This window comes from Arenimonas alkanexedens, assembly GCF_054781355.1.
The window spans coordinates 216,635-668,770 of sequence record NZ_BAAGUO010000002.1; the positions used below are offsets into that span (position 1 = coordinate 216,635).

The following is a 452,136-nucleotide window of genomic DNA, read 5'->3' on the forward strand; positions in this document are numbered from 1 at the left end:
CATCCTGAAGGCCCTCCTACAGGGGCTGCGCTACGATGCGGGTAGACCCGATGCCCTGATGCCCATGCCCTTTCGTCTTCCCCCTGCTATCGCCCTGCTGCTGGCCGGCCTCTTGCTGGTGCCGCTCACTGCCGCCGCGTTGCCCGTGCCCCCCGCGCCGGCGCCGGCAACGGCCGCGGCGCCGATCCGGGTGCTGATGGTCACTGGCCTGGGCGAGATCACCCTGGAACTCGACGCGGCGGCCGCGCCCGACACCGTCGAGAACTTCCTGGGCTACGTCCGCGATGGCCACTACAACGGCACCGTATTCCACCGCGTCGTCCCGGGGCTGCTGGTGCAGGCTGGAGCCTTCACCCCCGACCTTCAGCAAAAACCGAGCCGCGCGCCGGTGCGTCACGAGGGCGGCAATGGCTTGTCCAACCGCCGCGGCACGATCGCCGCGGCCCGTGATCGCGGCGTGCTTGATTCCGCCACGGCGCAGTTTTTCTTCAATCTCGCCGACAATCCCAAGCTCGACCAGACCGCTGCCGACGATCCCTACACGGCCGGTTACGCGGTGTTCGGGCGCGTCCTTCAGGGGCTGGACGTGATCGACCGGATCGCGGCCGTACCGACCGGCGCCCAGGGACCGTTCGCGGCCTGGGTCCCGGACGTGCCGGTGGTGATCGAGCGCGTGCAGGTGCTCGATCCGCTGCCGCCCGTCACCGCCGCCGAGCCCGAGCCGGCGACACCATGACGGTCCTGTTCGTTTCCGACCTGCATCTGGATCAGGCGCGCCCGGCCATCACCCGGCTGTTCCTGGACTTCCTGGCCGGCGAGGCGCGTCAGGCCGAAGCGCTTTACGTACTGGGCGATCTGTTCGAAGCCTGGGTCGGCGACGATGACCCGGGCGAGCCCGGCGCCAGCGTCTGCGCCGGCCTGCGGGCGCTGGCCGAAAGCGGCGTGCCGGTTTTCCTGATGCGTGGGAACCGGGACTTTTTGTTTGGCCCCGACATCGCCGCACGCTGCAGCGCCACCCTGCTGCCCGACCCCTGCCTGGTCGACCTGCAGGGTCAGCCGACCCTGCTGATGCACGGTGACCTGCTGTGCAGTGACGATGTCGCCTATCAGGCGTTCCGGCGCCAGGTACGCGACCCGAATTGGCAGGCCCAGTTCCTGGCGCAGCCGCTGGCGGCGCGACAGGCCTTCGCCGCCAAAGCGCGCGAAGCCAGTGTCGAGCACCAGGCGGGAGTATCGCGCGCCATCACCGACACCCATCCCGCCACCGTGGCCGCCGTGATGTCGCAATACGGCGTAACGCGGCTGATCCATGGCCACACCCACCGCCCGGCCGTTCACTCACTCACGGTTGGCGAGCGCACCGCCACACGGGTGGTGCTGGGCGACTGGTACGAACAGGGCAGCGTGCTGCGGGTCAGCGCCGACGGCATGCAGCTGCTGGCGTTCGCCTCAGGGTGAGTTCACGGTTACGGTGACCAAGGCCGAGTAGCCCTCGCCCGCCGATTCCGAACTGGCTTCAAAGTCCCTGGCCATGACCTGCACGTGGGTGCCGCCCGCATCGACCACCATCAGGCCGCGCCCCTCGCCTGGCGTCCAGAAGCCCTGCAACAGCGTCGCCTCGTTGGCGCCCGCGTCGCCCGACTCGAGTCCGGCCGCCGTGAATTGGCCGGCCAGGGACGTCAGCGCGTCCTGCGCGCTGATCCCGCGCGCCCGGAGCATCACGATGCGCTGGGTGTTGCGCACTTTGGAGCTGAAGTCGGAGCCCACGGCGTAGTCGAATTCGGGCATCACGTCGCCCGGAAGCGCCGTCTTGAGCGTGGCACCCTTGGGCGCCGTTGCCGGGGAGCTGGCCTTGCGCTCCGCGGCCCGAGCGACGGCCTGCCGCATCACTTCCGCCGAATCGCTAGCCGGCGGCGCGACCTCAGCTTCGCCGCAGCCCGCCACCAGCACGGTGCCCAGTACAAGGCCAACAAGTCCAAAGCGCATGCGCCTACTCCCTGATTGATTTCCTGCAGCATACGCATTCGGGCGCGACATGCCGCCACAGAAACAGGAGTGGCGGGTTTCCATCGGGAATAACGTAACCAAGCCGAGCCTCCGAAAGGCGACCCACTGTTTGCCATTACTTGGAGCAGCCCCTAGCGTGATGTCCAGCCTGGCCAGGACCTGTCGTACACTCGAACGTGGCCTCACTGCCGGAGTCGTGATGACCCACGCACTGGACGATGACACGCCCGGGAATGACACCGGGCCCGTGTCGGCGTCGCTGGACGAGCAGATATACGCCCAACTTCGCCGCATCGCCCGCAGGCACATCGCCCAATGGGGATCGGGCGTCACCGCCAGCCCCACCACGATGGTGCACGAAGCCTATTTGCGACTTGCCGGCAACGGCGGCCAATACTGGGGAGACCGCGCGCACTTCCTTGCGGTCGCATCCCGGGCCATGCGACAGCTGCTGGTGGACAAGGCCAGGCGACGGCTGGCCGTGAAACGCGGCGGCGGCGCAGTGCATCTGACCGACTGTGAGCTGGTGCAGGACGACCCCGTGGCGCGCAGCACCCTGCTCGAGTTGGACGCCGCGCTTTCGAGCCTGGAGAAGCACGACCCGCTGCTGGCGCGGGTGGTCGAATGCCGGTTTTTTGCGGGGCTCAACGTGGCGGAAACGGCGCTGGCGCTGAACCGGTCGGAACGCAGCATCGAACGCGACTGGGTACGCGCCCGCGCCTACCTGCTGCTGGCCCTGGGCGACTGAGCCATGACCGCTACGTCCGACGATCGGGACATTCAGTGGCGCCGGGTAGACGGCGTTTTTTCCGCCTGCCTGGACCTGCCCGGCGCCGACCGCGAAGCATGGCTGTCGCGCGAATGTGCCACGGAACCCCATATCCAGACCCGCGTACTCGAACTGCTCGCCGCCAGCAACAGCGCGGATAGCCCGCTGGAGCACCGCGACCTGCTGCTGGCTGAGCTGATGCCGCTAGCCGATGTTTCGTTGTTGGTGCCCGGCAGCCAACTGGGTGAATACCGCATCCAGCGGCTGCTCGGCGAAGGCGGCATGGCCCGGGTCTATCTTGCCGAACAGCAGCACGCCGACTGGCAACGCCTGGTCGCCATCAAGGTGCTGTCCGTCGGCGGCAGTGAAATGCTGGCGCGGTTCCACGACGAGCGCCGCATCCTCGCGAGCCTCGAGCATGCGGGCATCGCGCGCCTGATCGACGCGGGAACGACCGACGACGACCTGCCCTTCCTGGTCACCGAGTTCGTCCAGGGCGAATCCATCCATCGTTATTGCGAACGGCTTGCGCTTTCGACGCCGGCACGGCTTGATCTTTTCCTTCAGCTGGCCGACGCAGTGCAACACGCCCATTCGCGGCTGGTGGTGCACCGGGACATCAAGCCATCGAACGTGCTCGTGGACGACGAGGGACGCGTCCGCTTGCTCGACTTCGGCATCGCCAAGCTGGTGGAAGAGGAAAAGAACGGCCCCACCACCCGGATCGGCCAACTGCCGATGACGCCCGAATACGCCGCCCCCGAACAGCTGGGCGGCGGCGCCATCAGTACCGCCATTGACGTGTATCAATTGGGCCTGATGCTGTTCGAACTCATCGTCGGGCAGCCGCCATGGAAGCACTGGGCCAGCGCCCAGGACCTGGCAACGCGACGCTTGCCCAGCGCCAGCACCGTGGCGATCTCGCTCAAGGGCGATGGCCGGCAGCGCGCCGGGCAGCTGCGCGGCGACCTCGACGCGATCATTGCCCGTGCGACGGCCAGCCAGCCCTGCGACCGCTACGCCACCGTGCAGGCCATGGCGGCCGATATTCGCTGTCACCTGCGCGGCCAGCCCACCAGCGTTCGCCGCGAGAGTCTCTACTCGGCCATCTGGCGGTTCGTGCGAAGCAATCGTGTTGCCTCTGCGGCTTCGCTGCTTTTTCTGGCAGCCGTGCTGGGTTGGGGCGCGACGATGCAAGTACAAAACCAGCGCCTGGAACGCGAACGCCAGGCCGTGGCGCGCGAAGCCCTCAATGCGCAACAAGCCAGAGCCTTTCTCCTCGACGTGTTCCAGCAGTCGGACCCGCTCCTTCAGGGCCGACCGGCCGCCGAACAATTGATTGCCAGGCGCTGGCTTCCTCACGTCGAGGCGGATGCACGCCGGGCACTGGCGGAATCACCCGGCGTGCAGGCCGCTGTATTCGAGAGCATCGCCCAGCTCTATACGCGTTCAGGCCGAGACGACGACGCCGAGCGCGTGCTGCGCGACGCGATCGCCCTGCATGAGCAGGCCGGTGATCCGGCCTCGTTCGCCAAGGCCGGCGTGCAGGCGGAGCTGGCTTCACTGCTGGCCTTCCGCGGCAAGAATGAAGAGGCCCGCGCACTGCTCGACGCCGCGCTGGCTCCCCTGGAGCCCATGACGGTTGCGGCGCCCGGTATCGCGGTCGCCGTACTGCTTGATGCCGGCACCGTGCTGGGCGCCTGGGGCGAGCACCAAGCCCGGGCAGAACGCATGCACCAATTGATCGGACTGCTGGCCGTCCCGGGCAATGCCTCGCCCATCGCCGAGGCGGAAGCCCGGCTGCAGCTGTCGGGGGCGATGACATCCCTGGGCGATGGCGAGGCCGCCGTGGCCGCGTCCAGCCTGGCACTGGACAAGGCGACTGCCGACCTGGGGCCCACTCACGCCCGGCTCGCCGCGATTCTGTCGAGCCACGCCAAAGCGCTGGGAATGGTGGGGCGAGCCGACGAAGCCGAAGCCGCGATGCGCCGAGCGCTGGACATCCAACTGCTTTGGGACTTGCCCGCCAGTGCTACGGTCCTGTCCCTACGCAACAACCTCGCGATTGCGTTGGGAGAAGCCGGGCGACGGGAGGCCGAGCAAGTCGAGTTGCGGCTCCTGCTCGACCTGCGACGCGAGGCCGGCAATACCGACAGCATCGAAATCGGCCGCAACCTCCAGAACCTGGGGGCATCGCTGGCAAAGACCGGTGACCACGCGGCCGCGGTCGATGCCTTGCACGAAGCCAGCCGCATCTTCAACCTGCACCTGGCCCAGGGTCACCCCCAACGCGCATTCCCACACATCACGCTGGCGCTGGTGCACCTGCAGTCGGGTGAGCCGACGCTAGCTCAATCATCGGCCGACTTGGCCGCCGCTGAGCTGCAGGATGCGCTGCCGGAAACCCACTACGCACACGCGATTATCGGCTGCCTTCGCGCCGAGGCCCGCTACGCGATCCAGGCGAACGACGAGACAGGCATGGCGCTGCGCCAATTCGCAGAGCAGCTGGACGCCAATCCTTCCGCGCCGCCGGAATACCGCCAACGATGCCGCGATGCGGCCCGCACACCCCCCTGACAAGCCAAAAAGGAAAACACGATGAAGCTTCCCATTGCCTTGGCCGCGATCACCTTGCTTTCGCTCGCCGCCTGCTCACCCGGCCCCGCGTCCGACGCCGCCACCGACGAGGCGGAATACGCCAACGCTTCCGAATCAATGCCTGAAGCCGAAGCCTCCGTAGCTCCGCCCGCCGCACCGGTCGACCAAGGCGACTGCGACCTGCTCACCTCGGAGGAAGTCAGTGCCGCCTTCGGCGGAAAATTGACCGTCGCCAGGGCCAGCGGCCGGGGCGGCCGAGGCGGCAGCTGCACCTACAGCCTGGCCGAAGTCTCCGAAAGCGAACTTATTATCCAGGTAGGCAACGAAGCCAGCTATCTGGCGCGGCGGGACGGCTATGCCGACCAGTCCAGCGTCAGCATGGAGCCGCTGGCATTGGGCAAAGAGGCATTCGCAGTGAACGGCGGCGCCCAGATCATCGCGCTCAACGACAAGGGCCAGTCCCTCAGCGTTGGGCTGGTGTTGTTCGTCTTCAACCAGCCCCTGCCGATGACCAAGGAAGAGCTCGAAGCAGGCGTGGAAAGCCTGAGCCGGATCGCCTTCGAGCGCATGTGAGTGAGGCAGCCGGCTTACTCAGCCAGGTGCCGGGCCGGCAGGAAGCCAGCCACTTCGAATTCAAAGGCGGGCACCAGGTGGCCCGAGCGAGGCAGTTCGATGCGAACGCGCGTGGCTTGCGTCATCGCCGCAAGGAAGCGGTCGCGCTCCTCGATGAACACAGCGGGCCCGGTGCCGGTGTCGGCCGGATCGCCGGTAAACCGCTCAGGCTCGCCCTCGTCGAATCGGATCTGGATCACGCAGGGCGGGCCACAGCCGAGCTTCTGCTGGTTCAGGACCAGGTAGGCACTCTCGCCCCATTCCGGGTGCCTTCGCAGAATCAGGCGGGCGTCGGGCGAAGCGGCCGCCACCTCGCCCGAATAGGTCTCGACCCGGCTGTAGAGCGCCGCCGTGTGCTGGATGCCACCGGCGGCGGGGATGCTCTGGTACTCCCAAAGCCCGATCAGGCGGCGGCGCTCGCGCATCTGCTCGGCCTGAACGCGCACTTCGCCGAGCGTGCTGCGCATGGTCGTAGCGGCCTGGGTCTCGCCGTGCCGCTGGCGCAGCTCGTCGCCGCGGGCTTCGGCGATCTCGAAGTCGCCCGCCGTACGCGCGGCTTCATAAGCCACCAAAAGTTCAGCGCCCGCGGTTTCGTCAAACGCCGGGTCAACCGGCTGCGGCTGGCACGCAACCAAAAGCAGCAGGACGGCCGTCATCATTCGCTTCATTTGGCGGGCTCCATGGCTTCGAGTTCGGTCATTTCGTAGTCGTCGAAGCCGGCGGCATGCCGGGCCGGACGATTGAAGGGGCCGCGCAGCGAGCCGCGTGCCACTTCGCGCACCAGCCGGATGAATTCGCGCCCCGGCGCCAGCCCCTCGCGCTCGCAGCACCAGTGGAACCAGCGCGTGCCCGCGGCCACGTGGGCCACCTCTTCGCGCAGGATCACTTCCAGCACCGCGGCCGACGCCTCGTCGCGATTGAGCCGTAGCCGCGTAATGATGCCCGGCGTCACGTCCAGGCCACGCGCCTCGAGCACGCGCGGCACCAGCGCCATGCGCCGCAGGCAACTGTCGGCGGTGGCCACGGCCATCTCCCACAGGCCGTTGTGCGCGAGATGATCGCCATAGGCGGTGTCCAGCGCAGCCAGGCGTTCGGACAGCAAGGCGAAGTGGCGCGCCTCGTCCTCGGCCACGCCGACCCAGTCGGCGTAGAAGTCCGCCGGCATACCGCGGAACCGATACACCGCATCCCAGGCCAGGTTGATCGCGTTGAACTCGATGTGCGCGATGGCGTGCAGGAAAGCACCGCGCCCGGCCTCGCTGCCCAGCCCGCGCTGCGGCACTTCCCGCGGCGACACCAGCTGCGGCGCGTCGGGCCGGCCCGGCACCGGAATCGCCTCCGGCACCGATGCATCGTCCGAAATCGCCAGCCGCCCGGCCCGGAACGCGACCGCGGCGTCGTGCGTAAGGCGCAGCTTCTCCGCCGGCTGGCATGCCATCAGGCATTCGAGGGCGACGTCGTGCAGGGATCGCATCATTGAATCGTCGGATGCTGCACAGGCTTAAACGCTGCGCCGCTTCCGCTTCGCTTCGTCGGAACGCAGCTGCTGGATACGTTCAAAGTAGCCCGGCTCGATGCCGGTGACGTACTCGCCGCTGAAGCAGGAGCTGTCGAACTTGCGGCCCGGGAACTTGGGGCCGGCGACCGCCGCCTCCAGGTCGGCCAGGTCCTGGTAGATCAGCCAGTCGCAGCCCAGCACCTTCTCGATCTCGTCCTCGGTGCGCCCGTGCGCGACCAACTCCTCGACCGAAGGCATGTCGATACCGTAGATGTTCGGGTAGCGCACCGGCGGCGCCGCGGAAGCCAGGTAAACCTTCTTGGCGCCAGCGTCGCGCGCCATCTGCACGATCTGCTGGCTGGTGGTGCCACGCACGATCGAATCATCCACCAGCAGCACCACGCGACCCTTGAACTCCAACGGGATCGGGTTGAGCTTGCGGCGCACCGACTTCACCCGCTCACCCTGCCCCGGCATGATGAAGGTGCGGCCGACGTAGCGGTTCTTGATGAACCCCTCGCGATACTTCACGCCCAGCACATTGGCGATTTCCAGCGCGGCGTCGCGCGAAGTGTCGGGGATCGGGATCACGGTGTCGATGTCGTGGTCGGGACGCAGGCGCAGGATCTTCTGGCCCAGGGTCACGCCCATGCGCATGCGCGCCTTGTGCACCGAGATGTTCTCGATCATCGAGTCGGGGCGCGCGAAGTACACGAACTCGAAGATGCAGGGGGCATGCGGCTGCTCCTGCACGATGGCTTCGGCATACAGCTCGCCATCGGGCGTAATCACCACGGCTTCGCCCGGCAACACATCACGCACCCGCACGAAGCCCAGGATATCGAGCGCGACCGATTCCGAGGCCACCGCGTACTCGGGGCGGCCATCGCGCTCGCGCCGGCCCAGCACCAGCGGACGAATGCCGTGCGGGTCGCGGAAGGCCACCAGGCCCAGGCCCAGCACCATCGCCACCGCCGCGTAACCGCCGCTGCAGCGGCGATGCACGCCGGCCACGGCCGCCGCGGCGGCCTGCGGGTCGAGCCGGCCCTGCGCCTGCAGCTCATGCGCGAACACATTGAGCAGCACTTCGGAGTCCGACTCGGTGTTGATGTTGCGCTTGTCCTGCTCGAACACCATGCGCCGCAGCGCGTCGGTGTTGATCAGGTTGCCGTTGTGCGCCAGCGCGATGCCGTAGGGCGAATTGACATAGAAAGGCTGGGCCTCGTCGCTGCCCTCGGAGCCGGCCGTCGGATAGCGGCAATGGCCGATGCCAACCTTGCCCGCCAGCAGCTCCATCGCGCGCTCGTCGAAGACCTCCTTCACCAGTCCGTTGCCCTTGTGCAGGCGCAGCCGGCTGCCGTCGAGCGTGGCGATGCCGGCCGCGTCCTGGCCGCGGTGCTGAAGCACCGTCAGCGCGTCGTACAGGGCGGCCGCCACGTCGGTGGAGCCGGCGATTCCGATGATGCCGCACATGATTCAGTTCTCCGGAACAGGGGGGGCGGTCGCGTCTTGCGGCACGACCGGGTCACTCATTTGGGGCAACAACGATGGCGCTGCGAAGTTCAGTTCGCTGGCAGCGCCGTCAGGCAGGAAAGCCTGCATCCACTCAGCGCCGCGCTGGACGCCGGGCATCAGTTTCGACTCATGCCACCAGGCTTCGGCAGGCAGCGCCGTGAAGCCCATCAGCAGCACCGCGACGCAGGCCAGCACCAGGCCGCGCATCAAGCCGAAGCCGACGCCCAGCACCCGGTCGGTGGCCGACAGGCCGGTGTTGGCGATGAACTTCCCCAGCGCCCAGGTCACCAGGCCGCCCAACAGCAGCACCCCGACGAAGACGCCGGCATAGCCCAGGAAAAGCCGCGCCGACGCCTGCTCGACGCCGGAAAAGAATTCCGAGGCCTCGGCGCCGAAGCCAATCGCGACCCAGAACGCCGCAACCCAAACCGTCAGCGACAGCACCTCAACCACGAAACCGCGCCACAGGCCAACGCCCATCGACACCAGCAGCACCGCCAGCAGCGCGTAGTCAGCCCAGTTCATCATCAACGCCGTTCGTGGTTCACGGGTGCGGCACGACGATGGCGTCCGGCATGGCCAGCTTGCTGCGCACGGTGTCCAGCAGGCGATCGGCACTGGCACGATCGGCCTCCGGCCCGACCCGGACGCGCCAGATCGCACCGCGGTCGGTATTGACCCGCTGGTGGAAGGCGACGAAGCCAGCGGCGCGGGCGCGATCACGCAGCGCGTTGGCGTCAGCTTCCGAGCTGAGCGCGCCCAGCTGCACCGCGAAACCCACCGTCGGCGCCGTGCTGGCGCGCGCGGGTGCGGCCGCGGCGGCAGACGCCGACGCGTTGAGCGCCACCACGACCGCCGAACCACCGGTCACCGACTCCACCCGCAGGCGTGCGGCCTCGGCCGCAGTGCGGTCACCGTAAGGTCCTACGCGCAGGCGCATGGCCGGCTTGCCGGAAACGTCCACGGATTCACTGGTCAGGGGCAGGCCGCGCGAACGCAGTTTGTCAGCCAGCACGCGGGCATTGGCCAGGTTGGAGAAACTGCCGACGTTGACCATGTAGTTGCCACCCGCCGTGCTGGCGGGCGCCGGGGTCGTCGCGGCCGGCGACGACACGGCAACCGGCGGCGGCGCCACGGGCGCGTCGGGCGTCGGCGTCACCGCGACTGGCGCGGGGGCCGGCACCGGCAGACCGCTGGCGGCATCGACTGCGGCGAGCGGCGCGTTCTGGTCCTCAGGGTCCAGCCCGGTGCGCGCTGGCGGCAGCGTGGTCTGGTCGACCGTGGCCAGCGCATTGGGATCGGCCGGCCGCGGCGCCATGCCGAGCACGCCGCCATCGGGCGCCTGCGCCGCCGGCAAGGTCAGGGGCACTTCGCGGGTCTCGAAGGCCTGGTCTGGTGCCGCGGGCATGTCCAGGGGTACCTGGGCAGCATCGGGCTCGGACAGGTCGGGGCCCTTGAGCAGCATGGGCAGGAAGATCATCGCCAGCGCCACCAGCACGGCGGCGCCGATCAGGCGTTGTTTCAAGGCTGAATCCATCGGGGCGCGGTCCGGCCGGGGAGTGGCGCGAATTATAGCCGGGTTGCTGCTTGCGCTTGCTCAGCGCGAAGCCAGCGCTTCAGCCACGGTGTGGAAAGAGCCGAACACCAGCACCCGCCCCGCCGGCCCGATCGCCACCGCAGCCGCCTGCAGCGCGGCGCCCAGGCTTTCGTGAGACCGCAGCGCGGCCTCGGGCAGGGCCGCCCGCAGGCGCTCGGCCAGCGCGTCCACCGCCAGCCCGCGCGGTCCCGCATCGGTAATCGGTCCGAGGTGCCAGGCCAGCACATGCGGCGCCACCGGTCCGACGAGGCCCGCGATGTCCTTGTCGGCCAGCGCGCTGAACACCGCGACCGTCGGCCGCGGGTTCGCCGCCAGCCAGTCGCCGAGCTGGCGCGCGCTCTGCGGGTTGTGGGCGACGTCGAGCACGCGTTCGGGCGCGCCCGGCAGCCGCTGCAGCCGGCCCGGGACGCGAGCGGCGCGCACGCCTTCGCGCAGCGCGGCGTCAGGGATCGGCAGGTCGAGGGCACGCAGGGCCGCAATCGCCGCCGCCGCGTTGCCGCGCTGGGCCGGGGCTTCCAGCGTGGGATGGGGCAGCGTGATCTCGTAGCCCGGTTCGCGCCAACGCCAGCCCTCGTCGCCCAGGTCGTCCAACAGATAGTCGGAATGACCGCGAATCGCGAACGCGCCGATCGCGTAGGCGCGGCGCAGCACCGACGAAGGCGGATCCTTCTCGGCCAGCACGCAGGGTTTGCCGGCGCGCAGGATGCCGGCCTTCTCGGCACCGATCGCCTCGCGATCAACGCCCAGATAGTCCTGATGGTCGAGGTCGACGGTGGTGATCACCGCCACGTCTGCGTCGATGATGTTCACGGCATCCAGGCGTCCGCCCAAGCCGACCTCGAGGATCGCCAGGTCCAGGCCGGCAGCCTCGAACAGCATCAGCGCGGCCAAGGTGCCGAACTCGAAATACGTCAGCGGAATCTCGCCCCGAGCCGCCTCGATGCTTTCGAACGCCGCTATCAGGGCGTCGTCGCCGGCATCCTCGCCATTGATGCGCACGCGCTCGTTGTAGCGCAGCAGGTGCGGCGAGGTGAACGCCCCGACCCGCAGCCCGGCCGCGCGCGCCATCGCCTCGATGAAGGCGACCGTGGAGCCCTTTCCGTTGGTGCCCGCAATGATCGCCACCTTTCGCCCGGGCGAACCCAGGCCCAGGCGCCGGGCGACCTCAGCCACGCGCTCCAGCCCCATTTCAATGTCCCGGGGGTGGACGGTTTGCTGGTATTCGAGCCATTGGTCGAGGGTTCGCTGCATGCGCTCATTATCCGGCATGGCGGCTCGCGACGGCGAGCGCGGGGGACGCCGGGGGATTGCGATACGCTGCGGTGGCGAAGCGAGGAGAGCGGCCATGCGGCAGCGACCAATCATTCCGGGAGGCAGGGCCTGCAGGCTGGCGCTGCTGATGCTGCTGGCGCTGGCGGGCTGTTCGCCGTCCCCGCCGCCGGCCCTGGCGCCTTGCGCCATGGCCCCCTTGAAGCCAGGCGAGGGCCTGGCCGACCTGCAGCTGGGCCGCACTACGCTGGGCGACGTCCTCGCGCGCCTCGGCCCGGGGCAGGTCACGCTGATGGCCGGCAACTACACGACCTATCAGCTCAGCTATGCCAATGGCGGCCTGGTCCTGATGTTCGAAGTCCAGCACGGCCCCTGCTGGACGGCGCATCGCGCGATGCCGGCGCAACAGGCGGCGCGCGATCTGCCCGCCTTCGTCCGCGAAATCCCGGCGTGTGCGGCACTGCCCCTGCACAGCCTCGCGCTGCGGCCGCCCTTCTATCGAGGCGCCACCGACCGCGGGTTTCGACTGGGCGATGGCGTCAACACCAGCGGCGTCCACGGCGAATGGGTCGTGGATGGCGACCCGTTCATGCACGCCGGGATAGATGACACGCCCGAACACCGTGCCGACTTCCCCAACGGCCTTTCGCTGTTCTTTGACGGGCTGTGGATCAACGAAGGCCCGCCGGTGCGGATGATGCTGATCTCCGACCCCGAAAGCCGGTGAGGCCGCCCAAAACGGGCCCGGGCGGAGCCTTGGTGCGGCACAGCGGTTAGACTAAGCGCCTACCCGCACCGAGCCCGCCCATGGCAAAGCCCAATTATTCGTTCGAAAAGCGCCAGCGCGAGCTCGCCAAAGCCAAGAAGAAAGCCGAGAAAGACGCCGAAAAGGCCGCCCGCAAGCGCGCCGGCGAGCCGGAGCAGGCTCCTGAAGGCGACGACACCGCCGCCGACGGCGCGCCGCAAGCCAACGACTGACCCCCGGCGATGAAGTGGGTTGCACGATGCTCGGGCGGCGGCAAGTCGCCCTGGTCGGTGCATCGCGAGAGCCAGGAAAACTACCTGGTCGCCAACTTTGACGGCTTCTTCTCCCGCCGGCTGACGATGCGCCAGATGCCCGGGCCGACCATCGCCACCTTCGATTCGCGGAGAAACGTCTGACCGGCCGCCTGGCCGGTGGGTCCGATCGCTACGAAATCATCCATCACCCCGGCCTGCACGCCTCGATCCGTCACAACGGCATCCAGGTCGCGGAGGTCGTCGAGAACCGGCTGCAGTGGGGCCACGAGAAAGTACTCGACGTGACTAGCGACGACGATGTGGACACCGACCGGTTCGCAGCGCTGCTGGCCTGCTATCTGGCCTCTGGCCCGATAGCCGCGCAGCACAACGGATTCTTCAGCCTCAATTTCGGGCGCCTGCTGCCGGGCAAGCCGCCGCGCCCGTCCAGCTGGAAGCCCCGCCTGCGCGACCCGCCGTAAGCGCCGGCCCCTCGCGAGCGGCCAAGCCCCACGGGTTAAAGCGCCCGGTGCACCGCTTCGCCGAACAATCCCGTGTGGTGGTTGCAGTCGTTGAGACGCACCACGTCCAGCGACATCACTGACTCGCCCTCGAGCAGGTTCAGCGTCGTGGGGGCCTGCCGGAAGCTCCACATCCGCGACAGCGGCAGGCCCAGGATTCGGCACAGGATGACGCGGTTGACCGCGTCGTGGGCGACCACCAGCAGCGTGTCGTCTGCCCCGAGGCCGTCGCAGGCGCGCTGGAAGGCCGGCCAGCAGCGGTCCAGCACCTGGATGATCGATTCCCCGCCCGGGCCGGGCATCTGCACCGTTTCCGGCGCATCCCGCCAGGCCTTCAGCAGCACCGGGTCCTTGGCGCGGATCTCGGCGGCTAGCAGGCCCTCCCAGTCGCCGTGGCCGATTTCCTGAAGGTCCGGATCCAGCGTCAGCTGCGCGGCGCGGGCGCTGCCCAGCGCCAGCTCGGCGGTGCGGCGCGCACGCCCGAGCGGCGAGGCCACGGCACGCGTCACCGGCACCTGGGCCAGGCGCTGGCCCAGCTTGCGTGCCTGTTCCTCGCCGACCGGCGACAGGGCAATGTCGCGTTGGCCCTGGTAGCGGCCTTCGGCGTTCCAGGGGGTTTCCCCGTGGCGGGCGAGCAGGACCTTCATCGGCAGGGTCGTCCAAGAGTCGGCAAGGGCGGCCAAAGTACGAAATCCCCGCGGACGAGGCAAACCAGCGCGCGTCCCGAGCCACGGCCGCGACCCATGACCTCTGGCCTACACCATGCTCACCGCCAATGCCCTAGGCTTCGGCGTCCACTCGTCAACCCCGGGGAATCCATGAACCTGCGCCCGCTCAAGCCGCTCGCACTCGCTTTTTCCATCACCTTCGCCCTGGCTGCCTGCCAGAAGACCGAAGCCCCGGCCGAGCCGGTCGCCGAAGCCCCGCAGCTGCAGGTGGACCTGTCCCAGGTCGCCCAGCAGCCGATCTCGCTGAGCGCCGACGACGTCAGCCCCGAGATCCAGGCCTGCCAGGACTTCAACGGCCACGTGAACGCCAAGTGGCTCGCCGCCAACCCGGTGCCTGCCGACCGCACGACCTGGGGCGCCTTCCCGGCGCTGGGCGAGCGTTCGCTGCAGGTGCAGCACGAGATCGCCAAGGCCGCGGCGGCCGGTGACTTCGCCGAAGGCAGCATGGAGCGCAAGGTCGGCGACTTCTTCAGCGCCGGCATGGACGAAGCGGCGATCGAAGCCGCCGGTATCTCGCCGGTCCAGCCCGAGCTCGACCGCATCGCCGCGATCGCTTCCAACGCGGACATCCCGGCCTACCTGGGCGCCGCCTACGCGGAAGGCAACGGCATGCTGTTCGGCTTCTATGCGATGGCCGACTACAACGACTCGAACATCAACATCGCCTATGCCACCCAGGGCGGCCTGTCGCTGCCCGAGAAGGCCTACTACCTGGAAGACCGCGAGGACTACCTCAAGGTCCGCACCGCGTTCCTGGCCCACGTCGAGACCCTGATGACCCTGGCCGGCGCCGACGCCGAGACCGCGAAGGCCCAGGCCCAGCAGGTGCTCGACTTCGAGACCCGCATCGCCCGCTCCTCGCTCGGCCGCGTCGAAATGCGCGACCCGGCGACGCGCTACAACCCGGTCAGCCTGGCCGACGCCAACGCCAGCACGCCGAACTTCGACTGGACGGCGTTCTTCAGCGCGCTCGACGTCGAGGCGCCGACCAGCTTCTCGCTGGCCATGCCGGGCTTCTTCAAGGAATTCGACGCGATGCTGGCCGACGTGCCGGTCGAGCAGTGGAAGACCTGGCTGCAGTTCCGCGCCATCGACGGCGCCGCGCCCTACCTGAGCAGCGCCTTCGAGCAGGCCAACTTCGAGTTCTATCGCAAAACCCTCGCCGGCCAGCAGGAAATGGCGCCGCGCTGGAAGCGCGTGCTCGGCGCGCTCAACGGCAGCATGGGTGAAGGCTTCGGCCAGCTCTACGTCGCACAGGCCTTCCCGCCGGAGTCCAAGGCCAAGATGGAAGCGCTGGTCAGCAACCTCATGGCCACGCTCAAAGTCCGCCTCGAGAACCTGGAGTGGATGAGCGAGGAGACCAAGGTCAAGGCGATCGAGAAGTGGTCGAGCTTCACGCCGAAGGTCGGTTACCCGGACAAGTGGCGTGACTGGAGCGGCCTGGACGTGGGTGGCGACAGCTACGCCGGCAACCTGATGGCGGCCTCGGCCTTCAACTACCGCTACAACCTCGACAAGATCGGCAAGCCGGTCGACCGCAGCGAGTGGGGCATGAGCCCGCAGACGGTGAACGCCTACTACCGCGCCACCGCCAACGAGATCGTGTTCCCGGCCGCGATCCTGCAGCCGCCGTTCTTCGACGTGAATGCCGACGACGCGCTCAACTACGGCGGCATCGGCGCGGTCATCGGCCACGAGATGCTGCACGGCTTCGACGACCAGGGCAGCAAGTTCGACGCGGCCGGCAACATGGCCAACTGGTGGACCGACGCCGACCGCACCAACTTCAACGCCCGCACCGACAAGCTCGCCGACCAGTACAGCGGTTACGAGGCGCTGCCGGGCATGAACGTGAACGGTCGCCTGGGCCTGGGCGAGAACATCGCCGATCTCGGCGGCGTCACCGTCGCCTTCGACGCGCTCCAGCGCGCCCAGGGCGAAGGCTTCACCGATCCGATGGTCGACGGCTACAGCCAGGACCAGCGCTTCTTCATGAACTGGGCCACGGTCTGGCGCATCGCCTTCACCGAGGCGCAGCTCAAGCAGCAGCTGACGGTCGGCCCGCACTCGCCGGGCATGTTCCGCGCGGTCGGTGCACCGTCGAACCTGCCGGCCTTTGCCGACGCCTTCGGCTGCAAGGAAGGCGACAAGATGGTGCGCTCGGGAGATGACCGCGTCGTCATCTGGTAAGACCAGGCAAGCCCGCAACCCCCAGGAAGCCCGGCCCCGCGCCGGGCTTCTTCTTTCCCGCAGGAGGGACTTCAGTCCCGAAGCCCCCCCTCTGTAGGAGGGCCTTCAGGCCCGAAGCTTTCCGCCAAAAAGCTTCGGGCCTGAAGGCCCTCCTACAGAGGGTGGCGTCATCTCGGGCGTGACGTGTGGCCTTTGCCGGAACGGACCGGGAGGTCCAGACTCATGGGGCTCGGCTGCCGTCTGTGGCAGCCCCCCCTTTCCTCATCTGGCCCGACCGGGCCTGGAGACTGCCGTGAATCCTCGCAACTTCAAACCTCTCGCCCTGGCCCTTGCGGTCACCGTCGCGCTCGCCGCCTGCCAGAAGGCCGACGCGCCCGCCGACGCTGCCGTCGCGCCGACGGACGCTGCCCCGGTGGTCGACCTCGCCACGCTCAAGACGCCGGCCATCTCGCTGATGGCCAGCGACGTGGATACCAATATCGCCGCCTGCCAGGACTTCGACGGCTTCGTCAACGCGAAGTGGCTCGCCGCCAATCCGGTGCCGTCCGACCGCACCACCTGGGGCCCCTTCGTGGTGCTGTCCGAGCGCTCGCTCGAGATCCAGCAGAAGCTGGTCGAGAACCTGGCCGCGCAGGCCGATGCCAGCGGCACCGCCAAGCTGATCGGCGACGTCTGGGCCACCGGCATGGACGAAGCCGCCGTCAACGCCGCCGGCATGACCCCGATCCAGCCGATGCTCGACCAGATTGCCGCGCTGGAAAGCCCCGAGGCGATCGCGGAGTTCATCTCCACCAGCTACGCCAAAGGCCAGGGCTTCGTGTTCGGCTTCGGCCCGAGCCCGGATTTCAAGGACTCCAGCGTCAACATCGCCTACGCCAGCCAGGCGGGCCTGGGCCTGCCGGACCGTGATTACTACTTCGATGAGAAGCACGCCGCCGTGCGCGAGGCTTACGTCGCCCATATCGCCAAGGTGCTTCAACTGGCCGGTGCCGACGAGGCAACCGCCGCGTCCCAGGCCGCCGACGTGATGGCCTTTGAAACGCGCCTGGCCAAGGTCTCGGCCTCCAGCGAACAGCTCTCGCGCGACGTGTCGCTGTACTACAACCCGATCAGCATCGCCGACGCCGACGCGCTGACGCCGAACTTCAAGTGGTCCAGCTACTTCGCCGCACAGGGCCTGGACCTGCCGGAGATGTTCTCGCTGGCCCAGCCCGATTTCCACAAGGAAGTCAGCGTGATGCTGGCCGACGTGCCGGCCGCCACCTGGCAGGCCTACCTGCGCTTCCAGGCCGTGGACGGCCTGTCGCCGTTCCTGTCGGACGCCTTCGCCGAAGAGAACTTCAACTTCTACGGCAAGACGCTGCGCGGCCAGGCCGAAATGCAGCCGCGCTGGAAGCGCGTGCTCAACACCATCAACGGCCAGTTGGGCGAAGCCCTGGGCATGGAATACGTTGAAGTCGCGTTCTCGCCCGAGGCCAAGGCGCGCATGCAGGAGCTGGTCGGCAACCTCAGCACCGCGCTCAAGGCCCGCATCGAGAATCTCGAGTGGATGAGCCCGGAAACCAAGGAACAGGCGCTGGTGAAGTGGGCCTCGTTCACGCCCAAGATCGGCTACCCGGACAAGTGGCGCGACTGGAGCGGCCTGCAGACCAGCCGCGACAGCTTCGTCGCCAACCTGATGGCGGCCGGTGAATTCAACCATCGCTTCAACCTGGCCAAGATCGGCCAGCCGGTGGACAAGACCGAATGGCAGATGAGCCCGCAGACGGTCAACGCCTACTACAACCCGCTGGCCAACGAGATCGTATTCCCGGCCGCGATCCTGCAGCCGCCGTTCTTCGACCTTGAAGCCGACGATGCGGTGAACTATGGCGGCATCGGCGCGGTGATCGGCCACGAGATGATCCACGGCTACGACGACCAGGGCAGCCGCTTCGACGCCACCGGCAACTTCAAGAACTGGTGGACCGAGGCCGACATGACCGGTTTCCAGGAGCGCACCCGCCGACTGGTCCAGCAGTTCAACGAGTACGGCTACGGCGACGACATGAAGGTCAACGGCAACCTGACCCTGGGCGAGAACATCGCCGACCTGGGCGGCCTGGCCGTGGCCTTCGACGCCCTGCAGAAGGCGCTGGAGAACAAGCGCGTGGCCCAGATCGACGGCTACACGCCGGACCAGCGCTTCTTCATGAACTGGGCCACCGTGTGGCGCGTGAACTACAAGCCCGAAGAGCTCAAGGTGCGCCTGCAGACCGATCCGCACGCCCCGGCCCGCTTCCGCGCCATGGGTGCGCCCTCGAACCTGCCGGCCTTTGCGGCGGCCTTCGGCTGCGTGGAAGGCGATCCGATGGTCCGCGGCGGCGACGCCAAGGTCTCGATCTGGTGATTTCCTGAGGCATTGAGCTTCGCGAACGGCCCGGGCTTGCCCGGGCCGTTTTGCATCCGGTGTCCGTAAGTCTTGGGGCAAAGGGCGGCGCGGCGGTAGAATCCCCTCCCCCTGTCCGGAGTCCGCGATGCCCATCCGCATGCGCCCCCTTTTTCCCTCGTTGCTGGCCCTGGCGCTGGTCGCCCTGGCCGGCCCCGTCGCCGCGCAAAGCGCTCCGCTGGCCTGTGCCGACTTCTATGGCCATGCCAACGCGGCTTGGTTGACGCAAAACGCGCTGCCGGCAGGCGCCACCTCCTTTAGCCGCTGGGACCAGCTCAACGCCTTGGGCCTGCAGCAGCGGGACCAGGTGCTGGCCGCCACCACGGCCCCGGCCGGCGCCACGGTGTCGATGCGCCTGGCCGACCTGTTCGCCAGCGCCCAGGACGAAGCCGCCATCGAGGCCCAGGGGCTGCGCCCGATCGAGCCGCTGCTGGCGATCGTCAACAAGATCCGCCGCCCGCGCGACATCGCCCCGGCCATCGCCGCCCTGCACGCGGCCGGCATGCCCGTGGTCGTTGACCTGCAGGTGCTCCGCGACGCCAGCGGCAATCCCTATGCCCAGGTCGGCCCGGGCGGCATGGGCCTGCCTGATCCCGGCTTCTACGCCAATACCGACCCGCTGGTGCAGCCGGTTGAAGCGCGCTACCAGACGGCGCTCACCGGGTGGCTGACCCTGACCGGCTCGGCCCCGGCCAAGGCCGCCGCTGAAGCCACCGCCGTGCTGCAGATGGAGCGCCAGCTGGCGCAGGCCACGCTGTCCGGCCAGCCCTTCACGGTCATGGCCATCGGCGAGGCCCAGACCCTGGCCGGCGACCTCGGCCTCGAGGACCTGATGGCCGCACACGGCCTGAAGGCGACCCAGGTCGCGATGACCGGCCCGGCCTTCTTCACCACGCTCAACCAGCTGCTCGAAAAGACCAAGCCCGAGCAGTGGAAGGTCTACCTGCGCGCACAGATCGTTCGCGATATGGCGCCCGCGCTGGGCAAGGCCTTCAACGACCCCTGGGCCCAGCTCTACGACGTCACCCTGCACGGCCAGGCCGCGCCGACCCCGCGCGCCCTGCGGGCCCGCTGGGTGCTGGAGGCCCGCGTTCCCGAGCTGATCGACGCCGCCTACACCCAGCGCTTCCTGCCGGTGCCGCGCCAGGAGCGCGCGCAGGCCATCGCCGCCGCCGTGCGTGCCAGCGCAATCGCCCGCGTTGACCAGGCCGCCTGGCTCAGCGACGCCGGCAAGGCCAGCGCCCGCCAGCGCCTCGAGGCCATGGTGGTGCAGCTGGGCACCGAGGTGCCGGACAACGTCTTCGACGACCTGCGCTTCAGCCGCGATAGCCTCGCCGGCAATGTGCTCACCTTGCGCAAGTGGCTGATGAAGTACGCGCTGGTGCGCGCCCGCTTCGCCTGGCCGGCCGAGCAGTGGCAGCCGCTGGTCGCCTACCTGCCCAAGGAAAATCGCCTGCTGGTGACGGCCGCCACCCTGCAGCCGCCGCTGCTCGACGACGGCGGCAGCGCTGCTGACTTCGGTGGCCTCGGTGCGCTGATCGCGCAGCAGATGAGCTTGGCCATGAGCTTCGAAGGCGCCGACAAGGCCGCCTGGGACCAGCGCATCGCGCCGCTGGTGCCGCAGTACAGCGCCTACTCCGCCACCGGCGGCGCCACGCGCGTCAACGGTGCCGGCAGCCTCGCCCAGAACGCCGCCGATCTCGCCGGCCTGGAAATCGCCTGGGACGCCATCCATGCCCAGGGCACGGTGGACGCCGCGTCGGCCAAGGCCTTCTTCACCGGCTGGGCCAGCCTGTGGCCGCGCAAGGACGTGGACACCGTGCTGGCCGCCGCCCAGGCCAGCGCCATCCACGCGCCGGCCAAGTGGCGTGTGAACGGTCCGCTGGCCAACCTGCCGGCCTTCGGTGAAACCTTCGGCTGCAAGGGCCGCGTCGCGATGCAGCGACCGGCCAAGGAGCAGGTCGCCCTCTGGCGCTGATGAACAATTTCGCTCCCGGACAACGTTGGTTCTCCAGTGCCGAGCCCGAGCTGGGGCTCGGCACAGTGCTCCGTCTGGCCGGACGCCAGGTGCAGATCGTCTTCACCGGCACCGGTGTCGTGCGCATGTATGCCATGGGCTCGGCGCCGCTGATTCGCGCGGTGTTCCGGACCGGCGAGCGCGTGCGCATCGGCGGCGAAGACAAGACCGTCGAACGCGCCGAACTGCGCGAGTTACTGATCGAATACACCTGTGATGGCGCAGTGCATGCCGAAGGCGAGCTTGACGCCGAGCAGCCGGTCTCGCAGGCGGATTCACGGCTGCTGTCGGGCCGCGTGGATCGCAACGACCAGTTCGAGTTCAGGCGCGAATGCCTGCAGCGTCGCGCCGACGCCCGCGCCCACCCGGGCTGGGGTGTGCTGGGTGCGCGCATCGACCTGATCCCGCACCAGCTGCGCGTGGCCGAGATGGCCGGGCGCCGCCGCCCGCCGCGCCTGCTGCTGGCCGACGAAGTGGGCCTGGGAAAGACCATCGAAGCCTGCCTGGTCACGGCCCAGCAACTGGCCAGCGGCCGCGCGAAGCGGGTGCTGGTGCTGGTGCCGGAAAGCCTGGTGAACCAGTGGTTCGTGGAACTGCTGCGCCGCTTCAACCTGCCCTTCGCCATCTACGACGAGGAGCGCTGCGAATCGCTGGAGATGACCGAGCCCAAGGCCAATCCGTTCGAGGACGAACAGTGCGTGATCGCCTCGGTGGACTGGCTGGCCAGCCACGACAAACGCGCGCACCAGGCGTTGGCCGCCGGCTGGGACCTGCTGCTGGTGGATGAAGCGCACCACCTGGTGTGGACGCCGGAGTTCTCCAGCCCGGGCTATGCGCTGGTGGAATCGCTGGCCGCACGCACGCCTGGCCTGCTGCTGCTCACCGCCACGCCGGAACAGCTGGGCCTGGGCGGCCACTTCGCCCGCCTGCGCCTGCTCGATCCCGCGCGCTATACCGACCTGGACGGCTTCCGCGCCGAATCGCGTCGCTATCTCGAACTCTCGGCGCTGGCCGAGCGCCTGCTCGAAGGCCAGGCGCTGACCGCCGCTGACATGGCCACGCTCTCGGGCCTCTTCCCGGATGACGAGGCCGCGCTGGTCGCGCGCCTTGACCGCATCGCCGCCGGTGACAACGCCGAACGCGATGCCCTGCTGGCGGACCTGGTCGATCGCCACGGCACCGGCCGGGTGATGGTCCGCAATCGCCGCGCGGCGGTGGGTGGATTCCCGGCGCGGCTGCCCTGGGTCACGGCGCTCGACGCACCGGAAGACCCCACTGTGCTCGGCCGCCTGCGCGCCGAATTCGCGCACGACGTCGGCGACAGCGACGACGAGCCCGAGCACGACTACACCAAGGACCCGCGCACCGAATGGCTGCTGGGCATCCTGGACCGGGTGGCGCCAGCCAAGGTGCTGCTGCTGTGTCGTTCGCGCGCCAAGGTGCAGGCGCTGGAAGAGGCGCTGCGGCTGCGCACCGGCCTGCAGGTGGCGCGCTTCCACGAGGACATGAACCTGCTGCAGCGCGACCGCAACGCCGCCTTCTTTGCTGATCCCGAGGGCGCGCGCCTGTTGATCGCCAGCGAAATCGGTGCCGAAGGCCGCAACTTCCAGTTCGCCCAGCACCTGGTGCTGTGGGACCTGCCGCTGCATCCCGACATGCTCGAGCAGCGCATCGGCCGCCTGGACCGCATCGGTCAGGCCGGCGACGTCAACATCCATGCCGCGGCCGTCGAGGGCAGCGCCCAGGAGGTGCTGCTGCGCTGGGTGCACGAAGGCCTGGACGCGTTCCGCGGGGTGCTGGCCGATGGTCGCGAGCTGCTTCGCAGCTTCGGCGCCGAACTGCTGCATCTGGCCGAACAGGACGCCGACGCCCGCGAGCCCGCGCTTACCGAGCTGATCGCCCGCAGCCGCGACCGGCACGTGGAACTGGCGCGCATCATCGCCGAAGGGCGCGACCGACTGCTCGAGCTCGGCAGCCGCGGCCAGGACGGCGGCGAACTGCTGGCCGCACTGCGTCAGGACGACGAACACGCCGCCATGGACGACCATGCGCTGCGCCTGCTCGAGTCCTTCGGCGTGCACAACGAAGCGCTCGGCCCCAACCAGTGGCTGCTCGATCCCGAGCACCTCACGGTGGACGGCTTCGAGGCGTTCAAGCACGGCCCGATCACCGCCACGTTTGATCGCGCCACCGCACTGGGACGCGACGACCTGCTCTATCTGCGCGACGACCATCCGCTGCTGCTCTCGGCGAACGAACTGCTGGTCTCGGGCGAAACCGGCAACGCGGCCTTCCTGGTCGACGACAGCCTGCCGCCGCGCACCGTGGTGATGGAGGCGGTGAACGTGATCGAGTGCGTTGCGCCGCGCGGCCTGGACGTGGAGCGCTATCTGCCGCCGGCACCGCTGAGCGTCGCGGTGGACACGCGCCTGCAGGTGCGTCCCGACTTCGCACCGGGCGAGCGCGCGCGGCTGCGCGCCGGCGACCGCGTGTTCGATCTCTCGCCGCAGCGCAAAGTGCTGGCCGCGCTGGTGCCGCCGATGCTTGAGCGCGCCCGTGAGGAAGCCCAGCTTCGCGCCCAGGTCCGCGTGGCCGAGGCGGTGGCGAAGGCGGATACCCTGCTGGGCGGCGAGATCGCACGCCTGAAAGCATTGGCGCAGGTCAATCCGGCCGTGCGGGTCGAGGAAATCGACGCGCTCGAGCGTGAGCGCGAGCAGCTACTGGCCATCCTGCCCACCGCGCGTCCGCGCTTGGACAGCCTGCGCCTGGTCGCCAGCACCGACTTCCTGCAGCTGCGGCGCTGAGGCCGCAGTTACTCACTGCATTGAGAAGGGCAGCAGCGCGACGCGGGGCGGCGCGCCCTTGATCTCGTTGAAGCGCATGCCTTCGACCGCGCGCTGGATAGGCTTCAAGAGCCCGGGGCCAGGCGAGAAATCAATGGGCAGCGCCCGCGCCACGCGGCCATCGGGACTCACCACGATATGGAACATTGTGAAGTGCGGCGGCGCGTCCTCATCACGCCGAGACCTGGCCAAGACGCTGCTGACGGCACGGATCTCAAGGGGCCAGCGCTCCCTGTCATAAGGTTCCGCACCCGGGCAAGACGGCGCCGGCGCCGTTGCAGGTTCGCGTTCGGGCAACCCCAGGATGCCGGCGGCGATGGCCTCGCCATGGGTTGCGACGAAGTCATTGAGCTCGGCGAGCAGCTCCGTTTCGAGTTGCTCGGTGCGCGGCTCGCCCAGCGCCGCGAAACCCCGGCTAACCAGATGCTGGGTGTACAGGCCGACCTTGCGGTGCTCGGGGCTCGGATGCTTCATGAGGTAGTGGGTCTGGGCCAGCGCCAGGATCAACCCTTCCCGCACACGACCCATCGAAAGCGCGTTCTCGGCCAGCCCTGCCATCGCATTGAGGTCCCCAGCCATCGCCGCCTGCCGCAACCAGCGGTCCGCCAGCGCCGGATCGTGCGGAAGTCGCTTCGCCGGATGGCTGGGGCCGAGCCGGTAGAGCGTCCCCAGCACGTAAGCCGCGCGCATGCCGCCGCGCTCCGCCGCCGCCCGAAGCGCCTTCATTTCACCGGCCACGGCGTCCGGCGACAGCTCGGGGTCAACGACGCGTCCGATCTGGTAACAGCCGCTGAAATCGACCACGCCTTCGGCTGCCGCCGGCATAGCGGGCACAGCGGCCACAGCGGCCACAGCGGGCGCAGCCGCCAGCAATACGAATCCGATTAGAAAGTGCTTCATCGCCATGTTCATCCCGACGTCTATTTCACCAATCGCGGGCCGCGCGGCTTGAACGGCGACTGGCCGCGCCAATAGCGGATCACCAGCCAGCCGACCAGCATGCCGCCCAGATGCGCGAAGTGGGCAATGCCGGAGTTGCTGGCGAAGACGCCCATGCCCAGCTCGATCGCGCCGAAGACGATCACGAAGGTGCGCGCTTTCATCGGGATCGGCGGGATCAGCAGCATCACCTGCCGGTTCGGGAACAGCATGCCGTAGGCCAGCAACAGGCCGAACACGCCGCCGGAGGCACCGATGGTGGGGTAGATGCCCTGCCCGGTGATGCCCGAGGTCACCACCACCAGCTGGATCAGACCGGCACCGACGACGCAGATCAGGAAGTAGGCCAGGAAGCGCCGCGTACCCCAGGTCTGCTCGAGCGATGAGCCGAACATGTACAGCGCCAGCCCGTTGAAGAACACATGGCCGAAACTGCCGTGCAGGAAGCCATAGCTGAGCACCTGCCAGGGCAGGAAACCGACGCTGAGCGGCGAGCCATCGGCGGCGAAACCGACCGAAAACTCGCCCAGCGGCCACAGCGCGAAATAGAGCAGCAGTGGGTCACCGAGGAACTGCTGGAGCAGGAAGCCAATGCCAAGGGCCCAGAGCAGGCCGGCGGTAGCCGGGGGCAGTCGCATGAAGGGATGCCTGTGGGAAGCCAGCCCGTATCATAACGACATGACCCCGCCCCTTTCGTTGGTTCCCGGTGACGATGCCCTGGATGCGCTGGCAACCCGGCTGCGTGAGCAGGACTGGGCCTTGCTGTCGCTCGATGCCGGCGATACGCGCCTGCTGGCGACGGCGCAGGAGGCGCGTGATCACGCCAAGGCCGGGCGCCTGGTGCCCGCCGCCACCGGGCGCACCGATGGCCGGCAGTTCGTCGGCCTGCGCGGTGACGCTACGCTCTGGCTCGACGACCCGGCCTGCGGCCCGGCCGCGCAGTCGCTGGTGGCGGCGCTGGACAGGCTGCGCGCGGACTTGAACCGGCGGCTGCTGCTGGGGCTGGATACGGTCGAAGCGCACTTCGCGCACTACCCGCCCGGCGCCGGCTACGCCCGCCACCGCGATCGTTTCCGCAGCGACGATGCCCGCGTGATCTCGCTGGTGCTCTATCTCAATCCAGACTGGCCCGAAGCGGCCGGCGGCCAGCTTCGGCTGCACCTGCCCGAGGGTCCGGTTGATGTCGCGCCGCGCCTGGGCACCGTCGTCGTGTTCCTCAGCGCCGAGGTCGAACACGAAGTCCTGCCGGCGGACCGCCCGCGCTACAGCGTGGCCGCGTGGCTGCGGCAGCGCCCGCGGCGCTGAGTCAGCGTTTACCCGCGATCGGCGGCGCCCACAGCATCTCGTCCAGCGTCGGCGCCGCACGCTGGCCGCGCACGCGCCCGTCTTCGATGCGCACGCCCTCGGCGCGAAGCCGCTGCACCTGCTCGTCGAAACCTTCCGAGCCCGCCGGGAAAGCCACCCGCCCGTCCGAACGCAGCACCCGATGCCAGGGCAGTCCGGGCTCATCGCCGGCCGACAGAATGCGCGCTACCAGCCGCGCCCGACCGGGCAGGCCGGCGCGGCGCGCCACCTCGCCGTAGCCCAGCACCTGGCCGGCAGGCACGGCGCGAACTGCCGCAAGGATCCGCTGGCGGGAATCATCGGTCTTGGTCCTGACGGTAGGCTTTGGCGGCATGCGGGTTTAGGATACCCCTCCCGCAGATTTCCACGCCGCCATGCAGAACTTCGAACAGATCCGCAGCCAGCTACAGGGCAATTACAAGCTCACCGCCAGCGAACCCTACCTGGCCTGCGTGCAGCTTTCCCTGGACAAGGGCAAGCGCCACCAGAGCATCTTCCTGTCGGAAATGGTCGGCGAGGACGAGCGTCCCTATCTTCGCGTCAGCACGGTCATCGCACCGATGACCGGCATCGACGCCCGTCGCATGCTGCAGTTCAACTGGCAGTCGCGACTGGGCTACCTGGCCATCGGCGAACTCGATTCGGTGCCCTACCTGCAGCTGTGCGAAAACCGTCCCTACGACACCCTGACCGGCGCCGAGATCGACCGCCTGGTGCTGGAAATCGGCGGACTGGGCGACCAGATGGAGCGTTTGCTTTCCGCCGGTGGCGACCTGCTCTGACTCCGCCGGGCGGCCAGGCCGCCCGCCTCAGGCCCAGCCCAGGGCCGTGACGCCCTTCAGGAACAGCCACGCCAGGCCGCCGGAGGCCGGGATGGTAAGTACCCAGGCCCAGACGATCTTCTGAATCACGCCCCACTGCAGCGCGCGCGGGTTCTTGGCGACGCCCACGCCCATGATCGCGGTCGAGATGCTGTGGGTGGTGGACACCGGCATACCGAAATGGGCCGCCAGGGTCAGGATGGTGGCCGAGCTCGTTTCCGCGGCGAAACCATGGATCGGATGCAGCTTCACCATCTTGTGGCCCAAGGTCTTGATGATGCGCCAGCCGCCCGCGGCGGTGCCGGCGGCCATGACGATGGCGCAGGTCACGATGATCCAGGTCTCGATGCCGTCGGTGTCGCCCGGGTGCATGAAGGCCAGCCAGCCCGGCAGGTTGTCGAGCGTGCCGGTGGCCTCGGCGCCGATCAGGGCCAGGGCGATGATGCCCATCGTCTTCTGCGCGTCGTTGGTGCCGTGGGCGAAGCCCATGTAGGCGGCCGAAAAGATCTGCGCCTTGCCAAACAGCGCATTGACCCAGCGCGGGCGCGAGATCCGCGCGAGCCAGCCGCCGGCGCCGTTCATGGCGCTGATGATGGCCATCAGCGCGCCCATCATCACCAGGCCGAGGGTAAAGCCGGCAACGGGTGAACTGATCATGGGCACCAGGACCTTCCAGAAGATGCCCTGGTTCTTGGTCCAGTGTTCGGCCTCGCGGGCCCATATAAGCGCATCGAAACTATTGTCGGAAGCCGCCAGCGCGGCGCCGCACAGGCCGCCGATAAGCGCGTGGCTGGACGAAGACGGCAGGCCGAACCACCAGGTGATCAGGTTCCAGATAATGCCGCCCATCAGGGCGCAGATGATCAGCTGGGACGTGACCAGCACCACCTGGTCGTCGATCAGGCCCGACGAGATGGTCTTGGCGACCGCGGTACCCGCCAGCGCGCCGATCAGGTTCATGCTCGCGGCCAGCGCGACGGCCTGGGTCGGGTTGAGGACCTTGGTGGCCACCACGGTGGCGATGGAGTTGGCGGTGTCGTGGAATCCGTTGATGTACTCGAAGACCAGGGCCGTCAGGATCACGGCCAGCACCAGGATCAGCGCGGTGCTCATGGCTCAGGCGTTCTTGAGAACGATGCCGTAGATGACGTTGCCGGCGTCGCGGCAGCGGTCGATGGCCTTTTCCAGGATTTCGAACAGATCCTTGAGGATCAGATAGCGCATGGGATCGGTTTCGTGGGTGTAGGTGTCGCGGTAGAGCTCCAGGATCAGACGGTCGGCCTCGGCCTCGATCGCCTGCATCTGGTCATTGAGACCCTTGGTGGTCTCCAGGTTCATGCCTTTGCGCAGCAGCCCCACCATGTCCACGAGCACCCCGCAGGCGCGCTCGAGCATCGCGGCGCGCGACACGAAGTCGACGTCGCCGATGCGCTCTGACGCCAGCATGTAGCGCTCAGCGAATTTCTCGACCACTTTCGGAATCTTGTACAGCACGTTGCTGAGCGCCTCGATGTCCTCGCGCTCCAGCGCCGTCACGAAGGTGTTCACCAGCTCCCGGCTGATCTGGGCCGCCAGATCCTTCTCGCGGTGGCGCGCCAGTTTGAACTTCTCCAGCGAGCGCTGGGCCGGCGGGGTGGACAGCAGTTCGCCCAGGGCCCGGGCACTTTCACGGGCGGCCGCCGCGCTGGCCTCCAGCAGGCCGTAGAACTTGTCGCCTTTTCCGAAGATCGTCTGGAGGGAAAACATGGATGCGGGCCCCGTGGCTGGCCGGCGCGCCGACCGTGAACAAGCCGGCATATTACAAGGCCATGACGGCTGACGGCACCGGGCCGGGCGCTTAGGGGCGAATCCGGCCTGTGGCATAGTGTCGCCTTCACCACCCCGACCGAATGGAACCCCGCGCCGGCCCCGTCCGGCAGCCCATGACTCTCTCCCTCGCCATCGTCCTGTTCCTGATCATCTGCAACGGTTTCTTCGCCCTGTCGGAGATGTCCGTCGTAGCCTCGCGCAAGCCCAAGCTGCGCCAGATGGCCCAGGAAAGCCGCCGCGCCGAAGCCGCACTGGCCTTGGCCGAGCATCCCGAGCGCTTCCTGTCCACCGTCCAGGTGGGCATCACCTCGATCGGCATCCTGACCGGCATGTTCGGTGGCGACGCCATCGGCAACCGCATCGCCGCCTGGATCGAGCCCCTGGGCCTGGAACCGCTGCTGCAGCCGCTGCTGCCAGGTTCCAGCGCCGACCTGAACATCAACCAGGCCCTCGGCACCGCGTTCGCGGTGATCCTGATCACCTATTTCTCGATCATCCTGGGCGAACTGGTGCCCAAGCGGATCGCCCTGCTGGCGCCTGAGAAGATCGCCAGCGGCGTCTCGCTGCCCATGTCCTGGGTTTCGCGCATCGCCACGCCCTTCGTCTGGCTGCTCTCGCTCAGTACCCGCACCATCCTGCGCCTGCTGCGCCTGAACCAGGGCAGCGACAATCAGGTCACGGAAGAAGAAATCCGACTGTTGGTGGCCGAAAGCCACGAGCAGGGCGTGATTGATGCCGACGAGCGCAACATGATCAACCGGGTGCTGCGTCTGGGCGACCGCAGCAGCGCCGGCCTGATGACGCCACGCACGCGCATCGTCTGGCTGGACGCCTCCGCCAGCGTCGAGGAAAACCTCGAAACCATGCGCGAGCGGCCCTTTGCGCGCTATCCGGTCTACCGCGGCAGCGACACCGAGGTGGTGGGCATCCTGGAGGTCAAGACGCTGACCGGCCTGCTCGGCGCCAGTTCGACCACCACGCCCGACCTGTTCCGCGAGCTGCGGCCGGCCCTGTTCGTGTCCGAATCCACCCATGCGATGAAGCTGCTGGAGATCTTCCGCGAGGAACAGCAGACCATGGCCCTGGTGGTGGACGAGTACGGCGACATCCAGGGCATCGTTTCCTCCAACGACCTGCTCGGCGCCGTGCTGGGCCGCGTGCAGGCCAACGAAAGCGAGGACGACGAAGCCCTGGTGGTCACCCGCGCCGACGGCTCGCTGCTGGTGGACGGCCGCCTGCTCAGCGAAGAACTGCGCGAGGTGCTGTCGGTGAACACCCTGCCGGGCGAGGAAGAACACGACTATCACACGGTCGCTGGCATGGTGATCGCGCGTTTTGGACGCATACCGCACGCCGGCGAACTCTTCGACTGGGAAGGCTGGCGCTTCGAGGTGGTGGACCTGGACGGCGCGCGCATCGACAAACTGCTGATCTCGCGCCTGCCGCCCATCGAGGATTCCCCCGTAATTTAGGGCCGATAAAGCCGGCCTCCCACAGACTCCGGCCCAATGAGCCCAGAAATCAGCACGCGCGCCCTGCTTCACGCCTTGGCAGAGGGCCGCGCCGGGCATTCGCTGACCTTGGGTGATTTGCTCGATCAGTTCAGGGCGCGGGCTTTCGGCGTGTTCCTGCTGATCTCGGTGCTGCCGGCCTTCGTGCCGCTGCCGATCGGTGCCGGCGCCGTCAGCGGCCCGCTGGTTTCGCTGATCGGCCTGCAGCTGCTGTTCCAGTTGGCGCACCCCTGGATCCCGGGCTTCCTGTCGCGACGGGAGCTGTCGCGCGACGGCGTGGAAAAATTCCGGAAGCGCACCTCACGCCTGCTGGGATGGCTTGAGAAGCTCAGCCGTCCGCGCACCGAGGTCGTCATTGACCATCCCGCGGCGCAGGCCTTTACCGGCCTGCTGTTGGTGCTGCTGGGTTTCCTGCTGGCGCTGCCGCTGCCGGCCACCAACTACCCCTTCGGCCTGATCCTGCTGGCCTTCGCCATCGCCCTGATCGAGCGCGACGGCCGCCTGATGCTGGCGGCGTGGGCCCTGGGCGTGGCCGAGCTGGTCGTGGTGGGGCTGTTCTCAGGCCAGATCGCGCTGTGGGTGCGCGACCTGTTCGCCTGATTACTCCGCGAAGCGCCGCAGCATCTCGTCGGCCGGCATCGGCCGACCGAGCCAGAAACCCTGGCCCTGGTCGCAGCCGCGTTCGCGCAGGACTTCGTACTGGCCTTCGGACTCGATGCCCTCGGCAACGACCGTGATACCCAGCGAATGAGCCATCGCGATAATGGCCGAGGTCAGCGCCAGGTCATCGGGATCGCGCAGCACGTCGGCGACGAAGCTGCGATCGATCTTGACCCCGTCCACCGGCACCCGGCGCAAATGGCTCAGGCCCGAGAACCCGGTGCCGAAATCGTCCAGCCAGACCTTGACCCCGGTGGCGCGCAGGCGCGACAGCAGGGCGCTGGCCTGGACCTCGTCGCCGAGCACGGCGGTTTCGGTCAACTCCAGGTGCAGCTGGCGCGGCAGCACGCCGGTGGCGGCCAGGGCGCTGGCCACGACGTCCGGCAGATCACCCGTGCGTAGCTGGCGCGGCGAGATGTTCACCGACACAAAGGGCGGCTCACGATCAGGCTGCGCCCAGTTGGCGGCGTCCTGGCAGGCCTGCACCAGCACGTGTCGGCCCAGGGCTTCGATCAACCCGCTCTGCTCGGCCACTTCGATGAAGACCGAAGGCGGCACCACGCCCAGCCGCGGGTGCTGCCAGCGACACAGCGCCTCGGCGCCCATCAGGCGGCGGTCGGCCAAACGATAGATCGGCTGGTAGTGCAGGCTGAGTTCGCCGCGTTCCCAGGCGCCGCGCAGCTCCTCTTCCAGCTGCACGCGGCGCTCGACCGCCTGGTCCATCGCCTTGGAATAAAAGCGGTAGCAGCCCTTGCCGGCGACCTTGGCCTGGTACATGGCGATGTCGGCGTTCTTGAGCAGCTGGCCGGCGCCGGTGGCGTCGAACGGGAACAAGGTGATGCCGACCGACGCGCCCAGGAATACCTGCCGACCCCGCAGCACCAGCGGCCTCTGGATCTCTTCGATCAGGGCTTCGGCCAGGTGGCCGGAGCTGGTGCGAATATCGTCGGCCATGAACAGCACGATGAATTCGTCGCCACCGAAGCGGGCAATCTCGGCACCGACGCCACCGAGGCGCTCGACCGCCATGCGGATGCGCATCGACAGCTGGCCCAGCACTTCGTCGCCGGCCTCGTGGCCCAGGGTGTCGTTGACGCGCTTGAAATCGTCGAGATCCACGAACAGCAGGGCCAGCTCGCCACTGCCGGCCTGCAGGGTCAACAGGCGATCGTCGAGCGCCTCGCGGAACGCCAGCCGATTCGAAAGACCGGTCAGGGAGTCGGTATAGGCCATGCGGCGGATATCGCGGTCATGGCGCGCCACCGACTCGCTCATGCGCGAGAACGCGCGCACCAGTTCGCCGATCTCGTCCTGGCGATCCGACTTGACCTGCACCTCGGTATAGCGGCCCTGCTCGATGCGCGCCGCGGCTTCGGCCAGGCCGCTGATCGGCTGCACGATACGGCGCTGCAGCAGGCTTATCGCCATCACACCCATCGCGGCCAGCGCGGCCATCAGCGCCAGGATCCAGCCCAGGTGTTCGCTGCTCGACGCCTGCAGGCGCTCGGCCAGCGGCTCGAGCATGGCCTGCTCGCGGCGATTGGCATTGTCACGCGACAGCCCCACGCGCACGCCACCGATGCGCTCGCCGCCAATCCGGATCGGGCTGGCGACGTCGAGCAGCTTCTCGCTCCACTGGCCGTGTACGCCTTCGGCATTGAGGGCCTCATAGGCCATCGGGTCCGACATCGGCTGGCCGAAGGCGGGGATGTCGCCGGAGCCATCGTGCACCACCTGCCCCTGGGCATCGTGGATGACCACGTAGACCACGTCAGGCTGGCGCAGCGTGGCGCGGGAGAGTTCGCCCAGCTTGGCCAGGTCCAGGTAATAAAGCGGATTGGTGGCGGCATCGGCGAGCTGGCTGGACAAGGTCTGCCCCCGCCCCATCAGACCCTCGCGCGCAAGTTCGCGCAGGGCCATGGCGCTCAGCTCGCGGGCGTCGCGGTTGCTCGACTTCTCATGTAGCCACAGGGCCAGGACCAGCGAGGCGACGACCAGCATCACGCCGCTGATGATCAGCAACAGTTCGCCGCGAAGCCCGAGCCGGAAAGGGAGTTTCATTCCAGCGCCTCGCGGATCTCGCGAGCGCCGCGCCGAAGGCTGTCGAGCTGGGCCTGGGTGGCGGCGTCGGCCTCGTAGAAGCCGGTGGTGCGGAAGAACTGGCGCAGCGCGTCGCGCGCCTGCGGATCGGTGCTGGCGCCGAGCAGCACCTGCTTGAGGCGGGCTTCGACGGCGGGCGGCATATTGGCGCTGACCAGCTCCATCGCGCGAGGCACCGGCTCCGTGGTGTGGATCACGACCAGGTCGCGGCGGAAAGCCTCGGACACGCGCTGCAGCTGATCCCAGTCCTGGTCGCTGAAGCCGCCGGCGTCCACCAGGTTCTTGTGCACCCAGGCCGCCAGGTTGGCGTCGGTGTTGGCGAAAACGTAGCCCACGCTGCCCGGCTCGCGGCCTTCCAGCGGCGACACCATCAGGCTCAGGGGCAGGCCACGCTGGCGCAGCGCCATGGCCGGCACGAGGTAGGCGCTGGTGGAGGAAGGCGACTGGAAGGCGATGGTCTTGCCCAGCAGCTGCGAAAGATCGGTGATGCCGCTGTCGCGGCGCACGAAGATGAGGCTGCGGTATTCGCGGGCACCGCTGCGCTCGGTCAGCAGCAGGGGGCGCGCACCGGCCCGGTCGGCCAGCAACAGGCCGGTGCCGGGCGTCTCGGTGACCCAGTCCACCTTGCCGCGGCGTAGGTAGCTCATCATCTGCTGCGGGTCGCTGGCCATCAGCACACGGCCCTCGGTAATGCCGACCGTGCGCATCCGCGGCACGACATAGTCGAGCAAGGGCTGGAGCTGCTCGTAGTGGCGGCGCGGATCGTCGCTGATACGGCCCAGAACCAGCACCCCGTCGGCGGCCACCGACGGGCCGGCCAGCAGCAGAAACAGGAGCAGAAACAGACGCCGGGGACTGGGCTTGGAGCTGGGCTGCGTTGGCGTCACTTCGGGCTCGGGGGGCGGCAGGACTTTTGGAAGCTTACTGTAAGCGCCCCGCCGCGACCGCGCTAGGGACGGCCACCGCGCGCCACGCGGGCCATGCGCTGGGCCTCCGACAAAATGCCCCGGAGGATCTTCACTTCGCGGGCGTCGAGCCCGGAGCGCAGGTACAGCCGGCGCAGCCGCGACATCACCATCTCCGGCGGCTTGCCCTTGTGGAAGTCGATGTCGTGCAACGCCTGGTCCAGATGCCGGAAGTAGCCCTCGAGCTCGTCAGCCGTCGCCGGCGGCTCGGCGTCCACCGGCGGCATCGGCCGGCCGGAAGACAGCATGCCGCCCGCGCGGGACAGCACCGCCAGGCGCAGTTCGTAGGCCAGCACCTGCACCGCTGCCGCCAGGTTGAGGGAGCTGAAGGCCGGGTCGGTCGGAATGCCCACCGAGGCGTGGCAGCGCTGCAGCTCGGCGTTTTCCAGGCCGGTGCGCTCGCGCCCGAACAGCAGGGCCACCGGCCCCTGCCCCGCCGCCTCGAGCAGCTGGTCGGCGGCCTCGCGGGGCGACAGCTCGGGCAGGGGCACGTGCCGGCGCCGGGCGCTGGTGCCAATCACGAAGTGGCAGCCCGCCAGGGCGGCGTCAAGATCGGCATGGACCGGCGCCGCAGCGAGGATGTCGTCAGCGCCCGCGGCCAGGGTGTTGGCCTCGGGGTCCGGGAAACGCTCGGGCGCGACCAGGTGCAGGGCCGACAGCCCCATGGTTTTGATGGCGCGCGCCGCCGAGCCGATATTGCCCGGATGCTGGGTGCCCACGAGCACGATGCGGAGATTGGGAAGGCTGTCGATCATGATTCTAGAGGCCCTGTTCAGGGCAACCTGTTATCCTTTGCGCCGCGCCGGCTCGACCGGCACCTCGTTCTCTTCACAATCCAGCGGACATTCGGACGGGCATATGCAGAAACCTGTCGTCAACGTCATGGTCAAGGCGGCCCGATCGGCCGGTAACTTGATCCTGCGCCACATGAGCAAGCTCGATAGCCTGAGCGTCTTCGAGAAATCGAAGCAGGACTACGCGAGCGAAGTCGACGCCCAAGCCGAGGCGGAGATCATACGCGAGCTGCGCCGCGCGTTCCCGGACTACGCCATTTTGGCGGAGGAATCGGGAGCGATGGGCTCGGGTCGGTACACCTTCGTCATCGATCCGCTGGACGGTACCTCGAACTTCCTGCGCGGCTTCCCGCATTTCTGCGTCTCCATCGCCCTGTGCGAGGGCGGCGAGCCGATCCATGGCGTGATCTACGACCCGCTGCGCAACGAGCTCTTCACCGCCTCGCGCGGTGCCGGCGCGGTGCTCAACGACAAGAAGATCCGCATCGGCGAACGCAAGGACCTGTCCGGCGCCATGCTGATCACGGGCTTCGCGCCGCGTGAGCGAAAGCGCCTGGCGCCGCATCTGGCGGCACTTGAGGCCGTGCTGACCGACGCCGAAGACATTCGTCGCACCGGCTCCGCCGCGCTCGACCTCGCCTACGTGGCCTGCGGCCGCGCCGACGCCTACTTCGAGGCCGGCGTGAAGCCCTGGGACATCGCGGCGGGCCTGCTCCTGGTCCGCGAAGCCGGTGGCCGCGTCTGCGACTTCCGCGGTGGCGGCGACAAGCTTTTGATGTCCGGCCAGATCATCGCCGGCAACCTCAAGATCAGCGACACCCTGCAAAAGGCGATCGTCTCGTCCAACTACGCGGCCGCCTTCTCGGTCTGACCAGACCGAACGGCTCTCCCGTCGAGCGGCGGGTTCGCCGCCGATCCGACCCGGCGTGAGGCGCCCGAGGCATCTGGCGCATTTTCCTGCGGATCCGCCGGTGTGCGACTGCAGGCCGGGGCGACGACACCCACACAGGATGCATCAGCGCTAAAACGGGTTTGCGTGCGCCAGGCCAACGCGCCATGAAAAAGCCCGCCGAAGCGGGCTTTTTGGAGAGCCCGAAGCCCCCCGCCAGACAGCGTTCCGCCAGTGCGGAATCAGGGCCGGCGCGCGAGTTCCGCTTCGACGTCGTCCTTGGCGCGCGGCATCAGGTCCTGCTTGGTGACGCCGAGCAGCAGCAGCAGCGGGCAAGCGACGAAGATCGAGGACAGCGTGCCGAACACGATGCCGATCATCTGCGACTCCGCCATGCCCTTGAGCGACTGGCCACCGTAGACATACAGCGCCAGGATCGTCAGGAAGGCCACGAAGGACGTAATGATCGTACGCGACAGCGTCTGATTGACAGACTTGTTGAGGATATCCTTCGGCTCGAGCTTGAGACTGCGGAAGTTTTCGCGAACGCGATCAAAGACCACGATCGTGTCGTTGATCGAGAAGCCCATCACCGACAGGATGCCGGCCAGCACCGTCAGATCGAACTCGTGCTGGGTCAGCGCAAACCAGCCGCAAACCACCACCAGGTCGGTCAGCGTGGTGATGATGGCCGCGATCGCGAACTTGAGCTCGAAGCGCGCCCAGATGTAGGCCAGGAAGCCCAGCACCACGAAGATGGCCGCGTAGATGCCGTTGAGCGCCATCTCGTTGCCGATCTGCGGGCCGACGAAGTCGCTGCGCAGCACCGTGCCGGCATTGCCCTCCGGCTGGGCCGCGGCCAGGATCGCCGCGCCGCTGTACTCACGCTGCGGCCCCTGCGACGCCTCATCGGCCACCTGCGGCTGCAGACGGATGACGATGTCGTTGCCGGCACCGAAGGTCTGGACCACGGCGCCGCTGTAGCCCGCAGCCTCGAGACGCTCACGGACCTGCTCGACGTCCACCGGCTGCGCGAACTCGATCTCGGTGGCGGTGCCGCCGGTGAAGTCGAGCGCGTAGTTGAAGCCCTTGGTGCCCATCAGGACCAGCGAGGCCAGGCAGATCAGCGCGACCGCCGCCAGCGAGACGAAGCGGCTGCGCATGAAATTGATGTTGCTGTTGGACGGGAACAGTTCCACGCCGCCTCCTGGGTACGTTTAGATCGAGACCTTGGCAAGCTTCTTGCGCTTGCCATAGATCAGGGTGGCGATGCCGCGCGAGACCGAGACCGCGGTGTACATCGAGGTCAGGATGCCGATGATCAGCGTGATGCCGAAGCCACGGATGGGGCCGGAGCCGAACACCGCCATCGCCACGCCCGCCAGCAGCGCCGTGGTGTTGGAGTCGGTAATCGTGCCCGAGGCCTTGTCGTAGCCGTTGGCGATACTGGCCAGTGGCGTATTGCCATTGCGCAATTCTTCGCGGATACGTTCGTTGATCAGCACGTTGGCGTCGACCGACATGCCAACCGTGAGCGCGATGCCGGCCAGGCCGGGCAGCGTCAGGGTGGCGCCGATCACCGACATCACCGCCACCACCATCAGCAGGTTCAGCAGCAGCGCCAGGTTGGTGACGATGCCGAACAGCTTGTAGTAGATGAGGAAGAACACCAGCACGAACATGAAGGACCAGAACACCGCCGACAGACCGCGCTCGACGTTTTCCGCGCCCAGGCTCGGGCCGATGATGCGCTCTTCGATGATGACCATCGGCGCCGCCAGCGAACCCGCGCGCAGCAGACGGGCCAGGTCGGTCGCCTCGTCCTGACTGGCCAGGCCGGTGGTCTGGAAGTTCTTGCCGAACACGCCCTGCAGGGTGGCGGCGCTGATCACTTCCTCGCTGACGCGGGAGGTACGGACTTCCTGGCCGTCGACCATCCGCATTTCGGGGATGGTTTCGATGTAGACCGCGGCCATCAGCTGGCCGACGTTGTCGCGCGTATGCGCCAGCATGCGGTTGCCGCCGGCGTTGTTGAGTTCGATCTGCACCGCGGAACCGCCGCCCTGGGGGTCGGGGGTGGAGGTGGCGTTGACCAGCTGGTCGCCGGTGACGATGACCCGACGCGAGAGCAGGATCGGCCGCGGCTTGCCGTCGGCACCCAGCTCACGCATGTAATAGAGCCGCGCATTGGCCGGCACCGCGCCGGTGCGCGCGGCCTCGATCGCTTTCACGCCGGCGTCGACCACGTGGCGATACTCAAGCGTCGCGGTGGCACCGATCAGCTTGCGGGCTTCGGCGGTGTCCTGCACGCCCGGCAGCTGGACCACGATGCGGCTGTCGCCCTGGCGCTGGATGACCTGTTCGCCAACGCCCAGCGAGTTGATGCGGTTGTCGAGCGTGGTGCGGTTTTGCTCGATGGCGCCGTCCATGATTGCCTGGATCTGCGCCGGCGTGACCCGGGCCAGCAGGCGTTCGGGCTGGGCGTCGTCCACCAGCAGCTCAAGCTCCGGGGCATCGCGGCCAATGGCCGCGCGGACGCGGGCCATGTCGGCGCCGTCACGCAGCAGCACCTGGATGCCGTCGGCGGTGCGCGAGACGCTGGTGTAGGCGTATTTGCCGTCGCGCAGGATCGCCGAAATCTCGTCGGCGAAGCCATTGGTGCGCTTGTCGATGGCCGCCTGCTGGTCCACTTCAAGCAGGAAGTGCACGCCGCCCTGCAGGTCCAGGCCCATGGACATCGGGTCGGCGCCCATCATGGTCAGCCAGTCGGGCACGGTGGAGGCGAGATTCAGCGCCACGGTGTAGCGCTGGCCCAGCTCGGCGCGCAGCAGGTCCGAGACCTCGGTCTGCAGGCCCGGGTTGGCGGTGCGCACGACCAGGTTTTCACCTTCAACCGCAATCGACTTGGTGTCGATCTTGGCGGCCTCGAGCGCGCCGCGGACCCGCAGGGTCAGCGAGTCGTCGATGACGCTGCCGCGATTGGCGGCGATCTGCACGGCCGGATCCTGCGGGTACAGGTTGGGCAGTGAATAGAACATCGACAGCGCGATCACCAGCGCGGCGAGGACATATTTCCAGGTGGGAAACTGAAGCATGGGCGACAACCGTTGGCGGCCCGGTCAGGGCCGTGGGTGATTCGGATGGGGGCGTATCAGGCGGACTTCAACGTGCCCTTGGGCAAGACAGCCGTGACCGCGCCGCGCTGGACCTTGACGCTGACCCGGTCGGCGATCTCGACGGTGACGAAGCTCTCGCCCAGGTCTTCGATGCGGCCGGCCATGCCGCCACTGGTGATGACTTCATCGCCCTTCTGGAGCTTGGACAGCAGCTCACGGTGCTCCTTGGCCCGCTTCATCTGCGGACGCAGGAGCAGGAACCAGAACACGACGAAGATGACGATCAGGGGCAGGATGCTGCCGAGCATGCTCGGCTGACCGGCTGCGCCGCCGGCGGCCGCGGCCGCGGGGGAAACGAAAATATCAAGCAGGGACATAGGTTTACCGTCTCAGCAGGGAATCAAGCAGGCAAGTATGCCACAGCCCACCCCAGCCCCTGTACCCGCCTCCTGTAGGAGGGCCTTCAGGCCCGAAGCTTTTGCCTGGGACTGCGTGGCACCGGGTTCGATCTCGGCGAAAGTCCGCCGCACGCAAGGTCCCTTTCCCGGGGACGCCGTGAATCCATCCATGGAGTCTTTTCGAAAACGTCCATGTTCTCGAAACCCCGGGAAAGGGACCTTGCGCACGACGGACTGCGGGATATCACGGCCGGACTGCCGATCCCCCAAGGCTCGCACGGTCGGGGCATTCGACACAGATCGACTCAGTGAGCGACGCCGAGGCATTGGAGTTGCCGGCTTTGGCAGACGATCCTCCGGCCCAGAACGTCCGCAGCCAGTCGCATGAGAGCCCGCTTCCAGGGGTATCGAAAACATGGACGTTTTCGAAAAGCCCCCATGGATGGATTCACGGCGTCCCCTGGAAGCGGGCTCTCATGCGGCGGCCTATCGCCACGAACGATCCCGGCGCCATGCAGTCCAAGGCAAAGGCTTCGGGCCTGAAGGCCCTCCTACAGGGAATGGGTCAGGGGGCGCGGGCGGCGTAGAACCCGGCGCGCCAGGCCTCGAAGTTCCCGGCCTCGATCGCGGCGCGGATGTCGCGCATCAGCTGCTGGTAATGGTGCAGGTTGTGGATGGTGCCCAACATGGACGCCAGGATTTCGTTGCAGCGGTTGAGATGGCGCAGGTAGGCCCGCGTATAGCCGCTGGCGCAGGTGTAGCAGGTGCAGCCCTCCTCGATCGGGCGCAGGTCCTTCTCGTACTGGGCATTTCGGATGCGCACCTGGCCGCCGCGGACGAAGAAATGGCCGTTGCGCGCGTTCCGGGTCGGCATCACGCAGTCGAACATGTCGATGCCGCGGGCCACCGCTTCCACGATGTCTTCGGGCTTGCCGACGCCCATCAGGTAGCGCGGCTGGTCTTCGGGCAGCAGCGGCACCAGGGCGTCGAGCGTGGCGTCGCGCTCTTCCGGCGGCTCACCGACGGCCAGGCCGCCAACCGCATAGCCGTCGAAGCCGATCGCCTTCAGGCCCTCGGCCGAACGCGCCCGCAGCTCGATGTGGGTGCCGCCCTGGACGATGCCGAACAGCGCCGCGTCGTTGCCCTCGTGGGCGCGCTTGCTGCGCTCGGCCCAGCGCAGGCTCAGCTCCATGGACGTGCGCGCCACCGCCTCGGTGGCCGGGTAAGGCGTGCACTCGTCGAAGATCATCACGATGTCCGAGTCGAGCGAGCGCTGCACCTGCATGCTCACCTCCGGCGACAGGAAGACCTTGCTGCCGTCCGTGGGCGAGGCGAAGGTGACGCCCTCCTCGGTGATCTTGCGGCGCTTGGCCAGCGACCAGACCTGGAAACCACCCGAATCGGTGAGGATCGGACCGTCCCATTGGCAGAACCCGTGCAGGCCGCCGTGCAGGTCGATCACCTCCATGCCCGGGCGCAGCCACAGGTGGAAGGTGTTCCCCAGGATGATCTCGGCGCCGATCGCCCGCAGCGCTTCGGGCAGCATCGCTTTCACGGTGCCGTAGGTGCCCACCGGCATGAAGGCCGGCGTCTCGACCGTGCCGCGCGGGAAGTGCAGCCGGCCGCGGCGCGCGGCGCCGTCCTGGCCGAGCTTTTCAAAACGCATCCGGCTCACGGCGCGGCCTCCGGATAGAGCAGCATGGCGTCCCCGTAGCTGAAGAAGCGGTATCGCTCGCGCACAGCATGGGCGTAGGCCGCCAGGATGCGCTCGCGGCCGGCGAAGGCCGAGACCAGCATCATCAGCGTGCTTTCGGGCAGATGGAAATTAGTCAGCAGCGCGTCCACGCTGCGGATCCGCTTTCCCGGGAACAGGAAGATGTTGGTATCGCCCGCGTAGGGCTTGAGCTCGCCGTCGCGCGAGGCCGTCTCCAGGGCGCGCACCACCGTGGTGCCCACCGCGACCACGCGGCCGCCGGCGGCGCGGGTGCGCTGCACCTGCTGGCAAAGCTCGGCGCCGACGTTGAGCCATTCGCTGTGCATCTGGTGGTCGTGGATCGATTCCACCCGCATCGGCTGGAACGTCCCCGCGCCGACGTGCAGGGTCACGTGGCCGAACTGCACGCCACCCGCCTCAAGCGCCGCCAGCAGCGCCTGGTCGAAATGCAGGCCGGCGGTGGGGGCGGCCACGGCGCCGGTATGGCGGGCGAACAGGGTCTGGTAGCGCTCCAGGTCAGCCTCGCCGGCCTCGCGCTGGATATAGGGCGGCAGCGGCATGCGGCCGGCGCGCAGCAGCAGCTTCTCCAGCGGCTCGTCGGTGAGGAAGCGCAGGCGATAGAACTCGCCCTCGCGACCGAGCACCTCCAGCGTCGTGCCCTCGTCGAGCGTGATGCGCCCGCCGGGCTTGGGCGACTTGCTGGCGCCCACCTGGGCCAGCACCTCGTGGCCACCCAGCAGTCGCTCGAGCAGAATCTCGACCCGGCCGCCGCTGTCCTTGGTGCCGTGCAGGCGTGCCGGGATCACGCGGGTGTCGTTGAACACCAGCAGGTCGCCGGCCTGCAGGTATCCGGGCAGGTCACGGACCTGGCGATCGGCGTAGGGCGGCGCGCCCGGCGGGACGACCAGCATCCGGCTGGCCGAGCGCTCGGCCAGCGGCGCCTGGGCGATCAGCTCGGACGGCAGGTCGAAATGGAAATCGGACTTTTTCAATGCGTACGAAAGCGGCAGCGGGGCCCGCATTATCGCCGGGAATGGCCGTCACCGCTCGATCAATGCGTGGGTTGCACCCCACGCCGATGCTGCAACAGGCAGGCGATGCCGAAGACGGCCTCGAGCACGGCGCCCGCCAGAGCGCCCACGAACGCCGTGGCGTTGAAGTAGGCCAAGGCGAAGCCGGCGCCGGCCAGCACCAGGCCCAAGGCCCAGTAGAGCCGCATGCCATAGAGGGTGGCGAACACCAGGTAGCGGCCGCCAATGATCAGGAGCATGGCCGGGAAGAACAGGGCCGGCTGCCGCAGGCTGAGCAGGTAGGCGATGGGCAGGCAGAAGATGAGCCAGAACGTACTTGACCCCGCCAGCTCGCCGAGCGGGTTGTCCTTCGCATGCGTGCCGCGCGACCCCAACAGCCTGCACAGGAGCAGGCCGACCGGATAGATGAACATCCCGCCGATAAGAAGCGCCCAGACGGCTTTCTGGGGCGAGGCCAGGGCGGCAAACCCGGCGGCGGCGAACCAGGCCAGGGAGGACGCCAGGATGCCCGTGGCTCCGCTGTAGTAGCCCTGCCGCATATCAGACTGCGCTTGCTTGACGGACATATCCAATGCTTGGATTCCTTGTAGTGGCTGTGTGGGCGAACCGGTTTCTGGATCCTTGCCAGCGGTTTCCCACGGCCTCGAACGGGTGCCCTCAGAGCCAGCCCTTGGCCCGGGCCACCCGATACGCCTCGATGCGATTGGCGGCGCCCAGTTTGCCGATGGCCTCGGATAAATAATTGCGAACCGTGCCGTGCGAGAGATGCAGCCGCTCGGCGATGTCGGCGCTGCGCGCGCCCTCGCCCGCCATCCGCAGGACCTGGCGCTCGCGCTCGGTGAGCGGGTCTTCCTCGCCCCAGGCCGCCACCGCCAGCTGCGGGTCGATCACGCGACCCCCGGCATGCACCTGGCGCAGGGCCGAGGCCAGCTGGCCCGAGGGCGCGTCCTTGAGCAGATAGCCGCGAACGCCGGCATCGAGCGCGCGGCGAAGATAGCCCGCGCGGGCAAAGGTGGTGATGATCACGACGCGCGTAGCCAGCCCGGCGTCGCGCACCCGCAGCGCCAGGTCCAGGCCCGTCGGGCCGGGCATTTCGATGTCCGTGACCAGCAGGTCGGGCGCCTGCTTGCTTACTGCGACCCAGGCGGCGTCGCCGTCGCCGGCTTCCGCTACCACCTCCAGATCCGTTTCCAGGCCCAGCAGGGCCGCCAGGGCGCCGCGCACCATGGCCTGGTCCTCGGCCAGCACCAACCGGATCATGCCTGCGCTCCCAGCGCGGGGCGCGGCAGCGTGATTTGCAAACGGGTGCCGGCGCCGCGCGGGCTGTCCACGTCCAGCTCGCCGCCAAAGGTCGCCAGCCGCTCGCGCATGCCGGCCAGGCCATTGCCGGGCGCCTCGACGCCGCCGCGTCCGTCGTCAACGATGACCAGACGCAGCAGACCGCCCTCGGCCACCAGCTCAACCTCCACGCGGCGGGCGTCCGCGTGCCGCAGCACATTGGTCACCGCTTCGCGCAGCGCCATGGCCAGGGCAGACTCCAGCGCGGGATCGAGCGCTACCGGCGCCAGCCGCTGGTCCAGGTGTACGTCGGCCGACAGCAGCGCCAGCCGCGCCGCCGCCAGCTCCGCCTCTAGCCCGGTGGCGCGAATGCCCACCACCGCTTCGCGCACCTGGGCCAGGGCCTGGCGCGCCACGCTTTCTACTTCGCCGATCTGGGCGCGCGCGGCGGCGGGGTCGGCGTCGATCAGGCGCCCCGCCAGTTCGCTCTTGAGCGCCACTACAGACAGCGTGTGGCCGAGCAGGTCGTGCAGGTCGCGACCGATGCGCTCGCGTTCGGCCATCGCCGCCAGGCGCGCCACTTCGTCCTGGGTCAGGCGCAGCTCGGCGTCGCGGCGCTGGCGGGTGCGCGTCATCAGGACGCCCGCGACCACCAGCACGCAGATCACCGTCGCCATCGCGCTGTAGGCCAGCGCCATCGACGGAGGCAAGGACTGGACGTAGACCAGCGACATCGCCGCCACCATGCCCGCGCACGCCATCAAGGCCACTCGCGCCGGCAGTACCGCCGCCGCCATCGCGCAGGCGTAAATCACGAAGGTGTTGCCGCCCGGTTGGATCGCGATCAGCCCCAGCCCCAGCACAACCGTGGCCGCAACCAGCACCCACTGGCGCTGACCGCGCCAGCGTCGGAACGTGAAATAGATTGGGATGAACAGCGCCGAGGCGGCCACGCTGGCCCACCAGGCTGTCGCCGGCGCCTGGGGCCAGAACAACAGCGGCAGGAACACGAAGGGTAGGTAGGCCAGCCCCAGGATGGGACGTCCCATCAGCTCGTCGAAAATCTCGTTGCGATCCGTCTGCGGCATGGCGGCCCCCCTCGGCCGGGACATTATCCGTTTTTCAAGCATGGCCGCCGGCTCAGCCACGCCGCAGACGCATCGCCGCCAGCGCCAGGAACACGGCGGTGGTGGCCAGCAGTACCGCGACATGCAGCCCGTAGCGCACGTCCTGCGCCTGCCCCACCACGCCCAGCGCCATCCGGCCCAGGTGCCAGGCCGGCCAGAGCACGGCCAGCTTCTGCATCAGCACGGGGAAGGCAAAGATCGGAATCCAAAGGCCCGACAGCACCGACATCGGCAGATAGACCAGGTTCACCAGTGCCACCGCGCCCTGGCCGCGCACCAGGGTGCCCAGCCACAGGCCCATCGCGCAGAAAGGCAGGGTCCCCAGCAACAGCGTGGCGACCAGCAGGCCCCAGGTGCCGGGCGCCATCCGCACGCCGCCCGCGAGCACGGCGGCGATCGACAGCAGGCACACCACGACCAAGCCGACCACCAGGCTCATGGAAATCTTGGCGAGGAAGTACACCATCGTCGGCATCGGCGAGACGCGCTTGAGCTCAAGCCAGCCTTTCTCACGCTCGATCGCCAGGCCGACGCCAAAGCCGAACAGCGCCGGGCCGATCACGCCGAACACGCCATAGGTCGCCAGCAGGTAGGCCGCGCGTTCCAGCCCGCCCCACTTGCCGGGCAGCACCACGGCGAACAGCAGGTAGAACACCAGCGGGAACAGCAGCGTCGGCAGGGCGAAGGCTGGCTGGCGCAGCACCGACAGCAGCTCGTACCAGGACTCCAGCGCCTGGATACGCAGCAGTGAACCGGCCGGACGTGCGCTGGGAAGCGAGGCAGTCATGCGGCTTGCTCCAGGGGGCCGGCGGCCGCCTTGTCTTGGGTCAGGGAGACGAAGGCCTCTTCAAGGCTCAGCGGGCGGACTTCCAGCTCCGACAGGCCCGGGTCGGCGGCCAGCCAGCGGCGCAGCACCTGCTCGGCTTCGCGCGTCACCAGCTCGGTCAGGCCGGCGCCGGCCTCCGCGCGCAGCACGCCGGGCCAGGCCGCCAGCTCGCGGCGGTCGATGACCGTGCGCGCGCGCAGCCGCTTGCCGTCGGCGCGGGCCTTGATGCGGGCCGGGCTGTCGTCAGCCAGGATGCGGCCACCCGCCATCAGCACAATGCGGTCGGCGAGCGCGTCGGCCTCCTCCAGGTAGTGCGTGGTCAGGACGATGCCGGTGCCTTCGTCGCGCAGCTGGCGCAGCACGGCCCAGAAGCCGCGGCGCGATTCGACGTCCAGCCCGACCGTGGGCTCATCGACGAACAGCAGCGGCGGCCGCCCGCAGATCGCCAGCGCGAACTGCACGCGCCGCTTCTGTCCGCCCGACAGTTCGCCATAGGGACGGCGGGCCAGGTCGGCGACGCCGGCCAGCGCCAGCGTGTCCGCCAGCGGCCGCGGCGAGGTGTAGTAGCTGGAGAACAGGCGCACGTGTTCGGCCACGCGCAGGGTCTCGGGCAAGTCGCCGTCCTGCAGCATCACGCCGATGCCGAGCCGAACACGGGCATCGCGCGGGTCGCCTCCGAACAGCTCGGCGCGCCCGGCGTCCGGGCTGATCCGACCCGTCAGCAGCCCCAGGGCCGTGGTCTTGCCGGCCCCGTTGGCGCCCAGCACCGCGAGCACTTCACCGGCGTGGACCGAAAGATCAACGGCGTCGAGCGCCTGGATGGCGCCGTAGCGCTTTCCAGCGGCGTACAGCCGGGCGATGACGGGAGCAGAGCTCGATGGGGGCAGCATGGCGGGCCTCCTGAAGGGACGCGGCCAGTGTCCCGACCACCCCCGGCGGCAGGCAGTGGATGGCGTCACCGATCGCGGCTGACACCTGTCATGCCAGGCCACCCGGATTCAAACGGATGGGGGTTACGCGACCCTGACCGCAGTGGTAATATCCGCCGCAAGTATTTGATTTTCAACGTAAGACCTGGCGCGCGAGGAGTCTCCTCGCGTTTTGCATTGGGTCCGGAGCTCGCCATGAATCTGATCGACACCCTCAAGCCCCTGCGCAGCCACGCTGGCCAGGTCCGCACGACCGGCCTGGACGACGCCACGCTGCTCGACCTCGCCGGTCGCTACCCGGACCTGGTGGAAGCGGTCGAAGCCGCTGTCGCCCAGTACGCCGTGATCGCAGGCGAATTCAGCGACCTGCTCGACCTCGACGAGCAGGCCCAGATCGACGCCGTGCAGGCAGGCTTCGTCAATTTCTATCCCGACGATGCGGTCAACCCCTACGTCGCGATCGCCGCGCGCGGCTCCTGGGTGGTCACGCTCAAGGGCGCGGTCATCCACGACTCCGGCGGCTACGGCATGCTCGGCTTCGGTCACACCCCGAAGGCCGTGCTGGCCGCCATGGCCCAGCCGCAGGTGATGGCCAACATCATGACCCCGTCGCTGTCGCAGCTGCGCCTGGTTCGCGCGCTGCGTCAGGAGCTCGGCCACACCCGCGGCGGCTGCCCGTTCGCGAAGTTCCTGTGCCTGAATTCGGGTTCGGAGTCGGTGTCGCTGGCTGGCCGCATCGCCGACGTCAATACCAAGATCCACACCGATCCGGGCGGTCGCCACGCCGGCAAGCGGGTCAAGCGCATCGCGGTCAAGGGCGCCTTCCACGGCCGCACCGAGCTGCCGGCGCTGTACTCCGACTCCTCGCGCAAGAACTACCTGCAGCACCTCGCCAGCTACAAGCACCACACCGAGCAGCTGATCACCATCGAGCCCTATTCAATCGAAGGCCTGAAGCAGGCCTTCGCCGACGCCGAAGCCAACGGCTGGTACTTCGAGGCGATGTTCCTCGAGCCGGTGATGGGCGAAGGCGACCCGGGCCGCGCGGTGCCGCCGGAGTTTTATGCGGTTGCGCGCGAGCTCACCAAGGCGCACGGCACCCTGCTGCTGGTGGACTCGATCCAGGCCGGCCTGCGCGTACACGGCGTGCTGTCGATCGTCGACTACCCGGGTTTCGAAGGCCTGGAAGCACCGGACATGGAAACGTATTCCAAGGCGCTCAACGGTGGTCAGTACCCGATGTCGGTGCTTGCCGTGAACGAGCGCGCCGCCGACCTGTACCGCAAGGGCACCTACGGCAACACCATGACCGCCAACCCGCGCGCGCTGGATATCGCCGCCACGGTGCTGGGCCAGCTGACGCCGGAACTGCGCCGGAACATCGTTGATCGCGGCCAGGAGTTCCTGGACAAGATCAATGCGCTCAAGGACGAGCTCGGCAACGGCCTCATCACCAAGGTCCAGGGCACCGGCCTGCTGTTCTCCTGCGAACTGCATACGGACTTCAAATGCTTCGGCACCGGCTCCACCGAGGAGTTCATGCGCGAGCGCGGCATCGGCGTGATCCACGGCGGCACCAACTCGCTTCGTTTCACTCCGCACTTCGCGGTCACTTCCGGCGAAGTGGACCTGATGGTGGCCCACATCCGCCACGCCCTGCTGCACGGTCCGCGCAAGTCCCAGGCCGCCGCGGCCTGAGGCACCCGGCGCGGCGCTTGCCGCGCCTCAGACCCCGGCAGCCCGCCGCCAGAGCGCGCGGGTGACGGGCGCCAGACGGCCCACCAAGCCCAGGGCATGGCCACGCAGCAAGGTCGGCAACAGCGCATCATTGCTGAATACCCGGTTGATCGCCTCGAACCCATGCGCCGCCAAGGCGTTCTCGCTGCGCCGGCTGCGTTCCCAGCGGGCCAGGCGATGCGGCGAGGCGAAGTCAGCCTGCACCTGCGCGGCTCGCTGCCACAGTGAACGCAGCGCGGCCACGTCGCGCAGCCCCAGGTTCACGCCCTGCCCCGCCAGCGGATGCACCGCGTGCGCCGCGTCGCCGACCAGCACAACGCGACCCGCGACGTAGCCTTTGGCCAGCTGCCGCCGGAGCGGGAACGCCGCCCTCGCCGACACTGACGTCACTTCACCCAGGCGCGCATCGAAGGCGCGGGTGAGTTCACGCGCGAAGCTCGCGTCATCCAGGGCCAGCAGACGCTGCGCGTCCGCCTCGGGCAGGGTCCAGACGATCGAACTGCGGCCATCGGCACAGGGCAGGAAGGCCAGCGGACCGGTCGGCAGGAAACGCTGCCAGGCGGTGTCCTCGTGCGCCTGCTCGGTGCCGACGTAAGCGACCAGGCCGCGCTGGCCATAGTCGTGCGCGTCAGTCTGCAGCCCGAGTTCGGCGCGCACGCGCGAACCGGCGCCATCGGCCCCCACGACCAGCCGCGCACGCAGGCGCTGGCCGTCCTCGAGTACCGCGATGGCCGCCTCGGCGTCCTGCTCCAGCGTGGCCAGACGCGCCGGGAAAATCCGCCGCAGCGACGGCTCGCGCCCGCAGGCCGCCCACAGCCGGTCAACCAGCAGACCGTGCTCGACGATATGGCCCAGGTGGTCGCGTGCCAGGGTGTCGGCATCGAAATCGAGCTCGCCGCCGCCGGCCGCGTCCCAGACCCGCATGCGCCGGTAGGGATGCGCGCGCGCCGCGCGGATCGACGCCCACGCGCCCAGCTCATCAAGCAGGGCCGCGTTGTCGGGCGCGAAGGCGTAGACGCGCAGGTCGGCGTCGTCGGGCGACCAGGCCGGCGGCGCCTGCGCCTCGACCAGAGCGACCCGCAGGCCGTCGCGCGCGGCCGCGAGCGCGGTGGCGCTGCCGACCACGCCGGCACCAATCACCACCAGGTCCAGCATCTCGCGCCGGCTCATGGCCGGCTCCTTGAAAGGGTCGGCACCCGGCCACGGAAGCCCATCGCGCCGGCCACCAGCGGATCGGCCAGCCCCGGCAGGCGGCCCAAGGCCAGCAGGCCCAGCGAACGCAGCACGTGCAGCGGGAACGCATCGTTCGAGGTGATCCGCGCCAGACCGTCGCTGAAGGCCAGGGTGCGCTCGCGATCCTCCCGGCGCGCTTCGGCATAGGCGGCAAGCAGTGCGGGACTGCCGGGATCGTCGCCCGCCAGCACCTCGGCCAGCGTCAGGGCATCGCGCAGGCCGAGGTTGAAGCCTTGCGCCCCGATCGGATGCAGGGTTTGGGCGGCGTTGCCCATCACCACGCCGCGGGGTGCGGTCAGCCGTGAGGCCACCCGGCGCGCGATCGGATACGCGCTGCGCTGGCCGCTGCGGATGATCCGGCCGGCACGCCAGCCGAAACGCTGCTGGAAATAGTCGGCGTAGCCGGCCTCGTCCAGCGCCAGCACCGCGTCCGCGTGTTCGTGGCGCACGCCGCAGATGGCGCCGTAATGGCCACCCGCCATCGGCAGCAGGGCCACCGGGCCCTCGTCGGTGAAGCGTTCGTAGGCGGTGCCGTCGGGCGAACGATCGGTGGCGATGCTGCACACGACCAATGTCTGGCCGTAGTCATGATCTTCGGTGTCGATGCCCCAGGCGGCGCGCGCCAGCGAGTGGCTGCCGTCGGCGGCCACCAACAGCCGGGTGCGCAGGCGACGGGTTTCGCCGTCCTGGGACAGGGTCACCGCCGGGCCATCGGCGTCGGGTTCCACGGAAATGACGCGCGCGGGGCGGTATCGAACCAAGTCGGCGCTATCCGCCAGCCGCGACTCCAGGGCCTGCCCCAGCTCACGCGCCAGCACCACGCCACCGAACTGCGCGCGCCCGTGGTCGGCGGCGGCCAGGCGCACACTGCCGAAGTCGCCGGCCCGGCTGACGTGGATGCGTTCGATAGGGGTCGGCGGCGTGGCCAGTCGCGGCAGCACGTCCAGCACCGCCAGCGCGTTGAGGCTGGCCAGGGCCAGCGCCAGCTTGCGCTCGTCAAAGCCGGGTGCGCCGGCCTGCGGTGCGCTGGCCTCGACCTGGGCCACGCGCCAGCCGCGGCCCTGCAGGGCACAGGCCAGCGAACTGCCTACGAGGCCGCCGCCGAGGATCAGGATGTCGTGGTCGAAGCCATTATTAGCGGGCATGGCGCGATGATACGCGCCCGCCCGGTGAAGACGCATGCATGGCCCGCTCGGGGCGCAGTTCGTCTAAAATGCGGGTCAGACCTCCGGAAGCCTGCTCATCATGACTCTGACCCTACGTTCGCGACTGGCCCTTTTCCTGGTGCTTGCCGCCGTCATGGCGGCGACCCGGCTGAACCATTTCGGCCTGGTGCCCGATGCGTCCTGGGCGGTGTTCTTCGTCGCCGGCTTCTATTTGCGCGGCAGCGCGCGCTGGGCGTTCCCGGCGCTGATGGTGCTGGCGGTCGCGGTTGATTACGCGGTAATCCGCGCCAGCGGCCTGAGCTTCTGGAGCCATTACTGCGTTTCCCCGGGCTACTGGTTCCTGGTGCCGGCGCATCTTGCGATGTGGATGGGCGGCAGCCTGGTGCGGCGCAGCTACCGCGGCCTCGCCCCGAAAACCCTGGCGCTGCTGGTGGTTTCGGTGTTCGCCAGCGTCGCCGTCTGCCACTTCTTCGCGCAGGGCGGCTTCTATTGGCTGGCCAGCGCCGTCGCCGAGCCGACCGTGGCCGGCTGGGCCAAAAACTACGCCGATTGGTTCCTGCCCTACCTGCGCAACGCCAGTGCCTACGTGGCGATCGCCGCGGTCGCGCACGTAGCCGCCGTACTGGTGCTGGCGCGCCGCGCGCCCGCCGTCGCCACCCGCTGAGGCCGCCATGGGCAACCGCCTGTCAAAGATCTATACCCGCACCGGCGATGACGGCAGCACCGGCCTGGGCGATGGCTCGCGCGTGGCCAAAGACTCCGCCCGCGTCACCGCCTACGGCACGGTCGATGAAGCCAACTCGGCCATCGGCCTGGTCCTGGCCTGCGACCTCCCCGAGGCCGTGCGCAACGTGCTGGTTTCGGTGCAGCACCAGCTGTTCGACCTTGGCGGCGAGCTCTGCATCCCGGGCCACGCCGCCATCCGCGACGCCGACATCCAGCGCCTCGAGGACCAGCTCGACGAATTCAACGCCGACCTGCCGCCGCTCAAGGACTTCATCCTGCCCGGCGGCGGCCTGGCCGCCGCGCACTGCCACCTGGCGCGCACCATCTGCCGCCGCGCCGAACGCGAGACCGTGACGCTGTCGCATCACGATGCGGTGCGGCCGGAAGCCATCCGCTACCTCAACCGCCTCTCGGACCTGTTGTTCGTGATCGCCCGCGTGCTGGCACGCGCCAGCGGCCATGGCGAAGTGATCTGGAACCACGAGCGCCGGAAGCGCTAAGCGTGCTGTTTTACACGCACCCCGCCTGTCTGGCGCATGACCCGGGCGCCGGCCACCCGGAGTGCCCGGCCCGGCTTGAGGCGGTGCTGCACGCGGTCCGCGCCAACTTCCCGATGACGCCCTGGCGCGAGGCGCCGCGCGCCAGCCGCGACGCCCTGCTGCGCGTGCACACCCGCGACCTGATTGCGCGCGTACTGGACACGCCCTTCGACGACGCGCTGCGCCTGGACGAGGACACCGCGATGTCCCTCGACTCCCCCGAAGCCGCCATGCGCGCCGCTGGCGCTGGCATCGCTGCGGTGGACGCCGTGATGGCCGGTGACACCGACCACGCCTTCTGCGCGGTGCGGCCACCCGGCCACCACGCCACCGGACCGGTAGCCATGGGCTTCTGCCTGTTCAACTCGATCGCGGTCGCCGCCGCACACGCCCTGCACGCCCACGGGCTCGAGCGGGTGGCGATCATCGACTTCGACGTCCACCACGGCAACGGCAGCCAGGACATCTTCGCCGACGAGCCGCGCGTGATGTACGCCAGCTCGCACCAGCATCCGCTGTATCCGAATTCAGGCATGGCGAACGAGCGCGGCGTCGGCAACGTGGTTAACGCGACGCTGTCGCCCGGCACCGACGGCGCGGCGTTCCGTCACGCCTGGCGCGAGCATCTGCTGCCGCAGGTCGACGCTTTCCGTCCGCAGTTGGTGCTGGTGTCGGCGGGTTTCGACGGGCATCGCCTGGACCCGCTGGCCGACCTGATGCTCGAGGCCGATGACTACCGCTGGCTCAGCGCCGAACTCGCGGCGCTGGCCACGCGCCACGCCGGCGGACGCCTGGTGTCCATGCTCGAGGGTGGCTACAGCCTGACGGCGCTGCGGGCCTGCAGCGTGGCCCACCTGCAAGGCCTGGCGGGCCTCAGTCCGGCTTGAAGTCCAGCGACGCCGAGTTGATGCAGTAACGCAGCCCGGTCGGCTGCGGGCCGTCGGGAAATACGTGGCCCAGATGCGAATCGCAGGCCGCGCAGCGCGCTTCCACCCGCTGCATGCCCAGGCTGTCGTCGCTGTGTTCATCGACCACGCCAGCCGCCACCGGCCGCGAATAGCTGGGCCAGCCGCTGCCCGAGTCGTACTTGTCCACCGACGAGAAAAGCGCAGCGCGGCAGGCGGCGCAGACATAGGTGCCGGTGCCGTGGTGGTTCCAGTACTTGCCGGTGAACGCGCGTTCGGTCTCCGAACAGCGGCAGATGGCGTACTGTTCGGGACTGAGTTCGGCCCGCCACTGTTCGTCGGTTTTCTCGACCTTGCCGCCCATTGCCGCTGCCTCCGTGTTGCCCCATCAGGCGCCTTGGGCCAAGCTATCATGTCTTTTCCAGGGATGCCTCCGTGCGCCGTCAAGCCCTTCGACTGCTTCCCCTTTGCCTGGCGATCGCCGGTGCAGCCCGCGCACAGGACCCCGCCCCCGCTGCCGACTGGGCCCTGTGCCCTTCGCCCGACGGCATGCCGCTGTTCCAGCCGCTGGTGGCGCCGACGGATGCCGCGCCCGAGGCGATGGCGCCGGCCACGGACATCAGCGCCGAATCGCTCGACGTCAGCGGCCGCGAAACCACCGTCTTCGAAGGCAAGGTCGAGCTGCAGCAGGGCCGCCGATGGCTGGCTGCCGACAAGCTGACGTATTCGCACGAGAGCCAACGCTACGTCACCGAAGGTGAAGTGCGTTACCAGGACAAAGGCATCCGCTTCACCGCCAAGCAGGCCGCCGGCGACCAGAAGGCCGACGTCATCACCCTCGACGGCGTGCAGTACCAGTTCAACCAAAATGCCGGCAATGGCAAAGCCGAGCGGGTCACCCTGCGCGGCGAGCTTGGCCAGATGTCCAACGGCACCTATTCCACCTGCCCGCCCGGACAGCGGCAGTGGGAGTTCTCCGCCAGCCAGATCGACGTGGACCAGGAAGAGGCAATGGGCACCGCCCGCAACGCCACCCTGCGTCTGGGCGGCGTGCCGGTGCTGTGGCTGCCCTACCTGCGCTTCCCCACCGACGACCGTCGTCGGACCGGGCTGCTGTCGCCCAGGCTGGGCTTCGACGAGCGCAATGGCTTCGACTACGAGCAGCCGATCTACCTCAACCTGGCGCCCAACTACGACGCCACCCTGGTGCCGCGCTGGATGTCGCAGCGTGGCCTGATGCTGGGCGGCCAGTTCCGCTATCTCACCGCCAGCAGCCGCGGCGTGGTCGAGGCGCACTGGCTGGGCAGCGACGACGAGCCGGGCCGCGACTCCGACCGCGGCGTCGCCTCGCTCCAGCACACCACCTCGTTCGGTCCGCAGTGGTATTTCAACGCGGACCTCAACCATGTCAGCGACGTCTTCTACTTCGACGACTTCAATGACTCGCTGGCCTCGACCTCGATCACTTTGTTGCCCAGCACGGCCGGCGTCTATGGTCGCGGCTTGGGCTGGAGCGCCAGCGTGTCGGCCCAGCGCTGGCAAATCGCCAATCCGCTGGTCCTGGCCGGCACCGAGCCGTATCAGCGCCTGCCCACCGCCGACCTGCGCTGGAACAAGTCGCTGCTGCCCTGGGTCGAGCTCGGCCTGCAGGCTGAAGCCGTGCGCTTCCAGCACGAGACCCTGGCCGGCGGCGAACGCGTTGACCTGCGCCCGACCCTGCGGCTGCCGTTTGGCGGCGCCGCCTGGTACGCCACGCCCGAGCTGTCATGGCGCTACACCGCCTGGTCGCTGGACGCCGGACTGCTGCCGCCGGGCGCCGATCGCAGTCCCAGCCGCAGCCTGCCCATCGCCCGCTTCGACACCGGCGCCTTCTTCGAACGCGAGTTCGACTGGGGCGAAGGCCGCCTGCTGCAGACACTGGAGCCGCGCCTGGTCTATCTCAACGTTCCCTACCGCGACCAGGACGACTTGCCGCTGTTCGACACCCAGCCGCTGACCTTCAGCTGGCCCGGCCTGTTCCGCGACAACCGCTTCGGCGGCGCCGACCGCCAGGGTGACGCCGACCAGGTGACCTTGGCCCTGACCAGCCGCCTGCTCGACACCCGCGACGGCCGTGAACGGCTCAGCGCCAGCGTCGGCCGCATTCACTACTTCGACCCGCCCCGGGTCACGATGCCCGGCGCGGCGCCGCTGTCGGACGACGGTTCGGCCTGGGTTGCCGAGGCCAGCCTGGCCCTGGGCCAGCGCTGGACCGTGGGCCTGGCCCAGCAATGGGACCCCGACCGCGAACGCACCCAGCTCTCGGCCGTTCGCAGCCAGTGGCGTTTCAGCAACGGCGGCCTGGTGAACGCGGCCTACCGCTATCGCGCCGAGGTGCTCGAGCAGGGCGACCTGTCCTTCGCGCTGCCGGTGAACGATCGCTGGCGCCTGCTGGGCCGCTGGAATTATTCGCTGCGCGATCGCGAAACGCTGGAGTCGCTGGCGGGCTTTGAGTGGAAAAGCTGCTGTCTCGCGGTTCGCGTGCTGGCTCGTGAATACATCCGTGAATTCGGCGGCGATCGCAGCCTGGGCATTTATCTTGAGCTGGAGCTGAACGGTGTTGGCAGCCTGGGCCGCGACACGGCCCGTTTGCTTGATGATGCTATCCTTGATTATTCCCGTTGAACCCATGGCGCCGGCCCCGGCGCCGGAGCCACGAACCGCATGAAGAACGCCCTCCACACCCTCCTCGCCGGCTTCCTGGCCCTGGGTTTCGCCCTGGCGCCCGCGCCGGTTTCGGCCCAGGCCACGACCCCGATCGACGCCATCGTTGCCGTCGTTGACGAGGAAGTGATCCTTCGCAGCGAGCTCGATCTTGCTGTCGCCAACATTCAGGCCCAGTACGCCAGCCAGCCCGATCAGCTGCCGCCGCGCGACATCCTCGAGCGTCAGGTACTTGACCGCCTGGTCATGATGCGGCTGCAGCTGGTGCGTGCCCGCAGCAACGGCATCCGCGTCAGCGACGGCGAGCTGACCCAGGCCGTGCAGAGTGTCGCCGGCCGCAACCGCATGACCCAGGACCAGCTGCGCGATCGCCTGCAGCAGGAAGGCCTGGGTTACGAGGAGTTTCGCAACAGCCTGCGCGACGAGCTGCTGATCGAGCGCCTGCGCCAGAGCTACATCCAGTCCCGCGTGCAGGTCAGCGAGGCCGAGGTGGACCAGCTGCTGGCCGTGCGCGAGATCGGCGGCCCCGAAGTGCGCCTGGCCAATATCCTGATCGCCCTGCCCGATGGCGCCACGCCCGAGCAGGTCGCCACCGCCGAGGGCAAGATCGTCGGCATCCGCGACTTGATTGCCAAGGGCGACCTGGACTTCCGCGCCGCCGCGATCCGCTACTCCGACGCGGCCAATGCGCTCGAGGGCGGCGATATCGGCTGGCGCGGCTACGATGCGGTGCCGCCGGCCTACGTCAGCATGATCCAGGCCATGACCCCCGGTCAGGTCAGCGAGCCGCTGCGCGGCCCCAGCGGCTACCAGTTGGTGCAGCTGGTCGAAACCCGCGAAGCCGGTCGCCAGACGGTCACCGAATACAACGCCGAAAGCATCCTGATCCGCATCACCCCAACCCTGCCCGCCGAAGCCGCGCGCCAGAAAGCCGAAGACCTGCACCGCCGCATCCAGGCCGGTGAAGACTTCGGCAAGCTCGCCCGCGAGAACTCCGACGACACCCTGACGCGCGCCGACGGCGGCGATCTGGGCTGGTTCGCGATCAATGCCTGGGGCACGGCGATCGGCAACCAGATTGAACAGCTGGCCGACGGCGCGCTGTCGGCGCCGTTCCAGAGCGAGAGCGGTTGGCATATCGTCCGCCGCCTCGGCATCCGCGAGCAGGATGTCACCGAGCTCAACCGTCGCAACCAGGCACGCGAAGTCATCGGCATGCGCAAGGCCGAAGAAGAGTTCGAGCGTTTCCTGCGCCAGCTGCGTTCCGAGGCCTACGTCGAGACGCGCCTCGCGGCCCAGGGCTGAGTACCGTGAGGACCCGGCTGGCCCTGGTTCCTGGCGAGCCGGCCGGCATCGGGCCCGAACTTTGCGTCCGGCTGGCCCATCAGCCGCCGGATGCCGATCTGGTGGCCTACGCGGATCCCGACGCCTTGATGGCTGCGGCCAAGGCGCTTGGCCTTCCGCTGCGGCTGGTCGACGCCGACCGCCAGCCCGGCCCCGGTGAACTGGCGCTGCAGCCGGTACCCCAAGCGCGCCCCACCCGTTTCGGCCAGCCGGACCCGGAAAATGCCCACGCCGTGATCGCCGCCTTGAACCAGGCCGGCGCCGCTTGCCTGGCCGGCGAGCTCGGCGGCCTGGTGACCGGGCCAGTGCACAAGGCCAACATCAATGCCGGCGGCATCCCCTACCTGGGCACCACCGAGCTGCTGGCCGCACAGGCCGGGGTGCAGGTGGTGATGATGCTCGCCAACCCACACCTGCGGGTGGCGCTGGCCAGCACCCACCTGCCGCTGCGTGCGGTACCCGATGCCATTACCCGCGACGGCCTGGCGCGCACCCTGGGCATCCTGCATGCCGCCCTGGTCCGCGACTTCGGCCTGGCCGAACCACGCATCGCGGTGCTGGGCCTGAATCCGCATGCGGGCGAGGACGGTCACCTGGGCCGCGAGGAGCTCAACGTCATCATCCCCGCGCTCGAGGCGCTGCGCGCCAACGGCATGGCGCTGATCGGCCCGCTGCCAGCCGACACCGCCTTCCTGCCGCAGAAACTCGCGGACTTCGATGCGGTGCTGGCGATGTATCACGACCAGGGCTTGCCGGTGCTCAAGCATTCGGGCTTCGAGCAAGCGGTGAACATCACGCTTGGCCTGCCCTACCCCCGCGTCGCCGTCGACCACGGCACCGCACTCGAGCTGGCCGGCACCGGCCGCGCCGATCCTTCCAGCCTGTTTGCCGCAGCCGCGCTGTGCGCGCGCCTCGCCCACCACCGGAGGTCCGCATGAGCCACTTCAAGGCACCGCCCAAGAAGAATCTTGGCCAGCACTTCCTGGCCGACCGCAGCTATATCGACCGCATCGTGATGGCGGTGGCGCCGAAGCCGGGTGATCGCCTGGTCGAAATCGGCCCGGGCCAGGGTGCCATCACCTTCCCGCTGCTGCGCAAGCACGGCGAGCTGACCGTGATCGAGTTCGACCGCGACCTGATCACGCCGCTGATGGAGGCCTCGGAAGGCGTCGGCCGGCTCACGATCATCCACAAGGACGTTCTGCAGGTGGACTTTGGCAAGTTGGCCGGCGACGAGGGTCCGCTGCGCCTGGTCGGCAACCTGCCCTACAACATTTCGTCGCCGATCCTGTTCCACGCGCTCGAGCACGCGCCGTCGGTGCGGGACATGCATTTCATGCTTCAAAAGGAGGTCGTGGACCGCATGGCCGCCGATCCGGGCAGCAAGGTCTACGGCCGGCTGAGCGTGATGCTGCAGGCCTACTGCACGGTCACTTCGCTGTTCGACGTGCCGCCTGGCGCGTTCCGGCCGCCGCCGAAGGTGGACTCGTCCGTGGTGCGGCTGGTGCCCAAGGCGCCGTCGGAAATCGGCATCGACGACCCGATGCTGTTCGCACGCGTCGTGCGCGATGCGTTCGGCCAGCGCCGCAAGACCCTGCGCAACGCGCTGTCGCAGGTTTGCAGTGGCGCCGATATCGAGGCGGCGGGCCTGCGTCCCGACGCGCGTGCCGAGCAGCTTTCGGTGCCTGAATTCGTGCGTTTGGCGCAATACGTCGGTTCGCTGCCCCCGGCGGACCGTCCTGCGTAGAATGGCGGCATGGAATCCCCGCAGCACGCCATCGAGGTGATTGTCGCGACGCGCTTCCTCGAGGACCAATCGATCCCCGAGGACGACCGCTACGTCTTCGCCTACACCATCCGCATCGTGAACCTGGGCGAGGTGCCAGCTCGCCTGCTCAGCCGCCACTGGATCATCACCGACGCCAACGGCAAGGTGCAGGAGGTCCGCGGCGAGGGCGTGGTCGGCGAGCAGCCCTGGCTGCGGCCGGGCGAACACTTCGAGTACACCTCGGGCGCGGTGCTGGAAACGTCGCTGGGCACCATGCGCGGCAGCTACCAGATGCTGGCGGACGACGGTACCGGCTTCGACGCCCTGATCGACGCGTTCACGCTGTCCATCCCGCGGACGCTGCACTGACATGGCCACCTACGCGATCGGCGATGTCCAGGGCTGCTACGACGCGCTGCAGCGACTGCTGGAAAAGATCCGCTTCGATCCTGCGGCTGACCGGCTGTGGTTCTGCGGCGACCTGGTCAACCGCGGCGGCCAGTCGCTCGAAACGCTGCGCCTGATCCACTCGCTGGCCATCCACAGCACCATCGTGCTGGGCAACCACGACCTGTCGCTGCTGGCCATCTCCACCCGCCGCGAGGCCGACCAGCGCAAGGTCAACCCGGACCTGCAGCGCGTGCTGTTCGCGGACGACCACGAGGTGCTGATCGGCTGGCTGCGCCGGCAAAAACTCTTCCACGTCGACCGCACGTTGGGCTTCGCGATGGTGCACGCCGGCCTGGCGCCGAAATGGACCATCAGCCTGGCCGAGGCGCGCGCGCGTGAGGTCGAAGAAAAACTGCACGGCGACGGTTTCTTCAAGCTGGTCAAGAACATGTACGGCGACAAGCCGGCCTGGTCGCCCAAGCTCACCGGCGCCGACCGCCACCGCGCCATCATCAACATCTTCACCCGCCTGCGTTACTGCACGCCCAGCGGCCGCATCGGTTTCGAGGACAAGGGTCGTCCCGGCACCCAGAAGCCTGGGCTCTACCCTTGGTTCGAAGTGCCGGGCCACATCCCGCGCGAGCTGCCGGTGGTCTGCGGCCATTGGTCCACCCTGGGCCTGTTCATGGGCCTGGGCACGTACGCGATCGACACCGGCGCTGTCTGGGGCGGCAAGCTCACGGCCATGGAGCTGGGCCCCGAGCTGCGCCTGCATCAAGTGCCCGGCCGCGATCCGCCTGACGGCAGTCCACGCGGCGACGACTGAGTCGTTTCGCCCCTTAATTAGTGCAGGGCCTCGGTACGGGCCCGGTAATGTTTTGTTTCAAGCTGCCTGGAGAATCCACCATGTTCCGATGCCTTTCCGCCCTGCTGCTGGCCCTGTGCCTGACCGCCCCGGCCGCCTTCGCGCAGCAACTGTCCGAGGCCGACCAGAAGATGGCCGCGCTTCGGGCCGAAGTCGCCCAGGGCAAGCAGGCCTATGTCTCGCGCCAGCTCACCCTCAATTCGGCCGAGCAGGCGGCGTTCTGGCCCGTCTATGACGAGGTGCAGGAAGGCCTGGCCAGCCTGGCCGAGCGTCGCCGCGCCAATGCCGCGGCCTACGTCAGCGTCGTCGTCGGCGCTGCCGACGAGGATGATGCCGAGGACGTGACCGCCGAGGCCCTCGCCATCGAGCGGGACCAGGCCAAGCTGTTCGAGCGGGCCTACAAGGATCTGAGCAAAGGCCTGTCCAGCAAGCAGTCGATGGCCTACCTGCAGCTCGAGGCGCGCCTGGTCACCCTGCTTCGCTACGAGCTGGCCGCCAGCCTGCCCTGAGCCCGGGCGTCGCGCTCAGCGACGCCGGTACTCGACGAACTCGAAGCCCACCGCATGGCGCGCATCCGCGCCGTGCGCCTGGCGCGACACTTCGCGCCAGAGGCTCGCATCCAAGGGCGGGAAGAACGCATCGGCGCCGTCAACGACGGTGTCCACATGGGTCAGGTGCAGCCGCGTGGCCAGCGGCAGGGCCAGCGCGTAAATCTCGCCGCCGCCGATCACCATCAGCGCTTCGCTGCCGCAGCCGGCCTGCGCCGCGGCCAGCGAGTCCACCGCCTCCATGCCGTCGAAGGGCACCCGGCCACTCCGGGTCAGCACCAGATTGCGCCGACCGGGCAGCGCGCGACCCAGGGACTCGGCGGTCTTGCGCCCCATCAGCACCGGCTTGCCCAGGGTCAGCGCCTTGAAGTGCTTGAGGTCATCGGGCAGACGCCAGGGCAGCGCATTGCCACGACCGATCGCGCCGGCGCGATCGAGCGCAGCCACCAGCACCAGGTCGCTCACACCGCCACCGGGGCCTTGATGGCCGGGTGCGGGTCGTAGCCTTCGATCGCGATATCTTCGAAGCGCATCGCGAACAGGTCAGTCGCCTCCGGCGCCAGCACCAGCGTCGGCAAAGCCCTGGGCTCGCGCGACAGCTGCTCGCGGGCCTGTTCGAAATGGTTGCTGTACAGGTGCGCGTCGCCCAGTGTGTGCACGAAATCGCCCACGCCCAAACCGCAGTGTCGCGCCACCATGTGGGTGAGCAGCGCATAGCTGGCGATATTGAACGGCACGCCCAGGAAGATATCGGCCGAGCGCTGGTAGAGCTGGCAGCTCAGCTTTCCGTTCGCCACGTAGAACTGGAACATCGTGTGGCAAGGCTGCAACGCCATGGCCGGCAGGTCGGCCACGTTCCAGGCGCTGACCACCAGGCGGCGCGAATCAGGATTGCGCTGCAGCTCGGCGATCACGTCGCGCAGCTGGTCGATCTCGACGCCGTCGGGCCCGCTCCAGCGCCGCCACTGCTTGCCGTACACCGGACCGAGGTCGCCGTTGGCGTCGGCCCACTCGTCCCAGATGCTGACCTTGTTCTCGCGCAGGTACTCGATATTGGTTTCGCCGCGGATGAACCACAGCAGCTCGTGGATGATCGAGCGCAGGTGCAGCTTCTTGGTGGTCACCAGCGGAAAGCCGTCGGCGAGGTTGAAGCGCAGCTGCCAGCCGAACACCGAACGGGTTCCGGTGCCGGTGCGGTCGGCTTTTTCCGCGCCGTTCTCCAGCACGTGCCGCAGCAGATCCAGGTAGGCGCGCATCAGGACACCTTGGCGTTGGACAGGTCAGGCTGCAGGGTCGGCGCAGACCGCGAGCGCCACAGCAAGAACAGACCCAGCGCCACCAGCGGCAGCGACAGCACCTGGCCCATGGTCAGCCAGCCGAAAGCCAGGTAGCCCAGGTGGGCATCGGGTTCGCGCACGAACTCGACCCCGAACCTGAAGCTGCCGTATAGCAGCGCGAACAAACCGGACACCGCATAGCGCGGCCGCGGCTTGCGCGAGAACCACCACAGCGCCGCCATCAGCACCACGCCCTCGAGGAAGGCCTGGTAGAGCTGCGAAGGGTGCCGTGCATAGGCATCGAGCGCGCCGGTGGCGTGCAGCTGTCGAAGCTGTTCGACCGGCTGCGCCGCCAGCTCGGCCGGCAGCGCGTCGCGGAACACCACACCCCAGTCGCCGCCGGTCTGCTTGCCCCATAGCTCGCCGCCGATGTAATTGCCCAGCCGGCCGAAGCCCAGGCCCAGCGGGATCAGCGGCGCCACGAAATCCATCACGTCGAAGAAATGACGGCGGTGCTTGCGCGTCCACCAGGCCGCGGCGAGCATCACGCCGATCAGACCGCCGTGGAAGCTCATGCCGCCTTCGTTGATGCGCAACAGCATCCAGGGGTTGGCCAGCAGCGCGTCGAAGGCATAGAACAGCACGTAGCCGATGCGGCCGCCCAGCACGACGCCCAGCATGCCGTAGAACAGCAGGTCGCCGAAGGCTTCTTCGTTGATGTCCGGCAGCCGGCCGGCGCGGATGCGCCGACGACCCAGCCACCAGGCGCCGAGGAAAGCCAGCAGGTACATGACGCCGTACCAGTGGATGCCGTGCGGCCAGAACGGCAGCGGGACGGCGATCGGATCGATGTCGTGCAGCAGGGTCATGCGGACTCCGTGGAAAGACGGTGGCGCCGTCCAGGCGCGGCACGGCTCATGCCGGCAGCACCCGGGCAATGACGCCCTTGAGATAGTCGGTCTCGGGAATGGCGGGATGCACCGGGTGATCGGCCGACTGGAACAGCGGTTCGAGCAGCTGCACCTGGCGGTCCAGATGGCGGGCGCCGGCCTGCAGGCCGTCGGTCAGCGCTTCGCGCGGCATATGGTGGCTGCACGAGCAGGTGACCAGGATGCCGTCGCGCTCGAGCACCTGCATGCCCAGTTCATTGAGCCGGCGATAGGCCAGCGAGCCTTCCTTGAAGTCTTTCTTGCGCTTTACGAAGGCCGGGGGATCGAGGATGACCACGTCCCACTTGCGACGTTCGGCGCGCGCAGCCTTCAGGAACTCGAAGGCGTCGGCCGCGTGCGCCTGCACCCGATCCTGCAGCCGGTTGTGGACGATATTGGCGCGGATGCCATCGACCGCGCGCGCCGACGCATCCACGCAGTCCACTGCGGTGGCGCCGAATGAAGCCGCGCGCAGGCCCCAGCCACCGAGATAGCTGAAGACGTCGAGCACGCGCTGGCCTTTGACGTAGGGCGCCATGCGGTCGCGGTTGCCGCGCTGGTCGTAGAACCAGCCAGTCTTCTGGCCTTCGCGCAGGTCGCACAGGAACTCGAGCCCGCCTTCGCGGGCGATCGCCGGTCCGTCGAGCTGGCCGTGGACCAGTTCAACCGAGTCGGTCAAGCCTTCGATGGTGCGCGCGCCGCTGTCGTTCTTCCAAAGCAGCGCGCCTGGCGCAAGCACCTTCAGGATGGCGGCGCTGATCTCCTCGCGCAGGCGATCCATGCCGGCGGTGGTGGCCTGGGCCACGACCACGTCGCCAAAACGTTCCACCGTCAGGCCCGGCAGGCCGTCGCTTTCACCGAACACCAGCCGATAGTGCGGTGAATCAAACAGGCGCTCGCGCAGCGACAGCGCCACCTTGAGCCGATGCACCACCAGCGAGGCGTCGAGCGCGTGCCCGGCGCGATCCACCAGGCGCGCCGCGATCAAGGTCGAGGGATTGACGTAGCCGGTGCCCAGCGGTTTGCCGCCGGCCTCGACGATCGACACCGGATCGCCGGGCTGGAAGCCCGTAAGCGGCGTCTTGGCGACATCGACCTCGTTGCTGAAAATCCAGAGGTGGCCGGCGCGAAGGCGGCGTTCTTCGCCGCGACGCAGCACCAGGGTCGGGTAATCGGGAGAGGTGGCCATGATCGGCGGCGCTAGGCGCGCGTTCCCTTCTTGCGCTTGGAAAGAATGTTCAAGGTCTCCACGCCAGCTGAGAACGCCATGGCGAAGTACAGGAACTTGCGGTCAATGTGGTAATCGAAACCATCCGCCACCAGCGCCACGCCGACCAGGATGATGAAGGTCAGCGCCAGCATTTTCACGGTCGGGTGCCGGTCGATGAAGTCGCCGATCGGATTGGCTGCGAACAGCATCACCGCCACCGCCATCAGGATCGCCGCCACCATCACCCAGCGGTTGTCGACCATGCCGACCGCGGTGATCACCGAATCAAGCGAGAACACGATGTCGATGACCGCGATCTGGGCGATGACGTAGCCGAATACCGCCGAAGGCTTGGTGGAGATGTCCTCTTCCTCACCGCGACCCTCGACCGAATCATGGATTTCCATCGTGCCCTTGACCAGCAGGAACAGGCCACCGGCGATCAACACCAGGTCGCGCACCGAGAAATCCTGATCGAAGAGACTGAACAGGTTGTGCTGCATGCTGGCCAGGAAGGCCAGCGACAGCAGCAGCAGGATGCGGGTGACGCAGGCCAGCATCAGCCCGAACCGGCGCGCCTTGGGCCGCTGCTCGGGCGGCAGCTTGCTGACCGCGATCGAGATGAACACGAGGTTGTCGATGCCCAGCACGATCTCGAGCGTCGCCAGGGTCAGCAGTGCGACCCATAATTCAGTGCTGAACAACCAATCCATCGTGCATTCGCCTCTACAGGTAGCGGGGGCCGAGGATCAGTCCCCAGCAAATCAGTACGTTCATATCGGCCAGGAACACCGCGGCCGAACCCATGTCTTTGGCACGGCCGGCCAACTCATGCTGTTCGGCGCCCCAACGGTCCACGACCGCTTCGACCGCCGAATTAAGCACCTCGACCACCAGCACGCCCATCAGCGACGCCACCAGGATCGCGCGCTCGACGCCGTCGGCGCCCAGCCACAGCGCCAGCGGCGCCAGCAGCACGAACAGGTAGATCTCGAGCCGGAACGAGGATTCCAACTGCCAGCAGGCACGCAGCCCCTGCATGGACCAGACGAAAGCGCGCCAGATCCGGAACGGGCTGCGCGGCGCGTGGCTGCCGGAACTGTCGGCCATCCTGGTCTCGGAAACGGGGCAAGAGCCCCATTTTGTCACATCCACCCCCTTCGCCCGCCCTTGGACTTGTGGACGAGGGTTTACCACCCCACCATCTGGGGTAGTCCGCTCGTCACTTACCGGAGAACACGATGTTCAACCCTGAGCAACTGCTGGGCCAACTGATGGGCGACGCGATGTCGGGCCAGTTGGGCGGCCGCAAGCGTAAGCGGCAAAAGTCGGGGCTCGGCGGTCTGCTGGGCGGCGGCAGCGGGATTTCGACCGCGACCAAGGCCAAGGTGGGCCTGGGGCTGCTGGGGGTGGCATTCGCGGCCTACCAGCACTATTCGCAGGCCAATGGCGGCAACGCGGTGCCGCAGCCGATGGCCGGCGCGGTGCCCCCGCCCGCTCCGGGCGGCCACGCCATGCCGCCCCCGCCCCCGCCCGCCGCCGCGCCTTCGCCGGCCCGGGTCGAGGAGGCCATGCATTTGCTGCGCGCCATGATCACCGCCGCCCACGCCGACGGTCTGATCGACGCGACCGAGCGCGAGGCCATCCTGGGTCGCGCCCGCCAGTCCGGCATGGACGCCGAAAGCCTGCAGGCGCTCGATGCCGAAATCCGCGCCCCGCTGACGCTGGAGCAGCTCACCGTACGCACCCCCGCCAGCCAGCGTGCCGAGGTCTATGCCGCGGCACTGATCGCGATCACCGCAGACACCGAAGAGGAGCGTGCCTTCCTCGATCGCCTGGCGAGTCAGCTTTCGCTTGATGCCGCGACGCGGACAGACATCCACGCACAGCTCGGCATTCCCGCTTCGTCCTGACATTCTTCGGGCCTGAAGGCCCTCCTACAGGAGACCTCTGTAGGAGGGCCTTCAGGCCCGAATGCTCTTCCCCCAAAAGGAGACCCGACATGCACCAGTGGTACCTCAGCTACAACGGCCAGCAGATCGGCCCGCTCGACCACGCTGCCGCCATCGCCCAGGCCACCCGTGATTCCGCGGGCCACTGCTGGCGCCAGGGTTTCCCCGAGTGGATTCCGATCTCGGCCTGCACCGAGCTGCGCACCGAGTCCGCCCCGGGCGCGATGATGGCGCCCGTGCCGCCGCCCGTGGCCGTCGCCAACGCGGCGGGCCAGCGCAGCGACGTGATCGACTACCGCATCTACGGCGAGGACATGCAGTTCGTCGAAATCGAACTCGACCCCGGCGAAAGCGCCGTCGCCGAGGCCGGTTCGATGATGTACAAGGACTCGGTCGTCAGCATGGACACGGTATTCGGCGACGGTTCGGCCAGCACGGCGGGCACCGGCTTCATGGACAAGCTGGTCGGCGCCGGCAAGCGCCTGGTCACCGGTGAGAGCCTGTTCACCACCGTGTTCTCGCACACCGGCGCCAGCGGCAAGGCCAAGGTCGCGTTCGCCGCGCCCTATCCGGGCACCATCGTGCCGATGACGCTGTCGAACTATGGCGGCACCATCATTGCCCAGAAGGACAGCTTCCTCTGCGCCGCCCGCGGCGTGGCGATCGGCCTGCACTTCCAGAAAAAGATCATGACCGCGCTGTTCGGCGGCGAAGGCTTCATCATGCAGAAGCTGAGCGGCGACGGGCTGGTCTTCATCCACGCCGGCGGCACCATCGTCGAGCGCGAACTGCGTCCGGGTGAGCGCCTGGATGTGGACACCGGCTGCGTGGTGGCGATGACCAGCACGGTCAACTTCGACATCCAGCCGGTGGGCGGCGTGAAGTCCATGCTGTTCGGCGGCGAAGGCATGTTCCTGGCCACGCTGACCGGACCGGGCAAGGTCTGGCTGCAGTCGCTGCCGTTCTCACGCCTGGCCGGACGCATGTTCAGTGCCGCCTACCAGAAGGGCGGCAGCAAGGGCGAAGGCTCGGTGCTGGGCGGCCTCGGCGGCATCCTCTCCGGCGACCGCGGCTTCTGACCGCGGTGTGCGCCGCGCTCAGTCCAGGACCTTGAGCAGGTCCAGACCCAGCCAAAGGGTGCGCGGCGCACCCGGTTCGTAGAAGCGGCCGTTGCCGTCGTTGCTGATCACCGAGCCGACGTGGCGGTGGTTGAAGGCGTTGTCCACCCGCAGGAAGGCCTCGACCCGCGGCGTCGCCGACCAGGTCAGGCCCAGGTCCAGCAGCACGTATCCCGGGGCGCGTTCGCTGCCGACGTCGTTGACGCTGACGGCGGACAGCCCGCGCACCTCGGCGAAGCCGCGCCAGTCCCCGCGCCAGCCGTCCCAGCGCAGCTGGCCCTGCGATTGCGGCACACCGGCGAGGCGGCTGCCACTCGCCACCCGCTGGGTCGGCGCGAAACACGGCGCGCCGGTGCAGGCCAGGTAGTCCTCGCGCATGCGGGCATCGAGCTGGGTCCATGCCAGCTGCAGCGACATCGACTCGCCCAGGGCCGCCGTCAGCGCCAGCTCCAGCCCGTCGCGCCGCGTCCGTGCCGCGTTGGAGAAACTTGCGCGACCGCCGGCATTGGTCGCCACCACCAGCTCATCGCGGGTCTCGGTGCGAAACAGCGCGAGGTCGGCGCTGAACCCCCGGCGCGGCCGCCACTTCATGCCCAGCTCAAGGCTGCGGCTGCGCGCCGGACGCAGGTCGAGATTGAGCCCGGAGCTGCCGTCGGGCCGATACGCGAGCTCCACCAAGGTCGGCGTTTCAAAGCCGCTGCCGAGGCTGGCGTGCAGGTTCAGCGTTGGCCGCAGCCGCCACTGCAGCGCCAGTACCGGCGTCCAGCGCGCGAAGTCGACGGCGCCGCTGTCGTCGGGATTGGCGGTCGTGACGTAGCGATCGGCCGAGGCGAAGCGCAGCTGGCTGTGGCGAAGCCCCGCCTGCAGCGACCAGTCCTTCGCGAAACGCCAGTCCGCTTGCCCGAACTGGTCGAAGGAAGTGACCTCGTTGCGCTCGTCGCGTCGCAGCGCACCGCGCACACCCAAGCGAGCGCCCACGAAATTCTCGAAGCCCCGGCGCTGCTGTACCAGCCCTTCCCAGCCCAGGCCCGCGGTCCACTGCAGCGGGCGCCCGGCCAGTGCCGACTCGCCCGCCAGCCGCAGCTCGCCGCCGCGGTAGTCGCTGCCCAGATCAATCACGCCGCCCGACTGCAGCGGATTGCCCTGCACGAAAGCCGGGATGGCCAGGTACTGCTCGATATCGCGCTGTCCGGCGTAGGCCATGGCCTGCAGTTCGGCCCTGCCCAGGTGCCGCGACCAGGTGCCGCCCAGCTGCGCCTGGCGCACCGACTTGCGCGTGTTGAAGGCCAGCGCCTGCGGCGCCACCTGGCCAGGGTCGGCGCGGAGCTGGTCGCGATCCAGGCCGAGCGGGTCCTGTGCATCGGGCGCGTCGAAATAGTTGAACACCAGCGCGGCGCCGTCGCCGCCTTCCGCCGGCCAGTGCAGGCGCGTGTTGAACGACGTGCGCTCGGCCGCCGACTGCGGGCGATAGCCGTCCACCCGCAGCTTCGACAGCCCGGCCACCACGCCCGTGCCGCGCCAGCGCGTGCGCAGGCTCGCCGACAGCCGCTCGCCGCCGGCGTCCGATGCCGTGGCGCCGAAGCGCGCTTCGCCGGGCGATTGCCCCTCGCCGCTGAAGAGCTGGATCACGCCGCCCGAAGAATTGCCGTAGAGCGCCGAGAAAGGCCCGCGCAGCACTTCCACCCGCTCGGCGGTGGCCAGGTTGGCGTGCGAGAGCTGGGACTGGCCGTCGGGCTGGGTAGCCGGAATGCCGTCGATGATCACCCGCAGGCCACGGATGCCGAAGCTGGCGCGCGTGCCGAAGCCCCGGATCGACACCTGGGTGTCCTGGGCATAGTTCTGGCGATCGCGGGCCAGCAGGCCGGGGATGCCGCCCAGCCACTCGGAAAGATTCAGTCCCGGCGCGGCCTCGGGCGCGGTGCGCACCGACACCGCCGCCGGCGTGTCGAACACGCTGGCCTCGCGTCGGATCGCGGTGACGTTCACTGGCTCCAGCGTCGGTGCCGCGGTCTCGCGCGGCGCATCCGCGTCCTGGGCCGCCGCGAACGGCGCCGCCAGGACGAAGATGAAAGCGCCGTTGGCGGCGCGTCGGATCCGGCTCACTCTTCGCGGAAAACCGCGGTGCCGCGGCTGCCGTCGGGCTTGATCCAGCCGCGGTACATGCCGCTGGTGTTGAAGGGCATGGCGATGTTGCCGCGGCGATCGAGCGCGATCGCGCCACCGTCGCCGCCGAGGGCCACGATCTCCTCGTTGATCACGGCGTGCGCCGCGGTCGCGAGTGAGTCGCCGCGCAGCCCGACCCGCGCGCAGATGGCGTGCGCCGCCGCGGTGCGCAAATAGAACTCGCCCCAGCCAGTGCCGGAAACGCCGCAGTCGGCATCAGCCCAGGTGCCGGAGCCGATCACCGGCGCGTCGCCAATCCGGCCCCAGCGCTTGTTGGTCATGCCGCCGGTGGAGGTGGCGACGGCGATATGGCCCTGCGCGTCCAGCGCCACGGCGCCAACGGTGCCGAAATAGGCCCCCGGCGCCGGCAGCAGGGCCGCGCGCTCGCGCGACTGCGCCTGATCAAGCTGTTCGCGGCGGCGATCGGTATCGAACCAGTCCGGCGCGACGCGTTCGATGTCAGGCTGCGTGTCGGCGAACGCCTCGGCGCCGGCCCCGGCCAGCATCACGTGCGGCGACTGTTCCATCACGGCGCGTGCGAGCCGGATCGGACTGCGCACCGTGCTCACGCCGGCCACCGCGCCGGCCCGGCGGGTGTGACCTTCCATGATCGCCGCGTCGAGCTCGTGGCCACCCTGGGCGTTGAACACCGCGCCTTTGCCGGCATTGAACCAGGGCGACTCCTCCAGCACGACGATGGTCGCGGTGACGGCGTCAAGCGCACTGCCACCGTCCTTGAGCACGGCGTGGCCGGCGTCGAGCGCGCGATCCAAGGCCGCGCGAACGGCGCGCTCGTCTTCGCGGGAAAGTGCGCCGCGCTCGATCACGCCGGCGCCGCCGTGGATGACCAGGGCCGTGGGCGCCACGGCGGCGTGGGCGGGCGCGGCGGAAACCACCGCCGCGACGGCAAGGGCGAACAGGAGACGGATCATGGCGACGGAACCTCCGGGAACGACGAAAGCCGACAGTCTAGCCGGCTCCGGCGAAGATGCCGTGCAGGGCCCGACTTCAGCCCTGGTGGCGCAGCGCCTCGATCGGATCGAGCCGCGCTGCCTTCCGCGCCGGGTAGTAGCCGAAGAACAGGCCGGTCGCGACCGAGAAGCCCGTGGCCATCAGCACCACTTGGGCATCGAGCATCACCGGCAGCGCGCCGAACTTGCTGGCCAGCAGGGCGCCACCCACGCCCAGGGCGATGCCGATGAATCCGCCTCCCAGGGAAATGAGCATGGCCTCGGCCAGGAACTGCGCCTGGATTTCCTTCGGGCCCGCGCCCACCGCCATGCGCAGGCCGATCTCGCGGATCCGTTCGGTGACCGACACCAGCATGATGTTCATGATGCCGATGCCCCCGACCAGCAGCGAAATGCTGGCCACCGCGCCCAGCAGCAGCGACATCAGCCGCGTGGTCTGGGTGCGGGTGCTGACAATCTCGGCGATGTTGCGCACGGCGAAATCGTCGTCGGCGCCGGGCGCGATCCGATGCCGCTGGCGCAGCAGCTCGTTGATCTGTTCCTCGACGTAAGCCAGGTCCTCGGCGCGCCCGACCATCACCGATATCTGCTGCACGGTACTGGCCTGGCGCGGCACGCTGGCCGTGGTGCGGGCAGTGGGCGTGGCGGTGGCCGGGGTGCTGACCGCCGCGGCGGCGGTGGCCAGTCGGCGCCGGCCGGTTTCCAGCGGAACCATGATGATGTCGTCGGAGTCCTGGCCCCAGTTGCCCTGCCCTTTCGACACCAGCACGCCGACCACGCGCAGCGGCACACGGCCCAGGCGAATGGTCGCGCCAATCGGGTCGGTGTCGCCGAACAGCTCGCGCCGTACGGTTTCGCCCAGCACCACGACCTTGGCCGCGGAGCTGTAGTCGCGGGCGCTGAAGCCATCGCCCAGCGCGAACTGCCAGTCGTTGACCGGGAAGTAGTCGGCATTGATGCCCTGCCAGCTCGTGGACCAGTTGCTCTCTGCGAACACCACCTGGCCGCCGCCGCGAATTGAGGTGGCCACGTACTGGATCTCGGGAATTTCGCCCCGGATGGCCTCGGCATCGTCGTCGGTGAGGCTGGCCGCGGTGCCTGCGGCGCCGCGCACCGTTCCTTGGCGCGACGAGGAGGCAAACACCTCGAGCCGGTTCGAACCCAGACGCGAGATCATCTCGTCCAGCTCGCTCTGGGTGCCCTGGCCCACCGAGACCATGACGATGACCGCGGCGATGCCGATGATGACGCCCAGCGCGGTAAGGATGCTGCGCATGAAATTGCCGCGCAGAGAAAACACCGCCGATCGCAGTACGTCGGGGAAGGTCATGCGGCGTCCTCCTGGGGAATCCAGCCGTCCGGATACAGCTGACCGTCGTGCATCACCACGATGCGGTCGGCATGAGCGGCAATCGGCCGCTCGTGGGTAATGATGACGATGGTGCGGCCGCCCGCCTGCAGTCGCTCGAACAAGGCCATGATTTCTTCACTGGTGCGCGAATCGAGCGCGCCGGTCGGCTCGTCGGCCAGCAGCAGCGGCGGCTGGTTGATCAGGGCGCGGGCGATGGCGACGCGCTGTTGCTGGCCGCCGGAAAGCTCGCTGGGTCGGTGCCCGGCGCGATCGGCCAGGCCCACTTCAGCCAGCGCCGCCAGCGCGCGCGGCGCCCGCTCAGCGACCGGCATGCTGGAGTAAACCAGCGGCATCATCACGTTTTCCAAGGCGGTCTGGCGCGACAGCAGGTTGAAGCCCTGGAAAACGAAGCCGATCTTTTCCAGACGCAGCTTGGCGCGTTCAGTGGCGTCGAGGCTGGCGACGTCCACGCCATCGCAGAGGTAGCGGCCCGCGGTCGGCTGGTCGAGGCAGCCGATCATGTTCATCATCGTCGACTTGCCGGAGCCGGAGGCGCCCATGATGGCGAGAAACTCCCCGCGCGGCACCACCAGGTCCACGCCGCGCAGGGCCACCACTTCAGCCGGCGTGCCGGGCGAATAGACCTTTTGCAGGCCGGCCAGCTCGATCATCGGCGCAATCGCAGTCATGCCGCCGGACGCTCCTGGCCGGTGATCACCGCATCGCCCTCGGCCAGTTCGCCGGAAACCTCGGTGACGGTACCGTCGGAGACGCCCAGGCGTACCGGCACGACCCGCGGCTCGCCCTGATCCAGCACCCACACCACGCCGCGGCGGGCTGATGCCAGCGCAAGAAGTTCTTCATCCCAACGCGCGCGCTGCTCTTCCGAGAGAGTGGCGCGGAAGTCGCTGAAGTTTCGATTCATCGCCTCGGTGATGCGCTGGCGTATCGCCTCGGCCGAAGGTGCGGCCGCGGCACCCGTCGCGCCCGACGGCGCACCGCCGTTGCCGGTGCCTGCCGGGCGTCCGGACGTGCGAGCGGCGGCCCGCTCCTGCATCTGCGCCAGCGCGGCGTCGAATGCGGCGCGCTGGTTGGCGTCGAGCTTGAGCGCATCGGCGATGCGCGGCAGGTCCTGGCCGGCGCCGCCGCGGCTGGCCGCCGGCGTCGCCGCATCGACAGTCGGCGGGGTGTAGCGCAGCGCGGCGTTGGGCACCCGCAGCACCGCCTCGCGACGGCTCACCACGATCTCGGCGCTGGCGGTCATTCCCGGCAGCAGGCTCAGGTCAGCGTTGTCCACCTGCACCACCACCGGGTAGCTGATCACGTTGGAGTTGGAGGTTGCCGACAGCCGCACCTGCTTCACTTCACCCTGGAACTGGCGGTCGCGGAAAGCGTCCACGGTGAACGACACCGGCAGGCCTTCGCGGATCTGGCCGACATCGGCCTCGTCGATGCTCAGGTCAATCTGCATCTGGGCCAGGTCCTCGGCGATCTGGAACAGGACCGGGGTCTGGAAGCTGGCGGCCACGGTCTGTCCGGGCTCGACCGCGCGCAGCAGGATCACGCCGTCCACGGGCGAACGGATGGTGGTGTAGTCGACGTCGAGCCGCGCATTGTCCACCCCGGCCTGGCGCTGCTGCACCCCGGCCTGGGCCGAAACCACGCGGGCGCGGGCCTGGTCGCGTGCCGCCAGCGCCAGGTCGAGTTCGTTGCGCGCGATCAGCTGGCGCGAGGCCAGGTCCGACTTGCGGACATAGTCGGCTTCGGCGTTCTTGAGCGTCGCGTTGGCCTCGTTGACCGCGGCGCGGGCACTGGCCAGGTCGGCTTCGGTTTGCTTGACCCGGCTCTGGAACGGCGCCGCGTCGAGCCGGGCGATCGCCTGGTTTTTCTCAACGCGGTCGTTGAAGTCGACCAGGACTTCCTGCATCTGGCCCGACACCTGCGAACCCACGTCCACCGTGGTGGTTGCGCGCAGGGTGCCAGTGGCCGAAATCACCACCCGGACGTCGCCGCGGTCCACCGCACCGGTGCGGAAGCCGCCGCCCGCCTCGGGCGCGCGCGCGGACCAGGCCCACCAGGCCAGCGCGGCAAGTCCCAACACCGCAACAATGACTATCAGGCGGCGGATCGGGCGAGGGTTGGGCTTCGCAGACGACATGGTGGCTCCAGGCGGGAAAAGTTTGTTGACCAAGGGAAAGGTAACGCGCTTGTGCCGGGAGCGTTGACGCGGCAACGTCTCCGGCGCAGCGGAGCTCAGGCCAGGGGTGGCCGCAGCGGGAAACTGATGGTGGCGACGGTGCCCTTGCCGGCCTCGCTCTCCAGCCGTACCGGCCAGCCATAGCGCTGCGACAGCCGCTGCACGATGGACAGGCCGATGCCCTGGCCGTCCTTCTTGCGGTCGCCGCCACGATAGAAGGGCTCGAACACGCGAGCCAGCTCGTCAGAGGTCATGCCCACGCCGGTATCAGCCACGGCGATGCTGCCGCTTCGAAGGATCACGGTGACGCTGCCTTCGTCGGTGTAATGGCAGGCATTGCGGATCAGATTGCTCAGCAGCACCGACAGCACCCGCGCCGGGGCATGCAGGTTGAAGTCGTCTTCCTTCACCAGCCGCAGCTCGATCGGCTTGCCCGCGACCAGCACGCGAGCCTTCTCGACCTCTTCCTCGACCACGCTGCTGACGGCGAAATCGTCGTCGGGCAGGCCGGTGTCGCCTTCGCGGGCCAGGATCAGGAACGCTTCGATCAGCGCCTCCATGTCGCGGCCGGCGCCGCGGATGCGCGTCAGCGCACGCCGTGACATCGGGCTCAGGCTGTCGTCGCCATCCATCATGTCGCCGGCGACGCGGATCACCGTCAGCGGCGTGCGCAGCTCGTGCGAGGCATCGCGGGTGAAGTCGCGCTCGCGCTCGACGAAGCTTTCAATGCGGCTGGCGAAGTCATGCAGCGACGAGGCCAGCACCAGGGTTTCGCCTTCCACGTCCACCGGCAGGTTTTCGGGCCGCAGGGCGCTGGCTTCGGGATGCTTGGGGTCCCAGCGCTGCACCTGACTGGCCAGCCAGATCACCGGCGACACCGCGCGTTTGGACGTGCGGTAGGTGGTCCAGGCGATCACGTAGATCACCACCAGCACGATCGCCAATGGCGCCATGCCGAACCAGAATGCCAGGTTGTCCACCTGTTCCTGCTTGAACAGCAGATAGAGCATGTGGCCGTTGTCGTCGCGCTCTACCAGCACCAGGGAGCCGCCTTCGGCCCGCGACAGCGCGTGGAAGCCGACTTCCAGCGGCTTTACGTTCTCTGGCAGGGCGGCCTGGCTGCCGCCGGCGGGCACCAGGAAGCCGGTCATGTTGTAGGTGTCGGGCACCTGCGCCGCAGGGTCGGCGGCCAGACGCTGCCAATAGTGCCCGGCCTCTTCCTGCAGCGCCTGCTGGATCAGAACGTGCTTGAGCACCGCGGAAGCGCCATAAACACCCAGCACGGCGGCGAAACTGATCGCCGCCGCCTGCAGGATGAAGGCAACCCAAATCTTCCGGCGGAGCCCGGAGCGCGCGCTGGCCATGCCCTGTTCGCCGCTCAGGCGGCCGGCGGCGCGTCGAGGTCGGCGATGCGATAGCCCGCGGTCTGCACGGTGTGCAGCAGCGGACGATCGAAGGGCCGGTCAATGGCCTTGCGCAGGTTGTACAGGTGGCTGCGCAGGGTGTCGGAATCCGGCAGCCCGTCGCCCCATATCTCGCGCTCGATGTCGCGGCGCGTGACCACGCGCGGCGACTCGCGCATCAGGATGGTGAGCAGGCGCAGGCCGATCGGCGACAGCGCAATCTCCTGACCGGCGCGGGTAACGCGCAGGCTGGCGGTGTCGAGCACTAGGTCGGCCACCTTGAGCACCTCGGCGCTGACCTGGCGACGATCGCGGCGGATCAGGGCGCGCACGCGGGCCTCGAGCTCCTGGATGGCGAAGGGCTTGACCAGGTAATCGTCGGCGCCGGCCTCGAGGCCGTTGACCTTGTCGTTGAGGGTGTCGCGCGCGGTCAGCATCAGCACCGGGGTCGACTTCTTGGCTTCGTTGCGCAGGCGGCGGCAGACTTCCAGACCGTCCAGGCGCGGCAGCATCAGGTCGAGCACGATCACGTCGTAGCTGTTGTCCGCGGCAAGGCGGTAGCCGTCCATGCCGTCGCCGGCGTAGTCCACGCCGAAGCCCTTGGACTCCAGGTACTCGCCAACCATTTCGGAAAGGTTTCGGTTGTCTTCGACCACAAGGATCAGGCCGGCCGGGTCATCACGTCGCATGGGTTTTCTCCGTGAGGTGAAGAGGATGTCTTCAGCTTTGTGAAGATTACACGCCCGGAGCAGTGAGTCGGGCGTGAAGCCGCCGGCAAGACCGCGTCAACGCGGGCCGCGGGCGCCCCGACTCAGAAAGCGATCTTGCCGGTGAGCATGTCTTTGAACATGACCCAGTCGCCGGCGAAGGAATAGAACGGGTGCTTGAAGGTCGCCGGCCGGTTGTGTTCGAAGAAGAAATGGCCCACCCAGGCAAACGCGTAGCCGCTGACCAAGGCGCCCAACAGCCACCAGGCATTGAGCGTGACGAGGGCGGCCGCCAGGAAGCCCAGCGCCACGCAGCTGCCGGAAAAATGCAGGCGCCGGCAAATCCTGTTGGCGTGCTCACCCAGGTAGTACGGATAGAACTCGCGGAAGCTGGAAAAACCCTGACTCATGACGTGCTGTCTCCGTGTAGGAGGGATGCCCTCTCTTCGGCCTTGGCCTGGTTCCAGTACGCGTCCTGGGCCGCCAGGTCGAGCTGGGACAGGTCGGTGCCCGCCTCGGCGGCCAGCCCCTCCATGCGCCGGAACCGGCGTTCAAACTTGGCGTTGGCGCGACGCAGGGCGGCGCCGAAATCCACCTTGGCATGCCGCGTGAGATTGGCGACCACGAACAACACGTCACCCAGCTCGTCCTCCAGCCGGTCGCGAGCCGCCTCATCACCGGCGGCAACGGCGTCGAACTCGACCCGCACCTCCTCGATTTCCTCGTGCAGCTTGGCGATCACCGGCGTCGGGCCGGGCCAGTCGAAGCCTACCGTCGCCCCGCGCTTCTGCAGCTTCACCGCGCGCTGCCATTCCGGCAGGCCGCGGGTGATGCCCGCGAGTACGCTGGTGTCCTGCTCGCCACGGGCTTCGCGCTCCTGGCGCTTGAGCTGTTCCCAGTTGGCCAGCTGCGACTCGGCATCGGCCTGGGCCGCGACGTCGCCGAACACGTGGGGATGGCGGCGCACCAGCTTGTCGTTGATGGCGGCGACCACGTCGTCAAACACGAAGTGGCCGGCCTCCTCGGCCATGCGCGAGTGGAAAACCACCTGCAGCAGCAGGTCACCCAGCTCGTCGCGCAGCTCGGTCATGTCGCCGCGCTGGATCGCATCGGCGACCTCGTAGGCTTCCTCGATGGTGTAGGGCGCGACGCTGGCGAAGTCCTGCTTGAGGTCCCAGGGGCAGCCGCCGTCGGGGTCGCGCAGGCGGGCCATGATGGCGATCAATTCGCGGATATCAGCCATGCGCCGGCTCCGCCAGCCAGTCGCGCCAGGGCAGCGAGGCGTCGCCCAGCGCGATGAAGTCGGGATTGAGCAGCGAGGCCTTGCGGTTGTAGTCCAGCGGCTGGCCATCGAGCCGAAGTACGGCGCCACCGGCGGCTTCCAACACGCACTGGGCGGCCGCCGTGTCCCATTCGCTGGTCGGACCGAAGCGCGGATAGACGTCGGCCTGGCCTTCGGCGATGCGGCAGAACTTGAGCGAAGACCCCAGGCCGATGCGCTCGGTCTGGCCCATGCGCTCGAGCGCCGCGGCGGTGCGCGGGTCCAGGTGCGACCGGCTGGCGGCCACGCGCAGCGGGGCGGTGGCGGGGCGGCGGCTGGAGACGGCGACGTCGCCGGTGGCGGTGCGACACCAGGCGCCCTCGCCCGCCGCCGCGTGCAGCAGCAGGCCCGACACGGGCGCGTAGACGACGCCCAGCACCGGCCGGTTCGCTTCGATCAGCGCGATGTTGACGGTGAACTCGCCGTTTCGCTTCACGAACTCGCGGGTGCCGTCGAGCGGATCCACCAGCCAGTGCCGGGGCCAGGTCTGCCGCAGCGACCAGGGCACGTCGGCATCTTCCTCGCTCAACACCGGGATGTCGGGTGTCAACGCGCGCAGACCCGCGACGATGATCCGGTGCGCCGCCAGGTCGGCCTGCGTCAGCGGCGAGGCGTCGTCCTTGTGTTGCACCTCGAAATCCTGGGCGTAGACGGCCAGGATCGCCGCGCCTGCCTCATAGGCCAAGGCGATGCAGGCTTCCTGCCGCGGACTCACGCACGGCCCCGCAGCACTTCACGCACGATGAAGAGCGCCGCCAGGGAGCGGCCTTCCGAACAGTCCTCGCGCAGCATCAGTTCGTCCAGGCGATCGAGCCGCCAGGGGATGACCTCGAGCTCCTCGGGCTCGTCCCCGGGCAGGCGCTCGGGATAGAGATCCTCGGCCAGCACCAGGTGGATCTCGTGGTTCATGTACGTGGGCGCCAGGGTGATCGCGCGCAGGACCGTGAGCTTGCGGGCACCGAAGCCAACCTCTTCCTTGAGCTCACGGTTGGCGGCCTCCAGCACGGTTTCACCCGCGTCCATGCGGCCCTTGGGCAGGCCCAGTTCGTAACGATGAACGCCGGCCGCGTATTCGCGGATCAGCAGCACCGTGTCGCGATCAGGCACCGCGGCAATGATGACCGAGCCGTGGCCGCTGCTCAGGGCGCGGTGATAGCGCCGGCGCTCGCCGTTGCTGAACTCCAGGTCCAGGTTCTCGCGACGGGCACCCTCGGCGCCCAGCGCCTCGCGGGCATGGATGATGGGCAGGGGGCGCGCGCTGTCGGGCGGCGGCGATCGGTCAGTGGGCTCGGACATGCCCTGATTCTAGCCGCTGGCCGGCAGCGATGCCGCCTGCATGGACAGACCGGGCCGGGGGCCGGATCATTCGCGCATGAGCATCGAATCCCACGCCACCCCGCCGCAGGCGGAAGCCGACGCCTGGCGCGACCGCGACCTGGCCGTGGTCTGGCACCCCTGCACCCAGATGAAGGAGCACCCGGGCACCCTGCCCCTGGTGCCGATCCGCCGCGGCCGCGGGGCCTGGCTGGAGGGCGTGGACGGGGTGCGCTATCTCGACGCCGTCAGCAGCTGGTGGACCAACCTGTTCGGCCACGCCGAGCCGCGCATCGCCGAGGCCATCGCAGTCCAGGCCCGCGAGCTCGAACACGTGATCTACGCCGGCTTCTCCCACGCGCCGGGCCTGGCCCTGGCGGAAGCGCTGCTGGCCAAGGCGCCGCCGGGCCTGTCGCGGGTGTTCTACGGCGACAACGGATCGGCGGCGGTCGAAATCGCGCTCAAGATGAGCTTCCACAGCCACGCCAACCGCGGTGACACCGGCCGCACCCGCTTCATCGCGCTGGGCAACGGCTACCACGGCGAGACCCTGGGCGCGCTGTCGATGGCCGACATCCCCCTGTATCGCCGGGTCTACGCACCGCTGCTGCTCGAGCCGCTGTTCGCACCCTCGCCCGACGCCTACGCGGCCGAGCCCGGTGAAAGCGCGGAGGCCTGCGCCCTGCGCCGCGCCGACGAACTGGCCGCGATCTTCGAGCGCCACCCGGGCCAGGTCAGCGCCCTGATCCTGGAGCCGCTGGTGCAGTGCGCCGGCGGCATGCGCATGCACCACCCGGCCTACCTCCGGCGCGCGCGCGAACTGTGCGATGCGCACGGTGCGCACCTGATCGCCGACGAGATCGCGGTCGGGTTCGGCCGCACCGGCACGCTGTTCGCCTGCGAACAGGGCGGCATTTCGCCCGACTTCATGTGCCTGTCAAAGGGCCTCACCGGCGGCTTCCTGCCGATGTCGGCGGTGCTCACGACCGCCGCCGTCTACGACGCCTTCCTCGACGATTCGCGCGAGCGCGCCTTCCTGCATTCGCACAGCTATACCGGCAACCCGTTGGGCTGCGCGGCGGCGCTGGCGTCGCTGGCCATCTTCGACAGCGACGACGTGCTGGCGCGCAACCGCGTCACGGCCGCGCGCATGGCCGCGCTGGCGGCACCGCTGGCGGATCATCCGAACGTGGCCGAAGTCCGGCAGACCGGCATGATCCTGGCGATCGAACTGACGGCCGACGGTCGCGGCAAAACGCCCTTCGCCGCCGCCGATCGTCGCGGCCTGCGCGCCTACCGACATGCGCTTGAACGCGGCGTGGTGCTGCGGCCGCTGGGCGACATCCTCTACTGGATGCCGCCCTACTGCGTCGGCGAAGAGGAGCTGCAGCACCTGGCGACGGTCACCCGCTCCGCCATCGAAGCGGCGACCGGCGCGTGAGGAGTATTCGCTGCCACGTTGACGCGGTGCTGGCCGTCGGCGACACCGTCGCGCTGTCCGAAACGGCGACCGGCCACCTGGTCCGCGTGCTGCGGCTGGGCGTCGGCGACGCCGTGGTTTTGTTCAACGGCGACGGCCATGACTACGACGCCCAACTGGTGGCGGTGGGCAAGCGCGGCGCCGAGGCCAAGCTCAGCGGCCGACGCGCGCTGGCCAACGAATCGCCACTGGCGATCACCCTGGCCCAGGGCATCGCGCGGGGCGAGAAGATGGACCTGGTACTGCAGAAAGCGACCGAGCTTGGCGTCGCCGCCTTCGTCCCGATCAATACCGAACGCACCGAAGTCAGGCTCGACGCCGAACGCGCCGCCAAGCGTTTGGCTCACTGGCAAGGCGTACTGGTCGCGGCCTGCGAGCAGAGCGGTCGCGCCCGAGTGCCGGCCCTGTCGGCACCGGTGGCGCTGGCGCACTGGGCCGGCGGCGAACATGCCGGATTGAAGCTGATGCTGGACCCGGAGGGCGAACTAAGCCTGTCGGCATTGCCGGTCACCGAGGCGATCACGCTCGTGGTGGGTCCGGAAGGCGGTTTGTCGGAGCGTGACCTGGCGACGCTGCGTGCGGCCGGTTTCCGTGGACTGCGGCTGGGACCGCGCATCCTGCGCACCGAAACCGCGGGGCTGGCGGCCATCGCCGCCCTGCAGTCCCGCCAAGGCGACCTGTAGGAACAATGTAGGAGGGCCTTCAGGCCCGAAGCCTCTCGCCGAAAGGCTTCGGGCCTGAAGGCCCTCCTACCTATCCTGGGATCAGGCCGCGACCTGGGCCTGGTCGAGCGCCTTCTGGATCAGCAGCTCGATGCTCAGCAGGTCCGGCACCACGGCCGGGTCATCGTTGAGCGTCACGCGCGAATGCACGCCCAGCGGCATTTCCTTCATGTCCTGCGATTCCGACAGCGCATCGCGCGACACCGTTACCAGGCGCGGGAAGCCCTGCGACAAGACCGCAAAGAAGGGCAGCTTCGGATTGTTTCCCAGCGCCTTGAGCACCGCGACCTTGGCGCCCATCTGGCCGTCTTCGCCGGACCAGCCGGCCAGACGCGAGAACGACAGCAGCGGCAGCCGCCAGCCGCGCCAGCGAACGCGGCCCAGCAGCCACTCGGGCGCATCGCCCACCGGTTCCGGGTCCGAATAGGTGATTACTTCGGCCACGCTGGCGTTGGGCAGCAACAGGCGCCCGTGGGTTACGTTGATCAACACGCCGCGGATATCGCGCTGGGCAGTCATGGGTCTACTCCGGAATTCTTTTCGTCAGTTCCAGCAATCAATCGTCAGCCGCGCCAGGTCGGCGTGGTTGGCCGAGACGGCGCCGGCGGCGATGACCTGTTCAGAGGCGGTCGCGTCGAAGCAGGTCTCGGGATCCTGGGCCAGCACCACGGCACCGCCGTCCTTGAGCGCCAGCACCGCGGGCACGACCAGGGGATCAGCACCGCTGAGGACCAGCACCACGCTGTCGGCCGCCGGCAGGGACGCCACGACCTCGGCCAGGCTGGCCGCAGCGGAGAACTCGAAACTGTTGTCGAGGTGGCTCACGCCCGTGCCCGGCTGAAGTACCGCCACGCGGCCCGGGTAGGCGAGCTTGCCTTCGACCGCCAAGTCCAGCGGAAGCCGACTGGCCTTGGCCAACTGGCCCACCAGGCGGTCGTGCTTGCCGGTGTCCAGGTGCTGGTAGAGCAAGACCGGTACCGGCAGGGTCGGCGGCAGGGCCGACAGCAGCTGGCGTACGGCGTCGGGTCCGCCTAGGCCGGCGAGCACCAGCAGCACGCCGCGGGTGGCGGCATTGCCATGCATCGAGCCTTCCTCGGCCAAGCTGAGCGCTGCCGCAGAGGCAGCCTGCCGGAAGGCCGGCGCTTGCGCTTCTGGCGCTTCTGTCGGCGCTGGTGCCTCGCTGCCGTCCATGGGCAGCAGTTCGAGCGCGCCGAACATCGAGCCGGTGGCCGCGGCAGGCGCCGGCACTGCAGGCTCCTGCGGCGCGGGCTGCGAAGGTATGTCGGCGCTCGGCTCGAAATCCAGGGAGAAGTCCGCGTCCTTTGCGGTCAGGCGCTGGTCCTGGGCTTCGAAGGCCTCGAGCTGAGCGGCCAGCGCGGCGACATCGTCGTCCACGCTATCCGAGGCGACGATTTCCTCGTCGGTGAAGGACGAGAAATTAACCGGGCCACCGTCAAGTGCGGCGTCGACCAACAGGGGCTCGTCGGCGGATTCGTCGAGACTGAAGGACAGGACGTCGGCCTCGTTGAGCGTCGCCATGGGCGCGCCTTCGTCCGGCAGCGAAGACAGGTCGATGTCGAAGCTGCTGGCGTCGAACTCCAGGTCCTCATGCGCCTGCTCGGGCTCGCGCGACGACTCCACCGGGACGTCCAGGCGACCCATGGCCTGTTCCAGATCGCCCAGGTTCAGATCACCCAGCTCCAGATCCATTGCAGCCTCTGGCTCAGCGTAGGCAGCCGATGACTCGGGCGGGGTGTCGGCCACAGGCACGTCAGCCAGCGAGGGATTGGTGGGAACCCACTCGGACAAGTCCAGCGACTCGGCGGCGTAGTCCTCGAGCTTCTCGGCGTCCATCTCCTGGGCCGGCGTGCGCGGTGCACCCGGCTCCATCGACAGGTCGAGGACCGGCAGATGGTTGGCGTCGTTCGGTGCCGGCGGCAGCAGATCCGACCCCACCAGCTTGGCCGCCAGGTGGCGGGCCCAGCGGGCCAGGTCCCAGCCATCGAGGCCGCGGGTGACCTCGGCGTCGTCGTACATCACGTCAATGCCAGGCGCAGACAGCAGGTCGTCGAAGCGCTCCAGCGAATCCTCGAGCGCAGGCTCAAGACTCACCAGCACCACCGTGGGCTTCTCGCTGGCGACCGCACCGGGATCAAGTTCGGCGGGATCGCCTTCGACCACCAGCTGGGCGCCGAACTCGGCCAAGGCACGACGAAGTTGGTCGCGGGCATCACCGGGGCGGGCAAGCAGGGCGACGCGAACCGGCGACTCAAGCATTGGCCGGCTCCACGCCGAGCATCTCGAACACGTTCCGCATCAGCTCCACTTCCTGGTAGGGCTTGCCGAGGTAACGGTTCACGCCGATGTCGAAGGCGCGCTGGCGATGTTTGTCGCCGGTACGCGAGGTGATCATGATGATCGGCACGTCCTTCAGGCGCGGGTCCGACTTCATGTTCTGGGCCAGCTCGTAGCCGTCCATGCGCGGCATCTCGATGTCGAGAAGCATCAGGTCGGGCACGCGCTCGGCCATCTTCTCGATGGCGTCCACGCCATCCTTCGCCGTCAGCACTTCCATGTTGTGACGCTCGAGCACGCGACCGGTGACCTTGCGCATCGTGATCGAGTCGTCGACCACCATCACCGCCGGAACGCGGCGCGCGACCGGGGCCGGGGCGGCCGGCACGCGTTCGATGCTGCGATCGATGCTGGCCTGGCGACGCACCAGCGGGGCGACGTCGAGGATCACGACCACGCGGCCGTCACCCATGATGGTCGCGCCGAAGATGCCCGGGATCGAATTGACCTGCGGACCGACCGGCTTGACCACGATTTCCTTGCTGCCCAGCACTTGGTCAATGCAGATCGCAGCGCGCAGGTCACCGGAACGGGCCAGCAGCAAGGGCATCTGCAGGCTGTCCTGGGCCTTCGCCTGGGCGTGGCCGATCAGTGAACCGAGGTCATGGATGGCGTAGGACTCGCCGGCGTAGGTGAAGCTGGGGTTGTCGGTGGCGAGCTGCTTGTCCAGCTCGGCCCGGCCCATGCGACCCACACCCTGCACCGAGGCGATCGGCACCGCGAAGCTGGTGTCGCCGATCTTGACGAACACGGCCTGGGTCACCGCCAGCGTGAAGGGCAGGCGGATGGTGAAGGTACTGCCCTTGCCCACTTCCGAGGTGATCGAGAGCGAGCCGCCAAGCTGGCGGATTTCGCTGTAGACCACGTCCATGCCCACGCCGCGGCCGGCGAGGCGGCTGACGACCTGTGCCGTGGAGAAGCCCGTTTCGAGGATGAAGCCGTACAGGGCGGCGTCGGAGACCTCGGCGTCTGGCTTGAGCAAGCCGCGTTCGATCGCCTTGGTACGAATCGCTTCCTTGTCCAGGCCGCGGCCGTCGTCGCTGATCTTGAGCACGACTTCGGAGCCTTCACGCTGGACCTGCACGCGGACCAAGCCCTCTTCCGGCTTGCCCGCCTGCTTGCGCTCGGCCGGCAGTTCCAGGCCGTGCGCGACCGCGTTGCGGAGCATGTGCTCGAGCGGCGCGGTCATGCGGTCAAGGACGTTGCGGTCCATTTCGCCGTTGGCGCCATCGACCTTGAGGTTGACCTGTTTGCCGGTCTCGCTGCCGGACTGGCGCAGCACGCGGCGCAGGCGCGGCACCAGGGCGTCGAAGGGCACCATGCGCGTGCGCATGAGGCCTTCCTGCAGGTCCGAGCTGACGCGCGACTGCTGCAGAAGCAGGGTTTCGTACTGGCGCGTCAGATCATCCAGCGAGCCCTGCAGGCTGACCAAGTCGGCCGCAGACTCCGCGAGCGAACGCGACAGCTGCTGCTGGTTGGTGAACCGGTCGAGCTCGAGCGGATCGAACTGCTCGTCGCTGGTTTCGCCCTCGCGCTGGTAGCGCGCGATGATCTGCGCCTCGGTCTCCATGTCGAGCTTGCGCAGCTGTTCGCGCAGTCGGGTCGTGGTCTGGCCGAGTTCGCCGAGGTTCGAGCGGAAGGCGCCGAGCTGCTGTTCGAGGCGCGCGCGGTAGATGGCGACCTCACCGGCGTAGTTCACCAGGCGGTCGAGCAGATCGGCGCGGATGCGGACCTGTTCCTGCGGCGCGCGGACGCCACCGATGTCTTCGCCTTCATCCAGCGCGTCGATAGGCGCGGACAGCGGCGCCATGCCGCTGGCCGAACCGGTGGTCGGTGCGAACACCGGGCGGCTGACGGCGGCTTCTTCGGCGGCGGCGGCCTGACGATCGAGCGCCGTGGTGGTGGGCCGTTCTTGCGCAGCGGCGGCCGGCGCTTCGCCAGCCACGAGCGCACGGCCCTTGGCCAGCGCATCGATCTGGCCAATCAGGTTGGCGGGCAAGGCAAGCGCCTTGCGTTCGCCAACGCGGGTCACCATGCCGTGCAGACGGTCGAAGGCGCGCTCAAGCACGACCACGCCGGTCTGGTCGAGCTCGCGCTTGCCTTCCGCGACAACCTCGAGCAGCGACTCCATCGCGTGGCCCAGCTCGCCGATCGGGAAGATACCCGCCATGCGGGCGCCACCCTTGAGCGTATGCAGATCGCGCTGCAGGCCGACGACGAGTTCGCGGTCGGTGGTGCGGTCGCGCAGCTCGGCCAAGAGGCTGTCGGAATGGTCGAGCAGGTCGGCCGATTCCTCCAGGAAGACGTCGAGCAGATCCGCGTCGATGTCGCTGGTGTCGAGCGCTTCATCCGGGTCGTCCGGATCCTGGGCCAACGGAACCTGGGCGTGGGCCGGCGTGTGGGCGGCCTCCGGAACTTCTTCCTGAAGGCTGGCGGCAGCTTCTTCGGCTTCCGCGTGCTCGGCGTCCGCGTGCTCGGCGTCCGCGTGCTCGGCTTCCGCGTGTTCGGCGTCCGCATCGTCCTCGATCGCCTCGCCCGCGGGCGACGTCAGCGCCTCGAGCTCTTCGATCGTCATGCCATAGAAATCGTCCGCAGGCGTCTGCGACGCAGCTTCGGCAGCGGCGACTTCGGCAGCGGCTTCGGCAATAGCAGCCTCGGCAGCGGCAGCTTCCGCAGCGGCGGCTTCAGCAGCGGCGGCTTCAGCAGCGGCGGCTTCAGCAGCGGCGGCTTCAGCGGCGGCAGCTTCAGCGGCGGCGGCTTCGGCAGCAGCGGCTTCAGCGGCGGCAGCTTCGGCAGCGGCGGCTTCGGCAGCAGCGGCTTCAGCGGCGGCAGCTTCGGCAGCGGCGGCTTCGGCAGCAGCGGCTTCAGCGGCGGCAGCTTCGGCAGCGGCGGCTTCAATAGCGGCGGCTTCAGCAGCGGCGGCTTCAGCAGCGGCTTCGGCAATAGCAGCCTCGGCAGCGGCAGCCTCAGCGGCGGCAGCTTCCGCAGCGGCCGCCTCGGCGGCAGCTACTTCCGCAGCCGCGGCCTCTGCAGCGGCGGCTTCAGCAGCGGCGGCTTCAGCAGCGGCGGCTTCAGCAGCGGCGGCTTCAGCAGCAGCCTGCGCAGCCGCTTCGGCAGCGATGGCTTCGGCGGCAGCGGCTTGGGCAGCAGCGGCTTCGGCGGCGGCAACTTCGGCAGCAGCAGCTTCCGAAGCGGCGGCTTCAGCAGCGGCGGCTTCAGCAGCGGCGGCTTCAGCGGCAGCAGCTTCGGCAGCAGCGGCTTCGGCAGCAGCGGCGGACTCGTCGACGGACGGACCGGCGCTGAGAGCTTCGGAAATCGTGAACGCCGGCATTTCGTCGCTGCTACGGGCGTCGTCCAGGAAGGCCTCGAGCGAGATCCGCTCCTGAGCCATCGTTTCTTCCACATTGTCGGACGGGGCGTCGAAACTGGGCAGGCCGGACAGATCCGGCGCTTCCATCGGCACCGGTGTCGGCATCACGCCGGTAACGGGTTCGTCCGGATGCAGCGGGATGACCGAGGTGGCTTCCGGCAGCGCATCGCGCAGCGCCATGGCGCGCGCCGTTAGCGGCGCGAAGGTCGGCACGACGCCACCCGGACGCTCGAGCGCGACGATGGCTTCGCGAATGGCGGCCGCCGCATCGCGGACCACCGAGACACCCTCGGCCGAGGGCGTGCGCTGGTCGGCGACCGAGCGCTTCATGAAACCTTCCAGCGGCGCGGTCACGTCGGTCAGCGTGGTGACCTCGGTCATCGCGAAGGCGCCGTTCATGGTGTGAATCGCGCGCAGCAGAAGATCGGTGACCGGCTGCGGGCCACTGGCGGCGCAGGACGCCAACCAGGCATCCACCGTCTCGAGATGGCCGGCGACTTCCGGCTTGAGGATCTCGAACAGCACCGGATCGATGGCGAACCCGCCAGCATCTTCCGGCTCAGGCTCTTCGAGCTGGGCGAACACGACCGCCGGCTCCGGGATCGAAGGCTCGGGCTCAGGCGCCGAAGCCCGCTCGGCTTCAACCACCGGGCTCGCGTCGGGCACGGCCGCCGCCGCAGCCTGCGGCGGCTGGTACATCACTTCCTCGCCCGCGGACACGCGATCGGCCAAAGCCTGGATGCCTTCCAGGTCGGCGTGCACGGTTTCGCCCTGCAGCGCGGCGCGCAGCAGCGGCAAGGTGTTGAAGGCGTTCTCGATCAGCGAGACGACGGCCGGACTGGCTGCGCGCGTGCCGTCGAGCACCCGGTTGAGCGTGCTTTCGACCTTCCAGCTGAATTCGCCCAAGCTCTTGGCGCCCACCAGGCGACCGCTGCCCTTGAGCGTATGGAACACACGCCGGATAGGACGCAACTGCTCGCTGTTGTCGGGCTGCTTGCGCCAGGTCGGCAGCAACTGCTCGAGGTTGCCGATTTCTTCCTGGAACTCCTCCAGGAAGACCTCGCGGATCTCGTCGTCGATCTCGTCACTGGCGCCATCGAAGCCCGGGATGACGGGAAGCGACGGCTGGAAGCTGATAACGGGCGCATCGGCGACGGGCGCGTCGGGCGCGTCGACGGGCAGGTCGACGGGCAGGTCGAACGCGGTCGTCAGCTCGATGGGCTCGAACGCCGGCTCGGGCGATTCAAGCACCGGCTCGGCCGGCGCTTCCGCGTCGGATGTTTCGGCGGTTGCCAGCTCGGCGCCAGCGTCGTCGAGCGAAAGTACGGGCTCCACCGTCTCAGACGGCGACTCGGGCTCGGACTGAACCAGCGGCGCCGCAAACACCGCGGCGGCCGGAGCCACTTCGTCTTCCGGCGGCAGCGGCCAGTAGCCGAGTGATTCAAGATTCTGGCGAGCGACTTCGAGGATCTGGTCGCGCTTGGGCCGGCGGTCGCGCAGGGCCTCGAGGTAGTACTCAAGGCTGGCCAGCGAATCGGCCAGACGGTCCATCTGCTGGCCGTTGGGCACGCGATGGCGACGCAGCAACTCGTTTTCGGTGAAGCGGCGGACAGCGGTCAGGTAAAGCGGCGCTTCTTCCAGCTCGACGATGCGCAGGGCACCGGCGACTTCCTCCAGCAGGCGAGGTACGTCGGCCAGCTGGGCGTGGTCCCAATGCGTTTCGACGAAGGCCACGAAGCACTGGCGAGCCTGCGCGAAATTGGCGATGGCTTCCTTGATGAGCACTTCAAGCACCTTGCGGGCTTCGGTGCCAGGCAGCAGGGACTCATCGATCGGAGCGCTGGCGTCCTCGTCGGCTTCGCCGAGGCGGGCGACCTGGTCGTCCAGCGAGGCTTCGACATAAAGCAATGCGCCCGCGATATCGAGCAGGCTCGACTCGTCGGCAACGCGTTCGCCGCTGACCAGCGCATGGATGGCCGTGCGCTGGTCCTGCACGACCCGACGCGGCACGCCCAGGCCGAGCATGCCCAGGGTGTCGGCGACGCGGTCGAGCGCTTCCACCTGGTCGCTCAGACCCAGGGCCGCAGCCTCGGGCGTGCGCAGGTGCAAGTCGAGCGCGTCCTTGACGCGCAGCAGGTCTTCCTTGATGGCCGCCGCCACGGTGGCCAGCAGCGCGCGGTTGCGCCCGCTCAGGCTGCCGCGGGCGTGCGCGAGCTCGGACTCGCTGGGCATGTACTCGCCCAGGCCGAACACCTGGCGGATCTCGCCGATGCGGCCGTGATCGGTCGGCGCATGCGCCACGAAATAAAGCAGCTGACGGGTCAGCTCAAGCGGCGGATCGGAACGGAACGCGGCATCGCCGCCTTCGGCCAGACGCTTGATCTCGCGCTCGACCTTGCCCAGCGCCTGCTTCAGGGGATTGCTGGCTTCGAAAGAATTCTTGGCAAGCGCGTCGAGCGTGCCGGCGGCGACCCAGAACAGGCGACGCGCATGCTCGGAATCGGTGATCGGGACCAACTGTTCGCAAACGTCGGTCAGGTCGCGGATGGTCGCCGGGCTGTTGTCATCCTTGAGCCAGCGCAGCAGCGCGCCCTGGAACAGGTTGCGCATGGTTTCGGCGCGGCGCTTGAGTTCTTCCGGCGCCAGTGGCTCGGCCGGGCCGGCTGCGGTGGGCGGCAGCGGGCGCGACAGGTCGGGCGAGAACAGCACCGACTCAGACAGGCCTTTCTCGCCGCGCGGTTCGCGCAGGTCGTTGAGAAGCGGCAGCAGGACGATGGGAATGTCGCGATGGCCGCTCTGCAGGCGCTCGAGGTAATCGGGCAACTGCACGATGCCGCGCATCAGCGCGGCGTAGCCAACCTCACGCTCGGCGACCCGGCCTTCGACCAGCGCCTTGGCAAGCTGCTCCATTTCCTCGGCCACCATCGCGGCGCCGTAGAGCTCGACCATGCGCAGGGTGCCCTGCACCTGGTGCAAGTAGTTGGAGCAGGCCTTGAGCTGGCCCGGATCCTCGCCGTCCTCGACGTAGGCCTCCAGCGCCTGGCGGGCCTGGCGCAGGGTCTCGTCCAGCTCGGGCTTGACCCAAGTGAGCGTGGTGAAATCGATGTTTTCGTGCAGCCTCATGCCGAGGTCCTGTCAAGGTAGGGGCGCCGGGAGGAGCGCCCGTACCGGGGTGAGTCCAGGGGCAAGCCGATCGCGGGCATCAGCCCGGCAGCTTGAAGTCGGCGACCGAGCGACGGAGGTCGGCAGCCAGCTGGGCGAGGTTTCCGATCGACTCCGCCGTCTGGCTCGCACCCTGCGAGGTCTGGGTGGTGATCTCCTGAATCACGGACATGGTGGCCGTGATGTTGGTCGCCGCGGTGGACTGCTGGCGGGCCGCCTGGGAGATGTTCTGGATGAGGTCGGCCAAGTCGTTCGAGACCTTTTCGATCTCGCCCAGGGCCAGGCCGGCGTCCTCGGCCAGTCGCGCACCGGCCACCACTTCCGCGGTGGTCTGTTCCATCGAGCTGACGGCTTCGTTGGTATCGGACTGAATCGTTTGCACCAGGGCTTCGATTCGCTTGGTCGCGTTCGAGGCGCGTTCCGCGAGTCGCTGCACTTCGTCGGCCACGACCGCGAAGCCTCGGCCCGCTTCACCGGCGGAGGCCGCCTGGATGGCGGCGTTAAGCGCCAGGATGTTCGTCTGCTCGGAGATGTCGTTAATCAGTTCAACGATGGAACCAATTTCCTGCGAGCTTTCGCCCAGTCGCTTGATTCGCTTCGAGGTTTCCTGAATCTGGTCACGGATGTTGTCCATGCCCTGAATCGTCTGGCGCACCACTTCGGCGCCCTTGGCGGCGATCTGCACGGAGCGCTGCGCCACGTCGGCCGACTCGGCGGAGTTCTTCGACACTTCGTCAATGGACGAGGCCATTTCGTTGATCTGCGCCGAGGCGCTGGTGATCTGCTGCGCCTGGTGTTCGGCGGCCTCGGCCAGGTGCATGGCGGTAGCCTGCGTTTCCTGCGCGGCGGCGGCGACCTGCACGGCCGTTTCGTTAATGGTGGACACCAGCGATCGCAGCGCTTCGACCGCGAAGTTGATGGAGTCGGCGATGGCGCCCGTGATGTCCTCGGTGACCGTGGCCTTGACCGTCAGATCGCCTTCGGCGAGCGAACCCATTTCGTCCAGCAGGCGCAAAATCGCCTCCTGGTTACGCTGGTTGAGCTCCTGGGTGGTGCCGAGGCGGCGACGCTGGTCGCGGAAGATGGTGAACAGCAGGCCGATGATGCCGATGCCCGCGCCGGCGGCGCCGCCGATGGCGAAGTAGTTGTTCGGGAAGACGCGCTGGTAGTTGATGTTGTCGAAGCTGGCGAACAGCGCCTGGCTGTTCTCAAGCAGGACGTTGGAGTCCTCGGAGATCTGCGTCGCGGCGGACTGCACTTCGGCCAGGTCGGCCGCGGCCTCGAGGATGATGTCCAGGTCGGCCTGGGCCTCGGCGTAGAGGTCCGAGGCAGCCTGCAGGTTGGCGACGCCGTTGGCGCTGGTGATGCGGTTGTAGCCCGCCTCGGCGTTGCCGTCCCGGAAGCCTTCAAGCACGGAGGCGAACACGCCGGCGTCGCGGGCGAGGGCGTCGGCCGCGGACACTGCGTTCTCGCCACCAGCAACGATTTCCGTCACGCGACGCGACATACGGTCAGCCAGCACCAGCTGGCGGTTGGCGATGGAGATCTGCGAAGCCGGCGAGTTGGCGTCGGACAGCGACCGCACCACTTCGTCGAGCTGGAAGGCCAGGCGCGGCACGCGCGCGGTGAACTGGGCGGCGGTGTCGGCGAGGTTGAGCACCTCGTCCTCGCTCTGGGTGATGCGGTCCGCGGCCTCGGCCATCGGGGTCCAGGTCTCGGTCACCTTGGCCAGCGCGCTGGAGACGCCCTGGGCATTGAGGTCACCCTCGTAGCCGGGGACGTTCTCTTCCGTGCTGCCGGTCCGCAAGGCCGCCACGATCGAGTCGATGCGGGCCTTGGTGGCCTTGAACTCGGTGAAGGCGTCGGCGTTACCGTCAACGGCTTCCTGGGTGTATTTCGCGAGCTGCTGCGAAAGCACCTGGAGGTCGGCGGTGAGGCCTCGTGCGTTGTTTTCCTGATTGTTGAGGTAGGACGCGTAGATGAAGTTCGCGCCGAATACCAACAGGGAAACGATCAGGATGAACGCCCAGAAGCCCAGGCCGAAATTAGTTAGCTTGTCGGTGAACGAGCGCGAATTAGTGCTCATAACTGGACCTCAACCCCTGTAAAAAACAAATGAGTGGAACCTTGGACAGCCACTTATGCGGTGGCCTGGCGGAATTCGGGAGTGCGCGTCAGCAACGACATGTTGAACACGCCCCAGGTTTGGTCGGCCAGGCGGTAGACCTGCTCGACGAAATGGCCGTAGCGGCCGTCGTTCTCACCGGCCATCTCGGCCCGGTGGGAATCGTTGAAAGTGCGCTGGCCGAACAGCTCGTCAATGATGACCGCGACGTTGCCGCCGGCCTGACGCACCACCAGGCAGCGCTGCCCTTCGTGCACCACGGTGCGGTCGCCCTCGAGGAACTGCTTGAGGTCGACGACCGGCAGCAGGCTACCGCGCACGTTCGCCACGCCCAGCATCCAGGCATGCGCGCCCGGCACCGGGGTCACCGGCGGCAGGGGCAGGATTTCGACCACTTCGTCGAACGAAGACACCAGGCGCCGCTGGCCCAGCCGGAAGCCAACGCCGCGCCAGTGCCCCGGCGCCTCGATCATCTCCGGCCGGCCGGCCACGTGGGCGAGCGAGCGCGCCTCGTAGTCGAACAAGATGTCGAACGGATTGGCGCGCTGCGGGGACGAGGACTTCGCCATAAGGTCGGCCTCAGCCCGCCGGCACGTACTTGCGGATGGCGGAGAGCAGCTCATCGCGGGTGAATGGCTTGGTGAGGTATTGCTCGGAGCCGACGATGCGGCCACGCGCCTTGTCGAACAGGCCGTCCTTGGACGACAGCATGATCACGGGCGTGTGCTTGAACATTTGATTGTTCTTGATCAGTGCGCAGGTCTGATAGCCGTCGAGGCGCGGCATCATGATGTCCACGAACACGATCTGCGGCTGGTGGTCGGCGATCTTCGCCAGCGCCTCGAAACCGTCCGTAGCCGTCACGACGTCGCAACCTTCCTTTTTCAGGAGGGTTTCGGCGGTGCGGCGGATCGTCTTCGAGTCGTCAATGACCATGACCCGCAAGCCGGCCAGGTGGTTGTCTTCCATCTCACTCCCCATTGCGATGCTGTCCCTGGCAGTGCGCAGGTCTGCACAGACCCTACACATTATTAGCTTATATCCCAGCCGAGCCGGAATGTGTCAAGCACGTCACGGTTCTCCAGTGGCCCGCCGCACCATCGCCGGGAGGCCCTGATAGTCTAGGGTTCCGCAAGGATGGAGTTGCAACGCCGATGGCACTGGACGTGGCCGTGGTGATGGATCCGATCAACCGTATCAAGATCGGCAAGGATACTAGCTTTGCGATGATGCTCGAGGCCCAGCGCCGCGGGCACCGCGTTCATTACGTGCCGCCGGGGGGTCTGTCGCTGGACGGAGAGCGGGCCATGGCGCGGATGGCAGTGGCCCAGGTCCGGGACGATCCGGCCGATTGGTACGAGCTGGCGCCGGTCCAGCGCCGCCCGCTGGCCGAGATGGACGTGGTGCTGGTGCGGACCGACCCGCCCTTCGACGCCAACTACCTCTACGACACCCACATCCTGGGCCTGGCCCAGGCCGAAGGCGTGCTGGTGGTCAACGATCCCCAGGGCCTGCGGGACCTGAACGAGAAGCTGGGAGCCCTGCATTTCCCGCAATGCTGCCCCCCCAGCCGGGTATCGCGGGACGCTTCCGAGCTGCGGGCCTTCGTGGCCGAGCACGGCGACGTCGTGCTCAAGCCGCTGGACGGGATGGGCGGCCGCTCCATCTTCCGGGTCAGGACCGGGGACACGAATCTGAACGTGATCCTGGAGACCCTGACCGACCACGGCCGCAACCTGGCCCTGGCCCAGCGCTACCTTCCGGAAATCACCGCCGGCGACAAACGCATCCTGCTGGTGGACGGCGAGCCGGTTCCCTACTGCCTGGCCCGCATTCCCCAGGGCGACGAGTTCCGGGGCAACCTGGCCGCCGGCGGCCGCGGCGAGGGCCGCCCGCTGTCCGAGCGGGACCGCTGGATCGCCGCCCAGGTGGGTCCCGAGCTCAAGCGACGGGGCATGCTGTTCGTGGGCCTGGACGTGATTGGCGACTACCTCACCGAGGTCAATGTCACCAGCCCCACGTGCGTCCGGGAGCTGGACGCCCAGTTCGGCCTGAATATTGCCGGCCAGCTGTTCGACGCCATCGAGGCCCGCCGGGCCGGCCAGGGCTGAGATGGCGGCACCCGTCATCGGCCCGTCCGAGCGGCTCAGCGCCACCCTGGCGCTGAGCCTGGTCGTGTTCGGCGTGCTGATCCTGGGCGTGGGCTTCGCCCGGGACGCCGCGGCGCCGATCACCCCTACCCTGGACGTGATCCTGACCGAAACCCGCAGCGACGCGGCTCCCGAAGATGCCGACTTCATCGCCCAGGCCAATAACCAGGGCGGCGGCGACAGCGACGTGGCCGAGCGTCCGCGCGAAGAACAGCTGGCCCCGGTACCCAAGCCCGAGCCCGGCCTGGCGCCGGAAACCATGATCGCCCAGGCGCCGCCGCCCGAACCCCAGCCGACGCCGCGCCTGCTCAGCACCACCTCCCCCAACGAGTTCGCCCTGCCCGCGCCCAAGGACCAGCGCGAGACCGAACCCAGCCTGCTGGCGCCCGGCCGCGAGCTGATCGAACAAAATCTGGAAATGGCGCGCCTGGCGGCCGAGATCGAGCGCCGGCAGGAACTGCGCGCCAAACGCCCCAAGCGCAAGTTCGTCTCGGCCAGCACCAAGGAATACGAGTACGCCAGCTACCTGCGCGCCTGGGTGGTCAAGGTCGAGCGGGTCGGCAACCTGAACTACCCCGACGAAGCCCGTCGGCGCGGCCTGGGTGGCCGCCTGGTGATGACGGTGGCGGTGCGCCGGGACGGCAGCATCGAAGAGATCCTGCTCAACCGCAGCTCCGGGCTGGGCGTGCTGGACCAGGCCGCGATGCGCATCGTGCGCCTGTCCGAACCGTTCCCGCCGCTGCCGCGCACCGAGGAAAACATCGACGTGCTGCACATCACCCGCACCTGGCAGTTCCGCAACGGCAGCGTCGCCAGCGAGTAGTCAGCTCAGCAACGCGTCAATCACCGCCATCCGCACCGGCAGGCCGTTCGCGACCTGCGCCAGCACCAGCGACTGCGGGCCATCGGCGACCACGCCGTCGATCTCGACGCCGCGATTCATCGGGCCGGGATGCAGCACCACCGCGCCAGGCGCCGCCAGGGCCAGGCGCGCGGCGTCCAGCCCGTAGTCGCGGAAGTAGTCCTCCAGCGACGCCACCAGGCCCTGCGCCATCCGCTCGCGCTGCAGCCGCAGCATGATCACCGCATCCACGCCGGCCACCGCGTCGTCGAAGCCCTCGACAACGCGACAGCCGCGCAGCACGCCGGCGTCGGGCAGCAGATTGGCGGGGCCGCAAACCCGGATTTCGCCGCAGCCCAGCGCCCGCAGCGCATGCAGGTCGGAGCGGGCCACCCGCGAGTGCAGCACGTCGCCGGCAATCAGCACCTTCAAACCCGACAGGTCGGCGCCCTTGTGCTGGCGCAGGGTCAGCATGTCCAGCAAGCCCTGGGTCGGGTGCGAAGCGCGCCCGTCGCCGGCATTGATGATGTGGGTGCCCGGCCCGGCCGCCGCCGCAAGCTCAGCCACCGCGCCCTCGCTGGCGTGGCGGACAACAAACACGTCCACGCCCATCGCTTCAATGGTCTTGAAGGTATCGAGCGCGCTCTCGCCCTTGTTCGTGGACGAGGTCGCAACATCAAAGTTCAGCACGTCCATGCCCAGCCGCGTCGCCGCCAGCTGGAAGCTGCTGCGGGTACGGGTGGACGCTTCGAAGAACAGCGTGCACAGCGTGCGCCCGGCGTGCCGGCCGCGCAGCGCGATGCCGGCATGGGCATGCGGCAGCATCAGCTCGGCGCGTTCGAGCAGGTCCCCGGCCTGGCCGGCATCGAGTCCGTCGAGCGTGAGCAGGTGGCGGAGGCGGCCGTCAGGGCCGAGCTGCAGGTCGTGGCTCATGGCTTGGTTTCACCGAGGTCGAGGGGGGTGCGAATGCCGGGGTCGGCCAACCAGCGCTCGAGAATCACCACGGCGGCGACGGCGTCGAGCTGGTCAGCCTGGGAACGTTTGCGGGTGCCGGCGGCGCGCCCGGCGGCAAAGCGCTGGGCGGCCTCAATCGAGCTGCGGCCTTCGTCCACCTGCTCCACCGGCACGGCATAGCGCCGCACCAGCTCGCGCGCGAAGCCGCGGGCGCGCTGCCGCGCCGGCTGGTCGCCGCCGTCGGCCGGAATCGGGTCGCCCACCACGAGGGCATCGGGCCGCCAGTCGCGTATCCAGCGATCGAGCCGGACCCAGTCCGGTCCGTTCGCGTGTACGTCCAGGACCCCAACCTCACGGGCGCTCGCGGTGACGGTGTTGCCGACGGCGACGCCGATGCGCTTGGCGCCGACGTCGAAGCCGAGCAGGGTGACGGGGCCGGTCATGCGCGTCCCGAGTAGTCAGCCATTTGCGAGATGTCGACGCCGAGCTGGCGGGCGGCGGCATGCCAGCGTTCGTCCAGCGGTGTGTCGAAAACGATGCTCTGGTCAACGGGCACTGTGAGCCAGCTGTTCTGGGCCAGCTCTTCCTCAAGCTGGCCGGCCGACCAGCCGGCATAGCCCAGGGCCACCAGCACCTGCCGGGGACCTTCGCCGCTGGCCATGGCCTGCAGGATGTCGCGCGACGTGGTCACCGAAAGGCCCGGCGCCACGTGCAGAGTCGAATTCCATTCGCTGTCGTCGCCATGCAGCACGAAGCCACGATCGGCGTGCACGGGCCCGCCGGCAACGATGGCGCGGGTAGCCAGTTCGGGGTCTTCGGTCATCAGCTGGAGGTGGTCGAGCAGTTCACCGACGGTGTAATCGGCCAGTCGGTTGATCACGATCCCCATCGCGCCGTCGGCATCGTGCTGGCAGACGAGGGTCACGGAACGGTGGAAATTGGGGTCGTCCAGGGCTGGCATGGCTACCAGGAAGTGATCGGCCAAATATTGCGGGGTTTGCATGGGGGGATTCTAGCGCGGGCAGGTGCTGATCGTCGCAGCGCCGGCTGCGCATGATGTAGCTGTGTCGCGGCGCCGCTTTCGCACGATGTAGCGGTGTCGCAGCGCAGCCCAAAGGCTTGTGACCCTCCGGCACGTTGGGGCCTGGAACGTCGGACTGGCCCGCACACTCGCGCTTGCGCCGGCTCAACCTAAAAGTGTCCGAAGGGACGCGCCGCGCTAGGCGGCACCCGACACCACCGCATGTGACGAGTTAACCAAGCCGGATCCGCAGAAAAATGCCGAGGGAGAGAACGCGCTGCCGCAGGCGCAAGCAAAGCGCGACCAAGGCACCGTCTCGCCGATCAGCAAACCATAGCTCCACGATCCGGCGGCGCCGTGGAAGCGAGGGTCACTTCCCGCGAAATAAAAGGCTTCACTGAGTGGGAAGTGACCCTCGCTTCCGCGGTGACGACGGCGCCTGATGCCCGACGCCCAACGCCACGCCCCGGACAAAAAAACGCCGGGCAAGCCCGGCGTTCTTCGGTCAGGCCGGAAAGCTACTTGCTGACCTCGGATAGCTCGACACCGTCGAGTCCCTGCGACAGGGTGCGGGCATCGCCACCCTGCGCCAGCTTGATCTTCAGGCGCACCTCGTTGGAGGAGTCGGCGAAGCGCAAGGCATCCTCGTAGCTGATCTCGCCAGCCTGGTAGAGATCGAACAGCGCCTGGTCGAAGGTCTTCATGCCCAGGTTGGTCGACTCCTTCATGACGTCCTTGATCTTGTGGATCTCGCCGTCACGGATGTAGTCCTGCACCAGCGGCGTGCCCAGCAGGATTTCCATCGCCACCCGACGCGACTTGCCGTCCGGGGTCGGAATCAGCTGCTGCGCCACCACGCCCTTGAGGTTCATCGAAAGGTCCATCAACAGCTGGCTTCGACGATCTTCCGGGAAGAAGTTGATGATGCGGTCCATGGCCTGGTTGGCGTTGTTGGCATGCAGCGTGCAGAGCACCAGATGGCCCGTTTCCGCGAACGCGATCGCGTGGTCCATGCCCTCGCGGGTACGCACCTCGCCGATCATGATCACGTCGGGCGCCTGGCGCAGCGTGTTCTTCAGCGCTGCGTCCCAGCTGTCGGTGTCGATGCCGACTTCGCGCTGCGTGATGATGCAGCCCTCGTGCTTGTGCACGAACTCGATCGGGTCCTCGATGGTGATGATGTGGCCCGAGGAGTTCATGTTGCGATAGCCGATCATCGCCGCCAGCGACGTGGACTTACCCGTGCCGGTCGCACCCACGAACAGGATGATGCCGCGCTTGGTCATCGCCAGCGTCTTGATGATGGCCGGCAGGCTGAGCTCTTCCACCGTCGGGATCCGCGTCTCGATGCGACGCAGCACCATGCCGACCTGGTTGCGCTGGTAGAAGCAGGACACACGGAACCGGCCGACGCCGGAAACGCCGATGGCGAAGTTGCACTCGTGCGTCTTTTCGAACTCCTCGCGCTGCGAGGGGTTCATGACGTTGAGCACCAGGTCGCGCGACTGCTGCGGCGTGAGCGGGTTCTGGGTGATCGGCGAAAGCTTGCCGTTGACCTTCATTGACGGCGGAACGCCGGCCGTGATGAACAGATCTGAGGCCTTCTTGTGCGCCATCAGCTTCAGGAAGGAGGTGAAGTCGATGCTGCTCATGCTTGCTCCTGTTCTGCCGCCCCGGCCTTGGCCGGGCGGCGGTGCTCATGTGGCTTCCTGCCAGCCCCCCGACCGGCAGTGGCCTCATTCGAAAATCTTTTTGTCCTTGGCGTATTCCTTGGCCTGCAGCTTGGTCACCAGACCGCGCTTGACCATGTCCTGGAGGCACTGGTCGAGGGTCTGCATGCCGTACTGCTGGCCAGTCTGGATCGCCGAATACATCTGCGCGACCTTGTCCTCGCGGATAAGGTTACGGATGGCCGGGGTCGCGATCATGATCTCGTGCGCCGCGACGCGGCCGCCACCGACTTTCTTGAGCAGCGACTGCGAAATAACCGCGCGCAGCGACTCGGAAAGCATGGAACGGACCATCGGCTTTTCGCCGGCCGGGAACACGTCAATGATGCGGTCGATGGTTTTGGCCGCCGACGAGGTATGCAGGGTGGCGAACACCAGGTGGCCGGTTTCCGCGGCGGTCAGCGCCAGGCGGATGGTCTCGAGGTCGCGCATTTCGCCGACCAGGATGTAGTCGGGGTCTTCACGCAGCGCCGAGCGCAGGGCCTCGTTGAAACCGTGGGTGTCACGGTGGACCTCGCGCTGGTTCACCAGGCACTTCTGGGAGGTATGGACGAACTCGATCGGGTCCTCGACGGTGAGGATGTGGCCGAATTCATTCTTGTTCACGCTGTCGACCATGGCCGCCAGGGTCGTGGACTTGCCCGAACCGGTCGGGCCGGTCACCAGCACCAGGCCCTGGGCCTGGTTGCACAGCTCGGCGAAGATCTTGGGCGCGGACAGTTCCTCGAGGGTGAGGATCTGGCTGGGAATGGTGCGGAACACGGCGCCGGCGCCACGGTTCTGGTTGAACGCGTTGACGCGGAAGCGCGCCAGGCCCGGGATCTCGAACGAGAAGTCGACCTCGAGGAATTCCTCGTAGTCGCGGCGCTGCTTGTCCGACATGATGTCGTACACCAGCGCGTGGACCTGCTTGTGGTCCAGTGCGGGGATGTTGATTCTGCGGACGTCACCGTCAACGCGAATCATGGGCGGCAGGCCGGCCGACAGGTGAAGGTCTGAAGCCTTGTTCTTGACAGAGAATGCCAGCAGTTCGGCAATGTCCATTTTATTGAGTCCCCTTAGCGCATCAAACGGATAGGCGAGCGCGCATCCCCGGGGCAGTATATCCCTATCCACGAAGGTGAATACCCCCCATGGAACCGCTGCATCCGGCTCTTCACAACGTCCTGCAATCCATTGAAAACGCGGCCTTGGTGGCAGGCCGGCCACGTCAGGTCGGGCTGCTGGCGGTGTCCAAGACCCGACCCGCCGCGGCGGTGCGTGAACTGGCCGCGGCGGGGCAGCAGGCGTTCGGCGAGAACTACGTGCAGGAAGGCGTGGCCAAGTCCGTGGAATTGGCCGAGCTCGGGCTCGAATGGCATCTGATCGGCCACCTGCAGTCCAACAAGTGTCGGGAGGCCGCCGAGCACTTCGATTGGGTGCAGTCGGTGGATCGCGTGAAGCTGGTCGCCGCCCTGGACCAGGCCCGCCCGCCCGGCCGCCCGCGCCTGAACGTGCTGCTGCAGGTGAACGTGGACGGCGAGGCCGGCAAATCCGGCTGCCGCCCCGACGAGGTGATGGCCCTGGCCGAGGCGGTGGCGGCGGCGCCGCGGCTGCGCCTGCGCGGCCTGATGGCCATTCCCGAACCGCATCCGGACCCGGCCCGGCGACACGCCAGCTTCCGGCAACTGCGGGAACTGCAGCAGCAGCTCGCGGCCCGCTTCCCCGACGTCGACACCCTGTCCATGGGCATGAGCGACGACTTCGACCTTGCCATCGCCGAAGGTGCCACCCTGGTGCGCATCGGCACGGCCCTGTTCGGCCCGCGCGGCCAATGACCCCCACTTCCGGAGCCCAGGCATGAACAATCAAACGATCGCATTCATCGGCGGCGGCAATATGGCGCGCAGTCTCATCAGCGGACTGCTGGCACGCGGCAGCGCGCCGGAGTCGGTGCGCGTGGCCGAGCCGGTGCCGGCACTGCGCGAGGCGCTGGCCGCCGATTTCGGCGTGCGGGTGCGCGAGACCGGCCTCGAAGCCGCCGACGGCGCCGCAACCTGGGTGCTGGCCGTGAAGCCCCAGGTCATGCGCCAGGTTTGTGAAGGCCTGGCCACCCTGGCCCAGATCCATCGCCCGCTGGTGGTGTCGGTGGCCGCCGGCGTCACCGCCGGACAGCTCGACCGCTGGCTGGGCGGCGGCCAGGCCGTGGTCCGGGCGATGCCCAATACGCCGGCCCTGCTCGGCGCCGGCGCCACCGGCCTCTACGCCAACGCCGCCGTCTCGGCCGGCCAGCGCGAAGCCGCCACCGCGCTGATGCAGACGGCGGGGCTCACCGCCTGGATTCCGGAAGAGGCCCTGATGGACGCCGTGACGGCCGTCTCGGGCAGCGGTCCGGCCTATGTCTTCCTGATGGCCGAGGCCATGCAGGCGGCCGGCGAAGCGGAGGGCCTGGCGCCCGACACCGCGCGAACGCTGGTGCTTCAGACCCTGCTCGGCGCCTCACGCATGCTCAGCGAGTCCGGCGAGCCCGCCGCCGTACTGCGCCAGCGCGTCACCTCGCCGGGCGGCACCACCCAGGCGGCGCTGGAGAGTTTCGAGGCCAGCGGCTTCCGCGACGTGGTTGCCCGGGCCGTCCGGGCGGCCACCGCCCGCGGCCGCGAGCTTGCCGCCGATTGACGCCTCGGTGAGGCGGCAATTCACCTCCCCATCATTTTCGCGGAAAGCATCGGCACTGAAGTGCCTCCCACAGGGGTGGGCGCGGTGCGATGATGGGAGCCTGTCTGGAGGAGGAATGCCCATGCGACGGATGACTGCCGTGATCGCCCTGCTGGCGCTGTTTTCTGCGCTGCCGGCACTGGCCGAGAACTCGCTGCGCGCCGGCGACATCACCGTTCACTACAACGCCCTGCCCACGACGAGCCTGAGCCCGGACATCGCGCGCAGCAATGGCATTACCCGCTCCGCCAACCGCGCGCTGGTGAACATCGCCGTGCGCAAGGGCGAGCCCGGCGCCGACCGTGCCCTCGCCGCCGAGGTAACGGTGGCTGCGACCAACCCCAGCGGCCAGCGCGTGAACCTGCGCATGCGCGAAGTGCGCGAAGGCGAGGCCATCTATTACCTCGGCGAAGCGCGCACGTCCGGCATCGAGACGCTGACCTTCGATGTCGCCGTTACGCCGGAAGGCGCCACGACGCCGATCCGCGTCCAGTTCCGGCAGGAGTTCTTCGGCCAGTGAGCCTGCTGCTGGTTCGGCACGGACAGGCAAGCTACGGCGCTGCCGATTACGACAATCTCTCCGAACGCGGCCACCTGCAGTCGCGTCGCCTGGGCGAGTGGCTGGCGCGCGGCGGCCATCGTTTTCAAGCGGTCGTGGTGGGCGGCATGCGCCGGCACCGCCAGACCGCCGAGGGCGTGATCGAAGCGTTCGCAGCCCAGGGCCTGGACCTGCCCGAGCCGGTCGCCGACCCCGGCTTCGCCGAATTCGACCACCAGGCCGTCTTCAGCACCTGGCTGCGGGACAACGCCGAACATCCCGTCGCCATCGCCAGCCGCAGCGGCCTGCCGCGCGACGTCGGCGCGATGCTGCAGGCCGCCCTGCTGGCCTGGGCGAAAGACGAACTCCCGGACCTGCCCGAAACCTGGGCCGCCTTCGGCGAACGCGTGCACGCGGCCGGCGACCGGCTCGAGGCGCTCGCGGGCGACGCCGAGGTATTGGTGCTCAGCTCCGGCGGGGTGATCTCGCGACTGGCGCAGATCGCGCTGGACGTGCCCAATCACCGTGCCGTCGAACTCAACCTCGCCCTGCGCAACAGTGCGCTCAGCGAATTCCACCCCCACGCCGGCCGCCTGCGGCTCGGCAGTTGGAACGCGCTGCCGCACCTGCACGGCAAACGCGACCTTTGGACCTATTACTGACATGAGCACGCACGACGCGATGGCCCTGCCGCTGGAGCCGCTGGCCGCCTACCTGGCCCAGCACCTGCCCGGCTTCCAGGGCCCGCTGTCGGCGGAAAAGTTCAAGGGCGGGCAATCGAACCCGACTTATCGCCTGGACTGGCCCGGCGGCCGCTGCGTGCTGCGGCGCAAGCCGCCCGGCCAGCTGCTGCCCTCGGCGCATGCCGTGGATCGCGAATTCCGGGTGCTGCAGGCCCTGCACGGCGGTCCGGCGCCGGTGGCGCGGCCGCTGCACCTGTGCACCGACGCGTCGGTGATCGGCTCGATGTTCTACCTGATGGATTTCGTCGAAGGCCGCATTTTCTGGGACCCTTCGCTGCCTGACGCCAGCCCCGCCGACCGCGCCGCGATCTACGACGGCGTGCTGGCGGCGATGGCCGCGATGCACACGATCGATCCCGCGGCCGTGGGGCTGGCCGACTACGGCAAGCCCGGCAATTACTTCCAGCGCCAGCTCACGCGCTGGAGCGAACAGTACCGCGCCAGCGAAACCCGCCCGATCCCGGCGATGGACGCACTGATCGCCGCCCTGCCCGCCCGCTGCCCGGTGGATGACGGCACGGTGGCGCTGGTGCACGGCGATTTCCGCATCGACAACCTGATGTTCGATCCGGCCCAGCCGCGCGTCATCGCGATCGTGGATTGGGAGCTTTCGACGCTGGGCCATCCGCTGGCCGATCTCGGCTATTTCTGCATGGCGCTGCGGCTGCCGCGCAATCCCGCCCTGCCCGGTTTGGCCGGCCTGGACCGCGCGGCGCTGGGTATTCCGGACGAAGCGGCGCTGCTGGCGCGCTATTCCGAACTCAGCGGCCGACCGATTCCGGACGACTGGGCCTTCGTGCTGGCCTTCAGTTTCTTCCGCCTCGCCGCCATCGCCCAAGGCGTGGCCAAGCGCGCCGAACAGGGCAATGCGTCCAGCGAGCAGGCGGTGCAGGCCGGCCGGATGACCGCAATGCTGGCGCAGCTCGGAGTGGACGCACTGGCCTGAGCCAGGGGCAGGCCGCGTGCCGATCGGTCGATCAATCGGCCCGGCCGGCCCACTGTTTGATCACCGCCGCCATCGCGCGGACGCCGTCGGTGAGGGCGGCCGGCCCGGGCTGCAGGATCAGCGGGGATTTTATTTCGTGCAGCTCGCCGGTGCGCACCGCGGGCACCTTGTCCCAGCCCGGGCGCGACGCGACCTTGCCGGGCTGGAATTTCTTGCCGCACCAGGAGCCGAAGACGATGTCGGGCGCGCGGGCGATGATCTCGCTGTCGTCGGCAAGGATGCGGTGCTTGGCCAGCGACTGCGCCGCCAGTTCGGGGAAGATGTCGTCGCCGCCGGCGATGCGGACCAGCTCGGCCACCCACTGGATGCCGCTGATGCGCGGTTCGTCCCACTCTTCGAAGTAGACCTTCGGGCGACGCGGCAGGCTGGCGGCTTCGGCGGCAATCGCGTCAAGACCACGCTGCAGCCCGTCGGCATAGTCGTTGGCCTGGCCGGCGGCGCCGACCAGCGCGCCCAGGCGCCGCACGTAGTCAACGATGCCGGCAACGCTGCGGTGATTGCTGATCCAAACCTCTACCCCGTGCCGCACCAGGTCGGCGGCGATGTCGGCCTGGATGTCGGAGAAGCCGACGACAAAGTCAGGCTTGAGCGCGAGGATCTGGTCGATCTTGGCCGAGGTGAAGGCGCTGACCTTGGGCTTTTCCTTGCGCGCCTTCGGCGGCCGCACCGTGAAGCCGGAAATCCCGACGATGCGGTCCTGCTCGCCCAGGGCATACAGGACTTCAGTGGGCTCCTCGGTGAGGCAGACGATGCGGCGTGGGCCGTGGCTCACGGGAACAGCATCCGCCGGTGCCACTGGCCATCCACGCGCTCGTAGTGATGGCGCTCGTGCAGGCGGAACTTCGCGCCGTACCAGAACTCGATGCGCTCGGGCACCACCCGGAAGCCCGACCAGTGCGTCGGCCGCGGCACGTCGCCGCCGGCGAACTTCTTCTCGAAGGCTTCGATGCGCGCCTCGAACAGTTCGCGCGACTCCAGCGTGCGCGACTGCAGCGAGGCCCAGGCGCCAAGCTGGCTGGGCCGCGGTCGCGAGGCAAAGTAGGCGTCGGCCTCGGCCAGGTCCACCGGCTCGACGGTGCCTTCGATCTTCACCTGCACCTGGTCGCGCAGCTGCTTCCAGAGAAACAGCAGGGCCGCCTGCGGATTGGCGGCCAGCTGTTGGCCCTTGCGGCTTTCGAAGTTGGTGTAGAACACGAAGCCGCGGGCGTCAAAGGCCTTGAGCAGTACCGTGCGCGCCGACGGCCGCCCCTGCGCATCGCAGGTAGCAACGGTCATCGCGGTGGGCTCCGGGTCACCCCCGGCCGTGGCCTCCGCCAGCAGGGCGGTGAAGGTTTCCAGGGCTTCGGTGTAAGGGTCGGTCATGCGGGGCTCCTCGTTTGCGACATTGTCGCTCCGAAGGCTCCCCACATGCACCCGGGAATTCAGCTGACGATGAAGCTGACCCGCATGTTCACGCGCCACTCGGTGATGGCGCCGTCGGGGCCGCAAACGACCTTGATGTCGTTGACCCAGGCGCCCTGGATGTTCTTCACGCTCTTGCCGATCTTCTTCAGGCCGGACTGGACGGCGTCTTCGACGCCCTTCTTGGATGAGGAGGACACTTCGATTACCTTGGTGACGGTAGACATGACTTGCTCCTTTCCTGCCCATTGGCGGGCGACCTGACTATAACCCCGCCCCGTCCTGGACGTCGGCGTAGCCGGCCCGGTAGTCGGGGAAGGCCGGTGCCCAGCCGGTGGCCCGCAGCCGCGCATTGCTGACGCGACGACCCGTGGCGGGCGCTGCGACGGGTGCGGCCAAGGCCGGCAAGCCGTCGCGCTGGCGCAGCCAGGCCCACACCTGGGCCTCAAGCGCGGGCTGGTCGTCGTTGGCCAGCAGACAAGGCGGCGCGCCGGCCAGGTCCAGCAGATGCGAGATCGCGGCGGCGGCGTCGGCGGCATGGATGCGGTTGGTCCAGTGCCAGCGTCCGGGCGAATCGCCGCGCGCTTTGCGCCGAAGGGTGCCGCGCCCGGGGCCGTAGATTCCGGAGCAGCGCAGCGCGGTGGCGTTCGGATGCGCCGCCAGCGAGCGTTCGGTTTTGAGCAGCACCTGACCGTTGAATCCCGGCGGGCGTGCCGGCGTGAACTCGTCCACCCACTCACCGGCGTCCTCGGCGTAAACCGCGGTCGAGGACACGAACACGACCCGGGCCGGCGCGCAGGCATCGATCGCCCGGTGCAGGCCGTCCAGGTAGAGCGCGCGGTAGGCGGCTTCGTCGCGGACGTCGGGCGCGGCGCAGAACACCAGCGCCTTCGCTTGCCGCGGCAGCGCCGCGAGTCCGTCGCCGGTGACCAGGTCGGCGCGCTGCCAGCGCAGCCTCGGCAAGGCCTCGCCGGCACCGCGACGCACCGCGACCACCTCGTCGCCGCAGGCGATGCGAAGTCGCGCCAGGCGCAGGCCAACGTCGCCGGCGCCGGCTACGACCACCGGTCCGGGAGTCATCGCGGGACTGCGGGGCAAGGGGTGATTTTCGACAGCGAAGGCAAGGAGGCATCCATGCCGGGATGCTAGCATCGCGTCCCATGAATCCCGCTCCCAACCTCGTCCTCGTTGGCCCGATGGGCGCCGGCAAGACCTCGATCGGCAAGCGCCTGGCGGTGCGGCTGGGCCTGGCCTTTGTCGACTGCGACCACCGCCTCGAGGAAGTGACCGGCGCTCCGGTGCCGCTGATCTTCGAGTGCGAAGGCGAGGCCGGTTTCCGCGCGCGCGAAACCGCGCTGATTGCCGACCTGATGCGCGGCCGCGGCCAACTGATCGCCACCGGCGGCGGCGCGGTGCTGGCCGAAGCCAATCGCAAGCGGATCAGCGAGCGCGGCTTCGTAGTGAACCTGCAGGTCAGCGTGGCCCAGCAGATCGAGCGCCTGGGCCGCGACCGCAGCCGGCCCTTGCTGGCCGTGGGCGACAAGCGCGCCAAGCTCGAGTCGCTGGCGTTCGAACGCGGCCCGATCTACCGCGACCTCGCCGACCTGGCCTTCGACGCCGACGGCCTGACCGTCGCCATTGCCGCCGAGCGCCTGGGCGCCGTGGTCGAACAGCGCTGGCAGCGCACGGAAGCCGCCTGATGGCCGTGCACGAACTCCAGGTTGAACTGGCCCAGCGCGGCTACCCGATTCGCATCGGTCGCGGCCTGCTTGACGCGCCCGATGCCCTGGCCAGCCTGGTCACCGGCCGGCACGCGCTGGTGGTCACCGACGGCAACGTCGCCCCGCACTACCTGGCCAAGGTCCAGGCAGCACTGGCCGGCAAAACTACGCAGTCGCTGGTGCTGCCGCCGGGCGAACAGGAAAAAACCCTGGCGCGCTTCGCCGAGGTGATGGCGGCGCTGGCCGCGATGGGCGCCAGCCGCGACGCCACCGTCGTCGCCCTCGGCGGCGGCGTGGTCGGCGACCTGGCCGGGTTCGCGGCTTCGTGCTGGATGCGCGGCGTGCGTTTCGTGCAGCTGCCCACCACCCTGCTGGCCATGGTCGATTCTTCGGTGGGCGGCAAGACCGCCGTGGACCTGCCCGAAGGCAAGAATCTGGTGGGCGCCTTCCACCAACCGGCGGCGGTCGTGGCCGACACCGCCACCCTGGACACCCTGCCCGAGCGCGAACTCAGCGCCGGCCTGGCCGAGGTGGTGAAGTACGGCGCAATCGCCGACGCTGAATTCTTTGCCTGGCTGGAAGACAACGCCGAGGCGCTGATGGCGCGCAATCCCGACGCGCTGGCCTACGCCATCGCCACCAGCTGCCGCCACAAGGCCGGCATCGTCGCGCGCGACGAGACCGAGCAGGGCGAACGGATGTTGCTCAACTTCGGCCATACCTTCGGCCATGCCATCGAAACCGAACAGGGTTACGGCGGCCTGCTGCACGGCGAGGCGATCGCGGTGGGCATGGTGCTGGCGGCCCGGCTGTCGGCCGACCGCGGCCGCGCGCCCTGGTCGGACACCGCCCGGCTGGCCGCCCTGCTCGAACGCTTCGACCTGCCCGTGGCCCTGCCCGCCGGGCTGTCGGGCGAGGCCTTGCTGGGGCGGATGAAGCTGGACAAGAAAGCCGTGTCGGGCCGGATCCGCCTGATCCTGTGGGCCGGACTGGGCCAGGCCGAGGTGGTGCCTGACGTCCCGGAGTCCGAAATCCTCCCCATCCTCGAAGCCTGACCCCACCGCTTCCAGCCCCCCCTGTAGGAGGGCCTTCAGGCCCGAAGCTCTTGGCGGAAAGCTTCGGGCCTGAAGGCCCTCCTACAGGCGGAAAGCTTCGGGCCTGAAGGCCCTCCTACATTTGCTTGCACAGGGTAAACTTGGCGGCCTATGCGCCTTTTGATGCAGCAAAAACCCCTTGCCGGCGAAGCGCCGAAGTACGTCCAGCTGATGCTTCAGCAGGACCTGCTCGGCGGCTGGACGCTGCTGCGCGAAGCCGGCCAGATCGGCGGCAAGGCCTCACTCAAGCGCGAGCAATACCTCGAACGCGACGCGGCCCTGTCCGCCTTCGAAAAAGCCCGCGACGCCCAGGTCCGCAAGGGATTCCTGGTGATGTTCGCCCAAGGCGCCGACGCGCCCCGTTGACGGAACAAACCGTGACCATGAAGAACGATCGTTTCCTGCGCGCCCTTCGGCGCGAGCCCGTCGATTGCACCCCGGTGTGGCTGATGCGCCAAGCCGGTCGCTACCTGCCCGAGTACCGCGCCAGCCGCAAACAGGCCGGCAGCTTCATGGGCCTGGCCACCAACCCCGAACTGGCCTGCGAGGTGACGCTGCAGCCGCTGCGCCGTTTCGAGCTTGACGCCGCCATCCTGTTCTCCGACATCCTCACCGTTCCCGACGCGATGGGCCTGGGCCTGTATTTCGCCGACGGCGAGGGCCCGAAGTTCGAGCGCCCGGTGCGCACGCCGGCCGACATCGCCAAGCTGGCGGTGCCGGACATGGGCAGCTCGCTGCGCTATGTCATGGATGCGGTCAGTTTGATCCGGCGTGAACTCGACGGCAGCGTGCCGCTGATCGGATTCTCCGGCAGCCCCTGGACCCTCGCCTGCTACATGGTCGAAGGCGGCGGCAGCAAGGACTTCGCGCGCATCAAGTCGATGGCGCTCAACGAACCGGCCGCCCTGCACCGTCTGCTGGAAGTCACCACCGACGCCGTCATCGCCTACCTCGCCGCGCAGCGCGCCGCCGGTGCGCAGGCGCTGCAGGTGTTCGACACCTGGGGCGGCGTGTTGGCGCCGCACGTGTATCGCGAGTTCTCGCTGCGCTACCTGCAGCGCATCGCCGCCGAGCTCGACCGGGGCGAAGGCGCCGAGCGCACGCCGCTGATCCTGTTCGGCAAGGGCAACGCGCCCTATCTCGAAGAACTGGCCGCCACCGGCACCGAAGGCCTGGGCGTGGACTGGACCGTGTCGCTGGGCGACGCCCGCCGTCGCACCGGCGGCCGGGTCGCGCTACAGGGCAACCTGGACCCGACCACCCTGTACGCCTCGCCCGAGCGCATTCGCACCGAGGTCAAACGCGCGCTGGACGACTACGCCGCGGCTAACGGCGGCTCGCACCACGGCCACGTGTTCAACCTGGGCCACGGCATGTCGCCCGACATGAACCCCGACCACGTCGGCGTGCTGGTGGATGCGGTGCACGAGTTCAGCCGCCAGGCGTGAGTGCCGGTGCCGGGTCCAGCCCGGCGATCGCCGCCGCCAGCAGCTCACCGGTGACCGGCTTGCGCAGGAAGCCGTCCATGCCGGCCCCCCGCGCTTCGGGTTCCGCCTGGGCGTCGGCGCGTGCGGTCAGCGCCAGCAGCGGCAGGGTTTCCCCGCGGGCGCGCAGCAGCCGTGCCAGCTGCAGACCGTCGATACCCGGCAAATCAAGGTCGAGCACCGCCAGGTCGTAGCGTTCGGCGGCGAGTTCGGCCAACGCCCCCAGCCCGTGCGGCACATGACGCACCTGATGCCCTTGCCGCTGCAGCAGCGCGGCGACCACGTCGGCCACCACGGCATCGTCTTCCACCAGCAGCAGCTTGCGGGCAGCCGCGTCCTTGAACGTGGCGCGGGCGACGACCACCGGCGCCGCGACCGCCGGCAACGGCAGCGAAACCTGGAAATGCGCGCCTTTCCCCGGCGCACTTTCCAGCGAGATGCCACCGTTCATGGCGATCGCAAGTTCACGACAGATCGCCAGCCCCAGCCCGGAGCCGCCGCTGCCACTGCCGGCGCCGCCCTGCTCAAACCGGCGAAACACTCGCGCCTGCTCCTCCGCGCCCAAGCCCGGACCGCTGTCGTGCACCGACAGCAGCAAACCCTCGGGCTCGCGCGCGTCAACCTGCAGGCTCACCTCACCGGCATCGCAGAACTTGATGGCGTTGTGGCCCAGGTTGAACAGGATCTGGCGCAGCCGCGTCGCGTCACCCAGCAGCGCCTGCGGCAGCGACGAGGCGCAGGCAAGGCGAAACTGCAGGCCCTTGGCTTCGGCCAGCGGCCGCAGCAAATCGGCCACTTCGCCGAGCAGCGGGCGCAGCGCAAACGGGGCCAGGGAAAGCTCGAGGCGGCCGGCCTCGATGCGCGCCAGGTCGAGCGCGTCATTCACCAGCCGCAGCAGGTGCTGGCCGGCGCGCTGGATGGCCTCGACCTGCGCATGCTGCCGCGGGTCGAGTGCGCTGTCCTGCAGCAGTTCGGCCATGCCCAGCACGCCGGTCATCGGCGTGCGTATCTCGTGGCCCAGCGTCGCCAGGAAGCGGCTTTTGGCCTCTGAATGCTGTTCGGCCAGCTGCTGGCGTGCCTGACTGATGCGCCAGGCCTCGCGCCGGCGATGACGCGCGCGAAATTCACGACTGAACAAGGCCACCAGCACCAGGCCCAGTAGACCGAACATCCCCAGCGCATGCTGCCCCTGCCACCAGGGCGGCTCGACCCAGACCGCGATACCCGTCGCTTCACGCCACTGGCCCTGGGCATCGGTGCTGGCGATGCGCAGGCGATAGCTGCCGGGCCCGAGCCGATGGAACACGCGCTCGCCGACCGGCTCGGGCTCCATCCAGCCCGGATCGTGGCCCTGGAGCTGGAATCGGATGCGCGCCGGCGACGCAGGCGGCGCCCCTGACTGGCGCACGTGGATGCGCAGCGCCTCGTCGCCGGGTGCGAGGCGAAGAAGGCGCGTATCCATAGGCAGGTCGGACACCACGCCGTCGCGCGTGCGCTGCAACAGTACGACTTCGAGCGCGGGCAAGGGGGCCGTGGAGGCCAGCCCCAGCGCAGGCCACAGCAGCAGCCAAAGCCAGGCGCTTGCCCGCCAGCGCCGGCTCACACCGTGTGCAACCTTGCATTTCGACGCCATGCACCCTCCGATCACCGGGTCGGCCTAGACTAAGGACATGCCCACTCCCGGGCTGTAGGAGAACGCCCATGTCGTTCGGGCCATACGCCCTGCCGGGATTGCTGCTTCTGGCCCTTGCCGGCCAGGCCGGCGCCGCGGCGCGCGAATACCAGCTCGACCCGGTGCACACCCGCATCGCCTTCCAGGTCGACCACGCCGGCCTGTCGCGCGCCATCGGCACGTTTTCCGGCGCCAGCGGCAGCTTGGTGTTCGACCCGGACGACTGGTCAACGGCGACGCTGGAAGTGGACATTCCGCTCGCCAGCCTCGACCTGGGCGATGCCCGCTGGCACGAGCGCGTGCTCGACCGCACCTTCCTCGACGCCGGCGCACAGCCGGTGGCGCGCTTCGTATCCACCCGGGTCGAAGCCACCGGCGAAGGCCAGGCACGCGTGTTCGGCGAGCTGAGCCTGCGCGGCGTCCGCCACGAGGTCGCCCTCGACGTCACCCTGAATGCGCTCAAGCGGCACCCGCTCACCTTCAAACGCACCGCGGGCTTTTCCGCTACCGGACGCCTGCGCCGGCAGGATTTCGGAATGACGTCCTGGGAACGCCTGGTCGGCGCGGAGGTTACCCTGCAGATTGAAGCCGAAGCCATCCGCGGCCGTCGCAAGGCCGACGATGAGCGCGATGACGAGGCGACCCCTGACGAAACGGAGAACTCCGATGCCGATCCGCAATAGCGACCAAGCCTGGGGCGCCGTCAGCCTGGGCATCCACTGGCTGACGGTGGCGATGGTGCTGGGCCTGATCGCAGTGGGCCTGCTGATGCAGGAGCTGTCGTTTTCCTCCACCAAGGCGACGCTCTATTCGCTGCACAAGACCTTTGGGCTCACGGTGCTGGGCCTGACCGTGATGCGACTTCTCTGGCGCCTGTACGCCGGCGCGCCGGCACCGGTCCCGGGCACACCGCGCTGGCAGTCGGCGATCGCCAGCGTCACCCACGGCGTGCTTTATCTGATCCTGCTGGCGATGCCGATCAGCGGTTGGCTCTACCATTCGGCGTCCGGCTACCCGCCGCGCAACCTCAGCTGGTTCGGTCTTTTCAAACTGCCCAGCCTCAGCGATCGCGACGAGCCGCTGCGCGACGCCGCGCTGGCGGCACACGAGTGGCTGTTCATCGCGCTGGCGGTGATCGTCACGGTGCATGCACTGGCTGCGCTCAAGCATCACTACATCGACCGCGACCGCACCCTGGCGCGCATGCTGCCGCTGGCCAAGCCGGCGCCTAAACCGCACGACGATTCCGGAGCCTGACCATGCGCCTTCCCGTCCTTCTGTCCCTGCTGCTGGCCACCGCCACCGCCGGCGCCACCGACTACCGCGCCGAGGCCGGCTCCACGCTCGGTTTCCGCGCCAGCTATCAGGGTGAGAACTTCGAAGGCGCCTTCCGCGACTTCAGCCCGGCCATCCGCTTTGATCCCGCCGACCTGGCGCAGTCGCGCTTCGACGTGCGCATTGACCTGTCCAGCGCCGGCACCCAGAACGCGGACCGCGACGAACTGCTGCTGGGTCCGGATTTCTTCGACAGCATCGCGCGGCCGGAAGCGCGCTACGTGGCGACGCGCTTCCGCGCGCTGGGCGGCGACCGCTACGTGGCCAAGGGCGAGCTGAGCCTGCGCGGCGTCAGCCAGCCGGTAGCGCTTAACTTCACCTGGACCGCCGGCGCCAAGCCGGTGCTCGAAGGCGACGCGATGCTCAAGCGCCTGGCTTTCGAGGTGGGCGGTGGGGACTGGAGCGACACTGGGATGATTCCCGATGAAGTGAAGGTGGTGACGCGGCTGGTGTTGGTGCCTTCGAATTAATAACCGGGGATCGGGACTTCAGTCCCGATCCGCCATAAACCCCCGCACCGCCTCCGCCGAAAACGGCCAATCCAACTCGGCGCCGCTATCCTCGCGCCGCAGCACCGGAATGCGCTCGCCGTAGCGCGCCTCAAGCCCGGCATCGGCGTCTATCCACAGCGATTCAAAGTCGGCCACGCCGGCCGCGGCCAGGACTTCCCAGGCCAGGTCACACAGGTGGCAGTCGTCGCGCTGGATCAGCGTAAGCGTCATCGCGTGGCCCGCAGTTCGCCGGCGTACAGTCGCTTCGGCGTGATGGCGCATAGAATACGGCCTCCGTCCCGGATTCCACGCATTCCATGGCCGTCAGCGTTTTCGACCTCTTCAAGATTGGCATCGGCCCCTCGTCCTCGCACACGGTCGGGCCCATGCGCGCCGCGGCACGCTTCACCAGCCACTGGCTGGAGGAAGGCGGCCTGCTGGCGCGTACGGCGCGGGTGCGGGTCGAAGTCTATGGCTCGCTGGCGCTGACCGGTCGCGGCCACGGCACCGACAAGGCCGTGCTGATGGGTCTCGAGGGCCATTGGCCGAACGAAATCGATCCCGACCTGATCCCCGCTGCGCTCGAGCGCATCCGCAAGCAAAAGAAACTGCAGCTGCTGGGCCGGCACGAGATCGGGTTCGACGAAAAGCACGACCTGGTGATGAACAAGCGCCAGAAGCTGCCGTTCCACACCAACGGCATGCGCTTCAGCGCCTATGACGCCGAAGGCGAGCAGCTGGCCACGCGCGACTACTACTCGGTGGGCGGCGGCTTCGTCGTCAACACCGACGAGGCCGCGGAAGACCGCATCGTCCCCGACACCACCGAGCTGCCCTACCCCTTCCACTCCGGCGATGAGCTGCTGCAGCGCTGCGAAGAAAGCGGCCTGGACATCGCCGGCGTGATGATGGCCAACGAGTCCACCTGGCGCAGCGAAGCCGAGATCCTGGCCGGTCTGCAGGAGCTCTGGAAGGCCATGCAGGACTGCACCCAGCGCGGCATCCGCGAGAAGGGCACCCTGCCCGGCGGCCTGAATGTGACCCGGCGCGCGCCCTCGCTGCACGCCGAGCTGTCGTCCAAGCCCGAAGCCGGCATGCGTGATCCGCTGACCGTGCTCGACTGGGTCAATCTGTATGCGCTGGCGGTGAACGAAGAAAATGCCGCCGGCGGCCGCGTCGTCACCGCCCCCACCAACGGCGCCGCCGGCATCATTCCGGCGGTGCTGCACTACTACGACCGCTTCTGCCCCGGCGCCAACGAAAAAGGGGTGGTCACCTTCCTGCTGACCGCCGCGGCGGTAGGCATTCTGTACAAGGAAAACGCGTCCATATCGGGCGCCGAAGTCGGCTGTCAGGGCGAAGTGGGCGTGGCCTGCTCGATGGCCGCCGCCGGCCTCACCGCCGCCCTGGGCGGCAGCCCCGGCCAGGTCGAGAACGCCGCCGAGATAGGCATGGAACACAACCTCGGCCTCACCTGCGACCCGATCGGCGGCCTGGTGCAGATCCCCTGCATCGAGCGCAATGCCATGGGCGCAGTGAAGGCCATCAACGCCTCGCGCATGGCCCTGCGCGGCGACGGCAAGCACAAGGTGTCGCTAGACAAGGTCATCAAGACCATGCGCGACACCGGCCGCGACATGCAGGACAAGTACAAGGAAACCAGCCGAGGCGGCCTGGCGGTCAACGTTATCGAGTGCTGAGCCACCGATATCCGTAGAACTGGGTCACGGTGCGGGGCACCGGCGCTTGCCGATTCGCGGCGTAGGCTGCGATAGTCAAGTCCAGCCCGCCACCGGAAGCCCACGTGCTGACCTCGCGCCGCGCTTCGCCCTGGTTGCTCCTGATCGCCCTGCTGCTGGGCGCGGGTCCGGCCGTGGCCCTGGACCCGGAAAAATCCTTCCACCATTACGTGCTCAACACCTGGAGCATCGAGGAAGGGCTGCCGCAGATCAGCGCACTGGCCATCGCCCAGGACCAGCAGGGCTATCTGTGGGTGGGCACACAGGCGGGGTTGGCGCGCTTCGACGGCGTGCGGTTCACCGCCTATACCCCTGACAACGCCCCCGGCCTGCCCGGACTCTGGATCCATGACCTGCTGGTGGACCCGGGCAACCGCCTTTGGGTTTCCACCTACCGCGGCCTGGCCGTGCATGAGAACAGTAGCTTCCGCGCCATCCCGCTGGCCGGGGCCGACCCCGACCAGCTGACCGAAACCGGCCAATTGGCCTGGACCGCACGGGGCGAGCTGTTCGTGACCTCGCCGCAGGGCGTACTGCGCGTACAGGACGAGCAGCTCGTGCTCGCCTACCCCCTGCCCCGACCGGCTACGGCGCTGCTGGCCAGCGGCGACACGCTCTGGGTTGGAAACCGCGGCCAGGTGGTGCGCCTGGCGGGCAAGGCCATGGCGCTGATGCCGCTGCCGGCCGGCGACGAAGACACCGTGGTCACCGAACTGCTCGAAGCCCAAGGCCGCCTGTGGGCCGGCACCAGCGCCGGGCTGTTCTATCGCGAGGGCAACGCGTGGAAGCGCCATGAGGGCGGCGCGCCCCTGTCGCGGGCGCCGATCGAGTCCATGTTCGAGGACAGCGACGGCAACCTGTGGATCGGCATGGTGGAAAACCTCGCACGGCTGCGCAACGGCCGCGTGCGCGAGCTGGTCATCAATGAACCCGCGGCCGCAGCGGTGCGCAAGGTCTTCGAAGACCGCGAAGGCAACCTGTGGCTGGGCGGCCAGTGGCACGGCCTGAGCCGGCTGTGGAACGGCTGGACCCGCCGCTATGGCACGCGCGAAGGCCTGGCAGACCAGATGCTGTGGTCGGTGGCGCGCGGTCCGGATGGCCGGCTCTGGGCCGGCAGCAACTCCGGGCTCAGCGTGATGGAAGGCGGCAGTTTCCGCGAAGTGGTGGCGGCCGACCAGCTGCCGCATCCCAACGTCTACACCCTGCTGCCCGAAGACAATACGGTCTGGATCGGCACCCGACGCGGGCTGGCCGTGCTGCGCGGTGATCGCCTGGAGCAGCCGCCCGAATTCAGCCCGATGCGCGGCACCCAGATCAACGGCATTCTTCGCGACTACCGCGGCGCGCTGTGGTTCGCGACCAACCAGGGCGCCTACCGGTACGCCCGGGGCGAGCTGCGCGCCTTCACCGTTGAACAGGGCCTGCGCGATCCACGCACCCGCATACTTTACGAAACCAGCGAAGGTCGGCTGCTGCTGGGCACCCAGGCCGGCCTGTACGAAATCGTCGGCGACCGCGTCACGCCGCTGGGCCTGGATACCGGCCTGAGCGCCGACCTGGACGTCACGGCCATCCACCAACTGGCCGATGGCGAACTGGTGATCGGCACCTTGTCGGAGGAAATATTCCTTTCGCACAAAGACCAATGGATCCGCTTCGGCGTTGAGCAGGGGATGCCGGTCAATTCGCCCTTCTTCATAACCCATGACCGCCAGGGTTATCTGTGGGTGGCCGGCATCCGCGGCATCCAGCGCATCCGACTGCGCGAGATGCTTGCGGTGGCCTCCGGCGAAACGGACCGGGTGCAGGGCGAGATGCTGCTCAACGAGCGCGGCGACCGCCGCGGCGGCCAGAAAGGCGACTGCTGCAACGGCGCCGGCAATGCCAAGGGCTTCCTGTTTGGCGACGAGCTGTACCTGCCGACCCGCGCCGGGCTGGTGGTGATGTCCAGCGAAGGCATCGTCAAGAACGAACTGGCGCCGCGCACCCTGATCGAACGCGTGCGCGTGGGCGACCAGTGGCGCGTCGCCAATCCGTCGGCCAGCTGGCGCCTGGGCCAGGACGACCGCGACCTGAGCTTCGAATTCACCGTGCTCAGCTTCCAGGACCCCAAGAGCGTCGAACTGCGCTATCGCCTGGTGGGCTATGACGAGCAGTGGCGCGACCTGGATGACGTCACCCGGCGGAACGCGAACTACACCAACCTGCCGCCCGGTTCCTATGTATTCGAAGCCATCGGCGCCAACACCGCCGGCGTCTGGAGCAAGTTGCCGGCCCAACTGGGTTTCCACATCCAGCCCCGCTTCCACGAAACCGGCCTGTTCCAGCTGTTGGTGGCCGCCGTGCTGCTGAGCCTGGTGTATGCCGGCTACCGCCGCCAGCTGGGCGCGCACCAACGCCAGCGCGCTTCACTCGAAGCCCTGGTAAGCCAGCGCACCGAGGCGCTGGAAGTAGCGAACCTCAGGCTGGAGGAAGCCAGCCAGACCGACCCGATGACCGGGCTGCGCAATCGCCGCTACCTGGCCAACCAGATCCCGGCCGACATCGCCTACTACGATCGCGAGGCCGTGCGCCGCGCCGCGCCGGGCGAAGTCATGGTGTTCGCGCTGGTGGACGTGGACCACTTCAAGGCCGTCAACGATCGCTACGGTCATGCGGCCGGCGACCGGGTGCTGCAGCAGTTTGCGCAGGTGCTGGGGCATCTGGTGCGCACCGGCGACTACATCGCGCGCTGGGGCGGCGAGGAGTTCCTGATCGTGTTCCGGCCCATGCCGAACCGGCACCTGCCGATCCTCGGCGATCGCATCCTGAGCGCCGTTTCCGAGCATCGCTTCGACGTCGGCGACGACGAACCGATCTCCCTGAGCTGCTCGATCGGCTTCATCGAATGCCCCCTGTTCCGGGACGCGCGCGGCAGCCTGGGCTGGGAGCAGATGGTGGAACTGGCCGACCGTGCGCTGTATCGCGTCAAGGCCCAGGGCCGCAACGGCTGGGCCGCTTTCCGGCCGCTGTCGAATGCCGATCTTCCTGGGCTGCTGGCGGCGCTGCAGAACGGCGAACAGGACCTGCTGGCATCGGGCAAGTTCGAGCTGCTGGGATCGGAAGGCATTACCAACCCCTAGTCGGCGGCAGGCTTCCGGGCCTATTCTCGAACCATGAAGTCCATCAAGCGCCGGATCGGTCTGTTCCTCCTGCTCGTGGCGCTGTACGTGTTGGGCGCGGCCTATTCCAGCGCCTTGGTGGACGGGCCCGCCGAGGTCGCGCTGTTCTGGCCTGCCTCGGGCGTCGCGCTGGCGGGGGTGATGCGTTTCGGCCTGCGCTGGGTCTGGTTCGTGCCGATTGGCGGGCTGCTGGCCCACCTGCTGTTCGCGCCGGTGCCGATGGCGTTCCTGCCCTGGTCGCTGGCCAGCAATCTGATCGGCGTGATGGTCGGTGCCTCGCTGCTCAAACGCGCGCCCGGCAACAACCCGCTGACGGTCAAGTTCGGCCTGCGCGCACTGGCCGGTGGCACCGTCATGGCCACTACCAGCGCCCTGATCGGCACCGCCGGCCTGCTGCAAACCGACATGATCGGACTGCCTGCCCTGCCCGCGTCGCTGTCGCTGTGGTTCCTGGGCGACCTGCTGGGCGTGGCCAGCATCACGCCGGCGGTGCTGCTGGCGCTGGCCCGGCGCGAACGGCGCCAGGTCACCGACAGCGGGCGCTACGCGGCCGAGCCCGAGCAGCTGCTGTGGAACGTGGTGATGGCCACCAGCTACCTGCTGATGGCCTGGGCCGGCAGCCTGGGCGGCAACTACGCGCTGGGCCTGGTGGCGCTGCCGCTGGGTGTGCTGGTCTGGAGCGCGCTGCGCTTCCCGCCGCTGCATACCGCGCTGGCGATCGCCGTGACCATGCTGCTGGTTGCGGGGATGGCCGGCATGGGGCTGGCGGGCTATCCCGCGCCGGCGCACACCCGCGACAGCGTCAGCCTGCTGGCCTTCCTGACGGCGGTGGCGTCGCTGCCGATGATCCTTTCCTTCGCCATGCACCAACAGCGCGCGAGTGCCGCCAGCCTGATCCAGCGCGCCAGCACCGACCCCCTGACCGGGCTGGCCAATCGCAACGCCTTCGAGGACCAGGTACGCGCGGCCCTGGCCGAACCGGCGGCGCCGGCGATGGCCCTGGCTTATCTGGACCTGGACCACTTCAAACTGATCAACGACACCGCCAGCCACGTTGCCGGCGACAGCCTGATCCGCGGCGTCGCCGGGATCATCGAGGCCCACCGGCATCCCAACGACCTGCTGGCGCGCACCGGCGGCGACGAGTTCGCGCTGCTGTTGCGCAACTGCACGCCGATGGTGGCCGAGGACCGCGCCCGCGCCCTGCTGCGCGCCATCGAAGGCTATCGCTGCGGATGGAACGGCCAGGTGCTGGCCACCACCGCCAGCGTTGGCATGGTGACGGCCCAGCCGGGCAAGGCCGACTACGCCCAGCTGCTATCGCAGGCTGACGCGGCCTGCTTCACTGCCAAGGAAAAAGGCGGCAACCGGGTCTGCATGGCCAGCCTGGACGGCGGCGAACTGCTCGATCGCACCGCCGCCATGAAGTGGGTAGTGCGTATCCGCGAATCGCTAGAAAACCAGGCACTGGAGCTTTACTGCCAAAGCATCGTGCCGCTGCATGAAGGCCTGCAGGAAGGCCGCCACTTCGAAGTGCTGCTGCGCCTGCGTGACCCGCGCACGGGCGAACTGATCATGCCGGGACGCTTCATGCCCGCCGCCGAGCGCTTCCACCTGGGCACCCGCATTGATCGCGAAGTGATCGGCCAGACCCTGTCCTGGCTGGAGGCCAACCCGGACGCCGCCGCCACCGTAGGCACCTGCTCGATCAATCTTTCCGGCGACGCCATGATTGACGAGGCGTTCATCAGCTTCGTCGCCGAGCGTCTGCGCCGCAGCGGCTTCCCCGGCAGCAAGCTGTGCTTCGAAGTAACCGAAACCAGCGCCGTGCGCGACCTGGCCCGGGCCCAGCGCTTCATCAACGAGATGCGCGCGCTGGGCTGTCGCTTCGCACTCGACGACTTCGGCACCGGTTTCTGCTCGTTCAACTACGTCCAGGCGCTGGACGTGGACTACTTCAAGATTGACGGCAGCTTCGTGCGCGACATGGACAGCTCGCCGCTGTCGATGGCCGTGGTTCGCTCGATCAACGAGATCGCGCACGTGCTGGGCAAACACAGCATCGCCGAGCACACCGAGTCCGAGGCCCAGCGCAAGGCGCTCGCCGCGCTGGGCGTGGACTTCGCCCAGGGCCATGCGGTGGACCGGCCCTTGCCCATCGCCACCTATTTCGCGGCGCCGATACGCGGGTTCTGGGAGTGAGGATGCGGCGGTGGCTGGCATGGGCGCTATTGGGCGTTTCGGCGGCGGCCGGTGCCGACGACAGCCCGGCCGAACTGGTGATCGAACGCCGCGGCCAGGACGTGATCGCCTACGCGGTGAACCGGCTGTCGGGCCCGGTCGAGATCGAACTCAACGCGCTGGAGCTGGTGGACATGGCCAATGACGCCGCCCTGCCCCTGCGCCAGGTGCTGCCGGCGCGGGCGCGGGTGCGGCTGGTGCGCCTGAGCGCGCAGTCGGCCAACGCGCGCCAGTCGCTGCGCATGGACGCGACCCCGGGTCCGCCGGGCCAGGTGGCGCGCGACGTGGTGTATTCGCTGCCGGTGGACGAGCAACGGTTCGAGCTGGGCCAGGGCTTCCACGGCGGCTTCAGCCACCAGGACCGCGCCAATCGCTACGCCATTGACCTGATCGTGGCCGACGGCACGCCGGTGCTGGCGGCCCGGGCCGGCGTGGTGATGCAGGCCGAGGGCAATTTCAGCGAAGGCGGCACGGACGCCACCCTGGCCAACCGGGCCAACCTGATCCGCGTGCTGCACGACGACGGCAGCATGGCGCTGTACGCGCACCTGCAGCCCGGCGGCGTGCTGGTGCGCGCCGGCGACGCGGTGTCGCTGGGGCAGGTGATTGGCCGTTCGGGCAGCACCGGCTATTCCAGCGGGCCGCACCTGCACTTCGCGGTACAGGTGAACGCCGGGCTTGCGCTGGCCTCGATTCCGTTCCGGATGGTCGGTCCCGCCGGCTTCCTGCCGCTGCGCTAAGCCCGCAGGCTGCCGAGGATGTCGTCGAGCAAAGCGGCGGCGGTGACCTCCGCCCCCGCGCCGGGACCTTGGATCTGCAGCGGGCGATCGCGATAGCGGGTGCTCCAGATGGCGACATGGTTGTCGCAGCCTCGACCCACCGCGAGCGCATCGTCCGGCGCCAACGACTCAAGCCCGACCCGGGCACCGGCGCCATCGAAACGGGCGACGTAGCGCAGCACACGGCCTTCGGTGGCGGCACGCGCGGCGCGTTCACCGATCGGCCCGTCCAGTCCACGCAGGGCAGCCGCCACTGCCTCGGGACACGCCGCCTGCAGCGCCGGCGTCAGCAGCGACTCCACCTGCACTTCCTCCGACGCCAGCGGATACCCGGCCGAGCGGGCGAGGATCAGCAGCTTGCGGCGAACGTCTTCGCCGGACAGGTCCACGCGCGGATCCGGTTCGGCATAGCCCTGGGCCACGGCGGCGAGCACGCGCTCGGAGAAGGGCTCCCGCCCCGCGTAGTCGTCGAACAGCCAGGCCAGGGTGCCCGAGAGCACGCCGGCGATGGCGGTGATGCGGTCACCGCCTGCACGCAGGTGGCGCAGCGTGGCCAACAGCGGCAGGCCGGCGCCGACGGTGGCGGCATCGCCGTAGCGGCGCCGCGCGCTGCTGAGCTGGGCGATTTCGTGCTGGCGCAGCAGTGGCCCGCCGAGGCCAAGCTTGTTGGCGCTGACGACGTGCAGGCCCTGGCGCAGCCAGCGCGGATGCCAGGCGGCGAGCTCGCCGGAGGCGCTGGCATCCACGACGATGTCGCCGGGCGCGAATTCGGCCGGCAGCTTGCCACCGCCGTCGTGGCCATCCGCCCTCGCCAGCGCGTCTTGCCAGGCCAGCGGCGGCAGTCCGTCCGGCGCGTGCAGCCGGCGGCGCGAATTCGCAACCAGGCAAAGCGAAAGCCGCGGGTCGTTGCGCGCGGCCAGTAGCTCGGCGAGCGCGCGCCCCACGGTGCCGACGCCCAGCAGGGCGATCCGGTGCACGAGCGGCGGGGTCTCGGGCAACGCTTCAACCGGCAGGCTCACGACGACAGCTCCGCCGACGCGACCCGCGCCGCGCGTTCAAGTGCGGCGCCGAGATCGGCCTCCAGGTCTTCCAGCGCTTCGATACCGACCGACAGCCGCAGCAGGCCTTCGCCGATGCCGGCCTGGCGGCGGGCCTCGGCCGACATGGCCGCGTGGGTCATGGTTGCCGGATGCGCAACCAGGCTTTCAACGCCGCCCAGCGATTCGGCCAGGGTGAAATACTGCAGGCCTTCGAGGAAGGCGCAGACCGCCGGCACGCCGCCGGCCAGCTCCAGCGACACCATGGCGCCGAAGCCGTGCTGCTGCCGCGCCGCCAAGGCATGCCCCGGATGCGAGGCCAGGCCCGGATAGTGCACGGCGGCGCAGGCGCGATGGCGCTGCAGGCGTTCGGCCAGCGCCGCGGCGTTCTCCTGATGCACGCGCAGGCGCGCGTCCAGCGTGCGCAGGCCGCGCAGGGTCAGGAAACTATCGAAGGGCGAACCGGTAATGCCCAGCGCGTTCGCCCACCAGGCCAGCGTTTCATGACGGGCCGCGTCGCGCGCCACCACCGCGCCGCCAACGACGTCGCTGTGGCCGTTGATGTACTTGGTGGTGGAGTGCAGCACGAAGTCGGCGCCGTGCTCGATCGGACGCTGCAGCGCCGGCGACAGGAAGGTGTTGTCCACCAGCGCCAGCGCGCCGGCGGCGTGCGCGGCGGTGATCACCGCGTCCAGGTCGGTGATGCGCAGCAAGGGGTTGGACGGCGTTTCGATCCAGACCAGCGTGGTTGGGAGCGCCAGCGCGGCGGCCAGCGCCTGCGGCTGGTTGAGGTCCACCAGCGCCAGTTCGAAGCGGCCCTTGCGCGCCAGCGCATCAAACAGACGCCAGCTGCCGCCGTAGCAATCATGCGTCACGACCAGGCGGTCGCCGGGCGCGAGCAGGGCTTCGAGCACGAGCGTGATGGCGGCCATGCCGGTGGCGGTGACCACGGCACCGGCGCCGCCCTCGAGTTCGGCCAAGGCGTCTGCCAGCTGGTCGCGGGTGGGGTTGCCGCTGCGGGTGTAGTCGTAGCGGCGCTTGCGGTCGAAGCCGGCGAAGCTGAAGTTGCTCGACAGCACCAGCGGCGGCGTCACGGCGCCGAAGGCGGTGTCGGCATCAATGCCGGCGCGCACGGCGGCGGTGGCGGGACAGCGCGCGCTCACGCCGCACCGCCTTCGGCCGCGGCCAGGGCTTCGCGCAGCAGGCGCGCGATCGCGGCCTCCTCTTTCAGGAAGGCATCGTGGCCGTAGCGCGAACGCAGCGGACGCAGCGTCGCCGGCCCGCCGAGGGTTTCCACCAGCTGCTGCAGGTCGGATAGCGGCACCAGGCGGTCGTCTTCGATCGCGATTACCGTCGTGGCTACGCTCACATCGGTCGGATTGACCCGGTGCAGGTCAATCGATTCGGACAGGCGCAGGAAGGCCGTGCTGGTCCAGCGCGCCGCGTAGCGCTGGCCGCAGTGGGCCAGGTAGTCCTCGGCGGCGCAATGGGCGACGTCGCCCCGCAGCTGCACCGGCGCATCGAAGCGTTCGCCGAATTCGTCCGGCGTGCGGTAACTGAGCATCGCGAACTGCCGTGCCAGCGCCAGGCCGCGCGTCACCGCGCCTTCGCTGCGACCCAGGGCCACGCACTGGCGCTGCAGCGCACGCCAGGCGCTGGCATAGGGGTGGGCGCGGTGCGCGCCGGAGATCGCGACCAGCCGATCCAGGCGTTCGCCGTGGCGAGCCGCGAACTGCAGGCCGACCATGGCGCCATACGACGCGCCGACGAATGCCGCCGCGCGCCGGACCCCGAAATGATCCAGCACCGCCGCCAAGGCATCGGCCTGGTCGGCGCTATCAATCGGCGCATCGAGCGCGCCGTCGGCGCCCAGCCAGTCGATCGCAAGAATGCAGTGGCGGCGCGTGTCGATGGCCAGCCCCGGACCGACCTGCGCGTCCCACCAGCCCTTGCCCGCCGCGCTGGCGACCAGCTGCCGACCCGCCGAGATTCCGCCGGCCACCACGACCACGGGCGCGTCCGCCACGCCGAACCATTGGCCGCGGATCACGACGCGGCGCTCGCCTGCATGGCGCAGCGCCAGCCGCCGCTCCAGGCAAAACGCGCCGCCCCCCTGTAGGAGGGCCTTCAGGCCCGAAGCTTTTTCGCGAGGAGCGTTCGGGCCTGAAGGCCCTCCTACAGGGCATGCGGCGGTATCGGCGAAGTGGCCGTCAACTTGGTTCGGGGCGAGCTGGAAACTCATCGCAGGACTCCTGGGCTGGAAAGGACACCCAGCGAGGTTCATGCGGGAAAGCGGCGTCACGTGCCCGCCAGCGCGGGAAACCACATGACCCATCTCTCGGCGGACACAAGGTCCCCGCAGGAATTGGCACCTTCATGCGCGATTGCTCGTGCATGGGTTGCCCCGGCGTCTTCGGGCCTACCCCTCAGCCGGTCTCGATGGGTGTTGCGGGGTGGACTGTGCACCCGCCCGGCCAGACTGTCAATCCTTTCATGCGCATGAAGCGATGGATACCTTGCCCGGATTGGCAGCCACCCCGATCAGGACGGCATAATTCGCCCATGAACATCCTCTCGCGCCGGCTGCTCGCCACCTTTTCTCTCGCCCTGCTGGTCGTCGGCTGCGCCGGCACGAGCGGTCGGCACAACAGTTCCTCCGCCCTCGTGCCCGAGCGCGAACCGCCGCCGATGGCCTTGGTAGCCGAGAGCTTCCTCACCGCCCCGCTGCCCGAGCACGAGATCGATTCGGTGGCCGCCTGGAACACGCCCACGGGCGGCACCTGGCTGATCGCCACCGGCAAGGAAAGCCACCAGCTGGTCGTCTACGACGGCAACACCGGCGCCCTGCTGCGCACCGTGGGCAATAAGGGCGATGGCCCTGGCGAATTCCTGCGGCCCAACGGCATCGCCGTGTTCGGCGACGCGGTGTTCGTGGTCGAACGCGACAACCAGCGCGTGCAGATGTTCGAACTGCCGTCGTTCAAGCCGCTGCTGCAGTTCGGCCAGGACGAGCTAAAGAGCCCCTACGGCCTGTGGCTGCACGAACTGGCGCCGCGCGAGCTGGAGCTTTTCATCACCGACAGCTTCATGGCCGACTACCGGATCGAACTGGCGCCGCCGCTGGACCAGCTCGACCAACGCGTGAAGCGCTATCACCTGGACCTGCGCGGCGCGACGCCGCGCGCGACCCTGGTTCAGCAGTTCGGCGACACCAGCGAGCAAGGCGCACTGCGCATGGTGGAATCCATTGCCGGCGACCCGGTGCACGACCGCCTGCTGGTGGCCGAGGAAGACATCCGCATCGGCACCACCCTGCGCGAGTACCGCATGGACGGCAGCTACACCGGCCGCAGCCTGCCGCCCGAACGCTTCCAGGCCCAGGCCGAAGGCGTGGCGCTGTGGGCCTGCGCCGACGGCAGCGGCTACTGGATCACCGCCGACCAGAACACCCAGCGCACCGCCTTCCACGTCTTCGACCGTGAAACCATGGCATTCAAGGGCAGCTTCGCCGGCGACCAGGTGGCCGTGACCGACGGCATCTGGCTGCACGCGGTCGGCACCCACGCCTTCCCGAACGGCGTGCTGTACGTCTCGCACAACGACGAAGGCGCCGGCGCCTTCGACTGGCGCGACATCGCCAAGGCGCTGGGCCTGCGCGTCGACTGCACGACCTCCTGAACCCGCGCGCCGACCGCCCCACCTTCCATCCCCTGTAGGAGGGCCTTCAGGCCCGAAGCCTTTCGCCGTAAAGCTTCGGGCCTGAAGGCCCTCCTACAGGGGATGGAAGGTGGGCGGGGTATAATCGCCACCCCTTTCCGACCCCAACGCCTGCGCTCTGCGCGCGGCCAGCCCATGTCCGAACACCTGCGTGAAACCCGCCGCCGCCGCACCTTCGCCATCGTCAGCCACCCCGACGCCGGCAAGACCACCCTGACCGAGAAGCTGCTGCTGTTCGGCGGTGCGATCCAGATGGCCGGCTCGGTGAAGGGGCGCAAGGCTGCCCGCCACGCCACGTCCGACTGGATGGCGCTGGAGAAGGAGCGCGGCATCTCGGTCACGTCCTCGGTGATGCAGTTCCCTTACGAGGACCACATCGTCAACCTGCTCGACACCCCGGGCCACGCCGACTTCGGCGAAGACACCTACCGTGTGCTGACCGCGGTGGACAGCGCGCTGATGGTCATTGACGTGGCCAAAGGCGTCGAGGAGCGCACGATCAAGCTGATGGAGGTTTGTCGCCTGCGCGACACGCCGATCATGGGCTTCATCAACAAGCTCGACCGCGAGGGTAAAGAGCCGATCGAGCTGCTGGACGAAATCGAGAGCGTGCTGGGCATTCAGTGCGCGCCGATCACCTGGCCAATCGGCATGGGCCAGCGGCTCAAGGGCGTGGTGCATCTGGTCAGCGGCGAAGTGCATCTGTACGAACAGGGGCGCAACTTCACCCGCCAGGACTCGACCATCTTCCCGTCCATTGACGCGCCCGGCCTGGCAGAACGCATCGGCGTGCAGATGCTGGCCGACCTCAAGGACGAACTGGAGCTGGTGCAGGGCGCCTCGCATCCCTTCGACAAGGCCGACTACCTGGCCGGCAAGCAGGCGCCGGTGTTCTTCGGCTCGGCGGTGAACAACTTCGGCGTGCAGCCGCTGCTCGACTTCTTCGTCGAACACGCGCCGGGCCCGCAGCCGCGAGGCACCACCTCGCGCACGATTTCACCGGAAGAAGAAACCTTCTCCGGCTTCGTGTTCAAGATCCAGGCCAACATGGACCCGCAGCACCGCGACCGCGTGGCCTTCCTGCGCGTGTGTTCGGGCAGGTACGAGGCCGGCATGAAGGCCTTCCACGTGCGCCTGGGCAAGGAAGTGAAGCTGGCGAACGCGCTCACCTTCATGGCCAGCGACCGCGAGATCGTCGAGACCGCCTACCCGGGCGACGTCATCGGCCTGCACAACCACGGCACCATTTCCATCGGCGACACCTTCAGCGCCGGCGAGACGCTGTCGTTCACCGGCATCCCCAACTTCGCACCGGAACTGTTCCGGCGCGCGCGCCTGCGTGACCCGCTCAAGCTCAAGCAGCTGCAGAAGGGCCTGGCCCAGCTTTCGGAAGAAGGCGCCACCCAGTTCTTCCGCCCCCTGATGAGCAACGACCTGATCCTGGGCGCGGTGGGTACGCTGCAGTTCGACGTGGTGGCCTACCGCCTGAAGGACGAGTATTCAGTGGACGCGAGCTTCGAGCCGATCACCATCGCCACCACGCGCTGGGTGAAGGGCGGCACGCCGAAGAAGATGGAAGAGTTCCGCGAGAAGAACGCCATGAACCTCGGCCTCGATGCCGCCGGGCAGCTGGTCTACCTGGCCCCGTCGCGAGTGAACCTGCAGCTGACCATGGAACGCTGGCCCGACTTCGAATTTGCCGCCACCCGCGAACACGCCCAAACCCTGGCCCTCGAATAACCTCCCTCAACTTCCTGCCCCCACCCTGTAGGAGGGCCTTCAGGCCCGAAGCTTTTGGCGAAAGGCTTCGGGCCTGAAGGCCCTCCTACAGGGGCGATGGAATACCCCATGACCGAATACGAACACGACCACGAATCCCCGCGCGAAGAACGCGCCAACGCGATCACCCACGGGGTGGGCGCGCTGCTGTCGCTGGTGGGCGGCAGCGTCCTGGTCACCCTCTCGGCTGCCTTCGGCAACGGCTGGCAGCTGGCCGGCGCGATCGTGTTCGGCATCGCCCTGGTGCTGCTGTATTCGGCCTCGACGCTTTACCACCTCAGCCACGACCGCATCATCAAGGGCCGCATGAAGGTCTTCGACCACTGCGCGATCTACGTGCTGATCGCCGGCACCTACACGCCCTTCACCCTGGTCGGGCTGCGCGAGGACGGCGGTTGGTGGATGTTCGCGGCAATCTGGACCTTCGCGGTCGCGGGCGTGGTGTTCAAGCTCTTCTTCACCGGCCGCTTCAAGGGCCTGTCCACCCTGATTTACCTCGGCATGGGCTGGATGGTGGTCGTCGCGATCAAGCCCTTCCTGCGCCAGATACCGATGGACACCCTAGCCTGGCTGCTGGGCGGCGGCCTCGCCTACACCCTGGGCACCGTGTTCTACATGAGCCGCCGCATCCCCTTCGCCCACGCCATCTGGCACGCCTTCGTACTGATCGGCAGCGCCTGCCACTTCGTAGCCGTAACCCAACAAGTCCTGCGCCCCTAATCTCTCCCTGTGGGAGCGACTTCAGTCCCGACGCCCGGCGCACTTTGTGGGAGGGACTTCAGTCCCGATGCCCGGCGCACTTTGTGGGAGGGACTTCAGTCCCGATGCTTTTGGGTGAAGAACATCGGGACTGAAGTCCCTCCCACAGTGATTTCGTCGGAATTCGGATGGGCGCGGTTCACGCTGTGCATCACGCTACAACCATGCCGCGTCCAAACGACCATCCGGGATACCAGCGTCTCCGCCTCGGCCGCACCAGCGAGCCCGGGCGCGTGTATTTCCTGACTACCGTCACCCACGCACGGGCACCTTTATTCAAGGACTTCGTGCGCGCCGCAGTGATGAGTCGCGTGATCGCCTGCCCCACCACTTGGGCTGGCGGAAGGCTACTGGCCTGGGTGTTGATGCCCGATCACTGGCACGGCCTGCTTGAAATCGACGGGACCTCCCCGCTGACGCATATCGTCAGGTTGGCTAAGGGGCGGAGCGCTCGCCACTTCAATCTCGCGCTGGTTCGGCAGGGCAGCGTCTGGCGGGACGGCTTCCATGACCGCGCCATACGCCGCAGCGACGACCTTCGCGCAGCCGCGCGATATTTGATTGCCAACCCACTGCGCGCCGGACTCGTGAAGTCGGTGGGCGACTACCCGTTCTGGGACGCCCATTGGATCGATGCCAGCCCTGAACGCCCCTTTCCCGACTGATCCGCTCCCCCAATGAAGCAGCAACCTCACCGCGCCCCCCCTGTGGGAGGGACTTCAGTCCCGATGCCTTTCGCCGAAAAGCATCGGGACTGAAGTCCCTCCCACAAAGTGCGCAGGGCATCGGGACTGAAGTCCCTCCCACAAAGTGCGCCGGGCATCGGGACTGGAGTCCCTCCCACAGGGGGCCGGGTTAGCTGGCTATGTATTGGTGGAGTTGGGCGATTTCTTGCTGTTGGTCTTCGATGACGGCCTTGATCAGGTCGCCGATGGAGACCATGCCGACCAGGCGGCCTTCGTCCAGCACGGGCAGGTGGCGGATCTTGCGGTCGGTCATGATCTGCATGCAGGTCTGGGCGGTGTCGGTGGGAAGCACCGAGACGACCGGGCTGGACATGATCGACCCGACCGGGGTTTCGGCTGAAGAGCGGCCCTGCAGGATCACCTTGCGGGCGTAGTCGCGTTCGGTGGCGATGCCCACCACCTCCGTGCCCTGCATCACCAGCACGGAGCCGATGTGGTTTTCGGCCATCAGGCGGATGACTTCGAGAACGGGCGCTTCGCGCGGCACGGTAATGACGCCGCCGCCCTTGATCTCGAGTATCTGGTTCACGTTGTGCATCGCGCTGCCCTCCGTTGAACGTTGCTCGACTATAAACCCGCAGCGGCCCCATAGCACCCCTGTGGGAGGGACTTCAGTCCCGATGCTTTTCGGCCAAAGGCATCGGGACTGAAGTCCCTCCCACAGGGGGGCTGGGGAGATGGGCTTGGCGGATGAGGTAGAGGGGGCGTTGCTTGGCTTCCATGTACAGGCGGCCGAGGTATTCACCGATGATGCCCAGCGCCACCAGCTGAAGGCCGCCGAGGAAAAGCACCACGGTCATCAGCGAGGGCCAGCCCTGCACCGGGTCGTCCCAGGCCAGGGTGCGCACGATGATCCACACGCCCCAGCCGAACGCCGCCACCGCAGTGAACAGGCCCAGGTAGGTGGCCAGCCGCAGCGGCACGGTGGAAAAACTGGTGATGCCTTCCAGCGCCAGGTTCCAAAGCTTCCAGTAGTTGAAGCTGGTGCGGCCGGCGATGCGGGCGCCGCGTGCGTAGGGGAAGGACACCTGGCGGAAGCCGACCCAGGTAAACAGGCCTTTCATGAAGCGTTGGCGCTCGCGCAGGCCACGCAGGGCGTCGAGCACGGGGCGCGACATCAGGCGGAAGTCGCCGGTGTCGCGCGGGATGTCGGTGCGCGACAGCCAGGTCATCACCCGGTAAAAGGCGGCGGCACTGAAGCGCTTGAACCAGGACTCGCCGTCGCGGCGGGTGCGGGTGCCGTAGACGACGTCGTAGCCTTCGCGCCATTTCGCCACCAGCGCCGGGATCAGCTCGGGCGGGTCCTGGCCGTCGGCGTCGAGCACCAGCGCGGCGTCGGTATCCACGTGGTCAAGGCCGGCGGTGAGCGCCAGCTCCTTGCCGAAGTTGCGCGCCAGCCGGATCAGGCCCACGCGCGGGTCGGCCGAAGCGAAGCCTTCGAGCAGGGCCCAGGTGCCATCGCGGCTGCCGTCGTCGACGTAGAGCACGCGGGCGGAAAGGTCGAGTCCGTCCAGCACCGCCAGCAGGCGCGGATGGAAGGCCGGCAGCGCGGCCTCCTCGTTGAAGGCGGCAATGACGACGGTGAGGGTCTGGGCGGCAGGCATGCGCCAATCTTAGCGCCGGCACGCCGCGCGTGTAGCATCAGCGCATGCACAGGATCCTGTTTATCGGCGTGGACAACGCCCACCGCAGCCAGATGGCCGAAGGCTTCGCCCGCTTCCACGGCGGCCAGGCCGTAGAGGCGCTCAGCGCCGGCACCGCGCCGGCGGACGCGATTGATACGCGCGCCCTGGAGGTGATGGCCGAGCTGGGCATCGAGATGGATGACCAGCACTGCCGATCCCTGGACGAAGTGGACGGCGAGTTCGATGCGGTAGTGACGATCGGTGCCGGCGACGCCGGCGCCGCGATACCGGCCAAGCGGCACGAGGCCTGGCCGGTGAAAGACCCGGCCGGGCGCTCGGACGATGCCTACCGGGCAATCCGCGACGATTTGCGGCGCCGCGTGCAGGGGCTGCTGCAGGAGCTGCGGGTTCGCAAGTAGCCGCTCGCGACGCCAGGCCACCCCCTGTGGGAGGGACTTCAGTCCCGATGCTTTTCGGCGAAAGGCATCGGGACTGAAGTCCCTCCCACACGGGTTATTGGGTGGCGGGTGCGAGGTAGGCGGGGCCGCCCAGGTTTTGGGCGTTGCGCTGGATCCAGGCCGCGCGGCGCTGCACGTAGGGACCGGGATTGCGGGCGCTGTATTTCTTTGGATTCGGCAGTACCGCCGCCAGGCGCGCGCTTTCGGCGGCGGTCAGCGCGCTGGCCGGCTTGCCGAAGAAGGCCTGCGCGGCCGCTTCCGCGCCATACACGCCGTCGCCGAACTCGGCGATGTTCACGTATACCTCGAGGATGCGCTGCTTGGACCAGGTCAGCTCGATCAGCACGGTGTACCAGGCCTCGAGTGCCTTGCGGAAATAGCCGCCGCCGCTCCAGAGATACAAATTTTTCGCCACCTGCTGGCTGATGGTGCTGCCCCCGCGCACGCGTCCGCCCTCGGCGTTGGATTCAAGTGCCTTGTCGATTGCCTCCAGGTCGAAGCCGTGGTGTTGCGGGAATTTTTGATCCTCGGCCGCCACCAGCGCTATCGGAAGATGCGACGAAATCTGGTCGTAGTCCCGCCACTGTTGGCGTAGGCGGAATCCTTCCTCGCCCAGCCCGTCCACCTGCCGCCACAGCATGAAGGCGCTGGTGGGCGGATCGATAAAGCGCAGCGGCGCCACCTGCAGGAAGGTGACGACCAGGAAGAGCAGCGGCAGCCAGAGCAGGCGGCGCAGCCAGCGGCGGAATGGCGAGGGGGCGGGCATGGGGCGGGAAGCATGGCATACCCGCGCGCGGGGCCTGCGCACCCCGCGAAACCATGCCCCTGTAGGAGGCCCTTCAGGGCCGAAGCTTTTTGGCGAAGGGCTTCGGGCCTGAAGGCCCTCCTACAGGGGCGAAGGGCTTCGGGCCTGAAGGCCCTCCTACAGGGGCGAAGGGCTTCGGGCCTGAAGGCCCTCCTACAGGGGCGAAGGGCTTCGGGCCTGAAGGCCCTCCTACAGGGGCGACGGGCTTCGGGCCTGAAGGCCCTCCTACAGGGGCGAAGGGCTTCGGGCCTGAAGGCCCTCCTACAGGGGCGACGGGCTTCGGGCCTGAAGGCCCTCCTACAGGGGCGACGGGCTTCGGGCCTGAAGGCCCTCCTACAGGGGGGGGATGCGGGTAAAATTGGGGGATGGAAAAGCATCCTGACCGCGACACCCTTACCCGTTTCCTGCTCGAGCGCTCCGGCATCCGGGGCGTGATCGTGCATCTGGACAAGACCTGGACCGAGATCGCCGGGCGGGTCGAGTACCCGGCGCCGATTGCCGCGCGCCTGGGCGAAACCTGCGCCGCCGCGGCCCTGTTCACCGGCCACGCCAAGATTGACGGCCGCCTTAGCGTGCAGCTGCGCGGCACCGGCTGCCTGCGCACCGTGTTCGCCGAATGCACCGCGGCCGGCACCCTGCGCGGCATCGCCCACTACGAAGAGCCCGTGCCCAGCCCGCTGACCCCGCGCGATTTCGGCCCGGGGTCGCTGCTGGCGATCACCATCGAGTCCACCCCGCCCGGCGCCCGCGAGATGACCCGCTACCAGGGCCTGGTAAGCCTGGAGGCCGACAGCCTGGCCGAGGCCTTCGAGGGCTATTTCGAACAGTCCGAACAGCTGCCCACGCGCCTGCTGCTGGCCAGCCAGCCCGAACGCGCCGCCGGCCTGATCCTGCAGAAACTGCCGGGCGCCGACGGCGACACCGATGGCTGGGACCGGGTGAACGCCCTGTTCGCCACCCTGGGCACCGAAGAACTGGCCAGCCTGCCGGTCGAAACCCTGCTCTGGCGCCTCTTCCACGAAGAAGGCGTGAAGCTGCTCGACCGCCGCCCCCTGGCCTTCGCCTGCAGCTGCTCGCGCGAGCGGGTGGAAGACATGCTGCGCGGCCTGGGCGCCGAAGAAGCCCGGGCCAGCCTGGAAGACGGCGTGGCCCAGGTGCACTGCGACTTCTGCGGGCGCGCGTATCGGTTTGAGGCTGAACAGATTGATGGGTTGTTCAGTCTTTCGGTGCCGGCGCCGGGGTCCGAACGCCTCCAATAACCCCCACCCCACCGGCCCCCTGTAGGAGGGCCTTCAGGCCCGAAGCTCTTCGACAAGAGCTTCGGGCCTGAAGGCCCTCCTACAGGGAGCGGGTGCTTCACGAGCGGCGGCACAAAGTGTTAAATTCCTGTAAAATCCCCTCGCCACCCCCCACCGGGAACTTCCCGGTCCGGCACGGCTCCAAGAGAGCCACTGAGGAAACAACATGAATCCGCTGCTGCGTTCCTTCATCGTCGTGTTGTTCGCCCTGTCGGGCGCTGTGGCGTATGCGCAGGCGCCGGCGCCGCTGGTGTTGGCCAATAAAGACGACGGCACCACCGCGCTGCCGATCATCCGCAACAACCAGGTCGAAGGCTTCCTGCTGATCGAATCCGGCGCGGCCTCGGCCAATCCGGCGCGCACTTCGCTCGATCGCATCCTTGGCCGCAGCGCCACGCCCAGCCTGGGCGCAGGCATGAACTTCCCGCTGGCCAATGGCCGCCGCGCCGGCGTCAGCCTGGCGCTGGAAACCAATCCCACCATCGGCCTGCTGTGCAACGGCGGTTCGATGTCGCGCAGCTTTGGCGCGCTGGCCCAGCACTGCATGGTCGCCAACCTGGCGCCCAATCCCAGCACGCCGTTTGCGCTGGTGCGTCCGGGCGTGCGCGCGGAAGCGCGGCTGGAAGGCGACGACGCCGCGCTCAGCGCCAGCCTCGGCATGAAGCGCTTCGAGCTCGACAGCCCGATCGCGATGCCCGGCACCCTGGCGCCCGGCATCGCCGGCAACAGCGACCTGGTGCTGTCGCTGCGCGGCACCGAATACACGCAAGACGACATCAGCCTGCTGGGCGAACTGCGGGTCGGCGAAACCGGCTGGGTGAGCATCGGCGGCACCCTGGCGCGCGCCCGCATCGTGCCCGCCACCCAACTGCCCGGCGCCCTGCCGCCGGAGTGGAACACCGGCACCCTGACCCTGAGTGGGGGCGTCGGCAATTTCGGCGGCGAAATCATTGGCCGCGTTATCGAACTGCCCGGCACCAACCAGAGCTACAGCGACATGGGCCTGGGCGTTACCTGGCGCGCCCCGTGGCGCGCGCGCCTGAGCGTCGGCGCCGCCAACCTGGCCCCGCGCGGCCAGAACCCGTTCACTGCGAACGACGACGACGAAGAAGAGTCTCGCGTCCCCTACATCCGCTACGAACAAGACCTCTAGCCGGACCTGTAGGAGGGCCTTCAGGCCCGAAGCTTTCCCCCGAAAACCATTGGGAATGAAGCTCTCGCGGCAAGAGCTTCGGGCCTGAAGGCCCTCCTACAGGTCCGGGGGTTCTGGGTTTAGTCGAAGAGTTTGCCGGGGTTTAGGATGCCGGCTGGATCCATTACGGCGCGGATGCCCCGCATCAGCGCCACCTCTTCCGGTGACCGCGTGCTGCCCAGGTAATCCTTCTTCGCCAGGCCAATCCCGTGCTCGGCCGAAATGCTGCCGCCGTGCTGCTTCAACAGATCAGCCAGCAGCCCGGTCACCTGCCCGCACTGCGCCATGAAATCAGCATCCGCCACGCCCTCGGGCTGCAGCACATTGATGTGCAGGTTGCCGTCGCCGATGTGGCCGAACCACACCACTTCGAACTGCGGATAGGCCTCGGCCAGTAGCGCCTGCGCCTGCGCCAGGAAGCTCGGCAGCACCGCGATGCGCACCGAGATGTCGTTCTTGTAGGGCCGGTACGGCGCCAGCGATTCGGTGAGCCCCTCGCGCAGCCGCCACAGCTGTTTCGCCTGCGCGTCGCTGGCGGCCTGCACGCCGTCCAGCACCCAGCCCTGTTCAAGGCAATGTTCGAACGCAGCCAGGCCCGCGGCCTGCTGCGCCTCGTCGGCGGCGTCGTATTCGGTGAGCACGTAGTAGGGATGCACCGCGTCGAAGGGATAGCCGGCGCCGTGCGCGCGCACGTGCCGCAGCCCGACGTCGGTGAGGAATTCGAACGCCTGCAGGTCCACCCGCGCACGGAAATGCGCGAACACCTGCATCAGCGCCTCGAACGAGGGCAAGGCAAGCAGCAAGGTCTGCGCCGGCGGCAGCGGCCGGGTGAGCCGCAGCGTGGCTTCCACCACCACGCCCAGCGTGCCCTCGGCGCCAATGGCAAGGTGGCGCAGATCGTAGCCGCTGGAGTTCTTCACTAGGCCGCGACCCAGGTCGAGCAGCTCGCCAGTGCCGGTGACCAGCTTCAGCCCGGCCACCCATTCGCGGGTATTGCCGAAACGGATGACCCGGATGCCGCCGGCATTGGTGGCGATATTGCCGCCGATGCTGCAGCTGCCGCGCGAACCGAAATCCACCGGATACAGCAGCCCCTGCGCCTGCGCCGCTTCCTGCACCGCCTGCAGCGGCGTGCCGGCCTGCACCGTGAGGTGGCCGTCCACCGGGTCGTAGCCCAGCACCTTGTTCATGCGCTCGAGGCTGAGCACCAGCTCGCCGTGCGCCGCCACCGCGCCGCCCGACAGCCCCGTGCGCCCGCCCGAAGGCACCACCGCCACGCCCTGCGCGCAAGCCCAGCGCATCACCGCCTGCACCTGCGCCACGTCGGCCGGGAAGGCGATGGCCAGCGGCGCCGGCGTCCAGCGCCGGGTCCAGTCGCGGCCGTAGTGCTCCAGGTCGCCAGCCTCGGTGCTCAGACGCAGGCCGGGCACGGCGGTTTGCAGGGACGTCAGGCGCGGATCGGTCATGGCGTGGGGTCGGTGATGAAAGGAATGTTGCGGCGCAGCGCACCCGGACAGCATAGTGCACCAAGGAATCTTCCTCTGCCCCCACCCCGCCCATGGCCTCCCTGAAAACCTCGTTTCCCCGGCAAGACATCCGCGTGCTGCTGCTTGAAGGCGTCAGCCAGAGCGCCGTGGACCAGCTGCGCGCCGCCGGCTACACCAATATTGACTACCGCGCGAAGTCGCTGCCCGAGGCCGAGCTGCGCGCCGCGATTGCCGACGCGCACCTGGTGGGCATCCGCTCACGCACCCAGCTCAGCGCCGAAGTGCTGGCCGACGCCCGCCGCCTGATCGCCGTGGGCTGCTTCTGCATCGGCACCAACCAGGTAGACCTGGACGCGGCCCAGGCGGCCGGCATCCCGGTGTTCAACGCGCCCTATTCCAACACCCGCAGCGTGGCCGAGCTGGTGATTGCCGAGGCGATCATGCTGATGCGCGGCATTCCGCGAAAGAACGCCGAATGCCACCGCGGCGGCTGGAGCAAGACCGCCGAAGGCAGCCACGAAGTGCGCGGCAAGACCCTGGGCATCGTGGGCTACGGCCACATCGGCACCCAGGTGGGCCTGCTGGCGGAAAGCCTGGGCATGCAGGTGGTCTTCCACGACATCGAAACCAAACTGTCGCTAGGCAACGCCCGCCCCGCCGCCAGCCTGCACGAGCTGCTGGTGCAGAGCGACATCGTGAGCCTGCACGTGCCGGAAACCCCGGCCACCCAGAACCTGATCGCCGCCGACCAACTGGCGCGCATGAAACAAGGCGCGCACCTGATCAACGCCTCGCGCGGCACCGTGGTGGATATCGATGCCCTGGCCGCGGCCCTGCGCAGCGGCCAGATCGGCGGCGCCGCGGTGGACGTGTTCCCGGTGGAGCCCAAGGGCAGCGACGAGGCCTTCGAATCGCCCCTGCGCGGCATGGACAACGTGATACTGAGCCCGCACGTGGGCGGCAGCACCCTGGAAGCCCAGGACAATATCGGCACCGAAGTGGCGGCGAAACTCATCCGCTACAGCGACAACGGTAGCACCCTGTCGGCGGTGAATTTCCCCGAAGTGTCCCTGCCCGGCCACGCCGGCAGCCGCCGCATCCTGCACATCCACCGCAACGTGCCCGGCGTACTGTCCCTGGCCAACGACATCTTCCGCGACCAGGGCATCAACATCGACGGCCAGTACCTGCGCACCGACGCCAAGGTCGGCTACGTAGTAATGGACGTCACCGCCACCGAATCCCAAGCCACCGAACTGCGCCAAGCCCTAAGCACCATCCCCGGCACCCTCCGAGTCCGAGTCCTCTACTAACCCCCCACCCAACCCCTGTAGGAGGGCCTTCAGGCCCGAAGCCCCTTGTGGGAGGGACTTCAGTCCCGAACCCCCTAAACCCCGTAATAACCCCGATACCACTCCACAAACCGCGCCACCCCTTCCTCCACCGCCACCACCGGCCGATACCCCACACACCCAATCAACTCAGAAACATCCGCCTCAGTATCCGGCACATCCCCCGCCTGCAGCGGCAGCATCTCCATCACCGCCTTCTTCCCCAGGCACTGCTCCAGCACCTCGATATAGCGGAGCAACTCCACCGGCTCTTCATTGCCGATATTGAAGATGCGATACGGCGCCACGCCGCTGGTGGCCGGATCCGGCGCCATCCCATCCCAGTCCACATTCCGCCCCGGCACCGTATCCAGCGTGCGCACCACGCCCTGCACGATGTCGTCCACGTAGGTAAAGCTGCGCTTGTGCTTGCCGTGGTTGAACACCCGGATCGGCTCACCGGCCAGGATGGCCTTGGTGAACAGGAACAGCGCCATATCCGGCCGGCCCCAGGGCCCGTACACCGTGAAGAAGCGCAGGCCCGTGGTGGGAATGCCGTACAGATGCGAATAGCTGTGCGCCATCTGCTCGTTGGCTTTCTTGGTGGCCGCGTACAGCGTGAGCGGATGCTCGGTGGGCGAATGCTCCGAGAACGGCATATTGAGATTGGCGCCATACACCGAACTGGTGGAGGCATAGACCAGATGCTCCACCCCGTGGTGCCGGCAGCCCTCGAGCACGTGCAGGAAGCCGGTGACGTTGCTGGACACGTACACGTGCGGATTCTCGGCGGCGTAACGCACGCCAGCCTGGGCGGCCAGGTTCACCACGCGCTGGGGCTTGTGCGTCGCGAAGGCTGACTCGACCGCGGCGCGATCAGCGAGATCGGCAGTGATGTGGGTGTAACCCGGCTGCGAGAGCAAACGCGACAGGCGGGCCTGCTTCAGGGTCGGGTCGTAGTAGTCGTTGAGGTTGTCGAAGCCGATGACTTCGTCGCCGCGGGCCAAGAGAACCTGGGCGACGTGGGAGCCGATGAAGCCGGCGGTGCCGGTGACAAGGATGCGCATTCAAAAAGTCCTGAAACGAAAGAGGGGGAAGGCCATACGATGGTGCCGCGCCGCTACTCGGTATAGCCCTGCAGGGCGAAGGGGTTGAGGAACTGCCGGCCCCACATCGCATCGCGGTCAGCGGCACCCAATTGCGCTTCCTCGCACACCGCAGCCCAATGCGTCCGCAGGCAGGCCAACTGTCCCGAGATGATGGCCCGGGCATCGCCCGGGGACAACTGGAAGTACGATGCCGCCGCCAGGCACACCGACAGCCGGCTGAAGCGATCATTGCCGACGATCTTCATCGCCTGCGTTGCTTCCTGGCCAGTACGCAGCTGGGGGCACAGGTCGAACGCCGGCGTCAGTGACAGCTGGCCGCCGTCCCAGAACGCGGCGTGGTTGCGCGCGTGGTCGTCGGTATTGCCGCAAAGAATGTTGAACACCAGGCGGGCGAACAATTCACGCAGATCGCGCGCCGGCGCCGCGAACCGATGCCGCACGATTTCGGCCAAGTCCTGGTAGCTGGCATAGGCCGCCATCATTTCATCCAGCCCCAGCAGCGTCAGCGCCGACACCACGCCATGCCGTCGCCAACCCTCGGGCTGCCGGCTTCGGTCGAAGCGGCGGACCAGCAGCACGTCCCGCCCCGCGGCTTTCACGAGCTTCACGGCCGCTACGTCCAGGCCGGCCAGCGCCGCCAGTCGCATGGCCACGTACTCGGCTTTGACCACGGGAACCAGGTCGGTGGTACTGGAAAACTTGGCGATCCACTGCTGCCCGTCGTCCAGCAGCGTGGCCTTCGGGCGCGCGCCGCCGATGGATGTCCCGTGGTTGAGCACCTGGGCCAGGGCCGGCGTCAGCGGCAGGCCCTGTTCGATCCTCTCCGCGCTTTCCAGCAGCTGTTCAAGGCTGGCATCGGCACCCTCGCGCGCCACGTACTGTGTGGCCGACACCTGGAAGTCGATCGCACCCACCCGATTTGAACCGGACGCCAGCAGATAGGTCAGCTCGCCCAGCACCGCGGGATCCACCGCGCCCCGGAGGCCACGCTGGTGCAGGATGGCGCGCCGACCCCAGGCGTCCGGGGCCGCGTCACGCAGGCAGCCGGGCATGGAAAGCCCGGCCAGCAAGGGCCGCAAGCCCGGCACCAGCGGCAGCTCGGGCAAGTACAGGGCCATGGCATCGGAACGCGCCAGATAACTGCGGCCATAGTTGAACTGCAGGCCCAAGGCCGTGGGCGCCAGACGCCCCGCCACCACCGGATCCAACTGGCCTGGCAGCCAGACCCAAACAAAGGCCTCCGGCACCGGCGAGGCGGCGGCCTCAGAAATCATCGTTCACCGGCCCGGGGGGCGCGTGCACGGCCTTGGGCAGCAGCGCGAGGCGGGCCTGCGCGTCCAGGCGGCGCGCCTGCAGGGCCCCCAGTTCGGGCTCGAACAGGGCCACGCCGAGGATGGCGGCGAGTTCGAACACCACTCCGATTTCGCAGCGCGGGTCGCCTTTCTCGATGCGGTGGAGCATGTCGCGGGAAACGCCCGCCCGCTCCGCCAGCGCCTGGGTGCCCATCTTCTTTTCGATGCGCGCGGCGCGAAGCAGACTGCCCAGCAGGCACAGGGCCTCCAGGCTGTAGCGGGAATAGCTGCGGGCGGAAAGGCGCGGCATGGGTGGATGCTAGTCTTACTTGTCAGACATTTCAACAGTTAAGTCTTACTGGAAAGACGCCAATGGTCTTCAATCTTCCCGCTGCAGCCCCTCGGCGACCTGCTTGGCCGCGGCCTGGGGCGAGAAACCCCGTAGCGCCAGTTCGCGGCCCTTCACACCCTGGCGGCTGCGCAAGGCGGCGTCATCCGCCAGCGCGAGGACATGGCGCTGCAGCGTTGCGGGGTCGTCCCCCGCCACCACGAAGCCGACGTCTTCTTCCTGTATCAGCGCCTGCAGGTCATTGCCCGGATTGATGCGCGCCAGCACCGGCAGGCCGGCGTGCAGGTAGGTAATGAGCTTGCCGGGGATGTTGTGGGTGCGGTGGCGGGGATCAAGCGCGATCAGCCCGACGTGACACTGCGCCAGTAGGCCGGGGATTTCCTGCGAATCGATCTCGTCGACGAACAGCACATTGTCCAGCGCTTGGGCGGCCGCCTGCGCCTGCAGCCGCGGCAAGTCGGTGCCGCGCCCCACGAACAGGAAGCCGATGTCGGCGCGATGGCGCAGCGCCACCGCGAGTTCCAGCAAGGCATCCATGCCCTGCGCGGCTCCCATGTTGCCGGTGTAGGCGAATACCGTGCGGCCCGCGAGCGGGCTTTTGGAAAGATCGAAGAAAGTCGGCGCCAAGGGCGGCACGGCCATCCAGTTGCTCAGCACCTCGATGCGGGCGCCCGGGGGCGCGTCACGCGCCACCAAGGGCGCGTTGGCGGGCGTCTGCACGCCAATGACATCGGCGGCGGCGTACTGGCCGCGCTCCACGCGTTTAAAATAACGATAGACCGGCCCGTTACGCAGCAGGCCGGCGTCCAGCGCCCAATCGGGAAACAAGTCACGAAGGATCAGATAGCTTCGGCAGCCATGGCGCCGCTTGATGGTCGTGACCAAGGGCGCCAGGAAGATGGTGGGGGAATACCAGACCACGCCATCCCAAGCTTGGTTGGCATAGGGGCTGCGGGCCAGGCCACGCAGCAGGGCCCTGGGCAGCCACCACTCCGCCAGTGCGCGCCGAACCTTGCCCACGTCCTTGGTGCGCGGAGCGGCGACGCGAATCACGGGCGTGCCGTCCAGCGTCTCCACCAGCACGGGCTTGTCCAGCCCTTCGCTGGGCACCAGCACCACAGGGTTGTGGCCCTGCTCGCGCAGCTCACGCACGAAGTCGCGCATCAGCAGCGCGGCGGAAATGCGGGACGGGACGTACACGTCCATCACGACCAGGATTGTCATGCCCACGGCTGGCCGTCCCGGGCTCAGTACTTCTTCCAGACCACCCGGTTCACATAGTCCACGTAGCTGTGGATGATGCGGACCACCTTTTCGGACACGTTGGGCATGCTGTAGTCAGCCACTTGGCGCAGGCTGCGCACGTCACCGGTGGGCTGGCTTTCCAGAATGGTCAGCCCCTGCATCACGCGCTCCGGGTTCATGCCCACCATCATGACGGCGCCCTCTTCCATGCCTTCCGGGCGCTCATGGGCGTCGCGAAGGTTCAGGGCGCGGAAGTTGAGGATGGAGGCCTCTTCATTGATGGTGCCGCTGTCCGAAAGAGAAGCCTTGGCTTCCGTCTGCAGGCGCACGTAGTCGGCGAAACCCAGGGGCTTGAGCAGCTGCACTTGCGGGTCCAGGGTCACGCCCATGGTCTCGATGCGCTTGCGGGTTCGGGGGTGGGTGGAGACGATGACCGGGAAACCGTAGGTCGTGGCCAACAGGTTGAGAACTTCCACCAAGCCGAGGAAGTTCCTCTCCGAGTCGATGTTTTCCTCGCGGTGGGCGCTGACCACAAAGAATTGCCCGGGCTGCAGCCCAAGGCGCGCCAGCACGTCAGAGGCGGCAATGCCGTCGGCGTAGTAGGCCAGCACCTCGCACATGGGGCTGCCGGTCTTGATCACGCGGTCGGCCGGCAGGCCTTCGGCCAGCAGGTACTCGCGGGCGATGTCGCTGTAGGTCAGGTTGATGTCGGCCGTGTGGTCAACGATGCGGCGGTTGATCTCCTCGGGCACGCGCATGTCAAAGCAGCGGTTGCCCGCTTCCATATGGAAGGTGGGAATCTTGCGGCGCTTGGCGGGGATCACGGCCAGGCAGCTGTTGGTATCGCCCAGCACCAGCATGGCATCGGGGGCCACTTCGGCTAGCGCCTTATCCACGGCAATGATGACGTTGCCAATGGTCTCGGCGCCGGTGGCGCCAGCGGCCTCCAGGAAAATATCAGGCTTCCGAAGCCCCAGTTCGGCGAAGAAGATACCGTTCAATTCGTAGTCGTAGTTCTGGCCGGTGTGGATCAGCACGTGGTCGCAGTGCTGATCGAGCGCGGCGAGCACCCGCGACAGCCGGATGATCTCCGGGCGGGTGCCTACAACGGTGGCGACTTTGAGCTTCTTCACGGTCATGGCTGCCCTTCAAACCTTGCTGGCGATGGTATCGGGGCGCGCCCGATCAAAGATCTCGTTGGCCCACAGCATGACCACCATCTCATCTTCCCCGATATTGGTGATGTCGTGCGCCCAGCCGGGGATGGTCTCGACAATCATGGGCTCCGCGCCGTCAGTGTCCAGCTCATAGGTTTCATCGGTAAGGATATGGCGGAACTTGAAGCGCGCCCTGCCCTTGATGACCAGGAACTTTTCGGTCTTGGAGTGGTGGTAGTGGCCGCCGCGGGTAATGCCAGGATGCGCGGTGAAGAAGGAGAACTGGCCTGAGTCCTTTGTCTTGAGCATTTCCACGAACACGCCGCGCGGGTCGCCGTACTTGGGCACCCCGTAGCTAAACGCGGCAGTGGGCAGGTAGCTCACATAGGTGGCGTACAGGGCGCGGACCAGACCCTCGCCTACGCGCTCGGTAACCAGCGACTGCCGCACGTCGGCGAAGGCCTCAATCTGCAGGGCCAGATCACCCACCGTGCTTTCGTAAACCGGGGCGACTTCGGCGAACACCGCACCCTGCGGCGGCGCAGACAGGAAGCTCAGCAGCTCGGTCACCACGTCATCTACATAGACCAAGCGCACCGCTGCCGAAGAATCATTAATTCGAATCGGCAAGCCTCGAGCCAGGTTGTGGCAAAAAGTTGCTACGGCAGAGTTATAGTCAGGGCGGCACCATTTTCCGAAAACGTTTGGCAACCGAAAGATAGCGACCGGTGAACCGGTGCTGCTGGCATGCGCCACCAAGCATTCTTCGGCAGCACGCTTGCTGTTGCCGTAGGGGTTGTCCAACTCGGCCTGAATCGAAGATGCGAACGCCACCGGCACAACTCGCCCTGTGGCGCGCAAGGCGTCGCACAGCCGCAGGGTGCACTCAGTGTTGCCAGAAACAAACTCCGCCGGATCCTGCGGGCGATTGACGCCGGCCAGGTGGATGACGGCATCGGCTTGACGCACGGCGTCGAGAAATTCAGCAACGCTGGTGCTGCGGGTAACGGCCAGTACTTCGTAGGCAGGCTGTTCGGACAGCGCCACGCGAAGGTTCTTGCCAATGAAGCCTTCGGCTCCGGTCAGTAGGATCTTCATAGTCAGTCGACCAGTTGCGCGGGCCGACCCGCAACTAGGTCGCGGATGAACTGCAACTTCAAAAGCAACGCCTTCATTCCTTCGACATCCAGTTGCTGGGTGTTGTGCGAGTTGTAGTCCTGACTCCGGCTGATCCCGGTTTCCCCCTGATCCACGTACTTGCCATAGTTAAGGTCACGCAGGTCGGGCGGAATGCGGAAGTAGCCTTCCAAGTCTTGGGCGTGGGCGTTCTCTTCCCGGCTGAGCAGGGTTTCGTGCAGCTTCTCGCCGTGACGGGTGCCGATGATGTTGATGGGATGGCCCTGCTTCCCCAGCAGCTCGAGAAGGGCCTTTGCCAGCACTTCCAGGGTAGCGGCTGGCGCCTTCTGGACGAAAATATCGCCACTTTGGCCGTGCTCGAAAGCGTAGAGGACCAAGTCGACAGCATCGGCAAGGGTCATCATGAAACGGGTCATCTGCGGGTCGGTAATCGTCAACGGCTGCCCCGCCTGGATCTGTTCGACAAACAGCGGAATAACGGAACCGCGGGACGCCATTACGTTGCCGTAGCGAGTACCGCAGATAGTGGTTCGCTCCGGGTCGGCACTGCGGGACTTGGCGACGAACACCTTCTCCATCATCGCCTTTGAGATGCCCATCGCGTTGATGGGATACACGGCCTTGTCGGTACTCAGGCAGATAACTTTTTGCACGCCACACTGTATCGCGGCCTCAACAACATTCTCCGTACCAATGACGTTCGTCTTCACAGCCTCCATTGGATGGAACTCGCAAGACGGCACCTGCTTTAGAGCAGCAGCATGAAAAACGTAGTCGACACCTCGCATTGCGGCCAACACAGAGGCAGGATCTCGTACATCTCCTATATAGAACTTCAACTTATCGTCGCAAAACTGCTTTCGCATATCGTCCTGCTTCTTCTCATCCCGACTAAATATCCGAATCTGGGCGATATCAGACGACAGGAAAGATCTCAAGACAGCATGCCCAAAAGAGCCGGTCCCACCCGATATCAGCAACACTTTTCCAGAAAACATCTCGGCGCCCCCTATTCATATCGCTCGCCAGCTAAATACACATGCCGCCACAGAACCAACGGTGGCTGCGTCGTAAACTACATTCGAAGAACAGCGCTATGAAATAGCCTCAGCAATCTTCGCCACAGTCTGCGGCGTACGAATTCTACTACCCAATCAGCCGGCTTTAGCCGATAACTTCGCCCCTATCCACGAGTCAATATCGGCATGCCCCGAAAGCACTCTGCACCTGTTCGCCGGGCCGAAAGCGCGAACCAAGCTGTGTCGGGGCAACGACTTCGAAAGGACAACTAAAATGATCCCCTCGCTGCTAATAGGACTACTAGTCCTAACCGTAAATGAGTCCCCAATTGTCGCAACCGCGAACGAACGCACGCACCCCGCCACCCAAGTCGCACCCTCTCGCAAACTACGAATCCATCATTGGTGCCAAGAAAGGGAAAAACTTGAGGATCTCAAATGCGAGGAGAAGTGCAGCGAAGCTAAAAGCGAACACGTCGAAACGACTTCAATTTGCGGAGCGATAACCAATTGCAACTGCGAGTCGTCGTAAGGCCATCGCAAGCGGCAACAGCGAATGATCTGGCCACTTAGCCCACGGCAGAAATTCCCCCAACCTGAGCTAGCGAACGCCGTATGGTCCTTGCCACGCACTGCCAGTCGGCCGGGAATGTCCTAAGCCGACACGAACCGCCTTCGACAAGTTCAGCCTGCGTCTTTGGACTTAAAGAAAGCGCCAGCATTGCGTCTGCCCAAGCGACCGGACTAGCCGGATCTACGAAAATAGCCGCGTCCGGACAGAGCTCACGCGCGAAGGGAAGATCAGACGTCAGAATTGGCTTCCGAAATGCCATCGCCTCCAGATGAGCTGAACTGAGTGATTCGAGCTGACTTGGTATAACAACGGCATCCATCCGCCTGTAAACACTGCCAAGGTCACTTGGGGAAACCCAACCAAGCAGCTCCAATTGGCCTCTCGAAATCAACGCTTCGGCGCGCGGGCGGATTTTACTCGGCAGATCCGTCAGCGCCAAAGTAAAGATCAACTTAATCTTGGAATCACCACTCCACAACATATCGAGAGCTGAGAGCAGCACCTGGTGATTTTTGTGTGGAAAATACGTAGACACATACCCAAACGTGAATTCCAAATTTCGGCGAGATGGCACGTGCAGTGCAGCTAACTCAGACTCAGAAAGACGCTCGACATCCACTGCCTTCGATACAACCAAGACTTTCCCGGCAGAAGCACAAAACCTTCGAACCTGAGCGGCCATGTATTCGGTCTGCACAATTACAAGATCGGATGCCCATATAGTGAGTCTTGAGAACAACCTGATCGCTAAAGCGTTGACTGCACCCGAAGGGTGCATTCTAACTACGGGGACTGGGTACACTTGATACGCGTTGTTAATGCTCACCACTTGCGGCACTGCACCACGCAGGTAGGCGCCTAGATTCATTGACCACACGATGTCAACGCCGAGTGCGACGGCCAAGCGTCTCAGCCCAATCGTGCCGTACCACAACCTGCCGAGCTCGCCGCCGACGGGAGGAACAATCGTATGAAGGTGCACATTAGGCAGATCAGAAAGGTCGCAGAAATCGTCTGCGCGACGACTGGCAATAATCACTTCATCTTCTGGGAAAGATTCGGCAAGCGCCGTGAGGAGCTGTCGAATATTGCTCAGGCCGCCACCGCCGCCTACGTAATAGCTAAATAGAATTCTCACGTTAGTTTCCAGCAGTGTACTTAGAAGACAAGTTGCCTACCGAGAAAAGCCGGTGCCGTCCGCATGACTCTAGTGCCTCGGACCGATCGAGTACCTAAACGAAAATACCCACGCGACACCTGCAGCTAGCAATCCGCGCGTCACGAAGTTCATGACAGCAGTAGCAAACTCTGCGAATGGGAGATTGCCAGCGAAAATAACCCCGTACGCGTAGAGCAGCACGAGCGCCGGCGAATAGCGCTTTTGCTCCCGCAGAGCTGAGTACGCCCTAGCAAGACCCGCAAACGAAAAAAATAGAATTGCGAACGCCACAACGACACCGCCAGCCCGACCAAAATTCATGACCGACTCTGCGAAAATTCCAGGGCTGTCACGCGACGAACCGGCCCAAAGTGTTCCGAAATAGTATTTTGTGTATTCCTCACCCGCACCATCGGGCTTGCCTGGCCAAACAGTTCGTGGCACAAAATTGGTGATCGAGGCAACAAATGTTCGGCCGTATAGCAACGGCGAATATTCGGTTCGTTCGATCATCTCCAGTGGAATCACGCCGTAGCGAAGCGACTTTGAGTCCGCAACAGCTATCAAAGGACTATCGTCGAAACCGCGCGTCAGGTCCGACGCGCGATTTCTAACATCCTCGAGAATAATCAACAGCGAAAGGCCAATGACAACACCCACCGCGCCCGCCTTGATACTGACCCCACCCCGCTGTCTAAAGCTCGCGCAGATAGCCATAACAAGAAACATGACTAGCAGCGTATTTCTAGAGCCCGACACCACGGCGGCTAGACTAGCCAATATCGTGAATACGCCAAACACAGTCCATTGCACTTTACTAACGCGATGCGTCGTAAATAGCAGAGCGAAGTAGGCGGTCTGAATTGACGGCGCCGCCTTCACCATTATCATTAGAAATCCTTGCCCCTCGAACCTTATCAGGCGCTCGTCCAACGTATCGAAATAGCCAGAGATGCCACCCCCAACTGCTACGACATACGCGGTAGCAAGGAATGCAGGTGTTGCGACTAACCAGCATTTGATAGCAATGCCTCGCACAGGAACACTCTCTGAGAACACATTTCGCTCTTTACCACGCTCGATGTAGCCCGCGACCAGACAGAGTGTCGCGACTATGATTATTGCGTAATAGACGAGAGCAACCGTGGGCTTGAGAAGCGCCCCTGCGTAAGAAACGATCATGAAGAAGAACAAGACTTTGCTTGAGCTGAGCGCGTCCTTGTTGAATCGAATCAGGGCGACAACAACCACTAGCAGCAAGACGAGCGTTCCGGCCTGCAGAATCGTCATGGGAGCCTCGCCTTTACGACTGTCCTGGGCAGTACATTTTTGTCGATGTAGGACAGTGCACCTATTACCGCGCCCTCACCGACGTCGATACCGCCTACTACTACCGCACCAGTGAATATTGAAACGTCGGAACCAATTTTTGGATAGCCGCCGCGAAGGCTTCCCAACGTTACGCCCTGATAGATCGTCACGTTGGCGCCAATTTGCACGCCGTCCCCAATCACGATTCCAACTGGATGGGGCAGTCTCAACCCAGGACCCACCTTCGCGCCGGAGGAAATATCAACCGAGAAAAGAAGAATGCCGAGCCAGCGCGAAGCCGGGCGGAGTACGCGTGGCAAGCCGGTGGTCATTCTTACCGTCAACGCCGCCATCGCGCTCGGGTTCGTTGCCAAGGCGATCCATTTCGGAAAGCCGTATAGCGCTATCAGGTCAGCTCTAACAAGAGAGATAGTTTTTCTCATGTCGTAATCGCCTTGATACGTCGGGCACATAGCAGGCAGTGCGTAATTCCAAAAACACACCAACACAATGTCGCAGACATGCCAACGTTTATCTGCACAAGAAGTAGTAGACCCAGCACACCAGTCGCTACCACAGCTGAACCAAGTACTGACCTCATCAAGAAATCGGTGAGAGATAGCGAGACCAACGCACCATTGAAGATGCTCTGAGTCACGGCAATGGCGGCCCCGAGACTAGTCGCCGCAAACAAGCCATTCGCCTCCACATCGATGCCATAAATTGTACGGACGGTAGCGCCCCCAAGCAGGTAAGCGGAAGGAACCAGCAAGGCCGCCGCAACCAATCCGGCGCCTAGACCTCGATGAATCAGTTGCTGACTGTTATCAACTCGCTGAGCGCGCGATTTCTTTGATACTCCGGCCAGATTCACGCTTACGACGGAGCCGACCACCACGGTCACGCCGAAAACAAGTGGAAAGACCATAGAAATCGCAAGAAAGTCCTCTGACGCCCCTATTGAACCAGTTATCACACGCGGAGCTGACGTCATGACCGTGATGAGGAATACCGCCATAGCTACGCTTGCTGCTCGGCGCATCGCAACTAGGACGTTCTTCATTGACCTAGACAGTTTCAATTCATCGGGCGATGAGAGGTAGACGGCGTAAACACTTATCGTTGCCGCGACCACGAAGGCGAGACTGGCTGCAAATCCAAGACGGGATGACACGTACAGGCACGCGATAAAGATCAATGATCGCAACGCCTGCGTAGTGGCACCGGCATGTATCCGACCTTCCTTGAATAGCGCAATCTGCGTATTGTCAGAAACCGCCTCAGATGCCTTTAAAACCATTACCGACACGATTGCGCCGACTGTTAGTGCGTAGTCGCTTGAACTGAAAACCAACACTAGTGTCAGCGAAGTAATCAGCACTAGACATAGCCCAAACAGCCTCGCAGAAAGATAGTCGCAGTCTGAAATACCTTGAATGGCGCTCGATAGCTGTATAGATCTAACACCACCCCCTAAGAGCAAGATTGCAGGGGTTAGAAGGGCTAACCAGTATGCGAACCTGCCAAACTCTTCAGGCCCGAAATTTCTGGCGAGAATAATCCCCGACACGATGGGCACCGCAGCTGATAGCACCGTGGCCGTAAGCGAGGAAACGTATCTTACTGAGCGCAATGGTATTCATTCCTTGACTTGGCCGACAATGCGTCGCTTTGGGCAGTGTGCTGACCTCGAAAATCCCTAGGCTAGCGTGGGCAGGGGCAGGCCGTGCAATCTGGCAGGACGGAGGAAAACGGCGCAGAGAGAGATGAGCGCTGATACAAATCCCGTGATTTGATTCTTAAAGAAGCGGTAGCACTTCGCCTCCAGTCTTGGAGGCATCGCTACTAGAGGCGCCCATCGACTGCGTCTCTTGGCAGAACGTGCTTCACATCGTAAACAACGGAAGCCGGCTTCCCGAATGCTCGTACCCCGCCCGGACCAAGTGTTCGAAATAGGTCATGACCAACAGCGAGAATAATGGCGTCATAGGCGCCGAGCTTTGGATGGGGGACAGGCGCCAATCCAAATTCATGCATCGCCTCGTCAGCATCTGCCCAAGGATCGTGTACGTCGACCCTGACGTTGTAGCTGACGAGCGTCTCAACTATGTCGACTGCGCGGGTATTACGGAGATCCGGACAATTCTCCTTGAACGCCAGCCCAAGCATCAACACCTTGGCGCGCACCGGACTGATGCCTTTGCGCACCATCAGCTTGATCACCTGCTCAGCCACGTAGGCCCCCATGCTGTCGTTGGTGCGCCTCCCCGCCAGAATAACCTGCGGGTGGTGCCCCACCTGCTGCGCTTTGTGCGTGAGGTAGTACGGGTCCACGCCAATGCAGTGCCCGCCTACCAGGCCAGGCCTGAACGGCAGAAAGTTCCACTTGGTGCCGGCGGCTTCCAGCACGTCCAGCGTGTCGATGCCCAGCTTGTTGAACAAGATGGCTAGGTCGTTCACTAGGGCAATGTTCAAATCACGTTGGGTGTTCTCGATCACCTTGGCTGCTTCGGCCACCTTAATGCTGGGCGCCTTGTGGGTGCCGGCGGTGATGATGCAGCCGTACAGCGCGTCCACGTAGTCGGCCACTTCGGGCGTGCTGCCGCTCGTCACCTTTTTGATGTTGGGCAAGCGGTGCGCCTTGTCCCCGGGGTTGATGCGCTCGGGACTGTAGCCGCAATGGAAGTCATGGTTGAATTTCAGGCCGCTCACTCGCTCCAGGATCGGCACGCAGTCTTCTTCGGTGCAGCCGGGATAGACGGTGCTTTCGTACACCACCACGTCGCCTTTCTTGAGCACGCTGCCGATGGCTTCGCTGGCTTTGATCAGCGGCGTCAGGTCGGGTCGCTTGGCCGAATCAATGGGCGTGGGCACGGTGACGATGTAGACGTTGCAGCCGGCGATGTCGGCCAGGGCGTGGGTGTAGCTGAGCTGGGGGGCGCTGGCCAGTTCTTCGGCGCTGCACTCCAGGGTGCCGTCTTTGCCTTCACGCAGTTCGCTGATGCGGGTGCTGCGGATGTCATAGCCCACGGTGGGGAACTGCTTGCCGAACTCCACCGCCAACGGCAGGCCTACGTAGCCCAGACCGATGATGGCGATGCGGGTGTTTTCCAAAGTCGGCATGGTTTATCTCAAGTCCGTTCTAGTGCTGGCTGCATTTCAGGGTGACGCGGCTTGCTCAGCAAGGCGGCCAGCAGGCCGGCACAGGCAAGCAACGCGGTGGTTCGCAGCGGGTAGTCGCCCAGGGAATGCAGGGCCAAGCCCAGCCATCCGATCAGGGCGCCGCGCGCCAGCAGTTGGTCGCGCGGGCTGGCCTCGCGGCGGCGCCAGGCGCGCCAGCCGGCCAGCAAGAAAAACCCTGCCAGCGTCAGCGCAACGGCAAGCGCAAGCCACTGCCCGTCCAGCCACAGCTCGGCGTAGTCGTTATGCGCGTGGTTGATGTAGCTGCTGACCGGCGAGTCCACGTCATAGGCTTCAAACGCGCGCCGGAACCCACCCAGGCCGGTACCCAGCGGCGCATGATCCTGCGCGGCCTCCGCCGTAAGCACGGCGTACTGGAAGCGCGCGTCCTCCATCGGGTCTTTCTGGAAGCGCTGCAGGATGCCGAACAGCGCGAACTGCACGCTAAGCAGCAGGCCCACGGCCACGATGGCGGCGATCAGCCGGCGGGTGCCGCCGCGCGGCCGGCGCAGGGCCAGCACCGCCGGCACGCTCAGCGCGATCGCCACCATGCCCAGCAGCAGGCCGGCGCGCGAACGCGCCAGCGCTAGCCCCAGGATCAGCAGGGCCGCGAGGCCCACGGCGGCCACCAGCCACAGCAGGGCGCCGTGGCCTTCGTCTCGCTGGATGCGCCACCAGGCCGCCGCGCCGATCAGCACGAAAGGCAAAGCCATCGCCAGCTGGCTGGCGAAGTGGTTGCGGTTGGCGAAGAAGCCGACGGCTTCCGTTGGATTGGTGATGGTGTAGAAGCGCAGCGCGCTTTCGGGGCCAGCGGCTAGTTGGGCGATACCGAGTACGGTGCCGGCGATGGCCACGGCCACCAGGATGCCCACCAGTTTCAGTCGCTGCCTTGCATCGAGCTGCAGGGCGGCCAGGAACAGGGCCACGGCGGGCAGCAGCCAGATCAGTGCGGTCTCAGTCCCAAACGGCGTCAGCGTCCAGCGCTGCGCGGGCTCGAGGCCGGCCAACGCCAACTGTTCGGCAATCTGTTCGCGCGCGGGCGCCGCCAGCCACAGCGCTTCGGGAATCGGCAGCAGCTGCAGCAGCGGCACCGCCAGCGGCAGCATGGCGAGCCAGGCGATGCGCGGCAGGCGATGCTCGGGCTGCGTTTCGCTGCGCCATAGGGTGATCAAGATCAGCCCCGCGGCCAGCGCCTGGCACAGCGCATCGCCCAGCGTGCCCTGCCCGCCGCCCAGCACCAGGCACAGCAACAGCAGCAGCGCGGCGAGCGGCCACTGCAGGCGAGCCAGAGGTGAGTCAATCGGGACGGGCGTCATGCATGTCATCCGCGGGGGCCACGTGCCACCCGATGATAGCCGGGCAATGAAACTGCCGCTCGGGGGCGGCGCGCTCCGGCTCCACGTCGTCTTGGCGCGGTTTAAGGGCTGGCGGGCCTGTCGTTGCCGCCGCCCGACTGCATCAGCGCCGCCACCACCAGCACGGCACCGGCGCCGATCAGGTAGGGGTTGACGCCCGTGGCCTTCGGCTCCGCGTTTTCCGCGGATTCTTCGGCCTGCGCCAGGCTCGGGCCGATCTTCTGCAGCTGGGCCGTCGCGCCGGCGCAGGTGGAAACGGCCGGCAAGTCCAGCATCGAGCCTTCGGGCAGCGGCAGCACGCAGCCGTCGGTGAAGGTGATCTCGGCGCGGGCGCCTTCCATCACCAGCACGCGGTCGCCGGCTACCAGCGCCTGGTTCTCGGTGGCGGTGACGAACTCATCGCCCTGGTTCACCAGCACGGTGCCTTCCTGCGTGCTGAGGATGGCGGCGGGTTCGGCCGCCAGGGCCGGAGTGGCCGACAGGGCGGCAATAAGTAGCGCGTTGCGAAGCATGCGGGATATTCCTGGGAAGCGAGAGCGAAGGCAGCCAGCGGATCGACCGGTGCTTTTCGCGACGTTCAATTGTAGCCGCTGCCGTCGTCGAAGCCCGACACGACATCGCCGGCGCATGCGTTGTGGATCAGTGGCTTGCGCCGCCGCGAGAAATTTTCAGCCGCGCGCACCGGTCGCGCGGGCAAGAAAAAGGCCGCCCGGGGCGGCCTTTCTGTTGGTGCGCGGTGCGAACCCGTTACGGGCTGGCGGCCGGCTCCTGGTAGGTGAACTTGCTGTCCATCTGCAGCGTGCCGACGATGGCCACGCCGAAGAAGCCGAACACCAGCGGCTCGTAGTTGAAGCGGCTGACGCCGCGGCTACCCACGGCCTGTGCGTAGCTGGGGCCGATGTTCTGGACGCTGGCCACGGCGCCGGCGCAGGTGGAGATTTCCGGCACGTCCACCAGCGAACCCGAAACCAGCGGCAGCACGCAGCCGTCGGTGAAGGTGATTTCGGCGCTGCCGCCTTCCATGACCATCACGCGGTCGCCGGCCTGCAGAAGCTGGGCGTCGGCGGCGGTGACGAATTCGTCGCCCTGGTTCACCAGCACGGTGCCCTGCTGCGCGCTGAGCGTAGCGGCGCTATCGGCGGCGAAGGCCGGGGCGGCTATGAGGGCGGAGAGGATTAGGGCGGTGCGGATCATGGGGTGCTCCCTTGGGGGGCGGTGAGGCAGATTTGGGGTCTAGGTTAGGCGGGTTGGGGGGCTGTGGCAAGGGGGGGGAGGGGTTCGGGCCTGAAGGCCCTCCTACAGGAATTACTTACTTAGGGGGGTGGCGGGAGATTTTCAGGGTGTCGAACCAGGCGCGGCCGCCGATGCGTTGTTCGGCGGGGATGCGGGCGGGGAGGCGGAGGGTGAGCCATTGGGCGGCGCAGTTTTGGGGCGGGACTTCGAAATCGGCCTGCAGCTCGCGCCAGGGGCCGTTGCCGCTCAGGGGCGGGGTTTCGCCCAGGGCCGGGCCGCCGGTGGCGCAGGTCAGGGTCCAGACCAGGCCGCGTTCGGTGCGCAGGGTGTCGGGTTTGGCGCGGGCGCTGAAGGTGTAGCGGCCGGGGGCCAGGGCCAGCAGCTGGCGCACGTGGGCGAAGGGCACGCGCCGGTCTTCGAAGGCCACGCGCAGGGCCAGGCGGTCGCTGGCGCCTTCCGTGGGCAGGCGATCGATGCGGGCGCCGGCGATGCGGCCAAAGCGCCAGTCGAAGCCGCCCTGCCCCGGCTCCCATTCGAAGCCGCCGTTGAAGACATTGCCCAGCCCGCCCAGTTTGTCGGGCGGCAGCTGGCTGACCCACACCAGATAGGCCTGGCCCCAGCGGCCCTCGCGGCCCAGGCGGTCGACCCAGGCGCTGAGTTCGGCCGGGGCCAGGCCACCGGGGGCCCGGCGCAGGCGGTCGAACAGCGGGGCGACGGCGTCGGCGTCCGGGGCCTTGGCGGCCACCGCCGCCAGCAGCCGGCCGCGCCAGGGCGGCGCGCTGGCCAGGCGTTCGGCCAGGGCGGCGTGCGCGGGGGCGGCGCTGGCCAGGCCCAGCAGCTGGGCCTCCATGTTGGGGAACAGGCCGGGGTTGACCCGCAGCAGCAGGTCCAGGTTCTGCATCGCGGCCGGCAGCTCGCCTTCGGCCAGGTGGTAGTCGAGCAGCCAGGCCTGGCTGGCCAGGTCGCGCGGGGTGCGTTGGGCGGCCACCTTGAACAAACGTGCGGCCTGTTCGCGGTCGCCGGCGGCGTCGGCCAGGGTGCCCAGGATGCGGTAGCTGCGGCCGTCCAGCGGGTTGGCGCGCAGGGCACGCCGGGCGTGGTCAGCGGCGGCTTCGGCCTGGGCCGGCTGGTCGGCCAGGCGCAGGGCCTGGCGGTACAGGGCTTCGGGGTGGTCGCTGCGCCAGGCCAGGGCCCGGGCCGGGTTGGAGATGGCGTAGTGGTCGGCGACGCCGTTCTGCACGGCGCGCCCGCCCAGCAGCACCAGGGCGCCGGTGGCGAAGGCCAGCAGCAGCCGGCGCAGGCGGTAGCGCAGCACGGGCTTAGTCATGGATTACCTGGCTGATCTTCAGTTCGCCGTTTTCCTGGCGCAGGGTGAAGCGGATGGCCCCGCGGGTCGTGGTGCCCGCGCGCAGGCGGCCTTCTTTTACCCAGGCCTCGTAGCCGGCCAGCACCACCGCGCCGCTGCCGCTGGTGATCCAGCCGTTGGGCTGCAGGTCGAGGCGGCGTTCGCGCGAGTTGGTGAACAGCCACTGGTAGTCGTAGGCGATGGCGTCGCGGTCGCCGCGGTTGTTGCGGGCGTCGCGGGTGAACAGGCGCATCAGCGCGTTGATGTCGCCGGCGGCGTAGGCGGTGGTGAAGCGGCTGAGCAGAGCGTGGGCGGTGGCTTCGTCCAAGCCCTCCCCCGCCGCCACCGGAACCCCTGTAGGAGGGCCTTCAGGCCCGAAGCTTTCCAGGGCCAACGCCACGTCCGGCACAGACGCGGTGGCTGTGGGGGTTGGGGAGGGGTTCGGGCCTGAAGGCCCTCCTACAGGGTGCGGCGCGGGTGTAGGAGGGCCTTCAGGCCCGAAGCTTTGGGCGGGGATGGGGTGGAGAGCTATCGGGACTGAAGTCCCTCCCACAGGGGGTTGTTGGAGGGTGGGGAGGCGGGGGATTTGGGTGGAAGGGAGGTCTTGTCTGGCCAGTTGGGGGCGGGCGGGTTTTTGTTGGGTGTACCAGAGCAGGGCGACCAGGCTGACGGCGGCCAGGGCGAGGCCACCCAGTACGACTACCGGCAGGCGGCGGGCGGTGCTTGCGGAGAGGATGGGGGCGGCGTCGTTTTCGCGGGTGATGCGCGCCTGGCGAGCGGCGGCGAGTACGGCGGCCGGGGTGGCGCTGACGGAGGTTGCGGCGAACCAGTCGTCGTTGGCGTCGGCCTGGGGGGCGGTTTCGCTGCTGTTGTTGTCGCCCTCCCCCATCAACGCGCCGCTGCGGCGCAGTTGCTGCCAGGCGCGGGTGACGCGGTCGGTGTAGACGCTGTCCCAGTCGTCGGGGTTGCGGTCGGGGTGCAGCCAGCGGATCAGCCAGCGGTAGTGTTCGCGCACGCGGGCCGGCGGGGCGTCGGGGTTTACGCCCAGCACGCGGTGCGGGTCGGCGCCGGCGGCGAACATCACCTGCTGCACGAAGAACACGGCGGCTTCGGTCACGCGTTCGGGGGATTCGCCGCTGGCGTCGGCGCTGGCCGCGGCCTGTGCTGCGTCGCCTGCCGCAAGACGCAGCAGCTCGATTACGTCGTCGGGCAGCGGCCGCTGCGCCGCCATCGCCAGCAGCGTCGGCGCACGGTAGTAGGCCAGCGCCTGCTCCAGTGCGTAGCCGACGCCCGCCATCAGCGGCGTCCCAGTTTCTTGGCCTCTTCCTGCCCGCCGTACGAATAGTAGTTGTAGGCGCCGTAGCCGTAACCGTGGCCCGCATGCTTGCTGCTGAACTTGGTAAGCAGCCCGCCCACTACGTGCGCGCGCGCCGCCAGCAGGCGCTTGAGCGCATTGCGCGCGACGGTGATGCGGGTCTCGCCCGCCTCCACCACCAGCAGCGTACCGTCGGCCATGTTGGCCAATATCGGCGCATCGGCCAGGCCCATCACCGGCGGGCCGTCAATGATCACCTGGTCGAACTTCTCGCGCGCAATCGAGATCAGGCTCAGCATCTTCGGCCCCATCAGCAGCTCGGCCGGGTTCGGCGGCAGCGGGCCGCAGCTCATGTACATCAGGCCCGGCGTGTCGGTGGCGCCGATGACGTCGGTGGCCTTCGCCGCGCCGGCCAGGTAATTGCTCAGGCCATTGCTGTTGTCCACGCCCAGGGTGCGGTGCAGCGACGGATTGCGCAGGTCGGCATCAATGATCAGCACCTTTTTGCCCAGCTGGGCGAAGTTGCGGGCCAGCGTAAGCGCGGTGGTGGACTTACCTTCCGACGGCGTGGCGCTGGTGATCAACAGACTGCGCGGCACGCCGTGGTCGGTGGCGAACTGCAGCGCAGTGCGCACCGAGCGATACGACTCGGCGAAGGCCGAGCGCGGATCCTCCAGCGCCTTGGCCGGGGTCATCGGTGCCTTGAGCAGCGGGATTACGCCCAGCACGGAAAGGCCCAGCTGCTTCTCGACGTCTTCGGGCGACTTCAGCGTGTCGTCCAGGTATTCGAACACGAAGGCCAGCAGCACGCCGCCAAACAGACCCAGCATCAGACCCACGGCGAGATTCAACGTGAGTCTGGGCTTGTGCTTGTTGGTCGGCGTCTCGGCCTGGTCCACCACCGAGATGTTGTTGGTGCCGACACCGCCCGCGACGCCGATCTCCTTGTAGCGCTGCAGCAGGCCGTCATAGAGCTCGCGATTGGTGTCCACCTCGCGCTTGAGGATGTTGTACTGGATCGACCGACTCTGCAGGTCCAGCACCTCATCGCGCAGCATGCCCACCTGCGAAGACAGCAGCTCCTCCTGGGCCAGCGCCGTCTCGTAGTCGGCGCGAATGGCGGATTTGATATTGCCTACCTCCATCGCCAGCTGGCGGTCGGTCTCATCAATCTGCGCCTTGAGCTGGAGCATTTCCGGGAAAGCCGGCTTGAATACGCGCAGCTTGTCCTGATACTCGGCCGACAGCTTGGCGCGCTGCTCTTGCAGGGTCTGGACGATCGGGCTGCCCAGCACTGTGGCCAGGCCCATCCCGGTGGCGCTTTCCGCTTGGCGCCAGCGCGCCTCGGCGCGGATGCGCTCGTCCTGGGCCTTGGCTACCGCCGTGTTGAGTTCACCCAGGCTCTGCGTCGAAAGGGAGGAGCCGTCGTTCGCATCTACGATTTTTTCGCGTTGGGCAAAGGCCACCAGCTGCTTCTCGGAATCTTCCAGCTTTAGCTTCAACTGCTCCAGCCTGTCCTCGAGGAACCCCGTGGCATAGGTGGATGCATCGAAGCGGCGGTCAAGATTCGAGGCGATATAGGCTTCGGCAACGGCATTCACCACGCGCCGTGAGAATTCCGGATCCTCGCTGTCGAAATGTACGCGCACCAAACGCGAATTTCGCACGGGCTCGATGCTCAGGCTGCTCAAGAACCAAGTGGTTATCCCACTTTGGGTTCGCTGCTCGGCCGAAGCAACTTCCGCGGCCGTCATGGACTCCAGGTCCTGCTCAGCTCCACCACCCAGCAAGACCTTCCACGGCGAAGGCGTGGTCATGGCCTGATAAACAGGGTCGTTGGCGATGTTGAGCTGGGAGATGACACGCTGCGCCAGCGAGCGGCTTTGCAGCAACTCGTATTGGGTCTGGTAGAAGTCGCGGTCGGCCGGCGACTCGGTCGGCGAAAATCCCTCCACGTCGACGATCTTGATGGTGTCGCGTTCGATTTGAACGGTGGTGCTGGCGCGATAGATCGGCGTCATCAGCAGCGTGCCCACCAGCGTTGTCATCAGTACGATGCCGAGCACGCCGAGCACGGTCCAGCGGCGCTTGAGGATGATGCGCCAGTAGTCGAGCAGATTGATCTCGTCGCCGTTGTCGGAATTTTCCTGGGCGCGCAGCTCGAGGCTCAGCGCTTGGCTACGGGCAACGGCCATCGTTTTGGCGGCGGCATCCGATGGCATCGGCAGGCCGGCGCCCTGCCCTTCGGGCTCGTGCTGAGTCATGGAGTCTTGTAATCCTGAAAGCGGTCAGAAAGTACGGAAGCCAACGATGCCTCGCAGCGCATCGGTAATGGACTTGACGGCGGTTTTGCCGCCGGACTGATCAACTACCACGATGTCCTCGCCGTAGATCAGCGGGTCTTCGGCATCGCCGGCGCGTATCGCCCGCAGATCGAACAGCGCGGCCATTCGCTGGCCCTTGATAGTGCGGAACACCACCACCGAAGACGGGTCGGCCAACGGGTCCAGGCCTTCCGACATCGCTACCGCCTGCAGCAGCGTGGTCCGCCCGGTGATCGGGAAGATGCCTGGCTTGCGCACCGCGCCCTCGACGGTCACGCGCTGGCTGGTGAATTCCTTTACGAACACACTGACCTGTGGGTTCTGAAGATAGGTCTCGCTCAACCGCGCGGCGATCAGAGCCTCAAGCTCGGAAACTGTCTTGCCACCGGCCTGAACTGAGCCAATCAGGGGCAGGGAAACCATGCCGCTGGTGTTGACCCGAACCTCCCGGTCGAGATCGTCGAGCTGGAAGACCGTGATCTGAAGCATGTCCAGCGCACCGATTCGATAATCGGAAACGCCGGTGAAAGCCCCGCTTTCAGCGGTGGTGTCAGGCGCGGCCAGCGAATAGGTCGTAGTAACCGCCTTCGTAGTGCCAGCTCGCACGGAGCCGCTGCTCGACGTGCCGCAGGCCACCAGGGCCAGCGCGAGAATCAGGACAGCAAGGGTCCGGAGGATGGAAAGCGTCATGGAGTCTCCTGAAAGCCCGTGACCGAGCATTATGCGGTGCCGAACATACGCTGCCAAAAACCGGCCCGGGGCGCGGTGGCGCGCGGGCACTCAGGCAGCGGCGGCAGTTGGCCGGGCGGCAGGTCGTCGAGGATGCCTTGCGGGCGAGTCTGCACCATGTGCTCCGCTTCCACGACACCCACGCGGGCGGCGGCGGCGTCGCGGCCTTCGGCCAGCAGCGGCGGGCGTTTGTCGATGTGGTGCGAATCGGTGGCGATGATATGCACCAGGCCTTCGTCGAGCATGCGCTCGGCCCAGTATTTCGGGCGGCGGCCGAAGCGGCCGGTCAGGCTGCCCGCGGTCAGCTGCATCCAGGCGCCCTGCTTCACCAGGCCGGCGAACACCGGGTAGTGGCTCTCGATCCAGCTCAGGCGTTCGGGATGGGTGATCACGGGCACGATGCCGGCCGACATCAGGGTGAACACCGATTCGTCGAAGCGCGGCGGCGCCACGTGGTGCGGCGGCTCCAGCAGCAGGTAGCGGCTGCCGTTGAGGGTGGGCACGCGGCCGCTGCGGATGCCGCCGGCCAGGTCGGGCGCCAGGTGGGTGTCGGCGCCGGTGCCCAGCTGCAGCGGAATGCCGGCCTCGGCCAGGGCTTCGCGCAGGGACGCCACGGCGGCTTCGATGCCGGCACGGTTGTTTTCGTACAGGCCCGGATAGATGTGCGGGGTGCAGGCGGTGAAGGTGATGCCGTCGTCCACCGCGCAGCGCGCCATCGCCAGCGAGACCTCCAGCGTGGTGGGGCCGTCGTCAATGCCGGGCAGCAGGTGGCAGTGCAGGTCGATCATCAGTGGGCTTTGGATTCCCTGGCGTCATCGCTGGGGCCGGGCCGGCCGGCGCTTCGCCAGACTGCCAGCCTCGCGACCGCGCGGCTGTAATCGGCGCTGAACGCGTACCAGGCGCCCAGCAGCACCAGGAAGGCCAGCACCATCAGCGGGCGGTAGACGCCCAGCTTCACCGCCACCGCGGCCGCAACGCCCAGCACCAGGGTGCCGCCGGTGATGATGGCCACCACCCCGCCGGCCCGGAAGCCGGCGTCGAGCAGCATGTGGTGCATGTGGTGGCGGTCGGCCGCGAACGGCGAACGACCCTGGCGCCAGCGGCGGATCATCAGGGTGACGCAGTCAATCAGCGGCAGCGAAAGCACCCAGGGCCCCAGCACCGGCGATATCGGGTGCTCGGGCGCCTGCGACAGCCGCACCGAGGCATAGGCAATGGTGAAGCCCAGCAGCATGCTGCCGCCGTTGCCCAGGAACACCCGCGCCCGCGGCTGCCAGGGGAAGCGCGCATTCCAGACCAGGAAGCCCAGCACCGCCGCGGCCACCGCCAGGATGCGTTCGGCCACCAGCACGTTGCCCGCGTACAGGCCGAAACAGGTGAACAGCAGCAGCGCCACCACCGACAGGCTGCCGGCCAGGCCGTCCACGCCGTCGGCCATGTTCAGCGCGTTGATGACGCCGACCACGATGAAAATAGTGAAGGGCACCGCCAGCAGGCCAATATTGGCGCCGGTGAAGCCGAATACGTCCTGCAGGTTGGTGGCCATGACGCCGCCGGCCAGAGCCATCAGCAGCGCCGCCAGCGACTGGGCGCCGATGCGCCAGGTCCAGCGCAGGTCGCAGTAGTCGTCCAGCTGGCCCACCAGCACCAGCAGGCCGGCCCCGCCGACGAAGGCCCAGGTGCGCAGCGTGTTCGAGGGCTCGTACATCACGAAGCCCACCACCACCACGAAATAGATGACCAGGCCACCAACCACCGGCATCGCGACGCCGTGGTCCTTGCGACCGCCCGGATGGTCCACCAGGCCGAAGCGACGGGCCAGGGGCAGCATCAGCGGCATCAGCAGGGCGCAGGCGAGGAAGCTGAAAGCGATGCGCTGCCAGGCCGTGGGATCGATCTGGGCGATGAAGTTCAGGTAGTTCATGCGGCTGGTAACGTCTTGGTCCCGTAGTTCAGGTCATTTGCCCGGTTCAGGATCGCGTTGATCCAACAGCTTGCCAGCGGGCGCTAAGAGCCCGCTGCGGTGTCCGGGCCGCGTCCGTAGACGTCCTCGAACCGAACGATGTCGTCTTCCCCCAGGTAACTGCCCGACTGCACTTCAATCAGCTCCAGCGGCACTTTCCCGGGGTTTTCCAGGCGATGTTTGCTGCCCAGTGGAATGTAGGTACTTTGGTTTTCGGCCAGCAGGAACACCTTGTCATCGCATGTGACACGGGCAGAGCCGCTAACCACGATCCAGTGCTCGGCCCGGTGATGGTGCATCTGCAGGCTTAGCGCCGCGCCGGGCTTGACCACGATGCGTTTGACCTGGAAGCGCTCGCCGCTGTCGATACCGTCGTAACTACCCCACGGACGATACACCTTGCGATGCACGCTGGCCTGTGAACGACCCTGCATTTTAAGGGTAGAAACTATCTCCTTGACTTTTTGCACCTGGTCGCGCGCGGCCACCAGCAGGGCGTCGTCGGTGTCCACCACGATCACGTCTTCCAGCCCCAGCAGGCTGACCAGGCGGCGGCCACCCCAGGCCAGGGTGTTGCGGCAGTCAATCGCCAGCACGTCGCCGTGGTGGGCATTGCCGTCCGGGTCCTGGTCGGCGATTTCCCACAGCGCCGACCACGAGCCGACATCGCTCCAGCCGACGTCAATCGGCAGCACGGCGGCGTGGGCGGTCTTTTCCATCACGGCGTAATCGATGGAGTCCGAGGGGCAGGCCTCGAAGGCGGCGCGGTCCAGGCGCAGGAAGTCCACGTCGCGTTTGGCGCCGGCCAGCGCGGCCTGGGCCGCCGCCAGAATCTCGGGCGCGAATGCCGCCAGTTCCTCGAGATAGCGCGAGGCGCGGAACAGGAACATGCCCGAGTTCCAGAAATAGTCGCCGCTGGCGACGTAGGCCTGGGCCGTGGCCAGGTCGGGCTTTTCCACAAAGCGCTCCACCCCCCGCACCCCAGCCCCCCCTGTAGGAGGGCCTTCAGGCCCGAAGCTCTTGGCGAAAGGCTTCGGGCCTGAAGGCCCTCCTACAGGGGCGGCTTTGATGTAGCCGTAGCCGGTCTCCGGCGCCGCCGGCACCACGCCGAAGGTGACCAGTTGGCCGGCCTCGGCGGCCGGGGCGGCGGCCAGGACGGCGGCGCGGAAGCCGGCTTCGTCGCGGATCACGTGGTCCGAGGGCAGCACCAGCAGCAGCGGGTCGGCGCCGTCGGCCTGGGCCTGCAGGGCGGCGGCGGCGATGGCCGGGGCGGTGTTGCGGCCCACGGGTTCGAGCAGCAGCGCCGAGGGCGCGATGCCGACCTGACGCAGCTGTTCGGCCACCATGAAGCGGTGTTCCTCGTTCGCCACCACAATCGGCGCACCCGCCCCCGCCAGCCCTTCCAGGCGGCGCCAGGTGGCCTGTAGCAGCGACTGCTCGCCCACCAGGGGCTGGAATTGCTTGGGGTGGGTCTCGCGGGACAGCGGCCACAGGCGCGTGCCGGAGCCGCCGGAGAGCAGGACGGGGATGATCTGGGGCATGGGGAAGAACCCTGCGGAAAGCCTGCCGCCATGATGCCCGCTCGCCCCAGCCCCGCAAACCTCCCCGAGAAAACCTCACCCCTGTAGGAGGGCCTTCAGGCCCGAAGCTCTTCGGCGAGGAGCTTCGGGCCTGAAGGCCCTCCTACACAAAGCTTCGGGCCTGAAGGCCCTCCTACAGGGGGTGGCGGGTGATAATCGGGGGATGAACTTGCCTAGTCGTAACGAGCTTCGTTTGGAATGGACTCGTCAGGCGCTTGCCGATCCGGAAGCGGTGCTCGAGCGTGCGTCCAACGACGCCAGCTTCCGCAGCTACTGGCGCAGCGAGTCGGCCGGGCGCAGTTGGATCGTGATGGACGCGCCGCCGGACAAGGAGGACATCCGGCCCTGGCTGGACGTCGCCTCGCGTTTGGCGCGCGCGGGTGTGCACGTGCCCGAGATCCAGGCCGCCGACGCCGATCGTGGCTTCGTGGTGATGGAGGACCTGGGCGATCGGCTGTTCCTGCCCGAGCTCAATGAATCCAGCGCCGACCGCCACTACGGCACGGCCTTCGACGCGCTGCTGGCGATGCAGCTGCGGGCCGACGCCAGCGACCTGCCCGCCTACGACGAGACCCGGCTGGTCGCCGAAATGGAGCTGATGCCGGAGTGGCTGCTCAAGCGCCACCTGGGCTACACGCCGGAATGCGAAGAGTGGGACGTGATCGAGTCCGCCTTCCGTGCGCTGGTGACCAATGCGCGGCTGCAGCCGCAGGTGTTCGTGCACCGCGACTACCACTCGCGCAACCTGCTGGTGACCGAGCGCGACAGCCCGGGCGTGATCGACTTCCAGGACGCGGTGCGTGGGCCGGTCACCTACGACCTGGCGTCGCTGCTGCGCGACTGCTACATCGCCTGGCCCGAGGCGCGGGTGAACGCCTGGGTCGAGGACTACCGCCTGCGTCTGGTCGCCGAAGGCATCACCACCGTGGACGCGGCCACCTTCCTGCGCGCCTTCGACCTGATGGGCCTGCAGCGGCATCTGAAGGTGCTCGGCATCTTCTGCCGGCTCTGGTATCGCGACGGCAAGGCCGGCTACCTGCAGGACCTGCCGCTGGTGTGGCGTTACACCCGCGAGGTGGGCAGCCGCTATCCGGAAACCGCCCCGCTGGTCGCACTGCTGGAGCGCATCCTGGGCGACACCGACCTCACGCAGCCGCGCCCGTGACGCGCGCCTTTTGTAGGAGGGCCTTCAGGCCCGAAGCTCCTGGCCGAAAAGCTTCGGGCCTGAAGGCCCTCCTACAAGGGGGGTGGGTGTGAGGGCGCTGATTTTTGCGGCGGGCAAGGGTGAGCGGATGCGGCCGCTGACCGAGCACACGCCCAAGCCGCTGCTGAAGGTGCGCGGCAAGCCGCTGATCGAATGGCATCTCGAGCGCCTGGCCGCGGCCGGCGTCAGCGAGGTGGTGATCAACATCGCCTGGCTGGCCGAATGCTTCGAGCCGGCGCTGGGCGACGGCGCGCGCTGGGGCCTGCGCCTGCACTACTCGAACGAAGGCGCCGAGCCGCTGGAAACCGGCGGCGGCATGCTGCACGCCCTGCCCCGGCTGGGCGATGCGCCCTTCCTGGTGGTGAACGGCGACATCTGGTGCGATTTCGACTTCGCCAGGCTGCCGCGCGAGCCGCGCGGCCTGGCTCACCTGGTCATGGTGGACAACCCCGCGCACCACCCGCGCGGCGACTTCGCGCTCGATGCCGATGGCCGCCTGCACGCCGAGGGGGAGCCGCGGCTCACCTTCGCCGGCATTGGCGTTTATCGCCCGGCGCTGCTGGCCGGCTGGCGCGACGTGATCGGCCCGGCGCCGGGCACCGAACTGACGCCCCCGCGCTTCAAGCTGGCGCCGCTGCTGAGTGCCGCCATGGCCCGGGGCTCCGTTGACGGCAGCCACCACCGCGGCGATTGGACCGACGTGGGTACCCCGGAACGCTTGGCTGCGCTGGGCTAACGGATTGACCGGACTGGAAAAAGTCACGCATCCTGTGCTCAACGTCGCAGTTCGCGACATCCGCCCGCCCGGGTTAAGTGTGGACTCACGCGGAGGCTGGCTCTAATGGTCGCGATGGACGTTTCCCAATTCCAACGTGTGAGGACAAGCCTGCACCGCGCGCTCGAAGGCGAGCTGGCGAGCTTGCATCCGCACGAGCGCCGCGAACAGCACCGGCGCCAGATGCGCATGCTGCACGGGCCACTGTCGAACCTGCTGCTGGCCCTGGCCCTGCTCGAAGCCCTGCGCCTGGGCGTGCACGCCTACGCCGACTGGCTGCAGGCGTCGTCGCTGGTTTGGCAGTTGGGCGTGACGGTCGCGATGCTGGCGGTTGCGATTTCCTACCGACATTTAGCCTCGACCCGCCGAAGGGTGCTGCTCGGCTCGGTCTTCCTGGGAATGCTGCTGATCAGCCTCGCGGGTCTGGGCAGCGAATGGCGACAGATGCCGGCGCTGTCGCTGGGCGGCTTCCTGCTGCTGCCTGTGGCCGGCCTGCCGGTGCTGGTGCGGCCACGCGTGGCGCTGGTCGCCCTGGCCGCCTGCAGCGCGGCGGCAGGCGCGCTGCTGTTCGCGCTCGAGGCGGTGAGCACCGAGGAGCGTCAGCTGTTCGGGTTGTTCTACGCCATGAGCACCGTCGCCGGCCTGACCCTGCGGCGGGCGCGGGCCAACCTGGCTATCCGCCTCGACCAGAAGGTGGAAATACTTTGGCAGCGTGCGGTGAGCGATCCACTGACCGGGCTGCTCAACCGTCAGGGCTGGATGAGCCTGGCCGGCACCGCGATGGAGGAAGCGATCGCCGCCGGGCATCGGCCCGTGCTTCTGTTCATTGACGTGGACTACTTCAAGCGCGTCAACGACGCCCACGGTCACCTCGCCGGCGATGAAATCCTGCGCGAACTGGGTCACCTGATCGCGGCACGGGTCGGACCCGGCGAGCTGAGCGCACGTCTGGGCGGCGAGGAGTTCGCCTGCCTGCTGCCCGATGCCAGCGAAGAAAAGGCCGAGGCTTTCGCCATGCGCGTGGCCGATGACTACCGCCGCTCCGCCGCGCGCTTCGGCTCCACGCTCAGCATCGGCATTACCAGCCACCGCGACGGCGACCTGCTCAACGACATGCTGGCGCGGGCCGATGCCGCGCTTTACGAAGCCAAGCGTTTGGGTCGGGACCGGATCGTCTACGCGCCGGAAGACTAGCCGGCGCCGTCCTGCAGCAGCGTGCGCAGGAAGGGAATGGTGACCCGACGCTGTGCGGCCAGGCTGGCGCGATCAATGCGCTCGAGCAGCTTCGTCAGGCTGGCCAGGTCGCGGTCAACGCGACGCAGCAGGTAATCAAGCACCGCGTCGTCGAGCTCGAGGCCGCGGCGCGCGCCGCGCTGGCGCAGCACTTCGCGACGCCCGGCGTCGTCCAGGGGTTCCAGCGCCAGCCGCACGCACTGGCCCAGCCGCGTCACCAGGTCGGGCAGCTGCAGTCCCAGATTGGCGGGATTGCAGCGCGCGGCATACATCACCACCGCCCCGCTGGCGCGGGCGCGGTTATGGAAGTGGAACAGGGCTTCTTCGTCATCGCGCTGGCCGGCGATCGCTTCCACACCGTCCAGGCACAGCAGCGCGGCGCCTTCCTGCGCCGCCAGCGCATCGCCCAGCCTGCCGGCAAACGCGACCAGCGGCAGGTAGGCGGCGCGACGCCCCGCGGCAGTGGCTTCGGCGCAGGCGGCCAGGAGCAGATGGGTCTTGCCGCTGCCGGCGGGGCCGGCCAGGAACAGCCAGTCGGCCGACGCACCGCAGGCGCCCGCGCGTACGGCATCGCGCACGGCCGGCTGGCCGTGGAAGGCCTCGAAAAGCTGGTCGGGCGGCGTGCGCAGCGACAGCGGAAGCTGTGGGTTGGTCACGACTTGTCGCGCGGGTCCTGTAGGAGGGCCTTCAGGCCCGAAGCGTCTTCGCCTGCGGCGTTCGGGCCTGAAGGCCCTCCTACAGGTGCGGCGTTCGGGCCTGAAGGCCCTCCTACGGGTGCGGCGTTCGGGCCTGAAGGCCCTCCTACAGGGGATGCCTCGTCGTCTTCGGTGTCCGGCTGGTCATCGGCGCCGTACAGCCGGCTGGCGGTGTAGCGTGCGTGGGCGTAGCGCAGCACCACCACCAGTACCGCGGCCACGGGCAGGGCCAGCAGCACGCCCAGGAAGCCGAACAGCTGGCCGCCGGCCATGATCGCGAAGATCACCGCCACCGGATGCAGGCCGATCTTGTCGCCCACCAGCCAGGGCGTCAGCCAGAAGCTCTCGAGCAGCTGACCCAGCCCGAACACGCCCAGCACCAGCGCCAGGTGCATCAGGTCGCCGTGCTGGACCAAGGTCGCAATCACCGCCGCACCCACGCCGACAATGGCGCCCAGGTAAGGCACGAAGCTGACCAGGCCGGCCACGATGCCGATCAGGATGCCGAGGTCCACGCCGACGGCGCTCAGACCCACCGCGTAGATCGTACCCAGCGCGATCATCACGCTCAGCTGGCCGCGGATGAAGCCACCCAGCACCTGGTCCGACTCGCGGCTGAGCTGGCTTACCACCGGCTCGATCGGGCGCGGCAGCAGGTCGCGCACGCGCCCCACCATCGCACCGCCGTCGCGCATGAAATAGAAGGTCACCACCGGAATCAGGGCCAAGTTCGCCATCCAGCCCAGGATCGCCAGGCCCGACTTGGACACGCCGCCAAAGATGCTCGCGGCGACGCCGCCGGCTTCCTGCCAGTGCTTCTTGAGCAGTTCAATGATCTGGCTCGGATCCACATAGCCGGCCAGGTCGAGCTTGAAGCGCGCATCCACCCAGGGCACGGCGGTGCCGGTAACCCAGTTGCCGAAGCGCGGCAGCCAGTCCACCAGCTTCGACACCTGGTTTTCGATCAGCGGGATCAGCAGCAGCACCGCCAGCACGATCACCAGGGTCATCAGCGAGAACACCAGCAGCACGGCCACGTTGCGCGAACGGCCGCCGAGCTCGAGGCGGCGCACCAGCGGTTCGCCCAGCCAGGCCAGCAGGGCCGAGACCACGAAGGGCGTCAGTACCGGCGCCAGCTGCCACACCAGCACACCGACGCCAATCGCCAGCGCCAGCCACTGCCAGCGGCGGCGGTCGTGGAACAGGTCGTTGGGCGGGGCCTGGACCGAACTCATGGCTGCAGTACGTAGCGCGGGCGGTCCGGACTGGACCGCGGGTCGGCCTGCAGCTGGTTGCCGGCCAGCAGGAAGCGCTCGAAGCCCTCACGGCCCACGGCCAGCTGCAGGTCCAGCACCAGGGCGTCGGGCGTCGCGCTGACCACGGTCAGGCCCTGCACCACCGCCAGGGTTTGCAGATAGCCCATGGCGCGGGTGAAGTCGGTGCCGTCGCGCAGGCCGGCCACCTCCACGGTCAGCCGGGTGGGCTTGCCGGCACGCAGCGGCACCGCGTCGCGACGGGCGATGGCATCGGCGGCACCGTCAGCGCCGGAGGCGATGGCGCGCTGCGGGCTGGGATCACTGAAGGACCAGCGTGAGAGTTCCTTGTCGCCGTCGCTGAGCACCCAATCGGCCGTCCAGCCACCGCCGGCGCGGTAGACCTTGCCCAGCAGCTGGGCCTGGCCACCGTAGCGCGCGGTCAGCGGCAGCATCTGCACGGACGACTGGCTCCAAACCGTCTGCACGGCGGCCTGTTCCACCGCGCTGCCGGCCGGCATGCCGAAGCGCAGGCCGCGCTCGAGCCCGCGCTCGGCCAGCGGCTTCACCACGGCCAGCTGCTGGGCATTGACCAGGCGCGGACCGCGGCCGTCGTCAATCGCCAGCCACAGGATCGGGCGCGGGCGATTGCCGCCCCAATAGTTCAGGCCCGCCGCCGCCACCAGCGCGTCCATGCCGTTGGGTTCGAAGGCGAAGCTCATGGTGGTGCGGTAAACCGGCACGCCGCCGATGGCGGTGTTGCCCTGCTGGTCGCTCATTTCGCTGGCGTCGCTGGTGGCGACATAGCTCTCGGCATTGGCCAGGGCGCGGCGCACCACCGGGTGGCCGGCGGCCTGCGGGTCGCCGGTCAGCTTCACCACGACCTGGGCCAGAGCCCGGGCAGTGGCCGCACGGCGTTCCCCGGCACCCTGCGAGACCAGGGTCACCTGGCCCTGGTACAGGCTGAGATCACGCTCGGCCGGAATCAGGCCGTCACTGCCGTCAGCCAGCGGCCCGGACACCGGCTGCGGCGCCGCCGACTCCACCGGCACGAACTGGGCGAAGGCGGTCGACGCGGCGAAAGCCAGCATCAGCGTCAGCAGGAAACCGGGGGGGCGCAGTCGCGGGGGCATGGCTCTCAGGGGACAGGCGGGACTGCACGCATGTTGCCGCAGCCGGCCTATCCCCGTCCAACGGCGCCGCTATCACCAACCTTTGAAGAAGCTGCCGTCGGCGTAGTCCCAAAGCAGTACGGCGTGGACGCGATAGTCCCAGGGCTGGTCGCTGAGCCCGACCTCGACGCCCAGGCTCATGGCGACATGCCCGCCCTTGGTCAGGCCGAAGCGAACCTGGGGAATGGCGCTCCACTGCACGTCGCCGCCGAAGCCATCGTAGGGCGCCTCGGCGACCAGTTCGATGCCGGGGAACACATTTCGGGGCCAGGGCGTCCAGCGATAGTGCAGCGCACCCGCCAGTTCCAGGGTTCCGTCGCCCGGGTCGTCGAAGGGAGTAATGGCGCGGGCGCTGGACTGGAACACCCAGTCGTCGCCCAGCATCCGGGCATAGGCCAGGTAGGGAATGATCTCGTCGGACTCGCCGCCGTCGGTAGGGAAGGCAAGGATGATCGCGCCCGAAAGTATTGACTGGCGCTCGAGGTTCCAGCCCAGTACGTGCTTGTAGCCGGCCTCGAACTTGGTCACTTCACTGTCGAAACCGTCGTCTTCGTGAATCACCTCGGCCACCAGCATGCCGCGCTTGCCGACCCGCTTTTCGAACTCGATGACGTTGCGCATCACGTCCGGGCCGCCATCCACGGGCGTGTACCGCCCCTTCCAGACCACTTCGTCCTCCGGAAAAGCCTTCTTGGTGCGGATCGGCAGGAAGTAGTTGAACTCGCCCGGCGGGTACTCAGAGGTATCGGCCAGGGTTTTGACGTAGGCGACGACGTTTCGCACTTCGTCGGCGCTGAGCGTGCCCTGCTGCGCCGGCATCTGGGCAGACAGGCCCATGGCATGGCCGCCGTGCGCAACCACCAGTTCCCAGTCGTTGGCCGGCTCCCGGCTGTTGAACAGCGGGTCGGACAGGTCGGCCGGGGCGGTGTCGAGCGCCGCCAATACCGGGCTGGCGGGATCGGCGCGGCCGCTGGGCCCATGGCAGGCGGCGCAGGCCTGGGCGTAGATCCGGCGACCCTCGGCCAAGTCGGCAGGTGGGTTGGCCAGGGCCAGGGCCGGCAGCAGGCAGGCGATGGCGGCGATAAATCGGGAAATAACGTGGCTGGCAGGCATGACAAGTCTCCCTGTGGCGTTCTATCACTGTGCGCCCGCCAGATCCTGATCTTCTTGACCACAGTCAAGTCGGCCACCGCTGCTAGAATGCCGCCTTTCCCGCGCCCGGAACCCCGCCCGTGACCACGCCTACCCCCCTCACCTACCGCGATGCGGGCGTTGATATCGATGCCGGCAACGAAGTCGTCGAGCGCATCAAGCCCTTGGTCAAGCGCACCTTCCGGCCCGAAGTGATGGGTGGGCTGGGCGGCTTCGGCGCCTTGTTCAATCTTTCGGGCAAATACCGCGAGCCGGTGCTGGTCAGCGGCACCGACGGCGTCGGCACCAAGCTCAAGCTGGCCCAGCAGATGGGCCGCCACGACACCATCGGTATCGACCTGGTCGGCATGTGCGTCAACGACGTGCTGGTGCAGGGTGCGGAGCCGCTGTTCTTCCTGGACTACTTCGCCACCGGCAAGCTGCACGTGGACACCACGGTCGCGGTCGTCGGCGGTATCGCCGCCGGCTGCGAGCTCGCGGGCTGCGCCCTGATCGGCGGCGAAACCGCCGAGATGCCCGACATGTACCCGCCGGGCGAATACGATCTGGCCGGCTTCACCGTCGGCGCCGTGGAGAAGGCGAACCTGCTCGACGGCGCCAAGGTGCGCGCCGGCGACGTACTGATGGGCATCGCCGCGTCGGGCCCGCACTCGAACGGCTATTCGCTCATCCGCCGCATCTACGACCGCGCCGGCCGCCCGGCCGAGCTCGACCTTGGCGGCGTGAAGCTGGTGGACGCGCTGATGGCGCCGACCACCATCTACGTCAAACCCATCCTCGAGCTGCTCGGCAAGCACGACCTGCACGCCATGGCCCACATCACCGGCGGCGGCCTGACCGAGAACATCATCCGCGTCATTCCCGAGGGCCTGGGCCTGGAGATCGAGGCCTCGGCGATTGTTTTGCCGCCGGTTTTCGATTGGTTGCAGCGCGAAGGTGCGGTACCTTCGGCCGAGATGTGGCGCACCTTCAACTGCGGCATCGGCTTCGTGCTGGTGCTGGCGCCCGGCGACGTTGCGGCGGTCTCGGCCGACCTTCAGCGCCTGGGTCTCGCGCACCGGCCGATCGGACAGGTGGTCCGGGCCGACACCGCCGAGCGCGTGCACATCGGCTGATCCCTACCAGGAGAAGGCGCCATGATTCCCAACCAGAGATTGATGGCCGTCATCGCCACTCAGGCGGAGATCGCGCGACTTGGTCTGGACCTCGCCGGCGTCATGCATCTGGTGGTCGAACGGATCCTGCCCCTGGTCGACGCCGACGGCGCCGTGATCGAGCTGGTCGAGGGCGAGGACATGGTCTACCGCGCTGCCGCCGGCTCGGTCGCACGCAACCTCGGCATGCGCGTTCCCCGCGTCGGCAGCCTGGCCGGACTATGCGTTCAGCGCGGCGAACTACTGCACTGCGAAGACTCTGAAACCGACCCGCGGGTTGACCGCGAGGGCTGCCGCCGGGTCGGGCTGCGGGCGATGATGGTCCTGCCGCTGATCCACGACAAGAGCGTGGTCGGCGTACTCAAGGCGACGTCGAAGCAGGCCGGGAAGTTCACCGGCGAGGACGCTGCCGTGTTGGGGCTGGTCGGCGATGCCATTGCTGCCGCGATGTTCCATGCCACCCGCCATGCGGCAAACGACCTGTTCTACCTGGCAACCCACGACACGCTTACCGACCTACCCAATCGCGCGCTGTTCGCCGACCGGCTGAACTCGGCCGTGTCGGGGGCCCACCGGAAAGGCGTATCGGTGGGCGCATTGATGGTGGACCTGGACGACTTCAAGCCCATCAACGACGAATTCGGCCACGCCTGCGGCGACGCCGTGCTGGCCCAGGTCGCGAACCGGCTGAAGGCTTGCGCGCGCGCCTCCGATACCGTGGCCCGCATCGGCGGCGACGAGTTCGCACTGGTGCTGTCGCCGCTGTCCACCGACGAGGACCTGCACAGCGCGATCGACCGCCTGCATGCCAGCCTCGCGCCGAACTACTCGTATCGCGAGCTGACCTTCACACTCAAGGCCAGCATCGGCGGCGCCCTGGCGCTGGCCGAAGCCGGCAGCGCCGAAGAGTTGCTGGCGCTGGCCGACCAGCGCATGTACGCCGCCAAGCGCGCCCAGAAGACCCCGGAGTCGTGAGCGACGAGCCTTTGCGCCTTGCCGTGCTCGCCTCCGGCCGCGGCAGCAACCTCAAGGCCCTGGTCGAGGCCATCCGGGAACACCGTCTGCCGGCCCGGCTTGTCGGCGTGTTCTCGGACAAACCGGCCTGCGGCGCCATCGCGCTCGCTCGTGACGTCGGCATCCACGCGCTCGCGCTCAGGCCCCGCGACTACCCGGACCGGGACGCCCACGATGAAGCGCTGTTCAGCGCCGTCGCCGATGTTCAGCCCGACCTCATCGTATGTGCGGGATACCTACGCATCATCAGCACCGCCTCGGTGCGTCGATTCGAAGGCCGAATGATCAACATCCACCCGTCCTTGCTGCCCAAATACCCGGGTCTCGACACCCACGCCCGTGCCCTCGCTGCCGGCGACGCCGAGCATGGCGCCAGCGTGCACGTGGTGGTGCCGGCGCTCGATGCCGGACCGCTGCTTTCCCAGGTGCGTTTGGCGATCGAGCCCAGCGACGACGACGCCACGCTGGCCCAGCGCCTGCTGCCGCGCGAACACGCGCTGCTGCGCGCCACCGTGGCCTTGCTCGCCGAGCGCAGGCTGCAGATCAGCCGCAGCGCGGTGACGCTGGACGGACGCGCGCTCGCCGCGCCGCTGCAGCTGGGCGCCGACAACCTGCTCAAGGAAGCCTGAGTCATGCGCCTGCCGTACTTCGTCCCCGCGCTGCTGGCCGCCCTGATGCTGCCTGGCCTGGCCTGGGCGGCACCGCCGCCGGCCGCCTTCGCCGCCGACTATCAGGTCCAACAGGACGGCAAACCACTGGGCACGGGCCGCATCACCCTGCGCCGCCTGCCCAACGGGCGCTGGGAAATGAGCACCCGCAGCGAGGCCACCGAAGGCCTGTTCGCCGTTGCCGGCGTGCGCCGCAAGGAAGTGTCGGTGATGGACTGGACCGGCGATACGCCGCGCACCCTGGACTACGACATGCAGCAGGACGCGGCCTGGAGCAAGCGCCGGGAAACCCTGGCGGTCGATCCCCGCGCCGGCACCGCCCGCGTTACCTACAAGGGCGAGGCGCAGTCGCTTCCTTATCGCGACGGCCTGCTCGACCGCCACGCGGTAACCGCGGCCCTGATGTCGGAGCTGTCGGCCGGACGCCGCGGCGAAATGAGTTTCGCGGTCGCTGGTCGCCGAAATGTCGAGGTCCAGCGCTACCGCACCGCCGCCAACGTTCGCCTGCGCACCGCGCTGGGCGTGGAGCGCGCGATCCGCGTCGAGCGCGTGCGCGACGACGACAGCGGCCGGATCACCAAGATTTGGTTTGCACGCAACCGCGGCTGGCTGCCGCTGCGCATCAAACAGTACGAGTCGGACGGCAGCACGCTGGACATGCGCATCACCGCGGTGCGCTAGCCCGATCGCCCGGGCCGGCCCTTAGGGCAGGCGCCGGATCTTCGCGCCCAGCGCGCCCAGCTTTTCTTCGATGTTCTCGTAGCCGCGATCGATGTGGTAAATGCGGTCCACCACGGTTTCACCGTGGGCCACCAGACCGGCCAGCACCAGCGACGCCGAAGCGCGCAGGTCGGTGGCCATGATCGGCGCGCCGGTCATGCGCTCGACGCCGCGGATGATGGCGGTATTGCCCTCGACGCGGATATCGGCGCCCAGGCGCGAGAGTTCGTTGAGGTGCATGAAGCGGTTCTCGAAGATCGTCTCGGTGATCACGCCCACGCCCTCGGCCACCGTATTGAGCGCGGCGAACTGCGCCTGCATGTCGGTCGGGAACGCCGGGTATGGCGCCGTGGTGAGGTTGATCGCCTTGGGACGGCGGCCGCGCATGTCCACTTCGATGCTGTCGTCGCGGGTGTTGATGTGCGCGCCGGCTTCCTCGAGCTTGAGCAGGATCGCGTCCATGGTGTCGGCGCGCGCCTTTTTCACCGTCACCTTGCCGCCGGTCATCGCGCCTGCCACCAGGAAGGTGCCGGCTTCGATGCGATCGGGGAGCACGTCGTAATGGATGCCGCGCAGCGAGTCCACGCCGTGCACCACGATGCGGTTGGTGCCGGCGCCTTCGATCTGCGCGCCCATCGCAATCAGGCAGTTGGCCAGGTCCACGACCTCGGGTTCCTGCGCGCAGTTCTCCAGCACCGTGGTGCCCTTGGCCAGGGCCGCGGCCATCAGCACGTTCTCGGTGCCGGTGACGGTGATCATGTCGAACACGTAGCGGCCACCACGCAGGCGCTCGGCGCGGGCCTTGATGAATCCGTTCTCGACCGTGACCTCGGCGCCCAGCGCCTGCAGGCCGCGAATGTGCTGCTCGACCGGACGCGAGCCAATCGCGCAGCCGCCGGGCAGCGACACTTCGGCATGGCCGAAGCGGGCCAGCAGCGGGCCCAGCACCAGGATCGAGGCGCGCATGGTCTTGACCAGCTCGTAGGGCGCCACGGTGGAAGTGATGAAGCGCGGGTCGGCAGTGATCGTCAGCTTCTCGTCCACCATCAGCTGCACGCCCATCGCGCCCAGCAGCTCCATGGTGGTGGTGACGTCGTGCAGGTGCGGCACGTTACCGATCGAGATCGGACCGTCGGCGAGCAAGGTGGCGGCCAGGATCGGCAGCACCGCGTTCTTGGCGCCGGAAATCTGGACGTCGCCGTTGAGCGGCTCGCCGCCGGTAATCACAATCTTCGCCATATTCTTCTTGTCTTTTTGTAGGAGGGCCTTCAGGCCCGAATGCTCCGAGGATCGGGCCTGAAGGCCCTCCTACGCGGAGCGGTCGGCTTCGTCCGGAGTCAGCGTGCGCAGCGCCAGGGCGTGGATCTCGCCGCCCATGCGTTCACCGAGCGTGGCATAAACCATGCGGTGGCGGGCCAGCGGCATCTTGCCGCGGAAGGCCTCGCAGACCACGGTGGCCTCGAAATGCACGCCGTCGTCGCCCGTGACGCGGGCGCTGGCGCCGGGAAGGCCGGTTTCGATCAGGTTCTGGATGATGTCGGGAGTCATAGCGGACGGGGGCGCGGCTGGCGCGCAGGCCTTACAATGAGGCCCCGCATCATACCCCCAACCTCCCCCGCATGAACGATCTCGCCCAGGCACCGAAGGTCCCCGACGACGCGCTGGTCGCCAGCGGCCGCACCGTCATCGACGTCGAGGCCCAGGCCCTGACCGCGATGCGCGCCCGCATCGGCACCGAGTTCGCCGCCGCCTGCCGCCTGATGCTGGCCTGCCGCGGGCGGGTGGTCTGCACCGGGATGGGCAAGTCGGGCCATATCGCCAAGAAGATCGCCGCCACCCTGGCGTCCACCGGCACCCCGGCCTTCTTCATGCACCCGGGCGAGGCCAGCCACGGCGACCTGGGCATGGTGACCGACGCCGACCTGGTGCTGGCGCTGTCGAACTCCGGCGAATCCGACGAAATCCTGGCCATCGTCCCGGCGCTCAAGCGCCAGGGCAACCTGATGGTGGCCATGACCGGCCGCCCGGCATCGAGTATGGGCGGCCTGGCCGACGTGCACCTGGACGTCAGCGTGCCGCTTGAAGCCTGCCCCCTGGGCCTGGCGCCGACCTCCAGCACCACCGCCGCGCTGGTGATGGGCGACGCCCTCGCGGTGGCCCTGCTCGAGGCCCGCGGCTTCACCGCCGAAGACTTCGCCCGCTCGCACCCGGCCGGCAGCCTGGGCCGCAAGCTGCTGCTGCACATCCGCGACATCATGCACACCGGCGCCGCCGTGCCCAGCGTGCCCGCCGACGCCAGCACCACCGCCGCCCTGCTCGAGATGACCCGCAAGCGCCTGGGCATGACCGCCGTGGTGGATGCCGGCGGCGTGCTGCAGGGCGTGTTCACCGACGGCGACCTGCGCCGCGCGCTGGACGACGAACACACCGACCTGCACGCCACCCCGGTGTCGAAGCTGATGGGCCGCACGCCCAAGACCATCGGCGCCGACGCGCTGGCGGTCGAAGCCGCCCGCCTGATGGAAGAGTTCAAGATCAGCTCGCTGGTGGTGGTGGATGAGCAGCGGCGGGTCGTGGGCGCCCTGAACATTCATGACCTGTTGCGCGCCCGCGTGGTCTGATCCGGCGATGATCCTGACCCCCGCCGACCTCCACGCCCGCGCCGCCGGCATCCGCCTGGCCTGCTTCGACGTGGACGGCACGCTCACCGACGGCCGCCTGTTCTACGACGCCGCCGGCAGTGAATCCAAAGCCTTCCACGTGCTCGACGGCCAGGGCCTGCGCCTGCTCGAAGACCACGGCATCGCCGTGGCCCTGATCACCGCCCGCGAGAGCGCCGCCGTGCTGGCCCGCGCCCGCGACCTGCGCCTGTCGCACGTGCATACCGGCGTGAAGGACAAGGCCGCCACCCTGCGCATGCTCTGCGCGCAGCTGGGCGTGGGCGCCATCGAAACCGCGCACATGGGCGACGATCTTCCCGACCTGCCGGCGCTGGCGCTGGCCGGCCTGGCCGCCGCGCCCGCCAATGCCCACCCCTGGGTGGCCGAGCGCGTGCACTGGCAGTCGCGCGCCCGCGGCGGCGAAGGCGCGGTGCGCGAACTCTGCGACCTGATACTCGACGCACGCGGCCTGCGCGCCGCCGTGCTCGCGCGCTTCGGCAGCGAATGAGCCGGGCCTGGCTCAACGGCGTGCTGGCGGTACTGGCCGTGGTCCTCGTCAGCGTGGCGGTGTGGCAGTGGAACCAGCGGCAGGTGGCGCCGGTGGAAGCCGCGCAGCGCTCCGACTACATCCTCAAGGATTTCGAGCTGACCACGCTGGACCAGGAAGGCCGCGAATCCTTCACCGTGCGCGGGCCGTACATGCAGCGCGACGTGGGCGGCAAAAGCCTGAGCCTGGTCGAACCCCGATTCTCCTTCCCGGGCGCGGACGGCGGTCGCTGGAACGCCAGCGCCGAGGCGGCCTGGGTAAGCCCCGACGCCGACCAGGTGCACCTGCTGCGCCAGGTAAAGATGATCAGCCCGGTCACGCCGGCCGGCCTGCGCACCCGTTTCGCCACCGAACGGCTGCGGGTGCTGCCCGACATTGACCGCGCCGATACCGCCGAGAAAGTGACCATCACCCATGGCGACTCTATACTCGTGGGCACCGGCCTCGACGTAGACATGTCGGCCAAGCGTTTCCAGCTGCTGAACGACGTCAAAGGACACTATGCGCCCCGCCGCAACTAGCCTGTTGATCCTCTGCCTGGCCGCCACCGGCCCGGTCCTGGCCAAGTCCACCGACCGCAGCCAGCCGATGGACATCGATGCCGACAGCACCGATGCGCTGCTCGGCGACGACGCGGTGTCAACGCTGGCCGGCAACGTCAAGATCCGCCAGGGCAGCCTGGAAGTGGATGCCGACCGCGCCGAGGTCCACCGCCGCGCCGGCGACATCGACCGGATCGTGCTCACCGGCTCGCCCGCGCGCCTGCGTCAGGTTTCCGACCAGGGCGAACCCATGGACGCGCAGGCACGCCAGGTCGTCTACAGCCTGTCCAGCGACGTGATGGTGCTGACCGGCGGCGTGGTCATTGAGCAGCCGCGCGGCAACCTGCGCGGCGAGACCCTGAAGTACAACCTCGACACCGGCCGCATCGAAGGCGGCGGCGACGGGCAGCGCGTTTCCCTGCGGATCCTGCCCAAGACCGCGCCGGCCAACTGATGCTCACTGCCGCCGGGCTCGCCAAGAGCTACAAATCGCGGCAGGTGGTGCACGACTTCGGGCTGGCGCTGCGCCCGGGCGAGGTGGTCGGACTGCTCGGCCCCAACGGCGCCGGCAAGACCACCTGCTTTTATATGATCGTCGGCCTGGTCGCGACCGACAGCGGCCAGATTTTGCTCGACGGCAAGGACATCACCGCGCTGCCGATGCACGAGCGCGCGCGCCGAGGCCTGGGCTACCTGCCGCAGGAAGCCTCGGTGTTCCGCAAGCTCAGCGTGGCCGACAACATCAGCGCCGTGCTGGAGCTGCGGCCCGAGCTCGACGCCGCGGGCCGTGAACGCGAACTGGCGGCATTGCTCGAAGAGCTGCAGATCAACCACGTCGCCGGCCAGGCCGGCGCGAGCCTCTCGGGCGGCGAACGTCGGCGGGTCGAGATCGCGCGGGCGCTGGCGGCGGCGCCGCGCTTCATGCTGCTCGACGAACCCTTCGCCGGCGTGGACCCGATTTCGGTCGGCGAGATCCAGAAAATCGTCCGTCATCTCAAGCAGCGCGGCATCGGGGTGCTGATCACCGACCACAACGTTCGGGAAACCTTGGGCATTTGCGACCGGGCGTATATCCTCAATGCTGGCCGGGTGCTCGCGCAGGGTTCGCCCGACGAGGTTCTGGCCAACGCCGACGTGCGTCGCGTCTACCTGGGCGATTCCTTCCGCCTCTGAGGCCGGCCGCGCGGTCCTTCCGCGGAGCGCCATGAAGCCCACCCTCCAGACCCGGCTCGGCCAGCAGCTATCCCTGACGCCCCAATTGCGCCAGGCGATCCGTCTGCTGCAGCTTTCCGCGATGGAGCTCGAGAGCGAGCTCAACGAGGCCCTCGAATCCAACCCCCTGCTCGAGCGTGAAGAAGACGCCGAACCGGCACACGCCCCGGCCGACGGCGACAAGCCGGCCGACGCGCCTTCGGGCGAGGACGCGGGCGACAGCCCCGACAGCGGCGACTTCGATCCCGGTGAACAGGCGGACTGGTTCGACGCCAGCGCCGGCGGCAGCGGCGAACGTCGTGGCCACGGCGACGACGACAGCGACGAGTTCGCGGCCGCGGCGCCGGTGGACCTGCACGATCACCTGCTCTGGCAGCTCCAGCTCAGCCACCTGGGCCCGCGCGATATCGCGATCGGCCAGGCCCTGATCGAGGCGATCAACGACGACGGCTATCTGGAAAGCCTCCTGGCCGATATCCAGGCAACCCTGCTGCCGGAGGTCAAGGCCTCCGAGGTCGAGGTCGAGACCGTGCTGCACATCATCCAGCACTTCGACCCGGTCGGCGCCGGCGCACGCAACCTGTCCGAGTGCCTTTGCGTGCAGCTGCGCCTGCTCAGCGAAGACACTCCGGGCGTGGTTCTGGCGCGGGAAGTCTGCGGCAAGCACCTCGACGCGCTGGCGAAGCTGGGCGCGGCCCGGCTGGCGGCCCAGCTGCACCAGCCGACCGAGGCCATGGACCAGGCCGTGGCCCTGCTGCGTTCGCTCGACCCCAAGCCAGGCGCCCAGATCAGCGCCGGTGAAGCCGAATACATCGCGCCCGACGCCATCGCCTACCGGCAGGGCGGCGTCTGGAAGGTGAGCCTGGCCCCGGGCAGCCAGCCCCGGCTGGGCATCAATCGCCACTACGAGCGCCTGATCGGCAAGGCCAGCCGGGAAGACGACAGCTACCTGCGCAGCCAGCTGCAGGAGGCGCGCTGGCTGATCAAGAGCCTGGAAACCCGCGCCGACACCCTTACCCGGGTCGCCAAGGCCATCGTCCGCCAGCAAAGCGGCTTCCTGGACCACGGCAGCGTGGCCATGCGCCCGCTGACCCTGCGCGAAGTGGCCGAGGAGCTGGGCCTGCACGAATCAACGATTTCACGCGCCACCACCCGGAAATACCTGCGCACGCCGCGCGGCACCTTCGAGTTCAAGCATTTCTTCAGCTCCGGCATCGCCACCGAGCACGGCGGCAGCGCCTCGGCCACGGCCATCCAGGCCATGCTGCGCAAGCTGATAGAGGCCGAGAACCCGCGTGCGCCGCTGTCGGACCAGCGCCTGGCCGAGATCCTCAAGGGCGAAGGCATCCCCGTGGCCCGGCGAACCGTGGCAAAATACCGCGAAGCAATGAACATCTCTGCCTCCAACGAACGGCAGCGCCTGGCCTGAGGCCTTCATCCATGGCGAATGACCGTTACCGCCCTCGCGGCGGAAAGTTCCAACCTCTCTTTGACATTGGTCACGGCGCGTTGCCGATGGCCATGTTTTGATGTGCGTGACCAACCAGGAGGATCGTGATCATGCGGATCGAAATAAGCGGCCACCAGATCGACGTCACCCCGGCCCTGCACGACTATGTGCAGGACAAGCTCGCGCGGGTTGCGCGACATTTCGACCACCACCTCGAGGTCCGGGTGACCCTGGCCGTGGACAAGCTTGAACAACGGGCCGAAGCCACGCTTTCGACGCCGGGCAAGACCCTGCACGCCGAGGCCGTCGCGCCCGACATGTACGCCGCCATCGACCTGCTCGCCGACAAGCTCGACCGTCTGGTGATCAAGCAGAAAGAAAAGATGACCGACCACCACCGCGGCGAATCTGCCGCACGTTCGGACAGCTTCGGCTGACATCGCCATGCACCTGCTGGACCTGCTCTCCCCGGCCCGCGTCAAGGCCAACATCGCCACCAGTGGCAAGAAGCGCCTGCTCGAGCAGCTGTCGACCCTGCTGGCCGACGGCGCCGACGGGGAGAGCGAACGCGGCATCTACGACGGCCTCTGTGGCCGTGAACGACTCGGCAGCACCGGCCTGGGCCACGGCGTCGCGATCCCGCACGGACGCAGCGCTCGCCTGACCAACGCCACCGGCACCTTCCTCCGACTGGCCGAACCCGTGGACTTCAATGCTCCGGACGGCCAGCCGGTGGACCTGGTGTTCGCCCTGGTGGTGCCCGAGCATTTCGCCACGCAGCACCTGATGCTGCTGGCCAACCTGGCGGAGATGTTCGGCGACGGCGATTTCCGCCAGCGCCTGCGCCAGGCGCCCGATTCAGGCGCGCTCTACACGCTGCTCTCGGAGTGGCAGGCCGCAGACCCGGTCGTGGCCTGACGTGGCCGACCGGCTGCGCGCCCGCGAACTCTTCGACGAGCTGGGTGACCGGCTGGAACTGCGCTGGCAGGCCGGACAGCGCGGCGACTCCCGCGTCATCGAGCGCGGTGAACACCTCTCGCGCCGCCCGTCGCTGGCCGGCTATCTGAACGTGATCCATCCCAACAAGGTGCAGATCATCGGCTCGGCCGAACTGGCCTGGCTGGACGGTCTGGATGCGCGCAACCGCTGGGAAGTGCTGCAGAAGATCATGGACGCGCGCCCGCTGGCGATGGTCATCACCCAGAACCAGGACTGCCCGACCGACCTGCGCGACGCCGCGGAGGAATCCGACACGCCGCTGTGGTCCTCGCCGCGCCGCGGCTACGAGCTGCTCAACCTGCTGCAGTACCACCTGGCGCGCGCGCTGGCGCCGCGGGTGACGATGCACGGCGTGTTCATGGAGATCTATTCGATCGGCGTGCTGGTTACCGGCGACTCCGGGCTGGGCAAGAGCGAACTCGCGCTCGAGTTGATCAGCCGCGGCCACCGCCTGGTGGCCGACGACGCCGCCGAGTTCACCCAGATCGCCCCGGACGTCCTCGACGGCACCTGCCCCGAACTGCTGCAGGACCTGCTGGAAGTGCGCGGTCTGGGCGTAATGAACATCCGCCAGATGTTCGGCGACACCGCGGTCAAGAAGAACAAGTACCTGCGCCTGATCGTGCACCTGGTGCGCGCGCAGGACCCGTCCGCCGACGCCATGGCGCGCATCACCGGCGAGTCGAGCAGCCGCAAGGTGCTCGACCTCGACGTTCCGGTGGTGGAACTGCCGGTTGCCGCCGGCCGCAACCTCGCCGTGCTGGCTGAAGCGGCGGTGCGCCTGCACCTGCTGCGCAGCAAGGGCATGGACCCCGCGGCCGCCTTCCTGGCCCGGCACAGCGAATTCCTATTGCGCGGGGATGCCCCATGAGCGAATCCGCGCGTCCCCTGCTGATCGTCGTCAGCGGCATGTCCGGTTCGGGCAAGTCGGTGGCCTTGAACACGCTCGAGGACCTCGACTTCTTCTGCACCGACAACCTGCCGGCCGAACTGCTGCCCCGCTTCGTGCGCTCGGTCGCCAGCGACCACCGCGGCCGGCACCGGCTGGCGGTGGGCATTGACGTGCGCAACCGTACGCAGGACCTGACCCGCCTGTCGGAATGGCTGGCGGAAGTCGGCGCGCTGGGCTTCGACCACAAGCTGGTGTATTTCGACACCCGCGACGAGGTGCTGCTCAAGCGCTATTCGCACACGCGCCGCAAGCATCCGCTGAGCCACGAGGGCCTGCCGCTGGCGGACGCCATCGAGTTCGAGCGAAAGCACATGCAGCCGCTCAAGGCCATCGCCGACCTGGTGATGGATACCTCCGAGTTGAACGTGCACCAGATGCGCCGGCAGGTGATCACCGACCTGGGGGTTGGCGCGCACCAGGGCTTGTCGCTGCTGTTCGAGTCCTTCGCCTACAAGCGCGGCCTGCCGGCCGACGCCGACTTCGTGTTCGACGCCCGCGTCCTGCCCAACCCGCACTGGGACCCGCGCCTGCGCCCGTTCTCGGGCCGGGATGCGGCGGTGCGCGAGCACCTGGACCAGGACGCGATGGTCCAGGAGTTCCGGACCCAGATCACCGATTTCCTGGGCACCTGGGTGCCGCGCTTCGAGGCCGAAACCCGCAGCTACCTCACGGTGGCCTTCGGCTGCACCGGCGGCCGCCACCGCTCGGTCTACCTGGCCGAGTCGCTGGCCGCCCATTTCCGCCAGCAGGGCCGCGAAGGCGTCGTCGTCTTCCACCGCGAACTCGAATAACCCCCTACCCCCCCCCCGCACTACCGCCCCCTGTAGGAGGGCCTTCAGGCCCGAAGCCTTTCGCCGAAAAGCTTCGGGCCTGAAGGCCCTCCTACAGGGGGCGTTGGCTCTGCTAAGGTTTCTTTATGTCTGTTGGAATCGTCCTGATCAGCCACGAAGGCGTTGCCGGCCCCATGCTGGCAGCGGCACGCCGCATGGTGGGCGCGCTGCCGCTGGCCGTGGAGGCCTTCGACGTGCCCTGGGATGCCGAGGCCGATGGCGTGCTGCCCGCGGCCAGCGCGGCGCTGCGCAAGGTCGATGGCGGCGACGGCGTGCTGCTGATGGTGGACCTGTACGGCGCCACGCCCGCGCGCGTGGCTGAAAAACTTTCGCGGCTCGGAACGCCCTGCCAACGCATCAGCGGCCTGTCCTTGCCGATGCTGCTGCGCGCGCTCAATTACCCCGAGCAAGCCCTGGATGAACTCGTGCACACGGCCGCCACCGGTGCACGCAACGGCGTGGTGATCAACGATGCTTGAACGTCAACTCCAGGTCGGCAACCGCCTGGGCCTGCATGCGCGCGCCGCGGCCAAGCTGGTGCAGGTGCTGTCGGCCTTCGCCTGCCAGGCCTCGCTGACCGGTCGCGGCCGCGAAGTGAACGCCAAATCCATCATGGGCGTGCTGCTGCTGGCGGCCGCACCGGGCAGCAGCCTGGTGCTGCGCGTTGACGGCGACGACGAGGCGGCGGCGATGGAGGCCGCGGTCGCGCTGTTCGCGCGCCGGTTCGACGAGGACGACTGATGCGTCGCGCCCTGCGCGGCCAGCCTGCGGCCCGCGGCATCGCCTTGGGGCGAGTTCGCGTCCGACATCCGCAGGCCTTGGTGGTCACCGAGCAGCGCATTCGCGCCGATTCGGTGGCCGGCGAGATCGATCGCCTGCACCAGGCTCTGGACACCGCTCGCGCCGAGCTGCACGGCCTGCGCGAGCGACTGCACGGCGCGCTGGCCCAAGAGGTGGGCGAATTCCTGGACCTGCACGCGATGATCCTGGACGACCCGGAACTGCTGCACGGCCTGGACGACCTGATCCGCACGGGCCGCTATTCCGCCGACTACGCCCTGAAGCTGCAGCGCGACCGGCTGGCCGCGGTGTTCGAGGGCATGCACGACGATTATTTCCGCAGCCGGCGCGAGGATCTCGACCACGTTATCGGCCGCGTCCACGCCGCACTGCAGCGGCGCGGCGACGATGCCGCGGTCGGCCTGGCCGGCGAAATCCTGGTCTGCGATGCGGTCGCGCCGCAGGAACTGGCCGAGCTGCAGGCGCAGGGCGTGGTGGCCGTGGTCACCGCCAGCGGCAGCCCGCTGTCGCACAGCGCCATCCTGGCCCGCAGCCTGCACCTGCCGCTGGTGCTGGGCGGTAGCGAACTGCTTTCGCTGGCGAACGACGGCGACGCGCTGATGGTGGACGGCGGCACCGGCGAGATCGTGCTCGAGCCTGGCCCGGCCGACCTCAAGCGCTACCACCGACGCGTGGCCGCCATCGGCAAGGAACAAGCCCAGCTTTCGCGCCTGCGCCGGCAGCCCACGCGCACCCAGGACGGCGTGGATATCCGGCTCTATGCCAATGCCGAATCGCGCGAAGACGTCGCCGAGGCGCACGGCCTGGGCGCCGATGGCATCGGCCTGTATCGCACCGAGTTCCTGTTCCTGCAGCGCCGCGAACTGCCGACCGAAGACGAACAGTTCCTGGCCTATCGCGACCTGGTGCTGGGCATGGCGGGTCGCGTGGTCACCATCCGCACGCTCGACCTGGGCGCCGACAAAGCCGACCACAGTGGTTTGACGCTGCGCACCGAGCCCAACCCGGCCCTGGGCCTGCGCGGCGTGCGGCTGTCGCTGGCGCACGAGGGCCTGTTCCTGACCCAGCTGCGCGCCATCCTGCGCGCCTCGGCCTATGGCCCGGTGCGGGTGCTGGTGCCGATGATCTGCTGCCGCGAGGAGATGCAGGCCGTGGTCGCGCTGCTCAACACCGCGCGCGCTTCGCTGGTGGCGGAGAACGCACCCACCGGCGCCTTCATCGAACTCGGCGCGATGATCGAAGTGCCGGCGGCGGCGCTGGCGCTGCCGGCCTTCATTGACCTGGTGGATTTCGTTTCGGTGGGCACCAACGATTTGGTGCAGTACCTGCTGGCGGTGGATCGCAACCACGAATCGCTGGGGTCGCTGTACACCCCGCGCCATCCGGCGGTGCTGCGCCTGCTGGCGGAGCTGTTCACCTACGGCCGGCGGAACGGCATCCCGATTGCGGTCTGCGGTGAAATGGCCGGCGAAGCCGCCAACGTGCCGCTGCTGCTGGCGCTGGGGCTGCGCGACTTCAGCCTCCACCCCTCGACCCTGCTTGAAGTGCGCCGCGCCGTTCGCGACGCCGACCACGCCAGCCTGCGCCGCCGGGTGCAGTCGCTGCTGCGTGCGCATGACCGCGCCGCGATCGAGAAGTGGCTGTCCCGCTAAACCGCGCAACACGACTGTAGGAGGGCCTTCAGGCCCGAAGCTTCTTGCCGAAGAGCTTCGGGCCTGAAGGCCCTCCTACATGGACTCGGGGTTCGGGCCTGAAGGCCCTCCTACATGGACTCGGGGTTCGGGCCTGAAGGCCCTGCCACCGGGTTTTTTGGGTCAGCGGCTCAGTCGTTGAAGCGTTCGTCGAAGAAGGATTCCATGGCGGCGTAGGCGCGCTTGGCGGCGAGCGGCTCGTACTGGCAGCCGGGGCTGTTGGCGTCGGCTTCGGCGAAGCAGTGCACGGCGCCGGAGTAATTCACGAACTGCCAGTCGGCCTTGGCCTCGGTCATTTCCTGCTGGAAGCTTGCGATCTGTTCGGCCGGCACATAGGTGTCGTCGGCGCCGTTGAGCACCAGCAGGCTCGCCTTGACGTCACCGGGCTGCGCCGGGATCGAGGTGTTCAGATTGCCGTGGAAGCTGACCACGCCGGCCACGTCCGCGCCGCTGCGGGCCAGGTCCAGAACCACCGCGCCGCCGAAGCAGAAGCCGATGCCGCCCAGCTGGGTTGCATCCAGCGGGGTCTTGGCCGCGGAAGCCTTCAGCACGCCCAGGGCGGTGTTGATGCGGCCCCGCAGCGCTTCGCGATCGGCGTAGACCGCGCTCGCGGCCTTGCCGGCCTCGTCGGCATTGGCCGGGCGCACGCCGCGGCCGTACATATCCACCAGCAGGATCACGTAGTCGTCGTCAGCGAGCTGCTTGGCCTTTTCGATCGCGGCGTCGGTGACGCCCATCCAGTTCGGCACCATCACCAGGCCCGGGCGGCGGTCGCTTTCGTCGGCGTCATAGACCAGGTAGCCATCGAAGGTGGTGCCTTCGTGGGTCCAGCTCACCGGTTCGGCGACGGGCTTGGCAACGGCGGTGCAGCCCAGGCTGAGCAGGGCAATGGCGAGCAGGGAGCGCATGGCAAATCCTCGGTGGGAAGTGCCGGGATGATAATCCCGGGGCCGCCCTGCGGAGTAAGCGCCGCGTGAGCGTCAGGCCACGCCCAGGCCGGGAATGGCGCTGATCTGCTCGGGGTCGAAGCCGGCGGCCTTGGCGAAATGGCGACCGCGGGCCACGTAGTCCAGGTAGCGCGGGAAACTGGGGGCGCCGGGCGAGAGCAGCAGCACGCCGTCGGTGCCCAGCACCTGCAAGCCAAGCTTCACCGCCTCTTCCATCTCGCCCGCTTCGGCCAGGACCATCCGGTCGCCCAGCGCCAGCGTGCGCAGCTTCTCGTACACGCGTGGGCCGTTCTGGCCCATCGTGATGACCGCCGCCACCGGCTCGGCGGCAATGCGCTCCACGAACACGCCCCAGTCCAGGCCGCGATCGTAGCCGCCGACCAGGATCGCCACGCGCCGGCCGCGGAAGCAGTCGAGTGCGGCAATGGAAGCATGTGGGGTGGTGGCGATCGAATCGTTCACCGCCTCGACGCCGTGGCGCGTACCCAAGGTTTGCAGGCGATGCGGCAGCGGCCGAAACGCCAGCGCGGCCGGGGCCAGCTTCACCGCGTCCAATCCCAAGGCTTCAATCGCCGCCAGCGCGGCGCACAGGTTCAGGCGATTGTGGCGACCCGGCAGCGGCAGGCTGCGGGCGTCGAGCACGGCGCGCTCGCCGCGGTAGACGCTGCCCTCGCGCAGATGCCAGCCGTCGGCATGATTGAACCAGCTCACGCGCGTGGTCGGCGGGACTTCCAGTTCGACCAGGTGCGGGTCGGCCGCGTTGAACACCGCGACCCGCGGCGCCGTGCCGGTAACCAGCGCCAGTTTGTCGGCGTAGTAGCGCGCTTCGCTGCCGTGCCAGTCCAGGTGTTCGGGGAAAAGGTTGAGCACCACCGCGACATCAATCGCGCTGGCTTCTTGGGTCTGGTAGCTCGACAGCTCGATCGCCCACACGTCCGGCGGCGGCTGCACGTCCAGCAGCTCGAGCAGCGGCAGGCCGATATTGCCGGCCAGGGCGGTGCGCTGGCCGGCGGCGCGCAGCAGGTGGGCGATGATCGCGGTGGTGGTGGACTTGCCCTTGGTGCCGGTGACGGCCACGCGCTTGCCTGTCAGCGGTTCGGCGAACCACAGCCCGCTGGCGCCGATAAAACGCACGCCGCGCAGGGCCGCGTCGGCGGCGGGCGAGGCATAGGGACTAATGCCCGGCGACTTGATCACCACCTCGTACTCCGACAGGGCGTCGGCGTCCACGGCGATCTCGATGCGCAGGGCCGGGTCCTGCATTTCGTGCAGTGGCTCGGCCTCGTCGGGCGAGCAGAACACCGTCACCGGCTGCCGCGGCAGCCGCCAGCGCAGGGCCGCCAGCGCGGCCCGGCCTTCGCGGCCATAGCCCCAGATCGCGACCCGCTTGCCTTCAAGATCCGAAATACGCACGCAGCGGCTCCCACAGCTCGACCGGAATACCATGATCATCCGAGGCTTCGAGCAGCGGCGCCAGTCCGCGTTCCTCCGGCGCCAGCTGCGGCCGGATTTCCCTCGCATAGCGCTGCACCAGCGCGTCTTCGCGCCAGGCCGGACTATCGGCCAGCACGTCCATGGCCGCACGCGACTCGCGGCCTTCGCCCACGCACTCGAAGGGCTTGTGATCGCGGAACTCCAGCAGCGCGTCATAGCCCGGCGCCTGGTCCGCTTCGTCGAGCAGGTTGCGGCCGAAGATGGTCATCAGCCGCGGCTTGGGCATGAACGGCGCCAGTGCCAGGAACACGAACTGGCATTTCGGGCAGACGCCGCACCAGCGCTGCGCCGGACGTTCACCGAGGATATGGAAGTTGCGGTTGCAGCTCGAGAAGTGCTGGTCGTAGCGATCGAGCCGGGCAAACTGGCGCGCCACCGCCAGCTCCGAAAACGGCCGCAGCAGCGAGTAGTAGCGCAGGTCGGCGGCGACATGGCTGCGCACATAGGCAGCGAAGTCGCGTTCGAAGTCCCAACCCTTTGACCACTGGTGGTTCACTTCGCCCGTGCCCGGGATCAGGCTGCCGTAGCTGGCCGAGCGCTCGTTCGAGAACACCACCTGGTCGTGCCCGTGCAGCAGCGCGGCCAGCACCAGGATCGCCGAGTTCACCGCGGTGACCGGTATATGGCCGTTGAGCGCACCCTGGCGATTGATCTCAAACAGCCGCGGCGGCAGCGTGCGGCTGATGTTGACCAGCGGCAGCCCGGTGCGCTCGGCGCAGGTGCGGATCAGCGGCGAGCTGCCGACCCAGGCCACGCTCTGCTCGACGCCCAGCGCCCGCAGCGCCTCGATGGAGACCAGCGAGTCCTTGCCGCCGCCAATCGCCACCAGCGCCCGCCCGGATCCCTGTAGGAGGGCCTTCAGGCCCGAAGCTCCTTCGCCAGGAGCGTTCGGGCCTGAAGGCCCTCCTACAGGGAAGGTGATCTTGCCGCGCAGCTTCAGGCCGTTGCGATAGGCGAACTCACCCAGCCCGTTCTCGTAGACCGAAGTCAGCAGCGCCGCCGTGGCGGCATCGATGCCCTCGCCTTCAATCACGATCTGCGGCGGCACCGCGGCCTTGTAGTAGCTCACGCCGGCGATCAGGTGCAGCAGGCGCAGCGCGCGCTGCACGGCCGCGCTGCGCGCCGGGTCGAGGGCGAAGGGCGCGCCGGGGAAGCCGATCACCTCTTCCATCACCTCGCCGTCGTCAAAGGCATAGCCCAGCCGCGCCTCGCCCGTGGCGGGATCGAAACGGCAGTCGGTGAAGCGGAAGGCGCGGATCTCGCCAGGCTTGAAGTCAGTCATCAATTACGTCCTCCTGCGGCAGTTCGCGCAGGTTGTAGCGGTTGGCCATCACGGCACCATAAGCACCCGCGTGGCCGACCAGCAGCACGTCGCCCTCGGCGGTGGCGTCCGGCAGGCGGCGCTGCCGACCGATCACGTCGCCGGTTTCGCAGATCGGGCCGACCACTTCGCTGGCTTCGCCGGCCGGGTCGTCGCTGCGCGTCAGGTTCACGATCTCGTGCCATGCGTTGTACAGCGTTGGTCGCAGCAGCACATTCATGCCGCCGTCGGCGCCGATACGGCGCAGGCCTTGCTTGCGCGTGACCTGGGTGACGGCCAGCAGCAGCACGCCGCATTCGGCCACCAGGTAGCGTCCGGGCTCGACCCACAGCGCGTACTGCGGGTAGGCCGACTTCACCTCGGCCAGCGCGGCCGCATAGGCGGCAACGTCGAAGGTTTCGGCCTCGGGGTCGTAGGCCACGCCCAGACCGCCGCCGACGTCAATGAAACCGACCGTGCCGATGCCTTCCGCCAGCGCCGCAAGCTGGGCGTAGACGGTATGCCAGTGGCGGGCATCGTGGATGCCGCTGCCGATGTGCGCATGCAGCCCGGTGATGCGGGCGCCGACGGCGCGCGCCGCCGCCAGGAACTCCGGCAGCGCCTCGGCGGCCAGGCCAAACTTGGCTTCCCTGCCGCCGGTGCGGACTTTCTCGTGGTGACCATGGCCGAAGCCGGGGTCCAGGCGCAGCACGATGTCGCGACCCTTGAACAGGTCCGGCCACTGCTGCAGCGGGGTGGCCGAATCCACCGTCACGTGCACGCCCCGCGCCAGGGCGGCGGCGTACTCGCCGCGCGGCGCGAAGCTGGGCGTAAACAGCACCCGGTCCGGCGCCAGCGTGGGCAGCACCCGGAACAGATGCTCGAGCTCGCCCAGCGACACGCATTCAAAGCCGAAGCCTTCGGCGTCCAGGGTCTGCAGCACGCGGGGGTGCGGATTGGCCTTGAGCGCAAAGAACCGGCGATCAATCGCGGCCACGCCAGCGATGTCCCGTGCTCGCGCGCGCACCGTCGGCAGATGGTAGACGTAGCGCGGCGTGCCGGCCTGGGCCAGGTGCAGCAGACGGCCGCGTTCGTGCTGCCACCAGGGCGTTGGCCGCAGCGTCGCGGGCTGGTCGATGCGTCGCCAGCTGGGGCCGAATACCGCGGTCTCGTTCACCGGCATGGCGCCCGACTGCGCGAGCAGCGCGTGCAGGCGCGGCAGCATGCCGTCGGCCAGGCCTTCGTCGACGACGAAGGTGAGGTTGAGGTCGTTCGAGGACTGCGAAATCAGATGCACGCGCTCGCGGCCGAACTCGGCCCAGACGTCGGAGAGCTTGTGCAGCATAGAACGCATGCCGCTGCCGACCAGGGTGATCGCCGCGCAGGGCGCGATCACCTTCACCCGGCACACCTGCGCCAGGTCGGCGCAGAGTGCGTCGAGCACATTGGTGCTGACCAGATTGTCGCTGGGGTCGAGCGAAACGGTGACGTTGGTTTCAGACGAACCGATCAGGTCAATCGACAGGCCGTGCGCCTTGAAGCGTTCGAACACGTCAGACAGGAAGCCGACCTGCTGCCACATGCCCACCGTTTCCATGGACACCAGCACGATGCCGCGCCGCGAGCTGATGGCCTTGACGCCAGGAATCGTGGTCGCCGAGGCGTCAATCACGGTGCCGGCCATGTCGGGGCGCTCGGTGTCGCGTATCCATAGCGGCACCCCCGCCTCACGGCAGGGATGGATGCAGCGCGGATGCAGCACCTTGGCGCCGGTGGTGGCGATTTCCTGCGCCTCTTCGTAGTCCAGGCGCGACAGCAGGCGCGCATCGGGCACCGCGCGCGGATTGGCGCTGAACATGCCCGGCACGTCGGTCCACACTTCCACCCGCCGGGCGCCCAGCAATGCGCCGAAATAGGCCGCGGACGTGTCGGAGCCGCCGCGGCCCAGCGTGGCGGTGCCGCCGTCGGGCGCACGGGCGATGAAGCCCTGGGCAATCCGCAGCGCCGGACCCGCGGCGGCGAAGCGCGCGCGCAGGCCGACATCGCCGAGATAGTCGCAGCTGGCCGAAAGCCGCTTGGCCCAGTCGCTCTGGTTCGGCAGCGGCCGGGCGTGGATCCAGTCGCGTGAGTCGGTCCAGCCCACGTCCATTCCCTGCGAGCGCAGGTAGGCGACGCCGAGCGTGGATGAAAGCAGTTCGCCCTGCGCCAGCATCTCGGCCTGCCACGCCAGTCCACCGCCAGCGCGGCGCGGATCCTCACCCAGGGCGCGCAGCGCCGCCAGGCGCTCGCCTGCGGCGATCATCGGGTCCAGGCCGAGCTCGGCGCAAAACGCGATGTGCCGGTCCACCAAGGCCTCGATACGGTCCCGGGTGGCGGCAGCATCGGCATGGCCGTCGCAAATGGCCTGCAGCTCATTGGTGGCGCCCGACAGCGCCGACACCACCACCAGCACGTGCGCGCCTTCTTCCTCGGCCCGGCGTTTCATCAGCCGGCCGACGGTGTCCCAGCGATGGCGTCGGGACACGCTGGTGCCTCCGAACTTCAGGACAATCCAGTCCGGTGCGTCAGCACCGGCGGCGGGCGCGGATGGGCTCATGGCTCACGGTTTAAGATGATGGGACGCGGCGCGTTCGCGCGGCGTGCGCCAGTGTAAACGAAGGCGCCGCCGCCACGGTTCGTCGCCCACCGCCATTCGAGGGAGCCTCCGCCATGCGCCGCCGTGAATTCCTCCAGCTCGACGTCTTCGCCGACCGGCCCGGTGCCGGCAACCCGCTCGCCGTGGTGCTCGATGCCCGCGACCTCGATACGGTGGCCATGCAGGCCTTCGCGAACTGGACCAACCTCTCCGAGACCACCTTCGTGCTGCCGCCGGTCGAGGCCGGCGCCAGCTATCGCGTCCGCATCTTTACCCCGCGCCAGGAGCTGCCCTTCGCCGGCCACCCCAGCATCGGCACCGCGCACGCCGTGCTCGAAGCCGGGATAGCCAGCCCGGTGGACGGCCAGCTGGTGCAGGAATGCGCCGCCGGCCTGCTGCCGATCAGCGTAGTGGGCGAAGGTCCGGGCCGGCGGCTGGCGGTGCGCGCGCCGCGCGGCCGACGGCGAACGCTGCGGATAGACCACGATGCCGCCTTGCGCAGCGCGCTCGCCGGCCTGGGCCAGGGCGACCTGCCGCCGGCGTTGATAGACAACGGCCCGGCCTGGTGGGTGGTCGAACTGGCCGACGACGCCCAGGTACGCGGCATGAAGCCGGACCTGGCCGCGATCGCCGCCCTCACCGAACTGACCGGCGCGGTTGGCCTGGCCGTATTTGGCCGCACTGCGGCGGGCGCCGACCACGCGCTGGCGGTACGCGCGTTCTGCCCCGCCGACGGCATCCCCGAAGACCCCGTTACCGGCAGCGCCAATGCCGCGATCGCCGCCTGGATCCACGACTGCGGCGCACTGGCGGCAATCGGCCCTCGCTATCTCGTCAGCCAGGGCCGCGAAATGGGCCGCGACGGCCGGATTGAAGTCAGCGTGGATAAGGACGGCGAGGCCTGGATCGGCGGCTGCACCCAGACCGTGATCCGCGGCACGCTGGACTGGTAACCTGCACGCCCCCCTCCGGGCAGGACGCCCCATGCCGCGCCAATTCGTACAGCTAGACGTCTTCGCCGCCAAGCCCGGCGACGGCAATCCCCTTGCGGTGGTGCTTGATGCCGCCGGCCTGGACGACGACGCGATGCAGGCCATCGCGCGCTGGACCCGGCTGCCGGAAACCACCTTCGTGCTGCCTGCGCCGACGCCGGAAGCCAGCTATGGCCTGCGCATCTTCAGCCCACGGCGCGAAGTGCCCTTCGCCGGCCATCCCAGCATCGGCAGCGCCCATGCCGTGCTCGACGCCGGCCTGGCCTCGCCGCGCGACGGCCTGCTGATCCAGGCCTGCGCGGTCGGGCTGCTGCCGATCGAAGTGCGCGGCGAAGGCCGCGGCCGTCGGCTGGCGGTGCGTGCGCCCAAGGCTCGCGTGCTGGAAATTGGCAAAGCCGACGACCCGCGACTGGGCGCCGCGCTGGCCGGCATCACCGCCGGCGCACTGCCGCCGGTGCTGATGGACGGCGGCCGCCGCTGGTGGCTGGCCGAACTTTGCGACGAAGCCTCGGTGCGCGGCCTGGAGCCGCGCTGGGACGCGGTGTCGGCGCTGGCCCGCGACCATGAGGCGATGGGGCTGTGCGTGTTCGCCCGCTGCCAGGGCCGCGACTATGACTTGGTCGTGCGCGCCCTCGTCGGCCAGCCCGGCCAGGTGGAGGACGCCGCCTCCGGCGCCGCGAACGCCACCCTCGCCGCCTGGCTGCATGAGCGCGGCGCCCTGCCCCACGCCAACGGTCGCTACACCGTCAGCCAGGGCCGCGAAGTCGGCCACGACGCGCGGCTGGAGCTTCGCGTGGATGCCGAGGGCGACGTGTGGTCCGGTGGCCAGGTGCAGACGGTGGTGCGCGGCACGCTCGACTGGGTCTGAAGCCAAGCCGGGCGCGAACGCCCGGCGCAGGGCTTCAGGGCTTGGCGTAAACCGGCTTGCCGTCCACCCAGGTGGAGAACACCTCCAGCGTTGGCAACTCGGACGGCGCCACCGTCAGCGGATCGCCGCCGAGGATGACGAAGTCGGCGCGATAGCCCGCCACCAGCTTGCCCAGCTCTTTCTCGTCGAAGGACGCATAGGCCGCGTCGGCCGTGAAGCCGGCCAAGGCCTGTGCCGGCGTGAGCTTCTGGTCCGGCAGCCAGCCGCCGGCGGGCATGCCGTCGCGGTCGGCCCGGGTGACCGAGGAATACAGGCCCAGGCGCGGATCCACCGGCTCGACCGGGAAATCCGAGCCCAGCGCCAGCGGCACACCGGCGTCGCGGAAACGCTGCCAGGCATAGGCCCCTTCCAAACGCGCTTTGCCGACCCGCGCCTCGGCCCAGGGCATGTCCGAGGTGGCGTGGGTGGGCTGCATGGAGGCGATCAGCTTGAGCGTTGCGAAACGCGGGATATCAATCGGCGCCACCACCTGGGCGTGCTCGACGCGCCAGCGATGGTCGTCGGTGGCGGCTTCGGCGCCCAGCACGCTTTCATAGGTGTCGAGCACAATGCGGTTGCCGCGATCGCCGATGGCGTGGCTGGCCGGCTGCACGCCGCAGCCGCGTGCCTTCTTTACCGCGGCGGCGTAGGCGGCCGGTTCGGTGACCAGCAAGCCGCGATGCCCGGGCTCGTCGCTGTAGTCCTCGAGCAGGGCAGCGCCGCGGCTGCCCAGGGCACCGTCAACGTAGAACTTCACGCCGCGCATGGCCAGCCGGCCGCCCGGGTGTTCAAAGCTGCTGCCGGCCCGGCATAGCGCCGCCAGCGCATTGCTATCGCCATCCGCGTAGGCACGGATGCGCAGCGGCAGACGGTCGGCGCCGGCGAAGTCACGCATCAGCTTCAGGTCGGCCAGCGATACGCCCATGTCGTGCACGCCGGTCAGGCCCTGCGATACCGCCGCCTGCAGTGCGCGCTCCAGGGCCTCCTCGCGCAACGCGGCGTCGGGGGCCGGCACGACTTCTTCGATCACGGCCGAGGCGGTGTCAATGAAGACACCGGTGGCGCGGCCGTCTTCGCGCAGGATACGGCCGCCGTCGGGCTGCCAGTCGCCGCCGAGCTCGCGCGTGGCCGCACGCATCGCAGCGCTGTTGGCCCAGCCGGCATGGCCGTCCACGCGCTCAAGCCAGACCGGACGGTCCGGGAAGGCGGCATCGAGATCGGCGGCGGTCGGGAAGGCCTTACCCGGCCAGTCGTTCTGGTCCCAGCCGCGACCCAGCAGCCAGGCGCCCTCGGGCAGCGTGGCGGCGAAGGCCTGAAGGCGTTCGATCACTTCCTCCTTGCTCGCCGCGTCCACCAGGTCGGCGCGCAGCAGCGCGAAGCCGAGATTCATGAGATGGGCATGGGCATCGATCAGGCCGGGCACGACGTCGCGGCCACCGCCGTCAACGATCTTGATGCCCGGATATTCCTTGGCAAGCGCATCGGCATCGGCGGCGTCGCCGGCGAAGACGATGCGGCCCTCGGCGTCCCACACCAGTGCGGTGCGTACCGGCCAGCCGGGTTCGCCGGTATGGATGCGGGCATTGACCAGACCGGTGTGATCGCTGGCGACAACGGCGCCCGGCAACAGGCAGGCAAGAATGATGGCAAGTTGGCTACGGCGCATGGCAAGGCTCCCTCGGCGAGGGCTTAACCCTACAAGCAATCGCCACGCCCTTGCACCTGCCGTTCGAAACCGGGCCCGCTACCGGGCCCGGCGGGGCTTACTGCTCGGGGCTGACGTCGACGCGGACGCGGATCTGGCTGCCCGGGTGGTAGTCGGTAACGGTCTCGTAGTCGCGACCGGCGTATTCATAGCCCACGCGATAGCCGACCACGCGGCGGTCCCGGCCGCGGTCCGTGACCACGCGGCAGCGCTGCACGTCCTGCGCCGGGTAGTAGCCGACGTCCTGGCCGCGATAGCTGCGCTCGCGGCTGTTGCGTTCGATGTCGTTGCCGATCGCGCCGCCAAGCACGGCACCGACCACGGTCGCGGCCTGGCGGCCGTCGCCGTTGCCGACGCTGTTGCCCAGCACACCGCCGACGATGGCGCCCAGCACCGCACCGTTGCCGCTGGTGCGGCGCGAGTCACGGCGCGCGTAGCGCGGATCGGCATAGGGGCCGCGCTGGCTGCGTCCGGCGTAGGAAGGTGCGGGTTCGCTCCAGCACTCGCGGCGACTCACGGGCTGGCCGGCCTCGACGATCGGCTCCACCCGCGTCACCCGAGCGACGTCATAGGCCGGACCCTGCGCAGCGTACTGGCCGCCATAGCCGCGGTCGTCGTAGCCGCGATCCTGGTAGCGGTCGTCGCCGTATTCGCGATCCTGATAACGGTCGTCGCCGTAGCCGTAGTCCGGGTCGTAGTAATCCTGGGCACTGGCGCTGCCCGCGGCGAGCGCGATGGCAAGGACAAGGGTTCGGGACACGAGGCGGTTCATGGCAACTCCTGACGCCGGATGGCGTGCCCGCATCGTCAGTTCGCCCCACCCAACACCGGCTGAATCCACCCGACCCCGGTCTGGACGGGGCGCGGCGTGTTTAGCCAGGCGACAGCCAGTGCGGCGGTCCGGGCGGCGTCTCGGCCCAGCAGCGGGGCCACGTGGCTACCGGGCAGCGGCAGCAGGGTCGCGTGCAGCGAGGCCGCCAGCGAGGCGGACGCCGCGAACGGCACGTCCGCGTCATCGCGCGAAGCCAACACCAGCGTGGGTGCGGTGGATGCCGGCACCGCGACGCCAGCACGGGCGGCGTCCAGAACCCGGCCGGACTCGTCGCGCCAGCGTCGGAACGCGAACAGCGCCGCGGCGTCGTCGGCCTCGGGCACCGCGCGCCGTGTGCCGGCGAGGCTGGCCGCTTGACCCCAGCCGATCACGGCAGCCGAAGCCGCACCGGGCAGGCCTGCGGGCGGCATCGGGTTCACCAGCACGCGGGCGGCGACATTCGTCGCTTCCAGCAGCACCAGCAGGCCGCCCAGGCTGGCACCGACCGCGACCACCCGATCCGCCTCGCGCGCGGCCTCGCGCAGGGTGGCGGAAATTTGGGCACGGTAGTCGTCGAGCCCGGTCGCCGCGAGGCCAGCAGGTGCGGCCCGCAGGTCCGGCGCGAACACCCGCCAACCCTCAGCCCGAAACACCCGCGCCCACACCGCCCACTCCCAGCCACCCCCGCCCGCACCATGGACGAACACGACGGCGCGACGATGCAATTCCATAGTGGCGCTCGTTCGACGGGCCCTGCAACGGCCGGGATCGGCAGTCTACCCGGGGCGGGCTCGGGTCCCGGCGTCCTCGCACTGCCGCGCCTGGCCTCAGCGACGCCTGCCACCCACACCACCACGAGGACTGAACACGTCGTGCGGGTAGACTGCAGCTGCGGCCCCTTCGCCGCGCCTGACAGTGACAGGATGAAATCCCCCGCCTACGTCTTTGTTGCCCTTCTGCTCGCCGTCGTGTTCTCGCTGGTCGCGTATCGGGTCTCGGTGCACTACGCCAGTCTGGCCGGCGCCGACCCGACGCTGCCCGAGCCCGCCCTGGCGCCGCCGCCGGCACCAGTGCCGGCCGAAGCCAAACCGCTGCCGCCAGGCCAGCAGCAGGCCGCCGACGCCATCGCCCGTGCCGCCGACATCAAGGCGGCGGTGCAGGCTTATTTCGAAACGAACGCCAGCTGGCCGCGCAACCTCGCCGAGCTCTCCCTGGGCTATCCCGACCAGTACGCCGACCACGCCGTGGCCGCGATTTCGGTGCAGCCCAATGGCGTGGTGGCGATCGCGATGAAGCCGCACGTGAGCCGCGGCGGCGTGATCAGGCTGACGCCGGACGTACGGGCGGACGGCAGCGTGGTGTGGGGATGCCGCGCCACCAACTACCCCGACGCCACCCGCCTTCCCGACTGCCGCTGAGCACGGTAGGAGGGCCTTCAGGCCCGAAGCTTTTCGGCGCAGGGCTTCGGGCCTGAAGGCCCTCCTACAGGGGTGATTATTCGTAGCTCAGTTCGGCGCTGCGGCCCCAGAACACGCGGTACACGTAGATCGTGTAGAGCAGGATCATCGGCAGCGTGATCGCCGCACCGACCAGCATGATCTTCAGCGAACTGGTGGCCGCCGCCGCGTCCCATAGCGTGATGCGGTCGATCACCAGATAGGGAAAGAGGCTGTAGGCCAGGCCGGCGAAGGCCAGCACGAACAACAGTATCGCGCCTGCGAACGGCACCCAGTCGCGCCGGCTCTCGCCCTTGCGCAGTCGCCGGATGGCGCCCTCGGTGACGGCGAACACCAGCGTCGTCAGCACTGGCACCGGCAGCAGGTAGAACAGCTGCGGCAGCGCGAACCACTTCTCGAAAATGCGCGGGCTGACCCAGGGCGTGGCGATTGACACCGCCGCGATGCCCAGGCCCGTCAGCCACAGACTCACGTAGGCCCAGCGCAGCGCGCGACGGCGCAGTTCGCCCTCGGCCTTGAGCACCAGCCAACCGGCGCCGAGCAGCGCATAACCCGCGCACAGGGCGAGCCCGATCGCGACCGCGAACGCGACGCCGACGACGTCGTCCTGGAAGCCCAATACGTAGCTGCCGAGCATATAGCCCTGCGAAAACGCCGCGATCACCGAGCCCGACCAGAACGCGCCGTTCCAAAGCGGCTTGTGTGCTGCGCGGGCCTTCACCCGGAAATCGAAGGCGACGCCGCGCAGGATCAGCCCGATCAGCATCGCCGCCACCGGCAGGTAGAGCGCGCCCAGGATCACGCCATGCGCCATCGGGAACGCCACCAGCAGCAGGCCAACGCCAAGCACCAGCCAGGTTTCGTTGGCGTCCCAGAACGGACCGATGGAGGCGATCATTCGGTCTTTGTCGGCATCCGGCACGCCGCGCAGCAGGATGCCGACGCCGAGGTCGTAGCCGTCGAGCACGACGTAAAGCAGCATTGAAAGCGCCATCAGGGCCGTGAAGATCACCGGGAGTGCGGCTTCCATCTCAAACCTCCTTCAGGCCGGCAACCGCCGGACGATGGTCGGGCTTGCCGCGGTGGCGGGCCAGATAGAACAGCACCGACACGTAGGCCGACAGCAGCAAGGCGTACAGCAGCAGGTAAGCCGTGAGGCTGATACCGATGATCGGCGCCGGCGTGGCCGAGGCCGCATCCACCGTGCGCAGTACGCCGGTCACCAGCCAGGGCTGGCGGCCGATCTCGGTCACATACCAGCCCGACAGCGTCGCAACCCAGCCCGACAGCGTCATCGCCACCAAGGCCAGGGCCTGCGCGCGCGTGGGCTCGGCGTTCCGGCGCAGGCGCCAGGCGGTCCACCACGACACCAGCAGCATCAGCACGCCGGTGCCCACCATGATCCGGAAGCCCCAGAACACCGGCGCCACCGGCGGATGCGCGTTCGGGAAGGAATTGAGCCCCTTGATTTCGCCGTCCAGCGAGTGCGTCAGGATCAGGCTGGCAAGCCGGGGAATGCCGATGGCGTAGTCGTTCTCGCGCGTCTCTTTATTTGGCAGCGCGAACAGCAGGAGCGGCGCGCCCTTCTCGTCCTCCCAAATGCCCTCCATCGCCGCTACCTTGGCGGGCTGGTGCTCGAGCGTATTGAGACCATGCAGGTCGCCGACGAAAATCTGCACCGGGATCAGCAGCGCGGCCACGGCCACGCCGGTGCGCATCGCGGCCATCACGTCGGGACCGCGGTCGCGGCGCAGCCAGCGGTAGGCCGACAGACCCGCGACCAGGAAGGACCCGGTCAGGCCTGACGCCAGCAGCATGTGCGTGAGCCGATACGGGAAAGAGGGATTGAAGATGATCGCGAGCCAGTCGGTCGCATGCGCCTGGCCGTCGATCATTTCGAAGCCCGCCGGCGTCTGCATCCAGGAGTTCAGCGCCAGGATCCAGAACGAGGACAGCGTGGTGCCGCCCGCCACCAGCACCGTGGCCACGGTGTGCACGCGCTCGCCGACGCGCTTGCGGCCGAACAGCATGATCCCGAGGAAGCTGGCCTCCAGGAAGAAAGCGGTCAGCACCTCGTAGGCCAGCAGCGGCCCGGCGATATTGCCCACCGTTTCCATGAAGCCCGGCCAGTTGGTGCCGAACTGGAAGCTCATCGTGATGCCGGTCACCACGCCCATCGCGAAGGTCAGGGCGAACACCTTCACCCAGAAATAGTAGGCGTCCATCCAGTGCTGCTGGCCGGTGCGCAGGAAGCGCAGCTTGAAGAACAGCAGGAACCAGGCCAGCGCGATCGTGATGGTCGGGAACAGGATGTGGAAGCTGATGTTGGCCGCAAACTGGATGCGCGCCAGCAGGATCGGGTCGAGTTCGCTCACGACGCCTTCTCCTCGCTGCCCGGCGCCACCCCGCGCATCTTGTCGGTGAACTGCAGCAAGGTGGTGGCCTTGGCGCCCAGCGACATCAGCTTTTCCAGCGTGGACGGCGAGAGCTTGCGCACCTCGGCGAACCATTCGGTCAGCTGTTCGATCAGGTCATGCATCTCGCGCATGCGCGCCTGGGCGTGGCGCTCCTCGGGCGAGTCCGGCGCTTCGAGCAGGGCGTCGCGCAGCATTGACAGGGTCGGGTCGACCTCCCGCCGCTGCCGCTCCTCGGCCAGGGTCTTGAAGATGGCCCACACGTCCTCGGGCGCGGCGTAGAAGTCGCGGCGGTCGCCCGGCTGGTGGCTCAGGCGCACCAGCCGCCAGGACGAGAGCTCCTTCAGGCCCATGCTGACGTTGGACCGGCTGACGCCCAAACGTTCGGTGATGTCGTCCGCCGTCAGCGGCTGGGCCGAGATGAACAGCAGGGCGTAGATCTGCCCCACGGTGCGATTGATGCCCCAACGGCTGCCCATTTCACCGAAATGCAGCACGAAGGACTGGCTAAGCGGGGGAAGGTCCATGTCTGTGTCCGTAGTTTCAGAAATTTCTGAAACATTAGACTTGGATCATTGACAGGGGGCAAGACATCGCGTCCGCCCATTCAGCAATCCATCACCGTGAAGACTAAGGAAAGCTCAGTTGGCGAAGCGATAGCTGAGCTTGATCAGCAGCTGCTCGTCGTCAGCCAGGGAAGTGGCGTCCCCGAGCAGGTCCGCCAGCGAACGCCCTGCGGCCCGCTCGTCCAGGCCACCGCGGCCGTAGACGATGTACAGGTCGGACAGCGGCGCCAGCTCGTAGCGATAGCGCACCTGGAAGCCGAGGTTGGCCAGGCTGAAGTCCGAGACGTCGGCTGGCGTCGCCGTGGCCACCGGCCGGCCTCCGGGGCCTACGGCCCATGTCTGGCGAAGCCGGGCGTCCAGGGCGATGGTTTCGAATTTCACCCGCAGTTCCTGGCGCCGACCGATCTGCCACTGCAGGCTGGCGCTGATCGAGGCCAGGTCAGCGCGGTAGCTGCCCAGCCGGTTGCCGCCGCGCCACAGCAGCCAGTCCGGCAGGTGCTCGACGCCGAGCTCCAGCGCCAGCGACAGGCTGTCGGTGAAATGCAGGGTCGGCTCAAGCTCGAGCTCAAGGCCGGCGCCGGATGCGCCCTCGAGTCCTTCCCCGGCGACCCGGACGCTGCCCTCCCACGACCAGAAACCGCGGCGCGGACGCGAGCGCTCCCAGTAGGCGTAGAGCTTCTCGGGCACGCGCACCGCCCCGTTGCCGCGGGTGATGCGGTCGTCATTGCCGGCGGTCCACATGCTTAAGTCGAAGTACTCCGAGCCACCATCACGGCGCTCACTGGACCGCTGGACCGCCACCGCCTCGGCAATCGACAGGCCGCTGTCGTTGCGCCGCGTGGATGCCGCCCAGCGCCACTCATGCGAGGCAAAAGGCGAACTTTCCGGCTGGTTCGGGTAGCGCCGGGCCAGTTCATAGCGCAGATAGTTGAAGTCGTTGCGGTCCAGGAAACCGATGTCATTGAGCTGCAGTTCGTCGCCCAGGTGCAGCAGGTAAGCCTGCTGGCGCCAGCCACCGCCCAGCTCATGGTCAACGCGAAGCTGGAAGCCGCTGTCGTCGCTGCGCACGCCGGACTGGCGGATGCTCGAGGCCACGAACTGCGAGCGGACGTTCAGCGCCGCCATCGGCGACCACTGGTGGTCGAGCGAATACACGCTGGCCTCGCGGTCCGAGAACGGCGCGTCCACGCGGGTCAGCATGCCGCCCAGGTCCTGGTCGCCGAAGTCGCGGGTGGCGCGCAGCGCGAAGAAGTCGCGACCCAGGTCGCCGTCCTCGGTCGCCGCCAACACGCCATAGCGCACCTGCCCCAGGCTGCCGTTGAGCTTGATGGCGGCGTCCACGTCGGCCCGCTGGCCAATGCGTCGCGTGTACAGCAGGCGGCTGTTGCCGTTGCCGAACGGCACGTCGAACAGGCCCTGGTTCTCGGTGAAGAACGGCCGCTTGTCGCCGAAGAAACTCTCCACCGCGCCGAAATTCACCACCAGGTCGTCACTTTCGACCTGGCCGAAGTCGGGGTTGAGCGTGGCGGACAGCTGGAACTGCCCGTTGGGCTTCCAGAACAGGTCGGCGCCGGCGTCGAACTCGCTGCCGCCGTTGGCGATGTCGCTAACGCCCACCAGGTAGGGCGTGACCGCCAGCAGCGACTGCTCGTAGAACGGCACCTCGATTTTCGCGAACTCGGAAAGGAAGCGCGGCAGCTGGTAGCTGATGCCCGGCCAGCCGTAGCGCTCGCCCGTGCTGCCGACCACGCGGTCCACGTAGATACCCAGGGTGCGCCGGCCGTCCCGCGGCCGCGCCATCGGCGCCACGTGCCAGGGAATCAGCATCTCGACGCTCCAGCTTTCGGCGTCCTGGGTCACGGCATGGTGCCAATGGCCGTCCCAATCGGTGTTGAAGTTGCGCTCGCTGGTGATGACCTCGTCGCTGATGCCGCCGCCGACCGTGACCATGAAGTCGTAGCCGGTGCGGCCGTCACCGTCGAAATCGACCATGAAGTTGACCCGGTCCAGCGAACCGCCCTCGTCGCGGCGCGTGCGCTGGGTGGTGCGCGGCACCTCGGGTGGCTGCTGGTTGCGGAAGGCCACGGCCAGGCCCTTCGGCGTCGCCAACACCCAGGCTTCCGTGCGCAGCCCCGCCGGCTGACCATTGAGCGGCTGCACCATCTCGAAGTCGGTGATGTGGCGGGCGCCGGCCCATTCGCTGGCATCGATACGGCCGTCAACCTCGACGGCGAGGACGGGCGCAGCGACGAACGCGAGGGCGCCGAAGCAGGCAAGGGCTTTCATCAGGAATCCTGGGCGAATGGACGCACGAATGATCGGCGCCTCGCCGGTGATTGGAGCGGGTCGTAAGTCATGGCAACGCATTGCCACCGAAAGCCCCCATACCAAACTGTAGGAGGACCTTCAGGCCCGAAGCTCTTTGCAAAAAGCTTCGGGCCTGAAGGCCCTCCTACAAAAAGCTCAACGCTTTTTGGCGGCCTTGGGCTTGGGCTGGAGCATGGTGCCCGTGCAGTGCTTGGATCCACAGCGGCAGGCCCAGAGCTTTTTGAGCTTCGCGGTATGCGGTTCGTGCAGCACGATGCCGTAGTTGTAGGTCAACTCTTCGCCGGCTGCGATGTCGCGCATGGCTTCGATGAAGATCTTGTCCTTGCGCTTCTTGTCGCCGTCCTCGAACCAGGCGGCCTCGCAGTTCGGGTCGCAGCTGTGGTTGATCCAGCGCGCGTCGTTACCGTCCACGTTGGCATCAATGACGTACTTGTCGTTGAGCGTGAACAGGAAGGTATGCCCGGTGTCTTCGTCCTCGGCGTAAACGGCATCCACTTCATCGTGGGTGCGCAGCTTGCCCTTGTAGCGAATGACTCGCTCGCCCTTGGCGATCGCCTCGGTGGCGAAGACGCCATTGCCGTGGATGGCGGACTGGCGGGCTTCGATCTTCTTGGGCATGCGGGGCATCCGGGCGGCAACAGGGCCGCCATTGTCGCCAATCCGGGCGGGCGGTGCAGCCCCGGCTTATGCTGGGGGTAGTCACGGGAGCATGGCGATGGATCCGGCAAACAGTTGGAACGAGGAAAAGCAGTCCGCCTGGCTGTACCGCGCGCTGGCCGATGCCGAGCGCGACACCCGAATCGCCACCCTGTTCGGTCAGCTAGCCGAGGCGGCCGACCAGCAAGCCGCCACCTGGGAAAGGGCCGCTCGCGACGCCGGCCAGGTCTTGCCCGCCAGCTTCGAGCCCTCGCACAGGGCCCGGCTGGTGGCGGCTCTGGCGCGCCGGCTCGGCCCACGCCGGGTCAAGCCCGCGCTCGCGGCGCTGAAAGTGCGCGGCCTGTCGGCCTACACCGCCGCGCTGGGCGGCCATCTGCTGCCCACCGACTTGGACCAGGTCGGGCTGAGCCACCGCACCGTTGGCGGCGGTAACCTGCGCGCAGCCATTTTCGGCGTCAATGATGGCCTGGTCTCGAACGCCAGCCTGATACTGGGCGTCGTCGGCGCCCAGGCCAGTACCGGTACCGTCCTTGCCACCGGTATCGCCGGCCTGCTCGCGGGCGCACTTTCGATGGCCGCCGGCGAATATGTCTCGGTGCGCTCGCAGCGCGAACTGTTTGAATATCAGATCGGCCTGGAAGCGGATGAACTCAAGCAGTACCCGGAGGCGGAGGCCGAGGAGCTGGCGCTGATCTATATCGCCCGAGGCATGGACCCGGCCCAGGCCCGCGCCTTTGCCCAGCAACTGGTGCGCAACCCGAGCCAGGCACTGGACGTGCTGGCCCGTGAGGAGCTGGGCCTGAACCCGGACGACCTGGGCTCGCCGATCGGCGCCGCCGTGTTCTCGTTCAGCGCCTTCACGATCGGCGCGCTGGTGCCGCTGGCACCCTTCTTCCTGGGAAGCACGCTGCCCAACGCGGCCTATTGGGGCACCGGCCTGGCTGCGGCGGGCCTGTTCGCCACCGGCGCCGCGATGAGCCTGTTCTCGGGCCGCAACCCGCTGTTTGGCGGGCTGCGGATGCTGGGCATCGGCGCACTCGCCGGCGCAACGGTGTTCCTGATTGGCCGCCTGATCGGCGTCGAGGTCGGATGAGCACGGGGCCAGCTTCACACGCCGTGGATTGAGCCTGCCCCAATCAAAGCGTACAATTTCGGTCCTGATTCAATTTCCCGGGTCCGGACCATGCTTCGCGTCACTAAACTCACCGACTACGCCACCGTCATCCTGGTCGCCCTGGCCGAGGAACCCGACCGCGTGCACTCCTCGGGTGAGCTGGCCGAGCGGTCGCGGCTCGAGCCCCCCACCGTGGCCAAGGTGCTCAAGCCCCTGGCGCACGCCGGCCTGGTCGAGAGCTTTCGCGGCGCCAGCGGCGGCTATCGCCTGGCGCGGCTTCCGCAGGACATTCCGCTCAAGGCCATCGTCGAAGCCATCGAAGGCCCCCTGAACATGACCGAATGCTCGGGCGAGCACTCCAACTGCGAGCACGAGGCCCACTGTGGCGTGCAGACGCACTGGCGCCGCATCAATGACGTCATCGCCGATGCGCTCGGCGGCATCTCCCTGGCCGACATGCTTCCGGCGTCGGCCGCCCGCAAATCCATTCCGCTGCAGCTCGCGGCAACAGGAGGCTGACATGGCCATCCAGAACCAGGAAATCGTCGAGAAGCTGTCGCGCCGCTACGACGCCGGCTTCATCACCAATATCGAGTCCGATACCTTCCCGCCCGGCCTGAGCGAGGACATCATCCGCGCGCTGTCGGCCAAGAAGGAAGAGCCGGAGTGGATGACCGACTGGCGCCTCGCCGCCTATCGCCACTTCCTCACCATGCCGATGCCGGAATGGGCCAAGCTGCGTATCGCACCGATCGACCTGCAGGCGCTTAGCTACTACAGCGCCCCCAAGGGCCCGAAGTACCAGTCGCTGGCCGACGTGCCGCAGGAGCTGCTCGACACCTACGACAAGCTGGGCGTACCGCTGCACGAGCGCGCGCGACTGGCCGGCGTGGCGGTGGACGCGGTGTTCGACTCGGTATCGGTCGGCACCACCTTCCGCAAGGAGCTGGCCGAAAAAGGCGTGATCTTCTGCTCGATGTCCGAGGCCATCAAGGATCATCCGGATCTTGTGCGCCAGTACCTGGGCAGCGTAGTGCCGACCGGCGACAACTATTTCGCCGCGCTCAACTCGGCCGTGTTCTCGGACGGCAGCTTCGTGTTCATTCCCCGGGGCGTGCGCTGTCCGATGGAGCTGAGCACCTACTTCCGCATCAACGCCGGCCACACCGGCCAGTTCGAACGCACCCTGATCATCTGCGAGGAAAAGGGCCACGTGTCCTACCTTGAAGGCTGCACCGCCCCGCAGCGCGACGAGAACCAGCTGCACGCGGCGGTGGTCGAGCTGGTGGCGCTGGAAGACGCCGAGATCAAGTACTCGACCGTGCAGAACTGGTACCCGGGCGACGAGAACGGCGTCGGCGGCATCTACAACTTCGTGACCAAGCGCGGCGAATGCCGCGGCGACCGCTCGAAGATTTCCTGGGCCCAGGTCGAAACCGGTTCGGCCATCACCTGGAAATACCCCAGCTGTGTGCTCAAGGGCGACGATTCGGTGGGCGAGTTCTATTCGGTGGCGCTCACCCACCATCACCAGCAGGCCGACACCGGCACCAAGATGATCCACCTGGGCAAGAACACCAAGTCCAAGATCATCTCCAAGGGCATCAGCGCCGGCCGCGGCCAGAACACCTATCGCGGCCTGGTAAAAATCGCCAACACCGCCGCCGGGGCCCGCAACTACACCCAGTGCGACAGCCTGTTGATCGGCAAGCTCTGCGGCGCGCATACCTTCCCCTACATCGAGGTCAAACACCCGACCGCGACCGTGGAGCACGAGGCCACCACCTCCAAGATCAGCGACGACCAGCTGTTTTATTGCCGCAGCCGCGGCATCGGTGAAGAAGACGCGGTGTCGATGATCGTCGACGGCTTCTGCAAGCAGGTCTTCAAGGAGCTGCCGATGGAGTTCGCGGTGGAAGCGAAGAAACTGCTGGAAGTGTCGCTAGAAGGCGCCGTCGGCTGACCCCCTCTCCCTGTAGGAGGGCCTTCAGGCCCGAAGCCTTTCGCCGAAAAGCTTCGGGCCTGAAGGCCCTCCTACAGGAAACTGGAAACTACGAGGCAAGAACATGCTCAAGATCGAAAACCTCCACGTCCGCGTCGCCGGCAAGGACATCCTCAAGGGTCTCTCGCTGGACGTTAAGCCCGGCGAGGTGCACGCCATCATGGGTCCCAACGGCGCTGGCAAATCCACGCTCGGCAACGTCATCGCCGGCCGCGAAGGCTATGAGGTGGTCGAGGGCTCGGTGCAGCTCGAAGGCATCGACCTGCTGGCGCTGGAACCCGAAGAGCGCGCCGCCGCCGGCGTGTTCCTGGCCTTCCAGTATCCGGTCGAAATCCCGGGCGTGAACAACACCTACTTCCTGCGCACCGCGCTCAACGCCCAGCGCAAGGCGCGCGGTGAGGAAGAGCTCGATTCGATGCAGTTCCTCAAGCGCGTGCGCGAGAAGCTGGCCGTCCTGCACCTCAAGGACGAGCTGCTGCATCGCGCCGTCAACGAAGGCTTCAGCGGCGGCGAGAAAAAGCGCAACGAGATCTTCCAGCTGGCCCTGCTCGAGCCGAAGCTGGCCATCCTGGACGAGACCGACTCGGGCTTGGACATTGACGCGCTCAAGGCCGTGGCCGACGGCGTGAACCTGATGCGCTCGCCCGAGCGCGCCTTCCTGGTCATCACCCACTACCAGCGCCTGCTCGACTACATCAAGCCCGACGTGGTGCACGTGCTGGCTGACGGCCGCATCGTTGAAAGCGGCGGTCCGGAGTTGGCGCTCGAACTCGAGGCGCACGGCTATGCCTGGGTGAAGGACCGGATCGCGCCGGGGGCGTCGGCCTGAGCATGAGCGCCCTGCTGCAATCCTTCGACGCCGGCTTCGCCGCCTTGTCCACCGCGCAGGTGGACGCACTGGGGCTGGGCCCCGCCCGACGTGCGGCCCTGGCGGCTGCGCTCGCGGCCGGTCTGCCGGGCCCGCGCAGCGAATCCTGGAAATACACTTCGCTGCGCGCACTCGCGGCGCGCAGTTTCGTGGCTCCTGCACCCGCGGCGGTTGATGACGACCTGCTGGCGAGCATCCCGTCGCCGCGCCTGGTCTTCGTCAACGGGCTGTTCGACCCCGCACGGTCCGCGCTGGACGCGCTGCCGTCCGGCGTCGAGCTGCGGCCCATGTCGCAGGCATTGGCCGGCGATGATCCGCGGGCGGTGGCGGTGTTCGGCCGCGTGTTCGATCAGCCCGATGCGCTGTTCGCGCGCTTCAACGCCGCCCTGGCGATCGAAGGCGTACTGCTGCGCGTGGCCGCGGACGCAAAGGTGGCGACGCCGCTGCATATCGTGTTCGTGGGTGCGCCGATGGCCGGCGACGCCGCGATGCACCTGCGGCACCTGATCGAGCTGCGTGCAGGCGCTTCGCTCTCCTTGGTCGAGCACCACTTGGGTGCCGGGGCGCATCGCCATCTCGCCAACCACCTGACGCACGTGCACCTGGCGCGCGGCGCCCGCCTGAGCCATGCCCGGGTGCAGGACGACGCCACCGGTGCCAGCCTGTTCGCCCGCACCGATGCCGTACTGGCGGCGGAAGCCAGCTATCGCCGCGCCGACCTGGAGCTGGGCGCCGGCCTGTCGCGCCACGAACTCAACGTTGACCTGCAGGGCAACAACGCCGTGCTCGAGGCCGGCGGGGTGCTTCTTGCCGACGGTCGCCGCCACCTCGACACCCGGCTCGGCGTTCGCCACCAGGCCCGCGACACCCGCTGCGAACTGCCCTGGCGCGGCCTGGCCGATCAGCGCGGCCGCGTCGTCTTCCATGGCGGCATAGAAATCCAGGCCGGCGCGGACGGCAGCGACGCCAGCCTGTCGAACAAGAACCTGCTGCTCTCCGACGCCGCCGAGATCGACAGCCAGCCGGTATTGGTCATCCACGCCGATGAAGTGAAAGCCGCGCATGGCGCCACCGTCGGCCGGCTGGACGAAACCGCGCTGTTCTACCTGCGCAGCCGCGGCATCCCGCAGCCGCTGGCCCGCGCGCTGCTGGTGCAGGCCTTCCTGCGCGAGCCGCTGTCGGTGCTGGGCGATGCCGCGTTGGCCGAAACCCTCGGCGCGCAACTTACCGCCCGCCTGGACACCGAGGACGCGAACTGATGAACGCCGCATCGCCCCGACCGGACTGGCTGGCCATTCGCGCCGACTTCCCGGTACTTACCCGCCAAGTGCACGGCAAGCCGCTGGTTTACCTGGACTCGGCCAATACCTCGCAGAAGCCGCAGTCGGTCATCCGCGCGGTGGATTCTTTCTACCGCGAGCACAACGCCAACGTCTCGCGCGCGGTGCACGCACTGGGCAGCGAAGCCACCGAGGCCTATGAAGGCGCGCGCAGCAAACTGGCCGGCTTCCTCAATGTGCCCGCCGACGAACTGGTGCTGACCTCAGGCACCACCTTCGCCATCAACCTGGTGGCCTACAGTTTCGCGCTGCCGCGCCTGGGCGCCGGCGACACCATCTTGCTCACGCGCATGGAGCACCACGCCAACATCGTGCCCTGGCAGCTGGTGGCCGAGCGCACCGGTGCGAGTATCAAGGTGGTCGAGATCACGCCCGAGGGCGCGCTGGATCTCGACGACCTGCGCGCCAAGCTCACCGGCGACGTGAAGCTGCTGGCCTTCACCCACGTGTCCAACGTCCTGGGTACGGTCAATCCGGTGGCGGAGATTTGCCGGGAAGCGCGCAAGCGCGGCGTCATCACCGTGGTGGATGGCTCGCAGGCAACGCCGCATCGCGCCGTCGACATTCCGGCGCTGGGCTGCGACTTCTATGCCTTCACCGGCCACAAGATGCTGGGTCCGACCGGCACCGGAGGGCTTTGGGCGCGGCGCGAGCACCTCAAGGCGATGCCGCCCTTCCTGGGTGGCGGCGAAATGATTCGCGAAGTCCGCTTCGAGAAAACCGTCTACAACGATCCGCCGCACAAGTTTGAAGCCGGCACGCCCAATATCGCCGGCGTGGTCGGCCTGGGCGCGGCGGTGGACTACCTGCAGGCGATCGGCATGGCCGAGATCGAAGCGCGTGAACAGGCCCTGCTGCGCATCGCCGAAACCCGCCTGTCGGCCATCCCCGGCCTGCGCATGTTCGGCACCGCACCGGGCAAGGCCGCCGTGATCAGCTTCCTGGTCGAGGGCGCGCACGCGCACGACCTGGCCACCCTGCTCGACCTGGAAGGCATCGCCGTTCGCTCCGGCCACCACTGCGCGCACCCGCTGATGGCGCACTTCGGCGTGCCGGCCACATGCCGGGCGTCGCTGGCCTTCTACAACACCCACGTCGAGATCGAAGCGCTGGGCGACGCGATCGAGAAAGTCCGGAAGCTGCTGGCATGAACGCGCCGCAGGAGCTGGCCTATCGCGCGGCCACGCCGGCGGACGCCAACGCGATTGTTGCTTTGGTCGAGTCGGCCTACCGCGGTGAGGCGAGCCGGGTCGGCTGGACCACCGAGGCCGACCTGCTCGATGGCCGCCGCACCGGCGTGGACGACGTGCTGGCCTGCATCACCCGGCCGCGCAGCCAGATACTGCTGGCCGAGCGCGAGCGCCAACTGCTGGCATGCGCCCACGTTGCCGACGAAGACGGCGCCGGCTACTTCGGCATGTTCTCGGTGGTTCCCGGCCTGCAGGGCACCGGCATTGGCAAGGACGTGCTGGCCGAGGCCGAACGCATCGTCCGCAGCACCTGGCGGCTGCCGGTGATGCGCATGACGGTGATTGATGTGCGCGATGAGTTGATCGCCTTCTACGAACGGCGTGGCTACCGCCGCACCGGCATCAAGAAGCCCTTCCCCTACGGTGACGTGCGATTCGGCCTGCCGCGCCGCGACGACCTGCGCTTCGAGTTGCTGGAGAAAACGCTGTGAGCGCCTGGGTCCGCGTCTGCGCCGAGTCCGAACTGTTGCCCGGCGAATCGCAGGTTGCCTGGGACGGCGATACGCCGATCCTGGTGGTCAATCTTGACGGCGAACTGTATGCCGTAGAAGACAAGTGCACGCACGAGGACTTCGAGCTCAGCGCCGGCCCGATTGACGGCGACCAGATCGAATGCACCCTGCACGGCGCGCGCTTCGACCTGAAAACCGGCGAAGCGCTGTGCGCCCCCGCCTACAGCGCCGTCGCGAAATTCCCGGTCAAGCGCGAAGACGGCGCCGTCTGGACCCGCGACGACCGCTGACCCCTTTGGACGACCGCTGATTCCTTTGGACGACCGCTGATTCCTTTGGACGACCGCTGACTCCTTTGGACGACCGCTGATTCCTTTGTAGGAGGGCCTTCAGGCCCGAAGCTGTTCGCCCCAAAAGCTTCGGGCCTGAAGGCCCTCCTACAAGGGGCTGAGCTTGGCGAGCAGGAGTTCGCCGCCGCCGTCCAGGATACGGCGGGATGGGCCATTCGGGTCGTAGGTCATCAGCAGGCTGTCGCCCTGGGCCAGGTGCAGCGGGCGCGCGAGGTCCTTCACGTGCGCCTGGCCCTGGAGCAGATGCACCAGCCAGGTGACGCCCGGCTCGGCGAAGAAAACCATCGCGCCTACCAAAGGCCGATGCAGCAAAGTTGCTTCGACCGCGTCGCGGCGCCAGATCAGATTGAAGTCGTGGGTCGGGCCGCTCACCAGTTCGGCGTGCAGTTCGCGTTCGCCGGCGAAGCGCAGGCGCTCGTGCGGCGGCATCATCGCGACGCGCTCTTGCTCGCCGTCGTCGAACTGCAGATGCATGCCCTCGCCCGCCAGCAGCACCAGCTCGCGATCGCAGCCGGGGAAGGGCGAGAATGGCGCATCCTGGTCGATCTCCGCGATCGAAACGCGCCATTGCCAGTCAGCGGTCGCGTCCGGGTGGCGGTGGATCTCACGGGTCCAGCCCCGTTCATTGCGCCAGCGCTCGCGGCGGTATTCGTTCGCGGGCAGGTGCTGGAGCTGCATCAGGTCGCCTGCCGCGAAGCGTGCGCGCGGTTGACGCACGCCGGTGACGTAAGCCCCGGCAAGCCGGCGATGGCGGACGCTGCAGTGCGGTTGCGCGGAGCGATCATGGCCAAAGTCTAGCGCAGCCCCGGGCAACGGCTCGTCAATCGGCCGACGCGTCTCCGGGCAGCAGGTCGCCTGGCTGCAGCCAGGCCGCATTCCAGTAGGCGTAGTCGGCCAGGCTTCGCACCAGCCCGGCCCGCAGCGGATGGGAGACCAGATGCCGGCCCACCACCACCGGATCGTCCTGCGGCGCCAGGCTTCGGTCCCCGAAGCCACGGCCCCAGAGCCAGCCGTTGACCCGATGCCGGTCCTCGACCGCCCGCGAGGTGATGGCCTTGAAGCGCCCGACCAGTGTAGACAGCGTGTCGCGTTCGCCCAGCGTCACCAGACCCTGCCAATGATCGGGCATCAGCACCCAGGCCAGCAGGCAGGCGTCCCGCCACGGCCAGGTGGCCGTATGCACCCGACAGACCGCCCGGGCGGCCTCGTCGTCCTGGAAAACCGGACGCATATATAAGGTGTTGATGGTGAGCACGTAGGTCCGTCCCGGCACCGATCGATGCACCAGCCGCCGGGCGCGGTAGCCGCTGGACGGGCGGGCCGAAGCCGGCAGGATCGCGGACATCGAAAGCCTCCTGGGCAGTGCGGGGAAGGCCCGGCCGGAGCCGGGCCCAGGGATTGCGACGGATCAGCCCCCGGCCGGGGCCGGCGACTTCGGTGCCGCCGCCGCGGCCGGTGCCTTGGCGCGGGCCGCCCCGGACCCGACACTGATGCGTTCGCGGTTGAGCTCGACCGTGGACAGGCCGATGCCCTTCACCTCGGCCAACTCGTCGGCGCTGCGGAAGGCGCCGTGCTGACTGCGGTGGGCAACGATGGCCTCGGCCTTGCTGGGACCCACGCCGTCGAGCACCCGGTCCAGGGTGGCGGCGTCGGCCGTATTGATGTCCACCGTTTCGGCGGCAAAGGCGGCGCCGGCCAGCAAGGCCGACAGCAGCAGCGTGGAAAGCAGGGAAGCGGACTTGCGCATGGCGTTACCTCTCTCAGGACGGGGATGGGAAAGCCGGCCGCGGAACATTCCGCGCCGGCAGCCACAGTCTCGGCAGGCCGGGCGGCCCGTCCCATCGCCGTTCCCCACCTGCTCGCCTATGAAGCCTGCCGGCCACGGCGTCGGCGCTTTCCTACCCGGTCCGGCGGCGCAGTGGCCATCGGGGGTAAAATCCTTGCTTCACCGCCCCCAGGAACAACGCCCATGGACACCGCCAAGACCGACCGTTTCATCGCCGATGCCTGGGATGGCGAAATCGTGCCGCAGCTGGTCGAGTACATCCGCATCCCGAACAAGTCGCCCATGTTCGACGCGCAGTGGAAAGAGAACGGCTACATGGACGACGCCGTGAAGCAGCTGGCCGGCTGGGCCCGGGCCCAGCCGATCGCCGGCATGTGCGTCGAAGTGGTCGAGCTCGAAGGCCGTACGCCGCTGATCTTCATCGAGATCCCCGGCGCCGGCGACGACTGTGTGTTGCTCTACGGCCACCTCGACAAGCAGCCGGAGATGACCGGCTGGGCCGACGACCTCGGCCCCTGGAAGCCGGTGATCAAGGGCGACAAGCTCTACGGCCGCGGCGGCGCCGACGACGGCTATGCCCTGTTCGGTTCGCTCACCGCCATCCGTGCGCTGCAGGAACAGGGCAAGCCGCACAGCCGCTGCGTGATCCTGATCGAAGCCTGCGAAGAGTCCGGCAGCTATGACCTGCCCTTCTACGTCGACCATCTGGCGGAGCGCATCGGCAAGCCGTCGCTGGTGGTCTGCCTTGACTCGGGCTGCGCCAACTACGACCAGCTCTGGTGCACCACCTCGCTGCGCGGCCTGGCCGGTGGCAACCTCACGGTCAGCGTGCTCAGCGAAGGCGTGCACAGCGGTGACGCCAGCGGCATCGTGCCTTCGAGCTTCCGGGTGCTGCGCCAGCTGCTGTCCCGGCTTGAAGACGAGGCCACCGGCAAGATCCTGGTGCAGGACCTGCACGTGGACATTCCCGACCAGCGCGTCGCCCAGGCCCGGCGGGCCGCCGAAGTGCTGGGCACCGAAGTCTGGGACAAGTTCCCCTTCCTGCCCGGCATGAGCCCGATGAACGCGGACCTGACGGAACTGGTGCTCAACCGCACCTGGCGCCCGGCCCTGTCGGTGACCGGCCAGGACGGCCTGCCCACGCTGTCGAGCGCCGGCAACGTGCTGCGCCCGCACACGGCGGTGAAGCTGAGCCTGCGCCTGCCCCCGACCCTGGAGCCCAAGCGCGCCGGCGAAATCATCAAGCGCGTGCTCGAAGCCAACCCGCCCAACGGCTGCCGGGTCGAAGTCGAGCTGGAGAAAGCCTCCACCGGCTGGAACGCGCCGCTGCTGGCTCCCTGGCTGGAAAAAGCGATCGACACCGCCAGCCAGGAGTTCTTCGGCGCCCCGGCCATGTACATGGGCGAAGGCGGCACCATTCCCTTCATGGGCATGCTGGGCGATAAGTTCCCGGGCGCCCAGTTCATGATCACCGGCGTGCTGGGCCCGCATTCCAATGCCCACGGCCCCAACGAGTTCCTGCACATTCCCACCGGCAAGCGGGTCACCGCCGCCGTGGCCCGGGTGATCGCCGAGCACTATGTCGCCAGCGAACAGGGCCAGACCCAGGGCGTGGGCGTGAAGGCCGGCGCCGCCCAGTTCGGCGACCACGGCTGCTGCTGATACCCCCGGTGGGAGGGACTTCAGTCCCGATGCTCTTCGTCGAAAAGCATCGGGACTGAAGTCCCTCCCACAGGAAGCGGCGGAAATTTGGGGGTGGCGGGGTTTTCCGCGTTAATGGGACGCTGGTCAATAAATCAGCACCATCATCCCATTCGGGACGATAAGTCTCGAGCGCCCCCCTGGGGGCGCGTTCTTAACGACACTTTAATTATTCCCCCAGCCCGCTTATAGTCCGGACGGCTCTGCCGGTTTCCGGGGTGCGCGACTTCACGTCGGCGGCGGGCTCCCATGCCAAATCTAGAACCACTTGGAGAGTAGAGATGACTTTGAAGACCACCAAGCTCCGCGACGCGATTAAGTTCGCGCTCGTCGTGGGCGCCGCCTCCGCCATGAGCACGGGCGCCGCTGTCGCCCAGGATCAGGGCACTGAGGACGAAGCCGCCACCCTTGACGCGATCGTCGTCACCGGTACCCGCATCCAGAGCCAGACCGTTACCGCCTCGTCGCCCGTCGTCGAGATCAGCCGTGACGAGTTCCAGTTCTCCGGCGCCACCCGCGTTGACGACCTCGTCAACCAGTACCCGCAGCTGTCGACCTATTTCGACTCCTTCGCCAACAACGGTTCGACCGGTTACCCGACCATCGACCTGCGTGGCCTCGGCCCGCAGCGCACCCTGACCCTGGTCAACGGCAACCGCCTGGCCCCGGGTGCCGCTGAAGTCCGCGACATCTCGATGATCCCGGCCTCGCTCGTCAGCCGCGTTGACATCCTGACCGGCGGCGCCTCGGCCGTGTACGGTTCCGACGCCATCGCCGGCGTGGTGAACTTCGTGCTCGACACCGAGTTCGAAGGCGTCAGCATCACTGGTGGCTACAGCGCCTACCAGCACAAGAACGACAACACCTACATGCAGGGTCGTCTCGACGCCCGCAACTTTGACTATCCGGACGGCAACTCCGGCTTCGACGGCATCGCCAAGAACGTCGATATCGCCATGGGCAGCAGCTTCGCCGACGGCGCCGGCCATGCCACCGCCTGGCTGACCTACCGCAAGAACGATCCCCTGTTCCAGGGTGAGCGCGACTACTCGTCCTGCGCGCTGAACGCGTCAGGCACCTCCTGCGGCGGCTCCGGCACCAATGCGGCCGGCAACTTCTACGTGGGTCAGGACACCGACGGCGACGGCATCTACGACGGTGCTTACTCGACCTCGCTGAACCCGGACGGCAGCTGGGCTGGCTCGTACGGCGCCCCGTACAACTACGCCCCGATCAACTACTACCAGCGTCCTGACGAGCGCTACACCTTCGGCACCTCGATCAAGTACGAAATCAACGAGAACTTCCGTCCGTACCTCGAGACGATGTTCGTCAACAAGGGTGACTCCTCGCAGATCGCTCCGTCGGGCGCGTTCTTCACCCCGATCCCGGGCCTGACCTGCTCGAACCCGCTGGTCGGCAGCCTCTGCGCTGACCTCGGCCTCGACCCGACCCTGCCGTTCGACGTCTACATCGCGAAGCGTAACGTCGAAGGCGGCCCGCGTATCCGCGTCGACGAGACCAACTCGTTCCGCGTCGTGCTCGGCATGGAAGGTGCGATCAACGACAGCTGGTCCTACAACGCCTCGATCCTGCACGCGCAGACCCGCGACGACAGCCAGGGCCTGAACGACTTCCTGAACCAGCGCATCGTTCAGGGCGTGCTGGGTTGCCCGACCGGCTCGTTCTCGGGCTGCTTGCCGTACAACGTGTGGCAGCCGGGCGGCGTGACTCCGGCGGCCGCTGCTGCCCTCGCCGGCACCTCGATCTACGAGACCGCGACCAGCCTGACCTCGTTCAACGCCTACGCCACGGGTGACGTCGGCTTCGGCTTCCCGTCGGCCAACGGCGAGAACATCTCGCTGGTCCTGGGTACCGAGTGGCGCGAAGAGTCCTATGACTTCACCGCGGATTCCGACAGCCAGTCCGGCAACTTCGCTGGCGCCGGTGGCCCGCAGACCCCGGTCAGCGGTTCGACCAAGGTGACCGAGCTCTTCCTCGAGGCCGTGATCCCGGTCCTGACCGACGTCGGCTTCGTCAACAGCCTGGCCTTCGACCTCGGCTACCGCTACTCCGACTACGACCTGTCGGGCACCGCTGACACCTACAAGCTCGGCTTCTCGGCCGACTTCGGCATGGTCCGCGCCCGTGGTGGTTACAACCGCGCGATCCGTGCGCCGGGCATCAACGAGCTGTTCTCGACCCAGTCGATCGCTCTGTGGACGGGTTCCGATCCGTGCGCCGGCCCGTCGCCGACCTTCACCGTCGCCCAGTGCCAGAACACCGGCCTGGATCCGTCGCGTTACGGCCTGGTGCCGGACAACTCGGCTGGCCAGTACAACCAGTTCATCGGTGGCAACCCGAACCTGAAGCCCGAGCAGGCTGATACCTACACCTTCGGTGTGGTCATCACCCCGATCGAGAACCTGCAGATCACGGTCGACTACTACGACATCTTCCTGGAAGACGCGATCGGCACCATCGGTGCTTCCACCATCCTGACCTTCTGCGGCATCACGGGCGATCCGTTCCTGTGCAACCGCGTGAACCGTTCGGGCGGCGGCGACATCTGGCGCGGCAGCGACCCGGCTACCTCGGGCTTCGTGAGCAACCTGACCGACAACTTCGGTGAGCGTTCGTACCGCGGTCTCGATCTGGGCGTCACCTACCGCTTCGACGCCCTGGGCGGCCGTTTCTCCACCTCGCTGCAGGGCAGCTACCTGCTCGAGCAGGAAATCACCCCGCTCCCGGGCGTGAACGACGCGGCGACCTACGACTGCACCGGCAACGTCAACCCGAGCTGCCAGGCCCCCGAGTGGCGCCACATCGCGAACGTGCGTTATTCGCGTGACTGGTACACCGTGAACCTGCGCTGGCGCCACTTCGGCTCGATGGATTACATCCTGACGAGCGGCGCCGCGGGTGCGGTTGACGGCCTGACGGCCGCCAACGGCGGCATCGACGCGTACAACTACTTCGACCTGTCGGCTTCGGCCTACATCGGCGAGTACGCGGAGTTCACCGTCGGCGTGAACAACATCGCGGACAAGGAACCGCCGCTGGTCGGTGGTGGCCTGGCCCCGCTGAACGGCAACTCGCTGGGTGGTTACGACCAGGCTGGTCGTTACTTCTTCACCTCGGTGACGTTCAAGTTCTAAGCAACACTTAAGCAACACCTTGAGCGGCGGGCTTCGGCCCGCCGCTTTTTTTTGGTTCCTCCCCCTGTAGGAGGGCCTTCAGGCCCGAAGCTCCATCAAGCCACACGTGCGAGGGACGTCAGTCCCGATGCCCTTCGCCAAAAAGCATCGGGACTGAAGTCCCTCCCACACGGCGCGCACGAAAAAGGGGTCAGCTGGCTGACCCCTTTTTTGGAGCTTCGGGCCTGAAGGCCCTCCTACGGGTTTTGGGTCAGGGGCTCAGCAGGCCCTCGGCGCTCAGGCGGTCGCGCAGGACGGTCAGGCCCGCCTCGTAACGCCGCCACTTGCCCACCGAGCCGGAGTGCACCGGCTCACGCACCTGGGCCGCGCTGGCGCTGACGATGGCGCCGGGATGCGCCGAGGGATCCAGCACCTCCGGGCGCCAGTCCAGGCCGCAGTGCGCCAGCATCCGCCGGGCCTGGTCTTCGGTGTCGGTCACCAGCTGTTCGTAGTGCAGGTCGAGGATCGCTTCCGGCATCACCGCATGCCAGTGCTGCATCAGGCGCTGGTAGACGATGAAGTACTCGGCCAACTCGGCCTGGTCATAGCTGAAGGGATAGGCCTGGTGGAACAGGGTCTTGAACACCGCATAGCAGGTGTCCATCGGGTCGCGGACCACATGGATGATCCGGGCCTTGGGCAGCGCCTTGCGAATGATTCCGCAGTACATGGAATTGATCGGCATCTTGTCGATGAAGAAGCGCTTGCCCGGCGCCGCCTGGCGCGCCGCCGCCATGTACTCACGACCCAGGGCCGCGAAGTCGATGGCCAGCGAGGCCTCGGCCACCGAGAGTCCGGGCTGGGCCGCCTGGGCTTTCTGCGCGGCGATTGCCAGCAATTGGCCGAAGTCCATCAGTTCACCGGCCGAGCCGACATCGCCATGGCTGGCCAGCATGCGCTCCGCCAGCGTGGTGCCGGTGCGGGGCATGCCGACGATGAATATCGCGCCCTCCTCCTCATGCCCGGGCGTGGACGCGGCCATGACCTCGGCCGTGTAAAGCCCGCGGATGCCGTCGATCACGTTCCGCTCGGCAACGGCGTCGTAGGACAGCGACTGGCGCTTGAGCTTGGCGCCGTCGGCCAGCGCCTGGAAGGCGGGGCCGGCCTGGCCCAGGTCTTCGTATTCCTTGGCCAGCGCATACAGGGCCGCGGCGGCGGCGGCGGGCGTCGGCAGGCGTCCCTGCAGGCGGGTCTGCAGATCAGCGACGTGATTGCTGGCCTCGGTCTGGCGGCGCAGGATCGAGCGCAGGTACAGGGACTGTCCGTGGCCGGGAACGTGGGCCAGGACGCGGGCGATGTTTTCTTCCGCCGCCTCGAACTGGCCGGCGAAGAACTGGGCGCTGGCCAGGTCGAAGTTCAGGGACCAGTGCGCCATGCCGGCCGCCAGGGCCGCTTCGTAAAAAGGACAGGCGCCGGCGGCGTCGCCGCAGTTGGCGAATATCTTGCCGGCCGCCCACTGGTTCTGGCCGTTGCCCGGTTCCAGCGCCACGGCCTCGGAGGCCAGACGCTTAGCCTCGGTGCGTTCGCGCACCAGCACCTTTAAATGGGCCTTCTTGAGCATGACCGCGGCGTTGTCCGGCATGGCGGCCAACACGGCATCGGCGGCCTCGATCGCACCGGTGAGGTCGTCGTTCGCCAGCCGCACTTCGCAGGCCAGCATCAGCACCGGCGGTTCGGCCGGATGCGCCAGCACCAGCGATCGGCACAGTTGGGTGGCTTCGGCCACCTTGCCCTGCTCGAGCAGGTTGAACCCCTGCCTCACCCCGGCCTGCATCGCCTGTGCGGCGTCCTGCGTCCCTGTCTCGTCCATCGTCAACTCCTGGGTAATCTCAATGTCACGCCTGCAGCTGGAACTCGCCCGAGGCCATCGACAGCGCGCGCACCATGTCGCGCTCGGCCAAGGAAAGCAGCGGGTTCCAGACGTCGAAGATGAGCACCACGCGCAGCTCGTCGCTGTCGTTGCGGGCCTCGTGCTCGATGCTGTCGTCGAAGATCAGCAGCTCGCCCACCTTCCAGCGCCGGCGTTCGAAGCCGACGCGATAGAGGCAGTTGTCCGGCACCACCAGCGGCAGGTGCACCACCAGCCGGGCATTGGTTTCGCCGTGGTGCGGCGGAATATGGGTATGCGGCGCCAGCGCCGAGAACATCGCGTTCGGGCACAGGCCGCCGATGTCGGCCATGTCCACGGCCTCGAGCGCGCGTGCGGTCTCGGGACAACGCGCCAGGCGTTCGGGCACGGGCTTGCCGTGCTGCCACAGGAAGTAGCTGCTCCAGCGCCGCGAGTGGTTGAGTTCCTGCCACTGGTTCACGGGTACGCCGGCCTCGTAGGCCACGTAGGGCCGGAAACCGGATTCGTCCTCGGACATCGCCGCCCGCATTTCGCCGATGATCGCTTCGGTGCGGGACTCCACTTCCGGCACCCAATCGAAGTCGGCGCGGTCGAAGAAGGGCGTCGCCGGCAGGCGCGGCACCTGCAGCCGGCTGCACACGGAAGGATATGGCGCCGACTGCCCGCTCATGATGGCGCCGGCCTCGCGCCAGCGCTCGGCCTCCGCGGGACTCAGCGCCGCCGCGCGCGTGCCGATCCGATCGGCGAGGAAAGCGGCCATTTCACGCCCCACCTTCTCCACCAGCTCGCGGCCCTGCAGCAGCTGCGCGCGCAGCGACGGCGGCCACTGCGACTCCTGCGGCAGCACGCTCAGTGCGTTGCGGTAAACCATGGCCGCCGCCCGAAGCTTGCCGTGCTTTTGCAGGTGCGCCGCCTTGGCCAACAGACCGGGCAGGAAATAGGGGTCGGCAACCAGCGACGCCTCGATCGCGCGCAGCTCGCCGGCCGCGTCGCCCATGTCGCGCAGCACTACGGCCAGTGAAATGGCGATCGCCGGTTCCCGCGGCGCCGAAGCATGCGCGGCCTGCAGCAGCCCGTGGGCCTGGGCCAGCTCGCCGCGCTTGAAGGCGTGTACGCCAAGGCTGTAGAGCGCCGGCGGATGCCGCGGGTCGATGGCCAGCACCTTGCGCCAGAGCTGCTCGGCTTCGGTCCAGCGCCCCTGTTGGGCGGCGGCGCCGGCGGCCTGCGCCAGCGCATTGATCGGTTCGCTCATGAAAGGCTCCCGGGCCGCCGTGCGCCCGTTTTCGAGCCTCCAAGGATACCGCGAAGCCGGGACCTACTTGGCCGACGGCCGCGGCGCCATGTCGAACGCCACCGTGACGCGCGGCTGCTCGTCCTCGAACGGCACCGTGCCGTGCCAGAGGTAGGACGGGAACAGCGCCAGATGGCCCGGCTCCGGACGCAGGATGCGGCGCGGCGCGAGCGCCAGGCCCAGCTCGTCCGGCGGCTGGCCGAACTGCAGGTGGCCGGCGTGGCCATCGGCCGGCTGCTCGCGCACCGAGGGCGGCAGCGACACGTAGAAGGCCGAGCTCATCCAGCCCTCGGGATGGATGTGGTTCACGTGCCGGCCCGACGACCACAGTTTCACCGACCAGGAGCCGGTCATGCGCATGTGCGCGGCCTTGCGGGACAGGAAGGGATGGCTGGCGTCTTCAGGAAGCGTCGGCAGCCAGCGTTCGATGGCCTGCTCGATGGCAACCTGCAGCTGGCCGATGACCGGGTCGCGGCGACCAAACAATCGGCCCGGCGTCTGCGAACCGCCGCGCAGGCTTTGCTGCACCGGCTCGCGGCCGGCGACGTGCATCGCGTCGAGGCGGCTGCGCAGCGCCGCCAGGAAATCTTCCAGGCGCGCGTAGCCCGCCGGCGTCTCGATCCGCAGGTTGGCCACCAGCCGCTCGTAGTCGCAAAGCCAGTCTTCGCGGGCATCGCCGAGCAGCCGCCAGGCCGTGCCGAGATAGGCCCAGCCTTCCTGATGGGCCGGCGCGATCCGGGTGGCTTCGGTGGCACGGTCTGCAGCGGCCTGCCAGTCGCCCGAACGCAGCAGGTGGCGGGCGAAGGCGTTGTGGAACAGGGGCAGCGCAGCCAGCGGACCGCCGGCCAGCGCTTCGTAGGCATTGCGGGCACGGCCCGGATAGCCCAGGTCGTCCAGCGCCTGCGCCTCCATCAGCGCCAGCGCGGGCAAGTCATTCTTCAACCGCAGTCGGCGAACCAGATCCAAGGCTTCCTCCGACTGCTTGGCGGCCAGCAGGAAGCGAGCGAACTCATGCGTCAGCCCGGCGTCGTCGGGACGGGCCTGCACGCTGCTGCGGAAGGTTTCGGTGGCGTCGCGCTCAGGCGCGATCCGAGGACCGTGCTCCCAAAGCAGGTGGGCCAGGGTGACGTGGCCGGGCACGAAGTCGGGATGGGTCTCGGTCAGGCGGGTTGCCTGCGCCAGTGCCTTGTCCACCTGACCCTCGTCGAGCAGGGCGCCCGCCATCGCATCGGCGAGCTCGGGCCCGGTGTAGCCGGTCAGCGCCGCGCGCTCGAAACAGGCGATCGCCTCGTCGGCACGGCCGCGCAGACGCATTACCGCGCCCAGGTTCAACCAGCCGGCGCTGTAGCCGGGCGCCAGCTTGAGCGCCTTCAGGAAAGCCGCCTCGGCCTGGTCCCACTGGTCGAGCGCGCGCTGGGCACTGCCCAGCGCACTCCACGCCATTACCGAATCGGCCTGCACCTGCACGGCACGCTCCAGCGCAGGCACCGCCTTGTCGGGCAGGCCCAGGTCGTAAAGGGTATTGCCCAGCTCGAGCCAGGCCTTGCCGAACTGCGGCGCGACCTCGGTTGCGCGCTGGAACAGCACCAGCGCCTCCGGTACCCGCGCGACCTTGCGCAGCAGGGTCGCCAGATTGACCAGCAGCAGCGGCTGGTCCGGCGCCAGCGCGAGCGCCCGACGGAAGCTTTGCTCGGCCAGCCAGTAGTCGCCGGCCTCGGAATGGCACATCGCCATCAGCTGGTGGGCGTCGGGCGAGCGGGGCCGCAGCGCCACCACGCCTTCGACCAGGGCAAGCGCCTGTTCGAGCTTGCCTTCGCGCAACAGGCCGATGGCGGTTTCGCACTGTCCGGCCTCGGTGGTGGTCAGCGCCTGTGGCGCACCCGCGGTGCTCATGCGGTCAAAGCACGCGTCGCACGCGCAGGGTCACGCGACCCGGCGTGCGCATCAGGTAATTACCGATCATGCCGCGACGCACGACCACGGCGTCGCCGTCGGCCAGCCGACCCTTGTCGGTGACTTCGGTGATCAGCCAGATCTGTTCATTGTCGAGCGTGACCAGACGCTGGCCGTTGCCGCGGCGGCTGACGCTGACGACCACCGCCTCGATGCGATCGCCGGTCGGATCGCGGTCATCTTCGGCCACCATCTCGCGTTTTTGCACCGTGCTAAGGCCGAAATCGCGCCGGGCCTGCTCGCGTCGCGCCTCATCCATGTTCGCCGCTGACGCCACCGGCGGGAAGGCTTCGTCGTAGCAGGCCAGTCGCGCCTCGGGATCTTCGGTGGCGGCGCAGGCATGGCTGGGCGCCTGGGCGTGCGCGAGGCCTGCGGACGCAAGCAGCAGCAGCGCAACGACGGCGATGGAACGGGGCTGGGAAGAGTTCACGATGATTCCTTGCAAAAGGTCCACGAGGGACGGCGGCAGGGCGCGCCGAAGCAGCGGGGGCGCCGGATTTGCCGTGAATGGATCGTGATAATATTCCCCGGTTTCCAAGGAGTGCACAAGCTTGAGTCTGGACCAGTGGGAGACCTTCTATCGCGGCGGCGCCATCGTCACCGGCCCCGCCGGCCCTGACGGCGGTTACGACCTCGAATTGCGCGCGGCCTGGGTGGAGTTCTTCTCCACGTTGCCCGCTGCCGCCAGCATTCTCGACATCGGCACCGGCAACGGCGCGGTGCCGCTGATTGCCAAGCAGGCGGCACAGGCCCAGGGCTACGCCTGGGACATCCACGGCAGCGACCTGGCGCGCATTGATCCGGTGCGCGACGTGGCCGATGGCGCCAAGCGCTTCGACGGCATCCAGTTCCATGCCGGCGTGGCCACCGAGAAGATGCCGTTCGAGGATGCGCGCTTCGACGCGGTCACCGGTCACTACGCGCTCGAGTACACCGAGACGCCGGCGGCGCTGGCGGAAATCTTCCGCGTGCTCAAGCCCGGCGGCGATGCCCAGTTCATCATCCACCACGCCGAATCGGCCCTGATACTGAGCGCCCGCCAGTCGCTGGCCGAATGCGACCTGGTGCTCAAGGAAACCAAGCTCTATCGCCGCCTGCACAAGCTGGTGACGATGGAACAGGTGACACCAGGCACCACCGACCGCGCCACCGCCGAACTGCGCAGCGCCATCCAGGCCATCAAGCTGGCGCTGCCGCAGGCCCGCCAGGCCGGCGGTGGGCGCGTGCTGGACGTGGCGCTGGACGCCGCGCAAAAGCTGCTCAACGCCCGCAAGCAGTCCCCCGCCGCGACGGTGGGCCTGGAAGTCGATCGCGCCGAAGCCGACATGCGCGCCTCGGCCCGCCGCCTCAACGACCTGGTCGAGCACGCGTGTTCCGACGCGCGCATGGATGCACTCCAGGCCGAGGCCGCGACGGCCGGCTTCACCCTGATCGAACGCCTGCCGCAGTTCCACGCCGGCAACAACCTCGTGGGCTGGCAGCTGCTGCTGCATCGCCCCTGATCCGCTGGAACCCCCGATGACCGAGCCTACCCCCGACCTTCTGGCCCAGGCGGCCGCGCTGCACCGCCAAGGCCGGCGCGCCGAGGCCATCGACCTGTTCAAGCAGGTGCTGGCCGAAAAACCCGACGCCGCCGAAGGCTGGTACGAGCTGGGCTATCTGCTGCGCGCCGAGGGCCGCTACGCCGAAGCCTTCGAGGCCTACGGCGAAGCGCTTGCGCGCGGCGTGCGGCGTCCCGCGGAAGTTCACCTCAACCGCGCGGCGCTGCTGTCGGACTTCCTGCGCCGCGATGACGAGGCCGAAGCCGAACTGCGCGCCGCACTGGCGGCGGCCCCGGACTACCTGCCGGCCCAGCTCAACCTGGGCAACCTGCACGAGGAGCGCGGCGAGCGCGAGCAGGCCTTGGCCTGCTACCAGCAAATCCTGTCCGGCCCGCCCGGCGCCGACAAGGCCAGCCAGGAGCTTCGCTACGAAGCCCTGGCGCGCACGGTCAACCTTCATACCGCCAGCGGCACTGACGACCCGCTGCTGGCCCAGGCCAACGAAGCCGCGGGCAAGGTGGTGGGCAATCTCACCGTCCGCGCCAACCTGCTGTTCGCGCTGGGCCGCGCCTACGAGCGCCTGGCTGCCCACGACCTGGCTTTCGACGCCTATGCCCGCGGCAACCGCAGCCTGGTGCGCCAGAGTGGCCGCAGCTACGACCGCGCGCATCAGGTCGCCTTGACCGACGCCCTGATCGCTGCTTTCCCGGCCGCAGCTGCCAAGCCCGCGACCACCGCTCCAGGCCCCGCGCCGCTGTTCGTGCTGGGCATGTTCCGCTCGGGCTCGACCCTGGTCGAGCAAGTGCTGGCCGCGCATCCACAGGTCACCCCGGGCGGCGAGCTCGAGTTCCTGCCGCGGCTCGCCGCGCAGCGGCTGGCGCCCTTCCCCGCCTCGGTGGCCGGCGTGGACGACGCGCGCTGGCAGGCCTTCGCCGACGAGTACCGCGCCGAACTGGCGCAGCGCTTCCCGCAGGGCCAGGCCAGCCGCTATCTCACCGACAAACGGCCGGACAACTTCCAGCTGGCGGGCCTGATCAAGCGTCTGTTCCCGGACGCGAAGATCATCCACACCCTGCGCGACCCGATGGACACCGGGCTGTCGGTGTTCACCCAGCACTTGAACCTGCGCGTGGCCGGCTATTCGGCCGACCTCGGCGACATCGGCCACCACTACGGCCAGTACCGACGCCTGATGGCGCATTGGAAGTCGCTCTACGGCGACGACATCCTGGACTTCGACTACGACGCCTTCGTGCGCGAGCCGCGGCCGGCGCTGGAAAAGCTGCTGGCGTTCCTGGGCCTGGACTGGGACGACGGCTGCCTGCAGTTCCACACGCTGTCGAATACGGTCAAGACCGCGAGCTACTGGCAGGTTCGGCAGCCGCTCAACACCAAGGCATCAGGCCGCTGGCGCCCCTTCGGCGAACATCTGGCGCCTTTGCGCACCGCGCTGCGCGAGGCCGGCGTCGACGCCGGCTGAGCCCCGGCACCGGCCTTAGTCGCCGGTGCTGATGCGGATATCGCCCGAGAAGGTTTCCAGCCGCAGGTCGGCCGATCCATCGCCGAATCGCGCGCGCAGCGAACTGCCCGGGCCATATTCTTCGGTCTCGACCTCGCCCACCGGGCTGCGGATGCTGCCGCTGAAGGACTCGGCGTGCAGGCGGCCGGAGGCCTGGGTCGGCAGGCGCAGGATCAGGTCGCCGCTGAGGGTCTCGGCGACGATCCGTGCGCCGGGCGCCAGCGCCAGCTGCAGGTCGGCATCGCCGGATACGCTGCTCACGTCCAGGCGCTCCAGGGTCGCCGCCTTCAGGCCCAAGTCGCCGGAAACCGACTCGAGCTCGACCCGGCCCGCGAGTGCACCGCGCAGGCGGACGTCGCCGCTCACGGTCTCGGCGCTGGTGCTGCGGCTGTCGAGCTCGGCATCGATGTCGCCGCTGACCGACTCAAAGCTGGCCTCGCCGACGCGCGCGCCGCGGACCAGAATGTCGCCACTTACCGACTCCAGCGCCAGGCGTTCGCCGCCGCTGCCGTCAACGTCGATGTCGGCGCTGACCGCCGAGACCTTGAGGCTGGCGGCCGAGGGGATCATGACCTCGAGCGTACTGGGCTCGCCCTTCGAACTGCCCCAGCCGAACCAGCCGCTGCTTTCCGGGTAGCGCACCTGGATCGACAGGCGCTCGCCGCTGCCTTCGATCTCCAGCTTCTCGACGCCTTCGCCGAGACTGCCGGTGATGCGCACCTGCGGCTGGTTCCAGGTGCGGACGCTGACCCGGCCCTTGATGTTGTCGATGCTGACGCTGCCGGTGGCCGACAGCGGACGGGTTTCGTTGATCGGCGTGGCGGCCAGCGCGCTGGCACCGGCGACCAGGCTGGCGAGCGCGGCGGCGCGCAGCAGGGCGTGGGTGGACATGGGGTTCTCCGTTCTGGTGTTCATGCGTGGATGCTGCGGGCGGCGCGCTGGGTCAGCACCAGGCGCTGGGCGTAAGTGCGGCGCAGCTTGCCCAAGAGGTAGCTGGCGTCGGGATCGGCCTCGAGCGCGGCGCGGATCTCATCGGCGCTGCGGTCGAGCGTGGCCAGGGCGGGCGCCAGCGGTTCGGGCATGGCCAGGCCCTGGAACTGGTCCAACGCCGCCCGGTATTCCCGCGTCATCGCCTCGGCCTCGCGCTGCACGAGTTCGGCCTGGGGGTCGGCCGGCGCCGCATCCGGCTGGCGCACCTGCCAGGCCAGGCCCACGGCCAGGCAAAGCGATGCGGCCAATGCGAGGCCACCCAGCCAGACGCCGGTGCGGCGACGCGGCGCTCGCGCCGGCAGCCGGGCGGCGATGCCCGGCCACAGGTCGCGCGGCGGATCCAGTTCATGCGGCAGCTGGCGCAGCTGCCCGCGCAGTTCAATCTCGCTCATGAGCCTCTCCCAGACGCGCACGCAGCAGGCCGCGGGCGCGATGCAGTTGTGCTTTCGAACTTCCTACCGCCATGCCGAGTTCGGCCGCGATCTCTTCGTGTTTCCAGCCTTCGATGTCGTAGAGCACCAGCACCGCGCGCGCCCGGGGCGGCAGCGTGGCGACGGCGCGCTCAAGATCGAGCCCGAGCGCGGTGCGCTGGCCGGCGCTGTCTTCGCTGGCCTGGTATGGCAGCGCGGCGTCGTCATCTTCCAAGGCTTGGGCGCCGCGGCGGGAGCGCAACTCCATCAGCGCGGTATTCACCGCCAGCCGATGCAGCCAGGTGGAGAAGGCACTTTCGAAGCGGAAGGCCGGCAGCGCCTGCCAGGCGCGCACGAAAGCCTCCTGCAGCAGATCCTCGGCCCGCGCCTCATGGCCGCACAGGCGCCAGAGCACGGCATAGATGCGGCGCGAATGCTGGCGATAGAGCTGCTCGAATGCGCGAACATCGCCACCGCCCGCCGCGCGCACCAGCGCGTGGTCCTGGTCGCGAGCTGAGGCGAGCGGCATGTCGGGGGCGGCGTCGAGGGTCACGGCAAAGCTCAGCATACCCACTCGGATGCGCCGGGCGACCGGAAGGTTTAGTCGGCCGCCAGCGCCCGATGGTGATGCGCGGCCGCCTGCACCGTATTGGCGTGGATATCCACAATGTCCTCGACCTCATGGGCATAACCGCCGGCCATGCACACCGCCAGCGGCAGGCCGTGGCGGCGGCAGGCGGCCAGCACCTGGCGGTCGCGCTCGACCAGGCCCGGCTTGCTCAGGGCCAGGTGGCCCAGGCGATCGCCCACGTAGGGGTCGGCGCCGGCGAGATAGATCACGGCATCGGCACGCGCGCGTTCGATGGCCTGCGGCAGGTGCAGCGCCAGCGCGTCGAGATAGGCGGCGTCGGCGGTGCCGTCGGGCAGCGCCACGTCGAGGTCGGAGGCCGGCTTGATCGCGGGGTAGTTGCGCGCCGAGTGCATCGAGAAGGTAAACAGTGAATCGTCGCCTGCGGCGATCAGGGCGGTGCCATCGCCCTGGTGCACATCCAGGTCGACCACCAGCACCCGCCGCGCCAGCCCCAGCGACTGCACATGGCGCGCCGCCACGGCGGCATCGTTGAACACGCAGTAGCCGCCGCCGCGGGCCGGCCCGGCGTGATGGGTGCCGCCGGCAAGGTTCACCGCGACGCCCTCGCCCGCCAGCGCATCGCGCAGCGCCATCATCGTGCCGCCGGACGAGCGCCGGGAGCGTTCGACCATGGCGGCCGACCACGGGAAACCGATGCGCCGCATCAGCGCGGGATCGGCGCTGCCCTCCGACATGGCGCGGATGTACTGCGGGTCGTGGGCGCGCGCCAGGTCTTCGTCGCTGGCCGCGGGCGGCTCATGCAGCGCGATGCCCAGCGACGGCGCCAGCGCCGACACTCGTTCGTGCAGGCGCGCGTACTTGGACATCGGGAACGCATGCCCCTCGGGCAGCGGCAGGACGAAATGGTGGCAGTAGTAGGCCTTCATCGACGCCAAGGATAGCTGCGTGGGCGGCAAGGCGGCGTCAGCCCGCAACGAAAACGGGCCGGCAGAAGCCGGCCCGTTCGCAGTTCCCTCGCGGCGGCTCAGACGAGCTGGGCTGCGATCTTGGCGCGCTCGGCCTTGAGCTCATGCGGGGTGCGGTCGCCGAACTCGTTGAGATACTCGCCGATGCTGGCCATCTCGGCCTTCCAGCCTTCGCGATCGATCGCGAGCAGCTGCTCGAGCGTGGCGGCGTCCAGGTCCAGGCCATCGGTATTGATGTCCGAAGGCTTGGGCACGTTGCCCACCGGCGTCTCGATCGCCTCGGCCTGGCCGGTGGCGCGCTTGAGCGCCCACTCCAGCACCCGCAGGTTGTCGCCGAAGCCGGGCCACATGAACTTGCCGGCCTCGTCCTTGCGGAACCAGTTGACCTGGAAGATCTTCGGCAGCTTCGCACCCGGCTTGTCGAACGACAGCCAGTGCGCGAAGTAGTCGCCGAAGTTGTAGCCGGCGAAGGGCTTCATCGCCATCGAGTCGCGACGCACCACGCCCACTGCACCGGTGGCGGCGGCGGTGGTCTCGGACGCCATCGACGCGCCGACCAGCACCCCGTGGGTCCAGTCGCGGGCCTCGAGCACCAGCGGCACCAGCGAGGCGCGACGGCCGCCGAAGATGATCGCGCTCAAGGGCACGCCCTGCGGATCCTCGGCCTTGTCGGTGTAGCTGGGGCACTGTTTGGCGCTGACGGTGAAGCGCGCGTTCGGATGCGCGGCCGGGCTGACCGCCTTGTCGTAGGGACGGCCCTGCCAGTCCTGCGCCGGCGCGCCCGTGGTCATGCCTTCCCACCACGGCTGGCCCTCGGCGGTGACGCCGACGTTGGTGAAAATGGCATCGTGGTTGAGCATGGCCATCGCGTTGGCGTTGGTCTTCTCGCTGGTGCCCGGGGCGACGCCGAAATAGCCGGCCTCGGGATTGATCGCGTACAGGCGGCCGTCGGCGCCCGGGTGCATCCAGCAGATGTCGTCGCCAACCGTCCACACCTTCCAGCCGTCGCGGCGATAGCCCTCGGGCGGGATCAGCATGGCCAGGTTGGTCTTGCCGCAGGCGCTGGGGAAAGCAGCGGCGACGTAATGGGTTTCACCCTTCGGATTCTCGATGCCGACGATAAGCATGTGCTCGGCCAGCCAGCCTTCGGTGCGCGCCTGGAAGCTGGCGATGCGCAGCGCGTGGCACTTCTTGCCGAGCAGCGCGTTGCCGCCGTAGCCGGAGCCGAAGCTCTGGATGCTGAGCTCTTCCGGGAAATGCATGATGAAGCGACGGTTCGGATCAAGCTCGCCGATCGAATGCAGGCCTTTGACAAAGTTGCCCTCGCGCTCGATGCGCGCCTGCGCGTCGCGGCCCATGCGGGTCATGATGCGCATGTTGGCGACGACGTAAGGGCTGTCGGTGATCTCGACGCCGCAGCGCGACAGCGGCGAGTCGATCGGACCCATGCAGTAGGGCACGACGTACATCGTGCGGCCGCGCATGCAGCCGGCGTAAAGCGCGTCCATCTGGGCATGCGCCTCGGCCGGCTCCATCCAGTGGTTGTTCGGGCCGGCATCGGCCGGGTCGCGCGTGCAGACGAAGGTGAGATGCTCGACGCGCGCCACGTCCTGCGGGCTGGAGCGATGCAGATAGCAGTTCGGGTGGGTTTGTTCGTTGAGCTTGAGCAGGTCGCCGTTGGCGAGCATCAGCTCGACCAGCTTGGCGTTCTCGGCGTCGGAGCCATCGCACCAGTGGACCTGGTCGGGCTGGGTGAGGCGGGCGACTTCATCGACCCACTGTTTGAGACTGACGAGCTGGCTGGGCATGGCAGTAGGGCTCCTGGCGGGGCCGGTCAAGGGGAAAGCAGGGACGGCGCGAGGACCCAGCGCCGGTCGACGCCGACATTCTAACCACTCACTCCCCCGTCTGGCGCCGGTAGGGCGCGAACAGGGCCAGGGACCAGGGCCGTTGGGCCAGGACCAGGCTCACGCCGACCCGGCCCGCGGGCGGCAGCAGGGCATCCTGGGCGAGCAGGCCGTCGAATTCTTCCGCCAGTTCGACCAGCCGGCGCCGCATCCGTTCGGCCGACGCCGGCGACACCATGCCGCTCAGCAGCAGCAGGTCTTCGTCGGCGGCGGCGAAGGGGCGCTGGAAGTATTCCGGCAGCAGCCGCTCCTGGAAGAAGCGCTGCATGGGTCCGTCCCGACGCCAGCGGAAGTTCCGGGCCGTGCGGAGCCGCACCCGGTTTCCCGGCTGCAGTTCGAGCACGCCCATGCGGTCGAGCCGGGTCAGCAGCAGGGTCCACTCCGGCACCGTGAACCGATAGCGCGCCAGCGCGTCTTCCTGGCGCCAGCGGTTGAGCACCAGGTACAGCGTCAGCAGCAGGGCCGGGTCGTCCACCAGCGCCTGTTCGGCCTCGGCGGACAGTTCCGCCAGCGGCAGTTGGCCGCGCCGCGACTCGGTCGCCAGCTCGGCCAGGCCCACGCCGAGGACCGCGCACACCTGCTCGAGCCGCGCCAGGTTCAGGCTTTGGCGCGAGAACATCCGCTTGACCGCCGCTTCGCTCAGACCCAGCTCGCTGGCCAGGGCCGCATAGGTAAGTCCCTGCGCCTTGAGCAAGCGCTTGAGGGCTGAAGTGAGCTCGGTACGAAGCGCCATGGGTAGCGTAATCCAATACTTTAGGCCGATAGATGCTATCCCTAGTCTATTCTTGTTGCCGCTCCGCGTCCTGCGAGCGAGGCTGGACTCCCGTTCATCCGGAGTCCGCCATGTCCCTGTCCCACCTGATCCTGCCCGCGCTGCTGGTCATCGCCGCCAGCCCCACGGCCTCGGCCCAGTCCAGCGCCCTCAGCGAGGCATCCGCCTATTCGGTCGCGCCTTCGGTCGAAGGCACGGCCGCGCTGCTGTCCTTGATCCCGGCCGGGTCCAGCCTCGTGCTGCAGGCCATCCGGCCGCTGGCCGGCAGCGTCGAGCTCGTGCTGGTGTCGGCAGCCACGGGCGCCTCGATCGCGATCGAGGTTGGCGCCCACCTGCTGGCCGGCCTGGGCCTGGTGGTCGGCGCCACGGTGATCGTGACGGCGGTATCGGCCGGCTACCTGCTCAGCATCGGCGCCGAGATCCTCGCCTTCGTGCCCGATGCCCTGACGCACAGCCTGATCCACCACGCCGAGATGCACCGATGAGGCGCCTGCTTCGCGCCAGCCTGCTGGCCCTGGGGCTGGTTGTCGGTACCGCCCAGGCAGGCACCGCCTGCACGGCCACTTCGTCGGGTCCGACCCAGATCGCCGAGGCGGCGCAGTCCGCGCGGCGAGTGTTCGATCAACTCGAAGCGATGGACGTGCCGGTGGCGCTGGTGTCGCGCGCGGGCACCGACCTGTCGGGCTACGGGCTGCACTACAGCCACGTCGGCTTCGTGCTGCGCGACCACCCGAACGGGCGCTGGACCGTGGTGCATCTGCTCAACCGCTGCGGCAGCGATCGCTCCGGCGTATTCACCCAAGGCCTGGTGAACTATTTCCTGGATGACCTGGTGACTCAGGATGCCCGCATCACCTGGCTCGAACCCGCGCTTGCCGCGCGGCTGGTGCCGCAGTTGCTCGGCGACGCGCCGCTGCGCCTGCACGAACCGCGCTACAACATGATCGCGCCGCATGAGGGCCTGCGCAGCCAGAACTCCACGGCCTGGGTGATCGAGCAATTGTCGGCGGCGCGACTGCCGGTCGGCGCGCTGCCGGATCGGCGGCAAGTGCAGGCGGTACAGCAGGCCGATGGCTTCCAGCCCGACCGGCTGCAGATCGCCTACTCCAAGCGCGTGCTCGGCGGACTGTTCTCGGCCAATACCGACTTCGGCGAGCATTCGCTGGGCACGCGCCTGTCGGGCGATTATCCGGTGGTGACCGTGCGTTCGATCCTGCGCCACCTCGACCGCCTGGGCCTGGTGCAGCACGAATGGGAGTGGCGCGACGGCCGCGAATCCGCGGCGCCGGGGCCGGCCTGATTCAGGCCGGGATCAGCGTATTCATCACGTGCGCCACGTAGGCCTCGAACTCGTCGTGGTGCAGGCGCGGCTGGCCTAGCTGCAGCGATAGCTGGAGGAAACCCACGTAGGCCGCGTACGTAAGTCGGGCGCGGTTCTGCGCGTCCAGACGCGGCAGGCCGGCCTGGCGGAAACTGGCGGTGAGGTAGTCCAGGCGCCGCTGCGATACGCGGTTGAGCACCGGCTGCACGACCGGATGGTCGAGCGCCTTGAGCAGTTCGCTATAGATGATGTGCGGCCTGAGCTCATGCCCGACCAGTTGGAACAAGGCCTGCAGGCGCGCACGCGGGTCGGAGATGGCCTCGAGTTGGCCAAAGACGGTTTCCTGCTCCATCGCCTCCCAGCGCTCCAGCGCCGCCACCAGCAGCGCTTCACGCGACGGGAAATGCCAGTAGAAGCTGCCCTTCGTCACGCCGAGGCGACGCGCCAGCGGCTCGACCGCCACGGCCGCGAGGCCCTGCTCGGCGATCACGTCCAGCGCGGCCAGGGCCCAGTCCTCGGCGCTCAGGCGCGAGGGGCGTTCGGTTTTCGGGGCGGAAGCGACCATACGGCGGAGTCTACTGGCTGCGGGGGCACCCGGTAAGCCTTCACGGCCTGTCGGGACGCGGCAATGATGCACCATACGCGCTGGTATTGACATGCCTTGGCCGCTCAACCCATACTGGTCCGTATGGACATGCTCGCCCAAGCTGCTGCTGTTGCCTCCTCTACCGTGCTGCCACTGCACACGCACGACGGGCTGGCGTTGGCCGCAGACCACCACGCCGGCACCGGCCCCGGGCTGCTGTTGGCCCATGGCTTTGGCCAGACGCGGCAGGCCTGGCGCAGCACCCAGCAGCGCCTTTCCGAGGCCGGCCGCGCCAGCCTGGCCTGGGATGTTCGGGGCCATGGCCAGTCCGAGCGCAACCCGGCCCACTCCCGGTATTCCGGCGATCAGTTCGTGGACGACGTCATCGCGGCCGCCCGGGCGCTGGCGCCGGCGCCCATCCTGGTCGGCGCGTCTATGGGCGGCCTGACCGGACTGATGGCGCAGGCGCGCGATCGACCGTTTTCGGCGCTGGTGCTGGTGGACATCACGCCACGCTGGGAAGCCGCCGGCGTGGAGCGCATCCTTGGCTTCATGAACGCGCATCCGGATGGCTTCGAGTCCTTCGAGCACGCGGCGGAACAGATCGCCGCCTACCTGCCGCACCGGCGCGGGAAGAAGTCGCCCGCGCAACTGTCGCACCTGCTGGTAAAGCGCGAGGATGGTCGCCTGGGCTGGCACTGGGACCCCCGCCTGCTGAGTGAATTCATCCCCGACACGGACGGCCTGCAAGACCATTTGGAAGCCGCCTGTCGCGCCCTGGACGTCCCGGTGCTGCTGGTCAGCGGCGGCCGCAGCGACCTGGTTACCGACCAAACGGTGCAACATTTCCTGGACCTGGCGCCACGCGCGCGCCACGTCCAACTGCCGCAGGCCACCCATATGGTCGCCGGTGACGACAACAGCGCCTTTACAGATACCCTGCTTCAATTCCTGAACGACCTGCCGGCCCCCACGGCCGCCCACGGAGATCCACGATGAGCATCCTCGCCCCCTTCCTCGCGCTTGCCTTGGCGATCCTGCTGGTGGCCTACCACCGGCTCAGCCTGGCCATCTTCACTGCCTTGGCCGCCACCTTGCTCGTTGCCGTTGCCCTGGCTGGCGCCAACCTGACCGCGACGATCGTCGCCGCCGCGCTACTGGCAATCGTAACGCTGCCGCTGCTGATCACGCCGCTGCGCCAGGCCCTGATCACCAAGACCCTGCTGCGCATCTACACCAAGATGCTGCCAAAGCTTTCGGATACCGAGAAAACCGCACTCGATGCCGGCACGGTCGGCTTCGAGGGTGAGCTGTTCTCCGGCATGCCCAAGTGGGAGCAGCTGCTGGCCCAGCCCAAGCCCGAACTGACGGCTGAAGAGCAGGCCTTCCTGGACGGCCCGGTCGAACAGGCCTGCCGCATGACCAACGACTGGGACATCACCCACGTCCGCAACGACCTGCCGCCGGAGCTGTGGGACTTCATCAAGACCAACAAGTTCTTCGGCATGATCATTCCCAAGGAATACGGCGGCCTGGGCTTCTCGGCGCTGGCCCATCACAAGGTCATCCAGAAGCTGGCCTCGATTTCGGCCACGCTCAGCTCCACCGTCGGCGTGCCGAACTCGCTGGGCCCGGCCGAGCTGCTCCTGCACTACGGCACCGACGAGCAGAAGAAGCACTACCTGCCGCGCCTGGCCGACGGCCGTGACGTTCCCTGCTTCGCCCTGACCGGCCCGACCGCCGGCTCCGACGCTACCTCGCTGCCCGACTTCGGCATCGTCTGCGAAGGCGAGTGGAACGGCGCTCGCGTGCTTGGCGTCAAGCTCACCTTCGACAAGCGCTACATCACGCTGGCGCCGGTGGCGACCGTGATCGGACTGGCCTTCCGCCTGCATGACCCGGACAAGCTGTTGGGCGAAGTGTCCGACCGCGGCATCACCCTGGCGCTGATCCCGCGCGAAACCCCGGGGCTGAACATCGGTCGCCGCCATTTCCCGCTCAACTGCGCCTTCCAGAACGGTCCGCTCAACGGCAAGGAAGTGTTCCTGCCGCTGAGCCAGCTGATCGGCGGCGAAGACTTCATCGGCCAGGGCTGGCGCATGCTGGTCGAGTGTCTGTCCGTGGGCCGCGCGATCACCCTGCCCTCTACCTCCAGCGGCGCGTCCAAGCTCGCGGCCGTGGTCACCGGCGCCTACTCCCGAATCCGCAAGCAGTTCGGCCTTTCGATCGGCCGCTTTGAGGGCGTTGAAGAAGCGCTGGCGCGTATTGCCGGCAACGCCTACGCCTGCGCCGCCCTGTCCGAAGCCACGGCCGCCGCGGTGGATCGCGGCGAGAAGCCGGCGGTGCCCTCGGCCATCGCCAAGTACCACGCCACCGAAATGGCGCGCGCGGTCGCGGCCGACGCCATGGACATCCACGGCGGCAAGGGCGTCATCCTCGGCCCGATGAACTACCTGGGCCGCGGCTGGCAGGCGGCGCCGATCTCGATCACGGTCGAGGGCGCCAACATCATGACCCGCACCCTGATGATCTTCGGCCAGGGCGCGATCCGCTGCCATCCCTGGGTGCTCAAGGAAATGCAGGCGGCGCAGAATCCGGACAAGGCCGCCGGCCTGCGTGACTTCGACCACAACCTGTTCGGCCATATCGGCTTCGCCATTTCCAACGCCGTGCGCAGTTGGGTGATGGGCCTGGTGGGTGCGCGCATCGGCAAGGTGCCGGGCGATGCCTACACCAAGCGCTACTACCGCAAGCTCAACCGCTATTCGGCCAACCTGGCGCTGGTGGCCGACGTGTCGATGCTGACGCTCGGCGGCAAGCTCAAGTTCAAGGAAAAGATCTCCGGCCGTTTCGCCGACGTGCTCAGTCACCTCTATATCGCCAGCGCCATGCTCAAGCGCTACGAGGACCAGGGGCGTCCGGCGGCCGAGCAGCCGCTGCTGGCCTACGCCTTCCACGATTCGGCGCACAAGATCGAGTTCGCCCTCTCCGGCGCGCTGCGCAACTTCCCGATCCGCCCGGTGGGTTGGCTGATGTGGATGCTGGTTTTCCCCTGGGGCCGTCGCGCCCAGCTGCCGTCGGACCGTTTGGGCCGCCGCGCTGCGGCGCTGCTGATGTCGCCGTCGGATGCGCGTGACCGCATGGCGTCGGGGATCTTCCTGACGCCCTGCGAGAACAACCCGGCCGGCCGCATCAATAGCTTCCTGCCCAAGGTGATCCTGGCCGAGCCGGTGGAGCGCAAGTTCCTCAAGGCGCTCAAGAACAGCGACATCGAGGCGCTCGACTTCCCGTCGCAGCTGGCCGAAGGCGTCGCCGAGGGCTGGATCACGGCCGAGGAAAAGGTCCAGCTCGAGGAGCTGCGGACGCTGACCTGGGAAGCCATCACGGTCGACGACTTCGACCCGGCCGACCTGGTGTCCGCCTCGTTGCACCGCAAGGATGAGTCGCAGCAGCACCGCGCCGCCTGAGCTTAAACTCAGCCCTCCCTGTAGGAGGGCCTTCAGGCCCGAAGCTTTCCGCCGAGAAGCTTCGGGCCTGAAGGCCCTCCTACATCGCAATTGGAGACATCGCGATGGCTGACACGCCGCTGCTCAAGCTGTACCGGAAATTCACCCGTTTCCCGGGCGGGCAGTGGCTGTTCAGCCGCGCGGTCTGCTTCAAGGCGCCCTACTTCGGCAGCATCCGGCCCCGCGTCCGCGGGCTTGAACACGGCCGCTGTGAAGCCACCATTCCTCATCGCCGCGCAGTGCAGAACCACATCGGCACGGTGCATGCGATCGCCCTGTGCAATCTGGCCGAGCTCTGCGCGGGCGTCATGATCGATGCCTCCCTGCCCCGGGACATGCGCTGGATACCCAAAGGCATGACGGTGTCCTACCTGAAGAAGGCGCAGGGCACGATGCGCGCCGTGGCTACCCCGATGATCCCGATCGTGAGCGCGACCGAAAGCTACGGCCTGCCGATCAACGTGGACGTGCACGACCCCGCCGGCCAGAAAGTCTTCCACGCGGAAATCACGATGTGGCTGAGCCCCAAACCCTGAGCCCTGATCGCGGGCACCGGGCACCTGTAGGAGGGCCTTCAGGCCCGAAGCTTTGCGGCGGAAAGCTTCGGGCCTGAAGGCCCTCCTACAGGGGTTAGAGGTAGTGGGTGGCGATGGCGGCGAGAATGGCCGGGACCGCCTGCACGTACAAAATAGAACGCTTCACGGTGGCGGCACCGAACAGACCGGCGATGACCACACAGCCCAGGAAGAACAGGCAAATACCTTTGTCGCCCAGCCAAAGCCCCCAGGCCAGGCCGGCCGCCAGGAAGCCGTTGTACAAGCCCTGATTCATCGCCAGCTTGGCCGAGTCCCGCGCGACTTGCGGATCGAGCCCGAAGATTTTTTTACCGAGCGGCCGGGTCCAGAAGAACATCTCCAGCACCAGGAAGCCCAGGTGCAGCAGGGCAACGAACGCGGTAAGCAGCTGGGCGGTCAGGGACATGGCGAACTCCGGGATCAGACGGATAGCTGGGCGGCATGGTGCCGCAAATGGTCTTCGATGACGCTGGCGATGAAGTAGTAGCCGTGGTCATAGCCAGCATGGCGACGCAGGGTCAGTGCCTGCCCGGCCTCGGCGCAGGCCGCCTCGAAGCGTTCGGGCTGCAGCTGCGGCGCCAGGAATTTATCCTCCAGGCCTTGGTCAACCAGAATCAGCCCGCCGAAGGGCCGCCGCTTTACCAGCTCGCAGGCGTCATGTTCGGCCCAGGCACCAGGCTTGTCGCCGAGATAGCGCGAGAACGCCTTCTGGCCCCAGGGCACCTGGCTTGGCGCGACGATCGGTGCCATCGCCGACAGGCTGCGGTAGCGGTCCGGATGACGCAGCGCCAAGGTCAATGCGCCGTGGCCGCCCATGGAGTGGCCGAGAATACCGGCGCGCCCCGGATCGGCCGGAAAATGATCGGCCACCGCCGCCGAGAGTTCGTGCACCACGTGGGTTTCCATCCGGAAGCGCGAAGACCAAGGTGCCTGCGTCGCATCAAGATAGAAGCCCGCCGCCTCGCCGAACTCCCAGTCGCCGGTGGCGCCGTCAATGCCGGTATCGCGCGGGCTGGTGTCGGGCATCACCAGCATCAGCCCCAGCTCGGCCGCCACCCGCTGGGCGCCGGCCTTCATGGTCGCGGTTTCTTCGCTGCAGGTGAGTCCGGCCAGGAAGTACAGCACCGGCACCCGGCCATCGCGCGCCTGCGGCGGCTGGAACACGGCGAAACGCATTCTGCCGCCGCAAGCCGGCGACGCCATGCGGTAGAAGCCCTGCACGCCGCCGAAACAGCCGTGTTCGCTGGCGACCTCGACCGACATCAGTACACGACCACGCTGCGGATCGATTCGCCGCGATGCATCAGGTCGAAAGCGTCGTTGATCTTCTCCAGCGGCATGGTGTGGGTGATCAGGGAATCGATATCAATCTTGCCGTCCATGTACCAGTCCACGATCTTGGGCACGTCGGTGCGGCCGCGGGCGCCGCCAAAGGCGCTGCCCCGCCAGTTGCGCCCGGTCACCAGCTGGAACGGCCGCGTGCTGATCTCTGCGCCCGCCGGAGCCACGCCAATGATGACGCTGGTGCCCCAGCCCTTGTGGGCCGACTCCAGCGCCTGGCGCATTACCTGGGTGTTGCCGATGCATTCGAAGGTGTAGTCGGCGCCGCCCTTGGTCAGCGACACCAGATAGGGCACGAGGTCGCCCTCGACCTCCTTCGGGTTAACGAAATGGGTCATGCCGAACTTGCGCGCCATCGCCTCGCGGCCGGGATTGAGGTCGACGCCAATGATCATGTCGGCACCCGCCAGGCGCGCGCCCTGGATCACGTTCAGGCCGATGCCGCCGAGCCCGAACACGATCACCTTCGAGCCCACTTCCACCTTGGCGGTGAAGATGACCGCGCCGATGCCGGTGGTGACGCCGCAGCCGATGTAGCAGACCTTGTCGAAAGGCGCGTCCTCGCGGATCTTGGCCAGCGCGATCTCGGGCACCACGGTGAACTGGGCGAAGGTGGAGGTGCCCATGTAGTGCAGCACCGGCTTGCCGTCCAGGCTGAAGCGGCTGCTGCCGTCGGGCATCAGGCCCTGGCCCTGGGTCGAGCGGATGGACTGGCACAGGTTGGTCTTGGGATTGAGGCAGTACTCGCAGGTGCGGCACTCGGGCGTGTAGAGCGGGATGACGTGGTCACCCTTCTTGAGGCTGGTCACGCCCGGACCCACGTCCACCACGATGCCGGCGCCTTCGTGGCCCAGGATCGCCGGGAACAGCCCTTCCGGGTCGGCGCCCGAGAGCGTGAACTCATCGGTGTGACAGACGCCGGTCGCCTTGAGCTCGACCAGCACTTCGCCGAAGCGCGGCCCCTCGAGATCAACGGTTTCGATGCTCAGCGGTGCGCCTGCCTTGTGCGCGACGGCGGCCTTGACCTTCATATGCTGTCTCCCGGTTCGATGCCCAAAGAGTAGCGCAGCCGCGGCGGGCAGGTGTCTTCGAGGTGCGAAGACAGCCTCGCGCCGGGCCTGTCCTCAGCCTCTATCGGACGGCAGCTTCGCCTGCTCGCGAACCACACGCCAGGCGCTGAAGGTGAACGCGCCCGCGATCAGCACGCCACCGGCAAACACGGTGGACGAGCCGAACGCCGCCATGAGCTTGTGCAGCCAGGCGAAACTCAGGTCGCCGCCGCGATAAACCACGGTATCGATCGCCGCCTTGGCCTTGTAGCGCGCTTCGCGGTCGACGCGCGTATAGATGGTTTCGCGTGCCGGCTTGGACAGCGAGAACTCGGACGCGCGGGTCATCACCTGCACCACCGCCACCAGCATCGGCAGCGGCGAGGCGAACAGCACGCAGAAGCCCACCAGGATCGCCAGCGCCGGCACCAGCAGCAGCGGCGCCACGCCAAACCGGATCAGCAACATGCGGGTCAGGAACACCTGCACTACCAGCACCACCCAGTTGATCCACTTGTCGAGCGTCGAGAAGAAGGCGGTGGCCTGCTCGGCGGCGGCGGGGTTGCCGGCCGTCATCTCCCGCACGATGGTGTTTTGCTCGTTGTAGAGCAGCGTGCCGACCCCGACGCCGAAGAACATCAGGAAGGCCAGCGAACGCAGCAGCGGATCGGCGGCGATCCGACGCAGACCCTCAAGCACGCGCCCGCCCATCGCCTCTTCTTCGGCCAGGTTGCCGCGCTCGCGCTCGCGTTGGCGGGCCCAGGGACCCAGCCGCAGGATGCAGACCAGGCACAGCGTCAGGAAGGTGGCCGACACCAGCAGCATGTTGCCAACGCCGAACTGGGTCACCAGCCGCGAGGTCAGCTCCGGCCCCAGCAGCCCGCCCAGCGTACCGCCGGCGGCGATGAAGCCGTACAGGCGGCGTGCCTCGGGATCGGTGTAAATGTCGGCCATGAAGCTCCAGAACACCGACACCGCAAACAGGTTGAACACCGCCACCCAGATGAAATACGCCCCGCCCCGTCCAGGCATATCCATTTCGAACGCGACGTAGAAGCCCAGCAGGCAAGCGATGAAAACCAGGTACACCACCGGCAGGAATACGCGGCGCGGGAACCGGCTCACCAGGGCGCCATACACCGGCTGCAGCAGCAGCATCGACAGGAAGGTGCCGGTGAACAAGGCCTGGATCTGGAAATCGCCCAGGTCGACGCCGCGGACCGAGAACCACTGGACCATCGCCGGCGGAAACACCATCGCCGGATCGTTGGACGCCGCGACCGCATCCCGCACCGGCCGCATGACGTAGTAGCCGGTTAGCAGGAAGAAAAAATAGAGGAATGACCAGATCAACGGCGGGTAGTCCCGCAGCGCGCCGCGCAGGTGGTCAAAGCGGCCGGCGGTGTCGTTTCCTTGGTCCATGCGGGTCCCTGTGGGGAGCGCGCACCATAGCCAACCCGGACCGGGGCCGCCAGTCCAGCGTGCGGTGTGAGCGCTGTCACACCTGGTTACCAGGCTTGTCCAAGCCCGAGTGTTTGCTCTAGAACGGGAGCCTAGCCTCGGACTGTTGCCGCATAAAGAAGATCCTGTGTACGACTACATCATCGTAGGCGCCGGCTCGGCCGGCTGCGTCATGGCCAACCGGCTGAGCGAGGACCCCGACTGCCGCGTGCTGCTGCTCGAGGCGGGCCCGTCCGACTGGCACCCCTTCATCCACATGCCCGCCGGCATCGCCAAGCTGGTCGGCAAGAAAGGCGTGAACTGGGACTACACCACCCAGCCGGAGCCGGGACTGGACGGCCGCATGCTGTGGTGGCCGCGCGGCAAGGTGCTGGGTGGCTCGAGCTCGATCAACGCCATGTGCTACATCCGCGGCCACGCCCGCGACTACGACGAATGGGCGGCGCTGGGCGCCACCGGCTGGCACTGGGAAAACGTGCTGCCCTACTTCAAGCGCAGCGAAGGCAACCAGCGCGGCGACAGCGAATTCCACGGCGGCGACGGCCCGCTGGGCGTGTCGGACCCGCGCCACAAGAATCCACTTTCGGAAGCCTTCCTGCAGGCCGCGCAAGAAGCCGGCCATGCGGACACCGACGACTTCAACGGCGCACGCCAGGACGGCTTCGGCTGGTACCAGACCACGACCCGGGACGGCGCCCGCAGCTCCAGCGCCCGCGCCTACCTCAAGCCGGTGCGCAAGCGCCCCAACCTGACCGTGGTCACCCGCGCCACCGCCAGCCGCGTCACCTTCGAAGGCGAGCGCGCGACCGGCGTGGTCTATGCCGTGGACGGCAAGGGTGCGTTCTGCGAAGCCGCCCGGCGCGAAGTGATCCTCTGCGGCGGCGCCCTGAACTCGCCGCAGCTGCTGATGCTTTCGGGCATCGGCCCGGCCGAGCACCTGCGCCACCACGGCATCACGGTGGTGAAGGACCTGCCGGGCGTAGGCGCCAACCTGCAGGATCACCTGGACGTTTGCACCATGGTCCGCTGCACCCAGGGCCTGAGCTACGACCAGCTCAGCGATGTCTCGGTCGGCCTTCAGTACTACCTGTTCAAGTCCGGCCCCGGCACCAGCAATATCGCCGAAGCCGGCGGCTTCCTGCGCAGCGCGCTGGCCGAGGACGAGCGTCCCGACATCCAGTTCCACTTCGTGCCGGCCCAGCTCGACGACCATGGTCGCAACCGCCTGCCCGGCAACGGCTACACCCTGCACGCCTGCTGCCTGCACCCGCGCAGCCGGGGCCAGCTGCGGCTGGCGAGCGCCAGCGCCGCCGACAAGGTACGGATCGAAGCGGGCTACCTCAGCGACCCCGAGGGCCACGATTTGAAGGTGATGCTCGAAGCCCTGCGGCTCTCGCGCGAGATCCTCGCCCAGCCCGCCTTCGCACCGTTCCGCGGCGACGAGCTGCTGCCCGGCGACAAGCTGCAGGACGAAGCCGAGCTGGCCGCCTTCATCCGCCGCAAGGCCGAGTCCATCTACCACCCGGTGGGCACCTGCCGCATGGGCGCCGAGGATGATGCCGATGCCGTGGTGGATCCGCAGCTGCGCGTGCGCGGCGTGAGCGGCCTGCGCGTGGTCGATGCCTCGGTGATGCCCAAGCTGATCGGCGGCAACACCAACGCCCCGACCATGATGATCGCCGAGCGCGCCGCCGACCTGATCCGCGGCCAGGCGGCCTGATCAGACCTCGAGCATCGGCGGCAGCGGGCAGCGCAGGCTGGCGCAGATAGCGCGGAGCAGTTCGGCCTCGGCGACGCAGATGCGGCCGTCGTGGCTGACCGCCGCAACCAGGCCTTCGAGCAGCAGCTCCTTGCCGCGCGGCTCGACTTCGTCCAGCCGCGGCAGCGCCTCGTCCAAGACCCGCAGCGGTTCGGCCGAGGGCCGGTAGGGCGAATTCAGGCGCGGGAACACGCGCGCCATCCCGGCAAGGTAGGCCCGCATCGCCGACGCCGCATCCTCATGCCCGGCCTGGGCCAGGACGGCCATCACTTCGATCGCCGACGCACTGACATCGACCAGGCGGCGGTTGGCGGGCCGCGAGTTCGCGGCGGGATCCAGCAGTTGCCGCACGTGGCTGCCCAGCAGACGGCCCAGGCTGTATTCGAACAGGCTGACCTTGCCATCGGCATGGGTCAGCGCGTAGCAGCTGTCCATGAACTGCTCGAGCTCCTGACGCGGACGCCGGCGCAGGGTCGGCATCGCCATCGCCGCCAGCGGCAGGCAAAGGATGCGCGGCAGGTCGGCCAGGCGGTCGGCATAGTCGAGCGACTGGCGCACCAGGCGTTCGTCGAGACGGCTGCTGAGTTCGAACTGCTGGCGCTCGCGCACCTTTCCCGGCGGCGCCATCAGCAGGCCGAACAGCAGGACCGGCGCTTCGTCGCGCTCGTGCGCGGCGCGCCGAAGCACGTCGGGAATGGCCTTGACCAGCGCACCCGCCCGCTCGTAGTCGTTCGCCTGCGGCGCGCCTACCTGGGCCACCACGGCGGGCGGTGTCACCTGCAGCTCGACCCGGTCGCCGGGCAGCGCCGGCGGATTGCGCGCATCCAGGCCCAGCGCCAGGTCTTCGTCCAGGCCCGAGGGCGGATGCATCTGCCAGCGCGCCGACTGCTCCACCAGCGCCTCGGGCCGGAACGACGGCTCCAGGGCCTGGATGCGCGCTATCAGCGGTGGATGCGTGGCGAACAGGGAGGAATAGCCGATGCCGTCGCCGAACAGCATGTGCGCCACTTCCTCGGTGTCACGGCTTGCGAGTTTGGACCCGTCCGGAAGCCCGCCGATCTTCTTGAGCGCGCCGGCCAGGCCTTTGGTCTGGCGGGTGAACTGCACCGCCGACGCGTCGGCGAGGAATTCGCGCTGACGGCTGACGCCGGCTTTGATCAAGCGGCCGAAGAACTGACCGGCATAGCCCACCACCAGCACCGCCAGCGCGACCAGAATGACCGGCAGCGCGTTCTTCGAACTGCCGCGCGAGTGCAGCAGCACCTTCCGGCCGACGACGGCCAGCACCAGGATGCCGAACAGCAGACCCATCAGCCGGATGTTCAGGCGCATGTCGCCGTTGAGGACATGGCTGAATTCGTGCGCAATCACACCCTGCAGTTCGTCGCGGTTGAGCTTGTCGAGCGCACCGCGAGTCACCGCGACCGCGGCATCGCCAGGCGCGTAGCCAGCGGCGAAGGCATTGATGCCCGCTTCGTTCTCCAGCACGTACAGCTGCGGCACCGGGACACCCGAGGCGATGGCGACCTCTTCGACCACGTTGCGCAGGCGCCGGTAGTGGAAGTCCGTGGTGTCTTCGGGCACCGGCGTACCGCCCATCTGCAGCGCCACGGCGGCGCCGCCGCTGCTCAGGCTGGAAATCCGGTACATCGAGGCCACGCCGATGATGCCCAGGGTCGCCAAGGTAACCAGCAGCAGCGGCCCGATCACGGCCGCCGGCGAGCCGTCCTGCGAGAACGCGCCGACCGCCACCAGGAACACCAGATCCACCGCCACCACGATGGCCACTACGGCCAGGGTAAACATAATGACCAGGCGGCCCGACTGGCGCCGGGCCTGCTCCTGGCGCTCGAAGAAATTCATGCGCTACCAGCCTCCGGGGGTTTGCCGCCGTCCCGAGGGGACGACGGCAGCAGGGTCAGAACGAGACCTTGGGCGCCTCTCGCTTCTCCGGCTCGGTGATCTCGAGCAGGGCCGCGGCGACAAAGTTGAACATGCCGGCGATGATGTTCGAGGGGAACACTTCGCGCCTGTTGTTATAGGCCATGACGGAGTCGTTGTAGGCCTGGCGAGCGAAGGCGACGCGATTCTCGGTCGAGGTGAGTTCCTCGGTCAGCTGCATCATGTTCTGGTTGGCCTTGAGGTCCGGATAGGCCTCGGCGACCACCATCAGCCGCGAAAGCGCGCCGGCGAGTCCGGTCTCGGCACCGCCCAGCGAGGCCATCGCATTGGGATCGCCCGGGTTCGCCTTGGCGGCGGCGAGCCCGCTGACCGCGGCGGCGCGCGCCTGGATGACGGCTTCGAGCGTTTCCCGCTCGTGCTTGAGGTAGCCCTTGGCGACCTCCACCAGGTTCGGGATCAGGTCGTAGCGCCGGGTCAGCTGCACGTCGATCTGCGCGAATGCGTTCTTGAACGCGTTGCGGGCGGTGACCAGCCCGTTGTAGATGCCGACACCCCAAGCCGCGGCTACGCCGACGACCAAGGCCAGCACGAGCAAAGTGATCATCTGGACTCTCCCCTGTTCAGTCCCCCGGCACGGATCGCGCGCTAGAATGAGGCTGTTCCTCAAGCATACGTCGGACATGCCACGCAATAAAGCCAAGGTTCCGCCCCGCCTGCCCGCCACCGTGATGGTCCTGTGGCTGGCGCTCGCCTGGCCGGTGGCCGCTGCCGATGTCGCCGCCACGCCGGACTTCAGCGCCCAGGCGCGGGAGATCGAGCAGCTCGCGGAAACAGTCGTCACCCAGTCGCGCATTCCGGGCATGGCCATGGCCATCGTCCAGGACGGAAAAGTGGTGTCGCTGCGAGGCTATGGCGTCGTCGACAGTCGCGATCCGCAGCCGGTCGGGACCGACACCGCGTTCCGCGTCGCCTCGCTGTCCAAGGCCTTCGCCGGCACCCTCAGCGCGATGCTGGTCAGCGAGGGCGCCATGACCTGGGACGCACCCATCGCCAACCAGCTTCCCACCTTCACCCTGCGCGACCTGCAGGGTGCGCAGCGCCTGTCGGTGCGTGACATCCTCAGCCATCGCGTCGGCCTCGGCTACAACACCTTCGATCGCGACCTTGAGGCCGACCAGCCCTATCCGCTGCTGGCCAAAAAACTTTCCGATGCGCCGCTGTCCTGCACCCCGGGCGACTGCTACGCCTATCAGAACATCGCCTTCAGCCTGGTCGGCGACCTGGTGTTCGCCGTCACCGGCGACTTCTATCACCACCAGGTCGAAAAGCGCCTGTTCCATCCGCTCGGGATGTACGGCGCCACCTTCGGTCGCGACGGCCTGGAGGCCAGCCCGAGTTGGGCCCGCCCGCACGTGCGCAGCGGCGGCAAGTGGCTGCCAGTGCGGCCCAAGGAAACTTACTACCGGATCCCGCCGGCTGCCGGCGTCAACGCCAGCATCCGCGATATGTCGCAGTGGTTGATTGCGCAGATGGGCCACCGTCCCGACGTGCTGCCCCCGGAACTGCTCAACGAAATCCAGACGCCGCAGGTCGAAACACCGGGCGAGATCCGCGGCACAAGCTGGCGCCGCGAACGGCTGCGCAGCGCCTATTACGGCCTGGGCTGGCGCATCTATGACTATGAGGGCCACACCCTCGTCTATCACGCGGGCGCCGTCCAAGGTTATCGGGCCATGGCTGCGTTCCTGCCAGACAAAGACATTGGCGTGGTGATCCTGTGGAACTCGGAATCCTCGATGCCGGCGGCACTGCTGCCCACCACGCTGGACCGCGCGCTGGGCCTGCCGGCGCGCGACTGGCTGTCTCCGGAACCGCCGCGGCCCCGCCAACGGCGCTGAGCCTGCGCCAGGGCCGCCAGCCCTGAACAGCAAAACGCCGGCACAAGGCCGGCGTTTTCTTTGGAGCTTCTGGAAAGTCTCCCTCCCCGCCTGGGCAACGCGGGGAGAGAGTCCAGACTTATCGCTTGCGACCCGTCTTAGAGCGACGGAGCCACCGGAGCGGCAGGCATCGCCATCGCCGGCTTCTTGGCAGCGGGCTTGCGCGCCGCCTTCTTCTTGGCCGCAGGCTTTTTGGCAGTCTTCTTGGCAGCCGGCTTCTTCGCAGCCTTCTTGGCGGTCTTCTTGACCGACTTCTTGGCGGCCTTCTTGGCTGCCGGCTTGCGGGCGGCCTTCTTGGCTACCTTCTTTTTGGCGGTCTTCTTGACCGACTTTTTGGCAGCCTTCTTGGCAGTCTTCTTGGCAGCCTTCTTCGCGGCCTTCTTGGCCGGCTTGCGCGCGACCTTCTTGGCAGACTTCTTCGCAGTCTTCTTCGCGGTCTTCTTGGCAGCCTTCTTGGCGGTCTTCTTAGCGGTCTTCTTAGCGGTCTTCTTAGCGACCTTCTTAGCGACCTTCTTCTTTGCGACCTTCTTCTTGGCCGGCTTCTTGGCGACCTTCTTGGCGACCTTCTTGGCAGCCTTTTTCACGGTCTTCTTGACGGCCTTGGCCGCCTTCTTCACCGTCTTCTTCACGGATTTCTTCGCGGCCTTCTTGGCCGGTTTTTTCGCAGCTTTCTTAGTAGCCATGGTCAACTCCTCGTCAGTTGGCGTTTGGACTGCCCAGTCACAAATGCACCGCCGCGGGAGGATTCCCGCGACGCACCGCCACCGCGCCAGGGGCGCCGTGGACGGATGGGGTCCGGCGCGATGCGCCGGTAAAGAAAACGCCCGGGCCATGACCGGCCCGGGCGTTGGAATGGCGGCTTGCGCGGAAGCTCGTTTTCGATTTCGCGGAGGGATGGTTGCCCTGATCCACCGAGGACGGAGTCCGGGCGGAGTTCGATGTTGCTGCGCGCGTTGTCGTTTCGATCCTGATCACTCGTTTCCGCAGTTGACGTCTGCTGGGCGAAAGCTAATCACGGTAAATCTTGATGTCAACAACTTTGCAGAAAAAATATCAAGACTCCCTGGCCGTGCACCGGCGTTGAACTCGTCGCCTTGCGGACTCAGATACACGGCCAACGACGCGTACGAAAAAAGCGCGCGCGATAAAAGTGCTTTAAAAAAGCCATGCGCGTAAAAGCACATCGTTTTTCCCGACGCGCGTCCGCGTGTACAGGGCAGGCCGCGGCATGCGTACCGACCGCCTCGGAAGGCCTGAAAAAAACTTTAGGCCGCCGCCTTCCGCCAGCGCTTTTCGATGCCCCGAAAGGCAGAAGTGCGCGAACTTTTGCAGCGATGGACGACCGCATCGCGGCGTTCTCGAACGCCGGATACGACACCGGCCGCACATGGCGGCCGGTGTCGGGTGCGTCATGGACTCGACCGTCAGTGGCCTTCGTCCTCGAGCAGTTGGCTGTAGTCGTCGGGCGCCAGCAGCTCCTTGAGCTGGTCGGGTTCGCTGGCCTCGAGCACGAACAGCCAGCCCTCGCCGTAGGCATCTTCGTTGATGGTCTCGGGCTTGTCCGACAGCGCGGCGTTGACCTCGACCACGGTGCCGGCGATCGGCGCGTAGACGTCGCTGGCGGCCTTGACCGACTCGACCACGGCGGCGGCGCCGCCCTGCTCCAGGCGGTCGCCGACATTGGGCAGCTCGACGTAGACCAGGTCGCCAAGCAGGCCCTGGGCGTGGTCGGAGATACCGACGGTGATGCGGCCGCTGTCTTCGACGCGGGCCCATTCGTGGGACTTGAGGAACTTCAGGTCGCCGGGGATTTCACTCATGACAGGCCTCGTTGGTCGGGTGACGGCAGGGGGGTGTGGCTAGTCTAGCGGGGTGCGCGCGCGATGGCATCCGGCGCGCGCGGACTCAGGCAAGCACGCCGGGCTGGGCGGCACCGTCGCGGACGAAGGGATACTTCACAACGCGCACCGGCAGGCGCTTGCCGCGGATGTCCACCTCGACCGACCCCACTTCGCCCGCCGGCACGCGCGCCAGCGCGATCGCTTTGCCCAGGGTCGGCGAGAAGGTTCCGGAAAGAATCTCGCCCTCGCCGGCCGCGGTGAACACCGGCTGCCCGTGGCGAAGCACGCCTTTCTCGTCCAGCACCAGGCCGATCATCTGACGGGCGCCGCCGGCGGCCTTCTGCGCTTCGAGCGCGGCGCGACCGTTAAAGGCGCGCCCTTCGTCCAGGGCGATCGTCCAGGCCAGGCCGGCTTCGTATGGCGTCGCCGACTCGTCCATGTCCTGACCATAGAGCGCCATGCCCGCCTCCAGTCGCAGGGTGTCGCGCGCGCCGAGGCCGGCCGGGGCGACGCCGGCGGCCAGCAGCCGGTTCCAGAAGTCGACGGCCTGCGCTTCCGGCACCATGATTTCGAAGCCGTCTTCGCCGGTGTAGCCGGTGCGCGCGACGAACAAGCCGTCGACTTCGCAGGCCGCAAACTTGAGCAGCTTGCCGGCGCGCTGCGCCGCATCTGGCGAAAGCAGGCCCAGCACCTTGGCGCGCGCGTTCGGACCCTGCACCGCGACGATGGCCAGGTCGCGGCGCTCCTGCACGCGCAGGTCGAAGGGCGCGGCCTGGGCGGTGATCCAGGCCAGGTCCTTGTCGCGGGTGCCGGCATTGACCACCAGACGGAAGAAGTCCTCAGCCAGGAAATAGATGATCAGGTCGTCGATGACCCCGCCCTGCTCGTCGAGCATGCAGGCATACAGCGCCTTGCCCGGCTTCTGCAGCTTGTCCACCGAGTTCGCCACCAGCTGGCGCAGGAAGGGGCGCGCCTGGGCGCCATGCAAGTCCAGGATGGTCATGTGCGACACATCGAACATGCCCGCGTCGCGACGCACCTGATGGTGCTCCTCGATCTGCGAGCCATAGTTGATCGGCATATCCCAGCCGCCGAAATCGACCATCTTGGCGCCTTGCGCGCGATGGGTGTCGTTGAGGACGGTCTTCTTGCTCATGGCCTGCCGGGGTGTGCGTGGGAAGGCGGCCATTATCGCATCGCCGTCCCGTTCCCACACGCGCCGGCCGCCCGCGATCGTCGGCGCCGGAACGGCGTGCGCCCGCGTACGTTCAGCGCTGCTGACGCACCAGCCACCAAACCGGCAGCAAGCCGACCGCGCACAGCCACAGCGCCGGCCAGGCCGCCTCGGCCCACAGACCCTCGGTGGTGTAGCCATAGATGCGAACCGCCAGCGTGTCCCAACCGAAGGGGCGCAGCATCAGGGTGACCGGCAGCTCTTTAACCGTTTCCACCAACACCAGCAGCACCGCCGCCACCAGGCCCGGCCGCAGCAGCGGCAGGACGATGCGGCGCAGGCGCACGCCGGCGGGGACACCGAGTACGCGGGCGGACTCGAGCAGAGACGGCCGCAGCGTCTGGAACGCGGACTCGGTCGCCTCATGGCCCACGCGCAGGAAGCGCACGGACAGCGCCAGCAGCACCGCCACCAGGCTTGAACTCAGGGCCAGGCCGGACAGCCAGGGCCAACTGCGCTCGACGGCCACCAGCAGCCACATCGCGCCGACCGCCAGCACCGTTCCCGGCACCGCGTAGCCCAGTCCGGCCGTGAAGCCGGCCGCCTGGGCCACCCGATCACCGCCGCCCCGCCGACCCAGTAGCGTGAATGCCAGCGAGATCACCAGGACCAGCCCCGCCGCCATCGCCGCCAGCAGCGCCGTGTTGAGCGCCGGCATGCCGACTTCGGGCAACACTGTTCGCGACTGCCAGGACCAGACCAGCAACTGCGCCACCGGCACCAGGAAGCCAAGCGCGACCACCAGCGCCGCCAGCGCCGACACCGTGCGCCCACGCCAGCCCGGCAAGGGTCGACGCGGCGGCGGCATCAGCTGCTTGCCGGCGTGACGGCCGCGGCCGCGACCCAGCCGCTCCAGCACCAGCACCAGTGCGACCAGGCCCACCATCGCGCAGGCCAACTGCGCGGCCGCGGTGAGTGAGTACAGCCCGAACCAGGTCTTGTAGATCGCCGTGGTCAGGGTGTCGACGCCGAGAATGCTGACCGCTCCGAAATCCGCCAGCGCCTCGAGCATCACCAGGCTGAGGCCCGCCACCCAGGCCGGTCGCGCCATCGGCAGTGCCGCATGCACGAAGGCCGAAAGCGGCCCGTGGCCGAGCGAACGCGCGGCGTCCATGGCCGCACTGCCCTGGCGCAGGAACGCGGCGCGCACGAGCAGGAAGATATAGGGATAGAGCACCAGCGACAGCACCGCGGCGGCGCCGGGCACGCTGCGCAACTCCGGAAACGCGCTCGCCGTCAGCCCGAGCGCGCGCCAAGCCTGCTGCAGCGGCCCGGCATAGTCCGTCAGCCCCACGTAGACGAAGGCAACGACGTAGCCGGGCAGCGCCATCGGCAGCACCAGCGCCCAGTCGAACAGGCGCCGTCCCGGGTAGTCATAGCGCGCGCTGGCCCAGGCAAAACCGACGCCCGGCAGCAGCGCGAACACGGCGATCAAGCCCAGCAGCGCCAGCGTGTTTCGAACCGCCTCGGGCAGCACCTGCGCGAATAGATGCGGCCACACGTCCGGCGCCGGCGTCGCGAAAGCGCTCACCAGCCACAGCGCCGGCAACAGCAAGGGCAGCGCCAGCAACCAGGCCAGCACCCGCGGCCAGGCGGTGCGCAAAGCGCCTCGGCTCATGCGGTCAACGCCAGCCGGCGCGATCCATCAGTTTGACGGCTTCGGCCTGACGCTGGCCCGCGACCGACACGTTCACCGGATCCGCCTTGAACGGCCCCCAGGCGGCGACTACCGGATCGAGCGCCACGCCCGGACGCGCCGGGATTTCGAAGTTGATGCTGGCGAAATCAGCCTGCACCGATTCCGAGGCCAGCCACTCCAGGAACTTGCGGGCCTCATCTTTCTGCTTCGACGCCGCAACGATGCCGGCGCCCGATACGTTGACGTGGGCGCCGACGCCGTTCTGGTTGGCCCAGAACACCTGCACCGGGAACGCGGGGTCATCGTGCTGCAGTCGGCCCAGGTAATAGGTGTTGATGATGCCGACGTCGCACTGGCCGGCGGCGATCGCCTTGGCCAGCAGGGTGTCGTCGGCGAAGGGCGCGGTAGCCAGGTTGGCGACCCAGCCGCGCACGACGGTCTCGGTGTAGTCCACGCCAATGCGCTCGAGCAGGGTCGCGACCAGCGACTGGTTGTAGACCTTCTTCGACGAGCGCAGGCACAGGCGGCCGCGCCACTTGTTTCGCGCCAGGTCGCCAATGCCCGACAGCTCGGACGGATCCACGCGCTCGGTGGAATAAACGATGGTGCGGGCGCGCTGCGACAGCGCGAACCAACGACCCTGGGGATCGCGCAGGTGGGCGGGAATCGCCGCTTCCAGCGCCGGCGACTGCACCGGGGCCAGCAGGCCGCGTTCGGCCGCCTGCCACAGGCTGCCCGCGTCCACCGCCATGAACAGGTCGGCGCGGGTGTTGTTGCCTTCCGCCGCGAGCCGCTCGATCAGCACGGGCGCGCCGTCGGACAGCAGTTCGATACGGGTGCCGGTTTCGCGCTCGTAGCGTTCGAACAGCGGCTTGACCAGCGGCTCCTTGCGCTCGGTGTAGACGACCAGTTCCGCCGCGTACACGGCCGGGGCCAGCAGGCTGGCCAGCAGAAGGGAAAGCGTCAGGCGGGTCATGGTCGTGCTCCGGGCGGGCAGGTCAGGGAATGATAATGATTCTCATCCTACCCGCAAGCCGCCGCGCTGGCGAGCGCCAGTCGCCGTTCAGTCGGCAGCGACTACCTGCAGCGACATGTTGTCGGCGCCGATCACGCGCACGCGGCGCCCCTGCGGCAGGTCCGGGCCTTCAGCGGACCAGAAGGCATCGCCGATCTTGAGGCGGCCACGGCCGTCCACGATGGCCTGGTCGAGCACGAACACCTGCCCGACCAACTGCGCGCCGCGCCGATTCAGCAGCGGCTGGTCGCTGGGCTTCTCGCGACCGCGGAAATAGGTCACGTACACCCCGATCGACACGAACGAAAGCACGATGAAAGCCGTGGCCTGCCAGACCGGCGCCAGGTCAGGCACCCCCAGCATCACCAGGAACATCACCGCCGCGGCGAAACCCAGCCACAGCAGGAACACGCCCGGCGCCAGCGTCTCGGCCGCCATCAGCGCCAGCGCCAGGCTGGCCCAGACAATCAGTGCCGTGCGCATATCAGCCTCCGATCCGCGGCGGCGGCGTCGGCTTCGGGGCGGGCTTGGCGGGCGCGCCGCCGTTGCCCAGGCCGAAGCTTTCCTTGGCCAGCTCGGCAATGCCGCCTAGCGAGCTGATGATGCCGGTGGACTCCATCGGCATCATCACGAACTTCTGGTTCGGCGCTTCGGCCAGCGCCTTGAACGCCTCGATGTACTTCTGTGCGACGAAGTAATTGATCGCCTGCACGTTGCCGTTGGCAATGGCCTCGGACACCATCCGCGTCGCGTTCGCCTCGGCCTCGGCCAGGCGCTCACGCGCCTCGGCGTCGCGGAACGCGGCTTCGCGCTTGCCTTCGGCCTCCAGGATCGCGCCCTGCTTCTCGCCTTCGGCCCGCAGGATTTCCGAGGCGCGGTGGCCCTCGGCTTCCAGGATGTTGGCGCGCTTTTCGCGCTCGGCTTTCATCTGGCGCGCCATCGCGTCCACCAGGTCGCGCGGCGGCTGGATGTCCTTGAGCTCGATGCGGTTGACCTTGATGCCCCAGGGATGCGTGGCCACGTCCACCACGGTGAGCAGCTTGGCGTTGATCTCGTCGCGCTTGGACAGCGACTCGTCCAGGTCCAGCGAGCCGATCGAGGTGCGGATGTTGGTCATCACCAGCGCAATGGTGGCCTGCTCGAGATTCGACACCTCGTAGGCGGCCTTGGCCGCGTCAAGCACCTGGAAGAACACCACGCCGTCCACCTTCACCACCGCGTTGTCGCGGGTGATGACGTCCTGCGAAGGCACCTCGAGCACCTGCTCCATGACGTTGACCTTGCGGCCGACCGTCTGGATCACCGGCATCAGGAAGTGCAGGCCGGGCGACATGGTGTGGGTGTACTTGCCGAAGCGCTCGACGGTCCATTCGTAGCCCTGGGGAACCATGCGCACCGTCTTGATAAGAACGATGACGCCAGCAATCAGGATGATGATGGTCAGGATTTCCAAGATGCCGCACTCCCCCGGGGACAGGGCCTCAGTGTAGGCACGGGCGGGGCACTTATCCGTATTGCGAATCATTCTCGCTTGCAGTACCATTTTCCCTGTTACGGCGTCTTGCCCTCCTTATTTACCCAGCTCCCGGAATTTCCGCCCAATGTCGCCCACCCTGCGTCTCGCCATCTCGCTCGCCCTGCTGCCCACTGCCGCCTTTGCTTCCGGCGCCCCCGCCACGGAGCTCGCGCGCCTGGACAGCGTCAACGTCTTCGGCACCGCCGACGACGCCCAGAAGGCCGCCGGCTCGGCGCACTACATCGACCAGAAAACGCTGGATCGGTTCAACTACCGCGACATCAACCGGGTGCTGCGCCAGGTCCCCGGCGTGTACCTGGTTGAGGAAGAAGGCCATGGCCTGCGCCCGAACATCGGCATCCGGGGCTCGGGCACCGATCGCAGCAGCCGGATCACGCTGATGGAAGACGGCGTCCTGATCGCGCCGGCGCCCTACGCGGCACCCTCGGCCTACTATTTCCCGACCATGACGCGCATTGATGCGGTCGAGATCCGCAAGGGCTCTTCGGCGATCCAGGCCGGCCCGCGCACCACCGGTGGCGCGATCAACCTGATTTCCACCCCGATCCCAGCTGACACCAGCGGTGAGCTCGACCTGTCCTACGGCTCGGACGCGACCGTGCTCGGACATGCCTGGGCCGGCGCGATGGGCGAACGCTTCGGCGGCATGATCGAAGCGGTGCGCCAGTCCAGCGACAGCTACAAGCAGATTGACGGCGGCGGCGGTGCCGGCTACGACCTCGACGACGTCGTCGCCAAGCTGCGATGGGTCAGCGCGCCGGACGCCGGCGTCTACCAGCAGCTCGACCTCAAGCTCAGCCGCACCACCCAGGACAGCAACGAGACCTACCTGGGCCTGACCGACGCCGACTTCCGCGCCGACCCCAACCGCCGCTACGCCGCCTCGCGCCTGGACAACATCCAGACCGAGCACGAGCTCTACGAGCTGCGGCACCTGATCGAGCTGGGCGAGAACGCCACGCTGAGCACGATCGCCTACCGCACCGAGTTCGCGCGCAACTGGTTCAAGCTCAACGACGTACTCAACCCGGGCACCGGCGGCTACGTCGGCATCGGCACCATTGTCGACGATCCGACCACCTGGGCTGACCAGTACAACTGGCTGACCGGCGGCGACAGCCCGGACGACGCCCTGCGCCTGCGCAACAACAACCGCAGCTACTACGCCCAGGGCCTGCAGACGGTGCTCGGCACGCGCTTCGCCGCCGGCCAGGCCGAACACGCGCTGGAAGTGGGCTTGCGCGTTCACCGCGACCAGGAAGACCGCTACCAGAACGACGACCGCTTCCGCATGCAGGGTGGCCAACTGATGCTGACCCGCGACGGCGCGCCCGGCTCCCAGGACAACCGCGTCGGTGATGCCGAGGCCTTGTCCCTGTTCGTGCACGACAGCATCAGCTTCGGCAAGTGGATACTCACCCCGGGCGTGCGCTACGAGCGCATTGACCTGGCCAGCACCCGCTACTCCACCGCCACCGGCCTGCGCGACGTGGTGCTGTCGAAAGTGGAAACCGAAGTGGACGAAGTCATCCCCGGCTTCGGCGCCACCTATCTGTACAGCGATGCGCTGACCCTGTTCGCCAGCATGCACCGCGGCTTCAATCCGCCGGGCCCGGCCTCGGGCTCACTGTCCGAGAAGAGCGTGAACGGCGAGTTCGGCCTGCGCTGGAACCAGAACGGCCTGGGCGCGGAGCTGGTCGGCTTCATCAACGATTATTCGAACCTGGTCGGCACCTGCACCGCGTCCAGCGGCGGCAACTGCAGCCTGGGCGACCAGTTCGACGGCGGCGAAGCGCGCGTCAGCGGCCTCGAGGCCAGCCTGAACTACGACTTCAATCCAGGCGGCGGCGTGTCGGTGCCGTTCGCGCTGGCCTACACCTACACCCACGCCGATTTCCGCAACAGCTTCGTGTCCGACTTCGACGAATGGGGCGACGTCACCAGCGGCGACCGCCTGCCCTACCTGCCCGAGCACCTGGTGCACGCCGAAATCGGCCTGGTCGGCAACCGCTGGCGCCTGGGCCTGGCCGCGAATTACCTCGACGACATGCGCACCGAGGCCGGCACCGGCGCCGGCGAGCGCACCGACTCGGCCCTGGTCTGGGACCTGACCGGCGGCTACCAGCTCAACGACCGACTGGAGCTGTACGGCCGGATCGAAAACCTGTCGGACGAAACCTACATCGTCGCCCGCCGCCCCGCCGGCGCCCGCCCCGGCCAGCCTCGCAGCGCCTTCATCGGCCTCCGCGCCACCTTCTAACCAACCCCCACGCCCTCCCTGCTCCCACGACCCCCTGGGAGGACATGGGATACAATCGGCGCGCTTTCCCTGGCTTCGGGGAGTAGCCCAGGCCCTTCGGGCCGCCTCGCATCAACATACTTGGCGATCGCCATGGTGCGCGGGCAAAGCTCCGGCTTTGCGGGCAAGACCGAAGGCCAGCGCGTCGCGAACCCGGGCCGGGACGCGAGGCGCCGGCCTTCGTCCAAACCGCGTCCCGGCCCCGGAGTCTTTGCTTGGACGCTTTCTATATTTCCACCCTCGCCGTCGCCATCGCCGAAATCGGCGACAAGACCCAGCTGCTCGCGCTGATGCTGGCGGCGCGCTATCGCAAGCCCTGGCCGATCATCGCCGGCATCCTGGTCGCCACCCTGGCCAACCATGGCCTGGCCGGCGCACTCGGGGCCTGGGTCACCGCTTTCGTCAGTCCGGGGGTCATGCGCTGGGCCGTCGTGCTGTCCTTCGTCGCCGTCGCACTGTGGGCGCTGGTGCCGGACAAGCTCGAGGACGACGAAGTCAAAACGCCGCGCTTCGGCGCGTTCCTGGCCACCACGATCGCCTTCTTCATCGTCGAGATCGGCGACAAGACCCAGGTCGCGACCGTGGTGCTAGCGGCGCAGTACTCGCCGCTCTGGCAGGTGGTCGCCGGCACCACCCTGGGCATGGCGGTGGCCAACGTGCCGGTGGTGCTGCTGGGCACGAAGTTCGCCGCCAAGCTGCCGCTCAAGGCCGCGCGCTGGGCGGCGGCCGCACTGTTCGCCGCCCTGGCGCTGTGGGTGGCATGGCGCGGCCTGCCGGGCTGAACTGCTGACCGGCCTGACAGCACGCGGGCTGCCCGGCTATGCTCCGGGCTCTTCCTGACAGGCCACGACCCCCGGCGTGAGTACCCTGCGCGAAACCATCAATGACCTGTCGGCCTCGCTGCGCGAGCCGCCAGACGAAATCCTGCTCGAAGTCGGCGCGGGCGGCGAACTGCTGGTCGCCCACCTGCGCGTCGGCGTGGCGTCGCTGCTGTTGCTGCTGCCGCTGGTGAACCTGATGACCGGCGGCACGCTCCACGAGTCCATCGCCGGCCTGGCCGGTGCCGGCCTGGCGCTGGCCCTTAGCCTGCTATGGCGACGCCTGGCCCAGCGCCCGCGCCGGGTCGAGGGCCTGGCCATCCTCACCGCCGCCTCCGACGTCACCATGGTCACCCTGGTGCTGGTTCTGCTTTCGATGGAATCGCCGGTGGCCTTGGTCAACAGCGCCGTGGTCTGGTGCTGCTACGCGCTGGCTATCGTCGCCACCGCCCTGCGCCACGATGTGCGGGTGACCCTACTGGCCGGCCTGCTGGCCGTGGTGCAAACCGCCCTGCTGTGGGCGGCGGTGGTGACCGTCGTGGACGAGCCGCTGGTCTCCGCCGTCTATGGCACGGTCAGCACCGCCACCCAAATCCAGCGACTGGTCCTGCTGGTGGCCATCACGATGGTGACGGCCATGGTGGTCTTCCGGGCCCAGCGCCTGACCCAGTTTTCGGCCACCGATGGCCTCACCGGCCTGCCCAACCGCAGCTACCTCAACACGCGCGTGCCGCAGCAGATCCGCGATGCCCGCGCCCAGGGCCACACCGTCAGCCTGGCCCTGATCGACCTGGACAACTTCCGCCATATCAACGCCGAACTGGGCCACCTGGCCGGCGATCGCGCCCTGCGCCACGCGGTTAAGGTGCTGCGCAACGAACTGGGCCGCGAGGAGCCGATGATCCGCGCCGGCGGCGAGGAGTTCGTGCTGCTGCTGCGGCTGCCGATCGGGGCGGCCTGGGAACGAATGGAGGTGCTGCGGCGCAAGCTCGAGGCCGAGCCCTTCCTGCCCGGGCCCGGCGTAGAGCCGCGCCGGCTCACGCTCAGCGCCGGCCTGGCCAGCTGCCCGCAGGACGCCAACGACCTCTCGGGCCTGATGAAGCGGGCCGACCAGCGCCTGCAGGTGGCCAAGCAAGCGGGCCGGAACCGGGTGGTGGTGCGCGACGAGGGCTGATTCCGCCTTGCCCGCGCGGGGGGGCCTGCTCTACCCTGCCCCATCGCCACGGGGGTTCCGCCGCTCAATGATCACCAGCATTCTTTTCGGCCTCTTCGGCCTGTCCGTCCTGATCTTCATCGCCTGGCTGTTCTCCAACAATCGCGGCGCGGTGGACTGGCGGCTGGTGCTCACCGGCATCTCTTTGCAGATCGGCTTCGCCGCGCTGGTGCTGCTGGTGCCCGGCGGACGCGACGTGTTCGACGCCCTGGGCAACGGCTTCGTCAGGATCCTGAGCTTCGTCAACGAAGGCTCGAAGTTCATCTTCGGCAGCCTGATGGACGTGGAAACCTACGGCTTCATCTTCGCCTTCCAGGTGCTGCCGACCATCATCTTCTTCGCGGCGCTGATGGGCGTGCTCTACCACCTGGGCGTGATGCAGTTCATCGTGCGCATCATGGCGCTGGCCATCACCAAGGTGATGAAAGTTTCCGGCGCCGAGACGACCAGCGTCTGCGCCAGCGTCTTCATCGGCCAGACCGAGGCGCCGCTGACCGTGCGCCCCTACATCGGCCGCATGACCGAGTCGGAGCTGATCACGATGATGATCGGCGGCATGGCCCATATCGCCGGCGGCGTGCTGGCGGCCTACGTCGGCATGCTCGGCGGCGGTGACCCGGTCGAGTCGGCCTATTACGCCAAGCACCTGCTGGCCGCCTCGATCATGGCGGCGCCCGCCACCCTGGTGATCGCCAAGCTGCTGATTCCGGAAACCGGCAATCCGCTCACCCGCGGCACGGTGAAGATGGAAGTCGAGAAGAACACCAGCAACATCATTGACGCGGCCGCAGCCGGCGCCGGCGATGGCCTGCGGTTGGCCCTGAACATCGGCGCGATGCTGCTGGCCTTCATCGCCCTGATCGCGATGCTGAACTGGCCGCTGACCTGGATCGGTGAAGTGACCGGCCTGGCCGAAGCGCTCGGCCGCCCGACCGACATGGCGACCCTGCTCGGCTACGTGCTGGCCCCGATCGCCTGGGTGATCGGCGTGCCGTGGCAGGACGCGACCACGGTGGGCGGCCTGATCGGCCAGAAGATCGTGCTCAACGAGTTCGTCGCCTACCTGCAGCTCGCGGAAATCGTGAACGGCAACGTCGAGGGCGTGACGCTGACCGACCAGGGCAAGCTGATCGCCACCTATGCGCTGTGCGGCTTCGCCAACTTCAGCTCGATCGCGATCCAGATCGGCGGCATCGGCGGCCTGGCCCCGGAGCGTCGCCAGGACCTGGCCAAGTTCGGCCTGCGCGCCGTGCTGGGCGGCACCTTGGCCACCTTCATGACCGCCACCATCGCCGGCGTCCTGACCAGCCTCGGCGCCTGAAGGATTTTGTAGGAGGGCCTTCAGGCCCGAAGCCCTTCGCCAAAAGCTTCGGGCCTGAAGGCCCTCCTACAGGTGACGCGGGAGAAATGGAATGTCGAGGGTTGTCGTGGTGGGTTCCTACAACCAGGACTTCGTCTGGTCCACCGACGAACTCCCGGTGCCTGGCGCCACACGCCTGGGCAGCTTCGCCAGCGGACCCGGCGGCAAGGGCTTCAACCAGGCCGTCGCCGCCGCGCGCGCTGGCGCCGGCACCCGCTTCATTACCGCGCTTGGCGCCGACAACACCGCAGCCGGTGCGCGAACGTTGGCCACGGCCGAAGGCATCGCGCTGCACGACCAGGTCCACCCCGATCTGGCCAGCGGCACCGCCGGCATCTTCGTGGACGCAGCCGGACGCAATGTGATCGTGGTGGCGCCCGGCGCCAACGCCGCGCTCGGCGCCGACTTCGTGCGGTCGCAGGTGGACGCCTTCCGCGGCGCGCGCGTGGTGCTGGCCCAGTTGGAGGTCAATGCCGAGGCGGTGCAGGCCGCGCTCGACGCCGCGGGCGACGTCGGCGCACTCGCCATTCTCAACCCCGCCCCAGCCAATGCCTTGACCACCGACGGCCTGCTCGACGCCGCCGACGTGCTGACACCGAACGAAACCGAGTTCACCGCGATGCTGGCCCGTCATGCGGACCAAACGGTGGATCCCGATGCCCTGGTGTCGATGCCGGATGCGGCGCTGCACACCCTGTGCCGGCGCCTCGCCCCGCGCGCCACGGTCGTGCTGACCTTGGGTGCCGCCGGCGCCTTCGTCTCCCACGGCGACCAGCAGCGCGGCGACCCGGTCGCCGCCTATCGCCTGCCGGCCGAGCAAGCGAATACCGTGGACACCACCGGCGCTGGCGACGCCTTCAGCGGCGCCCTGGCGGCGGCCCTGGCCCAGGCCGGCCGCGACCAGCCCTTCGCCGATGCCCTGCGCTTCGCCGCCCGCTTCGCCGCCCTGTCCACCGAACGCCCCGGCGCCGCCCTGGCCATGCCCCGCCACGCCGACGTGCTGGCCCGTTTCGGGACCTGATGTCGCCGTTCCAGCGGGGCGGCTAGAATGCCGCCCCATGCAGATTGGCCCCCATCGCATCGAGCCCCGCGTGGTGCTGGCCCCCATGGCCGGCGTCACCGACAAGCCGTTCCGGATGCTGTGCAAGCGACTGGGCGCCGGCCTGTGCGTGTCCGAGATGACCATCTCGAACCCCAAGCTATGGCACACCAACAAGTCCCAGCACCGCATGGACCACAGCGGCGAGCCCGACCCGATCAGCGTGCAGATCGCCGGCACCGACCCGGCCATGCTGGCCGAGGCCGCGCGCTACAACGTTGACCATGGCGCCCAGCTGATCGACATCAACATGGGCTGCCCGGCCAAGAAGGTCTGCAACACCTGGGCCGGCTCGGCGCTGATGCGCGACGAGGCGCTGGTGGCGCGCATCCTCTCGGCCGTGGTGGCTGCCGTCGACGTGCCGGTGACGCTTAAGATCCGCACCGGCTGGGCCGCCGACCAGAAGAACGCGCTCAGCATCGCCCGCATCGCCCAGGACAGCGGCATCGCCTCGTTGGCCGTCCACGGCCGCACCCGCGACCAGCACTACACCGGCCAGGCCGAGTACGACACCATCGCCGCGGTCAAGACCGCGCTGCAGATCCCGGTGCTGGCCAACGGCGACATCGACTCGCCGGAGAAAGCCGCCTTCGTGCTCAGGTACACCGGCGCCGATGCAGTGATGATCGGTCGCGCCGCGCAGGGCCGGCCCTGGATCTTTCGCGAGATCGCGCACTACCTGGCCACGGGCGAAAAGTTGGCCGCGCCCACGCTGCAGGAAGTACGCGACGTGCTGCTGGGCCACCTCGCCCACCTGCACCTGTTCTATGGCGAAGTCGCCGGCGTGCGCATCGCGCGCAAGCACCTGGGCTGGTACGCGAAGGACCGGCCGGAAAACGCCGCCTTCCGCGCCGTGGTGAATCGTGCCGACAGTGCCGACGGCCAGCTGGCGCTGACCCGGGACTACTTCGACGCGCTGGTTGCCGGGGTTCCGTCCGGACTGTCCGACGCCGCCTGATCGGCCGGCATCGTCCAGATCCGGTCCCACATCTGCGACAGCCGCCGGCCCGCTTCCCAGGGCCAGGCGATCTGCTGTGGTTCGATCGGGCGCCAGCCCAGGCCTTCGCGCTCGGCCACCACGAAGCGGAAGCTGTAGTCGGGTTCCGCGCCCATGCGCAGGTCACTGAGCACCAGCCGGCGCTCGCGTACTTCGGCCTTCATGAATCCGTGGTTGAACCACAGCAATCGCTGCACGGACGGGTAGTCGCCGACCCGCGCCAGGGTCTCGGCGTCGGAGGGGTGGAACTGGAACCGCATGGGCCCGGCATCGGCGACCAGCGAGCGCTCGCCCTCCAGGAAACCATCGGGCGTCATCACCACCACCCGCCACAGCAGCGTATTGAACGGCATCGGTACCGAGAACCGCGGCGCCTCCTGCAGCCCCATCCCGGCCAGCGTGCGCGTGGCTTCGCGGTCCACCAGCGCCTTGGCCGCCAAGGACCAGCCGGCGTAGGCGGTGCTCAGCGTCAGGCCGATCACCAGCGCGCGCCGGGCGCCCTCGCGCTCGCGCCAGCGCCAGGCCAGCATGACGCCCAACAGCAGCGGCAGCGTGTAAAGCGGATCGATGATGAACAGGCTCGACCACATCGCCGGCGAGACCGGAATCGGCCACCACAGCTGGGTGCCGTAGACGGTGAACGCGTCGAGCAGGGGGTGCGTCACCAGCGCCAGCGCGATGGCGGCGAACCAGCGCCCCGGCGACTGCGCCACCCGTCCGCCGGACGCCCGGAACCCGGCCCAGATCAGCGCCGCCAGCGGCAGCAGCACAAACAGCGAGTGCGAGGGCCCGCGGTGCCAGGTCATCATCTCGACCGGATCCAGGCCCAGCGGCAGCATCACGAACGAGTCCAGGTCGGGCAGCGTGCCTAGCGCCGCGCCGGCCAGCAGCGCCGCACGCCGATGTGCGGCCGGGGCCACGGCCGCGGCGAGCGCACCGCCGAGTACTATCTGGGAAAGTGAATCCATGTTTGGATCCTAGCCGAGCACCGTGTGGGCGCCGCGTCAGGACCCTGACAGCCGGCTTAACCCGCTGGCAACATGGGCGGGCGCAGGATGCACCCCGGGTCAGGGGCGTGTATCATTCCCGCCCCCACCCATCCTTTCATCTCAATCAAGGGATATAAGCGACGATGTCCAGCTACCTCTTCACTTCCGAGTCGGTTTCCGAAGGCCACCCGGACAAGCTCGCCGACCAGATCTCCGACGCCGTCCTCGACGCGATCCTCGCGCAGGACAAGCGTGCGCGCGTCGCTTGCGAAACGATGGTCAAGACCGGCGCGGCGATCGTTGCCGGCGAAGTCACCACCACCGCCTGGGTGGACATCGAAGAACTCGCCCGCAAGGTCATCAACGACATCGGCTACGACAATTCGCGCGTCGGCTTCGACGGCCACACCTGCGCCATCATCAACATGCTGGGCAAGCAGTCGCCCGACATCGCCGCCGGCGTGGACGGCAGCAAGAAGAAGGCCAAGAAGCCGGAAGAACAGGGCGCGGGCGACCAGGGCCTGATGTTCGGTTACGCCTGCAACGAAGCCCCGGAATTCATGCCGGCGCCGATCTACTACTCGCACCGTCTGGTCGAGCAGCAGGCCAAGGTGCGCAAGAACGGCAAGCTCAAGTGGCTGCGCCCGGACGCCAAGTCGCAGGTGACGCTGCGCTACGACGGCAACAAGATCGTTGGCCTGGACGCCGTGGTGCTTTCCACCCAGCACGATCCTGAAATCAAGCAAAAGGACCTGGTCGAGGCCGTCTACGAGCACGTGCTCAAGCCGGTGCTGCCCAAGGAATGGCTCAAGGCGCTGCCGAAGTCGAAGATCCACATCAACCCGACCGGCATCTTCGTGATCGGCGGCCCGGTGGGCGACTGCGGCCTGACCGGCCGCAAGATCATCGTTGACACCTACGGCGGCATGGCCCGCCACGGTGGCGGCGCGTTCTCGGGCAAGGATCCGTCCAAGGTCGATCGTTCGGCCGCCTACGCCGCGCGCTACGTCGCCAAGAACATCGTCGCCGCCGGCCTGGCCGACAAGTGCGAAGTGCAGGTTTCCTACGCCATCGGCGTGGCCGAGCCGACTTCCATTTCGGTCACCACCTTCGGCACCGGCAAGATCAGCGACGAGAAGATCGAGAAGCTGATCCGCGCCCACTTCGACCTGCGCCCGTACGGCATCACCAAGATGCTCGACCTGCTGCACCCGATCTACCAGCGCACGGCAGCCTACGGCCACTTCGGCCGCAAGCCCAAGGAAGTCACCTACACCGACGGCAGCGGCAAGCAGCACTCCGCCACCGCCTTCTCCTGGGAAAAGACCGACCGCGCCGAAGCCCTGCGCAAAGCCGCCGGCCTCAAGAAGTAACCCCCCCATGTAGGAGGGCCTTCAGGCCCGAAGCTCCACCCAAACGGGCCGCGAAAGCGGCCCGTTTCTATTAGGCCCCTGCCCGCCACCCTCCACGGCTTCCGTGAGCCGTTTCCCGACCCCGACAGCAGCAAATCCCGCATCGCTCGATATGTATCCTTTCGGATACATTTAATGCATGCTCGAGGTCGAGCAATCCGAACGTTACGAAACATGGATTTCCACCCTGCGCGATCGCAACGCAGTCGCCATGGTGAGTACGCGAATAGAACGCATCAGAATGGGGCTGCTGGGTGATGTGAGATCCGTCGGTTCCGGAGTCAGCGAATTGCGCATCGACTACGGCCCGGGATACCGGGTGTACTTCACGTGGCGAGGGAAGACGCTGATTTTGCTGCTGTGCGGCGGCGACAAGGCAACGCAATCGAGCGATATAAAGACGGCGAAACAAATGGCCGCCGAACGCTAGCCGTCAGGCACTCAAACGATGATCGGAGTCTAGAAGAAATGCCTCTCAAGACCATGCCCTACGACCCGGCGAAGTACCTGGATACAGACGAAGCTATCGCTGTGTTCCTGATGGATGCCTTCGAGTCGGGGCACGATGGCGTCTTCCAGAATGCGCTGCAGATTGCCGCCAAGGCACGCGGGATGACAGAAGTCGCGCGAACGGCGGGAGTCGGCCGTGAAAGCCTGTACAAAGCGCTCCAGGATGAGGCGCAGCCTCGTTTCTCGACCGTAACGAAAGTGCTGGGTGCACTTGGAGTAGAACTCGCCATCGTCGCAAGGCAGAAGTCACCGGCGAATATGCGGACAGCCCGTCGAGGGACGAAGCTCATCCCGGCAGCCGAGGTCATGGCAGGTCTTGAGGCTCAACTGGCCGCAGCAAAGGCGAAGGCGAAAACCAAGCAGGCCTGATCGCCGTAGTCCTACCCGACTATCGCGCCGCCGCCCCAATCTGGCATCTTGCACGCATGCCCAGCCCCGCCGAATCCCGCCGCCCCCTCGCCACCCGCAGCGCCGGCTGGGCCAAGGCCTTGGCCGCCGCACTGGCCAAGGCCCGCGTCAGCCCGGATCTGATTTCCGCCATCAGCATCCCCATCGCCTTCGCGGGCATGGCGGCCTTGCTGCACCTGCCCGGCCCCGCCGGCCCGCTGCTGTGCGCCCTGGCCGTACAGCTGCGGCTGCTGTGCAACCTGCTCGACGGCATGGTGGCGGTGGAAGGCGGCTTGGGCGGCCCGACCGGCCCGCTTTGGAACGAACTGCCCGACCGCATCGCCGACTCGGTGTTCATCGTCGCGCTGGGCATGGCGGCCGGTGAGCCGATCCTGGGCTGGGCCGGTGCGCTGCTCGCCGCAGTCACGGCCTATATCCGCACCACCGGCGGCGCGCTGGGCTTCGCGCAGGATTTCAGCGGCCTGCAGTCCAAGCCCAGGCGCATGTTCGTGATGACGGTGGGCTGCCTCGTGGCGGCCGCCGCGCCCTGGTGGCCGGATGCCTGGTATGCGTTGCTCGTGGCGGCGTGGATCATCCTGGTGGGCTCGGCGCTCACCTGCGTCACCCGCACGTTGAGGATCGCGCGCCAGCTGCGCGAGCGCGCGGCAGCGGCGGGCAAGCACTGATGCTCGGCACCCCGCTCATCCTGCTGCTGCGCGGCCTGGTCGGCGCCAGCCCGCGCTGGCTCGGCTGCCAGCCGCTGCCCAACACGCGCATCTATTTCGCCAACCACACCAGCCACCTCGATACCCCGGTGCTGTGGTCCGCCCTGCCCGGCTACCTGCGGCGCATCACGCGCCCGGTGGCGGCGAAGGATTACTGGGGCAAGCCGGGCCTGCGCAAATGGTTCGCCGACAGCACCTTCCGCGCCCTGCTGATTGACCGCGAGCGCGGCGACCCGGACGCCGATCCGCTGGCGCCACTTTCGGAAGCGCTGAACAACGGCGACTCACTGATCCTGTTCCCCGAAGGCACCCGCCGCGGCGAACACCTGCCGGCCGAGTTCAAGAGTGGCCTCTACCACCTGGCCATGCGCCACCCCGACGTGGAGTTGATTCCGGTGTACCTGGAAAACCTCTACCGCTCCATGCCCAAGGGCGCCCACATCCCGGTGCCGCTGACCTGCGCGGTGCGCTTCGGCGCCCCGCTTTCCCACGTGGCCGGCGAAAACAAGGCGGCGTTTCTTGAACGCGCCCGCGCCGCCGTCGTCGCCCTGGCCTGAGGCCTGCTGATGCCCTCGCTCGAACTGAACTTCGACAACCCCATCCTGCAGCTGCTTAGCGGCGTGGTGATCCTGCTGGTCATCGCCTCCCTGATCGGCGGCGTGCTGCAGTGGCGGCTGCGCGGCCGCAGCAGCCCTACCATCACCAACCTCAACCAGCGCATCGCGGCCTGGTGGTGGATGGTGGCCGTGCTGGCCACGTGCTTCTGGCTGGGCGCCGGCGCCACGGTGGTGCTTTTCGCCTTCGCCTCGCTGGTGGCCCTGCGCGAGTTCGTCACCCTCACCCCCACCCGCGCCGGCGACCACTGGGCGCTGGTGGCCTCGTTCTACCTCCTGCTGCCCGTGCAGTACTGGCTGATCTACAGCGACTGGTACGGCCTCTTCGCCATCTTCCTGCCGGTGTACGGCATGCTGTCGCTGCCGGTGCTGGCCGCGCTGCAGGGCGACACCGACAACTTCCTCGAGCGCACCACCAAGCTGCAGTGGGGCGTGCTGATTACCGTGTACTTCATCAGCTACGCCCCGGCCTTGCTGCTGCTCGATCTTGAAGGCGGCATGGCCCAGAACCTGATGCTGCTGTTCTACCTGCTGCTGGTGGTGCAGATCAGCGACGTATTGCAGTACGTGGTGGGCAAGCTGTTCGGCAAGACCAAGCTGGCGCCGAAGGTCAGCCCGTCCAAGACCGTGGAAGGACTGGTGGGCGGCGGTGCGTTGGCGGTGGGCGTGGGTACGACGCTTTACTGGGCCACGCCGTTCACCCCGCTACAGGCCGCGGCCATGTCCACGGTGATCGTGCTGGCCGGGTTCCTGGGCGGGCTGGCGCTGTCGGCCGTGAAGCGAAGCCTGGGCGCGAAGGACTGGGGGCAGATGATTGAGGGCCATGGCGGGATGCTGGATCGGCTGGATTCGGTGTGCTTCGCGGCACCGGTGTTTTTCCATCTTTGCCGGTATTTCTTCCAAGTACCGACAACGTAATTGTTGTGCGCGATGGATTGCCCGCCACAGTGCTCCGGCCTGGGGCACTAGCTACGGCGTTCCGGACTTTGCTGTACTCAAGAAGGGCCTGGCTAGGGCGCGGAAATATTCGCGGGTTTGCGCGTCCGTGCAGTACACGAAGCAACCCTTCATGCCTCGCGTCATCAGGGTGCGATAGGTGTTCCGGATGATTCGATCCAAATGCTCCGCGGTGGCCTTGGGGTCCACGACAGCACGCTTCTTCCAGCCTCGGACCGAACGGTCATGCTTCGAACGGCCCGAGACATCCGTCGTCAGGCATCCGTTCCGGAATAGAAGATCGGGGCCGACTATCACACCCACGTAGTCGACCTCTAGCCCCTGGCACGTGTGAATGCAGCCTACTTGCGCCACCGAATGCGGTGCAATGATCCACAGGCTCTCGTCGGAAGTCAGGTTCCACTGCCGTGCGTACTGGTGTTCGGGGATAAGTATGTCTTGCTGATCGGGGTTGTTCTTACTGACCCAGTTCCAGCAATAGCCGGCGACGACTCGCGCCCGATTGTTTGTGTTGCGCTCCTCAATCATCCGATGCATCTCAACCGGTGAGTCAACGACCTGAAAATCGAACGCCCCAGGCGTCATGTCGACAGGCCCTTCCGTGATCCCCAAGGCAGAGTCGAGCCAGCCGATATACCCGTCTGACCCTGCGCAGCGAAACTGAGACGCAAGCGAGTGACGGCTGACTGTAGCCTTCGCCGCCCGCGCCCACTTTTCAATCTCTGCGCCTGTCCCGATGTCGGACAGCGTTACCATCTGGCGGTCATCGACGAAAAAGATGCTGCAGTGGCTCGCGGCGATCAACTCTTTGATCTGGTTCTCGCCAAGATTTCCATAGAAGCCTGACTTCTCGTTGAGTCGATGCGACTCATCGACTACCAATGTGTCGAATGTATCGGCCGGAACGTCATAGAAGCTCGGCCCGCCGAAGAAACCGCGGATTTCAGAGACCCGGAAACTGCCGCTTAGCTTCGTCTCGTAGACCCGTCGTGGCGCGGCGTTCTTTGAAATGTACTTTACCAATTGACCTTGACTTGTCAGGCGAGCAAGCAGGTTTATCGCGACTACCGACTTTCCGGTGCCTGGGCCGCCGTCGATGATAACGACTCGCTTTTGACCGGCACATGCAGCGCGCGCAGCGGCCAACGCATGCTCATGAACGACCTTTTGGTCATCTACGAGCACGAACTCCTCGTTGCCGCGCAACATTCCGTCCAGGCTGTCCGAAAGAATCTTTGATGGCCGAATCCTGCCGTTTTCGATCTCGATGAGGAGCCGACCACTGTCTCCTCGAGACAGCTTTCCACGCACGAATTCCCGAAGGCGAAGCAGTTCCGCCTCGCCCTTCAAAAACACCGGCGCGCGATCAAGATAAGTCTGGTAATTGGCGTGGGTAATTACGCCGTCGTTGCCGTAGTTGTGCAGGTAGGCACAAGGCACCAGTCCAATCGCCGGGTCGTGCGCTGCCTCATTGAATCCGCGCATCAAGGCGGCATAGGACCATGCTTGATAGCTCGGGTGGGTGCCCTCGGTTTCAGAGCGCCCGCCACGTCGCGCAATGACCAAGCCATCCTTGTCGCTGAGCTTCGCGGCTGACCACTGCTTGAGTTCGACTATGATCAGATTCGCCGCATCCGTCGAGTCTCGCCCGGATATCAGGAAATCAATCCGTTTGCTCGACTGTGGAATGCCGTATTCGATCGCAACGCCCACATCGTCGGGAATAGCCTTGTCCCCGAGCACCTTGGCCATGTACGGAAGTGAGTTCTGCCATGCGCGGATCTCAGCTTCGGCGGCTCTCCGTCCAGTGCGGGCTGTGAACCCTTGCGACACGACGTCTTCGATCATGCGATCGCGCATGTCGTTCAGAAAACCGTCTTTGGTCGACTGATAGATCAGCATCCGCCATCCCCCCCCCGAAAGCCCAAAAGCTAACCCCGTACACTGGCATAGCACCACGACTGGGCCTATCCGGGCCACTCACCCTCATTCATCCCCCCATCGCGAACAAGCGATATAATGTCGGCCGGCCCTGAGACGGGCCCGCACCCCCGGCAGCCGCCCCGCGGCCCGCCGGACCCTCCGCCGAGGGGCGCTGCAAGCCCGGCCCGCCCCGCGCGGACAAGGGATCAGGCTCGGCGAAGGCTCCGTACCAACCGCGCCCGTTACTTTGAGACAGCCTTCGGGGCTGAAGCCCCTCCTACAGGGGTCCCGGGCGTTTCGATAACAACGGAGCTATTCAATGAATGCTGTCGTAAACCTCAAGAACGACTACAAGGTCGCCGATATCTCCCTGGCCGATTTCGGCCGCAAGGAGCTCGACATCGCCGAGCACGAGATGCCGGGCCTGATGTCCATCCGCAAGAAGTACGCCGCCGCCAAGCCGCTCAAGGGCGTGCGCGTCACCGGCTCGCTGCATATGACCATCCAGACCGGCGTGCTGATCGAAACCATGAAGGACATCGGCGCCGACGTGCGCTGGGCCTCGTGCAACATCTTCTCCACCCAGGACCATGCCGCGGCGGCGATTGCCAAGACCGGCACCCCGGTGTTCGCCTGGAAGGGCGAGACGCTGGAGGAGTACTGGGACTGCACTCTGGACGCGCTCACCTTCCCGGGCGGCAAGGGCCCGCAGCTGGTCATTGACGACGGCGGCGACGTGACCCTGCTGATCCACAAGGGCTATGAGCTGGAAAAGGGCGACGACACCTGGGTCAACTCGGCCTCGGGCAGCCACGAAGAGCAGGTCATCAAGAACCTGCTCAAGCGCGTTGCGCGCGAGCGCCCGGGCTTCTGGACCAACGTGGTGAAGGACTGGAAGGGCGTCTCGGAAGAGACCACCACCGGCGTCCACCGCCTCTACCAGATGCTCGAGCAGGGCAAGCTGCTGGTGCCGGCCATCAACGTCAATGACTCGGTCACCAAGTCCAAGTTCGACAACCTCTACGGCTGCCGCGAGTCGCTGGCCGACGGCCTCAAGCGCGCGCTGGACGTGATGCTGGCCGGCAAGGTGGCCGTGGTTTGCGGCTACGGCGACGTGGGCAAGGGTTCCGCGGCCTCGCTGCGCAACTACGGCGCCCGCGTCGTGGTCACCGAGATTGATCCGATCAACGCCCTGCAGGCGTCCATGGAAGGCTTCGAGGTCAACACCGTCGAGTCCACCCTGGGCCGTGGCGACATCTACGTCACCACCACCGGCAACAAGGACGTGCTGACGCTCGAGCACATGTCGAAGATGAAAGACCAGGCCATCGTCTGCAACATCGGCCACTTCGACAACGAGATCCAGGTCGAGAAGCTCAACACCTCGGGCGCCGAGCGCCTGAACATCAAGCCGCAGGTGGACAAGTACACCTTCAAGAACGGCAACGCGATCTACCTGCTGGCCGAAGGCCGCCTGGTGAACCTGGGCTGCGGCACCGGCCACCCGAGCTTCGTGATGTCGAACTCGTTCGCCAACCAGACCCTGGCCCAGATCGAGCTGTGGAGCAATAAAGACAAGTACGAGAACAAGGTCTACATCCTGCCCAAGAAGCTGGACGAGGAAGTGGCCCGCCTGCACCTCGAGAAGATCGGCGTGGTGCTGACCGAGCTGACCACCGACCAGGCCGAGTACCTGGGCGTGTCGAAGGAAGGCCCGTACAAGCCGGAGCACTACCGCTACTGATGGCTCGGGCCTGAGGGCCCGGCTACCGGCGGCATAGGACGGGCACCTTCGGGTGCCCGTTTTTTTGGGCGCTTATGCGGTAGGTGGGACGGCCTAGCGCCAGTTCGCGTGTTGCGACCAGAAGGCGACGCTGCGGCGGTAGGCGTCACGATCCAGGGGCACGCCGGAGCCGCCCTCTTCCACCCCCAGCGCATTGCGCAGCATGGTGATCGGCACCATCGGGATTTCTTCGGGCTGCATCGTGTACAGGCAGCCGACGATGCCCCAGTCGGCCTCGATCACGGTGCCCTCCTTGGCCAGCTGCTCGCGGCTGTAGAGGATGGGCACCAGGTAGGCGGCGACCGGCGGCTGCAGGCCTTCGAACCAGCGCACGAGCACCGGCAGCTCTTCGCGGGTGCGAGCCTCGTAGGCGCTGCGCAGCTGATGGCGGTTGGCGTCCGTGATCGGAATCACCGAGCACTTGGTGGATGTCCAGTTGCGGTGCACATGCAGGCGACAAAAGGGCGCGTAGCCGGGCAGGTCGCGCTCGGGCGCTTCGGCGTTCAGGCGTTCGACGAACTGGGCTGCGCTGATGTCCTGGATGGCGGTGCTGCGGCCGTCGGCGGGGAACAGGCGCCGGCTGGCGAACGTGGTCATGGCGATGCGCATGGCGCCATTGTGCCGACATCCGGCCCGAAAAATCCCTGTAGGAGGGCCTTCAGGCCCGATGCTCTTCGGCGAAAGGCATCGGGCCTGAAGGCCCTCCTACAGGGGTGCCGGCGGTTCCTTTCATCCGGATAGAGCGATATAGTCCGGACATTCGCCCAAGGTATCGCCATGCCCCAGCTCAGCTTCGAGTTCTATCCGCCCAAGACCGACGAGCAGCGCCTGCAGCTCGACCGCACCGTGACCAAGCTCAAGCGGCATTCCCCGCGGTTCGGGTCGGTGACCTTCGGCGCCGGCGGCTCCACCCTGTCCTATACCGGTGAAACCGTGCGGCGGCTGCGCGAACACCACGGCCTCAACGGCGTGCCGCACCTGAGCTGCGTCGGCGGTACGCGCGAGGAAATCCGGCAGCTGCTGGGCGAGTACAAGGCCCAGGGCTGCGACCGCGTGGTGGCCCTGCGTGGCGACCTGCCCTCGGGCATGGCCCGGCCGGGCGACCTGCACTACGCCGCCGACCTGGTGCGCTTCATCCGCTCGGAGTTCGGCGACCATTTCCATATCGAAGTCGGCTGCTACCCCGAGACGCATCCACAGGCCGAAGACGCGCTGACCGACCTGCGGCGCTTCAAGGAAAAGATCGATGCCGGCGCCAACTCCGCCATCACCCAGTACTTCTTCAACGCCGATGCCTACTTCCGCTTCGTCGAGGACGTGCGCCGGATCGGCCTGGACGTGCCGGTGATCCCGGGCATCATGCCGATCTCGAACTTCACCCAGCTGCGGCGCTTTTCCGAAGCCTGCGGCGCCGAGATCCCGCGCTGGATCGGCAAGCGCATGCAGGCCTACGGCGACGACGTCGAGGCAGTCCGTGAATTCGCGGCCGACGTGGTGGCGGCGATGTGTCGGCGCCTGGTCGACGGCGGCGCACCCGAGCTGCACTTCTACACGCTGAACCTGGCCCGCCCGACCGAAGCAGTCATTTCCCGCCTCGGCTGAGCTTCGCGCTAGTCTGCCGGCATGCGTCTGCTGCTGCCCACCGCCCTGTTGCTCCTGCTTGCCTTGCCCGCACCCGCGCCGGCGCAGGGCGTGAAGCGCTGCACCGACGCCCAGGGCAACACCGTCTATACCGACCGCAGCTGCGCCAGCCTCAACGCCGTGCCCAAAGGCGTGCCGGCGCCGGCGGGTGGCGCCCGAGCGTCGGGCTTCGCACCGCGGGGCTGCGCCCGCAGCGCCGACGATCTGGCCATGGGCGTGCGCACCGCGCTCGAGGCGCGCGACGTGAACCGGCTGGCCAGCTACTACCACTGGACCGGCACCGGCAGCGGCAGCGGCCGGCGGGTGATGGACGCCCTCGAAGCCATCGCCAAGCGCCCGCTGGTGACGGTTGAACTGGCCTATGCGGCTGAGCCGGAGGCGCTGGACCCCTTGCTGGCGATCGGCCCGGCGCCCGCCAGCATCGACGTCCCTGGCGAAGCCCGCGGGGCAGCGCGGCCCCGCCCCATCGCGCTTGATGTCGAGCAGATGGCCGGCGACCGCGACGCCGGCAGCCGCAGCACCCGCTTCCGCCTGCATCGCAACGTGGGCTGCTGGTGGCTCGAGCTCTGACGCGGCATTCCGGCTGACCGGCTAAACTGCGCGCCTTCCCGCAGGAGAACGCCATGGCCATGCAGTACCCCGAATACATTTGGCAGAACGGCCAGATCAAGCCCTGGGCCGAGGCCACCGTGCACGTGATGGCGCATGGCCTGCACTACGGCTCGTCGGTGTTCGAAGGCATCCGCAGCTATGCCACCCCGAACGGCCAGGCCATCTTCCGGCTCACCGACCACCTCAAGCGTCTCTACGCCTCGGCCAAGATCTACGACATGGCCATGCCCTACGACGTACCGACCCTGGCCCAGGCCTGCCGGGAAGTGATCGGCGCGAACAAGCTCGAAAAGGCCTATCTGCGCCCGATCGCCTACCGCGGTCTCGGCGGCTTCGGCCTTTCGGCCGACACGCCCACCGACCTGGCCATCGCCGCCTGGCACATGGGTCCTTATCTGGGACCGGACGTGCTCGAAGCCGGCATTGATGCCTGCGTATCTAGCTGGCAGCGGTTCGCGCCCAACACCATTCCGGCGGGCGCCAAGGCCGGCGGCAACTATCTGTCCGGACAGTTGGTTGCGCGTGAAGCGCGCCGCCTGGGCTTCGGCGAAGGCATCGCGCTGGCGTCCACCGGCCTGCTCAGCGAAGGCGCGGGTGAAAACCTGTTCCTGGTGATTGACGGTGCGCTGCACACCACGCCGATCAGTGCCGCCCTGCTCAACGGCATCACCCGCAATTCGATCATCACCCTGGCCAAGGCCAACGGCATCGAGTGCGTGGAGCGCGATATCCCGCGCGAATACCTTTACCTGTGCGATGAGCTCTTCATGTGCGGCACCGCCGCCGAGATCACGCCGATTCGCTCGGTGGACGGCCGCCAGGTGGGCGCCGGTAAGCCGGGGCCGGTGACGCGCCGGGTGCAGGATTTGTTCTTTGGGCTGTTTGACGGGCGTACGCCGGATACCCACGGCTGGTTGGAGCGGGTCTAGGGTTGGAAGCGGAGGGTGGCGACGGCGCCGCGCTCGGGGCGCGGGGCGATGCTTACCTGCCAGCCGTAGAGTTCGCAAAGGCGCCGGACAATGGATAGCCCGATGCCGCCGCCCACGGTGCCGCCGGCGCCCGAGCCGCGGTAGCCGCGTTCGAACAGGCGCGCGGCGTCTTCCTCGCTCAGGCCGGGACCGGTGTCCTCGATACGAACCTGTTCGGCCTCGACGATGATCCGCACTTCGCCTTCGTTGGTGTACTTGCAGGCGTTGCCGATCAGGTTGCCCAAGGCGACCGCCAGCACCGCTTCCGGCGCCTCGGCCACCGCCGCGTCATCGCCTTCGACCACGACCTCGACCGGCTTGCCGCCCAGCTGGGTGCGGCTGGCGTCGGCCAACTGCTCGCACAGCTTCAGCAGCGGGGTGTGGCCGATGCCGCGTTCGTTGCGCGACAGCAGCAGCAGGGCGGTGGTCAGGTCGGTGCTCTGCACTGACGCGCGCTCGATGCGCAGCAGGCGCTGACGGGTTTTGTCGGGCAGGTCGGGGTTGGCCAGCAGCAGTTCGGTGGCGCCGCGGATCACGGCCAGCGGCGTGCGCAGCTCGTGGCTGACGTCGGAGTTGAACTCGCGGTCGCGCCGCACCAGCGAGGTCATCTGCTCGGCGTAGTCGTCCAGCGCCGCCGCCAGCTGGCCCACCTCGTCATCGGCGAAGTGCGCGGCCAGCTTCTCCGGCTTCTCGCTGCCAGACAGCGCGCGCATGCGCCGAGCCAGCTCGGTCAGCGGGCTGATCACGCGTTTGGACGACCAGAAACCGATCACCAGCGACAGCAGCGAGAACAGGAACACCACGCCGATCAGCGCGTAGGAAAGCTGCTGTTGGCTGGCGCGTTCCTGGGCAATGTCGTAGCGCAGGAAGAACCAATAATCCGGCGTCTTCCACACCGCCAGCTTGTAGACGCTGCTGCGGCCATTGGCGTCGGGTTCGCTGATCTCGTGCACGCCGTTGGGCTTGTCGGCCCAATTGAACGGGACGTTGCCGAACCGGCGCTCGCTGAAGACGATGCCGCGGATCTTCTCGAACGGGATGCCGCCCAGACCTTCGGGGTCGTACTGCTCGGCGTAGTCCTGCACGTTCTGGAACAGCGCCTCGCCGATCAGCTGGTCCTCCAGCCGCTCCCGCAGCAGCACGGTGGCCGCCGCGAACAGCCCCGTCAGGCCGACGCCAAACAGGAAGAAGGACAGAATGATCCGGCTGCGAAGCCGACGCCGGTAGCGCATGCGGTCAGCTCGCCTCGGGGTCCGCTATCCGGTAGCCGATACCGTGGCGGGTTTGCACCAGCGCCTTGTCGAAGGGTTTGTCCACCGCGGCGCGCAGGCCGTGGATATGGACGCGCAGGGAATCGCTGTCGGGAAGCTCTTCGCCCCAGACGCGGGTCTCGAGTTCCTGGCGCGTCACCACCGAGGGCGAGGCCTCCATCAGCGACTGCAGGATCTTGAGTGCGGTGGGGTTGAGCTGCAGCAGCTTGCCGCCGCGGCGCACTTCCAGCGTGTCGAGGTTGTATTCCAGGTCGGCCACCAGCAGCACGCGCGGCTGCGCGGCCTTGCCGCGGCGGGCCAGCACGGCCAGGCGCGCCTCGACTTCCTGCAGGGCGAAGGGCTTGATCAGGTAGTCGTCGGCGCCGGAGTCGAAGCCTTCCAGCTTGTTGTCTAGCGAGTCGCGGGCGGTAAGCATCAGCACGGGCGTCTGCTTGCGGCCTTCCTGGCGCAGCTTGCGGCAGACCTCCAGGCCGTCCATGCCGGGCAGGTTGAGATCCAGCACGATCGCATCGAAATCGTTCACCACCGCCAGGTGCAGGCCAGTGACGCCGTCCGCGGCGTAGTCCACGGTGTGGCCGCGGTCCTCGAGGTAATCCCCGAGGTTGGCGGCGATGTCACGGTTGTCCTCGACCACCAGGATTCGCATTCGTCTACTTCTTCAAGGGCAGGCGGCCCTTTTGCGCTCAGCGGGATGGCGCCGGTCTCGATTCTGCCAGACGTGAGGAGCTTTCCAAATCCGGGCTGAAAAAACGCGGCTAAGAAAAAGGCCCGGGGACGCGTTTGACGGCGTCGGCCCGGGCCGAAGGTTGCTATTGCCCCGATTGCCGTAATCCAGTTGAGAGGCTCTGACGAGGAGTTCCAAGCGGGCTTACCGGCCGACCAAGGCTAGGCTGGAAGGCATTAAATAGTCGTTAAATCTGGCTCAGGCTTTGGTTAATTTTTGCTGCCGGGCGGACGGCTTCCTGGGGGCCTTGGGACGGGGCTGGACGCCGGAGGCCACGAAATCGATCACCGCCCCCGCCACATCCACCCCAGAGGCGCCCTCAATGCCCTCCAAACCGGGGCTGGAGTTCACTTCCAGCACCAATGGACCCCTTTTCGAGCGCAGAAGGTCCACGCCTGCAACACCCAGCCCCATGACCCGGGCCGCGCGCAGGGCGGTGGCTGTCTCATCCTCGCTGAGGCTGACCGGGCTGGCCTTGCCGCCCCGGTGCAGGTTGGAACGGAACTCGCCTTCGCCGGCCTGGCGGCGCATCGCCGCCACCACCTGGTCGCCGACCACGAAACAGCGAAGATCCGAGCCCTTGGCCTCGGCAATGAATTCCTGCACCAGGAAGTTGGCGTACAGGCCGCGGAACGCTTCGACCACGCTGCGCGAGGCGGCGGCGTTCTCGGCCAGGATCACGCCGGTGCCCTGGGTGCCTTCGTTGAGCTTGATCACATGCGGTGGCTTGCCAAGCATGCCCAGCAGGTCGGTGGTGTCGTCGGGGTTGTCGCCGAACACGGTCAGCGGCAGGCCCAGGCCTTCGCCGGCCAGCATCTGGTGGCAGCGCAGCTTGTCGCGGGCGCGCAGGATCGCGTCCGAACCGTTCGGGCTGAAGGTACCCATCAGCTCGAACTGGCGCAGCACCGCGCTGCCGTAGCGGGTAACCGACGCACCGATGCGCGGGATCACCGCGTCAATGCCGGTCAGCGGCTTGCCCTTGTAGCGCATCAGGAACTGGCCGGGCGCGATCTGCATATAGCAGCGCAGCGGGTCCAGCACCCGCACCACGTGGCCGCGCTGACGGCCCGCTTCGACCAGACGCTGGGTCGAATAGAGCTTGGCGTTGCGGGAAAGGATGGCGAGTTTCACGTTGAAATAAGGCCTTCGGGCGGATTGCCCAACAAGAACGAGCTGGCCGGATCGACCAGGAAGTGACCCGCCAGGGCGGTGCGGCCGAGCAGCATCGGGAAGAGCATGTTGCGGCGATCGGTCAGGTTGACCTCGGCCTCCCATTCCAGCCCCGCCATGCGCAGCCGGGTGAGGATGAAGGGGCGCTCGCTGACGTGGCCGCCCGAGTCGGTGACGCTGCGGCGATCAATCACCCGCGCCTCGGCCCGCTGCGGCGCCATGCCGTGCACGCCGGTGTCGAGCTGGAAGCGCACGAACTCGACGCCGTCGCGATGGAAGCTTTCCTGATCGTGCACGTGCAGGGCGGAGGAGCGCGCGCCGGTATCGACCTTGGCGCGAACCGCCACGATGCCCAAACCCGGCAACGACAGCCATTCACGCCAGCCCAAGGGGACGGGGTGCGGCATGGATCCTCCAGGGTGGCTCGGGCGCCGGGATGGAGCGGGTGAAGGGAATCGAACCCTCGTCAGTTGCTTGGGAAGCAACAGCTCTACCATTGAGCTACACCCGCGTCTGCCGGGGATTATGGCGACCACCGCGGGCGCCCGCAACGCGATAAAATGCCGGCCATGCAAATCCAGCTCAACGGCCAGGCCCGGGACATCGCCGCCGGCACCACCCTCGCCGCCCTGCTCGACGCCGCCGGCTACGCCGGCCGCAAGGTCGCCGCGGAGGTCAACCTGTCGGTGGTACCGCGCAGCCAGCACGCCAGCCACCTGTTGGCGGAAGGCGATCGCGTCGAGATCATCCACGCGATAGGCGGCGGCTAAACCCAAGCACCACCTCCATTGTAGGAGGGCCTTCAGGCCCGAAGCTCTTGGCCAAGAGCTTCGGGCCTGAAGGCCCTCCTACAGAGATCATGGGCTTGAGAAAGGGTTAACTCAGGCCCGCAATCGGGCCATAATCCGGGCATGAATCACACGCCTTCCTCCGCGCCTTCCGATCCTCTGGTGATCGCCGGCAAGACCTACCGTTCGCGCCTGCTCACCGGCACCGGCAAGTTCACCGACCTCGAGCAGACCCGCCTGGCCACCGAGGCCGCCGGCGCGCAGATCGTCACGGTCGCCATCCGCCGCAGCAACATCGGCCAGAACCCCGGCGAACCCAACCTGCTCGACGTCTTGCCGCCCGACCGCTACACCCTGTTGCCCAACACTGCCGGCTGCTACACCGCCGACGACGCCGTGCGCACCTGCCGGCTGGCGCGCGAGCTGCTGGACGGCCACACGCTGGTGAAGCTCGAGGTGCTGGGCGACCCGCGCACGCTGTATCCGGACGTGGTGCAGACGATCAAGGCCGCCGAGATCCTGGTCGCCGAAGGCTTCCAGGTGATGGTTTACACCTCGGACGACCCGATCATCGCCAAGCGCCTGGAAGAAATCGGCTGCGTGGCGGTAATGCCGCTGGCCGCGCCGATCGGCTCGGGCCTGGGCGTGCAGAATCGCTGGTCCATCCTGGAAATCGTCGAGAACGCCAAAGTGCCGGTGCTGGTGGATGCCGGTGTCGGCACCGCCTCGGACGCGGCGATCGCGATGGAACTGGGCTGCGACGGCGTGCTGATGAACACCGCCATCGCCGGCGCCCGCGATCCGGTGCTGATGGCCAGCGCCATGCGCAAGGCCGTCGAGGCCGGGCGCGAAGCCTTCCTGGCCGGCCGCATCCCGAAAAAACGCAGCGCCAACGCTTCGTCGCCGCTCGACGGCCACTTCCTCTGAGGTCGCGGCGGGCATGAGCGACAGCCCCGACCAAGCCGACAGCACGGCCAGGCATCGCCCCATCCGCAGCTTCGTGCTGCGCCAGGGCCGCCAGACCGAGGCACAGAAGCGGGCTTTCGATCTGCACTGGCCGGCCCTGGGGCTGCACTACCGCGGCGAGCCACGCGACTACGACGCTGTGTTCGGGCGTCACGCGCCGCGCGTGGTCGAGATCGGTTTCGGCAACGGCGAGCAGCTGCTGTTCGCCGCGCCCCGTGAACCCCTGCGCGACTTCATCGGCATCGAAGTGCACGGGCCCGGCGTCGGACGGCTGCTCAACGCCGCCGCGGCCGAAAACCTGAGCAACCTGCGTGTCTATCAGCACGACGCGGTTGAAGTGCTGCGGAACGAGGTCGCGCCGGCCTCACTGGACGAGGTGCGCATCTACTTCCCGGACCCCTGGCACAAGAAGCGGCACCAGAAGCGACGTTTGCTGCAGCCCGCGTTCGTAGCGCTGCTGTGTGAGCGCTTGCGTCCCGGCGGCCTGCTGCATGTGGCCACCGACTGGCACAACTACGCCGAGCATCTGTGGGACGTGCTCGACGCCGAACCCAGGCTTCGCAGCCGGGCCGGTCCGCGCGCCTCGGTGCCGCGGCCGGATTGGCGGCGCCAGACCCATTTCGAGGCTCGCGGCCTGAAGCTCGGACATGGTGTCTGGGACCTGCTGTACGACCGGACCTAGGAGCGAGCGCATCAGCATGGAGACCGGCCTCACCCTCACTCGCGACATGATGCTCGTGCTGGGACTGGTCGGCTTCACGATCACCATGTTCATGTTCGAGCGCATCCGCGCCGATGCCACCGCGCTGGTGGTGCTGGTGATCCTGGGCCTGACCGGCCTGGTGCCGGCCACCCAGCTGTTCGACGGTTTCTCCGGCAACGCCGTCATCAGCGTCATCGCCACCATGATCCTGGGCGCGGGCCTGGACCGCACCGGCGCGCTGAATCGGCTGGCGGTCTGGCTGCTGCGCATTTCCAAGGGCATGGAAGAGCGGCTGATCTTCCTGACCGCGGCAATGGCCGGCCTGATCTCGGGCTTCATGCAAAATCCCTCTGTGATGGCGCTGTTCCTGCCGGTGGCCTCGCGCGTTTCGAGTCGCTCAGGCATCAGCCTTTCACGCCTGCTGATGCCGGTAGCCGCCGCGATCGTGATGGGCGGCGGCCTGACCATGATCGGCAACTCGCCGCTGATGCTGCTCAACGACCTGCTGGTCGCGGCCAACCGCAACCTGCCCTCCGGCGCGGCCACGCTCGAGCCGCTGCCGATGTTCGGACCGCTGCCGATCGGCGTCGCGCTGCTGCTGGTGGGGCTGGCCTACTTCCGCTGGCGCGGCCCGCGCACCCTCAACAAAGGCCAGGACAAGGGCGTGGCGCCCAGCCGCACGCAAACTTATTTCGCCAGCGCCTACGGCATCGAGGGCGATGTCTACGAACTCAGCGTCACCGCCGAAAGCCCGCTGGTGGGCATGTCGGTCGGCGAAGCCGAGGCGCAGCGCGACGCACCGCTGTTGCTGGCCTTGCTCAGCGGCAATGAATCGCGGCTGGCGCCGCCGGCCGACCAGATGATCTGGGTGGGCAGCGTGCTTGGCGTCATGGGCGCACGCGAGGCGATCCAGGACTATTCCCAGAAGAACCTCGTGCGCATGTCCTCGCGCCTGCGCAACTTCTCGGACCTGTTCAACCCCAGCCGCTCCGGAATTTCCGAGGCCGTGATTCCCCCGACCTCGTCCTTCATCGGCAAGACCCAGGCCGAGCTGCAGCTGCGCAAACGCTTCGGCATCAGCCTGCTGGCGATCAACCGCGACAACCAGGTCTGGCGCGAGGACATCCGCCGCATCCCGCTCAAGGCCGGCGACATGCTGGTCTTCCACAGCATCTGGACCGACCTGGCCCAGGCCAGCGGCGGCCGCGACTTCGTGGTGGTCACCGACTACCCCAAGGGCGAGCAGCGGCCGCAGAAGTTCTGGTGGGCGCTGGGCGTGTTCGCCGGCGCGATGGCGCTGGCGCTGAGCACGCTGGTGCCGGTGCCCATCGCGCTGATGACCGGCGCCGCGGCGATGATGCTGGCCGGCGTGCTGAACATGGACGAAGCCTATTCGGCGGTGAGCTGGAAGACCGTGTTCCTGATGGCCTGCCTGATCCCGCTGGGCTGGGCGATGGACTCCACCGGCGCCGCCAACTGGCTGGCCCAGGTCATCCTCGAGCGCATCGGCCCCGACGTGCCCTTGTGGGTACTGGAAGCGGCCATCGGGCTGCTGGCCACGGCCTTCGCGCTGGTGATCGGCAACGTCGGCGCCACCGTGGTGATGGTGCCGATGGCGATCAACGTGGCGCTGGCCGTGGGCGGAAATCCGGTGGCCTTCGCCCTGGTGGTCGCGCTGTCGGCGTCCAACAACTTCCTGAGCGTGTCCAACCCGGTGCTGGCGATGGTGACCGGCCCGGCCGGCTACCGGTCGCGCGACCTGTGGCGCATTGGTGCACCGCTGACCCTGGTCTACCTGGCGGTGGTGCTGCTGGTGATCAACCTGATGTTCTAGCCAGCGTCGACGGTCACGGCGACCGCGACCAGTGATGCGCCGCGGCAGGGTCCGGCCACGCACTCCCCGTGCTCCATTTCGAAGCTGGCGCCGTGCGCGGCGCAGACCAGTCGCCCCTGGTCCACCAGGAAGCGGCCGGGGGCCCAGTCGAGCCGGCGGCCGGCGTGCGGACAGATATTGAGCCAGGCCTGGACCTGGCCGCCGTGGCGGCGAAGGATCAGTGACTGGGCCTCGCCGTCAATCTCTACTTCCGCCTCGGACAGCCCCTCGGGCGGCAGCTCCGACAGCTGGATTAACGATCCGCTTACACTTTTCACAGCCGCCCTCGCCATACTTCGCGTCCAGTCATTCTGACACGCCACTTATGTTCTTCCGCGCCCAACGAATCTTCAGCTACTGCCCCAGCAAGCCCCGGAACCCGCTTCTGCGGCTGCTGGTGGGCGTGCTCGGGCTGGCCCTGCTGCTGGTGCTGGTCGCGGTTGGCCTGGTCGTCGGCCTGGGCATGCTGCTGTTCGCGGCCGTGCGCCGTTTGATGCGCGCCCACGCCGCGGCGCCGTCGCGCGCCCAGTCCGGCGTGATCGAGGGTGAGTTCGTCGAGGTCCGCAAGCCCGGCACGCCGCTCAGCCTTCGCTGACACCCGTTTCCGAGCTCGGATGCACCGGTCGCGGATAGACTTGGCGGGTCCTTTCGGAGCCGTCGCATGACCCACACCGTGATCCCCGTTCCGCCCACGCCCTGCCTGCCCGTTCGCGGCAGCGATGCCCTGTTCCCGGTGCGCCGCATTTACTGCGTCGGCCGCAACTTCGCCGACCACGCCAAGGAAATGGGCGCCACGGTGGACCGCGGCAACCCCGTGTTCTTCATGAAGCCCGGCGACGCCATCGTCCCCGGCGGTGGCCGCGTGCCCTACCCGCCCGGCACCCGCGACCTGCACCACGAAGTGGAGCTGGTGGTGGCCCTGGGCCGCGACGCCGACGGCGAAGTGGCGGTTACGGACGCGCCGGCGCTGGTGTTTGGCTACGGCGTCGGTCTGGACCTCACCCGACGCGACCTGCAGGCGAACGCCAAGGCCAAGGGCCTGCCCTGGGACACGGCCAAGGGCTTCGACCATTCGGCGCCGACCAGCGAACTGATGCCGGTGGCCGCGGCGGGCGACATCTTCTCGCGCACGCTGTCGCTGGAGGTCAACGGCGAACTGCGGCAGCGGGCTCCGCTCGACAGCATGGTTTTCACCGTCGCCGAGGTCCTGCATGAGCTGTCCAAGCTCTATGCCCTCAAAGCCGGCGACCTGGTATTCATGGGCACGCCCGCGGGCGTGGCCGCGTTAGTGCCGGGCGACCGCTTCCGCGCCAGCGTGGACGACCTGCTGGTGCTCGAGGGCGATATCGCAACGGCCGCGCGCCCGGTGTAGATTCAAGGCACAGAAACACAACACCATCCATCCAAGGGGAATAGAAAATGGGCATGGCTTCCGAGTTCAAGGAATTCGCGATGCGCGGCAATGTCGTCGACCTCGCCGTAGGCGTCGTGATCGGCACCGCCTTCGGCAAGATCGTCGCGTCGCTGGTGAACGACATCATCATGCCGGCCGTCGGCTACGCGATCGGCGGCGTCAACTTCAAGGACCTGGCCTACGAACTCACGCCCGCCAGCGTGGACGCCGCCGGCGCCGAGGTGGCCGCGGTGCTGATCAAGTACGGCGCTTTCATCCAGACGGTCGTGGATTTCATGATCATCGCGTTCGCCATCTTCGTGGCGGTGAAGGTGATCAACTCACTCAAGCGAAAGGAAGAAGCCGCGCCTGCCGCCCCGGCGGAGCCGAGCGAAGAGGTCAAGCTGTTGACCGAGATTCGCGACGCGCTCAAGCGCTGATTATTTTTTCCTACCGACGCCGGCCTCCGTGGCCGGCGTCTTGTTTACGGAGTATCGCAATGCACCTTGCCAAGACCTTGATCGCCTGCGCCCTGTTCGCCGGCCCCGTCCTCGCCGCTGACGGCCTGCAGGCCGACGACATCCGCGTGGCCGAGGGCCTGCGCGACCGCGCACTGCAGGGCTCGTCGGCCTGGTCGGTGGTGGAATCGCTGACCACGGAAGTGGGTCCGCGCCTGGCCGGCACCGAAGCCGACGCCCGCGCCGTAAGCTGGGCCGAGGCGAAGTTCCGGGCCATGGGCTTCGACAAGGTCTATCTCGAGCCGGTGACCTTCCCGGTGTGGCTGCGCCATCGCGAGCACGCCGCGGTGCTGGCGCCCTACCCGCAGCCTTTGGTGATCGCCGCACTGGGCGGCAGCGTCGGCACCGGCGATGTGCCGGTCGAAGCCGAGGTGGTGGTCTTCGACACGCTCGACGCGCTCAAGGCCGCGCCGGACGGGAGCCTGGCGGGAAGGATCGCCTTCATCTCCAACCGCATGGTGCGTTTCAAGGACGGTCGCGGCTACGGCCCGGCCGTTGGCGCGCGCAGTAACGGCGCGGTCGAAGCCGCGCGCAAAGGGGCGGTGGCCATCGTGATCCGCTCCATCGGCACCAGCTCGAATCGGTTCGCGCACACCGGCACCATGCGCTACGTCGACGACGTGCCGCGCATTCCCGCCGCCGCGCTGTCGAACCCGGACGCCGACCTGCTGGTGAACATGCTCGCGCGCGGCAAGCCGGTAACGCTGCGCCTGGACATCTCGGCCGAGACCCGCGACGCGTACACCTCGCACAACGTGATCGGTGAGATCACCGGTCGCGACCTGCCGGATGAAGTAGTGACGATCGGCGGCCACCTCGACTCCTGGGACCAGGGCACGGGCGCCATTGACGATGGCGCCGGCGTCGGCATCACGATGGCGGCAGGCGCGATGATCGGCGAGCTGCCGCAGGCCCCGCGGCGCACCGTGCGCGTGATTGCCTACGCCAACGAAGAACAGGGCCTGTACGGCGGCAAGGCGTACGCCGATGCGCGCGAAGCCGCCGGCGAGATCGACGCCCAGCAGCTGGGCGCGGAAAGTGATTTCGGCGCCGGTCGGGTTTATGCCCTGCGCGCCGGCGTGGATGCCGCCGCATGGCCGGTGATCGAGCGCATCGGCCAGGTGCTGGCGCCGCTGGGCGTGGTCACGGAAACCGAAGGCGGCGGCCCGGGTCCGGACGTCGGCCCGATCGTGGCCAAGGGCGCGCCCTGGGCGCAGCTGGCGCAGGACGGCACGGACTATTTCGACTACCACCACACCCCGAACGACACGCTCGACAAGATCGATCGCGAAGCGCTCGACCAGCAGGTCGCGGCCTATGCCGCGCTGGCTTATCTGGCGGCCGAGACCGACGTGGATTTCGGACGGGCGCCGGTAAAGGCCGGCGAGTAAGCGCAGCGAAAGCGGCGGGTACCGCTAGTCCAGCAGCGGGCTCGCCAAGGTTCGCGACGGATGGCCGATGAGTTCCTCGGCCTGTTCCCGAAGATCCTCGCGGGAGACTTCCCGCAGCGTGATCAGGACCTGCACCAGGTCATCGAGGCTGCGTCTGCCGTCGGTGGCCTGGCGGATTTCGCGATCAAGCTCCCGCAGAAGCTGCACGGCGCGGGCGGTGCGTGGCCCATGCGAGCGGTTCGACGACAGGGTCTTGATGTTGCGGCCATGGTTGGCCATCCAGTCGTGAGCCTTGTCGGCCCGGCCTTCGCTCAGCAAGCCAGCGCGACGCAGCAGCTCGATTGAGTAGAACTCGGCCAGACCTTCCGCGATCCAGTCATCGTCCTGCGCACCGCGGATGCGGGTGATGACGTGGGTGAGCTCATGGGTGAGCGTGCTGCTGCCGTTCTCGCTGATCATCGGCCGGTCGGCGTGCAGGAACAGCGAGCGCGGACCGGACAGCCCACCGCGCCACATCGGGTCGCCGGCACTGACGATCAGCAGCTTGGGCGGCAGCTTGCCGAACGCGCGTCCGAATTCGGGCACCAACGAATTGAAGAAGGCCAGCATGTCATTGCGGCGGATCTCGTCGCCCTTGGGGCCGGCCACGCTGATCTGGACGCCATCGATGAGCTCGCGGCGCGTGCCCACCACGCCAGCGACTATCCAGCCTGTGGGACGGTCGAAATTTCGTTCGGCGTTGACGATGACGAAGGACTTCTTGTCGCGCGAGCGTAGGAAGGGCGTGTCCACCGTGTTCCAGCCCTTGGGCAGGATGAAACGCAGGCGTGCCCGCGAATCGGCGCCCCGGGTCGCACGGACCAAGGCGCGCGGCACCAGGTCGTCGCCGCGCACGATCACCCAGTCAGGGGTGATGCGGGCATCGAAGCCGCCGCCGCGCCGCTCGTTGTCTATGCGATAGCGAAAACGCAGCGACGACGCCTGGTCGGGGCGAGGCAACCAGGTGACGGTGTCATCCTGGCGGCTGATGTCGCCGTCGCCGCGCACCTGCGAGTAACGCGCCTCCGGCATATGCAGGCGCAGCCGGCTGGCCGAGCCCTGGCCCGGCGTAATGCGGATGGTCACCGCCGCCTCGCCCGCTTCGGGCAGGAACTGCACGGTGTAGTCCACGTCGTAGTCCAGCGGCCCGGCCAGCGCCGGCGCAAGCGGCAGCAACAGCAGGACCAGCAGCAGCATCAGTCGCGTTTTCATGGCGGAATTATGCCAAGGCATTGATGAACCAAGGATTCATCCGACCCGATGCTGGCGCCACCACTCGCCCAGGAACACCGCGGTGGCGGCGGCGACGTTGAGGCTCTCAACCGCGCCGCTGCCGGGAATACCCAGGCGCAGCGCGGCGGCCTCGGCCAGGACCGGGTCGAGACCGGATTGCTCGGCGCCCATCACCAGCAGCAGCCGCCCCGGCAGCGCGCTGCCGTACAGCGACTGGCCGCCGCGCACCACCGTCGCCACGGCCTGGAAGCCGGCGGATGCCAGCTGGGCGAGGCTGTTGTCGCTTCGGCCCAGACGCACCAGCGGCACCTGTTCGGCGCCGCCTTCGGCCACCCGGGCCGCGGCGCCGGACAGCGCCAGCGTCGCGTCCTTGGACAGCAGCAGGCCAGCGGCACCGAAATGCGCGGCCGAACGCAGGATGGCGCCCAGATTGTGCGGATTGCCGACCCCGTCGAGCCAGATCGCCAGCTGCGGGCCGGGCGGCAGGGTGCGCAGCCAGTCCGACAGGTTCTGCTCGGGCGCGGGCACCGAACCAAACACCACGCCTTCGTGGTGTTCGCTGCCGGAAAGTTTCCGCAGGTCTTCGTCCTCGACCACGGTGTAGCCCAGGCGCTGCTGCACGCAGTGGGCAAGCACGGCTTTGAGCGCCGGGATGCGCGACTCGAGCAGCCAAACCTTGCGCAGGTCGCCGGGGCGACGGGCAAACAGCGCCAGGCAGGCGTTGAGGCCATGGATGCGCTGCTCGCGCGGCGGGCGCGGACCGGAGACGGCGCCACGCAACAGCTCGGCATCGGCTTCATCACGGGCCAGATCGCGCGGCGACGGCCGCCGCGGCGGCGCGGCCGAGGCCTCGGGACCGCGCGAGAGGCGGTCGCGTTCGCGCTCGCGCTTGTCGCGCGGCTTGCCCGAGGGCGGGCCGCGATAGGGAGAATCGCCTTGCGGTGGCTTGCGGTCGGTCATGTCATCGGCCCTGCCGCGCGTGGGCGCGGCCTTGGCGCGCAGTTTAACGGACGGCCCGCCGAAGGGGCCGCCCGGTGTCGGTCAGGCGTGGCCGCCGACGGCCGGCGTGTCCGCCTCGAGCTGCTCGAGCTTGCGCGCCACGGCGTCCGGCGAGCGCGTATAGGGCGCCAGCAGCGCGTAGAAGGCCGGCACGATGAACAGCGACAGCGCCGTCGAGAACGCCACGCCCGAAATGATGACGATGCCAATAGTGGCGCGGCTGGCCGAGCCCGGACCCCCGGCAACGACCAGCGGCACCGCGCCCATGATGGTGGCGATCGAGGTCATCAGGATCGGGCGCATGCGCACCGCCGCCGACTCGACGATGGCCTCGCGGACGGCCATGCCCTCGTCGCGCAGCTGGTTGGCGAACTCGACAATCAGGATGCCGTTCTTGGCCGCCAGTCCCACCAGCATGACAATGCCGATCTGGCTGAAGAGATTGAGCGAACTGCCGAACAGCCAGAGGCCGATCAAGGCGCCCAGCACCGCCAGCGGCACGGTGAGCATGATCACCAGCGGATGCAAGAAGCTTTCGAACTGCGCGGCCAGCACCAGGTACACGACCAGCAGCGCCATCGCCAGCGTGAACAGTGCCGCGCTGCCGGCGCGCTGGTACTCGCGCGACTCGCCCTTGTAGTCGATCTGGGCACGGTCCGGCAGCTCTTCGTCAATCACCTGCTGCATCCAGTCCAGCGCCTCGCCCAGCGGGTAGTCCGGCGCCAAGCCGGCCGACACCGTGATCGCGCGCAGGCGGTTGAAGCGGTTGAACTGCCCGGGCTCGGCCAGCTCGGTCAGCGTGACCAGGCTGGCCAGCGGAATCAGCTCGCCGCTGGTGGCCGAGCGCACGTAAAGGTTGTTCAAGTCCGAGGGCGAGGCGCGGTCTTCCTGCTGCGCCTGCAGGATCACGTCGTATTCCTCGCCGTCCTCGACGTAGGTGGTGACCCGACGCGAACCCATCATGGTTTCAAGCGTGCGGCCGACTTCCTGCACCGACACGCCAAGATCGGCGGCACGGGAGCGATTTATCTCCACGCGCAGCTGCGGGCGGGTTTCCTTGTAGTCGGAGTCGGCGCTGAACAGGCGCGGATTCTCTTCCATGCGCGTCAGCACGCGGTCGCGCCAGTCGGCGAGTTCCTGGTAGTCCGGGCCGCCGAGCACAATCTGCAGCGGCTGGCCGCCGCTGCGCACCAGACCGGTGCGCACCTGCGGGTTGGCGCGGACGCCGGGCAGCGAGGCCATCTCGGCGCGGATCTTCTCGACCAGTTCGGACGTGCCGGTATCGCGCTCGTTCCAGGGCTTGAGCAGGGCGATCACCTGGCCCGTGTGCATTTCGCCGCCGGCACCGAAGCCGCCGGGCACGCGGGTGTTGGCCCGATCGATAGGCTGGCCTTCGCCAACGTACTTGAACAAGCGCCGCTCGACTTCCTGCATCTGCGCGACGGTGTAGTCATAGCCGGCGCCTTCCGGGCCCACCACGCTGATGAAGAAGGCGCCGCGATCTTCCGGCGGCGTCAGCTCGGCCGGGATCTGCTGGACCATGAAGTAGGACATGCCCAGCGAGCCCAGCAGTACCGCACCGAACAGCAGCGGCCGGCCCACGGTGCGTTCGATCGCGCGGCGATAGCCGCGACCCAGCGACTCAAGATGACCCTGTACCCAGGCGTTGAGGCCGCGGGGCTTCTCGTGTGCGCGGATCAGCTTCGAGCACATCATCGGCGTCAGGGTGAGGGCCACGAAGGCCGAGATCAGCACCGCGGCCGCCATCGCCACCGAGAGTTCGCGGAACAGACGGCCGGCATTGCCTTCCATGAAGCCCACCGGCAGGAACACCGCCGCCAGCACCGCCGTGGTCGCGATCACCGCGAACGCGACCTGCTGGGTACCGCGGCGCGCCGCCACCAGGGGCGGTTCGCCCAGGTCGGCGCGGCGCTGCACGTTCTCGAGCACCACGATGGCGTCGTCCACCACCAGCCCGATACACAGCACCAGGGCCAGCAGGGTCAGCAGATTGATGGTGAAACCGAAGGCCCAGAGCGCGATGAACACGGTCATCAGGCAAACCGGCACCGTCACCGCCGGAATCAGCGCGGCGCGGAAGCTGCCCAGGAACAGATAGATCACCACCAGCACCAGCAGCACCGCCTCGATCAAGGTCCAGTAGACCCGGTTCACCGCAGCATCAATGAAGATGGTGCTGTCGAAGGCAACGAAGATATCGGTGCCCTGCGGCAGCGTGTCCTGGATCGCCGGCAGCGCGTCCTTCACCGCGCGCGCGACGTCGAGGCTGTTGGCGGTGGAGGTCTTGACCACGCCCAGGCCGATATTGGGCTGGCCGTTGCCGCGGAAGTAGGCGCGGCGCTCGGACGAGGCGCGTTCGACCTTGGCCACGTCGCCCAGCCGCACCAGATAGCCGTCGCTGCCCTTGGCCAGGGTCAGCTCGGCGAAGTCGGAGGCTTCCTCGTAGCCGCGCATCACGCGCAGGGTGAAGTCGCGATCCTGCGATTCGATGCTGCCGGCCGGCAGCTCGACGTTCTCGCGCCGCAAGGCGTTCTCGACGTCGTTGACGGTCAGCCCGCGGGCGGCCAGCGCCTCGCGGTCCAGCCAGACCCGCATCGAATAGCGCTGCTGGCCGCCGACGCGGACCTGGGCGACGCCGTCGATGCTCGACAGGCGGTCTACGACGTAGCGCTCGGCGTAATCGCTCAGCCCCAGCGTGTCCATGCCGGTCGAGTTCATGTTCAGCCAGAGGATGACCTCGGCGTCGGACTCGACCTTCTCGATTTCCGGGGCGTCGGCCTCGTCGGGCAGCCGGTCGCCGATGCGGCTGATGGCGTCGCGCACGTCGTTGGCCGCGGCCTCGATGTCACGGGAGAGCGAAAACTCGAGCGTGACCTGGCCCTGGCCATTCCGGCTCCGGGACTCGACGGTCTCGATGCCCTCGATGCCGGCGACCGCGTCTTCGAGAATCTGGGTGATGCGGGTTTCGACCACGGCCGCAGACGCGCCCGGGTAGGCGACCTCGACCGACACGATCGGCGGATCGATGTTGGGCAATTCGCGCAGGGTCAGGCGAGTAAAGGCGATCACGCCCAGCACCACCAGCAGCAGGCTCATGACGGTCGCGAAGACCGGGCGCTTGATCGAGACGTCGGACAGGAACATGGCTTACTCCGGGGCGCCCTCAGGCGGCCTTGTCGTCGGTCGCATCCGCCGCGGGTGCGACTGCCTCGGTGATGCGGGCGCCGTCGCGTAGTTTGACGATGCCGTCCACCACGATCCGATCCCCGGCCGACAAGCCCTCAAGCACTTCGACTTCACCGCGACGGCGCTGGCCGAGGGTCACGAACACCTGCTCGACGCTGTCGTCGTCCTTGATGCGGAAGACGTGCGCCCGCTGGGCGACCTGGATCACCGAGATCTCGGGGATGACCAGGGCCTGGCGCTCGGGGCGGAACAGGCGCACCGACAACAGCATGCCCGGCCGCAACTCACGCTCGGGATTGGGAATCTCGGCGCGCACGGTGACGGCACGGGTGACCGGATCTACGCGCGAATCAACGGTGGTGACCACGCCCGTGAACTCGCGATCGGGCCAGGCCGCGCTGGCGGCAGTGATGGCCTGGCCGGACGCGACCGCCGAAAGAAAGGCCTCGGGCACGGCGAAGTCGAGCTTGATCACCGAGACGTCGTCCAGGCTGGCGATGGTGGTGCCGGGCGACACCAGGGTGCCGGGGCTGACCTGGCGGAAGCCGAGCACGCCGGCAAAGGGCGCGGTGATCACGCGATCGGACAGGCGGGCGCGGGTGCCGTCCAGGCGGGCGCGCGCGGATTCCATGGCGGCGCGCTGGGTGTCGAGCTGGCCAGCGGGGATGAGCTTCTGCGCCGCCAGCTGCTGCTGGCGCTGGTACTGCTGCTGCGCCTCGCGGTAGGACGCGCTGGCTTCGGCCAGGCCCGCCAGTTCGACCCGACCCGAAAGGTCCACCAGTACGTCGCCGGCCTCGACCAGGTCGCCGTCCTCGAAGTTCACCTTGACCACGGTCTCGGTGACCTTGGCGGTGACCATCAGCGATTCGTTGGCGCGCGCGGTGCCCAGCGCCTCCAGCGTGTCGGACCAGGGCAGGCTGGCGACCATGGTGGAGGTGACGGTGGCGGCCGGCTGACCGGACGGCGCGGCCTGTTCGGACTCGCAGCCGGCCAGTGCCAGGGCGGCGACGAGCAGGGCGAGCGGCGTGCGCAGGAGTGACTTCATCGGGAAACGCTTCCTTGGACGGGCGGGCACCGCGCATCTCGCGGAACGCCGGTATCGCGGTGAATTCTGGACTCTGGAACCGCGCAAAGCTTCAACGTGCGGCCCGGAAGGCGCAATGGGCCTCAAGTGTCGTGGCCGGGGCGTCACGGGGGCGCGAACGGGTCTACGCCCCAACAAACGCAGCGGGCCGTCGTTCGTTGACAGCCTTTAGAAACAAAGTGGGAGGAAGGCCCGCCCCGTAGCTCTGGATTAGAGAGCGTCGGAACTGATCTTCCTCCCACCGGTCGCTGGGCGGGCCGAGGCCCGCCAGCGGGGCTCAGGCGCCCTTCTTCCACTGCCCCAGCGCCGCCAGGCCGTTGGCCTTGGCGCGGGCGAAAACGGTCTGCTGGGCGGCGGCAACATTGCCCACCAGGTCCTTGGACCAAAGCTGGAGCGCAGCCGACTGCATGGCGCGGCCGTAGCTGAAGCTCAGCGGCCAGGGCTTGGCGCCCAGGCGGTTCATGGCGTCGAGGTGGGCCGTGGCGTCGTCATCGCTCTGGCCGCCAGACAGGAACACGATACCCGGCAGGGTCGCCGGCACGGAGGCCTTGAGGCAGCGCAGGGTCATCTCGGCGACTTCTTCGACGCTGGCCTGCTCGGGGCAGTCCTTGCCGGAGACAACCATCGAAGCCTTCAGGATGGTGCCCTCGAGCATGATGTTGTGCTCGTACAGCGCGCCGAACAGCGAGCGCAGGGTCACTTCGGTGATCTCGTAGCAGGTGTCGATGTCGTGCTCACCGTCCATCAGCACTTCCGGCTCGACCATGGGCACGATGCCGGCTTCCTGGCACAGGGCGGCGTAGCGGGCCAGGGCGTGGCAGTTGGCTTCGATGCAGGTGCCGGACGGCGAGTCTTCGCCGATGGTGATCACGGCGCGCCACTTGGCGAACTTCGCGCCCAGCTTGGCGTATTCCTTCAGGCGGTCGCGCAGGCCGTCGAGGCCTTCGGTGACCAGCTCGCCCGGGAAGCCGGCCAGGGCCTTGGCGCCCATGTCGACCTTGATGCCCGGCAGGATGCCGTTGTCCATCATGACCTTGGTGAAGGGCACGCCGGCCTTGGTCTTCTGGCGCAGGGTCTCGTCGTACAGGATGGCGCCGGAGATGTACTCACCCAGCTTCGGGGTGGTCAGCAGCATCTCGCGGTAGGCGCGGCGGTTGTCTTCGGTGCACTCGATGCCAACGCCTTCGAAACGCTTCTTGATGGTGGCGGTGGACTCATCAATGGCGATGATGCCCTTGCCCGGGGCCACCATGGCCTGGGCGATGTCGGCTAGCTGGTCGATGCTCATGGAAGGGTTCCCGGGGTTGGCTGAAGAGGGCCGGCATTATAGCCCAGCCACCCCAGCCCAGCCCCAGAGACCTTTTCCCGCCCTTTGTGTAGGAGGGCCTTCAGGCCCGAAGCTCTTGGCCAGGAACTTCGGGCCTGAAGGCCCTCCTACAGGGCGGGGTCAGAGCTCGCCGAGGCCTTCGGCGGTGCCGTTGGCGCCGACCTTGAGCAGGCGCATGGTGTTGGTGGCGCCGTGCAATTCCATGTGGTCGCCGCTGGTGATGATGACGCGGTCGTCCTCGGCCAGCAGGCCGGCGTCGAACAGTTGCCGGATGGCGCCCCGCGCGGCTTCGCGCGTGGCCAGGCCGCTGCTGTCGAAATTCACCGGGAACACATCGCGGATCATCGCCATCCGGCGCCGGGCGCCGTCGTGTCGGGACAGGCCATAGATCGGCACCGACGAACGGAAGCGCGACAGGTAGCGGGCGGTGCCGCCGGACTCGGTCAGCGCGATGATGGCCCGGACCTGGATGTGCTCGGCCAGGAACATGCTGGCCATGGCGATGGCCTGGTCGGCGGCCTGCAGATTGCGCGGCGCCTTCTCGAAGTCAGTGTCGTGGTCGAACTGGCGCTCGGCGCCCAGGCAGATGCGCACCATCGCCTCGACCGCTTTCACCGGGTAGCTGCCGGACGCGGTTTCGGCCGACAGCATCACCGCATCGGTGCCGTCGATCACGGAGTTGGCGACGTCCAGCACCTCGGCCCGGGTCGGGATCGGGTTGTCCACCATCGACTGCAGCATCTGGGTGGCGGTGATCACCACCCGGTTGTGCTCGAGCGCGGTGCGGATGATCTTCTTCTGCAGGCCGGGCAGCTCGGCGTCGCCGATCTCCACGCCCAGGTCGCCGCGGGCCACCATCACCACGTCGGAGGCGATGGTGATCTCGACCAGGTTCTCGATGGCTTCGGCACGTTCGATCTTGGCGACCAGGAAGGCGTCGCTGCCGGCGGCGCGGGCCAGTGCGCGCGCTTCGTCCATGTCGGCCGCCGAACGGCAGAAGGAGACGGCGAGGAAATCGACGCCCAGCTTGGCCGCGATCTCGATGTGCTGCTTGTCCTGTTCGGTCAGCGCGCCCAGCGACAGACCCCCGCCCAGACGATTGAGCCCCTTGCGATTCGACAGCACGCCGTCGGTAAGCACGCGGGTGTGGATGTTCGCGCCCTCGACGGACGTGACCTCGACCGCCATCAGTCCGTCGTCGAGCAGCAGGGTGTCGCCGGCGTGCACGTCATTGACCAGACCCAGGTAGCTGACGCCGACCTGGCGGGAATCGCCCAGCGGCGCGTCGGCCCGACACACCAGGGTGAAGTCCTGGCCGGCCTTGAGCAGGACCTTGTCTTCCTCGAACTTCTCGATGCGGATCTTGGGACCCTGCAGGTCGGCGAGGATGCCGACCTCGCGACCCTGGCGGGCGGCCGTCTCCCGCACCGCGGCCACGCGCGCGGCATGATGCTCGGGCGTGCCGTGGGAGAAGTTCAGGCGGACGACGTTGACGCCGGCGCGGACCAGCTCGTCGAGCACGCCCGGCGCGTCGGTGGCGGGGCCGAGGGTGGCAAGGATCTTGGTGCGGCGCAGGACTTGGCTCATGGGTTTCGCAGGCGTTCGGTCGGTATTCGATGCCACGCTAGCACAACGCCGTGACTGCGCTGCGGGCCCTAGCCGGCGTAAAAGCCTGTCAGCTCCGCCGGCGTCGCCGCCAGTCGCGTAGCGCCGGCCGCACGCAGCTCCTGTTCGCCGCCGAAGCCCCAGAGCACGCCCACCGAATCCATGCCGTGGTACCGGGCGCCCTCGATATCCATATGACGGTCGCCGATCATCCAGGCCCCCTCGCTGGACAGGCCCAGCCGCTGCAGCGCCTCGGCGATCAGTTCGGGCTTGTGGCTGAGCCGGCCACAGGCGGTGGCGCCGATGATGTCCTCGAACACGTGCCCGAACGGCAGGTGGGCAATGATCTTGCGCGCATGCGGCTCGTTCTTGGCGGTGACCACGGCCAAGCGGTGGCCCGCGGCCGAAAGCGCCAGCACCGCCTCGCCGATGCCCTCGTAAACTTCGTGCTCGGCCCAGCCGTGGGTCTCGAATCGATCGCGATAATGCTGCACCGCCGCCTCGGTGCGCGCGGCATCGCCCAGGATCGGGCCGAAGCTGTCGCGCAGGGGCGGGCCGATCCAGCGCCGTAGCGCCGTCTGCTCCGGCACCGGTTCGCCCAGCTTCTCGAGTGCATGCGCGACGCAGCGGGTGATGCCGACGGCGGAGTCGATCAGGGTGCCGTCGAGGTCGAAAAACAGCGTCGCCATATCAGGCAGCCCGCGCCTTGAGCGCCGTGACCGCCGGCAATTCCTTGCCCTCGCAGAACTCGAGGAAGGCGCCGCCGCCGGTGGAGATGTAGCTGATGCCCGAGGCGATGCCGTACTTGTCCACCGCCGCCAGCGTGTCGCCGCCGCCGGCGATCGAGAAAGCCCCGGACGCGGCGATGGCGCGCGCCAGGGTTTCGGTACCCTTGCCGAACGCGTCGAATTCAAACACGCCCACCGGGCCGTTCCAGATCACCGTGCCGGCCTTGGCGATCATTTGCGCGTAGCGCGCGGCCGTCTCGGGGCCGATGTCGAGGATCATGTCGTCCGGGCCGACGTCGGCAACCGCCTTGACCGTCGCCGGGGCGTCGGCCGCGAACGCGGGCGCGACGACCACGTCGGTCGGCACCGGGATGTCGGCGCCGCGCGCCTTCGCATCGGCCATGATCTGGCGCGCGGTGTCGAGCAGGTCGGCCTCGCAAAGCGACTTGCCCACCGGATGGCCCATCGCGGCGATGAAGGTATTGGCGATGCCACCGCCGACGATCAGCTGGTCCACCTTCGACACCAGGGCCGACAGCAGTTCGAGCTTGGTGCTGACCTTGGAGCCGGCCACGATCGCGATCAGCGGCCGGGCGGGTGCCAGCAGCGCCTTCGCCAAGGCGTCGAGCTCGGCCACCAGCAGCGGCCCGCCACAGGCTACCTTCGCGAAGCGAATGACGCCGTGGGTCGAGGCCTGGGCGCGGTGCGCGGTGCCGAACGCGTCCATGACGAAGACGTCGCAGAGCGCGGCGTACTTCTTCGACAGCGTCTCGTCGTCGGCCTTCTCGCCGACGTTCATGCGGCAATTCTCGAGCAGCACCAGCTGGCCCGGTTCGACCGCGACGCCGTCCACCCAGTCCTTGATCAGCGGCACGTCACGACCGAGCAGCTCACCCAGGCGTGCGGCGACCGGCGCCAGCGAATCCTCCTGGCTCCACACGCCTTCCTTGGGCCGGCCCAAGTGCGACGTAACCATGACCGCCGCGCCTTTCTCCAGCGCCAGGCGGATCGTCGGCAGGGCGGCGGTGATGCGCTGCTCGGACGTGATCTGGCCATCCTTGACCGGCACATTGAGGTCTTCGCGAATCAGCACGCGCTTGCCGGCCAGGTCGAGGTCGGCCATGCGGAGAAGGGTCATGGGTGGCTCCGGAACGGGAATGTCCGCCATTTTCCCCCGCCCGGCCCGCCCGCGGCAAACCCGCCGGCGACCGTGGGACAATGCGGCATGCCCGACCTGTCCCCGCCCCTGCCCACCCTGGAGAGCGAACGCCTGCGGCTGCGTCCGCTGCGCGAGGGCGACGTGGACGATCTGTTCGCGCTCTACGGTGCGCCCGAGGTCACGCGGTTCTGGAGCTTCGCCGCCTGGACCCAACGCGCCCAGGCCGAGGCGTGGCTGGCCGAACGCATCCCCTGGCGGCCGCCGTCGGTTTTCGCATGGGCCGTAGCGGACCGCAGCGACGACCGCCTGATCGGCACCACCACCCTGTTCGCACTGTCCGGGCCGATGCACCGAGCCGAGCTGGGCTATTCGCTCCTACCCGAGCGCCAGGGCCAAGGCCTGGCCACCGAAGCCGTGCGGCTGGCGCTGGCCCACGCCTTCGACGTGCTGCGGCTGGAGCGCATCGAAGCCGACGTGGATCCGCGCAACACGCCGTCATGCCGCCTGCTCGACAAACTCGGTTTCCGCCGCGAAGGCGTATTGCGCAATCGCTGGCGCGTCGGCGGCGAGTTCGCCGACTCGATCATCTTCGGTCTGCTTCGGCACGAATACGCGGGGACCGCATGAGCACGCTTGAACAGGCGCTGGCCGCACTGCGCGCGGGCGAAGCGATTGGCCTGCCCACCGAAACCGTCTACGGACTCGCCGCCGACGCCTCGCGTCCGGACGCGGTGCGGCGCATCTTCGCGCTCAAGGGCCGGCCGGCCGACCATCCGCTGATCGTGCACGTAGCGGGCGCAGACCAGCTCGACGCCTGGGCGCGCGAAGTCCCGGCAGCCGCCCGACTATTGGCAGAGCGCTTCTGGCCGGGACCGCTGACCCTGATCCTGCGCAAGCAGCCACAGGTTCCCGATGAAGTAACCGGCGGCCAGCCCACGGTCGGCCTGCGCTGCCCCGCGCACCCGGTGGCGTTGGCGCTGCTGCGCCGCTTCGGCGGCGGGCTGGCGGCGCCGTCGGCGAATCGCTTCGGCCGGATCAGCCCAACCACGGCCGCCCACGTTCGCGAGGAGTTCGGCGACGCCGTGCCGGTGGTGCTCGACGGCGGCGAGTGCGCGATCGGCATCGAAAGCACGATCCTGGACCTGTCCGGCGGCACGCCGCGCATCTTGCGTCCCGGCCAGGTGGCGCGCGCCGAGCTTGAGGCCTTGATCGGCCCGGTCGAGGCCGGCGCCGACGAAAGCAGTCCGCGCGCATCAGGAACGCTGGAAGCGCACTACGCGCCGCGCACGCCGCTGCTCATGCTCGAACGTGCTGCGCTGGCCCCCGAAGCCAGCGAGCAGCAGGCGCTGGGCAAGCGCGTGGCGGTGCTGGCGCGAGGCACGCTGCCGGACGGGGTGGAAGGCCTGGCCTTGCCCGCCGATGCGGCAGGCTTCGCGCACTATCTCTATACCGGCCTGCGCGAACTCGACGCCCGCGGCGTCAATCTGCTGCTGGTCGAACGCCCGCCCGAAGCCGCCGACTGGCTGGCGGTCCACGACCGCCTCCGCCGCTCCGCCGCCGGCGCCGGCGCCGCCGACACCAAAGCGGTCTCTCCTTAGTGACAGGGCATCTTGGCGCACCGTCAGGCTTCGTCGCAGCGCCGGCTTCGCACGATGTAGCTGTGTCGCAGCGCAGCCCAAAGGCTTGTGGCCCTCCGGCACGTTGGGGCCTCGAACGTCGGACTGGCCCGCACACTCGCGCTTGCGCCGGCCTGACCTAAAAGTGTCCGAAGGGACGCGCCGCGCTAGGCCGCACACGGCACCAGCGCAGGCAACGAGTCAACCAAGCCGGATCCGCAGAAAAATGCCGCGGGAGAGAACGCGCCGCCACAGGCGCAAGCAAAGCGCGACCAAGGCACCGTCTCGCCGATCAGCAAACCACGGCTCCACGATCCGGCGGCGCCGTGGAAGCGAGGGTCACTTCCCGCGAAATAAAAGGCTTCACTGAGTGGGAAGTGACCCTCGCTTCCGCGGTGACGACGGCGCCAGATGCCACGCTAGAGACAGTGTTGCAACGCGCACCGCTGACAACCGACCACCGCTAAGCCCCTCGATGGGTAGAAGACCCGCATTGAAGAGAAGCACGAAAAGAAAAGGCCAGAGCGATTGCCCGCACGAAGCAGACAACCACTCTGGCCGATTGCTCGTTTTATGGACTTACTTGGCAGCCATCAGCGCCAGGGTCGTATCGAGCATGCGGTTCGAGAAGCCCCACTCGTTGTCGTACCACGAGCACACCTTCACCAGCGTGCCGCCCATGACCTGGGTCAGCGTGCTGTCGTAAATCGAGCTGCGCGGGTCGTGGTTGAAGTCGATCGAGACCAGCGGCTTGGTGTTGAAGCCCAGGATGCCCTTGAGCGCGCCCTCGCTGGCTTCCTTGACGATCGCGTCGATCTCGTCCTTGGTCGTGCTGCGGGCAGCCACGAAGGACAGGTCCACCACCGAGACGTTGATGGTCGGCACGCGCATCGAGAAACCGGTGAGCTTGCCGTTGAGCTCGGGCAGCACCAGGCCCACCGCCGCGGCGGCGCCGGTCTTGGTCGGGATCTGCGACTGGGTGGCGCTACGGGCGCGGCGCAGGTCCTTGTGGAACACGTCGGTGAGGACCTGGTCGTTGGTGTAGGCGTGGATGGTGGTCATCAGGCCGTGGACCATGCCGATCTTCTCGTGCAGCACCATCGCCAGCGGCGCGAGGCAGTTGGTGGTGCAGGACGCGTTCGAAATGACCGTATCCGAAGCCTTCAGGATGCCGTGGTTGACGCCGTAGACGACGGTATTGTCCACGTCCTTGTCGCCGGGGGCCGAGATGATGACCTTCTTGGCGCCAGCGGTGAGGTGCGCGGAGGCCTTGGCCTTCGAAGTGAACAAGCCGGTGCACTCGAGCACCACGTCCACGCCCAAGGCCGCCCAGGGCAGCTTGGACGGATCGCGCTCGGCGCACACCTTGATGCGGTCACCGTTGACGATGATGTCGCCGCCATCCACTTCCACCGTGCCCGGGAACTTGCCGTGGGCGGTGTCGTACTGGGTCAGGTGGGCGTTGGTCTCGGCATCGCCCAGGTCGTTGATGGCCACGATGGTGATCTCGTGGTTGCGCTTGGCTTCGTACAGCGCACGCAGGATGTTGCGGCCGATGCGGCCGTAGCCATTGATGGCGACCTTGATGGACATGGAGGCTCCTGAAGCCGGCGTTGCGCCGGGGGTGGGGTAAGCCCCGCATTTTAGCAACCCGGCGGCCCGGACACGACCCGGCTGGCGATTTGATCCGCCTCAAAGGGCCGGACGCGTCCCGGGAGGACACTAGGCGCAGTCCCCCACTGGAGTGTTCCCATGCGTCTTTCCACCCGTTTTGCCCCGCTGGCCGCCCTGGCCGCGCTGGCGCTGGCCCCCGCCGCCATGGCCCAGGAGGCCGGTGACTGGACCTTCTCGCTCGGCGCCCACGTGGTCGCCCCCAACTCGGACAACGGCCGCCTGGCCGCCGGCACCCTGGCCACCGACGTCGGCGATGACTGGCGCCCGACCATCACGGCCGAATACTTCTTCAGCCCGCGCCTTGGGCTCGAGATCCTCGCCTCGCTGCCTTTCGAGCACGATATCCGGCTCAACGGCGTCGCCGCCGGCTCCACCAAGCATCTGCCGCCGACCGTGACCCTGCAGTACCACTTCGTCGGCAGCGAGCGGGTCAAGCCGTTCATCGGCGCCGGCGTGAACTACACGATCTTCTTCGAGGAAGAGACCCGTGGCCCCTTGGCCGGCACCGAGCTCGAGCTCGACAACTCGCTGGGGTTGGCTGCCCATGCCGGCCTGGACTTCGTTGTCGGCGAAGGCAAGTGGCTGCGCCTGGACGCCCGCTGGATCGACATCGACACCGACGTGAAGGTCAACGGCGCCAGCGTCGGCACCGTCAATATTGACCCGATGGTCTACGGCGCCGCCTTCGTCTGGGCGTTCTGAGCCGAGCGCAGTAGCGATGTTCATGGCCGCTGGCGTAGAGTCGGCGGCCATGAAAAGAACCCTTTCCACCCTCTTCCTCCTCGCCCTCGCCGGCCAGGCCTTGGCCTGGAGCAAGCAGGGCCATCAACTGGTGGGTGAGCTGGCCGAACGTCAGCTCAGCCCCGCCGCCCTCGCCGAAACCCGTCGCCTGCTGGCGGACGAACCCGAGCCCACGCTGGCCGGGGTTTCAACCTGGGCCGACCAGATTCGTGCCGAAAGCCGCGGCGCGGGCAATCCCTTGGGCGAGCGGAGCAGCCGCTGGCACTACGTGAACTTCCCGAGCGAAGGCTGCGGCTATGTCGCCGCGCGCGACTGCCCCGACGGCAACTGCGTGATCGGCGCCATCAACGCCCAGGCCGCGATCCTGGCTGACCGCGGTCGCAGCGACGAAGATCGCCGCAACGCGCTCAAGTTCGTGGTTCACTTCGTCGGTGACGCGCACCAGCCCATGCATGCGGGTTTCGCCCACGACCGGGGCGGCAACAGCTTCCAGGTCAACTACCGCGGCAAGGGCGAACCCGACGGCCAGGGCACCAACCTGCACGGCGTCTGGGACTACTGGCTGCTGCGGAGCGCGAACCTGGACAATGCCGCCTACGTTGAGCAGCTGAGCCAGTCGCCGCTTTCAGCCGACCCCGCCGCGGCGGCGCTCAACCCCGCGCTGGAATGGACACTGGAGTCGTGCCGTCTTATCGCCAGCGAGCGGCTGTACCCGTCCTCGCGCAGCCGCAACGTCGGCGATGCCTACCTCGACAAGCACCGCCCCACCGCCGAGCACCGCGTCCGCCAAGCCGGCGATCGACTGGCCCGTCTGCTCAACGACGCCCTCGCGCCCACCCCCTGACATGCCGGTGATGGGCGAGGTGGAATGGATCCTGGCCGGCCTGTTCCTGGTCGTCGCCATCCTCTATTCCTCGGTAGGCCACGCAGGCGCCAGCGGCTATCTCGCGGCCATGGCCCTGCTGGGCTTCGCCCCAGAACAGATGCGCCCCACGGCGCTGGCGCTGAACCTGCTGGTGGGCGGCATCGGGCTGTACCGCTTCCATCGTGCCGGGCTGGTAAACCTGCGCAAGCTGCTGCCGTTCGTGCTCGCGTCGGCGCCGGCGGCCTTCCTGGCGGCGCGCTACCCGGTGCCGCGCGAAACCTACGCGCTCTTGCTTGGCGGCCTGCTGCTGTTCTCGGCGGTCGCGGTGTTTCGGAGCGCGCGCAGCTTGGGCAGCCGCGACGAGGATCTTCCGCTGCGTCCGCTGCGCTGGCCGCCCGCCCTGGCCGCCGGCGCCGCCATCGGCGTGATGTCGGGCCTGACCGGCACCGGCGGCGCCATTTTCCTGACGCCGCTGCTGTTGTTCACGCGCTGGGCGCATTCGCGCGAAGCCGGCGGGATTTCGGTGGCCTTCGTCTGGATCAACTCGGCGCTGGCCCTGGCCGGGCTCTGGCAGGCCACCGGCACCCTGCCGGCGGCGCTGCCGGTGTGGCTGGCGGTCGTGGCCGTCGGCGCCCTGGTCGGGACCCAGCTCGGGATTCATCGCCTGCCGCTCAAAGGCCTGCGCTACGCCCTGTCGCTGGTGTTGCTGATCGCGGCTGCAAAGCTGCTGCTGGGCTGAGTGCCGGCACGCGGTGCGATACTGCTGAGCAAGCACCGGGAAGGACGTGATGCACCGACCAATTGCAATGGATTCGCTCGAGGCCGCGGTGGATGCGCTGGTCGCGGCCACGGCCGGCTCCCTGGTGCTGGCGGCGCCGCTGGGCCTGGGAAAGCCGCATCGCTTGCTCAATGCGATCACGCGCCGGGTGACCGCCGAGCCCAGGTTGACGCTCCAGCTGCTCACCGCGCTATCGTTGACGCCGCCATCTGCGGGCCAGGGACTGCAGCGACGCTTCCTGGCGCCCTTTATCAGCCGCCAGTTCGGCGATGACTTCCCGACGCTCGACTACGCCCTTGCCATGCGCCGCGATGCGCTGGCGCCGAACGTGGTGGTCGAGGAGTTTTACATGCAGTCCGGCGCGCTGCTGGGCTCGCGCCAAGCCCAACGCCACTACAACAGCCTCAACTACACGCATGTGGCGCGCGCGGTTGCCGAGCGCGGCGCGAATGCGCTGGTGCAGAAGGTGGCGCGCGAACCCGGCGGCACCCGACTGAGCCTGAGCTGCAATCCCGACCTGAGCTTCGACCTGCTCGATGAAGTGGCTCGCCTTGGCAAGCCACGTCCGTTCCTGATCGCCGAGGTAGATCCGAATCTGCCCTGGCTCGACGGACCCTGCGCCGTGGACGCGGATTTCTTCGACGTCGTACTCGACCTGCCCGGCCCGACGCCCAAGCTGTTCGCCCTGCCGCGCGAGCCGGTCGGCGATGCCGACTATGCCATTGGCCTGTATGCCAGCACCCTCGTGCGCGACGGCGGCACGCTGCAGATCGGCATCGGCTCGCTGTCGGACGCGCTATGTCATGCGCTGGTGCTGCGCCATACCCGCAACGCCGACTACCTGGCCGCGCTGGAGGCACTATCGCCCGGCCTGGCTTCCTCCGACCTCGTGGTCGCGGCAGGTGGCACCGCGCCGTTCACGCTGGGCCTGTACGGCGCCAGCGAAATGGTGAACGACGGCTTCCGCCGCCTGGCCGAGGCCGGCGTGCTGTCGCGCAAGGTGCTCGACGACACCGCCGCCATGGCCCGCATCAACCGCGGCGAAGCCACCGCTGACGACGGCGCGCGACTCGAACGCGAGGGCCGCTACCTCGACGGCGCCTTCTACCTCGGCTCGCACGCACTCTACGACTGGCTGCGCGGGCTCAGCCCGGCGCAGGCGCGCGGCATCGGCATGACGCGGGTGTCGCACATCAACGAGCTGTACGGCAACAACGAAGCGCTGGAGCGCGAGCAGCGCCGCGATTCCCGCTTCTTCAACACCTGCATGATGATGACCGTACTCGGCGCGGCCGTGTCCGACGGACTGGACGATGGCCGCGTGGTCTCCGGCGTCGGCGGCCAGTACAACTTCGTCGCCATGGCGCATGCCCTGCACGATGCGCGCTCGGTGCTGATGCTGCGCGCCACGCGCGGCCAGTCCGGCAATGTGATCTGGAACTACGGGCACACGACGATCCCGCGCCATCTGCGCGACATCGCCATCACCGAATACGGCATCGCCGACCTGCGCGGACGCAACGACGAGGACTGCATCCGCGCCATGCTGGCGCTCACCGATGCGGCGCATCAACCCGCGCTGGCAGGCGCCGCGCTGGGCGCTGGAAAGCTGGGGGCGGGTCGTGCGCTGGTGTTCCCGGCCAACAACGCTTCCTCGCTGTCGCAGCGCCTGGGATCGCTGCGCCAAAGCGGCGTGTTGCCCGACTACCCGATGGGCAGCGACTTCACCGCCGTCGAAGAGCGGCTGGTACGTGCCCTGGCCTGGCTCAAACCACGCGCGGCAGGCCTGGCGAAGCTGGGATTGCTGGTACAGGCGCTGGCCAACGGGCACAGCGCCGACACCGAAGCGCTGGCGCGGATGGGGCTGGCCGCACCCCGCGGCGTCGCCGACCGGGTGGAGGCCCGGGTGCTGGCGCTGGCCCTGCGCCGCACCGCCGCGACCTGAAACCCCGGCAGTCGTAGACTGGGGGTCTATCCGCAGATGGAGGCCGCCATGTCCACGCCCCAGGTCATTCCCTTCTTCCACGACGACAGCAACACCTGGACCTATCTGGTCATCGACCCCGCGAGCCAGGAGGCCGCAGTGGTCGACCCGGTGCTCGACTTCGACCCCAAGGCCGGCCGCACGTCCACCGCTTCGGCCCAGGCGCTGCTGGCGGTCATCCGCGAGCGCGGCCTGATCGTGCGCTGGATCCTGGAAACCCACGCCCATGCCGACCATCTCAGCGCCGGCCACTGGCTGAAGGCGAAGCTTCCAGACGCGCGCCTGGGCATCGGCCAAGGTATCCGCACGGTGCAAAAGACGTTCCGGCCGATCTTCAACCTGGGCGAGCATTTCCCGGTCGACGGCTCCCAGTTCGACCACCTGTTCGCGGACGACGAGCGATTCGCCATCGGCGTGCTGGAAGCGCGCGTCATCCCGGTGCCGGGCCATACCAGCGACTCGGTCGCCTACCTGGTCGGCGATGCGCTGTTTACCGGTGACTCACTGTTCATGCCCGACGGCGGCACCGCCCGCTGCGACTTCCCGGGCGGGGATGCGGCCACGCTGTACCGGTCGATCCAGCGTCTGTTCGAACTGCCGGGCGACACCCGCGTATTCGTCTGCCACGACTACGGCCCGGGGGACCGCAAGGTGGCCTGCGAGACGACGATCGCCGAACAGCAGCGTTCCAATATCCATGTCCGCGAAGGCACCAGCGAGGCCCAGTACGTGAAGATGCGCACCGAGCGCGACGCCACCCTGGCCATGCCCACCCTGATCCTGCCGGCCGTACAGGTGAACATCCGCGCTGGCGCCCTGCCCGAGCCCGAGGCCAACGGCGTGCGCTACCTGAAGCTGCCGATTGATGCGCTGTAGCTAAAGCGGCGGCTCACCGCCCGCCGGCGACGGGCGCTTGAGCAGCTTGCGCTGCAGGGTGCGCCGATGCATGCCCAGCGCGCGCGCGGTGGCGGCGATATTGCCGCCGTGTTCGGCCAGCACGCGCTGCAGGTGTTCCCATTCAATGCGATTCCAGGGCGTCGGCCGCGGCGCGACGACGCTGGCCTCGGCGTCCGCCGCCAGCAGCCCCAAGGCGCGGAGCACCGCGGCGGCGTCGGCGGGCTTGGCCAGGTAGTCGTCCGCCCCCTGCTTGATTGCCTCCACGGCGGTGGCGATGCTGGCATAGCCGGTCAGCAGCAGCACGCGCAGCCCGGGCACCCGTTCGCGCAGCCGGCGCATCAGGCGCAGTCCGTCGTCGCCGCTGCCCAGCATCAGGTCGAGCACGGCGTGGGTCGGTGGCGCGACATCGCAGGCGGCCAAAGCCTCATCAACGCTCACCACCGCGCGCGCGGCAAAGCCGCGGCGCTGCAGCGAACGCGCCAGCACACGGCCGAAACTGGCGTCGTCATCCACCACCAGGATGTCGGGCGCCGCGTTCAATCCGTGCGCTCCAAACGATCGAACGCCAGCGTGGCGCGCACGCCGCCCGGCACCGGCGCCAATGAGCCGCCGAACTGTTCGCAAACCCGCGTCGCAAGCGCAAATCCCAGGCCCAGGCCACCGGGCTTGTCGGACTGGAACTGTGCCGGCGCCTGCGCCAGCCCCGGCCCTTGATCCAGGAAGTCCAGCGCAAGCGAATCACCTTCCCGACGCGCGCGGAGGTTGACGTGGTCGCTGCCCGCCGAGCGCGAAGCGTCGGCCGCATTGTCGAGCAGGTTGAGCACCAGATAGTCCAGGCGCCGATCGGCAGCCACCGGCTGCGCGGCCACGTCCGGCGCGATGTCGAACTTCGCATCGATACCGGGCCGCATCAGGCGCCAGCGCGTCAAAGACTCCTCCAGGCGGACATCCAGTCGCACGGTCGTTGCCGCGCCGTGCTCGGCCTGCGCATCGGAAACCAGCTGGTTGACGGCGGCGCGGCAAGCGTCCACCTGGGCCGACATCAATGCGAGGTCTTCCTGCAGCGCGCCGCGCTCGATGTCGGCGACGCCGTCGCGCAGATCGGCCAACACCACCGACAGCGTCGCCAGCGGCGTATTAAGCGTGTGTGCGGCACCGGCGGCGAGTGTCGCCACCGCCATAAGGCCTTCGTCGCGGGCGCCGCGCTCGCGTTCGGCGGCCAGCGCAGCCCGTTGCCGGGCCAGTTCGGTCGCCAGCCGCGTGCCGAAAAAGGCCAGGACCACCGCGGTCAGAAGGAAGTTCAGCCACATACCCAGCAGATGCAGGTCGAACTCGCCGTGCACGTGCGGCAACGGCTGGTGATCGAACCACAGCAGGCTATAGGCCAGCACCGCCAGTGCGGCCGTGGCCAGTACCGCACGCGCGGGCAGTAGCGCGGTGGCCAACGCAATCGGCACAACGAAAAGCGATACGAAGGGGTTGGCCGGACCACCACTCCAGTAGAGCTGCCAGGCCAGTACCGCGATATCGACCGCCAGATGGGCCAGCACCACGGTGGCCGACGCCGTGCCGCGAAGGCGACGCGCCCACAAATTGAAGAGCAGCAGCAGCACGACGCCGCCCGCCATAGGCAGCCAAGGCAGATGCAGCGGCAACAGCAAGGGCACGGCAGCGATTACCAGCGCCTGGCCGGTGATCGACAGCCAGCGCAGCCGTACCAAGGTCGCCATGGCGCCAGGGTGCGACATCTTGTCGCTCCCGGCGGGAGGCCCTTCTTCCCTAAGCTTTGCGCCCAACATCACGCCCGCGTTCTCCAAGCCTGCACTGGCGCCATTGTCACCCAGGTAGCGGCGTGCGCCATCCCTCGTTTCCCCTTTCGGAGTTGCCCATGCTTTCGTTCGCCATCGCCGCCGCCCTCGCTGCCCCAGGCGCGGACCTGCCGCCGGAACTGCCGCAGGTGGAAGTGATCGGCGAGCGTCGTCCGCTTCCCGGCCACGAAGCGGTCGCGGCAGATGGGCTGCGTGATCCGGCGGCGGGCGACCTGGCCGAACTGCTGCGCGACATCAACGGCGTATCGGCCGGGCGCATGGGCGGACATGGACTTGAGCCCGTGATTCGCGGCCAGTCCCAGGGCCAGCTCAATATCCGCAGCGACGGCGGCGTGGTGCTCGGTGCCTGCCCCAATCGCATGGACCCGCCGACGTCTTTCAGCGTGGCGTCGGCGGTGGACCGCGTGGTCGTGGTCAAGGGCGTGCAGAGCCTGGCCTACGGCAGCGGCGGCACCGGCGGCACGATCCTGATGGAACGTGAGCTGCCCTGGTCGGCGGAGGCCGGCACGTCCGGTCGGGCCGGCGCCGCCACCGGTGACAACGGACTGGAGTGGCGCGCGGATGGCCAACTGCTGTGGCGCGGCATACAGACCGCCCTGCGCATGGACGCCGGCGCAGCCGAATACAGCGACTACGTGGACGGCGACGGCGAGGCTGTGCGCAGTGGTTTCCGCCGCCGGTCCGTGAACGCAATGGCCGGGCGCGATTTTGGCGAGGCCGGCACCCTCGAACTGGGTATCGAACGCGCCGAAACCCTGGACGCCCGCTTTGCCGGCGCCGGCATGGACGCGCCATTGGATCGCATGACGGGCCTGCGTCTGGACTATCGTCGCGACCTCGCCGGCGGCGAACTGGCGCTGCGCGCCTGGCGCAATGAAGTGGACCACGTGATGGACAACTTCAGCCTGCGGCCGCAGGCGGCGATGGCCATGCGGGTGCCTGCCAGCTCGGACACCCAGGGAGGTGACCTCCGCCTCGCCAGGACGCTGGGCGCGTGGTCCATGGACCTTGGCCTGGACGTGGCCGCCAACCGCCGCCAGGCCACGCGCTGGGCCGGCCCCAATCCGGGCGCACTCAATCAGATCAACGCTTTCCTGTGGCCTGACGCGCGCCTGGACCAGGCCGGCGTGTTCGGTGAAGGGCGCCGCGCCTGGGGCAAAGGCGAGCTGACGCTTGGCCTGCGCGTGGACCGCTTCGACGCCGAAGCACGCCGCGCCAGCCAGCGCCCTTCGCCGATGGCGATGACGCCGGCCGGGTTCTACGCGATGTACTACGGCAGCACCGACACTAACTGGAGCGAAACCGGTGTTTCTGGCCTGCTCCGCCTCGAACAGCCGCTGACGACCGGCCTCACGGCCTTCGCCGGCCTCAGCCGCACGGTGCGCGCGGCCGACGCCACCGAACGCTACCTCGCCGCCACATCGGCGATGCCGGCGGGCCGCTGGATCGGAAACCCGAACCTGGCGCTGGAGAAGCATCATCAGCTCGATCTCGGCCTGGCCTGGTCCGGCAACAACATCACGGCCAGCGCAGCTGCCTTCGTTGATCGCGCCGAGGACTACATCCTGCGCGACCGCGCGCGCGGCCAGGACGGCGTGCGTGTCGCCGACGGCGCCACCGTTTATCGCAACGTGGACGCGCGCTTGCACGGCCTGGAGCTGGAGGCCCGCTGGCAGTGGACGGCGACGCTGTCGCTCGAGGCCGAAGCGGCCTGGGTCCGCGGCCAGAACCTTGACGACGATCGTCCGCTGGCGCAAATGCCGGCGACCAACGGCGCCGTCGCCCTGGTCTGGGACAGCGGCGCCAGCGCGTGGACCGCACGTCTGCGCGGCGCGGCGCGCCAGGATCGGGTGGACGACGACATCGCGACCGGCAGCGGTCTGGACGCGCGCCAGACACCGGGCTTCGGCGTGCTGGATCTCGGCTGGAGCCGCGCCTTCGGGGCGCATCGCCTGCGTCTGGACATGAAGAACGTATTCGACCGCCGCTACGCGGAACATCTCAACCGCGCCAATCTCGATCCCTTCAATCCGAATCCGGTGCAGGTGAACGAGCCCGGTCGCGGCCTGTTCCTGGCCTGGGAGTGGACCCCCGGCACCTAAGCCTGCGAAGGTGAAGGCGCCAACTCGTCGAACGCGCGCAGGGTCTCGGCGGCGTAGATCATCGACGGGCCGGCGCCCATGTAGATGGCCATCGAGACGGTTTCAAGCACCTCCTCGCGACTGGCGCCGGCGTGCATGGCGGCCTTGACGTGGAAACCGATGCAGCCGTCGCAGCGGGTGGCGATGGCGATGCCGATGGCCAGCAGTTCCTTGGTCTTGACGTCCAGCGCGCCGGGCGCCAACGCCTCGCGGGCGAGGCTGCCGAACGCCTTCATCGTGCCGGGAGCACCGGTGCGCAAGGTCGCGATGGCGGCGTTGAGGTCATGGATCAGATCGGGATAAGACTGGCTCACGAAAACTCCTTGGGTCGAGAAGAACGACTACGCGCCCAGCTGTTGCTGGGTCCAGCGCACGATGTTGTTGGCGTCCATGGCGCCGGACTGGCGCGCGATTTCGCGGCCCTGCCGGAACAGCACCAGGCTGGGGATACTGCGGATGTTGTAGCGCTGGCCCAGCGTCGGTTCGGCCTGGGTATCAACCTTGGCCAGCCGCACCTGCGGCTCAAGCATCGCCGCGGCGCGCTCGAAGTGCGGCGCCATCATCTGGCATGGGCCGCACCAGGGCGCCCAGAAATCGACCAGCAGCGGCAGCGCACTGCGATCGGCATGGGCGGCGAAGTGGTCCACGCCCAACACCAGCGGCGCGCCATTGAACAGGGCGCGGTGGCAGTGCCCGCAGTTGGGCGCGGCCGCCAGACGGTCGCCCGGCACGCGGTTCATGCCGTGGCAGTGCGGACAAGCCAGTACCAGCGGCTCGGTCACGGCGCAGCCGCCGCGGCGACCGGCACTTCTACCCAAACCAGACCCCGCAGGTCACCCTCGCGGAAGCCGGTGGCGTGGTCGCCGGGGTAGTTTTGTTCGATACGCGCTGCGATCTCCGGCGCGATGCTGGCGCCGTGGCACATCAGGCAGCCCGCTTCGACCCGGATACCGCGCGCCATGCGCAGCGCGACGCCTGCCGGCAATGCGTCCTGCATCACGGCCACCTGCGCCTCGGGTGCCGCGCCGCGATCGACGGCCGACTGGAACGAGGCCAGCGCCTCCGCCTGCCAGCCGTCGGCCGCATGGTCGGGATTTCGGTGGCGGCCTGGCACCGCGATGCGCCCCAGGCGCAGGCCGTGCTCAGCCATGACCTGGTCGGCGATCAGCGGCGCCTGGTCGTGGCAGAAATCCACCGCGGCAGGCGCGCCATCGCGGGTCATGGATTCGCGCAGCTGGCCGCGCAGACGCTCACTGAAATCTTTCATGGCCAACCGCGCCCGGTCCTGCGCCGCCTCGGCCTGCCGCTGCTCGACCGGCGCCGGGTCGACGACGACCGGCGCGGCCGGCGCCTGGATTGCAGCCTCAGGAACTGGCGTCGGAGGAGATTCACTGCCGCACCCGACCAGCAGGCCCAGCGTCAGCAGCGGAACGAAGCGGAAGGTCAGGTTCATGCGGTGGCTCCCTGTTTGCGCGCGCGAGCGCTGAGCAAGACAAAGTACAGCAGCGGAATTACGACCAAGGTCAGCAGGGTCGACACCAGGATGCCGAAGATCAGCGCAATCGCCAGGCCGTTGAAGATCGGGTCATCGAGGATGAAGAATGCACCCGCCATGGCCGCCAGACCCGTCAGCGCGATCGGTTGCGCGCGGACCGCACAGGCTTCGATCACGGCATCTGCCACCGGCAGCCCTTCGGCGATCGACTGGTTGATGAAGTCCACCAGCAGGATCGAGTTGCGCACGATGATGCCGGCCAGCGCGATCATGCCGATCATGCTGGTGGCGGTGAACTGGGCGCCCAGCAGCGCATGGCCCGGCATCACGCCGATCACGGTGAGTGGGATCGGCGCCATGATCACCAGCGGCACCAGATAGTCGCGGAACTGCGCCACGACCAGCAAATAGATCAGCAACAGGCCGACCGAATAGGCCAGGCCCATGTCGCGGAAGGTTTCATAGGTGATCTGCCATTCGCCGTCCCACTTGATGGCGAAGCCCAGGCCCGAGTCCGGCGCCGAAAGGAAGCGCTGCTCCACCGGCGTACCGGCCAGCGGCGTATCGCTCACCTGACCAACCAGGTCAAACATGCCGTACAGCGGGCTGTCGAGATCACCCGCTTCGTCACCGGTTACATAAACGACCGGCAGCAGGTCCTTGTGATGGATCATGGTTTCCCAAGGCTGGCGCACGACCTTCACCAGCTCCGACAGCGGCACCAGCCGGCCATCGCCCGCGCGCACGCGAACCGTGAGCAGCTGCTCAAGGCTGGCCTGGTCGCCGGCCGGCAAACGCAGGCGCACCGGTACCGCGTACTTGGACGCCCCGTCGCGCAGGTAGGTGGCGTCGAGGCCCGACACGCCCAGCTGAAGCGCCTGCGCGATGGCGGCCTGGCTCACGCCCAGGCGCGCGGCCAGGCCGCGATCGATGATCGCCAGCTCGCGCGGCGCTTCGGCTTCCAGCGAGCTGTCGACATCAACGATGCCTTCGGTTGCCATGAAACGCGCCTGCAGGTCCTTGGCGATGGCGCGGGCGCGGGTCGCATCCGGACCGTAGACTTCGGCCACCAGTGGCGACATCACGGGCGGGCCCGGCGGCACTTCCACCACTTTCACCGAAGCGCCGTAGAGCACGCCGATGGCAGCCAGCGCCGGACGCACCGCACGCGCGATCTCGTGGCTTTGGCGATCCCGGTCGTGCTTGTCCACCAGGTTCACCTGCAGGTCGCCGACATGGGCGCCGGCGCGCAGGTAGTACTGGCGCACCAAACCGTTGAAATTCACCGGGCCGGAGGTGCCGGCGTAGCCCTGCACGTCAAGCACTTCAGGGACGGTGGACAGCTCCTGCGCCAGCTCCAGCAGCAGCGCATTGGTGCGCTCCAGCGGCGTTCCCTCGGGCAGGTCCACCACCACCTGGAACTCGGACTTGTTGTCGAAAGGCAGCATCTTGAGCACCACCAGTTGCACCACGGCCAGGCCGGCTGCGGCAACCACGGCCGCACCGATGCCCAGGAACAGCAGCTTCCGGCGCCGGGCGCCCTGCTCCACGTGCAGGAAAGGCCGCAGCACGCGCTCGAACAGACGACGCAGGCGCACCGAAAGGCCTTCCTGCTTCTTGTCGTCGGCTTCCGCATGGCCGCCGGTGTGGCGGGCAAGCAGCTTCAGCGACAGCCACGGCGTCACCGTCAGCGCGATCGCCAAGGACAGCAGCATGCCGACCGAGGCATTGATCGGGATCGGCCGCATGTACGGACCCATCAGGCCCGATACGAAGGCCATCGGCAGCAGCGCTGCAATCACGGTGAAGGTGGCCAGGATGGTCGGGCTACCGACTTCGTCCACTGCCGGCGGAATCGCCTCGCGCAGCGATTTTCCGCCCAGGCGCATGTGCCGGTGGATGTTCTCGACGATCACGATGGCGTCGTCCACCAGGATGCCAATGGAGAAGATCAGCGCGAACAGCGAGACGCGGTTGATGGTGAAGCCCATCGCCCAGGATGCGAACAAGGTCAGCGCCAGGGTCAGCACGACCGCGCTACCGACCACGATGGCCTCGCGCCAGCCCAGCGCGAACAGCACCAGCAACACCACCGAAAGGGTCGCGAAGAAGAGCTTCTGGATCAGCTTCATCGCCTTGTCATTGGCGGTGTAGCCGTAATCCCGGGTCAGGCTGACGTTCACGCCTTCTGGAATATGCGTGGTCTTGAGGCCTTCGAGCCGCTCACTGATGGCGCGGGTGATGTCCACCGCGTTCGCGCCCGGCTTCTTGGCCACGGCGATGGTAACGGCGGGCGCGACACCGCCGTCCGGCCGGGCCTTGCCGATCGGCGCGGTGTACCAGGCGTACTGGGTCGGCAGGTCGGCGCCGCGCCGGATATCGGCGACATCGGCGAGATACAGCGGGCGGCCACCGGCAAGGCCGATCACAAGCTCAGACACCTCCTGCGCATCCGCCAGGTACTGGCCAGCCGTCAGGGGCAGCACCTGGCCGGCGACCACGCGGTCGCCGGCCTGGGTGACGGTGTTGGCGGCGGCGAGTGCACCGGCGAGGTCGTCCACGGTCATGCCGTGCGAGGCCAATCGCGTGGCATCAAGCTCGACCACCACCGCGCGCTCCGGCGCGCCAATCGTGTAGACGTCGCGAGTGCCGGGCACGCGCTTGATCTCGGCCTCCAGCGAATGCGCGACTTCGGCCAGTTCCGTCGCGCCACGCGCGGGATCGTCGGTCCACAGCGTCAGCGCCATCACCGGCACGTCGTCAATGCCCATCGGTCGCACCAGAGGCTGGCCGATGCCGAGCCCCGGTGGCGCCCAGTCAGCGTTGGAGTACACCTGGTTGTACAGACGCACCAGCGCGTCCTGGCGCGGCACGCCCACCGAGAATTCAACCGTGACCAGCGACGAGCCGGCGCGGCTGATGGAATAGACGTGCTTGACGCCCTCGATCTCGGACAGGGCCTGCTCGAGCGGATAGCTGACCAGGTTCTCCACGTCCTCGGCCGGCGCGCCCGGGAAGGGCACGATCACGTTGGCCATGGTCACGTCGATCTGCGGCTCCTCCTCGCGCGGCGTGATCATCGTGGCGAACAGGCCCAGCAGCAGGCCTGCAATCGCCAGCACCGGCGTCAGAGGATTGGCCTGGAAGGCGCGGGCGAGCCGGCCCGACAGTCCGAAACGTGGCTCAGCCATCGTCACGCACTCCGGCCTGGGCAAGGTGGGCGAGCGCCGCCACCGGATCAGCGGCGATGCGATCGCCGTCGGACAAGCCGGCCAGCACTTCCACCGCATCGCCTTCGCGATGGCCCAGGCGCACCTGACGAAGCACGACGCGGTTTCGGGCATCCACCACGTAGACCGCAGTGACCTCGCTACGCGTCACCAGTGCGGAACGAGGCACCCAAAGGTGGCGGGCCTCGCCTGTCTTGAACGCGGTCTTGATGGTCATGCCCGGCTGCAGGCCGGTGTCTGCCTCGGGCAGTTCCACGCGCACCTTGAAGCTGTGCGTGGCCGGGTCCGCATACGGGAAGATGATGACGCGCTCGGCTTCGATGCGCCGGCCGTCGTCCAACAGCACCGCCGCCGCACCGTGTTCACGGATGGCGGCGATGTCGCTTTGCGGCACTTCGACATTGATCCGCAGACGATCCAGCGACAACCCGGACACCAGCGGCTGGCCCGGCTGCACGGCCTCCCCCACTTCGACGTGGCGCTCGGTAAGTATCCCGGAGTACGGTGCGCGAATGACGGTGTAGTCAACCTGCTCGCCCGCCTCGCTGACACCGGCGCGCGCTGCATCCAGCGTCGCGCGGGCCGCGTCACGCCGTGCCCGGGCCTGGTCGAGCGAGGCCCGTGCCAGCAGCTGGCGGGACACCAATTCCTCGGTGCGCTTGAATGCCAGCTCCGCCTCGGCCGCTGCCGCCTGCGCCGAGCTCACCGCCGCTGATGCGCGGCGCTTTGCCGACACTTGCTCGACATCGGTGAAGCGAACCACCACCTGCCCGGCCTCGACGTAGTCGTTCACGTCAAACGGCAGTTCCAGAACCCGGCCGGCGGTCTGTGCCGACAGGGTGGCCTGGTTCACGGCCTCGACCACGCCGTCCCAGCGCCGCTCGCGCGCACTGTCGCGCGCTTCGACCACCAGGGTTTCGAAGGCCACCGGTGACGCGTCAGCGGGCGCCACGGGATCCTCGCCGCAACCCGACAGGGCGGCGGCGGCGAGCAGGGCGAAGGGCAGCAGGCGCAGGCGCGTCATCGGCACAGCTCAGTTAAAGGCGCAGCCGGACTTGAAGCCCAGCTTTGCGAACAGCATGGCCGCCGGACAGAAGCCGGTGAAGGACGCCTGCAGCAGGTTCAGGCCGACGAAGCCCGTCAGCAGAAGCCATAGCGGGCTGAAGAAATAAGCCAGGGTGACGCTGGCGAGGATCATCACGCCGGCAAAGGCCATCACGGCACGGTCAACGTTCATGGAATTCTCCTTGGAAAGTGGGGTTTACTTGAGGCGCTCGATGCCGAGCAGCTTGAGGATGTATTTCTCGTAGATCGGCTCGGTATTGCCCGAACGCATCTTGGCCAGGAAGTACTTCTCGTAGGCAACCTTGGCCAGATGCACCCACTTGCCGACCTTGGCCCAGGTGACATTGCGCGGCGGGATCTGCGGCAGCGCCACGAAAGCAGCGCCGGTGTCGCCCATGTCGGCCAGGCAAACCGCATTCCAGGTCGCGATGGCGTCAGCCGGCTTGCCGGCCAGTTCCGCCGCGATGTTGTGGGCGATCGCCGTGATCATCGACTCGATCATGAAGCCGGTCTTGGGCGCGCCGGTAGGGACCGGGGTGACTTCCACGGGTGGAATAGCGACACAGACGCCGGCCGAGAACACGTTGGCGTAGGTCGGGTTGCGCTGGTGCGCGTCTATCTGCACGAAGCCGCGCGGGTTGCACATCTTTTCTGCGGCGCGCACCGCGTCCACGCCAGCGAAGGCCGGCAGAACCATGGCGTATGAGAACGGAAGCTCGTGCGTCGCCAGCGACGCTCCGCGCGCGTCCACCTCATCAACCTGCATCTTGCCGGCTTCGACCGAGGTGATGCGTGCATTGGTGATCCACTTGATGTGGCGTTGGCGGAACTCCGCCTCCAGCAGTCCCTTGGAGTCACCGACACCGCCCAGGCCCATGTGGCCCACGTAGGGCTCGCTGCTGACATAGGTCATCGGCACGCGATCGCGGAGCTTGCGCTTGCGCAGGTCGGCGTCGAGGATCATTGCGAACTCATAGGCGGGCCCGAAACAGCTCGCGCCGGGAGCGGCGCCGACCACGACCGGGCCGGGGTTGGCCAGAAATGCCTCGTAGGCCTGCCACGCCGCCTGGGCATGGGCCGTGGTGCAGACCGAATGAGTGTGACCCTCGGGCCCGAGTCCAGGCACGTCCTCGAAGGCGAGGCGCGGGCCGGTGGTGATGACCAGGTAGTCGTAGTCAAGCCGGCTGCCATCGCGCAGCAACAGGTGGTTCTCCTCGGGTACCACGCGCTCAGCGCCGACGCCATTGAAGGCGATGTCGTGCTTTGCGAGATGCGGTTCCACCCCGATCTGTATGTCGGCGGGTTTGCGCCACCCCACCGCCACCCAGGGATTGGACGGCGTGAAAGAAAACATCGGGCTCTCACCAACCACGGTGATGGCGTGGTCTTTGCCCACCGCCGCCCGCAATTCGTAGGCCGCACTCATGCCGCCTATACCTGCACCCAGGATCACGATATTCGCCACGGGAACCTCCTGCTGGCCGGAAGATGAACCGGCCTCTATATATTAGCGACATCTTAATTAGTTTTCAAGCATAATACGGCCCTTCTCCCTTGAGGTGTCCTGACATGCGTCAAACCATCCAACAGCTGCTCGCCGAGGCGAAGTCCCGAATCACTGAGATTGACGCCGCGGAACTGGGCGCGCTTCAGGCGCGCGGCGTGCCGGTGGTGGACGTACGCGAGCCGGGTGAATTCGCCGCCGGCCATATCCCCGGCGCCAGCAGCATCCCGCGCGGCGTGCTTGAGTTCGAGGTGGACGGTCATCCGGCCGTCAACTGTGAGCGCGACCCGGCCCTGGCGCATCGCGACCAGCCGATCGTGCTGTATTGCCGCAGCGGCGGCCGTTCGGCCCTCGCGGCCGAGGCTCTGCTGCGCCTGGGTTTCTCCCAACCGATGTCGCTGGCCGGCGGCTACCTGGCCTGGACTGAGGCGGGTGGCGAGGTGGCCGGCGCGTGACTCCGTCACCCGTCCCGTTGGCCGTCAGCCCGGGCCAGCAGATGCAGGCCCAGGCCGAAGCGGCGGCCGACCTGCTCAAGGCAATGGCAAACCCGCAGCGGCTGCGGGTCCTGTGTCTGCTGATAGAACGCGAGATGTCGGTGGGCGAGATCAACGCGCTGGTGGATCTGAGCCAGTCGGCCCTGTCGCAGCACCTGGCGGTGCTGCGGGAGAAGAGCCTGGTCAGCACCCGGCGCGAAGCCCAGGCGGTGTATTACTCGGTCTCGGATGGCCTGGTGCACGACATCATAGAAACCCTGCACACGGCATTCTGCTCACCGGGCCGCGCCGCCTAGGACGCCGCCCGGCCGCCCGCAGAGGTCAGAGCGCCTTTGCGGCCGCGACCACCGCTTCAACCGTAATGCCGAAGTGCGCATAGAGCTGGTCGGCCGGGGCAGAGGCACCGAAGCTGTCGATGCCGACCACTGCGCCGTCCAGGCCCACGTACTTGCCCCAGAAGCCGGTAACGCCGGCCTCGACCGCGACCCGCTTGCGACACCACGACGGCAGCACGGCCTCGCGCCACTCGAGCGGCTGGCGCTCGAACACTTCGGCGCTGGGCATGGAAACCACACGCGCCTTGAGTCCGTCGGCCGCGAGCCGGCGCATCGCTTCCATCGCCAGCTCGACCTCTGAACCGGTGGCAATGAGCACGACGTCGAAGCGCGCTTCGCCGGGATCCGACAGCACGTAGCCACCGCGGCCGATGTCGGCCACCTGCTGCGCGGTGCGCGGCTGGTGGACCAGGTTCTGGCGGCTGAAGATCAGGCAGCTGGGGCCTTCGGTGCGTGCGATGGCGGCGTGCCAGCACACCGCCGACTCGACCGCGTCGCACGGCCGCCAGACGTCGTTGTTGGGGATGTAGCGCAGCGCCGCCAAGTGCTCGACCGGCTGGTGGGTCGGGCCGTCTTCGCCCAGCCCGATGGAGTCGTGGGTGAATACATGGATTGCCCGCGTCGGGATCAGCGCCGACATGCGCAGGGCGTTGCGCGAGTAATCCGAGAACACCAGGAAGGTGGCGTCGTAGGGAATAAATCCCCCATGCAGGGCCAGGCCATTGCTGATCGCGCTCATGCCGAACTCGCGCACGCCGTAGTGGACGTAGTTCGCGTTCGCATCGTCGGTGGTGACGGACTTGCTGCCTTTCCACAGCGTCAGGTTGGAATGGGCCAGGTCGGCGGAGCCGCCGATCAACTCCGGCAGCATCGGCGCGAAAGCCTCAATGGCCATCTGCGAGGCCTTGCGCGAGGCCACCACCGGCCCCTCAAGCTGCATCCGCTGGATGTAGGCCTCGGCGGCGGCTTCAAAGCCCTCGGGCAGCTCACCGTGCGAACGCCGCACCAGTTCGGCAGCCTGCTCCGGATAGGCCTTGGCGTAGGCGTCGAACAGCCGGTTCCACTGCTCTTCGCGGACCAGGCCGGTATTGGCGGCGCGCCAACCGTCGGAAATCGCCTGCGGGATTTCGAAAGGCGCGTGCGGCCAGTCCAAGGCGGCGCGGGTCGCGGCCACTTCGTCCTTGCCCAACGGTGCACCGTGGCTGGATTCCTTGCCCGCCTTGGCCGGCGAGCCGAAGCCAATGGTGGTGCGGCAGCAGATCAGCGTCGGCTTCTGGGTCTCGGCCTGGGCGGTCTTGATGGCCTGGGTGATTTCAACCGGATCGTGCCCGTCCACCTTGCGGATCACCTGCCAGCCGTAGGCCTCGAAGCGCGCCGCGGTGTCGTCGGTGAACCAGCCCGAGGTGTCGCCGTCAATCGAGATGCGGTTGTCGTCCCAGAACGCGATCAGCTTGCCCAGGCCCCAGGTGCCCGCCAGCGAAGCGACCTCGTGGGAGATGCCCTCCATCAGGCAGCCGTCGCCCAGGAAGACCCAGGTGTGGTGATCAACGATGTCGAACTCGGGGCGGTTGTAGCGCTGGGCCAGCAGCTTTTCCGCCAGCGCCATGCCCACCGCATTCGCCAGCCCCTGGCCCAGCGGGCCCGTGGTGGTCTCGACGCCCGGGGTGTGGCCGAATTCCGGATGGCCGGCGGTCTTGCTGTGCAGCTGGCGGAAACGCTTGAGCTGCTCGATCGGCAGGTCATAGCCGCTCAGGTGCAGCAGCGCGTAGATCAGCATCGAGCCGTGGCCGTTGGACAGCACGAAACGGTCGCGGTTGAACCACTTCGGGTTCTCGGGACTGTGGCTCAGGAAGTCGTTCCAGAGCACCTCGGCGATGTCGGCCATGCCCATCGGCATGCCGGGATGACCGGACTTGGCGGCCTCCACGGCATCAATGGCGAGGAAGCGGATGGCGTTGGCGAGTTCGCGACGGGAGGGCGTGGTCATGGGGGCGTCCAGATCGGGGCCCGGGGCCGGGCCGACGGGGCGCTATTGTCTCCGACCCGGCGGCCGCTGTCGCGGTTGCACGCTGCCTGCGCGAGTGCTACGCGGGCAGGTCCTCGTCCACCATCTGTAGCGGTGCCTTGCCGACTTCGCTACGGCCGATGACCACCGAGCCCACCATGTCACCGCCGACGTTGACCACCGTCCGGCACATGTCCAGCAGGCGATCGACGCCAAGGATCAGGCCAATTCCCTCGGGCGGAATCCCGAACATCGCCAGGATCATCGCGATAACCGGCAGCGAGCCACCGGGTACACCCGCGGCACCAATGGAGCCGAGCATGCACAGCATCAGGATCATGGCCTGCTGCAGAAGGCTGAGTTCGACCCCGAAGAACTGCGCCAGGAACAGCACGGTGACGCCCTCGAACAGGGCCGTGCCGTTCATGTTGGCGGTCGCACCCAGGGTGCATACGAAGCGCGCCACGCGACGCGGCACGCCCAGGACCTCCTCCGTCACCTTCAGCGTAGTCGGCAGGGTGGCGCTGGACGAAGAGGTGGAAAAAGCCGTCAACAGGGCCGGCTGCGCACCGCGGAAGAAGACCAGCGGCGACATGCCGCCAAAGACCCGCAGCAAGATCGGGAAGACCACGAAGAAATGCACCGCGAGTGCCGCCAGCACCGTGGCGACGAAGCGAGCGAGCTGGATAAGCACGTCGATGCCGAGCTTCGCGGTGATCGAGAACAGCAGCGCCGCCACCGCGTAAGGTGCCAGCTGGATGACCCAGTCGATCAGCTTGAGGCAGATATCGTAGACGCCCTGCACCGTGGCCACGAAGGCGCGGGTACCGTCGCTGCGAATCACGGTGGCCGCGATACCGAACATCAGCGCGAAGAACATGACCGAGATCAGGTCGCCGTTGGCGGCGGCCTGCACGGGATTGCGCGGGACGATGTTGAGCAGGATATCGATGCCCGACACGGCCTCGCGGCCGGCGGCGATCTGGGCGGCGCGTTCGCCGGTCTGGGCCATGATTTCCCGACCCAGTTCGGGCGGAATGCCCCGTCCCGGTTCGATCAGGTTGACCATCACCAGGCCGATACTCACCGCAAGCGTCGTCACGACCAGGATCCAGACCAGGGTCTTGCCGCCGATACGGCCGAGCGAGCGCGGATCGCCGATCTCCACCACGCCCAGTACCAGGGCCGAGAACACCAGCGGGATCACCAGCATGAACAGCAGCCGCAGGAACACCTGGCCAACGGGGTCGGCGACGTACTTCACCAAGGCCGCGAGCCAGGTCGCGTCGGCGAACATGAGGTTGGCAACGAGTCCCAGGCAAACGCCCACGACGAAACCAATGAGCATGCGGGTGTGCAGCGACAGCGACGGCATCGGCAGTCCTTGGACGGGAACCCCGAAATCTTACACCAGCCGCGATGCATCCCAAGGCGTGGCCAGCAGCTGCGCCAGAGTTTGCGGTCGCCCGATCAGATAGCCCTGCGCGTAGCGACAGCCGAGGCGCCTCAGGGCCTCGAGCTGGGCAGGCGTCTCGATGCCCTCCACCACGATTTCAGCGCCCAGGGCGCGCCCGAGATAGACGGCACTTTCAATAATGGCCATGGCACGGGACGAATCGAACATGTCCCGCGAGAACGATTGGTCGACCTTGATGGTGTCGAAGGGAAGCTGGTGCAGGTGGCACAGGTTTGAATAGCCGGTGCCGAAGTCATCCAGAGCGACCATGATGCCGTGCCGATGGCAGCGCTCGATGATGCCGCCGGCAAGGCCGTAGTCGAGCACCTGGCTTTCGGTGATCTCCAGCTTGAGGCTGCCGCGCGGCAATCCCGCGGCGTCCACGCGCTCAACAATTCGCTCGATCAGGCCGGGGTGCGCCAGCTGCCGCGCGGACACGTTGACCGCGACGAAAGGAGCCGGATCGGCGCCCGCCGCGAGCAGCCGGGCAATGGCCAGGCAGGCGGTGTCGATTACGTACTCGCCAACCGGCACGATCAACGAGGTTTCCTCGGCCAGCGCCACGAACTCTGCCGCCGAAATCGCCCCGCGTTCGGGGTGCTCCCAGCGCACCAGCGCTTCGTAACCGGCGATGCGGCCCAGGGGAACGTCCAACAACGGCTGGAAGCTCAGCTCCAACTGCCCTTCCGCCAACGCCTCGCGCAGCTGTGCGTCCAGCCGGATACGGTCAATGCCCAGTCGCTCGGACGGCGTCTGCTGGTCCGGGATAGATTGCTTGCCCTGCAGGGCCGCCAAAGCGCCGCGATAGCGCTTTAGCTGACCCTCCAGCAGGGACCGGATGATGGGATCGGTGGCAGCGAGTCGTTCCGCGATCTGGTGGCGATCGATCGGGAAGAGCACGCAGTCCTCCAGCGCACGGGCGGTGGCCGTGCGCGGCGAGTCGTCGATCGCCGCCATCTCGCCGACCAACTCGCCCGGACCCAACACGCTAAGGATCACGTCCCGGCCACGCTGGCGCGTGCGCACTTCGATCTCGCCCGACTCGATCAGGAAAGCGGTGCCCGGTTCTTCGCCTTCACGAAACAGGACCTCGCCACGCGCGAGCTTGATTCTCAGCTTGGCCATGCGGTCATTCCGTGGGCACTCTCTAGACACAACGAAACAGGGCCGCTTTCGCGGCCCCGTTCCGGTTCAGGCTATCGGACAAGGCTCAGTTGCGACGCGACACCGGCAGGATGCGCGGGGTCACAAAGATGAGCAGCTCGGCCTTCTCGCTGGACTTGGACTTGTTCTTGAACAGGTTGCCAAGGACCGGCAGGTCGCCCAGGAAGGGCACCTTGCGCAGGTCTTCGCGCGAGCTGAACTCGTAGACGCCGCCGACCACGACCGTCTGGCCGTTGTCGATCAGCACCGCGGTGCTGACTTCGCGCTTGGAGATCTGCGGCACGAAGCCACCGGCCGGGTTGGCGATCAACTCAGCAACCTCGTCCTTCTTCACCATCAGGTTCAGATAGACGCGACCGTCCTGGGTGATGGTCGGGGTGACCTTGAGCTCAAGCAGGACTTCCTTGAACTCGACGGTCGCAGTGGCCACCTGACCCGGCGTCGTCGCCGGCTGGATGGTCAGGTAACCGACCTCGTCGCCCTGGCGGATGATCGCTTCGCGCTGGTTGGCGGTAATCACGCACGGGTTGGAGACCACTTCGCCGCGACCCTCTTCCTCAAGCGCAGAGAGCTCGAGGTCAAGCGAAATGTCGCTGCGCAGGATGCTCAGGTTCAGCACACCCGCCGGGGTCGCCGTCGGGAGGCCGATCAGGAAGCCCGAATCGGTCGTGGTCTCGCCAGCGGCGGCACCGGCAGGCAGCGTGCCGACACGATCCTGGACGCCGAAGATCACGCCCAGCTCGCGGGCAAACTGTTCGGAGGCCACGACGATGCGGGCTTCGATCAGCACCTGATCGACCGGGCGGTCGAGGGTGGCCAGCAAGGTGCGGATTTCGTCGATCTTCTTCGCGGTGTCGATCAGCAGCAGGGTATTGGTGCGGTTGTCGAAGCTAACGCTGCCGCGGGCCGACAGGAAGCCCTTGGTCTGCTGGCCGCTGCCACCGCTTCCGCCGCCGCTGCTGGACTTGCTGTCCTCGGTGAGCAGACGGGCGATCTCTTCGGCATTGCCGTAGTTGATCGCGATGTACTCGGTCACCAGCTCTTCGCGCTCTTCGTTGGCGATGCGGGCATCCGCCTTGGCCTTCTCGAACTCGGCGATTTCCTTCTGCGGGGCAACCCAGACCACGTTGCCGTCACGGCGCTGGTCGAGCTGCTTGGCGCGCAGGACGATTTCCATCGCCTGGTCCCAGGGCACGTTGATCAGGCGCAGGGTGACATTGCCGGCCACCGTATCGGAGGCGACGATGTTCAGGCCCGATTCCTCGGCGATCAGCTGCAGCACGGTCCGAACCGGCACGTCCTGGAAGTTGAAGGTCACCGGACGGCCCGCGTATCGCTGCGGAGCCGACGGACCGGCCACCGCACCCGCGGCGCGAGCCGGCGTGGCGGCGGCGATCACGGAACCGCGCTTGGGCGCGATCTCGATCACGTACTCGTTGCCGGTCTGGTAGGCCATGGACTCGAAAGCACCGTTGGTGTTGATCACCAGACGGGTGCTGCCGGCGTTGGCATTCGGCTCGAGGCTCTGGACCGGCGTGGCGAAATCGGTCACGTCCAGGCGCCGGCGCAGGTTCTCCGGGATGCTGGCGTTGGCGACGTCGACCACGACGCGGGAACCTTCATTACGCATGTCGGCGGTGGCGCCGTCACCGTTGAAGCGAAGGACGACGCGACCGGAGCCGTTCTCGCCGCGACGGAAGTCGATGTTGGCGACCTCGATGTCGGTAGCGACGCGCTTGGACGGGTCAGCGGCGCTGGCCATCGTGTTGCTAGGCTGGGCGCCGGCATCCACCGTCAGCACCAGCAGGTTGCCGGCGCTCCGGGTGGTGTACGCGGCGGGGCGGAACAGGTCCACCACCACCCGCGTCCGGCCGTCGGCTTCCACCGCGGAGACCGCAGAGGTGGCGCCGCTGCCGATCACCACGCGGCGCTGGGTCATGCCGTTGGTGGTGTCCGGGATATCCAGGGCGATTCGCGGCGGAGTGTCCGTCGTGAAAGCCTGGACGTCACCCACCGGTTCTGCGAACTGCAGGGTGATGTCTACTTTTCCACCGGGCGCCGAGGCGTAGCGCACGTCCTGAAGGACGTTCGCCGCCATGGCCGACAGCGACGTCGTCAGTCCGACAGCGAGCGCTCCCATGGCCAGCAACCAAGTGCGCTTGGTGCCCATCCCCTCGCCCATCGTTTTATTCGCGGTCATCGTGCATTCCCCCAATCAATTGTCTTCAAGGGCGATTTTGGCTTGACGCTCAAGCCAACCGCCGGCCCCATCAGGTACGAGTTCGACCATCTCAATTCGGTCCTCGAAGACCGCCGTGATGCGACCATCGCTGAGTCCCATGTAGTTGCCCGGGCGAACCCGGTAGGTAACGCGGTCCGGGCCCATGATCAGGCCAATCACCGTATCGCCCGCGCCAATGGTGCCCACCATGTCCAGACTGTCGAGCGGGAAGGCCTCAAGGACCTCCTTGCGGCGGTCCGGGTCCGGCCGAAGGCCGTTGTCCCCGTCCCGATCGGCGCTGGGTTCGCTGAACGGATCGCGCAGGTTCTGCGCGGCGTATTCGAAGGTCTCGAACTGCTTCATTACCGGAAGCGGATCCAGCGGCGGCGCCGGGCGGGCCTTGACCTCGGCCACCCAGGCCTCGAGATCACGGCTGCCGCGGGTGCAGGCGCTGAGAGAGACCACGACCGAAGCCAGCAGCAGGCCGGTGGCGATCTTGCGGTAGTTCGGAGCAGCCATTACTTCACCTCCCCGGTGGAGCCAGCACCCGCCATTTCCTCGTCCTCGTCCAGGTAACGGTAGGTTTTAACCGTTCCTTCGAGTACCAGGGTGGCATCGCCGGGGCCGCGCGGCTTCAGCTGGATGTCGTGCATGGTCATGATGACAACGCGCGGCAGCGAAGCGACGCCGCTGACGAACGCGCCAAACTGGTGGTAGGTGCCCACCATGCGCAGCGCGATCGGCTTCTCGGCGTAGAACTCAAGCTGGGTTTCGGCGCCGGGCTGGAACAGCTCATTGTTGATGCCGCTGGCCAGGGCCGTCTGGGAGACGTCGACGATGAGGTCGGGCATCTCGTTTTTGCTGGGCAGCTGGCGAAGCATCTGCTGCAGCATGACTTCCATCTGGGCCAGCTGCTGCTTGAGCGGCTCAAGGTTGGAGGCGCGGCCCTGTTTGCCCTGGAATTCCTCGCGCAGGGTGACTTCGGTGCCTTCTTCGGACTCGAGCTGCAGGCGCTGGTCGCTCACCTTCAGGTACCAGACCAGACCCACCACGATCGCAATCAGCAGGATGCAGGCGCCGATCTTGACCTGGAAGGGCCAGGCGCCGGAGTTGTTGAAGTCCAGGTTTCGGAGGTCGACTTTCTTGCTGCTCACAGGGCACCTCCGGCAGCAGCGGGCGCCACGGCGGCGGCAGCGGCCTCGTCGTCAACGGCGCTCGGGTTCTTGAGGGTGACCTTGAGCGAGAACATATTGGGCAGGCCCTTGTCCTCGCCCTTGGTCTCGATGATGCTCAGGTCCGGGCTGGTCATCCAGCCGGATGCCTCCAGATTGCGCATGTACGAGCTGACGCGGGCGTTCGACTGCGCGCGACCCTCGAGGGTCAGTGTCTGGCCCTTCTGCTGGATCGAACTAAGACGAACGCCTTCCGGGATCGTGCGCACCAGCTCATCGAACAGGTGCACCATCTGCGAACGGCTGGCCTGCAGCTGCTCGATCACCTGTTTACGCGCAAGCAGGTTGGCCTTCTTGCGGTCGAGTTCCTCGATTTCCTTGATCTGCTGGTCCACGAGCACGATCTGCTGGCGCAGGTACTGGTTGCGCGCCTGCTGACCCTCGATCTGGCCGCTGTAGTACATGACGATCAGGAAACTGATGAGCAGCGCGATCACAGCCGCGAGGCCGAGCATGCCGACGAATTCCTTCTGACGCAGTTTGCGCCGCTCTGCACGCCAGGGAAGTAGGTTGATTCTGGCCATCAGTCGAAGCTCCTCAGGGCCAGACCGCAGGCAATCATGAGCGCCGGGGCATCCTGCGCCAGGGCATGGGCCTGGACACGGGGGCCGAGCGCCATATTGGCGAGCGGGTTAGCGATGACGGTGGGCACGCCCAGCTGCTCCTCGACGAGGTTGGCAATGCCGGCGATCGACGCACAGCCGCCGGCCAGAACCACCTGGTCGACGCGATTGAAGTCACTGCCGGCGTAGAAGAACTGCAGCAGTCGGCTGACCTGCTGGACCAGCGCTTCCTTGAACGGCTCCAGCACCTCGACTTCGTAGCTCTCCGGAAGGCCGCCCTGGCGCTTGGCCAGTCCCGCCTCGTCGTAGCTCAGGCCGTAGCGGCGCATGACCTCGTCGGTCAGCTGCTTGCCGCCGAAGACCTGCTCGCGGGTGTAGATGCTGCGCTGGCCGCGCAGCACGTTGAGCGTGGTCATGGTCGCGCCGATGTCCACCAGGGCGACGATCGCGTCCTTGGGCACCGAAAGCTGGTCAGCGACGAGTTTGAAGGCGTTCTCCATCGCGAAGGCCTCGACGTCGATGACCTTGGCGGTGAGGTTGCCCAGCTCGAGGGCCGACTGGCGTAGCTCGACGTTCTCGGTCCGGGAGGCGGCCAGCATGACCTGCACCATCTCCGGATTGCTCGGCATCGGACCCAACACCTCGAAGTCGATGCTGACCTCGTCGATGGGGTACGGGATGTAGTTCGAGGCCTCGAGCTGGACCTGATCCTCGAGGTCATCCTCGTCCAGGTCGCCCTGGATGGGGATGATCTTGGTGATCACGGACGAGCCCGAGACGGCGGCGGCCGCGTGCCTGGCCTTGGTGCCCGAGCGGGCCACGGCCCGCTTGATCGCCTCGCCGACGGCCTCGACCTCGACGATGTTCTTCTCGACCACGGCATTGGGCGGCAGCGGCTCCACCGCGTAGTGTTCCACGCGATAGCGCCCGCCTGACTCGGTGAGCTGCAAAAGCTTGACGGCCGTGGAACTGATGTCCAGACCGACGAGCGGTGTCTTGGTATTTCCGAAAAGACCCACGGTTTATCCCCTTCCGACGGGCGCTTACAAGCAATAGGTGCGCCGTTACATTAAATAACGAAAAATTGCCAAATGGCAATGCCCCCCCGCTTTTGGCCGACGGGACCCCTGTTCAGCTTGCCTTGCGCTCCCCTTCCTAGACGCAATCCGATCCGGAAACCGGCCTCCCCCAAGGCGGCTCCCGACCATGCCCTCGTTCTATACTCCCTGCCCCACGTCGATGTAAACCTCGGGAGAGGCCCTGGATGGCCCGTTTTGTCCGCCTGCTGCGCCGGGCACTATACCTGTTCGCCGGACTCGCCCTACTGGGCGTGCTCACCTTGGCGGTCCTTTACTGGCTGATATCGCCCCGCCTGCCGGACGTCCAGGAGCTGCGAAACGTGCAGCTCCAGGTGCCGCTGAGCATTTACACCCGCGATGGCCGGCTGATCGCCCTGATCGGCGAGACCCGCAGATTCCCGGTGGATATCGAGGATGTCCCGCTGCCGGTCAAGCAGGCCTTCGTCGCGATTGAAGACGCCCGCTTCTATGAGCATCCCGGCATTGATTGGCGCGGCATCACCCGCGCCGTCTGGCTGCTGGCGACCACCGACGACCGCCGGGTCCCCGGCGGCAGCACCATCACCCAGCAGGTTGCCCGGCAGTTCTTCCTGAGCGCGGAGTACTCATATACCCGCAAACTCACCGAGATTTTCCTGGCGCTGAAGATGGAGCGAGAGCTGGAAAAGGACGAAATTCTCGAGCTTTATCTCAATAAAAGCTTTTTCGGAAACCGCGCCTATGGCGTCGCGGCGGCGGCCGATTATTACTACGGAAAATCGCTAGACCAGCTGACGCTGGCACAGGCCGCGACCCTGGCTTCGATCCCGAAATTTCCGTCGAGCGGCAACCCGATCATCAATCCCGAACGCGCGCTGGTGCGACGCAATTACGTGCTTCTGCGGATGCGCGAGGAAGGCATGATTACGGTGGATCAGGAGCTGGCCGCGCAGGCTGCGCCGATGGACGCCAGCCCGCACGAGCCCAAGGTTGAAGTGGACGCGGCCTACGTCGCCGAAATGGTCCGCGCCGAGATGGAGCAGCGCTACGGCGCCGAGGCCACGACCAGCGGCCTGAGCGTCTACACCACGCTCGATGGCACGCATCAGGCCGCGGCGGCCCAGTCCGTGCAGGCGGGACTGCTCGAGTACGACCGCCGCCACGGCTACCGCGGCCCCGAGGCCCAGCTCGACCTGGCCGAGGCCGAAGATGAGGCGGCACTGCGCGCCCGCCTGCGCCAATACCCGCCGCTGGGTGGACTCGCAGCCGGCATCGTGACCGGCTTCGAAGGCGACGCCGCGCGCCTGCTGGTGGCGGGCGCAGAACCCGTTCTGCTCGACGCCAAGGCGACGCGCTGGGCTGGAAAACCGCCCCGCCAGCTGCTCAAGCGCGGCGATGTGGTCCGCTTTTCCGTCCTGCCGGTAGTGGCCAAGGCCGGCGCCGATTCCGATGCGCCGCCCCCGGCGCCGGAGTGGGTGCTGGCGCAAATCCCGGTCGCGCAGGCGGCCCTGGTGTCGCTGCAGCCCGAGGACGGCGCCATCCGCGCCCTGGTCGGCGGCTTCAGCTTCGGCCTGAACAAGTTCAACCGCGCCACGCAGGCCCAGCGCCTGCCTGGCTCGAGCTTCAAGCCCTTCGTTTACGCGGCGGCATTCGAGCGCGGATTCTCGCCCGCGAGCATCGTGCTCGACGCGCCGGTGGTGTTCCGCGATCGTGCCGGCAACGTTTGGCGGCCGCAGAACGATGCCGGCAATTTCGCAGGCCCCATGCGTTTGCGCGAAGCGCTGGTGCAGTCGCGCAACCTGGTGTCGGTGCGCCTGCTCGACGCCATCGGCGTGGACTTCGCGAGCCGATACATCACCCAGTTCGGCTTCAGCCAGGAAAGCCTGCCGCCGAATCTCTCCATGTCGCTGGGCACCTCGTCGCTGACGCCGCTGTCGATTGCGCGCGGCTACGCCGTCTTCTCCAACGGCGGTTACCGCATCGATCCCTGGTTCATCGAAAAAGTGCTCGATCGCAACGGCCAGGTCCTGAGCCAGACCAATCCAGCCCGCGCCTGCGCCGGCTGCCCAGGCCGGGCCGCGGGCGAACAGCGGGCCACTACGGTGGTGGACGGCTTCGATTTCGGAAGCGCGCCAAGCGCCACGCCGCCGCCCGAGGCCGCGACCGCCGCCGGCCCGGCCGCTGCAGCGGCCGAGGGCGAGCGCGTGCTGGCCCCACGAGCCATCGATGAACGCACCGCGTTCCTGGTCCGTTCGCTGATGAAGGACGTGGTCAAGCGCGGCACCGCCACGGCCGCGCGCGTGCTCGAGCGCGAGGATATCGGCGGCAAGACCGGTTCAACCAACGACTACCGCGACGCCTGGTTCTCGGGCTTCGGTGGCGACCTGGTCACCACGGTCTGGGTCGGGAACGACGACTTCAACAGCCTCGGCCGCGGCGAGTACGGCGGACGGGCGGCGCTGCCGATCTGGATCGGCTACATGCGCACCGCACTGCAGGATGTGCCCGTGCAGGAGCCGGCGGTGCCGGCCGGCATCATCGTCGCTTCGGTGGACGCCAGCAGCGGCCGCATCGTGCCCGAAGGCACACCAGGCTCGGTCGTCGATTATTTCAAGGCCGAGGAATACGATCGAATCAGCAACAGCGGCTTCGACCTCGACCCCGAACTGAGCAACGAAGAGGCCTTCGACATTTTCTGACGCCGGAAGATCGCCTATGCCCGTTCGCCGCCAGGATGACCCCCGCACGCGCCAGCGGCGCCAGCAGCTGGCGCAGGAGGCGGCCAGGCTTCTTGCTACCGGCGCGCACCACGACCCGGCCCAGGCGCTGCGCAAGGCCGCATCAAAGCTGGGCATTCGCGATGAGGCCAGCTTCCCCGGCGGCGACGAGATCCGGGAGGCCCTGCAGGCGCACCAGCGGCTGTTCGGAGGCGAGGCCCCATCCTCACGCCTTCAGGCACTGCGTGAGGCCGCTCAAGAGGCAATGGGCTTCTTCGCCGCCTTTGACCCGCGGCTGAGCGGCGCGGCCCTGGAGGGACCGGTAGGCGCGCATACGCCGGTCTGCCTCCATCTGCATGCCGACAACCCGGACGATATCGCCCGCTTCCTGCACGACCAGCGTATTCCGGCCGACCAGTCCACCCGGCGCCTGCGGCTTGCGCGGGAACAGGCGCGTCCCCTGCCCTGCTGGGAGTTCGCAGCCGGGGGCATCGCCTTCGAACTCTGGGTACTGCCCTTGTCCGCGCTGCGCCAGCCGCCCCTGGACGCGCTGGAGGATCGACCGCTCCGGCGTGCCAGCGCCAGCGCGCTGCGCCAGCTCATCGCCGGCGGCGACTGACGGAAGCCCGAAACGACGAACGCCCCGCCGAAGCGGGGCGTTCGAAAGACAACGCGCCGTGGATCAGCGCTTTGCCAGCGGCACGTAGTCCCGGTTCGCGGCGCCGGTGTAGATCTGACGCGGGCGGCCGATCTTGGCCTCGGGGTCGGTCTGCTGCTCGAGCCAATGCGAGACCCAGCCCGCGGTACGGGCGATGGCAAACATGACCGTGAACATCTCAGCCGGGATGCCCAGCGCCTTGTAGATGATGCCGGAGTAGAAATCCACGTTCGGGTAGAGCTTGCGCTGCACGAAGTAGTCGTCCTTGAGCGCGGCCTCTTCCAGCCGCATCGCCACTTCCAGCATCGGGTCGTTGACGCCCAGCTCGGCCAGGACCTCGTGACACATCTCGCGGATGATGGTCGCGCGCGGATCGAAGTTCTTGTAAACGCGATGTCCAAAGCCCATCAGGCGGAAGCCCGAGGTCTTGTCCTTGGCGCGATCAACGGCCTTGGCGACGTCCTCCGGGCGGCCGATCTCGGCCAGCATCTTGAGCACGGCTTCGTTGGCGCCACCGTGGGCCGGACCCCAGAGCGCCGCCACGCCGGCAGCGACGCAGGCGTAGGGGTTGGCGCCGGTCGAACCGACCAGGCGGACCGTGGACGTGGAGGCGTTCTGCTCGTGGTCGGCGTGCAGGATGAACAGCAGGTCGAGCGCCTTGGCGGCCACCGGCTTGAGGGTCAGCGGCTCGCTGGGGACCTCGAACATCATGTGCAGGAAGCGCTCGACGTACTCGAGGTTGTTGCGCGGGTAGCGGATCGGCCAGCCGATCGAGTGGCGGTAGCAGGCGGCGGCAATGGTCGGCACCTTGGCCAGCAGCCGGATCGCCGCCAGACGGCGCTGTTCCGGGTCCTCGAGGTCGAGTTCGTCGTGATAGAACGCCGCCAGCGAACCGATCATGCCGCACATCATCGCCATCGGGTGCGCGTCGTGGCGGAAGCCGTGCAGGAAGCTCTTGAAGGCCTCGTGCATCATCGTGTGGTGGGTGACTTCGTGCTCGAACTTGGCGAACTGGCCCGGGTTGGGCAGCTCGCCATTCATCAGCAGGTAGCTGGTTTCGAGGAAGTTGGAGTGCTTGGCCAGCTGCTCGATCGGGTAGCCGCGATAGAGCAGCACGCCTTCGTCGCCGTCGATATAGGTCACCGCGCTGCGGCAGCTGGCGGTCGCCACGAAGCCGGGATCGTAGGTGAACATGCCCGTTTCCTTGGGCAGGCGGGTGATATCGACGCAAGGCGCGCCAAGGGTGCCGGAATAGACGGGAAGCTCGACGTTCTTGCCGGCGGCGTTGAGCACGACGCTCTTGTTGTCGGACACGGGCTGACTCCTTTCAGGGGGCGCGATCCGCATCCTCGAAGGGCTCTGGCGCGGCGTTCGCTGGTATCGATCGAAGGCGCCGCCGGGGCGGTCACCATGCGCCGAAGTATCTCACAGCGGCCGCGCGCAAGTCAGTGAAAGCGGCATGAACCTTGGTCGGGGGGTGGCCAACGAAAAGGCCGCCCCGGGGGGCGGCCTCTCGTCTCGCCGGCCCGGGTTGCCCCGGGTCGCGCGCTTACTTGGCGTAGCGCTGGCGGAAGCGGTCGATGCGGCCGCCGGTGTCCATGACCTTCTGCTTGCCCGTGTAGAACGGGTGCGAAGCGGAGGTGATGTCGACCTTGACCAGGGCATATTCCTTGCCGTCGGTCCACTTCACCGTCTCCTTGCTGGAGAGGGTGGAACGGGTCAGGAACGCGAAGTCGGAGGACAGGTCCTGGAAGACGACTTCTTTGTAGTTCGGATGGATGTCGGCCTTCATGGCAATTACTCCGCCGGGTTTGCGTGGGGAAAGACCGGAATTATAAGCCGGCCCAGCGCCTTGTCGCAAGTCCGGCGCTCAGGCGCCCAGGGCGGCCCGGATCAGGCCCTCAAACCGGGCCTGGTCATAGTCCATCACGATCCGGGCATTGGCCGGTCGCGCCATGCGCTGCTGCCAGTCCACCAGGGTCGCACCGCGGCTGAGCCTGCCCTCCAGCTCCACGGCCAGGAAGCGCTCCTCGGCCCGGGTAACGCCGTCCGGATGCAGGGCCGCGGCCATCGCCAGGGCATCGGCGCTGTGCCACAGATCGCCGCGCTTGCCCTCCGACCACTGCCGGGTGAATCGCGAGATGCCGTCGTAGAAGCGCGCGCGGCCATCGCCGGCCGCCAGCCAGGCCTCGAAATCCCGGTGCGGGAAGCCGTGCCGCACCACCGCCTCCCAGTCCGCCAGTTCGAAGTGGGGGAAGCCCCGGAACACCACGTCGGCCGCCTCCGGGTCGAAGGCGATGTTGAATTCCGCCGGTATCGAGGTGTTGCCCTGCCCCGTTACGGCCCCGCCCATCACCACCAGGCGCCCGATCCGTGATGGCAGCGACGGATCCAGGCGCAAGGCCAGCGCCAGGTTGGTCAGCGGGCCCAGCGTGACCAGCAGCAGGCGACCGGCATGCTCGTGGGACAAGCGCAGGATCGCCAGCGCCGCATGCTCGGCCTCGGCCCGACGATCGGACGGCACATAGCCGGTGTCGCCGAAGCCGTCTTTGCCGTGCACATAGGCGGCATCCGCTGCATCGTGAACCAAGGGCACCGGGCAGCCGGCGTAGACCGGCACGTCCACGCCCGCGACCTCGCAGAGCTTGAGCGCGTTGGCGACGGTGTGGTCCAGGCCGACGTTTCCGGCGGCGATGGTCAGGCCCACCAGACGGTGGCGGGGGTCGTTGAAGGCCATCAGGAGAGCCAGGGCGTCGTCCACGCCCGGGTCGGTGTCGATCAGCAGCGGAATGCGTTCGTCGGTCATGGCCCGATTATGCCGATTCAGGCACCGGCGAAGCGCGCGGCCCCGCCCACCCAGCGCTCGACCAAGCGGCCAGCGATGTCCGGCGCCGTCGCCAGCAGCTCGTCCGCGGCGCGATGCACCTCGGGCAGCAGGTCGGCGTCGCGCACCAGGTCGGCCATGCGGAAGTTGGCCAGCCCGGTCTGGCGCGTGCCGAGCAGCTCGCCCGGGCCACGCAGCTCAAGGTCCTTCTCGGCGATCAGGAAGCCGTCGGTGCTGGCGCGCATCACCTCCAGCCGCTCGCGCGCCATCGCCGACAGCGGCGGCTTGAACATCAGCACGCAGCTGGAGGCCGCGGCGCCGCGCCCCACCCGCCCGCGAAGCTGGTGCAGTTGGGCCAGGCCCAGGCGCTCGGCGTTTTCGATCACCATCAGGCTGGCGTTGGCCACGTCCACGCCGACTTCGATCACCGTGGTCGCCACCAACAGGTTCAGCTGGCCCGCCTTGAAGGCCGACATCACCGCCTGCTTCTCCGCCGACTTCATGCGCCCGTGCAGCAGGCCCAGGCGCAGTTCGGGCAATAGCGTGCCCAACTGCTCGTAGGTGCTCTGGGCGGCCTGCGCCTCGACCTCTTCGCTGTCCTCGATCAGGGTGCAGACCCAGTAGGCCTGGCGCCCCTCCGCGCAGGCCGCGCGGATTCGCTCGACCACCTCGCCGCGACGCTCACCGCTGATCGCCACGGTCTGCACCGGCGTGCGGCCCGGTGGCATTTCGTCTATCACGGATACATCCAGGTCGGCGTAAGCCGACATCGCCAGGGTGCGTGGAATCGGGGTCGCGGTCATCACCAGCTGATGCGGCACCTGGACGCCATTCAAGCCCTTGTCGCGCAGGGCCAGGCGCTGGTGCACGCCGAACCGGTGCTGTTCGTCGACGATGGCCAGGCCCAGGCCGGCGAACACGACCTTGTCCTGCATCAAAGCGTGGGTGCCCACCACCACCTGGGCCCGACCCGAGCTGATCTCTTCGAGCACGGCGGCGCGCGCCTTGCCGGTGACCTTGCCGGCCAACCACGCCACCTTGAGCCCGAGCGGCTCGAGCCAGGCGCGGAAATTGACCAGGTGTTGCTCGGCCAGCAGTTCGGTCGGCGCCATCAGGGCGACCTGACGCCCGGCCTCCACGGCGTTGGCCGCGGCCAGGGCGGCGACCACGGTCTTGCCGCTGCCGACGTCACCCTGCACCAGCCGCAGCATCGGCTCCGGGCGCGCCATGTCCTGCGCCACCTCGTCCAGCACGCGCCGCTGCGCCCCCGTTAGCGTGAACTTCAGCCCGGCGCGCAGCGCCTTGGCCAGCTCGCCCTTGGGCCGTACCGGGCTTGCCCCGTGGGCGCGCAGGGCGATGCGCTGGCGCCGCAGGCTCAGGTGATGGGCCAGCAGTTCCTCCAGCGCCAATCGGCGCTGGGCCGGGTGGACGCCGAGCGCGAACTCGCGCAAGTCGGCATCGGGCGGCGGCCGGTGTGCGGTCAGCAGCGCTTCGCGCAGGGTCGGCAGCTGCAGCCGTTGGCGCAGGTCACCGGGCAGCAACTCGAGCTCGTCGGCCGGCGGCAGTCGCCGCAGCGCCTCGCCGACCAGGCGCACCAGCGACTGCGGGCCCAGGCCTTCCACCGCCGGATAGACCGGGTCAAGACGATCGCGGACCGTGGCATCGGCGTCCTCCCCCAGCAGCTGATAGCTGGGGTGGACCATTTCCAGCCCGTGCTGGCCCGGCCGCGCCTCGCCGTAACAAAGGATGCGGCGACCGGGAACGAACTGCGCCAGCTGGGCCCGGTTGAAGTGGAAGAAGCGCAGCACCAGGCCACCGAACGAACCATCGCTTATCGCGACCCGCAGCGTCGGCCGGAACCGGAAACTGCGCTCAACCGCCTCCACGCGCCCGGCCACCTGGGCCGAGACGCCGGGCTGCAGGCCGCTGATCGGCGTCAGCCGGGTGCGGTCTTCGTAGCGCAGCGGTAGATGCAGCCAGAGGTCCTGCAGGCTCAACAGACCGCGTACGGCCAGCTTTTCAGCCACTTTCGGGCCGACGCCCGGCAGCGTGGACAGGCCGTCGGCCCCGGATGGCGCCAGCGCCGGCTCCGGGCCGCGGCTGCCGCGGCGACGCGGCGGCCCGGTCACGACTTCAGCCGATGACCAGAACGGCGTCGATCTCGACCCGGGCACCCTTGGGCAGGCCGGCGACCTGAATGGTCGAGCGCGCCGGATAGGGCGTCTGGAAGTACTCCGCCATGACGGCATTGACCTGGGCGAAGTCCGACAGGTCCATCACGTAAATGCCGACCCGCACGACGCCGTCGAGGGATCCGCCGGCCGCCTCGCAAACCGCCTTGAGGTTGTCGAACACGCGCCGCGTCTGGGCGCTGATGTCGCCGCCGACGAGTTCGCCGGTGGCCGGGTCGAGCGGGATCTGGCCCGACAGGTAAACGGTCTGGCCCGAACGCACGGCCTGTGAATAGGGGCCGATGGCGGCAGGCGCGCGCTCGGTGCTGATCGGATCTCGTGACATGGCGGTGGCTCGACAGGGAGGGGAACCGCGATTGTAGGAGCCGCGCGCCGCAGCTGCCAGACCAGTCAGAGCCGCTGGACCCCGTGCACCACGCCCAGGCGCCGGATACGGCGGATCACGTCGGCGAGGTGCTTGCGATTACGTACCTCGATCGCGAACTCCATCACCGACACCGAAACGTCGCGCTCCCGGTATTCGACCGAATCAATATTGGAGTTGCTTTCCGCGACCGCGGCGGCCACCTGGGCCAGTACGCCGGGCTTGTTTTCAACCTCGATGCGCAGCGACACCCCGTAGTCGCCCTGTACGCTGCGGTCCCAGGCCATGGGCACGCAGCGCTCGGGGAGCTTGCGGTATTCGGCCACGTTCGGGCAGTCGCTGCGGTGCACCACCACGCCCTTGCCGGCACTAAGGAAACCCATGATTTCGTCGCCGGGTATCGGATGACAGCATCCTGCGAAACTAAGTACACCGCGCTCGCTGCCGGTGATCATGACGCGCTCGGATGTGGCCTGCGACGGCAGCCCGCCGCCTGCACCTGCCGGCAGGGCGTCCTGACCGTGCACCATGATGCGCGCCACCTGGGCCGGCATGCGGTTGCCCAGGGCGATATCGGCCAGCAGCTCTTCCAGTCTCCGATAGCGCATCTCGGCGAGCAGCTGTTCGATGCGCTCGGCCGGTACCCGGTCGAGCGAGCTTTCCAGCGCTTCCAGCGCGCGATCGAGCATGCGGTGGCCCAGGTCCACGGCGTCCTCGTGCTCAAGGCGCTTGAGGAAATGCCGGATCGCGGTGCGCGCCTTGCTCGAAACCACGAACTCCAGCCACTGCGGGCCGGGCGTCGCCGAGGGCGCGGTGATGATCTCGACGCTCTGGCCGCTGCTGAGCTTGCTGCGCAGCGGCACCAGCTTTTTGTCCACCCGCGCCGCCACGGCGTGGTTGCCGACATCGGTATGCACCGCGTAGGCGAAGTCGAGCGCAGTGGCGTTGCGCGGCAGCGCCAGGATGTCGCCCTTGGGCGTGAACAGATAGACCTCGTCGGGGAACAGGTCGACCTTGACGTTCTCCAGGAACTCCAGCGACGAGCCCGCGCTTTGCTGCGTGTCCATCAGGTTGCGCACCCAGTCCTGGGCGCGCGCCTGCGCGGCACTGCTGCCGGTCCCGGCGCTCTTGTAGATCCAGTGCGCGGCGATACCGCGTTCTGCCACCAGGTCCATGTCCTCGGTGCGGATCTGCACCTCCACCGGCGCACCGTAGGGGCCGAATAGCACCGTGTGCAGACTCTGGTAGCCGTTGGCCTTGGGAATGGCGATGAAGTCCCGGAAGCGTGCATCCAGCGGCTTGTAGATCGAATGCACGGCGCCCAGCGCGTGGTAGCACTGCATCACCGTGGGCACCACGATGCGGAAGCCGAAGACGTCGAGCACCTGCTCCAGGCTTTTGTTTTCCTGGCGCATCTTGGTGTAGATGCTCCAGGGCGACTTCACCCGGCTAACCAAGTGGTTGCGCAGTCCTTCCTGCGCCAGCCGCTGCGCCAGCTGCGCCTCGATGGTGGCCAGGGCCTCGCGCCGCATCACCGGCTGGGACAGGATGCGCTTGGAAATGACCCGATGCCGCATCGGGTGCAGCGCGCGGAAGCCGAGATCCTGCAGCTCGGCCTTGATCTTGTTCATACCCAGACGCTGGGCGATCGGCGCGTAGATCTCAAGCGTTTCACGGGCGATCCGGCGGCGCGATTCGGCGGCCATCGCGTCCAGCGTGCGCATGTTGTGCAGGCGGTCGGCGAGCTTGATCAGGATCACGCGCAGGTCGCGCGCCATCGCCAGCATCATCTTGCGGAAGCTCTCGGCGGCGGCTTCCTGGCGATCGCGGAAATGCAGCTTGTCGAGCTTGGTGACGCCGTCGACCAGCTCCGCCACGGTGCCGCTGAACTCACGCTCGATCTCGCTGCGCGGCAGCGGCGTGTCCTCGAGCGCGTCGTGCAGGATCGCCGCACACAGGGTCTCGGCGTCGAGCCGAAGCTCAGCCAAGATGCCGGCTACGGCCACCGGGTGGGTGATATAGGCCTCACCGCTCTTTCGGGTTTGGCCTTCGTGGGCGCGGGCGCCGATCTCGTAGGCGCGCCGGACCAGCCGAATCTGGTCAGGCGCCAGGTAGTCAGCCAGCCGCTTCTCGAGCGCCAGCACCGCGTCCGGACAAGGGTCCGGACCGACGTCGGCGACTTTCTGCGGCTTGGTGAACGAGGACATACGGCCAGACTACGCGGCCACGGGAAACCCATCAATGGCGCAGCTTTCGGGCGAAGCTGGGCCCACTTGAGCCGGAATGTAGGAGGGCCTTCAGGCCCGAAGCCCTTCACGGAGAGCTTCGGGCCTGAAGGCCCTCCTACAGGACGCCACCAGCCCGAGGGACTTAGATCTCGTCGCTGCCCTTGGACAGGTCGTCGTCGACCACTTCGGCGGCGGCCCACTCCAGGGCCTCGCGCTCGGCGCGCTCGCGCTCGGACTTCTCGACGTCGTCGATCATCTTCTGGTCAATCTTGCGGGCCGCGATTTCACGCAGGGCCAGCACGGTCGGCTTGTCCTGCTGTTCGCTGTTGTCGAGGGTCGGTTCCACGCCCTTCGCCAGCTGGCGGGCGCGCTTGGACGCCATCAGGACCAGCTCGAAGCGGTTGTCGACGACGGACAGGCAGTCTTCCACGGTAATGCGGGCCATTGGATCTCCTCAACCGCGCGATGCCCGGCCTGGGCACCCACGGAAAATCAAGGGGTTACGCGAACCGCGCATTGTACGCCCGGGCCGGAGGCGGCGCAAATGCGCGCCCGCCGGGCGATTCAGGCCAGCAGGTCGCCGATCAGCCCGGCGTGGCGGGCAGCCTGGGCCGCCCGCTCCAGCCGCCGGGCCACGAAGATGGCCCGCAGCTCGGCCGCGGCGGCGTCAAAGTGTTCGTTGACGATGACGTAGTCGAACTCGTCGTAGTGCGACATCTCTTCCCGGGCCGCCGCCAGGCGCTTGGCGATGGTGGCCTCGCTGTCCTGGCCCCGGTTGCGCATCCGGGTTTCGAGCGCGTCCTTGGACGGCGGCAGGATGAAGACGCTGATGCAGTCCGGCATCTGCTCACGGACCTGGCGCGCGCCCTGCCAGTCGATCTCCAGCAGCACGTCCTTGCCCGCGGCCAGCTGCGGCTCGACGGACTGCCGGGCGGTGCCCTTGTAGTCACCGTGCACCAGCGCGTGTTCATAGAAGTCGCCGGCGGCGATCATGCGCTGGAATTCGGCCTTGTCGACGAAGTGGTAGTGCTGGGCGTGGCGTTCACCCGGCCGCGGCGGGCGCGAGGTGAAGGAAATCGACAGGGCGATCCCCGGCTCCTTGGCCAGCACCGCATTGACCAGGCTGGACTTGCCGGCACCCGAGGGCGCGGCGACCACGTAGAGCGTGCCGCGGATGGCGTTCATTCGAGGTTTTGCACCTGTTCGCGCAGCTGTTCGATCAGGACCTTGAGCTCCACCGCCGCCTGCGTGGTGCGGCTGTCCACCGACTTCGAGCCCAGGGTGTTGGCTTCGCGATTGAACTCCTGCATCAGGAAGTCGAGCCGGCGGCCAACCGCCTCGGGCAGGCCGAATACCCGGCGAGCCTCGGCAACGTGGCTGGCCAGTCGGTCCAGCTCTTCGTCCACGTCAATCTTCTGAAGATTGAGCACCACTTCCTGCTCCAGCCGTCCGGGATCAAGCGGCAGTTTGAGGTCGGCCAGCTTCGCGTCGAGCTTGGCGCGCAGCGCCGCGCGGATCTCGGGCAGCCATTCGCGAACCTGCCGCGTGATGCGCTCGATGCCGTCTACGCGCTCGGCCATCACGGCGGCCAGCTTGGCACCCTCGCGCTCACGCGCGGCCACGAACTCGGTCAAGGTCTCGTCAAGCAAGGCCAGCGCCTCAGCCTGCAGGCCGGCCTGGTCCAGTGCGTCTTCTTCCACCACGCCCGGAAAGCGCAAAAGCTCGGTGAACTCGGTCCGCAGGCCGGGGAATCGCGCGTTCACTGCCTGGGCCGCTGCGGCGAGCTGGTCCAGAAGGCCGTGATTGATGCACAGATCGGCCCGGCCACCGCCCGCAGGCCGGAACCTCAGCACCAGGTCAACCTTGCCGCGAGACACCTTCTGGGCCACCCGCTCACGCAGCGCCGGCTCGATCGCGCGCAGTTCCTCGGGCGCGCGCACGCTCAGCTCGTGGAAGCGGTGGTTCACCGCGCGCAGCTCGCATCCGAGCGTGCCACCGGTGGCGGCGCGCTCGCAGGCGGCGAAGGCAGTCATGCTGCGGATCATGGGCGGTCCCGGGAATGGAGGGGTCGAATGGTAATCTAGCCGGCCAAAGATTGCCGGATGTGCCCCATGACCAGCTCCACCCGCCCCGACGGCCGCGCCCCCGACCAGCTGCGCGCCGTAAGCATCGAGCGGCACTTCACCAAGCACGCCGAGGGCTCGGTACTGGTGAGCTTCGGCGACACCCGCGTGCTGTGCACCGCCAGCATCGACAACAAGGCGCCGGGCTTCCTGCGCGGCAAGGGCGAAGGCTGGGTCACGGCCGAATACGGCATGCTGCCGCGCGCCACCAACACCCGCAACGACCGCGAGGCCGCGCGCGGCAAGCAGGGCGGCCGCACGCTGGAGATCCAGCGCCTGATCGGCCGCGCGCTGCGCGCCTGCATCGACCGCAAGGCGCTGGGCGAGCGCACCATCACCCTGGACTGCGACGTGCTGCAGGCCGACGGCGGCACCCGCACCGCGGCGATCACCGGCGCCTACGTGGCGCTATGCGACGCCGTGGCGGTGCTCAAGGCCCGCGGCGACATCAGCCGCGACCCGATCCTGGGCGCGGTGGCGGCCGTGTCGGTCGGTATCTACCAGGGCGTGCCGGTGCTCGACCTCGACTACCGCGAGGACAGCACCTGCGACACCGACATGAACGTCGTGATGAACGACGGCGGCGGCTTCATCGAGGTCCAAGGCACCGCCGAAGGCCACGCCTTCCGTCGCAATGAACTCGATGCCCTGCTCGTGCTGGCCGAAAAAGGCGTGGCCGAACTGGTCGCCCTGCAGCGCGCGGCGCTGGCGGACTGAGCCACGCCATGCCCAGGAAGCTGGTCCTCGCCACCTCGAACCAGGGCAAGCTCGCCGAACTCCAGCCGCTGCTGGCCGAAGCCGGCTACGCGCTGGTGACGCAGGGCGAGCTGGGCGTGGAAGACGCCGTCGAGGACGGCCTGAGCTTCGTCGAGAACGCGATCATCAAGGCGCGGCACGCCTGCGCCGCGACCGGTTTGCCGGCGCTGGCCGACGATTCGGGTCTGGTGGTGGACGCACTCGACGGCGAACCTGGCCTGTACAGCGCGCGCTATGCCGGCAGCCACGGCGATTCGGCCGCCAACATCGCCAAGCTGCTTGAACGCATGCAGGGGCTGGAGGGCGAACAGCGGCGGGCGCATTTCCACTGCGTGCTCGTGCTGATGCAGCATGCCCGCGACCCCCAGCCGCTGGTGGTCGAAGGCCGTTGGCCGGGCTACGTGCTGGCCGCGCGCCGTGGAGAAGGCGGCTTCGGCTACGACCCGGTCTTCCTGGATCCCGACCAGCAACACACGGCCGCCGAGCTCGACCCGGCGCTGAAGAACCGCATCAGCCACCGCGGCCGGGCCCTGGCCCAGCTGCGCGAGCGACTGCGCGAGCCGTGAGCACGCTCATCCCGCCGCCGCTTTCGCTTTATGTCCATATTCCGTGGTGCGTCAAGAAGTGCCCTTACTGCGACTTCAACTCGCACGGCCAGTCCGGGGCGCTGCCGGTAGGCGACTACGTCGCGGCCCTGGTGCGCGACCTCGAGCAGGACCTGCCCCAGGTCTGGGGCCGTACCGTCCACAGCGTGTTCTTCGGCGGCGGAACGCCCAGCCTGTTTGCACCCGACGCGATCGGCGCCATTCTCGATGCCTGCGCAGCCCGTCTGCGCTTCGCGCCCGGCGCCGAGATCACCATGGAGTGCAACCCGGGCACCGCCGAGCACGGTCGCTTCGAGCAGTACCGCGCCGCCGGCGTGAATCGCATCAGCTTCGGCATCCAGAGCTTCGACGATGGCTGCCTGCAGCGGCTGGGGCGCATCCACGACAGCGGTGAAGCCGAGCGTGCGGTCAAACTGGCGCAGGACGCCGGCTACGACAACATCAACCTCGACCTGATGTACGCCCTGCCCGGCCAGGACCTGGCCATGGCCCTGCACGACGTCGAGCGCGCCATCGCGCTGGCGCCGGCGCATCTGTCGCACTACCAGCTGACCATGGAGCCCAACACCGCCTTCGCGGTGAAGCCGCCCGCGGGCCTGCCCGACGAGGACAGCGCCTGGGACATCCAGGAGCGCTGCATCGAGGCCATGGCCGCCGCCGGCTACGCCCAGTACGAGGTGTCGGCCTATGCCCGCGCCGGGCACCAGTGCGCGCACAATCTCAACTACTGGCGTTTCGGCGACTATCTGGGCATCGGCGCCGGCGCCCACGGCAAGATCAGCGCGGGCGCCAGTGGCGAGGTGCGCCGGCGCTGGAAGCCGAAGAATCCGCGCGACTTCATGGCCCATGCCGGCACCCCGCAGGGCATCGGCGGCGATGATGCGATCGCGCCCCAGGCCCTCCCCTTCGACTACATGCTCAACGCACTGCGCCTGGTCGAAGGGTTCAGCCTGGCCGACTTCGAGTCGCGCACCGGCCTGGACCGCGGGGTCATCGCGACCGAACTACAGCAAGCCCGGGACCGCGGCTGGCTCGAGCAGGACGGCGAGCGCTGGCAGCCGACCGAGCTGGGGCGCCGGTTCACCAACGACGTGATCGGCCTGTTCCTCTGACCCTCAGGCCGTCACGTTCGGCAAACCTGGCCACGGGCAGGCTGGCGCCATGCTCGACACCATCGTCCTGACCTGCCCGCACTGCGGGGAATCCTTCGAGACCGTCGCCGACCCGTCCGGCGGCGATGCGGAGTACGTCGAAGACTGCTTCGTCTGCTGCCGGCCGATCACGGTGCGGCTGCGGGTAGGCGGCGATGGCGAACTCGACGGCTACGACGCCGGGCGCGACGACTGACCCCGTCTTGACATAGACTTCACCGGTCCCAGGTGTTCGGGAAGCCGGTCAAACTCCGGCACTGCCCCCGCAACGGTAGGCCAGAAAACCCTCCAGCAAGCCACTGTGCCCCCGGGCATGGGAAGGCGGAAGGGAGACGGAATGCTCCGCGCATCCCGTCACTGGCGAGTCCGGAGACCGGCCTGGTGCTTGGCCACCCCCAGGGGTGGCCACCACGGCACGTTGCGGAGGGCGACGGGGCGGCGTCATGGCCTGCGTCCGTTCGCGTCCGGCCACGTCGTTTCCCGGTTCCCCCCGCGCGTGCTTCCCGCGGGTGAGCGTTCCAGGAGACACCAACCAATGAACCACGTTGCACGCCAAGCCGCACTTTGCGCGGCGATTTCCCTCAGCTTTTCCCCCGTCGTGCTTGCCCAGGACGCGGCCACGCTGGACACCGTCCAGGTCACCGCTACGCGCCTGGCCCGTCCGCTGGACGAGGCGCTGGCCTCGGTCACCGTGATCACTCGCGCCGACATCGAAGCCAGCCAGGCGCCGGACCTGATCGACCTGCTGGGTCGGCAGGCGGGCATCGACATCGCCCGCACCGGCGGGCCGGGCGCTGGCAGCGCCCTGTTTCTGCGCGGCGGCAATTCCACCCAAAGCCTGATCCTGATTGACGGCATCCGCGTCACCTCGACCGGGCAGGGCGTCTTCGATTTCGCCCATTTGCCGCTGGAACAGATCGAGCGAATCGAGATCGTTCGCGGCCCACGCGCTTCGATGTGGGGCTCGGACGCCATCGGCGGCGTCGTGCACGTCTTCACACGCGACCCCTCGGCGCCGTCGGCGCGCCTCACCGCGGGCAGCTATGGCCGCGTTGGCGCCAGCGCCGCGGTCGGCAGCGGCAGCGACCGCAAAGGCTTCGGAATCACCGCCGGCTACCAGCGTTTGCGCGGATTCTCGGCCACCAACCCGAACTCGGTGTTTTCTTTCGATCCGGACGACGATGGCTATCGCAACCGAAACCTGAGCCTGCGAGGCCGCACGAGCCTGGGCAACCAACTGCTGTCGTTCACTGCGATCGCCACGGACGCCGAGGTGGAGTTTGACCGCGGCAGCACCGACGCCCGCAACACCTCCGGCGGCCTCACCCTCGCCGGCGAACTGTCTTCGGCCTGGAGCCATCAGTTCACGGTCGGTCACGCGCGCGAGGACCTGGATACCGCCGGGAGCTTCCCGAACGGCTTCCGCAGCCGCCGCAGCAGCGTGGACTGGCTTCACTCGCTCGCGCTCGACGACGACACCAGCCTGCGCTTCGGGCTGAACTGGCAGCGGGAAAACGGCGCCTCGGACAATGCGTTCAACGGCCTGCTGTTCGACGACACGCGCCGCAGCCAGGCAGCCTTCGTCGGCTATGGCGGCCGTTTCGGCCGGCACGTGCTGGATCTGTCCCTGCGCCGCGACGACAGCAGCCAATACGGCGGCGTCACTACCGGCAATGCCGGCTGGGGCGTGGATCTGGGCGCGCGCGTGCAATGGCGCCTGTCTTGGGGCGAAGGCTTCCGCGCTCCCAACTTCAACGAGCTCTACTACCCCGATACCGGCTTCGGCTTTGCCGGCAATCCAGCGCTGCGCCCCGAGCAATCCGAAACCTGGGAAACCGGCCTGGTGTTCACGCCGGACGCGGCCCAGCGGCTCGAGCTGTCGGTCTACCGCACCCGGGTCCGTGACCTGGTCGCCTTCGCCGCCCCCGGCACCAACAACGCCATTAACATCAACCGCGCCGCGCTCGAAGGCGTGGAGCTGGGCTACCGCTTCGACCGCGGCGGCTGGAGCGGCGGCGGCAACCTGACCTGGCAGGAAGCGATCGATGCGGGCACCGGCCAGCCCCTGCTGCGTCGGGCCAAGCGCAAGGCCCACGTCGAACTGGGCCACGTTTGGAACAACGGCCTGTCGCTGGCCCTGGAGGGAGACTATTTCTCAGGCCGCCCCGATTTCGGCGCCACCCTGCCCTCTCATGCGCTGGCCCATCTGCGCTTCGCGTGGCAGTTCAGCCCGGCCTGGCGCTTGGAAGGCAGGCTGGAAAACCTTGCGGATCGCGACTATGAAATGGTTCGCGGCTACAACACCCCGGGCCGCGGCGGCCTGCTCAGCCTGGTGTGGAACGGCAAATAAACACGGTCCGGGCCAGGTGCGCGCCATGATGCTCGCCTGGCCCGGCCCTATGCGCGAGGGCGCACGTGTGCCTAGAATCCGGCTGGGGAATTCATACGGAGTGCCGCATGTCCGCATCGGCCACATCTCCGCACGCGTCGGCACCGACGCTGGCGACGCGGCCATTGCCTGAACGGGTGCGCGGCCTTTTGGGCGGCATCCTCGAGTATTCGTCCGACGAAATCGAACGCACGCTGGTCTCGACCCTCAATGAGTTCGAGCAGCAGCTGTTCAAGTACGCCGAGCAGGCACGCAACAATATGGTCCAGACCCGCTGGCTCGAAGCCCAGCGGCTGGTCAAACGCACGCGTCCGGACCTGGTGCCGCGCTTCCTGATTGCACTGGAGGCCGAGCTGGCCTGCGTCAAGGATCCACCGGGCGCCAAGTCGGTCACCGGCGGCTTCCGCCTGACCCGCGACGAGCTGACCCTGGTCGAAAACGTCGATATGGACGAAACCACGGTGCTGGCCGAAATCGCCAGCCGTGCCGAAGTCCGCAACAGCCTGCCGCTCTACCTGCTTGGCCAGCGCTTCGGCGTAGTGGCCGGGAAGCCGGCCTTCGATGCCGAGAACCTGCCGATCGGTCCACAGGGCCTGTGCCGCATGTTGCGCCAGGCCTCGGACTGCCTCGAGCTGTCAGGCGAGCACCGCAGCCTGCTCTTCCGAACCTTCGAGCGGCATCTGATGCCGCTCTACGGCGGCTTCATCGAGTCCATCAACACCTATCTGTCGCGCAACGGCGTGCTGCCCAACCTGCACTACGTGCCGGTACGCAGCCGTCCGTCCAGCGCGCCTGCCGCCAAGACGCGCGGCGCCAACCCGGCGGGCGCTCCGGCCGAAACAGCCAACGGCCCGGACGGCGGTTCGCCCGGAGCCCGCGGCGGCGGCCGCGCCGGTGGCGGCAGCGGCAGTGCTAGCGGTAGCGGCGCTGGCGGCGGTGCCAGTGGCGGAAGGGGTGGCGATAGCAGCAGCACAGCCGATGGCGGCGATCGCGGCGGCAACGCAGGCGGCGGCTACGGCGCAGGTGGCGCCGACCGCAGCAGCGCCAACGCAGGCACCTCTGCTGGCGGCGGTGACCCCGGCCAGGCCGGCGGACGCTCCGGCGTGGCTAGCGGCGGCCAAGCCGTCAGCGGCGAAGATACCTTCCAGCAGATGCGGCACCTGCTCGCCGGTCGCCGACAGCTGCTCGGCAAACTGGTAGGCGGCCAGCCCAGCACCAGCGGTGCGGGGGTCCAGGTCAGCTCCGAGCAGGTCCAGGACGTCCTGGGCCAGCTGCAGCAGAAGGCCTCGACCACCGTCATGGTCAACGGCAAGCCGACCCAGCGCACGGTCACCCACCTCAAGCAGGACCTGCTGGCCCAACTGCGCCAGCACACGCCCGGAAACCAGCCGCCGGCGCTGGCCGAGGAGGATGGCGACGCCATCGATCTGGTCAGCATGCTGTTCGACCACATCATGAAGGACGTGCGGCCCAACAGCCCGGCGTCCGCCCTGCTGGCCAAGCTGCAGGTGCCCTTGCTGCGCGTGGCGCTGCAGGACAAGGCCTTCTTCACCCGCCAACAGCACCCCGCCCGGCAGATGCTCAACACCATCGCCGAGACCGGCGCCTACTGGCTGGGCGAAGACGATGCCGACCAGCAGTTGGTCGGAAAAATGCAGTCAGTGGTCGACCGCACCGTCCGCGAGTTCGACGGCGACCTGGGCTTGTTCAACAACCTGCTCGAAGACCTCAGCGGCCACCTGCAGACGGTGACGCGCAAGGCCGAAGTCGCCGAGAAGCGCCACGTCGAGGCCGCCCGCGGCAAGGAAAAACTGGCGCTGGCGCGCGAACGTGCCGCCTCGGTGGTGGAGGGCCTGCTCAAGAAGCAGAATCTGCCGCGCTTCACCCACACCCTGCTCAGCCAGGCTTGGACCGACGTGATGGCGCTCACTTCGCTGCGCCACGGCGAGGATTCCGAACAGTGGAAGCAGCACCTGGACATCGCCGAACGCCTGATCGGCGTCGCGAAGGCCAGCCCCGGCGCCACGCCGATCAGCAGCACCGAAGCCCAAGCCCTGCGCGGCGACATCCAGTCTTCGCTCACCCAGGTCGGCTACCACGCGGAAGAAGCCTCGGCGATCGCCCAGCGACTGGTCGAACCGCAGGCCAATGCCGACGACGACTCTGCCGCCAGCCGCACCGAACTGACCATGCGCCTGAAGGCGCGCGCGCGCCTGGGCGAAGACCTCCAGCAGGCGAAAAAGGGCAAGAAGTCCACGCTCACGCCCGAGGAGCAAAAGCGCCTCGAACAGATCCGCCAGCTGCCCTTCGGCACCTGGTTCGAGTTCTCCCTCAACCAGCAGGGCGAGAAAGTCCGTCGTCGCCTGTCCTGGTTCTCCACTGTCACCGGCCATGTCCTGTTCGTGAACCATCGCGGCCAGAAGGTCGGCGAGAACACGCTCGAAGGTCTGGCCAAGGCCATGGTCCAGGGCCAGGTGAAAGTGGTGGAGGAAGAGAAAGGCACCCTGATCGACCGCGCCTGGAACACGGTGATGAGCGCACTGCGCTCCTTCGCCGGCCAGGCGCCTGCCGAGGCGCCCACCCGATGAACGAATACCGCCGCGCAAAACGCCGCAAGGTCGGCAATATTGACGTGCTCGACACCATGACCGGGGTGCTGATTGGCAAGCTGAGCAATCTTTCCGAGACCGGCATGCTGATGATCCTGGGCGAACCGATCACCAGCGACGCCCTGTTCCAGCTGCGTTTCAGCCTCGAGGACGACGCCGGCAAATCCCGTCAGCTCGAGGTCGGCGCACACGAGCTGTGGTCGGACGAGGCCGCCGCCCCGGGCCAGATCTGGACCGGCTTCCGCTTCATCGATGTCGCCCCGGAAGACGTGGCCTTCATCCGAGAGTGGGTGGATGCGCCGGGTAGCCAGTACGTCTGATGGCCTGCGGCGCACGGTCGGGGCGGCCCTGGCCGTCACCCTGTGCCTGGCCATCGGCTGCAGCCGCGAAGCACCGGCACGCATCGAACGCCTGTACGTATTCGGCACCCTGGCCGAAATCGAGATACGCGGTGCCGACGCTGCCGCCTCCAGCGCCGCCCTGGCCGAGATTTCCGCGCTATTGAACCAGCGCCAGACGGAATGGCACGCTTGGGAGCCGTCTGACCTGACCCGCATCAATGGCGCGCTCGCGGCCGGTGAATCGGCCACGGCACCGCCTTCGGTGATTGCCCTGATCGACCGTTCGCGCCCCTTGGTCGCGGCCAGCGAGGGGCTTTTCGATCCTGCCTTGGGCGGCCTGGTGGCGGCCTGGGGCTTTCATACCTCGACCTTCCCGGTCCTGACGGCGGCGCCTAGCGAAGCCTGGCTGGCGCGCTGGCGCGAGCAGCGGCCGCGCCTGGAGCAAGTCCTCGTTGAGGGCGATAGGGTGTCGAGCAGCAACCCGGCCGTGCAGCTCGACTTCGACGCCATCGCCGAAGGCCTGGCCTCGGAAGCCATCCTGCAGGTGCTCGAACGCCACGGCATTGGTCATGCCCTGGTCGGCCTGGGCGGTGACATCGTCGCGCTTGGCGACGGCGACGGACGGCCCTGGCGCGTCGGCCTGCAGGATCCGTTCGGAGGCGGCCTGGGCAGCGTGCAGCTGGGCGACCACGAAGCACTCTTCAGCTCGGGCAACTACAGCAAGTTCCGTGAATCGCCGACCGGCGCACGCTGGCCGCATCTGCTTGATCCGCGCTCGGGACACCCGGCCCGCGGTGCCGCTTCGGTGGTGGTGCTGCATCCGGATCCGGTGCGGGCGGACGCGGCCGCCACGGCCCTGTTCGTCGCCGGACCCGCGGGCTTCGAGCGCGCCGCCCGGCGCCTGGGCCTGGGCTGCGCCCTGATGGTGACCGAGGAAAACGAAATGCTGGTGACCGCGGCGATGGCCGCACGCGTGCAGTTGCTGCGCAAACCGGTGCCGCTTGGGCCGCCCCTGGACCTGGGCGTCGACTGCGACGCCGCCGCCGTAGCGTCCGGCGCCTAGCCGCCGGGCGACCGCTTCAGCTGCGGAAGCACAGCGCGGCCTCGGGCCGATGGATCGCGAAGCCCTGCGCATAGTCCACGCTCAGGCCACGCAGCAGGTCACGGGCACGCTCGTCGGCAACCCATTCCGCGACCACCTGCAGGCCCAGCTGGTGGCCAATATCGGTCACCGCGCGAACGATGGAATAGCTCACCGGGTCGGTCTCGATGTTGCGGATGAAACTGCCGTCAATCTTGATGAAGTCCACCGGCAGGTTCTTGAGGTAACCGAACGAGGCCATGCCGGAGCCGAAATCGTCGAGCGAGAACTTGCAGCCGGCGGCGCGCAGCTTCTGCATGAACTCGACCGCACGCGACATGCTGCTGACGGCCGCCGTCTCGGTGATCTCGAAGCAGATCCGCTGCGGCGGCACGCCGTAGTCCTCGAGCCGCTGCAGCACGAAGTCGGCAAAGCTGTCGTCCTCAAAGGTCGGGCCCGAAAGATTGATGGCACATAGCTTCACCGGCTTGCCCGAGGGATGCAGGCGGTTGAAGTTGGCCAGGGTCGTGTCCACCACCCAGCGGTCGAGCTGGGGCATCAGGCCGAAGCGTTCCGCGGCCGGTATGAAGGCTCCCGGCGGCACCAGTTCGCCGTTCTCACCCCGCAGCCGCACCAGCATTTCCATGTGTACGCCCTCCGCCTGCTCGCCGTACCACAGCGGCGCCAGCTCCTGGAAATGCAGCAGGAAGCGACCGTCGGCCAGCGCCTGCCGGATCCGACCCGCCCATTCCATTTCGCTGCGGCGCTGGGTGGTTTCCAGATCGTTCTCGGAGAACAGATGGACGCGATTGCGGCCACGTTCCTTGGCCATGTAGCAGGCGGTGTCGGCGTGCGCCAGCAGCACGCGCTGGCTCAGGCCCGCGCCCTGCATCATCACCACGCCGATGCTGGCGCTAACGGTGTAGTTGCGCTGTTCCCAGCCAAACACGTAGCCGTCGATCTGGAGCCGGATTTTCTCAGCCAGCTCGGTGGCGAGCAGCTCGCTGGTGCGCTCGAGCAAGACCGCGAACTCGTCGCCGCCCAGCCTTGCCACGACCGCGTTGCGCGGCAACAGGCCGGCGAACAGGCCCGCCAGCTGCGCCAGGAGCTGGTCGCCGGCGTAGTGCCCCGAGGTGTCGTTGATCAGCTTGAACTGGTCCAAGTCCATGTAAAGCAGCGCTGCAGGCTCCGCGCCGGCGTCGAGCGCCTCGATGCTGGCGTCCAGCTTGCGTTCGAACTCGCGCCGGTTCAGCAGGCCGGTCAGCGAATCATGGATGGCCTGGTAGCTCAGCTCCTCGCTCAGCACCCGCAGCTCGGTGATGTCGCTGGCTACCGCCAGCAGATGCGGCTGCTCGCCCAACATGATCCGGGACACCGACAGCGTCGCCCAGAACGGCTCCTGCCCCGGCATCTGCAGGCGGACGGACTCGTTGAAGATGGCGCCAGGTTCGATACCCAGGGCGTCGACGCGCGCCCGCATCGCCGGGTCTTCAATCAGTTGCGCCAGGCTTGGACCCGGCAGCTCGGCGACCATCCCAAAGCGATCCCGGCAGGCCTGGTTCGTATACACCACCTGTCCGGTATCAACGCGCGCCAGCAGCACCAGCGCCGGCAAAAGATCATTGAGCGCTCGAAAGCGTTCCTCGCTCTCGCGATATTGAGCCGACATGTCCCGCGCCAGCGCCAACGCCCGTGACCGGGTGGAGGCGATCGACCAGGCCAAGGTGGCCAGCAGCACGCTGGCCAGGCAGCCGATGCCAAAGGTAAGCAACGGCAGCCAGCCGGCCTCGGCACTCATCGGGCGGGCCATGGCCTTCATTCGCCACGTGCGGCCGCCGTAGGCCAGCTCCTGCGAGTAGCTGGCGATGCGGGCATCTTCGTCCGGATCCAGTTCCGAGTCGTTGCTGTAGAGCAGACGCGCATTCGCCTCACCGTCGCTGACGTCCAGCACGTCGATGTCGAAGCGATCCAGCGCTTCCTGCGGCAGGGCATCCTCGATCAGGCGAGTGACGCGGAAGGAAACGGCCAACGAGCCCAACTCACGTTGGCGGCGCTCGGCCAGGTCACGGGGCGGCAGGCCGGGGCTAAACACCGGGAGCCGGATGGTGAGCCCATCGTCACCACCCGGCATCCCCCTGCGCTGCACCAGCCGGAACGCTGCAGACATCACCGGCTGGTCGGCGTCGCGGGAGAATCGGGCGGCCGCCAGGTTCTCGGGCTGGGTGGCAACGTCCAGCCCTAACAGCCCCCGGTTGCCCTGGCTTGGCGCCACCAGCGTGGTCCGGTAGACGCTCGCGCCGGCATCCTCGGCCCGGGCCGTGGATGCGGCGATGCGCTCGGAATAGGCGATGGCCTGCAGGCTGGGGAACTGTTCGCGCGGCCGCAGGTTCGAGTACATGGCTTCGAATTCGGCGTCCGTCACCTCGTCCGAGGCCAGGAACATGGCCTGCACCGAGCGAACGAGCAGGCCACATGTGTCGAGCTGGCCGTTTACGGCGTCGAAACTGCGTTCGGCCAAGCGCTCCAGGCGCACATGCTCGGACTGAACCAGCGCGTCACTGTGCAGCTTGGCCGCCAGCAGGCTCAGGCCCAGGCCAACCACCAGCGCAACCAAGCTCCACAGCCAGGCTGGTTGGCCAAGGAACCCTCCGTCTTCACGCCGAACTTTCAAACCCTACTCCTGCGCCAGACGCATGGATGCGGCAAAATCGCCCTTTGCCTCCCCGAAGGAACGGCCATGACCCCTCAGGACACAGCTCCTCTATATCCCGCGCACCTGTCCGCAATCAAGGCGCGCATGGACGCCCTGCTCGAAAAGTACGGCTTCGATCACCTTTTGGTCGCTTCCGGCATCGAGAAGCTCGAATTCCTGGACGACCGGCCCTACCCCTTCAAGCCCAACGCCCAGTTCAAGGCCTGGCTGCCGCTGACCCGGCACCCGCACTGCTGGATCGCCTACACCCCGGGCCAGCGCCCGGTGCTGGCCTACTACCAGCCCGACGATTTCTGGCACGTGCCGCCCAGTCCGCCGGAAGGCGCCTGGGTCGAGCACTTCGACATCCGGATCATCACCGACCCGGCCGCGGCCGCACGGCACCTGCCCAGCACCGGCAAAGCCGCCATTCTGGGGGAGGCCGACGCCGCCCTGCCCGGCTTCGCGCCCAACAACCCCGAAGCGCTGCTGGCCGGCCTGCACTATCACCGCGCCTACAAGACGCCCTACGAACTGGCCGTCATGCGCCTCGCCCAGCGCCGCGCCGTGCCTGGCCACCTCGCCGCGCGCGACGCCTTCCGCGCCGGTCTGTCTGAAGCCGGCGTCCACGCCGCCTATCTGGCCGCCACCGGCCACACCGACCTGGACCTGCCCTACAGCAACATCGTCTGCCTCAACGAGAACAGCGCCGTGCTGCACTACCAGTACAAGGCGCAGCAGGCACCGTCGCGGCATCGTTCGCTGCTGATCGACGCCGGCGCCGAGGTCGATGGCTACGTCTCGGACATCACCCGCACCTGGGGCAACGGCGACGCCGACTTCGAAGCCCTGATCGCCGCCGTCGACGACGAACAGCAGGCGCTATGCGCCGGCGTGAAGCCCGGCGTCGACTACCGCGACCTGCACCTGGAGTGCCACCTGCGCCTGGGCGGCGTGCTGCGCACCTTGGGCATCGTCGACATGGATGCGGGCCAGATGCTGGAGACCGGCCTGACTTCGACCTTCTTCCCGCATGGCCTTGGCCACCCGATCGGCCTGCAGGTCCACGACGTCGGCGGCTTCACCGACGAGGACGGCCAGCGGATCCCCCGCCCCAACGGTCACCCCTTCCTGCGCATGACCCGCACCCTGGAGCCGGGCATGGTGGTCACCATCGAACCGGGCATCTACTTCATCCCGACCCTGCTGGCGAAGCTGAAGGCGACGCCGCAAGGCAAGGCGGTGGATTGGCGCAAGGTGGAGCACCTGGCGAAATTCGGCGGCGTGCGGATCGAGGACGAGGTGCACTGCACCGAAGCCGCGCCGGAGAACCTGAGCCGCGACGCTTTCGCCGCAGCCTGACCCTGTAGGAGGGCCTTCAGGCCCGAAGCTCTTGGCGAAGAGCTTCGGGCCTGAAGGCCCTCCTACAGGGGTTTGCCTCGCCGGCAAACGGCTGATTTGCTAGGCTTTGCGGTCTTCCCCACCCATCAAAGCCCGGCCCTGCGCCGGGCGCAGAGCCGTCATCCCCCATGGAAAAGAGCTTCGAGCCCCAGACCTTCGAGACCAAGTGGTACGCCCACTGGGAAGCCAGCGGCTGCTTCAAGCCCTCGGGCAAGGGGCCGGCCTACACCATCATGCTGCCGCCGCCGAACGTCACCGGCACCCTGCACATGGGTCACGCCTTCCAGCACACGCTGATGGACGCGCTGGTGCGCTACCACCGCATGAAGGGCTTCGACACCCTCTGGCAGGTGGGTACCGACCACGCCGGTATCGCCACCGAGATGGTGGTGTCGCGCAACCTGGCGCTTGAGGGCAAGGGCGAGACCCGCGATTCCCTGGGCCGCGACAAGTTCATCGAACGGGTATGGGACTGGAAGCAGGAATCGGGCGACACCATCACCCGCCAGATGCGCCGCATGGGCGCCTCGGGGGATTGGAGCCGCGAGACCTTCACCATGGACGCCGGCCCGAGCCAGGCCGTGGTCGAAACCTTCGTACGCCTGTTCGAGGAAGGCCTGATCTACCGCGGCCAGCGTTTGGTCAACTGGGATCCGGTGCTCAAGACCGCCATCTCCGACCTTGAAGTCGTCAGCGAAGAAGAAGACGGCAAGCTCTGGTCGATCCGCTACCCGCTGGCCGATGGCAGCGACCTGGTGGTCGCCACCACGCGCCCGGAAACCATGCTCGGCGACACCGCATTGATGGTGCACCCCGAAGACGAGCGCTACGCGCACCTGGTCGGCAAGAAAGTGAAGCTGCCGCTGAGCGACCGCGAGATCCCGGTCATCGCCGACGACTACGTCGACCGCGAGTTCGGCACCGGCGTGGTCAAGGTGACGCCCGCGCACGACTTCAACGACTACGCGGTGGGCCAGCGTCACGGTCTGCCGATGATCAACATCCTTACGCCCGAAGCTGCGATCAACGACAACGCGCCGGCCAAGTACCGCGGCCTGGACCGCTACGCCGCGCGCAAGGCCGTGCTGGCGGACCTTGAGGCACTCGGCCTGCTGGTCGAGGAAAAAAAGCACAAGCTGCAGGTGCCGCGCGGCGACCGCACCGGCCAGGTGATCGAGCCCTACCTCACCGACCAGTGGTTCGTGAAAATGGACACGCTGGCCGCGCGCGGTCTCGAGTTGGTCGAGAACGGTTCGGTGCGCTTCGTGCCCGAGAACTGGATCAACACCTACCGGCACTGGATGGGCAACATCCAGGATTGGTGCATCAGCCGCCAGCTTTGGTGGGGCCACCGGATTCCTGCCTGGTATGACGCGAGTGGCAAGGCCTACGTGGGCCGCGATGAAGCGGAGGTGCGCGCGAAGCACGGCTTCGGCGCCGACGTCGCCCTCACCCGCGACAGCGACGTGCTCGAGACCTGGTTCTCGTCGTCGCTTTGGTCGCACAGCACGCTGGGCTGGCCGGATCCGACGGCAATGGCGGAGCGCGGCTACGACAAGCGCCTGCCGACCTCGGTGCTGGTCACCGGCTTCGACATCATTTTCTTCTGGGTGGCCCGGATGATCATGATGACCGAGCACTTCACCGGCGAGGTGCCGTTCAAGGACGTCTACATCACCGGCCTGGTGCGCGACCGCGACGGCCAGAAGATGTCCAAGTCCAAGGGCAACGTGCTGGACCCAATCGACATCATCGACGGCATCAGCGCCGACGCGCTGGTGGCCAAGCGCACCGCCGGCCTGATGAAGCCGACCGACGCGCCCAAGATCGAGAAGGCGACCCGCAAGGAATTCCCCGAGGGCATCGCCGCGTTCGGCGCCGACGCGCTGCGCTTCACCTTCGCTTCGCTGGCCACCCACGGCCGCGACATCAAGTTCGACCTGCAGCGCTGCGAGGGCTACAAGAACTTCTGCAACAAGCTCTGGAACGCCGCCCGCTTCGGCCTCATGAACTGCGAAGGCTTTTCTGTGGGAGGCACTTCAGTCCCGAACCCGTCCACCGACGCAGAACGCTGGATCCTAGACCGCCTCCAACACACCCTGCGCGAAGTCGAGAAGGGCTACGCCGACTACCGCTTCGACCTCGCGTCGCAGGCGCTCTACGAGTTCGCCTGGAACGAGTTCTGCGACTGGTACCTCGAGCTGTCCAAGCCGGCGCTGATGGGCGAGGACCAAGCCGCGGCCGACAGCACCCGACACACCCTGCTCTATGTGCTGGAACAGCTGCTGCGCGCACTGCACCCGATCATCCCCTTCGTCACCGAGGAAATCTGGCATGCGGTCGCGCCCAAGCTGGGCATCGTCGGCGACAGCATCAGCACCCAGCCCTACCCGGTGGCCGACCAAGCCCTGGAGAACGCCGTCGCGGCCGCCGACATCGAGTGGCTCAAGGACGCCGTGACCCAGCTGCGCTCGATTCGCAGCCAGATGGGCATCACGCCTGCCAAGGCCGTGCCGCTGCTGCTGCAGGCCGGTGACGCCCGTGACCGCGAGCGTCTGGTCCGCCACGACGCGACGCTGAAATTCCTGGCCAAGCTCGAGTCCATCACCTGGCTCGACGGCGAGGCTCCGGCGGCGGCCGCCGCCCTGGTCGGCTCGCTGAAGCTGCTGATCCCGCTCGAGGGTCTGATCGACCTGGGCGCGGAAACTGCGCGCCTGGACAAGGAGCTCAAGCGCATCGCCGGCGAGATCGCCAAGTGCCAGGGCAAACTGGCCAGCGAAACTTTCGTGCAGAACGCACCGGCCGCCGTGGTGGACCAGGAACGCGCCCGCCTGACGGAATGGAACGCGCAGCAGACCGCCCTGCAGGAACAGCGCGCCAAGCTCTGCTGATCAATAAGGCTCACCTGTGGGAGGGACTTCAGTCCCCATGCTTTCGGCCGAAAAGCATCGGGACTGAAGTCCCTCCCACAGGGAGCGCCTACTCCGGCGGCAGCAGCTCCATCGCCATGACGATGGCGTCTTCCCGGCCTTTCTCGGCGGGGTAATAGTTCGGGCGCTTGCCGATCTCGTTGAAACCTTCCTGGAGATACATCTCGATCGCGCGCGGATTCGAGGGCCGCACCTCCAGGAACAGCTGGCCCGCATGGTGCCAGCGCGCCAGGTCCACCAGCCGGCGCAGCAGCCGGCGGCCGTGGCCGCGGCCCTGGTATTCGGGAGCGATGCAGATATTGAGGATGTGCGCTTCGCCGGCCGCGGCGCTCAGCACGCCGTAGCCCAGCAGCGTGGTGCCGGCCTCGAGCACCCAGCATTGATGCCCTGCGCGCAGGCAGTCGCGAAAGATGCCGAGCGTCCAAGGGAATACGTAGGCGCGATTCTCGATCTCGAACACTGCCTCCAGATCGCTCGGAAGCATGGGTCGGACCTGGCTGCCGGGGGCGGGCCGGGCGTTCACGACTCAGTGCGGGCGACGCAGGGCGCGCAGCGCAGGCCAAAGCGCGCGCTTGGCCGCGCCGCCGGCGCGCAGTTGTTCCAGCGGCGGCAACAGGGCCGACGGGTCTTCACCACCCGCGGCCAGCACCAGCGCATTCCAGAGCCGCACCGGGAACCCCGGAGGCGGCGTCAGCACCCGCAGCGGCCTCGGCGGCTGGCGATAGAGCGCGTAGCCCATCGCCGACAGCATCGCCTGCTGGTCGCGACTCCAACTCATGCCGCGTGCTTGCGCCGAAGCTTCGTCCATAGCCACCAGGCCGGACCGGACAGGCCGTAGACCAGCGCGATGGCGAACAGACCCTTGGCCTGGGCAATGAACAGCACCGCGATCGTCACCACCACCAGCGCCATCACGAAGAACGGCACCCGGCCACCCTTCGGAAAGCCCTTGAAGCTGAAGTACTTGATACGGCTCACCATCAGCAGGCCGGCAGCCACCGTCACCGCGAAGGCCAGCCAGCGCAGGCCCTGGCCGCTGTAGCCAAAGGTGTTCATGGCCCAGACGAAGGACACCATCAGTCCCGCCGCGGCCGGACTGGCCAGGCCGATGAACCAGCGTTTGTCGGTCGAACCGACCTGGGTATTGAAGCGCGCCAGGCGCAGCGCCGCGCAGGCGGCGTAGAGGAAGGCCGCGGCCCAGCCCACCTTCGCCAGCACCGGGCCGTCGGCGCGGAAGCCGACCAGGGCCCAGTGGTACATCACCAGCGACGGCGCCATGCCGAAGCTGACCAGATCGGCCAGGGAGTCGTACTGGACGCCGAATTCGCTGGTGGTGCCGGTCATCCGGGCGACCCGGCCGTCGAGCCCGTCGAACAGGCCCGCCACGAATACCGCGATGCAGGCGCTCTCGAAGTTCCCGCTGGCCGCGGCCAGGATCGCGTAGAAACCCGCGAACAGGCCGCCGGTGGTGAGCAGATTGGGCAGCAGATAGATGCCGCGGCCGCGGGCCGGGGTCGGATCGTCGTGAGGTTCCATGGCGGAAGTGTAGCGGCTCCCGGATTCGCCCCATAGCCCGCGCCTTGCGGCCCGGCGGAGGGGGTGGTATCACGGGGCCTTGCCACTGTCCGGAGTTCCGCCATGTCCCGCCCGATCCTGATCTTCGTCCTGGCGTTTGCGCTCACGCCCTTGGCCAATGCCGCCGAGAAGGTCACCGTCTACCGGTCCGTCGGAACCAGCGGCGAGACGGTTTATTCGCAGGTCCAGGTCGCCAGCTCGCAGCCCATGCAGGTGGACGCCGACTCGGCCGAGGCCAAGGCCGCCGAAGCCGCCGCCCCGGAGCCGACCCAGGCCCAGAAGGCCTGCGACATGGCCCAGGCCAACCTGGCGGTGCTGACCTCAGGACGCCCGGTGCAGTTCGACCGCGACGGCGACGGCGAGCCCGAGCAGATGACCGAAGACGAGCTGAGCACCAATCGCGAAAACGCACAGCGCCAGGTCCGCGCCTACTGCGAGCCGGTCGAAGGCGAGTAGCCGCGCCCCGCGGGGTCGGGCGGCCGCTACAATGGCCGACCCACCCTGATCCCTGGTCCCCGCATGCGTCTTTCCCGCTTCCACCTCCACACCAGCAAGGAAACCCCTGCGGACGCCGAGGTCGTCAGCCACCAGCTGATGCTCCGCACCGGCATGATCCGCAAGCTGGCGGCCGGCCTGTACACCTGGAGTCCGCTGGGCCTGCGGGTACTGCGCCGGGTCGAAGCCGTGGTGCGCGAGGAAATGGACCGCGCCGGCGCCATCGAGATGCTGATGCCCTCGATCCAACCGCGCGAGCTCTGGGAAGAGACCGGCCGCTGGCAAAAATTTGGCGGCCAGTTGCTCAAGATCAAGGACCGCAAGGACGGCGAGTTCTGCTACGGCCCGACGCATGAGGAAGTCATCACCGACTTCGCCCGCAACGAGCTGCGCAGCTACAAGCAGCTGCCGCTGAACTTCTACCAGATCCAGACCAAGTTCCGCGACGAGATCCGTCCGCGCTTCGGCGTGATGCGCGCGCGCGAGTTCCTGATGAAGGACGCGTACTCGTTCCACCTCGGCGCCGAGAGCCTGCGCGAGACCTACCAGACGATGTACGACGCCTACACCCGCGTCTTCAGCCGCCTGGGCCTGGTGTTCCGCGCGGTGAATGCCGACACCGGCGCCATCGGCGGCAGCGCCTCGCATGAGTTCCACGTGCTGGCTGATTCGGGCGAAGATGCCATCGCCTTCTCCGATGGCAGCGAGTACGCCGCCAACGTGGAGATGGCCGAAGCCGTTTCGCCGGGCGAACGGCCCGCCGCCGCCGAGACGCTGCGCGAGGTCGAGACGCCCTGGCAGCGCACCTGCGATGAAGTCGCCAAGCTGATGGGCATCGCCCTGTCGGGCACCGTAAAGTCGGTCGCCGTGATGGGCGAGCAGGGCTTCGTGCTGGCGCTGGTGCGCGGCGACCACATGGTGAACGAGATCAAGCTGTCCAAGGTGCCCGGCCTGGCTGAGTTCCGACTGGCCACGGAAGCCGAGATCAACGCCCACCTGGGCTGCGAGCCCGGCTTCATCGGCCCGGTGAAACCGGCCCAGGCCATCACCATCATCGCCGACCGCAGCGTGGCGGCCATGGCCGACTTCGTGGTCGGCGCCAACCGGAAGGGCCTGCACCTGGCCGGCGTGAACTGGGGCCGCGACCTGCCCGAGCCGGCGCTGGTCGCTGACTTGCGCAACGTGGTCGAGGGCGATACGTCGCCGGACGGCAAGGGCGTGCTCAAGATCGCCCGCGGCATCGAGGTCGGCCACGTGTTCCAGCTGGGCCAGAAGTATGCCGAGGCGCTCAAGGCCACCGTGCTCGACGCCGAAGGCAAGGCGCAGGTGATGCACATGGGCTGCTACGGCATCGGTGTGTCGCGCATCGTCGCGGCCGCCGTGGAACAGAACTACGACGCCAATGGCATCTGCTGGCCGGCGCCGATGGCGCCCTGGCAGGTCGCCGTTTGCATCATCAACCCGAAGAACGACCCGGCCGTGGTTGAAGCGGCCGATGCGCTCTACGCCGAACTACAGCAGGCCGGTCTGGACGTGGTGATCGACGACCGCGGCCTGCGCCCGGGCGTGATGTTTGGCGACATCGAGTTGATCGGCATCCCGCATCGCGTAGTGGTTTCCGGCCGCGGCCTGGAATCGGGCCAGTTCGAATACCGCGCCCGCCGCGCCGCCGACAGCGAAAACCTGGACAAGGCCAGCCTGAGGGCGCGCCTGGGCCTGACCTGAGAAAAGCACCCGCAAGGCTGTGCTCAAACCCCGCGGGAAAACCCGCGCGGGTTCCACCGGGTGCTTTCCGGGGGGTACCATCGGGGTTTGCAGGGTTTATATCCGTAAACCCCCCACAAGCTTTCAGGCAAGTCCAAGGAAATCCATGAGCATTAATCTCGAAGGTCTCTCCGCAAAGGAACTCCAGCTCCTGATCACCAAGGCCAGCCAGCGCAAGAAGTCGCTGGCCAAGCGCAAGCCGGTTGCCGCGGTGCGCAAGAAGCTGGTGTCGCTGGCCAAGGCCGAGGGCTATAGCGTTGACGAACTTTTCGGCACCGGTCGCATGGTCCGCGAAAAGTCCGGGGTCGCCGCCAAGAAGCCCAGCAGCCGCAAGTCCGCGCAGAAAGGCGTCAAGGTCGAGCCCAAGTACCGCAACACGGCCGACGCCAGCCAAACCTGGGCCGGTCGCGGCATGCCGCCGAAGTGGCTTTCGGCCGAACTGGCCAAGGGTCGCAAGCTCGAGGAATTCCTGATCCAGCGCTGAGCCGGATCCGGGCGCTAGATATTCCGGCGCGAGGGCACGATCAAGTTGCCGAACAGCAGCCCGGCCACGATTGCGATCAGGGCTGAAAGCAGCACGAACGCGGTGTCCAGGCCCAGCCAGACATCGCGTTCCATCACGAAGTTGAGGCTGCGGAAGCCGACGCTGCCCGGCACCAGCAGGATGATGCCGGGCACCCGGATCAGCGCACCGGGGCGATTACGCCAGCGCCCGTAGATGTTGCTGATGGTGGCTACCCCCATGCCGGCGAAGAAGGCGCCGCCGGCGAAATTGTCGGTAGCCAGGCCGATCAACTCGCCGCCCAGGCGGGTCAGGCCATAGCCCAGCAGCACCGCCGCCATCACCAGCGGGTAGTCACGGGCGGAAGCCTGGAACAGCACCGCGAAGGCAAAGGCCGAAACGCCCAGGGCCGCCAGCGCTTCCAGCGGCGCCAGCGGCTGCGCCGCCGCTTCCTGCGGCACCCAGCCCAGCAGACCCACGATCTGCATCGCCGCCACCGTGCCAAACGTGAGCTTCATCAGGATCATCATCGCGCCCGCAAAGCGCGTGGTGCCCGATATCAGGTGCTGGCTGGACAGTTCGCTGACCGCATTGGTCAGCATCAGGCCGGGCATCAGCACGATCAGCGAAGAGATGATCACCGTGTTCAGGGAAAGCGGTGCGATCCAGGTCGCCACCGCTGCTGCCAACAGCGTCGCCACCAGGGCGGCGATCGCTTCCAGCGCCTCCGCCAGCCGCGGGCGGCCCGCGCCCAGCACGAACATCACGCCGATCACGATGCCGATCACGCCCGCCGTGGCGATGCCGGGCCAGCCAGCGCCCAGCAGCGCGGCCACCGCCGCCGCCGACAGGCCGAAGCTGAATGCGTTAAGGCATTTCGAGATGGGGCTAGGCGGCCGATCAAGCGACTTCAGCGCCTGCAGACCGGCACTTGGGTCCAGTCGCCCAGCCAGGACATCCTCAGCGATGGCGTCGGTGGCGGCCAGGCGGCCCAGGTTCTGGTCGCCCGGCGCCAGGCGCAGGACACGGGTGATGCCGTTCTGCTGGCCGCGCACCGGGTCGGCGAAGCTGAGAATGATGCCGGTGGGGTTGGACCAGACCTCGCACTCGAGTCCCAGCCGATGCGCCACGCCCATCACGGCAGCCTCCAGCCGCTGCGAGGTAGTGCCGTAGGCGTGCAGGCGGGTGGCGAGTTCGGCGACGAAACTGGCCTGCGCCTCGTAGGTGGACTGGCTGTTGAGGACGGGCGCGGTCATGGTCGGCAAGCATGGCACGCGCCCCCGCTGGCGGCTATCCTCGGTTAACCGCTAAGCAACCGCCGCAGGTATGAGCGAACTTCCCAGCATCGAACCGAGTGAGCGCCAACCCGGCATCCTCGTCGCCCGTGGCGACTGGACCCTGGCAAACGCTGACACCTTGCTCAAACTGCTCGAGGCTGCGCCCGAGGCGGCGCAGGACATCGACGGCCGCGATATCGGCCGCCTGGACTCCGCCGGCGCGATGCTGCTGTCCCGCTACGCGGTGCGCGTCGGCCTGGGCTTGGCCACCGTCGAGGTTCAGCCCGCTTTCCAACCGCTCACCGGCACCGTGCAGACGATCTGCGAGAACCCGCGCCGGGTGCCGCGCACCGACTACGGCTTCCGCGAGATGTTGGCGCGCATGGGCTACGCAGTCGAGGACTACACGCGCGAGACCCTGGCCCTGGTCGGCTTCCTCGGCCTGAGCCTCAAGACCGCACTGGGCGTCGCGCTGCGCCCCGCGCGCTTCCGCGTCACGTCCACCGTGCACCACATGGAGCAGGTCGGGCTGGACGCCGTGCCGCTGGTGCTGCTGCTGAGCTTCATGGTCGGCGCGGTCATTGCCTTCCTCGGCGCCACCGTATTGCGTGACTTCGGTGCCGAGATCTTCGTGGTCGAACTGGTGGGCATCGCCTTCCTGCGCGAATTCGGCGTGCTGCTGACCGCCATCTTGCTTGCCGGACGCACCGCCAGCGCGTTCACCGCGCAGATCGGCGCGATGCAGTCCGGCGAGGAAATCGACGCCATCCGCACGCTTGGCCTGGACCCGATCGAACTGCTGGTGCTGCCGCGCCTGGCCGCGCTGCTGGTGATGCTGCCGCTGCTGACCTTCCTGGCCATGATCGCCGGCATCGCCGGCGGCCTCGCCGTCAGCGTCGCCAGCCTGGGCATGACCCCGGAGATGTTCATCACCCGGCTGCATGAAACGATTGACGTGCGGCACTTCTGGGTCGGCGTGTCGAAGGCGCCGCTGTTCGCCATGATCATCGGCCTGATCGGTTGCCTGGAGGGCTTCCAAGTGCAGGGCACGGCGCAGTCGGTCGGCGAGCGCACCACCTCGAGCGTGGTGCAGACGATCTCGCTGGTGATCTTGTTCGATGCTTTCGCTGCGCTGTTCTTCATGCAGATGGACTGGTGAGCGCGATGGCCGACGACACCGACGACCTGGCCATCCGCGTGCGCGGCCTGCGCAACGCTTTCGGCAGCCAGGTCGTGCACGAGGACCTCGACCTGGACGTGCGCCGCGGCGAGATCATCGGCGTCGTTGGCGGCTCCGGCACCGGTAAATCGGTGCTGATGCGTGCCGTGCTGGGGCTGCGCGAACCGCAGGGCGGCAGCATTGACGTGCTGGGCGTGGATGCACTGTCCGATCGCGCGCGCGCCAGCGGCCTGATCGAGCGAAATACCGGCGTGCTGTTCCAGAACGGCGCGCTGTTTTCATCGCTGAGCGTGGCCGAGAACGTCTCGGTACCGCTCAAGGAGCACTACGCGTCGCTGCCGGCCGACATGATCTACGACCTGGCCATGCTAAAGATCCGCATGGCCGGGCTGGGCGAGGACGCCGGCGCCAAACTGCCCTCGCAGCTCTCGGGCGGCATGCGCAAACGCGCGGCGCTGGCGCGGGCGCTGGCGCTGGACCCGGCGCTGCTGTTCCTGGACGAACCCACCGCGGGGCTGGATCCGATCGGTGCCGCCGCATTCGACGCCCTGATCAAGACCCTGCAGAACGCGCTGGGTCTCACCGTCTTCCTGATCACCCACGACCTCGACACGCTGTACACCATCTGCGACCGTGTCGCCGTGATCGGCGATCGGCGCGTGCTGGTAAACGCCCCGCTGGCCGAGGTCGAGAACTTCGACCATCCCTGGGTGCAGGAATACTTCCACGGCCCGCGCGGACGCTCTGCGCAGGCTGCCCAAGCCAAGGAGGCTTGACCATGGAAACACGTGCCAACCATGTGCTCATCGGCGCGTTCACCCTTGCCGTATGCCTGCTCGCGGTGCTGTTCGCGCTGTGGGCCGCCAAGTACACCACCGAAAAATCCTTCAACGAGTACGACGTCATCTTCCAAGAGGCCGTTACCGGGCTCAGCGTCGGTAGCCAGGTGCTCTACAACGGCATTAGCGTAGGCGCCGTGCGGCGGCTGTCGCTCGACCGCGACGACCCGCGCAAGGTCATCGCCCGGGTCCGGCTCTCGGCCGATACGCCGGTGAAAACCGACACCCGCGCCAAGCTCGCGCTGACCGGACTGACCGGCGTCGCCATCATCCAGCTCAGCGGCGGCAGCCCGGGCAGCCCGGTGCTCATGCCCAGCGGCGATCAGCGCGTGGCGCGCATCCAGACCGAACCCTCGGCGCTGCAGAACATCGCCGCCAATGCCAGCGAAATCGTCGGCCGCGTCAATGACCTGCTCAGCGACGAAAACGTCGCCCGGGTCACCCGCACGCTCGAGCAGCTCGACCAGATCACCGGCTCGGTGGCGGGCGAGCGAGAAGACATCGCCGCGCTGATCAGCAATGCCCGCGCCGCCAGCGAGCAGCTGGAAAAAACCTTGGCCAGCGCCGACCGCACCATCAACAACCTCGACCAGGGCCTGGTGCAGGAGCTGCCCGATCTGGTCGCGCGCCTGGACCGCACCTTGGCCAAGCTTGAATCCGCCAGCACCAGCGCCGACGCCATCCTGACCGACAACCGCGATGCCTTTGCCGACTTCAGCCAGGACGGCCTGGCCCAGGTGGGCCCGACCATGCGCCAGCTGCGCGGCCTGATCCGCGAGCTCGACGGCCTCGCCGAGAAGCTCGAGGGCAATCCCGCCGGCTTCCTGCTCGGCCGCGAACAACCCGAGGAGTTCGAACCATGATCCGTCCCATCCTGCTGCTCGGCGCGACCACCTTTTTGGCCGGCTGCGCCGCCATCGGCGGCCCCAAGACGGAGGTGAAGGTCTACGCACCGGCTAGTGCGGTCACGGTGGATGCCGCCTGGCCCAGCGTGGACTGGCACCTGTCCATCTCCACCACCGCTGCCAACCAGATGCTCGACACGTCGCGCATCGCGGTGCGGCCGACGCCCGACCGCTTCCAGGTCTACAAGGGCGCCGTCTGGGCCGACGATGCACCGGAGCTGCTGCAGACCGCGCTGGTCGAAGGCTTCGAGGATGCCGGCAAGCTCAAGGCCGTCGGGCGCTTCGGCGGCGGCGCGCGCGGCGACGCCGGCCTGCTGGTGGAAGTGCGCGCTTTCGAAACGGTTTACAGCGGCGGCAGGCCCGAGGCGGTCATCGAAGTGCAGGCGCGCCTGGTCATGTTCCGCGGCGGCGGCACGGTGGCGTCCAAGCGCTTCCGCCGGGTGGTTCCCGGCAGCTCGGCCGAGGTGGATGCGATGGTCGCCGCCTTCGGACAAGGCCTGTCCGGCATCACCACCGACATCGTCGGCTGGACTTTGGTGGAAGCCGACAAGGCCAACCGGGCGCGTGAGGAAGGCTAGGTCGGCGGGACCTCAATACGCCGGAAAGTGAGGTTCAAGCGCGGCGCGACCGCACGCGCGGTGCGCGGCAGGGCATGGCGCCAGTTCGCTTGGGTGTCGCCGGACATCAGCAGCAGGCTGCCGTGCGGCAGATCAAGCGCGAAGCGCTTGCTGGCGTCGTGCCGATGCTTGAACGAAAACCGCCGGGTGCCACCCAGGCTCAGCGAAGCAATCATCGGGCGCGGCCCCAGTTCGGGCTCATCGTCGCTGTGCCAGCCCATCGCGTCCTTGCCGTCGCGGTAGAGATTGGCCAGCACGCTGTTCATCACCACACCGGCCGCCGCATCCACGCGCGCCCGCAGCGCCTGCAGGGCCGGCGGCCAGGGCCGGGGTTCGAAGCGGGTGCGCGAATACACGTAGCTGGCGCCGGCATCACCGATCCAGCAGCTCAGGCGCGGCGAATCCACCTCACGCCCGAACATCCGGATCCGGTGTGTCTCCCAGCGCACGGTGTCCATCACCTCCGCCAACAGCTCATCGGCCTCGGCGCGCGGAAGCCAGTGCGGCTCGAAGCTCAGCTGTCCGTCGGGGATGGGGAAGCGCATGTCGGTTAGGCAGCACGCGAAGACCTTCGCGAACGCGCGCCGCCAAAGACCTATTCGCCGGTATCGGCGACGGCGGCGATGACGCCCGCCAGCTCCAGCAGGCGCAGGTCGGAACCCGGCGCGCCCACCAGCTGAAGGCCGAGACCGCCGGCCAGCGGCAGGCTCAGCGCGGGACAGCCCGCCAGCGATGCCAGCGCGGTGAGGTCGGCCAGGTTTGCCGGCTCGTCGGCGCCGTAGGCCGGCGGCGGCGAGGCCGTGGTCGGCAGCAGCAGGACGTCGAACTGTTCGAAAAGTCGGCGTACCCGGACCACGTGCTGGTCCAGGCGCAGGTCGGCGCGTGCGAAATCGGCGGCGGTCTTGCGGCTGGCGAAATCCAGCAGTCCGCGCAGGCGCGGCGAGGCGTCACCCAGGCGCGGTTCGTGCGCGGCCAGGATCTCCGCTTCCATCAGCAGCAGCGCAGCGCGGCGGGTGGCGGCGACTTCCAGCGGCGCCACTTCCAGCGCCACCGGCAGCGCACTGCCGAAGACCGGCGCCACGCGCGCCATCACGGCGCTGAACCCTTCGGCCACGCCGGCGTCCACGCCCAGCACGGACAGGTCGGTGACGACGCCGGCCTTGAGTTCGCCCGGCACCCAGTCCGGCGGCGCCAGCGGCACCCGGCGCTTGCGTGAGCGCGGATCACCCGCGTCGTAGCCCGCCAGCACCGGCAGCAGCAGGCCGGCGTCCTGCACGGTGCGCGTGATCAGGCCCACGCAGTCCAGACGACGCAGGGCCGGGGCCATGCCGCGGCAGCTGATTTCACCGAAGGTGGGCTTGAGCGCCACCAGCCCGCAGAAAGCGGCCGGGATACGCACCGCGCCCAAGGTGTCGGAACCGAGCGCGGCCACGGCATGGCCGGCGGCGACGGCGGCCGCGGCACCAGCGGAGGCGCCGCCCGCGGCGGATCCGGGATGCGCCGGATTGCGGACGTCGCCGTGGTGTGGATTGCGGCCCACGGTGCCGAAGGCGGCTTCGTCAATCGTGGTCTTGCCCAGGAACACGGCGCCGGCACCGCGCAGGCGGCGCACCGCGTGCGCATCTTCCGCCGCCAGGCCCGGATGCCCGGGCAAGCCAAGACCGGTGGGCATGCCGGCGATGTCGAAGTTGTCGTTCACCGCCACCGGCACGCCGTCCAGGCGTCCCAGCGGCTTGCCTTCCGCGCGACGTGCGTCGCTGGCCCGGGCCGCGGCGAGCGCGCCCGCGTCGTCCACCCAGCACCAGGCGTTCATGCCGCCGTCGCGAGCGATGGCGGCAAGGCAGGCACCGGTCAGGGCTTCACTGCTGGTCTCGCCCTTGGCCAGGGCGTGCAGCACGCGGTACAGCGGGGCCTGGCGTAGGGCGTCGGGGCTGGCAGTCATGCGGGCGGGGGTCCGGACAGGTCAATGTGAAGTGTCCTTGATTGCCCGGCCACGGGCAAACCGCGACAATCCGAACCTTGCCGTATGGAGTTCTGGGAAATGAGTGAACGTGACGTGATGGAATATGACGTGGTCGCCGTGGGCGCTGGCCCGGCCGGCCTGTCGTTCGCGATCCGGCTCAAGCAGCTCAAGCCCGAACTGTCGGTTTGCGTGATCGAGAAGTCCTCGACCATCGGTGCGCACATCCTGTCCGGTGCCGTCATCGAGCCCGGCCCGCTGGATGCGCTGCTGCCCGGCTGGCGCGACAACCCGCCGCCGGTCTGCGTGCCGGCCACCGAGGACGAGTTCTGGTTCCTCACCAAGACCGGCGGCACCAAGTTCCCGTTCGTGCCGCCGCAAATGTCCAACCACGGCAATTTCATCGTCAGCCTCGGCGCGATGTGCGCGTGGCTGGCGCCGCAGGCCGAGGCCCTGGGCGTTGAGATCTATCCAGGCTTCGCCGCCGCCGAGATGCTTTACGACGAATCTGGCGCGGTCGCCGGCGTACGCATCGGCGACATGGGCGTGGCCAAGGACGGGACGCACAAAGCGGGCTACACCCAGGGCATCGACATCAAGGCCAGGCTCACCGTGCTCGCCGAGGGCGCCCGCGGCCACCTGACCAAGCAGCTGGTGAAAAAGTACGCCCTCGACGCCGAGTCGGACCCGCAGAACTATTCGATCGGCATCAAGGAACTTTGGCAGGTGCCGGCCGGCCGCGTGTCGCCGGGCAAGATCGTCCACACCCTGGGCTGGCCCGCCGACAGCCATACCTATGGCGGCAGCTTCCTTTACCACCTCGATGGCGACCGGATCGCGCTGGGCTACGTGTCGGGCCTCGACTACCGTGACCCGAACTACCAGCCCTACGAAGCCTTCCAGCAGTGGAAGCACCATCCGCAGATAAAGACGCTTCTCGAGGGCGGCACCATCCTCAGCGCCGGTGCGCGCGCCATCGTCACCGGCGGCTGGCAGTCGCTGCCCAAGGTCGAGATGCCCGGCGCACTGCTAATCGGCGATACCGCCGGCCTGCTCAACGTGCCCAAGATCAAGGGCACGCACCAGGCTTTCCGCAGCGGCATGCTGGCGGCCGAACACGTCGCGGCGCAGGACGCCCCCAACGCCGCCGGCTTCGACGCCAAGCTGCGCGCCTCGCCGGCGATGGCCGAGCTCCGGAAAGTGCGCAACATCAAGCCGGGCTTCAAGAAGGGCCTGTGGTTCGGCCTGGTGAATTCGGCCTGGGAAACCGCGGTCGGTGGCCTGTCACCCTGGACCTGGCGCTGCAAGCCCGACTGGAGCTCGCTGCAGAAGCTCGACGTGGCCGAAAAGCCCAAGCGCGATTATGTCGCGCGCACGCTGGCACCGCGCGACCGACTGGCCGGCGTCTATTTCGCCGCCACCGAGCACGACGAAGACCAGCCGGTGCACCTGAAGATCGCCAACACCGACGTCTGCATCACCCAGTGCGCGGAAGAGTACGGCAATCCCTGCCAGCGCTTCTGCCCGGCCGGCGTCTATGAAATCGTCGACGACGCCGACGGCAAGCGCATGCAGATCAACGCCGCCAACTGCGTGCACTGCAAGACCTGCGACATCAAGGACCCGTACGAAATCATCACCTGGGTAACGCCTGAAGGCGGCGCCGGCCCCAACTACCAAAATCTCTGAATCATGTAGGAGGGCCTTCAGGCCCGAAGCTCCTGGCCAAGGACTTCGGGCCTGAAGGCCCTCCTACAGGGAGTGCTGATGAAACTTGCGCTGGCTACTGCGATTGCCGCCTACGGGCTGGACGAAGACCTCGAACCGCTGCGCGCCGACTGCGCGGCTGCGGGCATCAACGTGTCCGTGGTTGCCTGGGACGACCCCACCGTCAGCTGGGCGCGCTTCGACGCGGTGCTCTTGCGCTCCACCTGGGACTACATCGACCGCCTGCCGGAATTCCTCCGCTGGTGCGACCGAACCGCAGCGCTGACCCGGCTCTGGAATGCTCCCGATGTCGTGCGCTGGAACACCGACAAGCGCTATCTGGGCGAACTGGCGGCCAAGGGCGTGCCGGTGATTGAAAGCCATTTCATTGCACCGGGGGAGAACCCCACGAACTTCCCCGACCTGGCCGAGTTCGTGGTCAAGCCCACGGTTGGCGCCGGCTCACGCGACGCCCAGCGCTACCAGCGCGAAGACCGCGACGCGGCCGAAGCCCACGTTGGGCGCCTGCTCGACGCCGGTCGGCACGTGATGGTGCAGCCCTATCTTCGGGCGGTGGACGAGCTGGGCGAGACCGCTCTGCTGTTCTTCGGCGGTCAATTCAGTCACGCCATCCGCAAGGCGCCGCTGCTAAAACGCGGCGAAGGACCCACCCGCGCCCTGTTCAAGGAAGAGCACATCCAATCGCGCACGCCGTCGGAAGCAGAGCACGCGCTGGCGCGCCAGGTGCTCGCCGCCCTGCCCTTCGCGCCGCTGGTGTATGCCCGCGTTGACCTGCTGCCCTCTGAGACGGGTCCGCAGCTGCTGGAGCTGGAGTTGACCGAGCCCTCGGTGTTCCTGCCCTACGGCGAGGGTGCGGGGGCTCGTTTTGCTGCCGTGCTGAGGGAGAAGCTTCGGGCCTGAAGGCCCTCCTACACGTGTCGATGTAGGAGGGCCTTCAGGCCCGAAGCCCTCGCCTCAATCAGCCAACACCCGCGCAACCACTAGCCCCGCCAGCTGCTCCGGCGTTTGCGCCAGCGTATCAAGCACCAGCTCGGCGGCTTCGGGCGCCTCGTAGGGCGAATCAATGCCGGTGAAATTCCGTATCTCGCCTGCCCGCGCCTTGGCGTAAAGCCCCTTGGCGTCGCGTCGCTCGGCCTCGGCCAGCGGTGTGTCCACGTGAACTTCCAGGAACTCGCCAGGCGCGAACAGTTCGCGCGCCATCCGTCGCTCGGCGCGGAAGGGCGAGATGAAGCTCACCAGCACGATCAGGCCGGCATCGGCCATCAACCTCGCCACTTCGGCCACGCGCCGGACGTTCTCGACGCGATCCTCGTCGGTGAAGCCGAGGTCGCGGTTGAGGCCGTGGCGCACGTTGTCGCCGTCGAGGATGAAGGTGTGGAAACCCTGCGCATGCAGCTGCTTGTCGACCAGGTTGGCGATGGTCGACTTGCCCGCGCCCGACAGGCCGGTGAACCACAGCACCCGCGGCCGCTGGCCCTTGATCCGGGCGCGCGCCAGCTTGTCGATGTCCTGGTGCTGCCAGTGGATGTTGGCGGCGCGGCGCAGCGCAAAGTCGAGCGTGCCGGCGGCGACGGTGGCGTTGGTCTGCCGGTCGATCAGGATGAAGCTGCCCAGGCGCCGATTGACGGCGTAGGGCTCGAACGTGATCGCCTGGTCGAGACTGAGGTTGCAGATACCGACCTCGTTGAGCTCGAGGTGCTTGGCCGCCAGCATCGCCTGCGTGTTTACGTCGACCTTGTGCTTGATCTCGGTGATCTGGGCGGTGACCGTGCTCGCGCCGATCTTGAGCAGGTAGGGCCGGCCCGGCAGCAGCGACTGGCTGCCCATCCACAGCAGGTGGGCGGCAAACTGGTCAGCGACCTGGGGCGGATCTCCCGCGCTGGCGATGACATCACCGCGGCTCACGTCGACCTCGTCGGCCAGCACCAGGGTGATGGCCTGGCCGCGGGTTGCGCGCGCAAGGTCACCGTCGGCGCTGACCACGCGGGCCACGGTGGTTCGGCGCCCGGACGGCAGCACCGCCACCTCGTCACCCGGAGCCACCGTGCCCGAGGCCAGGGTGCCGGCGAAACCACGGAAATCCTGGTTCGGGCGGTTCACCCACTGCACCGGCAGCCGCATCGATGCCGCGTCCGCGGCGATTGCCGGCTCGGCCGATTCCAAGGCCTCCAGCAGGCTGGGGCCGGTGTACCAGGGCGTGGCCGGCGACGGCGCCAGCAGGTTGTCGCCGCGCAGCGCGGACAGCGGGATCGCCTGCACCCGCGCGATGCCCAACTCGGCGGCGAGCGCCGTGTAGTCGGCGACGATCTGATCGAACCGGGTCTGGTCATACCCGACCAGGTCGAGCTTGTTCACCGCCAGCACCACGTGCCGGATGCCCAGCAGCGAAACGATGTAGCTGTGGCGCCGGGTCTGGGTGAGCAGCCCTTTGCGCGCATCCACCAGCACCACCGCCAGATCCGCGGTCGAGGCACCGGTGGCCATGTTGCGGGTGTACTGCTCGTGGCCCGGGCAGTCGGCGACGATGAACTTGCGCTTCTCGGTGCTGAAGAAGCGATACGCCACGTCGATGGTGATGCCCTGCTCGCGCTCCGCCTCCAGGCCATCGACCAGCAGCGCGAAGTCGATGTCCTCACCTTGTGTGCCGTGGCGGCGGCTGTCCTTGGTGAGTGCGGCCAGCTGGTCGTCCAGCAGCATGCGGGTGTCGTGCAGCAGGCGGCCTATCAGGGTCGACTTGCCGTCATCGACGCTGCCGCAGGTGATGAAGCGCAGCAAGGGCTTGGCCTCGTGCTGCTTCAAATAGGCCGCCACGTCTCCTGTAGGAGGGCCTTCAGGCCCGAAGCCCTTCGCGCAAAGCTTCGGGCCTGAAGGCCCTCCTACAGGGAGCGTCGGCTTTTGGGTGGCCATCAGAAGTAGCCCTCCTGCTTTTTCTTTTCCATGGACGCACTGGGGTCGTGATCGATCACCCGGCCCTGGCGCTCGGAGGTGGTGGCGACCAGCATCTCGGCGATCACCTTCTCCAAGGTATCGGCATCGGACTCGATCGCGCCGGTGAGCGGGTAGCAGCCCAGCGTGCGGAACCGGACCTTGCGCAAGGTCGGCGTCTCGCCCGGAAACAGCGGCAGGCGCGCGTCGTCGACCATGATCAGAGCGCCGTCGCGCTCGACCACCGGTCGCTCGGCCGCGAAGTAAAGCGACGGAACCTCGATCTTCTCGCGATAGATGTAAAGCCAGACGTCGAGCTCGGTCCAGTTCGAGATCGGAAACACGCGCACGCTCTCGCCCTTCTCGATGCGGGTGTTGTACAGATCCCAGAGCTCGGGCCGCTGGTTCTTGGGGTCCCAGCGATGTTGGGCGGTGCGGAACGAGAAGATCCGCTCCTTGGCCCGCGACTTCTCCTCGTCGCGACGAGCGCCACCGATGGCGGCGTCGAACTGGTGCTGGTCCAGCGCCTGCCTAAGCGCCTGGGTCTTCATCACGTCGGTGTGCACGGTGGCGCCGTGGGTCACCGGGCTGACGCCCTGGGCCCGACCGTCGGGGTTGGTGTGCGTGTGCAGCTCGACGCCGGTCTCGGCGGCGCGGCGGTCGCGGAATTCGATCATCTCGCGGAACTTCCAGCCGGTGTCCACGTGCAGCAGCGGAATCGGCGGCTTGGCCGGGTGGAAGGCCTTGACCAGCAGGTGCAGCAGCACCGAGCTGTCCTTGCCCACCGAATAGAGCATGACCGGGTTCTGGAACGACGCCGCCACTTCGCGCAAGACGTGGATGGCCTCGGCTTCCAGACGATCGAGATGGGACAGGGAGGGCTGGCTCATGCCGGCAAGGATATCAACGCCGGCATGGTGAATGGTCGGCGGGGCTAGAATGGCCGAAACAATGCATAGGGCCCGCCGCAGTGGGTATCGAAGACTGGGTGCGAATCGCCGAGCACGAGGATGGACAGGCCCTGGCCGAGCCCATCTTCCAGCGCCGCTACCGCGCCTCGGCACCGGACTTCCCGATCCACGTCCTGGCCCATTGCCGCACGGCCGACGGCGTTTGGGAGCCCGCCTGCTACATCCACATCACGGTGATGGACCAGGCGCTGCTGGGCGGCGGGGTCTGCGTCGACGATCGCGTGCTGCGGCGCCTGCCCTTCGCGGCGCGACGAAGCCTGCACGCCGTCGGCGGCCTGTACCAGCACACCCTGCGCTGGTCGCTGCAGCACTTCGGGCCCCGTTGCCGGGCCATGTTCGGCTACTGCGGCGACGTGCTGGCGGAACGCGCCGACCTGGCCGTCGGCTTCGAAAAAACCCAGCACCCGCATCTGTTGATCTATTGCCCGACACCGCTGCCAGAGCCCGAGCGCCAGGCGCTCGTCGCCATCGCCCACGCGGCCTCGCCCTTCTAGCCGCCTTTAGTCCAGCCCGGACAGCAGGCGGGCAAGGTCCTCGGGAGACTTCCAGTGCCAGCCGCAGATGTAGCGCGGCAGGTTCCAGCGGTCGCTGGCGGCCGTCACCGGCTCCCCCTGGGTACCGAACGCCGCCCGCAGGCCCAGGCGCTGGCCATGGCGCGGGAAGTAGTCGCGCACCAGGTACTCCGGCGCCTGGCCGAAGGGGTAGCCAAAGTAGCGAACGGCACCGGGACCGAGGCGGGCATTGATGTAGTCCACCGCCTGTTCCACCTGAAACTCGGCACGGGCCTCGCGATCCACGGCGAAGAAATCACCGCGAACCATGCCTTCGGGACCTTCGTCGCGCAGCTTGGGATGATTGTGGTCCCAGCTGTGGCACTGCACGCTCATCAAGCCGCTGCGTGCCGCGTCGCGCCACCAGTGCTCGTTCATCCAGCCCAGGCCGTGCAGGCACTCGCGATCCATCAGCTCGCGTGCCGCAGGGTCGGCAATGACGAACGAGGTCATTTCCAGTTCGGGATGGGGGTTATCGGGCGCCGCCCCCAGCGCGCGCAGGACGGGCAGGAAGCCGGGCTGGCGCCCGACGCCCGGGACCTCGATGGCGCGGACGTCGAGATCGGTGCCGTCGTCGCAGGTCAGCGCCACGCAGCGGCGCAGGTCGCGATCAGCCATGCCCAGACGCTGCTCGACCACCCAGTCCAGCGGCACCACCCGCCAGCCCAGATGCGCGAGCTGGCGCAGGTCGGACTGCAGTGCGACCTGATCGTTGTTCGCGTAGTCACTCCCGGTCACGTTGGCGGCGTGGTAGGTGAGGACCGGAAAGTTCAAATCACCGGTTGCCAAGCTGGGGTCCCGATTCGAAAGTACGGCAGTTTACTACAGCCTCTGAAGCGCTCCGGATGCCGCTTACGTGGGATCATGGCGCCCTCGCCGCCGCCGCACCGACCCATGCTTCGACTCACCGACATCACCCTGCCGCTGGAACACGGCGACCCGGCGCTCGCCGAGGCCGTGCTCGCGCGACTGCAGCTGCCGGCCAGCGCCCTGCAGAGCCTGAGCATCGCCAAGCGCAGTTACGACGCCCGCAAGCGCGGCCACATCCTGCTCACCTATTCGGTAGACGTGGCAGTGGCTGACGAAGCCGCCGTGCTCGATCGTATCCGCGCCGAAGCGCGACCCCACCGGGTGAAGGTCACGCCTACGCCCGACACTACCTATCAGTTCATCGCCCAGCCGGCACCGACGCCGGCGCTGCGGCCGATCGTGGTGGGCATGGGTCCCTGTGGGCTGTTCGCGGGCCTGGTGCTGGCGCAGATGGGCCTGCGTCCGATCATTCTCGAGCGTGGCAAGCAGGTGCGCGAACGCACCGTGGACACCTTCGGCCTGTGGCGCCGCAAGGTGCTCAATCCGGAATCGAACGTGCAGTTCGGCGAGGGCGGTGCCGGCACCTTTTCCGACGGCAAGCTCTACAGCCAGATCAGCGACAAGCGCCATCTGGGCCGCAAGGTGCTGGACGAGTTCGTGAAGGCCGGTGCGCCCGACGAAATCCTCTACGTCGCCAAGCCGCACATCGGCACCTTCCGCCTGGTGTCGATGGTGGAGCACATGCGCGCCACCATCGAAGGCCTGGGCGGCGAGATCCGCTTCTCGCAGCGCGTGGACGACGTGGAGGTCGAAGTGGACGCCGCCGGCAACCGCCGCGTGCGCGGCGTGGTGCTGGCCAGCGGCGAACGCCTGCGCGCCGACCATGTGGTGATGGCGCTGGGCCACAGCGCCCGCGACAGCTTCAGCATGCTGCACGCGCGCGGCGTCTACATGGAGGCCAAGTCCTTCTCGATCGGCTTCCGCATCGAACATCCCCAGTCGATCATTGACGCCGCACGCTTCGGGCCGCAGGCCGGCCATCCGATCCTGGGCGCGGCCGACTACAAGCTGGTGCATCACTGCCGCAACGGCCGGTCGGTCTACAGTTTCTGCATGTGCCCGGGCGGCACCGTGGTGGCGGCCGCCAGCGAGCCCGGCCGCGTGGTCACCAACGGCATGAGCCAGTACTCGCGCAACGAGCGCAACGCCAATGCCGCGATCGTGGTGGGCATCACGCCGGCGGATTTCGCCGAGCACGACGCCAGCGGCAGTCCGCTGGCCGGCATTGCGCTGCAGCGCTACTGGGAAGAAGTGGCGTTCCGGCTTGGCGGCGGCAGCTACGAGGCGCCGGGGCAGCGGGTCGGCGACTTCCTCGCCGGCCAGCCGTCCACGACGTTGGGGGCGGTGGCGCCGTCCTACACGCCGGGCGTGACGCCCACCGATCTGTCCCAGGCCCTGCCCCGCTATGCGGTCGAAGCCATCCGGGAGGCCTTGCCGGCCTTCGGCAGGCAGATCAAGGGCTTCGACATGGCCGACGCCGTGCTGACCGGCGTCGAAACCCGCACGTCCTCGCCGCTGCGCATCACCCGCGATGAGGCCGGGCAGAGCCTGAACACCCGCGGCCTCTACCCCGCCGGCGAGGGCGCTGGCTATGCCGGCGGCATCCTGTCGGCCGGCGTGGACGGCATTCGCGCGGCGGAATGGGTGGCCGAGGCGATGATTCGCGACGGCTCGGCCCTGCCGGCCTGAACCTGTAGGAGGGCCTTCAGGCCCGAAGCTTTCCGGCGAAAGGCTTCGGGCCTGAAGGCCCTCCTACAGGGGGCTTGACTGGGCCGTGACGGGCTGAGGAGGTAGAATCGCGATTCCCTCACAAGCCCGCCGCGCGGCCCCACGCCGTGCGCCGGCCTGCCCCACAGGAACGTCGCGACGATGAAGATTCTGGTCGGTTACAAGCGGGTGGTGGACTACAACGTCCGCATCCAGGTCAAGCCCGATGGCTCGGGCGTGGTCACCGAGGGCGTGAAACTCTCGCCCAATCCCTTCGACGACATCGCGCTGGAAGAAGCCCTGCGCCTGCGCGACAAGGGCATCGCCACCGAGGTCATCGTCTGCACGATGGGTCCGGCCGACTGCCAGGCGCACCTGCGCAACGGCCTGGCCATGGGCGCCAACCGCGCCATCCACGTGGTCACCGACCAGCCCGTGCAGCCGCTCACCGCCGCCCGCGCTTTGCTCAAGCTGATCGAGAAAGAACAGCCCGAGCTGGTGCTGCTGGGCAAGCAGGCCATCGACGACGACGCCAACCAGACCGGCCAGATGCTGGCCACGCTCTGGGGCCGTCCGCAGGCCACCTTCGCCGGCAAGCTCGACGTGGCCGACGGCAAGGCCACCGTGGTCCGCGAGGTCGACGCCGGCCTTGAGACCCTGGAAGTGGACCTGCCCGCGGTGATCACCACCGACCTGCGCCTGAACGAGCCGCGCTTCATCAAGCTGCCCGACATCATGAAGGCCAAGTCCAAGCCGATGGAAACGATCGCCTTCGCCGACCTTGGCGTGGACAGCGGCGACCATCACAAGACCACCCACTTCGCCCCGCCTGCCAAGCGCAGCAAGGGCGTGATGGTGAAGGACGTTGCCGAGCTGGTCTCGGCGCTCAAGGCCAAGGGCCTGGTGTAAGGAGACCATGAGCATGAGCAAGATACTGATTGTTGCCGAGCACCTGGGCGGCCAACTGAACTCCTCCACGGCGCGCTGCGTGAGCTGTGCCGCGGCCATTGGCGGCGAGATCCACGTGGTCGTGCTGGCCGATGCGCCGGATGCCATCGCCGCCGAAGCCGCCAAGCTCGACGGCGTCGCCAAGGTGATCACGATCGCCAATGCGGCCAACGCCAACCCGATCGCGCAGGTGCTGGCGCCGCAGGTCGCGAAGCTGGCGGACGGCTACAGCCACGTGCTCGGTGCCTCCACCACCTTTGGCAAGGACCTGATGCCCTGCGTCGCGGCCCTGCTGGGCGTGGCCCAGGTCAGCGACATCATGTCGGTGGAATCGAGCCACGTCTTCAAGCGCCCGATCTACGCTGGCAACGCCATCATCACCGTCGAGGCGCCGTCTTCGATGGCCGTGGTCGGCACCGTCCGCACGGCCTCCTGGCCGGCCGCGGGCGCCGGTGGCAGCGGTGCGGTGGAAGCCGCCTCGGTCGAAGCCACGCTGCCCACGCACACCCGCTTCGTGTCGCTGCAGCAGGGCAAGTCCGACCGCCCCGACCTTCAGAGCGCCGGCAAGGTGATCTCCGGCGGCCGTGCGCTCGGCTCGGCTGATGCCTTCAAGATCATCTACTCGCTGGCCGACAAGATCGGCGCGGCCGTGGGCGCCTCGCGCGCTGCGGTGGACGCCGGCTACGTGCCCAACGAACTGCAGGTGGGCCAGACCGGCAAGATCATCGCGCCGGAGCTGTACGTGGCCATCGGTATCTCGGGCGCGATCCAGCACCTGACCGGCATCAAGGACGCCGGCACCATCGTTGCGATCAACAAGGACGCCGAGGCGCCGATCTTCGAGATCGCTGACTTTGGCCTGGTCGGGGACCTGTTCCAGATCGTGCCCGAGCTGGAATCGGCGCTCTGAGCTGAGCCTCGCCCGCCGGCCCACGCCGGCGTAGCGACATCACGCCGACGCGGATCATTCCGCGTCGGCGTTTTCTTTGGCGTCCGCGTTGGCGCCGCCTGCCTTGGCCGCTTCGGCGGCGCGGCGCGCTGCGGTGATGCGTTCCTCGCTGGGCGGGTGCGACGCCAGGTAGCCGACCGGCCCCATGTCGCGATCGCCGCCGTGCGAGTCGGACAGGCGCTTCATGATGTCGGCGAAGTCGCCCGGCGAGCGGCCCTGGCGGGCGAGCAGCGCGAACGCGAATTCATCGGCCTCGCGCTCGTGGTCGCGCGAGAATCCGCTCTCCAGCAGCAGCACCGGAATCGACACCGACAGCGAACCGGTGCCCGACAGGTCGCCGAACAGGAAGCCCGCCACCACCACCACCGCGGAACTCTGCAGCGCCCGGCGCATGCCGTGGCGCTGTTCGTGGTGGCCGGCCTCGTGTGCCAGCACGGCCAGCAGCTGGTCGTCGGATTCGGCCAGCGCCACCAGCTCATCGGTCACCACCACCAGGCCATCGGGCAGCGCGAAGGCGTTGGCGCCGATCTTGGGCGCACTGCGGAACTCAAGGCGGAAGTCATCGCCGCGCGGCAGTTCCGCGACCATCGCCCCGAAAGCGGCCTTCAGCTCATCACGACGCTCCACAGGCAGTTGGGTCGGATCCAGATGCACGCGGTCCATCAGGCCCATGGCCTGATTGCTGATCGAGCGTTCGATCGCCGCCGGGACCACGGGCGCCAAGCGTTCGGCCATCCAGGGCAGCCCGACCTGGAAGAACAAGACCACGCCCAGCACCGTCGCCACGGCGGCACCGATCGCCGCGCTGCGGCGCCGTTCAAGCCAGTCGGCCCAGCCTTCGATCCGGTCGCGGCCGCCCAGCCAGGCCTCGAGGGCGGGCGTATCGGCGATCTCAAGATGCCCCTGCCCCGGCAAGGTCAGGGTGCGCGGCATGCGGCCCAGCCGCGGGCTGAGCTTGAGCGTGGACAGCTCGAAGGTCAGCACCATGCCTTCGGAGTCAAGCCGCAGCGTGCCCGGCACCGGCTCGCTGATCCGCGCTGCCCGCGGGCGGCTGGCGCGACCGTCGTACCAGATGACCTCTAACGCGCTCAAATCCCGATGTCCAGGTCCATGTCGAGCGCATCCATCAGCTCGGCGCCGGTGGCGTCCTCGGCGCGCTCCGCTTCGGCCACGAAGTGGTCCAGATTGCCGTCCGCCAGCAGCGCGAAGTGTTGGGCACGGTAGCGCGCGATCCGGACCATCGCCCAAGGCACCAGCAGCCCCAGGCTGGCCACGATCGCCACGCCGTTGCTGAAGTAGATCCAGATCACGTCGCGCGCCCGCAGCGTGCACTCGAACCGGTGCCCGCCCAGGCTGGCGTAGCGCCACATCAGGTTGATGTATTTGGTGCGCAGGTAGATCGGCAGCGCCAGCAAGGCAAGATAGACCACCATCACCGGCGCGAGGATTCCGATCATCATGGACGTGCTGGGCTGCCCGCCAACGCCACTTTCACCCGACAGCGCGCCGGCCAGCGCGGCGCCGGCGAAGATCACCACCATCATGAGCACATAGGCCCCGAAGCCCAGGCCCACGGCGATCAGGAAGGGAATGTAGTAGCTGCCCACGTCGCCCGCGTAGCGGAAGCGCTTGCCGCCGAAGCGGTGCCCGGTGACCGTGTAGTCGTGCTGATGCATGCGCACCCAGGGCAGGACCATGTAGGCGGTGATGATCTGCAGCGCCGGGCGGAACATGAAGTTCACGTAGGCCTCGTACACGCCTTCCACGAAGCGGAAGCGCAGTCCACGCCAGGCCGAGTAGCGCGCGCGGAAGCGCAGCGTGCGCTGGATCAGCCAGGGAAACAGCACCAGCACCAGCAGGATCAGCGGGATGTAGACCACCCACACCTGGAAGTGCGCCGACAGGCCCAGGCCGATGACGACCACGTAGGCGATCAGGCGGCCTTTGAGAATGGGAATGGGCTTGGCAAGGTACTCGAAGGGCGCGCCGGCCAGATGGGTATTGCCGTAGAAGTAGCGCTCGGTGCGCACCTTCGCCCAGGCTGAGTAGATGCCCAGGGTCAGCACCGACAGCACGAGATTCACGAACCAGATGCCAAAGAACTCGCCGGCGCGGCCGGTGAACTGCAGCGGGTGACGCACTGGCCCCGGAACCGGCGGTGGCTCAGGTGAATGCGGCATGGGCGGAAGGGCCGGGGGCGTCAGATCGCTGGCGGCGACCGGCTGGTCCGCCCCGAGGTCTTGGTCTTGCATGGTGTTCCCGTTGAGCACCGGCTCCCCGCCGACTTCGGAAATTTACCGGCGCCGGCCTCGCGAGACCAGCGCCTTTTTTTCTCAGTCGCGGCTCAGGCGGCGCGGCGGAAAGGCACGCCGGTCTTGGCGGCGAGTTCGTCCTCGGTGGTGCCTGGCGCCATTTCCACCAGTACCAGGCCCTCGGCGGTGACATCCATCACCGCCAGCTCGGTGATGATCCGGTTGACCACGCCCACGCCGGTCAGCGGCAGGGTGCACTGGGGCAGGATCTTGGCTTCGCCGGTCTTGGTGGTGTGCTCCATCAGTACGACGACGCGCTTCACGCCGGCCACCAGGTCCATCGCACCGCCCATGCCCTTGACCATCTTGCCGGGCACCATCCAGTTGGCCAGGTCGCCGCGGTCGGTGACTTCCATCGCGCCCAGGATCGCCAGGTCGATATGGCCGCCGCGGATCATGGCAAAGCTGTCGTGGCTGCCGAAGTAGCTGGCGCCGGCGCGGGCGGTGACGGTCTGCTTGCCGGCATTGATCAGGTCGGCGTCGACCTCGTCCTCGGTCGGGAACGGGCCGATGCCCAGCAGGCCGTTCTCGGACTGCAGCCACACGTCCATGCCTTCGGGAATGTGGTTGGCGACCAGGGTCGGCAGGCCGATGCCCAGGTTCACGTAGGCGCCATCGCTGAGCTCGAGCGCGGCGCGCTGCGCCATTTCATCGCGGGTCCAGGCCATTATTTCGCTCCTCGCACGGTGCGCTGCTCGATGCGCTTCTCGGGGGTGGGGTTGTGCACGATGCGGTCGACGTAGATGCCCGGCAGGTGCACGTGGTCGGGATCGAAGCTGCCGATCTCGACGATCTCCTCGACTTCAGCCACGCAGATCTTGCCGGCCATGGCGCAGGCGGGGTTGAAGTTGCGCGCGGTCTTGCGGAACACCAGGTTGCCGGCGGTGTCGGCCTTCCAGGCCTTCACCAGCGCCACGTCGGCCTTGAGCGCGGTCTCGAGCACATACCACTGGCCGTCGTCGAACTGACGCGTCTCCTTGCCCTCGGCAACGATGGTGCCGTAGCCGGTGCGGGTGAAGAAGGCCGGGATGCCGGCGCCGCCCGCGCGCAGGCGCTCGGCAAGGGTGCCCTGCGGGTTGAACTCGAGCTGCAGTTCGCCGGCCAGGTACTGCCGCTCGAACTCCTTGTTCTCGCCCACGTAGGAGGAAATCATCTTGCTGATCTGGCGTGTGGCCAACAGCTGGCCCAGACCGAAGCCATCCACGCCGGCGTTGTTGGAGATGGCGGTGAGGTTCTTCACGCCGGAGTCGCGCAGCGCGGCGATCAGCGCCTCGGGAATGCCGCAGAGGCCAAAGCCGCCGACCGCGAGGGTCTGGCCGTCGGCCACGATGCCGCGCAGGGCCTCGGCCGCTGAGGGGTAGACCTTGCCGACGCGCTTCGTCGACGAGGAGGAGGAATCAGGGGAAGGCATCGGCCGGTCTCCATGGCGAATCAAGGCCCCAAGTCTAGCCGCCGCGCGGGGGGCAAGACACTGTCCCTTCGGTCAGGGCTTTGCGGCAACAAGGCCACAAGGAGCGATTCCGCTATTATCCAAGACCGCGCCCGACGTCCTCCCAGGCCCTGCAGCGATGGCAGTTCTCCCAGACACGCCCATCCGTCCGATTTGCGTAGACCTCGACGGCACCCTGCTGCGCTCCGACCTGCTGTTGGAATCCGCCCTGGTCCTGCTCGCGAAGTCGCCGTGGCTGGTGCTGATGTTTCCATTCTGGCTACTGGGCGGAAAGGCCCGGCTAAAGCGCGAGATCGCCTCACGGGTCAGCCTGGACCCGGCCGGCCTGCCCTACGACGCGCGCGTGCTCGCCCTGCTCCAGCCCCATCCGCAGCGGCGACGGGTCCTGTGCACGGCCTCCGATGAAACCCTCGCCCGGTCCGTTGCCGCGCACCTGGGCTGCTTCGACGAGGTATTGGCGAGTGACGGCCGCCGGAACCTGTCCGGCCGCGGCAAGGCCGAGGTGCTGGTCGCGCGGTTCGGCGAACGAGGCTTCGACTATGCCGGCAACGCTCGCGTAGACCTCGCGGTATGGGCCCACGCTCACGGCGCAGTGGTGGTGAACGCCGGCGCCGGCTTGGCCCGCGCCGCCGGCCAGCGTTGTGAACTGTTGGCGCACCTCCCCGACACCGACGGCGGCCTCAAGACGTGGCTGCGGGCGCTGCGGCTACACCAATGGTTGAAGAACCTGCTGATCTTCATCCCGCTACTCGCTTCACACCAGTTCATGGACAAGGATGCCGTGCTCGCCTCGCTCGCCGGCTTCCTGGCCTTCGGGCTGTGTGCCTCGGGCGTCTACCTGCTCAACGACTTGCTGGACCTGCGCAGCGACCGCCAGCATCCACGCAAGCGCCTGCGCCCGTTTGCCTCCGGCGCGCTGCCGCTGCTGCCGGGCATCGTGCTGGCGCCGCTGCTGGCCTTGGCCGGGCTGGGGCTGGCCTGGTGGACCGAGCCCCGCTTCGCCGCGGTTCTGGCGGCTTACTACCTGATTACCTTGGGCTACTCGGTGCGCTTCAAGCGCGTGGCCATGCTCGACGTTATGGTGCTGGCGGCGCTGTACACCCTGCGCATCATCGGTGGCACCGCGGTGATCGGCGCCGCGCTCTCGTTCTGGCTGCTGGCCTTCTCGATGTTCATCTTCCTCAGCCTGGCTTTGCTCAAGCGCTACGTTGAACTCTCGTCGATGCTGGCTGAAGGCAAGATCGCCGCCGCCGGACGCGGCTACGGAGTGGACGACCTCCCGCTGCTGCAGTCCTTGGGCGGTTCCGCCGGCTACCTGGCGGTGCTGGTGCTGGCCCTGTACATCAACAGCCCCGACAGCATCGCGCTATACACGCGACCGCAGGTGCTGTGGCTGCTTTGCCCGCTGGTGCTCTATTGGGTAAGCCGCGCGTGGGTGGTCGCACACCGTGGCGGCATGGACGATGACCCCGTGGTGTTCGCCGTCACCGACCGGACCAGCCAGACGGTCGGCCTGCTGTGCGCGGTGATCGCGCTTTCGGCGATCTGACCCGGTCATGGCGCTCACGGGCGATAGCTGGGGCCGCTGGCCGAAACCCGTGGATCAGCAGTTGCATCCTCTACGGCGGCGCAACGAGGCCTTGCCGGTCGGCGCGCGATCGCTGCTTGCTTACGGACAAGGCCGCAGCTACGGCGACAGCTGTCTCAACGACGGTGGCCGCCTGCTGCTGACCCGCGGCCTCGACCATTTCCTGCATTTCGACGCCGAGGCGGGCGTGATCACCTGCGAGGCCGGCGTCACCTTGGGCGAAGTGCTGGCGGTAGCGATACCGCGCGGCTGGTTCCTGCCGGTCACGCCCGGCACCCGGTTCGCCACCCTGGGCGGGGCGCTGGCAAACGACGTCCACGGCAAGAACCATCACCGCGCCGGTAGCTTCGGCGACCACGTGCTGGCCTTCGAGCTGCTGCGCAGCGACGGCAGCCGGCAGTTGCTCCACCCGGGCGATCCGCTGTTCGCGGCCACCGTCGGCGGCCTGGGCCTTACCGGCGTGGTGTCGTGGCTGCAGCTGCGTCTGCAGCGGGTGGAAGGACCATGGATGACGGTGGAGTCGGTCCGCTTCGGCGGCCTGGATGATTTCTTCGCCTTGTCGGCCGAGTCCGCCAACAGTCATGAGTACACGGTGGCCTGGGTGGACTGCCTGGCACGCGGCAAGTCCTTGGGGCGCGGGCACTTCCTGCGTGCCAATCATGCCCCGGCCGGCAGCAGTGGGCGCCTGCCCGGCCGCGGGCTGTCGATGCCGGTGACGCCACCGGTCGCGCTGGTGAACCGGCTGACCCTGCGCCCTTTCAATACGCTGTACTACCAGCGCCAGCAGACGCGTTCCCGCTTTGGCGTGCAGCACTACGCGCCCTACTTCTATCCGCTGGATGGCATCCGCGACTGGAACCGCATATACGGGCCGCGCGGCTTCCTGCAGCACCAGTGCGTGCTACCGCCGGCCGTGGCCCGAGACGCGGTAGCGAGGCTGCTGGGCGAAATCGCGCGCAGCGGCCAGGGCTCGTTCCTGGCCGTGCTCAAGGAGTTCGGCAACCGGCCGGCGCCGGGCCTGCTCTCGTTCGCGCGACCTGGCACCACATTGGCGTTGGACTTCCCACGCGCCGGGCCCTCCACCTTCGACCTGCTGGACCGGCTCGATGCGATCGTCGCCGAGGCCGGCGGCGCGCTCTACCCCGCCAAGGACGCACGCATGTCACCGGCAATGTTCCGCGCCGGGCAACCTGGTCTGGACGCTTTCCTTCCCCACATCGACCCCGCCTTCTCGTCGTCGTTCTGGCGCCGGGTCATGGAGTAAGCATGCAACGCATCCTCATCATCGGCGCCACCTCCGCCATCGCCCAGGCCACCGCCCGGGAACTCGCCCGTAGCGGCGCCCGACTGTTCCTCGTCGCCCGGGACGCGAGTCGTCTCGAGACCATCGGCGCCGACCTGCGCGTGCGCGGCGCCACCGTCGATGGCTACGTACTCGACGCCAACGACATCGCCGGCCACGCCGCCATGCTCGACGCCGCCTGGTCGGCCCTGGGCAGCGTGGACCTGGCCCTGGTCGCGCACGGCACCCTGCCCGACCAGGCCGCTTGCAGCGCCTCGGTGGAAACGGCCCTGCAGGAATTCGCCACCAATGGCAGCTCCGTCATCGCCCTGTGCATCGCACTGGCCCAGCGACTTCAGGCACCGGCCACGCTGGCAGTAATCAGTTCGGTGGCCGGCGACCGCGGCCGCGCCAGCAATTATCTCTACGGCAGCGCCAAGTCGGCGGTCACCGCCTTCACCAGCGGACTGCGCCAGGCGCTCAATGGCAGCGGCGTCAACGTGCTCACGATCAAGCCCGGCTTTGTCGACACGCCGATGACCGCTGCGTTCAAGAAGGGTGCGCTGTGGGCAACGCCCGAGCAGGTCGCCGCAGGCATCGTCCGCGCCGTTGCCAAGCGCCGCGCGGTGGCCTACCTGCCAGGATTCTGGTGGGCGATCATGCGCGTGATCACGCATATCCCTGAGTTCGTGTTCCGGAGGGTGAAGCTGTGAACAAGGACGCCCGCATCGTCCTGACCGGCGCCGCCGGCCTGGTCGGGCAAAACCTGCTGGTCGAGTTGCGCGCGCAGGGCTACACAAACCTTGTCGCGATCGACAAACATGCTCACAACCTGGGAATCTTGCGCCAGCTCAACCCGGGTGTCGCCGTGGTCGAAGCCGACCTGGCCGAGCCGGGCGACTGGGCCCAGGCTTTCGCCGGCGCCCAGGTAGTGGTGCAACTACACGCCCAGATCACCGGCAAGCACCGGGCACTGTTCGAGCGCAACAACCTGTTGGCCACCCATCACGTGCTCGAAGCATGCAAGGCGCATGCCCTGCCCTACCTGGTGCACATCAGTTCGTCGGTGGTGAACTCCGCCGCCACCGACGACTACACCGAAACCAAGAAACAGCAGGAGGCCATGGTGGTGGCGTCGGGGCTACGCCACTGCGTGCTGCGACCGACGCTGATGTTCGGCTGGTTCGACCCCAAGCACCTGGGCTGGCTGTCGCGTTTCATGGCGCGCACGCCAGTATTCCCGATTCCCGGCGACGGCCGCTTCATGCGCCAGCCGCTCTACGAGCGGGACTTCTGCCGCTGCATCGCCAACTGCATCGAACGCCAGCCCGACGGCGAGGCCTACGATATCGTCGGCGACACCCGCATTGATTACGTCGACATCATCCGCACTATCAAACGCACCAAGGGCCTGCGCACCCTTATCGTCCACATTCCGATCAGCCTCTTCGCCTTCCTGCTCCGGACCTACGCCTTGTTCAGCAACAAGCCGCCGTTCACCGCCGACCAGCTCAAAGCCCTCTCGGCCGGCGACGACTTCTCCGGCGTGGACACCGAGGCGGTGTTCGGTGTGAAGCAACATGACTTTGAATCCGCGGTGCGTGAAAGCTACTGCGATCCCCGCTACAGCCACATCGTCCTGAAGCGTTGACCCTGCAAATGAACTCGACCCCGCGAAACTTCGCCGTCATCGGCTCCGGCCCGATGGGCTTGATGGCTGCCCTGGAGCTGCTGCGCGCCGGCCATCACGTCGACATCTACGAGCGCGATGACCGCATCGGCGGCATGTCCGCCAGCTTCGATTTCGATGGCCTTCAGATCGAGCGTTACTACCACTTCGTCTGCAAGACCGATGATCCACTGTTCGCGCTTCTCGCCGAACTGGGACTGTCGCATGCACTCAAATGGACAGACACCAAGATGGGCTACTTCGTCGACGGCAAGCTCTACAAGTGGGGCACGCCGTTCGCACTGCTGGCTTTCCCAAAGCTGGGCTGGATCGACAAGATTCGCTATGCCCTGCACGTGATGCACACCAAGGGCATCCGGGACTGGACTGCACTGGACCAGCGCAACGCCCGGGAATGGATCCAGTCCTGGATAGGCAAGCGCGCTTGGGACGTGATGTGGGCGCGCGCCTTCCACCTAAAGTTCTTCGAGTACACCGACCAGCTCTCCGCGTCCTGGATCGGCACGCGCATCAAGCGAATCGCGCTGTCGCGTCGCAACTTGTTCCACGAAAGCCTGGGCTACCTCGAGGGCGGCTCAGCAACCGTGCTGGCCGGAATGGTGGCGGAGATCGAACGTCTCGGCGGTCGAATACACGTTGCGGCGCCCGTACAGGAAGTGGCGTCCGACGCCGGCCGCGTCACGGGAGTACGGGTTCGTGACGAACTGCGCCCGGCCGACGCCGTGCTTTCTACCGCGCCGATCCAGTATGTGCCGGGCTTCGTACCCGGACTACCGGCCGATTTCGCCGACCGCATCCGTCGCATCGAGAACATCCCGGTGGCTTGCGTGATCCTCAAGCTCAGGCACGCGATCAGCGAGAACTTCTGGATGAACATCAGCGACGCCAGCATCTCAATCCCTGGCGTCATCGAATATTCCAATCTGAACCCGGGCACGCGCGAGGGTGAACATATTCTCTACGCCCCCTTCTACATGCCCAAGACCCACGCCAAGTGGTCGCTTCCGAACGAGGCATTGATCGACGAGGTGATCGGCTACCTGGGCCAGATCAATCCCGACTTCCGCCCGGACTGGGTGCTGGCTCGCCACTGCCACCGCTACGAATTCGCGCAAACCATCTGTCCTCCCGGCTTCCAGGCGATGCTGCCGCCGATGCGAACGCCGCTCGAGGGCTTCTTCATGGCCGACACCGCCTACTACTATCCGGAAGACCGTTCGATCTGCGAGAGCGTCAAGGTCGGCAGTGCACTGGCGCGCGAGGCGCTGGCCGAATGAAGGCCCAGTTCACCCGCTTCATCATCGTCGGCGCCGCCGCCGCCGCGGCCAACATCGGGTCGCGTGTTGTTTTCTCACTATGGCTAAGTTACGTTCCGGCCATTGTGCTTGCCTTCTTCGTGGGCCTTGCTACGGCCTTCCTGCTCAATCGGGCCTGGGTGTTCCTGCCCAGTGGAAAGCACTGGTTCAACGAAGCGTCCTGGTTCACGCTAATCAACCTGCTCGGACTGGGCCAGACACTCGCTATCGCCTGGGTACTGACCAGGCACGCATTTCCTGCTGTCGGAATGCGCTTTCATCCCGAGACGATCGGCCACGTCATCGGCGTCATGACACCGATCATCACCAGCTTCATCGGCCACAAGTATCTAACGTTCAGGAAATAGAAGCATGTCGGATGAACTGCTCAAAGACCTCTACCGTCACCGCTTCAGTCCGGCCGAACTGCCGGCGAAGAACCGTATTTGGAGTGTCTTGTGTCGCAGCTTCTTCCAGCCGCTGGTCGGACGCGATGACGCGGTGGTGCTGGATCTGGCCTGCGGCTACGGCGAGTTCATCAACAACATCAATGCGAAGCGCAAGATCGCCATCGATCTCAATCCCGACTCGCCATCCTGCCTCGCTGAGGACGTGGAGTTCCATGCGGTGGCGTCGAATCGGATGGCACCCATCGCGGACGCGAGTGTGGATGTTGTATTCACTTCGAACTTTTTCGAGCACCTTCCGAGCAAGACGGCGCTTGGCGAAACCCTGGCCGAGGTCCGCCGCGTCTTGAAGCCGGGCGGGCGAATTATCGCTATGGGTCCCAATATACGGCTGGTGCCCGGTGCTTATTGGGACTTCATCGACCACCACCTGCCGCTCTCGGAGCGATCGCTCTGCGAGGCGATGCAGCTCGAAGGGCTTGAGCCAACGCAAGTGATCGACCGGTTCCTGCCCTACACGACGCAGTCAAAACTGCCAAAGGGGCCGCTATTTGTTCGCGCCTATCTAGCGTTTCCCTTGGCGTGGAAGATCCTGGGCAAGCAGTTCCTGGTAGTGGCCCGGTCAGGTACTGCATAGCGCCGGACGCAAAAAAAGCGGCCCGCGAGGCCAGCATCATTCCCGGCTCGGCAAGCCGACGCGAAAGCGCACTCCCGCGTAGGCGGGCACGGTGATCGCTGAGCCGGCCGCCGCGCTATTCGAGCACGAAGTTCTTTTCATGCGGCAGGCACTGGCCGGGCGACGATGCCTGCAGGTCCACCAGTAGCAGCTGGTAGTTCCCGGGCGGCAGGTCTTCAAGGCTCAGGGTGACCCGGAAACCACCGTCCTTCGCCTGAGCGCCATAGGCAGCGGCCAGATCGGGCCTAGCCTGCAAGTCGTCCAGCGGCGCGTACCACGACCGGCCTAGTGCCTTGGAACGGAGCCGCAGCGTCGGGTGAGAGGGACGCCCACCCGTCGCTTGGTCGAGGAACCAGCCCGTCACCGACAGCGGCTGCCCGCGCGTGAAGCGGGTTGCGGGCGTCACGCCAACGCCGACGAATTCGATATTGCAGCGATCCATCGCCTCGTAACTTATCCACTCCCGCGAGAACGGACCCAACACCAGGGCCTCCGCCGGGCGCGGCGCGAGCTGTGCTTGCACATCGCGCAGGCGACGCGCCTCGCATTCCGCTTCGCCGGGCGAGGATGCTCCGGCGTCGCGGCGCACAATGATGGAGCAGCCCGCCGCTTCGATCTCCCGCAAGGGGCCGCAGAACTGCGGCAAAAGCGAGGATATGTCGCTTCGCTCCTCGCCGCAGCGCACGATGGCGCCGAGGCGATGAAGTGCGTCTTCGCCGCCCGCGCTCGAGGCACGCAGTGCCGCCGGCACGAAAGGCTGGAAGTTATCCTGCAGCAACATTACGGCGCGACGTTGCGCGTAGTAGGGCACTTCCGACGACCAGGCAAGCCCCATGGTCACGATGGCATCGTCGGGCGCCGTATGCTCACGCAGCACAGCCGCCAGTACACTAGCTCGATGCAGAGGATCAACGCTTCGGATGGAGCGCCAATAGTCGCCGTGGAATTGCACGAGCATGCCAGCCCCGGCGAGCACGGTCAGCGCAACCACGCCGGTAGCTGACCAGTTCGCCGACACCGCGTGTAGAACCACGGACAGCGCCACCACCAAGAAGACCGCATTGGCCATCTGGTAGTAGTCATGGACGAAGTGCAGGTTGGTGAACACCACCATCGGCGCAAGAAACAAGGCCAACGCACCGGCCAGCCAGCCAAGCCAACGCCGCCGTCCCGGCAACAGCAGGAGCGGCGCGAGGCACAGCAGCCAGGCGGCGTTGCCGAGGATATCGGGCAACATGCGCCGCAGGACCACATCGCGCCAGAACGCATGGATCTCGATAAGCAGCTGTGGCCTGAAGTTCCATCCCGACAGGTTGTCCGTGGTGCTGAACTCGGCCAGCACGGAGACCAGCTTCTGGCGGTCGCTGGCCTCAAGCCAGACCAGCAGCGCCACCAATGCCATCACAATCGGCAGGGCGCTGGCACCGGCCAGGGTGGCAGCACTTGCCCAATCGCGACTCCGCAGTCGCGGGAACAGCGCCGCCGCCACGATTGCACCGGCCAGCAACGCGAAACCAAAGAACGTGGTCACTTTCACCAACGCCGCCAGCGCAGCGAGCACGATCGCAAACAAGCAGCGGGAAAGCGTTACGCCGGCCACCAGGCGCTGCACCGCCACCACGAACAGCATCGACAAGAGCAGCACGGTCGATTCGATCATCGCCGCGCGTCCCCAGAAAACATGCAGGGGCGAAAGCAGGAACAGCGCGGTGCTGATGTCGATAAGCCGTTCAGGCGCTCCCAGCCCGCGCAGGCCCTGCCGCAGGGGCCACAAGCAACCCACCATTGCCAGCAGCGACAGCAGACGGCCGGCGGCATCGATGTCCAGACCGACTGGCAGCATCGCCAACATGGCTACGCCCCACTGGTACAGCGGGAACTCGAACGGGACGGACCAGGGATAGCCCAGAACCGGCGTGGAATACAGCCACCAGTCCCCGCCCCGGGTCATCCAGTAGGACGACACCAAAGTCTGTGTCTGGCGGAATCCGTGCTCGTCCAGCACCGGCACACCCCAGCTCGCCAGCCACGCCACCAGGACGACCACCAGCGGCAAGTACGCAAGGAAGCGGGGATAAGGGCGTCGGATCATTGCAGCGCGACCTCGCGTACTTGGCGGCAGGTCCAACGGCCGGCTTGCGAGGCGAAAACAACCTGTGCGTGATACCGCCCGGGCGGCAGTCCCGCGACGGTGACATGGGTGAAGCCGGAGAAGGTTGCCTGGCTCGACGCCTGCGCCTGCGCCACATCAGGGCGTGGATAGTGCGCCACCAGCGGAAACTGGGCCGGGGTCAGCGAAGGGTCCAGGGGCAGCAGCCGTATCCATGCATCCGGGATGCCGGGCGCTGCCTCCGGAGCCACGGCCCATCCGCTCATGGTCACCGGCTGGTCCGCGACCACAATGCCCTCGGCATCTGCCTGCGTCACCGTCGCACCTTGGACGCGCTCAATGCCGCAGTCGTCAAAATCGATCTCGTCAGCTCCGACGGGCAGCGAATCATGCCGGATGCGGGGAAAGTCATCTTGCCGCGCACCGGCCGCTTGCTGCTGTGAAACAGGTGAAAGCGGTAGCTGGCTCGGCTGGCAAGCCGTGGCCGAGAACAGCACCAGAACAAGGCACCCCAGCGTGGATAGCCTCATGCCAGCCATCGCTGGTAGGCCTGCTCGCGCTCTGCATCGGAGTAGAAGTGACGCATCAGCGGGCTGTCGTATAGCCGTGCCAGCAGGTTGCCCGGGAATCGGGCGTCTCGCAGGAAAGAATGGTAGAGCTCCGAATACTCTTTCGCCCCGCCCGTGTTGGCCCGGCCGATCTGGAACTCCGGAATACTCATGAACTCCCCGAGCGTGTCGGAAAGACGCGGCAGGTCTTCCTGGCGATAGACCACCAGATCAATCGGCGCGTGGCGTATGCGCACCGCGCCCTTTTCATGGGGGAATGCGTGCGCATACACATCCAACCCGCAATAGTATTGATGGTCGAACCAGCTAAGCCCTGCCTCGCAGGTCTCGACAAAACGCTCCTCCACCATCGCCCGAGCCTGGCTGAGCGAATTGAACTCGCTTCCGAAATATTGAAACAGCGAAGCCAAGGCCCAAGACACGATCTCCCGGGTTCCCGACAGCACCTGCACCGGCCGCTCGCGTGGATGAAGAAGCAGCTGGCGATAAGGCAAGCGCAAGCCGGGCGTCTGCAGGTGAAAATCAGCCATCCAGTGCAACTGGATCACTTGCCTCGCCGAGCCGGATGATTCAAGAGCCTGGGCGATGGCGTGTGAGCCGACCTTTCCCATCTGGAAAACGTGCAGATCGGCATCTAGATACCACGCGGTATCGCGGCTCGGCACGCGCCCTTCGTAATAGCCGATGTAGTGATAGTGGATCTGCGCCTCGGCATCATCTATCAGCCCGAGCTCGGGATAGCGCTCTCGGTAAAAGCCAGGATCAAAACCGATCAGACGGGCAGCATCGAAGATACGGCGCTCGTAGTAGCCGCGGTAATAGAAATGACGCAGGGCGGCCGCGTCGTCGTGGGCGGCGGCGGCCACGTCCGGATTGGCGCGCAAATAGGCATCCCCGCGAAACTCGGTCAGCATCCGGTCTGCGTATGGGTGCTGGAACAGCGTCGGCAGCCAGCGCATTGCTACTTCCGGACCACTTGTCCGGGGTGACAGCGCCGTCGCCTTGCCAGCGTCCGCCGTATCAGTCGAGGTCATGGCTGGGCAACTGGCGCAGCGCGTCCTGCCACGAGTATTCGAACACGTAGCCACCGTCGGCAGCCACGATCGCGCCTTTCTCGGGTGCGCCTGGCTTGAGGTGCGCCTTCGGATAGGCGTGCAGCGAGGTGTAGTGGGTCACATACGACTTCCGGGTCCGCGACGCATCCACGATCTGGGTACCCGCATGCGACAGGTTGCCGTGCCAGATCAACGCGTCACCCTTGCGCGGGCAGAACACCTTGGGCGCGATCCCGGCCGCCGACATGCGCTCGGCCAAATGGTCGCTCAACTCCTGCGGCTGCCGCACACTATCGGGTTCGAGCACGATCGAACCATCGCCCCAGTCAAACACGCCGCTTACCTCGGTGCGGTGCGAGCCGGGATAGTAGGCCAACGGGCCCGAGTCGGGATGGATGTCCTCAAGCGGAATCCAGCTGGCCGCCAGGAAGGCCAGCGGCGACTGGCAGCGCACGTAGGGATAGTCAATATGGATGGGCTGCTGGCTGCCGCGATAGAAGGTCAGCGACTGCAGCGCGCAGGGCGGGCCTTGGAAAACGTGGCGCAAGAAGTGCGCCACCACCGGCGTCAGGCTGAGCCGGGCAGCCGCGCGCGAAATGGTGTGGATGTTGTTGAACTTGATGCCGGAGTACTCAAGCTCCTCGGCGCTGAGGCGCTTGATATCGCCCTGCTGGCCACGCAGCTCCACTTCCAGCGAGAAGTCCCCGGCATGCCTGCGCAGGTACTCGACGTCCGAGCCAAGCGCATCGATCAGGCGGGTATCGACCACGTTCTCGAAGATGACCAGGCCGTCCTCATGCCAGCGCGTCAGCTTCTCGGCGAGGTCAAAGCCCGATTGCTCCGACAAGGCGTCCACATAGGCGCGGACAGCGGGGTTGGCCTCGTCCAGCCAGGGTCGCTCCTGGAACCAGTCATCACGGGAAAGCATCGCAGTCTCCTAAAGCCTGGCCTGGCCCGGCGGTGGGTATCAAACGCTTGCGCGCAGGACGACGGGGGGCATCCACGCTTCGTCGCCGAAACGATAGTTGTTGGCGGTATAGCCTCGATAGACGTCGAAGTCGATCCCGGTTTCGACGCGGCTAAAGCCCGCCGCGGCCACGACGGCCAGCAGGTCCCGGCCGAAATGGTAATAGGTATAGATACCTTCCGTACGCAGGCCGTCGCCGTGGTATTCCGGCGACTCGAGGTGCTCGAGACTGCCGTCGGCGCGATGCCGGCCGCGCACCAGCGTCGTGGCGCGGAGCGGGAAGAACGGCATGGTGAAGACGCAGCTGCCGCCCGGGCGCAAGACGCGCCGGCATTCGGCAAGTGCCTGCGCGGTGTCCTGCACGTGCTCGAGCACGTCGTTATGGACCAGCAGGTCCAGCGACGCATCGCCATAGCCCAGCGCGGTGATGGACTGATGCTGCACGGGGCGACCACGCACCGGCGTCAGCGCCCCCGCGGCATGCTCCGGACCGAAGTATTCGCTGCCTTCCAGCCACGGATACGCCGCCAGCAGTCGCTCATAAAGCGGCGTGGTGGCCTCGAGCACCAGCCCCCGTGGCGACGCCGGCAGCGACAGCTCCTGCACGGCGCTGAACAGCAAACGGTTGCGGTTGCCGAGTCCGCAGCCCGGACAGTGCAGCCCTTCGCGCAGATTCACGTTGGGACCGAACCGCACCCCCGTGTCCACCTGGAACTCGGTTGCCGCGGCACAGACCGAGCAATAGCCCGGCAGGCGTGCCAGGCCCTCGACGTAGGCGTCGGCGCAATCCATCGCGGCGCGGTGTCGCGCCAGTGCTTGCAGCAGGCTTGCGTCATCAGTGAACCAGCGAAACATGCGTTCTCCTCTCCCGTTTCGGCCGGGTATGGGCCGTGTTCGCCTGCCCGATGCCGGCGATGTCACCGCCCCGGTGCCGGGTCGGCTCGTTGCGCACCGCCATGCCCTGAACCTGGGTCATCGCGGCTTCTGGAGCACGAAGCAGGCCTGCCCGTAACGGCTGCCGTCGAAGTAGCCTGAGACGAACTCCAAGGGCGTGCCAAAACCCTGGCGCGCGTGCGACTCAGGAATGAAGGTCTCGCCGTAGAAGCTGGCGTCGCGCGGGCCGCCGCCGTCCACGCCGGCAGAGCTGGCGTGGACGAACTCTCCGCGGCGGTAGGCCGCTCGCACGGCCTCCAGGTCCGGGAACAGTTCGCCGAGCGCCTTGAGGTATCCGGTGGCCTCGGGGTGCCTACCGGCCGATTCGCAAAAGTCGAAGAAGGACTCGTGACGCGTGGTAAACGCGACCACGCCACCTGGCTTGAGGATGCGGTGGAACTCCGCCATCCAGGCCCGGGTCGCAGGTTCGGACAGATGCGAGAACACCGAGTAGGCGAATACGAGATCAAAACTGTCGTCGCTGATCGCCGCCGGCGGGAAAGGATCGCAGACGCTGAAGTTGTCCGACTGGAACAGGCCACGGGTGATGTCCACGAACCATGGGTCCACATCGAGGCCATGCAGGTTTTTCTTGCGGAAATCATGCATGAAAACCCGGGAAATTCGACCCCATCCGAAGCCGAAGTCCAGCGCCTTCGCGTCAGGGCCCAGCTCGACGCCGGCTTTCCTCAGGCCGTCGCAGACGTCCTCGTAGAAAGCATGGGCCTGACGCAGCGCCACCTCGGATGAAAGTCCGGTCGTGTTTCGCTGCAGTTCCTCGTCGGGAAATGCCGGCAGCGTGTCGCCCAAGGGACTCGCGGTGGAGGCATCGAGGCTGCCGATCAGGGTCCTGAGCCAGGGCGAGTCGTTATCGAAGCTCATCCGGCACTCCGCGGGAGCGCCCGATGGGGATCCGTGGCGACCAGTGCGCGCCAGGTCGCAGCCAGACCGTCGGTCAGTGACGTGCGCGGGGACCAGCCGAAAGCCCGCTGCGCACTGCTGACGTCGAGCACCACGCGGCGTACGTCGAAGGCACGTCCGGGCAGGTAGTCGACGACGAGTCGACGTCCGGTCGCCTCCGACACCCGCGTGCACAGCGCATTGAGCGAAACGCCCTCGCCGCTTCCCACGTTGAACACGCCGACCTCGCGCGAAAGACCGGCCGTGGCCGCCAGGTCGCATAGATCGTCAATGTAGAGGTAGTCGCGCACCACCTCGCCATCGCCCCAGATGCGGATCGGCTCGTTGCGCAAGGCCAGTCCGAGGAAAGCGGCCACCGCACCCTGCACGCCTGCGGTGGACTGGCGCGGACCATAGGGATTCGATGGCCGCAAGATGACCGGATCGATGTCGCCAAGCTGCTGGTACATGCTCAGGTAGTTCTCAATCGCTACCTTGACCACGCCGTAGGATGAGATCGGGTGCAGCGGATGCGATTCCGGCACCGGCGACACCGTCGGGTTGCCGTAGACGGTGCCGCCCGAGGAAAAATAGACGATGCGCCGCACGCCGGTGGCACGCATCGCGCCAATCAGGCCGAGGGTGGCGACCAGGTTGCCCTGGACGTCGGCCACGGGGTCGAGATTGGAGGTGCTGGGCACGGTGGTCCCGGCCAGGTGGAAAACCACATCCACGCCCGAGAGCGCCTGCGTGGTGATCGCTGCATCAGCCAGCGAGCCGGCGATGAACTCGACCCCGGTCCAGTCCACGTCGGTACGCGGCTGACCCGGATCAAGCACCGCAACATCGACGCCGCGCGCACGCAGCACCGGAACCAGGCTGGCACCGATGAACCCATTGCCGCCTACCAGCAAGGCGCGCATGTTCAGCCCGCCTCCCTGGCCGCGTGATCGAGCCCGAACTGGGCCCGCAGCACCGCGAGATAGTCGCCGGCGGCACGCCTGACGCCCTCGTCGATCGGGAAAAGACGCTGGGCTTCGGCCTGGGCGCGGCTCACTTCATCCAGATGCTTGTCCGCGGCCGAGGCGATCGTAACGCTGCTGGAATGGCGACGATGGCGATTGAATGCCGTCGGCTCAAAGCAGGCGCGGCCGCGGGCGAGCAGGCGCAGGTAGACCACCCAGTCGCCTGCAATCGAATAGTCCGCGATCTCGTCGATGCCTTCGCGCAGCACCTCCAGCAGCGGCTCGCGTCGGAACACCACGGCACTGACGTTGGGCACGACGTTCTTGACGCCCAGGCACGCGGCCTCGTCCTCGCCCTCGGCGACGTAGGCACGCGACCAGCGGTCGGGTGAAACATCGCGCGTGTACTCGAGATAGTCCGGGGCGAGCATCTGGCCGTCCGGATCCATCTGCTCGGACTGGCAGTAACTCATCACGATCGACGGATCCTTCGCCATCGCACCAACCAACGCCTCGAGCAGGCCGGGGTGCGCGAGGTCGTCGGCCTCGGCGATCCAGACATAGTCGCCGGTGGCCAGCTCCAGGCCTCGCAGCCACTGCCGGAACACCGAGCCGCTGTTCTGGGTGTTCACGACCACCCGCGGCTCCGGCGAGAGGCCAGCGCGCAGCGACTGCAGCAGGTCGAGACTGCCGTCGCTGGAGGCATCGTCGAGCACGATGATTTCGTACACCGGCAGGGTCTGGCTCGCGATGCTGCGCAGCCGCGCCTCGAGATAGCGCGCGTAGTTGTAGTTCGGAACGACCACCGAGACCTTCGGCACGTTAATGCCGCCCAGGGACAGCAGGTCGAGCGCATAGCGGCGGAACGAGAAGCGGGTATCCACCAGTTCGCGGCCGGCCTCGCCCAGCGCAAGGCGCCGGGCGTCATCCCCAAGCAGTCCACGCAGTGCGTCGGCGTAGGCCGCCGCGGTCATGGGTGCCACGACGGCCCCGCCCTGCGCTGCCACCAGGTCGGCGCCGCCGCCGGTGCCCGCGAACGCCAGCACCGGCGTACCGACCGACAGGCTTTCGAGCACCACCGACGGGAACGGATCTTCGCGCGAGGCCAGGGCATAGACATCGGCGCCGGCGTAGTAGTCGTCCGTATCGAAATCCAGGCCAACGAAATGGAAGCGATCGGCCATGCCGCCCTCGCGCAGCACGCGATCCACCGCGTCCTGCACGTCGACGTCCCGATGCCCGACCCAGACGAAATGCAGGTCTGGCAGGTCGGCGAGGCCGACCGCTGCTTCGGCCAGCAGGTCGATACCCTTGCGCGGATCGGCATAGCCAACCGCCAGCACGATTTTCGCATGCGGCTGCAGCCCCAGGCGGGCCCGCAGCGCGGCACGTGCCGGCCCGGCATCACGCTGTCCGCGGTAGCGGCTGCGCGTGAACAGGCCCTGCGGCTGCACCACCAGCTTTTCGCGCAGCGCATCGGCGTCGGCAAAACCGGCGAGGCCCTTGGCGACCGCGTCGCTGGCCACCACCACCCGACGCGAACCCTGGACCAGACCCGCGACCGCGGCGTCCAAACCATACTCGCGGATCACGCCAGGCAGCTCATGCACCAGCGTCAGCACCTCGATACCCTCGCGCCGGAATGCCGGCACCACGCGCCCGGACACGGCGGTGTTGGCAATCACCAGCTGCGTGCCGTTCTCTCGGCAAGCCTGCGCCAGCGCCGCCACGGCGTCGTCGTCGAAGGCTTCATGGACCGGGCAAATCCGCTTGAAATCGTCGGTGAGGCGCCCCGTTCCCAGCAATGCCACCGATACCTGGACACCGCTCGCGCGCAGCTCACGCGCAAGATTCAGCGCAAGGTATTGGCCGCCGTGCGGATGCGCGTCATGCGAAACGAGCAGCACGCGGCGCGGGTGCTGCGGAGCTTCGAGTGCCGTTCGCGTCGCCTGCAGGAAGGCGTGCCCGAAGCGACGATCAGGCTCGAGCTTGGCGCCCTCGGCCCACTCGTTCCAGGCGTTGACCATCACGATGCGTTCGCCGGCCACAGGATTGCGCTCGGCGTAGCCCACCGCGTACTCCAGCCAGTCCTGGTAGCGATCCGGCGTCGCGTAGGCAAAGGTATAGCCCTTGCCCGGGCGGCGCGCTTCGTTGTCCCAGCCCGGGAATACCGTGCGAATCAGCGGGAAGCCCTGGTCGGGCCAGGCCTTGGCGCTGTCCACGATGGACTGGTAATGCACCACGTGGCCTTGGTAGTCGGGATTGACGATGTCCAGGGTGTGGTTGATCGCCTCGCAGGTCTTGGCCAGCTTGTGCGGCGGGAACTCCATCGCCGCGTCGAAGCCGTGCTGCCGCGGATCCTCGGCGTCGAACTGCGTCATGGCGATGAACAGCTCACCGATACCGACCGCGCGGCAGTGCTCGCGCCAACGCTGAAGGGTCGCCGCAGGATCAGGCAGTATCGACGGCCGATAGACGATCAGCAGCGGCCTTCCGTCCACGCGGATATAGCGTCGGTCGCGCAGATAGGGCTCAAGGTCGCGGATGAAGGCCAGATCGTTGTCCGGCCCGTGCACCTGCGAGATGAGGATCTCGTTGTCATGCCCGTCCCAGCGCCGGGTCCAGTTCTCATTGGCCCAGCACAGGCAGAACGGGAAATCGATGTCGTCCTGGGACAGGTACAGGTCAAGCGGCTTTTCCATCAAGCGCTTGCCAGCGAACCAGTAGTAGTGGAAGGCGAAGCCATGCAGCCCGTACTGGCGCGCCATCTCGACCTGGCGCTTGAGCGCGTCGGCCACGCGCAGGTCGTAGAAGCCCAGGTCCGCGGGAAGCTGCGGCTGGTGGTGGCCCAGGAACTGCGGCACCGCCTTGCTGACGTTGCTCCACTCGGTGAAGCCCTTGCCCCACCAGGCTTCGTTCTCGTCGAACGGGTGGAACTGCGGCAGGAAGAACGCGATGGCTTTGGCGCGCAGCGCGTCGGGGCGCGGCGCCGGTTCCGTGCTCGCCGGCAGGTATTCCGGGGCGCGTCGGGAAACATCGCTGGCGAACAGTTCTTCCAGGTACTGACTGGCGGTCGCCGGAATCGCGACGGCCGCGGCGGCCGCGGCGGAAACTGTGGGAACGGCGGGAACGGCGGGCGCGCCCTCAACCGTGACCGGCAGGTGCGGGATCGGCGGGCGACCGCAGGTGGGCGGTGCGAGCATGGCGGCATAAGCCGGCAGCCCGCGACGATGTCTGATCGCCGCAAGACACGCGCGTAGCCAGCGCATCGGCGCGGTGATGCGCCAGCTGCGGCTGGCAACGATCCGATCAACCTCGCCCTGGCGCAACTCGGTGCGCGAGTGTGCGTCACGCAGCAGGGCGTCCCTGCGCCGCAGATCGGCGCGGGCAGCGGACAGCTCGGCCTCACGCGTGGCCAGGGCGGCCGCCTGCGCCTGCTGAGCCGCATCGCTGGCCAGGCTATGCACAACCAGCACGCGATGACTTTCCCGAAGTGTCACCAGCTCCTGATGATCGGCCTCCAACTGCGCGATCCGGACTTGCGCCGCGCCACGCTCGACCCGCGCGGCCTCGATACTGCGCTGCAGGCGCGCATTGATGACTTTCAGCGCCTCCACGTCTTCGCGGCGGGCCAAGAGCTCCGCCTGGGTCTCGATCAGCGCAGCGCCTCGCTCAGCGCGTTCGTCCTTGGCCTCAGCCAGTTCAGCATCTCGCGAAGCGAGCGCCGCCTGAGCCGCGGCCAACGCGGACTCCGCTCTTTCAAACACCGCCTTGTAGTGAACCCGGAACTTCTCGGCGTCGGCGTACTTGATCTCGAGGAACTCGGCGCGCGCGCGGTGGCAGACTCGCTGCCCCAGGGCATCGAACGCGCGTTCAACACGGCCCTCGCCGGCGGCGCCCTGCAGCCGGCAAAGCGCCTTGAGCGCCTCCGGCTGCTGGTCTCCCACCAGCAGCACACCCAGTCCATGGGTATGGCGGAAGTTGAACGAGGGATAGCGCGCGGACACCTCTTCCCAGAACTTCCAGACGCCAAAGCCGCGATCACGCACCGCGGTGTCGTGGAACAGAACGACGCCCCGCTCGGAGAGTTTGGACAGCCAACCATCGAAGTCGTGCTTGACCGCCTCGTAGGTGTGCAAGCCGTCGATGTGCAGCAGGTCCACGCTGCCGTCGGCAAACTGTGGCTTTGCGTCGTCGAAACGCGTGCGCAAAAGCGTGGCGAATCCGGCGTACTTCGACTGCACTATCTCATTGAGGTTTTCGTACACGTCGTCGCCATAAAAGCCGGCGTGCTCATCACCTTCCCAGGTGTCCACCGCGAAGGCACGGGTATCGTGGCGGCCAGTGGCGATCGCCTGGCAAAACGCCAGGAACGACGTGCCGTGATGCGTGCCCAGCTCGACCAGCGACTTCGGCGCCATGGCCTCGATGATCCAGAACGCGAACGGCACGTGGCCGGTCCAGGCGCTGGGCGGGACGTCCTCGGGCAGCAGGTAAGCGATGGCGTCCAGCTCGAATTCCGTCATTTCGCGTGACCCTGCATGGACAGGCCAAGACGCGCCATGGCGAGGCCCATGCGCTTCCTCAGGCCCATGCCGCGGGAGCGGAACACACCCACGGTATCGCCCCAGGCGGCGCTGCCCGGATCCGGATGAGGCTCCCAGTCGGTGTGCACTTCGACCAGCTCGGACGCGCCGATCTTGGCGAGCGCACGATAGCCGTCCGGGTAGAAGCGCCAGCAGTCCTGCGGATAGCGATGCTCGGGACCCCGCGACGGTGCGATCAGGAAGATCAGTCCGCCGGGCTTGAGCACGCGCTGCATCTCCAGCCAGGTCATCCAGAAGTGTTCGATGTGCTCGAAGGCCTGGCCCGAGACGATCACGTCCACCGACGCGGCAGCGAAGGGCAGCCGGTAGGGCGAGTCCAGCACCACGTCGACCCCGGGGCCGGCCTCGAGGTCCACGCCGGTGTACTGCCAGCCCGGGTCGGTGAACAGCGTCCGGTAGGAGCCGTTCACGTCGAAGGAGCCGATATCCACCACCTTCAAGACGCTACCGGGGGAGAGGTAGGTCGAAACCAGGCGCTGCATGTGCTGGTAGGAACTGTTGTGCATCAAACACTCCGTGCGTCGGAACCGTTGGCGTCCCCCGATACCAACGTAACCGAATGATAAGGCAGGCCGACCAGACCCGCTGGTACCGTACTGGTGACCGATTCGATCACCAGCCCGTCGAACACCCAGTCGGCCTGGACGTGCTCGGCGTGGGTGCCGTCAGCCAGCGCGACATCGAAACTGTATTTCCCGACCGGCAGCCAAGGCATCCGGAAGGCGAATTCGGCGCGCAGGCGCTGTCCCGCGCGCGCTGGCGGCCGGGGGCCGACGCCCCGCAGGTAGGTGTTGGTGCCGAACAGGTGCTGGCCCAGCGCATCCTTCAGGAAGAAACCCACGACCGGACTCTCCAGGTCGGCTTCCACCATGGCGTCGACCCGCAGCCGGACGTTCTCGCCACCTTCGATCCGCGACAGCGGCTCATTGTCCGGGCCGGCTAGCATCACCGAAGCGATCCGCGCGCGGCCGTCACCGAAGGCGGCGCTGCCGGGGTTGAAGCGGAACACACGGATGGCGCTGCTGTCGGTGATCTCGCCCTCGTCGCCCGCATCCTCGTGGCCAGCATCGTCGTCGGCGGCACGCGCCCCGACCTGCATGCCATAGGACTTGGCGTGGTAAGCCTCCGAAACCTCTTTCGCCGGCCCGTCCATCACCACCCGGCCCTGTTCGAGCCAGATCGCGCGTCGGCACAGGTTGACCACCGCGGCGGAGCTATGGCTCACGAAGATCAGGGTGCCGCCGCCTTCCTGGAACTGGCGCAGGAAACGCATGCACTTCTGGGCGAAGAAGACGTCACCGACCGCCAGCGCCTCGTCCACCACCAGTACGTCCGCGTCCACGTTCGCGATCACCGCGAAGGCCAGGCGCACGTACATGCCGCTGGAGTAGGTCTTGACCGGCTGGTCGATGAAGTCACCGATATCGGCGAAATCAACGATGGCCTGGAAGCGATCGTCCACCTGCCGGCGCGAAAGACCGAGCACCGAGCCGTTGAGGTAGACGTTCTCGCGACCGGTGAACTCGGGATTGAAGCCGCTGCCCAGCTCGAGCAGCGCCGCCACACGCCCATTCACGCGCACGTCGCCGGCGGTGGGCGTCAGCGTGCCGCAGATCACCTGCAGCAGGGTGGACTTGCCTGAGCCGTTCTTGCCGATGATCGCGACCGTCTCACCGCTGTCGATCCGGAAGTCCACCTCGCGCAGCGCCCAGAACTCCTTGAAGTAATGCGACGGCGCCAGCCCCAGCAGACGCCGCAGGCGCGGCATCAGCGCCTGCCGCAGGCGATCCTGCGGGCGGGCGTAGATCTGGTAGCACTTGGCCACGCCCTCGACCAGGATGGCCGGCGTCGGCAGGGCCTGGTTGTCGGCATCAGAGGACATCGGCGAACCCGCTTCGTGATTTCTGGAAGAACCAAAAGCCCAACTGCGCCGCCAGTGCTGCGCCGAGCCAGAACAAGCCCAACAGCGCCAGGTCCGGCGCTTCCCCGGCGAAAATCACGCCGCGCGACTGCTCGATCACGAACGTCAGCGGATTGAGATAGAGCCAGGCCCGCAGGGACTCGGGCAGTGCCGATACCGGATAAAACACCGGCGCCAGGAACATCAGCACCGTGGCCAACACGCCCGTGACCTGGCTGGTATCACGCAGGAACACGCCCAAAGCCGCCAGCCCCCAAGCCAGCCCGAGCGAAAGCAGCAACAGGGGCAGCAACAGCAGCGGCATCCACAGCACCGTCCACGGCAGCCCGCCGCCCAGCGCAACCACGCTCACCAGCAAGATTCCCAGCGCGATCAGGGCATGGAATCCAGCGGCTCCGACCACGGTGGCCGGCAGCAGCTCCAGCGGGAAGATGACCTTCTTGACGTAGTTGGCGTTGCCAATGATCAGGCTCGGCGCGCGGGTGATGGCCTCGGCCAGCACGGCGTGCAGCATCACCCCGACGAACACGAACAGGGCGAAGTCGAACTTGCCGCCCGGCAACACAGAGGCCGACCAGCGCGCACCGAACACCACCGAGAACACGAAGGTGTAGACGGCCAGCATCATCAATGGCGTCAGGATCGACCAGATGAGGCCGAGCACGGAGCCACGGTAGCGCCCGCTGATCTCGCGCCAGGTCAGGTCCCTGAGCAGCCGGGCGTTCGACCACAGGGACGTGGCCGCCGAGACCAGGCCCGTCGCTCGCTGCGAATGTGGATTCATGGCCGCTCAGCCGCGCAGGGCGGCGTCCAGCTCGGCGCGCAGATCTTCCACGTCTTCCACGCCCACGCTCAGCCGCACCAGGTTGTCCGTGATTCCCAGCGCTGCGCGGCGTTCCGGCGGCACCGAGGCATGGGTCATGATCGCCGGGTGGTTGACCAGGCTTTCCACGCCGCCCAGCGATTCGGCCAGGGCGAACAGCTTGCAGCGCTCCATGAACTTGCGGGCCGCGTCGCCGCCGCCCTTCACGTAGATCGACACCATGCCGCCAAAGCCGTCCATCTGGCGCTTGGCCAGCTCATGCTGCGGGTGCGAGGCGAGTCCGGGGTAGATCACCTTGTCCACGGCGGGATGGTTTTCCAGCCAGGTCGCCAGCGCCATCGCGTTGGCGCAGTGCGCTTTCATGCGCAGGTGCAGGGTCTTGAGGCCGCGCAGCGCCAGGAAGCTGTCGAACGGCCCCTGGATGCCGCCCACGGCGTTCTGCAGGAAGGTCATCTGCTCGGCCAAGTCGGCGTCGTCGCCCACCACCACCATGCCGCCGACCATGTCGGAGTGGCCGTTGAGGTACTTGGTGGCCGAGTGCATCACCAGGTGCGCACCCAATTCGATCGGGCGCTGCAGGATCGGCGAGCTGAAGGTGTTGTCCACCGCCAGCCAGATGCCGCGCTTGCGCGCGAACTCGGCCAGGCGGGCGATGTCCACCAGCTTCAACATCGGGTTGGTCGGGGTTTCGCACCAGATCAGCTTGGTCTTGGGCGTGATCGCGGCTTCCACCGCGGCCATGTCGTTGAGGTCGGCGAAGCTGAAGTCGAGTCCGGCACTGCGGCGGCGCACGCGCTCGAACAGGCGGTAGGTGCCGCCGTAGACGTCGTCCATGCACAGCACGTGGTCGCCGCTGTCGAGCAGTTCAAGCACGGTGGACGTGGCGGCCAGGCCGGAAGCGAAAGCGTAGCCGCGGCTGCCGCCTTCCAGCGAAGCCACGCAGGCCTCGTAGGCGAAGCGCGTGGGATTGTGGCTGCGCGAATACTCGAAGCCCTGGTGCACGCCCGGGCTGGACTGCACGTAGGTCGAGGTCGCGTAGATCGGCGTCATCACGGCGCCGGTGGTCGGATCAGGGGACTGGCCCGCATGGATGGCGCGGGTGCCGAGACCGGGGTGCTTGGGATCGCTCATGGGGGGTAAGCCGTCCTGTTTTTAGGGGTTATTGCGCGCGTCGGCGCAGGTAGTTGAGCAGGTCGATGCGGGTGATCAGGCCCAGGAATTTCTGGTCGTCCATCACGATGGCGACATGGCCACGGTCGAACACCGGCAGCAACGCCGCCATCGGCGAGGTCACGTCCAGCTTGTCGAGCTTGCGCACCATGGCGCCTGCCACCGGTTCCTTGAATTTCTCGTCGCGGCCGAACACGTGCATCAGCACGTCCGATTCATCGACGATGCCGACGATGGCGTCGCCGTCCATCACCGGCAGCTGGGAAACGTCGTACATCTTCATGCGCTGGTAGGCCACCTGCAGCGTATCGGTGGGCGAAACCACCACCGTGTCGCGCTGGGCGTAGGGCCGCAGGATCAGGTCGCGCAGGTCGCCATGCAGCGGCCGCTCAAGGAAGCCGTTGTCGAGCATCCAGTAGTCGTTGTACATCTTCGACAGATACTTGTTGCCGGTGTCGCAGACGAACACCACCACTTTCTTGGGCGTGGTCTGTTCCTTGCAGTAGCGCAGCGCGGCGGCCAGCAAGGTACCGCTGGAGCTGCCGCCGAGCACGCCTTCCTTCATCAGCAGTTCGCGGCCGGCCAGGAAGCTTTCCTTGTCGGAAATGGCGTAAGCCTTCTTCACCCGCGAAAAATCGGAAATCGACGGCAGGAAATCCTCGCCGATGCCCTCGACCAGCCAGCTGCCCGACTTCGTGCTCAGCACGCCCTCGTTGATGTACTGGGTCAGGATCGAGCCGACCGGATCGGCCAGCACCAGCTCGACCTTCGGCGCGGCCTTGGCGAAGAAGCGCGACAGGCCGGTCATGGTGCCCGAGCTGCCGCAGCCAAAGACGATGGCGTCCATGTCGCCGTCCATCTGGCGCCAAATCTCGGGGCCGGTGCCCTCTTCGTGCGCCGCCGGGTTGTCCGGGTTGCCGAACTGGTTGATGAAGTAGCCACCCGGGGTTTCACGGGCGATGCGCTCGGCCATGTCCTGGTAGTACTCGGGATGGCCCTTGGCCACGTCCGAACGGGTCAGGATGACCTCGGCGCCCATGGCGCGGAGGTTGAAGATCTTCTCCCGGCTCATCTTGTCCGGGACCACCAGCAGCAGCTTGTAACCCTTCTGCTGGGCGACCAGGGCCAGGCCAATGCCGGTGTTGCCGGCGGTGCCTTCGACCAGGGTGGCGCCCGGCGACAGATCGCCACGCGCTTCCGCAGCTTCGATCATCTTCAAACCGATACGGTCTTTGATCGAACCCCCGGGGTTCATGCACTCGAGCTTGAGGTACAGCTCGCACAGGCCGGCGTCGAGATGGCGGGCCTTGACGATCGGCGTGTCACCGATCAGTTGGAGGACGCTTTGCTGGACCGTCATGGGAATCAAGGGGGCATCGGGCGGGAGCGCCAATCGGCGATTCTAACAGCCCGGGCCCGCACCCCGCCCCGTACCCGGGCGGATGCAGGTGGCAAATGCGGGCGGCGGCGACCCGACGAGGTGGGCCGCCGCCGCCGCGGGAACTTCAGTGGCGTCGCGAATCAAACATCCGGATCAGCCGGTCCTTGGCGTTGAGCTTTTCCTTCTTCATGCGCACCAGCGTGGTGTCGTCCAGCGGCAGGACGCCCAGTTCGGCGTCCAATACCTGCTTGTCCAGCTCACGGTGCCGGTGATAAAGCTGCCGGAATTCCCGGTCGGTCTTCATCAGCGCATCGAGTTCGCTCTGCGGTTGCCCTTCAAACATGGGGTTGACCTCCTCCAGAAACGCGAACGCCCCGGCCGGCAAAGGACGAGGCGTTGCGGTTGAGACAAAGGTCAGGTCGCTTTCGCGGGCGGCGCCCCTGAGCGACCGGCACCCCCCCTCCGGGGTGGGCGCGCGCTCGGCGGGGGCGAGGTCTGCTTTCATCGGCCTGGCTCGGTGGTCCCGGCGACAGGGCGCCGTCGGGACTTTGAACCTACTCCCCCGTTTTGGGGCCCGCAACCCTCTGGACAAGTGATTGAATTAACTACTATTCCACGATGATCTCGACGCGACGATTGCGCGCGCGGCCATCGGCGCTGGCGTTGTCGGCGACCGGGCGGGTCTCGCCCAGGCCGGTCGCGCTCAGGCGGCCGGGGCTCAACCCGCCGTCTTCCAGCGCACGGCGCACGGCGTCAGCGCGGCGCTTGGACAAGGCCTGATTCGCGGCGTCGGCCCCCTGGCTGTCGGTATGGCCTTCGATGCGGACCGTACCGCCGCCCGAGAGCTGTGTGGCCAGCGTGCGCAGACTGGCCTGGGCCGAAGAGGTGAGGCTGGCGCTGCCGCTGCCGAAGGCGTTGCCGTCCAAGGTGTGGATCGTGCTGCCGCCGGCCTGCCGGGACGGCGGCGCGGGCGCGTCGCGGATATCGTCGGCGGCTACCGCGGCGGCGAGCTCAGCCTCCTTGCGTGCCAGCTCGGCCTCCCGGGCGCGGGCCTGGGCCAGCTTGCGGGCCTGGGCGGTTTCGGCCTCCGCCGCCTCAAGGGCGATGGTCTGGGCCGCTTCGGCCGCCTGCAGCTGGCGCTGGGATGCCTCGATGCGGGCCAGACTTTGCAGTCGCAGGCGCTCGTTCTCGCGCCGGGCCTGCTCGGCTTCGCGGCGGCTGGACTCAAGCATGATCTGGTCCCGCTCGCGATCAAGCTGCAGCGACTGCGCGGCCAGCAGATCAGCCTCGGCGGCGGCGCGGGCCGCGGCGATGCGCAGCTCGGCGATGACGACGCTGTGCTGGCGCTCGCGGCGCTTGGCGTCGCTGGCGGCGGCCACGGCCTGGCGTGCCTTCAGCCGCTCCAGGCCGGCCAGGTCGGCCAGCGAGGGGTCGGTTTCCAGCGCGCGCAGCTCACCCACGAGCCGCGCAACGGCCTGTTCGTGTTCGGCGGTGGACTGGGCCGGAGCCAGGCCGGGCAGGGCCAACAGCGCGACCATCAGCGGCAGGATCAGGGACGGGCGCATCAGCGGCCGCCTCCGTTGAGCAGGAGCCGGCGGCGCAGGTCGGCGTTGCGGGCCGACTTGCTCTCGACCTCGGCCTGGGCGACATCGTGTTCGGCGCGGGCGCGCGCCAGATCGGCCGTGGCCTCGGCGACCTGGGCCATCTCAGCGGCGTCCCGGCGCTTGCGACGGGACTGCGCATCGCGGGCGGCCTGCAGCCCTGCACGGGCCTCTTCGAGCAGCCGCGCCGCCTCGCCGCGCGGCTCGGCGCGCAAGGCCGCAGCGACTGCGGTTTCCGCTGCCAGCAGCTCCACGCTGTCCTCGGCGATGGCCCAGGAGCTTGACGAAAGCAGCACAAATGCAAGCGCGTGATGGATTTTTAGCGAGGAAAATGTCATAAGGCGATCTCGCAGGTGGGCAGATGGACGCGGGCTATTGTAGCCGTCCGAGGCCCAGCCAACAGATTCAGAACGGGACCCAAGGATACGCACATGGACATCGGCTACTTCCTGAAGCTGATGACGGAAAAGAACGCGTCGGACATGTTCCTGACCACCGGCGCGCCCGTCTATATCAAGGTCGAGGGCAAGCTCTACCCCCTCGGCAACACCGGCCTGCCGGCCGGCATGGTCAAGAAGATCGCTTATTCGCTGATGGACGAGGGCCAGGTGCCCGCGTTCGAGCGCGACCTGGAATACAACATGGCCATCGCCGTGAAGGACACCGGGCGCTTCCGCGTGAACGTGTTCAAGCAGCGCGGCGAAGTCGGCATGGTCATCCGCGCCATCAAATCCGAGATCCCCAGCATCGACCAGCTCAAGCTGCCGGCCGTGCTCAAGGACATCGTGATGGAGCAGCGCGGACTGGTCCTGGTCGTCGGCTCCACCGGTTCAGGCAAGTCCACCACCCTGGCGGCGATGATCGACCACCGCAACGCCAACAACACCGGCCACATCCTCACCATCGAGGATCCGATCGAGTTCCTGCACAAGCACAAGAAGTCGATCGTGAACCAGCGTGAGGTCGGCCTGGACACCCACGCCTTCCACAACGCGCTCAAGAACGCCATGCGCGAGGCGCCGGACGTCATCCTGATCGGCGAGATCCTCGACGCCGTGACCATGGAATCGGCCATCGCCTTCGCTGAAACCGGCCACCTGTGCATGGCCACGCTGCACTCGAACAACGCCGACCAGACCCTGGACCGCATCCTGAACTTCTTCCCGGAATCGGCCCACAAGAACGTGCTGATGAACCTGGCCCTGAACCTCAAGGCGATCATCAGCCAGCGCCTGGTGGTCGGCAAGGACGGCAAGCGTCTGCCGGCGGCCGAGATCCTGATCAACACGCCAATGATCCGCGACCTCATCCGTCGCGGTGAGGTGCACGAGATCAAGGACGCGATGGACAAATCGCTCGAGGCCGGCATGCAGACCTTCGACCAGGCTCTGTTCAGGATGTACAAGGAAGGCAAGGTCGAGCTGGAGGAGGCGCTGCGCAAGGCCGATTCACGCGACGGCCTGGCCCTTAAGATCCGCCTCGCGGAAGGTGCCACCGGCGAGCACGACCCCTATGCCGAAATGTATGGCGGCGGCGGTCCCGGCAGCGAGAACGCTTCCTCGGGCTACTGAGGACGATGCACCCCCGCCGCGGGCGGGGGGCCTTGGGCGCGTCTAGTTGCCGCCCGGCGCCGGGGCATCCGGCTGGTTCTCCGGCCGGGCCTGATTGAACTCATCCATGGCCAGGCAGGTTTGGACGATCCGGCGAATGGTGCGGTAAGGCGCCATGTCCACGCCGAAACGTTCGGCATTGAACACCTGCGGCACCAGGCAGCAGTCGGCCATGGTCGGCTGTTCGCCATCGCAAAAATCACCGGTGGACGGGTTGTCGCAGAGCGTGTCTTCGACCGCGTCCAGACCGACCTTTATCCAGTGCCGGGTCCAGGTGTCGCGCTCGGCCTGCGGCACGTTCCAGGTCTTGTCCATGAACTGCAGCACGCGAAGGTTGTTGAGCGGGTGGATCTCGCAGGCGACCATTTGGGCAATGGCGCGCACGCGCTGGCGATCGCGGGCGGTGGCGGGCATCAGCGGCGGGGTCGGCCAGGTTTCATCCAGGTATTCGATGATGGACATGGACTGACGCAGGATGCGGTTGCCGTGCATCAGCACCGGCACCAGTTCCTGCGGATTGAGATCGCTGAACGGGGTCGCGTGCTGCTGGCCGCCGTCCTTGAGCAGGTGCACGGGCATGGTCTCGTAGGGCAACCCCTTGAGATTGAGCGCGATGCGCACGCGGTACGCGGCGCTGGAGCGCCAGTACGAATAAAGCCGGATGATTCCCGAGCTCATGCGACCTACTCCCTTTCCATGGACCTTGCGGCCCGGCTGAACGCCGGACCCTTGTTGCCAGCATACCCCCGCCCCGGCGGCTTGTGGGAGGGACTCAGGCCTTGGCGATGCGCTGTTCGATGGCCCCGAAGATCGACGCACCCTGCCCGTCCAGCACCTCGATCCGCACCGTATCGCCGAAGGACATGAAGGGCGTACTGGGCTTGCCGTCGCGCAGGGCCTCGACCGTGCGCAGCTCGGCGAAGCAGGACGCACCCCGCGAGGTGTCCTCGTTGGCCACGGTGCCGGAACCCACGACGGTGCCGGCCGACAGCGGCCGGGTCTTGGCCGCGTGGGCCACCAACTGCGAGAAGTCGAACTGCATGTCCACGCCGGCCTCCGGCGCACCGAACCACTTGCCGTTGACATGGGTGAGCAGCGGCAGGTGCAGCTTGTTGTCGCGCCAGGCGTCGCCCAGTTCATCAGGCGTCACGAACACCGGGCTCAAGGCCGAGCGCGGCTTGGACTGCAGGAAGCCGAAGCCTTTGGCCAGTTCGCCGGGAATCAGGTTTCGCAGCGAAACATCGTTCACCAGGCCGATCAGCTGGATGTGCGCAGCCGCCTGCGTTGGCGAGGCGCCCTGGGGCACGTCGTCGGTCACCACCACGATCTCCGCCTCAAGATCGATGCCGTGGGCCTCGTCGGCCACCAGCACCGGGTCGCGAGGACCGTAGAAGCCGGCGCTCACGGCCTGGTACATCAGCGGATCGGTATAGAAACTCTCCGGCACCTCGGCGCCGCGGGCCTTGCGCACGCGGGCGACGTGGGGCAGATAGGCGCTGCCGTCCACGAACTCATAGGCGCGCGGCAGCGGCGACGCGAACGCGGCGAAGTCCGTCGAGAACACCGGCTCGCCGTTGATGGTTTCGGCCTGGCTGCCCTGCAGCGCCTCGTAGACGCCGTTGAGGCGCGGCGCAGCGTTGGACCAATCCTCAAGCGCGCGCTGCAGTGTCGGTGCAATGCCCGGCACGCGCACAGCGCGGCCAAGGTCCTTCGAAACCACGACCAGCGTGCCGTCGCGGCCGCCTTCCTTCAATGATCCAAGCTTCATGTCATTCCAGTTCGTTCAAGGGGGAGGGAGGCGCGGGTGTCAGCTGCAGCCTTCGGTATAGAGCACCTGCGGCAGCAGGCCGATGCGCCATTCGCTGACCAGTCCCTGCGCGTCGACTTCGAACACCAGGCGCGCATCGCCGCCCTGCGCCGGCGTGACCACCAGGTAACGGCCGCCTTCGACGTACTCGTGCGGCATGGCCTCGACCCGGCCGGCGAACTTGGCCAGCACGTCGTCGGCGCGGGCTCCGATGGTGAAATCACCCGGCGCCACGTGCGCCGCGACGTCAACGTCGTAGCGCTTGAAGCCGCCCTCCTCGAACATGAAGGCGATGCCGGAGCCGGTCTCCGGGGGCGGATCCATCGTCAGGTAGTAGCAGGCCTTGGGGCCATCGGCAGGATTCGGTTCGCCCTCCAGAGGATGGCCCCAGGACATGCGCACTTGCTCTTCGTCGGTACCGAACTTCGCCGGCCCAAAGCCTTCGAAGTTGATTACCTCAGGATCGTTGCGGGCCAAAGCCTGCTCCGCCTCCCGCGTGGCCGGTGTGGGTTCGGCCGGAACGACAGGTTCGGCCGCGACCGGTGCGACCGGCGCGGCCGCCTCGGCGGTGGCGGGCTCGGGCTTGCTGCAGGCCGTGGCCGTCAGCAGAGCGAGCAGCGGCAGGTACCAACGAATCATCAGCGTTGCTCCGGCGTGAAGTGGCTGGCCAGACCCTGCCAGCATTGCTGATAGTCAGCCTGGCGGTGGCCGGCGTCCAGCGCCTGGCGGGTCGGACGCAGCACGCTGCGGGTCTCGAACATGAAAGCCATGGTGTCGGTGATGACGTCGGCCTTGGAAAGATCCGCCTTCGAGGCTTTCTCGAACGTCGCCGCGTCCGGCCCGTGGCCGCTCATCGCGTTGTGCAGCGATGCGCCGCCGGGCAAGAAGCCTTCGGCCTTGGCGTCGTAGGCGCCGTGCACCAGCCCCATGAACTCGCTGGCGATGTTGCGGTGGAACCACGGCGGGCGGAACGTGTCCTGGGCCACCAGCCAGCGCGGCGGGAAGATCGCGAAGTCTAGGTTGCTGACGCCTTCGCTGTCGCTGGGCGAATGCAGCACCAGGAAGATCGAAGGATCCGGGTGGTCGTAGCTGATCGAACCGATGGTGTTGAAGCGGCGCAGGTCGTACTTGCTCGGCGTGTAGTTGCCATGCCAGGCCACCACGTCCATCGGGCTGTGGCCGATGGCGGCGCGCCACAGGCCGCCCTGGAACTTGGCAACCAGCTCGAAGTCGCCGGTTCTGTCCTCGTAAGCCGCCACCGGCGCCAGGAAGTCGCGCGGGTTGGCCAAGCCGTTGCTGCCGATCGGACCGAGATCGGGCAGCTTGAGCATCGCGCCGAAGTTTTCGCAGACATAGCCGCGGGCACTGCCGTCGGGCAGCGAGACGCTGAAGCGCACGCCGCGTGGAATCACCGCAATTTCCTGCGGCTCGAGCTCGAGCACACCCATCTCGGTGGCGATCCGCAGGCGGCCCTGCTGCGGCACGATCAGCAGCTCACCGTCAGCGTCGTAAAAGAAGCGCCCGTCCATGTCCTTGTTGGCGGCGTACAGGTGGATGCCCACCCCGGTACCGGCCTCGGGCCCGCCATTGCCGGCCATCGTATACAGGCCGTCCAACCAATCGGTGGGCACCGACGGCATCGGCAGCGGGCTCCAGCGCAGCTGGTCTGGCGTTACCGGCCCGTGCCCGAAGTCGTTGTGGAAGCGCGGCCGCACCAACGCTTCGAACTTGCCGTGCAGCGCCGCCGGGCGAATCCGGTACAGCCAGCTGCGCCGGTTGGTTGCCCGCGGCGCGGTGAAGGCGGTGCCGGACATCTGCTCGGCATACAGGCCGTACGGCGCCCGCTGCGGCGAATTACGCCCTACCGGCAACGCGCCCGGCAGGGCCTCGGTCGCGAATTCGTTCCCAAACCCACTCTGGTATTGCAGGGACATGGCGTGGCTTCCGTAAGTCGGTTGGTCCGGACTGGCGTGGGCGCCGAGAGCCGCGCCCCAGGGGTCCCTTAGAGCACGCCGCGACGGATCTGGTCGCGCTCGATGGATTCGAACAAGGCCTGGAAATTGCCTTCGCCGAAGCCCTCGTTGCCCTTGCGCTGGATGATCTCGAAGAAGATCGGACCAACGGCATTGGTGGTGAAGATCTGCAGCAGCTTGCGCTGCTTGGTTTCCGGGTCGGCGTCGATCAGGATCTTGTTGGCGCGCAGGCGCGGCACGTCTTCGCCATGCTCGGGCACGCGCGCGTCAATCACGTCGAAGTAAGTGTCCGGCGTGTCCAGGAAGTGCACGCCCTGCGCGCGCATCGCCTCGACCGTGGAATAGATGTCGTCGGTGAAGCAGGCGATGTGCTGGATGCCCTCGCCCTTGTAGGCGTCGAGGTATTCGTTGATCTGCGACTTCGGGTCGTTCGACTCGTTGAGCGGGATGCGCACCACGCCGTCCGGCGCGGTCATGGCCTTGGACACCAGGCCGGTCTTGGCGCCCTTGATGTCGAAGTAGCGAATCTCGCGGAAGTTAAACAGGCGCTCGTAGTAGTCGCTCCACTTCTGCATATTGCCGAAGTAGAGGTTGTGCGTGAGGTGGTCAATGAAGGTCAGGCCGAAGCCGACCGGATGGAGGTCGGCGCCCGGGATCGGCTCAAAGTCGGCCGCATAGACGTCCTCGCCCGAGGGCACCAGGTAGAGCATGCAGTCGCCGATGCCTTTCACCGCTGGCACCGCGATCGCGCCGCTGCCGGGCTTGTTGTCGATGGCCTGGCCGCCATTGCCTTTCACGGTATCGAAGACCTTGGCCACCGGCTCGGTGAAGCGGATCGCGAAGCCACAGGCGCAGGGACCGTGCTGGGCCGCGAAGTCGGCGGCGAAGCTGTCCGGGTCCTCGTTGACCAGGAAGTTGACGCCGCCCTGGCGGTAGACGGTGATCTTGCGGGTCTTGTGCCGCAGCGCCGGGCTGAAGCCCATCGAACGGAACATCGCGTGCAGGTCAATGCTGCCGGCCGGGGCGGCGAACTCGACGAACTCGAAACCGTCGATGCCCATCGGGTTCTCGAAGGTGGTCGGCTTCATGCCGAGGTTCGGGGCGTGGGTCTGGGGCTGGGCGCTCATGGCGGTCCTCCGGTCGGGGGCGACTTGCAAGGGGAAGGCTATCGTTATAGTTTCAATTGCAACCATTTTCAAGGCACAGCGCCGCAATGTCTGACCGCGACAGCCTCGACCTCGACCAGTTCCTGCCCTATCGGCTGTCGGTGCTCTCGAACCGCATCAGCCAGGACATCGCCCGCCTCTACGCCGAACGCTTCGCTCTGGGCGTGACCGAATGGCGCCTGCTGGCCGTGCTGGGCCGCTACCCCGGCCTTTCTGCCAGCGAGCTGGCCGAGCGCACGGCCATGGACAAGGTCGCCGTGAGCCGCGCCGTAGCCAGCCTGCTGGCCGCCGGCCGACTGACCCGCGACACCCACGGCGCCGATCGCCGACGCTCGGTGCTGGAACTGTCCGAGGAAGGCCAGCGCGTCTACGCCCAAGTCGCACCTGCGGCACTGGCCTACGAGCGGCGCCTGCTGTCGAATCTCGGCGCGGACGACCGCGCCGCACTATCCCGGCTGATCGACCTGTTGGGCGACGCCGAACAAAAAACCCACTGACCCCCGCTAGAGGATCGCTCCGCATGGGCTACCTGCGCTGCCTGCAAGGCATTGGTTCGGGCATTGAATACCCGCCCGAGCCACCGATGAACCTGGACCCGGCCGACGGCCGGCCCGTGCAAATGGTGCTCGACCTCGAGCGACTGGCGCGCGAGAAGCCCGCCGCCGCCTGGTACCACCCGAACCGCCCTGACATGTGGCGATTCGGTGCGCTGATGCCGCTCGACGTCAACGACCCCGCCGATGCGGCCCACATCGTCGCCCTGGGCGAAGGCCACACGCCGCTGCTCGACTACGCCGACCACGCCGTGGCGCGCGCGGCCGGCCTGCGCCTGCAGCTCAAGGACGAAGGCCGCGCCCATCCGGGCTACGGCGCCAATCCGACGCAGAGTTTCAAGGACCGCGGCATGGCGATGGTGGTCGCGATGGCGCGCCGCGCCGGCCTCACGCGGCTGGCCGTTCCGACCCAAGGCAATGCCGGCGACTCCCTGGTGCGCTACGGCCTGGCCGGTGGACTCGAGGTCGTCGTTGCCATGCCCGACGACACCCCGATGCCGATCCTGGGCCAGGTGGCGGCCATGACCCGTCTGCACCCGGGCCGCATCCACCTGGAGCTGGTGAAAGGCACCATCCGCGAGGCTGCGGCCAAGCTCAAGGCGGACTACTGGCCGAACGGCTGGTTCAACTGCGCCACCTTCCAGGAACCGGGCTGGCGTATCGAGGGCAAGAAAACCCTGGGCCTGGAAATGGCCGAGCCACCGCCGGGCGAAACGCGCTGGTCGCTTCCAGACGCCATCGTCTACCCCACCGGCGGCGGCACCGGCGTGCTGGGCATGTGGAAGGCGTTTGACGAACTCGAGGCGCTGGGGCTGATTGATTCGCGCCGGCCGAAGATGTTCTGCGTGCAGTCCGAAGTCACCACACCGCTGGTGCGCGCCTTCGACGAGGGCGCCGACGATACCCACGCGCTGCCGCAGACCGGACCGACGATTTCCACCGGGCTGAACGTGCCGGCCGGCGTTGGCCAGTTCCGCGTGCTGCAGATCATCCGCGCCAGCGGCGGCGCCGCGGTCGCGGTATCGGAAGCCGACACCGCGCGCGAACTTTCCGCTGTGTGGCGCGAACGACAGCACTGGATTTCGCCCGAGGGCGCCGCCTGCCTCGCCGCCCTGCCCCAACTGCTCGACCGCGGCCTGCTCAAGCGCGGCGAGCGCGTGGTCGCGGTGAATACCGGCTCGCTCGAAAAATACCTCCCCGACCTCCGCCACCTCCTCTAAAAATGTAGGAGGGCCTTCAGGCCCGAAGCTCTTCGCCAAAAAGCTTCGGGCCTGAAGGCCCTCCTACAGGGTGCGGCGGGCAGGCATCGATGCTTCAAGAAAAAGGCGGCCCGGAGGCCGCCTTTTCCTGTTGCAGGCTGCGAAGCGCGAGGCTTACTTCAGCTCCCGATCCACGCCCATGCCGGCAGCGCCGGGCTCGCCGATTTCCGACTGGCCGGCCAGGACCGGCTCGGCATCGCGCAGCGTGTCGAGGTGCATCAGCTTCTTGATCAGCGGCGAGATAAGCACGAAGCCCACGCCAACGGCGATCGCGATCCAGCCAATATCGGAGTAGACGTCGAGCACGACCTGCTGGGCGGCATCTTCACCCGACGCCGCTTCCGACCCGGTCGCCGCGGCGATCAGGCCCGCGACGTAGTTGCCGGTCGCCGAGGCGAAGAACCACGAACCCATGATCAGGCTGGCCATTTGCGCCGGGGCGAGCCGGTTCATGGCCGACAGGCCGACCGGCGACAGGCACAGTTCGCCGGTCGTGTGCAGCAGGTAGATCAGGAAGATGAACATCACCGGCGTCAGGCTGCCGGTCGCGACCGCGGTGGCACCCGCGACCAGGACCAGGAAGCCGGCGCCCAGCTGCACCATCGCCAGGCCGAACTTGGCCGGGGCCGAAGGCTCCAGTCCGCGGCGGCCCAGCGTGGTCCACAGCGCCGCAAAGAACGGCGCCAGCGCCACGATGTAAAACGCATTGATCGACTGGAACATCGAGGCGGGCACTTCCCAGCCCATCAGGCTCCGGTCCACGTAGCGGTCGGTGTAGAGATTCAAGGACGAACCGGCCTGCTCGAACAGCGCCCAGAACAGCACCGAACCGATCATCAGGATCATGGCGGCGAAAATACGATCGCGGGCGTGCGCATCGAGCTTGGTGACGGCAACTACGATCACATAGATCAGGAGGATCAAGCCGGAGATACCCAGCGCCCAGCCGACCACGTCCTGGTTCTGCACCATCCACCAGCAAGCGGCCACGATGCCGATGCCGAGCGCGTACAGCAGCCATTCGAACGGCAGGCCTGCGATGCGCGTGCGCAGCTTGGCGGGATCCGGGGATTCACCGTTGCCCATCAGCGTGGGGCGGCCGAGCACGAACACGATCAAGCCCAGCAGCATGCCGACGCCGGCGGCGCCGAAGCCGTACTTCCAGCCGTAGACCTCACCCAGGAAGCCGCAGGCCAGCGACCCGAAGAAGGCGCCAAGGTTGATGCCCATGTAGAAGATCGTGTACGCACCGTCACGCCGCACGTCCGTGCGCGGATAGAGCTGGCCGACCATCACCGAGATGTTGGCCTTCAGGAAGCCAGAGCCGACGATGATGAAGGCCAGGGCCAGCCAGAACGCATTGAGCGCAGGGCTGTTGTCACCGCCCTCGCCTTCGAAGCCCATCAGGAAATGACCGATGGTGAGCAGCACTGCGCCATAAACGACGGCTTTGCGCTGACCCAGGTATTTGTCGGCCAGGTAGCCGCCGATCACCGGCGTGATGTAGACCAGCGCCGTGTAGGCGCCATAGACCATCGACGCTTCGCCGTCGGAGAACAGCCAATGCTTGGTTAGATAAAGCACCAGCAGGGCGCGCATGCCGTAGTAGGAGAAGCGCTCCCACATTTCGGCGAAGAACAGCATGTACAGGCCGCGCGGATGACCCAGGAAGGTCTTGCCCGCTTCGGCAGCATAAGGATTATTGGCCACTGGTCTTGGAACTCCCCGGTCTCTTGTTCTTGGATGGACTTACTGTCCCCGCGCCGGTTTCGGGCCAGGCGGGATGTGAAGGTGTACTCGCTGCGGGCGGGGCCCGTCAAACCACCCTTACCCTCCCGGCCCGCGGAATGAACAGGCCGGGAGGCCAGTTCAGCCGACCGGCACGTACTCGTAGCTCGAGCCCACGCCCAGCGGAATGCCCAGCGCCCAGAAGCCGAGCAGGAAGGCTGTCCAGACCACCAGCAGCGTGATCGCGTAGGGCAGCATCAGGGCCAGCAGGGTGCCGACGCCGGCGCCCTTCACGTACTTCTGGCAGAACACCACGATCAGCGGGAAGTAGGGCAGCAGCGGCGTGATGATGTTGGTGGACGAGTCACCGACGCGGTAGGCGGCCTGGGTCAGGTCGGGCGAGACGCCCAGCTGCATCAGCATCGGCACCATCACCGCGCCGATCAGCGCCCACTTGGCCGAGGCCGAACCGACCATCAGGTTCACGAAGCCCGACAACAGCACGATACCGACCACGGTCATCGCCATCGGCAGGCCCATCGCCTGCAGCAGGTTGGCGCCCTTGATCGCCATCAGCACGCCCAGGTTGGACTGGCCGAAGGCGTAGATGAACTGCGCGGCGAAGAAGGCCATGACGATGTAATAGCCCATCCCCGACATCGCCTTGGACATGCCGGCGATGATGTCGCGATGGGTCTTTACCGTGCCCGCGACGTAACCGTACACCGCGCCGGGAATCAGGAAGAAGATGAAGATCAGCGCCACGATCGAGCGCATCAGCGGCGCCGTGAAGGCCAGCAGCGGGTTCGTGCCCGGCGCCAGCGTGGCCGGATCGGCGGCCCAGGGCGTGCCCGGGACCAGCAGGGTCGCGACCAGCAGCAGCACCGCCACCACCATCGCCACGGACGCAGCGATCAGGCCCTTCTTTTCCTGGGGCTGGAGCGGGCTCATGGTCGGCATGTCGGCGGTGTCGCCGTCCACTTGCGTGGCCTGCAGGCGCGGTTCGATCACCTTGTCGGTGAGGAACCAGCCCACCAGCATGATCAGCACGGTCGAGCTGGTGGTGAAGAAGTAGTTGTTAAGCGGATTGATCTCGATATTCGCATCAAGCAGGCGGGCCGCCGCCTGGGTCAGCCCCGCCAGCAGCGGGTCGAGGCTCGAGGGCACGATGAAGGTGGCCGAGAAGCCGCCCGACACGCCCGCGAATGCCGCCGCGATACCCGCCAGCGGGTGCCGACCAGCGGCGTAGAAGATCACCGCGCCCAGCGGGATCACCAGGACATAGCCAGCGTCCACCGCCACGTGGCTGAGGATGCCGACGCCGATCAGGGCCGGGGTCAGCAGCATCTTCGGGGTGACGCTCAGCATCGCGCGCAGGCTGGCGTTGATGAAGCCGGTGTGCTCGGCCACGCCCAGGCCCAGCATCGCCACCAGCACCACGCCCAGCGGCGCGAAGTTCACGAACGTGGTGACCATCGAGGCCATGAAGGCGGTCAGGCTGCCGCCGGTGAGCAGGTTCACGATCTGCACCGGCTCGCCGGTGCGCGGGTCGAGCTCGGCAAAGCTGATGGACGACATCAGCGCCGACACGGCCCAGGTGACCAGCATCAGGATCAGGAACAACACGGCCGGGTCGGGCAGCTTGTTGCCCACTCGCTCGACCAGGTCCAGGGAGCGGGCGATCCAACCGCGCGGGGCGGCGATCTCAGGGGTGGCGGGCGTCATGCGGGCTCCTGGGCGTACGGTGAGGTGCCCGAATCCTAGCAGCCCCGCCGGCGTCCGTTCAGCCCGGCTGGCCCAGCACCGTCCGCACTTCCAGCAGCTCGGGGAAGAAGGTCAGCTCCAGGGCCTGCTTCAGGAAGCCGACGCCGGAGCTGCCGCCGGTGCCGCGCCGGAAGCCGATGATCCGCTCCACCGTCTTCATGTGCCGGAAGCGCCAGAGCTGGAAGCTGCCCTCCACGTCCACCAGCTGCTCGCAGGTGGCGTAGGCCTCCCAGTGGGTGTCGGTGTCCTCGTAAATGGCCTTCAACACCGGGATCAGCGCCGGTTCGCGCGCATGCGGCTGCGACCAGTCGCGCTCCACGCAGTGGGCCGGGATGGCATGGCCGCGGCGATGCAGGTGGCGCAGGAATTCGTCGTACAGGCTCGGCGCCTCCAGCACGGCGGTGAGTTCGGCGCTGGCGGCGGGATCGTGCTCGAACACCTTCAGCATCGCGGCGTTTTTATTTCCCAGCAGGAACTCGATGACACGGTACTGCAGCGACTGGAAGCCCGAGGCCGGGCCCAGGATGTCGCGGAACTGCAGGTAGTCGGCCGGAGTGAGCGTCTCGAGCACCGACCATTGTTCGCTGAGCTGGCGCTGCACCGTTTTCACCCGGGCCAGGATCTTCTGCATCGGGTCGAGCTGGTCGGCCTTGAGGCAGTCGATGGCGGCGCGCAGCTCATGGATCAGCAGCTTCATCCACAGCTCGGCCACGTGGTGCTGGACGATGAACAGCATCTCGTCGTGGTGGGGCGGGCTGGAGAGCGGCTTCTGGGCGGACAGCAGGGTGTCGAGCTGCAGGTAGCCGCCGTAGCTCAGGCGCTCGCGCAGGTCGGTGGTGATGCTGTCCTCCAGCGGACGGAGGTTGTCGGACGAGGTCATGGGGCCAGGTACCGGTGGGACGGGGCGTCCATGGTATGTGAAGACCCCAGGGCTGTCCCCGCCACGGAAATTTCTTGCGGGCTGTCACGTTTTTGACCCCGAATTCGGATAAATTCCGACCCCACGGCGGGTTGTCCGCTGATAGCGCTGCTTATCTCTGGGGAGAGAACCCGCATGAATCCGACCCACCGTGGCCCGCTGGTCGCGACGATCCTTGCCATGTGTGTCGCCAGCCCGGCCTGGGCGGCATCCGACCTCGCCATCAGCCAGGTTTATGGCGGTGGCGGCAACTCAGGCGCGCCCTACACGAACGATTTCGTCGAGCTGTTCAATCGCGGCCAGGACCCGGTGTCCCTGGCCGGACTGTCCATCCAGTACGGCTCCGGAACCGGGAGCTTCGGTCAGGCGCTCGCGCTGCCGTCGGTCAGCGTGCAGCCCGGCCGGTACTACCTGGTGCAGCTGGCGGGTGGCGCCAATGGCGTGGCCCTGCCGGTGAGCCCCGACTTCTCTGGCAGTGCGCCCAACCTTTCGGGCACGGGCGGCAAGGTGGCCCTGCTGCAAGGCACCGCCAACCTGGGCTGCGGCGCCACTGCGGCGCCCTGCAGCGAGTCCCAGCTGGCACTGTTCATCGACCGGGTCGGTTTCGGCTCCAACAACCTGCCCGAAACGAGCTCTACCCCCACCTTGAGCAACACCACCGCCGCCTTCCGCGCCGGCGCGGGCTGTACCGACACCGACGACAACAGCGCCGACTTCACGGTGGCCGCGCCGGCCCCGCGCAACAGCGCGACCGCGGCGAACGTGTGCGCAGCCAGCACCGACCCCACCGACCCGACCGGCAGCGGCAGCGCCAGCCCGGCCAGCCTGGCCGACGGCGACACCACCCTGCTCACGGTCAGCGTCACCCCGGGCCGCAACCCCGCCTCCACCGGCATCGTCGTCACCGGCGACCTCACGGCCATCGGCGGCAGCGCCAGCCAGGGCTTCCGCGACGACGGCCTGCAGGGCGACGCCGAGGCCGGCGACAACGTGTTCTCGTTCGAAACCGCCGTCAATGCCGCCGCCGGCTCGGCCTCGCTGCCGGTCAACGTCATCGATGACCAGGCCCGCAGCACGGCCACCAGCATCGAACTGTCGGTGGTCTCCGAAGTCCTGATTTCCGATATCCAGGGCACCGGCACCGGCTCGCCGCTGGCGGTGGGCACCGAAGTGCTGACCGAGGGCGTCGTCACCGCCCGCCGCGGCAACGGCTACTTCATCCAGAGCGCTCCGGGCGACGAGGACGGTGATCCGGCGACGGCCGAGGGCCTGTTCGTGTTCACCGGCGGCAGCCCGCCGGTTGACGCCGCGATCGGCAACCGCCTGCGCGTCGGCGGCCGCATCACCAGCTTCTCGCGGACGCCGCACGGTTACCCGCTCACCCAGCTCGGCAGCAGCAGCTTCGTGGTGCTGGCGACCAACCAACTCCTGCCGCCGGCGGTGCTTCTGGACGCTTCGGTGCTGTCCGCGGGCGTAGCGCTCGACGCCATGGGCCGCTACCAGGGCATGCGCGTTGAACTGCCGGCCGCCACCGTGGTGGGCCCCACCAACGGCTTCGGCGATTTCTACGTCACCCTGCCGACCACTCCGCGCCCCGCGCGCGAGCCCGGCATCGCCGCGTTGGACACGGTGCCGCTGCCGCCGGCGAACAACATCCCGCTGTTCGACCGCAATCCCGAGCGCCTGCGCGTCGAGAGCCTGGGCCTGGAAGCGGGCACCGCACTCAACGTCGATGCCGGCACCCAGCTGCAGGGCATGGCGGGCGTGATGTATTACGACCGCGGTGATTTCAGCCTGCTGCTGGGCGACAGCAGCGGCATCGTCGCCAGCGGCGGTGCCTTCGTATCCGCAGTGCCGGTCGCCACCGCCGGTGCGGTGCGCATCGGCAGCTATAACATCGAGAACTTCGCCCTGACCGGTGACTTCACCACGCGCCTGGACAAGCTGTCCCAGGTGTTCTGCCAGTACCTGCGCAATCCGGACGTCGTCGGCCTGGTCGAAATCGCCAATCTGGCGGCGGCGGAGCGCCTGGCGTCGGCCATCAACACCAACGAGTTCGGCACCTGCCCGGACAGCCCGCAGTACGAGGCCTACGTGCTGGCAAGCAATGGCTCGCAGCGGCTGGGCTACCTGATCAAGACCGCTCCGGTCCAGGCCGGCGGCCCGCGCGTGGTGGTCGATTCGGTCATCGAGATGTTCAGCACCGAGCCACTCGTCGCGCCGGACCTGAGCACCAACTCGGGCGTCCTGTTCGACCGCGCACCGCTGCTGCTCAACGCGCGCGTCAAGGGCGAGAACGGCGAGGAGTTCCCGCTCACGGTGCTGCTCAACCACACGCTGTCGCTGCTCGACGTCAACTCCCTGTCGACCCGCGGCGACGCCTGGCTCACTTCGGGCAACCGCTCGCGCGGCAAGCGCCTGCAGCAGGCCGTGATGCTGTCCGAGCTGGTCGAGGCGATCCAGACCGACGCAACGCCCGCCAACCTGGTGCTGATCGGCGACTACAACGCCTTCGACTTCAGCGACGGCTACGTCGACGTGATGGGCATCATCTCGGGCAGCCCGGCGCCGGCTGACCAGGTGCTCGACTACGGCGCCAGCGCCGTCACCCGCCCGCTGGTCAACCTGATCGGCACCAAGCCCGAGGCCGAGCAGTACTCGTACGTGTTCGAGGGCAACATCCAGACCCTCGACCACGCGCTGGTGAACGACACGGTGCTGGCCAATACCGAGGCCCGCCTCTATCACGCCCGCGTCAACAGCGATTTCGCCACCGACAACGCCGCCGACCCGAATGTGCCGGTGCGCACCTCCGACCACGATCCGCTGGTGGCCGAGCTGCGCGTGGGCAACTTCCTCGACGCCGACCTGGCGACCACGCTGGTATCGCCGCGCAAGCCCGTCCCCAGCGGCCGGCAGGCTATTTTCCGAGCCCGGGTGGGCAACTTCGGCGAGGCGCCCGCCCTGCGTCCGGAGCTGCTGATCGAAGTCGGCACGCCGCCGGCTCGTCTGCATCCGGTCCAGGCCGAAGGCTGGACCTGCAGCGCGCCGGTCGCGACCGACGGCGGCAGCCGCAGCCGCATCGCCTGTGGCCGCGAAACCGAACTGGCCGCCGGCGCCTCGGATGCGATCGTGATCGTGTTCGACGCGCTGCGCCTGGGCGCCATCGAGGACATCGAGCTGGTGATCACCGCCAGCACCTTCAGTCGCGATGCCGTGCCGGCCAACGACACCGCCACCGGCAGCGCCCGGATCGTCGGCCAGCCGCAGAATCCGTTCAACCGCTGACGACTGGCCCCGGCGGATGTCATTCCGCCGGGGCTTGGCCAGGACCTGCAGCAAGGGACCCCCCGCCTTGGCAAAACCAACGCCTGCGTACGGTCACAGGCGCTCAGCCGCGCCCGCCCCGTCGCCGCGCCCGTGACAGGCAGATTGCACCGGTGATTTCATGTTTTCGGCAGGGCCGGCGCTTGCCACGCCGGGTCCGGGGCTGGTATCACACGGGTCTGCCTGGGAGGACCCGTGATGGCGACCGTTGCAAGTTTCGAAATTGAATATCTCCAGTACCTGGGGGCCGACGGCCGCCTGGTGCGTGATGACCTGCCTGAATTCGCAAAAGACCGCCGTAACCTGGTCGAACTGTTCAAGACCATGCTGTACGTGCGCACCTTCGACACCAAGTCGGTGGCGCTGCAGCGCACCGGCAAGCTGGGCACCTACGCCAGCTGCCTGGGGCACGAGGCCGCACACATCGGCATCGGCAGCGCCATGCAGTACGACGACGTGTTCGCGCCGTCATACCGCGAGTACGGCGCCCAGATCGTCCGCGGCGTGAAGCCGCGCGACATCCTGATGTACTGGGGCGGCGACGAGCGCGGCAACGATTTTTCCGGCCCGCCGCACGACTATCCCTGGTGCGTGCCGATCGGCACCCAGTGCCTGCACGCCGCCGGCGCGGCGCTGGCCTTCAAGCTGCGCGGCGAACCGCGCGTGGCCGTGACCTGCGTCGGCGACGGCGGCAGCTCCAAGACCGACACCTACGCCGCCATCAACTCGGCCGGCGCCTACACGCTGCCCTTCGTGCTGTGCATCATCAATAACCAGTGGGCGATCTCGGTGCCGCGCAAGGCCCAGACCGGCGCCAAGACGCTAGCCCAGAAGGGCCTGGCCGGCGGCCTGGACTGCGTGCAGGTGGACGGCAACGACATCATCGCCGTGCGCGCCGCCATGGACCACGCCATCAAGCGGGCCCGCAACGGCCATGGCGGCAGCGTGCTCGAGCTGGTCACCTATCGCCTGTCCGACCACACCACCGCCGACGACGCCCGCCGCTACCGCGACGACGCCGAAGTAAAGGAAGGCTGGGAGCGCGAGCCGATGTCACGCCTGCGCACCTTCCTGATCAGCGAAGGCGTCTGGAGCGAGACCGAAGAGGCGGCCTGGAAGGAGGAATGCGGCAAGCGCGTGGACGAGGAGGTCAACGCCTACCTCGAGACCAAGGTGCAGCCGGTGGAAGTCATGTTCGACTACCTCTACGCCGAACTGCCGACCGAGCTCGAAGCGCAGCGCGCCGACGCGATCAAGTGGGAGGGCCGCTGAGATGGCTGCCATTACCCTGATTGAAGCGATCACCCAGGCCCTGGCCTGGGAAATGAAGCACGACGACACCGTGATCGTGCTGGGCGAGGACGTGGGCGTGAACGGCGGCGTGTTCCGCGCCACCGCCGGCCTGCAGCAGACCTTTGGCGACCAGCGCGTGCTGGACACGCCGCTGGACGAGACCACCATCGCCGGCCTCACCGTCGGCCTGGCTTCGCAGGGCTTCAAGCCGGTGGCCGAGGCGCAGTTCGACGGCTTCATGTATCCGATGGTGGATCACATCGTTTGCCATGCCGCCCGCTTCCGCTACCGCACCCGCGGCCGCCTGACCTGCCCGATGGTGCTGCGCGTGCCCTGGGGCGGCGGCATCCGTGCGCCGGAGCATCATTCCGAAGCCAACGAGTCGATCTTCACCAACGTGCCGGGCCTGCGGGTGGTGATGCCCTCCTCGCCGCAGCGTGCCTACGGGCTGCTGCTGGCCGCGATCCGCGACCCGGACCCGGTGATCTTCTTCGAGCCCAAGCGCATCTACCGCCAGTACAAGGAAGAGGTGCCCGACGACGGCGAAGCGCTGCCGCTGGACGTGTGCTTCGTGCTGCGCGACGGCACCGACGTCACCTTGGTCACTTGGGGCGCGCAGGTGAAAGAGACCCTGGAGGCCGCCGACAAGCTGGCCGAGGACGGCATCAGCGCCGAGGTCATCGATGTCGCCACGCTGACGCCGCTGGACTTCGACACCATCAAGGAGTCGGTGGCCAAGACCGGCCGCTGCGTGATCGTGCACGAAGCCGCCAAGACCGCGGGCTTCGGCGCCGAGATCGCCGCGCGCCTGGCCGAGGAGTCGATGTTCGACCTGCTCGCACCGGTCGAGCGCGTCACCGGCTACGACACCCACATTCCCCTGTTCCGCCTGGAAATGAAGTACCTGCCCAGCGTGGAAAAAATCGTCGCCGCCGCCAAGCGCGTCGCCGCGGCCGGCTGAGGACATCCCATGAGCGAGAAGAAACTATTCCACCTGCCCGACCTGGGTGAAGGCCTGCCCGACGCCGAGATCGTCGAGTGGCTGGTCAAGGTCGGCGACGTCGTCAAGCTCGACGAGCCGCTGGTGTCGATGGAAACCGCCAAGGCGGTGGTCGAAGTGCCTTCGCCCTACTCGGGCAAGGTGCTCCGGCTCGCCGGCGATGCCGGTGACGTCATTGAGACCGGCCACTGGCTGGTCGAGGTCGAAATGGACCCCTCGCTGCCGCAGCGCGCCGATGCCCAGGACACCGGGCACTCACACGGCCACAAGGGCGCCGGCAAGCCGGTGCCGAACGAGCCCGCGCGCAATGACGGTGAAGACCTCACGGTCGTGGCCTCCGATACCGGCGGCGAGATTCGCGAGGAGCCCGCCGATGCCGATGCCGGCACCGTCGTTGGCGCCATGGAAAGTTCCAACGCGGTGCGCAGCGAACAAGCGGTCGCGATCGGCGGTGTCAAGGCCATGCCGGCCGTGCGCGCGCTGGCCAAAAAGCTCAAGGTCGACCTCGCCCGCGTCAGTGCCAGCGGTGCCAACGGCGACGTGACCCTGGCCGACGTGAAGCGCGCGGCGGCCAATCCCGCTGCCTCCTCAGCCCGCCCCACCCCTGTAGGAGGGCCTTCGGGCCCGAAACCCTTCGCGCCGAGCCCTCCCACCGCAGCGAAGAGCTTCGGGGCTAAAGCCCCTCCTACAGACAGCGTCGCCAAGCTCGACGTCGACGACCCCATCCGCGGCGTCAAGCGCAACATGATCCGCACCATGTCGCAGGCCCACGCCGAAGTGGTGCCGACGTCACTGATGGACGACGCCGACATCCATGCCTGGTCGCCGGGCGAAGACATCATGGCGCGCCTGATCCGTGCGCTGGCCGTAGCGGGACAGACGGTGCCGGCACTCAATTCCTGGTTCAACGCCAAGGAAGGCACGCTGCGCCGGCATTCGCGGGTGGACGTAGGCATCGCCATCGATTCGCCGGACGGCCTGTTCGTGGCCAACCTGCGCGGCGCCGAAAAGCTCGATGCCTGGCAGATCCGCGGCGAGCTCAACCGCATCCGCGACGGCGTGCGCAACCGCAGCCTGCCGCCCGAAGACCTGCGCGACTACACCCTGATGCTGTCGAACTTCGGCGTCTTCGCCGGCAAGTACGCTACGCCGGTGGTGGTGCCGCCCTGCGTCTGCATCGTCGGCGCCGGTCGCCTGTTCCACGCGGTGGTGCCGGTGCTGGGCGGGCTGGAGACGCATCGCACGATGCCGATCTCGATCACCTTCGACCACCGCGCCTGCACCGGCGGCGAGGCCGCACGCTTCCTGCGCGCCCTGCTCGACGACCTGCAGCGTCCGAACTGATCCGAGCCACCCCCCGCGCAGGCGTTCTGAGCCAGGGCGCGGGGGACTCTGCGCCCGGTTCATGGCGCCGCGTCGGAGCCTAGCGGAAGCGCATGCCGCGCCAGGCCCAGGCCCCGGCGATCACCGCCAGGAAGGCCTTGTAGGCCAGCAGGCTGGCCAGCACCTGGCGCCAGATCGGGCCGGCTTCGATGCTGGTGCTGGCGATGGAATAGCCCCAGCGCCCCGCGACGAAACTGGCGACGAAGGCCAGGGCCAGCATGGCGATGTCGAAATTCCGCCGCGCGGACGTGCGCGCCAGCGAGCGCGGATAGAACCAGTACAGCGCGCCCAGGATCGCGAACCAGGGCAGGAACAGCAGGATCGCTAGGTCGGCGATATCGGCCATCAGGCACCCTCCTCCGCGAACGTCGCGAGCGCCGCGGCAACGTCTTCCAATACGGCGTCCGCAGCCAGTTCGCCAAGCAACTCATCGCCCAACTGCACGCCCCGCCCAGCGACCTCACGCAGTCCGGAACCGGCGTCCGCCTTCAGCCGGGCGATCGCCTGGCCGGCTTCACGCGGCGAGGTGTGGCCCAGGCCCAAGAGCAGCTCGCGGCCGTCCGCCGCCACCAGCTTGAAATGGAAGCGCCCATCCGTCTCCCGGTATTGCTTGAGCATCGGCATTGCCGGCTTGGCCTTGGCCGGCTTGGCGGCACCCGCCTGCTCGCGCAGGTCACGCAAGCCTACGGCCTGCCGCAGGGCGCCCAGCAGCGGCGTGGCGATCCGACGCGCCTTGATCGCGCCTTCGCGCAGGGTCGCCTCGATCTCGATCGGCTTGGCCATCAGCGCCTCGTACTTCTCACGCATCGGCGCGACTTCAGCGTCAATGCGCTCGAACAACGCCTGCTTGGCATCGCCCCAGCCAATGCCGTCGGCAAAGGCACGTGCGAAGGCGGCCGACTGTTCCGGCGTGGAGAAGGCCTGGTAGAGCTGGAACAGCGCCGATCCCTCGGTAGCCTTGGCTTCGCCCGGCGCCCGCGAGTCGGTGACGATCGAAAAGATCAGCTTCTTCAGCTCGGCCGGCGGCGCGAACAGCGGAATGGTGTTGTCGTAGCTCTTGCTCATCTTGCGACCGTCGAGGCCCGGCAGCGTCGCCACGCTGTCCTCGATCGCCGCCTCGGGCAACACGAAGTGCTCGCCATAGAGATGGTTGAAGCGCGCGCCGATGTCGCGCGCCATTTCAATATGCTGGATCTGGTCGCGGCCCACCGGCACGGAGTGCGCCTTGAACATCAGGATGTCGGCCGCCATCAGCACCGGATACATGAACAGGCCGGCGGTAACGCCCGCGTCCGGATCTTCGTTCGCCTCGACATTGCGATCCACCGCCGCCTTGTAGGCGTGCGCGCGGTTGAGCAGGCCCTTGCCCGCCACGCAGGTCAGCAGCCAGGTCAGCTCGGGGATCTCGGGAATGTCGGACTGGCGGTAGAACCACACCTTGTCCGGCTGCAGGCCGCAGGCCAGCCAGCTGGCGGCGATTTCCAAGGTCGAGCGCTGTACCCGCGCCGGATCCTGCACCTTGATCAAGGCGTGGTAGTCGGCCAGGAAATAGAAGCTTTCCACCCCCGGGCGATGGCTGGCGGCGATCGCCGGCCGGATCGCGCCGGCGTAGTTGCCCAGGTGCGGGGTGCCAGAGGTGGTGATGCCGGTAAGGACGCGAGTGGCGGGCATGTCGGAGTCTGCTGTGAGAACCCGGCCATTTTAGCCCGCCTGCGCCGTAAACCCCGTTTGCGGCGATGGAACGTTGAAATCCGTGCCCAACCACGGAGCCCGACCATGAACCGCCTTATCCCCACCCTGTTCGTCCTGGCCAGCCTGGCCAGCCTGCCGGCCGCCGCACGCAGCCCGTCCCTTGTAGAGATGCAGGTCCTGGACCTGGACCAGTCCCAAACCTTGCCGCGCCACCCGCACCAGGGCCGCGACTACATCGAGGGCCTGCCCGGCCACCGCTACGCGGTCGTACTGCAGAACCTGACCGGCGAACGCGTGCTTGCCGTGGTGTCGGTAGACGGCGTGAACGCCATCAGCGGCGAGACCGCCGGCAGCCAACAGGCTGGCTATGTGCTGCAGCCCTGGCAGCGTGTGGAAGTGCGAGGCTGGCGCAAGAACCTCTCGGAAATTGCCGAATTCCAGTTCACGTCGCTGGGCGACAGTTACGCCGCGCGGACCGGACGGCCCGGCAACGTCGGCGTAATCGGTGTAGCCGCCTTCCGCGAACGCCAGCCGCTGCCGCCGCCGCGCTGGGAAGCCGAGATCGCCGAGGCCGCGCCCATCGCCAAGTCGCGCGCGGGCGCTGCCGAAGCGCGTGCCCCGCAGTCCGCCGCCGAAAGTGCCTCGAGCGATCGCTATGACGCCTCCCGCAGTCGCCAGCAGCTCGGCACCGGGCACGGAAGCCGCCGCTTGGATGCCGCCACCGCGACTGAGTTCGAGCGCGCCAGCCTGCGCCCGACCCAGGTCCTCACGGTCTGGTACGACAGCCACCAGGCCCTGGTCGCGCGCGGCGTGATCCCGAACCGCTGGCCGCACACGACCCACTCGCCCGAAGCCTTCCCGATCGGCTTCGCCCCGGACCCCCGCTGAAACCAAATGTGGGAGGGACTTCAGTCCCGATGCTCTACAAGAGAAGCATCGGGACTGAAGTCCCTCCCACAGGAGGTTTTGCGGAGGATTTTTTCTGCTTAGTTCTTGGCTTCTTCCGCGGCTTCTTCAAGCTCGCCGCCGGCCTTCTTCACATCCTTGCCGAAACCTTCGACGGTATTGCAGCCCGACAGGGCGAAAGCAGCGATCAGGGCGAGCAGCGCGAGTTGGAACGAACGGGCACGGGTCATGGCGAGTTCCTTTGTTGTTGTTGTTGGTGGACTGAGTCTAGTCAGGTCAGGTGCACTGTCAATGAATGCCTGCGCCCTTCACGCCGGACTCACGCCTGCAGCACGCCAAGGCTCATCCCCGCATCAGGGTGGACTTGCCGAAAAGGCTCTCGACCAGGTCCACGGCCAGCAGGCCGGTGCGGTTGTGGTCGTCGAAGGCAGGATTGAGCTCGACGATGTCCAGCGAACCCAGGCGGCCAGTGTCGGCAATCATCTCCATCACCAGCTGCGCCTCGCGATAGTTCGGGCCGCCAGGCACGGTGGTGCCCACACCGGGGGCAATGGCCGGGTCCAGGAAGTCCACGTCGAAGCTGACGTGTACGTGGGTATTCTCGTCAATGCCCTCGAGCGCCTTCTCCATCGCCCGCTTCATGCCGAATTCGTCGATGAAGCGCATGTCGTAGATATCGAGGCCGTATTCCTTCACCAGCCGCTTTTCGCCCTGATCCACGGAGCGAATGCCGATCTGGCGGATCTCGGACGGCTGGATCGCCGGCGCGTTGCCACCCAGGCGCACCAGCGGCTCCGGTCCCAAGCCGCACAAGCAGGCCACCGGCATGCCGTGCACGTTGCCCGACGGGGTGACCTGGCTGGTGTTGAAGTCGGCGTGGGCGTCTAACCAGAGAACCAGCAGCTTCTTGCCGGTCTCCCGGCAGTAGCGGGCAACCGCGGTGATACTGCCCACGCCCAGACAGTGGTCGCCGCCGAGCAGGATCGGCAGGCGGCCGGCGGTGAGCTGGGCGTGCATGGCGTCCATCACCAGCCGGTTCCAGGTCACCACTTCATCCAGATGTCGGTAGCCGTCGGTGGGCGGCAGCCAGGGGTTGTAGGGGCCGATCAGGTTGCCGGTGTCCATCACGTCCAGGCCGCGCCCGCGCAGGGCCTCGGTCAGGCCGGCGACCCGCAGGGCTTCCGGACCCATGCTGGCGCCGCGATGGCCGGCGCCGATGTCGGTGGGGGCGCCGATCAGCGCAATCGAGCGAGACGCGCTCATCGGCTCGACGCCGCGGTGATGGGCATCGCCACGGGGCGATCCTCGGCCTGCCAGCGCAGCCAGCTGCCCTCGATCTGGCGGACTTCCACGCCAGCCGTGGCAAGGACCGTCTCGGCGCTAGTGGCGCGCTTGCCGCTGCGGCAATACACCAGTACCCAGGGGCGGTCCGCGGCGTTAACCTCGGACAGACGTGAGGCCAGCTGGTCGTGCGGAATGTTGACCGCACCGGCGATGTGTCCTGCGGCGAACTCCTCAGGACTACGAACGTCGAGCAACAGGGGCGCATCGGCACGATCACGGATCTCGCCGACCGCCGCCGGAGCAACTTCGGGACGGCTCGCCAGCGCCAGGATCGGCAGCAGGCAGGCCAGCAGCAGGCCCTGGCGGGCCCGGGAAAGCAGCATCGGATGACGTCGCATGGGCGCGTCCTCGCGTGGATTGGGGGGCTCAGGATAAGCCCCCGGCGGCGTTGGCCGCCACCCGAGACCGGGCTGCCGTTCAGTCCCGCGGGAACTGGCGGTCGATCTCTTCGGCCGGTACCGGACGCGCGAAGTGGTAGCCCTGCAGCTCGTCGCAGCCGATTTCGCGGAGGAATTTCGCCTGCGCTTCGTTCTCCACACCCTCGGCGGCAACACGCATGCGCAGCTGGTGTGCCATGGCGACGATGGTGCGGGCGATCACCACGTCGTCGGCGCTGTCAGGCAGGTCGGTGACGAAGCTGCGGTCGATCTTGAGCTTGTCCAACGAGAATTCACGGAGGTAGGACAGGCTCGAATAGCCGGTGCCGAAGTCGTCCAACGAAAGCGATACGCCCAGGGCCTTGAGTTCGGCCAGGCGCCCCTGCACGCGTTCGACGTTTTCCATCAACGAGCTTTCCGTCAGCTCGATCTCGAGCATCGTCGCCGGCACGCCGTGCCGCGACAGCGCCTCCCTGACCTGGTCAACGACGTCGGGCCGCTGCAGCTGCTGGGCCGAGAAGTTGACCGCCACGGTGAAGCCTTCACGACCCTGGTCGCGCCAGACACGCAGCTGCCGGCAGGCCTCGTTGAGCACCCACTGACCGACCTCCGGCATCAGGCCCAAGGCTTCCGCGATAGGAATGAAGCGTCCCGGCGGCACGAATCCGAGATCCGGGCTGTTCCAACGCACCAGGGCCTCGAAGCCGGTGATGCCAAGATCCTTGGCTGAAATCTGCGGCTGGTAGTGCAGGCTGAGCTCGTCACGGCCAATCGCCTCGCGCAGGCGCGCCCCCAGCACCAGGCGATCCTCGAGTTCCCGCATCTGTGTGGCGGAGAACTCGCAGACGCTGTCGCGACCCTGGCGTTTGGCGCGCGTCATCGCGGCCTCGGCACGCCGCAGCAGCTCCATGGCGCTGTCGCCGTGCTCGGGGGACCGGCTGATGCCAATGCTCGCGGTGAGGTAGAGCCGGTAGCCATCGCCTTCGATCGGTTGAGCGACCGCAGCGCGCAGGCGTTGGGCCAGGGCCTGGACTTCATCGCTGCCGAGCCCAGCGACCACGGCGACGAATTCGTCGCCAGCGAAGCGGGACAGGCCGGCCCGGCCGCCAAGGGCTGGCCCCAGACGCTCGGCCAGTATCTGCAGGGCGTCGTCACCGATCAGGTGGCCCATGGACTCATTCACCGCATGGAAGTGGTCGATGTCGATGAACAGCACCGATACCACGGCATCGTCCTGGGCCAGCATTTCCGCCAGGCTGGCTTCGAGCACCGGGAAGCGCTGCAGACCGGTGACCGGGTCATGGTTGGCGGCATGGGCCAACTCGGCCTCGACCCGGTGGCGCTCGGTCAGGTCATTCTGGACACCTACGTAGTTGACCAGGACGCCTTCGTCGTCGAGCACCGGTGAAATGAACAGGTGGTTCCAGAAATGGCTGCCGTCCTTGCGCTGGTTGCTGAGGATGACGTTGCAGTCGCGCTCTTCGGCCAGCGCCGTCCGAACCACGGCCACCTCCGAGGCGACGGTGGATTCGTCCTGCAGGAACCGGCAGTTCCGGCCAACCACCTCCGCCATGCTGTAGCCGGTAATTTCCTCGAAGGCGGGATTGACATAAATGATGGGGTTGTCGGGCTGGCGCGGGTCGGTAATGACGATGCCATTGATGCTCGACTCCACCGCCCGCTGCAGCAGCTGCAGCCGCTCCTCGGCGGACCGGCGTGCGCTGATGTCGTTGGCAATCACCTGCCGGCAGACACGACCGTCGAGCATCAGGCCATGGGTGGTGATTTCCGCCCAAAGCGTACTGCCGTCCTTGCGGCGATGCTGCCAGATACCGGCAAAGCCGTCCTTGACGGCCCATTTTGACTGCAAATCAGATAGCCGATCCGCCGGCACCGGGACGCAAATCTCGGTAACCACCATGGACGCCAGTTCGGCGCGGCTATAGCCGTAGCCGTCCACCATCGCGTCATTGGCGGTCAGAAAGCCCAGCGTTTCGACATCGAATACCCAAGCCGGGAAGGGGTTGCGATCGAACAGCAGCTGGTAGCGGTGCCGGGTGTCCTCCAGCTCGCCCACGTGACGGGCGCGCTCGGCGGCATAGCGTAGCGAACGCGCCAGCTTTTCACCGTCAATATTGCCCTTGATCAGATAGTCCGCGGCGCCGGCATCGAGCGCCTCGCGATCGACATCGGCGTTGCCGTGGCCCGTCAGCATGATCACCGGCCGGTGCGCGCTCTTTTCGGTCACGGCCAGCCGCACCAGATCCAGCCCGTTGTCGGGCCCAAGCATATAGTCCACGAGATACACGTCGTGGCTGTCGGCACGCAGCGCCTCGACACCCTCAGACAAGGTAGGCACCCAGTCGAGCGTGAATTGCCCGGCCGGGAAGCCCGACAACAGATCCCGCAGGATCAGGAAGTCTTCCTCATCGTCGTCGACGACTAAAACGCGAAGATGTTGCGCTCGCATCATTTTGCGGATTGTCCCAAGGGCGGCAGGTCAACGATCTGCAGCCAGTACTTGCCCAAGGTTTGCACAACCTCGATCAGGGCGGAGAAGCTGACCGGCTTGGTAATAAAGGAATTGGCGCCGTCGCCGTAGCTGTTGGCCACGTCCTCGCTCGCCTTCGAGGTGGTCAGCACCACCACCGGAATTTCGCGCAAGGCGGGGTCGGCCTTGATCTCACGCAGTGCCTCGCGGCCATCCATACGCGGCATGTTCAGGTCTAGCAGGACCAGCCCGGGCATCGGGTAGCGCAGCTCGTCGGCGTACTTTCCGCGACGACGCAGGTAGTCCATCAGCTCCTGGCCATCCTCGACGAACTGCAGGGGATTCCCCAGGCGGCATTCCCGGAACGCTTCAAGCGTCATCAGCCGGTCGTCGGCATCGTCCTCGGCCATCAGAATGGTAATCAACGGGAAGCTCCCCTGAGGAAGACGAATTGCTGGTTCAATTTAACCCAATTCAAGACGAATACCCCAGACCCGGGCCGCTAAGGGCTGGCTCGTCCGCATCTGCCGGCTGGCCAGCGGGAAGCAACAGCATGAATGTCGCGCCCCCGCCGGGCCGGCCTTCGGCCCTGACGGTGCCGCGATGCCGCTCGATGATACGACGCACAATGGCCAGGCCGATGCCCGTGCCCTCGTAGTCCTGCCGCCCATGAAGGCGCTGGAACGGCCCAAAGATCTTCTCGGCATACTTGGGCTCAAAGCCGATGCCGTTGTCTTCGATCCGCAGCTCCCAGGCGCCGGCGCCGTCAACCCTGCACTCGGTCGCCGAAATCTTCACCAGCGGGTCGCGGTCCGGCGCGCGGAATTTCAGCGCATTGGAGATCAGGTTCTGGAACATCTGGCGCATTTGGGTCGGGTCGGCCTCCACCGTGGGCAGCGGTCCGTGTTCGACGCGCCCGCCGCTGGACTCTAGCCGGGCCTCGAGATCCTCGAGCACCTCGGACAGCACCTTGTCCAGGCTCACCCTGACGAAAGGCTTGCCGCGGGCTACCCGCGAATAGGCCAACAGGTCGTCAATCAGGGTCTGCATGCGCGCAGCCGCCTGGCCGGCGCGGTCAAGGTATTCGCGCGCCTCGGGCGCCAGCTCATCCGCGTAACGGTCCTGCAGACGGTCGGAGAAAGCACGGATCTTGCGCAAGGGCTCCTGCAGGTCATGCGAGGCGATGAAGGCGAAATCCTGAAGCTCGCGATTGCGGTTGGCCAGATCCTTCAGGCTCTGGCGCAGCGCCTTCTCGGCGCGACGGCGTTCGGTGATGTCACGGCCGACCCCGTACACAAGACCGTCCGCGCCGGGAACCGAAATCCAGTCGATCCAGTGGACATTGCCCTGCTTGCTGACATAGCGATTCTCGAAACTCAGCGGCACCGCAACGCCAGCTTGTTGCCGCCGGGCACGATCGCGCGTCGGGCCGTGATCATCGGGATGGATGAAATCGGTAATTTCGCGACTACAGAGTTCTTCCGCGCTGTAGCCGGTGATCTCGCTCAGGATGGGATTGACCTGCAGCCATCGCCCCTGGGTTGGGCTGAAGATAACGAATATCTCGGCCGACATATCGAAGAATCGGTCGCGAACGCGCAGTCGTTCGATCAGATGCGCGCGTTCGATCGCGATCGAGGCCATCTGGGCGAACTGCATGGCCACCAGCTCGTCATTCTCGGTGAACTCGCCGCGGCGCTTGTCGCCCAGCTGCAGCAGGCCCATGTTGTTCCCGCGACTATCCACCAGCGGCACCGCCAGCCAGCCGCGGATCGGGGGGTGGTCCTTGGCGTGGGCGCCAAAGCCGCGCCAGCGCGGATGTTGCTCCAGCTCGGCCTGGGTCAGGCGCATCGGCTGGTTGGTTTCGGTGACCATGGCGTAGATACCGCTGTTGTCGGCAGGCGTGTCGTAGTCGCGCCACTTCGCATACTTTTGCGACAGCGAAACCGCATGGATCTGATGACTCTGCCCGCCCATGCCAACGCTGGCCACCGCCTGGTGCGCATCCATAATTTCCCGCGCCAGGTCGGCCAGCAGCGGATAGAAGTCATCCTCGCCGATGTCCCGGTTCAGCCTGATGGCCGAGTCGCTCAGGCGCCGCAGCTGCTGGCCGTTGATCTCGGCGCTGTCGAGCGCGTCGGCCAGCTCGCGCTGGTGCTTGCGAAGCAGGCTGATGTCCTGGGCGATGCCGAACACGCCGGTAACGCGACCGTCCACGACAATCGGAAGATTGGTGATACGCAGGTCAAGACGCTGGCCGTCCTCGAGCACGGTCGTCGCTTCATACGTCCGCGCCTCGCCGCGCACGGCGGCACTGAAGTGGGCCCGCACGACCTCGCGCTGCTCCGGGGCAACACCGGCGTCGAACATCTGGCGGTGCATTCTATCGACGGGCATGCCGGCGCCGCGCAACCGGCCATTGAAATCCGTGTACCGCCCGTCAAGATCCATGGCGTAAACGGCATCCGGATGCTCGTCGAACAGCGACCGGAACCGTTGCTCGCTCAGTTGGAGGGTCCGGTAGTCGGCCACCTGTTCGACCGCCGTTGCCACCATCGCCGCCAGGCTGTCCATCACGATCAGCTCGGCCTCAGTCGGCGTTCTTTGCTGGCGATAATAAGTGGCGAAGGTCGCCATCACGCGACCCTTGCCGGACTTCACCGGTGTTGACCAGCAAGCGCGCAGACCATGCTCAAGCGCCAGGGCGCGATAGTCTTCCCACAGGGGGTCCGTGCTGATGTCTTCCACCACGACGCGCTCGCCGCGCCAGGCCGCGGTGCCGCAAGACCCGGCCCGCGGCCCGATCGGCTGCCCGTGAACCGCCAGGCAATAGCTTTCCGGCAGGTCTGGAGCGGCGCCGCTGAGAACGCGTTCGCCGGCGTCGTCGAGCAGCAGCACGGAACACATCGCCTCAGGATATTGCAGCTGGTACAGGCGCACGACCGCCTCCAGGGTGTCATGCAGAGGCTGGCGGGCGGCAATGCCGGCAAGGATCGCGCGTTGGCCCGCGTCCAGTCTCCGGGCGAGATTGGCCGCCGTGATGTCGCGGATAAAGGCGGTGAAGGCGGGCCCGGTTTCCGACTCAACTTGCGTGAGCGACAGCTCGACGTCAATCTCGCTGCCATCCGCACGCAAGGCGCGAAGCTCACGGCGCACGCCTAGGACGCGTGATTTCCCCGCTGCCAGGTAACGCGCCAGGCCGGCCTCATGCGCATCACGCAGCGCGGGCGGAATAATGACTTCGGAAAGCACGCGGCCAATCGCATCTTCACGGGTAAATCCGAAGGTGCGTTCTGAAGCCGCATTGAATTCGACAATGCGGCCGTCGCCGGTCATGGTGATAATGCAATCGAAGGCGCTCTCGACCGTGGTGCGCATGCGCTGCTCGCTCTCGCGCAGACGCTTTTGCTGTGCGTTGCGAAGGGTGACGTCGTGCATCGCGACCACGGCACCCAGCAGCTCGCCCTGCGACGTATGTATCTGCTTGCCGCTGCACAGCACGGTGCGCGGCGGATAGCCCGGCGGCGCGATAACCATTTCCTCGTCGCGCACCCTCTCGCCGCGCAGCGCGCGCGCCAGCGGCACCTCGTCCGGCGCCATCGGCGTGATGCCGTCGGGCCGAAACAGATGGTAGTGGCTCGCCCACTGCGCGACAGGAAGCGCTACCACGGGCAATCCGTGGAGTTCGCGGCTGGCATGGTTGAACAGGGTCAGCGTCCCTTCGGCATCGCAGGCGACGATGCCTTCGGCCAGGCTTTCCAGCATGACTTTGAGGAACTCGCGCTCTCGCTGCAGCGCAGCCTCAGCCTGCTTTCGCTCGGAGATGTCCTGCAGCGCGCCCTGAATCCGCACCACCTTGCCGTGGACATCGAAGACTGGCTGGCCCAGCGTACGCGCCCAGACCCGGCGGCCGGTGGTCGTGATGATCTCGAGCTGCTGGTCGTAGGGCACACCCTCTTCGACGCAGGCGCGGAAAACCTCCCGGATGCGTTCCTGGTGCTCGGGTGCGAAGTATGAAATACCTTCGTCCACCGTAGGGGAGAACCCAGGCGGTCGCTCGTGTATCGCCGACACTTCGTCGGACCAATGCACTCTCCGCTCCAGTACATCGATGTACCAGCCCCCCAGTCGCGCCGCCTGGCCGGCGATGCGCAGCATCTGGTCGTTTCGCTCGAGTTGCTCCTGGATGCGCTTTCGGTCGGTGATGTCCTGGACGCTGCCGGAAAGCAGGCGCGGCGCACCGAGCTCATCCCTGACCAGTCGCGCACGTTCGTGCACATGACCGATGCTGCCGTCAGGACGCACGATCCGGTGCTCCACGTCCATATCGGGACCACCGGCCAGGGTGGCCTGCTGGGCTTGGTTGAGCATGGGCAGGTCGTCCGGATGGACACGCGCTGCGAACGCCTCGAAGTCGCCGCCGAATTCATCTGGAGCCGCACCGAAGATGGCGTAGACCTGGTCCGACCACTGCAGGCGCTGGCTGTCGATTTCAAATTCCCAGCTACCCATGCGCGCCACCTGCTGAGCGCGCTGCAGGCTTTCCTTGGTATCGCGAAGCGCCTGGGCCTGGCGTTCCGATTCGGTGACATCGCGCGCCACCGCGAACAACAGCCGTTCGCGTGGCGACCACACCAGCGACCACTGCATGATCACCACCCGGCCGTCGCGGGCGATGTGCCGATTTCTGAAATCCAGGGTGGAACGGCCCGCCAGCACGTCCGCCATCGCCCGATGGGTGGCACCGCGATCATCCGGGTGCACCAGGTCGGCCACCGGCCGGCCCAATAGCTCGTTGGCAGGATAACCCCAGACCACGGCGCTGGCCGCACTGACCTGGCTGAAACGGCCGTTGGCATCGATGGCGCAGATAACGTCCAGCGAGTTGTCCATCACCAGCCGGTTCAGGACCAGGGAATGCTCCAGCCGCCGGGTCAGTTCGCGCAATGCGTCCTCGGCACTCCGGCGCTCGGTGATGTCCTGGATGGCACCGGCCGCGAACGACGGATTGCCCTGCGGATCGCGCACCAGCGTGCCAATTTCGCGCACCGTGCGGGTCTCACCGTCGGGACGCAGTACGCGGTACTCCAGATCCATGTCGCGCTCGCCGCAATGCAAGCTGCGATGGGCCTCCTGAACCGACAGCCGGTCGTCATAGACAACCCGTTCAAGCAGCGCCGGCAGGCCCCTTGTCATCCGCTGGCCGTCCAGGCCGAAGATCCGCAGCACGTCGTCCGACCACTGCATCTCACACGTACTCAGGTCGTACTCCCAAGCCCCGAGCTGGGCCAGGCGTTGGGCGCGCGACGAACTAGCCTGGGCGCGGGCCAGCGCCAGCTCGGCGCGCTTGCGGTCGCTGATGTCCTGGAAGTAGACCGCCAGTCCGTTCGGGTGCGGGAACACGCGGGCCGCGAACCAGCCGCCCAGCGGCGCGAAAAATACTTCGAACACTTCCGTACAGCGCTCGCTTGCGGCTCGCCGGAAATGGGTCTCGATCTCCGAGCCGACAGCCTCCGGAAAGGCGTCCCAAACACGCAGGCCAGCCAACTCGCCCGGCGCACGTCGCATCATCTGTTCGGCACGGGGGTTTACCAAAACGAATCGCCAGTCCCGATCAAGCAAATAGAACGCATCACTGATGCTTTCAAACACCAAACCCAGCTCGCGTTCCACGTGCGCCAGGGCCGAGCGCGCCCGCTCATGGCCGGCCATCTGCTCGGCCAAGTCCCGGCCGGTGCTTTCAGCCTGGTCGGCGCGCTGACGGGCCAGCGCCGCCAGCCGAAGCGCCAAAGCCAGCAGGCCGCCGGTGGCAAGGCCGGTGAACAGCAGCAGGTTGGCGAAACTGCCGGTACCCGCGGGCACCGGAATCGGCCAAAGTTCGATGCGCAATGGCGCGCCCAGCAGCTCAATGTCGCGCACCAGCACCGGCGCGCCGACGCCGCCGCGGCGGAACACTTCGCGACCGTCGCGACGAAGCACCAGCGCACTCTGCGGCGTCGCCTCGCTGAGTAATTGGGGGAACAGGCGGTGGTATTCGATGGCGGAAACCACGAAACCAATGGTCTGGCCGTCGCGCGCCGCCCGGCGCACGATCAACTCGCCGCGATCAATCACCGCCGACGCGTCAGCCGGGGTCGCCGAGCCGGCGCGATCCGCCTCGGCGCGCCGGAACAGCTCGGCCAGACCGGCCGTCAGGTCAACATGATGCCCCACCAGCTCCGGTGCATTTTCCAGTCGGGTATAGACCTTCAACGCCACACCGTCCGGGTCGGTCCAGACGATAGCAGCCATACTTGGAAAATCACGGACGAATAGATCGGCATCGAGCTGGAAATAGGTTTCACGGGCCGCGGCATCGGACGCGCGTGTCATGCGTTCTGCCATCCGATCCAAGGCGCCCACGCGCGTGCGCACGCCTTCGACCAGCACCTGCTCGACCAGATCCATTTGTCGCGCCAAACTGGCCGCTTCGCGGCGCTCCTGGTCGCGACTGGTGCCCAACCAGACCGCGAACGAAATCAAGATTACCGCCGTAGCCACGCCCAGCGGCAGCCATACGCCCCGCTGGCGCTGGCCGACGACCGCGCCGGCACTCGTGCCGATGCCGGCGAAGGCCAGACCCACGCCCAGCACCATCGTGCCCAGACCGCCCAGCAGCGACATCGGCGTGTGCGATCCCCAGCCGCGCAGTATCGGCACATCCATCACGTAACCCACCAGCACCACCATGCTGACTATCGTCACCATGAAGCCGCAGGCCCAGGTTCCGGCCCAGCGGCTGGGCGTCTGCGTGTCGCGCCACGGCGCCAGCCCGATGGCCAGGGCCGCCAGCAGGAATGCCGTGGCGGTGTTGGGCGCCATGCGTCCGGGCGCCACGCCTTCGGCGACGATGGTATGCGTGAGCAGCCATTCTCCGGCCCCCAGCGCCAGCCCGGCGTACTCCTCGAGCAGGCTCGCCGATGCCAGCACCACGATCGGAAGCATCGGCACCAGGGCGCGGCGCGGCCAGCCGGCGCCCAGCAAGCCCAAGGCCAGCGCCGACAAGAGGCAGCCAAGGGCGGTGTTGAACTGCATGGGCACATAGTCGGTGCCGGCCTGAACGATAGTGGCACTGCCCACCAACCAGCCCAACATCACCAGCAAACCCAGCGTGCCAAGCACGATCGCAGACAGCCACAACACTGGCTGCGGATGCCTGGTTCGCCAAGGCCGCAGCCACGGCGTACTCGGGTGGTCGCCACCCGGCCGTCCCGGTGACGGCGTGCCCGGCACGTCGCCCCTGGGGCTCTCGATCTCGATGCCGTCTTCGATCCCCATGCGCGAAGCGGACTCCACCGGCCATCACGAGCCGACCGTTGTCCCTATAGAAACGCAATTCCTGCCCGAATGCCATGCCTGCATCGGGGCGGCGAAAGAAGATGGTGCCGGCACCCGGATTCGAACTGGGGACCTACCGCTTACAAGGCGGTTGCTCTACCAACTGAGCTATGCCGGCATGGGTGCGGATTCTAACCTGCGCTGCCGGCAGCGTCGCCCTGCCTATTCGCAGGCGACCGACCGCGCTTCGATGCCGGTCGCTCGCGGCAACAGCGCCCGCCAGTCGAAGCCGGGTTCGGCCGCCAGGTCGATCCACCACTGCGCCGCATCCTCGGTGCGCGGCTCCAGGATCGCCTGGAACCCGAGCGCCGCCAGCTCTTCACGACGCTTGCCGGCATTGCCCAGGTCGCGGAACAGGCCCAGCGACACGGTGTTTTCTTGCGCGCCCGCGGTGACAACGTAGTAGTCGCGCACGCCCTGCGCGGCAAGCTGCCGCGCGGTGACCAGCGCCGCCTCGCGGCTGCCGGCGGCCGGCAGATAGACCCGATAGCCGCGCAACGCGGTGGCCGGCACTTCACGGAACTGGATGCGGGCGACGCTGGGCGTCAGCGCCGCCATCGCCGCCCGCAGCTCGGCCGGGGTGCCGAACGGTCCCAAGCTCAGGCAGGTCGGCTGCTCCGGCAACGGCACCGGCACGGCACCGAGTTCGGCGGCGTCCGGCGACGGCGGCGCCTCGGCTTCGCCCAACAGCACCAGGCTGCCGACGCCATCGTCCTGGGCCGGTGGGACCAGCAACTGCGGCGGAGCGTGCAGCAGCCACCACGCGGCGACGCCGAGATTGAGGCAGATCAGCAGCACCGCCAGTCCACGCAGGATCATGCGTCCTTGTCCTCTTTGTTGGCGGCGTAGACCGCCAGACCCTCGAGCACCAGTCCCGGTGCCGATTCAGGTTCCATTTCCAGCCATTCCAGCAGGCGCGGCGCACCGCCGCCGCTAACCAGAACGCGTGGTGCCACGCCCAACAGCCGGATCGCCTGGCGATGGCTGCGCTCAACCAGCCCCACGGCGGCGCCGACGCTGCCCCCGGCGATGGCGTCGGCGGTGTCGGTGGCGAAATCGCAGGCTTCGCCGCCGGCATAGGCCAGCGCCGGGAAACGCGCCGCAAGCGCGGCGCGCATATGTTCCGGGCTCGGGGCGATCACCCCGCCGCGATGTTGGCCGCTACCGTCGAGAAGATCCACCGTGAGTGCACTGCCGGCAGACACCAGCAGCCAGGGCCCGGCGCCGCGCGCATGCGCCGCCAGCAGCGCCAGGAAACGATCAACGCCCAAGCGCGAAGGTTCAGCGTAGGCGATGCGCACGCCCGCACAGGCTGGCTGGGTACGCGCCCGCGTCGCGGGATTGCCGTGGCTGGCCAGGGCCTCGGCCACCGCAGCGGTGAGTTCGGAGTTGGCGACCGACGCCAGCCAGCAGCGGTCGCCGGCCTGCACGCCGGTCAGCCAGCGCTGCATGGACGGGGCGAAGTCGGCGGCGCCGTGGGTCCAGGCCTGCACCGGACCAAGACCGGTGACCGGGTCCCAGGCCGCTACCTTGAGCCGCGAATTACCCAGATCGAGCAGCCAGTTCATGCGGCGCGCAAGCTGGCTTCGCCGGCGTGGCAGCGGCGTTCGCCATCTGCCGCACGCAGCCTGAGGGAGCCATCGTCGGCGATGCCCAGGGCAATACCCTCGTGAATCCGGTCGCCTTCGGTCACCCGCACCGGCTGCCCGGCCAGCAGATCGTGACGGGCCCAGCCTTCGCGATAGGGCGCCAAGCCTTCGCGCTCAAAGCGCGCCAGCATCGGCAGCAGCGCATCGAGCAGGGCGACGCAGATCGTCTGACGGTCCGGCGCCACCCCGGACAAGCCGGCCAGGTCACACCAGGGCTGGTCGATCTCGCTTGCGGCTGCGGCCGGCATCGCGACGTTCAGGCCCAGGCCGACCACCACCCGCACAGGACCGGCCGCATCGCCGCCGACCTCGACCAGGATGCCGCCGAGCTTGCGGCCCTCGGCCAGCAAGTCGTTCGGCCATTTCAGCCCCACGCCGCGATAGCCCAGCGCTGCAAGCGCCTCGGCCACGGCCACGCCCACCGCCAGGCTCAGGCCCTGCAGCGCGGCCACGCCGCCCTCGAAGCGACGCGAGATGCTCAGGTATACGTGGGCGGCCAGCGGCGAGGCCCAGGCCCGCCCGCGCCGACCGCGGCCGGCGGACTGACGCTCCGCGAACCAGACCTGGCAGCCCCGCGCCGGCACGGGCGCACGCAGGGCCTGTGCATTGGTTGAGTCGGTGTCGAACAGGACTTCGAGGCCCGCCAGCTCCGACCGTGCGGCTGGCGCCAGCGCATCCGCCAAGCGAGACCCGTCCAGCAGCTGCAGCCGATGCGCCAAGGCATAGCCCTGTCCCGGTCGCGCGTTGATCTCGACGCCGGCGGCGCGCAGTGCCTGCACCCGCTTCCACACCGCGCTGCGGCTGACGCCCAACTCCCGCGCCAGCACCGCGCCCGAGGCCGGGCTGTCGCACAGTCGGGCCAACAGCGCGCGGTCACTCATGCACGTTCCGCCGCCGCGCCAGGAACCGCGCCCGCTCGAAGCGCGGTTCGGTGCCCGCCCGCAGGCGCTGCACATTGGCGCGGTGGGTGAACACGATGAACACCGCCACCAGGATCGAAAAGCCCAGTCGCCAGCCATCTGCGCCGGTAAGCATCGCCAGCGGCACCAGGGTGGCGGCCGCCACTATCGTCGCCAGACCGACGTAGCCGCCGATGCCCAGCACCACGATCCAGGTGCCGATCAGCACCGCGACGGACAGCGGCCACAGCACCAGCAGCACGCCAACGAGGGTGCCGGCGCCCTTGCCGCCTCGAAACCCGTGGAAAACCGGCCAAACGTGACCCAAAACGACTGCCAGGCCGACCGCCCAAGGCAGCCAGGCCTCGCCGGTACCGAAGCGCAGCGCCAGCCAAGCCGCCAGCGCGCCTTTGCCGACGTCCACCAGCACCGTGCCGAGCGCGAACTTCCAGCCCTGGGTGCGCAGCGCATTGGTGCCGCCGGCATTGCCGCTGCCCTGGGTACGGATGTCGACCCCGCGCAGGCGTCCAAGCAGCAGGCTGCCCGAGAGCGAGCCGAGCAGGTAGGCGACGAGGATCAGGAGGGCCGGGATCATGCCGGCATTATGGGCCAGCCTGCGAGAACCGTCAGGCCAGCGGCTGCACCGAGACGACCAGCGCTCCGGGACCCGCATGCGCGCCGATCGCCGAACCGGTCTCGACCAGCCAGCCCTCGGCCACATTGAGTTCCGCGCGCAGCGTCGCCAACAGGCGCGCACCGTCCTGGGCGGCATCACAGTGGCCAACGATCACGCGCAGCGCCTGGCCGCGCCCGACCCGGCGGGCGACGTACTTGCCAAAACGTTCCGGCTGCCGCGCCTTGCCGAACAGGCCACCCACCACGCCGAGCCGCCCGCCGGCCTTCATCCGGGCCATCGGCGTCAGGCGCAGCCAGTCGACCAAGGGCTTGGCCCAGGACGGTATCCGACCGCCGCGCACGGCGTGGCGGATATCGCGGGCCAGGGCCCAAGTGTGGGTGAGTGGCTTGAGCCGGGCGAGTTCGGCCAGGATGGACGGAGCGTCCGCCCCGCCCTGGGCCATTTCTGCCGCGCGCATCACCAACAAGCCCTCGCCACCCGACACGTTTCCGGTATCGAAGACGTGGGTGCGCTCGGGATGGCCACGCTGGGCGGCGGTTTCAGCCGACTGCAGCGTGCCCGAAATCGCGCGCGACACGCCGACGTAGACCATCTCGCGATGATGCGAGAGCAGGAACTCGAACTGCCGCCGGAAATCGCCCGGCGGCGGCTGGCTGGTGCGGGGCAGCACGTCCTCGCTGCGCAGCTTCCGATAGAACTCGACCGTTGAAAGCCCGACCTTGTCCAGGAAATCCTGGTCACCGAAGCTCACCCGTGCCGGCACCATATGAATGTTCAGGCGCTGCATGTCGGCCTCGGGCAGATCGGCCGCGCTGTCGGTAATCACCGCTACCGCGGCAGCGCCGGCGGCGGTCCGGGCCTGGGCATGCATGTCGTCGGCCTTCGCGCCCTCGACCCGGCCGAAGCGCGCGGCCAATTCAAACATTTGGCTGGGGTTGGCGACGTGGGCATGCAGCCGCAGCCGGGTCAGGCTGCCCGCGATGACCACACAGGACGAGCCCAGTTCGGCCATCGCGGCGCGCAGGCCGGCGCGATCCAGCGCGTCGCCCACCAGCAGGCATTCGCTGCACCAGCGGTGTTCGGGATCGGCGTCGGCCAGCTCGCCGTGACCTTCGGCAGCTTCCAGGTCCGCGGGCTGTTCGTCGGCAATCCCCACCTGATCCACCGCACCGGAGGCGATGAACTCGTCGATGCCCTCCAGCAGGTCGACGAACCCCTGGGCACCCGCGTCGACAACACCGGCCTTGGCCAGCACCGGCAGTTGGTTGGGCGTGTTCGCCAGCGCGCGCCGGCTGTGATCGAGCGCCCGCCGGAACCAGTGGCCCAGGTCACCGCCATCGGGCCGTTCCAAGGCCTCGGCGAAGGCGGTGATGACGCTCAGGATGGTGCCCTCGCGCGGCTCGGACAGGGCCTGGCGCGCTGAGTCGGCGCCGGCACGGATGGCCCGGGCCAGGGCGTCGGGCTCGAGCGCGCGGACACTGCCCACGGACTCGGCGACGCCGGTGAAAAACTGCGCCAGGATGGCGCCGGAATTGCCGCGTGCACCGTCCACGGCGTCTTCGCCGACCCGCCGCAGCAGGTCGCCGGCGCCTTGGGTACGGCGACTCAGCGCGCCGGTCAAAACACCGCCCAGGGTGAAGGCTAGATTGCTGCCGGTATCACCATCGGGAACAGGGAAGACGTTGATTTTATTGAGTTGCTCTCGCTGAGCAATGACTCGGCGAGCGCCGGCGATCAGGGCGCGGCGCAGCGCGGGACCGCGGATCAGCGGGCGAGTGATTTCAATGAGTGCGGCGTTCATAGGTCGCCGAATTCTGCCGCAAAACTGGCGCCGCAGGCCATGCTGCAGCGCCGCATCCGGGGATCCCGGCAGGGCCCGGAAAACAGGGTTAGAATCATCGACCACAACCCTTTTGGCTGCTCCGGCATCCCAAAGGTTTTCCGCCACCGCAGGTGTCCGCCATGTACCGCATGCTGCTCGCCCTTTGTCTCGCCCTGGCCGTTCCGGCCGCGTTCGCTGCCGAACCGGAGTCGGTCGAATCCGAGACGCCGGGCTGCGCCAAGGCCGAGCCCGCCACCGGCAAGGCACCGGCTGCCGCGGAAGGCACAGCCGCCGCCGTGCGCCCGGGCGCACCCGCGCCCGTACGCCCGCGCAGCAGCGTTCGCAGCGGTCCGCGCTGGCCCAGCCTGCTTCCCGGGATGTTCCGCTAAGGCCTTCGCCTTGCCCGAAGCCCGCGATGCCCGAATGATGCGGGCATGAAGTCCCTGTTTCGACGATTCCTGCCTGCCCCGCCCGCGCTGTCGCCCGACCACGCGGCCGGACTGCTGGCCGACTTGCCTTGGCTGACGCGGCTGGACGACGCACGACGCGATCGGCTGTTTGCGCTCACGGCCCGCTTCCTTGCCCACAAGGCCATCACGCCGGTCCAGGGACTGGTGCTCGCGCCCGCCCAGGCACGCCAGCTGGCCGCACTGGCCTGCCTGCCACTGCTGGAGTTTGGCGAGGAAGGCCTGCGCGGGTGGTCGGAAGTGATCGTCTATCCGGGCGCGTTCCGCGTGCGTCGCCGCCACCACGACGAGGACACCGGCGTGGTCGCGGAATGGGACGACGAACTCGCCGGCGAAGCCTGGGACCAGGGTCCGCTGGTGCTCTCGTGGGAAGACCTTGAGGCTGATCTGGCCGAACCCGAGGCCGGCTTCCAGCTGGTGGTGCATGAAATGGCGCACAAGCTCGATGCGCTTGACGGCGCGATGGACGGCACGCCGCCCTTGCCGGCCGCCTGGCAGCGCGAGTGGGCACGCGACTTCCAGACGGCCTATGGGGCCTTCTGCGCGCGCGTGGATGCCGGCGAACACACGCCGATGGATCCCTACGCCGCCGAGGCGCCGGAGGAGTTCTTCGCCGTCGCCAGTGAATACCACTTCTCTGCCCCCGCGCTGCTGGCCGCTGAAATGCCGGCCGTAGCGGCGCACCTTCAGCGCTTCTACGGCAGCTCGCCGATTCCCGCGGCCTGAATCAGAACGCGGGCGGGAAGCGCACGTGGAAGCGCGCGCCGCCGAGCTCGGGAGCCCGCTGGACCTGCAGGTTTCCGCGATAGGCGGCCACGATGTCCTGCACGATCGACAGCCCGATGCCGTGGCCATGCACCCGCTCGTCACCGCGCACGCCGCGCTGGAGCATGCGCTCCACCGCGTCCTCCGGGATGCCCGGGCCATCATCGTCAATGATGAAGCTGACGCCGGGACGCTGGTTCGGCGCGGCCGGCTCGACCTGCACGATCAGCAGCACCCGCTTGCTCGCCCACTTGAAGGCGTTCTCCAGCAGGTTGCCCATCAGCTCCTGCAGGTCGCCCAGTTCGCCGTGGAACCGGGCGCTGGCGTCGATTTCGAACTCGCACAAAATGCCCTTGGAAACGTAGACCTTTTCCAGGCCTGCGACGATTTCCTCGGCGCGCGGCTCGATCTCGATCGGCGCGGCGAACAGCGTGTGGCCGCTGCGTGCAGCGCGCGAAAGCTGGTAGGAAACGATCTCGTTCATGCGCTGCAGCTGGGCCGCAACGTCCACGCGCAGCTCCTCGAGGCTGGCATCGGCCTCGAGCCGCGAGCGGAGCACCGCCAGCGGGGTCTTGAGGCTGTGGGCCAGGTCGGAGAGCGTGTTGCGGCTGCGCTCGAGGTGGCTGCGCTCGGATTCGATCAGGTTGTTGATCGATTCCGTGATCGACTCGAGTTCACGCGGATGCCGGCCGGACAGGCGTTGGCTCTTCGCCGTCCGCACCCGCGCCAGCTCGCGCTCGACATTACGCAGCGGCAGCAGGCTCCAGCGCAGCACCAGCACCTGCACCAGCACCAGCAGCCCCGCGGCCAAGCCCAGGTAACCCCACAGCGCGCGCCGGAACACGTTGACCTGGTCCTCGATCTGCGCCGCGTCCTCGTAGACGCTGAAGGTCAGCTGGAAATCACCGGCTGATTCCCAGATAACCCCGATGGAGTAGGCGTAGACGCTGTTCTCCATGCCGCGCGCATCAATGATGCGCAGCGGGCCCTCGAAGCGACGTTCGCCGGGCTCCAGGAATGCCACCGGCGGCAGCGAACGACCCAGCGACGAGGCCGATTCCCAGCGCAGCCCTTCGCCGCGCACGCTGGCATAAAGCCCGCTGCCCGGGATCATGAAGCGGATGTCGGGGGGCGTTTCAGGCGAGATGAAGGCGCGGCCGCGATCGAGTTCGCTGCCGGACAAGTAGCCATTGGCCAAGTCGGCCAGCCGTTCACGCAGCGCGTTCTGCGCCGTGTCGACGAATGCGCGATCCAGTGCGTAGCCCGTGAAACCGAGGAAGGCGACCAGCGCGAGACTGGCCGCCAGCAGCTGTCGAGCCTGCAGCGAAAGTGTGCGCCAGCCGCGCAAGGCGGCTTACTCGTCGCGCGGAATGGCGAAACGGTAGCCGCGGCCGCGGACGGTCTCGATCGGCTTGATCTCGCCTTCCGGGTCGAGCTTCTTGCGCAGGCGCCCGATGAAAACTTCCAGCACGTTCGAGTCGCGGTCGAAATCCTGCTGGTAGATATGCTCGGTGAGGTCGGCCTTGGACACCAGCTCGCCGGCGTGCAGCATCAGGTATTCGAGCACCTTGTATTCGTAGCTGGTCAGGTCGACGCCGATGCCGTTGACCGTGACGGTCTGGGCCGAAAGGTCGAGCTTGACCGGGCCGCAGTCAAGCGAGGGCTTGGACCAGCCCGCCGCGCGACGCAGCAAGGCGTTCATGCGCGCCAGCAGCTCTTCGACGTGGAAGGGCTTGACCAGGTAGTCGTCGGCGCCGGACTTCAGGCCTTCGACCTTGTCCTGCCAGCTCGAACGCGCGGTCAGGATCAGGATGGGGAATTTCTGGCCCTCGGCACGCAGCGCCTTCACCAGGTCCATGCCCGACATCTTGGGCAGGCCCAGGTCGATCACTGCGATGTCGAACGGGACTTCGCGGCCGTGGTACAGGCCTTCCTCGCCGTCACCGGCGGTGTCCACTGCGAAACCTTCGCGCTTGAGTCGCGCCGCCAGGGTTTCGCGCAGCGGGGCTTCATCCTCTACCAGCAGTACGCGCATGTCGTCTCCTTTCGACAGGGGGCCGTCCCTTGCGGGCAGGCAGATCAGTAGCGGTCACGCTCGCTGGGAATCTCGTCGCGGCGCGGGGGGCGGGGTGCTTCGTCGGCAGTCGGTTCGGCGCTGCGGACACGGGGGCGTTCACGGATCAGGGTGCCGGGGCGTCCGGCATCAGCGCGCTGGAGCCGGCTGTCGCGCCGTTCGGGTTCACGGGCGCGGGAATCATCCAGGACCCGGACGCGGCCCTCCGGCGTCAGCACCTTCAGGCGATAGACCTGGCGACCGCCGCGCTGCATCGGCGCAGCCTGCAGCACGCGCCCCCCGTCCCGCTCGACCTGGCGCACGCGCGCGCCGGCGTCTTCACGCTGGCTCGAACGCGGGGCCTCGTCCTCACGGGCCTGCACGGGTGCGACCGCCACGAGGGCGATCAGCATCAGCAAGGGGCGAAGGGTGGTTGGCATCGTCGGGATACTAGCTCCAAGGGGGTCCACTAGCTAGCTGGACCATGCGGCGAAGTCTGGGAGGAAGGCAGTGAATCCGATCTGAACCCTATTCTGTTCAATTACTTGGCTGTGCCCACAGTTCAGCGCTCAGTAGATTTCAGCCACGCAGCAGCGCAGGGAGCCACCGGCCTTCTCGATCTCGTCCAAAGGTACTGCAGCCACCGCGAAGCCGGCGGCGGCCAGCACTTCGCGCTGGTCGGCACGCAGCGCGGCGGCGCCGGCCGCGCTGAACCAGGCACGGCCCGGCGCCAGCGCGATGCAGTTGCCCGCGAACGCCGCTTTCTGGGCGACATCGAGCCTGACCACGGCCGGCGCATAGAGCGCCGCCAGCGCTTCAACCACGGCCGGGTCGCGAAAGCCCGCCGGGCAGATCACCAGGGCGCGGCCGGCCAGTACGCTCATCACCACGTTGGCGTGGTACTCGCCCGGGGCCAGATCGAACATCAGGGTCGCGCGCAGTCCCAGCGCCTCGTGCAGCGCGGTGGCACCGGCCTCATCGCAGCGCTCGCCGAGCCCGGCGAAGGCGATGCCGCGGGCGCGGTCAATGACCACCGAGCCGGTCAGTTCACAGATGCCGGGCTGTTCGCGCAGATCAATCAGCTCACGGCCCATGGCCAGGAAGAAGCCGCGGACATCGGCCCGCTCGGCCTCGCGCTGGCGCACCGGGTGGCGCATCCGGCCCACCAGCAGTCGCCCGGGCGCCGTGGCGAAAACGTTGTTGGGAAACAGACCGTCGGGCGCCGCCGGATCGCCGGGGAATGCGATCACCGGCAAGTCTTCCGACAGCGCACGCTGCAGGCCCCGGTGCTGCACCATCGCACGCGCCGGATCCACCGCGACCGAAAGGTCCATGTAGGCGTTGTCGGCGGCGGATTGCTCAGCCAGGGCGAAGCCTTCGGGAATAATAAGGAAAGCCGCGGCCGCGCAGGCCGGACCGAAGTCGGGCTCGAGCGCGCGGGCATGGGCGAGGAAGGCGCTGGCGTCACGCGTGATCATGCGGCCTGCTCCGCACGCACCGTGACCGCCATCGCGCGCTCGATCAGCTCCCAGCCGGCGCCAGGCCGCGGCGCCCCTTCGCTGATCACCTGTCGGAACGCACGACCGCCCGGCTGGCCATGGAACAAACCCAGCAGGTGGCGACTGATGTGCTTGAGCGCGACGCCGCGATCGCGCTGCGACTCGATATACGGCCGCAGCGATCGCAGCAGCTCACTGCGGCTGCGCACCGGTGCACCCGGCGCGAACATGGCCTGGTCCATCAGGTGCAGGCGATAGGGCTCGTGATAGGCGGTGCGGCCGATCATGACGCCGTCCACGTGTTCCAGCGCGGCGAGACTGTCTTCGACCGTGGCCAGGCCGCCGTTGAGCACGATGCGCAGCCCGGGCCGTTCACGCTTGAGCCGATGCACCCAGTCGTGGCGCAGGGGTGGAATCTCACGATTTTCCTTCGGACTCAGGCCCTGCAGCCAGGCCTTGCGCGCGTGCACCAGGAACATTTCGCAGCCTGCGGCCGCCACCGTATCCACAAAGGCCAAGAACACGTCGTAATCCTCCATTTCGTCCACACCCAGCCGGCACTTCACCGTTACCGGCACCGGCGAGGCCGCGACCATCGCGGCGATGCATTCGGCGACCAGCGCCGGTTCGCGCATCAGGCAGGCGCCGAAACGGCCGGCCTGTACCCGGTCCGAAGGACAGCCCACGTTGAGATTGATCTCGTCATAGCCCCAGTCGGCGCCGATGCGGCTGGCCTGGGCCAGATGCCCGGGATCGCTGCCGCCCAGCTGCAGCGCCAGCGGGTGTTCGATCGGGTCGAAACCGAGCAAGCGGTCGCGATCGCCCTGGATCACGGCCTGGGCGTGCACCATTTCGGTGTACAGCCTGGCGTTGGGCGCCAGCAGGCGATGGAAGACCCGGCAATGCCGGTCGGTCCAGTCCATCATCGGCGCCACGGTCAGGCGGGTGGCTTCAGGGGCGGGCAGTGGAATCATCGCCACAGTTTACCGGCGAGAACATCGCCGCGTGTGGCGTCTCAGGCCTGGATCGGTTCGCCGGCTGCGTTGGTCACCAGCCGGAAGCGCCGCTGGCCGAAATAGAACGTGAAACGATAGCAGCCGGCATCCTCGCCCGTGCCCTGCTCGCACAGCGTGGCGATGCGGCGATCGGCCACCATCGCCGGCACCTGGTCGGGATCAAGGTCCAGGCCACGAGCCACGAGGACGGCATCGACTTCCACCGCTGCGCGCGCAGCCGCCTCCTCCGGGCGTGCATCCGACACCTCCGAGGCCGACGTGCCGATACCTGCAGCATCCAGGGCTTCGGCCACGCCGCTGAGCTGGTGTGATCCAAAATCGTTCCAGGCGATATCCACGGGACGTCCTCCTTGCTCGAATGGCCCCCGGCAGGGCGACCTGGTGCCCATGCTGGACCAGCTCATGCGGTGCGTCCCTGACCTGGATCAGCCCAGACGGCGGTGGCGGCGCGCGGCCCGGCCCGCGACGGCACGCTGGAACGGGTGCAAACTCGGACGCGTGCCCACCTGGAGAAAGTCCATGGATCGCGTGAAGGGAAAGCGCTGCATCGTCACCGGGGCCTCGCTGGGTATCGGCAAGGCCTGCGCCGAGCGCTTGGCGGAAGAAGGCGCTGCGGTCGCGCTGTTCGACCTACACGACGCCGAAGGCGAGGCCCTAGCGGCCTCCCTGCGCGCCAAGGGGGCGCAGGCGCGCTACTGGCATGTAGACGTCAGCGACGAGGCTGCGGTCAAGAAAGCCGTTGATGAAGTCGCGGCCGAGTTCGGCGGGCTGCAGGTGCTGGTCAACAACGCCGGCCTGGCCGGCTCGACCAAGCTGACCCATGAAATCACCGAAGCCGAGTGGGACGCGGTGCAGGCGGTCAACGTCAAGGGCGTGCTGTTTTGCTGCAAGCACGCGATCCCTCACCTCAAGGCGGCCGGCGGCGGCAGCATCATCAACCTCTCATCAATCTACGGCCTGGTCGGCGCGCCTGACATTCCGGCCTACCACGCGTCCAAGGGCGCGGTTCGGCTGATGAGCAAGACCGACGCGCTGTGCTATGCGCCCGATCGCATCCGCGTGAACTCGGTGCATCCGGGCTTCATCTGGACGCCGATGGTCGAGGCCCATCTCAAAGCCAGCGGTGCCGCCGACGTTGATGCGGCACGGCGCGAGGTCGGCTTGCTGCATCCGCTGGGTCACATGGGCGAGGTCGACGACATCGCCTGGGG

At 67.7% G+C, this 452,136-nt stretch carries 411 protein-coding genes, 2 tRNA genes, 4 pseudogenes and 4 riboswitches (1 of these 421 running past the window's edge); of the genes and pseudogenes, 178 read left to right on the forward strand and 239 right to left on the reverse strand.

The genetic code is table 11. The annotated features are described in order from the left end of the window. The first annotated feature begins 58 nt into the window (after positions 1-58). Positions 59-736 carry a peptidylprolyl isomerase gene (locus ACYVGY_RS05575; protein ID WP_460456480.1) on the forward strand — a complete coding sequence of 226 codons (678 nt, stop codon included), beginning with the start codon at positions 59-61 and terminating at the stop codon, positions 734-736. Beyond that, positions 733-1,458 carry a UDP-2,3-diacylglucosamine diphosphatase gene (gene lpxH, locus ACYVGY_RS05580; RefSeq protein ID WP_460456481.1) on the forward strand — a complete coding sequence of 242 codons (726 nt, stop codon included), beginning with the start codon at positions 733-735 and terminating at the stop codon, positions 1,456-1,458. The genes ACYVGY_RS05575 and lpxH overlap by 4 nt, the downstream gene beginning before the upstream one ends. On the opposite strand, the gene ACYVGY_RS05585 is transcribed toward lpxH, so the two are convergent. Further along, on the reverse strand, positions 1,450-1,986 hold the full coding sequence (locus tag ACYVGY_RS05585) for a hypothetical protein (protein ID WP_460456482.1): 537 nt from the start codon (positions 1,984-1,986) through the stop codon (positions 1,450-1,452). The two genes, lpxH and ACYVGY_RS05585, sit on opposite strands and share 9 nt — an antisense overlap. Before the next feature lie 220 nt (positions 1,987-2,206). Here ACYVGY_RS05585 and ACYVGY_RS05590 point away from each other — a divergent pair, with 220 nt between their 5' ends. Genes ACYVGY_RS05590 through ACYVGY_RS05600 form a run of 3 tightly spaced genes read left to right on the forward strand, consistent with a single transcriptional unit; the run spans position 2,207 to position 5,950 of the window. After that, positions 2,207-2,755, forward strand: coding sequence for an ECF-type sigma factor (locus ACYVGY_RS05590; protein ID WP_460456483.1), 549 nt, complete (start codon positions 2,207-2,209; stop codon positions 2,753-2,755). A gap of 3 nt (positions 2,756-2,758) precedes the next feature. After that, positions 2,759-5,356, forward strand: a complete 2,598-nt coding sequence (locus ACYVGY_RS05595; RefSeq protein WP_460456484.1) for a serine/threonine protein kinase — start codon at positions 2,759-2,761, stop codon at positions 5,354-5,356. A gap of 21 nt (positions 5,357-5,377) precedes the next feature. Beyond that, positions 5,378-5,950, forward strand: a complete 573-nt coding sequence (locus tag ACYVGY_RS05600) for a hypothetical protein (RefSeq protein WP_460456485.1) — start codon at positions 5,378-5,380, stop codon at positions 5,948-5,950. 14 nt (positions 5,951-5,964) lie between these two features. On the opposite strand, the gene ACYVGY_RS05605 is transcribed toward ACYVGY_RS05600, so the two are convergent. From ACYVGY_RS05605 to folC, 6 genes are all read right to left on the reverse strand, one after another. Further along, positions 5,965-6,657 (reverse strand): hypothetical protein, encoded by a 693-nt coding sequence (locus ACYVGY_RS05605; protein ID WP_460456486.1) that lies wholly within the window; start codon positions 6,655-6,657, stop codon positions 5,965-5,967. Next, positions 6,654-7,463, reverse strand: coding sequence for a ferritin-like domain-containing protein (locus ACYVGY_RS05610; protein ID WP_460456487.1), 810 nt, complete (start codon positions 7,461-7,463; stop codon positions 6,654-6,656). The genes ACYVGY_RS05605 and ACYVGY_RS05610 overlap by 4 nt, the downstream gene beginning before the upstream one ends. 27 nt (positions 7,464-7,490) lie before the next feature. Then, positions 7,491-8,960: an amidophosphoribosyltransferase gene (gene purF, locus ACYVGY_RS05615; RefSeq protein WP_460456488.1), complete on the reverse strand. Its 1,470-nt coding sequence runs from the start codon at positions 8,958-8,960 to the stop codon at positions 7,491-7,493. A gap of 3 nt (positions 8,961-8,963) precedes the next feature. After that, positions 8,964-9,527 (reverse strand): CvpA family protein, encoded by a 564-nt coding sequence (locus ACYVGY_RS05620; protein ID WP_460456489.1) that lies wholly within the window; start codon positions 9,525-9,527, stop codon positions 8,964-8,966. 19 nt (positions 9,528-9,546) lie between these two features. Further along, positions 9,547-10,527 (reverse strand): SPOR domain-containing protein, encoded by a 981-nt coding sequence (locus tag ACYVGY_RS05625; RefSeq protein WP_460456490.1) that lies wholly within the window; start codon positions 10,525-10,527, stop codon positions 9,547-9,549. A 72-nt stretch (positions 10,528-10,599) separates the two neighbouring features. Then, complete coding sequence (gene folC, locus ACYVGY_RS05630; protein WP_460456491.1) at positions 10,600-11,850, reverse strand: bifunctional tetrahydrofolate synthase/dihydrofolate synthase; 1,251 nt, start codon at positions 11,848-11,850, stop codon at positions 10,600-10,602. A 94-nt stretch (positions 11,851-11,944) separates the two neighbouring features. On the opposite strand from folC, the gene ACYVGY_RS05635 reads away from it, so the two are divergent. The 4 genes from ACYVGY_RS05635 to ACYVGY_RS05650 all read left to right on the forward strand — a co-directional run bounded on the left by ACYVGY_RS05635 (position 11,945) and on the right by ACYVGY_RS05650 (position 13,349). Then, positions 11,945-12,595 carry a hypothetical protein gene (locus tag ACYVGY_RS05635; protein ID WP_460456492.1) on the forward strand — a complete coding sequence of 217 codons (651 nt, stop codon included), beginning with the start codon at positions 11,945-11,947 and terminating at the stop codon, positions 12,593-12,595. 80 nt (positions 12,596-12,675) lie between these two features. After that, positions 12,676-12,846 carry a hypothetical protein gene (locus ACYVGY_RS05640; protein WP_460456493.1) on the forward strand — a complete coding sequence of 57 codons (171 nt, stop codon included), beginning with the start codon at positions 12,676-12,678 and terminating at the stop codon, positions 12,844-12,846. 9 nt (positions 12,847-12,855) lie between these two features. Beyond that, entirely contained in the window at positions 12,856-13,029 is a 174-nt protein-coding gene (locus ACYVGY_RS05645) for a hypothetical protein (RefSeq protein ID WP_460456494.1), read from the forward strand. Positions 13,030-13,169: 140 nt separating this feature from the next. Then, a complete protein-coding gene (locus tag ACYVGY_RS05650) occupies positions 13,170-13,349 on the forward strand; it encodes a hypothetical protein (RefSeq protein WP_460456495.1) in 180 nt (59 codons plus the stop codon). Between the two features lie 35 nt (positions 13,350-13,384). Here the strand turns inward: ACYVGY_RS05650 and ACYVGY_RS05655 are convergent, their stop codons facing one another. Next, a complete protein-coding gene (locus tag ACYVGY_RS05655) occupies positions 13,385-14,035 on the reverse strand; it encodes a histidine phosphatase family protein (RefSeq protein WP_460456496.1) in 651 nt (216 codons plus the stop codon). A gap of 171 nt (positions 14,036-14,206) precedes the next feature. Between ACYVGY_RS05655 and ACYVGY_RS05660 the strand changes: the two genes are divergently transcribed. The 4 genes from ACYVGY_RS05660 (at position 14,207) to rapA (ending at position 23,555) form a co-directional block, all read left to right on the forward strand. Next, positions 14,207-16,306 carry a M13 family metallopeptidase gene (locus ACYVGY_RS05660; RefSeq protein ID WP_460456497.1) on the forward strand — a complete coding sequence of 700 codons (2,100 nt, stop codon included), beginning with the start codon at positions 14,207-14,209 and terminating at the stop codon, positions 16,304-16,306. Positions 16,307-16,598: 292 nt separating this feature from the next. Further along, the gene (locus ACYVGY_RS05665) at positions 16,599-18,695 is read left to right on the forward strand and encodes a M13 family metallopeptidase (RefSeq protein ID WP_460456498.1); all 2,097 of its coding nucleotides are present in this window, start codon (positions 16,599-16,601) and stop codon (positions 18,693-18,695) included. 127 nt (positions 18,696-18,822) lie between these two features. Beyond that, positions 18,823-20,712 (forward strand): M13-type metalloendopeptidase, encoded by a 1,890-nt coding sequence (locus ACYVGY_RS05670; RefSeq protein WP_460456499.1) that lies wholly within the window; start codon positions 18,823-18,825, stop codon positions 20,710-20,712. Continuing rightward, positions 20,712-23,555: an RNA polymerase-associated protein RapA gene (gene rapA, locus ACYVGY_RS05675; protein ID WP_460456500.1), complete on the forward strand. Its 2,844-nt coding sequence runs from the start codon at positions 20,712-20,714 to the stop codon at positions 23,553-23,555. Before ACYVGY_RS05670 ends, rapA begins: the two co-directional genes overlap by 1 nt. A gap of 12 nt (positions 23,556-23,567) precedes the next feature. Here the strand turns inward: rapA and ACYVGY_RS05680 are convergent, their stop codons facing one another. Together ACYVGY_RS05680 and ACYVGY_RS05685 are read right to left on the reverse strand one after the other, a co-directional pair. Beyond that, positions 23,568-24,506, reverse strand: coding sequence for a hypothetical protein (locus ACYVGY_RS05680; RefSeq protein ID WP_460456501.1), 939 nt, complete (start codon positions 24,504-24,506; stop codon positions 23,568-23,570). 8 nt (positions 24,507-24,514) lie between these two features. Next, complete coding sequence (locus ACYVGY_RS05685; RefSeq protein ID WP_460456502.1) at positions 24,515-25,171, reverse strand: rhomboid family intramembrane serine protease; 657 nt, start codon at positions 25,169-25,171, stop codon at positions 24,515-24,517. A gap of 40 nt (positions 25,172-25,211) precedes the next feature. Here ACYVGY_RS05685 and ACYVGY_RS05690 point away from each other — a divergent pair, with 40 nt between their 5' ends. Then, positions 25,212-25,838, forward strand: coding sequence for a 2OG-Fe(II) oxygenase (locus ACYVGY_RS05690; protein ID WP_460456503.1), 627 nt, complete (start codon positions 25,212-25,214; stop codon positions 25,836-25,838). A gap of 1 nt (position 25,839) precedes the next feature. Here the strand turns inward: ACYVGY_RS05690 and ACYVGY_RS05695 are convergent, their stop codons facing one another. After that, positions 25,840-26,211 carry an MGMT family protein gene (locus ACYVGY_RS05695; RefSeq protein ID WP_460456504.1) on the reverse strand — a complete coding sequence of 124 codons (372 nt, stop codon included), beginning with the start codon at positions 26,209-26,211 and terminating at the stop codon, positions 25,840-25,842. A gap of 40 nt (positions 26,212-26,251) precedes the next feature. On the opposite strand from ACYVGY_RS05695, the gene ACYVGY_RS05700 reads away from it, so the two are divergent. Then, positions 26,252-26,659 carry a hypothetical protein gene (locus ACYVGY_RS05700; RefSeq protein WP_460456505.1) on the forward strand — a complete coding sequence of 136 codons (408 nt, stop codon included), beginning with the start codon at positions 26,252-26,254 and terminating at the stop codon, positions 26,657-26,659. Positions 26,660-26,686: 27 nt separating this feature from the next. Here ACYVGY_RS05700 and ACYVGY_RS05705 read toward each other — a convergent pair whose 3' ends face one another. Next, positions 26,687-27,811: an inorganic phosphate transporter gene (locus tag ACYVGY_RS05705; RefSeq protein ID WP_460456506.1), complete on the reverse strand. Its 1,125-nt coding sequence runs from the start codon at positions 27,809-27,811 to the stop codon at positions 26,687-26,689. 3 nt (positions 27,812-27,814) lie between these two features. Beyond that, positions 27,815-28,444 carry a DUF47 domain-containing protein gene (locus ACYVGY_RS05710; RefSeq protein ID WP_460456507.1) on the reverse strand — a complete coding sequence of 210 codons (630 nt, stop codon included), beginning with the start codon at positions 28,442-28,444 and terminating at the stop codon, positions 27,815-27,817. Positions 28,445-28,620: 176 nt separating this feature from the next. Here ACYVGY_RS05710 and ACYVGY_RS05715 point away from each other — a divergent pair, with 176 nt between their 5' ends. Further along, positions 28,621-29,979 carry a hemolysin family protein gene (locus ACYVGY_RS05715; RefSeq protein ID WP_460456508.1) on the forward strand — a complete coding sequence of 453 codons (1,359 nt, stop codon included), beginning with the start codon at positions 28,621-28,623 and terminating at the stop codon, positions 29,977-29,979. Positions 29,980-30,015: 36 nt separating this feature from the next. Then, a complete protein-coding gene (locus tag ACYVGY_RS05720; protein ID WP_460456509.1) occupies positions 30,016-30,618 on the forward strand; it encodes an exopolysaccharide biosynthesis protein in 603 nt (200 codons plus the stop codon). Here the strand turns inward: ACYVGY_RS05720 and ACYVGY_RS05725 are convergent, their stop codons facing one another. The 3 genes from ACYVGY_RS05725 to ACYVGY_RS05735 form a co-directional block, all read right to left on the reverse strand. Next, a complete protein-coding gene (locus ACYVGY_RS05725) occupies positions 30,619-32,739 on the reverse strand; it encodes a putative bifunctional diguanylate cyclase/phosphodiesterase (protein WP_460456510.1) in 2,121 nt (706 codons plus the stop codon). Further along, on the reverse strand, positions 32,736-33,665 hold the full coding sequence (locus ACYVGY_RS05730) for a phosphate/phosphite/phosphonate ABC transporter substrate-binding protein (protein ID WP_460456511.1): 930 nt from the start codon (positions 33,663-33,665) through the stop codon (positions 32,736-32,738). The genes ACYVGY_RS05725 and ACYVGY_RS05730 overlap by 4 nt, the downstream gene beginning before the upstream one ends. Before the next feature lie 62 nt (positions 33,666-33,727). Continuing rightward, a complete protein-coding gene (locus ACYVGY_RS05735; protein WP_460456512.1) occupies positions 33,728-34,498 on the reverse strand; it encodes an RNA methyltransferase in 771 nt (256 codons plus the stop codon). 103 nt (positions 34,499-34,601) lie between these two features. Between ACYVGY_RS05735 and ACYVGY_RS05740 the strand changes: the two genes are divergently transcribed. Continuing rightward, a complete protein-coding gene (locus ACYVGY_RS05740) occupies positions 34,602-35,408 on the forward strand; it encodes an inositol monophosphatase family protein (RefSeq protein WP_460456513.1) in 807 nt (268 codons plus the stop codon). A gap of 260 nt (positions 35,409-35,668) precedes the next feature. Here ACYVGY_RS05740 and secF read toward each other — a convergent pair whose 3' ends face one another. From secF to ACYVGY_RS05790, 10 genes are all read right to left on the reverse strand, one after another. Beyond that, entirely contained in the window at positions 35,669-36,589 is a 921-nt protein-coding gene (gene secF / locus ACYVGY_RS05745) for a protein translocase subunit SecF (protein ID WP_460456947.1), read from the reverse strand. 54 nt (positions 36,590-36,643) lie between these two features. Continuing rightward, on the reverse strand, positions 36,644-38,521 hold the full coding sequence (gene secD / locus ACYVGY_RS05750) for a protein translocase subunit SecD (protein WP_460456514.1): 1,878 nt from the start codon (positions 38,519-38,521) through the stop codon (positions 36,644-36,646). Between the two features lie 56 nt (positions 38,522-38,577). Beyond that, positions 38,578-38,919: a preprotein translocase subunit YajC gene (gene yajC / locus ACYVGY_RS05755; protein WP_460456515.1), complete on the reverse strand. Its 342-nt coding sequence runs from the start codon at positions 38,917-38,919 to the stop codon at positions 38,578-38,580. Positions 38,920-39,505: 586 nt separating this feature from the next. Next, positions 39,506-40,606 carry a tRNA guanosine(34) transglycosylase Tgt gene (tgt, locus tag ACYVGY_RS05760; RefSeq protein WP_460456948.1) on the reverse strand — a complete coding sequence of 367 codons (1,101 nt, stop codon included), beginning with the start codon at positions 40,604-40,606 and terminating at the stop codon, positions 39,506-39,508. 5 nt (positions 40,607-40,611) lie between these two features. Beyond that, positions 40,612-41,676, reverse strand: a complete 1,065-nt coding sequence (gene queA / locus ACYVGY_RS05765; RefSeq protein ID WP_460456516.1) for a tRNA preQ1(34) S-adenosylmethionine ribosyltransferase-isomerase QueA — start codon at positions 41,674-41,676, stop codon at positions 40,612-40,614. A gap of 29 nt (positions 41,677-41,705) precedes the next feature. Next, positions 41,706-42,251 carry a DUF7010 family protein gene (locus ACYVGY_RS05770; RefSeq protein ID WP_460456517.1) on the reverse strand — a complete coding sequence of 182 codons (546 nt, stop codon included), beginning with the start codon at positions 42,249-42,251 and terminating at the stop codon, positions 41,706-41,708. Between the two features lie 91 nt (positions 42,252-42,342). Beyond that, entirely contained in the window at positions 42,343-42,945 is a 603-nt protein-coding gene (locus ACYVGY_RS05775; RefSeq protein WP_460456518.1) for a response regulator, read from the reverse strand. Beyond that, positions 42,942-44,051 carry a sensor histidine kinase gene (locus tag ACYVGY_RS05780; protein ID WP_460456519.1) on the reverse strand — a complete coding sequence of 370 codons (1,110 nt, stop codon included), beginning with the start codon at positions 44,049-44,051 and terminating at the stop codon, positions 42,942-42,944. The genes ACYVGY_RS05775 and ACYVGY_RS05780 overlap by 4 nt, the downstream gene beginning before the upstream one ends. A gap of 52 nt (positions 44,052-44,103) precedes the next feature. Beyond that, positions 44,104-44,877: an ABC transporter permease gene (locus ACYVGY_RS05785; protein WP_460456520.1), complete on the reverse strand. Its 774-nt coding sequence runs from the start codon at positions 44,875-44,877 to the stop codon at positions 44,104-44,106. After that, on the reverse strand, positions 44,874-45,806 hold the full coding sequence (locus ACYVGY_RS05790; RefSeq protein WP_460456521.1) for an ABC transporter ATP-binding protein: 933 nt from the start codon (positions 45,804-45,806) through the stop codon (positions 44,874-44,876). Before ACYVGY_RS05790 ends, ACYVGY_RS05785 begins: the two co-directional genes overlap by 4 nt. A 234-nt stretch (positions 45,807-46,040) precedes the next feature. Between ACYVGY_RS05790 and ACYVGY_RS05795 the strand changes: the two genes are divergently transcribed. Beyond that, positions 46,041-47,543 (forward strand): aminotransferase class III-fold pyridoxal phosphate-dependent enzyme, encoded by a 1,503-nt coding sequence (locus tag ACYVGY_RS05795; protein WP_460456522.1) that lies wholly within the window; start codon positions 46,041-46,043, stop codon positions 47,541-47,543. Positions 47,544-47,570: 27 nt separating this feature from the next. On the opposite strand, the gene ACYVGY_RS05800 is transcribed toward ACYVGY_RS05795, so the two are convergent. Both ACYVGY_RS05800 and ubiH read right to left on the reverse strand, forming a co-directional pair. Further along, positions 47,571-48,752, reverse strand: coding sequence for an FAD-dependent oxidoreductase (locus ACYVGY_RS05800; RefSeq protein ID WP_460456523.1), 1,182 nt, complete (start codon positions 48,750-48,752; stop codon positions 47,571-47,573). Further along, a complete protein-coding gene (ubiH, locus tag ACYVGY_RS05805; protein ID WP_460456524.1) occupies positions 48,749-49,960 on the reverse strand; it encodes a 2-octaprenyl-6-methoxyphenyl hydroxylase in 1,212 nt (403 codons plus the stop codon). The genes ACYVGY_RS05800 and ubiH overlap by 4 nt, the downstream gene beginning before the upstream one ends. Before the next feature lie 106 nt (positions 49,961-50,066). Between ubiH and ACYVGY_RS05810 the strand changes: the two genes are divergently transcribed. Genes ACYVGY_RS05810 through ACYVGY_RS05820 form a run of 3 tightly spaced genes read left to right on the forward strand, consistent with a single transcriptional unit; the run spans position 50,067 to position 52,133 of the window. Next, positions 50,067-50,645: a hypothetical protein gene (locus ACYVGY_RS05810; RefSeq protein ID WP_460456949.1), complete on the forward strand. Its 579-nt coding sequence runs from the start codon at positions 50,067-50,069 to the stop codon at positions 50,643-50,645. 7 nt (positions 50,646-50,652) lie between these two features. After that, on the forward strand, positions 50,653-51,207 hold the full coding sequence (locus tag ACYVGY_RS05815) for a cob(I)yrinic acid a,c-diamide adenosyltransferase (protein WP_460456525.1): 555 nt from the start codon (positions 50,653-50,655) through the stop codon (positions 51,205-51,207). A 2-nt stretch (positions 51,208-51,209) separates the two neighbouring features. Then, entirely contained in the window at positions 51,210-52,133 is a 924-nt protein-coding gene (locus tag ACYVGY_RS05820) for a histone deacetylase family protein (RefSeq protein ID WP_460456526.1), read from the forward strand. On the opposite strand, the gene msrB is transcribed toward ACYVGY_RS05820, so the two are convergent. Beyond that, complete coding sequence (gene msrB, locus ACYVGY_RS05825) at positions 52,120-52,515, reverse strand: peptide-methionine (R)-S-oxide reductase MsrB (protein ID WP_460456527.1); 396 nt, start codon at positions 52,513-52,515, stop codon at positions 52,120-52,122. The two genes, ACYVGY_RS05820 and msrB, sit on opposite strands and share 14 nt — an antisense overlap. Before the next feature lie 71 nt (positions 52,516-52,586). On the opposite strand from msrB, the gene lptD reads away from it, so the two are divergent. The 7 genes and pseudogenes from lptD to ACYVGY_RS05860 all read left to right on the forward strand — a co-directional run bounded on the left by lptD (position 52,587) and on the right by ACYVGY_RS05860 (position 59,730). Beyond that, a complete protein-coding gene (lptD, locus tag ACYVGY_RS05830; protein ID WP_460456528.1) occupies positions 52,587-54,815 on the forward strand; it encodes an LPS assembly protein LptD in 2,229 nt (742 codons plus the stop codon). Between the two features lie 39 nt (positions 54,816-54,854). After that, positions 54,855-56,159, forward strand: a complete 1,305-nt coding sequence (locus ACYVGY_RS05835) for a peptidylprolyl isomerase (protein WP_460456529.1) — start codon at positions 54,855-54,857, stop codon at positions 56,157-56,159. 5 nt (positions 56,160-56,164) lie between these two features. Beyond that, on the forward strand, positions 56,165-57,136 hold the full coding sequence (pdxA, locus tag ACYVGY_RS05840; protein ID WP_460456530.1) for a 4-hydroxythreonine-4-phosphate dehydrogenase PdxA: 972 nt from the start codon (positions 56,165-56,167) through the stop codon (positions 57,134-57,136). Continuing rightward, complete coding sequence (rsmA, locus tag ACYVGY_RS05845) at positions 57,133-57,945, forward strand: 16S rRNA (adenine(1518)-N(6)/adenine(1519)-N(6))-dimethyltransferase RsmA (RefSeq protein ID WP_460456531.1); 813 nt, start codon at positions 57,133-57,135, stop codon at positions 57,943-57,945. Before pdxA ends, rsmA begins: the two co-directional genes overlap by 4 nt. 9 nt (positions 57,946-57,954) lie before the next feature. Beyond that, entirely contained in the window at positions 57,955-58,335 is a 381-nt protein-coding gene (gene apaG / locus ACYVGY_RS05850) for a Co2+/Mg2+ efflux protein ApaG (RefSeq protein ID WP_460456532.1), read from the forward strand. 1 nt (position 58,336) lies between these two features. Beyond that, positions 58,337-59,167 (forward strand): annotated as a pseudogene (locus ACYVGY_RS05855) (symmetrical bis(5'-nucleosyl)-tetraphosphatase); the annotation flags it as partial. 95 nt (positions 59,168-59,262) lie between these two features. Then, positions 59,263-59,730 (forward strand): hypothetical protein, encoded by a 468-nt coding sequence (locus ACYVGY_RS05860; RefSeq protein ID WP_460456533.1) that lies wholly within the window; start codon positions 59,263-59,265, stop codon positions 59,728-59,730. 15 nt (positions 59,731-59,745) lie between these two features. On the opposite strand, the gene ACYVGY_RS05865 is transcribed toward ACYVGY_RS05860, so the two are convergent. The 6 genes from ACYVGY_RS05865 to ACYVGY_RS05890 are packed head-to-tail and all read right to left on the reverse strand — an operon-like array spanning position 59,746 to position 64,295. After that, positions 59,746-60,225: a dihydrofolate reductase gene (locus ACYVGY_RS05865; protein ID WP_460456950.1), complete on the reverse strand. Its 480-nt coding sequence runs from the start codon at positions 60,223-60,225 to the stop codon at positions 59,746-59,748. A 5-nt stretch (positions 60,226-60,230) separates the two neighbouring features. Beyond that, on the reverse strand, positions 60,231-61,025 hold the full coding sequence (locus tag ACYVGY_RS05870) for a thymidylate synthase (RefSeq protein ID WP_460456534.1): 795 nt from the start codon (positions 61,023-61,025) through the stop codon (positions 60,231-60,233). Further along, positions 61,025-61,915: a prolipoprotein diacylglyceryl transferase gene (lgt, locus tag ACYVGY_RS05875; protein ID WP_460456535.1), complete on the reverse strand. Its 891-nt coding sequence runs from the start codon at positions 61,913-61,915 to the stop codon at positions 61,025-61,027. The genes ACYVGY_RS05870 and lgt overlap by 1 nt, the downstream gene beginning before the upstream one ends. Positions 61,916-61,961: 46 nt before the next feature. Beyond that, positions 61,962-63,164: a class I SAM-dependent rRNA methyltransferase gene (locus tag ACYVGY_RS05880; RefSeq protein WP_460456536.1), complete on the reverse strand. Its 1,203-nt coding sequence runs from the start codon at positions 63,162-63,164 to the stop codon at positions 61,962-61,964. 11 nt (positions 63,165-63,175) lie between these two features. After that, positions 63,176-63,898, reverse strand: coding sequence for a TerC family protein (locus ACYVGY_RS05885; RefSeq protein ID WP_460456537.1), 723 nt, complete (start codon positions 63,896-63,898; stop codon positions 63,176-63,178). Between the two features lie 13 nt (positions 63,899-63,911). Next, the gene (locus ACYVGY_RS05890) at positions 63,912-64,295 is read right to left on the reverse strand and encodes a diacylglycerol kinase (RefSeq protein ID WP_460456538.1); all 384 of its coding nucleotides are present in this window, start codon (positions 64,293-64,295) and stop codon (positions 63,912-63,914) included. 131 nt (positions 64,296-64,426) lie between these two features. On the opposite strand from ACYVGY_RS05890, the gene ACYVGY_RS05895 reads away from it, so the two are divergent. After that, positions 64,427-65,098 carry a tellurite resistance TerB family protein gene (locus ACYVGY_RS05895; RefSeq protein WP_460456539.1) on the forward strand — a complete coding sequence of 224 codons (672 nt, stop codon included), beginning with the start codon at positions 64,427-64,429 and terminating at the stop codon, positions 65,096-65,098. A gap of 89 nt (positions 65,099-65,187) precedes the next feature. Further along, positions 65,188-66,216: a TIGR00266 family protein gene (locus tag ACYVGY_RS05900; RefSeq protein WP_460456540.1), complete on the forward strand. Its 1,029-nt coding sequence runs from the start codon at positions 65,188-65,190 to the stop codon at positions 66,214-66,216. A gap of 18 nt (positions 66,217-66,234) precedes the next feature. Here ACYVGY_RS05900 and ACYVGY_RS05905 read toward each other — a convergent pair whose 3' ends face one another. The 11 genes and pseudogenes from ACYVGY_RS05905 to nudE all read right to left on the reverse strand — a co-directional run bounded on the left by ACYVGY_RS05905 (position 66,235) and on the right by nudE (position 77,664). Then, on the reverse strand, positions 66,235-68,358 hold the full coding sequence (locus ACYVGY_RS05905; protein WP_460456541.1) for a TonB-dependent receptor family protein: 2,124 nt from the start codon (positions 68,356-68,358) through the stop codon (positions 66,235-66,237). Then, positions 68,355-69,350 carry an isoaspartyl peptidase/L-asparaginase family protein gene (locus tag ACYVGY_RS05910; RefSeq protein WP_460456542.1) on the reverse strand — a complete coding sequence of 332 codons (996 nt, stop codon included), beginning with the start codon at positions 69,348-69,350 and terminating at the stop codon, positions 68,355-68,357. Before ACYVGY_RS05910 ends, ACYVGY_RS05905 begins: the two co-directional genes overlap by 4 nt. 76 nt (positions 69,351-69,426) lie before the next feature. After that, positions 69,427-70,719, reverse strand: coding sequence for an ABC transporter permease (locus ACYVGY_RS05915; protein WP_460456543.1), 1,293 nt, complete (start codon positions 70,717-70,719; stop codon positions 69,427-69,429). Beyond that, complete coding sequence (locus tag ACYVGY_RS05920) at positions 70,716-71,429, reverse strand: ABC transporter ATP-binding protein (RefSeq protein WP_460456544.1); 714 nt, start codon at positions 71,427-71,429, stop codon at positions 70,716-70,718. Before ACYVGY_RS05920 ends, ACYVGY_RS05915 begins: the two co-directional genes overlap by 4 nt. Then, entirely contained in the window at positions 71,426-72,898 is a 1,473-nt protein-coding gene (locus ACYVGY_RS05925; RefSeq protein ID WP_460456545.1) for an efflux RND transporter periplasmic adaptor subunit, read from the reverse strand. Before ACYVGY_RS05925 ends, ACYVGY_RS05920 begins: the two co-directional genes overlap by 4 nt. 95 nt (positions 72,899-72,993) lie before the next feature. Continuing rightward, positions 72,994-74,301: a sensor histidine kinase gene (locus ACYVGY_RS05930; protein ID WP_460456546.1), complete on the reverse strand. Its 1,308-nt coding sequence runs from the start codon at positions 74,299-74,301 to the stop codon at positions 72,994-72,996. Between the two features lie 14 nt (positions 74,302-74,315). Next, on the reverse strand, positions 74,316-75,029 hold the full coding sequence (locus tag ACYVGY_RS05935; protein WP_034213965.1) for a response regulator transcription factor: 714 nt from the start codon (positions 75,027-75,029) through the stop codon (positions 74,316-74,318). Between the two features lie 122 nt (positions 75,030-75,151). Next, on the reverse strand, positions 75,152-75,457 hold the full coding sequence (locus ACYVGY_RS05940) for an Mpo1-like protein (RefSeq protein WP_460456547.1): 306 nt from the start codon (positions 75,455-75,457) through the stop codon (positions 75,152-75,154). Positions 75,458-75,483: 26 nt separating this feature from the next. Beyond that, positions 75,484-76,290, reverse strand: a pseudogene (gene mazG / locus ACYVGY_RS05945) (nucleoside triphosphate pyrophosphohydrolase); the annotation flags it as partial. Further along, positions 76,283-77,083 (reverse strand): 3'(2'),5'-bisphosphate nucleotidase CysQ, encoded by an 801-nt coding sequence (cysQ, locus tag ACYVGY_RS05950; protein ID WP_460456548.1) that lies wholly within the window; start codon positions 77,081-77,083, stop codon positions 76,283-76,285. The pseudogene mazG and the gene cysQ, both read right to left, overlap by 8 nt. After that, a complete protein-coding gene (nudE, locus tag ACYVGY_RS05955) occupies positions 77,080-77,664 on the reverse strand; it encodes an ADP compounds hydrolase NudE (RefSeq protein ID WP_460456549.1) in 585 nt (194 codons plus the stop codon). Before nudE ends, cysQ begins: the two co-directional genes overlap by 4 nt. Positions 77,665-77,740: 76 nt before the next feature. On the opposite strand from nudE, the gene bioA reads away from it, so the two are divergent. Together bioA and ACYVGY_RS05965 are read left to right on the forward strand one after the other, a co-directional pair. Further along, positions 77,741-79,123 (forward strand): adenosylmethionine--8-amino-7-oxononanoate transaminase, encoded by a 1,383-nt coding sequence (bioA, locus tag ACYVGY_RS05960; RefSeq protein ID WP_460456550.1) that lies wholly within the window; start codon positions 77,741-77,743, stop codon positions 79,121-79,123. After that, the gene (locus ACYVGY_RS05965; protein WP_460456551.1) at positions 79,120-79,845 is read left to right on the forward strand and encodes a 16S rRNA (uracil(1498)-N(3))-methyltransferase; all 726 of its coding nucleotides are present in this window, start codon (positions 79,120-79,122) and stop codon (positions 79,843-79,845) included. The genes bioA and ACYVGY_RS05965 overlap by 4 nt, the downstream gene beginning before the upstream one ends. 81 nt (positions 79,846-79,926) lie before the next feature. Here the strand turns inward: ACYVGY_RS05965 and ACYVGY_RS05970 are convergent, their stop codons facing one another. From ACYVGY_RS05970 to pilG, 6 genes and pseudogenes are all read right to left on the reverse strand, one after another. Next, a complete protein-coding gene (locus tag ACYVGY_RS05970; RefSeq protein ID WP_460456552.1) occupies positions 79,927-80,403 on the reverse strand; it encodes a chemotaxis protein CheW in 477 nt (158 codons plus the stop codon). A gap of 24 nt (positions 80,404-80,427) precedes the next feature. Then, the gene (locus tag ACYVGY_RS05975) at positions 80,428-82,161 is read right to left on the reverse strand and encodes a chemotaxis protein CheB (protein WP_460456553.1); all 1,734 of its coding nucleotides are present in this window, start codon (positions 82,159-82,161) and stop codon (positions 80,428-80,430) included. Beyond that, positions 82,154-88,687, reverse strand: a pseudogene (locus ACYVGY_RS05980) (Hpt domain-containing protein); the annotation flags it as partial. The gene ACYVGY_RS05975 and the pseudogene ACYVGY_RS05980, both read right to left, overlap by 8 nt. A 124-nt stretch (positions 88,688-88,811) precedes the next feature. Continuing rightward, positions 88,812-90,857: a methyl-accepting chemotaxis protein gene (locus tag ACYVGY_RS05985; protein ID WP_460456554.1), complete on the reverse strand. Its 2,046-nt coding sequence runs from the start codon at positions 90,855-90,857 to the stop codon at positions 88,812-88,814. Positions 90,858-90,910: 53 nt separating this feature from the next. Continuing rightward, the gene (locus ACYVGY_RS05990) at positions 90,911-91,465 is read right to left on the reverse strand and encodes a chemotaxis protein CheW (protein ID WP_460456555.1); all 555 of its coding nucleotides are present in this window, start codon (positions 91,463-91,465) and stop codon (positions 90,911-90,913) included. A gap of 10 nt (positions 91,466-91,475) precedes the next feature. Continuing rightward, a complete protein-coding gene (gene pilG / locus ACYVGY_RS05995; protein ID WP_460456556.1) occupies positions 91,476-91,865 on the reverse strand; it encodes a twitching motility response regulator PilG in 390 nt (129 codons plus the stop codon). Positions 91,866-92,050: 185 nt separating this feature from the next. On the opposite strand from pilG, the gene gshB reads away from it, so the two are divergent. Both gshB and ACYVGY_RS06005 read left to right on the forward strand, forming a co-directional pair. After that, complete coding sequence (gene gshB / locus ACYVGY_RS06000) at positions 92,051-93,007, forward strand: glutathione synthase (RefSeq protein WP_460456557.1); 957 nt, start codon at positions 92,051-92,053, stop codon at positions 93,005-93,007. A 1-nt stretch (position 93,008) separates the two neighbouring features. Continuing rightward, on the forward strand, positions 93,009-93,869 hold the full coding sequence (locus tag ACYVGY_RS06005) for an energy transducer TonB (protein ID WP_460456558.1): 861 nt from the start codon (positions 93,009-93,011) through the stop codon (positions 93,867-93,869). On the opposite strand, the gene ACYVGY_RS06010 is transcribed toward ACYVGY_RS06005, so the two are convergent. The 5 genes from ACYVGY_RS06010 to ACYVGY_RS06030 all read right to left on the reverse strand — a co-directional run bounded on the left by ACYVGY_RS06010 (position 93,870) and on the right by ACYVGY_RS06030 (position 98,636). Then, entirely contained in the window at positions 93,870-94,820 is a 951-nt protein-coding gene (locus ACYVGY_RS06010) for an aspartate carbamoyltransferase catalytic subunit (protein ID WP_460456559.1), read from the reverse strand. Beyond that, positions 94,817-95,284, reverse strand: coding sequence for a Holliday junction resolvase RuvX (gene ruvX, locus ACYVGY_RS06015; RefSeq protein ID WP_460456560.1), 468 nt, complete (start codon positions 95,282-95,284; stop codon positions 94,817-94,819). The genes ACYVGY_RS06010 and ruvX overlap by 4 nt, the downstream gene beginning before the upstream one ends. Next, positions 95,281-95,844, reverse strand: coding sequence for a YqgE/AlgH family protein (locus ACYVGY_RS06020; RefSeq protein ID WP_460456561.1), 564 nt, complete (start codon positions 95,842-95,844; stop codon positions 95,281-95,283). Before ACYVGY_RS06020 ends, ruvX begins: the two co-directional genes overlap by 4 nt. 536 nt (positions 95,845-96,380) lie before the next feature. Continuing rightward, positions 96,381-97,514, reverse strand: a complete 1,134-nt coding sequence (locus ACYVGY_RS06025; RefSeq protein WP_460456562.1) for a PilT/PilU family type 4a pilus ATPase — start codon at positions 97,512-97,514, stop codon at positions 96,381-96,383. A gap of 84 nt (positions 97,515-97,598) precedes the next feature. Beyond that, entirely contained in the window at positions 97,599-98,636 is a 1,038-nt protein-coding gene (locus ACYVGY_RS06030; RefSeq protein ID WP_460456563.1) for a type IV pilus twitching motility protein PilT, read from the reverse strand. Between the two features lie 98 nt (positions 98,637-98,734). On the opposite strand from ACYVGY_RS06030, the gene ACYVGY_RS06035 reads away from it, so the two are divergent. From ACYVGY_RS06035 to ACYVGY_RS06055, 5 genes are all read left to right on the forward strand, one after another. Continuing rightward, the gene (locus ACYVGY_RS06035) at positions 98,735-99,409 is read left to right on the forward strand and encodes a YggS family pyridoxal phosphate-dependent enzyme (RefSeq protein ID WP_460456951.1); all 675 of its coding nucleotides are present in this window, start codon (positions 98,735-98,737) and stop codon (positions 99,407-99,409) included. 22 nt (positions 99,410-99,431) lie between these two features. Next, a complete protein-coding gene (proC, locus tag ACYVGY_RS06040) occupies positions 99,432-100,247 on the forward strand; it encodes a pyrroline-5-carboxylate reductase (protein WP_460456564.1) in 816 nt (271 codons plus the stop codon). Between the two features lie 121 nt (positions 100,248-100,368). After that, positions 100,369-100,806 carry a DUF4426 domain-containing protein gene (locus ACYVGY_RS06045; RefSeq protein ID WP_460456565.1) on the forward strand — a complete coding sequence of 146 codons (438 nt, stop codon included), beginning with the start codon at positions 100,369-100,371 and terminating at the stop codon, positions 100,804-100,806. Further along, on the forward strand, positions 100,803-101,486 hold the full coding sequence (locus ACYVGY_RS06050) for a histidine phosphatase family protein (protein ID WP_460456566.1): 684 nt from the start codon (positions 100,803-100,805) through the stop codon (positions 101,484-101,486). The genes ACYVGY_RS06045 and ACYVGY_RS06050 overlap by 4 nt, the downstream gene beginning before the upstream one ends. Before the next feature lies 1 nt (position 101,487). Next, the gene (locus ACYVGY_RS06055) at positions 101,488-102,513 is read left to right on the forward strand and encodes a phosphotransferase family protein (protein WP_460456567.1); all 1,026 of its coding nucleotides are present in this window, start codon (positions 101,488-101,490) and stop codon (positions 102,511-102,513) included. A gap of 31 nt (positions 102,514-102,544) precedes the next feature. Here the strand turns inward: ACYVGY_RS06055 and ACYVGY_RS06060 are convergent, their stop codons facing one another. From ACYVGY_RS06060 to ACYVGY_RS06075, 4 genes are read right to left on the reverse strand one after another with little or no spacing between them, the layout of a single operon-like run. Next, positions 102,545-103,345 (reverse strand): cobalamin-binding protein, encoded by an 801-nt coding sequence (locus tag ACYVGY_RS06060; RefSeq protein ID WP_460456568.1) that lies wholly within the window; start codon positions 103,343-103,345, stop codon positions 102,545-102,547. Next, complete coding sequence (pdxH, locus tag ACYVGY_RS06065; protein WP_460456569.1) at positions 103,342-103,935, reverse strand: pyridoxamine 5'-phosphate oxidase; 594 nt, start codon at positions 103,933-103,935, stop codon at positions 103,342-103,344. The genes ACYVGY_RS06060 and pdxH overlap by 4 nt, the downstream gene beginning before the upstream one ends. Before the next feature lie 59 nt (positions 103,936-103,994). Further along, complete coding sequence (locus tag ACYVGY_RS06070; RefSeq protein ID WP_460456570.1) at positions 103,995-104,201, reverse strand: dodecin family protein; 207 nt, start codon at positions 104,199-104,201, stop codon at positions 103,995-103,997. Positions 104,202-104,238: 37 nt separating this feature from the next. Next, a complete protein-coding gene (locus tag ACYVGY_RS06075; RefSeq protein ID WP_460456571.1) occupies positions 104,239-105,054 on the reverse strand; it encodes an NAD-dependent epimerase/dehydratase family protein in 816 nt (271 codons plus the stop codon). 80 nt (positions 105,055-105,134) lie between these two features. On the opposite strand from ACYVGY_RS06075, the gene ACYVGY_RS06080 reads away from it, so the two are divergent. From ACYVGY_RS06080 to hemE, 4 genes are all read left to right on the forward strand, one after another. Further along, on the forward strand, positions 105,135-105,674 hold the full coding sequence (locus ACYVGY_RS06080) for a shikimate kinase (protein WP_460456572.1): 540 nt from the start codon (positions 105,135-105,137) through the stop codon (positions 105,672-105,674). Beyond that, a complete protein-coding gene (aroB, locus tag ACYVGY_RS06085; protein ID WP_460456573.1) occupies positions 105,674-106,750 on the forward strand; it encodes a 3-dehydroquinate synthase in 1,077 nt (358 codons plus the stop codon). The genes ACYVGY_RS06080 and aroB overlap by 1 nt, the downstream gene beginning before the upstream one ends. A gap of 150 nt (positions 106,751-106,900) precedes the next feature. Further along, complete coding sequence (locus ACYVGY_RS06090; RefSeq protein ID WP_460456574.1) at positions 106,901-107,155, forward strand: WGR domain-containing protein; 255 nt, start codon at positions 106,901-106,903, stop codon at positions 107,153-107,155. 17 nt (positions 107,156-107,172) lie between these two features. After that, positions 107,173-108,237: a uroporphyrinogen decarboxylase gene (hemE, locus tag ACYVGY_RS06095; protein ID WP_460456952.1), complete on the forward strand. Its 1,065-nt coding sequence runs from the start codon at positions 107,173-107,175 to the stop codon at positions 108,235-108,237. Here hemE and ACYVGY_RS06100 read toward each other — a convergent pair. Further along, positions 108,221-109,876: an ATP-binding protein gene (locus ACYVGY_RS06100; RefSeq protein WP_460456575.1), complete on the reverse strand. Its 1,656-nt coding sequence runs from the start codon at positions 109,874-109,876 to the stop codon at positions 108,221-108,223. The genes hemE and ACYVGY_RS06100 overlap by 17 nt on opposite strands. Positions 109,877-109,974: 98 nt before the next feature. On the opposite strand from ACYVGY_RS06100, the gene ACYVGY_RS06105 reads away from it, so the two are divergent. Genes ACYVGY_RS06105 through ACYVGY_RS06115 form a run of 3 tightly spaced genes read left to right on the forward strand, consistent with a single transcriptional unit; the run spans position 109,975 to position 111,750 of the window. Further along, on the forward strand, positions 109,975-110,628 hold the full coding sequence (locus ACYVGY_RS06105; protein ID WP_460456576.1) for a YceI family protein: 654 nt from the start codon (positions 109,975-109,977) through the stop codon (positions 110,626-110,628). Beyond that, complete coding sequence (locus tag ACYVGY_RS06110; protein ID WP_460456577.1) at positions 110,612-111,202, forward strand: cytochrome b; 591 nt, start codon at positions 110,612-110,614, stop codon at positions 111,200-111,202. Before ACYVGY_RS06105 ends, ACYVGY_RS06110 begins: the two co-directional genes overlap by 17 nt. A 2-nt stretch (positions 111,203-111,204) precedes the next feature. Then, the gene (locus ACYVGY_RS06115) at positions 111,205-111,750 is read left to right on the forward strand and encodes a YceI family protein (protein ID WP_460456578.1); all 546 of its coding nucleotides are present in this window, start codon (positions 111,205-111,207) and stop codon (positions 111,748-111,750) included. 18 nt (positions 111,751-111,768) lie between these two features. Here the strand turns inward: ACYVGY_RS06115 and ACYVGY_RS06120 are convergent, their stop codons facing one another. Beyond that, positions 111,769-112,002, reverse strand: a complete 234-nt coding sequence (locus ACYVGY_RS06120) for a glutaredoxin family protein (protein WP_460456579.1) — start codon at positions 112,000-112,002, stop codon at positions 111,769-111,771. Between the two features lie 86 nt (positions 112,003-112,088). Here ACYVGY_RS06120 and ACYVGY_RS06125 point away from each other — a divergent pair, with 86 nt between their 5' ends. The 4 genes from ACYVGY_RS06125 to ACYVGY_RS06140 all read left to right on the forward strand — a co-directional run bounded on the left by ACYVGY_RS06125 (position 112,089) and on the right by ACYVGY_RS06140 (position 119,652). Then, the gene (locus tag ACYVGY_RS06125; protein WP_460456580.1) at positions 112,089-113,471 is read left to right on the forward strand and encodes an L-serine ammonia-lyase; all 1,383 of its coding nucleotides are present in this window, start codon (positions 112,089-112,091) and stop codon (positions 113,469-113,471) included. Positions 113,472-113,575: 104 nt separating this feature from the next. Continuing rightward, on the forward strand, positions 113,576-116,632 hold the full coding sequence (locus ACYVGY_RS06130) for a two-component regulator propeller domain-containing protein (RefSeq protein ID WP_460456581.1): 3,057 nt from the start codon (positions 113,576-113,578) through the stop codon (positions 116,630-116,632). 33 nt (positions 116,633-116,665) lie between these two features. Then, positions 116,666-118,873 (forward strand): putative bifunctional diguanylate cyclase/phosphodiesterase, encoded by a 2,208-nt coding sequence (locus ACYVGY_RS06135; RefSeq protein ID WP_460456582.1) that lies wholly within the window; start codon positions 116,666-116,668, stop codon positions 118,871-118,873. 2 nt (positions 118,874-118,875) lie between these two features. After that, positions 118,876-119,652, forward strand: coding sequence for a M23 family metallopeptidase (locus ACYVGY_RS06140; RefSeq protein ID WP_460456583.1), 777 nt, complete (start codon positions 118,876-118,878; stop codon positions 119,650-119,652). Here ACYVGY_RS06140 and ACYVGY_RS06145 read toward each other — a convergent pair. From ACYVGY_RS06145 to metX, 3 genes are read right to left on the reverse strand one after another with little or no spacing between them, the layout of a single operon-like run. Then, on the reverse strand, positions 119,649-120,710 hold the full coding sequence (locus tag ACYVGY_RS06145) for a homoserine dehydrogenase (protein ID WP_460456584.1): 1,062 nt from the start codon (positions 120,708-120,710) through the stop codon (positions 119,649-119,651). The two genes, ACYVGY_RS06140 and ACYVGY_RS06145, sit on opposite strands and share 4 nt — an antisense overlap. Then, the gene (metB, locus tag ACYVGY_RS06150; protein WP_460456585.1) at positions 120,707-121,891 is read right to left on the reverse strand and encodes a cystathionine gamma-synthase; all 1,185 of its coding nucleotides are present in this window, start codon (positions 121,889-121,891) and stop codon (positions 120,707-120,709) included. The genes ACYVGY_RS06145 and metB overlap by 4 nt, the downstream gene beginning before the upstream one ends. Further along, a complete protein-coding gene (gene metX, locus ACYVGY_RS06155; protein ID WP_460456586.1) occupies positions 121,888-122,970 on the reverse strand; it encodes a homoserine O-succinyltransferase MetX in 1,083 nt (360 codons plus the stop codon). The genes metB and metX overlap by 4 nt, the downstream gene beginning before the upstream one ends. A gap of 86 nt (positions 122,971-123,056) precedes the next feature. After that, positions 123,057-123,174, reverse strand: a riboswitch (SAM riboswitch). A 116-nt stretch (positions 123,175-123,290) separates the two neighbouring features. On the opposite strand from metX, the gene ACYVGY_RS06160 reads away from it, so the two are divergent. The 4 genes from ACYVGY_RS06160 to ACYVGY_RS06175 all read left to right on the forward strand — a co-directional run bounded on the left by ACYVGY_RS06160 (position 123,291) and on the right by ACYVGY_RS06175 (position 127,648). After that, positions 123,291-124,406 (forward strand): 6-bladed beta-propeller, encoded by a 1,116-nt coding sequence (locus ACYVGY_RS06160; RefSeq protein ID WP_460456587.1) that lies wholly within the window; start codon positions 123,291-123,293, stop codon positions 124,404-124,406. A 174-nt stretch (positions 124,407-124,580) separates the two neighbouring features. Next, complete coding sequence (locus tag ACYVGY_RS06165; protein ID WP_460456588.1) at positions 124,581-126,185, forward strand: peptide chain release factor 3; 1,605 nt, start codon at positions 124,581-124,583, stop codon at positions 126,183-126,185. A 108-nt stretch (positions 126,186-126,293) separates the two neighbouring features. Next, positions 126,294-126,944 carry a PAQR family membrane homeostasis protein TrhA gene (gene trhA, locus ACYVGY_RS06170; protein WP_460456589.1) on the forward strand — a complete coding sequence of 217 codons (651 nt, stop codon included), beginning with the start codon at positions 126,294-126,296 and terminating at the stop codon, positions 126,942-126,944. Positions 126,945-127,147: 203 nt separating this feature from the next. Further along, a complete protein-coding gene (locus ACYVGY_RS06175) occupies positions 127,148-127,648 on the forward strand; it encodes an REP-associated tyrosine transposase (RefSeq protein WP_460456590.1) in 501 nt (166 codons plus the stop codon). Positions 127,649-127,838: 190 nt separating this feature from the next. Here the strand turns inward: ACYVGY_RS06175 and ACYVGY_RS06180 are convergent, their stop codons facing one another. Together ACYVGY_RS06180 and ACYVGY_RS06185 are read right to left on the reverse strand one after the other, a co-directional pair. Beyond that, positions 127,839-128,267 (reverse strand): CBS domain-containing protein, encoded by a 429-nt coding sequence (locus ACYVGY_RS06180; RefSeq protein WP_460456591.1) that lies wholly within the window; start codon positions 128,265-128,267, stop codon positions 127,839-127,841. 73 nt (positions 128,268-128,340) lie between these two features. Continuing rightward, the gene (locus ACYVGY_RS06185; RefSeq protein ID WP_460456592.1) at positions 128,341-129,333 is read right to left on the reverse strand and encodes a glycosyltransferase family 2 protein; all 993 of its coding nucleotides are present in this window, start codon (positions 129,331-129,333) and stop codon (positions 128,341-128,343) included. Positions 129,334-129,377: 44 nt separating this feature from the next. Between ACYVGY_RS06185 and ACYVGY_RS06190 the strand changes: the two genes are divergently transcribed. Beyond that, entirely contained in the window at positions 129,378-129,773 is a 396-nt protein-coding gene (locus ACYVGY_RS06190; RefSeq protein WP_460456593.1) for an arsenate-mycothiol transferase ArsC, read from the forward strand. A gap of 94 nt (positions 129,774-129,867) precedes the next feature. Here ACYVGY_RS06190 and mtgA read toward each other — a convergent pair whose 3' ends face one another. After that, the gene (gene mtgA, locus ACYVGY_RS06195; RefSeq protein ID WP_460456594.1) at positions 129,868-130,578 is read right to left on the reverse strand and encodes a monofunctional biosynthetic peptidoglycan transglycosylase; all 711 of its coding nucleotides are present in this window, start codon (positions 130,576-130,578) and stop codon (positions 129,868-129,870) included. Positions 130,579-130,982: 404 nt separating this feature from the next. On the opposite strand from mtgA, the gene hslO reads away from it, so the two are divergent. Together hslO and ACYVGY_RS06205 are read left to right on the forward strand one after the other, a co-directional pair. Beyond that, the gene (hslO, locus tag ACYVGY_RS06200; RefSeq protein ID WP_460456595.1) at positions 130,983-131,876 is read left to right on the forward strand and encodes an Hsp33 family molecular chaperone HslO; all 894 of its coding nucleotides are present in this window, start codon (positions 130,983-130,985) and stop codon (positions 131,874-131,876) included. A gap of 205 nt (positions 131,877-132,081) precedes the next feature. After that, positions 132,082-133,068, forward strand: coding sequence for a hypothetical protein (locus ACYVGY_RS06205; RefSeq protein ID WP_460456596.1), 987 nt, complete (start codon positions 132,082-132,084; stop codon positions 133,066-133,068). A 119-nt stretch (positions 133,069-133,187) separates the two neighbouring features. Here the strand turns inward: ACYVGY_RS06205 and ACYVGY_RS06210 are convergent, their stop codons facing one another. Beyond that, positions 133,188-134,573 carry an FAD-binding oxidoreductase gene (locus ACYVGY_RS06210; RefSeq protein ID WP_460456597.1) on the reverse strand — a complete coding sequence of 462 codons (1,386 nt, stop codon included), beginning with the start codon at positions 134,571-134,573 and terminating at the stop codon, positions 133,188-133,190. 92 nt (positions 134,574-134,665) lie between these two features. Here ACYVGY_RS06210 and serA point away from each other — a divergent pair, with 92 nt between their 5' ends. Then, positions 134,666-135,907, forward strand: coding sequence for a phosphoglycerate dehydrogenase (gene serA / locus ACYVGY_RS06215; RefSeq protein WP_460456598.1), 1,242 nt, complete (start codon positions 134,666-134,668; stop codon positions 135,905-135,907). 74 nt (positions 135,908-135,981) lie between these two features. Here the strand turns inward: serA and ACYVGY_RS06220 are convergent, their stop codons facing one another. From ACYVGY_RS06220 to ACYVGY_RS06325, 22 genes are all read right to left on the reverse strand, one after another. Then, a complete protein-coding gene (locus ACYVGY_RS06220) occupies positions 135,982-136,992 on the reverse strand; it encodes an NAD-dependent epimerase (RefSeq protein ID WP_460456599.1) in 1,011 nt (336 codons plus the stop codon). Positions 136,993-137,045: 53 nt separating this feature from the next. Further along, a complete protein-coding gene (locus ACYVGY_RS06225) occupies positions 137,046-138,308 on the reverse strand; it encodes a type II toxin-antitoxin system HipA family toxin (RefSeq protein WP_460456600.1) in 1,263 nt (420 codons plus the stop codon). Continuing rightward, a complete protein-coding gene (locus ACYVGY_RS06230; protein WP_460456601.1) occupies positions 138,298-138,636 on the reverse strand; it encodes a helix-turn-helix transcriptional regulator in 339 nt (112 codons plus the stop codon). Before ACYVGY_RS06230 ends, ACYVGY_RS06225 begins: the two co-directional genes overlap by 11 nt. 69 nt (positions 138,637-138,705) lie before the next feature. Continuing rightward, on the reverse strand, positions 138,706-139,899 hold the full coding sequence (locus tag ACYVGY_RS06235; protein WP_460456602.1) for a glycosyltransferase family 4 protein: 1,194 nt from the start codon (positions 139,897-139,899) through the stop codon (positions 138,706-138,708). A gap of 23 nt (positions 139,900-139,922) precedes the next feature. Further along, a complete protein-coding gene (gene wecB / locus ACYVGY_RS06240; RefSeq protein WP_460456603.1) occupies positions 139,923-141,059 on the reverse strand; it encodes a non-hydrolyzing UDP-N-acetylglucosamine 2-epimerase in 1,137 nt (378 codons plus the stop codon). Positions 141,060-141,068: 9 nt separating this feature from the next. After that, entirely contained in the window at positions 141,069-142,175 is a 1,107-nt protein-coding gene (gene wbjC / locus ACYVGY_RS06245; protein ID WP_460456604.1) for a UDP-2-acetamido-2,6-beta-L-arabino-hexul-4-ose reductase, read from the reverse strand. A 2-nt stretch (positions 142,176-142,177) separates the two neighbouring features. Next, positions 142,178-143,212 carry a polysaccharide biosynthesis protein gene (locus tag ACYVGY_RS06250; protein ID WP_460456605.1) on the reverse strand — a complete coding sequence of 345 codons (1,035 nt, stop codon included), beginning with the start codon at positions 143,210-143,212 and terminating at the stop codon, positions 142,178-142,180. 590 nt (positions 143,213-143,802) lie between these two features. Then, the gene (locus tag ACYVGY_RS06255; protein WP_460456606.1) at positions 143,803-144,945 is read right to left on the reverse strand and encodes a glycosyltransferase; all 1,143 of its coding nucleotides are present in this window, start codon (positions 144,943-144,945) and stop codon (positions 143,803-143,805) included. Between the two features lie 69 nt (positions 144,946-145,014). Next, entirely contained in the window at positions 145,015-146,256 is a 1,242-nt protein-coding gene (locus ACYVGY_RS06260) for a hypothetical protein (RefSeq protein WP_460456607.1), read from the reverse strand. Then, a complete protein-coding gene (locus ACYVGY_RS06265) occupies positions 146,253-146,720 on the reverse strand; it encodes a serine acetyltransferase (RefSeq protein ID WP_460456608.1) in 468 nt (155 codons plus the stop codon). The genes ACYVGY_RS06260 and ACYVGY_RS06265 overlap by 4 nt, the downstream gene beginning before the upstream one ends. Beyond that, positions 146,717-147,658: a hypothetical protein gene (locus tag ACYVGY_RS06270; RefSeq protein ID WP_460456609.1), complete on the reverse strand. Its 942-nt coding sequence runs from the start codon at positions 147,656-147,658 to the stop codon at positions 146,717-146,719. Before ACYVGY_RS06270 ends, ACYVGY_RS06265 begins: the two co-directional genes overlap by 4 nt. 464 nt (positions 147,659-148,122) lie before the next feature. Continuing rightward, positions 148,123-149,400, reverse strand: coding sequence for a Vi polysaccharide biosynthesis UDP-N-acetylglucosamine C-6 dehydrogenase TviB (gene tviB / locus ACYVGY_RS06275; RefSeq protein ID WP_460456610.1), 1,278 nt, complete (start codon positions 149,398-149,400; stop codon positions 148,123-148,125). 8 nt (positions 149,401-149,408) lie between these two features. Then, on the reverse strand, positions 149,409-150,773 hold the full coding sequence (locus ACYVGY_RS06280; protein WP_460456611.1) for an O-antigen ligase family protein: 1,365 nt from the start codon (positions 150,771-150,773) through the stop codon (positions 149,409-149,411). Between the two features lie 101 nt (positions 150,774-150,874). Further along, on the reverse strand, positions 150,875-151,324 hold the full coding sequence (locus tag ACYVGY_RS06285) for a FecR family protein (protein ID WP_460456612.1): 450 nt from the start codon (positions 151,322-151,324) through the stop codon (positions 150,875-150,877). A gap of 235 nt (positions 151,325-151,559) precedes the next feature. Further along, positions 151,560-152,006, reverse strand: coding sequence for a hypothetical protein (locus ACYVGY_RS06290; RefSeq protein WP_460456613.1), 447 nt, complete (start codon positions 152,004-152,006; stop codon positions 151,560-151,562). Positions 152,007-152,121: 115 nt separating this feature from the next. Beyond that, complete coding sequence (locus tag ACYVGY_RS06295) at positions 152,122-153,372, reverse strand: tetratricopeptide repeat protein (RefSeq protein ID WP_460456614.1); 1,251 nt, start codon at positions 153,370-153,372, stop codon at positions 152,122-152,124. After that, complete coding sequence (locus tag ACYVGY_RS06300) at positions 153,365-154,687, reverse strand: hypothetical protein (protein ID WP_460456615.1); 1,323 nt, start codon at positions 154,685-154,687, stop codon at positions 153,365-153,367. The genes ACYVGY_RS06295 and ACYVGY_RS06300 overlap by 8 nt, the downstream gene beginning before the upstream one ends. Continuing rightward, the gene (locus ACYVGY_RS06305; RefSeq protein WP_460456616.1) at positions 154,687-156,969 is read right to left on the reverse strand and encodes a GumC family protein; all 2,283 of its coding nucleotides are present in this window, start codon (positions 156,967-156,969) and stop codon (positions 154,687-154,689) included. Before ACYVGY_RS06305 ends, ACYVGY_RS06300 begins: the two co-directional genes overlap by 1 nt. A 24-nt stretch (positions 156,970-156,993) precedes the next feature. Beyond that, entirely contained in the window at positions 156,994-157,719 is a 726-nt protein-coding gene (locus ACYVGY_RS06310; protein ID WP_460456617.1) for a polysaccharide biosynthesis/export family protein, read from the reverse strand. Positions 157,720-157,748: 29 nt separating this feature from the next. After that, positions 157,749-158,546, reverse strand: coding sequence for a tyrosine-protein phosphatase (locus ACYVGY_RS06315; RefSeq protein WP_460456618.1), 798 nt, complete (start codon positions 158,544-158,546; stop codon positions 157,749-157,751). Further along, positions 158,546-159,682: an MraY family glycosyltransferase gene (locus tag ACYVGY_RS06320; protein WP_460456619.1), complete on the reverse strand. Its 1,137-nt coding sequence runs from the start codon at positions 159,680-159,682 to the stop codon at positions 158,546-158,548. Before ACYVGY_RS06320 ends, ACYVGY_RS06315 begins: the two co-directional genes overlap by 1 nt. 83 nt (positions 159,683-159,765) lie before the next feature. Beyond that, on the reverse strand, positions 159,766-161,262 hold the full coding sequence (locus tag ACYVGY_RS06325) for a mannose-1-phosphate guanylyltransferase/mannose-6-phosphate isomerase (protein ID WP_460456620.1): 1,497 nt from the start codon (positions 161,260-161,262) through the stop codon (positions 159,766-159,768). A gap of 232 nt (positions 161,263-161,494) precedes the next feature. Between ACYVGY_RS06325 and ACYVGY_RS06330 the strand changes: the two genes are divergently transcribed. The 3 genes from ACYVGY_RS06330 to ACYVGY_RS06340 all read left to right on the forward strand — a co-directional run bounded on the left by ACYVGY_RS06330 (position 161,495) and on the right by ACYVGY_RS06340 (position 164,474). Next, on the forward strand, positions 161,495-162,466 hold the full coding sequence (locus ACYVGY_RS06330) for an aminoglycoside phosphotransferase family protein (RefSeq protein ID WP_460456621.1): 972 nt from the start codon (positions 161,495-161,497) through the stop codon (positions 162,464-162,466). 88 nt (positions 162,467-162,554) lie between these two features. Beyond that, positions 162,555-163,241, forward strand: a complete 687-nt coding sequence (murU, locus tag ACYVGY_RS06335) for an N-acetylmuramate alpha-1-phosphate uridylyltransferase MurU (RefSeq protein WP_460456622.1) — start codon at positions 162,555-162,557, stop codon at positions 163,239-163,241. 138 nt (positions 163,242-163,379) lie between these two features. Further along, positions 163,380-164,474: a GGDEF domain-containing protein gene (locus tag ACYVGY_RS06340; RefSeq protein ID WP_460456623.1), complete on the forward strand. Its 1,095-nt coding sequence runs from the start codon at positions 163,380-163,382 to the stop codon at positions 164,472-164,474. On the opposite strand, the gene hda is transcribed toward ACYVGY_RS06340, so the two are convergent. From hda to ACYVGY_RS06360, 4 genes are all read right to left on the reverse strand, one after another. Next, positions 164,471-165,169 (reverse strand): DnaA regulatory inactivator Hda, encoded by a 699-nt coding sequence (hda, locus tag ACYVGY_RS06345; RefSeq protein WP_460456624.1) that lies wholly within the window; start codon positions 165,167-165,169, stop codon positions 164,471-164,473. The two genes, ACYVGY_RS06340 and hda, sit on opposite strands and share 4 nt — an antisense overlap. Then, entirely contained in the window at positions 165,166-166,443 is a 1,278-nt protein-coding gene (locus ACYVGY_RS06350) for an AI-2E family transporter (protein ID WP_460456625.1), read from the reverse strand. Before ACYVGY_RS06350 ends, hda begins: the two co-directional genes overlap by 4 nt. After that, entirely contained in the window at positions 166,440-167,594 is a 1,155-nt protein-coding gene (locus ACYVGY_RS06355; protein WP_460456626.1) for a DUF2066 domain-containing protein, read from the reverse strand. The genes ACYVGY_RS06350 and ACYVGY_RS06355 overlap by 4 nt, the downstream gene beginning before the upstream one ends. A 72-nt stretch (positions 167,595-167,666) precedes the next feature. Continuing rightward, positions 167,667-168,746 carry a c-type cytochrome gene (locus ACYVGY_RS06360; protein WP_460456627.1) on the reverse strand — a complete coding sequence of 360 codons (1,080 nt, stop codon included), beginning with the start codon at positions 168,744-168,746 and terminating at the stop codon, positions 167,667-167,669. 119 nt (positions 168,747-168,865) lie between these two features. On the opposite strand from ACYVGY_RS06360, the gene purM reads away from it, so the two are divergent. From purM to ACYVGY_RS06380, 4 genes are read left to right on the forward strand one after another with little or no spacing between them, the layout of a single operon-like run. Further along, on the forward strand, positions 168,866-169,900 hold the full coding sequence (gene purM, locus ACYVGY_RS06365; RefSeq protein WP_460456628.1) for a phosphoribosylformylglycinamidine cyclo-ligase: 1,035 nt from the start codon (positions 168,866-168,868) through the stop codon (positions 169,898-169,900). A 21-nt stretch (positions 169,901-169,921) separates the two neighbouring features. Further along, positions 169,922-170,914 (forward strand): diguanylate cyclase domain-containing protein, encoded by a 993-nt coding sequence (locus ACYVGY_RS06370; RefSeq protein WP_460456629.1) that lies wholly within the window; start codon positions 169,922-169,924, stop codon positions 170,912-170,914. Then, on the forward strand, positions 170,911-171,582 hold the full coding sequence (gene purN / locus ACYVGY_RS06375) for a phosphoribosylglycinamide formyltransferase (protein WP_460456630.1): 672 nt from the start codon (positions 170,911-170,913) through the stop codon (positions 171,580-171,582). Before ACYVGY_RS06370 ends, purN begins: the two co-directional genes overlap by 4 nt. A 3-nt stretch (positions 171,583-171,585) precedes the next feature. Further along, entirely contained in the window at positions 171,586-172,302 is a 717-nt protein-coding gene (locus ACYVGY_RS06380) for a DUF3108 domain-containing protein (RefSeq protein WP_460456631.1), read from the forward strand. 21 nt (positions 172,303-172,323) lie between these two features. Here ACYVGY_RS06380 and murA read toward each other — a convergent pair whose 3' ends face one another. After that, positions 172,324-173,580, reverse strand: coding sequence for a UDP-N-acetylglucosamine 1-carboxyvinyltransferase (murA, locus tag ACYVGY_RS06385; protein ID WP_460456632.1), 1,257 nt, complete (start codon positions 173,578-173,580; stop codon positions 172,324-172,326). Positions 173,581-173,649: 69 nt separating this feature from the next. Then, on the reverse strand, positions 173,650-173,889 hold the full coding sequence (locus ACYVGY_RS06390) for a BolA family protein (protein WP_460456633.1): 240 nt from the start codon (positions 173,887-173,889) through the stop codon (positions 173,650-173,652). Positions 173,890-173,960: 71 nt separating this feature from the next. Here ACYVGY_RS06390 and ACYVGY_RS06395 point away from each other — a divergent pair, with 71 nt between their 5' ends. The 13 genes from ACYVGY_RS06395 to ptsP all read left to right on the forward strand — a co-directional run bounded on the left by ACYVGY_RS06395 (position 173,961) and on the right by ptsP (position 183,986). Further along, the gene (locus tag ACYVGY_RS06395) at positions 173,961-174,962 is read left to right on the forward strand and encodes a KpsF/GutQ family sugar-phosphate isomerase (protein ID WP_460456634.1); all 1,002 of its coding nucleotides are present in this window, start codon (positions 173,961-173,963) and stop codon (positions 174,960-174,962) included. 7 nt (positions 174,963-174,969) lie between these two features. Further along, complete coding sequence (locus tag ACYVGY_RS06400) at positions 174,970-175,509, forward strand: KdsC family phosphatase (protein ID WP_460456635.1); 540 nt, start codon at positions 174,970-174,972, stop codon at positions 175,507-175,509. After that, a complete protein-coding gene (lptC, locus tag ACYVGY_RS06405) occupies positions 175,506-176,069 on the forward strand; it encodes an LPS export ABC transporter periplasmic protein LptC (RefSeq protein WP_460456636.1) in 564 nt (187 codons plus the stop codon). Before ACYVGY_RS06400 ends, lptC begins: the two co-directional genes overlap by 4 nt. A 4-nt stretch (positions 176,070-176,073) precedes the next feature. Continuing rightward, positions 176,074-176,544: a lipopolysaccharide transport periplasmic protein LptA gene (gene lptA / locus ACYVGY_RS06410; RefSeq protein WP_460456637.1), complete on the forward strand. Its 471-nt coding sequence runs from the start codon at positions 176,074-176,076 to the stop codon at positions 176,542-176,544. Further along, positions 176,544-177,263 (forward strand): LPS export ABC transporter ATP-binding protein, encoded by a 720-nt coding sequence (lptB, locus tag ACYVGY_RS06415; RefSeq protein WP_460456638.1) that lies wholly within the window; start codon positions 176,544-176,546, stop codon positions 177,261-177,263. The genes lptA and lptB overlap by 1 nt, the downstream gene beginning before the upstream one ends. Positions 177,264-177,294: 31 nt before the next feature. Continuing rightward, the gene (locus ACYVGY_RS06420; RefSeq protein ID WP_460456639.1) at positions 177,295-178,731 is read left to right on the forward strand and encodes an RNA polymerase factor sigma-54; all 1,437 of its coding nucleotides are present in this window, start codon (positions 177,295-177,297) and stop codon (positions 178,729-178,731) included. A gap of 131 nt (positions 178,732-178,862) precedes the next feature. Next, positions 178,863-179,189 (forward strand): ribosome hibernation-promoting factor, HPF/YfiA family, encoded by a 327-nt coding sequence (gene hpf, locus ACYVGY_RS06425; protein WP_460456640.1) that lies wholly within the window; start codon positions 178,863-178,865, stop codon positions 179,187-179,189. 7 nt (positions 179,190-179,196) lie between these two features. Further along, complete coding sequence (locus tag ACYVGY_RS06430) at positions 179,197-179,670, forward strand: PTS sugar transporter subunit IIA (RefSeq protein WP_460456641.1); 474 nt, start codon at positions 179,197-179,199, stop codon at positions 179,668-179,670. A gap of 1 nt (position 179,671) precedes the next feature. After that, positions 179,672-180,622: an HPr(Ser) kinase/phosphatase gene (gene hprK, locus ACYVGY_RS06435; protein WP_460456642.1), complete on the forward strand. Its 951-nt coding sequence runs from the start codon at positions 179,672-179,674 to the stop codon at positions 180,620-180,622. Continuing rightward, entirely contained in the window at positions 180,619-181,494 is an 876-nt protein-coding gene (gene rapZ / locus ACYVGY_RS06440) for an RNase adapter RapZ (protein ID WP_460456643.1), read from the forward strand. The genes hprK and rapZ overlap by 4 nt, the downstream gene beginning before the upstream one ends. A gap of 125 nt (positions 181,495-181,619) precedes the next feature. Then, positions 181,620-182,012, forward strand: a complete 393-nt coding sequence (locus ACYVGY_RS06445) for a PTS sugar transporter subunit IIA (RefSeq protein WP_460456644.1) — start codon at positions 181,620-181,622, stop codon at positions 182,010-182,012. Next, a complete protein-coding gene (locus ACYVGY_RS06450) occupies positions 182,005-182,274 on the forward strand; it encodes an HPr family phosphocarrier protein (protein WP_460456645.1) in 270 nt (89 codons plus the stop codon). Before ACYVGY_RS06445 ends, ACYVGY_RS06450 begins: the two co-directional genes overlap by 8 nt. Further along, positions 182,274-183,986, forward strand: a complete 1,713-nt coding sequence (ptsP, locus tag ACYVGY_RS06455; protein WP_460456646.1) for a phosphoenolpyruvate--protein phosphotransferase — start codon at positions 182,274-182,276, stop codon at positions 183,984-183,986. The genes ACYVGY_RS06450 and ptsP overlap by 1 nt, the downstream gene beginning before the upstream one ends. Before the next feature lie 170 nt (positions 183,987-184,156). Here ptsP and ACYVGY_RS06460 read toward each other — a convergent pair whose 3' ends face one another. The 4 genes from ACYVGY_RS06460 to ACYVGY_RS06475 all read right to left on the reverse strand — a co-directional run bounded on the left by ACYVGY_RS06460 (position 184,157) and on the right by ACYVGY_RS06475 (position 190,362). Continuing rightward, complete coding sequence (locus ACYVGY_RS06460) at positions 184,157-184,933, reverse strand: dienelactone hydrolase family protein (protein ID WP_460456647.1); 777 nt, start codon at positions 184,931-184,933, stop codon at positions 184,157-184,159. A gap of 72 nt (positions 184,934-185,005) precedes the next feature. Then, on the reverse strand, positions 185,006-186,385 hold the full coding sequence (gene murD / locus ACYVGY_RS06465) for a UDP-N-acetylmuramoyl-L-alanine--D-glutamate ligase (RefSeq protein WP_460456648.1): 1,380 nt from the start codon (positions 186,383-186,385) through the stop codon (positions 185,006-185,008). Further along, entirely contained in the window at positions 186,366-187,748 is a 1,383-nt protein-coding gene (gene murL, locus ACYVGY_RS06470; protein WP_460456649.1) for a UDP-N-acetyl-alpha-D-muramoyl-L-alanyl-L-glutamate epimerase, read from the reverse strand. The genes murD and murL overlap by 20 nt, the downstream gene beginning before the upstream one ends. Then, the gene (locus tag ACYVGY_RS06475) at positions 187,741-190,362 is read right to left on the reverse strand and encodes a bifunctional aspartate kinase/diaminopimelate decarboxylase (protein WP_460456650.1); all 2,622 of its coding nucleotides are present in this window, start codon (positions 190,360-190,362) and stop codon (positions 187,741-187,743) included. The genes murL and ACYVGY_RS06475 overlap by 8 nt, the downstream gene beginning before the upstream one ends. Before the next feature lie 113 nt (positions 190,363-190,475). Between ACYVGY_RS06475 and ACYVGY_RS06480 the strand changes: the two genes are divergently transcribed. Next, positions 190,476-191,354 (forward strand): PhzF family phenazine biosynthesis protein, encoded by an 879-nt coding sequence (locus ACYVGY_RS06480; protein WP_460456651.1) that lies wholly within the window; start codon positions 190,476-190,478, stop codon positions 191,352-191,354. Between the two features lie 31 nt (positions 191,355-191,385). Beyond that, a complete protein-coding gene (locus ACYVGY_RS06485) occupies positions 191,386-192,261 on the forward strand; it encodes a PhzF family phenazine biosynthesis protein (protein WP_460456652.1) in 876 nt (291 codons plus the stop codon). Positions 192,262-192,295: 34 nt separating this feature from the next. On the opposite strand, the gene ACYVGY_RS06490 is transcribed toward ACYVGY_RS06485, so the two are convergent. From ACYVGY_RS06490 to ACYVGY_RS06500, 3 genes are all read right to left on the reverse strand, one after another. Continuing rightward, positions 192,296-193,966, reverse strand: a complete 1,671-nt coding sequence (locus ACYVGY_RS06490) for an amidohydrolase (protein WP_460456653.1) — start codon at positions 193,964-193,966, stop codon at positions 192,296-192,298. Between the two features lie 97 nt (positions 193,967-194,063). Then, positions 194,064-194,777: a glycine zipper 2TM domain-containing protein gene (locus tag ACYVGY_RS06495; protein WP_460456654.1), complete on the reverse strand. Its 714-nt coding sequence runs from the start codon at positions 194,775-194,777 to the stop codon at positions 194,064-194,066. Positions 194,778-194,812: 35 nt separating this feature from the next. Beyond that, entirely contained in the window at positions 194,813-195,547 is a 735-nt protein-coding gene (locus tag ACYVGY_RS06500) for an alpha/beta fold hydrolase (RefSeq protein WP_460456655.1), read from the reverse strand. 192 nt (positions 195,548-195,739) lie between these two features. Here ACYVGY_RS06500 and ACYVGY_RS06505 point away from each other — a divergent pair, with 192 nt between their 5' ends. Then, a complete protein-coding gene (locus ACYVGY_RS06505) occupies positions 195,740-196,234 on the forward strand; it encodes a pilin (protein ID WP_460456656.1) in 495 nt (164 codons plus the stop codon). Between the two features lie 76 nt (positions 196,235-196,310). On the opposite strand, the gene ACYVGY_RS06510 is transcribed toward ACYVGY_RS06505, so the two are convergent. The 5 genes from ACYVGY_RS06510 to ACYVGY_RS06530 form a co-directional block, all read right to left on the reverse strand. Beyond that, entirely contained in the window at positions 196,311-197,303 is a 993-nt protein-coding gene (locus ACYVGY_RS06510) for a cytochrome d ubiquinol oxidase subunit II (protein ID WP_460456657.1), read from the reverse strand. Position 197,304: 1 nt separating this feature from the next. Next, on the reverse strand, positions 197,305-198,648 hold the full coding sequence (locus ACYVGY_RS06515) for a cytochrome ubiquinol oxidase subunit I (RefSeq protein WP_460456658.1): 1,344 nt from the start codon (positions 198,646-198,648) through the stop codon (positions 197,305-197,307). Next, positions 198,645-199,214, reverse strand: coding sequence for a GbsR/MarR family transcriptional regulator (locus tag ACYVGY_RS06520; protein ID WP_460456659.1), 570 nt, complete (start codon positions 199,212-199,214; stop codon positions 198,645-198,647). Before ACYVGY_RS06520 ends, ACYVGY_RS06515 begins: the two co-directional genes overlap by 4 nt. A 114-nt stretch (positions 199,215-199,328) precedes the next feature. Next, the gene (locus ACYVGY_RS06525) at positions 199,329-201,539 is read right to left on the reverse strand and encodes a DUF5916 domain-containing protein (RefSeq protein WP_460456660.1); all 2,211 of its coding nucleotides are present in this window, start codon (positions 201,537-201,539) and stop codon (positions 199,329-199,331) included. Between the two features lie 177 nt (positions 201,540-201,716). Beyond that, positions 201,717-202,199, reverse strand: a complete 483-nt coding sequence (locus ACYVGY_RS06530; RefSeq protein WP_460456661.1) for an SET domain-containing protein — start codon at positions 202,197-202,199, stop codon at positions 201,717-201,719. 97 nt (positions 202,200-202,296) lie between these two features. Between ACYVGY_RS06530 and ACYVGY_RS06535 the strand changes: the two genes are divergently transcribed. From ACYVGY_RS06535 to ACYVGY_RS06570, 8 genes are all read left to right on the forward strand, one after another. Further along, complete coding sequence (locus ACYVGY_RS06535; RefSeq protein ID WP_460456662.1) at positions 202,297-203,331, forward strand: VIT1/CCC1 transporter family protein; 1,035 nt, start codon at positions 202,297-202,299, stop codon at positions 203,329-203,331. 90 nt (positions 203,332-203,421) lie between these two features. Continuing rightward, positions 203,422-203,871: an SUF system Fe-S cluster assembly regulator gene (locus ACYVGY_RS06540; RefSeq protein ID WP_460456663.1), complete on the forward strand. Its 450-nt coding sequence runs from the start codon at positions 203,422-203,424 to the stop codon at positions 203,869-203,871. A 1-nt stretch (position 203,872) separates the two neighbouring features. After that, positions 203,873-205,315 (forward strand): Fe-S cluster assembly protein SufB, encoded by a 1,443-nt coding sequence (sufB, locus tag ACYVGY_RS06545; protein ID WP_460456664.1) that lies wholly within the window; start codon positions 203,873-203,875, stop codon positions 205,313-205,315. A gap of 103 nt (positions 205,316-205,418) precedes the next feature. Beyond that, positions 205,419-206,183 (forward strand): Fe-S cluster assembly ATPase SufC, encoded by a 765-nt coding sequence (sufC, locus tag ACYVGY_RS06550; protein WP_460456665.1) that lies wholly within the window; start codon positions 205,419-205,421, stop codon positions 206,181-206,183. Between the two features lie 2 nt (positions 206,184-206,185). Then, positions 206,186-207,481 (forward strand): Fe-S cluster assembly protein SufD, encoded by a 1,296-nt coding sequence (sufD, locus tag ACYVGY_RS06555; protein ID WP_460456666.1) that lies wholly within the window; start codon positions 206,186-206,188, stop codon positions 207,479-207,481. Then, positions 207,481-208,713 carry a cysteine desulfurase gene (locus ACYVGY_RS06560; RefSeq protein ID WP_460456667.1) on the forward strand — a complete coding sequence of 411 codons (1,233 nt, stop codon included), beginning with the start codon at positions 207,481-207,483 and terminating at the stop codon, positions 208,711-208,713. The genes sufD and ACYVGY_RS06560 overlap by 1 nt, the downstream gene beginning before the upstream one ends. Continuing rightward, the gene (locus ACYVGY_RS06565) at positions 208,710-209,243 is read left to right on the forward strand and encodes a GNAT family N-acetyltransferase (protein ID WP_460456668.1); all 534 of its coding nucleotides are present in this window, start codon (positions 208,710-208,712) and stop codon (positions 209,241-209,243) included. Before ACYVGY_RS06560 ends, ACYVGY_RS06565 begins: the two co-directional genes overlap by 4 nt. Beyond that, positions 209,240-209,554: a non-heme iron oxygenase ferredoxin subunit gene (locus ACYVGY_RS06570; protein WP_460456669.1), complete on the forward strand. Its 315-nt coding sequence runs from the start codon at positions 209,240-209,242 to the stop codon at positions 209,552-209,554. Before ACYVGY_RS06565 ends, ACYVGY_RS06570 begins: the two co-directional genes overlap by 4 nt. 147 nt (positions 209,555-209,701) lie before the next feature. On the opposite strand, the gene ACYVGY_RS06575 is transcribed toward ACYVGY_RS06570, so the two are convergent. The 3 genes from ACYVGY_RS06575 to ACYVGY_RS06585 all read right to left on the reverse strand — a co-directional run bounded on the left by ACYVGY_RS06575 (position 209,702) and on the right by ACYVGY_RS06585 (position 211,361). Then, positions 209,702-210,292 (reverse strand): HutD/Ves family protein, encoded by a 591-nt coding sequence (locus tag ACYVGY_RS06575; protein WP_460456670.1) that lies wholly within the window; start codon positions 210,290-210,292, stop codon positions 209,702-209,704. 142 nt (positions 210,293-210,434) lie between these two features. Then, complete coding sequence (locus ACYVGY_RS06580) at positions 210,435-210,959, reverse strand: REP-associated tyrosine transposase (RefSeq protein WP_460456671.1); 525 nt, start codon at positions 210,957-210,959, stop codon at positions 210,435-210,437. 63 nt (positions 210,960-211,022) lie between these two features. Continuing rightward, on the reverse strand, positions 211,023-211,361 hold the full coding sequence (locus tag ACYVGY_RS06585) for a ComEA family DNA-binding protein (RefSeq protein WP_460456672.1): 339 nt from the start codon (positions 211,359-211,361) through the stop codon (positions 211,023-211,025). Positions 211,362-211,583: 222 nt separating this feature from the next. Between ACYVGY_RS06585 and ACYVGY_RS06590 the strand changes: the two genes are divergently transcribed. Beyond that, complete coding sequence (locus tag ACYVGY_RS06590; RefSeq protein ID WP_460456673.1) at positions 211,584-213,062, forward strand: M20 family metallopeptidase; 1,479 nt, start codon at positions 211,584-211,586, stop codon at positions 213,060-213,062. 320 nt (positions 213,063-213,382) lie between these two features. Then, complete coding sequence (locus ACYVGY_RS06595; protein WP_460456674.1) at positions 213,383-216,259, forward strand: TonB-dependent receptor domain-containing protein; 2,877 nt, start codon at positions 213,383-213,385, stop codon at positions 216,257-216,259. 250 nt (positions 216,260-216,509) lie between these two features. Here the strand turns inward: ACYVGY_RS06595 and ACYVGY_RS06600 are convergent, their stop codons facing one another. From ACYVGY_RS06600 to ACYVGY_RS06615, 4 genes are all read right to left on the reverse strand, one after another. Then, positions 216,510-218,108 (reverse strand): tetratricopeptide repeat-containing sulfotransferase family protein, encoded by a 1,599-nt coding sequence (locus ACYVGY_RS06600; protein ID WP_460456675.1) that lies wholly within the window; start codon positions 218,106-218,108, stop codon positions 216,510-216,512. A 25-nt stretch (positions 218,109-218,133) separates the two neighbouring features. Continuing rightward, positions 218,134-219,399, reverse strand: coding sequence for an aspartyl/asparaginyl beta-hydroxylase domain-containing protein (locus tag ACYVGY_RS06605; protein WP_460456676.1), 1,266 nt, complete (start codon positions 219,397-219,399; stop codon positions 218,134-218,136). A gap of 63 nt (positions 219,400-219,462) precedes the next feature. After that, a complete protein-coding gene (locus ACYVGY_RS06610) occupies positions 219,463-221,331 on the reverse strand; it encodes a tetratricopeptide repeat protein (RefSeq protein ID WP_460456677.1) in 1,869 nt (622 codons plus the stop codon). A 4-nt stretch (positions 221,332-221,335) separates the two neighbouring features. Continuing rightward, positions 221,336-221,821, reverse strand: a complete 486-nt coding sequence (locus ACYVGY_RS06615; protein ID WP_460456678.1) for a hypothetical protein — start codon at positions 221,819-221,821, stop codon at positions 221,336-221,338. Between the two features lie 121 nt (positions 221,822-221,942). Here ACYVGY_RS06615 and ACYVGY_RS06620 point away from each other — a divergent pair, with 121 nt between their 5' ends. Both ACYVGY_RS06620 and ACYVGY_RS06625 read left to right on the forward strand, forming a co-directional pair. After that, positions 221,943-222,893 carry a class I SAM-dependent methyltransferase gene (locus ACYVGY_RS06620; protein ID WP_460456679.1) on the forward strand — a complete coding sequence of 317 codons (951 nt, stop codon included), beginning with the start codon at positions 221,943-221,945 and terminating at the stop codon, positions 222,891-222,893. 16 nt (positions 222,894-222,909) lie between these two features. Continuing rightward, positions 222,910-224,412 (forward strand): sulfotransferase family protein, encoded by a 1,503-nt coding sequence (locus tag ACYVGY_RS06625; RefSeq protein ID WP_460456680.1) that lies wholly within the window; start codon positions 222,910-222,912, stop codon positions 224,410-224,412. Between the two features lie 15 nt (positions 224,413-224,427). Here the strand turns inward: ACYVGY_RS06625 and ACYVGY_RS06630 are convergent, their stop codons facing one another. The 6 genes from ACYVGY_RS06630 to ACYVGY_RS06655 form a co-directional block, all read right to left on the reverse strand. Continuing rightward, complete coding sequence (locus tag ACYVGY_RS06630) at positions 224,428-225,342, reverse strand: DUF4097 family beta strand repeat-containing protein (RefSeq protein ID WP_460456681.1); 915 nt, start codon at positions 225,340-225,342, stop codon at positions 224,428-224,430. A gap of 20 nt (positions 225,343-225,362) precedes the next feature. After that, the gene (locus ACYVGY_RS06635) at positions 225,363-225,833 is read right to left on the reverse strand and encodes a hypothetical protein (protein ID WP_460456682.1); all 471 of its coding nucleotides are present in this window, start codon (positions 225,831-225,833) and stop codon (positions 225,363-225,365) included. Beyond that, complete coding sequence (locus ACYVGY_RS06640) at positions 225,820-226,380, reverse strand: RNA polymerase sigma factor (RefSeq protein WP_460456953.1); 561 nt, start codon at positions 226,378-226,380, stop codon at positions 225,820-225,822. Before ACYVGY_RS06640 ends, ACYVGY_RS06635 begins: the two co-directional genes overlap by 14 nt. A 71-nt stretch (positions 226,381-226,451) precedes the next feature. Beyond that, a complete protein-coding gene (locus ACYVGY_RS06645) occupies positions 226,452-227,369 on the reverse strand; it encodes a histone deacetylase family protein (protein WP_460456954.1) in 918 nt (305 codons plus the stop codon). Positions 227,370-227,467: 98 nt separating this feature from the next. After that, positions 227,468-229,216, reverse strand: coding sequence for a phosphoenolpyruvate carboxykinase (GTP) (locus tag ACYVGY_RS06650; RefSeq protein ID WP_460456683.1), 1,749 nt, complete (start codon positions 229,214-229,216; stop codon positions 227,468-227,470). Between the two features lie 88 nt (positions 229,217-229,304). Continuing rightward, complete coding sequence (locus ACYVGY_RS06655; RefSeq protein ID WP_460456684.1) at positions 229,305-230,048, reverse strand: helix-turn-helix domain-containing protein; 744 nt, start codon at positions 230,046-230,048, stop codon at positions 229,305-229,307. A 110-nt stretch (positions 230,049-230,158) separates the two neighbouring features. On the opposite strand from ACYVGY_RS06655, the gene ACYVGY_RS06660 reads away from it, so the two are divergent. Both ACYVGY_RS06660 and ACYVGY_RS06665 read left to right on the forward strand, forming a co-directional pair. Further along, positions 230,159-230,572: a hypothetical protein gene (locus ACYVGY_RS06660; protein ID WP_460456685.1), complete on the forward strand. Its 414-nt coding sequence runs from the start codon at positions 230,159-230,161 to the stop codon at positions 230,570-230,572. Continuing rightward, positions 230,569-231,387, forward strand: a complete 819-nt coding sequence (locus ACYVGY_RS06665) for a DUF2145 domain-containing protein (RefSeq protein ID WP_460456686.1) — start codon at positions 230,569-230,571, stop codon at positions 231,385-231,387. Before ACYVGY_RS06660 ends, ACYVGY_RS06665 begins: the two co-directional genes overlap by 4 nt. A 1-nt stretch (position 231,388) precedes the next feature. Here the strand turns inward: ACYVGY_RS06665 and ACYVGY_RS06670 are convergent, their stop codons facing one another. Beyond that, the gene (locus ACYVGY_RS06670; protein WP_460456687.1) at positions 231,389-231,973 is read right to left on the reverse strand and encodes a TetR/AcrR family transcriptional regulator; all 585 of its coding nucleotides are present in this window, start codon (positions 231,971-231,973) and stop codon (positions 231,389-231,391) included. A gap of 129 nt (positions 231,974-232,102) precedes the next feature. Between ACYVGY_RS06670 and ACYVGY_RS06675 the strand changes: the two genes are divergently transcribed. From ACYVGY_RS06675 to ACYVGY_RS06685, 3 genes are all read left to right on the forward strand, one after another. Continuing rightward, positions 232,103-232,993, forward strand: a complete 891-nt coding sequence (locus tag ACYVGY_RS06675; protein ID WP_460456688.1) for an alpha/beta fold hydrolase — start codon at positions 232,103-232,105, stop codon at positions 232,991-232,993. Further along, positions 232,990-235,461, forward strand: coding sequence for an acyl-CoA dehydrogenase (locus ACYVGY_RS06680; protein WP_460456689.1), 2,472 nt, complete (start codon positions 232,990-232,992; stop codon positions 235,459-235,461). Before ACYVGY_RS06675 ends, ACYVGY_RS06680 begins: the two co-directional genes overlap by 4 nt. Positions 235,462-235,565: 104 nt before the next feature. Then, positions 235,566-236,036, forward strand: a complete 471-nt coding sequence (locus ACYVGY_RS06685; RefSeq protein ID WP_460456690.1) for a hotdog fold domain-containing protein — start codon at positions 235,566-235,568, stop codon at positions 236,034-236,036. A gap of 94 nt (positions 236,037-236,130) precedes the next feature. Here the strand turns inward: ACYVGY_RS06685 and ACYVGY_RS06690 are convergent, their stop codons facing one another. The 4 genes from ACYVGY_RS06690 to ACYVGY_RS06705 all read right to left on the reverse strand — a co-directional run bounded on the left by ACYVGY_RS06690 (position 236,131) and on the right by ACYVGY_RS06705 (position 239,887). After that, positions 236,131-236,481 carry a DUF1304 domain-containing protein gene (locus ACYVGY_RS06690; RefSeq protein ID WP_460456691.1) on the reverse strand — a complete coding sequence of 117 codons (351 nt, stop codon included), beginning with the start codon at positions 236,479-236,481 and terminating at the stop codon, positions 236,131-236,133. Positions 236,482-236,495: 14 nt separating this feature from the next. Next, positions 236,496-237,338 carry an S-formylglutathione hydrolase gene (fghA, locus tag ACYVGY_RS06695; protein WP_460456692.1) on the reverse strand — a complete coding sequence of 281 codons (843 nt, stop codon included), beginning with the start codon at positions 237,336-237,338 and terminating at the stop codon, positions 236,496-236,498. Then, entirely contained in the window at positions 237,338-238,447 is a 1,110-nt protein-coding gene (locus ACYVGY_RS06700; protein WP_460456693.1) for an S-(hydroxymethyl)glutathione dehydrogenase/class III alcohol dehydrogenase, read from the reverse strand. Before ACYVGY_RS06700 ends, fghA begins: the two co-directional genes overlap by 1 nt. Positions 238,448-238,540: 93 nt before the next feature. Next, a complete protein-coding gene (locus ACYVGY_RS06705; RefSeq protein WP_460456694.1) occupies positions 238,541-239,887 on the reverse strand; it encodes an NTP/NDP exchange transporter in 1,347 nt (448 codons plus the stop codon). A gap of 166 nt (positions 239,888-240,053) precedes the next feature. On the opposite strand from ACYVGY_RS06705, the gene ACYVGY_RS06710 reads away from it, so the two are divergent. Then, complete coding sequence (locus tag ACYVGY_RS06710) at positions 240,054-241,646, forward strand: GMC family oxidoreductase (RefSeq protein WP_460456695.1); 1,593 nt, start codon at positions 240,054-240,056, stop codon at positions 241,644-241,646. Here ACYVGY_RS06710 and ACYVGY_RS06715 read toward each other — a convergent pair whose 3' ends face one another. Continuing rightward, entirely contained in the window at positions 241,647-243,548 is a 1,902-nt protein-coding gene (locus tag ACYVGY_RS06715; RefSeq protein ID WP_460456696.1) for a M48 family metallopeptidase, read from the reverse strand. A 55-nt stretch (positions 243,549-243,603) separates the two neighbouring features. Then, entirely contained in the window at positions 243,604-244,188 is a 585-nt protein-coding gene (locus ACYVGY_RS06720) for a LemA family protein (protein WP_460456955.1), read from the reverse strand. Between the two features lie 79 nt (positions 244,189-244,267). Between ACYVGY_RS06720 and ACYVGY_RS06725 the strand changes: the two genes are divergently transcribed. Next, on the forward strand, positions 244,268-245,485 hold the full coding sequence (locus tag ACYVGY_RS06725) for a serine hydrolase domain-containing protein (protein ID WP_460456697.1): 1,218 nt from the start codon (positions 244,268-244,270) through the stop codon (positions 245,483-245,485). A 137-nt stretch (positions 245,486-245,622) separates the two neighbouring features. Here the strand turns inward: ACYVGY_RS06725 and ACYVGY_RS06730 are convergent, their stop codons facing one another. The 7 genes from ACYVGY_RS06730 to ACYVGY_RS06760 form a co-directional block, all read right to left on the reverse strand. Beyond that, entirely contained in the window at positions 245,623-246,357 is a 735-nt protein-coding gene (locus ACYVGY_RS06730) for a hypothetical protein (protein ID WP_460456698.1), read from the reverse strand. A gap of 591 nt (positions 246,358-246,948) precedes the next feature. Further along, positions 246,949-247,344 (reverse strand): glycine cleavage system protein GcvH, encoded by a 396-nt coding sequence (gene gcvH / locus ACYVGY_RS06735; RefSeq protein WP_460456699.1) that lies wholly within the window; start codon positions 247,342-247,344, stop codon positions 246,949-246,951. An 85-nt stretch (positions 247,345-247,429) separates the two neighbouring features. After that, positions 247,430-248,521: a glycine cleavage system aminomethyltransferase GcvT gene (gene gcvT / locus ACYVGY_RS06740; protein WP_460456700.1), complete on the reverse strand. Its 1,092-nt coding sequence runs from the start codon at positions 248,519-248,521 to the stop codon at positions 247,430-247,432. A 112-nt stretch (positions 248,522-248,633) separates the two neighbouring features. After that, complete coding sequence (locus ACYVGY_RS06745; RefSeq protein WP_460456701.1) at positions 248,634-250,217, reverse strand: ABC transporter permease; 1,584 nt, start codon at positions 250,215-250,217, stop codon at positions 248,634-248,636. A gap of 4 nt (positions 250,218-250,221) precedes the next feature. After that, entirely contained in the window at positions 250,222-251,214 is a 993-nt protein-coding gene (locus ACYVGY_RS06750; RefSeq protein ID WP_460456702.1) for an extracellular solute-binding protein, read from the reverse strand. A gap of 87 nt (positions 251,215-251,301) precedes the next feature. Next, positions 251,302-251,736, reverse strand: a complete 435-nt coding sequence (locus ACYVGY_RS06755; protein ID WP_460456703.1) for an NfeD family protein — start codon at positions 251,734-251,736, stop codon at positions 251,302-251,304. Between the two features lies 1 nt (position 251,737). Next, positions 251,738-252,706: an SPFH domain-containing protein gene (locus ACYVGY_RS06760; protein ID WP_460456704.1), complete on the reverse strand. Its 969-nt coding sequence runs from the start codon at positions 252,704-252,706 to the stop codon at positions 251,738-251,740. A gap of 148 nt (positions 252,707-252,854) precedes the next feature. Between ACYVGY_RS06760 and ACYVGY_RS06765 the strand changes: the two genes are divergently transcribed. From ACYVGY_RS06765 to dusB, 6 genes are all read left to right on the forward strand, one after another. Then, complete coding sequence (locus ACYVGY_RS06765; RefSeq protein ID WP_460456705.1) at positions 252,855-255,050, forward strand: TonB-dependent receptor family protein; 2,196 nt, start codon at positions 252,855-252,857, stop codon at positions 255,048-255,050. A 65-nt stretch (positions 255,051-255,115) separates the two neighbouring features. Further along, positions 255,116-255,211: riboswitch (yybP-ykoY riboswitch) on the forward strand. 93 nt (positions 255,212-255,304) lie between these two features. Beyond that, complete coding sequence (locus ACYVGY_RS06770; RefSeq protein WP_460456706.1) at positions 255,305-255,871, forward strand: TMEM165/GDT1 family protein; 567 nt, start codon at positions 255,305-255,307, stop codon at positions 255,869-255,871. A gap of 76 nt (positions 255,872-255,947) precedes the next feature. Further along, positions 255,948-257,081, forward strand: coding sequence for a GGDEF domain-containing protein (locus ACYVGY_RS06775; RefSeq protein ID WP_460456707.1), 1,134 nt, complete (start codon positions 255,948-255,950; stop codon positions 257,079-257,081). A 67-nt stretch (positions 257,082-257,148) separates the two neighbouring features. Then, on the forward strand, positions 257,149-258,441 hold the full coding sequence (locus tag ACYVGY_RS06780; protein ID WP_460456708.1) for a NupC/NupG family nucleoside CNT transporter: 1,293 nt from the start codon (positions 257,149-257,151) through the stop codon (positions 258,439-258,441). A 91-nt stretch (positions 258,442-258,532) separates the two neighbouring features. Then, complete coding sequence (locus ACYVGY_RS06785; protein WP_460456709.1) at positions 258,533-259,501, forward strand: PfkB family carbohydrate kinase; 969 nt, start codon at positions 258,533-258,535, stop codon at positions 259,499-259,501. Positions 259,502-259,538: 37 nt separating this feature from the next. Next, a complete protein-coding gene (gene dusB, locus ACYVGY_RS06790; RefSeq protein ID WP_460456710.1) occupies positions 259,539-260,537 on the forward strand; it encodes a tRNA dihydrouridine synthase DusB in 999 nt (332 codons plus the stop codon). Here the strand turns inward: dusB and ACYVGY_RS06795 are convergent. Next, positions 260,483-261,544 carry a metal-dependent hydrolase gene (locus tag ACYVGY_RS06795; RefSeq protein WP_460456711.1) on the reverse strand — a complete coding sequence of 354 codons (1,062 nt, stop codon included), beginning with the start codon at positions 261,542-261,544 and terminating at the stop codon, positions 260,483-260,485. The genes dusB and ACYVGY_RS06795 overlap by 55 nt on opposite strands. Before the next feature lie 164 nt (positions 261,545-261,708). On the opposite strand from ACYVGY_RS06795, the gene metK reads away from it, so the two are divergent. From metK to ACYVGY_RS06825, 6 genes are all read left to right on the forward strand, one after another. After that, positions 261,709-262,938 carry a methionine adenosyltransferase gene (gene metK, locus ACYVGY_RS06800; RefSeq protein WP_460456712.1) on the forward strand — a complete coding sequence of 410 codons (1,230 nt, stop codon included), beginning with the start codon at positions 261,709-261,711 and terminating at the stop codon, positions 262,936-262,938. Between the two features lie 178 nt (positions 262,939-263,116). Continuing rightward, a complete protein-coding gene (locus ACYVGY_RS06805; protein ID WP_460456713.1) occupies positions 263,117-263,407 on the forward strand; it encodes a type II toxin-antitoxin system RelE/ParE family toxin in 291 nt (96 codons plus the stop codon). Between the two features lie 38 nt (positions 263,408-263,445). Continuing rightward, the gene (locus ACYVGY_RS06810) at positions 263,446-263,856 is read left to right on the forward strand and encodes an addiction module antidote protein (RefSeq protein ID WP_460456714.1); all 411 of its coding nucleotides are present in this window, start codon (positions 263,446-263,448) and stop codon (positions 263,854-263,856) included. A gap of 56 nt (positions 263,857-263,912) precedes the next feature. Continuing rightward, positions 263,913-264,560, forward strand: a complete 648-nt coding sequence (locus ACYVGY_RS06815; RefSeq protein WP_460456715.1) for a CDP-alcohol phosphatidyltransferase family protein — start codon at positions 263,913-263,915, stop codon at positions 264,558-264,560. After that, positions 264,560-265,156 carry a lysophospholipid acyltransferase family protein gene (locus tag ACYVGY_RS06820; RefSeq protein WP_460456716.1) on the forward strand — a complete coding sequence of 199 codons (597 nt, stop codon included), beginning with the start codon at positions 264,560-264,562 and terminating at the stop codon, positions 265,154-265,156. The genes ACYVGY_RS06815 and ACYVGY_RS06820 overlap by 1 nt, the downstream gene beginning before the upstream one ends. Before the next feature lie 9 nt (positions 265,157-265,165). Beyond that, positions 265,166-266,131: a phosphatidate cytidylyltransferase gene (locus ACYVGY_RS06825; protein ID WP_460456717.1), complete on the forward strand. Its 966-nt coding sequence runs from the start codon at positions 265,166-265,168 to the stop codon at positions 266,129-266,131. Between the two features lie 51 nt (positions 266,132-266,182). On the opposite strand, the gene ACYVGY_RS06830 is transcribed toward ACYVGY_RS06825, so the two are convergent. After that, entirely contained in the window at positions 266,183-268,072 is a 1,890-nt protein-coding gene (locus ACYVGY_RS06830; RefSeq protein WP_460456718.1) for a DNA/RNA helicase domain-containing protein, read from the reverse strand. Positions 268,073-268,251: 179 nt separating this feature from the next. Further along, positions 268,252-268,341: riboswitch (S-adenosyl-L-homocysteine riboswitch) on the forward strand. Positions 268,342-268,412: 71 nt separating this feature from the next. Between ACYVGY_RS06830 and ahcY the strand changes: the two genes are divergently transcribed. Next, positions 268,413-269,837 carry an adenosylhomocysteinase gene (gene ahcY, locus ACYVGY_RS06835; protein WP_460456719.1) on the forward strand — a complete coding sequence of 475 codons (1,425 nt, stop codon included), beginning with the start codon at positions 268,413-268,415 and terminating at the stop codon, positions 269,835-269,837. 93 nt (positions 269,838-269,930) lie between these two features. Here the strand turns inward: ahcY and ACYVGY_RS06840 are convergent, their stop codons facing one another. Continuing rightward, on the reverse strand, positions 269,931-270,485 hold the full coding sequence (locus tag ACYVGY_RS06840) for a DUF3228 family protein (protein ID WP_460456720.1): 555 nt from the start codon (positions 270,483-270,485) through the stop codon (positions 269,931-269,933). Between the two features lie 168 nt (positions 270,486-270,653). Here ACYVGY_RS06840 and metF point away from each other — a divergent pair, with 168 nt between their 5' ends. Genes metF through ACYVGY_RS06855 form a run of 3 tightly spaced genes read left to right on the forward strand, consistent with a single transcriptional unit; the run spans position 270,654 to position 273,058 of the window. Continuing rightward, positions 270,654-271,478 carry a methylenetetrahydrofolate reductase [NAD(P)H] gene (metF, locus tag ACYVGY_RS06845; protein WP_460456721.1) on the forward strand — a complete coding sequence of 275 codons (825 nt, stop codon included), beginning with the start codon at positions 270,654-270,656 and terminating at the stop codon, positions 271,476-271,478. Between the two features lie 21 nt (positions 271,479-271,499). After that, positions 271,500-272,087, forward strand: a complete 588-nt coding sequence (locus ACYVGY_RS06850) for a DUF4124 domain-containing protein (RefSeq protein ID WP_460456722.1) — start codon at positions 271,500-271,502, stop codon at positions 272,085-272,087. Positions 272,088-272,140: 53 nt separating this feature from the next. Then, on the forward strand, positions 272,141-273,058 hold the full coding sequence (locus ACYVGY_RS06855) for a branched-chain amino acid transaminase (protein WP_460456723.1): 918 nt from the start codon (positions 272,141-272,143) through the stop codon (positions 273,056-273,058). Here the strand turns inward: ACYVGY_RS06855 and ACYVGY_RS06860 are convergent. The 5 genes from ACYVGY_RS06860 to ACYVGY_RS06880 form a co-directional block, all read right to left on the reverse strand. After that, the gene (locus tag ACYVGY_RS06860) at positions 273,055-274,329 is read right to left on the reverse strand and encodes a sensor histidine kinase (protein ID WP_460456724.1); all 1,275 of its coding nucleotides are present in this window, start codon (positions 274,327-274,329) and stop codon (positions 273,055-273,057) included. The two genes, ACYVGY_RS06855 and ACYVGY_RS06860, sit on opposite strands and share 4 nt — an antisense overlap. Positions 274,330-274,333: 4 nt before the next feature. Then, entirely contained in the window at positions 274,334-275,014 is a 681-nt protein-coding gene (locus ACYVGY_RS06865) for a response regulator transcription factor (protein ID WP_460456725.1), read from the reverse strand. A 276-nt stretch (positions 275,015-275,290) separates the two neighbouring features. Next, on the reverse strand, positions 275,291-276,223 hold the full coding sequence (gene rimK / locus ACYVGY_RS06870; RefSeq protein WP_460456726.1) for a 30S ribosomal protein S6--L-glutamate ligase: 933 nt from the start codon (positions 276,221-276,223) through the stop codon (positions 275,291-275,293). After that, entirely contained in the window at positions 276,220-276,669 is a 450-nt protein-coding gene (locus tag ACYVGY_RS06875; protein WP_460456727.1) for an ATP-dependent zinc protease family protein, read from the reverse strand. The genes rimK and ACYVGY_RS06875 overlap by 4 nt, the downstream gene beginning before the upstream one ends. A gap of 30 nt (positions 276,670-276,699) precedes the next feature. Next, positions 276,700-276,773 (reverse strand) — tRNA-Gly (locus tag ACYVGY_RS06880). Positions 276,774-276,831: 58 nt separating this feature from the next. Here ACYVGY_RS06880 and thiS point away from each other — a divergent pair. The 4 genes from thiS (at position 276,832) to ACYVGY_RS06900 (ending at position 280,553) form a co-directional block, all read left to right on the forward strand. Next, entirely contained in the window at positions 276,832-277,032 is a 201-nt protein-coding gene (gene thiS / locus ACYVGY_RS06885) for a sulfur carrier protein ThiS (protein WP_460456956.1), read from the forward strand. Positions 277,033-277,173: 141 nt separating this feature from the next. Beyond that, on the forward strand, positions 277,174-277,977 hold the full coding sequence (locus tag ACYVGY_RS06890; RefSeq protein WP_460456728.1) for a thiazole synthase: 804 nt from the start codon (positions 277,174-277,176) through the stop codon (positions 277,975-277,977). 13 nt (positions 277,978-277,990) lie between these two features. Beyond that, entirely contained in the window at positions 277,991-278,698 is a 708-nt protein-coding gene (gene trmB / locus ACYVGY_RS06895) for a tRNA (guanosine(46)-N7)-methyltransferase TrmB (protein WP_460456729.1), read from the forward strand. Between the two features lie 16 nt (positions 278,699-278,714). Further along, positions 278,715-280,553, forward strand: a complete 1,839-nt coding sequence (locus tag ACYVGY_RS06900) for an SLC13 family permease (RefSeq protein WP_460456730.1) — start codon at positions 278,715-278,717, stop codon at positions 280,551-280,553. Here ACYVGY_RS06900 and ACYVGY_RS06905 read toward each other — a convergent pair. Next, on the reverse strand, positions 280,550-280,885 hold the full coding sequence (locus ACYVGY_RS06905) for a Rieske (2Fe-2S) protein (protein ID WP_460456731.1): 336 nt from the start codon (positions 280,883-280,885) through the stop codon (positions 280,550-280,552). The two genes, ACYVGY_RS06900 and ACYVGY_RS06905, sit on opposite strands and share 4 nt — an antisense overlap. 32 nt (positions 280,886-280,917) lie before the next feature. Here ACYVGY_RS06905 and ACYVGY_RS06910 point away from each other — a divergent pair, with 32 nt between their 5' ends. The 4 genes from ACYVGY_RS06910 to ACYVGY_RS06925 all read left to right on the forward strand — a co-directional run bounded on the left by ACYVGY_RS06910 (position 280,918) and on the right by ACYVGY_RS06925 (position 283,894). Then, positions 280,918-281,187 (forward strand): hypothetical protein, encoded by a 270-nt coding sequence (locus tag ACYVGY_RS06910; RefSeq protein ID WP_460456732.1) that lies wholly within the window; start codon positions 280,918-280,920, stop codon positions 281,185-281,187. 66 nt (positions 281,188-281,253) lie between these two features. Then, the gene (locus tag ACYVGY_RS06915) at positions 281,254-281,964 is read left to right on the forward strand and encodes a fumarylacetoacetate hydrolase family protein (protein WP_460456733.1); all 711 of its coding nucleotides are present in this window, start codon (positions 281,254-281,256) and stop codon (positions 281,962-281,964) included. Between the two features lie 47 nt (positions 281,965-282,011). Further along, positions 282,012-282,425, forward strand: coding sequence for a large-conductance mechanosensitive channel protein MscL (gene mscL / locus ACYVGY_RS06920; RefSeq protein ID WP_460456734.1), 414 nt, complete (start codon positions 282,012-282,014; stop codon positions 282,423-282,425). Between the two features lie 59 nt (positions 282,426-282,484). Then, positions 282,485-283,894 (forward strand): M28 family peptidase, encoded by a 1,410-nt coding sequence (locus ACYVGY_RS06925; protein ID WP_460456735.1) that lies wholly within the window; start codon positions 282,485-282,487, stop codon positions 283,892-283,894. Between the two features lie 24 nt (positions 283,895-283,918). Here the strand turns inward: ACYVGY_RS06925 and ACYVGY_RS06930 are convergent, their stop codons facing one another. From ACYVGY_RS06930 to ACYVGY_RS06965, 8 genes are all read right to left on the reverse strand, one after another. After that, complete coding sequence (locus tag ACYVGY_RS06930; protein WP_460456736.1) at positions 283,919-285,145, reverse strand: hypothetical protein; 1,227 nt, start codon at positions 285,143-285,145, stop codon at positions 283,919-283,921. Positions 285,146-285,181: 36 nt separating this feature from the next. Continuing rightward, positions 285,182-286,126: a TrmH family RNA methyltransferase gene (locus ACYVGY_RS06935; protein WP_460456737.1), complete on the reverse strand. Its 945-nt coding sequence runs from the start codon at positions 286,124-286,126 to the stop codon at positions 285,182-285,184. 81 nt (positions 286,127-286,207) lie between these two features. Then, positions 286,208-289,330 carry an efflux RND transporter permease subunit gene (locus ACYVGY_RS06940; protein ID WP_460456738.1) on the reverse strand — a complete coding sequence of 1,041 codons (3,123 nt, stop codon included), beginning with the start codon at positions 289,328-289,330 and terminating at the stop codon, positions 286,208-286,210. 19 nt (positions 289,331-289,349) lie between these two features. Further along, positions 289,350-290,417, reverse strand: a complete 1,068-nt coding sequence (locus ACYVGY_RS06945; protein ID WP_460456739.1) for an efflux RND transporter periplasmic adaptor subunit — start codon at positions 290,415-290,417, stop codon at positions 289,350-289,352. A gap of 316 nt (positions 290,418-290,733) precedes the next feature. Then, positions 290,734-291,744 (reverse strand): class I fructose-bisphosphate aldolase, encoded by a 1,011-nt coding sequence (locus ACYVGY_RS06950; protein ID WP_460456740.1) that lies wholly within the window; start codon positions 291,742-291,744, stop codon positions 290,734-290,736. Between the two features lie 159 nt (positions 291,745-291,903). Next, a complete protein-coding gene (gene pyk / locus ACYVGY_RS06955; RefSeq protein ID WP_460456741.1) occupies positions 291,904-293,370 on the reverse strand; it encodes a pyruvate kinase in 1,467 nt (488 codons plus the stop codon). Positions 293,371-293,438: 68 nt separating this feature from the next. Further along, positions 293,439-294,077 (reverse strand): HAD hydrolase-like protein, encoded by a 639-nt coding sequence (locus ACYVGY_RS06960; protein WP_460456742.1) that lies wholly within the window; start codon positions 294,075-294,077, stop codon positions 293,439-293,441. 1 nt (position 294,078) lies between these two features. Beyond that, a complete protein-coding gene (locus ACYVGY_RS06965) occupies positions 294,079-295,254 on the reverse strand; it encodes a phosphoglycerate kinase (protein WP_460456743.1) in 1,176 nt (391 codons plus the stop codon). Between the two features lie 87 nt (positions 295,255-295,341). On the opposite strand from ACYVGY_RS06965, the gene ACYVGY_RS06970 reads away from it, so the two are divergent. Both ACYVGY_RS06970 and ACYVGY_RS06975 read left to right on the forward strand, forming a co-directional pair. Then, positions 295,342-295,902: a GNAT family N-acetyltransferase gene (locus tag ACYVGY_RS06970; protein ID WP_460456744.1), complete on the forward strand. Its 561-nt coding sequence runs from the start codon at positions 295,342-295,344 to the stop codon at positions 295,900-295,902. After that, positions 295,899-296,873, forward strand: coding sequence for an L-threonylcarbamoyladenylate synthase (locus ACYVGY_RS06975; protein WP_460456745.1), 975 nt, complete (start codon positions 295,899-295,901; stop codon positions 296,871-296,873). The genes ACYVGY_RS06970 and ACYVGY_RS06975 overlap by 4 nt, the downstream gene beginning before the upstream one ends. Positions 296,874-297,470: 597 nt before the next feature. Here the strand turns inward: ACYVGY_RS06975 and gap are convergent. Then, the gene (gene gap / locus ACYVGY_RS06980; RefSeq protein WP_460456746.1) at positions 297,471-298,484 is read right to left on the reverse strand and encodes a type I glyceraldehyde-3-phosphate dehydrogenase; all 1,014 of its coding nucleotides are present in this window, start codon (positions 298,482-298,484) and stop codon (positions 297,471-297,473) included. Between the two features lie 159 nt (positions 298,485-298,643). Here gap and ACYVGY_RS06985 point away from each other — a divergent pair, with 159 nt between their 5' ends. From ACYVGY_RS06985 to ACYVGY_RS07005, 5 genes are read left to right on the forward strand one after another with little or no spacing between them, the layout of a single operon-like run. Continuing rightward, positions 298,644-299,267: an OmpW/AlkL family protein gene (locus ACYVGY_RS06985; RefSeq protein ID WP_460456747.1), complete on the forward strand. Its 624-nt coding sequence runs from the start codon at positions 298,644-298,646 to the stop codon at positions 299,265-299,267. 49 nt (positions 299,268-299,316) lie between these two features. Continuing rightward, positions 299,317-300,150 carry a S1/P1 nuclease gene (locus ACYVGY_RS06990; RefSeq protein WP_460456748.1) on the forward strand — a complete coding sequence of 278 codons (834 nt, stop codon included), beginning with the start codon at positions 299,317-299,319 and terminating at the stop codon, positions 300,148-300,150. Between the two features lie 19 nt (positions 300,151-300,169). Next, complete coding sequence (locus ACYVGY_RS06995) at positions 300,170-300,910, forward strand: sulfite exporter TauE/SafE family protein (RefSeq protein ID WP_460456749.1); 741 nt, start codon at positions 300,170-300,172, stop codon at positions 300,908-300,910. A 49-nt stretch (positions 300,911-300,959) separates the two neighbouring features. Further along, a complete protein-coding gene (locus ACYVGY_RS07000) occupies positions 300,960-302,894 on the forward strand; it encodes an acetyl-CoA hydrolase/transferase C-terminal domain-containing protein (RefSeq protein WP_460456750.1) in 1,935 nt (644 codons plus the stop codon). Between the two features lie 48 nt (positions 302,895-302,942). Continuing rightward, positions 302,943-303,809 carry an MBL fold metallo-hydrolase gene (locus tag ACYVGY_RS07005; RefSeq protein WP_460456751.1) on the forward strand — a complete coding sequence of 289 codons (867 nt, stop codon included), beginning with the start codon at positions 302,943-302,945 and terminating at the stop codon, positions 303,807-303,809. Here the strand turns inward: ACYVGY_RS07005 and ACYVGY_RS07010 are convergent, their stop codons facing one another. Together ACYVGY_RS07010 and ACYVGY_RS07015 are read right to left on the reverse strand one after the other, a co-directional pair. Further along, positions 303,810-304,370 carry a response regulator transcription factor gene (locus ACYVGY_RS07010; RefSeq protein WP_460456752.1) on the reverse strand — a complete coding sequence of 187 codons (561 nt, stop codon included), beginning with the start codon at positions 304,368-304,370 and terminating at the stop codon, positions 303,810-303,812. Continuing rightward, positions 304,367-305,578 (reverse strand): ATP-binding protein, encoded by a 1,212-nt coding sequence (locus ACYVGY_RS07015; protein WP_460456753.1) that lies wholly within the window; start codon positions 305,576-305,578, stop codon positions 304,367-304,369. Before ACYVGY_RS07015 ends, ACYVGY_RS07010 begins: the two co-directional genes overlap by 4 nt. A 140-nt stretch (positions 305,579-305,718) precedes the next feature. On the opposite strand from ACYVGY_RS07015, the gene ACYVGY_RS07020 reads away from it, so the two are divergent. Beyond that, on the forward strand, positions 305,719-307,761 hold the full coding sequence (locus ACYVGY_RS07020; protein WP_460456754.1) for a TonB-dependent receptor domain-containing protein: 2,043 nt from the start codon (positions 305,719-305,721) through the stop codon (positions 307,759-307,761). Here the strand turns inward: ACYVGY_RS07020 and ACYVGY_RS07025 are convergent. Genes ACYVGY_RS07025 through ACYVGY_RS07055 form a run of 7 tightly spaced genes read right to left on the reverse strand, consistent with a single transcriptional unit; the run spans position 307,758 to position 315,055 of the window. Next, complete coding sequence (locus ACYVGY_RS07025; RefSeq protein ID WP_460456755.1) at positions 307,758-308,114, reverse strand: carboxymuconolactone decarboxylase family protein; 357 nt, start codon at positions 308,112-308,114, stop codon at positions 307,758-307,760. The genes ACYVGY_RS07020 and ACYVGY_RS07025 overlap by 4 nt on opposite strands. Before the next feature lie 27 nt (positions 308,115-308,141). Further along, positions 308,142-308,582 (reverse strand): thioredoxin TrxC, encoded by a 441-nt coding sequence (gene trxC / locus ACYVGY_RS07030; RefSeq protein ID WP_460456756.1) that lies wholly within the window; start codon positions 308,580-308,582, stop codon positions 308,142-308,144. Then, entirely contained in the window at positions 308,579-309,253 is a 675-nt protein-coding gene (locus ACYVGY_RS07035; protein ID WP_460456757.1) for a Tll0287-like domain-containing protein, read from the reverse strand. Before ACYVGY_RS07035 ends, trxC begins: the two co-directional genes overlap by 4 nt. Next, entirely contained in the window at positions 309,250-312,486 is a 3,237-nt protein-coding gene (locus ACYVGY_RS07040; RefSeq protein WP_460456758.1) for an efflux RND transporter permease subunit, read from the reverse strand. The genes ACYVGY_RS07035 and ACYVGY_RS07040 overlap by 4 nt, the downstream gene beginning before the upstream one ends. Next, positions 312,479-313,549 (reverse strand): efflux RND transporter periplasmic adaptor subunit, encoded by a 1,071-nt coding sequence (locus tag ACYVGY_RS07045; RefSeq protein ID WP_460456759.1) that lies wholly within the window; start codon positions 313,547-313,549, stop codon positions 312,479-312,481. Before ACYVGY_RS07045 ends, ACYVGY_RS07040 begins: the two co-directional genes overlap by 8 nt. A 9-nt stretch (positions 313,550-313,558) precedes the next feature. Further along, a complete protein-coding gene (locus ACYVGY_RS07050; RefSeq protein WP_460456760.1) occupies positions 313,559-313,762 on the reverse strand; it encodes a YgaP family membrane protein in 204 nt (67 codons plus the stop codon). A gap of 24 nt (positions 313,763-313,786) precedes the next feature. Then, positions 313,787-315,055 carry an NAD(P)/FAD-dependent oxidoreductase gene (locus ACYVGY_RS07055; protein WP_460456761.1) on the reverse strand — a complete coding sequence of 423 codons (1,269 nt, stop codon included), beginning with the start codon at positions 315,053-315,055 and terminating at the stop codon, positions 313,787-313,789. 104 nt (positions 315,056-315,159) lie between these two features. Between ACYVGY_RS07055 and ACYVGY_RS07060 the strand changes: the two genes are divergently transcribed. Together ACYVGY_RS07060 and ACYVGY_RS07065 are read left to right on the forward strand one after the other, a co-directional pair. Beyond that, positions 315,160-315,549 (forward strand): rhodanese-like domain-containing protein, encoded by a 390-nt coding sequence (locus ACYVGY_RS07060; RefSeq protein WP_460456762.1) that lies wholly within the window; start codon positions 315,160-315,162, stop codon positions 315,547-315,549. A 41-nt stretch (positions 315,550-315,590) separates the two neighbouring features. Beyond that, a complete protein-coding gene (locus ACYVGY_RS07065; protein WP_460456957.1) occupies positions 315,591-315,884 on the forward strand; it encodes an ArsR/SmtB family transcription factor in 294 nt (97 codons plus the stop codon). A 25-nt stretch (positions 315,885-315,909) separates the two neighbouring features. Here ACYVGY_RS07065 and tkt read toward each other — a convergent pair whose 3' ends face one another. The 8 genes and pseudogenes from tkt to ACYVGY_RS07105 form a co-directional block, all read right to left on the reverse strand. Then, positions 315,910-317,910, reverse strand: a complete 2,001-nt coding sequence (tkt, locus tag ACYVGY_RS07070) for a transketolase (RefSeq protein WP_460456763.1) — start codon at positions 317,908-317,910, stop codon at positions 315,910-315,912. Positions 317,911-318,007: 97 nt separating this feature from the next. After that, on the reverse strand, positions 318,008-319,303 hold the full coding sequence (locus ACYVGY_RS07075; RefSeq protein WP_460456764.1) for a dicarboxylate/amino acid:cation symporter: 1,296 nt from the start codon (positions 319,301-319,303) through the stop codon (positions 318,008-318,010). Positions 319,304-319,333: 30 nt separating this feature from the next. Then, positions 319,334-320,509: an EAL domain-containing protein gene (locus tag ACYVGY_RS07080; RefSeq protein ID WP_460456765.1), complete on the reverse strand. Its 1,176-nt coding sequence runs from the start codon at positions 320,507-320,509 to the stop codon at positions 319,334-319,336. 85 nt (positions 320,510-320,594) lie between these two features. Further along, a complete protein-coding gene (gene pilQ / locus ACYVGY_RS07085; protein WP_460456766.1) occupies positions 320,595-322,748 on the reverse strand; it encodes a type IV pilus secretin PilQ in 2,154 nt (717 codons plus the stop codon). A 15-nt stretch (positions 322,749-322,763) separates the two neighbouring features. Continuing rightward, positions 322,764-323,288, reverse strand: a complete 525-nt coding sequence (locus ACYVGY_RS07090) for a pilus assembly protein PilP (protein ID WP_460456767.1) — start codon at positions 323,286-323,288, stop codon at positions 322,764-322,766. Further along, positions 323,288-323,893 carry a type IV pilus inner membrane component PilO gene (locus tag ACYVGY_RS07095; RefSeq protein ID WP_460456958.1) on the reverse strand — a complete coding sequence of 202 codons (606 nt, stop codon included), beginning with the start codon at positions 323,891-323,893 and terminating at the stop codon, positions 323,288-323,290. The genes ACYVGY_RS07090 and ACYVGY_RS07095 overlap by 1 nt, the downstream gene beginning before the upstream one ends. Then, positions 323,830-324,525: pseudogene (locus ACYVGY_RS07100) on the reverse strand (PilN domain-containing protein). Before ACYVGY_RS07100 ends, ACYVGY_RS07095 begins: the two are co-directional and overlap by 64 nt. Then, positions 324,525-325,583 carry a pilus assembly protein PilM gene (locus ACYVGY_RS07105; RefSeq protein WP_460456768.1) on the reverse strand — a complete coding sequence of 353 codons (1,059 nt, stop codon included), beginning with the start codon at positions 325,581-325,583 and terminating at the stop codon, positions 324,525-324,527. The pseudogene ACYVGY_RS07100 and the gene ACYVGY_RS07105 overlap by 1 nt, the downstream one beginning before the upstream one ends. A 245-nt stretch (positions 325,584-325,828) precedes the next feature. Between ACYVGY_RS07105 and ACYVGY_RS07110 the strand changes: the two genes are divergently transcribed. Continuing rightward, the gene (locus tag ACYVGY_RS07110) at positions 325,829-328,321 is read left to right on the forward strand and encodes a penicillin-binding protein 1A (protein WP_460456769.1); all 2,493 of its coding nucleotides are present in this window, start codon (positions 325,829-325,831) and stop codon (positions 328,319-328,321) included. A 16-nt stretch (positions 328,322-328,337) separates the two neighbouring features. Beyond that, entirely contained in the window at positions 328,338-328,958 is a 621-nt protein-coding gene (locus ACYVGY_RS07115; RefSeq protein WP_460456770.1) for a hypothetical protein, read from the forward strand. Positions 328,959-329,021: 63 nt separating this feature from the next. On the opposite strand, the gene ACYVGY_RS07120 is transcribed toward ACYVGY_RS07115, so the two are convergent. The 9 genes from ACYVGY_RS07120 to ACYVGY_RS07160 all read right to left on the reverse strand — a co-directional run bounded on the left by ACYVGY_RS07120 (position 329,022) and on the right by ACYVGY_RS07160 (position 338,650). After that, complete coding sequence (locus tag ACYVGY_RS07120; protein WP_460456771.1) at positions 329,022-330,311, reverse strand: citrate synthase; 1,290 nt, start codon at positions 330,309-330,311, stop codon at positions 329,022-329,024. A 235-nt stretch (positions 330,312-330,546) separates the two neighbouring features. Further along, on the reverse strand, positions 330,547-330,789 hold the full coding sequence (locus ACYVGY_RS07125) for a type B 50S ribosomal protein L31 (RefSeq protein ID WP_460456772.1): 243 nt from the start codon (positions 330,787-330,789) through the stop codon (positions 330,547-330,549). Positions 330,790-330,867: 78 nt separating this feature from the next. Continuing rightward, a complete protein-coding gene (locus ACYVGY_RS07130; protein ID WP_460456773.1) occupies positions 330,868-331,803 on the reverse strand; it encodes a nucleoside hydrolase in 936 nt (311 codons plus the stop codon). Positions 331,804-331,820: 17 nt separating this feature from the next. Continuing rightward, entirely contained in the window at positions 331,821-333,950 is a 2,130-nt protein-coding gene (gene recG / locus ACYVGY_RS07135; RefSeq protein ID WP_460456774.1) for an ATP-dependent DNA helicase RecG, read from the reverse strand. A 4-nt stretch (positions 333,951-333,954) separates the two neighbouring features. Further along, a complete protein-coding gene (locus tag ACYVGY_RS07140) occupies positions 333,955-334,338 on the reverse strand; it encodes a RidA family protein (RefSeq protein WP_460456775.1) in 384 nt (127 codons plus the stop codon). Between the two features lie 65 nt (positions 334,339-334,403). Continuing rightward, the gene (locus tag ACYVGY_RS07145; RefSeq protein ID WP_460456776.1) at positions 334,404-336,584 is read right to left on the reverse strand and encodes a RelA/SpoT family protein; all 2,181 of its coding nucleotides are present in this window, start codon (positions 336,582-336,584) and stop codon (positions 334,404-334,406) included. A 163-nt stretch (positions 336,585-336,747) separates the two neighbouring features. Next, the gene (gene rpoZ, locus ACYVGY_RS07150; RefSeq protein ID WP_460456777.1) at positions 336,748-337,050 is read right to left on the reverse strand and encodes a DNA-directed RNA polymerase subunit omega; all 303 of its coding nucleotides are present in this window, start codon (positions 337,048-337,050) and stop codon (positions 336,748-336,750) included. 119 nt (positions 337,051-337,169) lie between these two features. Next, entirely contained in the window at positions 337,170-337,781 is a 612-nt protein-coding gene (gmk, locus tag ACYVGY_RS07155) for a guanylate kinase (protein WP_460456959.1), read from the reverse strand. Positions 337,782-337,786: 5 nt separating this feature from the next. Further along, positions 337,787-338,650 carry a YicC/YloC family endoribonuclease gene (locus tag ACYVGY_RS07160; RefSeq protein WP_460456778.1) on the reverse strand — a complete coding sequence of 288 codons (864 nt, stop codon included), beginning with the start codon at positions 338,648-338,650 and terminating at the stop codon, positions 337,787-337,789. A gap of 66 nt (positions 338,651-338,716) precedes the next feature. Here ACYVGY_RS07160 and rph point away from each other — a divergent pair, with 66 nt between their 5' ends. The 8 genes from rph (at position 338,717) to ACYVGY_RS07200 (ending at position 347,642) form a co-directional block, all read left to right on the forward strand. After that, positions 338,717-339,445 carry a ribonuclease PH gene (rph, locus tag ACYVGY_RS07165; protein WP_460456779.1) on the forward strand — a complete coding sequence of 243 codons (729 nt, stop codon included), beginning with the start codon at positions 338,717-338,719 and terminating at the stop codon, positions 339,443-339,445. A gap of 8 nt (positions 339,446-339,453) precedes the next feature. Next, complete coding sequence (rdgB, locus tag ACYVGY_RS07170; RefSeq protein ID WP_460456780.1) at positions 339,454-340,050, forward strand: RdgB/HAM1 family non-canonical purine NTP pyrophosphatase; 597 nt, start codon at positions 339,454-339,456, stop codon at positions 340,048-340,050. Further along, positions 340,047-341,201, forward strand: coding sequence for a radical SAM family heme chaperone HemW (gene hemW, locus ACYVGY_RS07175; RefSeq protein ID WP_460456781.1), 1,155 nt, complete (start codon positions 340,047-340,049; stop codon positions 341,199-341,201). The genes rdgB and hemW overlap by 4 nt, the downstream gene beginning before the upstream one ends. 49 nt (positions 341,202-341,250) lie before the next feature. Next, complete coding sequence (locus ACYVGY_RS07180) at positions 341,251-341,436, forward strand: CPXCG motif-containing cysteine-rich protein (RefSeq protein ID WP_460456782.1); 186 nt, start codon at positions 341,251-341,253, stop codon at positions 341,434-341,436. 13 nt (positions 341,437-341,449) lie between these two features. After that, a riboswitch (cobalamin riboswitch) is annotated at positions 341,450-341,636 on the forward strand. A 139-nt stretch (positions 341,637-341,775) separates the two neighbouring features. After that, on the forward strand, positions 341,776-343,590 hold the full coding sequence (locus ACYVGY_RS07185) for a TonB-dependent receptor domain-containing protein (protein WP_460456783.1): 1,815 nt from the start codon (positions 341,776-341,778) through the stop codon (positions 343,588-343,590). A gap of 107 nt (positions 343,591-343,697) precedes the next feature. After that, positions 343,698-346,217 (forward strand): DUF1631 domain-containing protein, encoded by a 2,520-nt coding sequence (locus ACYVGY_RS07190; protein ID WP_460456784.1) that lies wholly within the window; start codon positions 343,698-343,700, stop codon positions 346,215-346,217. After that, positions 346,214-346,558 carry a PilZ domain-containing protein gene (locus tag ACYVGY_RS07195; RefSeq protein WP_460456785.1) on the forward strand — a complete coding sequence of 115 codons (345 nt, stop codon included), beginning with the start codon at positions 346,214-346,216 and terminating at the stop codon, positions 346,556-346,558. Before ACYVGY_RS07190 ends, ACYVGY_RS07195 begins: the two co-directional genes overlap by 4 nt. Continuing rightward, positions 346,533-347,642, forward strand: coding sequence for an FAD:protein FMN transferase (locus ACYVGY_RS07200; protein ID WP_460456786.1), 1,110 nt, complete (start codon positions 346,533-346,535; stop codon positions 347,640-347,642). The genes ACYVGY_RS07195 and ACYVGY_RS07200 overlap by 26 nt, the downstream gene beginning before the upstream one ends. Before the next feature lie 16 nt (positions 347,643-347,658). On the opposite strand, the gene ACYVGY_RS07205 is transcribed toward ACYVGY_RS07200, so the two are convergent. Beyond that, the gene (locus tag ACYVGY_RS07205) at positions 347,659-350,331 is read right to left on the reverse strand and encodes a bifunctional diguanylate cyclase/phosphodiesterase (protein ID WP_460456787.1); all 2,673 of its coding nucleotides are present in this window, start codon (positions 350,329-350,331) and stop codon (positions 347,659-347,661) included. A gap of 66 nt (positions 350,332-350,397) precedes the next feature. Here ACYVGY_RS07205 and pepQ point away from each other — a divergent pair, with 66 nt between their 5' ends. Further along, positions 350,398-351,714: a Xaa-Pro dipeptidase gene (pepQ, locus tag ACYVGY_RS07210; RefSeq protein WP_460456788.1), complete on the forward strand. Its 1,317-nt coding sequence runs from the start codon at positions 350,398-350,400 to the stop codon at positions 351,712-351,714. 167 nt (positions 351,715-351,881) lie between these two features. After that, on the forward strand, positions 351,882-354,644 hold the full coding sequence (locus ACYVGY_RS07215; protein ID WP_460456789.1) for a valine--tRNA ligase: 2,763 nt from the start codon (positions 351,882-351,884) through the stop codon (positions 354,642-354,644). An 88-nt stretch (positions 354,645-354,732) separates the two neighbouring features. Here the strand turns inward: ACYVGY_RS07215 and rimI are convergent, their stop codons facing one another. Genes rimI through pssA form a run of 3 tightly spaced genes read right to left on the reverse strand, consistent with a single transcriptional unit; the run spans position 354,733 to position 356,219 of the window. Next, positions 354,733-355,206, reverse strand: a complete 474-nt coding sequence (gene rimI, locus ACYVGY_RS07220) for a ribosomal protein S18-alanine N-acetyltransferase (RefSeq protein WP_460456790.1) — start codon at positions 355,204-355,206, stop codon at positions 354,733-354,735. A gap of 3 nt (positions 355,207-355,209) precedes the next feature. Further along, entirely contained in the window at positions 355,210-355,461 is a 252-nt protein-coding gene (locus ACYVGY_RS07225) for a hypothetical protein (RefSeq protein WP_460456791.1), read from the reverse strand. Next, positions 355,458-356,219 (reverse strand): CDP-diacylglycerol--serine O-phosphatidyltransferase, encoded by a 762-nt coding sequence (pssA, locus tag ACYVGY_RS07230; protein WP_460456792.1) that lies wholly within the window; start codon positions 356,217-356,219, stop codon positions 355,458-355,460. The genes ACYVGY_RS07225 and pssA overlap by 4 nt, the downstream gene beginning before the upstream one ends. 102 nt (positions 356,220-356,321) lie before the next feature. Here pssA and ACYVGY_RS07235 point away from each other — a divergent pair, with 102 nt between their 5' ends. The 3 genes from ACYVGY_RS07235 to ACYVGY_RS07245 all read left to right on the forward strand — a co-directional run bounded on the left by ACYVGY_RS07235 (position 356,322) and on the right by ACYVGY_RS07245 (position 359,001). Then, positions 356,322-356,714 (forward strand): hypothetical protein, encoded by a 393-nt coding sequence (locus tag ACYVGY_RS07235; protein WP_460456793.1) that lies wholly within the window; start codon positions 356,322-356,324, stop codon positions 356,712-356,714. A 63-nt stretch (positions 356,715-356,777) separates the two neighbouring features. Beyond that, positions 356,778-358,478 (forward strand): proline--tRNA ligase, encoded by a 1,701-nt coding sequence (locus ACYVGY_RS07240; RefSeq protein ID WP_460456794.1) that lies wholly within the window; start codon positions 356,778-356,780, stop codon positions 358,476-358,478. A gap of 145 nt (positions 358,479-358,623) precedes the next feature. After that, positions 358,624-359,001, forward strand: coding sequence for an H-NS histone family protein (locus ACYVGY_RS07245; RefSeq protein ID WP_460456795.1), 378 nt, complete (start codon positions 358,624-358,626; stop codon positions 358,999-359,001). A gap of 14 nt (positions 359,002-359,015) precedes the next feature. On the opposite strand, the gene ACYVGY_RS07250 is transcribed toward ACYVGY_RS07245, so the two are convergent. Further along, positions 359,016-360,275, reverse strand: a complete 1,260-nt coding sequence (locus tag ACYVGY_RS07250) for a threonine/serine exporter family protein (protein ID WP_460456796.1) — start codon at positions 360,273-360,275, stop codon at positions 359,016-359,018. 70 nt (positions 360,276-360,345) lie between these two features. On the opposite strand from ACYVGY_RS07250, the gene ACYVGY_RS07255 reads away from it, so the two are divergent. From ACYVGY_RS07255 to ACYVGY_RS07270, 4 genes are read left to right on the forward strand one after another with little or no spacing between them, the layout of a single operon-like run. Beyond that, a complete protein-coding gene (locus tag ACYVGY_RS07255; RefSeq protein WP_460456797.1) occupies positions 360,346-361,455 on the forward strand; it encodes an MlaE family ABC transporter permease in 1,110 nt (369 codons plus the stop codon). 5 nt (positions 361,456-361,460) lie between these two features. Further along, complete coding sequence (locus ACYVGY_RS07260) at positions 361,461-362,252, forward strand: ABC transporter ATP-binding protein (protein ID WP_460456960.1); 792 nt, start codon at positions 361,461-361,463, stop codon at positions 362,250-362,252. A 2-nt stretch (positions 362,253-362,254) separates the two neighbouring features. Next, a complete protein-coding gene (locus ACYVGY_RS07265) occupies positions 362,255-363,178 on the forward strand; it encodes an MlaD family protein (RefSeq protein ID WP_460456798.1) in 924 nt (307 codons plus the stop codon). Next, complete coding sequence (locus ACYVGY_RS07270) at positions 363,175-363,798, forward strand: ABC-type transport auxiliary lipoprotein family protein (protein ID WP_460456799.1); 624 nt, start codon at positions 363,175-363,177, stop codon at positions 363,796-363,798. The genes ACYVGY_RS07265 and ACYVGY_RS07270 overlap by 4 nt, the downstream gene beginning before the upstream one ends. Here the strand turns inward: ACYVGY_RS07270 and ACYVGY_RS07275 are convergent. Together ACYVGY_RS07275 and ACYVGY_RS07280 are read right to left on the reverse strand one after the other, a co-directional pair. Further along, positions 363,795-364,382 carry an alpha-ketoglutarate-dependent dioxygenase AlkB family protein gene (locus ACYVGY_RS07275; RefSeq protein ID WP_460456800.1) on the reverse strand — a complete coding sequence of 196 codons (588 nt, stop codon included), beginning with the start codon at positions 364,380-364,382 and terminating at the stop codon, positions 363,795-363,797. The genes ACYVGY_RS07270 and ACYVGY_RS07275 overlap by 4 nt on opposite strands. 50 nt (positions 364,383-364,432) lie before the next feature. After that, positions 364,433-365,779 (reverse strand): amidase, encoded by a 1,347-nt coding sequence (locus ACYVGY_RS07280; RefSeq protein ID WP_460456801.1) that lies wholly within the window; start codon positions 365,777-365,779, stop codon positions 364,433-364,435. A gap of 84 nt (positions 365,780-365,863) precedes the next feature. Between ACYVGY_RS07280 and ACYVGY_RS07285 the strand changes: the two genes are divergently transcribed. Together ACYVGY_RS07285 and ACYVGY_RS07290 are read left to right on the forward strand one after the other, a co-directional pair. Further along, a complete protein-coding gene (locus tag ACYVGY_RS07285) occupies positions 365,864-367,486 on the forward strand; it encodes an electron transfer flavoprotein-ubiquinone oxidoreductase (protein WP_460456802.1) in 1,623 nt (540 codons plus the stop codon). A gap of 78 nt (positions 367,487-367,564) precedes the next feature. Then, positions 367,565-368,425, forward strand: a complete 861-nt coding sequence (locus tag ACYVGY_RS07290) for an ATP-grasp domain-containing protein (protein WP_460456803.1) — start codon at positions 367,565-367,567, stop codon at positions 368,423-368,425. Positions 368,426-368,479: 54 nt separating this feature from the next. Here the strand turns inward: ACYVGY_RS07290 and cysN are convergent, their stop codons facing one another. Next, positions 368,480-370,432, reverse strand: a complete 1,953-nt coding sequence (gene cysN / locus ACYVGY_RS07295) for a sulfate adenylyltransferase subunit CysN (protein ID WP_460456804.1) — start codon at positions 370,430-370,432, stop codon at positions 368,480-368,482. Then, positions 370,432-371,352 (reverse strand): sulfate adenylyltransferase subunit CysD, encoded by a 921-nt coding sequence (gene cysD, locus ACYVGY_RS07300; protein WP_460456961.1) that lies wholly within the window; start codon positions 371,350-371,352, stop codon positions 370,432-370,434. The genes cysN and cysD overlap by 1 nt, the downstream gene beginning before the upstream one ends. A gap of 68 nt (positions 371,353-371,420) precedes the next feature. Between cysD and ACYVGY_RS07305 the strand changes: the two genes are divergently transcribed. Continuing rightward, positions 371,421-371,915: a hypothetical protein gene (locus ACYVGY_RS07305; RefSeq protein ID WP_460456964.1), complete on the forward strand. Its 495-nt coding sequence runs from the start codon at positions 371,421-371,423 to the stop codon at positions 371,913-371,915. A gap of 6 nt (positions 371,916-371,921) precedes the next feature. On the opposite strand, the gene ACYVGY_RS07310 is transcribed toward ACYVGY_RS07305, so the two are convergent. Next, positions 371,922-372,746: a polysaccharide deacetylase family protein gene (locus ACYVGY_RS07310; protein WP_460456805.1), complete on the reverse strand. Its 825-nt coding sequence runs from the start codon at positions 372,744-372,746 to the stop codon at positions 371,922-371,924. 120 nt (positions 372,747-372,866) lie between these two features. Here ACYVGY_RS07310 and ACYVGY_RS07315 point away from each other — a divergent pair, with 120 nt between their 5' ends. The 3 genes from ACYVGY_RS07315 to ACYVGY_RS07325 all read left to right on the forward strand — a co-directional run bounded on the left by ACYVGY_RS07315 (position 372,867) and on the right by ACYVGY_RS07325 (position 376,407). Continuing rightward, entirely contained in the window at positions 372,867-374,531 is a 1,665-nt protein-coding gene (locus ACYVGY_RS07315; RefSeq protein ID WP_460456806.1) for an NAD(P)/FAD-dependent oxidoreductase, read from the forward strand. 180 nt (positions 374,532-374,711) lie between these two features. Continuing rightward, the gene (locus ACYVGY_RS07320) at positions 374,712-375,458 is read left to right on the forward strand and encodes an electron transfer flavoprotein subunit beta/FixA family protein (RefSeq protein ID WP_460456807.1); all 747 of its coding nucleotides are present in this window, start codon (positions 374,712-374,714) and stop codon (positions 375,456-375,458) included. A 13-nt stretch (positions 375,459-375,471) separates the two neighbouring features. Beyond that, positions 375,472-376,407, forward strand: coding sequence for an electron transfer flavoprotein subunit alpha/FixB family protein (locus tag ACYVGY_RS07325; RefSeq protein WP_460456808.1), 936 nt, complete (start codon positions 375,472-375,474; stop codon positions 376,405-376,407). A 54-nt stretch (positions 376,408-376,461) separates the two neighbouring features. Here ACYVGY_RS07325 and ACYVGY_RS07330 read toward each other — a convergent pair whose 3' ends face one another. The 4 genes from ACYVGY_RS07330 to ACYVGY_RS07345 form a co-directional block, all read right to left on the reverse strand. Further along, a complete protein-coding gene (locus tag ACYVGY_RS07330) occupies positions 376,462-377,538 on the reverse strand; it encodes a M48 family metallopeptidase (RefSeq protein ID WP_460456809.1) in 1,077 nt (358 codons plus the stop codon). Further along, positions 377,535-378,698: a YjgN family protein gene (locus ACYVGY_RS07335; RefSeq protein WP_460456810.1), complete on the reverse strand. Its 1,164-nt coding sequence runs from the start codon at positions 378,696-378,698 to the stop codon at positions 377,535-377,537. Before ACYVGY_RS07335 ends, ACYVGY_RS07330 begins: the two co-directional genes overlap by 4 nt. Before the next feature lie 92 nt (positions 378,699-378,790). Then, the gene (locus tag ACYVGY_RS07340; RefSeq protein WP_460456811.1) at positions 378,791-379,426 is read right to left on the reverse strand and encodes a CoA transferase subunit B; all 636 of its coding nucleotides are present in this window, start codon (positions 379,424-379,426) and stop codon (positions 378,791-378,793) included. Then, positions 379,426-380,169, reverse strand: coding sequence for a CoA transferase subunit A (locus tag ACYVGY_RS07345; protein WP_460456812.1), 744 nt, complete (start codon positions 380,167-380,169; stop codon positions 379,426-379,428). The genes ACYVGY_RS07340 and ACYVGY_RS07345 overlap by 1 nt, the downstream gene beginning before the upstream one ends. Positions 380,170-380,326: 157 nt before the next feature. On the opposite strand from ACYVGY_RS07345, the gene ACYVGY_RS07350 reads away from it, so the two are divergent. The 7 genes from ACYVGY_RS07350 to ACYVGY_RS07380 are packed head-to-tail and all read left to right on the forward strand — an operon-like array spanning position 380,327 to position 387,107. Continuing rightward, positions 380,327-381,757, forward strand: a complete 1,431-nt coding sequence (locus tag ACYVGY_RS07350; protein WP_460456813.1) for a UbiA family prenyltransferase — start codon at positions 380,327-380,329, stop codon at positions 381,755-381,757. 7 nt (positions 381,758-381,764) lie between these two features. Next, positions 381,765-383,060, forward strand: coding sequence for an FAD-binding oxidoreductase (locus ACYVGY_RS07355; protein WP_460456814.1), 1,296 nt, complete (start codon positions 381,765-381,767; stop codon positions 383,058-383,060). 2 nt (positions 383,061-383,062) lie between these two features. After that, the gene (locus ACYVGY_RS07360; protein ID WP_460456815.1) at positions 383,063-383,791 is read left to right on the forward strand and encodes an SDR family oxidoreductase; all 729 of its coding nucleotides are present in this window, start codon (positions 383,063-383,065) and stop codon (positions 383,789-383,791) included. Then, the gene (locus ACYVGY_RS07365) at positions 383,788-384,729 is read left to right on the forward strand and encodes an NAD-dependent epimerase/dehydratase family protein (RefSeq protein WP_460456816.1); all 942 of its coding nucleotides are present in this window, start codon (positions 383,788-383,790) and stop codon (positions 384,727-384,729) included. Before ACYVGY_RS07360 ends, ACYVGY_RS07365 begins: the two co-directional genes overlap by 4 nt. Positions 384,730-384,737: 8 nt before the next feature. Beyond that, complete coding sequence (locus ACYVGY_RS07370) at positions 384,738-386,045, forward strand: NAD(P)/FAD-dependent oxidoreductase (protein WP_460456817.1); 1,308 nt, start codon at positions 384,738-384,740, stop codon at positions 386,043-386,045. Then, entirely contained in the window at positions 386,042-386,431 is a 390-nt protein-coding gene (locus tag ACYVGY_RS07375; RefSeq protein ID WP_460456818.1) for a GtrA family protein, read from the forward strand. The genes ACYVGY_RS07370 and ACYVGY_RS07375 overlap by 4 nt, the downstream gene beginning before the upstream one ends. Before the next feature lie 4 nt (positions 386,432-386,435). Further along, complete coding sequence (locus tag ACYVGY_RS07380; protein ID WP_460456819.1) at positions 386,436-387,107, forward strand: class I SAM-dependent methyltransferase; 672 nt, start codon at positions 386,436-386,438, stop codon at positions 387,105-387,107. Positions 387,108-387,222: 115 nt separating this feature from the next. Here ACYVGY_RS07380 and ACYVGY_RS07385 read toward each other — a convergent pair whose 3' ends face one another. The 16 genes from ACYVGY_RS07385 to ACYVGY_RS07460 all read right to left on the reverse strand — a co-directional run bounded on the left by ACYVGY_RS07385 (position 387,223) and on the right by ACYVGY_RS07460 (position 406,444). Continuing rightward, positions 387,223-389,238 (reverse strand): hypothetical protein, encoded by a 2,016-nt coding sequence (locus ACYVGY_RS07385; RefSeq protein WP_460456820.1) that lies wholly within the window; start codon positions 389,236-389,238, stop codon positions 387,223-387,225. Continuing rightward, on the reverse strand, positions 389,235-389,786 hold the full coding sequence (locus ACYVGY_RS07390; protein ID WP_460456821.1) for a hypothetical protein: 552 nt from the start codon (positions 389,784-389,786) through the stop codon (positions 389,235-389,237). Before ACYVGY_RS07390 ends, ACYVGY_RS07385 begins: the two co-directional genes overlap by 4 nt. Further along, the gene (locus ACYVGY_RS07395) at positions 389,783-390,784 is read right to left on the reverse strand and encodes a putative capsular polysaccharide synthesis family protein (RefSeq protein WP_460456822.1); all 1,002 of its coding nucleotides are present in this window, start codon (positions 390,782-390,784) and stop codon (positions 389,783-389,785) included. The genes ACYVGY_RS07390 and ACYVGY_RS07395 overlap by 4 nt, the downstream gene beginning before the upstream one ends. A gap of 61 nt (positions 390,785-390,845) precedes the next feature. After that, the gene (locus ACYVGY_RS07400; RefSeq protein WP_460456823.1) at positions 390,846-391,808 is read right to left on the reverse strand and encodes a phytanoyl-CoA dioxygenase family protein; all 963 of its coding nucleotides are present in this window, start codon (positions 391,806-391,808) and stop codon (positions 390,846-390,848) included. A 39-nt stretch (positions 391,809-391,847) separates the two neighbouring features. Next, positions 391,848-392,702, reverse strand: coding sequence for a class I SAM-dependent methyltransferase (locus ACYVGY_RS07405; protein ID WP_460456824.1), 855 nt, complete (start codon positions 392,700-392,702; stop codon positions 391,848-391,850). 117 nt (positions 392,703-392,819) lie between these two features. Next, the gene (locus ACYVGY_RS07410) at positions 392,820-393,662 is read right to left on the reverse strand and encodes a class I SAM-dependent methyltransferase (RefSeq protein WP_460456825.1); all 843 of its coding nucleotides are present in this window, start codon (positions 393,660-393,662) and stop codon (positions 392,820-392,822) included. Then, complete coding sequence (locus ACYVGY_RS07415; protein ID WP_460456826.1) at positions 393,659-394,603, reverse strand: NAD-dependent epimerase/dehydratase family protein; 945 nt, start codon at positions 394,601-394,603, stop codon at positions 393,659-393,661. The genes ACYVGY_RS07410 and ACYVGY_RS07415 overlap by 4 nt, the downstream gene beginning before the upstream one ends. Before the next feature lie 2 nt (positions 394,604-394,605). After that, the gene (locus tag ACYVGY_RS07420) at positions 394,606-399,171 is read right to left on the reverse strand and encodes a glycoside hydrolase family 99-like domain-containing protein (protein WP_460456827.1); all 4,566 of its coding nucleotides are present in this window, start codon (positions 399,169-399,171) and stop codon (positions 394,606-394,608) included. Continuing rightward, the gene (locus tag ACYVGY_RS07425; protein ID WP_460456828.1) at positions 399,168-399,758 is read right to left on the reverse strand and encodes a methyltransferase domain-containing protein; all 591 of its coding nucleotides are present in this window, start codon (positions 399,756-399,758) and stop codon (positions 399,168-399,170) included. The genes ACYVGY_RS07420 and ACYVGY_RS07425 overlap by 4 nt, the downstream gene beginning before the upstream one ends. Then, positions 399,758-401,134 (reverse strand): ABC transporter ATP-binding protein, encoded by a 1,377-nt coding sequence (locus tag ACYVGY_RS07430; protein ID WP_460456829.1) that lies wholly within the window; start codon positions 401,132-401,134, stop codon positions 399,758-399,760. Before ACYVGY_RS07430 ends, ACYVGY_RS07425 begins: the two co-directional genes overlap by 1 nt. Next, positions 401,124-401,957, reverse strand: a complete 834-nt coding sequence (locus tag ACYVGY_RS07435) for an ABC transporter permease (RefSeq protein ID WP_460456830.1) — start codon at positions 401,955-401,957, stop codon at positions 401,124-401,126. The genes ACYVGY_RS07430 and ACYVGY_RS07435 overlap by 11 nt, the downstream gene beginning before the upstream one ends. Before the next feature lie 6 nt (positions 401,958-401,963). Next, positions 401,964-403,127 (reverse strand): cystathionine gamma-synthase, encoded by a 1,164-nt coding sequence (locus ACYVGY_RS07440; RefSeq protein ID WP_460456831.1) that lies wholly within the window; start codon positions 403,125-403,127, stop codon positions 401,964-401,966. A 28-nt stretch (positions 403,128-403,155) separates the two neighbouring features. Then, on the reverse strand, positions 403,156-404,526 hold the full coding sequence (locus tag ACYVGY_RS07445) for a pyridoxal-phosphate dependent enzyme (RefSeq protein WP_460456832.1): 1,371 nt from the start codon (positions 404,524-404,526) through the stop codon (positions 403,156-403,158). Between the two features lie 145 nt (positions 404,527-404,671). After that, positions 404,672-404,890, reverse strand: coding sequence for a YdcH family protein (locus ACYVGY_RS07450; protein WP_460456962.1), 219 nt, complete (start codon positions 404,888-404,890; stop codon positions 404,672-404,674). Between the two features lie 265 nt (positions 404,891-405,155). Then, a complete protein-coding gene (locus tag ACYVGY_RS07455; protein WP_460456833.1) occupies positions 405,156-406,112 on the reverse strand; it encodes an OmpA family protein in 957 nt (318 codons plus the stop codon). Beyond that, the gene (locus ACYVGY_RS07460) at positions 406,112-406,444 is read right to left on the reverse strand and encodes a hypothetical protein (protein ID WP_460456834.1); all 333 of its coding nucleotides are present in this window, start codon (positions 406,442-406,444) and stop codon (positions 406,112-406,114) included. The genes ACYVGY_RS07455 and ACYVGY_RS07460 overlap by 1 nt, the downstream gene beginning before the upstream one ends. 135 nt (positions 406,445-406,579) lie before the next feature. On the opposite strand from ACYVGY_RS07460, the gene ACYVGY_RS07465 reads away from it, so the two are divergent. Next, positions 406,580-407,719: a PilT/PilU family type 4a pilus ATPase gene (locus ACYVGY_RS07465; RefSeq protein ID WP_460456835.1), complete on the forward strand. Its 1,140-nt coding sequence runs from the start codon at positions 406,580-406,582 to the stop codon at positions 407,717-407,719. A gap of 42 nt (positions 407,720-407,761) precedes the next feature. Here the strand turns inward: ACYVGY_RS07465 and maiA are convergent, their stop codons facing one another. The 5 genes from maiA to hppD form a co-directional block, all read right to left on the reverse strand. Continuing rightward, positions 407,762-408,436: a maleylacetoacetate isomerase gene (maiA, locus tag ACYVGY_RS07470; protein WP_460456836.1), complete on the reverse strand. Its 675-nt coding sequence runs from the start codon at positions 408,434-408,436 to the stop codon at positions 407,762-407,764. A 94-nt stretch (positions 408,437-408,530) separates the two neighbouring features. Next, a complete protein-coding gene (locus ACYVGY_RS07475) occupies positions 408,531-409,526 on the reverse strand; it encodes a fumarylacetoacetate hydrolase family protein (RefSeq protein WP_460456837.1) in 996 nt (331 codons plus the stop codon). A 39-nt stretch (positions 409,527-409,565) separates the two neighbouring features. After that, positions 409,566-410,204, reverse strand: a complete 639-nt coding sequence (locus ACYVGY_RS07480; protein ID WP_460456838.1) for a hypothetical protein — start codon at positions 410,202-410,204, stop codon at positions 409,566-409,568. After that, positions 410,204-411,499: a homogentisate 1,2-dioxygenase gene (gene hmgA / locus ACYVGY_RS07485; protein WP_460456839.1), complete on the reverse strand. Its 1,296-nt coding sequence runs from the start codon at positions 411,497-411,499 to the stop codon at positions 410,204-410,206. The genes ACYVGY_RS07480 and hmgA overlap by 1 nt, the downstream gene beginning before the upstream one ends. A 68-nt stretch (positions 411,500-411,567) precedes the next feature. Beyond that, positions 411,568-412,665, reverse strand: coding sequence for a 4-hydroxyphenylpyruvate dioxygenase (hppD, locus tag ACYVGY_RS07490; protein WP_460456840.1), 1,098 nt, complete (start codon positions 412,663-412,665; stop codon positions 411,568-411,570). A gap of 86 nt (positions 412,666-412,751) precedes the next feature. Between hppD and ACYVGY_RS07495 the strand changes: the two genes are divergently transcribed. After that, complete coding sequence (locus ACYVGY_RS07495; RefSeq protein ID WP_460456841.1) at positions 412,752-413,201, forward strand: MarR family winged helix-turn-helix transcriptional regulator; 450 nt, start codon at positions 412,752-412,754, stop codon at positions 413,199-413,201. 23 nt (positions 413,202-413,224) lie between these two features. Further along, positions 413,225-414,478 carry a threonine synthase gene (locus ACYVGY_RS07500; protein ID WP_460456842.1) on the forward strand — a complete coding sequence of 418 codons (1,254 nt, stop codon included), beginning with the start codon at positions 413,225-413,227 and terminating at the stop codon, positions 414,476-414,478. 153 nt (positions 414,479-414,631) lie between these two features. Here the strand turns inward: ACYVGY_RS07500 and ACYVGY_RS07505 are convergent, their stop codons facing one another. The 3 genes from ACYVGY_RS07505 to ACYVGY_RS07515 all read right to left on the reverse strand — a co-directional run bounded on the left by ACYVGY_RS07505 (position 414,632) and on the right by ACYVGY_RS07515 (position 418,889). Next, the gene (locus tag ACYVGY_RS07505) at positions 414,632-416,227 is read right to left on the reverse strand and encodes a peptide MFS transporter (protein WP_460456843.1); all 1,596 of its coding nucleotides are present in this window, start codon (positions 416,225-416,227) and stop codon (positions 414,632-414,634) included. Between the two features lie 159 nt (positions 416,228-416,386). Beyond that, positions 416,387-417,970 carry an AbgT family transporter gene (locus tag ACYVGY_RS07510; RefSeq protein ID WP_460456844.1) on the reverse strand — a complete coding sequence of 528 codons (1,584 nt, stop codon included), beginning with the start codon at positions 417,968-417,970 and terminating at the stop codon, positions 416,387-416,389. Between the two features lie 58 nt (positions 417,971-418,028). Then, on the reverse strand, positions 418,029-418,889 hold the full coding sequence (locus ACYVGY_RS07515) for a tryptophan 2,3-dioxygenase (protein WP_460456845.1): 861 nt from the start codon (positions 418,887-418,889) through the stop codon (positions 418,029-418,031). Between the two features lie 174 nt (positions 418,890-419,063). Here ACYVGY_RS07515 and ACYVGY_RS07520 point away from each other — a divergent pair, with 174 nt between their 5' ends. The 4 genes from ACYVGY_RS07520 to ACYVGY_RS07535 all read left to right on the forward strand — a co-directional run bounded on the left by ACYVGY_RS07520 (position 419,064) and on the right by ACYVGY_RS07535 (position 425,892). After that, the gene (locus tag ACYVGY_RS07520; RefSeq protein ID WP_460456846.1) at positions 419,064-422,216 is read left to right on the forward strand and encodes a lamin tail domain-containing protein; all 3,153 of its coding nucleotides are present in this window, start codon (positions 419,064-419,066) and stop codon (positions 422,214-422,216) included. A 237-nt stretch (positions 422,217-422,453) separates the two neighbouring features. Beyond that, entirely contained in the window at positions 422,454-423,527 is a 1,074-nt protein-coding gene (gene pdhA / locus ACYVGY_RS07525; protein ID WP_460456847.1) for a pyruvate dehydrogenase (acetyl-transferring) E1 component subunit alpha, read from the forward strand. Position 423,528: 1 nt separating this feature from the next. Next, positions 423,529-424,509 (forward strand): alpha-ketoacid dehydrogenase subunit beta, encoded by a 981-nt coding sequence (locus ACYVGY_RS07530; RefSeq protein WP_460456848.1) that lies wholly within the window; start codon positions 423,529-423,531, stop codon positions 424,507-424,509. A gap of 9 nt (positions 424,510-424,518) precedes the next feature. Further along, positions 424,519-425,892 (forward strand): dihydrolipoamide acetyltransferase family protein, encoded by a 1,374-nt coding sequence (locus tag ACYVGY_RS07535; RefSeq protein ID WP_460456849.1) that lies wholly within the window; start codon positions 424,519-424,521, stop codon positions 425,890-425,892. 79 nt (positions 425,893-425,971) lie between these two features. Here the strand turns inward: ACYVGY_RS07535 and ACYVGY_RS07540 are convergent, their stop codons facing one another. Both ACYVGY_RS07540 and ACYVGY_RS07545 read right to left on the reverse strand, forming a co-directional pair. Next, the gene (locus ACYVGY_RS07540) at positions 425,972-426,277 is read right to left on the reverse strand and encodes a hypothetical protein (protein WP_460456850.1); all 306 of its coding nucleotides are present in this window, start codon (positions 426,275-426,277) and stop codon (positions 425,972-425,974) included. Next, the gene (locus ACYVGY_RS07545; protein WP_460456851.1) at positions 426,277-427,602 is read right to left on the reverse strand and encodes a tryptophan--tRNA ligase; all 1,326 of its coding nucleotides are present in this window, start codon (positions 427,600-427,602) and stop codon (positions 426,277-426,279) included. Before ACYVGY_RS07545 ends, ACYVGY_RS07540 begins: the two co-directional genes overlap by 1 nt. Before the next feature lie 105 nt (positions 427,603-427,707). On the opposite strand from ACYVGY_RS07545, the gene ACYVGY_RS07550 reads away from it, so the two are divergent. Further along, complete coding sequence (locus tag ACYVGY_RS07550; RefSeq protein WP_460456852.1) at positions 427,708-428,511, forward strand: hypothetical protein; 804 nt, start codon at positions 427,708-427,710, stop codon at positions 428,509-428,511. Positions 428,512-428,609: 98 nt separating this feature from the next. Here ACYVGY_RS07550 and ACYVGY_RS07555 read toward each other — a convergent pair whose 3' ends face one another. The 12 genes from ACYVGY_RS07555 to ACYVGY_RS07610 form a co-directional block, all read right to left on the reverse strand. Further along, complete coding sequence (locus tag ACYVGY_RS07555; protein WP_460456853.1) at positions 428,610-428,759, reverse strand: entericidin A/B family lipoprotein; 150 nt, start codon at positions 428,757-428,759, stop codon at positions 428,610-428,612. A 112-nt stretch (positions 428,760-428,871) separates the two neighbouring features. After that, a complete protein-coding gene (rocF, locus tag ACYVGY_RS07560; protein WP_460456854.1) occupies positions 428,872-429,792 on the reverse strand; it encodes an arginase in 921 nt (306 codons plus the stop codon). Next, positions 429,789-430,211 (reverse strand): rhodanese-like domain-containing protein, encoded by a 423-nt coding sequence (locus ACYVGY_RS07565; RefSeq protein WP_460456855.1) that lies wholly within the window; start codon positions 430,209-430,211, stop codon positions 429,789-429,791. The genes rocF and ACYVGY_RS07565 overlap by 4 nt, the downstream gene beginning before the upstream one ends. A gap of 79 nt (positions 430,212-430,290) precedes the next feature. Next, positions 430,291-432,723 carry a putative bifunctional diguanylate cyclase/phosphodiesterase gene (locus ACYVGY_RS07570; protein WP_460456856.1) on the reverse strand — a complete coding sequence of 811 codons (2,433 nt, stop codon included), beginning with the start codon at positions 432,721-432,723 and terminating at the stop codon, positions 430,291-430,293. Continuing rightward, positions 432,720-433,166: a response regulator gene (locus ACYVGY_RS07575; protein WP_460456857.1), complete on the reverse strand. Its 447-nt coding sequence runs from the start codon at positions 433,164-433,166 to the stop codon at positions 432,720-432,722. Before ACYVGY_RS07575 ends, ACYVGY_RS07570 begins: the two co-directional genes overlap by 4 nt. 49 nt (positions 433,167-433,215) lie before the next feature. Then, positions 433,216-440,058, reverse strand: coding sequence for a PAS domain S-box protein (locus ACYVGY_RS07580; protein WP_460456858.1), 6,843 nt, complete (start codon positions 440,056-440,058; stop codon positions 433,216-433,218). 102 nt (positions 440,059-440,160) lie between these two features. Next, positions 440,161-440,236: transfer RNA gene (locus ACYVGY_RS07585), tRNA-Thr, on the reverse strand. 44 nt (positions 440,237-440,280) lie between these two features. After that, a complete protein-coding gene (locus tag ACYVGY_RS07590; protein WP_460456859.1) occupies positions 440,281-440,937 on the reverse strand; it encodes an SPOR domain-containing protein in 657 nt (218 codons plus the stop codon). Then, positions 440,934-441,686, reverse strand: a complete 753-nt coding sequence (locus ACYVGY_RS07595; RefSeq protein WP_460456860.1) for a type III pantothenate kinase — start codon at positions 441,684-441,686, stop codon at positions 440,934-440,936. The genes ACYVGY_RS07590 and ACYVGY_RS07595 overlap by 4 nt, the downstream gene beginning before the upstream one ends. Continuing rightward, positions 441,683-442,648, reverse strand: a complete 966-nt coding sequence (birA, locus tag ACYVGY_RS07600; RefSeq protein WP_460456861.1) for a bifunctional biotin--[acetyl-CoA-carboxylase] ligase/biotin operon repressor BirA — start codon at positions 442,646-442,648, stop codon at positions 441,683-441,685. Before birA ends, ACYVGY_RS07595 begins: the two co-directional genes overlap by 4 nt. After that, complete coding sequence (plsY, locus tag ACYVGY_RS07605; protein WP_460456862.1) at positions 442,641-443,261, reverse strand: glycerol-3-phosphate 1-O-acyltransferase PlsY; 621 nt, start codon at positions 443,259-443,261, stop codon at positions 442,641-442,643. Before plsY ends, birA begins: the two co-directional genes overlap by 8 nt. 31 nt (positions 443,262-443,292) lie before the next feature. Further along, positions 443,293-445,104 carry a DegV family protein gene (locus ACYVGY_RS07610; protein WP_460456863.1) on the reverse strand — a complete coding sequence of 604 codons (1,812 nt, stop codon included), beginning with the start codon at positions 445,102-445,104 and terminating at the stop codon, positions 443,293-443,295. Positions 445,105-445,265: 161 nt separating this feature from the next. On the opposite strand from ACYVGY_RS07610, the gene ACYVGY_RS07615 reads away from it, so the two are divergent. Both ACYVGY_RS07615 and ACYVGY_RS07620 read left to right on the forward strand, forming a co-directional pair. Next, entirely contained in the window at positions 445,266-445,514 is a 249-nt protein-coding gene (locus ACYVGY_RS07615) for a hypothetical protein (protein ID WP_460456864.1), read from the forward strand. A 45-nt stretch (positions 445,515-445,559) separates the two neighbouring features. Beyond that, the gene (locus ACYVGY_RS07620) at positions 445,560-446,318 is read left to right on the forward strand and encodes a M90 family metallopeptidase (RefSeq protein ID WP_460456865.1); all 759 of its coding nucleotides are present in this window, start codon (positions 445,560-445,562) and stop codon (positions 446,316-446,318) included. Position 446,319: 1 nt separating this feature from the next. Here the strand turns inward: ACYVGY_RS07620 and ACYVGY_RS07625 are convergent, their stop codons facing one another. From ACYVGY_RS07625 to ACYVGY_RS07650, 6 genes are all read right to left on the reverse strand, one after another. Next, positions 446,320-447,705 (reverse strand): ATP-binding protein, encoded by a 1,386-nt coding sequence (locus ACYVGY_RS07625; protein WP_460456866.1) that lies wholly within the window; start codon positions 447,703-447,705, stop codon positions 446,320-446,322. Positions 447,706-447,711: 6 nt separating this feature from the next. Beyond that, a complete protein-coding gene (locus tag ACYVGY_RS07630) occupies positions 447,712-448,392 on the reverse strand; it encodes a response regulator transcription factor (protein ID WP_460456867.1) in 681 nt (226 codons plus the stop codon). A 44-nt stretch (positions 448,393-448,436) separates the two neighbouring features. Further along, a complete protein-coding gene (locus ACYVGY_RS07635) occupies positions 448,437-448,850 on the reverse strand; it encodes a hypothetical protein (RefSeq protein WP_460456868.1) in 414 nt (137 codons plus the stop codon). 129 nt (positions 448,851-448,979) lie between these two features. Continuing rightward, a complete protein-coding gene (locus ACYVGY_RS07640) occupies positions 448,980-449,888 on the reverse strand; it encodes an arginine deiminase-related protein (protein WP_460456869.1) in 909 nt (302 codons plus the stop codon). Next, complete coding sequence (dusA, locus tag ACYVGY_RS07645) at positions 449,885-450,883, reverse strand: tRNA dihydrouridine(20/20a) synthase DusA (protein ID WP_460456870.1); 999 nt, start codon at positions 450,881-450,883, stop codon at positions 449,885-449,887. The genes ACYVGY_RS07640 and dusA overlap by 4 nt, the downstream gene beginning before the upstream one ends. Before the next feature lie 41 nt (positions 450,884-450,924). Beyond that, positions 450,925-451,263, reverse strand: coding sequence for a DUF6522 family protein (locus tag ACYVGY_RS07650; RefSeq protein ID WP_460456871.1), 339 nt, complete (start codon positions 451,261-451,263; stop codon positions 450,925-450,927). A 181-nt stretch (positions 451,264-451,444) separates the two neighbouring features. On the opposite strand from ACYVGY_RS07650, the gene ACYVGY_RS07655 reads away from it, so the two are divergent. After that, positions 451,445-452,136, forward strand: partial view of an SDR family NAD(P)-dependent oxidoreductase gene (locus ACYVGY_RS07655; protein ID WP_460456872.1) — the 5' portion only. The gene runs 82 nt beyond the window's last position; the window shows 692 of its 774 coding nt (coding positions 1-692); it begins with the start codon at positions 451,445-451,447; its stop codon lies off the right edge, out of view.

Bases quoted from the DNA above. Each gene is read 5' to 3' on its own strand.
- ACYVGY_RS05575 (WP_460456480.1), top strand. From the start codon at position 59: ATGCCCATGCCCTTTCGTCTTCCCCCTGCTATCGCCCTGCTGCTGGCC.
- lpxH (WP_460456481.1), top strand. From the start codon at position 733: ATGACGGTCCTGTTCGTTTCCGACCTGCATCTGGATCAGGCGCGCCCG.
- ACYVGY_RS05585 (WP_460456482.1), bottom strand. From the start codon at position 1,986: ATGCGCTTTGGACTTGTTGGCCTTGTACTGGGCACCGTGCTGGTGGCG.
- ACYVGY_RS05590 (WP_460456483.1), top strand. From the start codon at position 2,207: ATGACCCACGCACTGGACGATGACACGCCCGGGAATGACACCGGGCCC.
- ACYVGY_RS05595 (WP_460456484.1), top strand. From the start codon at position 2,759: ATGACCGCTACGTCCGACGATCGGGACATTCAGTGGCGCCGGGTAGAC.
- ACYVGY_RS05600 (WP_460456485.1), top strand. From the start codon at position 5,378: ATGAAGCTTCCCATTGCCTTGGCCGCGATCACCTTGCTTTCGCTCGCC.
- ACYVGY_RS05605 (WP_460456486.1), bottom strand. From the start codon at position 6,657: ATGAAGCGAATGATGACGGCCGTCCTGCTGCTTTTGGTTGCGTGCCAG.
- ACYVGY_RS05610 (WP_460456487.1), bottom strand. From the start codon at position 7,463: ATGCGATCCCTGCACGACGTCGCCCTCGAATGCCTGATGGCATGCCAG.
- purF (WP_460456488.1), bottom strand. From the start codon at position 8,960: ATGTGCGGCATCATCGGAATCGCCGGCTCCACCGACGTGGCGGCCGCC.
- ACYVGY_RS05620 (WP_460456489.1), bottom strand. From the start codon at position 9,527: ATGAACTGGGCTGACTACGCGCTGCTGGCGGTGCTGCTGGTGTCGATG.
- folC (WP_460456491.1), bottom strand. From the start codon at position 11,850: ATGCAGCGAACCCTCGACCAATGGCTCGAATACCAGCAAACCGTCCAC.
- ACYVGY_RS05635 (WP_460456492.1), top strand. From the start codon at position 11,945: ATGCGGCAGCGACCAATCATTCCGGGAGGCAGGGCCTGCAGGCTGGCG.
- ACYVGY_RS05640 (WP_460456493.1), top strand. From the start codon at position 12,676: ATGGCAAAGCCCAATTATTCGTTCGAAAAGCGCCAGCGCGAGCTCGCC.
- ACYVGY_RS05645 (WP_460456494.1), top strand. From the start codon at position 12,856: ATGAAGTGGGTTGCACGATGCTCGGGCGGCGGCAAGTCGCCCTGGTCG.
- ACYVGY_RS05655 (WP_460456496.1), bottom strand. From the start codon at position 14,035: ATGAAGGTCCTGCTCGCCCGCCACGGGGAAACCCCCTGGAACGCCGAA.
- ACYVGY_RS05660 (WP_460456497.1), top strand. From the start codon at position 14,207: ATGAACCTGCGCCCGCTCAAGCCGCTCGCACTCGCTTTTTCCATCACC.
- ACYVGY_RS05670 (WP_460456499.1), top strand. From the start codon at position 18,823: ATGCCCATCCGCATGCGCCCCCTTTTTCCCTCGTTGCTGGCCCTGGCG.
- rapA (WP_460456500.1), top strand. From the start codon at position 20,712: ATGAACAATTTCGCTCCCGGACAACGTTGGTTCTCCAGTGCCGAGCCC.
- ACYVGY_RS05680 (WP_460456501.1), bottom strand. From the start codon at position 24,506: ATGAACATGGCGATGAAGCACTTTCTAATCGGATTCGTATTGCTGGCG.
- ACYVGY_RS05685 (WP_460456502.1), bottom strand. From the start codon at position 25,171: ATGCGACTGCCCCCGGCTACCGCCGGCCTGCTCTGGGCCCTTGGCATT.
- ACYVGY_RS05690 (WP_460456503.1), top strand. From the start codon at position 25,212: ATGACCCCGCCCCTTTCGTTGGTTCCCGGTGACGATGCCCTGGATGCG.
- ACYVGY_RS05695 (WP_460456504.1), bottom strand. From the start codon at position 26,211: ATGCCGCCAAAGCCTACCGTCAGGACCAAGACCGATGATTCCCGCCAG.
- ACYVGY_RS05700 (WP_460456505.1), top strand. From the start codon at position 26,252: ATGCAGAACTTCGAACAGATCCGCAGCCAGCTACAGGGCAATTACAAG.
- ACYVGY_RS05705 (WP_460456506.1), bottom strand. From the start codon at position 27,811: ATGAGCACCGCGCTGATCCTGGTGCTGGCCGTGATCCTGACGGCCCTG.
- ACYVGY_RS05710 (WP_460456507.1), bottom strand. From the start codon at position 28,444: ATGTTTTCCCTCCAGACGATCTTCGGAAAAGGCGACAAGTTCTACGGC.
- ACYVGY_RS05715 (WP_460456508.1), top strand. From the start codon at position 28,621: ATGACTCTCTCCCTCGCCATCGTCCTGTTCCTGATCATCTGCAACGGT.
- ACYVGY_RS05720 (WP_460456509.1), top strand. From the start codon at position 30,016: ATGAGCCCAGAAATCAGCACGCGCGCCCTGCTTCACGCCTTGGCAGAG.
- ACYVGY_RS05725 (WP_460456510.1), bottom strand. From the start codon at position 32,739: ATGAAACTCCCTTTCCGGCTCGGGCTTCGCGGCGAACTGTTGCTGATC.
- ACYVGY_RS05735 (WP_460456512.1), bottom strand. From the start codon at position 34,498: ATGATCGACAGCCTTCCCAATCTCCGCATCGTGCTCGTGGGCACCCAG.
- ACYVGY_RS05740 (WP_460456513.1), top strand. From the start codon at position 34,602: ATGCAGAAACCTGTCGTCAACGTCATGGTCAAGGCGGCCCGATCGGCC.
- secF (WP_460456947.1), bottom strand. From the start codon at position 36,589: ATGCGCAGCCGCTTCGTCTCGCTGGCGGCGGTCGCGCTGATCTGCCTG.
- secD (WP_460456514.1), bottom strand. From the start codon at position 38,521: ATGCTTCAGTTTCCCACCTGGAAATATGTCCTCGCCGCGCTGGTGATC.
- yajC (WP_460456515.1), bottom strand. From the start codon at position 38,919: ATGTCCCTGCTTGATATTTTCGTTTCCCCCGCGGCCGCGGCCGCCGGC.
- tgt (WP_460456948.1), bottom strand. From the start codon at position 40,606: ATGCGTTTTGAAAAGCTCGGCCAGGACGGCGCCGCGCGCCGCGGCCGG.
- queA (WP_460456516.1), bottom strand. From the start codon at position 41,676: ATGCGGGCCCCGCTGCCGCTTTCGTACGCATTGAAAAAGTCCGATTTC.
- ACYVGY_RS05770 (WP_460456517.1), bottom strand. From the start codon at position 42,251: ATGTCCGTCAAGCAAGCGCAGTCTGATATGCGGCAGGGCTACTACAGC.
- ACYVGY_RS05775 (WP_460456518.1), bottom strand. From the start codon at position 42,945: ATGATCCGGTTGGTGCTGGCCGAGGACCAGGCCATGGTGCGCGGCGCC.
- ACYVGY_RS05780 (WP_460456519.1), bottom strand. From the start codon at position 44,051: ATGCCGCAGACGGATCGCAACGAGATTTTCGACGAGCTGATGGGACGT.
- ACYVGY_RS05785 (WP_460456520.1), bottom strand. From the start codon at position 44,877: ATGACTGCCTCGCTTCCCAGCGCACGTCCGGCCGGTTCACTGCTGCGT.
- ACYVGY_RS05790 (WP_460456521.1), bottom strand. From the start codon at position 45,806: ATGCTGCCCCCATCGAGCTCTGCTCCCGTCATCGCCCGGCTGTACGCC.
- ACYVGY_RS05795 (WP_460456522.1), top strand. From the start codon at position 46,041: ATGAATCTGATCGACACCCTCAAGCCCCTGCGCAGCCACGCTGGCCAG.
- ACYVGY_RS05800 (WP_460456523.1), bottom strand. From the start codon at position 48,752: ATGAGCCGGCGCGAGATGCTGGACCTGGTGGTGATTGGTGCCGGCGTG.
- ubiH (WP_460456524.1), bottom strand. From the start codon at position 49,960: ATGCCCGCTAATAATGGCTTCGACCACGACATCCTGATCCTCGGCGGC.
- ACYVGY_RS05815 (WP_460456525.1), top strand. From the start codon at position 50,653: ATGGGCAACCGCCTGTCAAAGATCTATACCCGCACCGGCGATGACGGC.
- msrB (WP_460456527.1), bottom strand. From the start codon at position 52,515: ATGGGCGGCAAGGTCGAGAAAACCGACGAACAGTGGCGGGCCGAACTC.
- ACYVGY_RS05835 (WP_460456529.1), top strand. From the start codon at position 54,855: ATGAAGAACGCCCTCCACACCCTCCTCGCCGGCTTCCTGGCCCTGGGT.
- rsmA (WP_460456531.1), top strand. From the start codon at position 57,133: ATGAGCCACTTCAAGGCACCGCCCAAGAAGAATCTTGGCCAGCACTTC.
- apaG (WP_460456532.1), top strand. From the start codon at position 57,955: ATGGAATCCCCGCAGCACGCCATCGAGGTGATTGTCGCGACGCGCTTC.
- ACYVGY_RS05860 (WP_460456533.1), top strand. From the start codon at position 59,263: ATGTTCCGATGCCTTTCCGCCCTGCTGCTGGCCCTGTGCCTGACCGCC.
- ACYVGY_RS05870 (WP_460456534.1), bottom strand. From the start codon at position 61,025: ATGCGCGCCTACCTGGATCTGCTGCGGCACGTGCTGGAGAACGGCGCG.
- lgt (WP_460456535.1), bottom strand. From the start codon at position 61,915: ATGACCCTGCTGCACGACATCGATCCGATCGCCGTCCCGCTGCCGTTC.
- ACYVGY_RS05880 (WP_460456536.1), bottom strand. From the start codon at position 63,164: ATGGCCACCTCTCCCGATTACCCGACCCTGGTGCTGCGTCGCGGCGAA.
- ACYVGY_RS05885 (WP_460456537.1), bottom strand. From the start codon at position 63,898: ATGGATTGGTTGTTCAGCACTGAATTATGGGTCGCACTGCTGACCCTG.
- ACYVGY_RS05890 (WP_460456538.1), bottom strand. From the start codon at position 64,295: ATGGCCGACAGTTCCGGCAGCCACGCGCCGCGCAGCCCGTTCCGGATC.
- ACYVGY_RS05895 (WP_460456539.1), top strand. From the start codon at position 64,427: ATGTTCAACCCTGAGCAACTGCTGGGCCAACTGATGGGCGACGCGATG.
- ACYVGY_RS05900 (WP_460456540.1), top strand. From the start codon at position 65,188: ATGCACCAGTGGTACCTCAGCTACAACGGCCAGCAGATCGGCCCGCTC.
- ACYVGY_RS05910 (WP_460456542.1), bottom strand. From the start codon at position 69,350: ATGATCCGTCTCCTGTTCGCCCTTGCCGTCGCGGCGGTGGTTTCCGCC.
- ACYVGY_RS05915 (WP_460456543.1), bottom strand. From the start codon at position 70,719: ATGACCTTCCCCGACGTACTGCGATCGGCGGTGTTTTCTCTGCGCGGC.
- ACYVGY_RS05920 (WP_460456544.1), bottom strand. From the start codon at position 71,429: ATGACTGCGATTGCGCCGATGATCGAGCTGGCCGGCCTGCAAAAGGTC.
- ACYVGY_RS05925 (WP_460456545.1), bottom strand. From the start codon at position 72,898: ATGTCGTCTGCGAAGCCCAACCCTCGCCCGATCCGCCGCCTGATAGTC.
- ACYVGY_RS05930 (WP_460456546.1), bottom strand. From the start codon at position 74,301: ATGGCCAGCGCGCGCTCCGGGCTCCGCCGGAAGATTTGGGTTGCCTTC.
- ACYVGY_RS05935 (WP_034213965.1), bottom strand. From the start codon at position 75,029: ATGCGACGTGATGACCCGGCCGGCCTGATCCTTGTGGTCGAAGACAAC.
- ACYVGY_RS05940 (WP_460456547.1), bottom strand. From the start codon at position 75,457: ATGAGTCAGGGTTTTTCCAGCTTCCGCGAGTTCTATCCGTACTACCTG.
- nudE (WP_460456549.1), bottom strand. From the start codon at position 77,664: ATGTCCGAGCCCACTGACCGATCGCCGCCGCCCGACAGCGCGCGCCCC.
- bioA (WP_460456550.1), top strand. From the start codon at position 77,741: ATGAGCATCGAATCCCACGCCACCCCGCCGCAGGCGGAAGCCGACGCC.
- ACYVGY_RS05970 (WP_460456552.1), bottom strand. From the start codon at position 80,403: ATGACTGCCCAGCGCGATATCCGCGGCGTGTTGATCAACGTAACCCAC.
- ACYVGY_RS05975 (WP_460456553.1), bottom strand. From the start codon at position 82,161: ATGCTTGAGTCGCCGGTTCGCGTCGCCCTGCTTGCCCGCCCCGGTGAT.
- ACYVGY_RS05985 (WP_460456554.1), bottom strand. From the start codon at position 90,857: ATGAGCACTAATTCGCGCTCGTTCACCGACAAGCTAACTAATTTCGGC.
- ACYVGY_RS05990 (WP_460456555.1), bottom strand. From the start codon at position 91,465: ATGGCGAAGTCCTCGTCCCCGCAGCGCGCCAATCCGTTCGACATCTTG.
- pilG (WP_460456556.1), bottom strand. From the start codon at position 91,865: ATGGAAGACAACCACCTGGCCGGCTTGCGGGTCATGGTCATTGACGAC.
- gshB (WP_460456557.1), top strand. From the start codon at position 92,051: ATGGCACTGGACGTGGCCGTGGTGATGGATCCGATCAACCGTATCAAG.
- ACYVGY_RS06005 (WP_460456558.1), top strand. From the start codon at position 93,009: ATGGCGGCACCCGTCATCGGCCCGTCCGAGCGGCTCAGCGCCACCCTG.
- ACYVGY_RS06010 (WP_460456559.1), bottom strand. From the start codon at position 94,820: ATGAGCCACGACCTGCAGCTCGGCCCTGACGGCCGCCTCCGCCACCTG.
- ruvX (WP_460456560.1), bottom strand. From the start codon at position 95,284: ATGACCGGCCCCGTCACCCTGCTCGGCTTCGACGTCGGCGCCAAGCGC.
- ACYVGY_RS06020 (WP_460456561.1), bottom strand. From the start codon at position 95,844: ATGCAAACCCCGCAATATTTGGCCGATCACTTCCTGGTAGCCATGCCA.
- ACYVGY_RS06025 (WP_460456562.1), bottom strand. From the start codon at position 97,514: ATGAGCAGCATCGACTTCACCTCCTTCCTGAAGCTGATGGCGCACAAG.
- ACYVGY_RS06030 (WP_460456563.1), bottom strand. From the start codon at position 98,636: ATGGACATTGCCGAACTGCTGGCATTCTCTGTCAAGAACAAGGCTTCA.
- proC (WP_460456564.1), top strand. From the start codon at position 99,432: ATGAACAATCAAACGATCGCATTCATCGGCGGCGGCAATATGGCGCGC.
- ACYVGY_RS06045 (WP_460456565.1), top strand. From the start codon at position 100,369: ATGCGACGGATGACTGCCGTGATCGCCCTGCTGGCGCTGTTTTCTGCG.
- ACYVGY_RS06055 (WP_460456567.1), top strand. From the start codon at position 101,488: ATGAGCACGCACGACGCGATGGCCCTGCCGCTGGAGCCGCTGGCCGCC.
- pdxH (WP_460456569.1), bottom strand. From the start codon at position 103,935: ATGACCGACCCTTACACCGAAGCCCTGGAAACCTTCACCGCCCTGCTG.
- ACYVGY_RS06070 (WP_460456570.1), bottom strand. From the start codon at position 104,201: ATGTCTACCGTCACCAAGGTAATCGAAGTGTCCTCCTCATCCAAGAAG.
- ACYVGY_RS06075 (WP_460456571.1), bottom strand. From the start codon at position 105,054: ATGACTCCCGGACCGGTGGTCGTAGCCGGCGCCGGCGACGTTGGCCTG.
- ACYVGY_RS06080 (WP_460456572.1), top strand. From the start codon at position 105,135: ATGAATCCCGCTCCCAACCTCGTCCTCGTTGGCCCGATGGGCGCCGGC.
- aroB (WP_460456573.1), top strand. From the start codon at position 105,674: ATGGCCGTGCACGAACTCCAGGTTGAACTGGCCCAGCGCGGCTACCCG.
- ACYVGY_RS06090 (WP_460456574.1), top strand. From the start codon at position 106,901: ATGCGCCTTTTGATGCAGCAAAAACCCCTTGCCGGCGAAGCGCCGAAG.
- hemE (WP_460456952.1), top strand. From the start codon at position 107,173: ATGAAGAACGATCGTTTCCTGCGCGCCCTTCGGCGCGAGCCCGTCGAT.
- ACYVGY_RS06105 (WP_460456576.1), top strand. From the start codon at position 109,975: ATGTCGTTCGGGCCATACGCCCTGCCGGGATTGCTGCTTCTGGCCCTT.
- ACYVGY_RS06110 (WP_460456577.1), top strand. From the start codon at position 110,612: ATGCCGATCCGCAATAGCGACCAAGCCTGGGGCGCCGTCAGCCTGGGC.
- ACYVGY_RS06115 (WP_460456578.1), top strand. From the start codon at position 111,205: ATGCGCCTTCCCGTCCTTCTGTCCCTGCTGCTGGCCACCGCCACCGCC.
- ACYVGY_RS06120 (WP_460456579.1), bottom strand. From the start codon at position 112,002: ATGACGCTTACGCTGATCCAGCGCGACGACTGCCACCTGTGTGACCTG.
- ACYVGY_RS06125 (WP_460456580.1), top strand. From the start codon at position 112,089: ATGGCCGTCAGCGTTTTCGACCTCTTCAAGATTGGCATCGGCCCCTCG.
- ACYVGY_RS06135 (WP_460456582.1), top strand. From the start codon at position 116,666: ATGAAGTCCATCAAGCGCCGGATCGGTCTGTTCCTCCTGCTCGTGGCG.
- ACYVGY_RS06140 (WP_460456583.1), top strand. From the start codon at position 118,876: ATGCGGCGGTGGCTGGCATGGGCGCTATTGGGCGTTTCGGCGGCGGCC.
- metX (WP_460456586.1), bottom strand. From the start codon at position 122,970: ATGAGTTTCCAGCTCGCCCCGAACCAAGTTGACGGCCACTTCGCCGAT.
- ACYVGY_RS06160 (WP_460456587.1), top strand. From the start codon at position 123,291: ATGAACATCCTCTCGCGCCGGCTGCTCGCCACCTTTTCTCTCGCCCTG.
- ACYVGY_RS06165 (WP_460456588.1), top strand. From the start codon at position 124,581: ATGTCCGAACACCTGCGTGAAACCCGCCGCCGCCGCACCTTCGCCATC.
- trhA (WP_460456589.1), top strand. From the start codon at position 126,294: ATGACCGAATACGAACACGACCACGAATCCCCGCGCGAAGAACGCGCC.
- ACYVGY_RS06175 (WP_460456590.1), top strand. From the start codon at position 127,148: ATGCCGCGTCCAAACGACCATCCGGGATACCAGCGTCTCCGCCTCGGC.
- ACYVGY_RS06180 (WP_460456591.1), bottom strand. From the start codon at position 128,267: ATGCACAACGTGAACCAGATACTCGAGATCAAGGGCGGCGGCGTCATT.
- ACYVGY_RS06185 (WP_460456592.1), bottom strand. From the start codon at position 129,333: ATGCCTGCCGCCCAGACCCTCACCGTCGTCATTGCCGCCTTCAACGAG.
- ACYVGY_RS06190 (WP_460456593.1), top strand. From the start codon at position 129,378: ATGCACAGGATCCTGTTTATCGGCGTGGACAACGCCCACCGCAGCCAG.
- mtgA (WP_460456594.1), bottom strand. From the start codon at position 130,578: ATGCCCGCCCCCTCGCCATTCCGCCGCTGGCTGCGCCGCCTGCTCTGG.
- hslO (WP_460456595.1), top strand. From the start codon at position 130,983: ATGGAAAAGCATCCTGACCGCGACACCCTTACCCGTTTCCTGCTCGAG.
- ACYVGY_RS06205 (WP_460456596.1), top strand. From the start codon at position 132,082: ATGAATCCGCTGCTGCGTTCCTTCATCGTCGTGTTGTTCGCCCTGTCG.
- ACYVGY_RS06210 (WP_460456597.1), bottom strand. From the start codon at position 134,573: ATGACCGATCCGCGCCTGACGTCCCTGCAAACCGCCGTGCCCGGCCTG.
- serA (WP_460456598.1), top strand. From the start codon at position 134,666: ATGGCCTCCCTGAAAACCTCGTTTCCCCGGCAAGACATCCGCGTGCTG.
- ACYVGY_RS06220 (WP_460456599.1), bottom strand. From the start codon at position 136,992: ATGCGCATCCTTGTCACCGGCACCGCCGGCTTCATCGGCTCCCACGTC.
- ACYVGY_RS06225 (WP_460456600.1), bottom strand. From the start codon at position 138,308: ATGATTTCTGAGGCCGCCGCCTCGCCGGTGCCGGAGGCCTTTGTTTGG.
- ACYVGY_RS06230 (WP_460456601.1), bottom strand. From the start codon at position 138,636: ATGCCGCGCCTTTCCGCCCGCAGCTATTCCCGCTACAGCCTGGAGGCC.
- ACYVGY_RS06235 (WP_460456602.1), bottom strand. From the start codon at position 139,899: ATGACAATCCTGGTCGTGATGGACGTGTACGTCCCGTCCCGCATTTCC.
- wecB (WP_460456603.1), bottom strand. From the start codon at position 141,059: ATGACCGTGAAGAAGCTCAAAGTCGCCACCGTTGTAGGCACCCGCCCG.
- wbjC (WP_460456604.1), bottom strand. From the start codon at position 142,175: ATGAAGATCCTACTGACCGGAGCCGAAGGCTTCATTGGCAAGAACCTT.
- ACYVGY_RS06250 (WP_460456605.1), bottom strand. From the start codon at position 143,212: ATGTTTTCTGGAAAAGTGTTGCTGATATCGGGTGGGACCGGCTCTTTT.
- ACYVGY_RS06260 (WP_460456607.1), bottom strand. From the start codon at position 146,256: ATGACGATTCTGCAGGCCGGAACGCTCGTCTTGCTGCTAGTGGTTGTT.
- ACYVGY_RS06265 (WP_460456608.1), bottom strand. From the start codon at position 146,720: ATGAGAAAAACTATCTCTCTTGTTAGAGCTGACCTGATAGCGCTATAC.
- tviB (WP_460456610.1), bottom strand. From the start codon at position 149,400: ATGCCGACTTTGGAAAACACCCGCATCGCCATCATCGGTCTGGGCTAC.
- ACYVGY_RS06280 (WP_460456611.1), bottom strand. From the start codon at position 150,773: ATGACGCCCGTCCCGATTGACTCACCTCTGGCTCGCCTGCAGTGGCCG.
- ACYVGY_RS06285 (WP_460456612.1), bottom strand. From the start codon at position 151,324: ATGCTTCGCAACGCGCTACTTATTGCCGCCCTGTCGGCCACTCCGGCC.
- ACYVGY_RS06290 (WP_460456613.1), bottom strand. From the start codon at position 152,006: ATGATCCGCACCGCCCTAATCCTCTCCGCCCTCATAGCCGCCCCGGCC.
- ACYVGY_RS06295 (WP_460456614.1), bottom strand. From the start codon at position 153,372: ATGACTAAGCCCGTGCTGCGCTACCGCCTGCGCCGGCTGCTGCTGGCC.
- ACYVGY_RS06300 (WP_460456615.1), bottom strand. From the start codon at position 154,687: ATGGCGGGCGTCGGCTACGCACTGGAGCAGGCGCTGGCCTACTACCGT.
- ACYVGY_RS06305 (WP_460456616.1), bottom strand. From the start codon at position 156,969: ATGACTCAGCACGAGCCCGAAGGGCAGGGCGCCGGCCTGCCGATGCCA.
- ACYVGY_RS06310 (WP_460456617.1), bottom strand. From the start codon at position 157,719: ATGACGCTTTCCATCCTCCGGACCCTTGCTGTCCTGATTCTCGCGCTG.
- ACYVGY_RS06315 (WP_460456618.1), bottom strand. From the start codon at position 158,546: ATGATCGACCTGCACTGCCACCTGCTGCCCGGCATTGACGACGGCCCC.
- ACYVGY_RS06320 (WP_460456619.1), bottom strand. From the start codon at position 159,682: ATGAACTACCTGAACTTCATCGCCCAGATCGATCCCACGGCCTGGCAG.
- ACYVGY_RS06325 (WP_460456620.1), bottom strand. From the start codon at position 161,262: ATGCCCCAGATCATCCCCGTCCTGCTCTCCGGCGGCTCCGGCACGCGC.
- ACYVGY_RS06350 (WP_460456625.1), bottom strand. From the start codon at position 166,443: ATGAGTTCGGTCCAGGCCCCGCCCAACGACCTGTTCCACGACCGCCGC.
- ACYVGY_RS06355 (WP_460456626.1), bottom strand. From the start codon at position 167,594: ATGCCCCCGCGACTGCGCCCCCCCGGTTTCCTGCTGACGCTGATGCTG.
- ACYVGY_RS06360 (WP_460456627.1), bottom strand. From the start codon at position 168,746: ATGCCTGCCAGCCACGTTATTTCCCGATTTATCGCCGCCATCGCCTGC.
- ACYVGY_RS06370 (WP_460456629.1), top strand. From the start codon at position 169,922: ATGATTCCCAACCAGAGATTGATGGCCGTCATCGCCACTCAGGCGGAG.
- ACYVGY_RS06380 (WP_460456631.1), top strand. From the start codon at position 171,586: ATGCGCCTGCCGTACTTCGTCCCCGCGCTGCTGGCCGCCCTGATGCTG.
- murA (WP_460456632.1), bottom strand. From the start codon at position 173,580: ATGGCGAAGATTGTGATTACCGGCGGCGAGCCGCTCAACGGCGACGTC.
- ACYVGY_RS06390 (WP_460456633.1), bottom strand. From the start codon at position 173,889: ATGACTCCCGACATCATCCAGAACCTGATCGAAACCGGCCTTCCCGGC.
- ACYVGY_RS06395 (WP_460456634.1), top strand. From the start codon at position 173,961: ATGAACGATCTCGCCCAGGCACCGAAGGTCCCCGACGACGCGCTGGTC.
- ACYVGY_RS06400 (WP_460456635.1), top strand. From the start codon at position 174,970: ATGATCCTGACCCCCGCCGACCTCCACGCCCGCGCCGCCGGCATCCGC.
- lptC (WP_460456636.1), top strand. From the start codon at position 175,506: ATGAGCCGGGCCTGGCTCAACGGCGTGCTGGCGGTACTGGCCGTGGTC.
- lptB (WP_460456638.1), top strand. From the start codon at position 176,544: ATGCTCACTGCCGCCGGGCTCGCCAAGAGCTACAAATCGCGGCAGGTG.
- ACYVGY_RS06420 (WP_460456639.1), top strand. From the start codon at position 177,295: ATGAAGCCCACCCTCCAGACCCGGCTCGGCCAGCAGCTATCCCTGACG.
- hpf (WP_460456640.1), top strand. From the start codon at position 178,863: ATGCGGATCGAAATAAGCGGCCACCAGATCGACGTCACCCCGGCCCTG.
- ACYVGY_RS06430 (WP_460456641.1), top strand. From the start codon at position 179,197: ATGCACCTGCTGGACCTGCTCTCCCCGGCCCGCGTCAAGGCCAACATC.
- rapZ (WP_460456643.1), top strand. From the start codon at position 180,619: ATGAGCGAATCCGCGCGTCCCCTGCTGATCGTCGTCAGCGGCATGTCC.
- ACYVGY_RS06445 (WP_460456644.1), top strand. From the start codon at position 181,620: ATGTCTGTTGGAATCGTCCTGATCAGCCACGAAGGCGTTGCCGGCCCC.
- ACYVGY_RS06450 (WP_460456645.1), top strand. From the start codon at position 182,005: ATGCTTGAACGTCAACTCCAGGTCGGCAACCGCCTGGGCCTGCATGCG.
- ptsP (WP_460456646.1), top strand. From the start codon at position 182,274: ATGCGTCGCGCCCTGCGCGGCCAGCCTGCGGCCCGCGGCATCGCCTTG.
- ACYVGY_RS06460 (WP_460456647.1), bottom strand. From the start codon at position 184,933: ATGCGCTCCCTGCTCGCCATTGCCCTGCTCAGCCTGGGCTGCACCGCC.
- murL (WP_460456649.1), bottom strand. From the start codon at position 187,748: ATGACTGACTTCAAGCCTGGCGAGATCCGCGCCTTCCGCTTCACCGAC.
- ACYVGY_RS06475 (WP_460456650.1), bottom strand. From the start codon at position 190,362: ATGAGCCCATCCGCGCCCGCCGCCGGTGCTGACGCACCGGACTGGATT.
- ACYVGY_RS06480 (WP_460456651.1), top strand. From the start codon at position 190,476: ATGCGCCGCCGTGAATTCCTCCAGCTCGACGTCTTCGCCGACCGGCCC.
- ACYVGY_RS06485 (WP_460456652.1), top strand. From the start codon at position 191,386: ATGCCGCGCCAATTCGTACAGCTAGACGTCTTCGCCGCCAAGCCCGGC.
- ACYVGY_RS06490 (WP_460456653.1), bottom strand. From the start codon at position 193,966: ATGCGCCGTAGCCAACTTGCCATCATTCTTGCCTGCCTGTTGCCGGGC.
- ACYVGY_RS06495 (WP_460456654.1), bottom strand. From the start codon at position 194,777: ATGAACCGCCTCGTGTCCCGAACCCTTGTCCTTGCCATCGCGCTCGCC.
- ACYVGY_RS06500 (WP_460456655.1), bottom strand. From the start codon at position 195,547: ATGGAATTGCATCGTCGCGCCGTCGTGTTCGTCCATGGTGCGGGCGGG.
- ACYVGY_RS06505 (WP_460456656.1), top strand. From the start codon at position 195,740: ATGAAATCCCCCGCCTACGTCTTTGTTGCCCTTCTGCTCGCCGTCGTG.
- ACYVGY_RS06510 (WP_460456657.1), bottom strand. From the start codon at position 197,303: ATGGAAGCCGCACTCCCGGTGATCTTCACGGCCCTGATGGCGCTTTCA.
- ACYVGY_RS06520 (WP_460456659.1), bottom strand. From the start codon at position 199,214: ATGGACCTTCCCCCGCTTAGCCAGTCCTTCGTGCTGCATTTCGGTGAA.
- ACYVGY_RS06525 (WP_460456660.1), bottom strand. From the start codon at position 201,539: ATGAAAGCCCTTGCCTGCTTCGGCGCCCTCGCGTTCGTCGCTGCGCCC.
- ACYVGY_RS06530 (WP_460456661.1), bottom strand. From the start codon at position 202,199: ATGCCCAAGAAGATCGAAGCCCGCCAGTCCGCCATCCACGGCAATGGC.
- ACYVGY_RS06535 (WP_460456662.1), top strand. From the start codon at position 202,297: ATGGATCCGGCAAACAGTTGGAACGAGGAAAAGCAGTCCGCCTGGCTG.
- ACYVGY_RS06540 (WP_460456663.1), top strand. From the start codon at position 203,422: ATGCTTCGCGTCACTAAACTCACCGACTACGCCACCGTCATCCTGGTC.
- sufB (WP_460456664.1), top strand. From the start codon at position 203,873: ATGGCCATCCAGAACCAGGAAATCGTCGAGAAGCTGTCGCGCCGCTAC.
- sufC (WP_460456665.1), top strand. From the start codon at position 205,419: ATGCTCAAGATCGAAAACCTCCACGTCCGCGTCGCCGGCAAGGACATC.
- sufD (WP_460456666.1), top strand. From the start codon at position 206,186: ATGAGCGCCCTGCTGCAATCCTTCGACGCCGGCTTCGCCGCCTTGTCC.
- ACYVGY_RS06560 (WP_460456667.1), top strand. From the start codon at position 207,481: ATGAACGCCGCATCGCCCCGACCGGACTGGCTGGCCATTCGCGCCGAC.
- ACYVGY_RS06565 (WP_460456668.1), top strand. From the start codon at position 208,710: ATGAACGCGCCGCAGGAGCTGGCCTATCGCGCGGCCACGCCGGCGGAC.
- ACYVGY_RS06575 (WP_460456670.1), bottom strand. From the start codon at position 210,292: ATGCAGCTCCAGCACCTGCCCGCGAACGAATACCGCCGCGAGCGCTGG.
- ACYVGY_RS06580 (WP_460456671.1), bottom strand. From the start codon at position 210,959: ATGTCCGCGATCCTGCCGGCTTCGGCCCGCCCGTCCAGCGGCTACCGC.
- ACYVGY_RS06585 (WP_460456672.1), bottom strand. From the start codon at position 211,361: ATGCGCAAGTCCGCTTCCCTGCTTTCCACGCTGCTGCTGTCGGCCTTG.
- ACYVGY_RS06590 (WP_460456673.1), top strand. From the start codon at position 211,584: ATGGACACCGCCAAGACCGACCGTTTCATCGCCGATGCCTGGGATGGC.
- ACYVGY_RS06595 (WP_460456674.1), top strand. From the start codon at position 213,383: ATGACTTTGAAGACCACCAAGCTCCGCGACGCGATTAAGTTCGCGCTC.
- ACYVGY_RS06600 (WP_460456675.1), bottom strand. From the start codon at position 218,108: ATGGACGAGACAGGGACGCAGGACGCCGCACAGGCGATGCAGGCCGGG.
- ACYVGY_RS06605 (WP_460456676.1), bottom strand. From the start codon at position 219,399: ATGAGCGAACCGATCAATGCGCTGGCGCAGGCCGCCGGCGCCGCCGCC.
- ACYVGY_RS06610 (WP_460456677.1), bottom strand. From the start codon at position 221,331: ATGAGCACCGCGGGTGCGCCACAGGCGCTGACCACCACCGAGGCCGGA.
- ACYVGY_RS06625 (WP_460456680.1), top strand. From the start codon at position 222,910: ATGACCGAGCCTACCCCCGACCTTCTGGCCCAGGCGGCCGCGCTGCAC.
- ACYVGY_RS06630 (WP_460456681.1), bottom strand. From the start codon at position 225,342: ATGTCCACCCACGCCCTGCTGCGCGCCGCCGCGCTCGCCAGCCTGGTC.
- ACYVGY_RS06635 (WP_460456682.1), bottom strand. From the start codon at position 225,833: ATGAGCGAGATTGAACTGCGCGGGCAGCTGCGCCAGCTGCCGCATGAA.
- ACYVGY_RS06640 (WP_460456953.1), bottom strand. From the start codon at position 226,380: ATGCCGCTCGCCTCAGCTCGCGACCAGGACCACGCGCTGGTGCGCGCG.
- ACYVGY_RS06645 (WP_460456954.1), bottom strand. From the start codon at position 227,369: ATGAAGGCCTACTACTGCCACCATTTCGTCCTGCCGCTGCCCGAGGGG.
- ACYVGY_RS06650 (WP_460456683.1), bottom strand. From the start codon at position 229,216: ATGCCCAGCCAGCTCGTCAGTCTCAAACAGTGGGTCGATGAAGTCGCC.
- ACYVGY_RS06655 (WP_460456684.1), bottom strand. From the start codon at position 230,048: ATGGCGCTTCGTACCGAGCTCACTTCAGCCCTCAAGCGCTTGCTCAAG.
- ACYVGY_RS06660 (WP_460456685.1), top strand. From the start codon at position 230,159: ATGTCCCTGTCCCACCTGATCCTGCCCGCGCTGCTGGTCATCGCCGCC.
- ACYVGY_RS06665 (WP_460456686.1), top strand. From the start codon at position 230,569: ATGAGGCGCCTGCTTCGCGCCAGCCTGCTGGCCCTGGGGCTGGTTGTC.
- ACYVGY_RS06670 (WP_460456687.1), bottom strand. From the start codon at position 231,973: ATGGTCGCTTCCGCCCCGAAAACCGAACGCCCCTCGCGCCTGAGCGCC.
- ACYVGY_RS06675 (WP_460456688.1), top strand. From the start codon at position 232,103: ATGCTCGCCCAAGCTGCTGCTGTTGCCTCCTCTACCGTGCTGCCACTG.
- ACYVGY_RS06680 (WP_460456689.1), top strand. From the start codon at position 232,990: ATGAGCATCCTCGCCCCCTTCCTCGCGCTTGCCTTGGCGATCCTGCTG.
- ACYVGY_RS06685 (WP_460456690.1), top strand. From the start codon at position 235,566: ATGGCTGACACGCCGCTGCTCAAGCTGTACCGGAAATTCACCCGTTTC.
- ACYVGY_RS06690 (WP_460456691.1), bottom strand. From the start codon at position 236,481: ATGTCCCTGACCGCCCAGCTGCTTACCGCGTTCGTTGCCCTGCTGCAC.
- fghA (WP_460456692.1), bottom strand. From the start codon at position 237,338: ATGTCGGTCGAGGTCGCCAGCGAACACGGCTGTTTCGGCGGCGTGCAG.
- ACYVGY_RS06700 (WP_460456693.1), bottom strand. From the start codon at position 238,447: ATGAAGGTCAAGGCCGCCGTCGCGCACAAGGCAGGCGCACCGCTGAGC.
- ACYVGY_RS06705 (WP_460456694.1), bottom strand. From the start codon at position 239,887: ATGGACCAAGGAAACGACACCGCCGGCCGCTTTGACCACCTGCGCGGC.
- ACYVGY_RS06715 (WP_460456696.1), bottom strand. From the start codon at position 243,548: ATGAATTTCTTCGAGCGCCAGGAGCAGGCCCGGCGCCAGTCGGGCCGC.
- ACYVGY_RS06725 (WP_460456697.1), top strand. From the start codon at position 244,268: ATGCCACGCAATAAAGCCAAGGTTCCGCCCCGCCTGCCCGCCACCGTG.
- ACYVGY_RS06730 (WP_460456698.1), bottom strand. From the start codon at position 246,357: ATGGCCCGGGCGTTTTCTTTACCGGCGCATCGCGCCGGACCCCATCCG.
- gcvH (WP_460456699.1), bottom strand. From the start codon at position 247,344: ATGAGTGAAATCCCCGGCGACCTGAAGTTCCTCAAGTCCCACGAATGG.
- gcvT (WP_460456700.1), bottom strand. From the start codon at position 248,521: ATGAGCAAGAAGACCGTCCTCAACGACACCCATCGCGCGCAAGGCGCC.
- ACYVGY_RS06745 (WP_460456701.1), bottom strand. From the start codon at position 250,217: ATGAGCCGAGGCGCTTTGCGCACCGCCTGGCCGCGGGTGCTGGCCTGG.
- ACYVGY_RS06750 (WP_460456702.1), bottom strand. From the start codon at position 251,214: ATGACCCGCCTGACGCTTTCCCTTCTGCTGGCCAGCCTGCTGGCCCCG.
- ACYVGY_RS06755 (WP_460456703.1), bottom strand. From the start codon at position 251,736: ATGCGCACGGCACTGATTGTCTGGGCCAGCCTGGCGCTGGCGCTGATG.
- ACYVGY_RS06765 (WP_460456705.1), top strand. From the start codon at position 252,855: ATGTCGCCCACCCTGCGTCTCGCCATCTCGCTCGCCCTGCTGCCCACT.
- ACYVGY_RS06780 (WP_460456708.1), top strand. From the start codon at position 257,149: ATGATCACCAGCATTCTTTTCGGCCTCTTCGGCCTGTCCGTCCTGATC.
- ACYVGY_RS06785 (WP_460456709.1), top strand. From the start codon at position 258,533: ATGTCGAGGGTTGTCGTGGTGGGTTCCTACAACCAGGACTTCGTCTGG.
- dusB (WP_460456710.1), top strand. From the start codon at position 259,539: ATGCAGATTGGCCCCCATCGCATCGAGCCCCGCGTGGTGCTGGCCCCC.
- ACYVGY_RS06795 (WP_460456711.1), bottom strand. From the start codon at position 261,544: ATGGATTCACTTTCCCAGATAGTACTCGGCGGTGCGCTCGCCGCGGCC.
- metK (WP_460456712.1), top strand. From the start codon at position 261,709: ATGTCCAGCTACCTCTTCACTTCCGAGTCGGTTTCCGAAGGCCACCCG.
- ACYVGY_RS06805 (WP_460456713.1), top strand. From the start codon at position 263,117: ATGCTCGAGGTCGAGCAATCCGAACGTTACGAAACATGGATTTCCACC.
- ACYVGY_RS06810 (WP_460456714.1), top strand. From the start codon at position 263,446: ATGCCTCTCAAGACCATGCCCTACGACCCGGCGAAGTACCTGGATACA.
- ACYVGY_RS06815 (WP_460456715.1), top strand. From the start codon at position 263,913: ATGCCCAGCCCCGCCGAATCCCGCCGCCCCCTCGCCACCCGCAGCGCC.
- ACYVGY_RS06820 (WP_460456716.1), top strand. From the start codon at position 264,560: ATGCTCGGCACCCCGCTCATCCTGCTGCTGCGCGGCCTGGTCGGCGCC.
- ACYVGY_RS06825 (WP_460456717.1), top strand. From the start codon at position 265,166: ATGCCCTCGCTCGAACTGAACTTCGACAACCCCATCCTGCAGCTGCTT.
- ACYVGY_RS06830 (WP_460456718.1), bottom strand. From the start codon at position 268,072: ATGCTGATCTATCAGTCGACCAAAGACGGTTTTCTGAACGACATGCGC.
- ahcY (WP_460456719.1), top strand. From the start codon at position 268,413: ATGAATGCTGTCGTAAACCTCAAGAACGACTACAAGGTCGCCGATATC.
- ACYVGY_RS06840 (WP_460456720.1), bottom strand. From the start codon at position 270,485: ATGCGCATCGCCATGACCACGTTCGCCAGCCGGCGCCTGTTCCCCGCC.
- metF (WP_460456721.1), top strand. From the start codon at position 270,654: ATGCCCCAGCTCAGCTTCGAGTTCTATCCGCCCAAGACCGACGAGCAG.
- ACYVGY_RS06850 (WP_460456722.1), top strand. From the start codon at position 271,500: ATGCGTCTGCTGCTGCCCACCGCCCTGTTGCTCCTGCTTGCCTTGCCC.
- ACYVGY_RS06855 (WP_460456723.1), top strand. From the start codon at position 272,141: ATGGCCATGCAGTACCCCGAATACATTTGGCAGAACGGCCAGATCAAG.
- ACYVGY_RS06860 (WP_460456724.1), bottom strand. From the start codon at position 274,329: ATGCGCTACCGGCGTCGGCTTCGCAGCCGGATCATTCTGTCCTTCTTC.
- ACYVGY_RS06865 (WP_460456725.1), bottom strand. From the start codon at position 275,014: ATGCGAATCCTGGTGGTCGAGGACAACCGTGACATCGCCGCCAACCTC.
- ACYVGY_RS06875 (WP_460456727.1), bottom strand. From the start codon at position 276,669: ATGCCGCACCCCGTCCCCTTGGGCTGGCGTGAATGGCTGTCGTTGCCG.
- thiS (WP_460456956.1), top strand. From the start codon at position 276,832: ATGCAAATCCAGCTCAACGGCCAGGCCCGGGACATCGCCGCCGGCACC.
- ACYVGY_RS06890 (WP_460456728.1), top strand. From the start codon at position 277,174: ATGAATCACACGCCTTCCTCCGCGCCTTCCGATCCTCTGGTGATCGCC.
- trmB (WP_460456729.1), top strand. From the start codon at position 277,991: ATGAGCGACAGCCCCGACCAAGCCGACAGCACGGCCAGGCATCGCCCC.
- ACYVGY_RS06900 (WP_460456730.1), top strand. From the start codon at position 278,715: ATGGAGACCGGCCTCACCCTCACTCGCGACATGATGCTCGTGCTGGGA.
- ACYVGY_RS06905 (WP_460456731.1), bottom strand. From the start codon at position 280,885: ATGGCGAGGGCGGCTGTGAAAAGTGTAAGCGGATCGTTAATCCAGCTG.
- ACYVGY_RS06910 (WP_460456732.1), top strand. From the start codon at position 280,918: ATGTTCTTCCGCGCCCAACGAATCTTCAGCTACTGCCCCAGCAAGCCC.
- ACYVGY_RS06915 (WP_460456733.1), top strand. From the start codon at position 281,254: ATGACCCACACCGTGATCCCCGTTCCGCCCACGCCCTGCCTGCCCGTT.
- mscL (WP_460456734.1), top strand. From the start codon at position 282,012: ATGGGCATGGCTTCCGAGTTCAAGGAATTCGCGATGCGCGGCAATGTC.
- ACYVGY_RS06925 (WP_460456735.1), top strand. From the start codon at position 282,485: ATGCACCTTGCCAAGACCTTGATCGCCTGCGCCCTGTTCGCCGGCCCC.
- ACYVGY_RS06930 (WP_460456736.1), bottom strand. From the start codon at position 285,145: ATGAAAACGCGACTGATGCTGCTGCTGGTCCTGCTGTTGCTGCCGCTT.
- ACYVGY_RS06935 (WP_460456737.1), bottom strand. From the start codon at position 286,126: ATGACCGACCGCAAGCCACCGCAAGGCGATTCTCCCTATCGCGGCCCG.
- ACYVGY_RS06940 (WP_460456738.1), bottom strand. From the start codon at position 289,330: ATGTTCCTGTCCGACGTCTCGATCAAGCGCCCGGTCTTCGCGACCGTC.
- ACYVGY_RS06945 (WP_460456739.1), bottom strand. From the start codon at position 290,417: ATGAAGTCACTCCTGCGCACGCCGCTCGCCCTGCTCGTCGCCGCCCTG.
- ACYVGY_RS06950 (WP_460456740.1), bottom strand. From the start codon at position 291,744: ATGAGCATCGACCAGCTAGCCGACATCGCCCAGGCCATGGTGGCCCCG.
- pyk (WP_460456741.1), bottom strand. From the start codon at position 293,370: ATGAGCCAAGTCCTGCGCCGCACCAAGATCCTTGCCACCCTCGGCCCC.
- ACYVGY_RS06960 (WP_460456742.1), bottom strand. From the start codon at position 294,077: ATGGCGACGCTGTTTTTCGACCTCGACGGCACCCTGATCGACTCCGCC.
- ACYVGY_RS06965 (WP_460456743.1), bottom strand. From the start codon at position 295,254: ATGACCCTTCTCCGCATGGCCGACCTCGACCTGGCCGGCAAGCGCGTG.
- ACYVGY_RS06970 (WP_460456744.1), top strand. From the start codon at position 295,342: ATGCCCGACCTGTCCCCGCCCCTGCCCACCCTGGAGAGCGAACGCCTG.
- ACYVGY_RS06975 (WP_460456745.1), top strand. From the start codon at position 295,899: ATGAGCACGCTTGAACAGGCGCTGGCCGCACTGCGCGCGGGCGAAGCG.
- gap (WP_460456746.1), bottom strand. From the start codon at position 298,484: ATGTCCATCAAGGTCGCCATCAATGGCTACGGCCGCATCGGCCGCAAC.
- ACYVGY_RS06985 (WP_460456747.1), top strand. From the start codon at position 298,644: ATGCGTCTTTCCACCCGTTTTGCCCCGCTGGCCGCCCTGGCCGCGCTG.
- ACYVGY_RS06990 (WP_460456748.1), top strand. From the start codon at position 299,317: ATGAAAAGAACCCTTTCCACCCTCTTCCTCCTCGCCCTCGCCGGCCAG.
- ACYVGY_RS07000 (WP_460456750.1), top strand. From the start codon at position 300,960: ATGCACCGACCAATTGCAATGGATTCGCTCGAGGCCGCGGTGGATGCG.
- ACYVGY_RS07005 (WP_460456751.1), top strand. From the start codon at position 302,943: ATGTCCACGCCCCAGGTCATTCCCTTCTTCCACGACGACAGCAACACC.
- ACYVGY_RS07015 (WP_460456753.1), bottom strand. From the start codon at position 305,578: ATGTCGCACCCTGGCGCCATGGCGACCTTGGTACGGCTGCGCTGGCTG.
- ACYVGY_RS07020 (WP_460456754.1), top strand. From the start codon at position 305,719: ATGCTTTCGTTCGCCATCGCCGCCGCCCTCGCTGCCCCAGGCGCGGAC.
- ACYVGY_RS07035 (WP_460456757.1), bottom strand. From the start codon at position 309,253: ATGAACCTGACCTTCCGCTTCGTTCCGCTGCTGACGCTGGGCCTGCTG.
- ACYVGY_RS07040 (WP_460456758.1), bottom strand. From the start codon at position 312,486: ATGGCTGAGCCACGTTTCGGACTGTCGGGCCGGCTCGCCCGCGCCTTC.
- ACYVGY_RS07045 (WP_460456759.1), bottom strand. From the start codon at position 313,549: ATGACGCGCCTGCGCCTGCTGCCCTTCGCCCTGCTCGCCGCCGCCGCC.
- ACYVGY_RS07050 (WP_460456760.1), bottom strand. From the start codon at position 313,762: ATGAACGTTGACCGTGCCGTGATGGCCTTTGCCGGCGTGATGATCCTC.
- ACYVGY_RS07060 (WP_460456762.1), top strand. From the start codon at position 315,160: ATGCGTCAAACCATCCAACAGCTGCTCGCCGAGGCGAAGTCCCGAATC.
- ACYVGY_RS07065 (WP_460456957.1), top strand. From the start codon at position 315,591: ATGCAGGCCCAGGCCGAAGCGGCGGCCGACCTGCTCAAGGCAATGGCA.
- tkt (WP_460456763.1), bottom strand. From the start codon at position 317,910: ATGACCACGCCCTCCCGTCGCGAACTCGCCAACGCCATCCGCTTCCTC.
- ACYVGY_RS07075 (WP_460456764.1), bottom strand. From the start codon at position 319,303: ATGCCGTCGCTGTCGCTGCACACCCGCATGCTCATTGGTTTCGTCGTG.
- ACYVGY_RS07080 (WP_460456765.1), bottom strand. From the start codon at position 320,509: ATGGCCAAGCTGAGAATCAAGCTCGCGCGTGGCGAGGTCCTGTTTCGT.
- pilQ (WP_460456766.1), bottom strand. From the start codon at position 322,748: ATGACCGCGAATAAAACGATGGGCGAGGGGATGGGCACCAAGCGCACT.
- ACYVGY_RS07090 (WP_460456767.1), bottom strand. From the start codon at position 323,288: ATGGCTGCTCCGAACTACCGCAAGATCGCCACCGGCCTGCTGCTGGCT.
- ACYVGY_RS07110 (WP_460456769.1), top strand. From the start codon at position 325,829: ATGGCCCGTTTTGTCCGCCTGCTGCGCCGGGCACTATACCTGTTCGCC.
- ACYVGY_RS07115 (WP_460456770.1), top strand. From the start codon at position 328,338: ATGCCCGTTCGCCGCCAGGATGACCCCCGCACGCGCCAGCGGCGCCAG.
- ACYVGY_RS07125 (WP_460456772.1), bottom strand. From the start codon at position 330,789: ATGAAGGCCGACATCCATCCGAACTACAAAGAAGTCGTCTTCCAGGAC.
- ACYVGY_RS07130 (WP_460456773.1), bottom strand. From the start codon at position 331,803: ATGACCGACGAACGCATTCCGCTGCTGATCGACACCGACCCGGGCGTG.
- ACYVGY_RS07140 (WP_460456775.1), bottom strand. From the start codon at position 334,338: ATGTCACGAGATCCGATCAGCACCGAGCGCGCGCCTGCCGCCATCGGC.
- ACYVGY_RS07145 (WP_460456776.1), bottom strand. From the start codon at position 336,584: ATGTCCTCGTTCACCAAGCCGCAGAAAGTCGCCGACGTCGGTCCGGAC.
- rpoZ (WP_460456777.1), bottom strand. From the start codon at position 337,050: ATGGCCCGCATTACCGTGGAAGACTGCCTGTCCGTCGTCGACAACCGC.
- ACYVGY_RS07160 (WP_460456778.1), bottom strand. From the start codon at position 338,650: ATGATCCGCAGCATGACTGCCTTCGCCGCCTGCGAGCGCGCCGCCACC.
- rph (WP_460456779.1), top strand. From the start codon at position 338,717: ATGACCAGCTCCACCCGCCCCGACGGCCGCGCCCCCGACCAGCTGCGC.
- rdgB (WP_460456780.1), top strand. From the start codon at position 339,454: ATGCCCAGGAAGCTGGTCCTCGCCACCTCGAACCAGGGCAAGCTCGCC.
- ACYVGY_RS07180 (WP_460456782.1), top strand. From the start codon at position 341,251: ATGCTCGACACCATCGTCCTGACCTGCCCGCACTGCGGGGAATCCTTC.
- ACYVGY_RS07185 (WP_460456783.1), top strand. From the start codon at position 341,776: ATGAACCACGTTGCACGCCAAGCCGCACTTTGCGCGGCGATTTCCCTC.
- ACYVGY_RS07190 (WP_460456784.1), top strand. From the start codon at position 343,698: ATGTCCGCATCGGCCACATCTCCGCACGCGTCGGCACCGACGCTGGCG.
- ACYVGY_RS07195 (WP_460456785.1), top strand. From the start codon at position 346,214: ATGAACGAATACCGCCGCGCAAAACGCCGCAAGGTCGGCAATATTGAC.
- ACYVGY_RS07200 (WP_460456786.1), top strand. From the start codon at position 346,533: ATGCGCCGGGTAGCCAGTACGTCTGATGGCCTGCGGCGCACGGTCGGG.
- pepQ (WP_460456788.1), top strand. From the start codon at position 350,398: ATGACCCCTCAGGACACAGCTCCTCTATATCCCGCGCACCTGTCCGCA.
- ACYVGY_RS07215 (WP_460456789.1), top strand. From the start codon at position 351,882: ATGGAAAAGAGCTTCGAGCCCCAGACCTTCGAGACCAAGTGGTACGCC.
- ACYVGY_RS07225 (WP_460456791.1), bottom strand. From the start codon at position 355,461: ATGAGTTGGAGTCGCGACCAGCAGGCGATGCTGTCGGCGATGGGCTAC.
- pssA (WP_460456792.1), bottom strand. From the start codon at position 356,219: ATGGAACCTCACGACGATCCGACCCCGGCCCGCGGCCGCGGCATCTAT.
- ACYVGY_RS07235 (WP_460456793.1), top strand. From the start codon at position 356,322: ATGTCCCGCCCGATCCTGATCTTCGTCCTGGCGTTTGCGCTCACGCCC.
- ACYVGY_RS07240 (WP_460456794.1), top strand. From the start codon at position 356,778: ATGCGTCTTTCCCGCTTCCACCTCCACACCAGCAAGGAAACCCCTGCG.
- ACYVGY_RS07245 (WP_460456795.1), top strand. From the start codon at position 358,624: ATGAGCATTAATCTCGAAGGTCTCTCCGCAAAGGAACTCCAGCTCCTG.
- ACYVGY_RS07250 (WP_460456796.1), bottom strand. From the start codon at position 360,275: ATGACCGCGCCCGTCCTCAACAGCCAGTCCACCTACGAGGCGCAGGCC.
- ACYVGY_RS07255 (WP_460456797.1), top strand. From the start codon at position 360,346: ATGAGCGAACTTCCCAGCATCGAACCGAGTGAGCGCCAACCCGGCATC.
- ACYVGY_RS07260 (WP_460456960.1), top strand. From the start codon at position 361,461: ATGGCCGACGACACCGACGACCTGGCCATCCGCGTGCGCGGCCTGCGC.
- ACYVGY_RS07265 (WP_460456798.1), top strand. From the start codon at position 362,255: ATGGAAACACGTGCCAACCATGTGCTCATCGGCGCGTTCACCCTTGCC.
- ACYVGY_RS07270 (WP_460456799.1), top strand. From the start codon at position 363,175: ATGATCCGTCCCATCCTGCTGCTCGGCGCGACCACCTTTTTGGCCGGC.
- ACYVGY_RS07275 (WP_460456800.1), bottom strand. From the start codon at position 364,382: ATGCGCTTCCCCATCCCCGACGGACAGCTGAGCTTCGAGCCGCACTGG.
- ACYVGY_RS07280 (WP_460456801.1), bottom strand. From the start codon at position 365,779: ATGACTGCCAGCCCCGACGCCCTACGCCAGGCCCCGCTGTACCGCGTG.
- ACYVGY_RS07285 (WP_460456802.1), top strand. From the start codon at position 365,864: ATGGAGTTCTGGGAAATGAGTGAACGTGACGTGATGGAATATGACGTG.
- ACYVGY_RS07290 (WP_460456803.1), top strand. From the start codon at position 367,565: ATGAAACTTGCGCTGGCTACTGCGATTGCCGCCTACGGGCTGGACGAA.
- cysN (WP_460456804.1), bottom strand. From the start codon at position 370,432: ATGGCCACCCAAAAGCCGACGCTCCCTGTAGGAGGGCCTTCAGGCCCG.
- ACYVGY_RS07315 (WP_460456806.1), top strand. From the start codon at position 372,867: ATGCTTCGACTCACCGACATCACCCTGCCGCTGGAACACGGCGACCCG.
- ACYVGY_RS07320 (WP_460456807.1), top strand. From the start codon at position 374,712: ATGAAGATTCTGGTCGGTTACAAGCGGGTGGTGGACTACAACGTCCGC.
- ACYVGY_RS07325 (WP_460456808.1), top strand. From the start codon at position 375,472: ATGAGCAAGATACTGATTGTTGCCGAGCACCTGGGCGGCCAACTGAAC.
- ACYVGY_RS07335 (WP_460456810.1), bottom strand. From the start codon at position 378,698: ATGCAAGACCAAGACCTCGGGGCGGACCAGCCGGTCGCCGCCAGCGAT.
- ACYVGY_RS07340 (WP_460456811.1), bottom strand. From the start codon at position 379,426: ATGGCCTGGACCCGCGATGAAATGGCGCAGCGCGCCGCGCTCGAGCTC.
- ACYVGY_RS07345 (WP_460456812.1), bottom strand. From the start codon at position 380,169: ATGCCTTCCCCTGATTCCTCCTCCTCGTCGACGAAGCGCGTCGGCAAG.
- ACYVGY_RS07350 (WP_460456813.1), top strand. From the start codon at position 380,327: ATGGCAGTTCTCCCAGACACGCCCATCCGTCCGATTTGCGTAGACCTC.
- ACYVGY_RS07355 (WP_460456814.1), top strand. From the start codon at position 381,765: ATGGCGCTCACGGGCGATAGCTGGGGCCGCTGGCCGAAACCCGTGGAT.
- ACYVGY_RS07360 (WP_460456815.1), top strand. From the start codon at position 383,063: ATGCAACGCATCCTCATCATCGGCGCCACCTCCGCCATCGCCCAGGCC.
- ACYVGY_RS07370 (WP_460456817.1), top strand. From the start codon at position 384,738: ATGAACTCGACCCCGCGAAACTTCGCCGTCATCGGCTCCGGCCCGATG.
- ACYVGY_RS07375 (WP_460456818.1), top strand. From the start codon at position 386,042: ATGAAGGCCCAGTTCACCCGCTTCATCATCGTCGGCGCCGCCGCCGCC.
- ACYVGY_RS07380 (WP_460456819.1), top strand. From the start codon at position 386,436: ATGTCGGATGAACTGCTCAAAGACCTCTACCGTCACCGCTTCAGTCCG.
- ACYVGY_RS07385 (WP_460456820.1), bottom strand. From the start codon at position 389,238: ATGATCCGACGCCCTTATCCCCGCTTCCTTGCGTACTTGCCGCTGGTG.
- ACYVGY_RS07390 (WP_460456821.1), bottom strand. From the start codon at position 389,786: ATGAGGCTATCCACGCTGGGGTGCCTTGTTCTGGTGCTGTTCTCGGCC.
- ACYVGY_RS07395 (WP_460456822.1), bottom strand. From the start codon at position 390,784: ATGCGCTGGCTGCCGACGCTGTTCCAGCACCCATACGCAGACCGGATG.
- ACYVGY_RS07400 (WP_460456823.1), bottom strand. From the start codon at position 391,808: ATGCTTTCCCGTGATGACTGGTTCCAGGAGCGACCCTGGCTGGACGAG.
- ACYVGY_RS07405 (WP_460456824.1), bottom strand. From the start codon at position 392,702: ATGTTTCGCTGGTTCACTGATGACGCAAGCCTGCTGCAAGCACTGGCG.
- ACYVGY_RS07410 (WP_460456825.1), bottom strand. From the start codon at position 393,662: ATGAGCTTCGATAACGACTCGCCCTGGCTCAGGACCCTGATCGGCAGC.
- ACYVGY_RS07415 (WP_460456826.1), bottom strand. From the start codon at position 394,603: ATGCGCGCCTTGCTGGTAGGCGGCAATGGGTTCATCGGTGCCAGCCTG.
- ACYVGY_RS07420 (WP_460456827.1), bottom strand. From the start codon at position 399,171: ATGACGGAATTCGAGCTGGACGCCATCGCTTACCTGCTGCCCGAGGAC.
- ACYVGY_RS07425 (WP_460456828.1), bottom strand. From the start codon at position 399,758: ATGCACAACAGTTCCTACCAGCACATGCAGCGCCTGGTTTCGACCTAC.
- ACYVGY_RS07430 (WP_460456829.1), bottom strand. From the start codon at position 401,134: ATGTCCTCTGATGCCGACAACCAGGCCCTGCCGACGCCGGCCATCCTG.
- ACYVGY_RS07435 (WP_460456830.1), bottom strand. From the start codon at position 401,957: ATGAATCCACATTCGCAGCGAGCGACGGGCCTGGTCTCGGCGGCCACG.
- ACYVGY_RS07440 (WP_460456831.1), bottom strand. From the start codon at position 403,127: ATGAGCGATCCCAAGCACCCCGGTCTCGGCACCCGCGCCATCCATGCG.
- ACYVGY_RS07445 (WP_460456832.1), bottom strand. From the start codon at position 404,526: ATGACGGTCCAGCAAAGCGTCCTCCAACTGATCGGTGACACGCCGATC.
- ACYVGY_RS07450 (WP_460456962.1), bottom strand. From the start codon at position 404,890: ATGTTTGAAGGGCAACCGCAGAGCGAACTCGATGCGCTGATGAAGACC.
- ACYVGY_RS07455 (WP_460456833.1), bottom strand. From the start codon at position 406,112: ATGCGCCCGTCCCTGATCCTGCCGCTGATGGTCGCGCTGTTGGCCCTG.
- ACYVGY_RS07465 (WP_460456835.1), top strand. From the start codon at position 406,580: ATGGACATCGGCTACTTCCTGAAGCTGATGACGGAAAAGAACGCGTCG.
- maiA (WP_460456836.1), bottom strand. From the start codon at position 408,436: ATGAGCTCGGGAATCATCCGGCTTTATTCGTACTGGCGCTCCAGCGCC.
- ACYVGY_RS07475 (WP_460456837.1), bottom strand. From the start codon at position 409,526: ATGAAGCTTGGATCATTGAAGGAAGGCGGCCGCGACGGCACGCTGGTC.
- ACYVGY_RS07480 (WP_460456838.1), bottom strand. From the start codon at position 410,204: ATGATTCGTTGGTACCTGCCGCTGCTCGCTCTGCTGACGGCCACGGCC.
- hmgA (WP_460456839.1), bottom strand. From the start codon at position 411,499: ATGTCCCTGCAATACCAGAGTGGGTTTGGGAACGAATTCGCGACCGAG.
- hppD (WP_460456840.1), bottom strand. From the start codon at position 412,665: ATGAGCGCCCAGCCCCAGACCCACGCCCCGAACCTCGGCATGAAGCCG.
- ACYVGY_RS07495 (WP_460456841.1), top strand. From the start codon at position 412,752: ATGTCTGACCGCGACAGCCTCGACCTCGACCAGTTCCTGCCCTATCGG.
- ACYVGY_RS07500 (WP_460456842.1), top strand. From the start codon at position 413,225: ATGGGCTACCTGCGCTGCCTGCAAGGCATTGGTTCGGGCATTGAATAC.
- ACYVGY_RS07510 (WP_460456844.1), bottom strand. From the start codon at position 417,970: ATGACGCCCGCCACCCCTGAGATCGCCGCCCCGCGCGGTTGGATCGCC.
- ACYVGY_RS07515 (WP_460456845.1), bottom strand. From the start codon at position 418,889: ATGACCTCGTCCGACAACCTCCGTCCGCTGGAGGACAGCATCACCACC.
- ACYVGY_RS07520 (WP_460456846.1), top strand. From the start codon at position 419,064: ATGAATCCGACCCACCGTGGCCCGCTGGTCGCGACGATCCTTGCCATG.
- pdhA (WP_460456847.1), top strand. From the start codon at position 422,454: ATGGCGACCGTTGCAAGTTTCGAAATTGAATATCTCCAGTACCTGGGG.
- ACYVGY_RS07530 (WP_460456848.1), top strand. From the start codon at position 423,529: ATGGCTGCCATTACCCTGATTGAAGCGATCACCCAGGCCCTGGCCTGG.
- ACYVGY_RS07535 (WP_460456849.1), top strand. From the start codon at position 424,519: ATGAGCGAGAAGAAACTATTCCACCTGCCCGACCTGGGTGAAGGCCTG.
- ACYVGY_RS07540 (WP_460456850.1), bottom strand. From the start codon at position 426,277: ATGGCCGATATCGCCGACCTAGCGATCCTGCTGTTCCTGCCCTGGTTC.
- ACYVGY_RS07545 (WP_460456851.1), bottom strand. From the start codon at position 427,602: ATGCCCGCCACTCGCGTCCTTACCGGCATCACCACCTCTGGCACCCCG.
- ACYVGY_RS07550 (WP_460456852.1), top strand. From the start codon at position 427,708: ATGAACCGCCTTATCCCCACCCTGTTCGTCCTGGCCAGCCTGGCCAGC.
- ACYVGY_RS07555 (WP_460456853.1), bottom strand. From the start codon at position 428,759: ATGACCCGTGCCCGTTCGTTCCAACTCGCGCTGCTCGCCCTGATCGCT.
- rocF (WP_460456854.1), bottom strand. From the start codon at position 429,792: ATGAGCGCGTCTCGCTCGATTGCGCTGATCGGCGCCCCCACCGACATC.
- ACYVGY_RS07565 (WP_460456855.1), bottom strand. From the start codon at position 430,211: ATGCGACGTCATCCGATGCTGCTTTCCCGGGCCCGCCAGGGCCTGCTG.
- ACYVGY_RS07570 (WP_460456856.1), bottom strand. From the start codon at position 432,723: ATGATGCGAGCGCAACATCTTCGCGTTTTAGTCGTCGACGACGATGAG.
- ACYVGY_RS07580 (WP_460456858.1), bottom strand. From the start codon at position 440,058: ATGGGGATCGAAGACGGCATCGAGATCGAGAGCCCCAGGGGCGACGTG.
- ACYVGY_RS07590 (WP_460456859.1), bottom strand. From the start codon at position 440,937: ATGATCCTGCGTGGACTGGCGGTGCTGCTGATCTGCCTCAATCTCGGC.
- ACYVGY_RS07595 (WP_460456860.1), bottom strand. From the start codon at position 441,686: ATGAACTGGCTGCTCGATCTGGGTAATTCGCGGCTCAAGGTAGCGGCC.
- birA (WP_460456861.1), bottom strand. From the start codon at position 442,648: ATGAGTGACCGCGCGCTGTTGGCCCGACTGTGCGACAGCCCGGCCTCG.
- plsY (WP_460456862.1), bottom strand. From the start codon at position 443,261: ATGATCCCGGCCCTCCTGATCCTCGTCGCCTACCTGCTCGGCTCGCTC.
- ACYVGY_RS07610 (WP_460456863.1), bottom strand. From the start codon at position 445,104: ATGAACGCCGCACTCATTGAAATCACTCGCCCGCTGATCCGCGGTCCC.
- ACYVGY_RS07615 (WP_460456864.1), top strand. From the start codon at position 445,266: ATGTACCGCATGCTGCTCGCCCTTTGTCTCGCCCTGGCCGTTCCGGCC.
- ACYVGY_RS07620 (WP_460456865.1), top strand. From the start codon at position 445,560: ATGAAGTCCCTGTTTCGACGATTCCTGCCTGCCCCGCCCGCGCTGTCG.
- ACYVGY_RS07630 (WP_460456867.1), bottom strand. From the start codon at position 448,392: ATGCGCGTACTGCTGGTAGAGGATGAAGCCCCGCTGCGCGAAACCCTG.
- ACYVGY_RS07635 (WP_460456868.1), bottom strand. From the start codon at position 448,850: ATGCCAACCACCCTTCGCCCCTTGCTGATGCTGATCGCCCTCGTGGCG.
- ACYVGY_RS07640 (WP_460456869.1), bottom strand. From the start codon at position 449,888: ATGATCACGCGTGACGCCAGCGCCTTCCTCGCCCATGCCCGCGCGCTC.
- dusA (WP_460456870.1), bottom strand. From the start codon at position 450,883: ATGATTCCACTGCCCGCCCCTGAAGCCACCCGCCTGACCGTGGCGCCG.